Genomic DNA, 461,373 nt, shown 5'->3' on the forward strand with positions numbered 1-461,373 from the left:
TTACATTTCTGCCAGCGCCAGTGATCTCGGCACATCGCAGCCAGATCACGCTGCGCATTCCACTCCAGTATCTTTTCAGCCAGTGCAGGATCAGCATAACAAGTCGCCACATCCCCTGCCCGCCTGGGTGATAGCTGATACGGAACATGCTGGCCACTTGCATTCTCAAAAGCCTTGACCACATCCAGCACGCTGTAACCGGTGCCAGTGCCAAGATTGACTGCAAGACACCGCGGTGTGGCAAGGTGCCCCAGCGCACTGAGATGCCCCAGTGCCAAATCCACCACATGAATGTAATCTCGCACGCCGGTTCCATCATGCGTCGGGTAATCACTTCCCCACACATTCAGATGTTCACGCCGCCCCACCGCAACTTGTGCGACGAAAGGCATCAGATTATTGGGAATCCCTTGCGGATCCTCGCCAATCAACCCGCTGTCGTGTGCACCCACAGGATTGAAATAACGCAGGATGGCAATGCGAAATTGAGGATTGGCCCGATACACATCGCGCAACATTTCTTCAATAATAAGTTTGCTGCGGCCATAGGGATTGGTGGCAGATAACGGATGATCTTCCGTCAAAGGTAAACGTTGTGGTTCGCCATAAACAGTTGCCGAAGAGCTGAAAACCAGTGTGTATACAGCACAATTCTGCATTGCGGCCAGCAACCGGAGAGTACTGACAACGTTATTGTCATAATACTCAAGTGGTTTTTCTACCGACTCCCCTACCGCCTTGAGCCCGGCAAAGTGAATGACAGCCTCACAATGGTAATCTTTCAGAACCTTTTCAATGGTCGCCTGGTCTCGCACATCCCCCCTGACTACAGCAAGTTTCTTACCGGTGATTTTTTCTACCCGGCGCAATGCCTCCGGATGGCTGTTGCAAAAATTATCAAACACGACAACCTCATATCCGGCTGTCAGTAATTCGACGCAGGTGTGCGAACCAATGTAACCAGCTCCTCCAGTAACAAGAACCTTCATATCAATACCTTATCAGATCTAAATAAATACCAGATTAAGCAATCACTGCTGCCGCCGCGCAAGCAAAGCTTGTTTTCATCTAAATACGTTTTCCCTAAGTATTTTAAGCAGATACTGGCCATAACCATTTTTGGCCAGTGGCTGGGCCAGCATTTCCAGCTGTGCCGCATCAATCCATCGTTGCCGGTAAGCGATTTCCTCCGGACAGGCCACTTTAAGTCCTTGTCGGTTTTCCAGAGTGGCGATGAACTGGCTGGCATCGAGCAGAGTTGCATGTGTTCCTGTATCCAGCCAGGCGTAACCCCGGCCCATGATTTCCACACTTAACTGATCTTGTTCCAGATATAGGCGATTCAGGTCGGTAATTTCCAGCTCTCCACGTGCCGAGGGCTTAAGCGTTTTAGCAAAATCGGTAACCCGGTCATCGTAGAAATACAGACCGGTTACTGCATAGTTGGATTTAGGCTGCCTGGGTTTTTCTTCCAATAACAGCGCCTTCCCGCGTGCATCAAACTCAACCACGCCATAGCGCTCAGGATCAAGCACATGGTAAGCAAACACACTGGCTCCCTCCGTGCGCGCCATGGCATTGGCCAGTAATTGCTGCAAATCATGGCCGTAGAAAATATTGTCGCCCAGCACCAGTGCAGAAGGGTGATTGCCAATAAACGCTTCTCCGATCAGAAAAGCTTGTGCGAGACCATCCGGTGCAGGCTGTACCGCATATTGCAGATTCAATCCCCATTGCTCACCACTGCCCAGCAATTGCTGAAAACGGGGTGTATCCTGCGGCGTGCTAATGATGAGTATGTCGCGAATACCTGCCAGCATCAGGGTGCTGAGCGGGTAATAGATCATCGGTTTATCAAATACCGGCAATAATTGTTTGCTCAGCGCAAGCGTGGCCGGGTGCAGCCGCGTACCGGAACCGCCAGCAAGAATAATACCTTTTCTATTTGTCATAATGATTTTCTGGCAATCCGCAGAAAAATGAAATTGAAGAATCAAGGAACATGTGAATTCTTGCAGATAGAACTAGTCCATAAAATACGGACTGTTATACTACAAAACTTGCGGCGGATCGTGCGGACACAGACAAATCCGGATGAACCAGCCGGCAAGCAGTTTACCTGTTTTGCCGGAATCACTTAATCGCAGATAAAGACCCATTTTCTCAGTCACACTGTTCAACATGAAAAATATCGGTTTTATTGGTCTGGGTATCATGGGAAAACCCATGGTCAGCCATCTTATCCGGGGAGGCTACCCGGCTTATCTCCATTCCCGCAGTGGCGTGCCCGATGAGTTGACAGCCCTGGGTGGAATTGCCTGTCCTACACCCAAGGCTGTCGCAGAGCAGACGGATATTATTATTCTGATGTTACCGGATACGCCGGATGTCGAAAAAGTGCTGTTTGCTGAAAACGGTGTCATGTCGGGCCTGTCCGCAGATCCAGCCCGATCGAAAATTATCATCGACATGAGTACGATTTCACCAATTAGAACCCGTGATTTCGTCAGACGAATCAACCAATCCGGGCATGATTATGCAGATGCCCCCGTATCAGGTGGCGATATCGGCGCCCGGAACGCCGCGCTAACCATCATGATCGGCGCAACTGAACCGGTTTTTGCAAGAATCAAACCCATCCTGGCGTTAATGGGAAAAACCGTCACCCGCATCGGCGAGCCAGGTACTGGACAGATCTGCAAGGCAGCCAATCAGATCATTTCCGCCCTGACGCTTGAAGCAGTGGCCGAAGCGCTGGTATTTGCTTCCAAGGCCGGGGCGGATCCAAACAAGGTCAGACAAGCGTTGCTGGGTGGATTTGCTGCTTCACGCATTCTGGAAGTACACGGGGAACGTATGCTCAAACATGCCTTCACACCTGGCTTTCGCGTCGATTTGCATATGAAGGATCTGGGGATTGCGCTGGATTGCGCTACGGAGCTGGGCGTCAGCCTGCCGGGTACTGCGCTGACTCAATCGCTTTATAACGCCTGCGTTGCACAGGAAGACACGATGCTGGATAGCTCAGTCATCGTGCGTATCCTCGAAAAATTGGCCGGACATACTATCAATCCATCCACAGCAACCTCTCATGAATCGTAAGCAACTGATTACAGCCTTTCTGAAGTTTCTGCCTGAAGAAGCGATACTTTACGAGGCGGAAGATTTAAGGCCGTATGAATGTGATGCCCTGTCCGCCTACCGGCAGATGCCCATGATTGTCGTGCTGCCGCGCACAGAAGCTGAAATTGCCGCTATCCTGCAAATCTGTCATGCTGGACAGGTTCCGGTCGTAGCACGCGGCTCCGGCACCGGTCTGTCCGGTGGAGCACTACCTCACGCAGAAGGCGTTTTGCTGTCATTGGCCAAACTGAACCGCATTCTGGATATCGATCCTGCTGCCTGCACTGCACGTGTTCAACCTGGTGTGCGTAACCTGGCTATCAGCGAAGCCGCTGCAAGCTATGAAATGTATTACGCACCCGATCCTTCCTCACAGATCGCCTGTAGTATTGGTGGAAATGTGGCGGAAAACTCTGGGGGGGTGCACTGCCTCAAATATGGACTCACCGTTCATAATATTTTGCGCTTGCGTGTACTGACAATTGAAGGTGACGTGCTGGAAATCGGTGCTGACGCACTCGATAGCCCCGGTTTTGATTTGCTTGCTCTGATGACAGGCAGCGAGGGCATGCTGGGCATTGTCACCGAAATCACGGTAAAACTGCTTCCCAAACCGGAAACAGTGAAACTGGTCATGGCCGTGTTCGACGATATCAGCAAAGCCGGGGATGCTGTCGCCAACGTCATTCAGGCAGGTATTATTCCGGCCGGTATGGAGATGATGGATAAAATTACCATCCACGCCGTTGAGGATTTCGTACACGCAGGCTACGATCTTGAAGGTGCAGCGATTTTGCTGTGCGAATCTGACGGCATGGCGGAAGAAGTAGCCGATGAAATCAAACAGATCCAGACCATTCTGCAAGCCAGTGGCGCTGTCCGGATCAGCCTTGCGCGAGATGAAGCCGAACGGCAGCTTTTCTGGGCCGGACGGAAAGCCGCCTTTCCGGCAGCCGGCCGGGTTTCACCGGATTACTACTGTATGGACGGCACCATTCCACGCAAGCATTTGGCACATGTGCTGGAACAAATTGAGCAACTTTCAGCTGAATACGGTCTGCACTGCATGAATGTGTTTCACGCGGGAGACGGTAATCTGCACCCGCTGATTCTGTACGACGCCAATCAACCGGGCGAACTGGAGAAAGCAGAAGCCTTTGGCGCACGCATACTGGAAATCTGCATTCAATCCGGCGGATCATTGACCGGCGAACACGGTGTAGGCATCGAAAAACTCAACCAGATGTGCCTACAATTCAATGATGCCGAACGTGATCTGTTCCATGCGGTCAAGGCGGCATTCGATCCGCAATCGCTGCTCAATCCAGGCAAAGCCATTCCCGAACTGCACCGTTGCGCCGAATTCGGGGCGATGCATGTCCATCGAGGCGCTGAAAAATTTCCAGACATACCCAGGTTCTAATCAGACATACCCAAGTTCTAATTTATGCAAGATCAAACCATTCTCGATCAGCTCATCCAGACCGTTACAGAAGCAGCCGAATATAAACAGGCGTTATGCATCCGGGGAGGCGGCAGCAAGGATTTTTACGGCAACCCGCAGGCGTTGCAACCTCCTGCGCTCAACACAGCTACCTGGCAGGGAATCGTCGATTATGAACCCAGTGAGTTGGTTATCACTGCTCGCGCCGGAACACCGCTGGCCGAGCTGGAGAAGCTGCTGCATGATCATGGTCAGATGCTGGCTTTTGAACCTCCTTGCTTCAATACATCCGCTACGCTGGGCGGCTGTGTCGCTGCCGGATTATCCGGCCCCAGACGCGCCTACACCGGCGCAGTACGCGACTATGTATTAGGTATCGGATTGCTGGATGGCCAGGGCAGAACCCTGTCTTTTGGGGGGCGTGTCATGAAGAACGTGGCCGGTTATGATGTCTCCCGCCTGATGACAGGCGCCATGGGCACGCTGGGGGTATTGCTCGAAGTGTCACTTAAGGTACTCCCTAAGCCGGCTGTAGAACGCACCCTGTGCATTCAGACCAACATGCCCCAAGCGATCGGAATCATGCGCCGCTGTGCAGCTGAACCGCTGCCGGTTTCCGCTACCTGTTTTCATGAGAATCAGCTTTATGTCCGGCTTTCCGGTGCTGAATCCGCCGTGCACACGGCACATGCCAGACTGGGCGGAGATGAAATCAAAGATAAGGGAAGTTGCGAGGAAAATTTCTGGAAATCCGTCAGGGATCACACCCATCCGTTTTTCCAGCAAGGAAAATCGAATGGCAAATCGCTGTGGCGGCTGTCGATCCAATCGACCACCCCTCCGCTTTCGCTGCCAGGTGAACAACTGATCGAATGGGGCGGTGCACTGCGCTGGCTGGTGACAGACGAAGATACCGATGCTGCCAAGATCCGCAACCTTGCTTCCGGTGCCGGCGGCCATGCCACTCTATTCCATGGCAATAAAACCGCAATCCCCGTATTTCACCCGCTTTCCCCTGCCCTGCTTAAAATCCACCAGAGACTGAAGCAACAGTTTGATCCGGCAGGTATTCTGAATCCGCAACGACTGTATGCCGAGTTTTAAACCATGCAAACCCGTCTGACTGATCTGATTAAAGACACCCCGGAAGGCAAGGAAGCCGATGCCATTCTGCGCAGTTGTGTGCATTGTGGCTTCTGCCTTGCTACCTGCCCCACCTACCAACTGCTGGGAAACGAGCTGGATAGCCCGCGTGGGCGAATTTATCTGATCAAGCAGATGCTGGAAGGCCAGGAGGTAACAGAAAAAACGCAGCTGCATCTCGATCGCTGCCTGACCTGTCGCGCCTGCGAAACCACCTGTCCATCCGGGGTACAGTACGGGCGTCTGCTTGATATCGGCCGGGGCATGGTCGAACAGCAAATCCAGCGTACGCCTTATGCAACATTCAAGCGCTATACCTTGCGCAAACTGCTGCCCAACCGTACTCTCTCCAGCTTTTTCATGGGCGTTGCCCGCTTGAGTCGCCCGCTGCTCCCCGCCCGGCTGAAAAGAACGATCTTACCGAAGCCGGTAACTGCACGCAGCCTCTCCGGCAAAACCCACACACGCTCCATGCTGATACTCGCTGGTTGTGTACAGCCGGCCATGACACCCAACACCAACCACGCTACCACACGCGTGCTGGACAGGCTCGGCATCTCGGTCATCACCGCGGAACAGGCCGGCTGCTGCGGTGCACTGGCTTATCACCTTAATGCGCAGGAAGAAGGATTGAACGCCATGCGCCGCAATATCGATGCATGGTGGCCTTTTGTCACGCGATCCGAGAATCCGGTTGAGGCCATTATCGTCACGGCCAGCGGCTGCGGCGTCACTGTCAAGGATTACGGACATCTGCTGCAACACGACCCAGTTTATGCCGAGAAAGCAGAACGAATTTCCAGCCTGACCCGCGACATCAGTGAAATCATCACGGCCGAAACCTCCACACTGATTCCGTTGTTGGAAGCAGCGAAAACCGCATCGAAATCCTCCTCGTTCCCACGCAACCTTGCCTTTCATACCCCCTGCACCTTACAACATGGCATGAAACTGAAAGGAAAAGTCGAACCGATTCTGCAAGCAGCGGGCTTTAACCTCACCAAAGTCGCTGACCCCCATCTCTGCTGCGGTTCAGCGGGCACTTATTCCATCCTGCAACCCAAACTTTCTCGTCAGCTACGTGATAACAAGATTACTGCATTGACCATGGAAAACCCCGATCTGGTGGTTACCGCCAATATCGGCTGCCAGATGCACCTGCAAGGCGGCACCCGGCTGCCTGTACGCCACTGGATTGAACTGCTGGATGAAACCCTGGGCGGATAATCCCCAAATATCAGGGAAACGCTCTTTATCCGCGCGGCCGCACCGCCGCCAGCGGCAATTGATTCAGCTCCGCCGTGGCCTCGCGCCAGGCTGGATAATACTGATCCATCAATGCAACAAACCGTTTGTTATGTGATGCTTCAAGTAAATGAACCATCTCGTGCACGACAACATACTCAAGTAAATCCTTCGGTCTGGTGACCAGATCGGTATTCAGTCGGATATGGCGGGTACGCGGGTTACAACTACCCCAACGGGTTTTCATTCGCTGCAAAAAATAGGCAGACACACTCACACCCAGCCGATCCTGCCATTGCTCGATCAAACCGGGCACCACACCATGCAGCAAGGATTTGTACCAGGCATGCATCACCGCGGCACGCCTGGATAAATCACTGCCCGGACGCACCTGCAGGATGATGGACTGCTGATTCAGCAACACACAAGGTTTGGCTTGTTTCTCCACCACCTGCAGCACATAATGATGACCCCATACGGTATGGCTTTCATGCTCAACCAACTGCCGGGGTGCTTCTCTAACCTGCGATTGCAGTTTTGTCTGCTGCTTTTGAATCCAGGATAGTTTTGAAACAGCGAAAGCGTGTATTACCACCAGCTGAATACCAATTGGGGCAACCAGCGTTACTCGTCCATCTGGCGCAAGCACCCTCAAGTAAATATGTTTCACTCTCTTGCGCTGCATGAAAATCGTAAGATCTCCCAGCTTGATCTGCTCGCTCACCAGTCACTCCGCTCATCTTTGATTCTATGCAACCCCGACCAACTGTCGCTGCAAAAAGCCTGCGATGATGTGATCTGCATAAGGTCGTGCAACCTCACAGATGAAGCGCGGGAAATCGATGTGAGCGCTGTCATCGGCGCGATCAGAAATGGTGCGCACGGCAGCGAACGGTTTGCCAAAGTCACTGCACACCTGTGCTACTGCAGCGCCTTCCATCTCGACAGCGAGCGCCTGGTGGCCGGCTGCGGCGAGCGTGGTACGCAGCGCAATTGATTCAGCCAAGGTACTGACAAAACGATCTCCACTGACGATTAAACCCTGGTGCACCCGCGCTAAATGAGTGCGCGCGACACCACTGCTCCGAGGTATATCAGCTTGGGTATTTGTCAGATAAGCGTGCGCCGCTGCAAATAATAGAGTAGACAGTTCCGGATCGCAGGCAAATTGTGTACAGCCATAACCTGGTACTTCCCAACGCGGGAAAATGGGCGATGCATCCATATCGTGCTGCAGAAATTGCGTAGCGATGACCACATCACCCACCTGCACACCTTCCCCCATACCACCAGCCACACCCGTAAACACGATGCGCTGCGCACCCAATCGTTCAAACAGCACAACAGCTGTTGTCGCCGCTGCCACCTTGCCAATGCCAGATAATCCCAGCACCACTGTCTGGCCATGCAGACGACCGCGCCAAAATACACGCCCCGCATACTGAAACTGCTCCCGTTGCTCCAGCGCCTGTACCAAACCGCCCTGTTCTTCTGGCAAAGCACTCAAAATTGCTGTAGTCATTGATAGATATTAAAAAATCCGGAAATTTTTGATGTAACCCAATTTCGCATCGGCATTGCTCATAGAAGAACAGTTAATCGGGCCAGGGCAGATCATTTTCCTGTGCCAGCGCCCTGCCCCATGCTTCCAGTTCGTTCAGGATTTCCTGCTGTGCCTGTTGCGGACAATCGGTACGCAGTTGTATCAGCTTCTGACGGTATTTGTTTAATGTCAGGCTACCGTTGATAGCATCTTCACCGAGCTGTCTGCGGCAATGGACTTGCCAGCGGTGTTTTTCCTGGGCCGACAAGGTATCGGGAAAGTTGCGGGCACGATAGCGAAACAGCAGTTCAGCATAACGTCCATCCTGAAATTCTTCTGAGAGATCAATCAGTCTCTCCGGTTCTGAATCGCGCACGAGCGGGAACAGGTTACGGTCGTGATCGTTTGCAAAACCATCGTACAACGCCAGATCAGCATCATTTTCTGGAAAAATCTTGCCATTTGAATACGCTTGCCTGATCCGCTGCATGAAATCCGGATGCTGCAGTAACAGTTGCCAGTGTTGCTGACATTGTTCGTCATTCAGTCCGATTCGTTTGGCAATCTCATCATTAAGAACTTTCTGTGGCGCCAGTGCCGGACATTTGTTCAGCCTAATCGTCTTGACCGGCAGGCGCTGCTGCCCTTCCGCCAATTCCAATTTGGGCGTGAACAGACGTTCCACCAGCGCATCAACATTCAGCTGCATAAATTCAGCAGGATCATGCCGCAAGTCGTAAACCAGAATACTGTTGGTATTGCCTGTTTCAGGCAGCAGCGGCATCACCAGCGTGGTGCAACCTTGTTCGGATGGATACATACGCGAGGTATGCAATACCGGGGTATGTGCTGTCAGATCGAGCAGACGAGATGCTTCACGCTTATCCCGCAAACGGAACAGCCAGTCATACAAACGCGGCTGCCGGTCACGTAGCAAGCGAGCCAGTGCGATGGTGGCGCGAACATCGGATAACGCATCGTGCGCACTATCATGCATTAACCCGTTGGCAGCGGTAATATCCTCCAATCGGAAACTAGGCTTCCCTTCCCCATTGACCGGCCAGTTGATGCCTTCCGGACGCAGAGCAAAAGTCATGCGGGCGAGGTCGATCACATCCCAGCGCGAATTGCCGGACTGCCATTCGCGTGCATAGGGATCGTAGAAATTGCGATACAGCGCAAAGCGGGTGACTTCATCATCAAACCGTAGCGTGTTATAGCCCACCCCGCAGGTACCCGGTTGTGCCAGCTGTGCATGAATCAGTGCGATGAATTCCGGTTCCGGCAACCCTCTGGTTGCTGCCATTTGTGGTGTGATACCGGTAAGCAGACAAGCTTCCGGATGCGGCAGCCGATCACGCGCCGGTTTGCAATAAATCACCAGCGGATCGCCAATTTCATTGAGCGCTTCATCCGTCCTCAGCCCAGCAAACTGAACCGGCCGATCCTGACGAGGGTTCGCACCGGAGGTTTCATAATCGTGCCAGTAGAGTGTTGAGGTATCCATTCGCATAATGGTGGTTAGTCCGTAACAGGTTGGAAAACGCGGATTTATTTTCCCGATCCATTCCTGAATAACCGGGTCTTAACAAAAATCTCGAATCAATCCTGATCTGCCCAGAGAACATATATCGCTTGTTTCAAAGCTGCTTTCCTACCTTTTAGCGTATAGGTACAGATGAATCGTCCCGGGTTTTGAGGAGGCTGTTTGGTTAAAGTCAAGCCACCGGAATGGCTTCCCTGGCGAATTGCCTATAGTAGTTTACCTCAGCTTCTGCGGGAGGGATGTAACCGATTGGTTCCAGCAGCCGCTGGTTGTTGAACCAGGCTACCCATTCCAGCGTTGCCAGCTCCACGGCCTCCCTGGTTTTCCAGGGGGCGCGCTTGTGAATCAATTCTGTTTTGTACAGCCCATTGATGGTTTCTGCCAGCGCGTTGTCGTAGCTGTCGCCCTTGCTGCCGACCGAGGGTTTTATTCCGGCTTCGGCGAGTCGCTCGGTATAGCGAATGGAGACATATTGCGAGCCTCTGTCGCTATGGTGTACCAAGGCATCCATCCGCCCCGGTTGCCGGGCATACAGCGCTTGTTCCAGGGCATCCAGCACAAAGTCCGTGCGCATGGAGCTGCTCACCTGCCAGCCCACAATGCGCCGGGCAAATACATCGATGACGAAAGCCACATACAGCCAGCCTTGCCAGGTCGAGACATAGGTGAAGTCTGACACCCACAACTGGTTCGGACGATCTGCCTTGAATTGCCGGTTAACCCGATCCAGTGGACACGGCAGCGCCTTGTCCGGAACTGTGGTGCGCACAACCTTGCCACGCCTGGCACCTTTCAGCCCTAACCGTTTCATGAGCCGTTCGACCGTACAGCGTGCCACCTGGACATCTTCACGCTTAAGCTGACGCCAGACCTTGTCGGCACCATAGACCTGCATGTTGGTCTGCCAGACCCGCTGTATTTGCGGCAGCAGTTTATCATCACGCAGGACGCGGGCACTGCGCAAAGCCGGATTACGCTGTTGCGCGGAATATCGCCGATACCCTGATGGGGCGACCTGCAAAACCTTGCAGATCGGCTCGACCCCATGGGCGTCGCGGTACTGGTCGATGAACGATCTCAGGATTTGAGTTTGCGGTCGAGCTCCGCCTGAGCGAAAAAAGCACTGGCCAGCTTCAGAATCTCATTCGCCTTGCGCAATTCCTTTACTTCGCGTTCCAGGGCTTTGATGCGGTCGCGCTCTTCGCTGGTCACACCGTCTCGCAAGCCGGTATCAGTCTCGTGTTTGCGCACCCATTCAAGCAATGTGTGGGCTGAACAGCCGATCTTCGGCGCAATGGATTCAATCGTCGACCACAGCGAGGGATACTCACTGCGGTGTTCCTGCACCAGACGGACTGCGCGCGCTCTTACTTCGGGGGAATATTTATTTGATTTGTTCATGGCTCCATCTTCTCAGATAGTGGAGCCTCCTCAAAACCCGGGGCGGTTCACAGAAAAATATCTATACATGTCCATCCTGGTTAAAGCTTTGCACCAAACCCCCGTTAAATATGGCTATCAACAGATCTATTTTATCAGCCTGAACCGGGCATTTGATGTCGTATAGATTACATTAATATCTTCATTAAATTATTCATTCATGGATCTACAATGGTAAAGTTCCTCAACACAAGTGCGACAAATTACTTCCTCGAAGAACTCATAAAAAGTGCAAAGGATCGGCTCATCCTCATCAGCCCATTCCTTCGCCTGAATGACAGAATCAAAGAATTGCTGGAAGATAAAAATCGCCTGAAAATTGACGTAAGAGTCGTCTACGGAAAAAGTGAACTCCAGCCAGAAGAAATTAGCTGGCTTACTGAACTCTTCTATTTACGGACTAGTTTTTGCAAGAACCTGCACGCAAAATGCTATCTCAATGAAGAATTATGCATTATCACCAGCTTGAATCTCTACGAATTCAGTCAAGTTAACAACAACGAAATGGGTGTGCTCATTCAGCGCTCTGAAGATGCCGAGCTTTATCAGGAAGCTTACGAAGAAGCACAACGCATCATCCGTATCAGTGATGAAGTACGCATTTCAGTCGAGACCATCGGAAAGGAATCGGAATCAACAGCTGAAGCCGATGAGCAGTCCACAGACAAGCTAACAACTTCCAAGCTGGCGCAAAAGATCGGAATCAAAACTATCGATCTTATAGAGCAATTGACGCACGCTGGTTATCTCGAAGTACGGGACGGTAAAAATTACATCACATTCAAAGGGAAAAATGCCGGGGGTGAATTCCGCATGAGTCCAAAGTATGGCCCTTATTTCCTTTGGCCTGAAAGCTTCCGACTGTAATAATTATCAGCCATTCATATACCACATCCAGAATATTCTTCAGGAGCCACCCTCAAACATGAGACAAATGATTTGTAAAGTATTTGTTAGCCCACCCCCATATAACAATTCATTCAGGCCAATACTGTTTTGATGTGGTTTAATGAAACCACATCAAAGTGTTGGATCTGTTCACCCCTGAGGAGTGTGCCAACTACCTTGCTTCATGTGGATATATAAACAAGTAAATTCAAAATGATCTAACCTTTCTCTTTGGCTACCAAATAATAATCCGCAGAAAGCCGTTACATTTTTTTCAATGCCCCGTTAGCCCCAACCGCTGCCAGATTTTTGTGGGTAGTACGGCCGAGTTAAGCGTGTAGAAATGCAGGCCGGGTGCACCGGCTTCCAGCAGGCGCGCACAAAGTGCGGTGACCACATCCAGCCCGAATGCCTGGATGGAAGGGATGTCATCACCAAAGCTCTCCAGTTTTTTGCGAATCCAGCGGGGTATCTCCGCTCCACAGCCATCGGAAAATCTTGCCAGTTGGGAAAATTTGCTGATCGGCATGATGCCGGGAACGATTGGGACACTGATATTCGCAGCTTCGCACATCTCTACGAAATGCAGATAGGCATCGACGTTATAGAAAAACTGGGTAATCGCTGCATTGGCACCTGCCTCAACTTTTCGTCTGAAGTTGGTGAAATCCTCCAGTGCGGAACGTGCCTGTGGATGATATTCCGGATAAGCTGCCACTTCGATCCAGAAAGTATCGCCGAACTCCTTGCGGATAAATGCCACCAGCTCATTGGCATAGCGGAATTCACCCGCCTGCGCCATGCCCGAAGGCAGATCACCACGCAACGCGATAATGTGGCGGATATTGTGGCTGTGATATTTTTCAAGAATGGAGCGGATATTGTCGCGGGTGGAACCGATACAGGATAGATGCGGCGCTACCGGGGAACCTTCTGCCTGGATTTCCAGCACGGTTTCCAGCGTCCGCTCCCGAGTGGAGCCACCTGCACCGAATGTTACCGAAAAGAACTTCGGGTTGAAGCGGGCAAGTTGTATACGCGTTGCCCGCAGTTTTTCCATGCCTTCCGGTGTCTGCGGCGGGAAAAACTCAAAACTGAATGTGGGCGTAAAATTTTTCTGGGATAACATCTGGACTTACTTCCATTGGCCACTTCCCTTCAAAGGAAGCAGTAGTGAGAATTTATGAAATAAAACCCAAATTTTCCATCAGATCCTTGCAGCAGCGAAAAACAACCTTTCAAAATCTGCTGGATTGCTTGACACCTACAGTGCTCGCAAAGACGGTATTTTGTCACCTGTTGAATTTCGCATCTTCTGCCCTGATGAAGAACCCGGGATAAAGCCGGGGGAATACAACTGTCGCTTTGACAGCGATTTCTCCGGCTTCAATCAGTTCAACCACTCAAACTCAATAACGGTACATCTCGGGTTTATAAGGTCCGTTTTTATCGAGATTGAGGTAGTGCGCCTGCTCGTCGGTCAGTTCGGTCAGCTTCACACCCAGTTTACCCAGATGCAGACGCGCAACCATTTCATCCAGCTGTTTAGGAAGTACATACACCTTCTTCTGGTAATCTTTACCGTTTTGCCAGAGTTCCATCTGCGCCAGCACCTGATTGGTGAAGGAGCTGGACATGACAAAAGACGGATGGCCGGTAGCACACCCCAGATTAACGAGACGTCCTTGTGCCAGCACGATGATGCGGCGGCCAGTCGGGAAGATGACATGATCAACCTGTGGCTTGATGTTTTCCCACTGGTACTTCTGAACTGAGGCAATATCGATTTCAGAATCGAAGTGGCCGATGTTGCATACGATCGCCTGATTCTTCATTTTCAGCATGTGGTCATGGGTGATCACACGCAGATTGCCGGTGGCGGTGACGAAAATATCTGCTTTATCACAGGCATCGTCCATGGTCACCACACGATATCCTTCCATCGCCGCCTGCAATGCACAGATTGGATCAATCTCGGTAATCCAGACAGTTGCTCCCAGGCCGCGCAATGACTGCGCACAGCCTTTGCCGACATCGCCATAACCACAAATCACAGCTATTTTTCCGGCAATCATTACATCGGTTGCGCGTTTGATGCCATCCACCAATGATTCACGGCAACCATAAAGATTATCGAATTTGGATTTGGTGACTGAATCATTGACATTGATCGCCGGGAATGGAAGTTCACCTTTCTTTTCCATTTCGTACAGGCGATGTACACCGGTTGTGGTTTCTTCTGTCACACCGCGAATTCCGGCAAGGTTACGCGAGTACCAGCCCGGATGGCTGGTAAGACGGCTACGGATGGAAGCAAACAGTACCTGTTCTTCCTCATTGGACGGATTGGCAATCACGGAAGGATCGCGTTCAGCCCTGCTGCCAAGGATGAGCAGTAAGGTGGCATCCCCGCCATCATCCAGAATCATATTGGCGGCATGCGAGCCATCACTGGTCCATTCAAATATCTGGTGAGCGTAGTCCCAATATTCCTTCAGTGATTCTCCCTTGTAGGCAAATACTGGAATATCGCGGGCGGCAATCGCCGCAGCAGCATGATCCTGGGTGGAGAAAATATTGCAGGAAGCCCAGCGGACTTCTGCACCCAGTGCCACCAGTGTTTCAATTAACACGGCGGTCTGGATAGTCATGTGCAGGGAACCGGCAATTCTGGCCCCTGCCAGCGGCTTCTTGCCGGCATACTGTTCGCGCAGCGCCATCAAACCGGGCATTTCAGTTTCGGCAATGGCAATTTCCTTTCTGCCCCAATCTGCCAATGACAAATCAGCCACCTTGCAGTCGGTAAAAACAGAGTTGTCCACTACGGGGTTGATTGTTGCACTCATAACACATCTCCTGAGAAGTGAAAGAGCGCCGTTGTTGGGTTGTTCATTTGTCCGAGCCTCACGAGATAGACCGTTGCAGCGCTCCTCGGTACAAATGGAACATCATTCACGCTGAATGATGTTGATGAAAAATATTCAAATACCTGCATCCGCTTTAAGCTGCTCTGCAATGTCGGTTTTCTCCCAGGTGAAGCTGGGCTCTTCCCGACCAAAATGGCCATACGCAGCCGTTTTGCTATAAATCGGACGCAGCAGGTTCAGTTCATGAATGATCGCTCTGGGGCGCAGATCAAAATTCCGGGTGATCAGCTCGGCGAGTTTTTCATCTGAAACTTTACCGGTACCAAAAGTTTCCACCATTAATGAAACCGGCTTAGCCACGCCAATTGCATAAGCCACCTGAACTTCACATTTGCGTGCCAGGCCGGCAGCTACAATATTTTTGGCGACATAACGGGCAGCATAAGCTGCTGAGCGATCCACCTTGGAAGGATCCTTACCGGAAAAAGCACCGCCACCATGATGGGCTGTGCCACCGTAAGTATCCACGATGATCTTGCGCCCGGTTAGTCCGCAATCGCCCATCGGCCCGCCCACCACGAAACGACCGGTAGGATTGACCAGATACCGAATATCACTACTCAGCATTTCTGCAGGCAACACAGGTTTGATGATTTCCTCGACAACTCCTTCAAACAAATCGCCATTGGAAATATCCGGATCATGCTGGGTTGAAATAACAACTGTTTCTATGTTTTTCGGTTGTCCGTCAATATAACGTACTGAAACCTGGGATTTGGCATCCGGACGCAGCCATGACAGCTGGCCGCTTTTTCTCAATTTTGCCTGCTGTTCAACCAGACGATGTGCATAGTAAATCGGCAGCGGCATCAGTTGCGGTGTTTCATCACAGGCATAACCGAACATCAGTCCCTGATCTCCCGCCCCCTGATCCATCTCCTCTTCCTTGCTGCGATTCACCCCCAGAGCAATATCGGGAGACTGTTTGTTAAAAGCGGTCAGCACCGCGCAGGTGCTTGCATCAAAGCCAATCTCGGAACTGGTATAGCCGATTTCACGTACCGTATCTCGTGGGATGACGTTGTAATCAATGGTAGCATGGGTCGTTATTTCACCTGACAAAACGATCAGCCCTGTACTGCACATGGTTTCACAGGCTACACGCGCATGAGGATCCTGTTGCAGAATTGCATCAAGGATTGCATCCGATATCTGGTCGGCCACCTTATCAGGGTGGCCTTCAGATACGGATTCAGACGTAAAAAGATAGTTACTCATAGTTTGTTTTGTTAATTAAATTTGGATATGAATGAGATAATACTCAGGCAAGAGTAAAACCAATTCCGGATTTGAGGCCAAAGACTGCAGTTATTTATTAAGGTACAGTGCAAAACTACCTTAAAGCACTGCTTGTTGAGCAACCGGATTATTCCAGAAATCCGTATGAAAATCATTGTTCTTTTTACTGACCCTGCCTAGATCAGGTAATGCGGATGCAATAATCTGTCATTTTTTCATCTCAATGCTCCCGGAAAATGCCGATTATTTTGACCATGTACAGGAGTTTTCCATGAATACTGTTTTGATTACCGGCGCCAATCGGGGAATCGGATTGGAATTTGCCACACAATATGCGGCAGACGGGTGGCAGGTAGTCGCCTGCTGCCGGCAACCGCAACAGGCCATGGCGCTCAATCAGCTGGCTGAGCAGTACAAAGATCATTTTTCTATTTACCAGCTTGATGTACGTGAGCTTGCCGAAATAGATCAGTTGTCACAAAAGCTGCATGATTTGTCCATTGATGTGCTGATTAATAACGCAGGCGTTTATCCACCTGCACAAAATGGGGAGTTTGGTCATATCAACTATGATGACTGGATGGAGGCCTTCAGGGTCAATACATTCGCCCCCCTCAGAATGGCAGAAGCCCTGGTGAAACAGGTTGCTCGCAGCAAATTGAAAGTTATCGCCACCATCACCAGCAAAATGGCCAGTATCGACGATAACCAGCGTGGCGGCAGTTATATTTACCGATCCAGCAAAACTGCCGTAAACATGGTGGTAAAAAGTCTTGCCATTGATCTGCAGCCTCGCGGTATTATTTCAGTGCTGCTACATCCAGGCTGGGTACAGACTGATATGGGTGGACGTGGCGCGTTAATCACAGCAAAGCAGAGTGTGACCGGCATGAAAGGCATCCTGGATAAAATCACCCATACGGATACAGGCAAATTTCTTGCCTACGATGGACAGCACATCCCTTGGTAGTCTTTTTTACCTGCCTTTCAAGCAACAAACTTTCACTGGTAACCAAATGCGCTCATCTTATGTTGTGCAACTCGACGATGAAGCAGCAACTTTGTTCCTGGGAGAGCAGCTTGCAGCCATACTTCGCCCTGGTTTGACCGTATTCCTTTATGGTGATCTGGGAGCTGGCAAAACTACGCTTGCACGTGGAATATTGAAAGGGCTGGGGCATCATGACAAGGTGAGAAGTCCCACCTATAACCTGGTTGAAATCTACAAACTTTCAGAGTTATACTTGTATCACTTTGATTTTTATAGATTCAATGACCCATTGGAGTGGGAAGAAGCAGGCTTCCGGGAGTATTTCAACCAGAATTCCATCTGTCTGGTCGAATGGCCTGAAAAAGCAGGGGAATTTCTGCACGCAGCTGATCTGAAAATATGGATCAGTTATTCTGGAACAGGAAGAATCGCCGAACTCAAGGCGGAAACGGAGGCAGGAGAACAATGCTTATCACGCTGGCAAAAACAGGTATCCGAATGAATCAACCCGGAACCAGGCAGTGCTCTCCATTTCTATTTTTCGTTATAGCTATCCTTCTGCAACTGGCTTTGTATAGCAACGATACATCAGCTGGCACTCAAATCACGGCAGCACGCTACTGGGCGGGGCCCGAGTATACCCGGTTGACACTGGAATCGAGTAAGCCGGTTAAATACTCGGTCAGCACACTCCAATCACCCAAAAGAATCGTGATGGACATGGAGAATATTTCATTGTCCGATGTACTGAAGAGCTTGCCAGCAAAGACCGAATCACGGGATCCCCTGGTTGGCGCATTAAGAGTCGGCAATTTCAATTCGCGGACTGTCAGGCTGGTCGTGGAATTAAAAACAGATGCTGTACCCAAAGCATTCGCGCTTGATCCTGTAGATCAATTTGGGCATCGGCTGGTGCTGGATCTTTACCCATCGAAAAAACTGACAACAGAACCGTATGAACAGGATCCACTCATAGCATTAATACAAAAAAACAAGAAACCTGCGCCAGCTGCTCATACCCGCAATGTAACCCCCGCTGCGACTTCGAAGACTGTCCTGACAGCAACCAGCCGCAAACCTGAAAAGAACCGGATTATTACTATCGCAATTGACGCCGGACATGGCGGCAAGGATCCGGGAGCAATTGGTCCGCAAGGCTCCATGGAAAAAAATATAACCCTTTCCATCGCCAGAAAACTCAAGGCCAGAATTGACAAGGAACCCGGTATGCGTTCTGTACTAATTCGTGACGGAGATTACTTCATATCGCTGGCTGAACGGCGCATCAAGGCAAGACAAGCCAATGCCGATTTATTTGTATCTATTCATGCTGATGCTGCTCCACGGAGAGAAGCACATGGTGCATCAATTTACGCATTATCAGAAAATGGTGCCACTTCCACCACAGCGAGCTGGCTGGCCAAAAAGGAAAATGCGGTTGATCTGATCGGCGGAGTCAAACTGGATAACAAAGATCGATACCTAAAGCAAACACTGATTGATCTGTCCATGAATGCCACGATTAATGACAGTATCCGGCTGGCCAATCACGTATTGAATGAAATCGGGACAATCAGCCATCTGCACAAAAAAAATGTGGAACAGGCTGGTTTTGCAGTACTCAAATCACCTGATATTCCATCTGTTCTGGTTGAAACCGCATTCATCAGCAACCAGACTGAAGAAGCCAAACTTAATTCAGAGATTCACCAGAATAAATTGGTTGATGCGATATCAGTCGGACTTAAACGCTATTTCAACAGCGGATCCTGGCAGACACGGATGGATGTTGCTGATACCAGATAAGAGATATCAGCCTCTACCGGTTCTCAGACTACACTGTTTTATAGAGATGTCTGCTTATGGGTAAAACAGCTCCAGTTTGTAGCCCATAGCATTGAGCTGATTCGTATTCAAGAAACATTGGACCTGTATTTCACTTTCCCCCGCAAATATTGATTGATCAGCTGCTGAATCCAGATAATCCTTTGCCGTAAAAATACGACTTGCGAGCAGTTTTTCATCAGCATCTGTTAGCGTTAGCAGTAATGCCGGTAACGCTTGCGGGAAAGGCGCATGATTGCGGATAATTGCAGAAAGCTCCACCACATCAGGATCAGCGGAAGAACTGACACGCAAGTCTGATGATTCCAGGCTCAATAAATGGAGATGACGTGGTAAATCAACCTCACATTGCATCAGGGTGCAATATTCATTCAATACCGGTCGAAATGCAGGGAAAGCAATAAATATTTCTGTACGATAGGCATGCATAATCTGCCCAAGCAGCAATACCAGCAATACTGCATTGGGCACCAGCCAAAGCCGGGAAATTTTTGGCGCAGACGGTTGAATGTCAAAATAATCAACAGGAGGCGGTGTTTCAGCAACCGGCATTACAGCAGCATTATCAGGGTCGGATTGATCCGGATCCGGTTGGGGCAACATCACAAGCGGTTGAATACACGCCACCGGAACAGCTATCAGTGCTGTAAAACCGTTGAATACTTGCTTACACTGCCCGCAGCGCACATCACCGTTATGCGAATGCAGCTGCCCACCCGTCAGGCGAAAAATCGCATGACAGCCAGGACAGCGTGTCACCAGTGTCATGATGTCCTATTGACTGATTTCCGACCTGCAAGCAGTACCCATCCCTGATCTTTTGCAGCAATCTGCATATCAAACCACTCGCTGTAAATCTGCAGCACTTCATCAGCCTGGGTTTCCAGTATTCCTGAAAGCACGATACGTCCGCCTGGTTGCAAGGCACTCATCAGAACAGGGGCCAGCATGATCAGAGGATTAGCCAGAATGTTCGCGACCACTACGAAAACAGGACGCTGCCTGGTATCAGCAGGATCGCCACCTCCAGAAAAGGATAGCGCAGTGGTAAATGATAATTTATCCAGATCACAGAGATTGTTCCGGGCATTTTCGAGGCTGGCAGTAATGGCATTCGGATCAATATCCACGCCCATCACCCGGTCAGCCCCCAGTTTTAACGCTGCGATTGCCAGAATCCCGGAGCCACAGCCATAATCAAGCACGCTGTCGCCAGGTTTAAGAAATTTATCCAGCCAGCCCAGGCACAACTGTGTGGTCGGATGACTGCCCGTACCAAAAGCCAGTCCCGGATCCAGTCGCAGATTAATTGCTGCAGGATCGGGTAAATCATGCCAAGATGGAACGACCCACAATCGCGAGGAAATTTTGATTGGCTCGAATTGCGCCTGTGTCAATCTGACCCAATCCTGTTCCACTACTTGCGTCAATTGATAGTCTGGCAGCGCAGATATCCCCATCACCCGAGCTACTGCCTGCACAATTTCATCAACATCCGTATTTTCCTCGAGCAATACTGTTACCTCTGCCTGTTGCCAGAATTGCTCCGGGAGAGCACCTGGTTCACCAAACAAGGGTTGTTCGTGATCAGTCCCTTCACCCGCATCATGTACATCAACTGACAGTGCGCCCTGCTCCAGCAACTGATCACTTACCGAATCAACGTAATCGGACCCAACTTTAAAAGTCAGAGAGAGCCAGGACATAGCTGATCTGTGTAACAGGTTTTATCACGATCACATCAAGTCGTTTTTTTGTTATACAGTGCAAGCTTGTTTTCAAGATAGTGAATAGAGACAGAATCGGATACAAAGTTACAGTCCGCCAAAAGATCCAGATGTAACGGAATATTGGTTTTGATTCCTTCAATGATCATTTCGGTAAGCGCAATACGCATACGCGCAATAGCGAGATCACGATTGTCACCATAGGCAATTACCTTGGCGATCATGGAATCATAGTAAGGTGGCACGCGATAATTATGGTAAATATGGGAATCGACTCGGATCCCGGGACCGCCTGGAGCATGGTACTGTGTAATACGTCCGGCTGAGGGAGTCAGCTTATAGGGATCTTCCGCATTGATGCGGCATTCTATGGCATGTCCTCTGGTCACAATATCTTTTTGCTGCACTGACAGTTTTTCCCCTGCCGCCACACGAATCTGTGCTTGAACCAGGTCAATACCAGTAACGGCTTCTGTCACCGGATGCTCAACCTGAAGCCGGGTATTCATTTCAATGAAATAAAATTCATTGTTCTCATAAAGAAACTCGAAAGTTCCTACCCCTCTGTAATTAATACGCTTGCAAGCCTCGACACATCGCTCACCAATTTGATTGCGCAACTTGATCGAAATACCTCGCGCCGGCGCCTCTTCAATAATCTTCTGGTGACGGCGCTGCATGGAGCAATCCCTCTCCCCCAGATGAACGGTATTGCCGTATTCGTCAGCCAGTATCTGGAATTCAATATGACGCGGATTTTCCAGGTATTTTTCTGCGTAAACCACCGGGTTACCAAATGCCGCCTGCGCTTCATTACGCGTTGTAATCACCGCATTCGAGAGCGCCGCTTCAGTGTACACGACGCGCATCCCGCGCCCCCCACCTCCTCCGGCTGCCTTGATAATGACTGGGTAACCGATCTCCTTGATAATTTTCCTTACTTCATCAAGTGAATCCGGCAACGCACCCTCTGAGCCTGGTACACAGGGAACACCTGCCTGCAGCATCGCGTGTTTTGCAGAGACCTTATCTCCCATCAACCGGATTGTATCCGGTCGGGGGCCGATAAAGAAAAAACCGCTCTTTTCCACCCTCTCTGCAAAATCCGCATTCTCGGATAAAAAACCGTAACCCGGATGAATGGCTTCCGCATCCGTTACTTCAGCAGCACTAATGATAGCGGGGATATTCAAGTAACTTTGCGCAGAAGCTGCCGGGCCGATACAGACTGATTCATCGGCCAGCTTGACATATTTTGCTTCGGCATCCGCTTCCGAATGAACCGCTACGGTCTTGATACCCATAGTCCGGCACGCTCGCTGGACGCGCAATGCTATTTCTCCACGATTTGCGATTAATATTTTTTCAAACATATAAATTAAACGATGAAAACCAGATCCGGATAGATTCCTGAAAATTCAGAGCATTATTTCTCGAAAGATTATTATTCGATAATAAATAACGGCTCGCCATATTCAACTGGCTGACCATTCTCCGGCAAAATAGCTTTGATTTTGCCCCCCCGATCGGTTTCGATCTCATTAAGCAGCTTCATGGCCTCAATGATACATAGCGTATCTCCGGACTTTACTTGCTGACCTACTTCAGCAAATGGTTTGGCCCCCGGGGCCGAAGCGCGATAAAAAGTACCTACCATGGGAGACTTGACAATATGTCCTTCCGGCAAACCTGGCTTCTCTTGTACATCGCTCTCACTGGCTATGGGGGCTGCCGGCTCTACCGGAACAGGGATCTGATATTGTGGCATAACCGTTGCCACCGATTGTGTCATGGTTACGGATTTGCTGATACGGACCTTCTCTTCCCCCTCTGTTACTTCCAGCTCTGTAATACTGTATTCCTCTACTAATTCAATTAATTTCTTGAGTTTTCTCAAATCCATTTTATCCTCCGGGGCAGATCCCTTTCATAAGTGCCCTGATCTATCTTCAGGGATAGCAGTTTTACGTCTTTTGATGATGGCTGGTAACTGATTTGCTTGTAAATCAATTGATCAAGTCTGCTTTGTCATTTGTATTTGTATTGATCACCGGGTAAAAAAATAATTTAACTGATTTAGGACAAATATATTGGAGTCATGCCCCGTTTTACACTACTGCCTGGCCAAAGCAAATTGCAGAGCCAGCTCATACCCCGCAGCACCCAATCCACTGATAACCCCAACAGCAATATCCGAGAAATAGGATGTGTGGCGAAAATGTTCGCGAGCATAGATATTGGAAAGATGAATTTCTACAAAAGGCAGATTTGTGGCAGCCAGGGCATCACGCAGGGCTATACTAGTATGTGTTAAAGCGGCGGGATTGATGATAATAAAGCCAGTGCCGTCATTCATGGCTTCTTGTACACGATCGATCAATTCATGCTCGGCATTGCTTTGAAAGGTATCCAACACCACAGAAGCTGCCTGCGCCTTCGCGACCAGATTCCTGTTAATATCTTCCAATGTTGTATGCCCATAAATGGACGGCTCTCTTCTACCTAAAAGATTCAAATTAGGACCGTGAACAACCAGGATTTTCGCAACCATTACACTATATTAACCATCCGCTTCCACGAATTAATTATGGCGTGTTATCGTATTATTGTACAGTTTTTTATGTGTTTTCGCCGAAGTTAAAGAATATTTAACCTCATTAAATCACAAAACAAGCAATTCAGGGGTCACGTTATTCATCTCTCATAAAACAACATCTGACAACAGGAATAATGAGTGATTTTATAGTGATTGGAGCTGGGATTATCGGTCTTGCCACTGCGCTCCGATTACTTGAAGAAGGGGCATCAGTCACGCTCCTTGAACGTCGCAAAGCTGGCTGCGAGGCATCATGGGCAGGCGGAGGCATTCTGTCCCCTCTGTGCCCCTGGAACTATCCGGACACCATAAACCGACTCGTCGCTTTCAGCACATCACTCTATCCAGAGTGGACTGCTGCACTTAGCGCGGCTACAGGAATTAATCCGGAATATCACGTATGCGGACTTCTCGCTCTTCCACCCTATGACTTGGATGAAGCTGTTAGCTGGTGCGCTGCTCATGCGGCACCGTTGACATACCAGATATTTCCACTTTCAACCCATGCTAGAACTCCGGGAATCTACGATTGCACCCAGCAGCAAGCTGATCAGGCACTATTGCTTCCTGACGTCGCCCAAGTTCGAAATCCACGTCTGTCACAAGCGTTATGCAAACGCGTCAAACAGCTCGGTGGAAATATAATTGAACACTGCGAGGTCCAGAAACTGAATGCAACCAGGCAGGAAGTTAGATCCATCCGGGTCCCACATAAAAACCTCTCTGCCGATCGATACATCCTGTCAGCCGGTGCATGGAGCAGGAATATTCTTGGAGAATATGCGTTGAATATTGAAATAAAACCAATCCGAGGACAGATACTGTTATACAAATTCCCGGAAAAACCTTTGCATTCTGTCGTATTGCAACAAGACCTTTATCTCATTCCCCGGCGTGATGGACATTTACTCGTCGGCAGCACAACCGAAGATGTCGGATTCGATAAGCGCATTACACTGGAAGCGAAAGACAAATTATCCAAATGGGCAGGAAAAATATTACCAAAGCTGAGTAATATGTTGCCGCTAAGACACTGGTCAGGCTTGCGCCCCGCCACACCTGGCAATATCCCCGTCATCGGGGCACATCCATTCCTTAAAAATCTTTATGTCAACAGCGGACATTTTCGCTATGGCGTCACGATGGCCCCTGGCAGCGCAGAAATATTAACAAACGAGATCATGCAACGAGCTCAACCTTTTGATACCACACCCTATCAGCAAGGATGGAATCTGTCTGGGTAATTTCAATCAGATATGCTTGTTGAAACCGGCTGGCTCAGCCTTTGGCAATGGGAATGTTACGGATTCAAGGACTCCCGCCAGCTCTTCCACCACCACACCCTGATTCGACTGTTTTGTCGCAATCTGCTCAAGACGCTCCAGTACCTGCTGAACCAGTATCTCCGGAGCAGACGCACCTGCAGTAATTCCAATACACTGCTTGTTGGCCAGCCAGCTCTCCTGCAACTGTGCCGCCTGATCGACCATATATGCTTCTACATTCTCGTTTCTGGCCACCTCACAAAGGCGATTTGAATTCGAACTGTTTGGCGAACCCACCACAATCACCAGATCACAGAGCTTGACCAACTTTTTGACAGCATCCTGTCGATTTTGCGTAGCGTAGCAAATATCATCTTTTTTCGGGCCAACAATCTTTGGAAAACGTCGTTTCAGTGCCTCAATCACGCGCGCCGCATCATCAACAGACAATGTTGTCTGGGTGACATATGCCAGATTATCTTCATCCTTGACCTGTAGTCCGGATACGTCTTCCGCTGTTTCCACAAGGTACATCGTCCCTTTTTTCTTCTCGATCTGCCCCATGGTTCCCTCAACCTCAGGGTGACCCTGATGGCCGATCATGACGATCTCCTTGCCCTCTCGGTCCATTTTGGCCACTTCCACGTGTACCTTGGTAACAAGCGGACAGGTAGCATCAAATATCTGCAGCTTACGAGCGGCTGCATCTCTTCTTACTTCGTGGGAAACACCATGAGCACTGAAGATAAGCATGCTCCCTTCCGGCACTTCCTCCAAATTTTCTACAAATACCGCTCCTTTTTTCTCCAGATCTTCAACCACGAAACGATTGTGGACAACCTCATGCCTCACATAGATGGGGGCGCCATACATCGTCAATGCACGTTCAACGATTTCAATAGCTCGGTCAACACCAGCACAGAACCCTCTCGGGTTTGCAAGCAACACCTTGATCATCAGCCTATTTCTCCATGATTTATGCACAGGTTTGATTATAAAATAATCCTGAAGGGGTTTTCAGTTTTCATCTCTGAAGCCTATCCTATTAACACATACTCGTCATTCATCTTTATCCCGTTTCACCCGATTTGATAAGGCTATAAACAGGATGATAATTAAATCTTAAGCCTCCGTTATATATAAACTTCTTAAAATCCTTTCTCTCTGGCTGTATACTTTCAAAATATTTCACGACATACGTGTTTAACCAGCTTCAAAACTTGATGGTTTTATTTGAGTACTCCTGATGGGCGCACTGATTTTTTATACTTTTATTTATTTCGTCGGGCATTTCGCTGCGCTCGGGCTAAACATAATTACAAACAAAAAACTGCTCAACCACCGCTTGGTCGGCTTGATTGGCGTAATCCTTGTGGCAGTAATGCATGGCTACAAAATTATCAACAGCACTGGCCACGATGAAGACACGCTGTATGCGATAAGTTATTTCGTCGTTTTCCCGGTGGTGGTCATCAGCGCAGTTCTCTTTTATTTTGGTGGAAAAGATAAAGATGATAACAATCCCAAGTAAATGACAGGATTGTACGACATCTCTCCTTCTTTTTGATACATGACTTCTTTGTCACCTGACCAGATTATCCGCCAGGAAATTCTTGCACTATCAGCCTACCACGTCCCGCCCGCGAAGGACATGATCAAGCTGGACGCAATGGAAAATCCCTATCGGCTCCCCTCCTTTTTGGGTGAAGAGATTACCCGGATTACAGCAGGCGCGCATATCAACCGCTACCCTGATCCGCATGCCGCGGCACTCAAAGAAACGCTTCGAACATCGCTATCTATTCCAGATGGAATGGAAATCATGCTGGGAAATGGTTCAGATGAAATCATTCAAATCATCATGCTGGCAGCTGCAAAACCAGGAGCAAAGCTACTGACTGTTGAACCCGGATTTGCCATGTTCAAAATGATTGCTACATTTACAAATATGGAATATGTCGGCATTCCGTTAAGACCAGATTTCTCGCTGGATCTTGACATGATGCTCACGGCAATTTCACACCACCAGCCAGCTATTCTGTTTTTGGCCTACCCGAACAACCCCAGCGGCAATCTGTTTGACGAGGCCGCCCTGAATAAAATAATTCAAATATCCAAAGGTCTGGTTGTAATAGACGAAGCTTATCATCCATTTGCAGGGAAAAGTTTTATTGAAAAACTCCCAGATTATCCGAATTTACTGGTTATGCGAACGCTTTCGAAATTGGGATTGGCCGGGCTTCGCCTCGGGTTCCTGGTCGGCAGGCCGAGCTGGCTGTATCATCTGGAGAAATTGCGCCTGCCTTACAATGTCAATGTAATTACCCAGCTTATGGCAGAAAAAATCATGCAACATTACGATACGCTACAACATCAGGCTGACATAATTAAACAAACCCGAACCAAATTAAGAATCTTTCTTGAAAGCCTGAAAGGTGTTGAAGCCTATCCCTCTGATGCCAATTTCATTTTATTCCGGCTCAACAACGCCAGCCATGTTTTCAAGCAACTTCAGCAGCGTCGTATTTTGGTGAAGAACCTTGACAACAGCCACCCCTTATTAAAAAATTGCCTCCGTGTAACAGTTGGCACGCCCGAAGAAAACGATTATTTCTGCAATACACTGCAAGATTTGATCGCTGAAAATTAACCGGAAGACTAAACAAAACACTCCGTTCAAATTTAAATACTCATGCGCAAAGCCCAAGTTACTCGCAACACTCAGGAAACACAAATTACCGTAGCAATCAACCTGGACGGCCAGGGCAAAGCGGAATTGGATAGCGGCGTTCCTTTTCTTGATCACATGCTGGATCAGATTGCCCGCCATGGCATGATTGACTTGAATGTTGCAGCCAAAGGCGACCTTCATATCGATGCCCACCATACTGTGGAAGATATTGGCATTGCACTGGGTCAGGCACTGAATCGTGCCATTGGTGACAAAAAAGGAATATTTCGCTACGGTCATGCATATGTGCCTCTGGACGAAACCTTGTCAAGAGTAGTCATCGATTTGTCCGGAAGGCCTGGCTTGCAGTTCAACACCACATTTACACGTGCGGTTATCGGCTCTTTCGATGTCGATCTGATCCAGGAATTCTTTCAGGGCTTTGTCAATCATGCCATGATGACACTGCACATAGATAACCTCGCCGGTAAAAACGCACATCACCAGGCTGAATCTATTTTCAAGGCATTCGGCCGTGCACTGCGTATGGCTGTAACAATTGATCCACGCTGCGATGACCTTATTCCATCCACGAAAGGCGTGCTGTAGGTAAAAAAACGCTCAGAACATCTGATACGAACATGAACTCGATTGCCGTTGTAGATTATGGGATGGGCAACCTGAGATCGGTATCCAAAGCACTGGAATATGTCGATTCATCTGCGGTTGTCACGGTTACCAATGATCCGGAGGTTATCCGATCTGCCTCACGCGTTGTTGTTCCGGGCCAGGGTGCGATGCCTCATTGCATGGAGGCTCTGGATGATCAGGGTTTGCGTGAAGTAGTCGTCGAAGCAGCTCAAAATAAACCTTTTCTCGGCATTTGCCTCGGACTGCAAATGTTGTTCAAGGAAAGTGAGGAAGGCGATACCTCAGCACTGGGTATTTTGCCAGGCAGTGTGAAAAAATTAGACGTGCGTGAGACCGCCGGTAACAACACCCCAAAACTCAAGATTCCTCACATGGGCTGGAACCAGGTTCACCAGACTATGGCGCATCCACTGTGGGATAGAATTGATACCGGCACACGCTTTTACTTTGTTCACAGCTATTACGTAGCTACAGATGAACCAGGAATCGTGGCGGGTAGTACCAACTATCCAACCCCATTCACATGTGCAGTTGCCAGGGACAATATTTTTGCCACCCAGTTTCACCCGGAGAAGAGTCATTCCGCAGGATTGGCATTATTGAGTAATTTCCTAAAATGGATACCATAACAACATTCCAGCATTATCCTATCCAGTATTTCCATTGTATTATCAATTTTTTCAAGTCTGATCATTAACCCCGATAATTTCGTATGCTGATTATTCCTGCTATAGATCTGAAAGACGGACAATGCGTCCGCCTGAAGCAAGGCATCATGGAAGATGCCACAGTATTTTCAGAAACCCCTGAAACAGTTGCACTGCACTGGCTGGATAACGGAGCCCGTCAGCTGCATCTGGTTGACCTTAATGGTGCTTTTGCCGGAAAACCTAAAAATGGTGAAGCTATCCGCGCGATAGTCGAAGCCATTGATGGAAGAATTCCAATCCAGCTGGGCGGAGGAATCCGCGATCTGGAAACTGTCGAGTACTATCTGGATAACGGCATCAGCTACGTAATCATTGGAACGGCTGCGGTCAAGATACCTGGCTTCCTGCACGATGCCTGCTATGCGTTTCCAGGTCAGATTATGGTCGGGCTGGATGCCAAAGGTGGAAAAGTGGCTGTTGACGGCTGGTCCAAAGTAACCGGCCATGACGTTATTGATCTTGCAAAAAAATTCCAGGATTACGGTGTCGAAGCAATTATTCACACCGACATCGGTCGTGATGGCATGCTCAACGGCCTCAATATCGAAGCTACTGTGGAACTCGCTCAAGCGCTGACAATTCCCGTCATTGCAAGTGGCGGTGTGACCAACCTGGATGACATCAGGAAATTGTGCCAAGTCCAGTCCGAAGGAATCACCGGAGTCATCACTGGCCGGGCAATTTATCAGGGCTCCCTTGATTTCAAGGAGGCACAAGCCTTGGCAGATCAGCTGGATTCAGCAAAGTGATTGACATCACTCACTCACTCACTCACAGAAACTCACTGGCTTTGTGCTTTTTATCCCCTTCTTTTTTTATCTAATTTATTTCTGATAACTTTGACCAATGGGATTAGCCAAGCGTATTATTCCCTGCCTTGATATTAAGGACGGGCGCGTCGTCAAAGGTGTCAATTTTGTCTCTCTGCGGGACGCAGGAGATCCGGTTGAAATTGCTCGCAGCTATAATGAGCAGGGAGCGGATGAACTCGTCTTTCTCGATATTACTGCAAGCGTGGAGAATCGCGATTTAATCCTGCATATTGTGGAAAAGGTCGCCTCACAGGTTTTCATCCCGCTAACGGTGGGAGGAGGTGTCTGCAAGGCCGAGGATGTGCGCAGGCTGCTGAACGCGGGGGCTGACAAAGTCAGCATCAACACTTCCGCAGTATTGAATCCGGAACTGATCAAGGAATCAGCAGATCATTACGGTTCTCAGTGTATCGTAATCGCCATTGATGCCAGGCAAACACCTGACGGAAACCCTGAATCTCCGCGCTGGGAAGTATTCACCCACGGCGGGCGCAAGCCAACCGGGCTTGATGCGATTGAATGGGCTCAAAAGATACAATCCTTGGGTGCCGGAGAAATTCTGCTGACCAGCATGGATCGTGATGGTACTCGCTCCGGATTTGATCTTGTTCTGACACGCACAATCTCCGATGCAGTAGACTTACCCGTTATTGCCAGCGGTGGTGTAGGTAACCTGGATCATCTGGTGGACGGTATTTTGCAAGGCCATGCTGATGCAGTGCTGGCAGCCAGTATTTTTCATTATGGCGAATTCAGTATCCGTCAGGCCAAGGAATATCTGTTATCACACGGCATAGAAGTCCGCCTGTAAGAAAGTGGAACACGGTCTTTACTTCTGAGTCGCCACAATTACCATGGAGGCCGTTTTTCCTACGGTATTCCCACATTTTGCAAGTATTCCTGAAACTGTTAAGATCGCCCTGAAAGCAGCAGCACACAAGGAACAGCTAATGACAGATGAATGGCTTGATACAATAAACTGGTCAGTTGACGGCCTCATCCCGGTAATCGCACAGGATGAAAACGGTGGCAAGATTTTGATGGTGGCCTGGATGAACCGCGACGCGCTCAAACGTACTGTCGAAACTGGTGAAGCAGTTTACTGGTCGCGCTCCAGAAAGAAGCTGTGGCACAAAGGTGAGGAATCCGGCCATACCCAGATAGTCCAGGCAATCCATCTGGATTGTGATAGAGATGTCCTCCTCCTCAGTGTGGAACAAAAAGGGGGGATTGCTTGCCATACAGGTAGGCAAAGCTGCTTTTTCCGCCAATTGAAAAATGGGGAATGGGTAATCACAGAGCCCGTTATCAAAGACCCATCACAAATTTATACCCAATGACCTCCTCTTCAACGATATTACAGCGACTGACTCAGACGATTGAAGCACGCAAAAGCGCCGACCCTGCTCATTCCTACATCGCAAAACTGCTAAGCAGCAACGAAGATAAAGTGCTAAAAAAAATTGCTGAAGAAGCCGCTGAAACTATCATGGCTTGCAAGGACAATGACAGAGAACAGATTATTTATGAAACAGCGGACTTGTGGTTTCATTGCTTGATCATGCTTGCCAGGCACGACATCTCGCCGGAAGCTATACTGTCGGAACTGGAGCGAAGAGAAGGAGTATCCGGTATCGAAGAGAAATTGTCACGATCTCAAAACCAACCTGAGCCAACTAAGGCTGAATGATATGGAAGATTGTATATTCTGCAAAATCGTACGTGGTGAAATTCCAGCCACTAAAATCCATGAAGATGATGAAACAATAGCGTTTTATGATATTCATCCGGCAGCGCCTGTGCATTTTATGCTGATACCCAAACAACATATCGAATCATTAAATGAAGTTGACCTGAGTCATCAGCAGCTACTCGGGAAAATGCTGTGGCTAGCTCCCCGCTTGGCGGCAGACCAGGGATGTACAGATGGGTTTCGAACCATTATCAACACCGGGCGGGTAGGAGGACAGGAAATTTTCCATCTTCATCTTCATGTTATCGGGGGGAAGGATCGCTTGCCCGCTATGATTCATCACGGCTAATCCGCTTAAGGAGCAAATAATGGGAAGTTTTAGTATTTGGCACTGGCTGGTTGTTCTGGCGATCGTTGTGCTGGTATTTGGGACCAAAAAACTGCGCAACCTTGGCAGCGATCTGGGAGGAGCTGTCCGTGGATTCAAGGAAGGTATGAAGGGTGCTGAAGAGGAAAATACCCAGCCACCTCCTTCACACCAACAGGTAACCGGCCATTCGATCAAAAGTGAAATAGAAGAAAAAGATCAGACAAAAGTGTGATCTGACAATATGGCTCTGCACAATCATGGGAACAGGATTTTCCGGATAATCTCGAAGCAGCATTCAATGCTATCCGAGCCTGCAAATGTTTGATATCAGCTTCACTGAACTTATCGTCGTTGGAATTGTAGCCCTTATTGTCATCGGGCCAGAACGATTGCCGGCAGTTGCACGCACAGCAGGTTATTTTCTGGGACGGGCTCGGCGTTATGTCGAACAGGTAAAGCGTGATTTGAACGAAGAAATGGAGTTGGACAGCCTGAGGAAGCTCAGGGATTCCATGCATGAAACCGTCGATTCATTTGAGAATTCGGTGCGCAGCGAAATAAACAAAATATCGGAGATAGCAGATACCCAGCCCACAGCCATACCCGAAAAAAAATCTCATGCAGTTGAATCAGGGGGAAAAACAGAACCCGAGAATACCGAAACAGCCGCCTCATCAACCCCTAAAGAACCCCGGCAACTGGGCAGTTAGTTTTTGCAGTGATTCAACCACTGCAAGCTGCCAGTAATCTCCTCTTTATTAAGCGACTCAATTTAACCACAGGATAAACCACAGCAACAGATGGATGATGACAATACTTTTATTTCGCATCTGGTGGAATTACGTGCCCGGCTGATTCGAGCACTGCTGGCATTATTTCTGGGTTTTCTCCCCTGCGCTTTTTTCGCGCGAGAGCTGTACAGTTTCCTGGCCTTTCCTTTGCTGGAAAAATTGCCGCAAGGTGGTCAAATGATTGCTACAGAGGTGGTGACTCCGTTCTTCATCCCAATGAAAGTTGCGTTAATGGTGGCATTTCTCGTCACCCTACCACACACGTTTTATCAAGTTTGGGCATTTGTCGCACCCGGCCTATACAGCCACGAAAAACGCTTGTTTTTGCCGCTGGTATTCGTCAGCAGCCTCCTGTTCTTCACAGGCATGGCATTCGCCTACTTCGCCGTACTACCACTGGTATTTGAATTCATCGTCTATTTCGCGCCAGAAGGTGTCGCTGTCATGACTGACATCAGCGAATACCTCAACTTCGTATTATCAATGTTCCTGGCTTTCGGCATCACATTTGAAGTACCGATTTTCGTACTGATCCTCATCCGTACCGGTCTCGTTTCAATAGGAAAAATGAGATCCGTCCGCCGCTTTGTTCTGGTTGGTGCATTTATCATCGGCGCGATTTTCACCCCGCCTGATGTCATGTCGCAGATCTTGCTGGCAATTCCTTTATATCTGCTTTATGAATTGGGTATCCTCCTTGCTGCCCTGTCGATGAAACAATCCGCTCGGGAATCAGCGCCACCCGCCATGCAGCATCAGCGTGACAATACTGGAAAAAACGAATAACAAGAACCAATTTACCAACCACATACCAACAGCAAAATTCTCCCTGCACCACAGAAGAATTACCAGCCAGTTTCGGAACCATCCTCCCGGACCATTCTTGACATGGTCATAGCGCTGCTATAGTCTCCACTCCCTTGCTTGAGGTGTCCCAGATGCATTTGCACGAGGGATGAAACGGGAAGTCGGTGCGCACTGGAATCAAACAATGCAATGCCGACACTGCCCCCGCAACGGTAAATGAGTCAATATTCTGCACACGCCACTGTGCCATCCGGCACGGGAAGGCGCAGAATCAGGAAATAAATCCACTCACAAGTCCGGAGACCGGCCTGAAGCAATATCATGTTATTGCGGAGGGCAATACACGGCACCGGATCTTATTTCTGGCATTTAATTATGTCAGGTTCCCTGCTGTTTCTCCGCAATCTGTTTATAACCCGATCATCGCGCGGGTGTGCGCGGAGGAAACAATGTCCAGAAATCATGCTTCATCTGTACTGGCTCTATGGCTGGGAATCAATCTTTCTGCCGTCTCATGGGCGGAAGAAATCAACTATCTCGAAAACCCGGTTGTCGTTACCGCTAGCCGTACTGATCAAGCCGCGGAAGATACACTTGCCTCAGTTACCGTCATTACACGAACTGATATTGAGCGTCAGCAGGCACGTTCCGTGCAAGATCTGCTGCACGGTATCGCAGGTATCAATGTCGCCAATACCGGTGGCCCTGGAAAATTGACCACACTTTTTCTGCGAGGTACAGAATCCGACCACGTACTGGTTCTGGTTGATGGCATCAGAATGGGCTCTGCCACCTCCGGTTTTAGTGAAATCCAGAACTACCCGGTAGAGTTGATTGATCGTATTGAGATCGTCCGGGGACCACGTTCCAGCTTATACGGCCCGGAAGCGGTAGGTGGCGTCATCCAGATCTTCACACGTAAAGGCGGAAAAAAGGGATTAAAACCCACCCTCAGTTTTGGGGGGGGCAGCTATGGAACCATCAATGGCTCAGCTACTCTCTCCGGTAGCAGCGAACACGCCTGGTTTAATCTCGGCATCAGCGGATCAGACACCAATGGCTTTAATGCCTGCAAAGGTTCTTTTAGTGCGGGATGCTTCACCGTTGAACCGGACAAGGATGGCTACCGTAATATCTCCGGCTCGGCCCGTGCCGGCTACCACTTCGACAGCGGATTGGATGTCGAAGCCAGTTTTTTACACACTGATGGACATTACGAATACGACGGCGGCTTTATCAACCGAACCAAACTGGCACAACAGATGTTCGGAGGAACTGCGCGTTATTCGCCTTTTGAGCCTTGGCGCATCACCTTAACAATGGGGCGCAGTAATGAAGATTCCGATAATTTCAAGGAGAAAATGTTCATGACGCGCTACCACGCCCGGCGCGATACGATCTCCTGGCAAAATGATATCACTGTAACCCCGAATCAGCTTTTGACCATCGGCACAGATTATCTGTATGATCATGTCAATAGCACGGAAAAATTCACCACTACCTCACGCTATAATTGGGGTGTATTTGCACAACACCAGATTTCACTCGCAGCGCACAAACTGCAGCTTTCTTTACGTCATGATGACAATCAGCAATTCGGCAGCCAGGTAACCGGTGGTGCTTCCTGGGGCTATTCACTGACTGAACGGGTCAGGCTGACTGCTGGCTTCGGTAGCGCGTTTAAAGCCCCTACCTTCAATGAACTGTATTTCCCTGGATTTGGCAACCCTCATCTCAAGCCGGAGGATGCCCACACAGTAGAACTGGGTGCAACTGGCCGGTTCGACCGAGGTAATTGGTCACTTAACCTGTATGAAACCTGGATTGATAACCTGATCTCATATAATGCGGCAACATTCGCTCCAGATAATATAGACAAAGCGCGCATACAAGGATTGGAAGCTATCCTCAACACTGAAATCAAAGGCTGGCTGATTCAAACCAACCTCACTTTTCTCAATCCAGAAAATCGCTCCAAAGGTGCTAATCGAGGCAATATCCTACCACGACGCAGCAAACAGGCCTTCCGGATTGATGCCAGTCGCCAGCTTGGTAATTTTGTGGTGGGGGCACTGTTTCTTGCGGAAGCCAATCGTTACGATGATCTGGCAAATAAGCAGCAGCTGGATGATTACGTCAAAGTCGATTTACGGGCAGAATATCTGATCAATTCACAGTGGCGCATACAAGGACGAGTTGAAAACCTGTTTGACAAGGACTATGAAACCGCTGCATTCTTCAACCAACCCGGGCGCAGCTTCTTTGCTACCCTGCGCTATCAACCATAGGATAAAACCATGAAGCCATTACCATTACACTATCAATACCTGATCGGGTTCATCCTGATCGCCCTGATGATTGCCACCCGCGAATATCACTTCGCCTCATTGCACAGCCTGCCAGGAGCTTCCTGGGCCGTCTTCTTTCTGGCCGGCCTCTATCTTCGTTCAAGCTGGTCATTACCTGGTTTTCTCGCATTAACCTGGATACTCGACTCTTCAGCTTACTTCACTGTTGCAGAAAGCGAATTCTGTCTGACTACAGCCTACGCCTTCCTGCTGCCTGCCTATAGCGCCCTCTGGGCTGCTGGTCGCTGGTTTGCTACACACTATCAATTCTCATGGCGGGCATGGATGCCACTATCCTTCAGCCTTCTGATCGGTGCAATGCTATGTGAATTATTCTCCAGTGGCGGATTCTATTTCTTCTCCGGTCAGTTTACAGAAACCAATTTTGCTGAATTCTGGCAGCGTGAACTGTACTATTTCCCGCTTTATCTCCAGTCTTTACTGTTTTACGTCAGCATGGCAGCAGCAATACACATCCCTCTTGCGTTGATCCATCAATCGCGTTACCCCCGGAATAATGCAATCAGCCAATACCAATAATGAACGCTGAAGCAGATCGGGCGCAGCGCCACCGTGCCCGAATGCAACGCCAAAAGACAGTTGTCGATGCCGCGATTGCCCGTGCTGATAAAAGTAAAGGCTTGCTGCTGGTATTGACCGGCAACGGCAAGGGTAAATCAAGCTCCGCTTTCGGCATGGCTGCCCGCGCACTGGGTCATAGTATGCGCGTTGGCGTCGCGCAGTTCATCAAGGGGCGCTCCGACACCGGCGAAGAAGCTTTCTTCCAACAGCAGAAAAATATCATCTGGCATGTGCTGGGGGAAGGCTTTACCTGGGATACACAAGATCTTGAACGCGACAAGGAAACTGCCAGACGTGGATGGGCAGTTGTACAAACCATGCTGCATGATCCCTCCATTGACCTGCTGATACTGGATGAGCTCACCTACCCGCTCAAGTTTGGCTGGCTGGACATCAATACCGTATTAGCTGATCTGCAGAACCGCCCGGCGATGCAGCATGTTGTCATTACCGGCCGTGCCGCACCGGATGCTTTATGCCAGACAGCCGATACCGTCACTGAAATGCGTGATATCAAACACGCCTTCCAGTCTGGGATCCAGGCACAAATAGGGATTGATTACTGACAACGCCACTCCGGAAGCTTGTCAGTAGAAGAAACCTTACAACTGCCCAGGACCCATCAGTAAAACGCTGATTTATCCGCCACTAAGAGGCCTGCAAGGCCGTAGTATCCAGAATCTATTGATTTTGAAAAGCCTCTGGAGGCTCATCACGTTCGCAGTTATAGTTTCAATAACGCTTATTGATTTGATCAATATCCTCTTAAATAATAAAATTTTTGTCCAGAATACATAAAAACAGTAAAATTTCCAGGATATATACACGTCAGGCTGTTTAACGACACAAATGGTATATAGAGAAAAGACAAGTACAAAACGATATTGCAACAGGCTATCGATCATCATGAAGTGGCCGAACGAACATATCGGTATGTCACATGAGACGATATTGCAGAAACTGGAAAATATGGCAGTGTAGTTTCGCACGCAGTACGATCCGAACAGAAACTCAACTACATGCAAACACTCCCATAGAACACACATGAATTCCTGGAATCATTGAAAATAATCATGCTTAAACTTATACGAGATAAAGGGCCGAAAGAGACGATAAATACGCTCATAGTCGCTGAAAAAGCCAGAATCAATCATCAAGATATTGAAGAACTGCTACTGAAGTATCAAAGAAGCTACCCGGAAGACGCCACCAGAAGCATAACAGAGGTTACGAATCCAACTCAGGAGAAGCATGAAGGCCTGAGAGTGTTCGTAATCCAGACACGGATAGCGCTTATGCTGGCAAATTCCTACGGACTTGAAGCGTATCAGACTTTAAAAACGTTTATGGAGAGGCAAGGTTACAAGACGCAGCCTGACTCCATGTCCGTGGTAACAGAACAGAAAGACTAAATCCCAATATCAAATAGCCGCTTTTTTCCCCTTGTGTCAGGCTAGTTGTCGCAAGCGTTGATTCTGTTGTGGTGCTGGCGCAACACTATGCGTCACCGAACAGACGACCTGAAAATGGAAGTATCGCGACGTTTTTACCGATCGATCACACACGCCACACCGGCTGCAAACTACGCTTACACCAGCACAAGAAGCCATTGCGATTTATCTGCATCGCTCACTGCTGCTGCCTTTGGATGATCTGCTGGCCATCACCCGTGAATTTTTGTGTCGAGTGCCGACAGGCCCGGTCTTGGCTTGGCTGATCAGATAAATTGCCAGGAACCAGATGCTTAGCGACAAGTGGGGGCTTTGGAACAAGGCGCCTACAATCAGAGATTGTCTGCAGACGGCAGCGCTTGCTTGCATTGGAAGTTCTTGTATTTTCCTGCCTTAAGCAAGTAGTAATTTGCGTTGCCGCAGCCTGGGCAGCTAAATTCTTACGGCCAACGAGATACTTCCAATACATCCGCACATTGCTCATCCGTGCCAAACTGTGTAAGAAATCAAGTAAAGACAAGCCTACTTAAAATTGAATACAGTTCATGGCCATGATAATTCCTCTTTGATAGGTTTGTTTGGGCCGCTATGCGCCTTATCATAGAAAAAATCGGGTCTGGCTGAACAATCTTTCTAATCAGGTAAAGTTATGATGTATGGGATTGTAACGAAGAAAAATTACAGTAATTGCTATAGATCTCAAGTTTCACGGAATATATAAATTCCAGGCACAAAGATCGGGTATTTATTCACTGGTACTTGTCGCATGCGACAATATGTCACATTGTTTATTCCAATGGCTTATTTGATACTTGGTACCCAGGCTATGCAAGACAGGGAGTTTCCGAGCATAGCCTCTTTTACCAATCACTCAAATATTAAGAAAAAATTTAGATGAACAAGACGATCAAATGCGCATTACTTTTCGCTGCTGGTATAACCTCGCTACCCGCCGTTGCTCATATCAGCTATAGCAGCCGTGATTTTGGAATCTACGATTCGACCACTGGCGGCTCAAACACCATTCTTCATCAGTTCGTAACAGGTAACTACGGTTGGATAGATGGAACTGATTCCGACCAGGGGAACAGCCACGGAGTACTGCCTTTCCGATTTACGCTTACCAGCTCGGCTAGCGTAAATCTCAGTTTTCGGGAAGATAGCGCGATGACTACCAACTACAAAGGTGAAGAAGCCCTTTCAATGCTGGGATTGGCGCCTGGATTCTCGCTATATCGAGGATTAGCTCACGTTTCACCTCACGAACTTGATCATGACAACACTGACGGTTCTAAACTCCTGCGCCCCGAAGGCAGCGAAGGCTCATTCGTGGCACTGGCTGACTGGAGCATCACCAACGAAGATGATCCGCAGGCATTGGATCCAAGCTACCTCAGCTATATCGGGCACGCTTATGATGGTGCCATGAACTATGGTACTGGACTCATTCCAGGTGGAGATGGTGTGGCTGATAATTTCGTATCAAAAACATTTCAACTTGATCCAGGTGACTACTCTGTCTTCGCAGGAGGATCAAGTTATTGGGACCAACTGGAGGACAATCCAAACCTTGCAGCCCGCTATGGTTTGAACGCTTCCTTTAGCATAATGCAACAAGTTCCCGAACCAGGGACATACACTCTACTGCTGATCGGCCTGGGGTTACTGAGCATCGTCAAACGCCGCAGACAAGTGTATTAACAACAGTACAATCGTTGGTATCTCTCAGAAACGCTTACTTCACCCGCATGCCTGGTTGTGCGCCGCTGTCCGGGGCGAGCAAGAATGGGCCGCCGCTTTCACCGCTTGCAGCCAGCACCATGCCTTCTGAGAGTCCAAATTTCATTTTGCGCGGAGCAAGGTTAGCGACCATCACAGTCAGCCGTCCTTTGAGTTGTTCCGGGTCATAGGCAGATTTGATGCCTGCGAAGACGGAACGCTGTTCAGAGCCGATATCCAGTGTCAGTTGCAGCAGTTTGTCGGCACCGGGAACATGTTGTGCGTCGAGAATCTGGGCAATGCGCAGATCGATCTTGCTGAAATCCTCGATTGAAATTGTTTCGGCAATGGGAGCAATGACACGTTGTTGTGCTTCAGCATGCCGCGTGAGTGAATGAGTGTCGTTACTGGTCGTCATGGTTTGTCGGTTGGCCTCTGTCAGTGCAGCAATTTGTTTGGGATCAATACGGGTGATAAGGTGTTGATAAGTATTAATAGTGTGACCTGCCGGCAGCAGCATAGTGGATAAAGGTTGTCCTGCTTGCTGTCTGGGCCAACTCAGCGCCGTCCAATTGAGAAAATGCTCGATGCGTTCAGCGGTATAGGGCAAAACCGGTTTCAGATAACAAGAGAGTAGATAAAACATCTGGATACCCAAGCTGCAGGCACGGTGTAATTCGCGCTCTCGTGTCTCATCCTTAGCAATTTCCCAGGGTGCAAGCGCGTGGATCAGTTCGTTGATCTCATCCGTTCGCTTCATGATATGGCGTATCGCGGCAGAAAAATCGCGCGCCTCGTAGGCTGCTTCGATGACGCCCGGCTGCCAGCTGGAGAAATGTTCATCCACCGTTTGTTGCAGCAGTTGATAATCTTCCCCCGCCACCAGCTTGCCGTCGAAACGTTTGCTGATAAATCCGGCACAACGGCTGGCAATGTTGATGTACTTGCCGACCAGATCCGCATTAACACGCGCAACAAAATCTTCCAGGTTAAGATCGATATCTTCCATGCTGCCGTTGAGCTTGGCGGCATAGTAGTAGCGTAACCATTCCGGATTCAGCCCCTGTTGCAAATAGCTTTCCGCCGTAATAAACGTGCCGCGTGATTTACTCATTTTTTCGCCATTCACGGTCAGAAAACCATGAGCAAAAATCTGTGTGGGGGTACGATAACCCGCGTTCTCCAGCATTGCCGGCCAGAATAGTGCATGAAAATAAAGAATATCCTTGCCGATGAAATGATACAACTCCGTGGTGGCACCCTTTTTCCAGTATTGATCAAAATCAATCCCTTGCTCGGCGCAAAGCTTTTTGAAGCTGCCCATGTAGCCGATCGGTGCATCCAGCCACACATAAAAATACTTGTCTGTTTCACCGGGAATTTCAAAGCCAAAATAAGGTGCATCGCGTGAAATATCCCAATCGGATAATTTATTCTCACCCTCTTCCCCCAGCCATTCCGCCATTTTGTTGGCTGCCTCTGCCTGCAAATGGTTGCCTGAGCGTGTCCATTTACGTAAAAAATCACTGCAACGCGGATCAGATAGCTTAAAGAAGAAATGCTCCGATGCTTTTCGGATGGGCGTTGCACCGGAAATAGCGGAATAGGGATTTTTCAGCTCTGTTGGTGTATAGGCCGCGCCACAGGCTTCACAGGAATCTCCATATTGATCAACCGCCCCGCATTTCGGGCATTCACCTTTAACAAAGCGATCCGGCAGAAACAGGTTTTTGACTGGATCATACAGTTGTTCTATCGAACGGATTGCAATCAGCCCGGCTGCTTTCAGTTTTTGGTAAATATCCTCGGCGTAGTAGCGCGTTTCATCGGAATGTGTGCTGTAATACTGGTCAAACGCGATATGGAAACCGGTAAAATCACGCAGATGTTCTGTATAGACCCGCGCAATCAATGCTTCCGGTGAAATACCCTCCCTTTCAGCACGCAGCATGATGGGCGTGCCATGCGCATCATCCGCACAGACATAATAGACGGTATGCCCCTGCATTTTTTGGAAACGTACCCAGATATCGGTCTGGATATATTCAACCAGATGCCCCAGATGAATGCTGCCATTGGCATAAGGCAGCGCGGAAGTTACCAGAATATTACGTACAGTCATCGGTTACTCATCAATTCAAAATATATAATAAGAGAAGATTGTAGCAAACCAGCTGGCGCGATATTTGCTAACATCAATACTTTTGTGGCGGGAGCACGCTCATCAATGATCACACAACAACAAATTGAAACGGTGCTGGGTCAGATTATTGATCCCACGACCGGTAAAAATTACCTTACCAGCAAAACTGTCAACAACATTCAGATCAATCAGACCAGCGTTGTAATAGATATCGAACTTGGCTACCCGGCTAAAAGCGTGCTGGAAACCGTCCGTCAGCAGATTGAACACGCCTTGCGTACCCTGCCCGGAATCGAATCGGTCACAGTCAATGTCACCAGTAATATCATTGCCCATGGTGCACAGCGCAAACTCAAACTTTTACCCGGTGTCAAGAATGTGATTGCAATCGCTTCCGGTAAGGGGGGTGTAGGTAAGTCTGCTACTGCAGTCAATCTGGCACTGGCACTGGCAGCTGAAGGGGCAACAGTAGGTATTCTGGATGCAGATATCTACGGCCCGTCACAACCACAAATGCTTGGCGTCAGCGGACAGCCGAATTCACCGGATGGCAAAACTATCGAGCCGATGCGGGCGCACGGTATTCAAATGATGTCGATTGGTCTGCTGATTGATGTGGAAACCCCAATGGTCTGGCGTGGTCCGATGGTAACGCAAGCTTTGCAACAGCTACTGAATGACACCCTCTGGCAAGATTTGGATTATCTGCTTATTGATCTGCCACCTGGCACGGGTGATATTCAACTGACACTCGCCCAGAAAATTCCGGTGACCGGCGCGGTCATCGTCACTACGCCACAGGATATTGCCCTGCTGGATGCCCGCAAGGGTCTGAAAATGTTTGAGAAGGTCGGCATTCCTATTTTGGGAATCGTGGAAAACATGAGCCTGCACACCTGTTCGAACTGCGGACATACCGAGCCGATTTTTGGAACGGGGGGCGGTGAAAAAATGAGCAAGGATTACAACGTCGAGCTGCTGGGCGCCCTGCCACTGGATATCCGTATCCGCGAGCATACTGATGCCGGCACACCCAGTGTCGTGGCCGAACCAGACGGGCAAATCGCCACCATCTACCGCACGATTGCACGCCGCGTAGCAGCGAAAATCTCCGATATGGCGCGTGATTACACGGATGTATTTACACAAATTATCATGGAAGACGATTAATTAAGGCCGCGCATGTCGATCAAATCAGATAAATGGATCCGCAGGATGGCCGCCGAATACGGCATGATTGAGCCATTCGAGCCTGGTCAGGTTAAACAGAAAGATGGGCACAGCATCGTCTCCTACGGTACTTCCAGCTATGGTTACGACATCCGCTGTTCGGATGAATTCAAGCTGTTCACCAATCTGAATTCAACCATCGTTGACCCGAAACGTTTCGATTCAAACTCGTTTGTTGATTTAAAAAATGATATCTGCATCATCCCGCCCAATTCCTTCGCGCTGGCACGCACAGTTGAATATTTTCGCATCCCGCGCAATGTGCTGACCATCTGCCTCGGGAAATCCACTTATGCTCGCTGTGGCATCATAGTCAATGTCACACCATTTGAGCCAGAGTGGGAGGGTTACGTCACACTGGAGTTCTCCAACACGACCCCCCTGCCTGCCAAGATTTATGCCAATGAAGGCGTTGCCCAGGTTATCTTTTTTGAAGCGGATGAAGTATGTGAAACATCCTACAAGGATCGCAAGGGTAAATACCAGTTTCAACAAGGAGTGACGTTGCCAAAAATATAGATTTGAGAAATACCAAAAGGTATTTCTTACCAGCTCCTCTTGCCCCACTTCTGATACTTCATAACAAGAAACAGAGCCAACTACCCACTATTCGGTTTTTGGCTGGTATATTCGGCCGGAGCAAAAAACACCAGCACGCTCAGATCCTCTGTTATGTCATAAAAACAGTGATCAACATTGGCTGCTACAAAAATAATACTTCCCGCTGAAATCTGCCGATGGTCGCTACCCACCCGCATACTCGCCTGGCCCTGCGCCACATAATAAACTTCATCCTCGGCATGCGGTTCCTGCAAATCAGACGATCCCGCAAGCAGGGTGTAAATCCCCATACTTAGTGATGGCGTCCGCAAGAACTCCAGATAGGTATCTCCCGATTCCTTTTGCCGGGTGATTAAATCCAGTAGTTTGTATATATCCATACCTTCCATTCTCCTGATCAAATCAAAAAACAATAATGGCTCATTCAGGCCGGTTCTGTCTGCCGCGCTGCCGGATCCTGACGATAAAACTGGGCCAGCTGCTGATATACCGCTGGAAAATGGTGCTTCACCTGATGTGGCCTGATAAAAAAAACTTCACTCAATACCGCAAAAAATTCTGCCGGATCCGTTGCTGCATAAGGATTGATACCCGTTCCTTCACCCTGCTCCACCTGTCTACAGAAAATCTCATAAGCCTGGCTGAAAACCTCAGCCCAGCTGCGCGGATCCATCCCATTATGCAGGGGCGGATAACCGTTGGCAGAACCATTCAGCATATCCAGCTTGTGTGCAAATTCGTGTATCACCACGTTATGCTCATGATGAACATGAGCCACATCCTCCCATGACAGAATCACCGGCCCGGTCAGCCAGGATTCACCCGAAGCCACCATCCGCCTGGTATGTACAATCCCTATTTCATCCCGATAGACGCGATTGAGAATAAACTTGCCGGGGTAGACGATTACTTCTACCCAGTCATCGTAATATTCCGGGTCCAGCTTCAAAATCAGCAAGCAGGCCTGCGCCGCGATCATTACACACATCGCTTCTGTCATGATCAGACCCTGCACTCCATTAATTTTTTTGTCATGCAAAAAAATTGTCGACCATTCCCGCAACCGATGGAGTTCATTCCGAGTCAATCCATACAAGAACGGTAATTGATCCACTACCGGTTGCCAGATAGATTCGGGAATAAGTTTACGTTTGAGAATTCGGCGACGCCGCCATTTTTCCAGAAGCCAGATCATTCAATCACCTGAAAGCATCATGTTGCATGAGAAAAAGAGTACCGTTTGTTTGTTCCAAGAGTTGGATTTACGATTTTCATGGAGAAAATCTGTTACCGTCTACAGATTGCAAGGCACAGGAGACATGATGACAACTATAATTTCTAGCATCCCAGTACACTTGCCCATTCTGCTGATCTGCCCTTTCTCTTCCGTGCCATGACAAATCAACTTGCAGATAAGAATACCGAAGCGCTGCGACAAACGAAGTGGCATACACTGACTCAATCTGAGATTGAGAAAATTCTGCAAACCGGGCCTAATGGCCTGAAAACTGCTGAAATCCAGGATCGTCTTGCCCGATTCGGATCGAACCGCCTGCCTCCACCCAAACGACGCGGGCCATTGATTCGTCTGCTGATGCAATTCCACAATATCCTGCTGTATATCATGACTGCTGCAGCGCTCATCACCGCTCTACTGGATCACTGGGTGGATAGCGGCGTACTGCTGGCTGTAATCATGGTTAATGTCTTTATTGGTTTCATTCAGGAAGGAAAAGCCGAAACGGCGCTTGATTCTATCCGGGCCATGCTGTCGCCCCGCGCAACCGTCATCAGGGATGATTCCCGCCATGAAATAGACGCTGCTGAACTAGTACCAGGTGATGTGGTATTGCTGGTTTCCGGCGATCGAGTGCCGGCGGATATTCGCCTGACTTCAATCAGGGAATTACAGATTGATGAAGCTACACTGACTGGGGAATCCATACCAGTAAAGAAACACATTGAAACAAGCCTGCCCGATACCTCGCTGGGTGATCGCTCCGGCATGATCTATTCCGGCACCCTTGTCGTATTCGGCCAGGCCAGTGGAATTGTCGTCTCTACCGGCAGCACAACCGAGCTGGGCAAAATCAACCAGATGCTCACGGATATAAAGAGTCTGTCCACTCCATTATTACGTCAGATTGATAACTTTGGCCGCATACTGGCCATCGCCATTCTTGCAGCTTCTGTCGCAACTTTCGTACTGGGCACCATTTGGCGCGGCCATGCTCCAGAAGAGATGTTCATGATGGCGATCGCGTTGATCGCTTCGGCGATACCAGAAGGGTTACCGGCCATCATGACCGTGACACTAGCGCTGGGGGTTCAACGTATGGCACGACGCAACGCCATCATCCGGCAACTGCCCGCTGTCGAGGCACTGGGATCGGTGACTGTCATCTGCTCTGACAAGACAGGTACGTTGACCCGCAATGAAATGACCGTGCAGCATGTGATCTGCGCCGACCATGTATTTAATATCAGCGGCGTTGGCTATACACCAGCAGGTGAATGCAACATTGACGGACATGTCATTGATCCCGCCCATTATCCGGCGCTTACCCTGGCAATACGCACGGGCGTGCTGTGCAATGATGCACGATTGCAAAAGGAGCACGGTCAGTGGCATGTGGAAGGAGATCCTACCGAAGGCGCTCTGCTGGTGCTGGGTGAGAAAACCAGTTTCTCCCGCCACCTTGCCAATACTGCCTGGCCACGCCTGGATGTCATTCCGTTTGAATCACAATATTCCTTCATGGCCACCTATCACCGCGACAGTGATGATAAGCCCTGGATCTTCGTCAAAGGAGCGCCGGAACGTATTCTGGAGATGTGTACAACCCAGTTGCACCAGAATAATGAACAGCCGCTTGATGCCGGCTACTGGCAGCGAATGGCAACCACCACGGCGGCTCAAGGATTACGCTTGCTGGCATTGGCTTGCAAACGTACGGCACCACAGGAAAACAATCTAAAAATGACCGACATGGAAACAGGATTCACGCTACTGGCTCTGGTTGGCATCATCGATCCGCCCCGTGAGGAAGTCATCCGGGCAGTAGCGGAATGCCATCGCGCCGGAATCCGGGTCAAAATGATTACCGGTGATCATGCGGAAACAGCTTGCGCCATCGGGGCACAACTGGCTATCGGCACCGGTAAACCGGCTCTTACCGGGGTAGAAATCGCTGCCATGGACGATAACGCCTTGCGTAATGTAGTCATGAATATCGACATATTCGCCCGCGCCAGCCCGGAACACAAACTGCGCCTGGTAGAAGCTTTGCAGGCCAGTGGACAGGTAGTGGCCATGACCGGCGACGGTGTGAACGATGCACCGGCGCTTAAACGCGCGGATGTCGGCGTGGCAATGGGTATGAAGGGGACTGAAGTTGCCAAGGAAGCATCCGATATCGTGCTGGCAGATGACAACTTTGCCACCATTGTTTCTGCTGTACGTGAAGGTCGGGCTGTTTACGACAATCTGAAAAAATTCATACTATTCATGTTACCGGTCAGTGGTGGCCTAACGTTGATAATCATTGCCGCCATTTTGTTCGAACTCACACTGCCACTTACACCAGCACAGGCATTGTGGATCAACATGGTAACAGCCAGCACCCTGGGACTGGCGCTGGCTTTCGAACCGGCAGAACGCAATATCATGAATCGCCACCCACGCCCACCGGCTGAGGCATTTCTGTCTGGTTTTTTTGTGTGGCGCATTCTAATGGTATCTGTGCTGATGATGATCAGTGCACTTGGCTTGTTTCTGTGGGAGCTGGGTAATGGCACCCGGATTGAAACAGCGCATACGATCGCTGTTAACACGATCGTAATGGCAGAAATGTTCTATTTGCTTAACAGCCGTCATATTTTTGCCCCGATTACGCTTATCAAAGGCCTAACCGGTAATCGTTATATCCTGCTGACCATTGTTGTCTGCACGCTGCTACAGATTGTTTATACCCACCTACCCGCCATGCAGGCCATATTCAAATCAACTGATTTGTCAGTGCTGGAATGGTGTAAATCCATTGCCGCTGGATTGATGGTGTTCTACGCGATCGAACTGGAAAAATTCATTATCCGGTGCACTCACTTTGTTTCATTGACAGCCAAAGGTTAGAAACTCACTCATCGCAAGAAGTGAACCCTTAGTAGCGGTTATGATGGCGAGCAGAGTACACTAGAAAACAAACAGTGAACGACAGAATTTTTATAGATAAAAGAGTATGCCAAACATTACAATCTGGTAATCATGACAAGAACTGTATTCACAATATTCTAAAGAAATAAGTTAAGAATCTGATTATTACGATTGTAGATAAGGAAGCTGCAAAAATTATCAAAAGTAATTTCAGCAAATATCTTTTTGCCCTTTTTGGCAAAATCAACAGTAGCATTAATATTACTGATCCAACCGCAATTAATGTTAGCACTTCTAAAAATTCCTGAAATAACACTGTTTATCCACGTGAAAGAAAGTATCCAAACATACACATCCAGATTCTCGCACAAAAGACAGGCACGATACGCCAGGAAAGCGATCGAGAAGATTGCGGATCCTTGTCCATTATTAAACCTATTTCAAGCTTTTCAGCACGCTATCAGAACAGATAAATCTTCAAGATTTCCTGGTCTTTCCTTTTCCCACAGTCATAGTAAATTCGGCAAGGATAAAGCTATCCATACAGGCAGAAACGGGAGAGGCTGGATCACCGCTCGCCATGTTCTATTTGCGGCCAAATGACTAAATCTTCTGATGAAAGAGAATTATTGATCCTGGGATGATAAGAAATATCATCTTTACGAACACCGGTGGTGTGAAGTAATTCAATGAGCGGGAAAATTATTCCACGGCCAATATTTCCAGCTCAGACGGTCCCTTCACAATCTTCATTATCCCCAGGCTCACCGTCACCGCACGCATGAACAATCTGCGATTATGTAGCTACTCCCTCCTCAAGTAATAATTCAGCCGGTTTGTCATACACCAAAACGGTTTTCTTGAAGTGCTCAGCATACTGGTAAATATCTGAAAGATCTGTTACGGACACTATCCTTTCCTCTTTTTCTTCAAATAGCCCCAGCGTCATCCTGGAAGGATTATTGAATCGCAAGCGACAGATTGGCTTGCGATTATTGTCATCAAGCAATATCGCGCAGTAGCTTTTAGAATCTCGCATAACCACTCGCTTCGGATCGACAGTTTCCCGAAGAATTGCACGGACAATACGATACCCCTCAAATTCTTCTTCAGTTGTAATGATCCCATCTGAATCCTGATCAGAGATTATGTTGTCTTTCTTCAACTCTTCTGATGGTTCCATAGCCAGCTTGAGTCTCTCATTGATTTTGTCCGAAATAAGTTGTTGAAATGCATTCTTGGTTATCAAAGTAAATTGCTCCTTTATTGCAGGAGTTATACGTTTTCCATTAATGACTTCGGAGCATGCCAATCTGACAAAATCCTCAGATGGGGCAACCATCCAATCAGCTAGAACATTGTGGATCGCTCTTGTATATTTCAGATCACTTGCCGTATTTAATATCAACTCAACATTGAACGCAGGCTTGGCAAATTTTTTAAGCTCCTCTACATACTGATCCTTGAAGTCAAGAATATTGAATTCAAGAAATGGCTTTTCATCCATCTTATTTGCTTGTTCCAGGTCAGTGAAGAAGCGGTACAAAATACCATTTGTAAGCACTCCAAAACGTGCTTCCGTCGCATGAAAATATCTGAATAATTGTGATGCATGACCAATATTCAGATCACTCCCGCTTTTCTTACATTCAAAAAGCATAATCGGCTTGCCATCCTTCAGAATGGCATAATCAACTTTTTCTCCTTTTTTCATCCCTACGTCAGCTACTAATTCTGGCGTCACTTCATTTGGGTCAAACACGTTGTAGCCAAGTATTTGTATGAATGGCATGATTAATGCATTCTTTGTTGCTTCTTCAGTTTGTACCGTATCTTTTATCTTTCTAAGATGTTTAGTCCCACGGTGTGCTGGTGTAACATATAACCAGCTACGGAGGGATGATTTATGGGACAGATATTACACGGAAGCGCCCGCACGACAGCGGCGGTGCGTCGAGCGATACAAAATAGTCAAGAGAGTCTGAATGTTCTGGCCAAGCGGCATGGGATTAATCCAAAAACGGTAGCGAAGTGGCGGAAGCGGGAATTCACCCACGATGCACCGATGGGCCCCAAAGAGTCGCACTCGACTGTTTTAAGTCTGGAAGAAGAAGCCGCTGTTGTGGCGTTTCGCAAACATACGCTTCTACCGCTGGATGATTGTCTATATGCCTTGCAACCAAGCATTCCGCATTTAACCCGCTCAAGCCTGCATCGCTGCTTTCAACGGCATGGCATCAGTCGGTTGCCGGAGGCTGATGGTGACAAGCCAAAGAAAAAGTTTAATGCCTATCCAATTGGCTACTTCCATATTGATATTGCCGAAGTTCGTACGAAGGAAGGTAAACTCTATCTTTTTGTAGCCATTGACCGGACATCAAAGTTCGTTTTTGTTCAACTCCAGAACAAAGCCAACCGCAACACGGCAACCGCCTTCTTGAAGGCCGTGATCGAGACTGTTCCCTACAAGATCCATACAATCCTGACTGATAACGGTATCCAGTTTACGTTCCCGGCGCGTTATCGGAATGGGCCAACAGCTCAGTATGTAACGCATATGTTCGATAGGCGTTGTCAGATCAACGGCATCGAGCACCGTCTCACCAAACCCAACCATCCCTGGACCAATGGTCAGGTTGAACGCATGAATCGAACCATCAAGGATGCGACTGTAAAACGGTATTATTACGACTCACACGATCAGTTGAAGGCCCATCTCCATCGCTTTGTGATGGCTTATAACTTCGCCAAAAGACTAAAAGCTCTCAAAGGCCTAACACCCTATGAATACATCTGCAAAATCTGGAAAAATGAGCCAGATCGTTTTATCTTTGACCCATTCCAGCACACCGTGGGACTAAACATCTAACGCGAATTGATAGCTCTTTGAGTTGATCAATCAAATCCATATTATTTTCTCCATAAAAGTAATTATTTCCTTTTCTTCTACGGAACAAACCCCAGAAACTTGATCATAGAGCAGACACAGCAATCAGCTTATTATGTATATTTCCTGGAACCTCTGAAAATATAATCAGAACTTGATGTTAAGCCCTGCATAAACTGAGCGCCCCATGCCGGGAACAGCAATACCGTAAGGGATACCATTAATTCCCATGGTCATTCCCTGCCCGGTATACGCTCCGCCCAGCGGCAGATAGTAGAGGCGGTCAAACAGATTTTCCACGCCCAAATCAACACGGACGTTTTTCCATGTGTAACTGGTACGCAGATTTGTCAGAAAATAGCCTTTGGTATGAATTTCGTTGCGTACCGAGGAAACATCATTTTTGCGAGTGGCGCCAACCAGTTCGATGGCGTTGCTCCAGTTACTGTACTGATGGGTAAGCGTCAGCTTGCCGTTGAGCGGCATGATATTGTAGAGATCGTCACCCGTTTTCTTGTTTTCTCCCCGCGTGTAGTTCATCAGGCCGCGCAGACCAAACTCGCCGAGACTGGTTTTTACCAATACCGTGCGGCCGGAAAGATCCACTCCATAAAGATGGGCGGAGTGATTGGCATATTGCAGGACGACGAATTGATTATTCGTGGTGACTGCCGGAATCCGGATTGCATCAACGTAATTATTTACATAAGTGAAGTAAGGTGTGGCCTTGATTTCCCATTCTCGATCAGCCGCGTGCAGATCTATGGTAAGGGAGGCGGTATAGGCTTTCTCCGGCTTGAGGTCCATGTTGCCAACGTAACCGTTACCATCGCCGACAAAATTATTCATGATAGCGGCCATGCTCCAGGTAGACCAGGTGTAGCGCTCATACAGATTCGGTGTGCGCACCTTGCGCGCCAGGCCCAACTCAAGATCAACCATATTGCCCGGTGTGTAACGCGCCAGCGCTGTCAAATCAACGTTGTTGTCATTACGTTTATGGCCACGCGCATTAAAGGCAGCTGAATCGGGAATCTGGTTACCCATCATGTTCCCGTAGCCATGAACATTGTCCGCATCCGTTTCCAGATGCTCGTAACGAGCACCCAGCAACGTGGTCCATTGTGGATTGAAATGCCGTTCCCATTCAGCAAAGAATCCCAGCCGATCACGCTTGCCATGATTAATATTCTGAAAATTCAGAGGTGACATGGCACCGGTTCCGGATGGCGGCCACCAGTCACGCAGAGTGTAGTGCTGATACAGTGCGCCGACACGCAGCAAATCGTCATCGGTGAGGTAAACATCTCCTTTCAGGTTGAGGCCAAGGGTACGGCCACGGCTGGACATCGGCATACCGTTCAATGCTGTACCGTAAACCAGTTGCTTGTCATCGCTGAAATTCATGTAATGATCAACTGCTTCGTAATAAACACGACCATCGAGCGTTCCCCAGTTGTACTCGCCCAGGTAGCGCGCGTTGATCCGTTTTTGTTCATTGTCCAGCATATCCATGCGCTGATTGGGGTAGAACTGGTACGGCACATTCTGATAACCGAATTTCGCCTCCAGCAGATGATTATCTGCCCGCAATGCAAGTCCCAAAGTATGCGTCAAGCTTTTGTAGGCGGTGGAGCCGACCTCATCCAGTGGAAGCGTGTGCCCTGGCCGCCCTGTGGCCGTTGTTGTCTTGAAATTGCCGCCTGCCTTGTAGTTATCTGCTGTGGTAATTGCGCCTGAATAATTGATGCTGAAAAATTCATTGGCCAGTGTTGCAGACAGATTGCCTCCAAAGGCATTGTTGTTGCTGCGATAAAAAGAGCCAACTTCACCCTTGATGAGTGAGCGCTGGCCGGGTGCAGCAAATTGCGGCGCGGCTGTTTCCGCGACAATCGTTCCGCCAATACTGTCACCTCCCACGCTGACTGGCGAGATGCCGGCATACACCCGAATTTTTGCAACGTTACCCGGATCAAGGTAGGACAGTGGCGGATTCATATGATTGGCACAGGAAGAAATGAAATCCATACCATCAATTGTGATACGCAGACGATCATCTGCCAGGCCATGAATCACCGGCAAGCTGGAAACACCCCCCGCTCCATAGAGATGCACACCCGGTACATCCCGCAACAAAGAAGCGGTATCACGGGTAACGGCATGCTGCGCAGCAATTTCGGTTGAACCGATTTCAACTGACGCAGCAGCATCACGAATCTTGCCGGTTTTAACGACAACTTCATTCAAGGTAGTCTGTGCCAGTGCTTGTTGTACAACAAAGGAAGATAAAGCAACAGCTATAGCTGATGCGAATGGAGTGACACGATAGTTCATAACTCTTCCGAATCTCCTGTTCTGGTGTGTAATTGAACGCGGATTCTGCCAGTTTCAGTAAATGAAGGAAATGTGGCAAATTGTCGCAGCAGCCCTGGATGATCGAAATATGCAGATCAAAAGCAGGTTGACTTTTTCACGCCTCAATTTAAGATAGTAATTAGTTACTATCTTTTATGTGGTTATATATTTATGAATCCTCATCCCAAATATCTCTCAGCTGATGAACGACGGGAAGTTACTGTAGAAGCTGTCGTTGAGCTTGCAAGCTCGCAAAATCCCAGTGAGATCACTACTGCAGCAATCGCCAAACACATGAACCTGACGCAAGGAGCATTGTTCCGGCATTTCCCAAACAAGGAAGCTATCTGGGAAGCAGTCATGAAGTGGGTTGTCGAGCGACTGTTAAAACGGATTGATCACTCTATTCAGAGCATTACATCACCTCTGGCCGCCATGGAAGCCATGTTCATGAGTCATATTGAGTTTGTGGCAGAGTATCCCGGGGTTCCAAGGATGATGTTTGGCGAGCTACAACGTGCAGAAGCGACTCCAGCCAAACAGCTTGTACAACTCCTGATCAAACGGTACAGAGAACGTTTGCAACGGCTGATTGAAAACGGTAAGGCCTGCGGTGAATTATCACCCTCCCTGGAGAGTGAGGCTGCAACCATGCTGTTCATCGGAACAATCCAGGGACTTGTCATACAATCCATGCTGGCGGGTGAAGTTGCACGAATCCGCCGTGATGCCCCGGGTGTTTTCGCCATCTATTGCCGTGGCATCAGGAAGGCTCTATGAAATTCCCACACTTGCAGCGGCGCACGCTAGCATTGCTCGCAGTCATCACATTACTCCTGACGCTGTTTACATATATTGCCCTGCAATCCGGGCCACTGGCCCCCATTGTGGTCACTGTAACCACGGTGGAATCACGAAGTATCGTCCCTGCCCTGTCCGGTATTGGAACGGTGCAGGCACGCTACACTTACAAGATCGGACCGATTTTGCCAGGGCGTGTTAAACATCTGAATGTAGACGTGGGAGATGTAGTCAAGGCTGGACAGGTTTTGGGTGAGATGGATCCGGTTGATCTGAATGATCGTATCCATGCACAGGAGGCCGCCATCAAAAGCGCCGAAGCTGATTTGCATCAGGCACAAGCCAGACAACACCATGCACAAGCGCAGCTCAAACGCTATGAAAAACTGTTACCCGCTCATGGCACCAGCGAGGAAAGTGTTGCCATCAAACGGGAAGAACTGGCAGTCACCAAAGCAGCAACCGTGGCAGCACGCGAAAATCTTGGTCGTACACGTGCCAATTTGCAGGCACTGCACACACAACGCAACGATCTCAAGCTGATAGCGCCTGTGACAGGTCTGGTAACCATACGTGCCGTAGATCCCGGTACTACGCTGGTGACAGGCCAGCCTGCGGTTGAAATCATTGATACTGCACACTTGTGGATTGATACCCGCTTCGATCAGATCAACGCCGAAGGATTAACCCCGGGACTGCCCGCTCAATTCATACTGCGTTCGCAGCAAACTGGAAGCATTACGGGACAGGTACTGCGGGTTGAACCGCTGGCTGATACGGTCACAGAAGAAACACTGGCAAAGATCACCTTCGCCATGCCACCCTCGCAATTGCCGCCAGTGGGCGAATTGGCTGAGGTGACGGTCTACCTGCCGAAACTGCCCATCACACCAACAATCCCCAATGCTGCCATTCGCAACGAGGATGGCGTACCAGGTGTCTGGAAGCTGGTTGATGGTAAACCTGAGTTTACCCGGATAAAACTGGGACGCGCTGATCTCAATGGCCATGTCCAGATCAAACACGGATTGGCGGCAGGCGATCAATTTATCGTCTACAGTGAAAAAACACTCACCGCTTTCAGCCGGGTCAGCATAGCAAAACGGATTCCCGGTGTATCGCCATGATCAATCTGGCTGTACGCGATATTCTGCACAATTGGGGCAAGTTCATTTTTACCGGCATTGGCCTCGGCCTCCTCATCGGTGTAACACTGACCATGGCAGGTGTATATCGTGGCTTGGTGGATGATGGCAGAGTTTTGATCGACACCAGTGGTGCAGATCTGTGGGTGGTACAGCAGGATACCCTGGGCCCCTATGCCGAGCCTTCCAGTGTCCCCGATGATTTATGGCGCAGTGTCCGTACCATTCCTGGTGTGGCACAGGCAGCCAATGTCACATATCTGACCATGCAAGTCAGAAAAGAGGATGAAGATGTCAGAGTAATGGTTGCAGGCATCGCAGCAGGCGGCCCCGGAACACCAGGGTGGCCACCTCATCTTGTTGCGGGCAGGCAGATTACACGCAGCCATTATGAGGCCGTGGCAGATATTGCTACCGGCTTCAGGCTGGGGGATCGCCTTAAAATCCGTCGCAACCACTACACCGTAGTTGGCCTGACACGCCGAATGGTCTCATCCAGTGGTGATCCGATGGTTTTCATTCCGCTCAAGGACGCACAGGAAGCACAATTTCTCAAAGATAACGATGCCATCCTGATGCAAAAGCGCCGTACCAGAGCCAATCCGACGTTTTCCTTTCCCGGAAAACCGGATTTGCCGGATGCAATTATTACCTTGCAAACTGCCAATAACTACGTCAATGCAATACTAATACGCATTAGACCGGAGTTCACACTGGAAGAAGTAGCTGAACCAATCCGACGCTGGAAACGGCTGACGGTATACGACCGGGTACAAATGGAAGATATTCTGGTCGGCAAGCTGATTGCCACCTCTGCCGAACAGATCGGTTTATTTCTGATCATCCTGGCCATCGTCAGTGCGGCTATCGTAGCCTTCATCATTTATACCCTGACCATGGATAAAATCCGCGAAATCGCTGTACTCAAGCTGATCGGTACACGCAATCGCACCATCGCCGGTATGATTCTGCAACAATCCCTGATGCTGGGTGTGATCGGGTTTGTCGTTGGCAAAATTTCAGCCACCTTCGCCGCCCCCTTATTTCCCAAATATGTGCTGCTGATACCAATTGACTCCATGCTGGGATTCCTCGCTGTACTGGTGATTTGTATCCTTTCCAGTATCATTGCCATCCGCATGGCACTTAAGATTGATCCGGCAGAAGCAATCGGGTAAACCTGACATGAGCAATAGAGGAATCCGCATCGAAAATTTGAGCAAGCGCTTTGGTAAAGGTGAAGCCGCTGTATTCACACTCAAGAACGTCAACATGCAAGTCGCCCCCGGCGAAGTGGTCGGACTGATTGGTCCGTCCGGCTCAGGCAAAAGTACGCTGCTTAAATGTCTCGGCGCGGTGATTGACCCTACATCCGGACGCATGACCCTGGATAATGAAACCATCTTCGATAATGGTTGGAAACTACGTGATTTGCGCGCTTTGCGTCGTGACAAAATTGGCTTCGTGTTCCAGGCACCCTATCTGATCCCGTTTCTGGATGCGACTGACAATGTCGCGCTTTTGCCGATGCTAGCTGGTGTGAGCGATGACGAGGCACGTAAACGCGCACTGGAACTGCTCGCTGCACTGGATGTGCAGCATCGTGCTCGTGCCATGCCAGCACAACTGTCCGGTGGTGAGCAACAGCGCGTAGCCATTGCACGAGGACTGGTCAATCGCCCTCCTGTCATTCTAGCTGACGAGCCCACCGCTCCCCTGGATTCACAACGTGCACTAGCAGTAATCCGTATACTTAACACAATGGCTAGGCAATTTGAAACTGCCATCATTGTTGTGACACACGATGAAAAAATTATCCCGACCTTCAAGCGTATCTACCATATTCGTGACGGCGTGACCCATGAGGAAGCAGGAGAAGGGCGCAGTACTGACAACCCTTCACATATTAAAAATATGATGTGCAGTTGTCTTGCCAAAAAAGTACGCAAATGGATTTTCTGTACCGTGAATCAATCAATCAGCATATGACCAAACCAGGCAAAAATACCGATTGCTATGCCGGTGACGAACTGGGCATGTACTAGATATGAAAATTTCTTAAGTTTTGTGGGCGAATAGCGCAGTGTGAGGAATAATCCAAAAACACCCTGCCAGATTACCAAACCTAGCAAGGCAGGAAAGAAAAGAATATGGCTGTAGTGAGAGTAATCCACCATGACGATATGTAGCAAAATCACGGCAACCGCTGCAATACCAAAGTAAATGTGCGTACGGTTTAGCCAGGCCAGCAATTGATTCAAAACAGAAGATCCAATTGGAGAAACATAGTCTGGTAACAAGCGCTGCGCCAGTTTTCCCTGACCTAATGTCAGCTTGAGTAGCGTACGGCTATAAATGAAGATTAGTAATCCCATGCCTACTTCCCCAAAGTCTTCCCCAATCTCTGCAAGAAACGTTTCACGCTCTTCGGGAATCTCCTGTGTAGTGTAGGCATAAATGTAATACACCACAGACATCAGCAAAATAACAGTCGTGTAAACCAATATACTACGAATGTTTTTTGTCGTCGGTTGCATGTCAACGATCAGCGAGCGATTACCCGTTACATTGGTTTACAGATTCAGGAATACATCAAGCAGCGTTGCTGTCTATTTACTACGTATGCGGTCTGGGCAGTCTTTTTTTATGCAATCCGCATACAATGACAAAGAATGATCCTGCAACACAAACCCCCGCTCCTTGGCAATTTTCACCTGACGCTTTTCGATTTCTGGATCGAAGAATTCCTCAACGTGACCACATTGCAGGCATACCAGGTGGTCATGATGATTACCACTGGCTAGCTCAAAAACTGCCTTACCACTTTCAAAATGGTGACGCTCAAGCAATCCGGCTTGCTCAAACTGAGTCAGAACACGATAAACCGTTGCCAGACCGATATCCTCTCCCTCACCTAGCAATTCTTTATAGACGTCTTCTGCCGAGAGATGCCGAATCGAGCTGTTCTCAAACAAATTTAATATCTTCAAACGCGGGAGTGTTGTCTTCAATCCCATCGTCTTAAGATCTATACTTTTCAAATTTTCTGATTTACTCATTAAGTTATTTACCTCAAGAAATTACTGCATTTATGAGACAATTGAAAAGCGTAAACCTTCATAATAATTTCTTTTTAGTCAGGACTAATTCCCTGACGCGCTACAAAAATACATATTGCAGTCACTTTTTGTTTACACTTTACGTTGCCCCGGAAGAGCTAACTGTTCATAGTATCCTATCCCGGATGGATTGAAAAATATTGGCCTGGTATGTACGCATTATTCCCACGACTGTTATTGTTATTATTGCTTCCCTTCCTGCCACACTGCACTTATCTTCCTTCATTCCCTTACAAAATTGATATTCAGCAAGGTAATGTTATCACCGAGGAAATGGTAGCCAGACTAAAACCAGGGATGACCCGTTCACAGGTTCGGTTCATATTGGGTACGCCGCTGGTAGTAGATGTATTTCATAGTGATCGTTGGGATTACATCTATCGTCTCGCGCCAGGTGGCCGCATAACCGAAGAACGGAAACTGATTGTTTTTTTTAAGAATGACCGGCTATCCCATATTCAGGGAGATTTTCCGCAACCCCCTGCCTTCAGCGAGTCTTCTCCGGTTTTTCCCGTTCCCGAAAAAACATCTGGATCCCCTCCTGGTGTTGATGGCACTGAAAACGAGGGATCTGACAAAACAATCGATTTCCTCAAAGAAAATCAGACAAATTTTTACAGGGATAATCAATGACACTGTTAAATATAGCCGTTGCCGGAAGTGCCGGCCGTATGGGTCGGACTATCATGGAAACTATTGCTGATGCGCAAGATCTGCGGTTATCTGCAGCACTTGAACAACCCGACAGCCCATATCTGTCGCAAGATGCAGGCGGTTTAACCGGAACACCCTGCGGAGTTATCATTAACAGTGATTATGCCTCCGCACTGACAGGCAGCGATGTGCTGATCGACTTTACTCGCCCCGCCGGAACACTGACGCATCTTGCCGTGTGTCGTCAATCAGGCATCCACATGGTGATCGGCACTACCGGATTTTCAGCAGAAGAAAAAGAAATCATTCATGATGCAGCAAAAGACATCGCCATCGTGTTCGCTCCCAATATGAGCGTGGGTGTTAATATACTGTTCAGGTTGCTTGAAGTCGCCGCAAAGGCGTTACCTGCTGGTTACGATGTGGAAATCATTGAGGCACATCACCGCCACAAAGTGGACGCACCTTCTGGAACCGCTCTGCGTATGGGAGAAGTGATTGCCCAGACTCAGGGAAAAAATCTTGAGAAAGTAGCAATTTATGGACGTGAAGGCCACACCGGGGAACGTGCGGTAGATACTATTGGATTTTCAACCATACGTGGTGGAGATATTGTGGGCGACCACACGGCGTTATTTGCCGGAATCGGCGAGCGGCTGGAAATTACACATAAAGCCAGCAGCCGCAAAACATTTGCAACAGGTGCATTGCATGCCGCGCGTTTTCTTGCTACTAAAAAATCCGGATTATTTGATATGCAGGATGTGCTGGGGCTACGCTGATTTATACCAGCCTCATATATTGATAGTTTGCGTCCAAGGAATCGCTAAGGAACCTCTGAAAAACGTCAACGAGGTAGAAGTTGGCAAAAAGGCAGCGTTTATACGTGATAAATGAGCATTTTCAGCCGACTTTTAACGGGGAAAGGCAACGCGGATAGTTTTTCAGAGGTTCCTAAAACATCAGCAAGGCGCAGTCCGTTCAAGGCACAAGTATCAGCGACGCTTACTGCCACCCAGCAAACTGCCCAGTGCACCACGCAATAATTCCCGCCCTATACGACGCACCTCACTTTTAACGACATTTTGCACCAAACCATCGTACAGCCCACCTCGTGGACCAGTACGACCAAAGAGCACTTCTTTAACTACCGAACCTACCTCCCCAAGCAAGCTATTATCTGCGCCCTGCGAACCAGACTTGGCACGAATATCAGTCGATGATTGCTCATGATGCTGAGCAACTAACAACTCATGGGCGGATTCACGATCTACTGATATGTCGTAGGAATCAGCCACCAGCGAATCTTTGATTAACGCATAGCGTTGTTTATCGGCAATGGGTCCAAGCTGACTCCCCGGTAACAACACATACACACGTTCCGTTTCACTGGGGCGTCCCTTGGCATCCAGAAAACTGACCAGTGCTTCGCCTACGGCCAATTCAGTAATCGCAGTTTCGATATTCAACCCTGTTTTAGGTCGCATGGTGCTGGCCGCAGCTTTCACGGCCTTCTGATCGCGCGGGGTAAATGCGCGCAATGCATGCTGCACACGGTTACCTAGCTGTGCCAATACCGAATCAGGAATATCCAATGGATTTTGCGTGACAAAATAGACACCGACTCCCTTGGAGCGTATCAGGCGCACTACTAATTCAATGCGCTCAATCAGCGCCTTAGGTGCACCAGAAAACAACAGATGTGCTTCATCGAAAAAGAATACCAACTTGGGTTTTTCCGGATCACCAATTTCGGGTAAACGCTCAAACAAATCCGAAAGCATCCATAATAGAAAGCTAGCGTACAAGCGTGGGGCAGTCATCAACTGATCAGCAACCAGAATATTGATGACTCCCTGACCGCTCACCGTTTGCATGAAATCTTCAATATCGAGCACGGGTTCACCAAAAAACTGAGTTCCCCCTTGCGTCTCCAGTTGGATCAACTCGCGCTGGATCACGCCAATACTGGCGGTGCTAATGTTGCCATACTGTGTAGTAAAGCTCTTTGCGTTGTCACCTACGTATTGCAACATGGCACGCAAATCTTTTAGATCAAGCAACAGCAGACCGTTATCATCCGCAATTTTAAACACCAGGTTGAGCACCCCTGCCTGGGTGACATTGAGATCAAGCATGCGTGCCAGCAGCAGCGGCCCCATATCGGAAATGGTTACCCGTATCGGATGGCCCTGTTTACCAAACACATCCCACAGTGTGGCAGGACAAGCTATCGGCTCCGGCAACGGCAAACCGCGTTCTTTGAGCACAGCAGCCAATTTATTATTGATTTGTCTTTTTTGGCTAATTCCAGTCAGGTCACCCTTGACGTCAGCCATAAAAACCGACACACCAATACGCGAGAATTGCTCAGCTAATAGCTGCAGCGTAACAGTCTTACCCGTACCAGTAGCGCCAGTAATAAGCCCGTGACGATTAGCAAACTCAGGCAATAATTGGCATTGCGTAGCGTCACGTTGCGCTATTAGAAGCGGATCAGTCATAAAATATAAAAAATGGATTTAAAAACAGCAGATCAATTATATCAATGGGTGAAATAATCAAATACCAAGCCGAGAATTAAGATAACGTCATCACACAATCTTGATAAAAACCACAGATAATCTACAAATAGCCTATGCTGAGAGTGCTATTAGTTGGTAGCAAAACCACGAATTAATCAGCATCAAATGATTTAACAGCATCCGAATATACAATCAGTGTAATACATGCTCTTACCCTGATTGTATATTCGGATGCTGTCCAAACACAAAACTGACACCACCACCCAGTTTATGGATGCCAACGGCCTGTTTAAAAAAGAAACCAATAACAATACCCTCACCGACGCGCACATCGAACAGATCATGCAGGTATTTGGCAGCAAAGCGAATGTAGAGCATGTTGCCCAGTCGGTACCGTTTGAGAAGGTTGCCGACGACGACTATAACCTGCCAGTATGCAGCTACGTTGACGCCAAAGACAACCGCGAAGTGGTGGGCATTGCCAAGCTCAATATCACCGATCAAATCGAATTGGCCAAAGCCGAAGAAAAGATCAGCAAACAAAAAGCCAGGCAACTGTTTGATTCTGGCGATATTCACAAGGTAGCGGTGGGTACATTCGCCGGCTTGGCAAAATTCGCGACGTGAATATCGCCAAAGGCACAACCGCTTTTGCGCGGATCATGCATCTAAAGCCATCGTTAAAAAACATCGATGCCATGCCGCAAAGCACGTTTGATGAAATTGTCGAAAAATATATCGAAATGAATATTGTCCACCCCTTTCGCGAAGGTAATGGACGCGCAGAGCGTGAAAAATACGGACACGGCGGGCCAGAAGGGTTATGACGCAGGCAAGAAGATATTGGGCATCAAACGTCAATCGCCAATCGCAGTCGATACCCAGGGCCTGCCGCATGCCATTGCGGTGACGACGGCGGAAGTGTGACTGATCGCAAAGGTGCGTTGCAAGCCTGAGAGCACTGCAGGCCGAGCCTGGGGAAAGTCCAAAGTCTGCTGTGCGATAGCGGCTATATCGGAGAACCATTTGCCGAAGACGTGCGAGAAATTCTGGGCGCGCATGTACAAGTACAGATTGCCAAGCGCAGCGAACCACACACTTTTGCAGTCATACCTAAACGCTAGATCGTCGAGCGCAGCTTTGCCTGGCTGGAGAAAAATCGACGGCTGCGGAAAAACTGCGAGCGTAAACTCAATACCAACTTGCAACTCATTCATCTGGTATTCTTGGCTCTTTTGCTTAAAAGATTTTGAACAAATTCTAAAAGAAACTATTTATTGTGCGCTGGCACTTGATTTTTACTTTCAGATTACTGGTGCTATTTCTTACTGGTTGCGCTGCCGTTGGGCCAGATTATGTGCCACCAGAAAAAATCACTCCCGAAAAATTTAATGCCGCACTGAGCGAAGATCAGAAAGCTAAATTATCGCTTCCTGAAACTGGGCAAGAAGCAGATGAGGCCAAAACGGAATTCACCAAACAAGTAACCCCTGCAATGTTGGTTGACTGGTGGAACACTCTGGAAGATCCATTATTAACGCGCTTAATTGAATGGGCCATCAGGGGCAATCTTGATCTTCAGCTTGCGCAGTCACGACTGAGAGAAGAACGCGCTTCGCGGGGAATTGCCAGATCAGGCCTGTTTCCAACCATAGAGGGAGATGCAGCATTTACGCGAAGAAAAACCAATCTACAATCAGGTGGCATCAGTGAAATTGACCTCTATTCCTTGAGCTTTGATGCTAGTTGGGAAATTGATATGTTTGGCGGCATCAGGCGCTCAATTGAATCGGCACAAGCCTCCGTTGAAGCACGTCAAGAAGAATTAAACGACACGCTGGTGATTTTGGTGGCTGAAGTCGCTATCAATTATATTGAAATTCGTGCCTTTCAAGCCCGGCTTGAAGCGGCTGTTAACAACCTGGAATCTCAAGAAGGGACGTTACAAATTGTTCAGGATCGGTTAGATGCCGGCCTGACAACGACACTGTCACTAGAGCAGGCGAAATATAATCTGGAAAATAGTAAATCAGAAATTCCAATGTTACAAACCGGTATCGAACAAGGTAAAAATGGTCTTGTAGTGCTGCTTGGAGAGTTCCCTGGGTCATTGGCAGAAGAATTGGAGCAGTACCAAAAAGTCCCAACGGTGTCAGTTGAAGTGGTTGTTGGCGTTCCCGCTGATTTGTTGCGTCGCAGGCCGGACGTCCGACGTGCGGAGCGCGAATTAGCAGCGCAAACGGCACGGGTTGGTGTGGCTACTGCAGACCTTTATCCAAGACTCTTCTTATTTGGTTCTTGTAGGACTGGAATACATTTCTGCTGCCAGCTTTTTTACAGGACCCGCAGCCGCCTTCCAAATTGGACCGCAAATCAGATGGCCAGTTTTTAATGCTGGTCGTATCCGACAAAATATAAAAATAGAAGATGAGCGACAAAGTCAGGCGCTGATTCAATACGAGGCTTCGGTATTAACCGCAGTTAAAGATGTAGAAAATGCTTTAATCGATTTTGCGAATGAACAAGTTCGCAGACAAGCTTTGATAAAATCCACACAATCAGCAAAATCAGCAGTTAGCCTGTCGCGTGAATTGTACACTGCGGGCCTAACTGATTTTATTGGTGTGCTGGATGCAGAGAGAGCCTTATTTTCCTTTCAAGATCAGCTGGCAGTGAGTGAAGGAAAGGTTACTTCCAATTTGATTCGTCTGTATAAATCATTGGGCGGCGGATGGAAACCACTGATGCAAGATGCACCGTAGGCAGTTCTAGGTCAACAGCAAACACAATTTGAGGAACGTTGACTTGAAAAAAGTAAAACTGCTTACTTCTCTTCTAGGTCTTTCTTTGTTGGTCATTGTTTCTGGCTGTCAAAATGATGATAGTAATTCTGCAAGCCAACTAAAACAGCCTGCCCCGGCAGTAATGGTTACGCCGGTTATTCAGGAAAAAGTCGCTAAAATTCATGAACTGGTGGGTCGTACCGCCGCACTCAGAACGGTAAATCTAGTGGCTCGTGTGCAAGGCTTTCTGGAAAGACGGAATTTCATAGAAGGAGATAGCGTTAAAGAGGGTGATATTTTATACGTGATAGAGCAAGCGCCTTATCAAATCGAAGTTAAGGCTGCACAAGCGAAAGTAGCCGAAGCTAAAGCTACTCTACAGAATGCTAAATCTTATTTGCAACGATTAAAAACGGTGCGCCAAGGCGGAGTGTCACAAATGGACCTTGATAAAGCCAGCAGTGATTTTCTTAGCGCACAAGCGCTGTTAACCAGTGCCCAGGCCATGTTGGACCGAGCTAAATTGAATCTCAGTTACACTGAAATACGTTCTCCGATCAATGGGCGCATCGGTCGTAATTCTATCAGCACGGGAAACCTTGTCTCACCAAACTCCGGTATTTTAGCAACAATTGTGCTAATCGACCCCCTGTATGTACTTTTTACGGTGAGCGAAGTTGATTTCCTTACCGAGCTTCAAAACCAGCTGGAGAAGGGAGAGTCGACTATATTTGTTCCTAAAATTCAACTTGCCAATGGAACCATTTATCCTTTTGAAGGAAAATCGGATTTTATCAGCCCCATCGTGGATGAAAAGACTGGAACTATCACGATTCGAGCAATTTTCCCAAACCCCGATACAAAAGAATTACTCGGTCAGACAAATACGCCACAAAGCCGCCGCTTACTGATGCCGGGACAATTTGTTAAAGTTTTGGTAAGACGAGATGATGTAGAGGAAGAACATGTTATTCCCCAGTCGGCTATGCAGGAAGATCAAAGTGGGAAATATGTGCTGGTTGTTGATACTGACAACCGCGTGCAAAAACGCTCAGTGACAGTCGGTGACAAAATCGGCGTAAATTGGATCATTAAGCGAGGTTTGCAGGTGGGCGAATTAGTGATATCTGAGGGTGCGCAAAAGGTTCGCCCCGGCATTACTGTACAAACTACCATAGCGGTTCCTTCTCAACCGATCGAGAAATAACCAGTGTTTAGTAATTTTTTTATCGAGCGTCCCCGCTTCGCTTTCGTCATTTCTATTGTCATTGTACTTGCTGGCCTGATATCCCTGTTAAAACTGCCTGTTTCCCTATTTCCCCAAATCACACCACCGCAAATACAAGTCAGTGCTTCATACCCAGGCGCGAATGCCCAAGTTGTAGAAGAAACCGTCGCTGCACCAATTGAATCTGTAGTTAATGGTGTCGAGGGCATGCTTTATATGTCTTCAGAAAGTGCTAATAATGGGACATACACGCTAGACATAACGTTTGAAATCGGAACTGACGTTGATATGGCAATGGTAAATGTCCAGAACCGATTGTCTCTGGCCACGCCAAGATTGCCCGAGGATGTCACTCGCTCAGGAATTACAGTACGAAAGCAATCTCCTGAATTTTTACAAATGGTATCTTTTACATCGCCAAATGGAACCTACGATCAATTGTTTCTTAGCAATTTCATCAGTTTAAATGTAAACGATGTACTTTCCAGGGTCCCAGGTGTCAGCCAGGTTTCTATTTTTGGCGCCCAAGATTATTCGATCCGGATTTGGCTAAATCCAGACAAAATGGTGGATTTAGCCATCACCACTGAAGATGTGACCGCTGCTATCCGCGATCAAAATATACAAGCTGCAGCCGGGCAAGTTGGGCAACCACCCTTGGCTCCCGATCAACAATTCCAATACACCATTCAAGCCAAAGGATGGCTTTCTGAAGTATCAGAATTTCAAGATATTATTATCCGGGCACAAGCAGATGGCTCTACTGTAAAAATGGAAGACATCGCACGCGTAGAGCTGGGCTCCCAAACGTTTAATGTTCTTTCTCGTTTGAATGGATCCCCAGCTGTTAATTTCGCTGTATATCAGCTGCCAGAAGCCAACGCACTGGAAGTTGCACAGGGTATCGAGACGACTCTGAAACAGCTGGCAGAACGATTCCCTGAAGATGTTGAGTATGCCTTGCCTTACGATTCCACTCGATTTATCAATAACTCTTTGACAGAGCTCGTTCAAACGCTGTTTATTGCTTTGAGTTTGGTCATATTGGTGGTTTACGCTTTTATTCAAGACTGGCGTGCCACCTTGATCCCAGCACTGGCAATTCCTGTATCACTGATCGGAACCTTTGCTGTTTTGCTGGTGATGGGTTATTCCATCAACACTTTGTCATTGTTTGCATTGGTGTTGGCGATTGGTATCGTCGTAGATGATGCAATTGTAGTGGTAGAAAATGTCCAGCGTCATCTACAGGAAGGATTACCCCCCGGGGATGCAACCAAAAAAAACAATGACCGAAGTCACTGGTCCTGTTATTGCCACTACATTGGTTTTATTAGCGGTATTCGTGCCAATCGCTTTTCTAGAAGGTATTTCAGGCCAGCTCTATCGGCAGTTTTCTGTAACAATTGCCATAGCGGTTTCTATTTCATCGCTCACAGCTTTAACCTTGAGTCCCGCTTTATGCGCCATGATGCTTAGAAAGCAACAGGCACGTCCGTGGTTTGCGCTACGCTGGTTTGAAAAGATTTTTGGAAAAGTCTCCGAAGGTTATCTATTTTGCGTAAAAATTGTTGTAAGGCGATTAGTACTGACAGCACTACTTTTACTAATCATTACAGGCGGTGCATATTGGGTATTCAAAAACACGCCGACAGGATTTATTCCTCAGGAAGATCAGGGCATTATTTTTGTCGACATTCAGCTGCCTGATGGCGCTTCTTTGAACAGAACCGACAACGTGGTTAAACAAGTCGATGCGTTACTCTCCAACCTTCCAGGCGTAGAGGATATCGTTTCTTTAGCAGGGATTGGATTGCTGAGTGGTGTCAAATCAAACTCAGGAATGGTGATCAGTATTCTCAAGCCTTGGGATGAACGCACATCACCCGAGTTATCCAGTGATGCACTTATTGCACAAATATGGGGCATGATGGCACAAATTCCCGGTGCCAATTTGATCGCCTTCACTCCCCCACCTATCAGTGGGTTAGGCAGTACCGGGGGGTTTGAATTTCAACTCCAGGATAAAAGAGGCGGCGACCCTCAAGATCTTTCTGCAGCAATGCGTGGCTTTTTAATGGAAGCCAATCAAGATGCTCATTTACAAAATGTGTACAGTACGTTTCGCGCGGATGTTCCACAGATAAAACTGGAAATAGACCGCCTGCAAGCAAAAGCGCTGGGCATCCCCGTGCGAGAGATATTTTCAAGCTTACAGACACAACTGGGCTCTCTCTATGTCAACGATTTTAGTAAGTTTGGTCGGGTTTATCGGGTAATCCTACAGGCCGAAGCACCTTATCGGGACAATGCTGATGATATTGGGAAAATCTATGTACGAAGTTCAGAAGGCGTTATGGTTCCTCTTCGGACATTAACAAAAACATCCTCGATGTTGGGTTCTGATAGCCTCACACGTTTTAATATGTATCGTTCCGCACAAATCAATGGAAGCCCTGCCCCTGGATTAAGTTCCGGGCAGGGCATATCCGCAATGGAACAACTTGCAAAGCGAGTGCTTCCAGATGGAACAGAGTTTGAATGGTCTGGTATGTCATTTCAAGAAGTTCAGACAGGCTCTCAATTACCCATCATATTTGGCCTGGCTTTAATATTTGTTTTCTTGTTTTTAGTAGCCCAATATGAAAGCTGGTCTATCCCTTGGGGAGTCATACTTTCCGTTCCAATCGCCTTGGCAGGCGCGCTCATTATGATGTGGGGGATGGGGAATGTTTTGGATATTTACGCCCAGATTGGTCTCGTCATGTTGGTCGGTATGGCTTCAAAAAACGCAATCCTTATCGTCGAATTTGCTAAAGTGCAAAGAGAGAGTGGGTTGTCGATAGTTGAAGCAGCCATCAAATCCGCCCAACTCCGTTTTAGAGCAGTCATGATGACTGCGATTTCCTTCATTCTCGGTGTGCTCCCATTAGTCGTCGCATCAGGCGCAGGCGCAGCAAGTCGTCAATCACTTGGAACCGTTGTTTTTGGAGGAATGCTGGTTTCAGCAATCATTGGAACAATTTTAATTCCGGCTTTTTACGTGATCATTCAATCTATGACGGAAAACATGCGGCAACCAAAAACTCGCCTTTAAGCATATTAATTTGCAAAATGGCAACTGGCAATTGTCTTCTTAAAATAGGACTGAATACCCGAGTAAAAAGCAAAGCGTGTTTCAGAAAATTGCGGCGTTTGTAGAGAAGTTTAAAGGCGCAGGTGGAAAAATTTAGCTTAATTTTAATCAAGTACAATACAGCACTGCTAATTAATCTATATTTTCCTGATCTTAATGGCAACTTATGCAATTGGTGACCTACAAGGCTGTCACCGACATTTTCTTGACCTGCTTGACCTGACTGGCTTCAATTCCACGCGGGATAGGTTGTGGCTGGTGGGCGATATCGTTAACCGCGGCCCTGACTCCCTCTCATTATTGCGTACTTTGATGGCACTGGGAGATACCGTCACAATGGTACTCGGCAACCATGATCTTCATCTTTTGGCAGTCGCTGCCGGTTCTGCCCAACTGAAACACGGGGACACCTTGCAACCACTTCTGGATGCTCAGGATAGCAAAGTTCTGCTTGACTGGCTGAAGTGCCAGCGATTGTTCTATCACGAAGATGAATACGCCCTAGTCCATGCCGGGCTATTACCCGCCTGGCACACTGAACAAGCGGCGATGCTGGCACAAGAGGTTGAAGCAATCATCCACAGTGATCAATTTCAAATGTTTTCTCAATCAATGTATGGCAATGCACCTGATTGCTGGCAGGATACATTACGGGGAGAAAGCCGCTGGCGAGTCATCATTAACGCTATGACACGCATGCGCGTCTGTTCACCCAAAGGCAGAATGAATTTTTCCTACAAGGAAGGATTGTCCGCTATTCCCCAGGGATTGCTGCCCTGGTTCGAGATTCCCTGGCGTGCCAGCAAAGATGCAACGATTGTATTTGGGCATTGGTCTGCGCTGGGATTACATCTGACGCCCAATCTGATTGCTCTGGATACGGGATGCGTCTGGCAAGGCTGCCTGACAGCTATTCGACTGGAAGACAGGAAGGTATTTCAGGTACCGTGTGCATAATCTTCAGTGATAACGCTTGAGCAATGGCCTTTTCCGCCAGACGTGCAAGTTCGCGGCGGTTTTTATCATCTCCGGGAATGGGGCTCATGAAATTTAATTCTGCCTGAATTTCCGGTTCATTCAATATCAACATCAGAGATTGCAATATCGTTACGGTAACATAGACCACACTTGTATTCCGCGAACCATCGCGGTTGCTGTAACGAATCGCAATCGGACAAAGCAGTGCTTTTGCTGTTACAACTGGCTGCAACAAGGAGGCGTGAAAGTGCAGGAGCACATCGCCGTTACAGGTCGCACCTTCAGGAAATATAGCCACAGAGCATCCAGCCTTCAGCATACCGTCTATTTTCTGATTGACCCGTAACGTATCCCCCCGTTTTTTACGTTCAATAAACAGTGTCCCGGCACTCCGGCATAACCAGCCCAGCACTGGCCAGGTGCTGATTTCTGCCTTTGCAACGAAGCGCACAGGATACAAAGCCAGAATAACGATGATATCCAGCCACGAGGTGTGATTCGCCACAAAGAGCACCCCTTGCTGATTGCAGGCAGGCAGAGAACCACCGGAAGACAACTTCACATTAAGGATATGAAGAAATTTCTGTGCCCATTTACAGATCATGTGATTCTGCCGGGCTGTACTGGTATACGGAAGCAATAGCGATTGCAGTAATCCGGAAGCAATATGCAACATCAACCTGATAAACCGGATGCTTTTGACCAGCTTGTTTACCCTGGTTACGGCCATGGCGAACAGCAAGTCAAAGTGATCAGGGAAGAACCAGGTTGATAAATGTATTTTTCAGCCTTGGGCAGGCCACTAAAATATACGACTGCCAAAAGATTCAAAATAGCGCTGACCGATCTCATCCCGCTCATAACGATGATTCTGGCCGCCACGATAAGCGATTTTCAGCGTGCCCATGAGTGAGGCAAGTTGCCCGGTTTCCTGCCAATCCATGCCCTGAGCAATGCCGTAGAGCAGCCCGGCGCGATAGGCATCCCCACAGCCCGTTGGATCAACCACTTTTTCCGGTCGAACAGCCGGTATCTGGAATTGCTTGCCCTGCGCATAAATCACCGAGCCTTCTGCTCCTTTTGTCTCGATAAGTGCGTTGACCCGGGTAGCCAGCTTATTCAATGTATAACCAGTAAGTGATTGCAGCAGCTGAGCTTCATAATCATTAACCGCAATGTAATCCGCCTTTTCAATGAAATCGAGCAACTCATCTCCATTGAACATCGGCATCCCCTGGCCGGGATCAAACATGAATGGAATACCAGCCTCATGAAACTCTCGGGCATGAGTCAACATTCCTTCTCGGCCATCCGGAGCGACAATACCCAGACTTATATCCGCAGCGTCCTTCACACTGTTCCGGTGTGAAAAATTCATTGCTCCCGGATGAAAGGCCGTAATCTGATTATCATCCAGGTCAGTGGTAATGAACGCCTGCGCTGTAAAAGTATCCTGCACCTGGCGGATATGGGTTTGCGCCAATCCAAGCTTTTCCAGCCTGTAGGCGTAGGGTTGAAAATCATCTCCAACCGTTGCCATGATCAGCATTTTGCCATCCAGCATCTGCAGGTTATAGGCAATGTTTGTCGCACATCCGCCAAACTCCCGACGCATCTCGGGCACCAGGAATGCTACATTCAAAACATGGATTTTGTCCGGAAGAATATGGCGTTTGAAACGGTCTTCAAACACCATGATTGTGTCATAGGCGATGGAGCCACAGATCAGTGTATGCATATCAGCTCAAATATCGTGTGCATGAGGTGAATCAGCCCGCTGGATTCCATACCAGATCAAGTTCACGAGCAGCCTTGACATCATCTATTTTCCGCAACGGCATGTTATGAGGCGCCGTCTTGACCATTTCCGGTTGCGTGTCTATCTCATCCAGAATCTCCTTCATCGCAACAACAAAGCGATCCAGCGTTTCTTTGGATTCGGTTTCAGCCGGCTCGATCAGCAAACATTCCGGCACCAGCAGCGGAAAATAGACGGTTGGCGCGTGAAAACCCTTGTCCAGCAGGCGCTTGGCCAGGTGCATTGCAGTCACTCCGGTTTTATCCTTGATTTCCTTCATAGTGACAATGAATTCGTGACTGGCTCGCCGGCTGGGATAGGCAATCTCAAAGCCCAGTTTGCGTAACTCGGCCAGCAGATAATTAGCATTGAGTGTTGCATATTCTGCAATCCGGAACATTCCTTCTGCACCCAGCAATCTGACATAGATGTAAGCACGCAACAGTACTCCTGCATTACCCATGTGCGCGGATAAGCGTCCGATAGATTGAGGACGATCTTTCTCCGTCAACCAGCGATAAACACCCTGTTCATGCGCCACGATAGGGATCGGCAAATAAGGCAACAAACAGTCTGCCACGCCTACCGGAGCCGCACCCGGCCCACCACCGCCATGAGGGGTCGAGAAAGTTTTATGCAGATTCATGTGGATCACATCAAATCCCATGTCACCCGGTTTGACTTTACCCAGTACTGCATTAAGATTGGCCCCATCGTAGTACAGCAAACCACCGGCCTCATGCACGACTCGGCTCATTTCTGCCACTTTTTTCTCGAATACGCCCAGAGTGGAAGGGTTAGTCAGCATTAAACCAGCTGTTCTGGGACTAACTGCCGCTTTCAAGGCTTCCATATCCACGTCACCATCGCGATCCGTAGGAATCTCGATCACCTTATAACCGCACATGACAGCGGTCGCCGGGTTGGTACCATGCGCAGCATCCGGGATGATGATCTCGGTGCGCTCGGTATCTCCACGCGCTTCATGATAGGCACGAATCATCGTAATACCGATCAGTTCGCCCTGTGCACCCGCCATGGAAGTCAGGCTAACCGCAGACATACCCGTAACGTCTTTCAGGATTTCCTGCAGCTCATACATACAAGCCAAGAAGCCTTGACCCGTATCTTCTGGCGCCAGCGGGTGGCGTGATAAAAATTGTGGCAACATGGCCAGTGCATTACAGGCACGCGGGTTGTATTTCATGGTGCAGGAACCAAGTGGGTAAAACTCCGTATCTATCGAGAAATTTTTCTGGGATAGCCGAGTATAGTGACGCACCGTATCCATTTCGGAAACCTCAGGCAACAAGGGAGCCGATTTGCGCTTCAGATTATCCGGAATATTGTTCTTGGCTGGCCGGGTTGCCGGAGCCTGGGAATAATTCAGGCGATTTTTGCGGGAATGTTCAAATATCAGCATGTTTTATCTTAGGTTGGTGAGATTGATTCAATACAGAACAAGTAACGCGGCTCTCTTCCGGTTTACTCCTGATTTCAGGCTTTCAGTATCTGCCGCAACATTTCAGTATATTTATCCAGATCTTCTGCTATTTTGGTTTCTGTTGCGCAGACCAGTAGCGTGTTCTTCAGATCCGGGTAGTAATTCTCAAGTAGTACACCTCCAAGTACGCCTTGCGCTTTGAGCTTGTTCAAGACTTCATCAGCCGGAACAGATAGCTGAAGCACTGCTTCGTGAAAGAACGGGCTGTGGAATGCTTTCTTCACGCCGGGAAGTGTTTCCAGTTGTTCCACCAGCGCCAAAGTGTTTGCATGAGATTGGGCGGCAACCCGATACAATCCTTCAGGCCCCAGTAACGACATGTAAATTGTCGCTGCTGTTACCATCAATCCCTGATTGGTACAAATATTGGAAGTTGCTTTCGAACGACGGATATGTTGCTCCCTTGCCTGCAATGTCAAGGCAAAACCTTCTTTGCCTTCCAGATCGGTAGTCCGTCCAATGATCCGCCCCGGCATTTGCCGAACCAGTTCTTGTTTGCAGGCCATGAAGCCAAAGTATGGCCCGCCACTGGAAAGTGGAATTCCCAGAGGTTGTCCTTCTCCGACAGCGATATCTGCTCCCTGACGCCCCCATTCTCCTGGTGGTTTCAACATGGCAAGTGCAGTCGGGTTAACCACTGCAATAGCCAGAGATTGCTTGTCGTGTGCCCAATCAGCCAGCGTATCGACCTGTTCGAGCACACCAAAAAAATTGGGTTGAGGAATAATCAGCGCAGCAAATTCTTCCTGTGCAAACTGGTCAAGCTGATCAATGGACACCTGCCCAGTGGCAGGATCGTATGGAACCTCAACCACCTCGATCGCCTGATTTCTGACAATGGTACGAACCACACTGCGATAAATTGGGTGCACAGTCTGCGGAACCAGAATACGTCTGGATGATTTGTGCTGGCGCACAGCCATCAGAGCAGCCTCGGCCAGAGCAGATGCCCCATCATACAAACTGGCATTGGACACATCCATTCCGGCCAACGACGCCATCATAGTCTGGTATTCGTACAACAATTGCAATGTCCCCTGGCTGGCCTCTGCCTGATAAGGTGTGTAGGAAGAATAAAATTCTCCCCGGGTTGTTATTTGCCAGACTGCTGCTGGAATATGATGTTCATAAGCACCTGCGCCGATAAAGCTGAGATAGAACCCATCTTTCTGCGCACGTTCGTACATGAGGCGCGAAATTTCCATTTCGCTCATGCCAGTCGGTACCTGGGTTAATTTCCCGTTTTTTAGCTCGGCGGGAATTTCGTCGAATAATTCATCGATAGATGTAGCGCCAATGCTGGCAAGCATTTCTGTTACATCTTCTTCTGTATGGGGAATAAATGGCATGATTAACTGTATTATCCAAAAAACTTAAAGGTTATGTCTGCTTGTCTATTTACTGCAAACAGCTTTAACAAAGCGGTGAAAAACTTCTGCGTTGCCATCGTTGTGTTAACAACAGGCTCAAAGCTCATTTACCGTATACATAAACTGCGCTTTTTTGCCTGTTTTGCCTTGCTCCGACGGCATCTTCATCAATGTTTCTCACCATCCTGTTAATGTGCATCACTTTCCAGCAGCTTTTCATATCCGTTGGCATCAAGTAATCCATCAATTTCAGCCGTATTGGCCGGCTTCAGTTTAAACAACCAGGCTGAATAACTATCTTCATTTATTTTTTCCGGGGATGATTCCACCTCAGCATTGATAGCAATAACTTCTCCGCTGAGTGGAGCATAAATATCTGAAGCCGCCTTGACAGATTCCACTACCGCACAATCTTCCTGCTGCGCCAGGATGCGCCCTACCTTGGGCAATTCAACGAACACCATATCTCCCAGTAATTCCTGGGCATGTTGAGTGATACCTACTGTTACCGTACCATCTGCCTCCAACTTGATCCATTCGTGTGATTTTGCATATTTCAGCTCTGCTGGAACGCTCATTTATCCGTCACTCCCCTAAATTTAGGTTTAAAAATTCAAAATGCTTTATCTGCTGATACTTTTACAAAAATCAGATCAGTGCCTGGCCATTGCGTACAAACGGGTATTTAACAACCCTTGCCGCAAGCTGTTTATCCCGCACGACAACATGTACCTGCTCTCCTGCAGCGATTCCCACCGGAATACGAGCCAGTGCAATCGACTGATTTAAAGTGGGCGAAAATCCACCACTGGTGATTTCTCCCTCACCAGCGATACCCTCATGCTGTGTAATAATTTTTTGATGGTTGCGTAATACGCCCTTATCCAGCAGAACCAGTCCTACCAATTGTTGATTAACCGGCTTTTCAAGCAAGGCCTGTTTGCCAATAAAATCCCGCTCACTTTTTAGGTCTACGGTCCACGCCAATCCGGATTCGAGCGGATTGGCGGTTTCGTCCATATCCTGACCATAAAGATTCATACCTGCTTCCAGACGCAGGGTGTCGCGTGAACCCAGGCCAGCCGGGGTCACACCCGCCGCGTGCAGCTTTTGCCAAAAAGCTGCAGCCTCATCGGCTGGTAATGTAATTTCAAAGCCATCCTCACCGGTATAGCCGGTACGCGCAATGAAATAGTTGCCAAATGCTACTGACTGGAATGGTTTCAGATCTTCTGAAGCTGCTTTGGAATCTGGAATAACAGCCCATACTTTTGCACGAGCATTCGGCCCTTGCACAGCGATCATGGCAAGGTCACGACGCGGAGTGATGGTTAAATCAGGTGCATGTTGACTGGATTGCAAGGTAATCCAGTCAATATCCTTATCCGCCGTACCGGCATTCACCACCAGACGAAACCAGGATTCGGACAGGAAATAAATGATCAGATCATCGATAATCCCACCAGCAGGATTCAACATACAGGTATAGAGCGCCTTACCAGGAACGGTAAGCTTATCGATATTATTTGCTACCAATCCTCGCAGAAATTGACGAACATTTTCGCCGCGAAGATCGACTGTCAGCATATGGGAGACATCAAACATGCCGGCATCACGTCTGACAGCATGATGCTCATCCAACTGGGAGCCATAGTGTAAGGGCATATCCCAACCACCAAAATCCACCATTTTTGCGTGCATGCCACGGTGTGCCGCATTCAGAGGGGTTGTCTTCAGCATTTATTCTCTCTCAAAAGTAAAAGGAAAGTTTTATCTGTGCTATTTCTGCATCCACGCAATACTACTCATGATCGCAGCGGCCAACAGATATCAACTACCCCCTCTGTCCTTTTACCTGAGAGTTTTACGGATAACTTTCCGCATGCCCCTTCGGTGGCTGAAATTGTTTCAGCGCTCTCCAGATTGCCGATCACAAGCAGTTATTCAAGCTTTACACAGCCACACCTGAGCGATTCCGGGGGGGTTACGCCTTCGGTGACGCTGTGTTTTATTCAGACACAGCGCACTCTCCTGCCTGGATGAAATGTTAGCAGGTCGAACTATACTCTAGCTTGGGATATTAAGACAAGGTGAGACCGCAGCGTTGCGCCAGCACCACAGCAGAATCAACGCTTGCGGCAATTTCAGCCCGTATCGCTGATGTAGCACGAGCATATATGTAAAGCTATTATCATTTCATGGTTCTCCCGGCTAGCTTGATGGATTCTATCAGCGCTCTCATGACAGTTCGCGCCATGAGCAGCGGATAACAAATTTTGTCTATACAATCATCCGGGACTGAACAGGTGATAACAGACAGCAAACACAATCAGCCTGTTGCTGACAACAAACTGAACAGAAATTTCTCTCCCAAATAGCCTAACCGTCCGAGGAGATTCAAAGAGTGCGCTCGTGCCAAGCGCACATCAATAACAAATCCAGCTTGTACTCAGATCTGCTATTTTTGAAGTTGTCTCATCAATCAAGCGGCAGCCAGTCCTTGCCAATCAGGAAATCAGTATAGAGCTTTGCTTCCGGGCTACCCGCTGTGGGTGACCAATCGTAACGCCATTTGACGATAGGCGGCAGTGACATCAGGATAGATTCGGTACGCCCCCCTGACTGTAGGCCAAACAGCGTTCCGCGATCCCATACCAGGTTAAATTCCACATAACGACCGCGGCGATAGGCTTGAAAATCCCGTTCACGTTCGCCATAAGGAAGATTGCAGCGTTTTTGCAGGATGGGGACATACGCCGCCAGAAACTGATCCCCTACACTTTTGGTCAGGTTGAAACAGGTGACAAAATCCGGCTGGTTGAGGTCGTCAAAAAATACACCACCTATTCCACGCGGCTCTTTGCGGTGTTTCAGGTAAAAGTATTCATCACACCATTTTTTGAAACGTGGGTAATATTCACTACCCGAAGGCTGAAGTGCATGCTTGCAGATCTGATGAAAATGAATAGCATCCTCTTCGAAACCATAGTAAGGCGTAAGATCCATACCCCCGCCAAACCACCAGACTGGTTCGGCTCCTTCTTTGATGGCGGCAAAAAAACGGACATTCATGTGGACAGTCGGTGCATAGGGATTGCGCGGATGCAGCACCAGTGAAACCCCCGCTGCTTCAAACGCCCTGCCTGCAAGTTCTGGCCGGGCTGCTGTAGCCGAGGCAGGCAAACCTTTCCCATGTACATGGGAAAAATTGACACCACCACGCTCCAATACATTGCCTTCTTCGATCACACAACTGGTTCCTCCCCCACCTTCCGGGCGATCCCATGAATCGCGACGAAATGAACCACCATCAGCCTGCTCCAATCCGGCCACAATATTATTCTGTAAATTAACCAGATAATCCTTGACTTGTGCAAAGTCCATATCCTCTCCCAATATGTGATGCTGATATTCGTCAATCGGCCTTTTCGGGCAATTCTACCTTCACACATTCAAATTAGCACGCTGATACCACGCCACCACTCAATTGTCATCTCATCTCTCCGTTTTGGCTTATGTTAGACTCCATGATTTCCTCGTTTAACCAAGGATCTGTAATGTCTGGCAATACCATCGGAAAGCTGTTTTGCGTCACTTCATTTGGTGAATCCCACGGCCCGGCGATCGGCTGTATCGTGGACGGATGCCCCCCCGGGCTAGTGTTATCTGCCATGGATATTCAGCTGGAGCTCGATCGACGCAAACCTGGCACTTCCCGACATGTCACCCAACGGCATGAGGGAGATCGGGTGGAAATACTCTCGGGCGTATTTGACAACATCACAACGGGGACACCAATTGCTCTGCTGATTCGTAATGAAGATCAGCGCAGCAAGGATTACAGTAAGATCATGGATGTGTTCCGTCCTGGCCATGCAGATTACACCTACTGGCAAAAATACGGCATTCGCGATTATCGTGGTGGCGGTCGTTCATCCGCACGGGAAACGGCTGTGCGGGTAGCAGCTGGCGCTATTGCCAAAAAATGGCTGCATGAACGCTATGGCATTGTCATTCGGGGCTATATGGCGCAGCTTGGCCCAATCGCCATTCCCTTTAAAAACTGGGAAGTCATCAACCAGAATCCTTTTTTTGTCGCGGATGATGACTACGTTCCCAAACTGGAAGCATTTATGGATGCCTTGCGCAAATCAGGCGATTCAGCGGGTGCCCGGATCAATGTAATAGCGGAAGGTGTGCCTGTTGGCTGGGGTGAACCGGTTTACGACCGGCTGGATGCTGATATTGCTTACGCCATGATGAGTATCAACGCAGCCAAGGGGGTAGAAATCGGTGCAGGATTCAATAGTGTGACGCAAAAAGGAACAGAACACTCGGATGAAATCACACCCGAAGGATTTCTGAGCAACAATGCCGGTGGAATTCTGGGAGGTATTTCCAGCAGCCAGCCGATTACCGTCAGCGTAGCGATCAAGCCCACCTCGAGCATCCGGCTCGGGCGACGTTCTATCGACAAGGCCGGCAATCCCGTGATTGTTGAAACCCACGGCAGACACGACCCCTGCGTCGGCATCCGGGCAACACCTATCGTGGAAGCGATGCTGGCTATCGTCTTGATGGATCATGCCCTGCGTCATCGAGGACAGAATGAAGATGTGGTTTGTACCACTCCCAAAGTTCCCGGAAATATCATCAACCCGACAAATCCGGTAACAACACAACCCGACGTACGCCGGGCTGAAGATCCGGAACCGGATGAAAATTCGTAAACAGATTATTTACCCCAGAAAAACAGGTAATTCTCAACTCTGCCTCTCTCACATCAACTCGTCGCTGAGAACTAAAAAAATCACTGATCAAGCAACAACAACCGCATAATTCGTACTTGAGAAATCCACATTCGATATGCCAGAAAGTCAGAATCGTTTAAGAACCTGAAACAGGTTCCGTTTTAAGGACAACTTTATGTAAGGAGATGGCAGAATGGGCACAAGACGATCAAATTTTGCTGTTTACGCGGGATTGCTGTTTCTCTTGACCAGCAGTACTGCAGGATGGGCGCAGGACATCAGTGAAATTCAACGACAATTCAACACTGAAATTCTCAATAAGCCATTTAGTGTTCCCAGCGATGCAGAACTGACCTCCGCATTGAAAGAGGCCACACAAAAGGGCAAATCCAGCATCGCGCCCAGCCAGAAACCGGCTTGCGTCGGACCTGGGTGTACGACAGGTGGAAATTACGGTTACGGAAGCTACTTTGGAGGATACGCCCGACCCTATTATGGCGGCTATTACGGCCTTAATCGCTACCTTCCCTTTTATTACGGCTGGTAAATTGTTCAATTGCAAAGTATATGCAAGCGGCAATCACATATCTCAGCTATATAAAAACAGTTTATTCGTTTGATCTTTAATTTTTCACACAAATACTAAAACTAAATACCAGGAGGTGAAATGGATTATTCCATCAGTAAACCAGCCCGGGCTCTGGCCGGGATCATAGTTCTCTCTTTGACATTGGGTGGTTGTGCTGCAGTTCATACATCCATTGCAAAAAAGGATTTGGATGTGCAAACCAAGATGAGTGACACTATTTTTCTGGATCCAGTTGAGCCAGGGCAAAAAGTTGTCTACCTGAACATTCGCAATGCTTCTGACAAAACCAATTTCGATATTTCCCCGTCTGTCATCAATTCATTACAAAGCAAAGGTTACCGCATTACAGAAAACCCGAAAGCGGCGCATTACTGGTTGCAAGTCAACGTGCTAAGCGTTGAGAAAGCCAGCCCGACCGCAGCCGAATCCGCTTTGAGAGCGGGTTATGGTGGGCTGGGCAGTGCAGCAATGGGCGCTGCAGTAGGCTCGGCAACTGGCGCAGCTATTAGTGGCTGGAGCGGCGCCGGGATTGGTGGGCTCGCCGGCGCGGCAGCATTTGGCCTGGTGGATACCATCGCCGGGGCTGCAGTAAAAGACGTTACCTTTATGGCCATCACCGATATTGAGATCGCTGAGCGTGCTGAAGATGGCGTCATCGTACGCGAAGATCGTCAACAGGATCTGAAACAGGGGGTTGGAGGTTCTAAAAGACAGACTTCTTCCAAAGTCAGCGAAATGAACAAGTATCGCACCCGCGTCGTCAGCATCGCCAACAAGGCCAATCTTGAATATGAAGAAGCCGCACCTGAATTAACGAATGGCCTGGCACGCACTATTTCCGGATTATTCTGACATTCTGCCTGCCACCTGGCACAACATCTGGGGGCGACTCATCAAAGGAGATCCACAATGACCATAGACACCATGATCATCACGCTGACTTCAGTGGCTTTGTTGTCATCCACAACTATATTGGCAACACAGCCCGCTGACAGCCATTCAGTGGTCAATCGTATGGCAAAAGAGCTGGGACTCAGTGACACGCAGCACTCCCAGGTTGAAACTATTCTCAACAATGAGAAAAAGGAAGTTGAAGCAGTGTTCAACGAGGAGAAGATGAAATTACAGGCAATTCAGGAAGAAACCCATACCAACTTGCAAGCGGTACTCACGCCTGAACAAATGCAGAAACTGGATAGAAAAATGCGCCAGAAAAGCAGCTCTGGCAGAAAATAGATTTTAGAACCTGTTTATGATCTTATAAAATTGGTGATCATGCTGGGGCATGAGAACCTGTTCAAGATCTCGATCAAGGGATGCAGTGCAAGGCAAAATTGAACGAGAAAGCGGAGCATACTTGAAGTATGTGAGCATTTTGAGTTCAATTTCAACGCCGTAATGTGCCCTTCAGTGAGATATTGAACAGGTTCTGAGAAAAAGTTATCCAGGCGCTCCATCTATCGCAAGAACAATTTGCTGCCATTCAGCCGATCCTGAAAAGAGTTCGCAAAGTCACCAATCTGCGTCACCAAACCGCGCATTGTTGACCTGTTTGATGTGTTTTACACAGTGGTGTACATGCTTAAAACGGACTACCAATGGCGAGCGCTTCTCGGTGACTACCTGAAACGGGAAATGGTTTGCGCATATTTCTCCAAATGAAAAAAACCTGACGTCGGTGGCATGAGTGCGTTGGAGTGCGCATTAAAAAATCAGATATAAAAGAGCTGCATGCGGGTAATAAAATACCCGGAATCAAACGAGACATATTGCTGCATTGGCGCCAGTAGCATCCCGACTGTCCCGTGTATTGAGTATGCTTGCAGTCTGGCTACACAGCCCAACCATTTACCGATTGTGTTTGGGTGAGGTGATCACGGTGCAGATCGCCAGGAGAAATGAACTGCACACTTTTCCTGCCATTCCCAGGCGTTGGATTGTGAAACGAACTTTTTAATGGCAGGAAAAATGCCGGTGATTATGGAAGAGCTGTGAGCACAAACTCAATACCAGCCTGCAATTTACCCACCTGGCCTTCCTGGCTCTACTACTCAAAAGATCGTAAACAGGCGCTTAGATGCCGATGGGTACATTTTGTCTGGTCTCCTGAATACACTCTCTTGCGCCTGGCAATCAGAATTCGACCCGAGACACAATTTTGAACATAACAGGTGCGCCAACGCCTAGTAATCCGTTACCTGCAGTACTCCAATAATTACTGTTGGTTACGTTATCCACGACTGCCTGAACCGTGGCGCGCTTGCCTGCAATGCGGGTCGTGTAACGTGCGCCCAGGGAAAGTATTGCATAATCATCTACAAAGGCCTGATTGGCACTGTTCACGGGCCGCCTCCCTACGTAATACACGCCACTGCTGAGCGCTAATCCAGGTATGCTGGTCGGACGGTATTCTGCGAAGAGGCTGGCAGTACGTTTCGGTGTGTTATCCGGTATTTTGCCAAATGTCTCGGCATTGGCTTTGTTCAATTGTTCCGATTCCATAAACAGCGCGGATCCGATGAGCGACAATTGTTTCGTCACCTCGCCAGAGGCTGATAACTCAAAGCCGCTGTATTGGGCCATGCCGTTAAGAACGAAACGATTGGCCGCATCTACGGTTGTCGAAGCGCGTTTGATGTCAAAGTATGCAACTTGGAGCAATATACCTTGCGCGACAAGTGCCTTGACACCCACTTCCTTTTGCTTTGATACTGCTGGCGCCAGGATTTCCCCGTTATTGGCGCGATTGGCGGGTGCTTGTCCGCTTTCCTCTACGCCTTCAATATAGCTTGCGTACATTGATACGTTGGGAATGGGCTTATACATCAAGGATAACGACGGATTAATCCTGTCGGCCTTATAATGAGTAGTCTTGGCAACACTCTTATAGAAACTACCGCGTGCCCCCAGCATGATTTGCAACTTGCTACCAATCAAGATCCGATCAGATATATACACGCCCAGATCCGTTATTTTTGATCGGTTTGCACTAAATGGAGTGGTAGGAGATTGATGTGCAATATCAATGGGATTGTATAGATTCTGCGCGGTATCGAATGTGGATGAAGTGCGAGGATTCTGTCTACGTTCGTTGCCGGTAAACCCCACAGAAACCTCATGGGTAATGAATTGACCAGGAAATCGTCCAAATACTTCGGTGCGAATGTTCTGATTATCCCAATTTTGGCCACGGTTGAAGAAGGTACGCAAGGTACCCGCGCCGGTAACAAGATTGTAATCCTGAAACTGGGAGAAGTTACGATCCCGCCTGGTTTCCGCCCTGCCGATCTCGAACAGTAATCCCCAATTGTCGCTTATGGCGTAATCTGCACGAAGCAGCAGGTTGGTTGCCTCGGCATCATACTTTTGCCATTCTCCGGCGAGATTACGGCGGGCATCTGGAACGGGTGGCAAGGTTATGACGCCATTGATTGCCGCAGGGGCTCGAATTGCTGCTTGCTCGGAAACTTCCTTGCGGTAGTGTTCTACGTCAAACTTTACGGAAAATTTGTCCGTGATCCGCCAGTCGAAAGCTCCTGATACAAGGGCGCGGTGACCGGAAAAATTGTGGATGCCGATATCTTCGCGACCAGCAAGAAAATTGATGCGTGCCCCGAATTGCTGTTCGCTACCGAAGCGTCGCCCCAGATCAATATGCGAATTGACACCACCATACATATTTACCATCAACGAAACATTTAAAACAGGATCCTTGCTCGCACGTTTAGTTACCAGGTTGACGATACCGGATGGTGGGACAAAACCATAATATAGCGATGAAGCACCTTTGAGTACTTCAACACGCTCCTTGTTCTCCATCGGGATATCGATCAGGTTAATGATCGGCAGAGATCCGTTGAGCCGATAATTACTCCGGTTTTCCACAAGAATACCGCGAATCGCAATATTGTCGTAAGTCGAACCGTTTAATTGTGAACGTGTAACCCCCGCCGTATTACGTAATGCGCCGAATATGCCGGTTGTGGCCTGTGCGTCAAGTACTTCTCGTGTGATCACATTACTGGTTTGTGGCACATCGATTGGTGCCATATCCCGAAATGTTCCAACCTGGACAAAATCGGAGTTGAAACTTCCTATCCGTTCGCCAGTCACCGTTACAGCGGGGAGTTTTTGTCCTGCCTCAGCTTGATCGGCTTCAGTTTCAGTTTCAGCTTCCGCCAGCTGAATCCAGAATATCAATAAAGATGCAGCGATTACTGAGCATAAATTAATTTTCATAATTACCAATAGCTCTCTTCACGTTAAATCCTTATTCATAGTCTAAATATTGCTTACCAGTTGTTGCCGTACACGGTTTCATGTTGGGAATTAAACACATGGCGGGTACAGACACAGCAGATATGATTGTCGCGCCCTATCACATCGATGCCGATATGTTGCAAATGGGAACCGGTGATGAGTGGTTTTCGACGGATATAACTCTCCGCTCCTGGCGCAACATACGATTTCATGCGGATTGACCAAATAGCCTTGGCGTGGTGATGAGTATGTTGCCTCTTGCGCCATATGAGTCAGATTCACGCGAAGCAGAATATCCGCCACTTCGCGACAGCACTGCGCAATCCAGTTGGGACGCAACGATACTTGGAATACTATAATTGATATTGCTCATAGCCAATATTCCCGATATATCGGGTAAAAGTTGGCTGGCTTGCCCAAGACGGGCTGGCGAGCTATAGAATTGTTAATGCGGAAGAATACCTGGAAAACCATTCAGACCTCTGCTGCCAGCGAAGAGAAATAAATGTATCGCTCTCATAAATTAACCGTCTGGCAGATAGGCTATTACTTACCAGCAGTAGTTTTTGCAATCAATAGTAAGAATGATTCTTATTGTATTTATTAAAATACAATAATACAAGTTTTTATCAGTTACCCGTATTGAATTATCCTAAGTTGTTTTAAGAATCTGTTCAAAGTCTCAGGAAGTGTGAGAAGGTTGGGGTGATGAGGTGATCACGGCGCAGATCGCCAGGAGAAATGAACTGCACACTTTTGCGGCCATTCCCAAGCGCTGGATTATGAAACGAACTTTTTAATGGCTGGGAAAATGCCGGCGATTATGGAAGCGCTGCGAGCACAAACTCAATACCAGCCTGCAATTTATCCACCTGGCACTTTTAACGCTATCGCCCAGAAGAGCATAAACAGGTTCTTACAAAGAACGATTGCTGAGATAGCAACATAGAGTGAGCACATAAGAAATCTTTCGTCATCCCGGCCCAGAATACAAATCTATTCACCCGGTTTAGCCGTGTCCCCATAATATTTCTCTCCAATCCGGATGCGTTCCCTGCCATTTTTTTCCCGCCAGCTATTAGTATCGCGCAGTGAATAAGCACAGCCACAGTATTCCTGCATGTAAAATTTCTCCCGTTTACTAATTTCCAGCATGCGTGCGGAGCCTCCTTGCTTGCGCCAGTTATAAGTCCAGTAGGTAACGCCGGGATACTGCGCAGCGGCCCTTACGCCGCTGTCGTTAATCTGCTCCATATTCTTCCAGCGGGAAATACCCAGTGAACTGGAAATAACATCAAATCCATTTTCATAGGCATACAGCGCTGTGCGTACAAACCGCATGTCAAAACACATAGTGCAGCGGATGCCCCGCTCCGGTTCCATTTCCATACCTTTTGCTCGCTTGAACCACTCATCCCTGTCGTAATCAACATCGATAAACGGGATGCTATGCTCTTCCGCAAAACGGATATTCTCATCCTTGCGTAAATCGTATTCTTTGCGCGGATGGATGTTTGGATTATAAAAAAAGATGGAAAAATCAATCCCGGAAGCCATGATGGCCTCCATCACCTCACCCGAACAGGGTGCACAGCAGGAATGCAGCAGCAATTTTTTACCATTTTCCGGCAATTCCAGTTTTCTACGTTCCATTTTTCAATTCACCTGTACGCTGTTATTCAATTGTTGCATTATAGACCCGGCTAATACTTTACTGAATCACTCGACAGTTTTATAAACTTCAAAAACAGTACCATAAACAGGCTTTGCAGGATCCGATAGAATCAACAGAATATGACGACAGGAAATAAATCCAATCTATGTTCACTTCTTTAAGGTTAATCAATTTCAAAGCCTGGGAAGATACCGGGACGATCGCACTAAAACCGGTGACTGTATTACTGGGCACCAATTCATCCGGAAAATCTTCACTTATTCAGAGTCTGCTGCTATTGAAGCAAACGGTGCAGTCCCCGGATCGCTTGATTCACCTCAACCTGGGGGGCGATGAAACTAATGATTTGTTTAATTTTGGCAGCTTCGATGATGTATTGAAACGTGGCACACAATCTCCACGCGAATTTTCAATTACATTTGCTTTTGAGGCATATGAACAGTCACGGGTAAACGAAGGGCGATTTTCCTGCAGCTATCGACAAACTGCAGTGGGTGCCGCCGTCATTCAAGAGCTGGCACTCTCCACCGGCGCGCACCGTTTTCGTGCGGTACGGAGGGAAAAAGAAAACTATGCCATCTTTATTGCTGATGAAACCCGGCCATGCGCTAAAGACAGGAATCTCGCACCTGAACGCTCCATTGCACTTCCTGCCGAGGCGATCGCCACACTGGGCAGCAATGGTGCTATCGCTGAAGATCTGAGCCTTGTCATCCGGCGTGAGCTGGAAAATATCTGCTATCTTGGCCCGTTCCGGCGCAAACCAGAACGGGATTACGTCTGGAACAAAACCACACCCGGCCAAATTGGAAGTGATGGCTATCGCACTATCGATGTCCTACTGTCCGGTGCATTGAGCAAAGATGGGAAACAGAATGAAATTCTGGATGGGATTTCTTACTGGCTGGCACGGATGAAAGTGGCAGAAAAACTGACCATCAAACAGCTTGGCCGTTCGTCCCGTTACGAAATTATAGTGCATAAGGATGGCATTGCCGCCAATCTGCGCGATGTCGGCATTGGCATCCCGCTAATCCTGCCTGTGCTGACTGCAGGTTATTTTGCACCTCCAGGTAGCACCGTGATTCTGGAAGAGCCTGAAGTCCACCTGCACCCGCTGGCACAATCAGTGCTAGCAGAATTCTTTGTAAGGCTGAGTCGGTCACGCCATATTCAATTCATCGTGGAAACACACTCAGAACATCTGTTTCGTCGAATGCAAACACTGATTGCACGGAAAGAAACATCGGCAGAACAGATTGCCATGTTGTTTGTGGAAAGAGTGGCAGATAACGCAATATTACGGAAACTAAAAGTGGATGAATTTGGCCGAGTAAACAATTGGCCACAACACTTCTTTGGCGACGCACTGGGCGAAACACGCGAACAAGCCCGGCTAATGCTTGCCCGCCAGCAAGAACAAAATTAATCAGTGAAGCAACGATATGTGGTCGATACCAATATCTTGATCCTTGCCAGTGTGGTGAATCCCGTTATGCCGAAAGATATCGACACAACACCGGAAGACCCCGCACTGCAGTTCCAGGTATGGCAATGGCTAGTTGAATTTGAAAATAGCCCGGCAAGGCTGGTGCTGGATTCAGCCGGAAAGATCAAGGAAGAATATGACAACAAGCTCGGATTCAACGATTACGGGATTCAGGTTGTCATCCATAAATGGAGCACTTTGGCCATGGATAATGTGGAGATTCAATACAATGCTGACGGCCATGCCATATTACAAGCACCGCTGGATTTAGTGGTACACGATCTGGCTGATCGAAAAATGGTCGCCGCCGCACTGGAAGCTATGAAGCACTATGGAGAAAGCGCTATCGCCTTCGCCGGTGATACCGATTGGCATGACTGGGAACAAGCATTGCTACAAGCGGGGTTATCACTGGAACCTATCATTGAAGACTGGTCTCGCGCCAAACACGCGGAAAAGGCCAACAGGAGATAACCATGACCGAATTCTTCCGTTTCCCTAATACCCCTCACCTGCTTTGGTTGGGAAAAGGCCAGCCGAGAGATGACAAGCTGTTATCCGATTCCGAAATTGCCATGCTGCTGCAGGATGAAGTGCTGATTGAGGAAAAACTGGATGGTGCTAATCTGGGTATTTCTCTGGATGAACATGGTGAGCTGCGCGCGCAAAACAGAGGTCAATATCTGCCACAACCTTTCGCCGGCCAATTTTCTCGTCTGAACAGCTGGCTTGGTCAGCATGGAGAAGCTCTCAGACAAACTCTGACACCGAAACTGATCCTGTTTGGGGAATGGTGTGCGGCCCGGCATTCACTCGATTACAACAAGCTGTCGGACTGGTTCCTGCTGTTTGATATTTATGATCGAGAAGCAGAAAAATTCTGGAGCGTTGAACGACGCAATCAATTGGCTCGACAGTTGAATCTCACTACTGTGCCATTGCTGAAACGCACAAAAGTAACACTCGATCAGCTGATTCAATTACTGAATGATGCAGAAAGCCGCTACCGTAACGGTAAAGTTGAAGGTATTGTCATTCGCTGTGATTCGCCCCTTTGGTGTGAAAACCGGGCCAAACTGGTCAACCGGGAATTTATCCAGACAATCGAAGATCACTGGCGCAGCCGGGCAATCGAATGGAACCTGGTGAATACCGGATCAGCGAAATACACATCATGAATAGCTATGTGATAACCGGTAACAGAATCAAGCTACCGGGGAGAAAATCATGTCAAATCTGAAAGACCCAAGAGTATTATTTGCTGCTGAGCGCACTTTGCTTGCCTGGAACCGTACCAGCCTGTCACTGATTGCGTTTGGTTTCGTGGTGGAACGCGCAGGCAAGCTTACGCTCGCCATTTCACCAGGAATTATCAGCCCAGGCCAGCTGACAGGTATGTTATGGCTGGGCCTGGCTTTCATTGTTCTGGGTGCAATTACCTCCGCCCATGCTGCCCGCCAGTATGCAATTGTCCTTCAAACGCTTACGCCGGATGAGTTCCCGCCGGGTTATACGGCGAAATGGGGGCTTCTGGTGAATCTGGCAGTCGCCCTACTCGGGCTGATACTGGCATTGGTGCTCTGGCTGTGGCATTTATATTGAGCAGCACGAGCATCCTCACAGCGCCAATCGTAAATCTATTTCAGATCTACCCCACTTCACCCATTGGAATTTCCAACGCCCTGGCAACTCCTTCAGCATAAGCTCTATCTGCATTCAGACAATGGATAATATGCCGGAGCTGGCTTTCACGGGAGGCTTCACCGATAGCACGCGCAGTATTGTCGAACAGTATCTGCTGTTGCGCGGGGCTCATGAGCCGGAACAGATTACCCGGCTGGGTATAATAATCTCCATCCTCACGATGATTCCAGTGAGCGGCTGAGCCTTCTAGTGCCAGAGGGGGTTCTGCATACCCGGGCTGTTGCTGCCACTCCTGATAACTGTTCGGTTCATATCCCAGCGTACTGTCGTGATTACCATCAACGCGCATAGTGCCATCACGATGGTAGTTATGAAAAGGGCAACGTGGTGCATTGACCGGAATCTGGTGATGATTGACACCCAAGCGATAGCGCTGCGCATCACCATAGGAAAACAGTCGTCCCTGCAACATTTTGTCTGGTGAAAAACTGATTCCTGGTATGACATTCGCCGGATTGAATGCCGCTTGTTCAACTTCGGCAAAATAATTTTCCGGATTACGATTCAACTCCATCACACCAACCTCAATCAATGGGTAATCCTTGTGTGGCCAGACTTTGGTCAGATCAAACGGGTTATAAGAAAGATCGGCCACATCACTTTCCGGCATGATTTGTACAAATAAGGCCCAGCGTGGAAATTCGCCGCGTTCAATGCTTTCGTACAGATCACGCTGATGACTTTCCCGATCCTCGCCGATCAGTGTTTCCGCATCGGCATCAGTCAGATTCTTGATGCCCTGCTGTGTTCTGAAATGAAACTTCACCCAGTATCGTTCTCGCTGGGCATTGAGGAAGCTGAAAGTATGGCTGCCAAAACCATGCATATGCCGGTACGTCGCAGGAATACCGCGATCGCTCATGACAATGGTAATCTGGTGCAGAGCTTCCGGCAGTAATGTCCAAAAATCCCAGTTATTGCGTGCACTGCGCAGATTAGTACGGGGATCCCGTTTCACGGCATGGTTGAGATCCGGAAACTTCAGCGGATCACGCAGAAAAAATACTGGTGTATTGTTCCCCACTAAATCCCAATTGCCTTCTTCAGTATAGAACTTGATGGCAAAGCCGCGAATATCCCGCTCTGCATCAGCAGCGCCACGCTCCCCCGCCACCGTGGAAAAGCGGACGAACAATTCAGTTTTTTTACCGATTTGCGAAAAGATTTTTGCCTGCGTGTAACGGGTAATATCGTGTGTCACGGTGAAGGTGCCGTAAGCACCGGAGCCCTTGGCATGCATCCGGCGCTCGGGAATCACTTCACGATCAAAATGCGCAAGTTTTTCCAGAAACCAGACATCCTGCAGTAACATCGGGCCACGCGGCCCGGCAGTCATGACATTCTGATTATCCGGCACCGGTGCACCGGCACTAGTCGTCAATTTCCTTTTGCTATCATCCATTTTTCTCTCCTTCCGTAAGTTTTACATCAGGCACCTTTTTTTCCGCTACTGGAAGCAGATCTTGAGGTAGCTTTACTCACTATCCGGCGAAATCTCCGGATAGCAAAAAACACGATTGTCAAGACAATTGGAATCGCAATACCGGTCATCAGCTCTATGTCAATATCCAATCCTGCTGCTTTGGCGGCTCGCAGACCATATCCCGTGATGCCGAGCAGATAGTAGCTCAATACAACCACTGACAGCCCTTCCACAGTTTCCTGCAGCCGCAGTTGCAGGTAGGCCCGGGCATCCATCGATTTGAGCAAATCACGAATCTGTGATTCCATCGAAATATCCACCCGTGTACGCAGCATGGAAGTGGCCCGCTCCACACGCAATGACAGCGTATCAAGTTTAGATCGCACCAGATCAAAGGTGCTCATGGCAGAGGTGACCCGCTGCTTTCTGAATTCATACAGCATTTGCAGGCCTTCAATTCGTTCCTCACGCAGCTCGGTAATCCGCTGCTGCATGATGATGTGATAGGTATGTGATGCACTGAAACGATGACTGGATTGAGCTGATATTCTTTCGATCTCTGTGGCCAGCGCAGTCAGCTTCACCAACGACTGCTGTTCATCCTCAATCGAATTGGGTGTGGCGTTGGTCGTCATCAACTCTATCAGCTGGTCTCCGTATTGCTCCAACTGAGGAATGATTTCGCGCGTCATGGACAATGGCAAGATGGTAAGCATGCGATAAGTTTCAATTTCCAGCAACCGCTGTACCAGCCTGCCAACCTGGCGACTGCGCAAGTTATCATCGTGCACCAGAAAACGGGTAAACCCGTCCGGATGGATCTGGTTATCACTCCAAACACTGGCGCTGCCTGCCGAGACTTTAGAGCCGATGACGGTATTGGATGAAAACAAGGTAGCCAGTTCACTCATACTGCGGCCGGGGCGCCTGCGATCTTCCAACACAATATGCGTTGCAACCAGCAATTCTCCAGGTAATTTCGCCAGCCATTCCTGCGGAACATACGCAATGGCTGGCTGGGCAAAGGGCTCATCAAACGGGCCTTCCCTGTAGAACGTATAGGTAGAGTATTCTGTATGCCGTTCCCAGCGCAGATGAAAATCACCCAACTCAACACTTAATTGATCAAAAGCGCCATTGAGAATCCGGATATCGAAATGTTTGCACAACTCAATAACCAGCCCGCGCTCCCTGTTCACCCACTGCCTATCAGAGAGCAGGACCAGATGAGAAAGCTGCAACGGAATATTAACCAGCTCATAGACATCCGCATTCAGTTCATCATGCAGCATCTTCCGCTCGAAATATTCCGGAATATCCGTTAGCCCGCTTTTCAACAAAGTGTCAGTCATAATCTGAAAAAATTTTCTGATGATTGAAAATCTGTTAATTCCAGAAATCCAGTAAAAGTTTAACTCCCAGCAAATAAAGCAGACCTGCAAAAATTTTCCGGAGTGATGCTGCCGGAAGAATATATGCTGTTCTGGCTCCCAGCGGCGCAGTTACTATACTCGTCAGCGCCACTATAATCAGCGCGGGCAGATAAATATATCCTAATGAATAATCCGGCAGTTGCTGATTTTGCAACAAACCATTGGCAGCATAACCTGCCGCACTGGCTAACGCTACTGGAAATCCGACTGCAGCAGCCGTTCCAATGGCATGATGTAACCTTATCTGACAAGCCACAAGAAAAGGTACCGTCAGCATCCCGCCCCCGATAGACACCAGGCCGGATATTGCGCCAATTACACCGCCTGCAGCAAACATGCCGATTTTTCCCGGCAACGTATAATTTTTGCCTGGTTTGAGGTTAAACCACATCCGTGTGGCTGCAAAACTGATAAACAAGACAAGAATAATACTCAATATTTGGCTTGAAAGATGGCTGGCTAAAGTTGAACCGGCCAGTGCACCAGCGACAATCCCGGGAGAAATGTAGCGCACAATCCACCAGTTCACTGCACCATGGGCATGATGTGCACGCAAACTGGAAATTGAGGTCAGGGTAATAATTGCTGTTGTCGTTCCCAGCGCCATGTGCAAAACACGGTCATCCGGGAAGCCCAAAGATATGAAAATGGAAGCCAGCACCGGCACCATCACCAGGCCACCGCCAATACCCAGCAACCCGGCAAGAAAACCGACTATTCCACCTGTCAGTAGGTAAACCAGCCATGCTTCCATGCCAGGGATACCTCGTCGGTAGTTTTAAGCAAGCCTAGAAATGTCGGGAACAGGCAAATATACGGCAGCATCACTGCTCACAGCTTTGCCTCGATGAACTTCCATTCCGCCGGATCAACAGGGGTAATGGACAGCCGATTGCCCTTTTGCAGGATGCGCATCCCTGCCAGTTCAGGGTGGCTTCTTAACTCTTTAAGGGAAAGCAGCCGGGTTTTTCTGACCAACCGGATTTCAACATTGAACCAGCGTGGATTTTCGCGTGTAGCTTTCGGATCGAAATATTTACTGACGGGATCGAACTGTGTTTCATCAGGGTAGGCAAGCCGGGAAACTTCCGCAACACCAGCAATCCCCGGCTCGGGGCAGCTTGAGTGATAGAAAAGAACCAGATCACCCACCTGCATCTGGTTACGCATGAAATTACGTGCCTGATAATTGCGTACGCCATCCCAGGCAACGGTTTGTTCCGGTCTCGCAGCTAATCCATCGATACTCATTTCCGATGGTTCGGATTTCATCAGCCAGAAACGCATGCTTTTACAGGTAAAACTTAAAGAGAATCAAAACTTCTGACTAAGAGGATCCCCGCGAGTGCCGTCAGGCTGCTATCTTGAACCACAGGTTCAAGAGTGGCCGCCCGCCGGCCGCATCAGGCGCGCTCTGTAAACAGAGTGCGCACAACAGCGACCATTGGCTAGCAGCCAGATACAAAGAATTGGTTCAAAGAACGCAAGCCTTAACAAACACCGCAGGGAATAAACTTGTTGCAACTGCTCCGGTATAAACAAATCATTTAATTTTGTTTTCAGAATTTGTCCATCCCGTACAATTAAACTTTAATAATTTGATTTTACGCTTAAATCCCGGCATGTCAAAATCATGCTTCTTCCACCTTATCTACAGATAGCAGTGAAAAACATAAATTGAAAATTATCAGATCAGTGATGATCGGATTTGATAAGGTCAATTGCCCGAAGCCAATGCACCGCCAAATCATTTGCATCAATATTATTGTGCCGGGATTGCATCTTGTGCTGGTTGCTCCAGCATACGTACTCCACATCTCGGCCAGGTTTGCCGAAGATTTTATATACAACGGGCATGATTGGGACATGATCGCCATACCAACACAAACTAGCCGGGCGCTCGCATTGTTCTAACCCTCGGCGTAAGTCGGCGACCATTTGATCAGCGTTACGCATATGACGCAGGTAGATCGTCAAATCGTCGCAACCAGGTGGCGGCGGCATGGAATATAACTCATTGATATCGGAAGGCGCTACACGCTCAAGATGTAGAGGTCCATGATTTTCCATAGTGATGGCAAAAATGAACACCGGCTCCCGAGCCTTTGTCAGCACATCCATAATCTTTGTAGTCACGGCAGCGTCGCTAATATAAGGGCCATAGCGCTGCGTCCTGTCAAAGGTACGTATGTCCAGAAATTCGTCAAAATTCAGGCGCGGATACACTCGATTGCGCCGATAAAAACTTGCCGGATAAGGATGTATACAAATTGTGCGATAACCCAGGCATTTCAGATATGCTGCCAGTGATGACACATCACTGGCAGCCGCAATCGCCCGATAAGGGTTAAAACGATGAACGCCCAGCTTGTCATCGCCAATTCCGGAAAGAAAGGCAAACTCGGTACGTACCGTATTGGCTCCCCAGGCGGGAACTTTCAATTTTCCATAGGCCACAGCGTCACCCTTAAGGCGATCAAATTCGGCAAGCACTCCAGAAAAAATTCCCGGATAAAGTGACCTCGGATCAAAGAAAGATTCGCTCTGAACTGCTACCAGATGCGGCAAGTCATTATCGGACTTTCTGGGCACATGAAAACCAAAAGGAGATACCGCAGCCAAAGGTGCGCGCTCCTCTTCAGCATAACGCCAAAGACTTGCCAGCAGACCCAGTGCACAAACATCCCGCTCCGGATCAAAGCTGACCGGAAATTTCTTCTGCCTTCCCGCCAGCAAGAGCAACAAGCCAAGAAAAAAAATTACAACAATTGCCCCCAATTGCCCGGACAACATCCATCGCTGAGCCGGGGTTGATTCACCCCAGAATCCGATAGCCACGGCCAGAACAAAACCAGTAGCTGAACCGAGAAACTTGCCCCAGCCCAGAAACGGGATATAGAGACGCGGGTGACGAATCGCATCAGTGAAATATTCGTAATCTTGAAAAACAAAAGGCTCATGCAGTGCATTGACCTTGGCATTGTTCACCAGTACCAGCATCAGCAGGAATGCCGATACCACCGCCGCTGAAAACCAGGGGCGCCCCAGCAGCAAAACTATCAGAGCATAAGCCAATAACCACAACCCGCCATGTAATGCCCAGGCAGCCCAGTGCCGCCGCAATGGCGGACGGGGTATCATGAATTGTTCTATCCCCACCGACAACATCAGGCCCGTCAGCAAAGCCGCTAATATCGAAATAAATTCCGACTCAGGCACCATAGCCCAGCCAGCGTACAATTCGGTGCGATAACGCTGCCGGCAGCACGGCCAGCCACCAGGTACCCCAGTTCAATGGAAATGGGAAGCTGATGCGTGCCTGGTCACGCGCCAGCCCACGCTGAATTGCCAAAGCCGCCTGCTGTGGTGACCATACCCAGGGTTTAGGCCCCGGCATGGCATCGCACATGGAGGATTCCACATACCCGGGCATAATGACATTGATATGAATGCCCTCGGGGGACAACCAGCCACGCAACGCTTCTCCATAAGCCTTGATGCCCGCCTTACTGGCGCTGTAGGCAGGGATCATGGGCAACCCGAAATATCCCGCCAAGGAGCTCATGAACGCAATCTGACCCGTACCACGCTCCCGCATCGCAGGTAGAACAGATTGGGCAATCAGCATGGATGCTTTCAGATTCACATCTAGCAAAGCTTCCACCTCACCCCAAGGTTCGGGCTCGCCTTGGCTGCCAACATGCGTATTCATGCCGGCATTAATGATCACCACATCCAGCGCACCCAGATTCTTCAGCCAATCATGCAAAGCTGACAAATCACACAAATCCAGTGATTGCGTAATCACCTGGGCACCACATGCGGCGCAATCAGCTGCAACCTGAATCAGACGATCCTGTCGGCGGCCGTGCAGATACAAAATAACACCAGGGCGAGCATAGGTCTGTGCCAGAGCAGCTCCAATTGCACTGGTCGCTCCCGTAATCAATACCCGTTTATCACACTGCTCCAGGTTAATTGTTCTCCTGAATTCCTGCGGCATCTCTGTATCATTTTTAATCTCAGTCATTTATTTGATTGAACGTTCTTCTTGCCAAAAACCAACCAGCATCATGCCAAAACCCAGACAAGCCGTCACGCTGATCGGAATCAGAAAGTAATTTGCCTTCTGGATTGCCACCCACAAAGTTATTGCAGAATAACCAAATGAAAATCCATCTCCCATCCACAAAATTTTATGGACAGGCGGTCTGATAACACTTTTTTTGCTTCCCCCCTTGGGTGTGCGATGAAAATCACCATGCACTCCAAACAACGCACGCATTCCACCAGCAAAGTAATACCAGGCCATGGGCAAAAACATAGCAACGTAAAGATAGGTTTCCCACAAGGTACGCAAAATACCCCGTTGTTCCCCAATGCGAGCTCCCTTACGTGCGGCAAATACATTATTTAGCCCCCATATCGCCACAAAACCAAAAAAAAGCCAAGCTACCCAATGGATTCCCAATCCTTCAAAATCAACCAGATAACTCAGTGGCAAACACAACAGCAACAATACATAAATGGACGCCAGCAACAGTGATGAAAACATCATGGCGATCGCATGCAAACGCTGCATCAATGGCATACGTTGCCGGAACATCTGTCGCACATGCTTGAAAGCGCTGTGAATCAATCCCCTGCCCCAGCGTTCCCGCTGAACCCGGAAGGCACTGGTCGTTTCAGGCAACACCGACATTGACACCACGTCACGCACATAAGCATATTTCCAGTTTCCAAACTGAGCCCGATAGCCTAAATCCACATCCTCGGTCACTGTTGATGCATTCCATCCTCCCAGAGATTCAACACAGGCTCTGCGCCACACACAGGAACTGCCGGAAAGAGAAGCCATATCTCCATCTTCGCTCAAGCCCACCGTAACATACTGCTGGTGCCCCATCTCCATGGCCTGAAAGCGGGTCAGAAAAGAAACGTCACGATTTTCATAACCGATCCCGGTTTGCAAAAACCCCAACTGTGGATCCTGGAAGTAAGGAATAATCCTGAGCAAAAAATCTTCCGGCGGCACAAAATCCGCATCAAAAATCACGTAAAACTCGCCGGAAGACTGGCGAATACCATTCAGCAGATTGCCTGCCTTGTAGCCCTCATTGCTCGCGCGCCGGATGTAACGAATCGAAACTCCCTGATCTGCATGGTAGTCAATCCGTGCCTGGGCAAGCGCTGAAGTATTATCTGTTGAATCATCCAACACCAGAATTTCAAGAGAGGAAATTGGATATTGCAGCCGACAAACTGCATCAATCAGACGCACCACCACTGCTGCTTCATTGTAGATAGGCAGCAACACGCTGACCTGCGGCCAGACAGGCAACGCCTGCATACCAGGCAATTGGGAAGCCAGCTCCGTCAGTTTGTGACGTTCAACACGGCGCGATATCCCCAGTACACGCAATTCCAGCAGTACGTACAAAATAAAACAAACTACCACCAGAAAGAAAACAGCCTGGGTCGCATAGGAAAGCACAGACAGCATCAGCATCCTAAAACTTCACGATACTGCCAAGCTCGCCCAACCGATGTGCCCAGGTATGATGTTTGCGTACATAGCGTGCACCTGCTTCGGCACGCGCCATGTCATCTACCGACGGGCCATGGCGCAAACGTGTAAACAGCTCACATGCCTGTTCCAGCGTACTGACTACATGACAAAAATCGCGAAAATACCGATCAATCGACCGACTGGGGTTGGTGACTGCAATTCCGCCGCAGGCCAGAATCTCCAGCAGGCGGCGCGACACCATGGTATCTGAACCGGTTACTGAATTCACATTCAGCGAGATCACATGGCTTTTATAAACACGGGCTGTCTCACTATGAATCACATGAGGATGCAGCTCCAGATGTTTATACCTTGGAAAACGGAATTCCATAAAATTTGATAACCGGCCATGATTACGATCGAATATATGCATCTTCATCCCGGATTGCTCTGTTGCACCGAACATCATGTCAAGAAAACGGCGGCGCTCATTCAGGATACGACGGTAATAACTACCCATAAAACACGCTGTATGATGATTAAAATGAAAACCATCGAAGGCATGGAGGCGTGGCTGATACGGCATCATCAGTACATTTACGGGTACTCCCGCCGGCAATGCACGGCGATAGCGCGCAAGGCATGCTTCATCTGTTGTAAACACAAAATCAAACGCACTGGCCACATGGATGAAGGCATCGAAGAAAGCACCATCATCCTTGTTCCAGAATACCGTAGGGATACCCCGGGAACGGGCATGTTCCACCAGTTTAAAAATGACTTGTGGCTGTTTCAATCGCAACCAACGCGGCTGCTTTGCCAACTCATAACGCCAGCTACCCTTCGCACCATGAAAGGCGGATTCTACAAACACCAGATCAGGCTGCCAGGTATCAAGTATTTCCCGATAATTTGATGGTGTCAGACTCATAACCCGGCATTCCACGGAGAGACAGTCTGTCGTGAAATGATCTGCTACCAGCGCAATCTTGAGTTTTGCGAAAGGCCCCTCCAGTTCAGCATCCTCTGGCGCCACCGGATGATTGTAATAAAGCGAACCAATCCCGCGAATGACACGGCCAATCATGACGCTTCAATCCTGAAGTTATTCAACAACAATCACCTCGGTAGCGATGCAACAATAGGAGGCATAAATCTCTCCCAGTTGCGCTGCGATACAGCGTAGTCACGCGCTCGCACACCCAATTTTTTCAAGTGATCCGGCCGGGCCAAGGCTTCATGGATCACTCGCGCCAAATCTTTTACATCACCCGATCGGAAAAACCAACCCGTCAGATCAGCCCCCATTTCATCCCGAAATACCGGCAAATCCGGCACAATCACCGGTTTACCCATGGCCAGCGCTTCCACCAACTTGATCGGTGGCACGATTTCACACACCTCGTAAGGTTTGCGCGGGATACAGACCAAGGCACAGCGGGCAATCATCTCCCTTACTTTATCGGGTGACATACGACCAAGAAATTGCACCTGCTGTCTCAGTCCCAAGCGTTGCGCCAGCACTTCCAGATCCTGGCGCGCCTCACCATCGCCAGCGATGCGCACCTGGATCGCTCTGCCCTGTTTCAGCAGATCGGCTGTGGCTTCCAGCAAGATATCCAGGCCCTCATAGCCGATCAACGAACCAGCATAACCAATCGTATCCGGCTCCACCAATACCGGATCAGCCATCTGAAATCTTTTCGGATCTACGCAATTAGGCAACAACCTGATTCGCTCCGGTGAAACATCCCAGTTTTTCTGAACATAGTGGCCAAGTTGCTCTGAAATAACGAAAAGCTGATCCGCATGACAAGCCACCAGCTCCTCCAGTGCCAATCCCTGCCGATAAGCCTGCGAGCCCTTAAAATCAGGTTGGCGTGATATACGAGTCAGCTCCCACAATCCGCGCATTTCGTAGTGAAAGGGAATACCCAATTGCCGGGCAGCCAGTAATGCCGGCAAAGCACTGACATGATTGGAGGCAGCATGAATCACAGCCACCCGATGCTGCCTGGCCAGTTTTACCACTGTTTTTGCACCTTGCAGAGCGTACAGCAGCACGGGTCGATTATTCGCGGGGGTTGTTGCATGGCCATAACGTATATCGTCTATCACTATCTCATTGCCCATCGCATCACACAGACGATCCTTACGATCCCACGGATAACCTGGCCTTGTGTATGCATGGACCCGAACACCAACATCACGCAGCGCACGCATCACCTCGTGGGTACGGGTGGTATAACCGCTGATGTGATAAGGCCTGGCACTGGCAGCAACATACAATAGACTACCTTGCTCCGCTGCATAACTCGGCCGGGCTGCCGCCGCATGTAACCGCCAACCAAGGGAGCGACAAGTTACTTGCCGACTGAATGCCAACCAGGGCTCAACAACACAGGATTGCAACAAGTTTGGCGTCATGCCTAACCAGCTTTCTTTTTTACAGATAGCGGCGGCAGCCATTCTGCTAAAGACAAATCCACCTCATCAGGTGTCGTGATTATCCCACGCGCATACAAATCCAGAAAGTCTGCCGTAGTGATAATTTCGTAGTCCTTACTCAATCGTTTCAATAGTTTGCGGTACCCTTCAATGCGCGCATCATCCTTGTACACCCCGTGACCATTTTCATCCCAATACAATAAAGACCAGGAATGTAATAGCAACACAGCAAAATCCGGGTTATTACTGAACATATTGAACAATAACCGCCCCCACCAAGGGCTGAAATGAAAATAGCTGGATTCGGGGTACGTCAAGCGCGCCCACCACTGATCCTTGCCCACCTTGGGGAAAATGGCCTTCTCCGTCATGGGAATTTCAATCACACCATTGGACCAGGCAAATGGCTGATTGGTCGGCACGCTATACACACACTGTCCAGCACGTACAGCACACATGGAGTTATTAAAGGACAACGGGATACCCGCCGAGTGTAAGGCGCGGATTGCATGAGCATTCCAGCGAAAAGAACCAGCCCGGTGAGCCAGTACAGGCTTGCTGGTAATCTTGGAAAAATCAGCCCCCCAAAATGCTGTATCACGAATTCCGCGCGTGCATCATCCCGGTACTGATTCATGTACTGGGGTTTGCTGTCATAGCCATACTCATCCCAGAAACTCTTGGGCAAGTATTCCGGATGCGTATGCAGCTGCACATCCTGCCCCATCGCATCCAGCCAACGAACCACCTCCAGAGTTTCGCCCAGATAGGAATAGGCCCCACACAAATCTACGAAATAGATATGTTTAGCACCGAATTCATCACCGATGGCCGCCATTTCACGGATCCCTGCCGTACCATTCTCATGCTCACCCCACATCAACCGTTTGACGTGATCCTGCGAAGCTCGCCTGGGAAGAGCCTCCGTATCCACCGTCAGCATCAGATAGCGATTTTTACCAAGCATTCATTATCCAAAATTCAAATGTAGTATTTCCTGCCATTCCTGCGGATTCAATAACCCCGCAGCTACTGGTACTACTAAAGCATCCCGATACCGCCAGGCCAGGTGACGGCGTTTTCTTTCCCGATAAGATGCTCCTTCACCACTCAGTTCTGAGAGGTATTCCACCAGCCACCCCAAGCGTGAATAAAAAGCAAAATCGGTTACATCTGTCACTAATACTGGCGACAAATCTTCACGCCCCGTCAGCAAGTGCTGAAACCCATTGCAATACTCGCGTATTTGCTGAGGATCAGCGCCCTCGGCCCATATCAACAAAGTCCGGGCATCTGACAAATCGCCTGTATATTTCAAATCCGTACGCCACCGCTGCCGAAGATAGTAAGAACGGCTCAATCCCGATACGCGCAGCAATCGCCCCATTCGCTGGCTAAATCGCCGGTGCCACACCGGGGAAGGCTTTTGTGGCAATAGTTCGTAGCGCACCAGTAATGCCCATTCCGGGTTATCAGCCAGCTCCGCCAACTGGCGTCTCAATCTCCGGGTTTCTTCAATGAGCGCATACATAATCTTAACGATTCGCCAATGCAAGAATCGTATCCGCCGCGAGTGCAGCACCATTCATTGGAACCAAGTACTTGCGATCTATATGCATACCTGCCAGTTGCAGCAGCTCCCTAACGGAAGCCTCCCTCTCACTTTCGTTTCCACACCTGGAAACAATAATAGGTGCATGCCTGGCCACCAAATACGCACGCCGATTCTGATCATCCAGCTTCGTATCTGTATTCGGCACCAACAGTGCAGGTACTTGAGCCTGAACAATCTCGCAGCACGTGTTATAACCCGATGCCCCGATAAATACATCGAAAGCGCGTAAATAGCGAACCAGAGGATATGCTGAAACCGGCCGCACACCCTCCGGCAGTACAACATCCTTAACCGATATGGGATTATTCGCCCAAATAACTTCAAAACCCGCATTCTGTAACTGCTGTATCAAACCGACCCCAACACCTTCAACATCGTTGATGTTACCGGCACCCAGGGAAAATAAGGCGTAGCGTCCATTCTCGCTTAACCCCATGGCTTCTCTGGCCTGCACTTTATCCAGCAGCTCATCATCTTTTAATACACAAACTGGCGGGACACGCACTTGTGGACAGCCAAAATCACCATCCTCAAAACTGAATTCATCACCCACCTCGCCCGGCCGAATAATCATGCTAAACATGTCTGGATACAAAAATGGCTTAATCTTATCGGCCTGGTGTAACCCCCGATACGACCAGATAATTTTTGCTTTACCGTATTCTCTACAAGCGTGAATAAATCCCTGATAGGGCCAAGTACCATCAAAAACAACAGCTGCTGGACGAACACGCTCCAGCATCAGGCCAAGGCGAAGACACAGCTCACGATTCCATTCTGACGAACTTGCACGAGACCAATTGTGTGAAACAAAATAATCTGCTTTGAATCCCATCTCTTCGATGATTTCAATAGCAGAACTCAAAGAAAAGAAAACAGGACAAACCTGTTCACGCAACTGACGAGCATAGGCGAGACAACGGTTCAAATGCCCCATACCGGAACCGTTCACATTAAAAAAAAGAATGCGGGGCAGAAAAGCTGATCCAGATTTATCCATCCGCCACTTCACCGCAATTCATGCATGAAGCACTCAATTTTTCTTGATCAGACAATCTTCCAGCTTGCCGCCTCTGGCCATATATTCCTTCAACCACTTTGGCCTGGCGCCACCACCCCAGGTTTGATCTGGATCATTCGGATTGGCATACCTCGGCTGACGTTTTTTGCTGCTACCCGACAAGCCCAATTCATTCACGGTAAAACCGTAAATCTGAATAGCCCGTTTGATTTCTTTAAGCACCTCTTTACGCTTATTTTCGAGCAGCTCCTTTTTCCTAGCTTGCAGCGCTGCAATCTGTTCATCAATACCCTGAACTTCCTCCAGATTATTCATTTGACTTCCATCACTTTACTCCATCATCATATCGGCACAAAAACACTACTACAGATAAGATCTGAAAGAAATGTTCTTTTGCCTACCCTCATACCAACCAGTCCAGCCATCCTGAACTGCCTCACTACCATTCTTAGAACCTGTTCAAGATCTCGATCAAGAGATGCAATACAAGGCAAAATTGAACGAGAAAGCAGAGCATACTTGAAGTATGTGAGCATTTTGAGTTCAATTTCAACGCCGTAATGCGCTCTTCAGTGAGATATTGAACAGGTTCCTATATCGAAAAGCTTCAAAAATCAGCTCATATCAAGATTGTATTCGCAGCATATCGAGATTTAGCCTTTGTATCAGCAGAAACTTGCTGCGCTACGTCCGCAGTCACAAAGGTGACGAAGAGATGGGCTGCTTCAGCGCTGAAGATTTTACAAAATAACGCCACGGTAACCCAAAAAATGCTCATCTTACTAATTAATATATCTGGAAGACATCAGGGCCTGCTGAGATTCACCTGGAGTTGATGACAGCGGATACCAGATAAATGGCTGATGAGAAGCTGCAGCCGGTCTTGTCGCTGCGAAAAGCAATACGCTTGAACTCTTTGCGTTTTCCAAAGAAATTTTTTATGAGATGGCGCCATTTGTATATCTCCGAATCAATGGCCAGAGGATTTTTGCGTCGACTCATCTGAGAGATCACCACGTGATAGTCTCGCTGCTGTAACGTTTGAATCAACCAGTTTTGCATCAAACGTTTTGTCTGCCAGCAAGGCGCCAGAATCTATGCCAGTGATCAGCTCCTTGACGCCTTTGATGTCATGGCGCTGACCCGGCATTGAATTTTCTGCGACGAAAATAGAGGGGAACGAATCCGTGTATTCATGAACTGGATAAATAACCTGCAATACTGGCGCTATTTCATACTTTGACTATTCCGTCCATACCTTATTCTCACTTACGCCAGTTTAAAAATTATTAAACCCATCTACGTTGTCACATCTGTTTTTAAAATTGATCAACCTTTTCGAGGTTCATATTGAAATACGATTCAGCAACTGGTTGGCCTCGAAGTTATTTATGGAAAACATTATGGCACTTTATATGACTCAACCTATGACCTCCCCCAACACGATAAAAATTACGTACTATCGAAAGCAAAGCCAACCTCATCCGAGTCACGAAGAATCAGGAGCTTTCACTGCAGCAGCCAAATCAAATTATGCAACGTTTAATCACATTCCTGAGAGCGACGTCGAAGAAGGTATCTATAAAAGCTCGCAGGGTGTTCCTACTGGGGGAAAAACTTACGAGATTTAAGGAGAGAGTTAGGTAACGGAGATACTCCAAATTACGTATGGACGTGTACCAACCATCATGATGTATTGTTACGATCACATGACAAATAAATACCTGGTATTTTAAGGAAAATAAATTATGGCAGCAATTACAAAGGCATTAATTGGCGAAGATGCGAGCGGTGCTCTGAGAGATGAATGTTCAGCTCATCTTGATTCTCTTATGGCTCTTGGACAGGCCAAGTCTCAGTACTACGCGGAAAAAATTAATACGAGTCTATTAGGTGCGGGTCAAGGGACTGATAAAACGTTCCCTATCTCATCTATACAATCCTTCATCTATCAGACAAAAGCCTACACATCAGATAACGCAAAAAACATCAGCAGTGTTGTTAATGACTCCATTAAGGGCTTTGTATCGGGAGATACTACATCAGCCGTTAATACCATGGTATCTGGCTTTGTTGATATTTTATTTGGTTCAGCAGAGGGTTCTGAAAGTGAGATTATAAGATACTGTGCGATTCTTGAAGGCGTGTCTATGATTCGCCTTGATTTTGCTGGCTGGTCGCGTTCAGTTACATCCAAGCAATTGAAAAGTAAATGCGATAAGGTAAGTGCTTTTGTACTCTACAGATCAATCGTGGATATGAAAAAGGTATCTCTGAATGATTTCATATCAGTATATCAACTCACGGTAAAGGCAGAGAATAAGGATCTTGATGCAGCTGGTGTGTTGAAAAAATGCCAAGAATTATACTATCTATTTAACCCGCAAGATAAGCCTGCAAATATGCTTAAAGCATCAATCCCTCCTTTGAGGGAGGAGACGTTTCAACCATCAATAGGACATGAATCACTAGACGTTTTCAGAAAGCAGCTAGTTACATTATAGGACACCTCGAATAACCCGAGGTTTTCAGTAAATCTTGCCGCGAAATGATGGCCGCGACCGAATTCGGTTCTAGTCTCATGACAAATCGCCGTTTTTACCCCGAATCGTCCTGGACATTGGCGATTCGGCCCATTTCGGGTATCAAAGTGCCTTGATTCCTGTCTCCCCAAAGTAGAGCAACGCTTCAGATTGTAGCAAGTCGCCACCATCGTCATCGCTGCTGTGCTGCTTGGGCGCCGGCACCAACGTGGCGTCGATGATCTGACTGCCGCGCGCGATGAAACCCCTGCTGGAGAAGCTGCGCGGAGACGCCGTCGAACAGGGGGCTATGTGATTTTATCGACAAGAGAAGAACGGGTTTCAGGACAGCGTAATTTTACCAAGTCGACCAAGAAGGGGCGAGTCGATATTTTTCGAGGCGCCCAATAATCTACATTTGTGTTTGCTACATCAGCATAAAGAACTTACAAGAAATACTATAAACGATATTTTCATTATATTTCTTTCAGTGGAAAAATAGGACAGTAACTTTTTTTACTCTCAATATTTTTTATAACTGATGTTATTTTAATAGACAACTGCACGAAATGTCAGAATTCAGTAACACTAATTATTATTATTAGATTATTCCACCGCTCGTCAGACAATTGATTTCCGCAGCTACATCTAATTATCTCATGTGTAAGTGCAGCATCTCAGGCTTATAGATGATACTTATTAAAAGTGTTGCAATCACGTAAAAATAATCTGCGCAACCGACTAAATATCCTTCTTTACGCGGCTATTCATCAATGTAATATTTTTATATTGATTTACTACATCTCTGCATTTGGCTAATTTTAGCTACTTTGAAACCTATTTAAACAACATAAAAAAGAGCTTATAAATGATTTCAAGCAACTGGATCAAAGGTGTTTTATTAGTAATAATATGTACATTCTCATTATCTTCAACAGTAATCCTCGCCGCAAAAAATCATCCAAAACCATTACCGACATATCAGTATCTCGATGTTTACAACAATTATCTGCAACCTGTAGCAACCGCAATAGATTATCACTCCGGGTTGATTTATCTCTTTAACTACGATAAAGACAAGCTGATTACCGTCGAACCAACAAGTCTCTTCGGGTGGCCAGGAAATGTTCCATTACAGCATACGCTTGTATTTCCAGAAGGTGATAAGATTTTAATCACAACTGATAACACAGCAGAACATTCTGCTTACATTGTCATACTGAAAGTAAAAGATATTAACTGGGATGCAGGAACAACTTCACTTGAAGTAGAAGCTACAATAGCTATAGATAATCCAGGAACACCAGCAGAGTTTCCGTTTGTTGAACCTGTCAACAATGTCCAAAATATCCCTCACTGGTTGGTAGGGAGGGGAACAACACAGATACATGGCCCCACAATTCTGCCTTACTCAGATTTTGTTTATCTAACTGAACTTACTTCAGATAGAGTGCGTGTCTTCAACCATAAAACAAATGAACTTGTAAGTGGCGTGGATCCTATTGTCATCCCTGATTATACGGAACAAACGCACGGCATCATGTTTAATAAATCAGGAACAATTGGTCTTGGAACTGGCTATTTCTTTGATAACAGTCTTATCGACGTCTATAAACCTAATAGACAAACAGGGGAGCTGCAAACGATAGGACAGATCAAGCTGGGTGATGAAGAACGGCACGCGGCATTTACCCACTTTGTATATTGGCTGGATGAACGATATGCTGTGACTGCTTCTATGCAGCTTGATAAGACCTCGCTTACTTCTGTTAATACTAAGCAGATTATCCCTCCCAGCGTGTGGTTACTTGATACATTAGAGGGCACCGCAAAGAAGATTATTAACCATACCAATAATGCAAATGGGGCAGGTATTTTCCGTTCTCCTTCTGATCTTGCAGTAGTCAATGGCAAACTCTATATCGCAGAAGAAGATTCACTTGATTTCACGTTTGCCAATGACGGATACATTTCTGTATTTGATCTGACTGATCGTAACAAGCCACGATTCCTGAAAAGACTTAAACCTGGCCGGGAGCTACCCAACGGATATGCAGTAGCTCACACAATCAGCCCGACACCGGATAATCGTTTTCTGATAGTCGCAAGCTGGGTTTCAGGTTATGTACTCAAAATAGATACAGAGACAGATACTGTTGTCAAAGCCTGGGGACCGAATGATGGCCTAACCAAACCGCATGGTATTTGTACTGCCGGTGGTCTTCGCTAGCTGTAGTAAAGAAAACTGATTCATCTTCTTTTATCCAAAAAATTATCAGATAAAAATTAGGATGAATCAGTTTAAAAACAAGTAATGAATGCAAAACAGTTATTAAGGATGACTAATGAAAAAAATAGATGGAATGAAATTGAGGGCCTTTCGGAATTACTATTTTCAAGTTATTACTATCTTATTCCTTACTCTTGTACAAGCTGATATCAGAGCAGCAACTATTACATTATCCCGTCCAATAACATTACAGCCAGAAACAATCATTCACCTCGAACAAGCTAGTACAACTGGTACCAGTCAGTGGAAGCTCATTGTTTTCGGATTTACTCACTGCAAAGATGTCTGTCCGATGTCACTTGTTAATTTATCCACGATGGTTAAAACAGCAATTAGTGAACAGATTGATATCAATGGAATTTTTGTCACGGTTGATCCGGATAGAGACACAGAAGCAATCTTGGCCAATTATACGAAAAGCTTTGGCACCGACATTTCCTATTTACGTTTTGAAGGAGAAGAACTGGAGCGTTTCAAAAACGCCTTTCAGGTAGAGGCTATCTTTTATACAAAGAATGTGGGTAACCAAACCCATTATCAGGTTGATCACAGTACCACAGCCTTTCTGGTCGATCCAGCAGGAAGAATTAGAGTAATTTTTGATGCTTTAAAAGATGCCAGAGATATGGCAAGAATTTTTCATGAAGACAAAAAATTATTCAAATCATGAATAGGATGATATTAGTTGCAATCCTATTCATGGTAACAAAATCTGTTTTTAGCATGACAATAGATCCTGATCCCCGAATAATTGTCTCTTTTATGGACAAAACCATTTCTCCCGAATTGGACATATTACGGGTAATGGCAGGTATTTCATCTGATAACAATCATCTCATATTCGAAGTTAAAACGAGAGGGGAGCGCTTGCAGGGAAGCAAGCGTGATTATCTACTTCTACACATTACACATGGAAAAACGTATGTACTTCTTTTACCTATCAACAAAGAAAAAGAGAATCAGGTGATAGTATATGAACGTTTATCTCAATCCAATGGCGATGATCATGCTTCCCCCATCCTGGGCAGATTCATTAGAAATTCATCCCTGATGAATTTTAATATCACACCCATTTCCCAAGGAGGAGAATTTAGTATACCGCTCGATTGGATCGATTTTAATACAAATCTCAGTTTCGACGCTTATACAGTTCAGGCAAAGGTCAAAGGAAATACTCTGGAAATTGACAAGGTATATGATTGGGCAAGAAAGGGAAGAACACATATTAATAAAGAATCACTTTCTGCTATTACATTGCTCAATAAAATCTGTACTCCCACAAGTAACAAGCAGAGGTTCTAGTTCTTACGAAAAAGAAGAATGCCAAAGAACTGATAGGAAGAAAACAGAACTGATTGACATCCTCCTTCGCCTAAAAGGCGGAGGATTCCTACGACGCTCAGGCGCAGCATTGAGCTGCTTCGGCAAATTCCTGCTGCTGGTGACCTTGTTGCATCGCCCACTTCACAGGCGAACCGGGCGTGTCCCGCCCTTAAAATATTGATCGCACCGACCACATCGGTGTTTCCCTCGAAACTGCATTCCATGCACTCAAACTGCACTTGCATCTGGCGGTTGTCCGCCGACACATGGCCACAAGCTGGGCAGGTACGAGCAATGAGATAACTGTCCGGTTTCATTAAACCACATCATGACGCCGGCGGAAGTGACTGACCGCAAAGGATGGCATTGCAAGCCCTAAAACGCTGCAAGCAGAGTCTGGGGCAGGTCAAAAGTCTGCTGTGCAATAGAGCGACTATACCGGAGAACCATTTGAGGCATGCGAGAAATTCTGGGCGAACTTGTCACGGTGCAGATTGCCAAGCGCAGTGAACTGCACACTTTAGTCCCCGCAGATAATCTTAATTAAATCTGTAGATTAAGAGCGGAGTCTGGAATCGAATGTAAAATCACGAACAATCTCAATTTCTACTTCTTTCATCGCTGGATGATTTGGGTTGATCACTATGTTTCTGGCTTCCAGGATCACCGCAGAGGGCACAATTAGACCAAGATATTTTCCTTTGCGTAAGAACGAATCACCATAAGCTGCTGCTGTTGGTGATCCTGGAAGGGTATTCCAATCATCTGGCAAAGCATCGAGTGGCGAAGTTTTATAGAAATTATTGTCATCAGGTAGAGTTATTCTGACGACCATGAGATTTAATGGAAGAATCGATCCTGTATGTACTAGCTTTTCTAGTGCTGCAATTTCCAGCGAGAGCCCTGCATAAATTGTAGGTATACCAGCACTATTCCAACGTTGCCCTTTTATGCTAGCTCCGTATCCGGCACGGTCGAGAGCAAATTCTTTCCTGGAAATCCTCCAGGCAAACACTAAGCAACACCGCCATAAGCAATGGAAGCCAAAACTTTCCTGACTTCATCGGCGCCCATATCCGTGTCAAGTAATGATAGAGGGGATTCGCCTAAAGCCAGATTAAATTCGAGCATCCAGCGTCTTGCCAGATCTGATGAATCAAAAACCTTTCCTGCTTCAGCCTCAATGAGTGCAATTCGTGCCAATCTTTCGGATTCCAAAGGACCAAGCTTTCCACCCGATTTAATCTTTCGGGTAATAGTCGCATCAGAGATGCCAATTAATTTTGAAAGCTTTGCTTGAGATATATTGTAGTAGCAACCCGCTTCAACTAAATGGACTACTTTTACTCCGCCTCGTACCATTTCAATTCTCTTTGCCGGAGACATCTTCCGGATCATCGCTCCCCATTCCTGGAAAGAATGTCCGGTTGGCTCTTTCTTTTGTTTGGCTTGCTTTAATTCAATGCCCATTATTTAATACCATCAAATGAATAAAATTTTATAATCATTTGACCATAATCTTGATAGAGATTCAAGCAAGCGGCCCCGTTGCAAATGTTCTTAACGTGCAAAGCCACCCTTATCTGCGAACACAGTCATCCGGCTAAAGCCATAAACTGCTTACAAACTACGGGCAACAGGGATCGCCTTCTTTGGCAACTGTTTGATGAGCTGGTAGCTCATTTCAGCTCCCGGGCAAATTAGACCACTACAGATTGGTAGATACTTGAGCGATGACAATCCACCATTGACGACGAGCACACAAGGCTCATACGGAATTCTTCTTGTTACGCGCGAGCCCTGCCTGCACAGCGGTGATCGCGACAGTATTTACGATATCCTCGACCGTGGCGCCACGCGAGAGATCATTCACGGGACGGTTCAGGCCCTGCAGCACAGGGCCGACCGCAATGGCGCCGGCCGAGCGTTGCACAGCCTTATAGGTATTATTGCCCGTGTTCAGATCGGGGAAGATGAAAACGGTGGCGCGACCAGCAACAGGTGATCCAGGCAGTTTCGCAGCCCCGATCACTGGGTCGCTCGCTGCATCGTATTGAATCGGACCGTCGACAAGCAACGTGGGCTGGCGCTCGCGAACGAGCTGAGTGGCCCGGCGCACCAAATCGACCTCGGCGCCGCTGCCCGACCCACCCGTCGAATACGAGAGCATCGCAATGCGAGGCTCGACCCCGAACTGGGCGGCTGTCTCGGCCGATGAGATCGCAATGTCGGCGAGCTGCTCGGCGTTCGGATTGGGATTCACCGCGCAGTCACCATAAACGAGCACCCGATCCTCAAGCAACATGAAGAAGACGCTTGACACAACTGAGACGCCAGGGCGCGCGCGGATGATCTCGAAGCTCGGCTTGATTGTGTGAGCGGTGGTGTGCGCGACACCCGAGACCATACCGTCGGCGAGGCCAAAGTGCACCATCATCGTGCCAAAGTAGCTGACATCGGTGACCCGGTGACGGGCCTCCTCAATCTTGACGCCCTTATGCGCGCGCAACCGCGTGTACTCTTCGGCGAACTGCTCGCATAACGGCGACTCTGCTGGATCAATGACATCGGCACGATCGAGGTCAAGCCCCAACTCGGCTGCACGCTGCCTTACCGAAGCGGGCTGGCCAAGAATCGTGAGTCGCACCACACCGCGCAAAAGCAGCGTGCTCGCAGCACGCAGGATCCGGTCGTCACTGCCCTCCGGCAGCACAATATGCGACTGAAATGTCGCTGCTCGCTCGAACAACTCGTACGCAAACATGAGTGGGGTGACGACGCCACCAGTGTGCACCCTCAGCCGCGAGCGCAGGTCAAACACATCGACGTGCTCCCGGAACAGAGCAAGGACTGTATCGATTTTGCGACGCGAGTCGGGCGTCAGAACACCGCGGGCGCGGACAATGCGTTGCGCCGTGTCGAACGTGCCAAGGGAAGTGCGAATGATGGGCAACCGCGAATCAATGCCATCGAGCAATCGCTCGATATCGGGTGAGAGCGCGAAGTCGCCATTGAGCACCACCGCCGCAAGGGTTGGAAAAGTTACAGCCTCGTGCGCCATTACAACAGCAAGCAGAGTCTCGGCCCGGTCGGCGGCAACCACAATGGCTGCACCTTCGATGAGTCGCGGCAGCACGTGCTCCATCGCCATACCAGCAATAACGAGGCCGGGTACTTCACGACTCAGCAGTTCCTCGCTACCGCGTACCAAAGTTCCCTCGACCGCCTCAAGCACTGACGCAACCGTTGGAGCCACAAGCAACACCTCCTCCGGGATCGCCCAGACCGGGGTCATTGGCGGCAACACAACGGCGACCGCGCTGCGAATGTGATCGAGCGCGTCAGGATCCGCCCGATTGACCAGGGTGGCAAGCAGTGAGACGTGTGCAGCCTGGAGCTGCTGCAGACTCAGTTGAGCAAGCTGCGCGAGCTCTGCGGCAGTCCGCGCCGCAGACTGACCGAGGATCTCGGGGCCGCTCTGGGACGAGCGCCCGCCCAGCACGAGCAGCACCGGTGAGTCGAGGTGCGCTGCAACCCGCGCGTTGAAGGCAAGCTCGCTCGGCGCTGCAACGTCGCTGAAGTCAGATCCCACAATAATGACCGCATCACATTGCGCTTCGAGCGCTTTGAATCGAGCCACGATTTGCACCATGGCAGCATCCGGGTCGTGCGCGGCGTCTTCATAGGTCACGCCAACGCATGCCTCATAGGGGATCGTGCCGCCCGCGCGCTCGCGCAACAGCTCAAGCACATGATCTCGTTGGCTGCCGGAGCGAATAAGCGGCCGAAAGATCCCCACAGAAGGGATATCCGCGAGAAGAGCATCGAGTAGTCCAAGTGCTACGGCACTCTTACCGGTGCGCCCCTCGGCAGACGTCAGGTACAAACTCTTGGCCACGGCGCTAGTTTAGTGATGGGCGAGCATTTCTCCCGCTACGGCCGCGTGACCTTTGCCATTCCTGCCGTATGGCTATGCACGGGGATGGTTTGACTGATCCTATGGCATTGCATTCGATACATGGAATCTGCATCAGTCCGCCGATCGGATCGCACAGGTACAAGACGGACAAATGCCCCGCCTCCATAACATCCGCCGCCATTGAAACACCATTGCGCCCTTTGATAATTATTAATAAACCAAGAATATATCATTCCGGGCCGTGGCCTGAGTACAGCCAAGCTCGGCTATGAATAGAATAACTTATGCAGTTCCCAAGCGCGCCTATTCACCGATTTTTCACTCCTGCGCTGGCTCCATCGTGACACTATAGCTGCCATGACGTGCGGCACCGTTGAGTTTGGCACGCAGATAGAGTGCAGCCTGAGTACTTGCGGCATTACCTGCATTGCCTTTCCAGGCCTGTAAGGCAGGCTGCTGCAATGCACGGCCGTACGAGAAACTCAGGTCCCAGGGTTGCGGTGCCAGACAATTCATGGCATTGAGATTGGCAGTTGCCTCCTCCGGAGTCAGCCCACCAGACAGAAAATTGATGCTGGGGACGGCTGCCGGCACGGTGCGCCGCAGTACCCTGATCGTCTGCTCAGCCACCTCCTCCGGGCTGGCCTTCTGGGCGTGCGTTTTACCCGGGATTACCATGTTGGGCTTCAGCAGCATATGCTCCAAAATTACGTGATAGCAGTGTAATGCATGAAATACTTCATGCAGCACCGCTTCGGTGACTTCAGCGCATCGGTCGATGCTGTGATCGCCATCGATGAGCACTTCGGGTTCAACGATGGGCACAATGCTCAGCGTCTGACAGATAGAGGCATACCGCGCCAAGACCTCGGCATTGGCCTCGATGGCCAACCGGCTCGGGGTGGTTGCGGAGATGTGGTACACATCACGCCATTTGGCGAATCGTGCGCCCTGCTGCTTGTAGCTCTCCAAACGCAGTGCCAGACCATCCAGACCTTCGGTGATTTCATCCCCAGGCGCATTGGCCAACGCGAGTTTACCCTTATCGACCTTGATGCCCGGCACAATGCCTTGTTGCGCGGCGAGCGCCGGCAACGGAGTACCGTCATCCGCTTTTTGCCCGAGGGTTTCCTCAAACAAGATAACACCGCTGACAAATTCACCGAGACCCGGTGTTGCCAATAACATGCTGCGGTAACTGCGGCGATTTTCCTCGGTTGATTCCACCCCGATTGGTTTGAAGCGTTTCGCGATCGTCGGGCTGCTTTCATCCATGGCCAGGATACCTTTGCCCTGCTGTACTAACGCCTCGACGGTTGCCTGCAACTGATTTTGAATATTCATGAGCATCCTCTTTGCGGCTTAAACATCAAACCGGATCTTTGGTGGGAACTACTTTAAGAGCCCGGACGGGTGAGAGACACAAGAAAAGTAAATTCTCTTTTCCATGAACTTTCAATTTATTGAAAGCCAGCTCCGTTGTCAACTGCTATGATAATTGATCGAAAGATGACGCTACCCCAGTCTGTTTAGCACAAAAAATAAAGCTTTTGACGTCTTTTGGCGCTTCAGTCGCAGAACACCCAGGGGTAAAGGTCAACCCAGAGATGAAAGGAATGCGTGCACTGTAGCCGCCCCCTCCGGGATCACTAACATTCCCGCAATACTCATGATTATCACGCCCCAGCGCTACCACCTGCCCCAGCACAGCCAAGCTACGCTGCAACTCCCAGCCCACCTGACCGGATTGGCCTAATAGCAAGATCTTCATGTGTACTCTTTTTATTTTTACCTTCGCAAAAGACTGGAAGCCCAAAGCCCTTAAAAAGTTGAGAAAATCAAAACAACTGCTATGCGCCAGAAGATATTTACAGAGATTCAAGCATTGGCTGATTTTCCAAACTGCCAAGGGGTGAAGAAACTTACTCATCACGAATACAGCTATCGGCTGAGGGTAGGTAACTACCGGGTGTTCTTCGAGTTCAACGGCAGCATTCATGTTATTGATATTGAAGAGGTGAAAAAACGCAATGAGCGCACTTATTAACTACCAGACCATTCTGGATAGCAGTGGAAAGCCGGCTTTTGTGGTCGTGCCTTATGATGAATTTATTAAGCTGCCTGGTGTAGTAAGACCAGGCATGATCCCCAATGAAGTTGTTGGAAAACACATCATGAATGAGATCCATGCTGCAAGCCTGGCGTGAATACCTGATGCTGACCCAGGAAGAAATGGCCAAACGCATGGGCATCACGCAAGCAGGTTACGCACAGATCGAAGCTGCCAAGCGTCCGCGCAAGGCAGCGCTTGAAAAGGCTGCGACGGCGATGGGTATCACTCTCGAACAATTGGCGTACTAAAATTTGAGGAAAAAATGGTGAAAATGGGAGGAAATGGGGGTAGACCACGGCTCTCGGAATATTCGGCAAGGTCAAACATGGACGGCGAAGTCGCCAGGGTGACGGGCAGAATTATCGCCGCTCACTTGACCACAGAACATGTCTGGCGCGATTTGTCGCAGCCATGATTGGAAGAAACGGACGTGATCGACTATTGCAAACGAAGAACAGGTTTCAAAACCGGCGACTCACGTCGCCATGGATTTCTTCACTCGCTTGACCCCGGACGGCTAATGGGTAGTCTCTATTTTCCATGCTGTTATATGTTTACATTGTAAATACAAATGATAAAATATTTACAATGAACATTTATTACGAGCTGAATGGCGATTTGTTCATTTGGAACGCAGACAAGGCAGAAAAAAACCTGCACAAGCATGGCGTCCGTTTCGAGGAAGCTGCTACGGTTTTCTCCGATCCATTGTTTATATTGACTGATGCTTCCCGTAACGATGAAGCACGCGATGCCGCTATTGGTTTTGATGTGACCGGCCGCTTGCTCTATGTGGTTCATATTGAGATTGAAGAATCTTGTATCCGTATTATTTCCGCCCGCCGCGCTGAACCCGAGGAGGAACTCAACTATGCTCTCTGAACGCTTAAAAAAACGCCTGCAAAAGGATCGCCCAATGACATCGATCACATTGCGCATCCCGATTGATGTCGTGGAATCCCTAAAGGAAATTGCTCCGCATAAAGGTTTTTCCGGATACCAGACATTACTGAAGTCATACATTAGTGAAGGATTACGTAAAGACGAAGAACGGTATTCCGGCATATCAGTAGTACGACTGATCGAAGCGTTAAAAAAACGCGGCGTATCTGATGCTGTAATCGAAGAAGCCACGCGGGATCTGATAGACTAATTATTTTCACGAGAATGGGGACACAAACCACGGTTTTCATGGAATATTCGGCAAGGTCAAACACGGGCGGCGCGACATGCGACATAACTGCTTTGTCAGGATAAAGCTGTAGCCCATCAGAAACCGTGTAGAGTATAGAGGACAGGTGCATATAGTATTTGGTTTTGCATTACCGTCCGCCATTTTCATCTGGCGGAGTCTCCCGTGCTGCACGATATATTCTCCACAACATGCCACCCCCACCACCCCGGGAGTCGTTGACACCACTTCCGTTATTCCAGCGACAACCACCGGCCCTTCCCTTGAACCGCCCCGGGTTTTGAGGAGGCTGTTTGGTTAAAGTCAAGCCACCGGAATGGCTTCCCTGGCGAATTGCCTATAGTAGTTTACCTCAGCTTCTGCGGGAGGGATGTAACCGATTGGTTCCAGCAGCCGCTGGTTGTTGAACCAGGCTACCCATTCCAGCGTTGCCAGCTCCACGGCCTCCCTGGTTTTCCAGGGGGCGCGCTTGTGAATCAATTCTGTTTTGTACAGCCCATTGATGGTTTCTGCCAGCGCGTTGTCGTAGCTGTCGCCCTTGCTGCCGACCGAGGGTTCTATTCCGGCTTCGGCGAGTCGCTCGGTATAGCGAATGGAGACATATTGCGAGCCTCTGTCGCTATGGTGTACCAAGGCATCCATCCGCCCCGGTTGCCGGGCATACAGCGCTTGTTCCAGGGCATCCAGCACAAAGTCCGTGCGCATGGAGCTGCTCACCTGCCAGCCCACAATGCGCCGGGCAAATACATCGATGACGAAAGCCACATACAGCCAGCCTTGCCAGGTCGAGACATAGGTGAAGTCTGACACCCACAACTGGTTCGGACGATCTGCCTTGAATTGCCGGTTAACCCGATCCAGTGGACACGGCAGCGCCTTGTCCGGAACTGTGGTGCGCACAACCTTGCCACGCCTGGCGCCTTTCAGCCCTAACCGTTTCATGAGCCGTTCGACCGTACAGCGTGCCACCTGGACATCTTCACGCTTAAGCTGACGCCAGACCTTGTCGGCACCATAGACCTGCATGTTGGTCTGCCAGACCCGCTGTATTTGCGGCAGCAGTTCATCATCACGCAGGACGCGAGCACTGCGCAAAGCCGGATTACGCTGCTGCGCGAAATATCGCCGATACCCTGATGGGGCGACCTGCAAAACCTTGCAGATCGGCTCGACCCCATGGGCGTCGCGGTGCTGGTCGATGAACGATCTCAGGATTTGAGTTTGCGGTCGAGCTCCGCCTGAGCGAAAAAAGCGCTGGCCAGCTTCAGAATCTCATTCGCCTTGCGCAATTCCTTTACTTCGCGTTCCAGGGCTTTGATGCGGTCGCGCTCTTCGCTGGTCACACCGTCTCGCAAGCCGGTATCGGTCTCGTGTTTGCGCACCCATTCAAGCAATGTGTGGGCTGAACAGCCGATCTTCGGCGCGATGGATTCAATCGTCGACCACAACGAGGGATACTCACTGCGGTGTTCCTGCACCAGACGGACTGCGCGCGCTCTTACTTCGGGGGAATATTTATTTGATTTGTTCATGGCTCCATCTTCTCAGATAGTGGAGCCTCCTCAAAACCCGGGGCGGTTCAAGATCCAGCGCACCGGCCGCCCAGGCAGCGGCGATTTCACCCACGCTATGGCCGGCGACAGCGGATGGTGTCACCCCCTGCTCTCTCAGTAGAAGTGTGACTGCAACCTGAATAGCGAACAGCAGAGGCTGCGCGACAGCTGTGTTACTAAGCCTGGCAAGCTCACTTTCGGATTGCAGCGCCTCAAGCAGAGAAAAATCTGTCAAGGGGCGCATGGCGATATCGATTTCCGTAAGAATTTCTTCAAACCGGGAGGATTCAGTCAGCAGCGCACGCCCCATACCGGCCCACTGCGCGCCGTTACCTGAATAGATAAACGCCACATCACCACTTTGTGGCAGGCTATCCTCAATGAAGATATCCGCTGAAACATTATCCAACGCATATTGCTGCAGCAAATGAATTGTCGATTCAACAGAGCCGGAATGGAGCGCGAGCCGTTTTTCCATACGATCACGCTGATTGACAGCAGCATGTGCCACGTCATAGAAATCCTGCCCGGATTTATCGTGTAACAGATCTGCATAACGACCCACCAGCTCTTTTAGTGCTGTTTCGGAACGGGCTGACAAAAAAAGAGGTGGCAAGGATGCCGGTAGCGGTTCCGTCGTTGCCAGATCACGGCAACGATATTCCTGCAGCAGCACATGCGCATTGGCACCACCAAAGCCGAAGGAATTCACACCGGCAATCAATCAGAGCTCGATTATTCTTTTTCGCCAGTTCCAGATACTCGGTCACCGGCTTCAGATTCAAGCCGAGAAAATCAATATTTGGATTGGGCGTTTCCAGATGAATCTGTGGTGGCAGAGCATGATGCTTGAGCGCCAGAATTGCCTTGATGATTCCTGCCATGCCGGAAGCCGGTTCCATGTGTCCAAGATTGGCCTTGACCGATCCGATTGGCAAAGGTTTTTCGCGCTTTTTGCCATAGACTTCACCAATTGCTGCTGTTTCAACAGGATCTCCCACCGCCGTACCTGTGCCATGCGCTTCGATAAAATCGATGTCTCGTGCTGACAGACTGGTTTTGGCGAGGACGCTCATCATGAGCTCGGATTGTCCATCACGGCTGGGAATGGTAATGCCAGCCTTGCGTGCGCCATCCGTATTGATACCAGTGGCCAGGATCACCGCCTGAATATCGTCGCCCTCTGCAATCGCCTGTTCAAACGGCTTGAGCAGCAAGACTGCCCCGCCTTCGGCACGTACATAACCGCTACCGGAAGCATCGAAAGCCTTACAGCGGCCATCAGCAGACAGCATGGATGCTTTGGTAAAACCAACGAAGGGATAGGGATGCAACAATAAATTAACCCCCCCACCAGCGCAGTGCCCACCTCACCAGTTTGCAGGGCCTGACAAGCATGATGCAATGCAACCAGCGACGATGAACAGGCCGTGTCAACCGCCAGCGAAGGGCCATGCAGATTGAAAACATAGGAAAGACGATTGGCGGCAATGCTGAGCGTGTTGCCGGTCATCATGTGGGGCGAGAGCGACGCCAGATCATCCAGTCCGCGCGTGCCGTAATCCAGGCCGGAAATACCCACATAGACTGCACAATTGGAACCGGACATGGATGAAGGCGGAATACCTGCATTTTCCATGGCCTCCCAGGATAATTCGAGCAGAAGCCGCTGTTGAGGGTCCATCCAGGCTGCTTCGCGCGGAGAAATACCAAAGAAGCCCGCGTCAAATTCATCGATACGCGACAGAACGCCTGCTGAATAAGTAATGCTGCGACCAGGCTCGGAACGTTTGTCATGCTGAAGCTCACTGATCGCCCAACGCTCGGGCGGGATACTGGTTACAAGATCACGTTTTTGCTTCAGCGCATTCCAGAAATCTGTTTCGTCACCAAGATCACCAGGGAATCGGAAGCCGATACCAATAATTGCAACCGCTTTTGAGGTCATATCTCCAGATCAATATCCACGCAATCCGCTTCACGTTAACTCAGGGAAGTTCTTCGGATTTATTGCGATCACCATCCCCTTATTGAAACTTGAATCAGTTTGTCGTCATTTGAGAACATGACGGGCGATACTATCTTATCGTCATGAAATGAACAACAGGAAAACCGGCATTATAAATTCCTATATCATATATAAAACAGTCAATCATTGATGAGCACACAGTTACCGGCAAACTTCAGTATTGATTTTTCAGACCATAGCTAAAGCAATAAAAGGTTTATTTAAAAAAAGTAAAAATGATTTTATAAAGATAAAATCTATTGTCTCCAAACAGAGACATAGTAATTTTGCCTGATTGCCAGGCTGCTGGTGAAATTACAGAAAAATCTGGATAACACAGTTGAATCCCGGATTTGGCCGAGAAATGCTGAAGGGCACTCTAAAAATTGGTTGCTCAGGGACAAACGAAGGAAAAGAATCCGCAGAAAATCAGGATGCTGAACACGATATACATGTACAGCACATTATTACGATGAAATGAATATGGGCAGACGGACTATCAAACCTGTGAGGCAGGTAAATCAGGCGAGAACGCTTGATCAGCCACGCCTTATTTTTGTCGCTATCGTGACAAGATCGTATCAGTGGCTCGTGGCAAGGCTTCCGGGTAATCCCGGCTGAAGTGCAATCCGCGACTTTCATGCCGCAGCATGGCGCTGCGGACAATCAGATCTGAAGTACACACGAGATTACGCAGCTCAAGCAAATCGCTGGTCACCCGGAAATTGGAATAGTACTCATCGATTTCCCCGCTCAGCAGTCTGATGCGGTGTTGTGCCCGCTGCAATCGCTTGTTGGTACGCACGATACCGACATAATTCCACATGAAACGACGCAGCTCATCCCAGTTATGGGAGATAACGACTTCTTCATCCGCATCCGTCACCCGGCTTTCATCCCAGTCAGGCAATGGAAAATCCGGCGCAGGCGATCGGGTAAGGATATCTTCAACCGCTGAAAGACCGGTTACCAGACATTCCAGTAAAGAGTTACTGGCCAGCCGGTTGGCGCCATGCAATCCAGTGTGCGCGGTTTCACCAATCGCGTACAGATTATCGAGATCCGTTCTTCCACGCTGATCGATCACGATGCCGCCGCAGGTATAGTGCGCTGCGGGAACTACCGGAATGGGTTCGCGCGTGATATCGATGCCCAGCTCCAGACAGCGCTGATAGATTGTCGGAAAATGCTGCACCAGAAAATCGGCTGACTGGTGCGATATATCCAGAAACACACAATCCAGTCCGCGTTTTTTCATTTCAAAATCGATTGCACGCGCCACGACATCGCGCGGAGCAAGTTCAGCTCGCTCATCGTACTTAAGCATAAAACGCTCGCCATCGGGCAATTTCAGTACCCCGCCCTCTCCTCTCACTGCTTCAGTGATCAAAAAGGATTTTGCATGCGGGTGATACAGGCAGGTGGGGTGAAACTGGATAAATTCCATATTGGCAACCCGGCAACCCGCACGCCACCCCATGGCAATACCGTCTCCGGTTGCTACATCCGGATTGGTGGTGTACAGGTAGACCTTGCCTGCCCCGCCAGTAGCCAGAATTGTATTTTGCGCCGCTATCGTACGTACTTTCCCGGCATGAATATCAAGCACATAAACACCGTAACAGCGATTACTGCCCCGGGCATGAGATAGTTTCTCACTGGTAATCAGATCCACTGCAATATGATGTTCCAGCACGGTAATGTTCGGGTGCTGAGCCGCCTGCCTGGTGAGCGTGAGTTGCACTACCTTACCGGTCGCATCATCAGAATGGATGATACGGCGAACACTATGGCCGCCTTCGCGCGTCAGGTGATAACCGGTTTTATTGTGATCATCGCGCGTAAAATTAACCCCTCGTTCAATCAACCACCTGACCGCTCGCGGGCCGTTCTCTACAATATGACGTGTCATGGCTTCGTTACACAACCCCGCGCCAGCAACCAACGTATCGTTGATATGTGCTTCCAGCGAGTCTTCCATCGAAAGTACAGCTGCAATCCCTCCTTGCGCCCAGGCACTAGAACTATCGTAGAGTGTCCGCTTGGTAATCAGCGCGACTTTTTGAGTTTCAGCCAGATTCAGGGCGAGTGTCAGCCCGGCGAGACCGCTGCCGATAATCAGTGCATCGAAACGAGGTGGTTGCATGGATAGCGATAATTACTCAAAAATAATTGAAAGTGAAAATACTTCCTGAAATTACCACACTTTTTGCCAGGATTTCGAATCCATCAAACTGTGCTGGCGTTCCCGTCAGCAAAAATACGCTAGAATACAGACAAAGGTTTCAGGGGAGGTTGAATCGGTCAAAATCCCGACGGATTCAAGAAAAACAATAGCCTGACGTCGGCACTTCCCGTCGTCCAATTTACAGATCTAATACAGGAGAGTTTCAGCATGTCGATGGCGGACCGTGACGGGGTTATCTGGTATGACGGAAAACTGGTTCCGTGGCGCAATGCCACAACACATGTGCTTACCCATACCCTGCATTATGGAATGGGAGTATTCGAAGGATTGCGCGCCTACCAGACACCCCGGGGAACAGCTATTTTCCGCTTGCCTGAGCATACAGAACGCCTGTTCAATTCGGCACATGTTTTCAGAATGAAAATCCCTTTTGATCAGGCCACGCTGACACAGGCGCAACTGGATGTCGTTCGGCAAAATGGATTAGCCTCCGGCTACATCCGCCCGATTGTCTTTTATGGCTCGGAAGCCATGGGACTATCCGCCAAAAATCTGTCTGTCCATATTGCAATCGCTGCCTGGTCATGGGGAACCTATCTGGGTGCCGATGCACTGGAAAACGGCATTCGCGTGAAGACCTCCTCGTTCACCCGGCATCACGTCAATATTAATATGTGTCGCGCCAAATCGGTATCCACCTATACCAATTCCATCCTCGCGCATCAGGAAGTTGCACAGGATGGCTACCAGGAAGCCTTGTTGCTGGATGTAGATGGTTATGTGGCAGAAGGCTCCGGTGAAAATATTTTCATCATCAAGAAAGACAGGATTTACACACCTGATCTGACATCCTGTCTGGAAGGCATCACACGCGCGACGGTCATTCAGTTGGCAGAAGAAGCCGGCATGGAAGTGGTTCAGAAGCGGATTACGCGCGATGAAGTCTATTGCGCGGACGAAGCATTCTTTACCGGCACGGCGGCAGAAATCACACCGATTCGCGAACTGGATTGCCGCACGATTGGCAATGGCAAACGCGGCCCGATTACCGAGCAGTTGCAAACCTCATTTTTTGATTGTGTCAACGGCAAATCAGATAAACATGCTGATTGGCTGCATTACGTTTAATTGTTAAACCAGACGAAATTTCCTATGAGCACTCCTTCTACAGTCACCTATCCGCAAGCAATTGAAATCCATCCGGATGATTTACCACTATACTGCCCAAATCCGGCTATGGATACAATAAGCTGGCATCCACGTGTTTTCCTCGAAATAGAAGCGACCGGCAAAGCCATGTGTCCTTACTGCGGCACACGCTACACCCTGATCGGCACACCGAATCCGGATCATCACGGGTAACACGGGCAAAAGACCGGCTTTCGTATCATTCATTATTTACCCGGATCAAGGAATCATCACTGCATGAATACACTTCCACGCCGCGAAATCTTCAAGGCTTACGACATACGTGGCATCGTAGAAACCGCACTGACTCCGGAAGTAGTGGAACAAATCGGCCATGCCATTGGTTCCGAAGCACGCGCACGTCAGCTGACAGCCATTGCAGTGGGTCGCGATGGCCGTTTATCCGGTCCTCAACTGGTGCAAGCCTTGACGAACGGTATCCGTAAAAGTGGAATTGATGTCATCGATATTGGCATGGTCGCCACCCCGGTGCTGTATTACGCTGCTCACGAACTCTGTCATTATTCTGGGGTAATGGTAACCGGCAGCCACAACCCGCCAGAATACAACGGTCTCAAGATCGTGCTGGGAGGCGAAACGCTGGCAGCCGAGACCATTCAATCATTACGGTCGCGTATTGAGCAAAATAACCTGACGCATGGACAAGGCGGTTATCGCCAACACGACATCATCCCCGCCTATTTGCAACGCATCGTGGAGGATGTCAAGCTGGCTCGGCCAATCAAAATCGTGGTGGACTGCGGCAATGGCGTAACTGGCATTCTGGCGCCAGAACTGTATCGCCGCCTGGGCTGCGAAGTGATCGAGCTGTTTTGTGAAGTGGATGGTACTTTCCCGAATCATCATCCCGATCCTTCAGTCCCGGAGAATTTGCAGGATGTCATCCGTACACTTGCTACTACCGATGCTGAAATTGGTTTTGCCTTTGATGGCGATGGTGACCGGCTGGGCGTCGTCACCAAGGATGGAAGCATCATTTTCCCGGATCGCCAGCTTATGCTGTTTGCTGCCGATGTGTTGTCCAGAAACCCTGGCGGCCAGATCATCTACGATGTCAAATGTACACGCACACTGGCACCGTGGATCACACAACATGGCGGCAAACCCATCATGTGGAAAACGGGGCACTCCTTCATTAAGGCCAGGTTAAAGGAAACAGGCGCACTCCTGGCAGGCGAGATGAGCGGCCATATCTTTTTCCAGGAACGTTGGTACGGATTCGACGATGGCCTATACGCAGGTGCACGTCTGCTGGAATTATTGAGTAAACAAACCGATCCGGAAGCGGTGCTGCATGCCCTGCCCGATACGATCAACACACCTGAATTGCAGATCAGACTCAAGGAAGGAGAAAATCACGCCTTGATTGCGCAACTTCAGCAGGAGGCAAACTTCCCTGAGGCGAATCAGGTGATTACGATTGACGGGCTGCGGGTGGAATACAAGGATGGATTCGGCCTGATCCGGGCATCCAATACCACTCCGGTCGCAGTACTACGTTTCGAGGCTGACAATCAGGATGCGCTGAAACGTATCCAGCAAGATTTTCGCCAAATCATTCTGCAAGCCAGGCCGGATGCAAATCTGCCTTTCTAACCGGGTTCCAGTTACGGACCCGAATACCCTTCCACAATGAAGATCGCGCTTGCCCAGATCAACTGCACGGCAGGCGATTTGAACGGTAACTCACTTAAAATACTGCACGCCTGCCAGCAAGCCAGGGAAGCCGGGACCAGGCTGGTTATCACTCCGGAAATGGCGCTGTGTGGCTCCCTTCCGGAAGACTGGTTGCTGCGCGCAGAGTTTGTACAAGTCTGTCATCAGGCTTTGATGGATCTAGCCACGCAGATACATGACGTAACATTGGTAATCGGGCATCCGCACCGCACGAACGGTAATCTGCTCAATGCTGTTTCCATTATTCGAGATGGTCGCCTGCTTATCACCTATGGTAAAAATCATTTGCTCACCGATCCGTTGCTGGATGAACGCCGTTATTTCACTCCCGGCAACCAGCCTTGTACGTTTGAGTGTGACGGTACACTTTTCGGATTGACCACTTTCTCTGATTATCAGCATCCGGCACACTTGCAGGCTTTGCGTTCCGCTGGCGCGCAGGTTTTACTGACGGTGGGCGCATCACCCTACGCTATTGATGGTCAGGCTGACCGACTCCGAATTGTACGGGCGGGAATTACGCAAACCGGTCTGCCAACTGTTTACACCAACCTAGTCGGCGGACAGGACGAACTGGTTTTCGATGGCGCTTCATTTGCGATGGATCACAGCGGTAAACTCGTTTGTCAGCTAGCGGCTTTCCAGGAAACACTTGGCTTGATTGAGCTTCATAATAATCAACTGATCCCCGGACAATATTCTCCTCTGCCAGATCGGATCGAAAGTGTGTACTCGGCACTACGTCTGGGCTTGCGCGATTTTATTGATAAAAACAGAATCTCCGGAGTATTGATTGGTTTGTCAGGCGGGGTTGATTCAGCGCTGGTATTGGCGATTGCGGTGGATGCGCTTGGAGCAGATCGGGTCAGCAACGTGATGATGCCCTCCCCTTATACAGCCGACATCAGCCTGGAAGATGCGCAAATCATGGCAGGCAATCTGGGTGTGCACTACACTGAAATACCCATTACCGAGCTATTCGAGCAATTCAAACAAACATTACACCCCGAACTGCAAACCTGGCCGACTACCGGCCCCCAAACCACCATGGAGAACCTGCAGGCCCGTATCCGTGGAACCTTGCTGATGGCATTAGCCAATCAATCCGGAAGACTGGTACTGACAACGAGTAACAAATCCGAAACTGCCGTGGGCTACAGCACACTATACGGCGATATGGCTGGTGGGTTTTCGATACTCAAGGATGTCAGCAAAACGCTGGTTTATCAGCTTTGCCACTACCGCAACAGAATTTCACCCATCATCCCGGAGCGCATCCTGCAGCGCCCGCCTTCGGCTGAATTACGTCCCGAACAGACCGATCAGGATAATCTCCCACCGTATACTGTACTGGATGCAATCATTGCAGCCTACGTGGAAAACAACCTGTCACCTGCAGAAATTATTGCCATGAATTATCCGGAGGAAACCGTCCGGCAGGTACTGCACATGATCCATTCCTGCGAGTACAAACGCAGACAGGCAGCTCCCGGCATCCGCATTACCCGACGTGATTTCGGCCCATCATGGCGATTCCCGATCACGTCTGGTTTCCGGCAATGATCAGCCCCAATAATATTTTGGCATTCCTCAATTCAACAGTTGTTACGCGATTTCGTATACAACAGGCGTTATCGTACTTGCGGCTGAAATCACAATCTGCTGTAACACGGGAACAGGAACTCGGTCTGTCAGCGTTCGTCAAACACAGCATGAAACTCCACTACCTTATTATCATTGTGCCCTTGCTGTTTCCAGCCCATATTTTTGGACAGGAGCTGCCTGATCTGGGGGATGTCTCGCAAGCTACGGTAACACCTCACCAGGAGCGGCAAATCGGGATACAGATCATGCGTGAAATCCGCGCCGATGCCAGTTATCTGGATGATCCTGAAATCACTGACTATCTTGCCAGATTGGGCCACCGGCTGATTTCTGCTGCCAGCCAGACAAATTCAGACAATCCATTTGAGTTTTTTGCCATTGATGATTCCTCAATCAATGCTTTTGCGCTTCCCGGCGGATTTGTGGGATTTCATAGCGGCCTGATCACCGCCGCACAAAATGAATCCGAGCTGGCAGGCGTTATGGCACATGAAATTGCACACGTCACCCAAAAACACCTGGCCAGAATGCTCTCCGGGAGCTCATATCTGGGTATCATCGGCTCGATCGCAGCGCTGGCTATTGCGATTCTTGCTTCACGCTCCAATCCCCAAGCTGGCCAGGCAGTGCTGGCCACCGCCCAGGCCAGCGCGATCCAGTCTCAACTGAATTTCACCCGTAAGCATGAAAAGGAAGCAGATCGTGTCGGGTTTGGCATGCTCGTCAAAGCAGGATTCGATCCACATGGCATGTCAACTTTCTTTGAACGCATGCAACACGCCAGTCGTTACTATGAAAACGGGATTCCTTCATACCTCATGACTCACCCGGTTACCCATGAGCGTATCGCTGATATTCAGAATCGCACCCGGGAATTGGGCTACCGGCAGGTTCCGGACAGCCTGGAATTTCATCTGGTACGCGCCAAAATCCGCGCCTCCCGGGGTAACCCGGCTTCAATTGTCAGTGAATTCAAGGCACGTCTGCAGGATAAACGCTATATTAACGAAATTGCCGAGCGATATGGCCTGATTCAGGCGTTATTACGTGCCAAGCAATTCAAACAGGCAGATGAGGAGTTAAATACACTTTACCGGACTATCCAATCCGATTCTTCTGCGCAGCCCCTAAGAAATCACCGCTTGGGAAAACCCATCCAGGTGGAAGGTGATTATCTGCAATCGGCTGCTATGATTGAAACGCTTGCTGCACGCGTTAAGTTTGCTGACGGACAAATCGACGATGCGTTCAAACTGTACCAGGCTGCACTACAATCTTTCCCACATTATCGTGCGCTTGTTTATGATTATGTTGATGCACTACTGGAACACAAAGATGCGCAGACCGCGCTGAATTTCATCAATGAGCAATCCCGTTTCATTCATGATGATATCCGGCTTTACCGGCTGACGGCACAATGTCATGCTGCGCTGGGAAACGCCCTGTTGCAACATCAGGCTGAAGCTGAAGCGCTGATCCGCGAGGGAAATCTCCGGGCAGCAATCGAACAACTCCAGGTTGCGCTACGCTATAAGCACGACAATTTTTACCAATTATCCAGCGTGGAGGCCCGCTTGCGTCAAATCAAGGAGTTCGTGGCCGCCGAAGAGAAAAACAAATAAGCACCTTTCAATGATTTGCATCTTCTGTTAAAACCCAGTCATCTGATATTTCTCATACGATAAAAAATATTGCCCCCTATGTTCAGTTCACGCGGAAGAATTATCCTTTTCCTGATCATCCTGCTCGCCGCTACACTCTATGGATATTTTTCGCTCCGGGATGAATCTGGCAATGTACGTTACAAAACACATGTTGTTGATCATGGAGATATTGCGCGCACGATTTCTGCCAACGGCACGCTCACCCCACTGGAACTAGTCGAGGTTGGCACACAGATTTCCGGCAGAGTGATCCAGCTGTTTGCAGATTTCAATGATGAGGTGAAAACCGGCCAAATCCTGGCAAAACTGGATCCCGCATTGCTTGATGCACAACTACAACAATCCGAAGCCAACCTAAAAAGTGCACAGACCGCATTATCCGTGGCCATCAATAAAGATAGGCGCAGCCGTAATCTGGTTGAAAGAGGTTTCATCTCCAGAGAAGCGATGGATGAATCAAAAGAACTGCTCGATTCGGCGCGGGCACAGGTGGTCGTCAATCAGGCGCAGATTGCCCGTGACCGTACCAATCTGGATTACAGCATCATCCGCTCTCCCGTTTCCGGTGTTGTCATTGCCCGTAACGTCAATATTGGACAAACCGTTGCCGCTAACTTCCAGACACCTATTCTGTTCCAGATTGCCCGTGACCTGAAACAGATGCAAATTGAAATCAGCGTAGTGGAAGCGGACATTGGCCAGATTCACGATGGCCAGACCATGGTATTCACGGTGGATGCCTTCCAGGATCGTGAATTCTCTGCTGTGGTCAAACAAATACGGCTCAATCCCACCATCCAGGAAAATGTGGTGACTTACAGCGTTATTGCGACAGTCATCAATGAAGATGGCAGCCTGCTGCCTGGCATGACCGCCAATGTACGTTTTATCGTCAATGAAAAATCCGGTGTACTGCGTGTACCCAATGCCGCTCTGCGTTATAAACCCAGTCGAAAGGAATTTGCCAAACCCACTGACACACAGCCTGGCCAGCGGTTGCTCTACCGGCTGGAAAACAACCGGCCAGTACCGGTCAAAGTGGCAACAGGCATTACAGATGGCAGCTTCACTGAAATTCTTTCAGATGAGCTCCACGCGAATGACGAACTAATCACCGAGGAAATTGACGACAGCAAACAGGATAAATCGGGCAGTAGCAACTTCAAGTTCAGAATGTTCTGATGAGCCAGCGATGATGTTTGCAGATCATTCCCACGGCCGGACGGGTGAACCGCTGATAGAGGTGGAAAAACTCTCCAAGATTTACTATCTGGGCAATCCCGCTGATTCATCCCTAAGTCTGCAAGTGTTGTTTGATGTCAGCTTAACAATACAACGCGGGGAATTTGTGGCGATCATGGGGCATTCCGGCTCCGGAAAATCCACCTTGATGAACATACTCGGTTGCCTGGATACTCCCACCAGCGGCCACTACCGACTGGCGGGACGTGATGTATCAGCACTTTCCGGTAATCAGCTGGCCAGCGTCCGCAACCAACTGATCGGCTTCGTTTTCCAGGGATTCAATTTGCTCAGGCGCATGACCGCGCTGGACAACGTGGCCATCCCGTTACTGTACGCCGGACGCAGCCGTGCTGAAAGTCGTGAGCGAGCAATGTCATTACTGCAGCAAACCGGGCTTGGCAATTTTGTTACACACCAGCCCAACCAGCTTTCCGGGGGACAACAACAACGTGTTGCCATCAGCCGTGCGCTAGTTAACCAGCCACAGCTTATTCTTGCCGACGAACCTACTGGTAATCTGGACACACAAACCAGCTATGAAATCATGCAATTACTTGATCGCCTCAACCGTGAAGAAGGCATGACCATCATTATCGTTACCCATGAAGAGGATATCGCTGCCTGGACACAGCGCCTGATCCGGCTCAAGGATGGACGTATCATTGAAGATCGTCCAATGGAAAAATTTGCTGCCTCCCCCGCTGCCTCATCATGAATTTACTGACCATCATCGGTGAAGCCATGCGGGCACTGCAGACCAACCGCCTGCGCACCGCCCTCACTATGCTTGGCATGATCATCGGCGTAGCTGCAGTGGTACTCATGCTTGCCGTAGGACAAGGCGCACAAACCAGCATCAACAGTGCCATCGCTTCAATGGGCAGCCATTTGCTGATCATCATGCCGGGCGCGACTTCTTCTGGCGGCGTGCGCTGGGGCATCGGCAGCGTTAAAACGCTGACAGTGCAGGATGCGCAAGCCATTGCAGAATTACCCATGATTGATGCAACTGCCCCGATTATTTCGGGTGCAGCACAACTTAACTACAATGCAAATAACTGGAGCACCATCTTGACAGGTGTTACGCCGGATTATTTTTCCATTAACAACTGGGAAATTGCCAGCGGCACCATCTTTTCCGAAGGAGATTTACGCTCCGGCGCACGTATGGCTGTTCTGGGGCAGATCACCGCAACCAGCCTGTTTGGTGATGAAGATCCGGTGGGAAAAGTCATCCGGATTACCAATCGGCCATTCACGGTTGTCGGTGTACTGGCTGCCAAAGGCCAAAGTTTGTCAGGACGCGATCAGGATGACAACGTATTCATTCCACTCACTACCGCGCAGCGACAGATCATTGGCAACCAGTTTCCCGGCTCCATCAATTTTATGATGGTTCGTGCAAAATCGGAGAACGACATGGAAGCTGCCGAAGCAGAGATCACGCATCTGCTCCGTCAGCGCCACCGCATCAGCAACCACATGGAAAATGATTTTACTGTTCGCAACCTGACCGCACTGGCCTCTGTAGCAAGCAACACCGCCAAGATCATGGGTTGGATGCTGGGTGCAATTGCATCCGTCTCACTACTGGTCGGTGGGATCGGCATCATGAATATCATGCTGGTCTCCGTTACAGAACGTACTCGTGAAATCGGAATACGCATGGCAATAGGAGCCAATCAGCGCATGATTCTTACCCAATTCCTGCTGGAATCACTGATGATCTGTACGCTGGGTGGGCTGACTGGAATCGCCCTGGGAATTGGTGGCGCGTGGCTCGCCAGCCAGCTTGCCGGGATTGACATTGTCATTACATCCGGGACAATTGCTCTGGCCTTCTCATTTGCCTCTATCACCGGTGTTTTCTTCGGCCTCTATCCCGCCCGGAAAGCCGCCGCACTCAAACCCGTGGAAGCCTTACGCCACGAATAATCCCGGATTCTCTATCCAGCTGGAAAAACACGGGATGCAAATTGCCGGGAACGGAGCACGAGCTTTGGAAAAAATTTGATTTGGGTTATGTTCCCATAACAACCGATAAATTTCAGTTGGATGGAAATATCGCATTAGATGGCACTATTAAATATGATCTTGAAGCGCAAATTTACCACTTGAGTCCACTGGATTTTAGCGCAGACATATAACCTGACATACTGAAACAGTATCGCTAAAAAAGAGAGTGGTTGCAGGTCATGAGAACTGAGATCAAAGGTGAAGTGAATGCCAGCAATATTTCTCGACCCCATTCCACTGGCAGATGGTGAAATCACTATCACCCCACCAAGCATTACTGAACTGCTGAAAACACTGGAGCAAGATCCAGAGCAAGTATCACTAAAAAGCCTGAATGCCCATGCGAAATTCAGCAACGATAACATGTGCGACCATATGGGATACAGCACTTAAACAATAATAAGCGGACAGCAATAGTATTTATTAAGGGTAAGATGAGTGGTATGGGTGAGAAATCAGAGCAAATATCAAAATCAGCCCGTTCAACAGATCCCCAAGAGCAAGAGTCTGTTGCTCTTGCATCGCAGTGTGTTGGCGAGGGGCGTGTACTCAAGATTCGCGGGGGGGTAGTGGATGTCTTTTTTACAGAGCATATTCCACGTATCCACGACTTGGTTTATGCCGGCGATTTAGCGATGGAAGTTGCTGCTCTGTTAGATCAAGGTACCGTACGCTGTATAGCGTTAACACCAGTGCGCGGTCTTGGTTTAGGTATGCCGGTACACGCAACCGGAGCACCGATTCAAGTGCCAGTTGGTGAAGCGGTACTGGGACGTATGCTCAATGTCTTTGGCGAACCCATTGATGGAAAACCCGCACCCAATGCTACAATTTCTCGTTCCATCCACCAAGCCCCGCCAGTATTAGAAGAGCGTGTGGTGCACAGCACCATCCTTGAAACCGGGATTAAAGCCATTGATTTACTCTCACCAATTGAGCGTGGTGGTAAAACAGGATTATTTGGTGGCGCTGGAGTGGGCAAAACGGTTTTGATTACTGAGCTAATTAATAACACCGCGCAACATCACAAAGGCGTCAGTCTGTTTTGTGGGATTGGAGAGCGCTCGCGTGAAGCAGAAGAGCTGTACCGAGAAATGGGCGAAGCTGGCGTGCGCGATAAAACCGTGATGCTATTTGGGCAGATGAGTGAAGCTCCCGGCGTACGTTTTTTAGTCGGTAAAACAGCACTGACCATGGCTGAGTATTTTCGCGATGATCTAGGGCAGGATGTGTTGCTGCTTATCGATAACGTGTTTCGCTTTGTGCAGGCGGGCTCTGAAGTTTCAGGTTTATTAGGACGGATGCCATCACGGGTGGGTTATCAGCCAACCTTGGCCACTGAGTTGGCTTCGTTGCAAGAGCGTATTACCTCGACCCGTAAAGGTGCGATTACCTCGATTCAAGCGGTGTACGTGCCGGCAGATGACTTTACTGACCCCGCCGCGGCGCATATTTTCTCGCATCTGTCAGCTTCAGTAGTGTTGTCGCGTAAGCGTGCCAGTGAGGGCTTGTATCCGGCAGTTGACCCGTTAGCCTCCACCTCAGTGATGTTAACCCCAGCGGTAGTGGGTCAGCGCCATTATGATATTGCCCGCGCTGTACGCCGCACCCTTGCTGAATATGAAGAGCTACGTGACATTATTGCCATGTTAGGTTTAGAGGAGTTATCCGCAGCAGATCGCACGGTGGTGGCTCGAGCACGCCGTCTTGAGCGTTTTTTAACCCAGCCGTTCTTTTCTGCTGAGTCTTTTAGCGGTGAGATAGGCGCACGGGTCTCGGTTGCCGAGACCTTAGCCGGGTGTGAAAGAATCTTGCAGCAAACCAAATTTGCCGATGATGAAATAGATTATTACATGATTGGTGCTTTGCCCGAGCAGAAGACTGCAGTATGAGCCAGGCTGAAGTGATGCATGTTAATCTACATTTGCCAACACGCTTGCTGTTTGGCTGTGAAGCTAAGCAAGTATTTGCTGAAGCTGAAAACGGTGCTTTTGCCATGCTGCCCAATCACACTGATTTTGTTGCTGCTTTGCTGCCATCGGTATTGGTGATTACCGATGCTGAGGGCGTGGAGCTGTTTTTTGGTATTGATCAAGGCGTACTGGTGAAACATGGCCATCAGGTTGATATTGCCGTACGTCGTGCTGTGCAAAGCGAGGATTTGGTCAATTTAAATAACATTATTCAAACCACCTTTATTGAGGTGGATGAAAATGAACGGGTGGCGCGCACGGCCTTATCGCGCCTTGAGGCCGGTATTGTGCGGCGTTTCAGTGATTTACGGAAACCTTTAACATGACAGAAAAAAATGATGCCTCCGCGGCCATTCGTCGTCATGCTGAACGCATGCAGCAGAAACGTAAAGCACCAAAATATAGCCCCTTAAGCGGTCTGGGTGTATTTGGAGTGATTGGTTGGTCAGTCGCCATTCCTACCGTTGGTGGCGCTTTTCTGGGAATGTGGTTAGATCGTGTCGTACCGCAAAGTTTTTCCTGGCCCATTGCCTTAATACTCGGTGGTGTTGTCGTCGGGGCAATGGTGGCTTGGAACTGGATTGATAAAACCCGTGATAAATAACTGACAGCGTATTTGTTTGTCAGCGAAGTAGCAGGGAGAGATAAAGTGATTGATATAGATGGCAGCGCAATATTGCTTGGCTTTGTGGTTGGTCTACCCGTAAGTGCGTTGTTTTTTATGGGTTTAAATTGGGGAATACGTTTGGCCTTAGCTTCAGCGTATCCAGGTCGTTTGTTAATGCTAAGTTTTTTTTGTCGCTTAGTGGTGTTGCTGGCAGTGGGATTGGGCTTAATCGTGCTGATCCAAACACTGTGGTCATTAGCTGGTTATATGTTGGCTTTTGTACTGATGCGCGTCCTGGCAGTGGTACGAGCGCAGTTGACACACAGCGTCACCTGATCAAAATACGAAGGTATAAAAATGCAGCTCACACCAGACCAAACGGTAGTGTTTACTTTAGGACAGTGGCAGGTTAACGCCACTATCGTTAATACTTGGATTGTGATGATACTGTTGGCTGGCATTTCGATGCTGGTGGCTCGCAATCTACGTGCTGACAAAGCACCTGGGCGCTGGCGCAGTGCTTTAGAACTGATTGTCACTATGATTCAAGGACAAATTGAAGAGGTAACCCGCAGCAGTGCACGGCATGTATTGTATTTTGCCGGTACTTTATTTCTCTTTATAGCTGCGTCCAATGTGCTAACAGTTATTCCAGGCTTTGTTCCGCCCACTTCATCGTTATCAACTACGGTTGCGCTAACCTTGTCGGTGTTAGTAGCGATTCCTTTGTTTGGAATTGCCAAGGGGGGGGTGCACCAATACTTGCGCAAATTTATTGAACCATCGATGATTATGCTGCCATTTAATATCATTGGTGAATTTTCTCGAGGCGTATCTTTAGCGATCCGTCTGTATGGAAACGTGATGAGCGGTGTGGTGATTGCAGCTATTTTACTCAGTATTGCACCATTCTTTTTTCCTGTGGTAATGGATATGCTGGGCCTGCTAACCGGCTTTATTCAGGCCTACATCTTTGCCATTTTAGCCACTGTGTATATTTCATCTGCCATGGCAGATCCTCCCCTGGATACATCTGATAAGGATAAATAATCATGACTGATCTTGCACTGATTGCCGCTATTTCTATTTTTACTGCTGGCCTAACCATCGCGATTGGCTCGCTAGGGCCCGCGCTAGGTGAAGGACGTGCGGCGGCTGCAGCGATTGCTGCAATTGCTCAACAGCCTGATGCTGCACCGACCTTATCACGTACGCTGTTCGTTAGCTTGGCGATGATTGAATCAACCGCAATTTATTGTTTTGTGGTGGCGATGATTCTTATTTTTGCCAATCCGTTTTGGGATGCAATGCAGGCGGTAGCAGGAGGTTAATGTCTGATGTCCATTGACTGGATAACAGTACTGGCACAAATTGCTAATTTTTTAGTCTTGTTGTGGCTGCTCAAACGTTTTCTCTATCGTCCTATTTTAGATGGTATCGACGCCCGTGAAGCTGAAATAGCCAAGCGTATGGCTGATGCAGAACTTGCGCAGCAAGAAGCGAAAGCTGCAGAAAGGCAATATATTAAGCAGCGCGCGCAGCTGGTATCTGAGCAGGACGCCTTGCTGGAAAAAGCATTACAAGCTACCGAGAAAAAGCGCGATGGCTTATTATCTGATGCACGTACTCAGTTGCAGCAAGAGCAGCAGAATTGGCGTAAGTATCTTGAGCATGAGCGTCAGGCGTTTAATCAGCGTTTGCAACAAACCGGCGCTGACGCACTGTTGCGACTGACCCGTAAAGCACTACATGATCTGGCCGATGAACACTTAGAAGATGCGATTGTTCGGCATATTGGTCAGCGATTAAAGCCGATTGCTGCTGAATTGGTGCAAGCTGCGGCAGGCAGTCAGCAAGCGCAGGTTATCACCCGTGATGCATTACCGGCCGCCACGCAAGCGTTATTACAGAAAGAAGTGCAGCAATGGCTGCCTGACGTCACTTTAAGTTTCGCTACCGATCCACAGCAGTCACCCGGCGTAATCATGCAAGTGGGCGGCGCGCAAGTAGCGTGGACGACGGACAGCTATATGGATGAATTAGCCGAATTGTTAACCCAGCATACTTCTAGTGTTGCTGCTGTGCACTTAACCGCTGATGGCCGCTAAGGAGGAATTGAAGTGAGTGTACTTGACGATGTCACTGAGCAGCAGTTTGAGCAAAACTTTAACGATTGGTTAGACAGTCTCAGCACAGGTGCCACACCCACGCCGGTACTCACCGAAACCGGCACAGTGACCGAGGTGGCGGATGGTGTGGCCATCGTCTCAGGTCTGGCGCGCGCCTTAGCTGATGAGTTACTGGTATTTGCCAGCGGTGTGCAAGGTATTGTGCTCGACTTGGAACCGGGTCGCTTAGGGATTATTTTACTGGGCCCGTCTGAACAGATCCACTTAGGCGAGATGGTGTATCGCACTCGTAAAGTGGTCAGTGTGCCAGTGGGCTCGGCGTTACTTGGGCGCGTAATCGATGCTATGGGCCGTCCACGTGATACCTTAGGACCGATTGATGCGATAGCTGAGCATCCCATTGAAGCGGAAGCGCCGAGTATTCTAAATCGCACCCAGATTTTCAGACCCTTAGCCACGGGATTAAAGGCTATTGATGCGGCGATCCCAGTGGGTTTAGGCCAGCGTGAATTGATTATTGGCGATCGCCAGACTGGTAAAACTTCTATCGCTATCGACACTATGCTGAATCAGGCACGTTCGGATGTGCTTTGTATTTACTGCGCAGTGGGGCAACGCGGTGATGCTGTCGCACGGGTGATTCGTGCGCTCAAAGACGGCGAAATACTGCAGCGCTGCATTGTGATGAGTGCCGGTGATGAAGAAGCTCCAGGGCTGTCCTATATTGCGCCCTATGCGGCTATGACTATGGCGGAATATTTCTCGGCACAGGGCCAAGATGTATTGGTGATCTTTGATGATATGACTCATCATGCGCGCTCTTATCGCGAATTATCGTTATTGCTGCGTCGACCACCAGGACGTGAAGCCTTTCCTGGGGATATTTTCTATGTGCATGCGCGCCTTTTAGAGCGCGCTGGACAATTTGGCGCCGACATCGGTGGCGGATCGATTACCACTTTGCCCGTGGTAGAAACGCAGGCCGGAAACCTCTCGGCTTATATTCCTACTAACCTCATTTCGATTACTGATGGGCAGATTTATTTATCGCCACAGTTAGTACGTAAAAACCAATTCCCCGCAGTAGATTTAGGCCTGTCCGTGTCACGGGTTGGTAGTAAAGCGCAGAACCGTACCTTGCGTGGAGTGTCAGGCAACCTGCGGGTGACCCTCTCACAATTTGAAGAGTTGGAAGATTTTGCCCGTTTTGGTACACGGCTCGATGATGTTACCCGTGCACGTTTGGCACGTGGTTCTGCGGTGCGTACCGCCTTACGTCAAGCTGAGCGTGACCCGATGTCTGCCCTTGAACAGCTGGCGGTGTTGATCGCAGCGATGGAAGGCTTATTTGATCAGTTTAGTGAGCAAAAAATTAATGATGCTATGCGTTTAGTGCGTGATGCCGCCCAACAACAGCTGGCTGTGATTGAACAACGTATTATTGATAACCAAACCCTACAGGATGACGATCACACACTGATTGTTAATTGCGCGCAAAAAGCTTTAAGCATATTCGATCTGCCAGCAACGAATACAAAGTAGTGAGATGGCACAAACTCTAGAGCATCTATCGCGAAAAAATAATACCCTAACCAGTATCAGAGGTATTGTGCATACGATGAAAACCCTATCAGCAATTAATGCTGCACCCTATGAGCAGGCAGCGCAATCGATTGAAGCCTATCATCAAACGATATTGCAAGGTTTTGCTGCTTTTATTTATCGTACTGGTGGCGCCAGTTTGCTCACTGAAGCAACCCAGCCTAACAAGCGGCTACTGGTAGCGTTTGGCTCCGATCATGGCTTGTGTGGTAACTACAATGAGCTACTAGCCGATACGGTAACGGAGTACAGCAAAAATCAGCCGATGGTAAAACAACATATTCTCTGTATTGGCTCACGTATGAGCAATGCCTTACTAAAGCAAAAACTCACCCCAGATGTGGTGTTAATGCCACCTGCATCAGCAGATGGTATAGGTCGTTTAGCCGGCGATATTGTCACGCATATTGAACGCTTGGGCCGTGGTCAACCTTTAGCCAATCTAGTGGTAACTTTGATTTACACCCAACGCGCTAAACATGGCTATCAAGAATCTGTGACACGCGCTTTATTGCCACTGGATAAAAGCCTATTACAACCTGAGCGGCGCTGGCATTCGCGTTCACTGCCGGATTACAGTATGGCGGCCGATGCTTTGTTGTCATCACTGGTACGTAATCATGTATTTGCCAGTGTGTTCCGCGCCTCTGCCGAAGCTATGGTTACCGAGAATGCGACCCGGCTAGCCTTAATGCAACAAGCCGAACAGTCAGTGGACGAGCAGCTAGAAGAGGTGCAGCAAGAAATGAGCAACGTGCGCCAAGATGAAATTACCAATGAGTTAATGGATATCGTGATTGGCCATTTAGCTTAATCAGTGCGCCCTAGCCATAATCAGCTAGAGTTGATATCTGCAGCGCAGTCTGGCTTACGCCAACATCCCGCCCCATCCACAGTTAGGGGTAGCACCGATGGTGTAACTTGACGCATCGCTGGCTAGATACAGCACCGCACCAGCCATTTCACTGGGATCAGTCACGTGATTCAGCGAGATACGAGACAACTAAACTGCTTACGAAGCTGCGCAAGGATTAGTTATCCTCCTTTAGAAGCTTGATATAGAAATCACAGAAGCAGGCCGAGCCTTCTGCTTGCGCTTCTATCCCAGCAAAAACATCCCCTTTTATAACATCCCAAGCAGAGACTTATTTTGCATTTTTGAGCGAAGCGACAGAAAAACAAATCCTGCTGGCTTGGCTTGTTAGGTGTTTTTATCTGAATGAATCCATTTTGTGGTTAATCCAGGGCCTGTGCCCTCCTCCACCTGGGACAATTTTTTTTACATACCGACTCAACGGATTACCACGTTACAATAAAATGTACGATATCAGCCAGCTGCACGCTTGATGGCGATTAATCAAAAATTGCCTGATCCCACTGGAAAAAAATGGTCAGCATGAAATAATGGTCAATGTAATTGGAGTAATGATCCCAGCTTGTGTATTACACCTGCTGTTTCAGTAATTTTTGCAAGAAACCACGCCTACAAAATCAGATTTGATTTTTGAGCTCGATACAAACCCCGAATCTGACAAACACCTGGAGTAATTATTGACAACATCTGGAAACTCAATAAATAAACCAGATCATTCCGCTCACACCCCCATGATGCAGCAGTACCTGCGTATCAAAACACAGCATACCGACAAGCTGCTGTTTTACCGCATGGGGGACTTTTATGAGCTGTTTTATGAAGATGCCGAAAAAGCAGCCAGGTTGCTGGATATTACATTGACTCACCGTGGCTCCTCCGCCGGGGAGCCAATCAAAATGGCAGGTGTGCCATTTCATGCGGCGGATCAATATCTGGCTAAATTGGTAAAACTGGGTGAATCCATTGCTATATGTGAACAGATCGGCGATCCCGCTACCAGCAAGGGGCCGGTAGAACGTCAGGTTGTTCGCATCATCACCCCTGGCACCCTGACTGATGCCGGGTTGCTGGAAGAACGTGGCAACAGTATTGTGTTGACACTGGCACTGCATCACGGCGTGATTGGTCTAGCTTGGCTCAACCTGGCAGCCGGGGATATGCGCGTACTGGAAACCTCTCCGGATAATCTGGCTAGCGAGCTGGAGCGCTTGCATCCATCAGAAATTTTGCTACCGGAATCACTTGCTCTGCCTGTGATATTAAACAGTTTTACCGCCCCCAAACGCCTGCCGGATTGGCAATTTGATTATGAGCATGCTGTGCAGCAGCTTACCCGGCAATTCGGTACCCGTGATCTGAATGCCTTTGGTTGTGAAGAGTTGCGTGCCGCAATCATGGCAGCCGGTGCGTTATTTGAATATGTCAGGCTGACGCAGCACACTGCAACCGATGAATCAGCAACACAGGTACTTGGTCATTTGCAAATATTACGGGTGGAACGGCCAGAGACCTATTTGCGTATGGATGCCGCTACCCGCCGTAATCTTGAAATTACGCTGACATTACGTGGAGAAGAAGCCCCCACGCTATCATCCCTGCTGGATATCTGCGCAACCAGCATGGGTAGCCGGTTGTTGCGGCATTGGCTGCATCACCCGCTACGCAATCGTATCACCCTGCAGCAGCGACTGGATGCCGTTTCTGACTTGATTGGAGCAAAGCCGGGAATCCTCTATGCGGGTATCCGGGAGCGTCTCAAACATATCGCTGATATCGAACGTATCACCAGCCGAATTGCCTTAAGAACAGCCAGACCTCGTGATTTATCCGGTTTACGCGACAGCCTGACGGCACTTCCTGAAATTATCAAACTGATTACAACCTCAACAGCTATTGCCGTTCATCGTTTTGTCCCGGCCATGGTGCCAGATACTACACTCACACAACTGCTCGTTCACGCGCTGCAACCCGTGCCCGGCGCAGTAATTCGTGAAGGAGGCGTCATCGCTGACGGCTATGATGCTGAACTGGACGAATTACGCGCTTTACAGAAGAATTGTGGTGAATTCCTGTTGCAACTGGAAGCACGGGAACGCGAGCGTACCGGTATTCCAACCCTTAAGGTGGAATATAACCGGGTACATGGTTTTTATATCGAGGTAACCCGCATCCATGGCGAAAAAATCCCCGCTGACTACCGCCGCAGACAAACCTTGAAAAATGCGGAACGCTATAGCATCCCCGAGTTGCAGGCATTTGAGAACAAGACACTAACTGCGCGTGAACAGGCATTGGCACAGGAAAAGAAACTGTACGAGCAGTTACTGGAACAACTGGCAGATTTCATCATTCCCTTACAGGAAATTGCCCGCTCTGTTGCTGAACTGGATGTTCTGTGTGCTTTTGCTGAACGTGCAGATTTGTTTGGTTATACCAAACCGGTATTTACTGATGATCCTGCTTTGGATATCGAAGCTGGGCGGCATCCGGTAGTGGAAAATCAAATAGAACAATACATTGCCAATGATATACAGCTGGGTGCTGTCACGCGGGAAGGACGGCAGATGCTGATCATCACCGGCCCAAACATGGGCGGGAAATCTACCTACATGCGACAAACAGCGCTAATTATTCTGCTGGCGCATTGCGGTAGCTTTGTTCCAGCCGGGAGCGCCCGTATTGGCCCCATTGATCAGATTTTTACCCGGATTGGTGCAGCTGACGATCTGGCAGGGGGACGTTCCACCTTCATGGTAGAAATGACGGAAGCCGCCAGTATTTTACGCAATGCAACCGCACAAAGCCTGGTGTTGGTGGATGAAATTGGCCGGGGAACTTCAACTTTTGACGGGCTTGCATTGGCTTTTGCCATCGCCCGCCACTTGCTGACTCAGAATCAGAGCTATACCTTGTTTGCCACGCACTACTTTGAACTGACCCGACTAGCAGAAGAATTTCCGCAGGCAATTAATGTACATGTCACCGCAGTGGAGCACAAGAGACGTATTGTCTTTCTTCACCGGATAGAGGAAGGATCTGCCAGCCGGAGTTATGGGCTGCATGTTGCCGCACTGGCAGGTGTACCGGATAAAGTTATCCGAAATGCCGGAAAGATTCTGGCACAACTGGAGCAGGAAGCACTCAGCAAGAGTCCTCAGCAGACATTATTTGAAACAATTGAGGAAAACGAGGAAGCTGCTCCTGCTTCCGTGCATCCGGTGCTCGATTACCTTGAGCAACTTCACCCGGATGAGCTGACTCCCCGGGAGGCACTGGAACAGCTTTACCTCATTAAATCAATGGCCAATCGGATAAAATAATTAACAGGATGGTGAAAAATGCTGGTGAGATCGTCTAATGTTCATGGCCGTGCGGCCCGTGTACATGCCCGTGAGATAATTCTTCTTCCGTTGCCGGGCGTACTTCCGTAACTGTGCATTCAAACTGAAATGCCATACCAGCGTAGGGATGATTACCATCCACTACCACGACATCATCAGTGATCTCTCTCACTGTATAGATATAAAAATCATCAGAATCTTCCTCACCCCCCTCAAACTGCATCCCGACCGTGATTTCTTCCGGGAACGCACTACGTGGCTCAACGCGCATCAGTTCCTCATCATATTCTCCAAAAGCATCATCCGGTTCCATTTGCAGGGATAAGGTCACCCCGGTTTCTTTTTCATGCAGCGCTTCTTCCACTACTGGAAATATTCCATCATAACCACCATGCAAGTAGCTGATGGGTTCATCAGTTTCTTCCATCAGATTTCCTTCCTGATCGGTCATTTTATAGTGGAGTGATACCACCGTATTTTTTACTATGCGCATGCTTCCTCTGCCTGAATCAGGCTTCCTTGTAGTTGGGCACCTCGAAAAACCTATAAATTCTGAAGAGATTTGTATGTAACACATTGAGTTTACGATCAATGGATTTTCAAAAACAGGGTTTTTCGAGGTAACCAGTTGATAAAATTTGTTTAAAATCACACCGTTGATTTCTCGGCACACGGCGCGAAACTTTTGCGATGAGTAGCTGTTATTCCATGCAAACGAATTGCGTCCAAGTGCACTCTGGTGGGATAGCCTTTATGTCGATCAAAACCATAAATCGGGTAAATCTCGTGTAGCCGTAACATTTCTGCATCCCTCGCAGTTTTGGCAAGAATTGAGGCTGCCGAAATCTCAGCTACCAGACTATCTCCTCTAATAACTGCCTGCACTTCATAATCCAGTTGTGGTACATGGGTACCATCTACCAGAATTAGTGCATTAGACACCGGCATTAATTCAATGACTGCTCTTCGCATTGCGAGCATGCTGGCTTGTAAAATATTCAGCCGATCAATCTCCTCCACTGAGGCTGAAGCAATTGCCCATGCGCGAGCATGCTGTTTTATTTGTTCGGCCAAACTGGCCCGCCGTTTTTCACTTAACCGTTTGGAATCCGCCAGTCCATTGATAACGTAACAAGAATCCAGCACAACACACGCAGCATAGACCGGACCAGCTAGCGGCCCCCTACCAGCTTCATCCACCCCGTAGATAGCTTTCCCTTCCGGATGGATCCATTCTCGAACGACGACACCAGAAGTCTTGATTTCTAACCTCCCTGCTAACCGAATCAGATGGCCCGAGCAGTACACATCAGCTGAGCTTCGGTGACAAGCTGGCCATCCACTTCTGCACAGGCTGAATATTTCCAAATTCCTTTCAGCTGACGGGTGATTTCAACCTTTAATACCAGCTGATCACCCGCGATAACCGGCTTTTTGAATCGTACTCCGTCGATACCCACGAAGTAATACACCTGTCCGGCATCTTTTTCCATATTTTCTGATCGAATCGTCAGCAAGGCAGCTGCCTGCGCCAGTGCTTCAACAATCAATACTCCCGGCATCACCGGATGATGCGGAAAATGTCCGGAAAAATAAGGTTCATTGATAGAAACATTCTTGTATGCGTGAATCCGCTTGCCCAACTCAAGTGAAACCACCCGATCAACCAGAATCAGTGGATAACGATGCGGCAAGTATTTCAGTATTTCATGGATATCCATCACAGCCATTCTATCTCTCTGTTATACAAATTTTTATATATTTATTGTTTCCTGGAAGTCGGTTCCTGTGCGTTTAATGCCTTGATCACCTGGTCAGTAATATCAATACGCGCACTTCGGTAGACTGAATCTTGCAGCTGCAGGATCAGATCATAATCCTGTTGCTCCGCGAGCTCTTTGATCACCTTGTTGGTACGTTCCAGAATCAGGCTGTACTCTTCATTTTGGCGCAAACTCAAATCTTCCCGCATCTGCTGCTGTGTACGTTGGTAACGTCGGCTGAGTCCAGCCAGTTCCCGCTCCTTCAAGCGCCGTTCCTCTTCATTGACAAAGTCAATATTTTTTTCCAGCTCCTGCTGTAAAGCTCTGATCTGCACGGAAAGCTCCCTGATACGTGCATCACGTGCCTGAAATTCATTTTCTATCTTTTTCTGTGCGGCTACGGCGGGCATTGATTCCCGCAGCACTCTCTCGGTATTGACAACGCCGATCTTGATCTCCCCAGCAAACAGATAAGGTGACAAAATAAACACTGCCAAAAAAATGAATATTTTTACAAACCGAACAACAGTTATCTGGCTGTATCTATTTAATGAATCTTTCATTTTCTTTTAATACAATTTTTCAGATTCAGAAAGTCTGTCCAAACTGGAACTGGAAACGTTGCAATTTGTCGCCTGGTTTATCATTAAGTGGCTGGGCGACACTGAACTTCAGCGGCCCCATGGGAGAAATCCAGGTTGCAGCCAACCCGGCAGAGTAACGAAAATCATCAAATCCCAGTCCGGAAAATGAATTAATAATTGTACCGCCATCGGCAAATGCACTCAGACGAACTGATTTGTCATCCTTCATAAATGGTACCGGGAATAATACCTCAACGTTACCGACTATACGTTTGCTGCCACCCAGAGCCAGATTATTATTGTCACGAGGCCCCAACGTATTGATGTTGTACCCTCTAACCGAATTAAAGCCGCCTGCAAAAAAATTCTTGAAGAAAGGTAGCGGTTTACCGGAATATCCATCGCCCACTCCCACTTCACCATTCAGCATCAGGGTAAATAGCCTGGAAACGGGAAAAAACCATCTCTGCTCATAACTGACCTTGTAGTAATTCAGGTCTCCGAACGGCATACCAAATTCGCCAAATAATCGCTGCATCAATCCGGAGGTTGTCCAAATCGCACTGTCACGACGATCACGTGCCCAACTCAAGGTAAGCGGGAGATTATTGGAAGTCTTGCCAAACTGATCGACGAAATCCCTGAAACGTTGCGGGCTGTCATTGCGCAAATCAATTTTAGTGTGTTCATAACCCAGTCCCAATGAAACCATGTCATTTTCCGCGACGGGGATACCAAAGCGAATGTTGGCACCAGTCGTATCGGTATTGAACACCCCCACACTGCTCAGAGAGCGGGTATTGATGTCACGTCTGAACGCTTCCAGACCGAGACTGACTCCATTAATCGTATAATACGGATTACTGAATGAAGCCGAGATGATCTTGTTAACGCTCCCGGTATTCACCTGCAGACTAAGAAAATTACCCGTCCCCAGAATATTGTTCTGGGCAATTGATCCATTCAGGATAATCCCTTCGCGATCAGAATAGCCGGCGCCAAACATGATTGCTCCAGTTGGCTTCTCAACTACATTGACATTGATATCCACCTGATCCGGTACATCGGCAACCGGGGGAGTTTCAACGTTAACGCTAGTAAAAAAATCCAGCCTGTCCACCCGTTGGCGGGAGCGATTGATCTGTTCAGTAGAATGCCAGCCCCCTTCCATTTGTCGGAATTCACGCCGTATCACTTCATCCCGGGTACGTTCATTACCGCTGATATTGATGCGTCTGACATAAACCCGGCGCCCTGGGTCGATAAAAAAAGTAAAGGCTGTCTTGCGAGTTTCCTTGTCCAGCTCCGGTGATGCATTGACATTGGCAAAGGCGTAACCATCATTCCCCAGCCTGTCACTGATTAGCTTGATAGATTCAGTCAGCTTCTCGCGGGCGAATACTCCACCCGGTTCAAGCTTGATCAACTTGCGTAACTCTTCTTCCGGCACAAGCAACTCGCCGGCCAGCTTTATATCGGACACCGTATATTGAGGACCTTCCGTTACATTGACCGTAATGTAAATATCTTTCATATCCGGCGTAATCGAAACTTGCGTAGATTCGATATTAAACTCCAGATACCCCCGATCAAGATAATAGGAACGTAGTGTTTCAAGATCAGCCGATAATTTTTGCTTTGAATACTGATCATCCTTCGTAAACCATGTCATAAAACCCGGTGTTTTGAGACTGAACAGACCGGTCAGATCATCTTCAGGAAAAACATGATTGCCGACGATGTTGATTTGCTTGATCCGAGCTGTTTTTCCTTCCTTGATATCAAAATTGATACCGATACGGTTTCGTTCCAGCGGCGTGGTTGTGGTCGTAATTTTGACGGCATACTTACCCCGGCTGATGTACTGACGCTTCAATTCCTGTTCAGCCTTTTCAAGCAGCGAACGACTGAAAATACGAGATTCTGATAAGCCTGCCTGCTTCAGCCCTTCCTTGAGTTTATCCTTGTCAAATTCCTTTGCGCCATTGATTGTGATCTGCGCGATTGCAGGGCGTTCCTGAACCTGCACAATCAACAGCTCTCCTTCGGATTTCAGTTTGACATCACTGAAAAAACCGGTTGCATACAATGCTTTGATCGCCGCACTGGCTTTTTTACTGTCGAGTACATCGCCGACTTTAACAGGCAGATAACTGAATATTGTTCCAGCCTCGGTACGCTGAATACCCTCCACCCGGATATCCTTGACCACGAATGAATCATTTGCCGCACAGCCTATTGAATACAGGAAAAAAAATAATGCATAAAACCTGAATTTCATGTCTATTCAGAAGCCAGGCGAAGTAGATCGTTATATATTGCAAACAGCATCAGTGTAATTAGCAAAGCCATACCAATCTGATTACCGATAGACATTACTCTTTCAGATAATGGTATACCTCGCACCACCTCGATCAAGTAATACATCAAGTGTCCGCCATCCAGAACCGGAATCGGCAGAAGATTCAACACACCAAGACTGATACTGATCAGGGCCAGGAATCCCAGGTAGGCAGTAAACCCTATTTGTGCCGACTGGCCGGCATAGTTTGCAATGGTAATCGGCCCGCTGATATTCTTCAGAGAAACATCACCAGTGACCATTTTCCCAAGCATGCGCACGGTAAAATAAGACATTTCCCAAGTCTTGGTAGCTGCTTTAACCAAAGCTGCCATCGGAGGATAGCTGGTTTTCACCAGCAGATTTTCCAGTATCTCATGATGGATTTCAGGCGTAATTCCAGCCTTGCCAATTTCAGCGTGACCCTCGGATACGGTTTCCGGTTGTAATGACATAGCAAGCTCCCGGTCATCCCGCATCACCTCAACCGAGAGTGTGTGCCCGGGATTTGAACGCACCATATCGACAACATCTTCCCAGGCGGAGACTTCCTTTCCATTAATCGCCACAACTCTGTCGCCAGTCTTGAGACCCGCGCGTTCTGCCGCCCCGCCAACCATCACCTGATCAATAACTGGGGCAACAATTGGCCGATAAACACTCAAACCCAGTCGATTCAGAAAATCACTTTCAAGATCTTCTGCGCCAAGACTGCTCATATCGAGTTTAAGCTGACGAGAAATTCCACTTTCGCCTGTTACTGTTATCCTGACATCAGGATTCTTGTCTACTGCATTGTCCAGCAGTAGCAGTCGGGCTTCCTGCCAGGTGGTAATTGCCTGGTCGCCGATCCCGGTAATGGTATCCCCGTTTCTGAAACCTGCTGAAGCCGCAAGTGTCGCGGGTTCAATTTCCCCCAGGATTGGCTTTACACCACTGACACCGAGTATAAAAAGTAACCAGTACAGCAGAATAGCCAATAAGAAGTTCGCCACAGGGCCTGCAACCACGATAGCGAAACGCTTGGAAACAGGTTGTCGGTTAAATGCACGTGGAAGTTCGTCAGCGGGAACCCGCCCTTCCCGTTCATCCAGCATCTTGACATATCCCCCCAGAGGGATCGCAGCGACCACCCATTCCGTCTGATCATTACCAAGGCGTTTTTTAAACAAGGGCTGGCCAAATCCGAGAGAAAAGCGCAGCACCTTGACTCCACACCAACGAGCGACCAGATAATGGCCAAATTCGTGAAAAGTGATCAGTAGACCCAGTGCAATTACGAATGCAAAAATAGTTGAGAGCAGTGTCATATTAAAGATCTGCAAAAATTATCCATTCCACTGCTCGGCACGAAATAACGGAGCTCCGGACTGTCCTCTTTGCCAAGCCTGAGTATCCAACCACTTGCGAGCTGTCTCACGCGCCCGTAAATCAGCAGCAAGCACATCTTCCAGGTCTGTAATTTCCTGCCTGTCTATTGATTCCATTACATGCTCGATGATCGCAGGGATTACCGTGAAAGGTATTTTACCAGCCAGAAAAACTTCAACCGCAACTTCATTGGCGGCATTCAGTACGGCGGGCATATTACCTCCCTTTGAAAGGGCTTCATATGCAAGCCTGAGACAGGGGAATCGCTCGAAATCCGGAGCCTCAAAATTCAATTGTGCAATTTTGAAAATATCCATGGATTGCACACCACTTTCTATTCTCTCGGGATAACCCAACGCATGCGCTATCGGTGTGCGCATATCCGGATTACCGAGTTGGGCAAGCACCGAGCCATCAATATATTCAACCATAGAATGAATGACGCTTTGCGGATGAACAACCACCTGGATTTTTTCGGGTTCCACATTAAACAGCCAGTGCGCCTCAATGACTTCCAGCCCTTTATTCATCATGGTAGCTGAATCAACCGATATTTTTCTGCCCATTACCCAATTGGGATGAGCACAAGCTTGCTCCGGCGTAACGGTTGACAGGGTCTGCAAATCTGCTTTATGGAAAGGTCCTCCCGAGGCAGTAAGCAATATCCGGCGCACCCCAGAACTAATCAGATCTCCATTGTAATGTTGTGGCAATGACTGAAAAATCGCATTGTGTTCGCTGTCTATCGGTAATAACGTTGCATGATATTGTCTGATCGTATCCATAAAGATACGTCCAGCCATCACCAGCGTCTCCTTGTTAGCCAGAAGAATATGTTTGCCCGCCTGCGCAGCCGAGAGTGTCGGACGAATACCTGCCGCGCCAACAATCGCTGCCATAACCGTATCGATTTCTGGTAAAGATGCTACTTTTTCCAGTGATTCGATACCTGAAAGCACCATGGTACCCAAGCCTGCCACACGCAATTTAGCTTCCAGTTGCTCGGCACTCTGAGCGTTGAGCATCACAGCGTACGACGGGTAAAATCGTTTGCACTGCTCAAACATTTTTTCAACATTCTTGTCGGCAGTCAGGGCAACCGCCTGAAACCGGTCGGGATGTCTGGCTACCACGTCCAATGTGCTTTCCCCAATGCTGCCGGTCGAGCCCAAGATGGTCAGATGACGGATTGGAGTCATAATTCAGTCGAATAAAATAAGATGGCCGATAGCGCAGCAACAGGTAAAACTGGGATCAACGCATCAATACGATCCAGTATACCGCCGTGACCTGGCAGAATATTGCCACTATCCTTAACGCCTGCCTGCCGTTTCAACAGTGATTCAAACAGATCACCCACTATTCCCAGCACCGCGAGCACAAGCAATAAAGGAACCAGCAAGCTAATCAGCTTGTTTTCTCTATCTACTATGCAAAACCAGATCAATGCATAGATCAATACGCCAACTAGCGCAGCAGCCACTCCCTCCCACGTCTTTCCAGGACTGATCTGCGGGGCAAGTTTATGCTTGCCATAGGTACGCCCGATAAAATAAGCAACGCTGTCAGATACCCACACTACTCCCATGAATCCAAGTAACAATAATGGATCCATCGCACGAAGCTGATATAGTGACAGACACGCCGGCAGCAATACCAGCCAGCCGGTTAACATGAATACCCACACATTGCGGATGGGTTGGATTGTTACCAATTGGTAAGGTACCGCTAACAGCCAGAAGATGGCAGATGCAATATAAAACCAGATCATCGATGAATCTGCCGGATTTCTGGCTACCGCCATGCTGGTCAGGAATAATAGCTCCCCTCCCAGCAAGGTGGTAAAAATCATATAAAGAACAGTCTGGCCAATTGAGAAACGCCCCAGACGGCACCACTCTCTGGCTGCTGTAACAGTCAATCCCAGGAGTAATACTGCCCAGAAAATATCCGGTAGATAAAATAATGCCGCCAGAAAGGCGGTCAATAATATGAGTGCGGTAAAGAGTCGGGTGCTAAGCATGAACGGGTGAGTCCCGTTAATTGAACAATGATGGTTAAACTTTATTTTCGTTCAAGATCGTATCCTTGATTTCCTGCCGACTTGCAAGCTGCTCACTTGTTTGACCAAATCTGCGCTCACGTTTCTGATAGGAAAGGATAGCCTTGTCAAGAGTTGATACATTGAAATCTGGCCACAAGGTATCGGTAAAATATAGTTCGGTATACGCAAGTTGCCAGAGCAGAAAATTACTGATCCGACATTCTCCTCCGGTGCGAATGAATAAATCTGGCTCGGGAGCATCCGCCATAGTCAGGTATCCAGAAAGATCAGATTCATTAAAATCCATAGTTGAATCAGAGCGTTGGGCGATCATTTTGCGTACAGCTTGCATGATATCCCAGCGTCCTCCGTAATTTGCAGCCACCGTAAAATGCAAACGAGTATTTCCGGCAGTAAGCATCTCACCATGCCGAACACATTCGATTACTCTGGGATCAAATTTCGAAAGATCACCAATCACCCTGAATCGGACTCCATTTTCATGCAAGCTGGTAACCTCCCGTTCAAGCGCAGCGAGAAACAGTTGCATCAGCAACTTGACCTCTTCCGCAGGTCTTCGCCAGTTTTCACTACTGAACGCAAAAACTGTCAGATACGGAACGCCTCTTTCAATGCAGGCTTTAATCGTACCTCGTACTGCCTCAACACCCTGAGTATGTCCTGCTATTCGTGGCAGATAACGCTGCTTTGCCCACCGGCCATTACCATCCATGATAATAGCGATATGCTTGGGTATCATCCCGGTTTCCGGGATTCCACGAGTTGAACTCAATATTGAAGGCATATATCAGACAGCCATCAATTCTGCTTCTTTGGCTTGCAGCAGCTTGTCTACCTCGGCAATATATCGGTCTGTCAGTTTCTGGATATCATCCTGCGCACGGCGATCTTCATCTTCCGCGATCAACTTGTCCTTCAACAATTCTTTCAACTGGGTATTAGCATCACGCCGAATATTCCTCATCGCGATACGAGCTGTTTCCGCTTCCGTTCTAACAATCTTGGTCAAGTCCTTGCGTCTTTCTTCTGTCAAGGGAGGCATAGGCACCCTCACCATTTCACCCGCAGTCATCGGATTCAAGCCCATATCAGAATCTCGTATCGCTTTTTCAATGGCTGAAAATGCTTTTTTATCCCATGGAATAACGCCTATAGTCCGCGCATCAGCCAGGGTTACATTCGCAAGCTGTCTGATCGGTGTAGGTGTTCCATAGTAGTCAACTGTTATATGATCCAGCAGCCCTGTATGTGGACGTCCACTTCTTACTTTGCTGAAATCAACTTTAAGTGCATCCAGGCTTTTTTGCATTTTCTGCTCAGTAGCCTTTTTTATATCAGCAATCATATTTAAGTAGATATTGATATTAAAAAGCGATTACAACAATGCACATGTGCTCTGCCATATACCGCGAGGAATAACGATATTTTAGATAATGTCCAAAAATTCAAATAATTACCAAAGTCCCTTCATCTTCACCCATGATAACTCGTTTGAGTGCTCCGGTCTTAAAAATACTGAATACATTGATGGGAAGTTTCTGATCACGGCACAAGGTCAGTGCAGTAGCATCCATTACCTGAAGGTTTTTATTAATTGCCTCATCAAAAGTCAGGTTACGAAAACGTTGTGCATCTTTATTTTCAAAAGGGTCACTGGTATAAATCCCATCAACTTTGGTCGCCTTGAGAACTATGTTGGCATTCATTTCCATACCACGCAAGGCAGCTGCTGTATCCGTAGTAAAAAAAGGATTACCAGTCCCCGCAGCAAATATGACCACTTTACGTTCATTTAAATAACGTAAAGCCTTGCCACGAATATAAGGTTCCACGACCTGATCTATCCGCAAAGCTGATTGTACCCGTGAGACGACGCCATTCCGCCTCATCGCATCGTGTAATGCTAAAGCATTCATGGTGGTAGCAAGCATTCCCATATAGTCAGCTGTTACGCGATCCATGCCATCTCCCGCGGATTTCATGCCACGAAAAATATTACCCCCACCTACCACAATCGCAACCTCAACGCCTAACTGCAACACTCCGGCAATCTCGACAACGATACGCTCAACCACTGTACGATCAATGCCATACTGCGCATCACCCATAAGAGCCTCGCCCGACAACTTCAATAAAATACGTTTATAGACGGCTGGCATATATGCTCGTGTAATGGAGATTTATCGTAAAGTCTTCCTGAAAATTGATCACGCCGCTATTCATACACCATCAACAGCCACTCCAGATTCTGTTGAGATTCACCTGAAATGATGACAGTAGATAGGGAAATGGCTGACAAGAAGTTGCGGTCGGTCTTGTTATTGCACAAAATACGCCTGAAAGAAAGATCGTGTTCCATTTGCTAAATTCGACTGACAAATCGCGCCAGGAACTGCCTGTGCGTATTATCCATACACGGCCTCTACCAACTGACGATTGTTCGTATCGCCGCGTCCGGATCGTCTGCCTGGCCTAAACAACAGGGGTCCATCTTTACTTACTGCGCCTCTGTTCATACGTGAATTGAGCCCCAATAATCCATTAGAAACCTATAGAAAATATACAGAATTTACGCCTGATGAACAGGCTCAGGTTGTCGCACAATCCACCTACACCAGATACTGAATCTCAACAGATCCTAGCATAGTGATAAGTTATCATTTACCTCTGCCACACGCCCGGTCAAACCAATCGCTGGAAAACATTCTTATTTTGACTGACTTACCTGCGCCATAACCTCAGCTGCAAAATCATCAGATTTCCTTTCGATTCCCTCACCTACAACGTACAGTGTAAAATTGCTGACTTCAGCAGATTTTGTTTTTAACAGCTTCTCAACAGTCTGCTCGGGATCTTTAACAAAAGGCTGGCCTAACAATGTAACTTCTGCCAAATATTTGGTAACTCGCCCTTCCACCATTTTCTCAATTATATTAGCCGGTTTGCCACTTTCTGCTGCCTGGGCAGTAAATATCTGACGCTCATGCTCAAGTAAATCAACGGGGACTTGTGCACTTGATACGCAAACAGGCTTGCTGGCCGCAATATGCATGGCTATATCTTTACCCAAGGCTTCGTCTCCCCCCGAATAATCAACCATTACACCGATCCTGCTCCCGTGTAGATACATCGCGAGACGACCTTCGGCATGGTAACTGATCCCACGACGAATACTAATATTTTCGCCCAGCTTCATAATCAAAGCCTTGCGAACAGATTCAACCGTTTCTCCACCAGCCAGAGGCATTTCAGCCAATAATGCTGTATCTGAAACACTTTGACTCACCATCAGCTTCGCCAGATCGCCGGCAAAATTGATGAAATCTTCATTCTTGGCAACAAAGTCGGTTTCACAGTTAACCTCTATCAGCGCTCCCTGTTTGCCATCAACGGTAATAAATCCGCTAATAACTCCTTCTGCAGCAATACGAGCAGCCGCTTTACTTGCTTTGGCTCCACTTCTGATCCGCAATAAATCCTCAGCGGCTTTCATATCTCCACCAGCCTCGGATAAGGCTTTTTTACATTCCATCATGCCCAAGCCGGTAAGCTCGCGCAATTCTTTAACCATGCTTGCAGTAATCTCTGCCATACTGACTCCGGATCCGGTTAATACAAAAACTTTGAATAATCTATTTCAATAAGAGGTGGTAACGGAGATCATTTATGCATCTGCAGACAGATCTTGACCAGACAGAACTTCACTATCAGTTTTACCCATCTCGACAATTTCCTGGATGGCTTGGTTGCGCCCCTCCAGAATGGCATCCGCCATGGCGCGCGCATAAAGTCGTATCGCTTGGCTGGAGTCATCATTTCCCGGTATCACATATTGAATACCGGCCGGGTTATGATTGGTATCTACTACACCCACGACCGGAATACCCAGTTTATTCGCCTCGATAATCGTGCCTTTCTGATACCCCACATCAATCACAAACATGGCATCCGGCAGCCCTTTCATCTCCTTGATACCGCCAAGACTGGCGTTCAATTTTTCTAATTCACGCTGAAAATCAAGAGCCTCTTTCTTTACCAGCTTGTTTAATGTTCCGTCTTGCACCATTTTTTCCATATCTTGCAAACGCTTGATCGATTGCCTGATCGTCTTGAAATTGGTCAGCATCCCTCCCAACCAGCGCTGATTAACATAAGGAGCGCCACACCGGATTGCTTCTTCTTTGACAATATCACGTGCCTGACGCTTGGTTCCCACGAAAAGAATTGTTTCTTTGTTCGCTGCTAACCTGCGGGCATAATCCAGCGCATCTCTGAACATGACAAGCGTATGCTCAAGATTAACGATATGAATTTTATTACGCTGGCCAAAAATATATGGCGCCATTTTCGGGTTCCAGAAACGGGTTTGATGACCAAAATGAACACCCGCTTCCAACATTTGCCGCATAGTAACTGACATGCATTCTCCCTAGGGTTAACCGCTACTTATCGACGTACTTCCTTAATGAAGGCACCCTATTTTGATAAGTGCGAATTGTAAATTATGTTATAAAAAGTTAATAAAACAAGAAATTTCCTCGGCGCAGAAAATCACCTCTGGCACCGCGCGCCATTATAACATGGCAGATCCTGTGCTCAAGAAAACTCATTTTTCAAATCGGATGAAACCGAAATCAGTCCGCTGAATTACCAATTCTGAGGTTCAACTTATCAACGTCATGTAATGTGATATGTTTGATATTAACCGTGATAAGCCCTTCCTCCTGCAGCTTGGAGAATGATCGGCTGACTGTTTCCAGCTTGAGCCCCAGATAACTGCCAATATCTTCCCTTGTTGCTCTCAAAATAAAATCCGTTGGCGAATACCCCCGTCTGGCCAGGCGGGCAGATAGGTTAAGCAAAAAAGCAGCCAGCCGTTCTTCTGCCCGCATGCTGCCCAGTAGCATCATAACCCCTCTGTCCTGCACAATTTCACGGCTCATAATCTTGTGAAGCTGACTCATCAATGAAGGAATATTTTGCCCGATTTCCTCAAGTTTTTTGAAAGGCACTTCACAGACTTCACTATCAACCAGCGCAACCGTGTCACAAGTATGCTTCTCCGGACTGATCGCATCCAGTCCCAGCAGCTCGCCTGTCATATAAAAGCCAGTCACCTGCTGGCGCCCATCCACCTTCAGCACACAAGTTTTAAAGGAGCCGTTTTTTACTGCGTAGAGTGACTTGAAATCAGATCCGGCATGCGACAAATACTCGCCTCTCCGCACCTTGAATTTATAATTGATCAGATTACCAAGATACTCTATTTCCTCATCAGTCAACCCCACCGGCAGACACAACTCTCGAAAACTGCAAGTCATACAGTCGGATTTTTGCTGCAGGACAGTGGAATTACCAGGCATTGCGCAGTTATACAAGACGACTCCCACCTTAATTTAGAGAGGAATAAAACCCAGCACTGATTTATCTAGTCACACTATTTATCAGCACATACTCCGCCAGACTCTGCGCAGAATCCCCTGTCAAATTTGGAAAAGCGGGCATCCCGATTCCTTTGCCATTCTTTACTCTTTCCATGATAGCATCCGCATTAGCCATCTCGGGCCTCAATATCATTACGTTGCCGCTTACAGGCGTATGACACTGCACACAGGCTTCCTTAAAAATCTTTTCACCTGTCGCGCCTGATAATGGCATGTAGTCATTATTTCTAGTGCAACCACCCAACGCAAACAACACAAAACCAAGCAGCATCACAGGCAAAATAGTTTTCATTTTTCCAGTATCTATCAATAATAATATTTCTAAAAACAGTCAAGCTTACAGGCAACCGGTCAAGTCTAGCATACTTACCATTCCATCGGATTAATTCCTATAAAAACATATTAAAATCAATTGATTATCTCGAATATATCAAATATGAAAACAGCATAATCGTTGCGAACAAAAAGCTTGCAATGAATCAATGAATTTCAGCCACCCCGGAAGCCTGAGTTCATCATAGTATTCATCCTAAAAATTCACACGCACTCCCGCAAGACCAGAACGCCCGGGCAATGGCGCGCGATCCTTTAAAAAGGAGGTATGTCGCCGCGCCTCTTCATTTAACAAGTTGGAGCCTCGCACGAACAGGCTGCAATTCATCTCTCCCCAGTCAAACCCGTAATCCAGCTGAATATTCAGCATCGTATAGCCGGCAGTAGCTGTTTCCAGTGAAGCGGTATCAGTCTGTTTGTATACTTGCATCACATCAACCTTCCCTCGCCAGGGGCCATAGACATAATCGAGCGCCCCACCAAAACGAAGTGGCGTTATCCGTGGCAAATATCCCCCCGTGGACAGCCGCCCACGCACGTAGTCAGTCCACAATCGCAAATCCAGTTTGCCGTGACGATCGTTTAGCAGATGAATATTCGTCTCGAATTCCGCTCCTATGAAATTTGCATTACTCTGATCGTAATTCAGTAATAACAAGCCATCCTTGTCCAACGCACCCTTGATATCAACACGATCCGGCAATCTGTCACCTGTCAAATCTGATTCCCGTAAAAATATAAAATCATTGATCCGTTTAGCAAACAGGTTAAGTGTCCAGTTTAAATTCCCGTTCTGTTTGCTCAGAGACAGATCAATACTACTGGTCTTTTCCGGCGAGAGCGTAGTTTTGCCCACTTCAAATGTATTTGTGGCCAGATGCGGCCCGTTGGAATACAGCTCTTCCAATGCCGGGGCGCGCAGCGCGTAGGAAAGACTCCCGCCCAGCGAATAATCCTCCTGAAATTTCCACGTTGCACCACTCGAAATACTGAATATGTTATGACTGACTGCGACAGCGTCATTTTTACGCTCTGTCCATTGATGTTCAAAGCGCCCACCCACTTCAACAATCCAGCGTCCGACATCCAGTTTTTCCAGCAAAAACATTCCCAGTGAATCCAAGCGAGAATCGGGAACAAAGGCTTCTTCACCAGCAGTAGCAAGATTGCGGTTCTGGTATTGTAATCCCAGCACGCCCTTCCAATTGTTTAAGGGCTGGTGCAGCATCTCAAGCCGACCATCCCACTCAAGATTTAACAGCAATGTTCCGCTCCCATCATCTCCCGATTCCCGATGCGCATGATCGTTATAACCCCAGCGCAGTTTTATTTTCTGCAACCCGGGCAAAGGTCGATTTAATGCTCCCTTCATATCAAAACGCGTCTGTTTTTGTCTGATTCGCGCCCCTTCTTCATGGCCCGGCGCAACATCGTCATCATGCAAATCTTCGTCATGCCCGTGATCATGTCCGGGCACACCATAGTGATTAATAAAGCGACTAACCGCAATCCCTAAAAACCCCCGTTCATCAATATAAGACAAACCACTGGAAAAATTTTCTGTCCGGACATCACTGTTCTCAAGCACACCTTTTCTCGCACTGGGCTCTGGCTCAATCTGCGCGAAACCGGGTATCGAATAATTCCCGGTGTGCCGCTTCATTCCATCCAGATGCCAGGCAAAATGTCCGCCCCCCGTATTAAGTCGGAATGCTCCTGTAAAATCATCAGCAACCGAACTGTAATGCCCATACAGATCTCCCTCCGTTTTATCAGGAATATGATCTGGTATTCGTTGATTCACGACATTCACCACCCCACCACTGGCTCCGGAGCCATAAAGCAAAGCCGAAGGCCCGCGAAAAATTTCAACCTGATCGGCAAACAATGCCTCTACTGCCACGGCATGATCAGGGCTGACCGTGGAAACATCCATCGTACCGACACCATCCTCCAGCACCCGCACCCGCGCGCCACCCAGGCCGCGGATTATCGGGCGACCGACTGCCGGCCCGAAATCACTGCTGGACACACCCAACTCCTGAGAAACTGCCTCACCAATGCTACGTAAATCATGTGTTTGAATACGTTCTCGTTGCAAAATTGATACAGGCTTGGGTATATCTGCCTGAGTTCCACTTAAAGGATCAGCCGTCACCACGATAGGTTTAAGTGATATGGACTCAGTTGCTGCAGACCCAAATACCATACCATTGGACACCTCCGATACATCCCGGGCGCAAGCACAAAACGAAATCAACAGCCCTGCAAACATTATCAGAGCGGTTAAAGCCTTCGGCTTTCCTGAATCAAATTTGAATAAACGGAAAAGTTCGATTATGCTAGTACTCGTAAACAAAACGATGAACATAGGAGGTTTAAATGTTTAGATTTTCATTTTTAGCAATCGCATGCGCAGCCATCTTGGCGTTAAGTGCCTGCGAAGAGAAAAAAAGCCTTGACGGGCACTCAATGGAGAAACCACCTCCCTCAGCTTTCATGGAGCGTGATTCCGCCCCAGATCTCGATGCTATAGAGGAACCTGAAGGAATGGCTACCAGCTCATCTTCAGCCAAAGAAGAAAAGAGTCAACCTTAAAACTTAATAATTATAAACAGCTTACCAGCACTGTCAGCGTGGCCTGTATCATGTCATGCATAGCCTTCTTGTTTGAAAGATATGTCGCAAAATACAATGAAGGCTATGCAGGCAAAATAAAATCAGAACAAACAGCCTCTCTTGCAGGCATGCAAGATTAATCAGCCTTACCATCTATACATATGCGCCATATTCTGACTCTGGCGCATATTTACCCGCCATCACAAGAAACAGCTCAATTATTTACTGGCAGCAACAAATGCTGTCCAAAAAGCACTCGTAAAAACAAGTTGCAACGCAGCCGTTAGTTCATCTGTGAGATGTATATACATAAAAGCTCCCAGTAAAAACACGACAATAGTTGCTACCCACAACACCTGTGCCCGTTAAGTAAGCTATTTTTATTATGGCTGTTTTGCTATGATGAGGAACCTTGTGATCACATATTCTTCGATGCTAAACATTGACTTGCACAGCCACTCAACCATATCCGATGGGATGTTATCACCCTCCCGATTATTGGCGCACGCTGCCTCGCGCGGTGTAAATATACTGGCATTAACAGATCATGACGATATTGCCGGGTTGAGTGAAGCCCGCCACTGTGCCCTGCAGGAAAATATCACATTAATCAATGGCGTTGAGATCTCTGTCACGTGGCACAGCCGAACTTTACACATCATAGGACTTGGAATCAACCCCGAGCATCCACCCCTGGCAGATGGACTAGAAGAAATCCGGGATGGCCGTATGGATCGGGCACAAGCAATTGCTGCACAACTGGATAAATACGGTATTCATGGCAGCCTTGAGGGGGCTCGCGCCCAGGCTGGTGAAAGCAGATTGATCGGTCGCACACACTTCGCCCGCTTCCTGGCTAGCCAGGGATACGCCAAGGACGTCAAATCCGTATTCAAGAAATTCCTGGTTAAAGGCAAGCCCGGTTATGTCTCACACGTATGGACCAGCCTGAGCGAAGCCATAGACTGGATCCGTGGCAGTGGAGGTCAGGCTGTTATTGCCCATCCAGCTCGCTACAAGCTGGGTAATAACTTGCTCGAACAATTACTCAGCGAATTTTGTGAGCTGGGAGGTACAGGAATAGAGGTTGTCTCTTCCAGCCATACGCCCGAACAAACTCGGCAATTTGCACAACTGGCTTCTCACATGAATCTATATGCGTCGTGCGGGTCCGACTACCACGGCCCGGGAGAAAGTTACTTTGATCTGGGCCGGTTACCTGCATTACCGCCCGAATGTACCCCAATATGGTCAGAATGGAAAATTCCAGACATTCAGGAAAGTTAATACAGTAACCACAAATATAAGCAAGCCGGATAAACCAGATTATTATTCTCTGGAAAATTATCCTATTTCACTCGATCATGAAGCTGCTGTAATTTCCTTATATAACCGCTTAAAAAATAGCCATGGCTCAATTTTTTTCCATACACCCACAAACACCTCACTTAAGACTTATCCGCCAGGCAGCTGATATCGTTCGCGAAGGCGGCATAATTGTTTATCCGACCGATTCCTGTTATGCACTGGGTTGCCAGATCGGCAACAAGGAGGCAATGGATCGTATACGCACCATCCGAAAAGTGGGTCAGGATCATAATTTCACACTGGTGTGCCGGGATCTGGCGGAAATAGCAACGTATGCCAAAGTAGATAATGCGCAATATCGTCTGCTTAAAGCTACCACACCCGGCAGTTATACTTTTATTCTGACTGCGAGCCGCGAAGTCCCGCGCCGGCTTCAACATCCCAAGCGACATACAATCGGGCTACGCATCCCTGAGCACCCTGTCACACAGGCATTATTAGCCGAATTAAATGAACCTCTGCTGAGTTCAACACTTATCCTCCCAGAGGACGAGCTGCCACTAAATGATGCCGAAGAAATACGCCAGCGCCTGGAACATCAGGTCGAGTTAATCATGGATGCCGGCTCATGTGGCACCAACATGACTACGGTAATTGACCTGACGGAAGCAACCCCGAGAATCGCCCGCCTTGGAAAAGGAGATCTCTCACCCTTCGGAATCACAAATGGATGACATCATTCAAGGTATCGCTATTTACGCACTGCCTGTTATTTTTGCCATCACATTGCATGAGGCCGCCCACGGCTACGTTGCCCGGCATTTTGGTGATCTGACCGCAGAAAAAGCCGGGCGTATCAGCCTGAATCCGCTCAGGCACATCGATCCCTTTGGCACTATCCTGCTTCCCTTAATGATGTTCCTGGCCAGCAAACTGGTAATGGGTAACGGCCTGCTTTTTGGCTGGGCCAAACCGGTTCCTGTTAATTTCAACCAGTTACGACAGCCCAAAAAAAACATGCTGTGGGTAGCTGCCGCCGGCCCGGGCGCCAACCTGTTGATGGCTTTCTTCTGGGCAGCCATCATCAAATTCGGAATCAACGCACCTGACGGCATTTATGTCAAACCCATGATACTAATGGGTATTGCTGGTATCGAAATCAATGTGGTTTTGATGGTACTGAACCTCTTACCTCTGCCACCGCTTGATGGTGGGCGTATTGCAGTAAGTCTGCTGCCCAACAAGCTTGCCTGGAAATTTGCCCAAATTGAACCTTATGGTTTCGTAATTTTGCTGGTGCTACTCGTCAGCGGTGTCCTGGGTGTGGTGCTGTGGCCTCTAATTACAATCACCAAGCAGATGATCGTCATACTTTTTGGTCTTTATGTATAAATAGTATTTTTCTACGTTTCACCAGACACCCTTATATTTTTTCTTCGATTCCATGCTATCCGGAGCTCTGTAAAAATGTTTGTTGATCGCGTTCTCTCAGGCATGCGCCCTACAGGAAATCTACATCTGGGACATTACCATGGTGTATTGAAAAACTGGCTAGCCCTGCAACAGAAATATGAATGCCTCTTTTTTGTAGCTGATTGGCATGCATTGACGACTCATTACGACTCCCCTGAAATCATTGAGCAGCATAGCTGGAACATGGTGGTCGATTGGCTGGCAGCAGGAGTAGATCCTGCACAAGCAACCTTGTTCATTCAGTCGAAAGTCCCCGCACACGCCGAGTTATACTTATTATTATCAATGATTACCCCGCTTGGCTGGCTGGAACGTGTCCCTACTTACAAGGATCAGCAGGAAAAACTTGTTGCGAAGGATCTCAGCACCTACGGTTTTCTCGGGTATCCCCTCCTACAAAGCGCTGACATACTGGTTTACCGGGCCAATCTTGTTCCTGTAGGAGAAGACCAGGCGCCTCATTTGGAGTTTACGCGTGAGGTATCCCGCCGGTTTAACCATATCTTTGGTAAAGAACCGGATTTCGAGAACAAAGTAACGCAAGCCATCAAAAGAATGGGCTCTAAAAAAGGAAAGCTTTATGGTGAACTGCGTAACCGCTATCAGGAACAAGGTGACGAAAATGCGCTATCCGAAGCCAGATTACTGCTGAAGGGACAACAAAATCTCAGCATGGATGATCGCGAGCGGCTATCCGGCTATCTGGAAGGAAGAAGCAAGGTCATTTTGCCTGAGCCACAAACGCTATTGACCAAAGCGTCCAAAATGCCTGGTCTGGATGGCCAGAAGATGTCCAAATCGTATGGCAACACAATTGGTTTGCGCGAAGATGTGGACAGTATTACTCGAAAAATTCGCACCATGCCGACTGATCCAGCACGCGTCCGCCGCAACGACCCTGGTAACCCGGAGAAATGCCCGGTATGGCAATTCCACCAGCTTTATTCATCAGAAGATGCCCGGAAATGGGTATGGCAAGGCTGCACAACCGCAGGGATCGGGTGCCTGGAATGTAAACAACCGATCATTCAATCAATACGGGAAGAACAGGCGCCTATTCTGGAACGTGCCAAAATGTATCAGGAAGACCCTGCTCAAGTAAAAAAAATTGTTGCCGAAGGATGTGAAAAAGCCAATCAACTGGCAGAAGAAACCATGCGGGATGTCAGAGCGGCACTGGGGATCGGGTATCCGTGATGAATGACATATCCAGACAAACCCTTGCAGACACCGGGAATATATTGGATAACGCTGCGCTGAACGACCCGATTGCAAGAGTACAAGGCATACCGCTACTGGAGATTCCACAAGATTTATACATTCCACCCGAGGCACTCCAGGTTTTTCTGGAAACCTTTGAAGGACCGCTTGATCTGCTGCTTTATCTGATCCGCAAGCATAACCTGGATATTCTTGATATCCCCATGGCCGAACTCACGCGGCAATATATCGCTTATGTTGAAACCATGCGTGCGGATCAGCTTGAGCTGGCGGCTGAGTATCTGCTCATGACTGCGTTACTGATCGATATCAAATCTCGCATGCTGCTACCGCACCCGGCGGCCATCATTCAGGAAGAGGAAGCCGATCCCCGGGCAGAGCTGGTACAACGGCTCTTGGAATATGAACGCATCAAGCAAGCGGCTATCCACCTACATAACCTCCCGCTTGTCGGTAAAGATTTTATGTTGACCTCTGTCTGGACAGATTTCATTGCCGAAAGACAGTTCCCTGATGTCAATCCTCAGGATTTGTGTGATACCTGGCTTACACTAACGGAACGCCTCAAACTTAACCGCAACCACACCATCCGATATGAAGCCATCTCTGTACGAGCATGCATGAGTGAAATTCTGAAAAATCTGCAGCCTCGAGGCAGTGCTTCCTTTACTGAATTATTCAGTAATATCTCCAATATTCATAAACTTGTAGCCAGTTTCCTTGCGTTGCTGGAGCTGGCCCGGGAAGCGCTGGTTGATATTGTTCAATCAGATCGCTTTGGAACAATTTATGTCCACACCTGCCATTCTGACCGAGCCAATTGAAGCGAACCTGGTTCTTTCGCTGAATGATCAGGTCGTCAGGGTTGTTGAAGCCGCATTGTTAACCACGTCTGAGCCTTTGACCATTAATGATCTCAAGAAACTCTTTGAGGGTAATATTGATAAAAAAATGCTGCATGAATCCCTGACAATCCTGGATGAGAAATGGTGTAACAGCGGAATAGAATTGGTTTTAGTTGCTGGAGGCTGGCGTTTCCAAAGCAAGCCTGAAATGCAAATTTTCCTGGATCGACTTAACCCACAAAGACCACCCCGTTATTCGCGTGCAGTAATGGAAACATTAGCCATCATCGCCTACCGACAACCCGTCACCCGTGGAGATATTGAAGAAATCCGGGGGGTAGCGGTTTCTACACAAGTTATTAAAACCCTGGAATCACGCGGCTGGATTGAAACTATTGGGCAACGCGAGATACCGGGCAAGCCTTATCTTTATGCAACCACCCGGCATTTTCTTGATGATCTGAATTTGCAATCGCTGGAACAGCTGCCCTCCCTGGAAAATTTTAATTCCCTGAATATATCTGCAGAGGAAAAGTTAAACGATCAGAGAATAGATCAAGAGTCCGGCGAGTCCAGCATTCATGAGTCAATATAATTTTTTAACTTCTTGGAGACACGATGTATCAACATATCAAGGTACCGGCCATCGGCAGCAAAATTCAGGTAAAAAATGACTCTACCCTGATCGTACCAGATAACCCGATCATCCCTTTTATTGAGGGAGATGGTACAGGTATAGATATCACACCCGTCATGATCAAAGTGATCGATGGCGCAGTAAAAAAAGCATACGGTGATTCCCGGAAAATTTCCTGGATGGAAATTTACGCGGGTGAGAAATCGACTCGCGTCTATGGACAGGATGTCTGGCTGCCAGACGAAACCTTGCAAGCAGCAAAGGAATTTGTGGTATCCATCAAGGGGCCATTGACCACACCAGTAAGCGGTGGCATCCGGTCAATCAATGTCGCATTACGCCAACTGCTGGATCTGTATGTTTGCCTGCGCCCGGTACGGTATTTCCAGGGGGTTCCCAGCCCGGTCAAACAACCGGAGAAAGTAGATATGATCATATTTCGCGAAAACTCGGAAGATATCTATGCGGGCATCGAATGGGAAGCTGGAACAGCAGCTGTTGAAAAAGTAATTAATTTCCTGACAACAGAAATGGAAATCACCAAGATCCGATTTCCTCAATCCTCTGCGATCGGGATAAAACCGGTTTCAAAAGAAGGCAGCGAACGTTTGATCAGGAAAGCCATTCAGTATGCAATTGACCATAAACGGCGCTCTGTCACCTTGGTGCACAAAGGAAATATTATGAAATTCACAGAAGGGGCTTTCAAGAAATGGGGTTACGAACTGGCAGCAAAAGAATTTGGCGCAGAATTACTGGATGGCGGTCCGTGGATGAAACTGCGGTATGATGGTAATGAAATTATCATCAAGGATGTTATTGCTGACGCCTTCCTCCAGCAAATCTTGCTGCGTCCGGATGAATACGATGTTATCGCCACACTTAATTTAAATGGTGACTATATTTCTGACGCTCTGGCTGCACAGGTGGGTGGTATCGGAATCGCTCCCGGAGCAAATTTGAGCGACAGCATAGCGATATTTGAGGCGACACACGGCACAGCACCAAAGTACGCTGGCAAGGATCAAGTCAATCCAGGATCAATCATCCTGTCAGCAGAAATGATGCTCAGACACATTAACTGGCACGAAGCAGCCGATATCATTATCAGCTCAATGGAGAAAACGATACAAGACAAAATCATGACCTATGATCTGGCAAGACTTACACCGAATGCCAGGCAGGCCACTTCTTCAGAATTTGGGAGTGCAATGATACAAAGAATGTAATAGAACTTATTAGACTGATATTCTCTGTAACATTTACTTCAGTCAGCTTATTTCAGAAATCAACCCCCGGCCTGGCATTATAAAAACTTCAGGTCGGGGGAAAACTAACCCGAAAGGTCGGCTCTTACACCGTCAGAATTAGGGAGCTTGAATATTTGAAGCTTGCTTGCCTTTTGGTCCTTGCGTAACTTCAAAGCTTACTTTTTGGCCTTCCTTCAGGGTCTTGAAGCCTGACATATTGATTGCGGAAAAATGCGCGAATAAATCCTCGCTGCCGTCATCCGGTGTAATAAAACCAAATCCTTTAGAATCATTAAACCATTTTACTGTGCCTGTTGCCATTTCTACTTCCTATAAAAAACTGGGCCGGATACCCTGATACTATTTGAATTTCAAGACCGCAAACGGCTCTAACCAGTACTGCAGAAAACTTGAAGCCAAACGCCGGTTGCAGTTTTACGCAAAATATGTCCCAAGTCAAGCAAAGATATGATGTTGATGCTACAAATTTTCACTTATGAAATGAGACAAATAACTACCTGACTAATCACTCAAGGAAGGCAGGAACTTTGTCGTAATCGACCCAGATGATTCCGGGAAACAAGGTAGGCTATAAGCACCGGAAAGATCGGGTTAGCGGTTAGAATACAGAAGTCAGTACTGATTAAATATTTTTCTTATAAAATACCAGATCCAAAACATCAAAAACGTAAGCCATGGCAGCAAATAACCGAAATCCTGAAAGTGTTATCGAAAAAGGCAAAACCAGATTGACCCCCCCGCCTTTATATAAGGTAATACTGATTAATGATGATTTTACCCCCATGGATTTCGTGGTAAAGGTGTTGCGCCATTTTTTCTTCATGGATGAAGAAATGGCAACCCGAATTATGTTGAAAATTCACACTGAAGGTGCAGGAATATGTGGAACTTATCCTGGCGATATTGCAGCCACAAAAGTACAACAGGTCAATGAATTCTCAAAACAAAATCAGCATCCACTCATGTGTGTGATGGAGAAGGAATAATATGATTGCGCAAGAATTGGAAGTAAGTTTGCATATGGCTTTCGTCGAGTCACGACAAAAACGTCACGAATTCATTACGGTTGAACACCTGCTACTGGCTCTGCTAGATAATCCCAGCGCTATAAAAGTGTTGCTTGCCTGTACAGTTGATATCGAGGATTTGCGCAAGTCCCTGCAGGATCATATTGCCCGCCATACACCAGTAGTAGAAGGATCTGGGGATGTTGACACCCAGCCTACTCTGGGCTTTCAGCGGGTCATCCAAAGAGCGATTCTCCATGTCCAATCCTCCGGCAAAAAAGAAGTCACCGGTGCTAACGTCCTGGTCGCAATTTTTGGCGAGAAAGATTCACACGCAGTTTATTTTTTACAGCAGAAAGGCGCAACACGACTGGATGTGGTGAATTATATTTCCCACAAGATAGACAAGACAGCACAGAACAGCGAATCTGAAAAAAATGAGGACAGTACTGACAGCGAGCAACGGGATTCAGGCAGCCCGCTGGAAAGCTACACCATCAATCTGAACAGCCAGGCAGCTGCTAACCGAATAGATCCTCTGATTGGACGTGAAAAAGAGGTTGAACGAGTCATTCAGACATTATGTCGTCGCCGCAAAAACAACCCGCTGCTGGTTGGTGAGGCTGGTGTAGGAAAAACTGCCATTGCCGAAGGGCTGGCCAGAAGAATTACTGAAAATCGAGTACCGGATGTACTTGCCAATCATCAGGTCTATGCCCTGGACATGGGGGCGTTACTGGCCGGAACAAAATATCGGGGCGATTTTGAACAGCGGCTGAAGGCGGTATTAAAACAGCTCACTGACAACCCCAAAGCAATTCTGTTCATCGACGAAATTCATACTCTGATCGGTGCTGGTGCTGCATCGGGCGGTACGCTGGATGCATCCAATCTGCTCAAACCCGCACTCAGCTCCGGACAGCTTAAATGTATCGGGGCCACTACCTACAACGAATATCGTGGCATTTTTGAGAAGGATCACGCCTTGTCTCGCCGCTTCCAGAAAATTGATATCTCTGAACCTGATATCAGCGAAACCGTGGAGATTCTGCGCGGGCTAAAATCCCGCTACGAAAAACATCATAATGTTAGATACACTGAAGTCGCGCTAACAGCAGCCGCAGAATTGTCCGCACGTTTCATTAATGATCGTCACTTACCAGACAAGGCAATTGATGTCATCGATGAAGCCGGCGCTGCCCAGCGAGTGCTCCCCAAATCCAGACAGCGGAAAATTATCGGCAAACAGGAAATCGAGCATGTTATTGCTGGAATAGCGCGGATACCGCCACAGAATGTTTCCAATGATGACCGCAATAAACTGAAAACACTGGATCGTGACCTCAAGGCCATCGTTTTCGGGCAGGATGCAGCAATTGATGCGCTCACTGCTGCCATTAAAATGGCACGCAGTGGACTGGGAAATACCGGCAAGCCTATTGGTTCCTTCCTGTTTTCCGGACCAACCGGCGTAGGAAAAACTGAAGTGGCACGTCAGCTTGCCTATATACTCGGAATCCCTCTGCATCGCTTTGATATGTCCGAATACATGGAACGCCATGCGGTTTCAAGACTGGTCGGTGCACCGCCGGGCTACGTTGGATTCGATCAGGGAGGCCTGCTGACTGAAACGATCATCAAACAACCACACGCTGTACTGCTATTTGATGAGATTGAAAAAGCACACCCTGATATCTTCAACGTCATGCTCCAGATCATGGATTATGGAACATTAACGGATAACAATGGGCGCAAGGCTGATTTTCGTAACGTGATCATCATCATGACGACTAACGCGGGCGCCGATACGCTCACCAAGACAGTAATCGGATTTACCAAACACGCAAAATCCGGAGATGAAATGATTGAAATCAAACGGCTGTTCACGCCCGAGTTTCGTAACCGGCTGGATGCCATTATCTCGTTTGCACCACTGGGAGAAGCCATTATATTGCGCGTTGTTGACAAGTTCCTGATAGAGCTCGAAGCACAACTGCAAGAAAAGAAAGTGGATGTTACATTCACCGACAACCTGCGCAGTCATCTTGCCAGCCATGGATTTGACCCGCTAATGGGTGCTCGCCCCATGGCTCGGCTTATTCAAGATATTATCCGCCGGGCACTTGCTGATGAATTGTTATTCGGGCAACTGGTTAACGGTGGCAAGGTAACCGTAGATATTGGTGAAGACGGCAAAGCTGTTCTCACATTTGAAAATAAGGAAAATGTAGCTGCACCCATCCCATCTTGAAAACCAAAAGAATAAAATGAACCTTCGGATACGCTTCCGTACATTCTTCATTGCACTTCTTGTTTTCGTATACCCCCTGACTGCTGATGCAGACGCCACGTATAAGTGGCGTCTGGCCATGTCTTGGCCGGAAGGAACGCCGATACTGCACAATGCGGCCAGGCGTTTCGCTGAAAATGTCGAAAAAATGTCAGGGGGGCGGATGCACATTACTGTCGATGCACCTGGCCGACACAAATCTGCTCTGGGAATTTTTGATTTTGTGCGCATCGGTGCATACGAAATGGGCCACACTGCTTCCTACTACTATAAAGGCAAAGATCCGACCACCACATTCTTCACGACAACGCCGTTCGGCATGACCCCCACCGAGATGAACGCCTGGTATTACTACGGTGGCGGACTGGAATTGCTGCATAAGATCTATGCCCGACACAACATTGTTGCTTTCCCGGCCGGAAACACGCACATTCAGATGGGAGGATGGTTTAGAAACGAAATTCACTCACTGAAAGATCTGCAAGGGCTAAAGATGCGCATTCCCGGACATGCCGGCGAGGTGGTAGAAAAAGTCGGCATGAAACCTGTCAATATCCCGCCTGGTGAACTCTATACCGCATTGGAACGCCGCACAATTGATGCCGTCGAATGGCTGGGTCCCGCCAATGATGAAAAAATGGGCTTTCAGCAAATAGCTCCCTACTATTACACTGGATGGCACGAACCGGGCGCTGAACTTCATCTTCTCATCAATAAGGAAAAATTTGATGCACTGCCTGAAGATCTGCGCACCATCATCGCAGTCGCTGCCAAGGAAGCCTCACTTGATATGCTGTCCGAGTCCTTTTACCGCAATGCCCTTGTCTGGGGAAGAATGCGTGAGGAACATGGCATTCATATTCGCACTTTTCCTGACGATGTACTCCAGGCTTTCAAAAAGGCCAACGATGAACTGTTGCAGCAGGTTGCCAACAAATCACCGGTTGCCCGTGAAGTCATTGAAAGTCAGCGAGTGTTCCTGACCAAGGCAAAAGAATGGAGCAAAATCACCGATCAAAACTATTTGGAGTTACGTTAATTCCGACTCTAAAAATACTTTCCTGGAATGAAACAGTCTGCTGCATGCAGCTATCAACTTGACTCTGATCACTTAATACACAACCTGATACCTATGGCGGATTTTCGACAGGAATTTATTGATTTTGCTCTTCGGTATAACGTCTTGCGTTTTGGTAATTTCAAAACCAAGGCAGGTCGCCCCTCCCCTTATTTCTTCAATGCCGGCTTGTTCAATGATGGCCAATCGCTGCAACAATTGGGGCAGTTCTACGCTCAGGCCATTCTTGCTTCTGAGATCCACTTTGATGCCCTGTTTGGCCCTGCCTATAAAGGCATTCCACTAGTCAGTACTGTTGTTATTGCCCTTGCCAAAGCTGGGTATAACCATCCTTTCAGCTTCAATCGCAAAGAAACCAAGGATCATGGTGAAGGTGGCAATATCGTAGGTGCTCCGCTGGTCGGGCGTATCTTGATTGTCGATGATGTCATATCGGCAGGCCTGTCTGTCAGTGAATCTGTCACCATGATTCGCGCAGCCAGCGCCACACCATGCGGCATCATGGTTGCGCTGGATCGTATGGAAAAAGGCAAAAGTGAATGCTCCACTTTGCAAGAAATCAGAAACCAATACGACATCCCGGTCATTTCCCTGGTCACATTGGATGATATCGTCGCTTATTTACACACCCGGCACGATCTTACCTGCCATATTCCAGCAATAGAAACCTATCGCGCACGCTACGGCGCAAAAATATCGGTTAGCTCCGGACAGTAGCAGCAACAACGCTGCGGACAGGTACATATCACCCGTCATTCCATCACTATTCTTAGCCTGGTTACATCTTTTGTTTAGCTGTTATTTTCCCCACTTCCGATCAAGTTAAAAATATTTGCTGGCTTTTCCAGGAAATCTGATTACAATACAAAATGGAGAGAACGATCAGTCTACTTTTATAGGGAATTCCAGTCATGATAAAAAACATTATTGGTCGTCTGATTCGAAAGAACACCACCGCCTCGACAATCCGTGAGCCGGGCAACGCGCTGTTTATCCCATCAAGACGCCGATTCTTGTGTACCTGCGGCTGTGGAATGTTCTATGTCACTACTGCTGGCGCCGGATTGCTGGCTGCTGCGACGCGCACCGAAGCCGCTGCGGGCGGCACGGTCATTCGTGTTGGACATCTACCAGCAGGCTGCGTCTCTCATCTGCTGTTGGCAAAAGTAAGAGGAAAGTTTACCAAAGCAGGGTTGAATGTTGTTCTGACGCAATTCAACAGTCCCGGTGATGCCATGCAATCACTGATCGCCAATAATCTTGAGATAATACACAGCCCGTGGACCATGACAGCAGCCGCCTACACCGCTGGCACTACCGACCTGCGCATTATTGGCGGCTCCGGTCAGGCTGGCATCGAGCTGGTCGCACGCAATGGCTCGGTCAGATCTGTGGAAGAATTTATCGATGCAGCAGATAAAGGGCTGCGTGTGGGAACCTTGCGGCTAGATACGCTAGAGCTGGTTGGATACGGCACCATGTCACAACATGGTAAATCCTATGACGACTACCACATGACCTTCTTTCCGAGCATGATCGGCATGGGAGAAGCCATTGCCAACAAGGCGCTGGATGTCTGCACCTTGGCGCAACCTTATGCTGAGCATGTTGTCGCTGAACAAGGGGCAGTTTATTTGACTGATTCCAACTCAGTATGGGGACCTGAAGCGGCAGACTGTGTTGTCACCACCAGAACCCGCACTATTGATCGCCAGCAGGATGTGTTGAGAACCTACCTCCTGGTTCTGCAAGAATCTGCCCGAGCCTTTGCTGAGGATTATGAAACAGTACTGGATGATTTACAGCCTATCTATGGTGTACCACGACCGATATTATCCGTTGCGCTCAAACGCCAGTTCCCCAATCCGGTCATCAGCCAGACGGGGGTTAACGGCCTGCGTCAGGGAGCAAAATATCTGACCGAGCTGGGTTATCTGAAGCCGGATGTCATTGATACCGTTCTGGATCTGCAATACCAGCCGGCCTGACGCCATGAAACCTCATGCTTCAGAAAAATCCGGTCACCAGCTCACGCTAACTGGCCGGGTTAGCCAACTGCTTTTTAAATCAAATTTCCTGTGGTTTTGTCTGGCCTGGTTGCTGATCATTCTATCCTGGGAGCTTGGTTCCTGGCTGGAATGGCTAAATCCGCAAATTCTGCCCCCTCCTAGTGAAACTATTCCGTATGCCTTTTCCGGCAACATCACCATCGGGTTCGGTCAGCAGAAAACCGGGTTGTTTGAGTCTACTACCATCACGCTGGGGCGCGTGGGTGCCGGTATGCTGATCGGCCTCCTGGTTTCATCCTGCCTCGCTATCATGGTGATTGAGCTGCCCATTTTGCGACGATTGATCTTGCCCCTTGTCCAGTCGCTTGCACCTATCGCACCGGTGGCCTGGATCCCTTTCACCATCGTTGTTATTGGTATTGGTGGCCCAGCCGCTGTATTCATCGTATTCATGGCAGTACTCGGAACCATGACGCTCTCGCTAATTGCCGCACTAGATAGCATCCCGGATGAATATCTGAAAATCGCCCATAATTTGGGTACCTCACGCATCCGTATGTGGTGGTATGTACGGCTTCCCGCCATCATCCCCAGCACAATGACAGCCATTCGCATGTCGTTCTTCGGTGCCTGGATGGCTGTTCTGGCAGGAGAAATGGCTGGCCTCAACTCCGGCCTGGGGTACATGATCATCATGGCGCAGCAGATGTACAACATGAAATTAGTCATGGTCGGCATTCTCGCCATTGGCTTCATTGGTTTTGCCATTGATCGCCTGTTATTGCTGATCAATGCCAGACTATTGCAATGGGTGCAGTAAATCCATGAACACAATACCTTCTTCCTCATCCGGCGCTCGGCTAGAATTCAGTAACATCCGTAAATCCTTCAGCGATACTGTTTCTGTAGAAGCAGATAGGCTCATCATAGAACCGGGCAGTCTGACTGTACTCCTCGGCCGCAGTGGTTGCGGCAAAACAACCCTGCTCAACCTCGCTGCCGGACTGGATTTTCCAGATCAGGGCAACGTCAGCTACGATAATCAGGTACTGCAAGGCCCGGCCCCTTCGACTGCGCTAATTTTTCAGACTCATAATCTGTTTCCATGGATGACAGCGGAAGAGAATGTTGCTTTCCCGTTGCGTAACCAAGGTATGGTAAGGGTGGAAGCACTGGAACACGCAAAGCAATATCTCAAACAAGTTGGGTTGGAATCTTTTGCCGGCCACAAGCCTTCACAATTATCTGGCGGCATGCGTCAGCGTATCACCCTGGCGCGGACCATCGCCACCAAACCTCGGTTGCTACTACTGGACGAACCCTTCTCCGCACTGGATATGCAAACTCGCCGCATGATGCAACGCTACCTGCTGCGTGTCTGGAGTGATTCTGCCGCCACCATACTGATGATCACCCATGATCTGCACGAAGCACTCATGCTGGCAGATCGTATCGCGCTCATGGCCTCATCTCCCAATGGCCATATTGCAGAAATTCTGGATATTGAACTTGATCGTCCCCGCAATCCAGAAAACCAGTCCTTCCGCGTTATCCAGCAACAACTTGACCGCTTCCTGGAACACGAAACCCTCCTGGCAGAACATGCCCCCATCCTCGAAGCAACTGATCAGACAAACCATCTGTAAAACAGTAAAGGCATAAGATCGCCAGGGTTCTCCCCCTACGCTGCACTCACATCTCGACGAACAACCGAGTTAATATGTAACATCTGACATTGCAGCAGAAGGAGGATGAAGTATATGAAGACACCTCGTTTACTGATGCCCTACTTGAGAGATCTGCCCGCTGATCTGCTGCCACTGGTCGAACAGATTGCAAGCTTGGCAATGGATTTACGTTGGACATGGAGTCATGCCGGAGATGCAATGTGGAAGATCATGGATCCGCAGCTGTGGGAGCAAAGTGAAAATCCTTTCGTTGTTCTGCAAAATCTGTCGTATGAACGCTTGCAGACACTGAACCAAAACAAGGAATTCAGGCAATATCTTGATCACCTGGTCAAAGCACGCAACGATTACTGCAGTTATGGCGGATGGTTCGGTGAGGTGCATGGCGACGTCAAATTGCGAGGAGTTGCCTATTTCAGTATGGAATACGGTCTGGGCAAGGCCTTGCCACTATATGCCGGTGGCCTGGGTGTGCTGGCGGGTGACTATCTCAAGGCAGCCAGTGATCTGGCTATCCCGATAACTGCAATTGGCCTGCTGTATCAGGAAGGTTATTTTCGGCAGATGCTGGATACCAGCGGCTGGCAGCTGGAAATCTATCCATATAATGATTCCAGCAGCCTGCCTTTGCGCCCCCTCCTGGCCCATAACGGCACCTGGCTATCCATTCCAATCGAATTGCCCGGACGAACAGTACAACTGCATGTCTGGGTAGCACAGGTGGGGCGAATCAACCTGTATTTGCTCGACAGCAATAACCCTCTGAACAATGCACTTGATCGCGGCATTACCGGCAAGCTGTACGGTGGTGGGGAGGAAGTCAGACTGATACAGGAAATTGTGCTGGGGATTGGTGGCTGGCGGCTCATCGAAACATTGGAGCTGGCAATTGATATCTGTCACCTGAATGAAGGCCATGCTGCATTCGTTACACTGGAGCGTGCCCGCTGTTTTGCGCAGAAAAGACAGATAGATTTCCAGGAAGCGCTCTGGGCAACACGGCCTGGCAATCTGTTTACTACTCATACCCCGGTGGCAGCTGGTTTTGATACCTTTCCGCGCGAACTGGTCATGAAATACAGCCAGCCCTATGTCAAAGACCCGGGAATGCCATTGGAAGAGTTGATGGCGTTCGGGCGTAGCAACCGGCAAGATGAGAGCGAGCCTTTCAACATGGCTTATCTGGCAGCACGCACCTGCGGCAGGATCAACGGTGTCAGCCGACTCCATGGCCAGGTCAGCCGAAATATTTTTCAGAAACTGTACCCCCGCTGGCCCGAACGCGAAGTACCGGTTACGCATGTCACCAATGGCGTACATGTTCCATCGTGGGATTCTCCCTGGGCAGATAAAATCTGGACGCTTTTTTGTGGCAAAGGTCGCTGGCTGGGTTCAGAAGAAGCACTCGCCGCTGAAATACGCAAACTGGATGACACGACGCTCTGGACTTTGTGCGGCCAGGAGCGCGCCGATCTGATACGCTACGTCCGGCAGCGGATGCAGGTACTACTGGGACAAAGGGGAGCAGATATGGAAGCCGTCAATCAGGTTGACCGGATTCTGGATCCCAATGTGCTGACGCTTGGATTTGCACGGCGCTTCACTGCTTACAAACGCCCCAACCTGCTGTTGCACGACCGCGAACGCCTTGCCAGACTGCTGACACGAGTAGATCGGCCAGTGCAGCTGGTGGTAGCCGGTAAGGCTCACCCCGCTGATAATGAAGGCAAGCGCTTCATCCAGGAATGGGCACAGTTCTCCAGCCGCCCGGATGTGCGTAATCATGTTGTATTTCTCGAAGATTATGACATTGCACTGGCGCAGGAAATGGTGCAGGGAGTAGATGTCTGGATCAACACCCCGCGCCGGCCGTGGGAGGCCAGCGGCACCAGCGGCATGAAAGTACTAGCCAACGGCGGATTGAATCTTTCGGAACTAGACGGCTGGTGGGCCGAGGCCTACACTCCTGAAACCGGTTGGGCACTGGGTGATGGCCATGAACACCACGAACCGGGCTGGGATGCAGTAGAGGCAGAACAGCTTTATCACTTGCTGGAAAAAGAAATCGTACCGATGTTTTACGACCGCGATGCCAGCGGCATTCCCGGAACCTGGGTAGCCCGTATGCGCGCCAGCATGGCACATCTTGCTCCGCAGTTCAGCAGCAACCGCATGGTGCGTGAATATGTCGAGCAACTGTATCTTCCCGCAGCGGCCACCTTTCAGCATCGAACAACCCCTGGAAGCTCTGCCGCGCAGGAATTGCGCCAATGGGATGAACAACTGAAAAAAAGCTGGCACGAGATACACTGGGGAAACCTGATCATATCCAGAGATCAGGAAGACTGGGTATTTGAAGTGCCGGTTTATCTGGGAGGTGTATCACCTGAATTCGTACAGATTCAGCTCTATGCTGATCCGGTTGCTGAGGAGCCTCCTGTTTGCGAAACAATGCAGCGTGGTGACGAGATACCGGGAGCTATCAATGGATATCTGTATAAATCCCGGTTAAATACCGACCGTGTTCATACCGATTTCACGCCACGCTGCGTGCCGTATCATCCCGATGCCCATATCCCGATTGAAAGCCACCTGATTCATTGGTGGATCGGAATAATGGCTCCATAAAAGCATTAATCCCGGATTTTCATCAGATTCTGGCAACGCAAGGAACACTTTCAAAATTGACAAGGTTGCTCAACGTAACTACTTCGCAGGGAAGAGAGCTTCTCCATTGGGATAAAAAATACAGATTAATCACTACCACGCCACTATCACTCTCCCGGAATTACCCATTACAAATACCCCAGCGGCATAGCACGCCCCTCCCTGCCCAGAGTATGGAAATAGCCCGCGATTAGGTGATTATTTACGTGATCAAATCCTCTGGAGATTATCCATAATGCGCTGGTATTAATTAATATCCACGCAGGAGAAATCATGAGCGAAGCGACTGCAGCGGCCGGCACGGGCAATAAAAGTAAACTGATCCTATTCATCCTGATCGGATTACTGTTTACTGGGGCAGGCATCGGCGGGACTTGGTATTTTATGAAAAAACAGCATGAAGAGGCGGGATCAGAAGCTGTAGTCGAAAAGAAAAAACCGGCAGCTTTTGTCAAGATCGAATCTTTTACCGTCAACCTGCAGCCAGAAGAAAGGGAATCTCACTATCTGCAGGTGGAACTATCCCTCAAAGTAAACGAAACCGCAGTAATCACGGTTATCGAAAACAGCAAACCTGAAATCCGCAATCAGATTCTGTTGCTGCTATCCAGTAAAAAACCCTCTGAAATCAATACATTGGATGGAAAGCAGAAACTCAGCCAAGATATCATTCAGGCGATCCGATCAAAGATTGGATCTGAAGCCCTGCAAAATGACATTCTGGATGTTTTGTTCACCTCTTTCATTATTCAGTAAACCCTGCGCGCCATGGCCGAGAATTTTCTCACTCAGGATGAAGTTGATGCGCTACTGAATTTTGATAACAGTAACAAGCATCAGCAAGCAGCCCAGAAGGAAAACGGGGTTACCTATCCGGGCGGTATCCGTCCTTACGACATGGCCACCCAGGAGCGGATTGTCCGGGGACGCATGCCCGCTCTGGAAATTATCAATGCACGCTTTGCCAATTCTCTGCAGATTGGGCTCTACAATTTTTTACGCCGGGGGGTAGATATTTCCGCTGGCTCAATAAAAACCATCAAATACAGCGAATTCACCCGTTCGCTGGTCGTGCCTGCAAATATCAACATGGTCAGCATGAAACCATTGCGCGGCACTGCACTGATCACCATTGATCCGAACCTGATATTTCTGATCGTGGACAATATGTTCGGTGGAGATGGTCGTTTTCATACCCGAGTGGAAGGACGTGAGTTCACCCTGACCGAACAGGGCATTATCCGACGCTTGCTGGATGTTTTATTCGAAAACTACGAGAAAGCCTGGAAATCTGTCTACCCGGTCAGATTTGAATACATCCGTGCGGAAATGAATCCGCAATTTGCCAATATTGCGACACCAACCGATGTTGTTGTTGCAAGCTCGTTTGAGCTCAATCTGGGCGGTAATCGTGGAGAGTTCTACATCTGCACCCCCTACACCATGCTGGAGCCAATACGTGATCTGCTCAACAACAGCATGCAGGAAGATCATGCAGAAGTTGATAATAACTGGATCAAGTCGCTAACCAGACAGGTACAAGGCGCAGAAATAGAAATTATTGCTAATCTCGGCCATACCCGGGTGACGTTACACCAGATCCTCAACATGCAGGAAGGCGATGTCATCGCACTCGATATTCCGGACACAGTAGTTGCTATGGCAAATGGTGTACCGATCATGGATTGTCATTACGGCATTCTCAACGATCACTATGCACTTAAAGTCAAGACTGTACGAACCCCAACTGAAACTGACTGATAATTAAAATCAAACATCGGAGCAGAACATGAATGAACCGATATCAACCGAACCACAAACCGAACAGGATGACTGGGCCGCCGCCATGGCGGAACAACAGGCTGCTGAAACTTGTTCGGTTATCGACGAAGCTAGCGAATCATCAGCCAGCGCATCGGCCCATATACCAGACGAGGATCTGACAAAGCCATCTTCTGTTTTCGAGCAGTTTTCCAGGAATAATGTGCTGAACGATACCCGCAACGATATCGATATGATTCTGGATATTCCGGTGCAACTGACAGTTGAGTTGGGTCGCACCCGAATCGCCATTAAAAATCTGCTGCAACTGGCACAAGGCTCCGTCATTGAGCTGGATGGCATGGCGGGCGAACCAATGGATGTGCTGGTCAATGGCTGCCTGATTGCCCAAGGTGAAGTCGTTGTCGTCAATGAAAAATTTGGCATTCGCCTGACAGACATCATCACTCCCAGTGAACGCATCCGCAAACTGAACCGCTAGCCCACCTCTGGATTGATTCCATACCCATGCCACGCATAATTGTCCAGATTGGCAGCATACTGTGGTTACCCCAACAGGTGCTTGCTGAATCCGTGCGAAATCAGGGCTTTACCCCGCCCTCCCCGGTAATTTCCAGCGAGAATATGCTGCAACTATCGGCAGGATTGTTCATTGTGCTGGCATTTATTGCACTAATTGCCTGGTTGTTCAAGAAAATAGGACTTAATCCTGCCAATCGGACAGATCTGCTAAAAATTATCTCGTCCGCCAGTGTCGGCCAGAAAGAAAGAGTAGTGATTGCAGAGATTGATGATATCTGGCTAGTGCTAGGTGTCGCACCAGGTCAGGTCAACTTGTTGCACCAGATGCACAAAAAACCCTCTCCATCTACTGAAACAGCTGAGCCTCCCTCTGGCAACGGTTTTACAGAGAAGTTGCAGGCCAATCTGGGGCAAGACCATGAGCAATAAAAACCTGCTATGCAAACGAATCGTTATCCGGCAACACTCCATCGGTTGCATCATTCTGCTACTGGTAGTGGGTATCAGCCCGGTATTTGCCCAGAAAGCAGGACTTCCGGCCATCACCAGCACACCAGCGGCAGGGGGAGGTACTACCTATTCCCTCAGCCTGCAAACTCTGCTGCTGCTGACTTCGATGACATTTTTGCCTGCTACTGTCCTGATGATGTCCAGCTTCACTCGCATTATCATCGTTTTGTCATTGTTGCGACAGGCGCTGGGTACGCAGTCATCTCCTCCCAATCAGGTGCTGGTTGGTTTGGCACTGTTTTTGTCTTTCTTTATTATGTCGCCGGTCATTGACAAAATGTATACGGAAGCATATCTGCCTTTCTCTGAAGACAAGATCAGTATTATCGAAGCAATGGACAAGGCAAGCGATCCACTCAAGATCTTCATGCTACGCCAGACACGCGAAACAGATATTGCACTGTTCGCCCGGATTTCCGGGAGCGAGGAAATCGAAAGCCCGGATCAGGTACCAATGAAAATCCTGGTACCTGCCTACATCACCAGCGAGCTAAAGACAGCTTTTCAAATCGGATTTATCGTCTTTATCCCTTTTCTGATCATTGATATGGTTGTTGCCAGCACACTGATGGCAATGGGAATGATGATGCTGTCGCCAATGATTATCTCTCTACCGTTCAAGCTGATGCTGTTTGTACTGGTGGATGGCTGGCATCTGCTGATTGGTTCACTCACCCAGAGTTTCTATACCTGATAAGGAGATCGCCACATGAGCCCAGAACAGGCAATGACTATCGGCCGACAGGCGTTAGAAATTACATTCACAATCGCTGCACCTTTATTGCTGGCAGCGTTGGTGACAGGTCTGGCCATCAGTATCTTCCAGGCTGCCACACAGATCAATGAAATGACTTTGTCATTCATTCCTAAACTGCTGGCTATCTTCCTTACCCTAGCGCTGGCTGGCCCCTGGATGTTACAAATCATACTTGACTACATTGAAAGGCTTTACACCAGTATTCCCTGGATTATCAACGGTGGATAGGCCGTTACAAATACACGGAACGGCAGCTCTCTGGTCACGTTTCTTCACAGCCTGAGAAATCACCTTTAACAGCGTTCAAAAACAGGTTATCGATCCATGTTCAGCATCACCACCGAGCAACTGAACGGCTGGCTGATTATCCTGATCTGGCCACTGGCCAGAATTCTCGCACTCATGACTGCCACCCCACTGCTAGGCAGTAGCAGTATCCCAATCCAGGTCAAACTGGGGCTGGCTGTACTACTGACTATTCTGATTGCCCCTCTGCTGCCCCCGCTACCTCAGATTGACCCAGGCTCCGGCGTGGGTCCCATTGTCTTGCTGCAACAGATTATTATCGGGCTGGCGATGGGTTTCTCCATACGCATTGTTTTTACTGCAGTAGAAATGGCGGGAGAAATTACGGGGTTGCAGATGGGGCTCGGTTTTGCAACTTTCTTTGATCCGCAGCAATCCGGCCAGGTTCAGCTGGTCGGCCGTTTCTACGGACTACTTGCTACACTCTTGTTTCTGGCCATCGATGGGCATTTGCAGGTTATTGCTGTGCTCGCACAGAGTTTCACCATCTTGCCAATCGGTGCAGATGGGATGAATGTTACTTCATTCACAACTCTTGTTAACTGGGGCGCTGAAATTTTCACATTGGGATTACATCTGGCCCTGCCAGTTCTGGCAGCTTTGCTGATCACCAATCTTGCACTGGGCATCCTGACACGCGCTGCGCCGCAATTGAATATTTTTGCAGTTGGATTTCCATTGACGCTGGGAATCGGCCTGCTGGTCATGTCATGGGCCTTGCCTTATTTTACTCCTGTGCTTACGCAAATGTTTCAGGAAAGCTTTTCCATCATGCGTTCACTCGCCGGTGGAAGTGTCAATGTAACCGGCATACCATAAACCCGGTTCCGGAAAGCTATTTACGCTATGGCTTATCTGTGGCGCTCACATTCTTTTAATTAACCAGGCTTTTCACCCCCTTTTTAGCCGATTGCCATGCCACAGTGATTGATAAGGTAAGCGCCGCTCCCACATTTTTCTCGATAAACGGTACCCGCCATGCTATTCAAATCTCATCTCAGATCGATTTTGAACATTTCACCACAACCAGAAAATGAGGCTGAATTAAACGTTGTCCCCATTCATACCGGCAAAATGCCATCCGGGAACGAACTCCCACAGATAAATGATCCTTTCGGGCAAGAAGATTGCGATTCTTCTTTTGATGACAGTAACGCCTCACGACTGGAGGCTGAAAATATCGCAATCCGCGAGGCCAAAGGTCGGATTGAAACCGAGGCCCGCGCACGTGTTACCGCAGAAGCACGTGCGCGGGTAGAAGCCAGTGCTAGACTGGCCGCCGAAGCACGCATCAAGGCCGAAACAGCAGCCACGGAAGAAGCCAGGGCACGCACCCGGGCAGAAACATTGGCAACACAGGAGGCTCAGGCACGCCAAGAGCTAGAGGCAAAGTTACGTCAGACTGTTGAAGACAGCCTTAGAGCAGAAAAAGCAATCGTTGCTGCTTTGCGTGCCAGAGTACAAACTGAAGCGGCCACAACCGAGAAAGCACGCAGGCGTACACAAGAAGAAGCGCTCGCCCTGGAAAAATCCAGAGAAAAGGAATTGGCAGAGCAAAAAGCAATAGAAGCAGCCATTGCACGCAGAAAAAACAGTGAGGAAGCACTGAAGATAGCGCTTGCCGCCTCGGCAGCAGAAGCAGAAGCAGCAACACTGGCACGCACCAGAGCTGAAGAGGATGAGAAAAAAATTGTGCTGGCAAATGCCAAAGCTGAAGCTGAACGTCAGACTATCGAGGAAATTCGATTGCGCACAGAGGCTGAAGCCAATCTGGCCTCACAAATACAAGAGAAATTACAGGCAGAAACCAGGGCACGGGAAGCTGAACAAGCCAAACTGGATGCTGAAAAAAAAGCGACTGAGGCAGCAGATACCCGACAAAAACTTGATCTTGCGGCAAAATCAGAGGCAGAGGGCCGCACTGCAACCGAACTGGCAGCCGCGGCTGCGGCACGCAGCAGGATAGAGGCTGAACGAAACGCTAAAACAATCGCGGAACAGCTTATCCAGAGCGAGCAGGAGGCTGAACAGGCTGCCTTGGAACGCACCCGGACCGACACCCTGCTGCTGGAAAAAGTACAAGCCCGCATCATTGCAGAAAATGAAGCACGAGTTGCTGTTGAGGCTCGCATACAGGCGAAAGAACAGGAAACAGCCATATTCAATGAAAAAACACAAGCTGATCTGGCTATTACGGACACAATTCGGGAACGTATTCAGGCACAGGAAGTGGCGATCAAACGATCCCGCGCTCGTGCTGCTACAGAAGCAGTCGCCAAGAAAACCGCCGAAGATAGAATCGCAGCAGAAACCCATGCAGCAAAACTGGCTGATGAACGAATTGCACTGGACAAACAGCTTGAAAAAGAAGCCAATGAGCTGGCAGAAATGGAAGCACGCCTGATCGAAAACAGGAAAAAACAGGCGGAAGCCGTTCAGCAAGCCAAGTCAGCAGCCAGAGTACGCATGGAAATGGAGCCAAAACTGACCGGACTCGCCATGACCATTGCACAGAACCAGATTATCGCCATGGCAAAAGCGGAAGAGCGGCTCCAGGCAGCTGAAACAACGGCTGCCACGGTACTGTATAAAATCCGGACAGAGGCTTCAGCCCTGATGGCAATACAAGCACGCATAGAGCAGGATGCACTGGCTGTCGAACGCGCCATTGCGCGAGAAGCGGTTGAAACCATGGCTGTAGAAGCCGCACGGGCACGTATTCAGGCAGACGAGGCTGCGATTGCACTGGCCTCTCGGAAAATACGGGAGGAAATTGAAACAACCAGAATTATTCAGGATTGTTCCGACGAAGAAATTTCACCCGATATAGTCGTAGATTATGAAGAGCATTCTACTCACCTCTCTTCTGATAACAGCGAAACCATGTTGGCAGATACTGAAGAAAGCACGGAAAAAGAAGCATCTGCTGAATTTATTGAGCCTGATGATTCAACAAATCGACTGGATTCGAACACATCCGGTAATTCACTTCAATTAGATACACTCGACAACTCAATAAAGCCTGGTGAAACAGCAGTACCATTCGATAAATCCAAAACTGCTGAAGTAGCATAACCTTGCAACTTAAATATCAAAATAGCAGCATGATACGCAATGTATCTAGCTGCAATTTTTCAGGGTCGGACTAACAACAATACTAAAGAATCAGGAAAGAATGACATGCTGAAAGCCTTATATTCAACTGTACTGCCGCTGACACTGGCAATTACCAATGTTACCGGATTTACCATGCACATGCAGGAAAAAACCACCACACTCCAGGATCAAAAGCAGGTCGGTGTTACGATCTACAATGAAAACCTGGCATTGATCAGGGATCTGCGACAAGTTTCTATGGAACAAGGTATAAACAGGCTGGTTTGGCGTGAAGTTTCAACCCGGATACGTCCACAAACAGTACTGCTGCGCACACCGGGGCAATCTTCCGAATCCCGGTTGCTGGAACAGAATTTTGATTTTGATCTGCTTACCCCGGAAAAACTGCTGGAAAGCTATCTCGGACGTACCGTCAATGTTATTTACACTAATCCTGTAACTGGAAAAGAAACAATAGAAGCCGCCACCGTACTCTCCACCCTTGGGGGAGTTATATTGAAATTCACAGATCGTATCGAAACCGGTACTACAGGACGAATCACCTTTCCGGATATCCCCGATCACCTGCATGATCGGCCCACCTTGTCACTGGTACTGGAGAATACTTCTCCAGGAAAACGTGAACTCGAATTATCCTACCTGACCTCCGGGCTTTCCTGGCAGGCTGACTATGTGGCTAAACTCAATGCCGATGATAGCCGGATTGATCTTAGTGGATTAATTACGCTGGCCAACCATAGTGGCATTGCGTATCCAGATGCCCATCTGCAGCTGGTGGCCGGGAACATCAATCAGGTTTCCTTCGAGCAACCCCAGACCAGAAAAATGATGGCTATGGTGGCTGATGCCGCCGAATATCAGGAGAGTAAGCAAGAATCCCTGTTTGAATACCATCTCTACACCATGCCTGCCTCCGCAACGCTGGCAGAAAACCAGACAAAACAGATTACGCTGATGACAGCTGCAGATATTCCGGTCAACAAGGAATTTCTACTGCGTGGTATTGAAGCCCATTACTTCAGCAGATATACCGGCGACGATAACAAACTGAGGCCGGATGTTTTTATCCAGTTTGAGAACAAGGGAAAAGAGCTGGACAAGCCGCTACCTGGAGGAACAGTGCATGTTTACAAAAATGATTCCCAGGGCAATGCGCAATTTCTGGGTGAAGATCGCATTAAGCACACCGCGAAAAATGAACTCGTTCGTGTGAAGCTGGGTAAAGCTTTCGACATTACAGCCACGAGAACCCAGACGGATTTTCAGCAGCTGGATACTCCTTCTCAACATTTCACTGAAACAGCCCACAAGATTGAAATTCACAACACACGCCAGGAAGCAGTCACCATTCGAGTACAAGAACCCATCCCCGGTGACTGGATAGTAATTTCAGAATCTTTTCCCCATACCAAGCCAGCCGCTAACCTGGCTGAATGGCAGATCATCATTCCCGACAATGAGAAAATTGTGCTGAGTTACCGGGTCCGGATTAAACATTGATAAATTCCGTCTGCTGTTTGCATTGTAGGCTGCAGATCTGATTACTCGTCTAAAGGTATTTATTACACCTGATTTCTGAATTGCAGCAGAAAGTTTCTGACCAGGTTGATTTGTTCTGTATCCATCAGCATGGGCGCATGACCGATACCAGACAGCTCAACGAACTTTACATTGGGCTGATGTAATTGCATTTCACTGACTGTTTCCGGTGTCAGAACCTCTGATTTTTCTCCCCGGAGCACCAGTATCGGAAGATCAAGCCGGTTCCAGTAGGGCCATAGATTGAGATCTCTCAAATTTGATGGACGAAAACCAGATGAGATGACAGGATCATAGCGGTAGCCAATTGTGCCATCCTCATATTCACGCGCACTGTACAGCGCCATATGATGCCATTGCATATCCGTAAGCGCATTATAGGGCAGTGCCGTATTGCGCATGTGTGTTTCCAGTTCACTCAGGCTCTGGAAACGGAGATCTTGCCCGATAGTCATGGCAAACACAGATAGGATAGCAGATGAAACAAACGGGCCAATATCACTCATTACCAGTGCCCTTAGCCGGTAAATGGTTGACAAACGCTGCCGGGCAGCCAGCAACATGCCAACCAGCCCCCCCATGGACACACCCACCCAGTAAAAGTGAAGACAATCATGGTGGCTTTGCCGGTAAATATGTTTGAGCACACATTCCATGTCCGACAAATAAGTCATCGCAGAATTGTAATCCTCTGCGTTTTCCAGCCAGTCACTGCGACCACGCCCCGCCAGATCAATGCAAATTACTCTGAAATCTTGCTCCAGGGCCTCCGCCAGAAAATCAAAATCCCTACAGTTGCGTGTCAGGCCATGTACACATACCACTACATGATGATTTTCCGGATTTCCCCAATCTGTATAGGCAAGCTGACGGCTGCCTCGTCCAGATTTTGCTTTTCCGTGTTGTGCTGGTACAGATAGATATTTCCACGATATATCCGAAGGGTTTTTCATAGGAAATTTTTCAGAATGATGCGTAATCATATCAAAACGAGTTTGCTGAACCGCAATCGCACAAATACCAATCAGTTTATACAACCGGACAATCAAAAAAGAACAGAGATAACTAGAGCAGCAGTCAATGCAGTACTTTCTGCAAATTTGATAACAAGAACTAAGAATAGCTGATCTGAGTAGCTCTATCCTCTGCTAACGGATACTGACTGTATGGTTTTAAAGTCAGCACCTTGGTTAACAGAAATAATGGAATAGTCGGTTTCCTAAATCAGTGCCTACGGAGAGCTTTTGCAATCCGCATTCTCAGCGCATTAAGTTTGATGAAGCCCGCTGCATCCGCCTGATGATAAGCCCCTCCGTCTTCCTCAAAAGTAGCAATCGTAGGATCGAATAGCGAATCTGTCCGGGAATCACGCCCGACCACCATCACGTTACCCTTATAGAGCTTGACCCGGACTTGGCCATTTACATGTGCCTGGGACTCATCAATAAGCACCTGTAATAATTTTCTTTCTGGGCTCCACCAGTAACCGTTATAAATCAGTGCCGCATAGCGCGGCATCAGATCATCCTTCAAATGTGCGACTTCCCGATCAAGAGTGATTGATTCGATTGCACGGTGGGCACGCAGCATAATTGTGCCACCAGGCGTTTCATAGCAGCCACGTGACTTCATTCCAACATAACGGTTTTCCACCAGATCAAGACGCCCGATGCCATGTTTACCGCCTAGCTGGTTGAGTTTTGTTAGTACGGCTGCAGGAGATAGCTTCTCACCGTTCAATGCAACAATATCTCCCCGCTCGTATTCCAGATCCAAATATTCAGGTTCGTTTGGCGCTGCTTCCGGTGAAATCGTCCAGCGCCACATGCTTTCTTCTGCTTCTACAGCAGGGTCTTCCAGTGCACGTCCTTCATAGGAAATATGCAAAAGATTGGCATCCATACTGTACGGTGATCCCTGCTTTTTCTTCATTTCAATTGGAATACCCTGTTTCTCGGCATACGCCAGCAGTTTTTCACGTGAAGTCAAATCCCATTCACGCCAAGGAGCGATAACACGGATATCCGGCTGCAAGGCGTAATACCCAAGCTCGAAACGTACTTGATCGTTGCCCTTCCCGGTTGCGCCGTGAGAGACCGCATCAGCGCCCGTTTGCTGTGCAATTTCAACTTGACGTTTGGCAATCAACGGGCGGGCGATACTAGTACCAAGCAGATATTCCCCTTCATAAACCGTATTGGCACGGAACATGGGAAAAACATAGTCGCGTACAAATTCTTCACGCAAATCTTCGATGAAAATTTCCTTGATACCAAACTGCAGGGCCTTGGCGCGTGCCGGCTCAATTTCCTCGCCCTGGCCGATATCCGCCGTAAAAGTAACCACCTCGCACTGATAGGTATCCTGGAGCCATTTCAGTATGACCGAGGTATCCAACCCCCCCGAAAATGCCAATACCGCTTTCTTAACTTTATCCATGTCTCTTTACAATCAAAAATTTACAGGTAATTAAAAGATTACCTGACACTAATCCTGCCCAGCAGCAAGTACTCCATCAACGCTTTTTGTGTGTGTAGCCGGTTCTCTGCTTCATCCCATACCACCGATTGGGGGCCATCAATGACTTCCGCATCCACCTCTTCGCCTCGGTGTGCTGGCAGACAATGCATGAACAAGGCTTCTTTTTTTGCACAGGCCATCATCTCAGCATCCACACAAAAATCTGCAAAATCATTTTTACGTGTATCCAACTCATCTTCGAAACCCATGCTGGTCCACACATCCGTTGTGACCAGATCAGCATCTTTCACTGCATCGTGCGGCGAGACAAACTGTTCATAGTGATCTGTGCCATACAAACCCGCCCGCTCGGGCTCCACTTCATAACCCGGTGGTGTAGAAACATGTACATTGAAGTCAAAAATTTCGGCAGCTTGCAGCCAGGTATTGCACACGTTATTGGAATCTCCAATCCAGGTTATGGTTTTGCCTGTGATACTTCCGCGATGTTCTATGAAGGTAAAGATATCTGCCAGAATCTGGCAAGGATGATATTCGTCCGTCAGGCCATTGATCACCGGCACCCGTGAATTCTCGGCAAAACGTTCAATAATCTGATGCTCGTGAGTACGAATGGTAATGATATCAACCATTCTTGAAATAACTCTGGCTGCATCCTCCACCGGTTCGCCACGGCCCAATTGGGTATCACGTGTTGAGAGATAGATAGCACTGCCACCCAACTGATGCATGCCTGCTTCAAATGAAAGGCGCGTGCGCGTGGAGTGTTTTTCAAAAATCATGGCCAACGTACGGTCAGTCAGCGGCCAGTAGCGGCGATATTGCTTGAATTCATTCTTGATCCAGCGCGTCCGGTCGAACAGGTATTCGAATTCCAACCGGTCAAAATCCTTGAACTGTAAAAAATGCCTGATCTGCATAAATGATTTCTACCAACAAAAACATCCGGAGATTTTTATATTTCTGGCTCTCTATCAGGTAGATGAAACAGAAATCACTTGAATCCGGAAAAATAAAAAAGGCGGGATAACCATGTAGCGAGAAAAAATCTTTCGAGTGCACTCTGGCGACAACCGTCGGCTCACACCCTTATCATTATTTCTCTCGATTCTCAAGAAACCAGGAAATAAGAGCGGATACCTCATGTACCACCTGTTCTGCCTCTGCCTTTTGCATATTCAATGCCGGCAGTAATCGTACTACTTTTTCAGATGTTACATTGATCAGCAAATGGCGTTTCAATGCTTCAGGCACAAGTTCACCACAGGGTATCGGCAGCTCAACCCCGATCATCATCCCCTGCCCGCGAATTTTCAGCACGTTTTGCCAGGCATGTAATCTCTGCTTGAATTCCTCTCGCATGAAATTACCGATAGTCACAGCATTAGCCATCAATCCTTCCTGCTCAATGATGTCAAGAGTGGTCAAGGCAGCTCTACATGCAAGTGGATTGCCACCGAAAGTAGATGCGTGATTACCAGGCTTGAATACTTCTGCTGCTTTCCCGCCTGCCAGGCAGGCGCCGATCGGCAGGCCGGATCCCAATCCTTTTGCCAGTGTCATGACATCCGGTACGATATCACTATGCTGAAAAGCAAACCACTTGCCCGTCCGTCCAAGGCCACACTGTACCTCATCAAGCATCAGCAACCAACCGTTCTGGTCGCAGATCTTGCGCAACCCTTGCAGATAATTTGCTTGTGGGAAATTAACTCCACCTTCGCCCTGATAGGTTTCCAGTAGCACCGCCACAATTTCCTTGTTGTTCGCTGCAACCTGGTTGACTGCTTCCAGATCATCATAGGGCACACGCACGAAACCCGTGAGTAGCGGCTCAAAACCCGCTTGAGTCTTGCGATTGCCCGTGGCAGTAAGTGTTGCCATGGTCCGGCCATGAAATGAGCGTTCCATAACAATAATCGTTGGCAGATCTATTCCCTGGTTATGGCCATAAAGCCGCGCCAGTTTAATGGCTGCCTCATTCGACTCTGCTCCGGAATTACAGAAAAAAGCCTTCTCCAGGCCTGACAGACTGGTCAATCTGTCTGCCAAACGCTCCTGATTCTGAATGTGGTAGAGATTAGAGGTGTGTATTAACGTAGCAGCCTGTTCACACAACGCTTTCGTCAGTACCGGATGGCAATGTCCAGCCCCGCAGACCGCAATTCCTGATAGCGCATCAAGGTAGCGATTACCTTGATCATCCCACAGCCAAACGCCTTCTCCCCTGACAAAGGTAACGGGAAGCCGTGCATAAGTATTCATTAAATGAGACACAGAAAATACACCCTATTTTTGTTCTGAAACAACATGGTGGCTGGTGCCACCACTCCTGGGAACAGGTTCCCTCATTCAGAACCTCTGAATAAATTTATACGCAAAAACAACATAGACTTATTCAGAAGTTCCTTTACACTTTAGCGAAACAATATTCACTTATCTATCAAGTCATTTCAAGCAGTTTTTCTGTTAGATATTCTGGCCGAAGTCAGCCATCTATACCTCGTCAGATCACTTTTTTTGCCAGGAGCCGTTCTCTTGCTGATACCACCAGCCTGGTTTGGCCCACTTTATCCATCGTTGGGCAAATGTTGAACGAATATTGCTTTCCCATTCCGGATGATTGTTAGCCAGTGCTATTTCCCGATAAAGTGCATTACGATCTTGGTTCTCGGCTGTCACAAGCGTATTAACCGATTGCCGTCCTGATAAAGGTACAACACTGGCATCACGCAACACGATCAGACCGTCACGGGTCAAACCTACTGCACCACTATCATAAAATGGTATCAATTGACCGTGACGCTGTTTTATATTTTGTTTTAACTGGGTAACTGCTGGTGAACTGGCTTTAAAATCCACCGCACTCGCAAAGCTGATACACAGAAAGAAACCCAGTGATATCAGTGTTATATACCGAATTAACTGTCTATGCACAAGATTCACATCCTCAGAAGATCTTTCATGGCCTGGTCTTGTCGGGTTTATTGTCAATTTTATTGTTGCGAGTATCATTACCCGATTTTTCTCTGGGTTGTTCCCTGCCGTCAGCCTCATCATCAGCTTGCCAAACCTCATCGATAATTTTGTCGGCCACTTTCTCCGCGGCTGCTGCCGGAAAGTAAATATTGATAGTTACGCAAGCTGCTACCACAAAGCCAGCGGCCATCAGCAAAATCAGGTTGGAATTACGATTTGTCATTATCATTTAGTGAATCACCGGGTTGCCACTTTCAATGGCGCGCTCCAGACGCTTGAGCAGTTCAGGCCAGTCCACCTCTGAATTATAGCCGGTAATGGTAATTGCAGGTATTCCACTGCCCTTGACCAGCACATATCCCTTGTCATCACGAGAAGCCGACTCAATCCCGCTCATATAACAAATATGTCCACGTAACTTACAACCCCAGCCAATTTCAGTATAGCGAAATTGTTCAAACATACTGAGAAAACTTTTCTGGATAGCTGTCACTGCAGATTCGCCACCTAATGCAATAATATTCTTGATCGCTGCCTGACTGATCCGACGTTTGTAATCCCCCGCGCTACTGGTAAGTTTTGCATCAAATCTTACCGGTTCCCAGTTAACCAGCTCAAGATCGTTCACCTCAACATCAACCCGTCCCTGTATATTTCCAAACGAATAGGCACGGGTCAACAAATCAAGATCGATGTGATACATGGCCACATCCGCTGCCAGATGAGGGGTCAAACTAAGTGGCTTGGTCAGCACCAAATTCCTGGCTACCGCGACACCGTCGAATATCCCTGAAACAAGCTCGCCTTCCATTGTTATAGTTGAATTGGTATAGCTCATTTTCGGCATAGTACCCGACAGCGTTCCAAACATTGGTTGAATCTGCAGGAATTCAGTCAGTTTTTCCATAGAGATCGGAAAAAGCCGCCCGTTTAACTGCCATTGCCAGCCGGACGTCTGCAAAGAAGCTATGAAATTTTCTATCAGCAGTCTTCCATCCAGTATCGGCACCTCTGCACGAGGAATATTGAGCTGCATCCCGTTTGTCTCGATTGGAATATGTGTTGTACCCAGCGGAATCCTCAAGATCTGGGCATTACTGAACCGGATTAATCCATCCAGCGCCTCGTTTCGATTCCATGGTACATAGGCGTCCAATCCTTCAACTGCAAACCGCTCGCGAGCATCGGTTAATGATACATTCTGCAAATCAATGATTAGTGACTGGTTTGCATTATCCTGGTAATGCCAGGCAATATTTACCTTGCCGGCAGCCTCTGTTTCTGCCAGTGCCGTCTCCTCAGCCAGGGGTCGAATAATACTACCAAACAAAGTGGATAACTCCAGGCTCTCGGCCGACAATCTAGCCTGCTGTAATGCTTGATCCGGAATGCTGGCAATAGCAGAAAAATCTGCTTTACCTATACCCGTCAAACTGAGTTCACCTTGTGATAGGTTAATATGATCACCTTTTATTATCCCTTTGGCGGTTAATTGGTGCCCTTCTCCAGAAAAATAAAATGGCTGCCAAAAGACCTCTCCTTCCGGCCAGGTGATCTTGCCTCGCCATTGCCAAACATCCTGTTTTCTTCGCACATCCAGGTCAAGCAACAGATTGATCCGTTCACCCACGTGCAACCCGCTCGAATCACTGAAAGATAATTTATTGATGCTCAGCTGTGTGGATAACGCTGACATTGAAGTCTTACTTCCATTCAGGTAGATACTTCCATTAAGTTTTGCCTGATGTATCTGTAGTGAATCTTCTTCTTGAGGCAACAGATCGGCCAAAAATTTCCCCTCTCCATTTACTATCTTCAACACACTTCGCCACTTTTCTGCCTGCCAGTCGATCATCAGCTGCCATTTCTCTCCCGAATTTTTTTTCGGGAATGGATGAACTTCAAGTACAAGCTGTTTATGTTGCAAGGAAAGCTGGAAAGTTATCGATGAAGATAGCTTGCCAAGCTCCAATGTCCCCATTTCACAGCCAATTAATTCGCGATTAATACGGATCTGATTACATCTCAAACGAAGATCATGCCATCTCCAATTTCCTGCGAGCAACTCACCCACACTGATTTCAAGAACGGGCGATAAGATGCCAGTCAGCTTGATGCTGGCTGAGTGAATATTAAAGGCAGGATGCCGGATATTCTCCAGTACAAAATTAAAATAAGGGACCGCAGCATTAGCCGGAGAATAACAACCTGCGTAAAGTAGAAAAAATAGCCAGAGGCGTGTAGCAAGCTCGCAGATACAAATCGGAAAACTGACACGACGAAACCAGAGATACCTCGGCTCCATGCTCTTCAGGAAGGAAAAACTCCGGTTGACAGGTAACGATCCCCACGGTCACACACAATAAAAACAATCACCGCGTTTCTTACTTGAGCAGAAAGTTTCAGCACTGCTGCCAGTGCCCCCCCGGAAGAAATGCCAGCGAATACTCCCTCTTCAGATGCCAATCGACGCGCCATGATCTCGGCCTCTTGCTGGGATACCAGCAAAATACGATCAACAAGTTCCGACTGATAAATTTTAGGCAAATAAGCTTCCGGCCATTTACGGATTCCGGGAATCTGGGCACCTTCTTGCGGCTGTACACCTACAATTTCCACCTTCCGCTCTTTTTCTCGGAAGTAGCGGGCACACCCCATGATTGTGCCAGTCGTTCCCATACTGCTTACAAAATGAGTAATCTTGCCCGTAGTATCCTGCCAGATCTCGGGAGCAGTACCTTCGTAATGTGCCAACGGATTATCGGGATTGGAAAACTGATCAAGAATAAAACCCTTGCCAGCCTCGCACAATTGTCCGGCGACATCCCGTGCTTCCTCCATATTTTCTGTCAGAATAATTTTGGCACCGTACGCAGCCATCACTTGACGACGCTCCAGACTCTGATTTTCCGGCATGACCAGAATCATGTGATAGCCTAGTATTGCTGCCGACATAGCCAATGCAATCCCGGTATTGCCGCTAGTTGCCTCAATCAACGTATCTCCCGGCTGAATATCTCCACGCTGCTGAGCTCGTATGATCATGGAGTAGGCTGGCCGATCTTTGACTGACCCCGCCGGATTATTACCTTCCAGTTTTGCCAAAATAATATTGCTGGTTTTCCCCGGGATACGTTTAAGCTGGACCAAGGGGGTATGTCCGATGAAATGTTCGATAGTTTTATACATGACCAGATATGTGCTGCCACAAATAAATCAGGATTATCTCATACACATACAAAAAACCCCTTGTGAAAGGAATTCACAAGGGGTTCAGTCAAGGATTAGCCTGAAAAAAATAGCATGCTAGCACTGTTTCGTCACAGGCTTTCAAACAATTTCTTCGCCTCATCTTTCTGAGAAAAAGGTTTATCGCTACTCAGTAGTTTCTCAAGCTCCTGGCGCGCTTCAACCGTATTGCCAGATTTATATAGTCCGACTGCGTAATGATAGTGGATTTCAGCAGCTTCCGGAACAGCTGCAACAGCCTGTTGCAGCAAGGAAACCCCTCGTTTGGCATCCCCTTGCTCAACCAGAATCCATCCAAGTGTATCCAGGATCGCTGGACTATCCGGGGCCTGCTTGTATGCCTTCTCGGCATAATCGAGCGCGGTGGCAAAATCTTTTTTCTGCTGGTATATCCAGGCTAGATTATTCAGTGTGGCAGCATGATCAGGATGTTGCTTCAGGATGGTTTTGTATTCCCTGATAGCAGGATCATATTTTTTGCTGGCAAGGTAAACACCTGCAAGATACATACGAACGCCATCATCAGCCGGATTTTCCTTCAGCCATTGCGTGACACGTTGATCAGCCTGCTTTTCTTTCCCGCTTTGACTCAGAGCTGTATGCAATTTGATCAATAATTGACCGGTTTTCTGTTTAGTCAGCGCCTCTTCATAAGCCGTGGCAGCGGCAACTGCATTTTTCTGCCGCATTTGTAAATCACCCTCCAGCTCAAATCCAACCGGCAGCTTTTCATGTTGTTTTTGTATATCCCGCGCGATACTGAGTGCATCATCCACACGACCGTCTCCAACCGCCAGTTGAGCCTGCATTAGTTTAGCTTCCCAGAAATCCGGCTTAATAGCCAACGCCTTTTTCAATGAATCAGCCGTTGCCCTGGTATTCTGCATAGAGGCATAGATCTGCGCTAGTTGAAGCTGGGCAGGGGCAGAATCTGGTAATCTGGCAGCCAGTTTCTGGAAATTTTCCAGTGCAGCATCCTTATCCCCAGTAGCCAGATAAGCACGAGCCAACAGCTCTATGGCGCTCAAATTATCCGGATGAATGCCTTGCAGTTTCTTGGCCAGCGCAAGCGATTTCCCAGGTTCATTGATGGCCAGATAATGCGCTCCCAGCTGCAAAGCTGGCGGCAGCTCATCCGGATTTTCCTGACTGGCTTTTTCCAGCCATTCAGTTGCTTTTTCTTTATTTCCTTGTGAGAGCGCGATACCTGCTAGCGCATTCATTGCCTGTACGTTTTTCTTATCCTGCTTCAGTACTTCTTCAAAACGCTGCTGTGCAGCTTCGGGATGTTTTTCCTGTAAATCAATTCTCGCCAGGTTGGAAATGGCGGGAAAATAGTCTGGCTGTATGGAAAGCGCCTGATTGAAGCTTGCACGCGCCTTGATCAGGTCTTTTTTACCCAGATAGACTCCACCTTCCAGATTATGTAGCAGCGGATTGTCAGGTTGCTCGGCAAGCTGCGATTTGACAACTTTCAGCGCTTTATCAAATTCACGCTGCTGCAGATGAGTCAAAACAAGCATAATACCTGCCCGGCCGGATTTATCATCCAGTTGGGTAGCGTGTTCCAGATCAGCAATGGCACTTTCATTTTCCCCCTGTCCCATTTTGCTCATAGCCATTGCGGTATATAATGCAACGTTATCCGGAGATAATTCACCAGCCTTCTCAAAATACTCCGTGGCTTTCGTAAAATCCCGCGCCCGCATATAGGCCTCACCTGCCAGTGCAAACAATTGTGGATCCTGTTGTACTACCTTCAGCGCCGGGGTCAAGGTAGTAACCGCCTGTTTTGCCTGGTTATTCTTCAACTGAATCGACGCCATAAGCTTAATGGCATAAAGATTATTCGGAATCTTCTTCAAGTATTGATCAACATACTGCTCTGCTTGTGGAAGCGACCCCAATGCAAACTGAGTGGCCCCCGCAAGTAATACACTGGGAAGATGATCTGGTGCTGAACTCAACACCTGTTGCAAAGTTTCAAGAGCAACCACATGTTTACCCTGGCTAAAATCGAGTAATGCCTGTGTGTATGCAGCAGGCAGGCTACCGGGAGCAATCTTGCGAACGGCATCCAGATCTGCTTGGGCAGCTTTAAATTTTTTGGTACTGATTAATATGGTTGCCCGGTTAATATACGCCGCTAATGATTCCGGGTTCAGTTTTATAGCTTTGTCATAATCGGCCAGCGCTTCATCAATCTTGTTCTGCGCACGCAACAAATCTCCTCTGAACAATACTGTATCGCTGTTTTCTGGATTAAGTTTCACTGCTTCTTCGGAAAAATTCATAGCAGATTCAATATCGTTCCGGGCAAGCGAACACCTGGCCATACCCATCAGCGCACCTGCGAATCCTGGTTTATCCCGCAAAGCCTGCTCAAACAATGCTTTGGCTTCTTCGATTTTACCTAGCGCTAATGACGCATTGCCACGCAGGGTAAGTAATTCAGCAAAATTCCCTTCTTCGGATAATTTCTCAGTTTCATCCAGTACCTGTTGAAATTTCCCCATTCCCAGCCATGCCTGGCTCAATCCGGGCAACACCTTGACTGGATCCATGCCGAGATCAAGTGCCTTATTCAATTCTTTTTCTGCCGACTGAATATTCCCTTCCTTGTTATAGAGCGTTCCCAGCAAATAACGGACTTCAGGGTCATTTGGATTTTGTTGCAGGGCATTCTTCAACTGAATAATAGCTGCCTTGTCATTGCCCTGTTGCTGATACTGTTTAGCTTCGGCTACCAGAGCTTGCGCATCCATAGGCTTCCCACAGGCAGAAAGCACCAGAATAACGGCCATCATAGGAGCAAGAATTGTTGTCGATTTCATCTGGGTGATCGCTATACCAGAACAGCTCATATTTACCTCTTTTGGTAATTAAGTTAAATACATAAATTCACAAAACACCGACTGAAACAAAATTCAGAATAGCAGTTTTTATATCCAAATATCATTTAACGGGATGGTAATAGTTATAACACAGTCAACTTATAGGCAAATTTGTGAAATCAATTGGGATTGCATGTTTTAACACTGTAATGATCGATGTACCAATGAATTACCGAGATACCAGACACCTCGGTCAACAGGAATACGCAATCTGAATCCGCCCACGCACCATAATCCGACAGACTCGACCCTCAAATCAGCCAAATCTATTAATTAATTTATTCGATCCATCCCTGCTTTACTGATATAAAAAGCACAGCCAGTACCGGATACGATGACATCACCCCACATCAGATTCTTGACAACAGGGTCTAAATATAACATTATGCACAGCTCTTCGAGCGTATCCGGATACCACTATTCGTAGAGGTTACGAAACAAAAAGAGATATTTATCGTAAAAATGCGCCCGTAGCTCAGTTGGATAGAGTACTTGGCTACGAACCAAGGGGTCGTGGGTTCGAATCCTGCCGGGCGCGCCAGTAAATTAATATTATTTATCGGCGCGATAAGATATAGTCAGCTTTATATGCTGTTTTGATTTTTTTGAGGCCAAGTAGCTCAGTCGGTAGAGCAGAGGACTGAAAATCCTTGTGTCGGTGGTTCGATTCCGCCCTTGGCCACCATCATTTTGGTCAACCCATTCTTCAATTGACCCTCTCGTTTTCTACATTTAACAGATCTCCACACGATTCTTACTAACCTCCATATTTCCTGAGATTTCCCAGGATCTTTCGTCGCATCCCCAATACTCCATTAGGAGTAAATCCTACGCATTTAGGCAGATTTCCAATAGCATCATCCTATTAGAGTAACCCATTGATTCACAATGAGGTCAATCTCTAATAGATTATATTTACCAGTCCCATATCAGCTACCACAACTTCACTTCACCCATCGCTTGAAGATGCAACGTATCAATATTTGACGCAGACAAAGCCAGCCTGACAGACGCACCAACAGATACTTCGAGCCTCTGACACTCATCTGATCGACGCTCAAACAATCCCATCCCACAAGCACCTCATGATATTTGCAGAAAACAATCTCTCATTAGCTATAACCCTGCAAATACCAGTTTGTTTCAACAAATCATACAAAATCTACATAAGTATTGGTTATTAACAATTACTTTGACTGAGCCATGTGTCTCTGATGCACCCAGTTAAAGTTAGCAAGGATAGTGTCGATATTGATTTCTTGGCAGGAGAATCACAACCTGTCCAAAAAACATAAGTCAAATAACCAAAAGATTTTATTTTGTTAATTTTCATATGGAGACTCAGAAGATGAAAAAAATTTTTTTGATTCTTGTAATATTTTTCGGGTTAAATTTATCCGTATTAGCTGGAGTAGACATCAATACAGCAAGTCAAATTGATCTTGAGTCGGTAAAAGGTTTGGGGCCGGCCAAAGCAAAAGCGATAATTGAATATCGAGAAAAACACGGTATGTTCAAGTCAGTAGGAGATCTAACCAATGTGAAGGGTATAGGTGTCGGGACGCTCAGACAATTAGGTGATCAGGTGAGTGTTCAAGAGGAAACTGCTTCAAATGAAGCTGAGGCGCATTAATTTAAAAATAGTGTCTTAGACATTATGTTTTAACCTGATGGTTAAGATTTATCGGGTAGTCAGCGCAGTATGATATAAGCTGCCCGATAAATCCATACAGTCAATAATTTCTGTGCCGGTTTAATTTACACAGATACCTTTAAAAAGTGAAATACGCACTTAAATCCAGCTTAAATGATTTTTCAGACAATTTTACTACAACACTATGGAATTTTCTCATCTACTGCTTGAAGTCACGCCAGCACCACATAAAAGTATCATCGATGAAAGGCTTCTTAAGATCGACTCCCACTTCGCGTAGAAACAAAATTATTTGATCCTGGATAGAGACGGCTCTCTAGTAGGCAAATAGAATTATCTAAATAATACCGGCTCCACCTGGTTTTTGGGAGAGATTACGACATGGGTATAACCAATCTGCATCATAACAACATCACATCAATAGCCATGTGACTTTCAACTACACATTTTTATCCACAGTATCCAGAATGATAACTTACTATCCAGAACCGTTATTACTATTCAATATTTGCCGATTCATGTTCATATCCAGATCCCTAGATACAAACACAAATCAGCCACAGCAAACTAATTAATCAGTATTTTCTATGTATTTTTTTCTTTTTGATTTTTTGAAGAGAAGAAGAAGTATCCACCGCCTATGACAATGATCAACAAGGGCCAGAAATACATATTCATCTTAAATTTGCCTCCTGTGCCCACAGCGAAAGGGAAGCGTGATACATGCTCTATTCCATTGTCCCTAACTGTTACCAGTCCTACAAAATTTCCTTCTGTGGGAAATGTATGTTCAAACGTGACTGATCCATTCGAGTACACTTTTGGAGGGATATGCATGACGGTAATCTCGTCAAGATTTCCTTCTTCCCCCGGCTCTGCACCTGTATCACGAATAATACGTACTTCTGTTGTTAACGGTCTCAGCGCTTCATCAATATAATCCAGTGCTACCACTGTACGACCAGTATTGGGTATATCCTCACAGAATTCCTGCTCTTGCGAGCTTTCAGGCTGGTAGCCCGTAAAGTGCATGGTATAAGGCCCAACCGTGAGTTTACACATATCCTCCGCCATAGACAGTCCGCCATGAGCATAAGCTTGCATCCAGCAGGTCATGCCCAGTAACATTCCAACCAGCCATTTAATGCCGGTTATTGTCCATCCTTTTGTCATCTATCTATCCTCCCTGTCTTTTATATTTTTGTCGCAAATCATGTCGGCACTCTCTATGAGACTGCCTGAATTTAATCGTCTTCAGATTTAAACCAGCTTTTTAAGCGGCCGGATTGTATCAGCTTATACAGCAGCCAACTCAGGAACAGGAGCGCAATTGCCGGGCCTGCCCAGGTGCGTGCAAGCTTGCCATAATCAACCATTTCAACTCGCAGCTGGTAATAATAATTTAGCGGAGGGACTCCTTCTGCCGTTACTATTACTGAATATAACCCTTTATCCAGTCTGCCTATTCCATTAATGACTCCATCGGGGTGATGAGCTGCATTGACCTGGATGATCATATCTCCTTCTTTTTCTTCACCTCTGAATACTTTCATACCCACCGGCATATCGCGCAAACCCAGGTCTATCAGATCCACAACCAAATAGGTATCTCCAGCCATTGGAATCTCCGTGCAATAATGCCCGCCCCGATCAAATTGAGGTTGATAGGTGTTCAGGTGCACCATATTTTCACCTATCTGGCGCACGCAGGTATCTTCCTCCAGTGATACACGACCATGCCCCAAGGCTGTATTCGTGTAACACAAGATGGCAAGAACACAAGTCATAAAAGCCAGTTGTACCGATTGCTTCAACATAATGACTCCTTGCTCCTGTCTTGATAAAAAACCACTTTTCTGCTTTTCCAACAGATGCTCTCTTCCCATTTTTATAATTCCTTTCAATTCAGTACTCAAGATACCGAATTTGACAGGCTGTCTGATGCTTTGTCTCAAAATCAGAATCACAATAAAAAACCGGTACACCTCTGCCTTGCGACAGGCGATGTACCGGTTCTTATTAACTAATACGCAGTACCTCAGTACTGTCTATTAGAGCTTGGTAAAGACTGGAATCACCGGACCAGCAATACTGTTGATATGGCGATTACCTTCTGAATCCCAAGACATTAACAGTCCGCCAAAACGGCTTTCCGGGTCACCCAGCAACGCCATCAGACGTTGGATTTCCCACAGAGCATCTTTGGCTTCCATCCTCAATTGCTTGGTCTCGCCTGGCTGAATTGCACCATCATCATCAAAATTCAAGCCTACTGCAACCAGTTCACGAGGATACTGTGGATCCAGGTACTTGCGGCCGGTACTGTTAACGAAACGAATACCTGCTGTGGTAAATTCACCAAATGTGACTGGTGTATCACCGTTGTTGGTTACTTCCATCGATACACGCAGTGCACGTCCCGGTACGTCATAGTTAGCATCTGTAATTTTGATTGCTACCGGATTTGGTGCTACCGGTAATGGTGCAACTTTGGATTGACCAGCCTGGATAGGTACTGTGTATGGATGCTTGGTTTCTGTATAGCGGTATCCACCCCATACTATCGCCAAGGTCAGGATTGCAAGTACCCAGGTGATTTTCTTATCCATCGGATCCAGCAACAGATCATCACCATAAGCGAGCAATACCCGGCTACGTGGCAGGAACATCGGACGCGCTACAAAGATACCAATCCAGAATATACCAATTGACATCCAGAGAATATGCCAGAAAATACCGTTTGACAGGTTGAATGTTTCCGAGTCAATTGTTTCGCCTGTCAGCAGCTTGAGTGGATTAGTAAAATCATCCCAGCTTCCGGTAACGTTCATCCATGCACCCGGTCCTGCAATTGGACCTGCATCTTTAACGTTTAACATGGCGTGCATGTGATGGCGTCCTGGAATACGTGCTCTCAGCTGAACTTCGAACGCATAGTCACGACCAATTTGCAGCGGACCTGAAATAAACCATGGGTGGCCATTAATCTTCGTACTCAAACGAACGTATACCGAACTTGGGCTACCTACGTTAAAGAATGCGAAATCCGGTCTTGCTGCCGCACGCGGCCAGTCTTCAGCCAAGTGAAATTTGCCGGTAATTTGGGCATTCTCATTGACTTTGGTTACTTCCGGACCCCATTTAACATCGTACCACTGTACTGTACGCATCCGAAGAAACGGTTCCTGGGATCGTTCTCCATGGGCTGCTACTGTTGAGACATCTAGTGTCACTGTCATGGTCAGTGCCGCCATTGCATAAACAGCAACGCCACAAAGTCCCATCATTCCACGTTTATAAAGGTTCTTGATACCCATTTTATTTGATCCCCTCTGGAAACCCTTCTTCACCAAATGCCGTAACATCATTGCGCTGTACAATACGTCCTCTTTTACCTTTAACGTAGAAGAAGGCTGTGCAGTAAACTTTTCCAAGATACCACCAGACTGCAAACATCAGCATGGATACAAACGCAGCGAAGAATGCCGCAATAACTGTGGTGTGACCACCAAAGGTACGTAATGAACCTTGTTCAATATGACGAACATACTCAGGTGTACCCGTACGAACATACAGGTGACCCATGTAGTCAGCCATCGACAACAGTGTTCCTTCTACAACGATTGGCAGATGGGTCGGGCCAAAGATTGGCCAGTTACCTGGGTAAAACATCAGGCCAAAGAATCCACCCCCAACCAATGCAGTCACCAACCAGTTACGTGTCAGATACATTGTGAAATCCAACATCAATGCACCCGGGAGCATGATACCTGGGGTTACAAAATTGAGTGGATAGTGTGACCACCAGTAGAAACCCCAGTAACGTGTCAGCCACTCACCTATCAGCAAACACACTACGCACAGAGTCGCACCAAATGGTTGACGGTAGTTGACCCACAGGTAATACATAATTGCCGAGCAATAGGTAATGCCTACAATAGGTGTTACTACAGGCCACCATTGACGATCTTTCCAGTCCATCCAGAAATCCCAGTCACCTGCCAACAACATGAAGTGCATATGGTAGGTACCTACCAACAGAACAACCAGAATCGGAAAATAAACCGCATCAATCAGGCGTGACATATGGACCGCTTCCGGCGGCATCTTGGCCGCTTTCAGGATCTCTTCTGTTCTAAATATACTCACCCTATCCTCCCCTCTTATAATTTAAAATTAACATCACGATTCCTCTTTTTCTTTAAGGTACCGCATTCCGATTACCGGCCGGCTAAACGTTAATTGCTTAACGTCAGCCAGTCATTTCTTTTTCCATATACCCCTTGAAATGTAGTTTCCCAGATTTCAAGGGGTATTCCGGACTAAGCTACAACCCGGTTATTCAGAATTTCTTTGCTTTGATTATTCCAGACCACGTCAGTCAGGTTGGAATAACGGGTAATGATTTGGGCAGCAACTCCACCCTGGAATAATCCAGCCCAACCGAGCACTACAAAACCCCAATGCAGCGGTGCGCTGAACAGCTCTTCCATGAACCAGAAAGCATGACCCCATTCATTCAGACCAACGTTTGGCAGAATCATCAGAGGACCTGCAATCGCCATCACCAGCGGGAAAGAAATTCCACGATGAAACAGCGGCAGACGGGTCATTGCATACAGATAGGTTGCAACTCCGCAGACGATGTACATCGGAAATGATCCATAAAACACGACTACGTGACTTGGTGTAAAGCTGGTGTCACGAATAATCACCTGGTGCCAGGAGGCATCTTGCTCCGTAAAGAAGCTACCACCCCAGTAAACACCAAAAATGTATACACCCAGCCACATCATGTAGTAGAAGTAGCGTTTGATTTCCAGTTTCGGATCCAGGTTATTCAATTGCTCTTCTGTATCACGTGTTTTCCAGATCCAGCCCCAGGTTACCAGTGCAAACAGCGGCATAATGGCCATGTGCACACGCCACAGGCCCATCCATACACGGTCAAACTCTGGTTCCATTGAATCCATTCCGTGTGAATAGGCAAAGTAACGTTGATACCATACCCAGAATATCGCCACCAACAACATGGTTATTAAACCAAATTTATAAAATTTGGAGTCATACCACAGTGACATGTCATAGCCTCTTGATGAGACTGATGAGGCACTGCTCGTTCCTAACGTAGTTGCCATCTCTTTATCCTCCTTTACACCACATTTTGTTAAAACCAGTAATGAAAATTAGAATTTTTCATTACTGTCCATCGCAAATAACCACATTTGAATCACGGTATTTGCTTGATTTTTGCCTCAGTATTTCTCATTTTGTTCCGGGAAGGCTTCTATACCCACACCAGATACATCCGAAAGACTAGTCACCTTGGCTCTTTTAGTCAAGCATTTTTATTCACACAACCACAAGGTTTAGTTAGTTAACACAAAATCAATTGATTGCAATAATCTTCACAGCACCCCCTCACAAAAACCAGATCATCCCTCAAAATAAAATAAACCATGAAAACTTTATGGATATAGGTTTGTATGCAACAGGATTTCCAGCTCGTTTGGTTTTATTTTTTCTGTAAAAACAGGTAGGTAAGCTCGTACTAGAAGCTTATAGGCGCCAAATTGGCGGCAAGCAGATTCTCTTTTGTTTTATTTTTTCTGAAATCTTAATCAACTACCCCCGTTTACATGGCGGGATACCTTATTATTGATGAAAATTTCTTCAATGACGATGAGTAGCGTGTGGAATAGCAGCTCTCAAATAGTAGACCATGGACCACAATGTCAAAATGGCGGCAATATAAATCAACCAGGTGCCAATCATTTGTGAATCGAATGAATCATGAACCCTATCATGGTAAAGCAATAGAGGAATTGCCACCATTTGCGCAGCTGTCTTGATCTTGCCCAAAAAGGAAACCGCCACACTTTTAGATTTGCCAATTTGCGCCATCCATTCACGCAGAGCAGAAATAGTAATTTCGCGGCCAATGATAATCAATGCGATCGATACATCAAGCCGATCCAAATGTACCAAAACAATCAGCGCAGCAGCTACCATCAACTTGTCAGCCACCGGATCAAGAAAAGCACCAAATGCGGAAGTTTGATTGAGTGCTCGGGCCAAGTAGCCATCCAGCCAATCAGTCAATGCGGCCCCCCCAAATACAATAGCTGCAACCAAGTTTTGCGCGGCTGGAGACAACCATTCTGATGGCAGGTAAAAAATACCAACAAACAGAGGAATAGCCATTATGCGCAGCCACGTCAAAGAATTGGGAAGATTCATCAGCATAACCAAAAGCACTCCAATCTGTTTCAGCCCATCACATTAGTAGGCAGATATTTATAATTTACTACAGACGTTCTCTCTACCCAGAGTAATCACGACTTACACCGGGCTTCACTTTAATGAGCTCAACAAGCTAATTTCTGGAGGCGTGCAGAAGCGATTGAACTGCAGCTTTCCAGCCTGCATACAATCGTTCTCTTTCGGTTTCTGTTATCGTAGGAGTATAGATTTTATCCCGCTGCCAATAACATCCAGTTACTTCCAGATCAGCAAACAAATCCACCGTCAGACCGGCCAGGATCGCTGCACCCAGTGCTGTTGCTTCCGTTATTTTTGGCACTTCCACCGGCTTGTTCAATATATCAGCAAGAAACTGACACATGAATTTGTTTGCTACCAGCCCTCCATCTACACGGATAATCTCGGCATGATGACCGCCATCCTCTTCTATCGCCGCCATTAGATCCCGGGTTTGGTAGCCTTGCGCTTCCAGTGCGGCACGTACAATATGCACCCGCGTTGTATCACGCGATAATCCGCTGATCATGCCTCGTACATCCGGCCGCCAATATGGCGCACCGAGACCAGTAAAGGCAGGCACAAAATACACTTCATTGCTGTCTGGCACACTGAGCGCCAATGCATCGCTCGCCGCAACCTCCTGAAAAAACTCCAGCTCGTCTCGCAACCATTGAATCGCTGCTCCGGCAATAAAAATAGACCCCTCGATAGCATAAACCATCTTACCGTTCAGACGATACGCTGGCGTGGTCAGTAAACGATGCTGCGAAGGCTTAAAATCCGAGCCGATATTCATGAGAGCAAAACAACCTGTACCGTAGGTAGACTTGACCATACCTGGCCGGAAGCATCTTTGCCCGATCAGTGCCGCATGCTGATCCCCTGCCATACCACCGATGGGAATTCCCCGTCCGAACAAGATCCGATCAGTCATCCCAAACCTGGCTGCGTTATCGCGAACTTCCGGCAGAATCGTTTCCGGGATATTGAACAATGTCAGCAAATCTGCATCCCATTTTTGCTCAACGATATTAAATAACAGTGTCCGCGCAGCATTCGTCACATCCGTAGCATGCACCTTCCCGCCGGTCAGGTGCCAGAGCAAATAACAATCCACTGTTCCAAATGCCAGCTCGCCACGCATTGCCCGAGAACGCACTCCTTCGACGTTATCCAGTATCCAGGCAATTTTAGTTGCAGAAAAATAAGGATCAAACAACAAGCCAGTCCGGGCTGTTACCATTGGCTCATACCCTTGAGCTCTTAATTGCTCACAACCAATATCGGTGCGACGATCCTGCCAGACAATGGCAGGATAAACAGGCTTACCGGTTTTACGATCCCACAAAATAGTTGTTTCACGCTGATTAGTAATGCCGATAGCAGCAACCGACCCTACCATACTGACATTGTGTTCCAGTACCGCATGACAAACTTCGAGCGTATCCTGCCAGATAGCTTCTGGATTCTGTTCGACCCACCCCTTGTGTGGATAATGTAGCTTCAGCTCTTTCTGTTGCACCGCGAGAATTTCCAATGTTGCCGAAAATAGAATGGCACGAGTGCTGGTTGTTCCCTGATCGATTGCCAGAATCACTGGCTGGTTATTCATAACTGGTTTTATACAAAGAACAAAAGAATTCCAGAAAACAGCATGTTCACTTACCGATAATATTCACCGGAACGCTCAGGCTGATAGGTTACTTCTACAATACGCACACGCAATACCCCTCCGCCTGGTTTTGGCCATTCAATTTCATCTCCCTGTGAAAGTCCCAGCAGGGCACTTCCTACTGGTGCAAGGATCGAGATCTTCTCGCCACTGGTATCGACATCCTTTGGATAGACCAGCGTCAGACAAAACTCCTCGGCCGAAGACTCAACCCTAAATCTGACAGTTGAGTTCATTGTGACCACAGTGGGCGGAATTTCCTCTGGGTCCACCACGTCAGCGCGCGCAAGCTCGGCTTCCAGATCATCTCTTCCTGGAAATACACTCTGGGGAAGAGAATCCAGCAACATTTCTAATCTCTCCGCATCAAGCGAAGAAATCATTATTTTTGGTTTCACACTCATTTTTACATTCCTCTAATTTGGTCGTTCACGTGAATCACTGCGGAAAACAGCCTCACTGCCTGAAAAAAAACAACTCTTCCGGAACAGCACTGTCAATGGGAATAACTGATTGGCAGGAGCAACTGGTTACAGCCACACCTTATTATGAAGAAACAGCAGCATCAAGTATTCGTGCTTGAAAAGACAAAAAGCGCCCTGCAATTGCCATTAATATGGCTCATCCACCTATGGCGCTTGTCAGGGCAGTATAGCTTACCGATATCTCATTGGCCAGTGCATCCCAATTTCAGAAAGTATCTTCATTTCGCGTGGAAAAACGATACCCGGCCCCTCTTACTGTCTGGATCAAATCGGCTTTTCCAGCAACCTCCAGCACCTTGCGCAACCGGCGTATGTGAACGTCAACTGTCCGATCTTCGACAAAAACATGATCACCCCATACCCGATCCAATAATTGAGCACGAGTATGCACACGCTCAGCATGAGCCATCAGAAAATGCAGCAATCGAAATTCGGTGGGACTGACCAGTAATTCCTTTTCTCGAAATCCATCTTCCTGATCGATGACTGTTACCCGATGCGTCATCGGGTTCAACCTCACTCCCTCAGCATCGAGAATTTCATCAGAAGCTTCAGGCAGACTCCTGCGCAAAACTGCCTTTATCCGGGCGATCAGCTCGCGTGGTGAAAATGGCTTGGTAATGTAATCGTCCGCTCCTGCTTCCAGCCCGGACACTTTGTCACCTTCCTCTACCCGGGCAGTCAGCATAATGACAGGAATCGACCTGGTACGCGGATCTCGTCGCAGTGATCGCGCAAATTCGATGCCACTTTTACCCAGGAGCATCCAGTCCAGTAATATCAGGTCCGGCAATATCTCATTAATCTTTACTACCGCTTGTTCGGCACTATTTACACATACAACAATATAGTTCGCATTGCGCAGATTATAGGCAATCAACTCCTGAATTGCTGGCTCATCTTCTACCACCAAAACCGTTGCAGACATCTTTCATCTCACTGAGGGGATATGGCTAACAGCACGAATTATGCAAGGCAATGATGACATAGCAATGACTTCCTGAAAACTTGTTTTGTTGACAATATAGCCATGCGGGATACGCCTGGCGCATGGTCATATAATATTTTCAGGATGCGAGGAGATTATCAGAGCCATCCTGGAGGAAACTGCTTGTGAAACTCTGGGAGAGAGGGAGTTATATTGATTTGTAATGCCGCATAAATAAACAGTTTTTGGATTAATAATTTGTACATACTTGTTCAGTCCCGGATGATTGTATAGATAAAACTCGTTATCCGCTGTTCATGGCGCGAGCTGTCATGAGAGAGCTGATAGAATCCTTCAGGCCATCCGGGAGAGCCATGAAATGATATAGCTTTACATAAGAATGCTCGTACTACACCAGCGATACGGGCTGAAATTGCCGCAAGCGTTGACTCTGCTGCGGTGCTGGCGCAACGCTATGACGTCACCGAACAGACGATCTGCAAATGGAAGCATCGCGATGTTTTTACCGATCGGTCACATACGCCACACCGGCTGCAGACTACGCTTACACCAGCACAAGAAGCCATTGTGATTTATCTGCGTCGCTCACTGCTGCTGCCTTTGGATGATCTGCTGGCCATCACCCGTGAATTTTTATGCCCTGACGTCTCTCGCTCCGGGCTGGGCAGATGCTTGCAACGCCATGGTGTGGGTAATCTTAATGTGTGCTCAAACCCAAAGAAGCGCAACCCGCACACAAGGCTTTCAAGCATTATCAACCCGGTTATATCCATATCGACATCAAATACCTGCCACAAATGCAAGATGAACACCGCAGGCGCTACCTGTTGATAGCAATAGAAAGGGCCACCCGTTGGGTGTATGTGGCCACCAAACCCAACAAAACCGCAGCCAGCGCCCAGTGCCGGAGCATTTCTGAAGGCGCTGCACAATGCCTGTCCGATCAGGATTACTCGTATGCTGACAGACAACGGCAAGGAATTTACTGACAGACTGTTTGCCAGCCGTGAACGTAATCCCAGTGGCAATCATCAGTTTGACCAGCTGTGCCAGGAACTCGGTATCGAACATCGCCTGACCCGGCCACACACTGCGCAAACCAATAGGATGGTCGAACGTTTCAACAGACATATTACTGACGTACTCAAAATATATCGCTTCAATAGCGCTGAAGATCTGGAACAGACCCTGATACGTTATGTCAGTCTGTAAACCCGCAACTACCACTGTCTGCCCTCAAGAGTAAAGCTCCAATGCAGGCCATGAATGAATGGCATAAAACTCATCCCCATCTCTTTCATAAAAAACCATACAATCATCCGGGATGCGACAATTAGCATCTATGCCAAGCAACTGCCATCTATCGTTGCAGACAATAAAAAACCCGCAATATTTTAAACATGCTGGTTTTCTACATTGTCGTATACGGTTGTATACTAGCAATTGGCGGAGAGAGAGGGATTCGAACCCTCGATAAGCTTTTTGAGCCTATACTCCCTTAGCAGGGGAGCGCCTTCGACCTCTCGGCCATCTCTCCGTAAATGATATTTCTTGCAGCTTCTTAGACGGCTTACAATTTAAAGAGCTAACAATATTAACATGATTTCACATCAATGTTGTTCGCCTGATCCAGATCAAAGGCCTTATGCAAAACCCGGACAGCCAACTCCATATATTTCTCATCTACTACGACAGAAATCTTGATTTCTGAAGTTGCGATCATTCGAATATTAATCCCTTCCTCAGCCAGAACACGAAACATTTTACTGGCTATGCCAGCATAAGAACGCATCCCTACACCAATCACCGAAATCTTGGCTATCTTTTCTCCACCAATCACATCACGAGCACCAATATGCGGCAACACCTGTTCTTTCAGGATATCCATTGTCCGGGTGTATTCATTGCGGTTAACCGTGAATGAAAAATCAGTGGTACCGTCACGTCCTATATTTTGAATGATCATATCCACGTCGATATTGGCATCTGCAACCGGACCCAGTATCTGATAAGCAATACCCGGATGATCTGGCACACCAACAACCGTGATCTTCGATTCGTCACGATTAAATGCAATTCCTGAGATTATAGGCTGTTCCATCTTGTTATCTTCCTCAAACGTGATCAGCGTACCTTCACCCTCTTCAAAACTGGAAAGAACCCTTAGCTTGACCTTGTATTTCCCGGCAAATTCTACCGAACGTATCTGCAGCACCTTGGAGCCCAAACTGGCCATCTCAAGCATTTCTTCAAAGGTAATAGTATTCAGTTTTCGAGCTTCCGGCACTACTCGTGGATCTGTTGTGTAAATACCATTGACGTCCGTATAGATTTGGCATTCATCAGCTTTGAGTGCTGCAGCAAGTGCCACTGCAGTCGTATCTGAGCCACCTCGCCCGAGTGTAGTGATATCACCCGCTTCGTCCCTACCCTGGAATCCGGCAACGATAATCACATTGCCAGCAGTCAAATCAGCACGAATATGATCTTCATCAATCTTCAAGATACGCGCCTTGGTATGAGCACTATCAGTTGTGATACTGACCTGGGGACCGGTATAACTTTTTGCCTTGATACCCAGTTCACGCAAAGCCATTGCCAGCAACCCGATCGTAACCTGCTCACCCGTTGCCAGAACAACATCCAGTTCACGAGGATTTGGATTGGTTTGAATTTCCTTTGCCAAAGAGATAAGGCGATTTGTCTCCCCACTCATGGCAGACACAACAATCACCAGTTTGTGTCCCTGCGCCTGGAATTCAGCCACTCGGCGCGCAACCTGCTTAATGCGCTCAACGCTGCCTACCGAAGTGCCGCCATACTTTTGAACAAGGAACGCCACGAAAGATATCTCTCAGAAATAAATAATTAAACGGTCGGAAATTCTACACAGTTCTTCGGAAGAATTCTATTTCAGGATTCTGAACAAAAATACCAGGCTTCTCTGCATCAAAGCCTTACCGTAGCGTCATCATTATTCTGCAAAAAACGGTTTTGCCGACTGACTCACACACATTACATCACACCCAGTCAGATTCCATAGCCGGAATAGATTTATTATTCCCGGGCAAAACCGCTATTTGCCGCAGAAAATTAGAAAGTAATTCCCAGTTCCCGCAACGTTTCTTTGGTTATTTTTCCTTCGGCCAAACCATGCTGTTTCTGGAAATCCACCAATGCATTTTGAGTACGAGGGCCCATCATGCCATCTGCCGCCCCGGGATTTAGACCCGCATCCTTCAACGCCTTCTGAATTTTACGAATCAGATCCGGTGTAGCTTTGACAACTTCCAACCCATCATTGACAGTTTCTTTTATTGCCTCATTTACTTTTGGAGTCTCTGCCAGAACAGAATCAGCTTTTTCAGCAAAATTCCCAGCAGTTTCTTCCAATTCGTGTTTTACATCATCACCCTCAGCATTGACTGCCGATCCGGTTCGTTGAATAATTTCATCTGCTCTTGCCAGTATGGATTCCAATGATTCTTCTGTCGCTTCTGCTGCTTCTCCAGCTTCAGATAGTCCCGGTTCAACTGCACTCTCATTACTCTGAGCAGCTTTCGAAGTTATCTCTGGCTGATTTTGCTTGGCGGTTTCTTCAGGTTGGTCACCGCAACCGGAAATAACTCCAACAAGAAACAGAACCAAAACACTCTTTGCAAAACGATCAGAATTTATTCTTTTCATTTCTGAATTTCCCCGTAAAAAATCGATGCATTTTTTAGATACTCTCGGTACTAAAACCAAGCCCGAAAACTCCATCTCCCTAATTGAATCATCCCCAGATCAAGTAAACACACTCCTGATACACATTCTTCCGCAACGTGGTTATTTTACTCTACGTGATTATACGAAACCTGTTTGACAAGGTTAATAATGTATCAGGTTAAAAAATAAAATCACACAGAATTGACAGCAATATGTAATCTGGTGCCAGCCGAGGAAACACCGAATTACAGTCAACAGGCCATAAAACAATAGACAGCCTGCATATAAATTATAAATGCTCGAATTTCAGGTTGATCAGATTACGCTATATAGCCCTATGCATCAGTCATTTATTCGTGTGTTTCACCCACATCACTCTGGATTTCAATAATTCACAAGTTAGCGCATACACCGTGCCAAATCGGTCCCGGCAAATATTTTTAGGAAATTACCATGAACGAAACCATTCTTGTCCTCAATGCCGGTTCATCCAGTATCAAATACGCACTCTATCGAACAACATACGAAAGTATATCGATAATCTGCCGGGGAAAAATCGAGATCGGCAGCAATACTTCATCCCAGTTTCAAGTCAGGGATTCCCGAGGAGAATTACTCTGGCAGCAGCACCTTCACGTTCCCCATCATGAAAGTGCGATAGAAGTGATTTTACAATGGCTGGAGACACAAACAGATAAACAACGACCAACGGTAGTAGGCCATCGCGTCGTTCACGGCGGTATATTATTTGACCAGCCAGTCATCATCAATGAGCAAGTCATCACCCAACTGTTCCAACTGGTTCCACTGGCGCCTCTGCATCAGCTTGACAGCCTGGCGGGAATTGAAACATTAAAACGACTCAAGCCAGATTTGCCACAGGTTGCTTGTTTCGACACCAGTTTTCATCGTACCATGCCTGATGAAGAACGGATTTATGCACTACCTAGCCATTTAACAGATCAGGGAATCCAGCGTTATGGTTTTCATGGCCTTTCCTACGAGTATATTGCCCATATTCTGCACGATCATCTAGGCGATCGTGCAGCAGGACGCATCGTAGTAGCGCATCTTGGCAATGGTGCCAGCCTGTGCGCTTTGCGGCAGGGCAAAAGTATCGCCACTACGATGGGATTCACACCATTAGAAGGTTTGCCGATGGGTACACGTTGCGGCAACCTCGATCCGGCAGTATTGCTCTATCTGATGCGGGAGCAACAAATGAATCACGACATGCTGACAGACTTATTGTATCGTCACGCTGGCTTACTAGGTGTTTCCGGCATCAGCGCCGATATGCGTACGTTATTAGCCAGCAATGCCCCCCGCGCCAAACATGCCGTTGACCTGTTCATCTGGCAGGTATGCCGCCAACTGGGTGCAATGATAGCCGTACTGGAAGGTATCGATGGTTTGATTTTCACTGCTGGCATCGGCGAACATGCACCACAGATCCGAGCAGGGATCTGTGCTCGCCTCAAATGGCTGTCGATCAAGCTTGACGAGTCTGCCAATCAAGCCAATGCCATTCGTATCAGCACTGCTGAAAGCCATATCCCGGTCCTCGTTTTGCCAACCGATGAAGAGAGCATCATCGCTCACCATACATTACGACTCATCATGGCGTAACTTGGGGCGATTCCAGATAACCTGACCTTAATGAGGTATTCAACATGACTCAGACCCCACAATCTCTCACGCCGGATGTACTGCAAAAAATAGACGCTTATTGGCGTGCCGCCAACTACCTTTCAGTCGGCCAGATCTACTTGCTCGACAACCCCTTGCTGCAAGCTCCGCTGACATTGCAACACATCAAGCCCCGTTTGCTAGGACATTGGGGAACGACACCTGGACTCAATTTCATCTATGCCCATCTCAATCGCGTCATCCTACGTGATGATCTGAATATGATCTACATAGCTGGTCCCGGCCACGGCGGGCCTGCGCTGGCTGCCAACACTTATTTGGAAGGCACTTACTCTGAATATTATCCTGATATTTCGCAGGATATCCAGGGGATAAAGCATCTGTTCCGCCAATTTTCCTTTCCAGGCGGAATTGGCAGTCATGCCACGCCAGAAATCCCTGGTTCCATCAATGAAGGGGGGGAGCTCGGTTATTCACTTTCCCATGCCTTCGGTGCGGTGTTCGACAATCCGGGTCTGATCGCAGCCTGTGTCGTAGGTGATGGAGAAGCAGAAACCGGGCCATTGGCAGCTGCCTGGCATTCCAACAAATTTCTTAACCCAGCTCAAGATGGTGTAGTGCTGCCGATCTTACATCTGAACGGCTATAAAATTGCTAACCCCACCATTCTGGCACGTATTAGCCGTGAAGAACTGAATCAGCTGTTCTATGGCCACGGCTATCGGCCATACATCGTTGAAGGAGAAGATCCACTGGCCATGCATCAGCTCATGGCCAGTACACTAGATCAGGTATTGACTGAAATCAGATCGATCCAGGCCCAAGCCCGACTCGAGGGCGTAACCCAGTATCCCCGCTGGCCCATGATCATCCTGCGCACCCCGAAGGGATGGACTGGACCCAAAACAGTCGATGGCCTGAAAATAGAAGGCTCCTGGCGTTCCCATCAAGTACCCCTCTCAGAGCTGGCAAAAAAACCGGAACATCTCCAGCAACTTGAAGCTTGGCTCAAAAGCTACCGTCCAGAGGAGCTGTTCGATACTCACGGACGGCTGATTGAACCACTCCAGGCATTGGCACCGCTTGGTAATCGGAGAATGGGTGCCAACCCGCATGCTAATGGTGGATTACTGAAAGAACCACTGCATATGCCAGATTTCCGGGAATACGCGGTTGAGGTTGCACAACCCGGCCAGATTGAAGCTGAAGCGACCCGGGTCATGGGCAGCTTCCTGAGAGACATCATGCGCCTGAATCTAAGAAGCTGTAACTTTCGGGTATTTGGGCCGGATGAAACAGCTTCCAACCGATTGGGAAACCTGTATGAGGTCACACCCAAAACATGGTTGGCCGAAACTTTAGCTGAGGATGAACACTTGGCGCCAGATGGCCGAGTAATGGAAATTCTCAGTGAACACCTTTGTCAAGGATGGCTGGAAGGCTATCTACTGACTGGGCGGCATGGTCTTTTTTCCTGCTATGAAGCATTCATTCACATCATCGATTCGATGTTCAACCAGCATGCCAAATGGCTAAAAATCAGCAAGGAAATCCCATGGCGCAGACCCATCGCCTCACTCAATTATTTGCTGACTTCCCACGTCTGGCGTCAGGATCATAACGGATTTTCCCATCAAGATCCTGGTTTCATTGATCATGTGATCAACAAAAAAGCCGACACCATCCGTATTTATCTACCGCCTGATGCTAACTGTCTATTGTATGTCACAGACAAATGTCTGCGCAGCAGTAATTTCGTTAATGTCATCGTTGCCGGGAAGCAGCCACAACTGCAGTGGTTGGATATGGATGCCGCGATCAAGCATTGCACGGCCGGTATCGGCATATGGGGATGGGCCAGTAACGACCAGGACGGCGAGCCTGATGTCGTCATTGCCTGCGCCGGAGATGTTCCAACTATTGAGGCCCTAGCTGCTGTGAGCATTCTACATGAACACCTGCCTGACCTGCGTATCCGGGTGATCAACGTCGTTGATCTGATGACTCTGCAGCATCACCTGGAACATCCGAAAGGTCTATCTGACCGGGAATTCGACACCTTGTTCACCACAGACAAACCTATCATTTTTGCCTATCACGGCTACCCTTGGCTAATTCACCGCCTAACCTACCGTCGTACCAACCACCATAATTTGCATGTGCGCGGCTATAAGGAAGAAGGCACTACTACCACACCGTTCGATATGGTGGTACTTAATGACATGGATCGCTTCCATCTGGTTGATGACGTCATCGACCGCGTTTCCCATCTGGGTTATAACGCAGCCTATCTCAGACAAATTATGCGTGACAAACTGATCGAGCACCGCGAATATATCAACCGCCACGGTGAAGATATGCCGGAAATCAGAGATTGGAAATGGACGACACTATCGTGATATCAATAATATAACCATCAACTGGATTTGTTTTATGTTGTCTATAGCTGTTTAGTCCCACGATAAGCGAGGATATCTTACACCAGCATTCGTGGGACTAAAGGTCGCGTCCCAGATGGTTGTATGGTTTTTTATGAAAGAGGTGGGAATGAGTTTTATACCATTCTCCCATGGCCTGCATTGGAGTTTTACTCTTGAGGGCAGACAGCGGTAGTTGCGGGTTTACAGGCTGGCATAACGTATCAGGGTCTGTTCCAGATCTTCAGCGCTATTGAATCGATATATTTTGAGTACGTCAGTAATATGTCTGTTGAAACGTTCGACCATTCCATTGGTTTGCGCAGTGCGTGGCCTCCGGGTCAGGTGATGTTCGATACCGAGTTCCTGGCACAGTTGGCCAAACTGATGATTGTCACTGGGGTTGCGTTCATGGCTGGCGAACAGTCTGTCAGAATACGGGAATCCTGATCTGACTGGTTGTTCTCACGTCGACAAATACCCTGTAGCCGTTCTCTGATGCAGTAACTGTCTTCTTGCTTCCTGTCACCCTAATCTGCTTTTTCCTTCTGTATCATCATGCACTTCGAGGCAATTACCTCCATCAGATCGCGCCAGGAATCTACAAATTTTTTGGCTCCCTCTTCCTGCAGCCTGGCAGCAAGAGCATCAATATCAATCCCTGCTCCAGCAAATTGTTGCAGAACGGCTTCACTGTCACCGCCATCAACAGGCATAGTTCCACCACTCAAATCACCATGATCTACCAGCGCACTCAAAGTCTTCTCAGGCATGGTGTTAATTGTAAAAGGTGCAACAAGCGCTGTCACGTAAAGCACATCAGAAGCCTTGGGATCCTTGGTACCTGTACTAGCCCACAATAAACGCTGCGGCCGTGCACCCGCATTGTAGATACGCAACCAGCGGGCGGAGCCAAGCTGTTCGCATACCGCTTTATAGGTGCGATGAGCAATGGCAATACCTAGTTTGTTCTGTAATGCTTCTGGAACCTTGCCAGCCACTGCCGCATCCCACCGGCTGATAAACAGGGATGCAACGGAGATCACATCAGGATTCAGTCCAGCTTCGATACGCCGCTCAATTCCACGCAGATAAGCCTCGGCTGCCGCCACATACTGCTCACGGCTGAATAATAAAGTCACATTGATCGGAATTCCGGAAAAAATTGCTTCTTCAATGGCAGGCAAACCTTCCCTGGTTCCTGGAATCTTGATCAGAAGATTCGGCCGCTCCACCTGACTATGCAAATCCCTTACAGCTGCAATGGTACTGGCGGTATCGTATGCCAATAGAGGAGATACTTCTAACGATACCCAACCATCAATGCCATTGGTACGGTCATAAATCGGACGAAATAAATCAGCAGCCTGAGTAAGATCCTCTAGCGCCAGATCGAAAAAAATTACCTCACCCGATTTTCCTTGTGCCAGATCAGCACGGATGGAAGCATCATAAGCATCGCTATGCTTGATCGCATGGTTAAAAATTGTCGGGTTCGAGGTTAACCCTGTTACTGACAGCTCATTGATATAACGTTTGAGTGTGCCATTAATTAATAAATCACGTGTAATGTTATCGAGCCAGAGACTCTGGCCGAGATTATGCAAAAGTTGTGTCGCTTTCATAATTCTGCTCCTTGGAAAATCGCCGGACCGATAACTGCGCGCCGGCAATACCCAGTATACGTGCATCAGATAAAATCGCTATGGCTGACGACCTTTGAATGATGTTGCCGCATCGGCAACCCGGCGCCAACAATCGCTCGGCTACCTCTTCCTGCGACAATTTGTCGCATTCTCATTTCCTGCTTTTGTCCGGATAATTTGATCCGGACAAACAATGGTTATTATGACTCTTTTCGCTACTGCATCATGTCTTCATCGGATTCCCCCGTATTTACAGCACTTTATAAACAATACCAGTCACAATTGATCAGTCGCATCACCTGTCTGGTCGGTTGCCGTGAAACAGCAGCTGATCTCGCCCAGGAAGCCTATATCCGGTTACTGGGCCACCGCGATTTATCGAATATATTGAGTTTGTCCGCTTATCTGTTCCGGATCGGCCATAACCTGGCGATGGATCACCAGCGTAACCCTTTAAATAAAATAGAATACCTGCTGCTCGACGAAACCCTGCCCTGCCCGCTGCTCCAGCCGCATGAAATCGTGAGTCTCCGGCAGCAATGCAGACTATTACTGGATACGATCGCCTCTATGCCGCAAGGTTGCCGTGATGTTTTTCTGCTGCGTAAAATCGATGAGCTCAGTTACAGTGAAATCTCCATCCGTCTCAATATTTCCGAGAAAACCGTGCAACGACGTCTGGTACAGGCTATGTTGCGTTGCCACCGCAGCATGAACCGTATGACCGACCGGTAATACTATATGTCCGCTTCCGGCCCTCCTGACGAACAGCTGCTCAAACAGGCACTGAAGTGGTTTTTTCTATTACAGTCTGAACACTGTACGGATGAAGACAAGCGGAAATTCAACCGCTGGTTCTGTAAAAATGAAGCTCATCAGGCAGCCTATACGCATGCTGAGCGCTTATGGTCTGAAACAGACAAACTGAAAGAAACACCCGATATTCCCGGTTTGCATGAAGCCAGACGACGCCGGCCCAAACACCAGCCGGCCGGCATATTCGGCTGGGCACTGTTCTTCCTGATTTCATCTGCTTTGATGAGTATCAGCTGGCTGGAATACAACGCTGAAACCGTCACTTATTCCACCCGATTGGGAGAGCAGCGTCTCATCTCCCTAGCGGATGGCAGCCGTATCAACATGAATACGGCTACCCGTCTGCACGTCCGCATTTCTTACCTGCAACGCAAAATTACGCTGGATGCGGGAGAAGCCGTTTTTGACGTTGCACACGAAACCTGGCGTCCTTTTGTCGTGCATACAGACAAATTGCAAATCCAGGATATCGGTACCCAATTCAACGTACACAGACAGCAGGATGAGATCTCAGTCACGGTATTGGAAGGCGCGGTGGAAATCGATGGCGTACGTCTGGATGAAGGATATCAGCAATACTACTCCTCTCGCAGTGATCATGCGGTCCTCCGCCCGGTCGATACCGAACAGATCGCAGCCTGGCAGCACGGGCGGCTGATATTCCGCCAGACTCCTCTGGCAGCAGTCACAACCGAGCTGGAACGCTATCACCCGGTACACTTCATTTTTACTGACCCCGCCATTGCACATGAGACGCTGAGCGGAACATTCGGCACCCGTGATCTGCCACTTTTCCTCAGCAGCCTGGAAAAGGCTTTACCAGTCAGGGTAAAAAAACTGCCGGACGGGCAAACCCTGCTGATCGACCGGATAAATAAAAAAATGTGACCAGTTCATCGTGTTTTTCACGTCTTACCAGACAGGACATCAGAAACCTTTATACCTTCCTGACTGGAGAAAAACACCATGAAATCTATTGCCGGATTATTTTCGTTACTGCTTCTGCTATGGGCGAATACGGCCAATGCGCAAAATGACATCACCTATTCCTTCAATCTTCCTGCACAGCCTCTTTCTTCCACACTGAATCACCTGGCCAATATCACTGGCATCAAGCTGATTTATGCGGATGAAATCACCCGAAATCATCTTTCTCCACCTCTACACGGCAACTTCACACTGGCAGAAGCATTGAACCAGGTACTGAATAAAAACCGGTTGAAGTACGAGATGGTCGATAACAGCATGGTCGTCATCAGCCAGGCTGCTGCCAATACGGTTTTACCTGAAATCACCATCACCACTGATTCATCCGCGACCGGTAACGAAGCCTCACTAACCGTTCCGAATACCGCACAGGCAACGGCCAATATCCAGCACACACCCGGTGCCGTCGAAGTCATATCCGATGCCCGATTCAAAAGTACACCGGCACAAACCATCAAGGACATCGTCGGCTGGATACCCGGTGTCATCGCCCAACCCAAATCGAATATCGATAACCGGATATCGATCCGCGGCTCCGGATTAACGCGCAACTATGGCAACCGTGGCATCAATATGTATATGGACGGCATCCCGATCAACACTGCTGACGGCCTGTTCGATGTCTTCGAAATCGATCCAGGTGCTTACCGCTACGTCGAAGTGTTCAAGGGTGCCAATGCACTGCGTTACGGAGCCAACTCTCTCGGTGGCGCAATCAACCTCGTCACACCGACAGGGTATGATGCTTCCCGGTTCAGCGGGCGAGTGGATACAGGCAGTTTCGGCTATATGAAAGGACAGGTGAGCACGAGCGGAATCCACGGCCCGCATGATTATTTCATCACTGCATCGGCACAGCGCGAGGATGGCTATCGTGATCACAGCAATGGCCATATGGTACTCGGTAGTGCCAACTTCGGTTATCGATTCTTACCGGATGCCGAGACACGCTTTTACCTGAACGCAAATACATGGCGCCAGCGTTTACCAGGCGAGCTGACCAAGCGCATGGCGCTGGACTCACCACGCAGCGCCGATCCCGAGTTCGTACGGCAGGATCAGCAACGCAACATCGACTCAGTGCGGCTCGCCAACAAGACTACGCTACGCTTCGGCCCCACCACGGTCGACTTTGGTCTCTTTGGCCACCATCGCCATGTGGATCATCCTATCTACCGGTACCTGGACTACTATGTCCATGACTACGGCGGCTTCGCGCGTGCAACCGATGACCGTCTGATCGCCGGCTTCCGCAACCGCTTCGTCGCGGGTGCAAACGTTCATAACGGCAAAATCAACTACAAAGAATATATCAACCCGGGAGATGCGGTGAAAAGTGCACTCGCCATGTCCACGGTAGATAAATCACAGAACTATTCAATCTATGTGGAAAACAGTTTCTACTTCCTGCAGAATGTCGCGCTGGTTGCTGGCGGGCAGTTCCTGCATGCGATTCGCGACCGGAATGACCGTTTCCTGGCGGATGGCGATCAGTCGGGCCGCCGTGCTTACAGCATCTTCAGCCCCAGAGGAGGATTGTTGTGGGACATTGCTCCCGATGTACAGATCTTTGCCAATATCTCACGCAGTGCCGAAGTACCGACTTTCGACACGAACACCTTTATGACACCCGCTAGTTCGGAACTCGATGCCCAGACTGCTACCACCTATGAAATCGGAACACGCGGGCACAGAGCCGATTTCAAATGGGATATCGCCTTCTATCGCGCCCATATCAGAAATGAGCTGCAATGCCTGAGAACGTCGCCGTTCAGCCCATGTACGGTAGTCAATGCAGATCGTACCGTACATCAGGGGATCGAACTGGGATTCGGTGCCGCATTTCTCAAAGGAATCGCCGCCCGGAAAGATCTTCTCTGGCTCGACATAGCCTACACCTACAACGATTTCTTTTTTGACAATGACACCCTTTATGGAAACAACAAGCTACCCGGCGTACCACCCCACTACCTGCGCGCAGAAGTGCTCTACAAATATCCGAATGGATTCCACGCCGGTCCAAATGTGGAATGGATGCCACGAGCCTACTACGCTGATAATGCTAATAATCTCTCCATTGGCTCATACGCGCTCCTAAACTTCAGAATCAGCTATGACCCAGGTAAAAAATGGTCCGGTTACCTCGAAGGACGTAATCTACTTGATACCCGCTACATCTCAACCACGATCACCTCCGGCACGGCTGATGCCACCTCCGCACTCTTCAATTCCGGCTATGGTCGGGCAATTTACGGTGGCATACGGTTCAACTGGTGAAAACAAAAATTTCAAATCTATCGTACAGGTTGTACAGCTTCACACTGCTCACCAATCCAGCGACCGGTTGTGTCAGCAGATACATAAACCGGCATGTCCTGCACTGTACTATTGAATTCTGTTCTCCCAGTAAAACTTTCAGGTGTAGAAAAAACACCTTCAGCATGGCCATTCCCTTTAAAGCGCGGATGATCGCAAACGAGTGCCACTTGGTAGCGATTCCCGGATCGACTGGCATTGACAACCGTGCATCCGGACTGATTCTCATAAAAATTAGAGGGAATATCCTGTTGTGCCATCTCCGGCGTAATACAAACCCGAGAAGTAGCCGCACCATCCTTGATCCGCGGAATTTTCACTCCGTACTGTTTGGCCAGCATGGTAATTTGCTCCATCTGCTCGGATGGAACATGTTGAACCAGCCCGAGTAAATCTGATCGAGTTGTCACTTCCCATAACCCGGCCCGGATGGTAGTTTCAGCCCGACCAAACGTGCTAACCATTAACAGCAGGACAATCAATATAACCTTGAATGTAGTCTTGTACATAGCGGTATCAGTCAATGATGCCCACGGTTCTTTTTATTATCTTCCCTGATTTCAATAATTTCAGCATCCTCGATTATCCCGTTACTCTGCTCAGCCGAAGCAGCCATTGATTGCCGGAGTTTGCGCCGCAGCCACCACAATCTCGCACTAACTACTGCTGCCACAGCCGCAAACAACGCCAGTACAATCGAAAAGAAGAACGCACCCAACACTACCACCACAATCACTACTGGTATCAGCGTCAGATAAAATGCCCACCGGTTAATCGGTGATGTATTCAGTGATTCACCTGTCGGATCAGCTTGCCCCTGATGAATAATCCTTCTAATAATTATTTTTCTGTAGTCGTCATGCATTGCATCCACTCCTCTATTTCAACCACACTTTTAGGCACTGACCGGGTAAGCACTTCATACCCGGTCGATGTAACAGCTACATCATCCTCGATTCTTATACCCATATTCCAGAAATGCTCCGGGATATCTTCGGCTGGGCGAATATAACAACCCGGTTCTACAGTCAGCGTCATCCCAGGAACCAGTGTACGCCACTGTCCGGCCTGCTTGTATTCTCCCGCATCATGTACATCCAACCCTAACCAGTGACCAGTCCGGTGCATATAAAATCGTTTGTAGGATTCCGTTTCCATCACTGCATCCGGGCTACCTTCGCATAAGCGCAAGTCAATCAATCCTTGTACCAGTACCCGCAAAGCTGCCTGATGCGGCATATCCCAATTATTACCCGGCCGAACTGCATCAATGGCAGCCAGCTGGGCAGCAAGTACCAACTGATAAACATCTTTCTGTGCAGCCGAAAAGCTACCATTTATCGGAAAAGTACGTGTAATATCCGCTGCATAGCCATGCAATTCACAGGCAGCGTCAATCAACAACAGATCACCTGCTTTCAGCCGTGCATCATTCTGAACATAGTGCAATACACATGCATTCGCACCGCCCGCCACAATAGATGTATAAGCGGGAGACTGAGCACCTTGCTGACGAAATTCATAGAGCAGTTCAGCTTCTATTTCATATTCATGCTTACCGGGACGAGTCGCCTGCATGGCGCGCTTGTGTGCATCAGCTGAAATCCTGGCTGCTTCCCGCATCACCACCAGTTCATGGTCATCCTTGACTAAGCGCATTTCATCAAGTAAATGGCGGATATCTCGTATTTCTGCCGGTGCTGATATGCCTTTCCTGATCTGTTCTCGCACTCGGCTGATCCACCCGATCACACGCTGATCCCAGGAAACATCATGACCGAATGCATGAAATACCACAGGTTGATTCGCTAGCAGCTCACCGGCAAGCTCATCCAGTCGGGCAATGGGATAAGCCGTGTCAAAACCAAATGCTTCTCGTGCCGCATCCGGCCCATAACGAAACCCATTCCATATTTCATGTTCACTATCCTTGTCCCGACAAAATAAAATCTGTTGTGATGTGTTTTCATCCCCGGTAGCAATCAATAACAAAACCGCTTCAGGCTCCTGGAAACCAGTTAAATAGTAGAAGTAGCTATCGTAACGATAGGGATAATTTGTATCGCGGTTACGGTATTTCTCTGGTGAAGTAGCAATTACAGCAACACCTTGCTGAATGTGCAACAGCAGTTGTTTTCTGCGATCGATATACGTCTGGACTGGAATCATGTCACCGGATTCCAGTAATAGTTTCAGAAAACAGCCGGGAATTTGCCAGACCACCGACCATGTATCTTCCAGACATCGATAATATGAAAAACCCGTATGGATACAAAAGCATTATTAACTCCCGGTTTCTTTTTATGGTTAAAATGTAACATTTCCTTATGAGGCCAAATCATGTATCGCATTGCCCCTAGCATTCTTTCTGCCAATTTTGCCAGACTAGGCGAAGAAGTCACACAAGTCCTGGATTCTGGTGCGGACATCATTCACTTCGATGTCATGGATAATCATTACGTTCCCAATCTGACGATCGGGCCACTGGTATGCGAAGCGATCCGCCCTCTGACCAAAGCAATTATCGACGTGCATCTGATGGTTGAACCAGTTGATCGCATTATTCCGGATTTTGCCAAGGCGGGCGCCAACATTATCTCCTTTCATCCGGAAGCTTCGCGGCATATTGACCGTACCATCGGGCTCATCAAAGAGCAAGGATGCAAAGCAGGCATGGTTTTCAATCCGGCCACACCGCTTTCGTATCTTGATCATGTTCTGGATAAACTTGATCTGATCCTAATTATGTCGGTCAATCCCGGGTTTGGCGGGCAGGCCTTTATTCCCGAGGCACTGAACAAACTGCGTCTGACAAGAGAACGCATCAATGCAAGCGGTCGCGATATTCTGCTGGAAATTGACGGTGGCGTGAAGGTGAGTAATATTGCAGAAATTGCTCGCGCTGGTGCGGATACGTTTGTTGCGGGCTCCGCCATTTACAGTGCAGGTAAAGACAGCGATCCTCATCGCTACGATAGCGTTATCGCTGCCATGCGGGCCGAATTAGCAAAAGTTACCTGACCAGGAACCAACATATGACCCAATCTAACATACAACCGTCCAATCGAACCTCGTTTCCGATTCCACTTAAAGCTGTCATCATTGATCTGGATGGCACTCTGCTTGACACTGCCCAGGATCTCGCGCTAGCGGCCAATGCGATGCTGCGCGAGCTACACATGGCAGAACTGCCGCTATCCACCATACAAAGTTTTATTGGCAAAGGAGTCCCCAAGCTGGTTAAACGCACGCTTACCAACAGCCCGGATGATGAGCCGGATCCCGCACTGTTCGAGCAGGCATTGCCGATATACGAACGTTGCTACGCAGAGAACTTGCATGTGTATACACGCCCCTATCCTGGCGTCATCGAGGGACTCGAACAGCTCAAGCAGAGTGGATTTCACCTGATTTGCATTACCAATAAAACAGAAATCTTTACACTCCCGCTGTTACACAAAACCGGGCTGCGGGATTATTTTGAACTGGTACTGTCCGGTGACAGCCTCCCGAAAAGAAAGCCGGATCCGCTGCCACTACTGCATGCCTGCAAACATTTTAGTGTTTTACCCAACGCAGCGCTGCTGATCGGTGATTCATCCAACGATGCTATTGCCGCACGCGCGGCAGGCTGCCATATCTTCTGTGTACCCTATGGATACAATGAAGGGCATGATGTGCACAAACTCGATTGTGACGCGGTTGTTAATTCGATCGTTGAAGCAAACAGTCTGATTACCTGCCAGCGCGATGCCTGACTGGCAATGAAACACATAAAGCTATACCGGCTTGTCACCGTGATAAACATGCAACAGCCGGTATAACCTCATTCCATCACTTTACCATTTTAGTAACACTCTGCCTTCCATGGATCATTGCATATCTGAAAGTGAATTCAACGATCTGAAAGCACAAGGGTATAACCGCATACCTTTGGTGCTGGAGACATTCGCCGATCTCGACACTCCCCTTTCCATTTATCTCAAACTGGCCAATCAGCCCTATTCTTACCTGCTGGAATCGATATTGGGAGGAGAACGGTTCGGACGCTATTCGATTATTGGATTACCCGCAACAACCAGGCTAGAAGCTTGCTCCAACCATATTCGCATAATCAGTAACGATACTATAGAAGAAAAAATAGACACAACCGATGTACTTGGTTTTATTGATTCTTTCCTAAATCGATTCAAAGTTGCTCCTTACGCCAAGTTACCTCGTTTTGGCGGAGGTCTGGCTGGTTATTTTTCCTATGACACCGTTCGTTACATTGAACCCAGGCTGTCTGGTCGTGCCCGTCCAGATACGTTACAGACACCGGATATTTTGCTACTGCTCTCGGAAGAACTGATCGTTATGGACAATCTTTCCGGCAAACTTTATCTGATTATCTACATCAACCCAACATTGGAAAATGCTTATCAGACCGGGAAAGATCATCTCAAGAAATTATTACATAAACTGCGGGAGCCTCTGCCGGTACCAGTCGAAAAACCAACCTCTTCCGGAATAGCTGTTAATGAGTTTTCCGAAGCTGACTTTATTGCCGCTGTGGAAAAGGCTAAACGCTATATTGTCGAAGGCGACATCATGCAGGTTGTCCTCTCACAACGCACTAGTAAACCCTATTCCGCTTCACCACTCGCGTTGTATCGTGCCTTGCGTAGCCTTAATCCATCACCCTACATGTTCAATTATCATTTAGGTGACTTTCACGTCGTGGGGGCCTCACCAGAAATTCTGGTCAGACTGGAAAAGGATACGGTTACCGTCCGCCCGATTGCCGGCACTCGGCCGCGTGGATTGAATATTCAGGCAGATCAGGCGCTGGCAGTAGATTTACTGGCAGACCCCAAAGAACGAGCCGAACACATCATGCTGATGGATCTGGGGCGCAACGATATCGGCCGGGTTGCACGGACAGGCAGTGTCAAGGTCACTGAAAACATGCAAATAGAATATTATTCGCACGTTATGCATATTGTTTCCAATGTCGAAGGGAAACTCAAACCGGATCTGAACGCCATTGATGTATTACGCGCCACTTTCCCGGCAGGCACTGTTAGTGGGGCACCTAAGGTCAGAGCAATGGAAATCATCGACGAGCTGGAAATCTCAAAACGTGGAATCTATGCCGGTGCAGTTGGTTATCTCGGATTCAACGGTGATATGGATCTGGCTATCACTATCCGTACCGGAATCATCAAGGATGGTATGTTGCATGTGCAGGCAGGTGCAGGCATTGTCGCCGATTCTATTCCACAGAATGAGTGGATTGAAACATGCAACAAGGCCAAAGCATTATTACGCGCAGCAGAGATTGCCGAAAACGGACTGGACAGTGCAATTACCTGAATATTCTCTTATCTGCTGGCAAAGAAATTTTACTTCAAGACGGATTGGAACGAGTACCTACCCCGTATTCGTAAACAAGCTTTCCTCCCAGCCAACCAGCAATACAGAGAACGATCAACCCTAAGACCGACAAGGCAACAGCAGCCAGACCCGGTTGTCCCAACCGGGTGCCGTCCAACCGCAGAAACAGGCTAACTGTGTACAACGACCAGCTGGCCATCATCAACAGCATATGCTGATTGGCAATTTTCATGGCAGGGCTTTGCTGATCAATTTTTGCAAGCTCCATCAATCCTGCCACCATGGCAAACAATGCACTAATCGTTCCAATAATGAGCAGCACCCCGGCCATCCGGCTGACCAGCTCATTTGTCGTAAACAAACTAGCAATATCACACAACGTTGATATAAACCAGGTTGCAATCGGAAAATGAACCAACATTGGATGAACGGGGTGTCTCATAGCAAGGTTTCCTTTTTCAGGGTTACGTTAAAACAATACGCTCAACAATGTGAGAAAGCCTGCTACGGCTATCCCCGCATGAATAAAAACAATATTTTTAGATGCCACATTACCTTTCATGTGAATTGAGGCAAGATAAAACCCGCCCAATGCTGCCACAACCAGCAGACCTAATGCAGCGGTCAGACGATTATCACCCGACCCCTCCAGCACCACCAGTATCAGCGTCACCAGACCGGCTGCACCCAGCAGCGCATGCACGATTGAAACAGCCCACGGCGCAAGCTGCCCGGAAAGCACTTTTGAAGCCAGAAACAAACCTCCGACAGCAGCAATCGCAAAAATTATAATTGCAATCATAGTCATTGACATCTTTACTCCCTCCTCTTTTTAATAATGGGTTTTTACTATATTACACGCTAGAATACTTTTGCAATTTAAATATGTCAAAACTTGAAATGATGTTTAATTGATCATGAAATCTGCTTTATCGTTGCTGGGAGAACGCCAGCAGTCTTTGCTCACTACCTTGCTGCATCATCGCAAAGGGTTAACCGTAGAGGAATTATCCGGTCTGCTGGCCATTTCCCGGAATGCCGTCAATCAGCACCTTACTCACCTAAGCGGCAGTGGTTTCATTCAAAGTTCCTTGCAGGAAAGTACCGGCGGCAGACCCGGCAAGGTATACACGCTGACACCCAATGGCCTGGAACTTTTCCAGCGACGGTACTCATTTCTGGCAAAACTGCTACTTTCCTGGATAGATAAGAACATGGGAGAACGCGAGCTTGATACGTGTCTGACCGAGCTCGGAAAAGAAATGGCAAATGGGCTTGAGCATCGCATCACGCAATACTCCTCATACAATGACAGACTGCAGGAAGCCGTTACCATCATGAGTGAACTTGGTTACGACACCAAGCTACATCAGCTATCTGAAAATCAGGCAGAAATCGTTGCGAACAACTGTGTTTACCAGGAACTCGCTCAGCAGCACAGTGAATTTTGCCAACTTGATATTAGTTTTTTGAAGCATCTATTGAAGGCTGATATCGAGCATACGGAATGTATTGTGAGAGGCGGTAAACATTGTCGTTTCAAAATAACCGGCACAAAAGAATCGCGATCGCGATAGCCACACTGGCCCCAAACAGCAGCGTTATAATTTTTCAGCTTCATTCACAACGCGAATAAGCAACAGTGGCTCTTCACATCCGGCAAAATAACAAGCGGAAATAACCAAATGTCCTCATCGCAATTAAAAAGAATTGGCGCTTCATTATTCATCGCATCAAGCCTGCTCTCGATTTCCCTTGCTCATGCAAATGAAGATGGTTTGATCAAAACATTGACTGGTTACAACATCAATGAAATCACACCGACTCCATCCATCAAACTGAAATTTGGCGGATGGGTGGAAACCGGCTTCAGTGGTAATCCGCGTGGTCCGCGTAATAAATCTAACTATCCGGTGTCGTTCAATGATGGCGCCAACCAGTTCAAGCTTCATCAGCTGTATGCCTATATCGAAAAAGAAGTTGATCCCAGTAAAAATACCTGGGATATCGGTATGCGTGCCGATCTTCTGTATGGTACGGATGCAAAGTTTTCGGCCACCACCAACTTCGACACCAGTATTTTTGGAGATAGTCCTAAACATCAATTGGTATTTCCCCAGTTGTACGCAAACCTATTCGCTCCGATCGGGAATGGCGTCACGCTGTCAATTGGCCACTTTTATACACTTATCGGCTATGAATCCGTGATGTCATCCAGTAACTTTTTCTTCTCACATGCCTACGCCATGCGTTATGGCGAACCTTTTACGCACATGGGAATATTGTTCTCCTACCCGGTCAACTCTAATCTTACCGTCAAAAATGGGATCGTTACCGGCTGGGATAGTCTTTCTCGACACACCCCCAATTATATGGGTGGATTAAATTATGCTACCGACGATGGAAGAACCACACTTGCAGTTTCACTGATTACCGGAGATACAAGAACCGGTAGCTTGCATGAGAATCACAATCGCACCATGTACAGTGTAGTGATGGAACATCGTCTCCTAGAAAAATTGCGTTATGTATTTCAGCACGATTTTGCAATCGAGACCAGGGCGACTGAAACTCCCTCTGCTGCATGGTAGGTATTAACCAGTATCTTTTGTATGACATTTCAAAGCAACTCGGCGCAGGATTGCGTGTGGAATGGTTTTACGACAAGAATGGAACGCGCGTAATGGGAGATGGCAATAATGAGGATTTCATCGGTATTACAGCAGGATTAAACTACAAACCTGTTCCCGGAATCACTTTGCGCCCGGAAATTCGCTACGACTTGGCTACTCGCCATCATGTATTCAGGGATGGCAGAGACAACGACCAGATACTGCTCTCGGCCAGTGCTATCCTGCATTTCTGATTCTCTGGATATTTTCTATCTGGCTGGCCAAACAGAAAAAACAGCCAGCCAGTTACTGCTCTACATTCACTTCTTCGGCACGTAGAGATCCGTGATCGTACCCTCAGCCAGTTCTGCGGAAAAAAGGACGGTTTCGGATAAAGTGGGATGGGGATGGATAGTCAGCCCGATATCCTGCATATCCGCCCCCATTTCCAGCGCCAGCACTGTTTCCGAGATCAACTCCCCTGCATGAGCACCCACAATTCCTGCACCAAGAATTCTTCGGGTAGTCTTGTCAAAGAGTAATTTGGTCATGCCTTCATCACGCGCCAGGGTGATGGCACGACCACTAGCTGCCCAGGGAAATACTGCTTTCTCATAAGCAATACCCTGTTTTTCGGCTTCGGTCTCTGTCAGTCCCATCCAGGCAACTTCAGGATCGGTATAGGCCACCGAAGGAATGGTGCGCGCATCGAATGCCACCTTGTGCCCGGCAATAACTTCTGCTGCTATTTTGCCTTCATGTGAGGCCTTGTGTGCCAGCATAGGATCTCCAACAATATCGCCAATTGCAAAAATATGAGCAATATTGGTTCGCATCTGCTTATCCACCGTGATGAAACCGTGCTCATCCACGCTCACACCCGCTGCCTCAGCATTGATCAGCTTTCCGTTAGGTCGACGCCCAACCGCAACCAACACTCGATCATAGCGTTGTGGCTCCGGTGCCTGCTCGCCTTCAAAAAACACCTGCACCTCCTTACCGTCCACTTCAATCCGACTGACACTGGTATTGAGGTAAATCGCCTCACATCCAGCTTTCAGTCTCTTATGAAGCGGTTTAACCAGATCAGCATCGGCGCCTGGAATAAGCTGCGCCATCTGTTCCACAATACTGATTTTGCTACCCAGTGCATGATAGACCGTAGCCATCTCCAACCCGATGACTCCACCTCCCACAATAAGCATGCGCGGCGGGATCTCCGTCAATGCCAGTGCGCCGGTCGAATCAATAATGCATTCGTTATCCGGTAATATCGGGATGCGTGCAGCGCTGGATCCGGCCGCAATAATGCAATGCTCAAATGAAACTGTTTCGATCCCATCCGATGTTTCAACTTCAATTAGATGCGAATTGGCAAACTTCCCGGCGCCATGAATAACGGTCACCTTGCGTTGCTTAGCCAGCATCGATAATCCCTTGGTCAGCTTGCCCACAACCGATTCTTTCCAGGAACACAGTTTGCCAATATCAATTTCCGGCCTTCCGAAATGAATACCGTACTGATCCGCCTCTTTTGCTTCGGTAAGCGTTTTTGCAGCATGCAACAGTGCCTTGGAGGGAATGCAACCCACATTCAGACAAACCCCTCCCAATGTGGAATAACGCTCAATCAACACCACTTGTTTACCCAAATCGGCCGCACGAAACGCTGCCGTATACCCTCCCGGACCGGCACCCAGCACAACCACTTCAGCACGTAACTTGCCACGCGCAGTTTCAGGTGACGGCACCACTATCCTGGAAGGTACTTTGCCTGCACCTGCAACAACGGGTTGATCGGTAACTTTAGTCTCATCATAGGATGATGCTGAAGGCACAGCCTCCGCGTCCTTGACTTCCAGCGTGGCAATGAGCGATCCTTGTGAAATCTTATCACCGGCTTTGACGTGCATTTCTTTCACGATGCCCGACTGAGGCGCCGGAACTTCTATCGAAGCTTTATCGGTCTCGAGTACCAACAGCGGCATTTCCTGTTCTACCCGATCCCCCGGTTTAACCAGAGTTTCTATGACTGGAACATCCTTAAAATCGCCAATATCAGGCAAAACTATTGTTGTAAATTGTGTCATCTTCTTATTCCCTGATATGGCCATCACCCAGCACGATAAACTTCTGGCTGGTCAGTCCTTCCAGCCCCACTGGGCCACGTGCGTGCAACTTATCTGTAGAAATACCAATTTCCGCTCCCAGACCATATTCAAATCCGTCAGCAAAACGGGTTGAAGCATTCACCATGACCGAACTGGAATCTACTTCACGCAGAAATTGTCGCGCACGCGAATAATTTTCTGTCACGATAGTATCGGTATGTTGTGATCCATAGGTGGCAATATGCGTAATGGCCTCATCAATATCAGCCACAATACGAACACTCAGAATCGGCGCGAGATATTCAGCATACCAGTCTTCCTCCACAGCCGGTTTCATTCGGGAAACAAGTGCACATGCTGCCTCATCCCCCCGTAATTCCACCTCTTTTTCCAAAAATATTTGGCAGATGCGTGGTAAAAATTGTTCAGCAATCCCAGTATGCACCAGTAACGTCTCCATGGTGTTGCATGTGCCGTAACGCTGAGTTTTAGCATTATCTGCAACACGCACCGCTTTTTCCAGATCTGCTGACAAATCAACGTATACATGACACACGCCATCCAGATGCTTGATAACCGGAACACGCGCTTCATTAGTAATCCGTTCGATCAACCCCTTACCACCTCGTGGAACAATCACATCCACATATTCACTCATGGTAATCAGCGCGCTCACCGCCGCACGATCTGTCGTCTCCACCACCTGCATAGTCTGTTCAGGCAGGCCCGCCGATCTAAGTCCCTCTCTTACGCAAATGGCAATGGCCTGATTACTTTGTATCGCCTCAGATCCCCCACGCAAAATTGCTGCATTACCCGCTTTCAAGCATAGACCGGCAGCATCCGCCGTCACGTTCGGGCGTGCCTCATAAATAATACCGATTACCCCCAGTGGCACCCGCATTTTACCTACCTGAATACCGGATGGACGATAATCCAGATCTGTCATCGCTCCAATCGGATCAGGTAGTGTGGCAATCTGTTCTAGACCGGTGGCCATACTGACAACCCCTCTCGAAGTCAATGTCAGGCGATCAATCATGGCTGATTCCAAACCTTTATTTCTGGCCTGCGCTACATCTTTGGCATTAGCCGCTAGCAATAATGCCTCATCACGACGAATAGCACGAGCCATCATAGCAAGTGCATGATTTTTAGTAGCGGTATCTGCTTTTGCAACTATCCGCGCTGCCGCACACGCCGCACGCCCGAGAGCCTGCATATCAGCGTGTATTTTTTCGTTTTTTTCCATGAGAAATGTCAGTCAATCGGTTATCAAGGGTAATCTGGTGAATCGGCAGGAATTTTCCAGAATCATTATTTACTGGAATCTTTGGCAGTCGATCCCCGCCATTTTCCTACGTGAATCAATTTATTTCTAAGGCCCGGCAATGGATAATCAAGTGCATAAGCCTGCTCAGCATAATGGCCGGCCTTTTCATAGTTCTTTTGCTTAAAATACATCAGCCCGAGGTTATAAAGAATTGTGGCATTGTTTGGCTCCAGACTGGCTGCCACCTGTAGCTGTTCGAGTGCTTCTCTATTTCTGTTGTGATGGGATAAAAATGCGCTGTAAATCGAGCGAACCTGTGCATCCTTCGTATTCATACGAATCGCTCGATCAAAATAACACTCAACCGGCCATGTTAAACCCGGAATTTGAGTAGACTTCTCCCTAATAGAAAGTTTAACTAGGCTCACCAATGCACGATGATGATTAGGCCAGGCACGAAGCGTATAATTTAGACTTCCTCCAAGCCACCTGATACCTCTCCCATTAAGAACTAGGTTTTCCATATCAGAAGTGAAGTGAAAAGCTTCAACAATATCCAACTTTTCCTTAAGATGAAACCGATTCATATAATCAAACGGACCATAGCCACCGGCAATCTCTAATTCGCCACAGTAAACTTTTCCTTTAGCTACTACCGCTACGGGTAAAGCAATAAAAAACATCATGGCGATAAAAGCTGCCAAAATTTTCATAGCTTCCTGATTTCCCATAAAATTAAATGATCACCCTTTACAAGCAGCACCCAGTAGTCTGGCCAGCTCTTTAGTCCTGGCCTCTCTCGAATTGGACAATATTTTATCCATTGGTGCAATCGGTGCCTTATCTTCTCTCAATAACGCAAGAAATCGCCGCAATCCGGTCATAATAGCTTCCTTCGAATCCAGCGGTGCAATCGTGTCGACCCCCATACTGCGAAGCTTTTCTGCCGTATCGCCCACCAGATCGGTCAATGCCAGAATGGGTCGTTGTGCACGCAGGTATTCGTATAGCTTGGCAGGAATTTGATTATTGCAATTCGCTGCTTGTAAAATCAGCAGCCCATCAACCGTCAGCATTTCAGCAAGCGCATCATTGTAGGAAATGGGAGGTGCGAGCGAAACGACAGCTCCGATTTCAAAATGATCAATCAGGGATTGCAGATACGCTTCGTGGTGTGAAGCACGCAGAATAATGTGCAAACTTTCAGCACCAATTACATGTTGCTTCAGCAAAGTAGCTAAAGCTTCAAATAAACAAGTTGGGTCACGCTCCGATGGATAAATAACTCCACTGTGTAGCAGAGTAATCCCGCCAGCTTTGGTAAGCTGATTCACAGAACGTGTGATAGCAGCAAAACTGGATTCATCATACCCATTTTCTATCAAATGAAATCGAGATGCCGGGACATGCGAAAACCGTGTTTGATAATCCCTCAATGTACCAGGTGTCGTAAAAACTGCGCTGGCGCACTGCGCGATCGTTTTATTTTCCACCCGTTCATAAGCACGATAGGTTAACGGATCGGGTGGATAATCCGGCTGTACCATCGGGTCCCTGAAATCAGCCACCCAGGGGATGCCTGTCAAACGATGTAAGGTTAGCCCTATCAAATGCGCTGTTGCAATGGGATAAGTTGACCAGATCACATCCGGCTTATATTTTTTGATCAGATACCACCCTGTAGGTACCGCACCCAGCCACCAGCTTATCCAGCGATCCGGCAGGGCCAGCAGCCGTGGATATCGCCCTTTCAGAGTCAAATGTCTTGCCGTATCCAGCGCAAAGGCGCGATAGACACGTACCTCCTGCGGAATGTCCGCCAGCTGACCAGAATCAGTTTGCTGGTAAGCTCGCGGTGAAGGAGTCAGAACAATCGGCTCCCAGCCATGGTCCGGCAAGTATCGTGCAAAACGCAATGTGCGCTGCATACCGCTACTGCCGTGCAAAGGTGGAAAGTGGTAAGCAATCATCAATACCCGCTTTACCATGACAATACGCGATTTCCAGTTTGTTCTGCTACTTGATCACGCCATTCGCGAGTGGAGAAAGTATGATTAGCACTGTCTATATGGAAAACTTCTGTTTGCCTTGTTTTCATAGCTTCCTGCCAATCCGCCGATGAATCAGCCAGATCCAGAAATTCACGTGCTGTCAGATCATTTCCACTGGTAATAATCAGTATTTTTCCTTGGAAACGTTTCAGGCCGTCCAGCATACGCTCCGGCAAAGGGGCTGTCAGGTCACATGATGCACCGGCACTATCTTCTGAAGCAGCCGATTTTTTACCACCTTGCAAACTATTCCTGCCAAATGCATATAAAGACCGGATGGAAGCCAGCGGATTGAATTTTCCACCAAGCAGTTTTTTCCAGAACTCCGGTTCAAACAGACGCTGCAGATAATAGTGCTTCAGATACGCCTTGGCGATACCCTGCTCTGTTCTGACCCATGGATTCAATAACACCAATCCGCTCACTCGCCGATCCTGATACGCATAGAACAAAGCAGCCGAGGCTGCGTCACACAACCCCCAAATCACGACATCCTCCAGAAAAGGGCACTCGCTGAAGAAAAAATCAGTAGCACTACGCAAGTCCTCACCAACATGCTCGAACGTCCTGATATCACCGTCACTATCACCCATCCCCCGGCAATCAAATCGCATAACGGAAATACCACGCTTTGCCAAATAGCGCGCAAGTAATACAAACTGTCGATGGCTACCGACACGATATTGCGGCCCGCCGACAACGATTAGCACACCACGCGCCACCGGTTGTTGCGGCACACTCATAATCCCATACAACCATTCATGCTCACAACGGAAGCGCAGTGCGCGCTCTTGAAAGCTCATGGCTGGACCCCGAAAGATGATTCAACCGCCTTGGTAGTCGCTGCCAGCAGCTCAGGGCACTCACTGATTTCCTGGGTTGCCCAGAACGGCAACCCAGGCATGAGCAGCACTTTTGGACAGATACCGGACTGACTCCATGTCTCCACGATCGAAGTACTCGCTGGAGAAAGCCCGCGCCCGGTATCAGGCGTAATTTCAAACCAATATACTTCACTATTTTTGACAACCAATTGCCCTAATTTCAATGCATCGATAGCAGCAGCCATAGCAGATGAGAGGGTATAGCCCGCTATTTCAAGTGCTTCACCCACTCCCAGTTTTTCACGAAAATCCTGAACATTTGTAGCCTTATCCGTATCATCCGACATAAGTTTACTCACCAGTTTCAAGCGCAAGAACTGAGTCAGAAATGATTTGCCATTGCCAACAGGCTGCCAGAGCACAAATTTCACTGGGTCATCTTCCGCTTCTTCATTTTTTGCATAATCCAATGCTAGCAAAGCTCCCAATCGCAGTCCCCAGAAATGAATCGATGCAAATCCTTGCTGCATCAACCATAGCCTGGCGTGTGCAATATCACCCTTCCAGATTTCCCATGTTGCATCCCCAAAATCTCCTTCACTGTCCCCACAGCCATACAAGTCGATCTGCAGTACACCAAACCCCATTGCTGCAAACACCTTGGCTTGTAAAGCAACCATGCGCCGGGATTTATTCATTTCCTCAGCAAACGGATGGATATAGATAAAAGCCTGGCTTAATGGCACCCCCTTGCCGGGCGGATGGTAAAGGCAGAAACGTTTTCCTGGCGAAGCATCCAGAAAGAAAGGTTCGGCCGGTTGATTATTCATGCAAATTCAGTGCGACAATTTATGCTCAACAAAAAGTGCCAAGCTACCGAGCGTTTCAAAAGTCTGCGCACTGATTTCATCGTCATCCACCGAAAAATCAAAGTACTCTTCCAGTGCAGTAATCACGTTGACTACTGCCATCGAATCCAGCTCGGGGATATTACCGAGCAGCACAGAATCAGCTGTCAGCGCGTGTTTTCTTTCCCCAAGATTCAATACATCACCCAAAATATTTCTGACTGCTTCAAGATGCTGCATAATTACTCCACAAAAGACCATTACTCGATATCAGCGGCATTTTAAGTCAGTTTCTTAAAATATGCCGGATTGATCGCTCCCACAGCCCTGCTGTAAAACTATTTATTTAATATTGAGCCGCTGAATCGGATGGTGTTACAGTTGATGACAAACGATTCTCAAAGCCTAATCATACCAACCACATCATGAACTGGTCAGAACTGTATTGGCAACGTATCACTCCGCTACATCTCCTTTTGTGGCCAGTCAGCTTGCTATTTGTCCTGTTTCAGTCTATCCGGCGCCATCTATATCGGCGTGCGATATTAACCTCGGTTCACCTTCCTGTGCCGGTGATTATTGTTGACAGCATCACTGCCACAAGCCCGGTTAAAACACCACTCATCATCCAGATAGTCAATATGCTGAGAGCAAGTGGATTACGGCCTGGGATCATTGGCCACGGCTACACCGATAACTATCACTCGCCAATGAGCGTGACCATTGATAGTCCTCTGCAGCTCGCTGGTAAGAAATCACTGTTACTCGCCTATTATTTGCGTGAAACCTGCCCTGTATGGATCGGCCATGATCGGATCGAAGTGGCAAAAGCGCTGCTGGAAACACATAAGGAATGTAACGTACTAATATGTAATGATGGCCTGCAGGATCTTCGTCTGCAGCGTGACTTTGAGGTCGTTATTGTTGATACCAGTGTTATCAATTCCGGGAATGGTCTGATCATGCCTGCCGGGCCACTGCGAGACAGCTTTGCTCGCTTAAAGCATTCGAATGTCGTCGTGCAGGCAGGCCATCAAAGACAAATTCCAGATATCGGGGAAGAAATCCGAACGTTTTATATCACACCGCTGAAAGAGCATTTTTTCAACCTGTCACGGCCTGAATTAACGGCCAGTGCAGCAGAGCTTGCAAACAAACGTATTCATGCGGTTACCTGTGATCCGGATATACAAAATTTTCTGGATAACCTCAAATTTCTAAGATTGACGGTCACCCCTTACATCTTTTCTGAAGATCATCATTTTGTTGCAGAGGATTTTCCGTTTGATGAAGCTGAAATCATTCTGATACCGGAAGAAGATGCAGTAAAATGCTTTAATCTGCACGACGAGCGCATCTGGGTTTTACAACAGGAATATCGTGTTGACCTCGGGTTACGCACAATCATACTTAAGAAGCTGAGAGAAAAATTCATGGATCCAAAACTTCTGGACATTTTAGCTTGTCCACTATGCAAAGGCCCTCTTATCTACAAAAAAGATCGACTGGAGCTAATCTGCAAGGCGGATCGGTTAGCTTATCCCATTCGGGACGGCATTCCCGTTATGCTGGAGGACGAAGCAAGAAGACTGCCTGATGAAGAAGAAATCAAGTAGACGACAGACTTTCCGCGGACGGAACCTACTCCTGCTATTTTCCCGACAACAGAAACTAAACTACCACTTGCTCAAAGCAGGCTGGTTGGCGCAGCTTGGATGCAGACGACTTTAGTCGCCTATATCCGCACCAAGCTAAATACGCATAAATCAATATATTTAAGGTGGAAGTCCCCATCTAAAGATGGGGGCTGTAAAGTTATGCCCAGGCACTAGATTGTGGAACGTAGCTTCGCGTGGCTGGGGGGGAAAACCGGCGACTGCGGAAAAACTGTGAGCAATTACCCAATACCAGCTTACAGTTCATTCACTTGGCATTTCTGGCAATCCTGCCAAAAAGACTTTGAATGGGTTCTTATGATAAAGCGCTGTATGAACTGAGGTATCTCGTCGAAAAAGCTTTCCTTCATCTCAAAAGGTGGCATGGGATTGCCACAAAATATGCTAAAAATACTTCTTTTTTTCTCGCAGCTGTGCAAATCAGATGTATTGCTCTTTGGGTAAATATCTTCTGATTACACTATCTCTCGCGCAATACTTTCTTAATCGCTAACAGATATTTGTCAATCACAATCCGCTCATCAAATTCCTGTTCCATTTTTTTTCTGCCCCGCAACCCCATGGCTGTACGCTCAGCATGAGATAAAGCAACTATTTTAGAGATTTTATTAGCAAGATCCGCTGCATCTCGCGGCTGGCATAAATAACCATTGATGCCATCATCCACGACATCACGGCAACCAACAGAATCTGTTGTCACAAGCGGTCGCGCCATTGCAGCCGCTTCCAGCAAGGTGCGTGGAACACCCTCACGGTAGGAGGGCAGGACAACACAATCAGCCAGCGCAATTTCTTCCGCCACGTTATCACTCGCCCCCAAATAACGGATGACACCTTCCTCCATCCACTCATCCATCTGCGAACGGGAAATAGCAGCCGGATTCTGTACATCCAGAAAGCCCACCAGACAAAATTCCGCATTCAATCCCTGTCCCTTCAGTACGCGTGCTGCCTCAACAAACTCTCCTACGCCCTTGTCCCACAGCATGCGCGCAATCAACAGAAAACGTAAGGTTTTTTTATTGGGTAAGGATATGGGTACAAAGTGGTCGAGATCGATCCCAGAACCTGGTAGACGATCAGTAATCGCATCAGATACCAATTTTCCTGAAACAAACAGCGCCCTGTCCTCATCGTTTTGGAAAAATATCTTTACCGAACGCGATAACGCCAGACGATATAATCCCCGTACCAGTCGGGTCAACCAGCCCTCCCGGATGAATACCGACCCCAGACCGGCGATATTGTTGATGACCGGAACAGCCGACAAGTGCGCAGCCAGCGAACCATAAATGTTCGGCTTGACCGTATACCCCAGATAAGCAGCTGGCCTTTCCTTGTGCATTAGCCGCAGAAAACGCCAGAACAGCAACAAATCCCGCCCAGGATGCGTACCCTTATTATCCATCGACAAAGGTACATAACGACAACCCAATTCTGCCAGACGTGGTGCATAATTATCCGGTGGTGCAACTGCCACCACCTCATACCCCGCAGCAACCATGGCACGAATGAGACCAGCACGGAAATTCACCAGATTCCACGCAGTATTGAGTGTAATAATGATTTTTTTGTTCAATGCGATTGTATTTCCTGCGCTATACCTGATACCGGTAAAATTTTCATTCCAGAACCACATTCTTCCACGTGAGGTGGTAGCTCTCGACCATGCGCTCCAGACTAAAATGAGCTTCTACCTGCTGCCGGGCAGCAGCACAGCGCGCCTGCCAGGCAACCTCATCCTGCATGGCTATATGCGCCTGCAACAAGGCATCAGCTAGTGCTTCCGGATCTTTTGGCGGCACGACCCAGCCAGTCTCACCAACTATTACCGCTGCATCCCCAACATCCGTCACCACTGCGGGTGTGCCGCAGGCCATGGCTTCCGCTACTACATTGGGAAACGCTTCACTGGAACTGGAAAGAACATGCACATCTAGCGCGTTCATTACATCAGGTATATCCACGCGTTGCCCCAGCAGTTTCACTTTTTCAGTTAGGTCCAGTTCCGACAACCAAGCAGTCAGTTGCGTATTGTTCTGGTCCAATCCACGCCCCACCAGTACACAACAAAAATCTACCTCTCGGTATTTAATTGTTGCCAATGCATCCAGTAGGTTTTTATGATCTTTCAGTGGATCAAACCGCCCTACCATACCAATCAGCCAGCGATTCTCTGTATCCAACTCTACACGCAGTTGCGTACGAGAAACCGCATCAATATTGAAACGAACCAGATCGTAACCATTGGGAATCACCTGCAACTTGTTTGCCGCATAGCCTAGATCACGATGTACTTCCAGTGCCTCCTGCGCGCAACAGACGATAACTGATGGCACCCAGGAGCTAATGCGGGCACACAATCCAGCCACCCGGATGGTAGAACGCCTGGATTTTTCAACATCCAAAGTAGAATGGTGAATACCCCAGCACACCTGCCTTATTCCGGCCAGACGGGCAACCACACCACCGATTAGATCGGCATGGTACATCCACGTTTGCACCACTTGTGGGCGGGCCTGACGCAGCAACTGCCATAGTCGCCACAGCCCACCAGGCGTAACTCGGCCACGCGGCATATACAAACAAGACACTGACACTCCAGCTTTGCGCAGTAAAGGCCCATATTTACCTTCATCCATCAAGGAAATGACATGGTGCTTCTCAGTGTTATCATTGGTACATAAACGGTACAGGACAGCCTCGGCACCGCCATCGTTGAGGCCGGAGATAACGTGAAAGATATGGCTCATCTAATACCTAGCCTTAATATCAGCATTAAACTCTTGTAGAACAATATCGATAACATTAACAACAAAACAGGAAAAACAGAGGCAATAAAATTAGATGGATTTGCATAAAAAATAGAAATAAAGCCGATTTTTATAGCAGCATAGGCCAAAAAAATACAGCACAACGAATCAGATTTTATGGCATCAAAAAAAGCCTGCAATAATTTTATAAATCCACCAAATACTACGCTCGTTATAAAAACTCCAAAAACATGTGCCTGCATAAGCCCCAGTGTTATTAAATCAACGGGAATTGTCCCGGTTACACCGTAATCTCCTTTCTTTGCACCTGAAATAACCAAGGTATTTATCTGTTCCACACCTTCCATCAAACCTGTAGTCCAAGAAGAGGGAAGCAGATATAATGGTGAGTATAGTAAATCGGTAAAACCCCGATATAAATAATCTCCTTGTTCCAACTGAGAAAAAAAACCTACAAAAGGGAAAGAAATTTCTTTCACCACATAGTACGAAAAATTATCAGCTCCCTTTATTTCAAAGATATTACTGATGATATACAACAGATATAAAGCAGCTAGGCTGCCAACCGCTCCACCAATTACAACTATTCTGGCTGAAAAACGCTTAAGATAAATAAAAGCCAGCAAAAACACACACAAATACACAACGAAACCAGCTCTGCCAGACCACGAATACAGTATATAAACCGAAAATAGAAATGCCAGCCAAAATCCCAAGAAATTAAAAAGTGTCTTATTACCATCTCTTCTTGCAGCCCAAAAAATATAGGATGAAAAAAGTGCTAGATGACCGAAAGGCTGCAAAAAACTCCAAGGATTATTTATCTCAAAAATTCCCGACCTGATAGCCCTGGAATATTCAAGATAAGAAAAAAAACCTCCAAAAGCACTGACATACAGATATCTCAACACAAAAGCAGCAATAAGCATAAACCACGCTATAAACACCAGCTCCCTGTAGCTGAGAAAGAAAATACGCGACGCTATTCCGGTGACCAAAGAAGTAATTGGCACGCTCCACCCCAGAAATATGCCAAAAATCGCAAATAAAACAGATAGGTTATAGAGTACCCAAGAGCCTTTATCATGGGCTATCCTTTCTGCCCCAAGAAAATCAGCTCCGGATATGGCAGCATGCACGACAGTGACCCACCCCAACCCATATACCAGTCCTGTTGCCAATAACGACCAGGATATCAGGGGAGGGTATTCCTTTCTCTGTGTACACACAACGGCCAGTGCCAGCGAAACAAAAAAAATCAGAATACCTGCAACACTTGTTATAACAATCATTCAATAGTAAAAAATTATTGCGACTGACTTTCTTTTCGATCTAATTAACGTAACCTCTACAAGACTATCCTGGCATCAACAACCTTAAATAGGCATTAACCGCATTCCCAACATTAAAGAACATTGCACGTTCCGCACTATTAACCATGCCGGGCGTTTGCAGATTTTCTGATATCGCTTTCGCCAATGCGTTCACATCCCCCACCGGTACCAGCTTTCCCCATTTCCCTCCTTCCAGGATTTCATCCGGCCCACTCGGGCAGTCAGTACTCACTACTGCAGCACCACAAGCCATTGCCTGAATCAGCACATTCGGCAGCCCCTCCCACCTGGAAGACAACACAAACAACCGTACACGACTCATCCATGCAAAGGGATTTTCAGCAAAACCTGGAAACTGGATACTATCCCGTATCCCAAGAGATGTTGCCAGCATCTCCAGCTCCACCCGTAACTCACCTTCTCCCAGGATCACAAGGCGACAGTCGTGCGCAGCGTGTACCTGGGCAAAAGCACGAATCAAGGTAGCAAAATCTTTTTGCGGTGTGAGCCTCCCCACACCCAGAATAACAGGTGGTTTGCCCTCTCCCAACCACGGATGATCCAATGGCATCCTGGATTTTTTGAGCAACTCTGGTGTTACCACGGGGTTGAAAACCACAGATATCCGATCACGTGGCAAGTTGATGGCTTTTGCCAGATCATCCGCCACGCCTCCGGAGACTGCCGTCACACCATCTGCTCTGCGATAGGCCCACCGCATCATGTGAAATACTACGCGCGAGCGCAAATTCTTTAAGGAGCTGCCAGATAATGAAATGTTGTTACGTTCACTTACTACCAAACGGACAGGTATCCCAGCCAGCATCCGCGCCACAACAGCAATCACATTCGCATGGTTAAGGGCAGATAACATTGCCTGGGGTCGCTCCCGGCGCAGGTATCGCACCAGAGCAGGCAGGCTAGTCAGTACCCGATTGGATTGCAAGTCTACTACACGCACTCTGGGTGAAACTTCAGCAAGATAAGGACCCTCAGCACAGGCCAGCACAAGATCCACCTTCAGCCCTTTATCAGCAAAACCATTGGCCAGTGTAACCATAGCCCGTTCAGCACCACCACCACGCAGAGACGGGAGATATATGGCAATATGCATTAGTTCCTCTCTACTGAAGACATGATCAAATCATCAATCATGAAATCTTCCAGATAGAAACTTCCCCCTACCCACGTCATGTCGTTTTTCCAATAGCCAGGACATGGTAGATAACCGTGAGATGCGAATGCATAGCTCATCTCTACAACCAGTGGCTTGCTTTCAAGAAAAACAAAATCCAGAGCAAGGGACTGCGACTCGGTTTTTTTTGCAAGATCAAATGTCAACCTGATACATTCTTCTGGGATCATTTCTGGGTCATACAGGATTTCTCCACTTCCGGATGCTCTAAAATCCCCTGTGCGCACCATCCTTTTGATGCCAAAAGCTCTTTCTCCTATAACTATCACACGAATATCGGAATCGTTATCTGGAATAAAATCTTGAAAATAGGCATAATTCTTTTGAATTGGCAGACGTTTAAGGATGGGATTCTTAATCAACGCACGAAAGACTCCCCTGGAGATATTGAAGAAAGAAATAAGAGTTTTATCTCTTCTAAACTGCCACCAACGCTCACTCAAAGCATTCCAACGCGAAACCGGTGAGAAACCGATTGAAAAAGCCTTGTTAATAAGATTTTCTGCCTTATTAATATCGTTTACCAGAATAACATTGGTACTTCCAGCTCCACTTCTCAGCTTGAAAACTTTCGGATATTCTGTTTTCCTGGCCCATTCCAGCGCCTTGGCCCGGTCGAGAAAAACATAACTCTTAACCATAGGAACACCTAAAGCTTCCAACAGGTATTTCTGCGTCACCTTATCATCAAAATGCCAGCAGGTTTCAAAGCTCGGAAAAACCTGAACTCCCATCGATTCCGCAGCTTTTATTAGCCCTGGTGCAATCAACATGTCTTCAGCATAGGTTTGGCTCCAGTTCCACATCAGGAATGAACAATCAGCCAGTTCTTCAATAATATCGGACGAATGACAATCAACTGTTTTGTATGGAATATTCTTTTGCCGACAATACACCATCCAACGATCACTAAAGCTCCCAGGGCGGTTATGTATGGCTATCTTTTTCATAGTAAATTTCCAAATCTAAAGAATGTTTGCAGTATATTTTCTATAAAAAAAGAATCCCCACGTTGCCATTATCACCCGCGCACCCACCAGCATGATCACTGCACCATAAATACCAAAGGTCGGAACGATACCCAGCCCTAATAAGAAGAACAGACCAGACGTCCATGTGGCAATCAGACGAACGTATTTATCTTTTCCCGCTAGCACCAAGCCATTATTGTGAAATGAAAGGATCATGAAATAGGCAAGAATCCCGCAGCTCATCAACTTGACGTAATAAGCAACCCCGATCCCCTTATCAGAAAACAAAATCGCCACAAGAAAATCAGAACAAATAAAGCAAAGTACGAACAGAAGAACGCCCGCTATCAACATTAACTTATGAAACTTTGGTATTACACTCCTGTTTCTTGCTAAATATGGAAAGAATGCGCTGGAAATTATGATTCCTGCGGAATTGAATACATCGATTATTTTTGCTGCTGCACTAAAAAATCCTACCGCTATTGGTCCTTCAAAAATCCCCAGTAGAAAAAAAGCAGAATTGTTATACAAATTTGGTGTCAGCTGGGTGACAAAAATATTTGCTCCCTCTCTATATGCATTTTTTACTTTTATTAGTGAGGGTACTTTATATGTAATCTTGTATCGACTCTCAATCCAGAGCACAGAAAAGACTGCACACCCCACCATGGCTACTGCATATAACATCGGAACCCGGTAGTAATCTGACTCGTCTCTGATAAATATAAAAATACCAGCCAACATCAAGAACTTTGATGTAATGCTGATAATGGCACTTTGTCGCATTTGCTCTACCCCCTGGAAGAACCAGAGAGGAAATAATGCTTGTGCAGAAACAAAGCAGAATGAGAATGCGTATAGCAAAAAGTGCTGATGAAAATCATTTATGAGTAGCACTATCGGAAAATAGATCAGTGCGCTTGCTACAACGAGCAACAGGATGGCGGTGATAGTCTCGCTATAAATACTAGAAATCTCTTCAGGATTATCACGATTTTGTGCAATTTTTCTAACCGCTGTTATCGAGAATCCATACTGCATCACTGCTGAAAAATACAAAGCGAAAGACAAGGCATAATTGATCAGGCCGAAACCTTCTATCCCCAACACACGAACCAAATATGGCAGGGTAATCAATGGCACCAGATAATCCAGACCCCGCACCGCCGCAAGCGATAACAGATTACTCAGTACTCTGCGAAAATCATTTTTTTTTCTGGAGGTAGCAGCCAAAGAAATAGATCGGGATCAGTTCAGTGAATTATCAGCTCGGTACAATACCAAATATACTTGTTACATCCCTTTTGTTTTAGCACTGCATCATATCTGTTTTATATTTTAAACACTATAATGCACGTATTGGATGATCAAAAGCAGAAACTAGACAAAATTCATCCCCTTATTTAATACAGAAATCAGCCTTGTTCCGCGATATATTGATTGTTTGCACAGGAAATATATGCAGAAGCCCCATGGCAGAGGGAATTCTGCAGCATGCACTGCCCTTGGCAGGAAAAACAGATCATTCAGTCAGCTCTGCTGGATTGGGAGCATTGACAGGTCATGAAGCAGATCCCATAGCTTGTCAGTTAATGGCACAAAAAGGCATGGATATTTCTGCTCACCGCGCCCGACAGCTTGCTGACAGCATGATTCACAAAGCTGATCTCATCCTGGTAATGGAAACATGGCAGAAAACAGCAATCGAAACACGCACACCCAGCGCAAAAGGAAAAGTGTTTCGCTTGGGCGAATGGAAAAAAATTGATATTGATGACCCCTACCAGAAAGATAAATCAGTATTCATACATTCAATAATGCTCATTGAGCAGGCTGTGGATCAATGGGTAACAAAATTGTAAAAATCTGCCAGAGAAATATTTCTTGACAGAAAACCATCAGCTTCATTCAATTATGAATTTACAGCGTACAAGAGCATCCCTTGTTCTCTTGGTATTATTCGAACTTGCTGCCTGCTCCATTATTCCCGGACAGCACATGAGTCCGTTTTCCCGGCAGTCCAGCACAGAAATGCCTACCCGGGAAAATGACGAAGCCATTTTAAAGAAACTCAATATTCAGACAATTGATGCCGAGCTGATCATTAAGTTAGAAAAAAATTATAAAAACTTCAGCCTCGCTCCTGATAACGTTGCCAACCATTATTTTGATTACCGTATCGGCGCCAAAACGATCAAAGGTATTCCTATAGAAGATGAACCCTATACACAATACCGTGTAGGGCCACGGGACATTCTCAATATTACCGTCTGGGATCATCCTGAACTTACTATCCCGGCGGGCGAATTTCGTTCTGCCGAATCTGCAGGAAATGTTGTTGGCGAAGATGGTACATTCTTTTATCCCTACGTGGGTGTCGTACAGGCGGCTGGAAGAACAGTAGAGGAAATCCGCGAAGAACTGACCAGGAAGCTATCAAAGTACATCGAGTTCGTTCAGCTTGATGTACGGGTAGCCGCCTACCGCAGCCAGCGGGTTTATGTGGTAGGCGAGGTGGCCAACCCTGGCGTTCAACTGGTGAAAGATATACCTCTGACTGTCCTGGAAGCGATTAACAATGCAGGAGGAGCAAGCCAGGAAGCAGATTTACGTAATATCATCCTGACTCGGAATGACAAAACCTACAGTATCAATCTGCTCAGCCTCTATGAAGGCGGCGATATTACGCAGAATGTGTTACTCCAGCATGGAGATGTATTGAATGTACCGGATAGTGCGTTAAACAAGGTTTTCGTACTGGGTGAAACCAATTACTTTGTCGCAGGGGGAGCTACCGGGCGATCGCGCAGTTTGGTAATGAATAAAGCACGTATGACACTTACTGAAGCATTAAGTGAAGCAGGTGGCTTTGATCAAACTACTTCAGACCCAGCCAGAATTTTTGTTTTCCGTGGCGGGCTGGGCAAGCCGGAGATCTACCATCTGGACGCCAAATCACCTGATGCATTACTGCTTGCAGATCGCTTTCCGCTACAACCACGTGATGTCATCTATGTTGATCGCGCCGAGGGGATACGCTGGAACCAGATCATCGGACAAATTCAGCCGACAATTAATTTGCTGAATTCATTTGATGGCTCGCTGAGAATTCAACCCTTTCTGAGACACTAGTTACGTGGATATATGCCACACATTACTGCGACAGGATAGTCATACCCGAATACATGACTCATTCATTACCTGACATGCCATCTGATCAAAACAGTGACGAAATCGATCTGGGAGAACTGCTGGATATTCTGGCAGACAACAAGCAACTGATTTTTATCATCACCTTTATCACCTGCATGATCGGTGCTGCCATATCACTTTTAAGCTTGCCGATCTATAAGGCGGACAGCTTGTTACAGGTCAGAGAAAATACACAATCCATGGTTGAACAACTGGATTCATTATCAACATTCTTTGAAACCAAAACGCCGGTTCAAGCTGAAATTGAATTGATCAAGTCCAGAATGATCCTGGGAAAAACAATTAGGAACTTGAGTCTGGATATTATTGCAACACCCAGGTTTTTTCCGTTCATAGGCGCTGCTGCAGCCAGATGGTTTCAACGCTTCCACGAGAGCGGCACCCTATCCAATCCACCATCTGAATGGCTATCACATTATGCCTGGGGAGGCGAGGTCATTCAGGTAGATACGCTTGAAATACCCGACAATTGGAAAAATGAAGAAATTATTTTGCAATCACTCGGCGAAAACCGCTTCGAGCTTATTTATCAGAATAAAGTCATTCTTGAGGGGGAAGTCGGCAAATTAGCTGCCAAGCAGCCAGAAGGCTCTCTGCACCCAATCAAGCTATTTGTTACTCATCTGAAAGCGCGTCCCAACACTCATTTCACTCTGATACGCCGCTCCCAAGGAGAAGCAATCCGACAACTAAAGGAAACTCTCTCGATTGCAGAAATTGGCAAGGGAACCGGCATTCTTCAATTAACCATCGAATCAGACAACCGAGCGAAAGCTGTTCAAATTGTTAACGAAATTGCCAATACCTATCTTCAGCAGAATGTCGAACAAAAATCAGCAGAATCCCAAAAAACCCTTGAATTCCTGGAAAAACAGCTGCCCGCTCTCAAGGAACAACTTGAAACCACTACCAACGCCCTTAACGATTACAGAATTCGCGAAGGTTCAATTAATCTCGATCTTGAAACCCAGAATATACTGACAGGTACGGTCGAGCTAAATACCCAGATTACACTTCTGCAACAAAAACGGGATGAACTGAGACAGAGATTTACGGAATCTCATCCTAATGTCGTTGCAATTGACAAGCAGATCAGCAGACTGCAGACGCAAATCCATGCACTTGACAAAAAAATAGGCAAACTGCCGGAAACCCAGCAAATCATTCTCAGATTATCTCGGGATGTGGAAGTCAATGCCGAGCTCTACACCACCTTGTTGAATCACGCCCAGACGATACGAGTAGCCAAAGCAGGTACGGTGGGTAATGTAAGAATTGTTGATTACGCTATACCGCCCGATCTACCGATCAAACCCAAAAAAACCCTGATCATGGGTATTGCGCTCATGGCAGGATTAATGTTGGGAGTTATATTCGCCTTTATTCGCCGATCACTCAGCCGCGGGGTAGAAAATCCTGACATCATTGAAAAATCCCTGAATATTCCAGTTTATGCCACGGTTCAGCGCAGTAGACACCAGAAGCTGATCGAGAAAAAACTAAAAGGCAAACCTGTAGCAGGCAATCATCCTCCAATCATCCTGGCACTGGAAAACAGAGAAGATCTTGCCATAGAGAGCCTGCGCAGTTTGCGAACAACCTTACACTTTGCATTTCTGGAGGCGCGTAACAACATCCTCATGATCACCGGCCCGAGTCCAGAAGCCGGAAAGACATTCATTTCGATGAATCTTGCTGCCGTCATGGCAGATGCCGGCAAAAATATTTTGTTGATCGATGGAGATCTGCGCAGGGGTGATATCAACAAATCCATGCGCACAGGAAGAGAGAAAGGCCTGTCCGAATTAATCAGTCAATCGATCGATCTGAAGGATGCGATCAGATCTGTGCCCCAGGCAAATTTCCACTTCATTCCAACCGGAGCAATACCGCCTAACCCATCCGAGCTATTACTACACGAGCGATTCGAGCAAATTCTGGAAACTGTCAACAAGCAGTATGATTTGATCATCATCGATTCACCTCCCATCCTGGCCGCTACCGACGCGGCCATTATCGGTCGTCTGGCAAGCGTGACATTGATGGTGGTTAGGGCTGGAACCCATCCGATGCGTGAGCTCGAACAAAGTGTAAAGAAACTTGTACTGGCAGGCGTAAATCTGAAGGGTGTAATATTCAATGGCATTCCCGAAATTTCATCACGCCACAGATATACACAGTATAGCTACCAATATGATTATCGCAGCAAGAAATGACAGAATTCGATCTCCCGAAGCAGCTCGCACTATTTATCATCAGCACGATACTGGCTGGCCTTACCATCCGACTGGCAATTCCGCTGGCACATATCAGCGGCATTCTGGATCGCCCAGGAGAGCATAAACAACACAAACATCTCACACCGTTTGTGGGGGGCACAGGAATCTTTGTTTCTCTTCTCGCTGCCCTTCCTCTCCTTGGCTACCTCTATCCGGAACAATCCGTGAAATGGCTAGGACTAGGGATCAGCTCCAGCATCATCTTTATCATGGGCCTGATCGATGACATTATTTATCTTCATTTCAAAACACGCCTGGTCATACAAGCCCTATCAGCATTAATTATCGTACTGGTAAGTGAAGTGATATTGATTGATATTGGCAACTTACCACTTGGCGAGATACTCGCACTACCTGGCATTGCAGCAACCTTCACCATTTTTGCCATCATTGGAAGCATCAATGCTTTCAACATGATAGATGGAATTGATGGTTTATCTGGATCCGTGTCACTAACAAGCTTGCTGCTGCTGGGCATAGTTGCTCTCACTACCGGCCATCAATCCAGTCTCATTATTATCATTGCACTCATCGGTGGCGTTGTGGGGTTCCTATTTTTCAACTTACGTCGCCCTCTACAACCCCGTGCCAAAGTATTTCTGGGCGATAACGGCAGTATGCTGCTGGGACTTCTGATTACCTGGCTTCTGATAGACCTCTCGCAAGGCAACAGCCGTGCCATGACGCCGGTAACGGCCCTCTGGCTATTTGCTGTTCCTCTGATGGATACTATCAGTATCATGTTGCGCCGGATTTGGCAGCACAAGTCGCCATTCAAACCCGACCGCAACCATTTTCACCATATCCTTCTCGATGCTGGGTATCGTGTTAACGACGCAGTATTTACCATTACTTCTGTGCAACTACTGTTTGGCCTGACAGGGTTGGCCGGCCTGTATCTGGGTATCCACGAACAGGTAATGCTTCTGGCTTTCCTGGTACTTTTTTTCGGGTATTTCTATCTGACACTTCACCCATGGCATCTGATTACCGCTTTACGCTATTTGCATACTTTCCGGGGCCTGATCCCGACCGAAAGTCGTGGCTTTTTCCTGGGTAGCTACACAGCAGAGGAAGCTAAAAATATAGTCCATATGATTTCGCAAGAATTACGGCCCAGCCTGGATTCATTGATACATGTAATCAAAAATAAAACCTCTGCCAACGACACAGAAAAATATGCAGTAATTGTCAACATACGATTGCTGGATACGGATACCAAAACGATGAAAAATGAAATTGGAAGCTTCATTGCATCGGCACAAAAACATATAAATGAACGCTGCCATATTCAGTTGCGCCCTTTTATAGAACGAAACCCGCAGAATGATCGAAGAAAATTATCTGAGCGCGATAATTCTTATGGAGGAAGACGTTTGGCTGACTCGCGAAAAGATAATCAGAAATTATTAATATTCGAAGCAATATATGACCAGGACTCAATCGCCGAACAAAATTCCACCGACAATCAGCCTAATAAAGAAAATTCATAATCTGCGTACTTCCTTGCAGACATAGCGCCAAACCTGATCAGGTTTCCTTCGCAGCAAGCAGCACGAGATTTATGCAGGCTCTTCTGATCCATAATCCACCACATCTGCCATCACCTTGCCAATATCCACTGTCACCACCCGCGAAACGCCCTGTTCGCGCATGGTGACACCGATCAGTTGCTGCGCCATCTGCATGGCGATCTTGTTATGGCTGATGAAGAGGAATTGAGTTTCATCGGACATACGCCTGACCAGCTCGCAAAAACGCCCCGCGTTGCTGTCGTCCAGCGGGGCATCCACTTCATCTAGCAGGCAGAATGGTGCAGGATTCAGTTTGAACAGCGCAAACACCAGCGCCAACGCCGTCAAGGCTTTTTCACCACCAGAAAGCAGTTGAATGGAGCTGTTGCGCTTGCCCGGCGGATGCGCATTCAGCTGCACGCCCGCATCCAGAATATCTTCACCGCTCAGCACCAGTTCCGCAGACCCTCCCCCAAAAATGGAAGCAAACAATTCGCCAAGATTGTGGTTGACCTGATTAAAGGTCTCCTCCAAACGCTGCCGAGTTTCATGGTCTATCTGCCGAATCGCCTGCTCCAGTGTGTCAATGGCCTCCCGTAAATCCAGCGATTGTTCTTCAAGATGCATCCGGCGTGATTTCAATGCGTCCAGCTCCTGCAACGCTGCCAGATTAACCGGACCGAGGGCAGCGATCTCCCCACCCAGTCGATTGATGTGCGTTTGCAACCTAGCCGGCGATTCATTTATGGATTGCTGCAACATTTCCGACGTAATTTCACTGGATTCTGCCAGCTTGCCTGCAAACTGGGCTTCAGTTATCCCCGCTTCCTGCTCACGCAGTCGCGCTTGCCCCACCGCCTCGCCGCACTTATGCAGCTGTTGCTCAGCCTGCATTCGGGCCTGTTCCGTCTCCCGTAATGTATTGTTTGTATTTTCCAGCTCATATCGAACTGCCATCAGCGCCTGTTCGTGCTGATGGCGTTGTATCTGCCAATGCGCCGCATCTGCTGCCAACGACGATTCATCCAGATCAGCGCGGATATGCTGCAACTTTTGCATGTTTTCAGTTAGCACAACCTTGTTCCGGATAATCATGTCGATACGCTGCTCGCAATCGGCCACCTTGCTCTGGCAGTTCTGCTCGCTGAAAGCAGCTTCACGCAATTTGTCCAATAAACGCTGTACCAGTGACCGCTGCGATACCAGCGCCTGCCCGGATAGCTGACTGGTGGATTCCGCCTGACTTGCTTGCGCTTCCAACACTACTCTTTCTGCTTCACAGGCAGTCAGCTCCATTTCTACCTGATGCTTTTGGGATAATTCTTCCTCAATCTGTACTGCCAAGTCAGCCAACTCAGTTTCAAGTTGGGTCTGCTGTTGCGCCACGCGCTCAATTTTCTGCATCAGCTGCACAATCTGTATCTGCCGACTGTGTTGTTGTGTTCTGGTTGCCTCGATCGCCTTGCGGGTTTGTACGATCTCGGCCACAATATGCTGATAATTCTGCTCCACCTCGGCCAGCGTCTGCTGTTTGGATAAAACAGAGTGTTCGATTTGCTCACATTCCTCGCTGATCTGCGCAATTTCGCGCTGGCGTTGCAGGATACCGTGTACTGCCGAATCCGGTGCGAAATAACTCACTCCGTGCCCGGTAATACTGTGCCCTTCCGCTGTTACCAACATCTCGCCAGCTGCCAGCTGTTTCCTGATTGCCAAGCCAGATTCCAGGTCGTCAATTACAAATATGCCATGCAGCCAGTTCTCCAACACTGCTTGTACAGCCGGACTATGACAATTCAGCAATATACTGAGTGGTTTCCAGGTTGACCGATCCGGCCTTATTAGATTGTGGCTACCGGCTGACTGATCCGGTTCTACCAGTTCGCATACCGACCATTTTGCTGATGGCCGTTTTCCTTGGCCAACCTCCCAATCCAGCACCTGCTCCAGCCGATCTACAGCCACTGCCTGGATACGCTCGCGCAGCACCGCTTCCAGCGCCGTTTCCCAACCGGATTCAACTGAAATCTGTAACCACAGCCTTGGCAGTACATCCAGCTGGTTCCTGGTCATCCACGCATTCAATTCCTGGTTATCTTCGATCTGGTTTTGCAGACGCTGCAAAACATCACGGCGGGCATTGGCCTGGGCAAGGTCACGTTGTAACGATTGGATAACTTGTCGAATAGCATCACGTTCCTGTTGCATGCTATGTATTTGTGTTTCCTGTTCACCAAGCAAACATTGGCGCTGCTCCAACAGGGCAGCCAACTCTGCAGATTCCATCTGCAATTCATCCAGTTGCACCGGATCAATCTCCGGCTGGCTCAACTGCTCTCCCAGCAAACGCTCATGGCGCATTATCAACTGCTGCAATGTTTTTTCGGCATACGCCTGCTGGTTCTGCTGCAATTTTTCATTCTGTCTGGCCAATGCCAGTTTTTCCCGCAATCCGGTCAGCTGTACCTGATCTGATTGCGCGGCCGATTCTATTTGTGGCAACTCTCCGGCTTCTCGTGCATGTTCTTCTCTGCAGGAAAGATGATCATCCTCAGCCTGTGTCAGCTTGTTCTGCCAGGACATCAGGCTTTCATTCGCTTTATCCAGTTGCTGCTCATGGTTTTGCAATTGCAGCTCTGCCTCGGCAATTTGACGATCGAGTTGCTCTCTGTTTATACGAATATGTTGGATACTTTGTTCGATGCGTGCAATTTCGCCTTCAGCAGCATACAGTGCTCCCTGGGCCTGATGCTGACGATCATTCACGATCCGGTGATGTACGCGCAGCTCATCCTGTTTCTCAGCTGTTTCCTGCAAACTGGAGCGGATAATTTCCATTTCCTGCGTCAGGCGTTCAATCTCTTCCTGCGCCGCATGCCGAGATTCCGTTGCCTGCTGCTTGCGCAGGGTCCAGAACGCCTGTTGTGCAGCAGCCAATTGCTTATGTAAATCCTGGTAACGTGTCGCATATTCGGCTTGTGTCTCAAGATGCTGCTGTTGCTTGTCCAGTTCCTGCAACACATCGTCTACGCGCTGGAGGTTGCCGCGTGCATCCGTCAGACGCAATCCGGTTTCATGGCGCTTTTCATGGTAACGAGTGATACCGGCCGCCTCTTCAAGAAACGCGCGCAATTCCAGCGGCCTGGCTTCGATAATACGGGAGATCATCCCCTGTTCAATAATGGCGTAGCCCCGCCCGCTAACGCCCGTCCCCAGAAACATATCGGTAATATCTCGCCGGCGTACACGGATATTATTAATGTAATAGGAGGATTCACCATCGCGCTGGAGCACACGTCGGATAGCGATCTCGTTGTAGGCTTTCCACTGGCCTGCTGCCTTGCCTGCGCCGTTATCGAAGACCAACTCCACACTAGCGCGCCCAACCGGTTTGCGCGTAACCGATCCACTGAAAATCACATCCTGCAATGATTCTCCTCGCAATGCCGAAGCACGCGATTCACCCAATACCCAGCGTACAGCATCAATGACATTGGATTTGCCGCAGCCATTCGGCCCGACGATCCCGACCAGGTTTCCCGGTACAGGTACGACTGTAGGATCAACAAATGTTTTAAAACCAGCTAGTTTTATTTCGGTCAGGCGCAATTTGGAAGGCAAGAGGTTATAATTTCAGGTTGCCTGGTTATTTTAAATGATTTACCTGTCATAAAGAAGAACCGAAAATCGGGAGAACTGAGGAAACTATGACCACACAGCCTTCAAAGCAACTGGAAACCTTTGAAAACCCTATTCAGACACGCGATTACCGGATTCACATGGAAATACCGGAGTTTACCTGCTTGTGCCCAAAAACCGGGCAACCAGATTTTGCGCGACTAACGCTGGATTACATTCCGGATAAAAAATGTATCGAACTCAAGAGTCTCAAGCTCTATATCTGGTCGTATCGCAATGAGGGTACTTTTCATGAAGCAGTCACCAACCAGATTCTGGATGATCTGGTTATTGCCATGAAACCCCGCTTTATTCGGCTGACCTCAAAATTTTACGTCCGTGGCGGAATTTTTACCAATGTCGTTGCAGAACATCGCAAGAAAGGCTGGCACCCTCAGCCTCCGGTATTTCTGGAATCCTTCGATGAACAGTTCAATACCCGTAGCTAATCGCTTTCTTTCATACAACTCGTCAATCTCTCTCGGGAAATAGCCATAATGGATTCGTATCGCGAAGAACATGATGCAATGGGTACGGTGCAAGTACCTGTCAACGCACTTTGGGGCGCACAGACCCAGCGATCACTCACCAATTTCACCATTTCCGGAGAACGCATGCCACCAGCACTGATTCATGCGCTGGCAGTGGTCAAACGCGCAGCTGCCAGTGTCAATCAGGAGCTGGGATTGCTGGAGGAAAACATCGCTCGGGCAATCATCGCCGCTGCTGATGAAGTGCTGGCAGGCAAGCATGCCAACGAGTTTCCACTGGTCATCTGGCAAACCGGTTCCGGTACGCAAACCAACATGAACATGAACGAGGTGCTAGCCAACCGTGCCTCGGAAATTCTGGGTGGTACGCGCGGCAAAGATCGCAAGGTGCACCCCAATGATCATGTCAACCGAGGACAATCTTCCAATGATGTGTTTCCCACTGCCATGCACGTTGCTGCAGTAGGAGCCATCCGCAGCCGACTGATTCCTGCACTGGAAGCATTGCATAATACATTAGCATCCAAGGCAACCGAGTTCTCAGATATTGTCAAGATTGGCCGCACCCATTTGCAGGATGCCACCCCATTGACGCTGGGGCAGGAATTTTCAGGTTATGTATCACAGCTCGACCACGGTCTTGCTCATCTTGAATCCGCCCTGCCACACTTGCTTGAACTGGCGTTGGGCGGAACTGCCGTGGGAACAGGTCTTAATACCCATCCGGAATTTGCGCAGCGCGTCGCAGCAGAAATTGCACACCTCACCGGCTATCCTTTTATCACTGCCCCTAATAAATTCGAAGCGCTGGCCGCACATGATGCATTCGTTCATGCGCATGGCGTGCTAAAAACGCTAGCCGCTGCGCTAATCAAGATCGCTAATGATATCCGCTGGCTGGCATCTGGCCCGCGTTGTGGCATCGGCGAGATTTTTATCCCGGAGAATGAACCTGGTAGTTCGATTATGCCCGGCAAAATCAACCCCACTCAGGCAGAGGCCGTGGTCATGCTGGCGTGCCAGGTCATGGGCAATGATGTTGCGATCAACCTCGGTGGTGCCATGGGAAATTTTGAACTCAACGCTATGAAACCGCTGATTATCCATAATTTTCTGCAAAGCGCACGCCTGCTGGCAGATGGCATAAAAAGCTTCAATACGCATTGCGCCGCGGGCATTACCGCCAATACAACACGTATTCAGCAACATTTACAAAATTCACTGATGCTGGTTACTGTGCTTAATCCCTACATCGGCTACGACAAGGCATCCGAAATTGCTAAAAAAGCCCATCATGAGGCACTAACGTTGAAAGAAGCGGCAATCAAGCTCGGCTATGTCACCGCAGAACAATTTGATGCGTGGGTTGATCCACAAAAAATGGTGGGAAATAAAAGAAGTCTATAAAACGGAGGAAGTACCACCTACTCTACCGATCAGATAATAACCCGGCTTAATAGCTGAAAAAAATTAGGCATCCTGAATTCTTGAAATTCAGGATGCCTAATATGGTGCACTAAGTGCTATAAAATTAGTATTTACCGCCAAGTCCACCAAACCAGATTGTTGCACCAATCGCAATAAAAGCTACCAAAGCGATTAAAATTACTTTCCATGCTTGTTCATTTTTTTCTGCTTCTCTCTGGCTTACTGCTACATCACTGTATCCCATGGCCTTATCCTCCTAATTAAATTAAATACTTTTATCTCTTCTCAGATAAACTCCCATTTGCTCGGGAAACTGATGATGACTTTATTAGTTCAGACACCCGGCACTGCTCACCTTATGTGCCTACTATTACTTCTGTAAATCCATAAAGCTGAAAAAGATTCTAACCCAGTTTTTTTGACAATGGAAGTAAAAGTGGAGGCTCGGCTAAGGAATCTCTGCACGAATCCTTTAGTAAAATTTGTTATTCATCTTTTTTCTATTGTCATCCTCATGCAGCCAGATGAGTTTCAGTGATCTTGAACAAGCCAACAAGAAGAAGGTCACGCGACGAGAGCAATTCTTTGCACAGCATGCCCGGATCAGAGTAGTTGTAGACAATTTGGGCAATATGCACGCACAACATACTTTTCAGTGGCAGTGGTTGCTCGCCACGACACCCACTTGTTGAGTAGTACAGTTCGATCAGAGCAACAAGCCCTGACCAAGGAAGCAAACGCTCATGGAAGATACACTTTATGAGATTGCCAGCCTGCGCCAGCTCCGCCGTTCGGAACCGACGGCGATGTACGCGTCCCACACGAACGCGGCACTGCGCAAGGCGGAGGTCAATCCCATCCTGGTGAACCTGTTGATGCACTACGCCTTCGGCACGTGGATGCAGCGCACCAACCCCAACTGTCCGTTCGCCTGCTACGCAGATGACGCGGCGATTCACTACCGTAGCTGGAAGCAGGCAAAATATGTAATGTGATCCATCACATCACGGTTGACGGACTGTGGGTTGACGATGCATTCTGAGAAATCAAAGGTCGTTTACTGCAAGGGCAACAACCGCGCCGAACAGCATCCGCATATGAGCTTCGCCTTCCTGGGCTTCACGTTCAAACCGAGGAAGGCTCACAGCAAGTAAGACCAACTCTTCACGAGCTTCACTGCCGGGAGCCAGTGACGATGCCGATGCCTTGCAGCAAATGCGCCAGAGCGGTGCACCCGCTCTGGCGACTCAACCGCCAGACACACGTGACGCTGTGGCCGACGTGGCTCGGCTCTACAACCCCGTGATACAGGGGCTAAACTACCTCGAGTTTCTCATGCGAAGCGACTAATGTATATGATTGGCCCAATCCAGGGCATCAAGCTCTGCTTTTGCCAAGCTGGTTTGATCCAGAAATTCAAGCTCAGCCATAATGCTCTCTACTTGTTTCATATCCCCTTTTTCTCTGGCTTCAATCAGTCTCAATTTGCAGCCAAGTCGTCCTTCACGATGCAACAGCGCACGAATAACTTCATCTGGCATTTCCAGTTTATTCACTATCTGTTGAATATCCATACTAAACAATGTATCCAGTAAAGACATTATTCCAGTCATGAAAGCTCGATCTTGGTAATTCTTATCATGCGGGCGATCAATGGTAGCAATCAGCTCCATCAACCTTCCGCGAATGGCAGCTGTTTGCATCAATGCATTGTTATTGGTTAATTTTCCGGCAGGATCAGCAGCATAGAGCAGTAACTGAATCCATCTTTGTAAAGGACGATAACCCATCACTATCAAAGCCTGTCGGATAGAGCCGATTTTATGAGGTAATGCTGCTGCCACAGAATTAACCACACGTAAAAGACTATAGCTCAGGCCTGGTTTGTGCTTGAATAACCGCTCAATCTCATCAATCTCGGCACCGTGCATCACTAACGACAATAAACGCAACAGAAATAATCTGCTGGATTTGATCTTGCTACCTGAAACAATGATAGGTTTGGCAAAAAAGTAGCCCTGGAACATCTCAAATCCCAAATCCATACATATCCTCGCCCGCTCCGGACTATTCACCTTCTCTGCCAGCAGGATAACCGGCCATGCTTTCAGTTTCTGGATCAATTGACTAATTTCTGCATCTGTCAATGCTAATACATCGACCTTAATTACATTGGCAAACGGGAGCAATGCTTCGGTTCTATCATCAATACAAGTCACGTCATCCAACGCAAGGTGGTACCCCATCCGTTTCAATTCGGCGCAACGCTGTACCACTTCAGGGGTCGCCGGGATAGTCTCCAGCAGCTCCAGAACTACATGTTTACTGGGTAACAACAAAACCACATCATCCAGAAGCAATCCATGATCGATATTGATAAACCCGCGCAGATTACCAAGAACCTGCTGGATACCCAGGTAACCGTATGCGTTCACCACCACGTTGGCCGAGGCATGAAAACCATCTGAAACTTCTGCCTGGTTAATATCCATTGCTGTCCGAAACAGGAGCTCATAAGCGATCAACTTCTGATTGCGATCCAGAATTGGTTGCTTGCCCAAAAAAGCATTTTCCATTAAATATCTGCTATTAAGAGGCAATCATGATGCGATTTTTACCGGATTTTTTGGCCTGACAAAGCGCTTCATCCGCTCGTTTTAGTAAGGATTTCTGGCTTTCACGAAGCTGCCGAAAAGCAATACCACCACTGAAAACAATTGGAACAGGACTGCCATCCATGTCTGGAAGCGCTTTTTTGGAGAAACTATTCTGCAGGCGCTGCATCACCCAAACCGCTGATTCCAGGGTGGTATCCGGCAGCAATATGACAAACTCTTCACCACCGTAGCGGGCGACCACATCACTTGGTCGTAGCGATTTTTTTGCTAGCTTTACCAGATGAATCAGGACATCATCACCGAACTGGTGGCCATAGGCATCATTAATACACTTGAAATTATCCAGATCAATCATAACTGCACATAATATATTTTCATTCCGGTCGGCACGTGCTGCCTCCCGTAAATAAACAGCATCCAGACCGCGCCGGTTGAATGCCCCCGTCATTGGATCGTAATGGATGAGCTCCCGCAACTGTTCAAGCTCCAGCTTAAGTGATTCGATCTGATTCTCAGCAAGCCGCACCTGTTCTTGTGCGCTATATATTTCGTTGCTGTAACGCAGACTCTTGGTTTCACCCAGCACTGTATCCAGAATATCGATAATCTCATTTACATCACTGGTTTCTCGGATTCGACGAGCGTATTGTTCAACCTGTTGACTATACTCATCTGCACCGGTTACAAGTTTCTGGCTCTTTCCTTCAGCCTTGGTTCTTTTTTTGCCTGTAGTCGAAGATTTGACCAGCTGCAATACCTTTTTCTCATCCGAAATCTGCACAATTATCCTCCTGAAACGGTACCGCAATCGTTGTAATCACCCGGAGAAATCCGGAAATCCACCTAAGAAGAGTGCCAACCGGGATTTAGAAAAACCTTACCGAAGCATTCATTTAGTAACAGAAAGGCTAACAGAACCTGTTTAGTGCAAAAGAAGGAATTAAAGGAAAACCATGCCGGTATTCAACCATACAACCGATCAGATGTTTTTATAAACATCTGGCAGGATATTAGAGATATCCTTTATTTGATACATACCGCACGTACCTGATGAATATCGGTAATTCCCTGCAGCACTTTTTCTATCCCGTCCTGTTTCAGGGTACGCATGCCGTCACCCAGCGCGGTAGTCAGCATTTCAGCAACACGCGCGTGTTCCTGTACATTTTTTTTGAGTGCATCAGTAGCTGTCAGTAGCTCGTGCAAACCGACCCGGCCCGCATAACCGGTTCCCGTGCAATGCTCACAACCGGCCGGCTGATACAACGTAATCTGCCCTTTTTCATCCCCATATTGTTGGATCCAGCGGGCTTCAATTTCACGATAGGCTGCATCAGGATCAGCCTTGAAGTGCTCAATGTTTTTCAGTTCCTCACAATACTCTGTCAGTAACGCACAAATTTCCTCCCGGCTGGCCGGGTGTGCTTTTTTGCATTTACACAACCGCCTGGCCAAACGTTGCGCCAAAATCCCCAGTAATGCATCTGAAAAATTGAATGGGTCCATCCCCATATCCAGCAAGCGGATGATGGATTCCGGCGCACTGTTGGTATGTAACGTGGCAAATACCAGATGCCCGGTAAGCGAGGCTTCGATACCGATCCCGGTCGTTTCCTTATCACGCATCTCGCCTACCATGATGATATCCGGATCTGCTCGCAGAAAAGATTTCATGATGGTGGCAAAGGTCAGACCGGCCTTGGTGTTGATTTGTACCTGACGCAATCCTTTTTGCGTGATTTCAACCGGATCTTCCGCCGTCCAGATTTTGGTTTCCGGCCGGTTCAGATATTTGAGAATGGAATGTAGTGTTGTTGTTTTACCAGAACCAGTCGGCCCGCAAACAAAAAATAATCCGTAGGGTTTACTGATAATTGATTTCAATTGCTCCAGATTGGCAGGAGTAAATCCCATTTTTTCCAGTGGAATCGGCTCACCTGCCGCCAAAATACGCATCACGACATCTTCCACGCCACCGGCTGAAGGAATGGTTGCAACCCGCAGCTCAATATCGAGCGGCGCAAATTTCCGGAACTTAATCTTGCCATCCTGCGGTTTACGTTTTTCTGAGATATCCAGATCACACATGATCTTGAGACGTGTCACTAACGGATTGCGGTAACTGGCGGGAATTTCGATGTAAGGCATCAGTGCACCGTCCTTGCGGAAGCGGACACTGGTTTTTCCCTTACCGGGCAAGGGTTCAATATGGATATCTGAAACCCCCATTTTATAGGCGTCCATGATAATGCGATTCACCAGTTTGACCAGCTCGTTGTCTGCAGCGGCCGAGGCTTCATCTGTTTCAGCTTCCCTGGTTTCTTCCACGACCTCTTCCAGATTGGAGAGCATATCGTCAATGCTGCCCCCCAGATTTTCAGCCTCTGTGGCGCCATAAAATACATCCAGCGTAGCTTTGAATTCACGCTGGGTACAAACCGTATAGATGATTTTACGCTTTGGAAAAATCTGATTGACGATACGCAAGGCCTTGATACGCTCGGGATCCAGCGTCAGCACTACCAATCCATCATTTCCATCATCTATCGGCAACCAGCTATTGCTTTCGACAAACTCCCGTTTGAGATTTTTCAGCAGATCCAGCGGCCTGATCCGATCCGCCCTGTAACCTTCATATTTCACACCGAAGAAGCTGGCCAAAGCTCCGCCTATCTGTATGACGCTGATACCAAATTCATCAATCAACACATCTTCCAGATCACGGCCTGTTTCGCGTGCCCGTCTGGTCGCCAGCTCAAACTCACCGGTGCTGATCACAGCATTGACGATCAGCTGATCATAACGGGTCTTGCCCAACAGCTGCTGCATCCGGTGCTGCTTAAAGGCAGCCGCCAGCACCTGGCAAATTTCACCCAAACTATCAACTGTCTTCTGTGAAAAAGGCTCGTCAGACTTATTGTTAATGAGCTGCACTACACCCAGCAAATCATTATCACCAGCACTCGGGATCGGCACCACGAGCATCTGTTTGGTCCGGTATCCTGTCCGTTTATCCACTTCCTGTAAAAACCGCAGGTATTCCCCCTGTTTCCTGAGTTCATTCCGATCATAAACATCCCTGAAATTGACAGTTTTTCTGTGTAAAGCCACGAAGCCGGCAATACTCTGTTCATTAATTGGCAATTTCAGATCCTGGCAGGAGTCCAGCCCGGTTTTAATACGCGAAACAAGGCTGGCTCTATCACCACTTACGGTATAAATTGTCAGACGATCTGCATTAAACACCTCGCAGATATCCCGGTTCACCTCAAACATGATTTCGTCGATATTCCCTGCTGCGTGAATCCTGTCAATCACGGAACGCAGACGATTGGCGGAATTGAGTGAAATTCCCGCTGCGGAGACAATGCCCGAGCCAGCTTGAAAAACCTGAGATGTACTCATGTTTACGCTATCCTAAAATTCAAATATCTGATTACTCATCAATCTGTGGGGGCTGAAACGCGTAACGCCCGCAAGAATCTCGCGCATGGCCACTTCCGCCTCTCCTTGCCGTAGGTGGGTAATATATATTTCGGCATTATGCTGCAGTTTATTCAGTTCATTTGCCAACATAGCCGGATGAAAATGTCCGGCACGTGCTGCGATATCCTGACCGGCGTCACTAAAGGCGGATTCGATAATCAGATAGCGCAGGTTTGGAATCTGGTTGATAGCTTCCCATAACGCATCATCAGCAGTGGTATCGCCGGTGAATACCAGGCTGGATTGCCCGGAATCAAGCTGAAAACCTACCGCTGGAACTATATGACACGCCGGTAAAGGCGTGATCCTGCGTGAACCCAGCGCCACAGCTTCACCCACAGTAATCGGCTCATAGCGCATATAAGGATGAACTGCATCAGGAATACAAGAAAAATCCGGCCAGATATGCCAGTTGAAAATATGTGCCTGCAGACACGCCAGTGTAGATGGCAGAGCATGCACAATCAGTGGTCGGTCGCGCAGACTGCCGGCTGTATCTACCAGGAAAGGAATGAAAGCAATGTGATCCAGGTGGGCGTGCGTAACGAATATATGATCAATTCTCAGCAGGTCATCCAGAGTAAGCGTGCCAACTCCGGTACCGGCATCGATCAGAATATCTTCATCCAGCAACATCGCAGTAGTATGGGAATCACTCCCTATTCCACCGCCACAACCCAATACTTTTAATCTCAAGACTACCAATCCTCCATTCCGGATTTAACGGAAAATTGCAGCAGATCATTTACTGCAATAAATGGAGGATTACGGCTTATTTCCGCTATTATTTAAGTAATAATACCGGAACAGTTGAAAGCTGAATCAGCTTGCTGGCAACAGAGCCAAGCAGCAAGCCCTTGACAGCGCCCAACCCGCGCGGACCAATAACGATCTGGTCACATTTTATTTCTTCGGCAAATTGCAAGATCATGGTCTCCACCTCACCCACAACAATATGGTGTCGGTAAGCGATTCCTCTTTCTTCCAGGTAATCACGAGCCTGCTTCAGGCCTTTAAGCCCTTCCTCTCGGTAATAATCCCCAATCTCCTCCTTGCTGACAAACATGGAAACATTACCAGTCAGCGGAATTCGCACATTCAATAAATGAATCTCCGGTTTTTCACGGTACCAGTCGAGCCGTTTTACAAATTCCTCAACTGCCCGTTCGGAAGCCTCGGAACCATCCACTGGCAGTAACATTTTTAGCATAAGACCCCCTTTTCACGTGTAACTCATCACAAACAACACTTTGATAATCAGCTGATACTTAAAATTTACTGCTTGACCATTCTGCAACATATGCCACCTGATTACCCGGATTCAATCTTTCCCCAGCAAATCGACTGAAACACCCATACTTTTATGTATCCGGGCTGCCAGCCACTTTCCAATACCGATCACCAGCAGGGAACAGCTTATCGGGGCAAGCCAATGCAGATAAGCAGCCTGTGTATCCACCCACTCCTGGCTAACCGTATCAGTCGTCAGCAATCCACCAGCAATCCAGCCAAGCAAACCGGCACCGACAACAACGATAACGGGAAAACGCTCAATCCATTTCATCACCAGTTTACTGCCCCAGACGATAATCGGTACGCTGAACAACAAGCCAAATATCACCAGAGCGAGACTGTCCCTGGCTGCGCCGGCTATACCCATAACATTGTCCAGGCTCATTACCGTATCGGCGACAATGATTGTTTTGATCACACTGGGCAGGGTTGCCCCCCCCCCCTTCACAATCGGTCCGCTTTCGCTGGTGCCCGGTTCTGGTAACAACAGTTTAACGCTGATCCACAGTAGCAAAAAAGCACCAATTATTTTTAGATAAGGTAGTGCTAATAACTGGAGGGCGAAAAAAACCAGCAGGACACGTATCCCGATCGCCCCCACCATCCCCCAGAATATTCCCTGATTACGCTTGTTCTCAGGCAAATTCCGGCAGGCCAATGCAATGACCACGGCATTGTCAGCGCCGAGTGCAATATCAATGGCGATAATCTGAAAAACAGCAACCCAGAATTGGGGATCGGCCATTCCCATCATTTTTACTCCTGTTGTCCGAAAATAAATGCAAGCACTTCATCCCGCTGCCGCAACGTGTCCTGATAACCCAGATCAATCAGCGCCTGACAGAAAGGTGCCTCAAACAATACATAGCTGAGCATGGCCGAACCTTTTGGCCCCATTGCGCCGGCAGCATGGAAAAAATAGCGGATTGTACGCGGTAAACTGCTGGCATATGCCTGCGCCAGTTCATCAATTCTTTCACTTGGTGTAATTACCATGCAGTCTATCGTACGTAACAAAGGCATATTTCCTGTTTGTGTTTCAGGAATCAAGCTGAGTGTCTGGTTAATACGTCGCAAGCGCTCAAGATCGGCATCCAGACCGTCAACAAAAATACTGTTCATCACATGTCCGGCAATCTGCGCCGGAGGTGGATAGCCAGTCACCTTGATACGTTCGCAATCAGCTTCTTTCTTTTCATTGACGCTGATCACCAGCAAGCGATCTGCCCCCAGATGTAATGCCGGGCTCAACGGCGCAAACTGCCGCATGGAACCATCACCAAAATATTCGCGATTAACCCGGATTGCCGGAAAAATCAATGGAATCGAAGCAGACGCCATCAGGTGCTGGATACCGATACGTGATGGAACACCGATACGCTGTGCACGCTTCCAGGGAATAATGCTGGGATTAGCCTGATAAAAAGTGACCGATTGCTCGGAAGCATAACCCCAGGCTGTTATGCCGAGCGCATGCAGCGCCCCGGCATGAATACTCCTGCGTATGCCTCTGAAAGGCAAATGACAGGCCAGCAATTGTCTGAGCGGAGTGTTGTCCAGCAGCGAAACCGGTTTCCCCGCCATTCTGCTTGATACAATCGAGCCAAAATAGCGCAACATTGTATGTAACACGCCGATCAGATCAGAGCGATAAATCTGGCCAGTATGAAGATTGCTCCATACGGCTTCCAGCCGCTTGATTCCTGTCAAAAAATGGGTTGCCGCCATGGCGAGGCCTGCGGCGTTGATCGCCCCGGCAGAAGTGCCACAAATCACCGGAAAAGGGCTGCGTGCATGCGATGGCAGCATTTCGGCAATGGCTCGCAATGCGCCTACCTGATAAGCCGCCCGCGCACCACCGCCGGTCAGAACCAGGCCCAACCTTGGCTGCTGTGAATCATTTCGGGGTATTTCACTCACGAACAACTCATTTTAGGACATTCTTTACTCTGATTCCTGCCAACATCATTATTCTCGTTCCTGCTTACCTTTCATTACCATGCCCACACTCGCGCGACTATACAGTAACTCTCACATCAGTGAGATATTCTCATGCATCCTGCGTCAGCAAAAACCGGTTAACAACATCCTGGCCGAATCACAGGTTACAGCCCTAACAAGGCAAAGTGCTAAAATACCCTAGCACAGACACAATCAGCATTTTCCCTAAAAACAAACTGACACATCACTCACTATGGCACACACCGAGCTTTTCCCCCCTATTGAACCCTATAATCACGGCACATTGCCACTGGATGGCATTCACACCATGTACTGGGAACAATCGGGTAACCCGGAAGGTATTCCTGTTCTGTTCCTCCATGGAGGGCCCGGTGCTGGTGCCACGCCCGGTCATCGCCGTTTTTTTGATCCGGCACATTACCGGATTGTTATTTTCGACCAGCGTGGTGCCGGACGTTCCACTCCTCTGGGTGAAATAAAGGACAATACCACTACTCTGCTCATCACGGACATCGAAAAGCTGCGGCACCATCTTGGTATTAAACAATGGCTGATCTTTGGCGGATCTTGGGGCAGCACATTGGCACTTGTCTACGGTGAGGCGCATCCTGAACGCTGCCTGGGATTTGTACTACGTGGTATTTTTCTTTGTCGCCCCAGTGAAATCCACTGGTTTTTATATGGACTACAAAATATTTTTCCAGAAGTCTGGCACGAATTTGTATCCCGCCTCTCGATAGACGAACAACGCGACATTCTCACTTCCTACTATCGTTTACTGATTCATCCCGATCCTGATATCCATCTGCCAGCTGCAAAAGCATGGAGTCGCTATGAAGGAAGCTGTTCAACCCTGTTACCCAACCCGGATACAGTTGATTATTTCTCCAGTAATACTGTTGCGCTGGGGCTGGCAAAGATTGAAGCACACTATTTCAAGAATAATATTTTTCTGCCGGAAAATAGCTTGCTGGACAACGTGCACAAGATTCGCCACTTGCCTGGTGTCATTGTTCAAGGGCGTTATGATGCGGTTTGTCCGATTGTCAGCGCATATGATCTGCACCTGGCCTGGCCACAGGCTGAGTATATCGTCGTCAATGATGCCGGCCATTCCGCCTGGGAACTTGGGATTCAGGCTGAACTCATCAAGGCTACCGAGAAATTCAGGCAGATACTGTAATCAGGCCTGAATCACCCGGTTACCGTAATCTGGAAAGATCAAGATATTGCGCAAGTTGCTGCACGTCAGGTTGCGCTTGATACGGCAAGATACCCAATAATGGGCAATCCAGCCATTCGACCAGTGTTTGCAGGTTTGCTTCCGGCTGCAACATATCCGGATCAATTCTGTTTGCCACCCAGCCTGCCAATTTCAAACCGGCTGATTCAACTGCGCGAGCTGTCAGTAATGCATGGTTAAGACAACCTAGCCGCATTCCCATAACCAGGATTACTGGCAGCCCTAACACACAGGCCAGATCACGCGTGTCGTATCGATCGCCTGACAAACCTGATAGCGACAGCGGCACCATGAAACCACCGACACCTTCGACAATCGTTATCTCTGCTGCTGTTTGCAGCTTCTCGCAAGCCTGCCGAATCACTTCCAGATCGATACGGATATTCGTCTGCTGTGCAGCGATATGCGGTGCTATTGACTCGACAAAGGCATAAGGATTAATCAGTTTACGTGGCATGCTGACCGTGCTGGCTGCCTGCAGATTTTCCACATCCTGCCATAATCCATCTTCACGACCTGACACCACTGGCTTCATTCCAACAGCGGTATAGCCATGCGTCGAAAACGCATGCAACAGCGCACAACTCACTGTAGTTTTACCAATTCCGGTATCCGTACCCGTTACAAAGAATCCTGTTGCCATTATTACGGATCCAGCCCCAGCTTGCGCCGCGTCTCCGGCTTTAGCTGAACTTTACGCATCTCCGGTTTCCAGGCGTGCCCATAAACTACTTCGTAGGTTGCTGGCAGCCTGCCATCCTTGCGCAAGGTTTCATATTGATTGATCACTTGCTGCCATGTCGTCTTGCCCATCAAGCCGCGTCTGCGCCCTTGTGTCACATTGCGGGCACCAATTGCTTTGAGATCCTGCATAGCGCTTTTGACATCATCGTAGGTCAATGTAATATATTCCATATCCATCACCGGCAATGAAAAGCCACAACCCACCAGCATATCACCCACATCATGCATATCCGTAAAACGATTGACATGACTAAACGGATCCACTGACTTGAAGGCTTGCCGTAATTCCTTCAGTGTATCCGGCCCAAACGTGCTGAACATCAACAAACCACCATCCTCCAGTACGCGATGCGCTTCTGCAAATGTCCGCCTGAGATCATTACACCACTGGAATGCAAGGTTGGACCAGATCATGCCAACGCTGGCTTCGCGCAGGGGCAACTGTTCTATGTCTGCGCAGATATAGCCTCTGGGTTGATGATGCTTGAATGGTAGCCAGCGCTGCCAACCAGGTATTTTCTCCAGCATGGCTGCACGTGCACGATCATGCATCGTCAGCGCAATATCCATCGACATGATTTCTGCCGCAGGATAGCGTTCGATCAGCTTGCGCGTACCGTAACCGGTTCCACTGCCTGCATCGATAATTTTGCCGGGAACATATTTGATATATTCCAGGCGTGACAACATACGGTCGCATATTTCCCGCTGCAGTACGGCAGACTGGTCATAACTGGTCGCCGCCTGTTCAAATGACCGGCGCAACATGCGCTTGTCGAGTACATGATCATAAAGCATCGAAACAACCCACAAATTGCTCAGGAAAAGAAAGAAACGGCGCGTGGCCGCAATGAGGAAACAGCTTCAATTGCGCCTGGGACAAGTGCTGCTGCGTCCATTCAGCAGCACCAACAGGCGCGATAACATCATTCTGGCCATGAATCAGCAGCACAGGCTGTTTAATTTGATCCAGTTCAGCTCGCAAATCACTCGTTTGCAGAATCTTTAATCCTGCCTGCAACGTTGCAAACTCCGGTGACAAACCACTCAACATACTCTTGCGCAGCCGTGCCAGTACCCGGGTCTGATCCTCGCTACCGCTAACTTGCAGTGTCAAGAAACGATTGAGGGTTTGCATATAGTCACGTGCCAGATTTTCCATAAACAGGGTCAGGGTTAATGATTCCATCCCCCATGGCCAGTTGGCACGTTTGACGAAACAAGGGGTACTGGCAACCAGTACTAATTGTTGTACCCGTTCCGGCATCTGTAATGCCAGCCTGATCGCCACTTGCCCACCGAGCGACCAGCCGCACACAATGCTGTTATCAGGCAAATGGTCTGCAATCACTTCGGTCATCTGCTCCAGAGAATCCAGCGCACAATCACGGCTAGCACCGTGCCCCGGCAAATCAATGCAGTGCAGATGGAAACGCCGGGAGAGCGGCTCTGACACACACTCCCATACACCACTGTGCATGGCCCAGCCATGCAACATCACCAGATCAGGCCCGCTCCCGCTTGTCTCAATATGCAACCGGGTCATATCAGCATCCAGCCAGATCATGCAAGGCTGCACTCAATTGATCGACATCTTCCCCAGCATGAGCCGCAGACAAACTGATGCGCAACCGTGCCATGCCTTGCGGCACTGTCGGAGGGCGAATAGCCGGCACCCAGATACCACGCTCACGCAACGCCTGGTCCAGCCGGACGGCCTCCCGGCTTCCGCCCACCAGCAATGGCTGTATCGGTGTATCCGATAGCAATAGTTGCCAGGGGAGAGATTGCAGCTTTTGTCGCAACTGCTCTATCAATTGAACAAGCCGCTCCCGTCGCCAGACACCCTGACTGATTAATTGTAAACTGGTCAGCAAGGCATGTGCCAGCAACGGGGCTGCCGCCGTGGTATAGCCATAGGTACGGCTATGCTGAATGAGCGTTTCAATCATTGACGCTTGCGCTGCCACGAACGCGCCGGATACTCCTGCTGCCTTGCCCAGCGTTGCCATGTAAATCAGATGTGGTACATTTCGCTCCACCTCCTGCGGATCATACAAACTGCCTTTGCCCTGTTCACCCAGCACACCAAATCCGTGCGCATCATCCAGCAACAACCAGGCATCAAAGCGCTGACACAACGCCAGCAGCTCGGCAACCGGCGCCCTGTCACCATCCATACTGAATACTGCGTCGGTGACGATCAGCCGCCGCCGGGCTTGTATCGTCTTCAGCTGCTTCTCCAGGGTAACAAGATCAAGATGGGGATAACGAATGAAGCGGGCACGTGACAGCAAAGCCGCGTCATTGAGTGAAGCATGATTGAGACGATCTGCAAAAATCGCATCTTCCCGCCCCATGAGCGCAGTCACCACCGCCATATTGGCCATGTAGCCCGTGGAAAACAGCAGGGTACGTGGAAGGCCGACGAACTCCGCCAGTGCCTCTTCCAGTTCATGATGTGCGCGGGAATGACCACTAATCAGATGAGAAGCGCCCGAACCCACACCGTAACGTTGTGCACCTGCTGCTACTGCTTCGATCAAGGCTGGATGATTAGCCAGCCCCAGATAATCGTTACTGCAAAAAGCCAGAAAATCCCGGCCATCAATGGTCACACGCGGGGATTGCGGCCCTTCCAGCACCTGGCGAAAACGATACAACCCTTCCTGCCTGCGCTGTTGCAGCGCTTCAGCCAAGTCCGGCAGCATGGTGGTTAAAGTGCATGCAATCCCAGTTTTTCGAGCAAAGCTGCGTCCTGTTCCGTATCCGGATTGCCGGTCGTGAGCAGTTTGTCACCATAAAAGATAGAGTTGGCACCGGCCAGAAAACACAGTGCCTGAATAGCTTCCGACATCTGTCGGCGGCCAGCAGAAAGCCTGACCTTTGCTCTGGGCATGGTGATACGTGCTGCTGCAATAGAGCGGACAAATTCAAACGGGTCGAGCTCAGGTGTACCGTACAAAGGTGTGCCTTCGACCTGCACCAGGTAATTGATCGGTACTGATTCAGGATAAGGATCAAGGTTGGCCAGTTGTGCAATCAGGCCGGCTCGCGCTGTGCGCGATTCCCCCATGCCAACGATGCCGCCACAGCAAACATTGATATTGGCACCGCGCACTTCCTCCAATGTATCCAGGCGATTCTGATATTCGCGTGTAGTAATGACCTCGCCATAAAACTCAGGAGAGGTGTCGAGATTGTGATTGTAGTAATCCAACCCGGCCTGCTTGAGTTGAACAGCCTGCCCGGGTTTCAGGATACCCAATGTAGCACAGGTTTCCAGCCCTAAATCCTTAACCGCACTGATGAGCTCGGTCATGTGTTCAATATCACGTTGTTTGGGTCCCCGCCAGGCGGCTCCCATGCAGAAGCGCGTTGCGCCACTTTCCTTGGCTTTGGTGGCAGCCATCACTACTTCCTCACGCGACAAAATTGCTTGATTTTCCACCCCGGTATGATAACGGGCCGCCTGCGGGCAATAGGCGCAGTCTTCAGAACATCCACCAGTTTTTACTGACAGCAGCGTAGACAATTGCACGCCATTAGCATCGTGATATTGGCGGTGCACCGTTTGCGCCTGAAAAATCAGATCATTAAACGGCAAACCCAACAGTGATTCAACATCTGCCACCAACCAGCGTGGCGATGATTCTTGCTGCGCTGCCAAATCAGGGTTGGAATATGTGCATCCGCACTGTTTTTCAGAAATTAAACCGGTTCCGGATTCCATGATCATTCTCGGCGATAGCCTGCTCCAAGTTATAATAAATAGTAGGCGATCATTACGGATACCTTTTAGATTGTCAATTTTTTCTTCTGGAATTTTGAACAGGCGATTAAATTTTGTGCAATTATTCCAACATAAGCATTGCGTGTTATGTCAAGTGTCTGATCATCGAGATATCTGCGCAGCCTGCCTGCATGATCTTCCCAGACTGTCTCAAGTACACTGCCCTTCTTGCCTGCTACCAGTGCCTTCCTCACAGATTTGTGGTGCCTGTCTGCGCAAGCCGCCCGCCTGGAACCACGTCAGAGCAGCCGTGCGTTACACCTATCCGGTTGATGCACTGATACAGGCACTGAAATACCGCTCCGAACTGTCGCTGGCACCAATACTGGCAGATTTGCTGCTGACAGAACTCCAGGAAGATTCTTTACCTGACTATGTCATTCCGGTACCGCTTCATCCGGACAGGCTGCGGGATAGAGGATTCAATCAGGCGCTCGAAATCAGTCGTCATCTGTGTAGAAAGACAGGATGCAAATTGCTACCTGCCGCCTGCGTACGCACACGCAGCACTCCTTCGCAGACTGAGATTCCATGGAAGAAACGGAAACAGAATGTTCGTAATGCCTTTATCTGTACCCAGCATTTTTCCGGAAAACAGGTTGCTATCGTGGATGATGTCATGACCAGCGGCGCCACCCTGAATGAACTGGCCAGAGTTATCCTTCGCCAGGGGGCAGGCAGTGTTCGCGCCTGGGTTGTCGCCCGGGCATTTCCGAGTTAATCATCCGAAAATAATACGGACCGACAATCATTCAATCTGACAAACTGATCAACATGCTACAGGTAATCCTCCATCAGCCGGAAATCCCGCCAAATACCGGCAATATCATCCGCCTCTGTGCCAACACCAGCACACAGCTGCATCTGATCAAACCACTGGGATTCAATTTAAGTGATCGGCAACTGAAGCGTGCCGGACTGGATTATCACGAATGGGCGCGCCTCACCGTGCATGAAGATCTGACATCCTGCCTGAGCCTCATGGATGGATGCCGGATTTTTGCTGTCACCACCAAGGCAACAAAGCACTACGATAAAGTAGATTATACGACTGATGATGTCTTTTTGTTTGGCTCTGAAACTCGTGGGCTGCCTGTTGAAGTACTGGAAGATTTCTCTCAGGATCGCCGTATCCGTATTCCTATGGTTCCTTCTTCTCGCAGCCTGAATCTCTCCAATTCAGCAGCGGTTATTATTTACGAAGCCTGGCGACAAACTGGTTTTGATGGTGGTGTCTAGGGTGTAATATTCATCTGGTTGTTCACCGTCCTCATATCAGGCACTATGGGAATGTCTCCTTACTGCGAAGCAGTACAAACAGGACAGGAAAATGAATCTCCCCTTTTACACCATCGGACATTCAACCCGTACATTGGAAGAATTCGTTAATCTACTGCGTACGGTACAAATAGAACTGGTTGCGGATATACGCACTGTGCCACGATCACGAACCAATCCGCAATACAACCAGGACACATTACCTGGCAGGCTGGCAGTATTTGGAATCGGCTATGAATACATCACGCAGCTGGGAGGATTGCGCGGTAAATCCAAGACTGTATTGCCAGATACAAACGACTTCTGGGTGAACCAGAGTTTTCATAATTATGCTGATTACACACTTTCAGTTGCTTTCCAGGAAGGATTAAACAGACTGATTGAACTGGGGCGCACGCATCGTTGTGTAATGATGTGCGCGGAAGCTGTTTGGTGGCGTTGTCACCGACGTATCGTTTCGGATTACTTACTCGCACATGGCGAAATTGTCTTTCATCTGATGGGACACAATCGCGTAGAAGCGGCACACCTAACTGAAGGTGCGCAAATTCAGGCTGACCACACTATCATTTACCCGTTATAACTATTGACAAGATCACCTACAAAAATGCGCCCCTTTCCAGGAACAAGTCGGATAAAGCTGTCATCATTATGACAATCTAATAGAATTATCAAATAAGTATTTATGCACACACTTCATTTACAGCATTTTCTTCAATCATACTGATAACGCTAGAAACCCTTATAAACTTAACCAAAAAACAGAAAATGAATCTTCTTTACAAGTTAATCTCAAAGCTACCAAACTATATCAAGTCATTTGGATTATTCCATGGTTTTCGTTTACTACTCTTGATTGAAGGTACCATTTTCAAAACATCTACAATAACCAAAAAATATACTGTACCGGGTTATCCGGAACCAATATATTTACGGAAAACAACTAGTGATTATTCAATTTTCTGGCAATGCATCGTTCAGCGTCAATATAATATGTTGCGATTTCCGCAAAGCAACCGGTTAATGTCCACATATCAAGAATACGTTAAGAAAGGTTATAAGCCATTAATTATTGATTGTGGTGCAAATATTGGCTTATCAGCATTATTTCTGGCAAAATTATTTCCAAAAGCCACTATATATGCAATCGAGCCTGATGAAAATAATTTCATGATGCTTAAGCTAAATATAGCTTCTCTGGAAGGCCGTGTAGTCGCGTTACGAGGGGGAATTTGGCACGAAAATGCTAACTTACATATTATTAATCCAGCATCAGGATCAGCAAGTTTCCGTGTTGCAACTACGACTACTATCGATAACTCAAAAGAAATAATTCGCACTTATACAATTGATGAAATCTGCACTTTAGCCGGAACTAGTACCCCATTTATTGTTAAGGTGGATATTGAGGGAGCTCAAAGTAATCTATTCAAAAATAATACCAGTTGGGTCAGTAATACTCACCTTATTATGCTTGAACTGGATGATTGGCTAATGCCTTGGGCAGGAACAAGCAGATCATTTTTTTCATGTGTAAGCCAATATCCATTTGACTACCTTATTTCTGGAGAAACCATTTTCTGTTTTCGCGATTTTGGAAACTAAATACCCACCGGTTAAAGTCGGTAGGTTTAAGTTACGGACTAAAAATATTATTGTAGTCTATCTATTCTGTCACTTTGTCTGGATACAACCACTAAAAACATTGAATGCCAGTCAATCAGGTAACCGAATCTGAACCAGCTTCAGCAGAGCATCTTTATTCACAATCCATACACGATAGCGCATAAAAAATGATCAGGTTAAAGCTCATTACGCCAAACCTGATCATCACTGTCAAACAATCGGTTGGCTTCAGCCGGCCCCCAGCTGCCGGCAGGATAAGTTGAGATATATTCACGCTCAACCGTCCAGAATTTCAAGATTGGATCAATGACTCGCCACGCCCATTCAGCCTCATCAAAGCGAATAAACAATGAACGATCGCCTTCAATTACATCCAGCAGCAAGGTTTCATAAGCACCCAGCGTTTGCTCATCCGTCCTGAGGAAACTTGCATTCATTTGTATTACGCGGGTATTCATATCCAAGCCCGGTTGTTTAACGTGAATTTCCATATGCATGGATTCTTCCGGTTGAATCGACAACAATACCCAGTTAGGGTCGATTGACTCCAGTGGTGTTTCACGAAAAAGTTGCTGCGGAGGGTGTTTGAAACGAATCGCAATCATTGAATGCCGCCTGGGCATACGTTTTCCCGTTCGCAGATAAAACGGAACACCGCGCCAACGCCAATTATCAATATAGAATTTAGCTGCAGCAAAAGTTTCAGTAATTGAATCTGACTCAACGTTTTCTTCCTGTTGGTAACCCACCACCGGCTGCCCGTCAATATTGCCATGTGTATATTGTGCGCGTACTGCATGTGCATGCACTGCGCGTTTAGCAATCGGGCGAATCGAACGCAACACCTTGACTTTTTCATCACGCAACGCATCCGCTTCCAGAGCAGGTGGAGGTTCCATCGCTACCACAGTTAACAGTTGCATGAGATGATTCTGCAACATATCACGCAATGCTCCTGCGCGATCATAATAGCCTGCGCGTTTTTCAATACCGATTGACTCTGCAACCGTAATTTGTACATGGTCAATAAAATTGCGATTCCACAATGGCTCGATTATTGTATTGGCAAACCGGAAAACCAGCAGATTTTGTACTGTTTCCTTACCCAGAAAATGATCAATACGATAAATCTGTTCTTCATCAAAATACTGGTGTAATACACGGTTAAGCACTTGTGCCGATTCCAGATCTTCCCCAAATGGTTTTTCGATGACCACCCGGTTCATACCGCGTGGCTCATTCAAACCAGCAACTTTGAGATTTTTAATTACCGTTACAAAATCAGCTGGACGGATTGCCAGATAAAACACTGTGCGAGAACAGGCTGATCCAGGTGCTATGTCCGCAGCAAGTGCGTGATAGGAATCTACCTCTTTAAGATCCCCTCGCAAGTAACGAAAGCGCGCCAGAAAACGTTCCAGTAACGCTTGGCAAGACGGCTGATCAAGTTTGTTTTTTAGTATCGAACGTACGTATTCAAGCCAATCGTCCGTTGTCCATTCCCGCCGTGAAATAGCAATGATGGAAAGGTTATCAGCCAAGCGACCGGCATGCTCCAGATCAAACAAGGCTGGTAACAATTTATGTGCGGCAAGATCCCCTGTTGCTCCAAAAATAACAAACGAGCAAGGTAAATTTTGGGATTGATCCATTTTTGCACCACCCATTATTTAGTCCTTTTTAACAGCATGGCCGCCAAAGCCATGACGCATTTTTGCTAGCATTTTAGCGGCATAATCATTTTTCCCCTGTGAGGCAAAACGCATCATCAGTGCAAGCGTGATCACGGGCACAGGAATTCCTTGCTCCAGGGAAGCAAGTGTCGTCCAACGCCCTTCACCGGAATCCGCCACGAAAGGAGCAATATCATTAAGCGCCTGATCTTCCGCCAAGAAGTCCGCAGACAAATCAAGTAGCCACGAACGCACCACGCTGCCATGCCGCCACAATTCGGCGATTGCAGCAAGGTCAAGATCAAATCCAGGTTTGTCCTTCATCAGCGCAAACCCTTCGGCCAAGGCTTGCATCATGCCGTATTCGATTCCATTATGTACCATCTTCACGTAATGCCCCGATCCAACCGGCCCAGTATGTAGCCAGCCGGTCATCGGGGTTGGCGCCAATGCTTCCATATAGGGTTTCAGGCGTGCCGCGGCGGCATTTGATCCACCAAACATGATGCAATAGCCGTTTTCCAGCCCCCATACCCCCCCAGAAACCCCCGCATCAGCAAATTCAATACCTTGCTCTGCACAACGTGCTGCACGGGGAATATCATCTTGCCAGTGCGTATTGGCACCATCCACAATCAGATCACCTGCCGATAGCAACGGCAACAATGCAGAAAGTGCTGTTTCAGTTACTTCGCCCGCTGGCAGCATTAGCCAGATGATGCGGGGCTTTTCAAGTGAAGCAACCAGGTCAGCATAACTTTTGCACGCCGTGTGTCCCGTGTCTCTGGCCAATGCTTCGGTTACATTAAAGCTGCGATTCGTTATTGCAATTTTTTTATCTTTCTCGGCGAGACGGCGTGCCATGTTGCCACCCATTCGCCCTAAACCCACTATACCGAATTCCATATTTTTCTCCTTTGAGCAGATACAATCAGGAATACTGGCCTATCAGATACGGAATCAAGAACACCAGTCTCAGGCTGAACCCACCATAGCTGCAAGTTCCATTGCTAATTTACCAAGTGTTACTGAATCGTCGAGTCCATCCAGCAAACGTTGTGGGATACCGGACAAGCCGGTTTGCGCGCCTACGAGTGCCCCGGTCAATATGGCGCGCGACAAATTTTGCCCACCACCATTAATTGCATGTAAAACAGCCGATTCAAAATCATCATGAAACCGGGCAGCCAGATAATAAGCGGCAGGTAGTAAGTGATAAATTGCACACGGCATGCCATACACAATGGATACCTTCCAGGCTGGCTCAATCCGAATATCAGGATCCACTGCCGCCGCAGCCATATAAGAAGGCGTAAGCAATGCATCTGGAGAAGCAAAACGCCCAGCACGTGGTGGATCCGGATCACCAGGGCGTGGTGGCTGCAGATTGTCCCCCGTCACGGCGTGAAATGGCAGCGCACCACTCTTCACGAGATTCATAAGCTTTCCAGATAAGCTGGTATCCAGCGCATGCCCCTGAATCAACAGTCCCAGCACAGCACCGTAAGCTACAGTCATCGCCGCCACCATCTCATCAGACTGGGTCAGTGTCGTATTGTCTGTAATGGCTACTGCGAGTTTGTCTGGTCGGAACGCATAACGAACAGCAATGGCCAGCGTACGCTCTGCTGCCTCGGTGGTATCGGCATGACCTCCGGTCTGCCCCCAATGCAGCTTTTGCTGTACGCGTCGCCGCCAGGTTTCACGGATTGATTGGCTGGTGTAACCACCCGGGCCATTGACAGGCGTACCGTCAAGCAATGGAAAAAGTGTTTCATCCATACGGCGGCAAAAATCCTCTGCCTCGTAACCACCCCGCTCGACCAGCGACTGAACCATTAGCTTCAGGATGAAACCCGCCTGCGATAGCTGCCCTGCTTTTAATCCGGCATGGTAGCGATTTGGTTTGGGATCAGCATAGTCGGCAATCCAGTCACCATAATCACGACGCAACTCGGAGAGATCATAGTACCAATGCGGCCCCAGCCCCAATGCATCCCCGATGAACGCACCCATAATGGCTCCGGCGGCACGATCCTGTATATTTTTGTCTGACATAAAACCTCCTGTTTCATATCCTGAAGAAATAAATTCTGCAAACTCGAAATTCAGGCCGGCTTCACTTGAAAACACTATGTTACGCCCAACAAAACAAACATTGGGTACAACTGCGGGTTATTCGGCTCTTATTTCGTTGAACAATACTTCGGGGCCATTGACCGGCTGGTAGATCTCGACGACTTTATGCCGGGATTGCGCACCCCGTTTCAGGGTGATGCGCTTCAGGGGGACATTGAAGCGTTTTGCCAAAAATACTGCTAAAGCACGATTGGCTTTGCCATCCACTGGGGGAGCCGCCAGTTTTATTTTCAGCTCCTCGCCATGCACACCGATTGCTTCAGTCTGCCTGGCACCCGGCTGGATATAGAGCTTCAGTATCAGATTGTGATCGCGATCAAGACAATACCAGTCCATCAAAACGCATGCACAATCTGACGCTGTAAGTTCTCCACAACCATCATCAGCACCTGCAGCAGAATCAAGGCAAATAATGGAGAAAGGTCAAAATTGGCTATGGGAGGAATAAACCGGCGCAACGGTTCCAGAACAGGCCCGGTAAAACTTTCCAGCACGGGCGCCAACGGGCTGTGCGGATTAATCCAGGATAATAGGGCCTGCGCAATGATCGTGATAAACAGAATATTAAGCGTCATGCTGGCCAGCTTGATGAATGCCAGTAAGATAAATGCGAATATACTGACACTCGCGCCAGAGTCTGCCAACAGATTGATACTGATCAAAATAATAAATTGAGCTAACCAGGCCAGTACAAAGGTGGAGAGATCAAGCCCCCGCCAGCTGGGAATCACTCGGCGTGCTGGCCGTACAATAAAATCTGTCACAATGACCAGAAATCTTGAAACCGGATGAAAATAAGGAATGCGTGACCACTGCACATAGAACCGCAGTAATAACGCCAGAGAAAACAGGCCAAGAACTGTGTCCAGCAAAAATATTATTATTTGATTGGGCATGGTTTTTTCCGTTGAAAGTTATGATTGTTTCTACCCCATTATCTGGATACAGACTGAAGAGCACCTCAAATATTACGTATGTCTAAACATTTCTCCCATTTCCCGGGAACGATCATTGGCAATATGCATGGCGCGAATAAATGCACCCCTGATATCGGACTGTTCCATACTGAGTAACGCTTGTTCGGTCACCCCCCCCTTCGAAGTTACACGTGTTCTCAGGGTTGCAAGCGTGTCATCACTTTGCACAGCAAGGTATGTCGCCCCCAGGAATGTTTGCATTGCCAACTGTTTCGCGGTATCAGCTGTCAAACCTAGCTCTGCCCCAGCCTGCTGCATCGCCTCCAGAAAATAGAAGACATACGCCGGGCCACATCCTGACAAAGCTGTTACAGCATCCAGCTGAGCTTCTTCATCTACCCAGACGATAGTTCCGATTCCCGCCAGAATCCTCGTTGCTTGTTCCTTCTGCCGGGTATCCACACGAGGCAGAGCGTATAAGCCTGTTACCCCCTTTCCAATTAAAGCCGGTGTGTTAGGCATAGCACGAATAATAAACTCATGCCGGTTTAGCCACTGGCTCAGATCGTCTGCACGAACACCTGCTGCAATCGAAATAACAAGCTTACCTTGAAAAAGTTGTGCTGATTCGCTTACTGCAGCATGTAGTTGTTGTGGCTTTACAGCCAGAACAACGATCTCGCTGCCCCGAATTCCATCAGCTATGGATGCAGTTACTGTCATGCCATATTCCTTGACAAGTCGCTGTTGCTGCTGCGCATCGATCTCTACAACACTGATCTGTGATGGCGTATGTCCATGACGGATCAGACCGCCGATCATGGCGCCAGCCATATTCCCTCCACCAATAAAGGCAATATTCATGAATAACCCTGATTTATCTAAATGTACAGCACCGATAAGATTAGCCAAACCCTGGCAGATGGCATATTTACAAAAATACTTATTTCTTGAACAGATTGATAATCACACTCAAAACGATACTAACAATCAGCATAGAAGTAATGGGTATGAATACTTTACTGTGTCGAGTTTCAATATGGATATCTCCCGGCAGCTTTCCAAACCAATTAAATAACCAGGGTGCCAGATGTAATACTGCCCCGATAACAAGCAAAACGATACCGGCAACCATGAGCCATCGTACAATCGGTTCCATATAAAAAGGTCACATACCAATAAACTGCAATAACATTAACTCATAACTAATCAAACAAGCATAACCCGATAAAAATATATAAAGAAGGTGGCGACAGCGAATTCCAGCACAAAGCCGTACTTCATGGTGTATGGTCAACATAATCACCGCCAGAGAGGTAAGCGCTAGTTTAGTGAAAACAAATTTCTGCATGCCTTCCTCAATCAGGATCGCCATAAAATAGTTAAGTTCTGTACCACCTCCAGACAATATATTTATCGTCAAAAAGGCATCTGTCGCACTGAATAACACGATGGCAAGAACACAGACTACAAGACGCCATCCGTATTGATCAACATAAACCGCGCCACGATTGGAGCGCCGCTGTGCAACTCGCCTGCCCTGTTTGATTCCCAACTGATAGGGACACACAAACGAAATCTCAGCCCGCCTTTCCCACTGCCGCTGATCTATTACTAATTGATTCGTCGTCATTATCTTCCCTCATACCTATAACCCGATCAGCTTCCCGAAAATTTACCCGATACCTTACCTCATTTACACGAAAATAAAGTGTAAAGGTGCCGGCCCAGTCACGCAATATTACTAAAATCTGTTACCTGCAATCCGACAACGGACAAAAGTCGAGTTGTACCATTTATGTTTCGTTTTCATAACGTCCTACTAAAAACACGTGTGGCGAAAACCTGCCAGATTAAGATATACTATTCGGCCCTGAAAGGAGTAGGTGGGCAATATTTTTATCATTAATTTGAGCGATTTTCCGACTTCTCTTCGTATTTTTATAGCAAAAATAGGCATTTTATAAAATGAAACGTACCTATCAACCATCCGTTATCAGCAAAAAACGTACTCATGGATTCCGTGCTCGCATGAAGACACGTGGTGGCAGAGCTGTTATTCGTGCACGCCGGGCAAAGGGACGGGTCAGGCTCAGTGTATAGCATGGGCAAATCCAGGTTTACTGCCCGAGCTGTTTTTTGACAACCAAGCATGTTCTCTCGTTACCCAAATCGTGCAGACTGCGAAAAGCTGATGAATTTCGCGCTGTACTGAGACATCGGACTGTGTTCGAAAGCCTTTCTTTGCGATTGCATATAAAGCTGAAGCCGATCAACGATGGTTATGCGCGCATCGGCTTAATCGTAGCCAAAAAGATCGAGCGGAAAGCTGTCAGAAGAAACCGCATCAAACGATTGATCAGAGAGGCATTTCGCAAGCACAGACAGGTGGTTCAAGGTATGGATTGCGTTATGCAGCTACGGCGTTCTGTGGAACCGTCAGATTCTGCGCGCATCTATCAGGAAGCCGTAACGCTGTTACATAAAGCAGCCAGGCAATTATGAAGCAACTGATCATTGGCCTTATTAAACTCTACCAATACAGCATCGGCCTCCTGATTCCACCTTCCTGCAGATTTTACCCAACCTGCTCGAATTATATGCGGGAAGCGTTGACAAAACATGGCTTGATAAAAGGATTATGGCTGGGTACAAGGCGGATACTCCGCTGCCACCCCTGGAATCCGGGCGGCTATGACCCTATCCCATAAAACAGCCAATATGCCCATAATAACCAACTTATCTATCATATTCTTAAAGCGTTTTTACTAAAACTTTTCCGCATCCCCGAGCTTCAAAAAATGGACAATAAAAAAATCGTACTGCTTATCATTTTTTCGACATCGCTACTGTTTTTATGGGATGCATGGGTAAAAGAACAGGAAAAGTTCAACGCCCCTCCCTCCGTTGTAGCTCAGGCTAATTCCGCAGCCGGAGTCACACAGTCAAAAAATAACGACGGCCTTCCTATTCCAGGCAGTGAACTCACAGCATCACAAACAGGATCGGATCTGAACGGGATACCTTCAAGTGGAGATACAGCTGATTCGGTTACCCCACGCCTGTTGCCTTCAGGCGAGCAAATACGTGTCGTCACCGACAAGGTCATTGCAGAAATCGACACGATGGGAGGCGATTTACGGCGACTGGAACTACTGCAACAACCTTCTCCTGAAGACGAGAACGTACCTTACTCTCTATTGCATAGCGAAGCTTCGCGTACCTATGTCGCACAATCCGGTCTGGTAGGCGAGGGATTGCCTAACCATAAAACGGTTTATCAGGTGGAATCAGGCATACGCAACTACGAACTGACTGCCGGCGAGGATAAAGTTGTCATCCGCCTGCTGGCACCTGAAACTCAGGGAGTTCAGGTTATAAAAACCTATACCTTTCACCGCGACAGTTACGTAATTGACATCGGCTTCGAGATAGCAAACAAGAGCGATACCACAATCCGTCCGTTTGCTTATTTCCAGATGTTGCGTGACGACACTCCGCCACCAGCACACACCATGATGATTCGCAGTTTTCTGGGGGCTGCTGTTTACACTGACGAAGAGAAATATCAGAAAATTCCGTTTGATGACCTGGACAAAGGCAAGACAGATTATCCGGCCAATGCGAACAATGGCTGGATCGCCATGCTGGAACACTATTTCCTGACTGCCTGGTTGCCGCCACAACAAACACCACGCGAATATTTTGCCAAGCGACAAAGCGATAATCTCTATACAGCCGGGGTAATTGTTCCGGCCGGAGTTATCACTGCTGGTGAAACTGTTACAACCACCATGCCACTTTATGCAGGTCCGGAAGAGCAAGATAGGCTTGCTGAACTAGCTCCGGGGCTGGAGCTTACTGTTGATTACGGCTGGCTGACCATGATCGCCAAGCCATTATTCCGTTTACTTTCTTTCTACCATTCGTGGACAGGAAACTGGGGAATAGCAATTATCCTTCTGACCATAACCGTCAAGCTGCTGTTCTTCCCGCTATCTGCGGCCGGCTACCGATCCATGGCAAAATTACGCTTGGTAACGCCCAAGTTGAAGCGTATTCAGGATCAATACAAGGGTGATCGGCAGCGCATGCATCAGGCGATGATGGATTTTTATAAAACAGAAAAAATCAACCCAATGGGGGGGTGTTTTCCCATACTGGTGCAAATCCCGGTTTTTATTGCGCTGTACTGGACAATACTTGCAGCAGTAGAACTGCGTTACGCTCCTTTCGCACTGTGGATCACTGATTTATCTTCTCCAGATCCCAAATACCTGCTGCCGGTTCTGCTGGGCATTTCCATGTTTATACAGACCAGGCTTAATCCGACTCCAACAGATCCAATCCAGGCAAAAATAATGCAAATTATGCCTGTTGCCTTCAGTGCCATTTTCTTCTTCTTCCCGGCCGGTCTTGTTCTTTATTCCCTGGTCAATAATATTCTGTCAATCGCGCAGCAATGGAAGATTACAAAAATGTACGGGACTGCCCCCAGTCAAGACGCTCCTGAATCACCCGCTAGTAAAGATGCTCCTGAACTACCCGTCAGTAACCAGGTTATTAACGATTCAGAAAATACAGAAGCACCTGCCAGTGGTCCGGCTGATAGTCCTAAAAAACCTGTTAACATTCCGAGAAGAATGCACAAAAGAACGAGAAAGAAATAAATATTTATAACTTCAACTGCTCTGTGTCCCTTTTGATAAAGAAGGTATGCAACGCCCTGCCACCTCCTTGGTGAAGAATAATGACACCATTGCAGCAATCGCCACACCACCTGGCCGTGGCGGCATTGGAATAGTCCGGATTTCAGGGACAAATCTAGAACAGCTTGCCCAGACAATCCTGGGCAAGCTTCCTGATCCACGTCACGCCGGTTTATTCAACTTTCTTGATCAAAACAATCAAGTTATTGATCAGGGAATCGTGCTGTATTTCCCTTCCCCCAACTCCTATACCGGAGAAGACGTACTGGAGCTGCACGGACATGGCGGCCCCGCTGTTATGAACCTGCTGTTGACCCGCTGCCTTCAACTGGGTGCTCGCCTAGCGGAACCGGGTGAATTTACACTGCGCGCTTTTCTCAACGAAAAACTTGATCTTGCACAAGCTGAAGGAGTAGCCGACCTGATAGAAGCCAGCACTGCCAATGCCGCACGTTGTGCAGTGCGCTCATTACATGGGGAATTCTCATCGGCGATTCATCAGCTTGTAAGCGCGCTGATTGATTTGCGTGTGCTGGTCGAAGCAACGCTCGATTTCCCGGAAGAAGAGATTGATTTTCTTCAGTCTGCCCATGCCGTGGAACAGCTGGCTTCAATCCAGACAAAACTGGAACAAGTATTGTCCGCATCCCGTCGGGGAAATTTATTACAGGAAGGGATCAAAGTCGTACTGACAGGCCAGCCCAATGTGGGCAAATCCAGCTTACTGAATCGACTTGCTGGAGACGAGATAGCTATCGTCACCGAGATACCCGGTACAACAAGGGATACCATTCGGCAATCGATCGAAATTGAAGGAATACCACTGCATTTGATTGACACCGCAGGATTGAGAGAAACCAGCGATATCGTTGAACAACATGGGATTGCCCGTGCCTACGCTGCAATTGAACAGGCCGATCTGGTATTACTATTGGTTGACGGCCGCTATGGCGTGACCAAGGAAGATCACTCTGTACTGGCTCGTTTGCCGAAAGAACTGCCAGTATTGACTGTACACAACAAAATTGATTTATCCGGACAGCTCTCTCGCATAGAAGAAGATACTTCAGGAACAGCTATCTATCTTTCAGTAAAAAGCGGTGAAGGCATAGAGCTGCTACGAACAGTACTGCTTAAAACTGTTGGCTGGCAGACCAACATTGCTGGAGAAGGTGCTTACATGGCTCGCCAGCGGCATTTGCAAGCATTGCTGCATGCAAAAGAATTACTGAAAAGAGCAGAAACCTGGTTGCACACTGCAGATCAGTTAGAAATACTTGCTGAAGAACTTCGCCTTGCGCAACAAGCCCTGTCATCTATTACTGGCGAATTCACAAGCGATGATCTACTGGGTGAAATTTTTTCCAATTTCTGTATTGGAAAATAAAAGTGTTTTTAGCTGTCACGCCTCGGATAAATAACTGCTTTCCTTTCCAAGTAGAGTGCGATCAACTGGATAAAAAACTGCAATACATGCTTCTACGAAAATTCAATAAATTGTGACTTGTCAGTGGCAAACGAGTATGGGTTCAGGATATTCTTAATAGAGATAGAAATCTGGTGGGTAATAAAGCACAATTGCTTCCAATACCTTGATTTTATTTGGCAAGCTATTTATTAAAGAGTAAAATTGCGACTGGTTAAGTATATGGATTAATTACAAGCAGGAGAAAGTAAATGGCTGTAACAACCGATCAAAAAAGCCAGGTTATACTGGATTATCAGAGAGTAGCAGGAGACACCGGTTCGCCAGAGGTACAGGTGGCTATATTGACAACGCGAATCAATAGCCTGATTGATCATTTCAAGGAACATGTCAAAGATCACCACTCCCGTCGCGGCCTGTTGCGTATGGTTAGTCGGCGACGCAAACTATTGGATTATCTGAAATCCAAAAATAGTGACAATTACCGGATCCTGATCGAACGCCTGGGTTTAAGAAAATAAAAAAATCATGTGGTAGTTAATCGTACTGCACTCCACAAATTATCGCAGATGATTGCAAAGCTGCAGATGAATCTGGTCAGTCGTCTGCACTCTAACCTGAATAACCCTGATCGATTTGCACTTAAATATAATTGCGCAGTCGATCTTGGGCATGATTTGATCAAAGAAGGATTATTAATTGAAACCGATAAAAAAAAGCATAACTTACGGACGCCATACGCTCACCATTGAAACTGGAGAAATTGCGAAACAGGCACATGGTGCTGTCATGGTTTCCATGGATGACACGGTTGTGCTGGTTACAGTAGTAGGAGATAAAAAAACCAAACCCGGACAGGATTTTTTCCCGCTCACAGTTGACTATCAGGAAAAATTTTATTCCGCCGGGCGCATTCCAGGAAGCTTCTTTAAACGTGAAGGTCGTCCTTCTGAAAAGGAAATACTAACATCCCGGCTGATTGATCGGCCGATACGTCCGCTCTTCCCCGATGGTTTTTACAATGAAGTACAAGTCATCGCAATGGTATTGTCATCAGATGCTGAAATCGACGCTGACATTCCTGCAACGATTGGCGCATCTGCGGCACTGATACTCTCCGGTATCCCATTTGATGGGCCTATCGGTGCAGCACGCGTAGGTTATATTGACAACGAATATGTCCTTAATCCGACCACTACCCAGCTCAATAAATCGCAGCTCAATCTCGTAGTGGCAGGCACCCAAAAAGCTGTGCTGATGGTTGAGTCAGAAGCTAATGAACTCTCCGAAGATGTCATGCTCGGAGCAGTAACCTATGGCCATGATCAAATGCAGCAGGTGATCAACATGATCAATGAACTGGCTGATGAGACTGGTGTAACCGCATGGGATTGGCAACCGGCAGAAAAAGATCATTCACTGATTGAAAAAATTACTCAACTGGCTGAAGCGGATTTGCGCGATGCATTCCGGCTGAAACAAAAATCGGTCAGAACAGAAGCAATTAGTGAAATCTGGCAACGTGTATTTACCGAATTGAAAGCAGGTACTGAGGAAGGCCCCAGTGAGCAAACGATCAAGGAAATCGGTTTTGCGCTTGAAGCCAAAATTGTGCGTAACAGCATCCTTGATGGTGAATCCCGCATTGACGGCCGCGGAACACGTACAGTTAGACCAATTACCATTCGCCATGGCGTATTACCACGTACTCATGGTTCAGCACTGTTCACACGAGGTGAGACGCAGGCTTTGGTAGTGACCACACTGGGAACTGCCCGAGATGAGCAGAAAATTGATGCACTCCAAGGGGATTATTCCGAACGTTTCATGCTGCATTACAACATGCCTCCTTTTGCCACGGGTGAAACCGGAAGAGTGGGATCACCCAAGCGGCGTGAAATTGGCCACGGACGATTGGCCAAGCGTGCTCTGCTTGCTGTCCTGCCGCCAGTAGAAGAATTCGGCTATGCGATGCGGGTAGTCTCTGAAGTTACGGAATCAAATGGTTCAAGTTCGATGGCTTCTGTCTGCGGAGGTTGTCTTGCACTGATGGATGCAGGAGCTCCCCTGAAAGCTCATGTCGCTGGTATTGCTATGGGGCTGATCAAGGAAGGCAATCGATTTGCCGTACTGACTGATATCCTTGGTGATGAAGATCATCTGGGCGATATGGATTTTAAGGTCGCAGGGACTGAAGAGGGTATCACTGCATTACAAATGGATATAAAAATCCAGGGAATCACGAAAGAAATCATGCAGGTAGCCTTACTTCAAGCAAAAGAAGGGCGACTCCATATTCTGGATATCATGAAACAATCTCTCCCAATAGCAAGAGATAGCGTATCGGTTCACGCACCACGTATTATCAAATTCAAAATTAATCCTGAAAAAATACGTGATGTGATCGGTAAAGGCGGGGCAGTTATTCGCGCACTGACCGAGGAAACCGGAACCACTATCGATATCTCCGATGATGGTTCTGTGACAATTGCCAGCATCAGCAATGAAGGTGGGGAACAGGCGAAAAGACGTATCGAAAATATTACTGCAGATGTTGAGGTTGGCAAGATTTATGAGGGAACAGTACTCAAATTGCTTGATTTCGGTGCTATTGTCAGCATTCTTCCTGGAAAAGATGGTCTGCTCCATATCTCGCAAATTGCCAATGAACGAGTCGAAAGCGTTGCTGACCACCTCAAGGAAGGCCAGATTATTCGGGTCAAAGTACTGGAAGCAGACGATAAAGGTCGGTTACGACTCAGCATGAAGGCAGCCAGCACAGAAGCAGCAGCCACTCCTGAAAACGGTGAAAAATAAGCTGGTGTTATCCGTTTAATAAATCACAATCTGTCTCCACTTCGTAATGTTCTCCGGAGACCATGCTTATTTCAATCAAGAAATAGCACCTCCGGAGAAATTTTCCCCATTTTTTAATTCATTAATTTGGTTGGCTTGTACCGTACCAATGCGGAAGAAGGCTTGCAACAGCTCCCGCTGCATGCATCCGAATAAAAGATACATCAGGTTCTATCTGGTCATATCACAAGAATAAGGTATGAATATTTATCTTGTTATCAATTTTATCGACCATGCAAGTGGTACCATACAAAAGTAAGCATCAGCCATATCTTCAACAGGTTTGTTTGTTCACAATCCTGTTGTATTTTAGCCAAGCGTAAAAAATCAAGGCATAATAAATTTTTATACATTCAAGGTTTAAAAAGGTAATGGCATGTCGCCACACTTAAATTTCCATCTCCAGATACTCGGAATCGTTACATCTATACTGCCTCGGCTAACTGCAATATCCTATTTTAAAAATAGAAGGGCTATTTCAACCAGGCCAAATCGTCGTCAAACACCTGTTCTGCTGTTATGTTCGAGCTTGTTAATAACATCTTGCGCCATGGGCCCTGACTATTCACGCCCTCAGATCGATACCACAGAAAAATTTCGTCTGTCTCAAACAGAGGGGCGGTCCATTGCCAATCTTCCTTGGTGGGAGCTGCTCCGGGATGAAAAGCTGCAATTGCTGATTGATCAAGCCTTGACCGAAAACAAGGATCTCAAGCAAGCAGCAGCTAGTGTTGAAGAACTTCAGGCGCGCTTGGGTATTACACAGATGGACTTCATTCCGAACATTACCATCGATGGGAATGCGCCGATAGAAACCTTAGGAGGATTCAGCCGCAAAGGATTTCCGACACCCTATAACTATTTCGGACAAACCATTTTGAACTGGGAATTGGATATCTGGGGCAGAATCCGCCGCTCCAATGAGGCCGCTCGGGCAGATCTGCTGGCACGCGAAGAAAATCGTCGAGCCGTTGTTCTGACGTTAGTAAGCTCAGTAGCACAATCCTATTTCGATCTTTTGCAATTTGATACGCAACTAAAAATTGCCCATCACGCATTAACTTCATGGGAAGAATCTGTCGCCATCTCCAGTGCGCAACTGGAAGGTGGATTGACTACCCGGCTTGATCTGGATCAGTTTGAAGCAGAGCGTGCTGCAGCTGCTGCCCAGGTGGCAGAGCTGGAAAGACAGATTGCACAAAAAGAAAATGAGCTTAGCGTGCTGGCGGGCAGAACCCCCGCGCCGGTAGCACGAGGATACTCACTGAGCGGACAATCCACCCCTCCCGATATTCCACCCGGCCTGCCTTCTGAATTACTGCAACGGCGCCCTGATATTTTACAGGCAGAACAAACGCTGAAAGCAGCAATTGCTAGAATCGGAGTCGCCAAGGCCACGCGCTTTCCCAGAATAACGCTGACAGGATTTTTTGGATTTTCCAGCCCGGCACTGGCAAGTCTGCTGGATTCTGACAGTAAATTTGGCGCTGCTGGATTCGGGCTTGCGGGACCACTGCTAAATGCACAAACACTCGGATACGAACAACGTGCTGCAGAAGCACAGGCAAAACAGGCATTGGCACAGTACGAACAAACCATCCTGGTAGCGTTCAAGGAAGTTGAAGATGCACTAGCAGCCATTCGAACAGCAAATGATCAGTACAAAGCCAAACAGAAACAGGTTGAAGCATTAAGTTCGGCTTTACAGATAGCAAATTTGCGCTATCAGGGCGGAATTACAAGCTACGTTGATGTGTTGCTTACAAAGCGAAAATTATTTGATGCCGAATCTGCACTTGTGATCGCTCGCCATTTACATCTAGTTTCTGTCGTCCAACTTTACAAAGCACTGGGTGGAGGCTGGCTCGCTGATGGTACCGATGTACCACTGCCAATATCAACCGGGCTGCTGCGCAACAACTGAAATAAACTATAAATAGTACTTTCATGACTTTTATCCCAACTTAAGAATATCTTTTGATTATTTCTTCAGAGCTATCGAGAATAACATTATGTATCAAACGCTTCGTCAAACAACCACGCAAGCCAATGCGGTTATAACAAGTTTCTTGTTGCTCCTTGCTCTTCTGGCCGGTTGCTCAAAATCATCCACTGATTCTCCTCCTCCTGCTCCGCAGGTTGAAGTCATCACTGTCACCACTCGTACAATTGCGGAAGAACCTGAATTCATTGGCCAAACCGAATCTTTCCGGCCGGTTGAAATTCGTTCACAGGTAAATGGCGTTATCAAAAAGATATTCTTTATCGAAGGCCGAAATATCAGAAAAGGTGACAAGCTGTACTTGATTGATCCAACACCCTTCAAAGCAGCCTATCTGGGTAGCAAAGCAATGGTTGCCCAGGCACGTGCCCGATTGGAGCAAGCCAACAAGGATCTTGCCCGGGTGCAACCCCTGCTGAAACAAAAAGCAGTCAGCCAAAAAGATGTTGACGATGCTATCGCAGAAGTACGTAGTGCAAAAGCAACTCTGGATACGGCACAGAACGACGTAATCAAGGCCAAATTTGACCTGGATAACACGCTCATCACCGCTCCGGTAGAAGGCCGGATCAACCGCAGTCAATTTTACGAGGGGCGTCTGATCGAAGCCCAAACCGATCTACTGACCACCATTGATCAGCTAGACCCCATGTATGTCAACGTAAATGTTCCGGAAAGTTATTTGCTGCGCCTTCGCCGCGAACTTTCCGAGCACAAACTTGAAAGACCTGAAAGTATTTTCCAGTTGCGCGGTGTAATGACTTTCTCTGATGGCAGTATTTATCCGGAAGAAGGGCTACTGGATTTTCAAGATATTGTAATACGACCCGAAACTGGCATGCTGCTAGGACGCTTCGCGTTTCCCAACCCTGCTAGTAAGAATGCTCCCGGAGAAGCTCATTTCTATCCAGGCCAGTTTGTTAAAGTTCGTATTAAAGGTTACAGCAGAGCAGATGCCATTCTGATTCCTCAGCGTGCCGTGCAACAACGACCAAGCGGCTCGTTCGTTTATATCATCAATGAAGGAAAGGTTGAACTCCGCCCGGTACTGGCCAGCGCATGGCGCGGCAGTGAATGGCTGATTGAAAGCGGCCTGCGCACGGGAGAACAAGTGGTTGTAGAAGGGATTCACAGAATCCATCCGGGAATCCAAGTAAACCCTGTTCCCTACCAGAGAGAAGAAAGCCAGACTTCCTCAAGCAACCATCCAGAATAAACCGCGTAAGGCGTGCCATGAATTCTCGTTTTTTTATTGAACGACCGATTTTTGCATCGGTACTATCCATCATCATTGTTATTGTCGGCCTGGTTTCCTTAAGAGATCTCCCGATCGCCCAATTTCCTGAGATTACGCCACCTGTCGTACAAATTGATGCGGATTATCCCGGTGCCAGTGCGGATGTAGTGGCGGAAGCCGTTGCGCGCCCGATAGAAGTGCAGCTTCCTGGTATCGATAATCTTCTGTATTACGAATCCACCAGCACAAATGATGGCCACATGACAATGAGGCTCACGTTCGAAATCGGAACGGATGTCGATATTGCACAAGTACAAACTCAAAATCGGCAAAAACTGGCCGAACCGCAACTGCCTGATGAAGTTATCCGGCAAGGTATAACGGTCAAGAAAACCTCACCTGATCTATTGCTGGTAGTTGCACTGAGCTCTACTGACCCCGCTCACGACACCATATTTCTGTCGAATTATGCTCTGCTCAGGGTACTCGATAATATCAAACGACTTCCCGGTGTTGGAGATGCTTCAATCTTCGGTGGTCAAAATTACTCCATGCGGCTGATTCTCGATCCTATCCGGATGGCACAACTTAATTTCACGCCGAGTGATATCGTCGCTGCCGTTCGTGAACAGAATCGTGATTTTCCTGCAGGTCGGATCGGCCGTGAACCTGTAATCAATGAAACCGAGCTCACTATTCCCGTTATGACCAAAGGACGGATGAGCGAGGTAAAAGAATTTGAAGATATGATCATCCGGGCTTACCCGGATGGCTCTATGGTGCGATTGAAAGACGTCGCACAAGTAGAGTTGGGAGCACAATCCTATGATCTGCAAGCCCGACAGAACGGGCGGCCAAATACTTTCCTGCTGACTTATCTCTCGCCTGGTGCCAACGCACTTGAAACAGCACAGCGTATCCGTAATGAAATGGATCGACTTGCTAAAGACTTTCCTCCCGGTGCATCCTATGATGTTCCTTACGACACCACTACATTCATTGAAGTTTCTATCTATGAAGTTGTAAAAACCCTGGCAGAAGCCTTGCTGCTGGTTGTACTGGTTGTTTTCATCTTTTTACAAAGCTGGCGTGCCACGCTGATACCGGCTATTGCTGCACCTATTTCCCTTATTGGTACATTTATCGGAATGGAGGCGTTGGGATTCTCGGTCAATACGCTCACCCTGTTTGGCATGGTGCTTTCCATCGGTATCGTGGTGGATGATGCGATTGTTGTGGTAGAAAACGTCGAGCGCCATATAACCAATGGTCTCACGCCCAAGAATGCTGCAATAAAAGCCATGCAGGAGTTATTCGGAGCACTGATTGCTATTGTTTTGGTGCTTGCTTCGGTATTCTTGCCCGTCGCATTTCTGGGAGGTATCACCGGCGAACTGTACAAACAATTTGCCATCACCATTGCATTGTCAGTCATGATTTCCGGATTCGTCGCACTGACACTGAGCCCTGCCTTATGCGCCTTGGTACTCAAACCCGGCCATGATTCTCCTAATAGATTCTGGAAAATTTTCAACCGAACGTTTGATTGGGCGCAGACTCGTTACGTCAGTATGGCCGGCACAATCATAAAAAAGTCGGTACTATCAATCTTCGTTTTTTTAATAGCAATATTTTTTGCTGTCAGTTTATTCAAAACAGTGCCGGGAGGCTTCCTTCCAGAAGAAGATCAGGGCTATTTTATTACGATAGTACAGCTGCCAGATGGCGCTTCCATTTCCCGTACCAAGAAGGTTCTGGAAAAAATAGAGAATTATTTTCTGTCAAATCCAGCTGTTCATTCAACTGATGCAATGGCTGGTATGAACTTTGTCTTCAGCAGCCGTGGTCCGAATCACGCTACGATGTTCGTGCCGTTGCATCACTGGGATACTCGAAAAAATTCCGATGAGCAAGTTCAAAGCCTGATTGCCAACGCCTTTGGTGAATTTGCAAAAATTCCTGAAGCATTAGTGCTTGCCTTTAACGCACCTTCAATCCGTGGACTAGGTGCTACCGGCGGCTTCTCAATCCAATTGCAGGATCCAAGTGGAGGAGATTTTTCAGAGTTTGCCGAAACAACACAGGTATTCGTAAACAAAGCCATGGAACACCCGGCTATAGGAATGGCCGGCACCAATTTTCGTGTCAGCGCTCCCAGGCTATATGCCCATGTAGATCGCGAGCGCGCCAAAGCTTTAGGCGTACCCATATCTGATGTCTTCGATACGATGCAAGCATATTTTGGCAACTTGTATGTGAATGACTTTATCAAGTTTGGCCGCGTCTACCGGGTACAAACCGAAGCACCGCCTGAGTATCGATCCAGCCCGAACGATATCAGCAATATTTACGTCCGCGCTCAATCGGGAACAACTAGCACAATGATTCCACTTGATTCTATAGTGACCGCCGAGTTCAACAGTGGTCCGGATCCAGTTACCCATTTCAACGGATTCAACTCCGCACTCGTGCTAGGCAGTGCAGCGCCAGGCTATAGTTCCGGACAGGCTCTGGATGCACTGCAAGAAGTGGCCAATGAAGTACTGGTGCCCAAGGGCTATACCATCGACTGGAGCGGAATTACTTATCAGGAAAAGAAGGCAGCCAGCGGACAAAAAATATGGATACTTTCCTTTGCCCTGCTTATGGTATTTCTGGTGTTGGCAGCCCTGTATGAAAGCTGGTCTATTCCGTTTGCTGTGATTCTGGCAGTGCCTTTCGGTATATTAGGAGCATTGCTAGCCATCTGGACGCGCGGACTGACTGATGATATTTACTTTCAGGTCGGGTTAATTACCCTGATCGGATTATCTGCCAAAAACGCTATCCTTATTGTAGAGTTCGCCAATGATCTGTATGCCAACGGTGCATCACTGACCGAAGCCGCTCTGGAAGCAGCCCGGGTTCGCTTCCGCCCGATCATCATGACCTCCATGGCCTTTATCATGGGGGTATCCCCACTTGTGATCTCATCCGGCGCAGGGGCCGCCAGTCGTATCGCTATTGGTACAACTGTACTAGGAGGCATGTTGGCAGCCACTTTCCTCGCTATATTTTTCGTGCCACTCTTTTTCGTATTAATCGGAAAAATCACACATCGAACCAGACGCCCCATTCCTGAAGTTGTACAGGTTGAAACTGGGAATCAGACAACCCTCACTGATAACCAGAAAAATACTAATGATAACTGATAGCTATCCATCCCAAACCTGCGTAAGAATTATCTCGCTGCACGAGGAGCTGAAAACAATACTGATACCCAAAACCGGGATAAAGAGGAACCTACAATAATGCTGTTGGAATGGATCCACCGGCATGCCCTAACGCTTGATAAAAAATTGAAAGACTTATAATATTTATTTACAGACAAATCCATTACTCACGATTCTCATGGATAATGGATGCAAAATAATGGCTTGATCACAACGGCTTGATCACAACCTTAGCGGTATGTAGTGGTATCCATCAAAGTGATTTTCAGGCGTCAGGAGGTGAGAGCCCTTCCTTGACAACCTCCAGCCCGGCACCACATTGCCAACATAGTTGAAAATTACTCGGATTTTCCTCACCACACTGCGAGCAGAAAACGCTATCAGTTACTTGTGGGGCCTGTTCATAGGCCGCAACAATCGCTCGCCCGCGATCATAGTCAAGATCACGTACTACCCAAACTTCCGGATAAGCATGGGTAAACGGAATTTCTCCTACCCCTCCCTGCGCATACTCATTGAACAATCTGGATGGAATATAAGCATTAGCCAGAAAATCTTGGATAATGTGCGCCTCCAGCAAATTATTGGCTGTATAAAGTTTTTTCATGCGACAAATTGTTATCCAACGCCCAAAATCATCGGCGTAAACCCGTGTAATGGGCGGGCATCGGCTGGATTACGTTGTTAGCTGCCGGAGCGTAACCGATTGCACCATCCGGTATAAGATCGGCAAAATAGAATCCATCACGCTCTACTACGTCGCCGACGCTTGCACAGAGTGACTCCTGGAACATCGGCCCTGCAAGGACGCACGTGTGAAACTCTCCGTTTTCGCCACATGGATCAACACCCTCCGGCAAATCGTTCAGAAAGGTATGATCGAATATCCGGCCAACGAATGATGGTGAAAGTTGCTTCGGATCAACGCACGTCACCACAGCGACGACCTCGGCATCAATCATACGATGCGCCAGGGAATCGGTGGGTTGATGCCAGATAGGAAACAATGGTTGAAGACCAGAGCCTTCGAGCTGCTTGACGCGGTACGCACGAATATCTGCCAGAAACAGATCACCAAAGGCGATATGCGTTGCGCCGCTCTCAACAACACTTTTGACAGCGTCGTGCATCTTGCGCTCATACACTTCATTGGAACACGGCCACGGCAACGGAATGATATGCAGTGGAAGTTCAACCGCACGAGCTTGCGCCTCGGCGAGCGCGAGCCGAGTTGAGTGCATTGCAACCCGCTCGTATGTAGTATTAACGGTCGTCAGGAGGCCGATAACCTCTACCTCCGGATCTTGCCGCAGTACATGCAACGACCAGGCACTGTCCTTACCGGTACTCCAGGAGAGAAAGACACGTTGCTTCATTGACCAATGCCCTATCGTTTCAGGTGCTAACACTCAAGATATAATCGGCACAACTCGCGTAGTTGGATGACATTATGCCAGCCGCTTGCGGGCACCGGCCGGATTGAATCGTTATGCATTCTTGACCTCGATAAACCATTTGGGTTGCATCGTATCGAAATCCTGGCGGATATTGGAAGACAGATAACTGGCCGAATCCAGCACAAAAAGTTGATCATTCAGCTTGAACACAACCCAGTCTCAGAAGTTTTTACCTTCTTCTTGATCATGCTTGATAGACAACAACGCCAAATCAGATAATGTGTCCCAGGACTCAAACGGAATTTCACCACTAGACGTTTCCACACCCGCGAGACAGCATATGCCGTACATACTGAGTATCCGACCACAGTGATTTGGCTACCCATCGCATTGGCGATAGAGCCTTCATCTCTGAATAGGTTTCCACACCCAAGTATTGGCAGCTGATGCAATCCGCATCCGGTAGTTTCTTCCTGTACGACTGGCTTGAGCACTGAATCACCCTTAATACATAACGCAATGTACAAAACAACTTATCCAATAAAACTTGTACAGATATTTGTATACGATATATCTTCAACTGAGTTGATGCCACGAACAATTTAATAAGTTTAATGCAAGTTCTTGTTCTTGGAATCAACCATATTTCTTGCGATTGCGACGACGACGACTATGTGCGCGTCGCGCTTCTTCCTCGGTCAAAGGTGGCGCTTTTTTGCCAGCATAAGGATTATGGCCTGTCCTGAACTCCACTCGTAGCGGAGTACCCTTTAACTCGAACACGTCTCTGAAGGTATTTTCGAGATAGCGGCGATAGGTTTGGGGAACATGATCAAGCATCGAGCCATGCACAATAATCAGTGGGGGGTTTTCCCCTCCCTGGTGCGCATAGCGCAGTTTTGGCCGTGATACTCCGCCGCGTGGCGGCTGTTGCTTGGCAACAGCCGCCAACATGACGCGCGTTAGCTTAGGTGTCGGGATATGCGCCATGGCTGCAGTGTAGGCAGCATCAACCGAAGGCATCAATGCTTTCACTCCATTGCCGTACAGAGCGGAAATATAATGCAGGTTGGCAAAATTCAGAAAGGCAAGCTTGCGTTCAAACTCTCGTTTGGTGGTATCACGCTGGTAGTCATCCATGCCATCCCATTTGTTGATTGCAATAACCAGTGCACGACCAGTTTCCAGTATGAATCCGGCAATATGTGCATCCTGTTCAGAGATACCGCTTTGCGCATCCAGCACCAGGACAACCACGTTGGCAGCTTCGATCGATTGCAAGGTTTTGACCACCGAGAATTTTTCCACGGTTTCCCAAACCTTGCCTGATCGACGCAAGCCTGCCGTATCAATCAATGTATAGCGGCGTTGGCCATATTCAAAATCAATATAAATACTGTCCCTGGTGGTACCTGGTTGATCAAAGGCAATCATCCGCTCTTCACCCAGAAGTGTATTGATCAGTGTGGATTTGCCAACATTAGGGCGACCGGCAATGGCAATGACGGGGTGCTTTTCCTGACCGGGCTCGGCTTCGATATCTTCTGCATACGGATAATCTTCCAGTGCAAAATCAATCAGCTCACCGAGATGTTCTCCATGCAAAGCTGAAACAACACAAGGTGTACCCAGTCCCAATTCATGGAATTCAACTGCTGCTGTTGAATAAGGCATCCCTTCGGCTTTATTGACGACGAGTATTATTTTTCGGCCAGTTTTACGCAGCTGATCTGCAATGATTTTGTCTTGTGAAGCCAGTCCTTGACGGCCATCGACGATAAACAGCACAACATCGGCCTCATCTACGGCCTGCAGGGTTTGTCTGGCCATGGCATGCAGGATGCCAGATTTGACTACAGGCTCAAAACCGCCGGTATCCACCACGAGATAGGGTTTTAGACCCAGCCTGCCGTGGCCATAGTGACGGTCACGTGTCAATCCGGGAATATCTGCCACAATCGCATCACGACTGCGAGTCAGACGGTTGAATAATGTCGATTTTCCGACATTCGGACGCCCAACCAGTACGAGAGTGGGTTTCATGATAAAGGAGATATGAAAAATGCTTTACCCGGAAAGCATAGAAAAATCCGGTTATTGCAAGGAAAAAGCGAAAACACCGCCTTTGAGTGTTTGTACTACAAAGCCATCCGGTAGATATTCAGCACGCGACAAAATTATGCCTCCATCCGTGGGTGAACGGGCAAGCAGGGAGCCATCCTGACGGTTGATCAGCGTAACAAACCCTTGATCATCCCCGACTACCAGCCGGTTACCTCTGACGATCATCAAGCCAGAGAGCTTCCGGCTGCCCAGCTTTCCACGCTTCCAGACGGCCGTACCACTACTTTTGTCGTAAGCAGCGACGATTCCATGTTCTTCGCTGATATATACGTGATGGTTATCAATCACCATCCCCATGCTGCTTGACGCATCTCTCGCCCAAATCTGATTACCGCTGGAAATTTCGAAACAGGCAGCACGTCCGCGATAAGCCACTGCGCACACCTGGTTTTCATCGACAATCGGCAGACTGCTGATATCAGTCATACGTTCCAGCTCGGTAACACCATGCGGTTGTGAAACAGTTTCTTCCCAGCCTACATTACCGGTAAGCAAATCCAGCGCAATTAATTTCCCGCCGGGGAATCCGGCAAAGACAGCACCCCGGGTAATTGATACTCCGACAAAACTTCTGACTGTCAGCGGCGGTGTGACACTTTGATAGCTCCAGATACGTTTTCCATCCGTTGCATTCAGACCAAATAATTTACTGTCACCGGTACGCACGACTACAATGCCACTGTCTGTCTTTGGCGGGCTCAAGACTTCACCAGGAACCCGGGATTGCCACAAGGCGTTACCCGCCTCATCAAATGCCAGCACTTCACCCTTGTAGGTTCCGAGCAGAATCATTCCTCCGCCAGCACCGACTCCTCCAGAAAGCTGGGATTTAGTCTCTACACGCCAGATCTCGCGACCTGTCACCGGGTCGAGTTTGACCAAACGTCCATCTTCATCAGCAACGTAAAGGGCTCCGTTATCGTAGACTGGCAAAAAAACTGCAGTTTTACTTTCTGCCAGCTTGACCTGCCAGAGCGGGTTGATCGGGGCCAATGTCTGTAGCGCAGCAATCTCGGCTTCATCGATTTCAACCTCATCTTCTTCACTACTGAAAAGATCAGTTAAATGTCCCCCTCCCAGTTCGCTCAAATTTGCGCAACCGCTTAGCAAGATCAGTAAAGAAAGGATACAGACACGCAGTGTCCGGCTGCCTGCATGAAAAACATAATCAAGGATCAATAACAGAATATTTCCAGCCACTATTAACGTTCTCTCAATGCATCCAGTTTCATCTGTACCACATTCCGGTAGGCACCCTGCGTATCCAGGCTGTCCAGTGCCTTCTGATAGGCTGCACGTGCTTCATCTATTTTCCCGGAAGCAGCCAGCGCATCTCCCCGCAAATCTGCATAGAGCCCGGTAAAAGAAGCACCATGCTGTGCGTTCAACAGTGACAGTGCCTGATCATATTTACCCTCATCCACTAGCACATTTGCCAGTCGTATCCGGGCAAGATCTTTCACTTCGGGTTCTTCGGTATGATCAAGCACCCATTGCAGCATATCTCTGGCAGACTGGTTATTACCTGCCTGCACTGCAGAATGGGCAGCAATCAGCGCTGCACGCGAGGCATAACCACTCCCGGGAAAACCTTGGATGAGCAGCTGCGCTGCATCTGTTATCTTTTCAAACTCACTTCCCTTTTCGACCTGTTGCTGGAGAACGGTATATAAATCAGCCGCCTGTCTAGCCTGCTCGCCCTTGTAATGATTCCATAGCCGGGTACCCACCACTACTGCTGCAAAAACAACTATAGTAAGCAATAACGTTGCGCCATTAGCAGACCACCAGGCCTTCAGCCGATCTATTTTTTCCTGTTCTTCAAAGTTGTATGCAGACATTATTTCTTACCTTCCATCTTCATTAAATATTTTCCAGAAACACGGCGACTTTCATCAAATCAATTTTGACTTGCTCCACTGCCTCACGTAATGACTTGATACTGACCTGCCCGGTTGCAGCCTCATCGTCCCCGATGATAGCGGCAAACCGTGCGCCACTGGCATCAGCTTTTTTCATCTGAGCCTTGAAGCTTCCCCCGCCGCTATGTAGCACAACCTTGAAGCCTGCATCCCGCAAGGATTCTGCGACTTTCCAGGAAAACCCAGCTGCAATATCTCCTTGATGAACAACATAAACATCAGGAACAGTGTGTATTTCAGCAGCCACATCAGTTTCACTGATCAGAGACAGTATCCGTTCTATTCCCATCGCAAAACCGCATGCCGGAGCTGGTTTGCCACCAATCTGCGCAATCAGTCCGTCATATCGTCCACCTGCACAGATGGTTCCCTGAGCCCCTAATTTGTCAGTCACCCATTCGAACACCGTGCGGTTATAGTAATCCAGCCCTCTGACCAGACGGTGGTTGATTTCAAAACTGATCCCCTGGTTACGCAAAATCCGCTGCAGTGCGTCAAAATGAATAAGTGAATCTTCATCCAGATCATCGAACAGATGGGGTGCACCTTCCAGTATTTCACGCATGCCCGGATTTTTACTGTCAAGAATACGCAACGGGTTGGTTTTCAATCGCCGGCGTGCATCTTCATCAAGCTCATCGTAAAATTTTTCCAAATAGCTGATCAGGCGCGCACGATAAATCAAACGTGATTCAATGCTGCCAAGCGTACTGATTTCAAGGCGCACATCCGGAATACCCAGCAAACGCCACAGCCGCGCGCACATAATGATGAGTTCTGCATCGATATCCGGGCCAACAAATCCGAGTGCTTCCACACCAACCTGATGAAACTGGCGATAACGCCCCTTCTGCGGGCGTTCATGCCGAAACATCGGGCCGCTGTAGTACAGGCGTTGGGGTCCGGAATACAGCAGATTATGCTCAATCACTGCACGTACACAGGAAGCTGTTCCTTCTGGACGCAATGTCAGATTTTCGCCATTGAGTTGATCAATGAACGAGTACATCTCTTTCTCGACGATATCAGTGACTTCCCCAATTGAACGGACGAACAAATCAGTCTGCTCAACAATAGGGGTTCGTAAATTACGATAACCGTAGGCAGCCAACCACGTGCGGATCGTATCTTCGAAAAACCCCCACAAATCACTTTCATCAGGCAGGATGTCGTTCATCCCGCGTACTGCCCTGATTGCTTCAGGCATTAGCTACTTTTTTCCGGTATTTGGTGCGCACGTATTCATCAACGATCACACGGAATTCGCCAGCGATGTTGTCGCCTTTCAAGGTAACGGTCTTTTGACCATCCACGAAAACCGGTGCCACCGGAGTTTCACCTGATCCGGGCAAACTGATACCAATATTGGCATGCTTGCTTTCACCTGGTCCGTTGACCACACATCCCATAACTGCCAGCGACATATTCTCGACACCTTCATATTGTTCGCGCCAGATGATCATTTGTTCGCGCACATAGATCTGAATACTTTCAGCAAGTTCTTGGAAATAGGTACTGGTTGTGCGCCCGCATCCCGGACAGGATGCCACCAGCGGAACAAACGCGCGCAACCCCATTGTCTGCAGGATTTCCTGAGCGACGATAACTTCACGCGCGCGATCTCCGCCCGGTTCTGGCGTCAGGGAGATACGAATCGTATCGCCAATTCCCTTGAACAAAAGCACCGCCAGTGCTGCTGTCGAAGCAACAATACCCTTTGACCCCATGCCGGCTTCAGTCAACCCCAGATGCAGTGCATAATCGCACTGCGCAGCCAACTCCCCATAAACCGCAATCAGATCTTGCACACCGCTAACCTTGCATGACAACACGATGTGATCCCGACCCAAGCCCAGTTCTTCTGCCCTGGCCGCACTTTCCAACGCAGAGGTGATAAGTGCCTTGTGCATGACCTGTGAAGCGCCTAACGGGTCTGGAGAACGCGCATTTTCATCCATGATCCGCGCCAGCATCTCCGGATCGAGACTACCCCAATTCACCCCGATACGAACCGGTTTGTCATATTTGCAGGCCATTTCAATCAGTATGGAGAACTGTTCGTCTCGCTTTTTCCCATGACCCACGTTTCCCGGGTTAATACGGTATTTGGCCAGAGCCTTTGCGCATTCCGGATAAGCAGTCAGCAACTTGTGTCCATTGAAATGGAAATCACCCACCAGCGGAACATGGCAATCCATATCATCCAGCCGCGCGCGGATTGCGGGAACTGTTCGCGCTGCCTCCATGGAATTGACGGTAATTCTGACAAGTTCGGAACCGGCACGCGCAAGCTGTTCAACCTGCTGGACAGTCGCCAGCTCATCAGCAGTATCGGTATTGGTCATTGATTGCACAACAATCGGTGCACCACCACCAATCATCACCGAACCCACTTTGACACCCACACACTTCCGGCGCGGGGCAGGTACGTTATTAGAAGACATGGTTAACACTCGGATCTCAGAAATTTATACAGGTTATTCAAGTGAAAAGCGTGCGACATCATCATTGCCGCGGGTATAGGGTGCAAGATCAACCTTGTGTCCGTTATAGGTAAGACTGACCCCGGCTGCATTGCCGATCACGAGATACAAGGGCGGCTCTCCTTCTATCGTCTGCTCAGTTCCTCGCGAATTAATTTTTTCGAGAATGATCTGCCCATTACTATCCTTGATTTTTACCCAGGAATCCTTGGAAAAGACAAAGTGTAATGATTTTTTACCATTATCTGGAGCCTTGGCTGTATCCGCAACCGGGGCCGATGGGGCAGGCAAAGCAGGCAAGACTGCCGCAGCTGGTGGCAGATTGACACTCGCCGATGCAGGCGGTGCCATAGGAGAAGATACCGAAGCAGTTGGAGACAAGGGTAGTGCCAAATCTATCGCCACCTGATCATTCTCGCTGCTGGAACCGGACTGGATAACTTGATCTCCCTCATTCAGCATATAGGGTGCCATCTTCTCCGGTATTTCTTCATGATAAAACCCATAAGCTGCAAATGCCGCCAATATTACCGCAACATACAACAGCCATCCGCTCCGGCCACCACGATCAGACTGGTAAACAGGTTCTATTGCTTTGAAACGCTGCGATGGATTCTTGCTGGTAAAAACACTGTCTGCTGGCCGAGATTGAGGCACAGCCTCCACAAGCAGAGTCGTATCATCGAGCTGCAACAAGTTGGCATAATTACGCACATAACCACGCAGAAATACAGCAGCAGGAAGCCTGGAAAAATCTTGCGCTTCGATTGCTTCTATCTGTTGTTCAGACAAACGTAACCGATGCGCCACTTCACCAATATTCATGCCGCGCCTGATTCTCTCATCACGCAATCTTTGTCCAAAATTGGGCGTTGCTGCATCACCTGTCTTTTCTGTATCAGTTGGGGGATCCGCCTGAATGGTTTGAAATGACGAGATTATTTCTGTGCGTTCAGGTTGAAACGATCCAGCTTGACCAGAATTCTCCTGAGCCGCACCAATATTATTATCAGCCACCGAATTCTGGTCCATACCTGGCGTATCTTGTTTATCTATTTCATTATCTTTCATGATTCAATCTGCCTGCACGCAATTCCCTGGCTTCACTGGAATCGGGAAAATGCTTCTGTAATTGAAAAGCATAATTGGTTTCTGCATTGATATCCCCGTTCGCTCGCGCGATACGAACAGCCAACCATAAACTACCTGATGTAGGAGAATACGTTTGCAGATACCGGATAATCGATGACCAGGCTTTCTTCACCTCCCCCCGGCTGAAATCCAGCTCCACCATCCCAAGCTGGGCCAGAGCATAGTCGGGACGGATCACCAGCGCTTGCTGAAAGAAAGCTTGTGCCTGCTCAAAATTATTTTGCTTCAGAACACATAACCCTGCATTGGTATAAGTTCTCTCGGGAGTTTCATATAAGGGATCACGCACAGCTGCCATAAAATGATCAATCGCTTGTTCCATTCTATCGGGCTTTCTCTGGCATAAAAACCAGCCAAAATTGTTGCGTATATCCGGATCATTCGGCGTAATTCCAAGTCCACGCTCAAAGTTCCACTCTGCCTGGCCGTCCTCTTGCAGATCCATATAAACCAGTCCAAGCATATTGTAAGCTGGCGCATAATCGGATTTTTTTCGCAGTGCTATGCCGGCTTCTTCTATCGCTATCCGGTACTGACCACGGTGATAATACTGCCCCGCCAGCTCGGTATGAATTTTTGCACTCTGCAATGCACGCTGCTTCAATTCCTCAGGAGTTGGTTTTTCCTGAACCGGTACATGCTCACAACCTGCCAGCCAGACCAGAAATCCGACAACACCCGCTCTAATCAGCTTGCTCATATTGCTTGCAATTGTTCACCGCCAACACTGGATTTATAAACCTTTTCACCCGGTAACCACGGCTCGGCCAGATCCACATATACCCGTTCTGCGCGTCTTATCCTTTACTTGCCCTGCCAGTTGGCCACAAGCAGCTGCAATATCATCCCCGCGTGTTTTACGCACAGTCGTGATGATTCCTGCTTGCATCAATACATCCCGGAAATTATCAATAGCATCAGTATTTGATCGCTCATAACCAGAACCTGCAAACGTATTGAATGGAATCAGGTTGAGTTTACACGGGATATTTCTGACTACCTGCACCAGCTCGCGCGCCAGCGCTATGCTGTCATTCACATCTCTCAGCATAACATACTCGAACGTAATAAAATCTCTTGGCGCGGCCGGCAGGTAGCGCTCACAGGCTGCCAGCAAATCCCTGATTGGATACTTTTTATTGATTGGTACTAACTGGTCACGCAAGGCATCATTCGGTGCATGTAACGAAACTGCGAGCGCCACCGGACAACGCTCACGCAAACGATCCAACGCAGGAACCAGGCCGGATGTACTCACCGTTACCCGACGACGTGATAAACCATAGGCATCATCACTCAGCATCAGATCAAGTGCGGTCACCACGTTTTCGAAATTGGCCAGCGGCTCCCCCATTCCCATCATGACAACATTCGTAACTGGTCGTCTTGTGTCTGTATTATCTGCCCGAATCTGCGCGACATCCGGAGAAGATAACTCACCAACCTGGCCTTCGAGTAGTCGGTTAGCCCACCATAATTGGCCAATAATTTCTGCCACGCTCAAGTTACGATTAAAACCCTGCCGGCCGGTAGAACAAAAACTGCATGCCAGTGCACAGCCAACCTGACTGGAAACACAAAGTGTGCCCCGATTAGGCTCGGGAATGAAAACCATCTCCACTGCGTTCCCCGTACCCGTCGATAACAACCATTTACGAGTACCATCTCCCGCAGTATGGTCGCTAATAATTTCAGGTGGATGAACAACAGCACGCTCCATCAATTTTTGACGAAACGTTTTTGCCAGGTCACTCATCTCTATGAATTCCGTCTTGCCGAACCGGTGTACCCATCGCAACAATTGCCTCGCACGATAAGGCTTCTCACCCATTTCTTCGCAAAAATGGATAAGCCCTGTTTTATTGAAATCAAGCAGGTTAATCATTGTATCCGGCCTTTTAGATCGGCAAATCTACAGGTTTTCAGCGTGAATACACTTCTAAAGATGGGAAGAAACAGGCTATTTCCACAGCGGCAGTTTCCGGCGCATCTGAACCATGCACAGCATTGGCATCAATATTTTCTGCAAAATCAGCGCGAATCGTACCTTTTTCTGCTTTTTTCGGATCTGTGGCACCCATCAACTCACGATTTTTGGCAATTGCATTTTCCCCCTCCAGCACCTGGATCATCACCGGCCCGGAAATCATGAATTCAACCAGATCTTTAAAGAAAGGTCTTTCCCTATGGATCGCGTAAAAATTTTCCGCTTCAACTCTTGATAAATGCGCCATGCGAGCAGCAACAACCTTCAAGCCAGCCGCTTCAAATCTTGCATAGATCTGCCCAATAACATTTTTTGCCACTGCATCGGGCTTAATTATGGATAAAGTCCTTTCAACTACCATCAAATACCTCATAGAAATAGTTCGTCACAAGCTGGCATTCTAACAAAAAACCTTTATGTGGTTTACCAAACAGTAACTTAGGGAACTAGAAAGAGAAGCGCACAAAAGGTGCAGTTGGATGCTTGCAAAAAAAGAAGCTCTGATGACACCTGGTCTCAGGTTTTCAAAACACAGTAAAAATATATATCTACGATACGGTAGAACACCGAATCAATTTCAAACAGATGTTTGCACACACTTACAAAAAACAGGCCGGACTAATCCGGCCTGTGTTCTCATCTACCGTGATTCCAAAACTTAATCTACAACGTTAAGGGAACCTGGCAAGTGAATGTTTTGTGGATGAAGCTGGCAATAAACATTGAAAGCACCTTTTTTGTCAGCGGTAAAGCTGATGGTCTTGGTTTCGCCAGCTTTAAGTACTTCCTTGATACCGTAGGCATCAATTGAGAATCCTTCACTGATAGGTGATTTGTTCTCAACAACGATGCTGACCTTATCTCCCTTTTCAACAACCAGTGCTTCCGGCTCATTCAATACATTGAATGCACGGATATTTTTTACTGTCACACCTTCCACGTTCAGTTCAGGAATAGTGGTGTCATAAGCATTGATAACCACTTTAAACTCGCTATGATCATCCGCCTGAGCAGCACCTGCTACCAGCAACGATCCCAAGGCAAAACCAGCAAGCATTGTCTTTGTTATCTTCATCTTTACCTTCCTCTACTTGAATTTATATTTTATTCAGCGAAATACATTCACCGGCCCAGCGACATTAATATACAGTTCCCTGCGATGATCAGTTAATGAACATATCCTTGTAAAAGGAAATATGCACGTCGTCTGTCAAGAAAATTGCTTATTATCAATAACTCGCCCAGCCAACTCGGGAACTCACTATCTTTTTAACCACCGAGTCCCGGTCCAGAAGTGTAGATAGAACAACCAAAAATGTCAATGTCACAATGCCGATCCAATTATTGAATCACACAGATCTTCTCCGTTTCCGCAAACATGCAAAATGCAGCATGACACAGCACTCCGAAATTGCCGTCCTGTCTGCAGACGCATAACTCTGCTTAGATTAATGTAGAATGGCGCTGATTTTTTATACTCTTATACCCGCTTACCAGCATCCGTCTCGCTCCGGAGTCCCCATTCATGAAAATCCAGGATCTTATCCAGAATCGCGGCAGAGAAAATTTCTCCCTGCACGACAAGTACCTCAACAGCCAGATGGTCAAGGTACTTAAAACAATCGATTTTGACCGTCATTATGTCAGAGCCCAGGGCGCTTACCTGTTTGATGATCAGGACAACCGCTACCTGGATTTGTTGAGTGGTTTTGGTGTTTTCGCATTGGGACGCAACCACGCGGAGATCGTCGAAGTGCTTAAAAGCACAATGGAAGCTGATTTACCCAATCTCGTCCAGCTCGACGTATCGTTACTGGCCGGATTGTTAGCAGAAAAACTGGTCAAGTTGACTCCGGGTGGATTAAATCGTGTTTTTTTTGCCAACTCAGGCACTGAAACAGTCGAAGCAGCGATTAAATTCAGCCGTTATGCCACCGGAAAATCTAAAGTCATTTTCTGCCATGGTTGCTACCACGGACTGAGCCTCGGTTCGCTCTCCGCCACAGGAGATGATCATTACAAAAAAGGTTTTGGCCCACTGGTACCTGATTTCATTGAAATCCCGTTCAACGATCTTGAAGCGCTGGAGCAAGCACTTGCCCAAGGAGATGTTGCCGCCTTTATTACCGAACCGATTCAAGGACACGGCGTGTGGATACCGGATGATGACTATCTGCCGCAGGCAGCAAAGCTCGCCCGTAAATATGGTGCCGTATTCATCGTCGATGAAATACAAACCGGGCTGGGTCGAACCGGTAAATGGTGGGCAGTTGAACACTGGTCGGTCGAGCCCGATATTATATGCATCTCCAAGACACTGTCCGGAGGATTCGTTCCGGTAGGTGCATTGGTCTGCAGGGAATGGATCTTTGATCGTGTTTTCAATCGCATGGACCGTGCTGTCGTCCATGGCAGTACATTTGGCAAAAACAATCTTGCAATGGCTGCCGGCCTGGCCACACTGGAAGTGCTGGAATCAGAAAACCTGATCGAACATTCCGCTCGCACTGGCACTGCCATCATGGAAGCACTAACCCCTCTGACGGAGCAATATGAATGCTTCAAGGAAGTACGCGGCAAAGGAATGATGATTGCACTGGAATTTACCGAGCCGACAAAAAGCCTTTCGCTGAAACTGTCATGGAAAATGCTTGAAGCTGCCAACAAAGGATTGTTTTCGCAGCTGATAACCGTCCCATTATTTAGACAGCACCGGATTTTGTCCCAGGTGGCCGGTCGCGATATGAATATCGTCAAGTTCATCCCGCCACTCATCCTGACGGAATCAGATGTGCAATGGATTGTTTCAGCAGTCAGTGATGTCGTGGCCAGCGCGCATCGAGGCCCCGCTGCAGTCTGGGATTTTGGTAAAGTACTGGCAACCCAAGCGCTTCGTACAAAACTACATACCTAAAGAATTCCAAATTAATTTTGACTGTTCCATAAACAATTTCCCTTGCTTTCCGTATTAATACGCTCCAACAGCCGATCATGCAGCTCAAGTTCTGTTTGGCTGACGGGCTGAACGATCAATGTAAGATTTTCTGTTGCACGTAGCCTTGAATCGCAAGACTTCCCTGCTTCTGGAACTTCCGGCTCCATCAGCAAACTTTCCTGGCCGCGCGTCATTGCCAGATAAACTTCGGCCAGCAATTCAGCATCCAGCAAAGCACCATGCAGTGTTCTGTGAGCGTTATCAATCTGATACCGCTCACATAACGCATCCAAATTATTTCGTTTACCTGGATGCAGCTCCTTTGCCAACACCAACGTATCAACAATCTGCAGGCAATAATTATGCATGGGTTCCAACCGGATCAAACCAAGTTCACGATTGATGAAACCTACGTCAAATGGCGCATTATGAATAAGAATTTCGGCATCTTCTATGAATTCCAAAAACTCGCTACAAATCTCCTGGAAAGCAGGTTTATCCCGCAAGAATTCCCGGCTCAGTCCATGCACCCGCAGCGCGCCCTCATCACTCTCCCGCCCAGGATTGAGATAACGATGAAAATGACGGCCGGTCGAACGTCGGTTACATACTTCTACCGCTGCTATTTCGACAATACGGTGCCCCAGCGCCGGATCCAGGCCGGTCGTTTCAGTATCAAGAAAGACGTAGCGCATAATCTGTCCGATCAATCTGCTTTTTTAGATAACACCGATTCCACTCCCTGATTTGCAAGCCTATCAGCCCGCTCATTACCTGCATGTCCGTTATGTCCCCGCACCCAGAACCATTCAACCTGATGACGCTGAGATAAATCATCCAGCTCTCTCCACAACGCTTCATTCTTGACTGGTTTTTTATCTGCTGTCCGCCACCCACGCTTCTTCCAGCCGTGTATCCATTCACTGATCCCTTTCTGCACATACTGCGAATCGGTATGCAGCTGTACCTGCAAGTGTTGCTGTCCGTTATCTTCCAGGGATTCCAGCTCCTGCAAGGCACGGATGGCAGCCAGTAACTCCATACGATTGTTTGTGGTTACGGGCTCTCCCCCGAAAAATTCCCGTGTTTCGCCATTGAAATGTAAACAAACCCCCCATCCTCCCGGACCCGGATTACCCTTGCAGGCACCATCCGTAAAAATTTCCACTCGTTTCATATCACTTTTCAGTTGCATACACTTATTCCTGTTATCAACCCATCCACTCTTTTCGCATCGGCCCGCAATTCCAGAAATTATCTCTCTCCTCCGAGCCCTATTTGTGGAACGACTGCCGCTCTCCTTTTGCTTACAGATGGATTTTCCCAGCGAGGCTTGATGATGTGCATACCACATTCATGCTTGACCGCCTGCAAAAAATATACCCCCCCGGCAACAGGCCACCAGCGATCTCCGGCTGCCTCCATAAAACGCAACCGGGAAAGCCACTTTTCCCCGGTAAACGGCGGAACATAACAGCCAAACTGCCCGGCAACGATTTCAAAATCAAGCAATTCCAACCAGTCCTTCACACGCGACAAATCAATAAAACGACCGCGCCACGGAAAATCCATCCCAGATTTTGTCATCCGCCAGCGTATCCCCCAGAGGCTGAAAGGATTGAATCCGCTGATGATGACCCTGCCCTCATCAATCAACACCCGCTGTACTTCATGAAAAATCTGGAGAGGATATGAATTAAATTCCAATGTGTGCGGCAATAGCACCAGATCCAGACTATTGCTCCTGATCGGTAGAAAAGCAGGGTGCGCACTGGCTGAAGCTCCTTTTTCCACACCGAGCACAAACTTGAAAGGCATCCGGTTGTTCCGCAAAAAATCAAATCCGGCAAAGCCAATCTGGGCCGCGTTATAACCGAAAATATCCGCTACAACACGATCGAAATAACGCTGCTCCTGCTCCAGCACGTACTGTCCTAATGCAGTTTCTAACCACTGTTGCATATTTTGCTGCAATGCAGAATCAAACATATTGTCAGAATGATTAGTTATGATGATGATTCGCTTGTCATTTACTGTAAGGAAAAAAATGATCGATGTTTTCCCCATCCGCGCCTTTAAAGACAATTATATCTGGATCGTTCACAATCAACAGTTTGCACTCATCATAGACCCTGGTGATGCAACACCAGTTCTCGCCTGGATAAGCCAACAGAACTTGCAACCAATTGCCATACTCTGCACGCATCACCATCATGATCACACGGGTGGCATTCCCTCACTGGTGCAGGAATTTGCGATACCTGTCTACGGCCCTGCCAACGAAAAAATACCGGGAATGACCCATCCATTAACGGGAGGAGATACACTCAGCTTTCCGGAACTGTCGCTGGAATTCAGCGTGCTGGATATTCCCGGACATACTGCTGGTCACATTGCTTACTATGGCCAGAATTACCTATTTTGTGGAGATACACTGTTTGCATGCGGCTGTGGGCGAATCTTTGAAGGCAGCGCGCAACAAATGTTTGCTTCTTTACAGAAACTGGCCAGTCTGCCGGATGAAACCCTGGTTTATTGCGCTCATGAATACACGCTGGCCAATGTCCGGTTTGCCAGGGTACTCGACCCAGACAACCCTGATTTAATCAAACTGGAAAGCACTGTGGAAGAAAAACTGAAGCAGAATATACCCACACTCCCCTCCAGTCTGGCTGTCGAAAAAGCCACTAATCCGTTTTTGCGCTGTGATCAGCCAGCTATTATCCACAGCGCCAGCCAGCATGTTGGCCGGCATCTTAATGACCCAGTCAGTGTTTTTGCCGCAATCCGTGACTGGAAAAATAACTTTCAGTAGACACCCCATCATCGCGGTCACGGAGACAATGATTACGTGGTGGCGAACTGCTTCATACCACCTTTTACAAAGACAATTTAAGCCAAAATATTCCGCCTTTGTGATGAGGCCAGACCGACATGGCAATCCAGCGCCTTCGCTACTATGATCACTGGATTGCTTCACGCCGTTAGCGCTCGCAAAAACGACATCTGTAATTACCTCATCCACACACCATTCCACCACCGTGTAAAACCTTACTCGCTGCGTCATCGCAAAGCCCGCAGAGAGGCTATGGTAGGCTATGGTGACCCGATAATCACTCCACTTGCATCAAACCCGGCAGCCCTCATCATCGCATCCTGGCTGTGTATCACCGGATTGATCTGCTGCCGAAGCCGCTGCTAGTTCCTTGTCGGAGACTTCTTCGGCCAGCAATGTCCCGATTGAAACTCCCAGCAGAAAATCGCTAACGTGGCCAAATTTGTGCAAACGCAGGTGACCGGTTTTATCCACCAGAATCGTGGTTGGCGTGCCCTGCATGTGGTAAGTCATCATTGTATGCGGAATGGAATGCTGCTCGTTTGGTTTGTCGATTCCGATCGGAAAACGCAGCCGGTATTCATAGGCAAAAACCTCCAGCGCATCGCGCCCCATAACTTCATGATGCTCAAAAACCGTATGCAGGCCAATCACCGCCACCCGTTCCGGATCAAATTCATTAAATACCTGCTGCGCCTGCGGAATCCCCTGCTGCACGCAACCAGGGCATAACATCTGAAAGGCATGCATCAATACCACCTTGCCACGCAGGGAAGCCAGCGTAATCGGTTCGGATGCATTCAACCAGCCTGAAGTAATCAACTCTGGCGCCTTGATTTTCTCAACAGTTGTATTTTTTTTCATGGTTTAAATTGAGATACGTTACTGAAAAAAAATTTTTTTGCTGGTTGATGATAGCACGCGCAGCTATTCCCAAGGAAACCGGGTCCATGCCCGTCACACACTGATCATTTGTCTCGCTGTGCGGCAACTCTGGAAGTGACAACCTTCTTCTTCGTGACAACTGCTCGAGCTGTCTTTGCAGCTACATTCTTTTCGGGTTCCGAAACGGTTGTTACCACCGCTGCTTTTGTTGCCTTTGCTGTTTTCGTCACAGTCGCTACTTGTCGCTTCCCGGGCGCCTGCTCAACCGGAGCATCGGTCGAAACACCCAACGCAGCCATCTCGATACCAAATACATCCGCCAATGCAGCATCATCAAGCACCTTTGCCTTCGCGGACTCCTTCACCTTAGCAGGGATAACTGCAACCTGGGCAGTCAGCAAGTCATTGGCATCCACCTGACGCAGCACGAACAGCAACTCGGGCTGTTCATCCAGCCGTGCACCGACACCATAGAGCACTGCGGCAACATGTTTACACATCGTTGCCCAATCGGGACAGGAGCAGCCAAGACTGATCTCCTGCAGCAATGGAAACATCCCGCTCTTTGGTTCACACAGGCGCGCCATAACGGCTTTGGAAAATTTTCCTTGCAGCAGCTCCAGCAGTGTAGCGATGGAGCCCGTACAGTCCACAACCAGTTTCTTCCACCTGGCAGCAGGAAGCGGTACGATACCGATCTCGACCCGGTAACGACGAGAACCTATTACCTGTGCAATCACCCGGCCCGGCTCAATCTTCAAATCAATCACCGCACCATTGCGCACATAGGCACGTCCGCGTGGCAAACGGCTTTCATAGTCGCTATAAGTCTCTAGATTAGCGCACCAGGCTTTGCCCCAGAAAGTTCTGGCGATGGTGCGCGAAGCTACTACAACAGGAAATAAATCCTTGCTGGCCTTCCTTGCCTTCTCCACAACGCGGCTAGCCTGTTCACGCCGTTTGGTCACTGGCACATAGGGTTTCCAGTCCCAGTCACTCATAAATCATCCCCTGCCACATGAATGTCTAGCTTCACCAGATTGAGCAATGCTTCATCGCTCATCTCAGTGAGATTGATTTCTCCGTTTCCTTCAACCACATCCTGTACCAGTTGTTGCTTGGCGTGGATCAGCTCGTCGATGCGCTCCTCAATGGTGCCACGACAAATAAATTTATGCACCAGTACATTTTTGTGCTGACCGATACGATAGGCACGATCAGTTGCCTGATTTTCCACGGCCGGATTCCACCAGCGATCAAAATGGACGACATGTGAAGCGGCCGTGAGATTAAGGCCTGATCCGCCCGCCTTGATGGACAGCACAAAAAATGGAACGCTTTCATCCTCCTGAAAACGCCTAACCAGTTCGCGTCGCCGGACTACCGGTGTTCCGCCATGCAGCACCAGCCCTTCTCGCCCGAACACGCTGCCAAGAAAGGCGGCCAGTGGTGCAGTGATCTCCTGAAACTGCGTGAACACAAGCAACTTCTCCTGCCGGGCCGCCACTGTCTCGGCAATTTCGTGTAAGCGTGCAAATTTGCCGCTCTCTTCAGGTTTCCAGTCGCCATCGTTCAGCCATTGCGAAGGATGGTTGCAAATCTGCTTGAAACGCATTAAAAAAGACAACACCAATCCTCTGCGCTCAATACCTCCAACCGATGATCCCAGCGCACGAGCCAACGCCTTTACCGCCTCCTGGTAATGGATCGCCTGCACTGTGCTCAGGGAACACCAGGCAGACAATTCGGTTTTGTCCGGCAGATCAGAAATGATGCGCCTGTCCGTCTTGAGGCGCCGCAGGATGTAGGGTGCAATCAGTGTGCGCAACGGCCCGAAATGCCCTGTTTTCGATAGCCGTTTGGTAAACCTGGAAAAAACGCGTTCCGAGCCTAGCAAACCGGGATGCGTAAAATCGAAAATCGACCAGAGATCGGAAAGCCGATTTTCTACCGGCGTGCCGGTCAACGCAATACGCGCATCAGCCTTGAGTTTTTTCACCTCATGTGTCTGTTTAGCTGCCGGATTCTTGTATCACCTGTGCCTCATCAATCACGACCAGTCGCCAGCTCACCTCCCTCAATTTTGGTAGTCGCGGCAGCGTGCCATAAGCCGTCACCACCAAATCGACACCAGTCAATTGTTGCGTATCCAGTGCCTGCAATGCCTCGCGCGTCATTCCCGAAGGATGAGCCAGCATACAACGCAGATCGGGTGCAAAACGCGCCGCTTCCTGCATCCAATTGGCCAGCAGGGAAGCCGGTGCAACGAGCAGACTAGGACGTGCAGTGAGTGTGCCATCTGTCCCGTCCCGCTTGAATAAAAGTAACAGCGCCAGCACCTGGATAGTCTTACCCAGCCCCATGTCATCGGCCAGGCAGGCACCCAACCCGAGACGGGTGAGAAACGACAGCCAGCGCACGCCCTCCTGCTGATAGGGGCGCAGTATCGCATTGAGCGCAGAGCCGGGATCCACGGTAGCCAGCGTACCAGGTGCCCGCAGACCACGCAATGTTTTGGCCAACCACGGCCCTGCCGCAAGTTCCGCCCAATCCGGATCCGGTGCTTCTTCGTCGAGTGTCGCACCGGCAAGCAAGCGCATGGCCTCCGCCAGCCGCAAGCCGTCCGCCGCACCGGCCTCGATTTCCCGGAAACGATCGATGACGTGCGAGAGTTGCTTGCGATCCACCTCAATCCACTTACCACGTATCCATTGCAAACCGTCAGCACCAGCCAGCATGGCGCGAATCTCCTCGGCCGTCAGCGCCTCTCCGTTGATCGTCACATCCATACGGAAATCGAGTAGTGCGTCCAACCCCAGACGGGAAGGTGCACCGGCACCCAGAGCGGCGCGCGCCCTGGGACGAGCCGGGCGTCCAGCCTGCCACTGAGCGGGCATGCGCACCACAATGCCGGCAGCCTCGATGCGTGGCAGATCGTCAAGAAGGCATATGGCATCCTCCACCTGCCAGCGCAAGGGATGATAAATCTCACCGGATTCGATCATTGCAGCGATCCATTCGCACTGCTCCGCCGCGCGCTGTATCGGCATCAGCAACGCGAGCAGCTGTGCCCTCTTGCGACTGCCGGAAAATTCGACAAGCGCCTGCGAAAGCGGCAAATGTTGCGCCTTGCCGTAAGTTGAGAGCCGCGTGGTATACGTTGCCAGGAAAGCAAACGGCATATCCGGATCCTTGCGGTTTTCGGCGAGATTAAAATACACGCGCCCAACCAGATTCCAGGCCGGATGCCGTACTTTCAGAAATTCCGCTAGCGATAATCCGCTGGCAGAACGCTCGCTTTCCAGCGCCGTACCAATTTCGCCCCACAGCGCAGCTAATATTTCCGGTGAGAGATATTCAGCACCAGGCATAGGCGGCACATCGAGAATCAGCGTCTCAAGTGTCAGCGTATCGGGTGGTGGGATTGTTCCTGCATCAGGCGCAACACACAGTGCGGTCAAGTAACGTACCGCGAAATCGCGCCAGTACGCCCACACTGGCGGCAGCGCCATGGCAACATACGCGCTTCCCAGCTGTAACAAGCCATGTCCCGCATCAACTGCAAAAGCTGCGACAACTTCTTCGGCTATTGCGACAGGTAATGATGACGCTTCCGGATCAGGCAGGCACGACAGACGACCGGCAGGAGTAAGTGACAAAGACAATGCAACAGTTGCAGATTTTGATCGGGTTGTCATGTTCTGTTGAATAGCTCCTTTCTACGGCCCTCATATATTTCTGCAAATCCCATCTTCCGATTTCTCGCAAGCACCCCGCTTGTTTCGTGTCCCATGGCGCCCCCCCAAAAAACCAGATAAATCACGCGCAGTAAGCCCAGATGGTGTATTTGCTTGTTTGTTATGTTTGCTTATTTTATTTTTGATAATTGAAATAAGAATAATTACCATAACAGGCACTTAAACAGTACATTACGGAGTCGGTATAGCATCTGCCGAATCACAAAAACGTAAGGTCGGCAAACGTTCGACTCCGACTATGAGCTAAAGAAGCAATAAAACCCCGCACCAGTTAATAGCTTCGTTTCTTCTCTCCGCTTCTACAGCATAGACAAAACGGGCACTACATTCTCCGCCCAAACCCCTTCTGATTACAAAGTAGGCCATCTCCCCATCGGACACCTCACCTGCAGCATAGACAATTTACTGAGGTTTCAATCAGCAAACACTTACTTGGCTGCTAAAAAAAATGCATATTTTTGCATTTAATTTATTTTCCCAGCCAGATCTTTACAGCTTACCAATTTTGCGCCTCATGACCTGAAAATCATACAATGTCAGCTATTTCCTCATTTTTTAGGACTTTGCTGCTATTTTTTGACTTTCAAGCGCATAAATGGGTACAACACTTGCAGTAATAACGCGCGCAACAAATATTCCGGTAAAATCAATAAGTAACCAGTATTCATAACGTACACCCGTCTCCAGACGTAGAATACTAAGAAATATATCGATAGCCTTCTTCAACCGCCTGCTGATGTTTTAATTCCCCCATCTCCGAGAAAAACCATGACTACCACACTTTTTGATCCGTTTGATCTTTCCGGTCTGCAACTGGCTAACCGTATTGTCATGGCGCCGCTGACACGCAACCGTTCACCCGGTGCTGTCCCGCAGCCCATCACTGCCACCTACTACGCACAGCGCGCCAGTGCCGGTCTGATCATCACCGAAGCAACGGCAATCTCTGCGCAAGGGCAAGGTTACGCCAACGTTCCTGGGCTTTATACGCAGCAAGCACTGGATGGCTGGCGCACCATAACCGATATCGTACACACCAGGGGTGGCAAAATTATTGTACAGCTGTGGCACGTTGGCAGAATTTCACACAATAGCCTTCAGCCGGATAACCAGCCGCCAGTAGCACCTTCCGCCATTCGGGCACAGAGCACAACCTACTTAATTGATGCCAATGGGCAGGGTAGTTTCGTACCCACTTCGCTACCGCGCGCACTGGCAGCCAGCGAACTGCCCGGCATTATTGATGATTACCGTCGTGCTGCGCGGGCAGCCATTGAAGTTGGCTTTGATGGTGTAGAGATTCATGCCGCCAACGGCTATCTGATTGATCAATTTCTGCGTTTGAGTTCCAACCAGCGCAGCGACAATTATGGCGGCAGCATTGAAAACCGTGCACGCTTCCTACTTGCAGTGGTTGAAGGGGTCACGGAAGAAGTGGGTGCAACATGCCCTGCTGGGATCCGGCTATCACCCGTCACTCCCGTTTGTGATGTATTTGATCCTGAACCGCAACCACTATTTGAATATGTGGTACGCGGCCTTGCCAGGTATGCACTGTCTTATATCCACATTATTGAAGGAGCGACTGGCGGCGCCCGCGATCATCAACAGGGCAATACACCATTCGACTATGCCACCCTAAAGCAAGTTTACCGCGATGCCGGTGGCAAAGCCGCCTGGATGCTCAATAACAACTACGATCCTGCACTTGCCCGTCAGGCGATTGAAACCGGCCAGGCAGATCTGATCTCTTTTGGCCGCCTTTTCATCAGCAACCCTGATCTGGTTGAACGACTACGGAAAAATTCACCCTTAACCACACCCGACACCAGTACTTTCTATGGCGGCAATGAACATGGTTATACGGATTATCCTTTTCTGGACGCGTAGATTATCAAGAGAGTTAAACTGTAGAAGATCAAACCTGTAACACAAGCACATAATTTCGTAGCAAAAGCGCGCAAACAGGCGGATAGGGAAGAAACAGAGCGATCAAACTGGTGGATGCCATTGCCACCGCTGCCCTTGAGTACGATGCCGGCCAGATTCAGAGCCCGGAGCGCATGGTCGTGCCCTTTGGGATTGGTGGCGCAATGCTGAGCATGCCGGCCACCGCGCATGATATCGGGATTCACAAACTCGTGACTGTACAACTCGCAAACAAGGAGCGGCAACTGCCCACCATCCACGGCACAGTAACTGTGTGCGATACGGAAACCGGCAAACCCATCTGCCTGCTTGACGGCCCGGAGGTGACTGGACAGAGAACGGCCGCTGTCACGATGCTTGCAATCCGTACCTTCCTGAAGCAAGCGCCTCGTGAAATCCTGCTGATTGGAACAGATGTACAAGCGCGGCACCACGTTCAGGCGCTCTACGTACAGAAGGGGGCTTTGTATGAACAGGCCATGCCCGCGAGATCAAGCAGCCTGACATGTCGCTCTAAAGAGTCGACCTATAGCGAGCGCACAACATGACCTTTAATTTTAATGACTTCCAAAGGGGCACATATTGATTACCACATGGCTTAATGCATTTTATTCAATTCAACCTGATACATCTAATCCCGCGCAAAGGGTTAGCTTTGGCACGTCAGGGCATCGCGGCTCATCGCTTGCTGGCAGTTTTAATGAATTGCATATTCTCGCCATTGCGCAAGCTGTGGTGGATTATTGCCAGCAAGCAGATATCAGTGGGCCGTTGTTTCTCGGTCTAGATACCCATGCCTTATCGCGTCCAGCCTGGGATGTGGTGCTGCAGGTGTTAGTCGCCAATCAGATTGCTGTATTTGTCGCTACAGAGCGTGGCGTAACAGCAACGCCTTTGGTCAGTCGGGCGATTTTGGCGCATAACGCGCAGCACCCCACAGACTTGGCGGATGGCTTAATTATTACTCCATCGCATAACCCGCCTGAAGATGGCGGGATTAAATACAACACCCCTGATGGCGGACCCGCGGACAGTGATGTCACCGATTGGATTGAAGCGCGAGCCAATCAGTACTTGCAGAAGCAGTGTGCTGAGGTAAAGCGAATGGATTTGCAGGATGCCCTGAGTCAAGTGCAAGAATACAACTATGTTGCGCATTATGTGGCAGAGCTGGGGCAGGTGGTTGATTTGCCAGCGATTCGCCAGTCGGGCCTCAAATTGGGTGTGGATCCCATGGGTGGCACAGGCTTGCCGGTTTGGCAGGCGTTGGCACTTGATCCAGCGTTCAATATTACTGTGGTGAATACCAGCCAAGCAGCAGATTTTGCTTTTATGCCGCCTGATCACGATGGCCGTATCCGCATGGATTGTTCCAGTCCCGCTGCCATGGCTAATTTACTGAAGATTCGTCAACAGTTTGATCTGTCCTTGGCCAATGACCCAGATGCCGATCGGCATGGCATTGTGGATGCCGCTGGCTTAATGAATCCCAATCATTTTTTATGCGTATGTGTTGATTACTTATTAACCTATCGACCGCTGTGGTCTAAGTCATTGAAGATTGGCAAAACCTTGGTCACCTCATCTTTAATGGATCGCATTGTGGCAGCGCATGATCGTGAGCTGTATGAAGTGCCGGTGGGTTTTAAGTGGTTTGTTAAAGGCTTGCATCAAAGTTGGTTGGCCTTTGCCGGTGAGGAGAGTGCCGGTGCGAGTTTATTAACCTTTGACGGGCAAACCTGGACCACCGATAAAGATGGCATTGCGCTGTGCTTACTGGCTGCGGAAATTAGCGCAGTCACTGGCTTAACCCCATCGCAGTATTACGCCAAACTAACAGAGCAATATGGCCGTCCGTATTACCGCCGCATTGATGCACCGGCCACAGCCGAGCAAAAGGCGGTGTTTAAAACTCTGACCGTTGCGCATATTACTGCCACAGAATTGGCCGGTGAGCCGATAGAGTTGGTGTTGCTCAATGCACCCGGCAATGGTGCGTCAATTGGTGGGATTAAAGTCTGCACCGAAAACGGCTGGTTCGCCGCCCGACCCAGCGGCACAGAAGCCCTGTATAAAATCTATGCAGAAAGTTTTATCAGTGAACAGCATTTGCAACAGTTGATTGATGAAGGACAGACGTTGCTTAATTTATAGGATATTTCTGTAGATTGCTTCTGTAGGTTGGTATCGTGCTTGATTCAGCGCAGCGTTTGCTCAATCCAGAAACCTTACTGCAGCCCACCCCCATTGTACTTTTGATTGCCGCGCTTTCGATTGTTGCCAACGAGGGCCTCTTTCACTACACCATACGCGCTGCGCGCAAGTTTAATTCAAGTTTGCTAACGGCCAATGCCTGGCATCACCGCTCCGATGCAATCTCCTCGATTGTCGTGTTGATCGGTGTGACTGGCAGCTTACTTGGCTTGCCTTACCTGGATGCCTTTGCTGCCCTTGGCGTGGCGTTAATGATCGGTAAAATTGGCTGGGATCAAACCTGGGCGTCTATTCGAGAGTTAATTGATACGGGCATGGAGCCAAAAGCTGCCGCGGCGTTAAAACGTATCATCGAGACGATTGACTGTGTGCGAGGTGTACATATGCTACGCAGCCGACGTATGGGCGGTGCTTATTTGATTGACGTACATATTGTTGTGAGCGAGCGTTTAAGTGTTTCTGAAGGCCACAGGATTGCGGAGTATGTGCGTTTGAAATTGATTGGCTCACATGAAAATATTACTAATGTCCTGGTTCATATTGATCCTGAAGATGATTCGGTCGCAGTATTGTGTGCGGACTTGCCGTTACGACGTGAGGTGCTGAGGGACTTGCGTAAGGCATGGGCTGCAGATTTTGATTCATTCAAGTTAGACGAGGTGACATTGCACTATCTAAACGGCAAAGTGCATGTGGATCTGGTCTGTACAGCCAATGCTGTCAATGCAAATGCTGGGCAATTAAGCCAACGATTACAAGAGCAGGCCGAGGTGCTTGATTATATTGGTGACGTACGGGTGTACAGGCAGTGTTAAGGAGTTAGTTAAACATAGTTGTTCAGTCCCGGAGATTGTATAGATAAAGCTCGTTATCTGTTTAGTCCCACGGTGTGCTGGAATGGGTCAAAGATAAAACGATCTGGCTCATTTTTCCAGATTTTGCAGATGTATTCATAGGGTGTTAGGCCTTTGAGAGCTTTTAGTCTTTTGGCGAAGTTATAAGCCATCACAAAGCGATGGAGATGGGCCTTCAACTGATCGTGTGAGTCGTAATAATACCGTTTTACAGTCGCATCCTTGATGGTTCGATTCATGCGTTCAACCTGACCATTGGTCCAGGGATGGTTGGGTTTGGTGAGACGGTGCTCGATGCCGTTGATCTGACAACACCTATCGAACATATGCGTTACATACTGAGCCGTTGGCCCATTCCGATAACGCGCCGGGAACGTAAACTGGATACCGTTATCAGTCAGGATTGTATGGATCTTGTAGGGAACAGTCTCGATCACGGCCTTCAAGAAGGCGGTTGCCGTGTTGCGGTTGGCTTTGTTCTGGAGTTGAACAAAAACGAACTTTGATGTCCGGTCAATGGCTACAAAAAGATAGAGTTTACCTTCCTTCGTACGAACTTCGGCAATATCAATATGGAAGTAGCCAATTGGATAGGCATTAAACTTTTTCTTTGGCTTGTCACCATCAACCTCCGGCAACCGACTGATGCCATGCCGTTGAAAGCAGCGATGCAGGCTTGAGCGGGTTAAATGCGGAATGCTTGGTTGCAAGGCATATAGACAATCATCCAGCGGTAGAAGCGTATGTTTGCGAAACGCCACAACAGCGGCTTCTTCTTCCAGACTTAAAACAGTCGAGTGCGACTCTTTGGGGCCCATCGGTGCATCGTGGGTGAATTCCCGCTTCCGCCACTTCGCTACCGTTTTTGGATTAATCCCATGCCGCTTGGCCAGAACATTCAGACTCTCTTGACTATTTTGTATCGCTCGACGTACCGCCGCTGTCGTGCGGGCGCTTCCGTGTAATATCTGTCCCATAAATCATCCCTCCGTAGCTGGTTATATGTTACACCAGCACACCGTGGGACTAAACAGTTATCCGCTGTTCATGGTGCACCGGCACCCGGAAAATGATGTGATCAACCAGGTGAGCAGCCGTCTGCGCCATGCGCCGCCCGTCGCACGAGGGGCGAAATCCACGCCGTTTGCAGAAAAACGGCCACCCGTTTCTCATGGGCGCAGCTTATACAACGTAGATATAAGAACCCATGGGTCAGCATGCCACGAAATGCCCCAAATTCGTCTTTAACAAAGTCAGGCACCCTGAACCCGATTTCCGTCTCAACCTGTATAAAGAAAGTTTCGATGTGCTCTTGCACCAACCAATACAGAGTGGTTTCTTCCGGTCGGTGCCATTCATAGTGGAGCTGATTTTCAACCGCTGCGTGTTGAGCTGGTTGGCGCAGGTTCTCTTGGTGGAATTGAGTGCAGGGTGTGGCCGTCGACATGATCTTTGAGAACGAATATTTTCGTTCTCAAAGTATCGACTTCTTTCTCTTGCCGGGCCTTGAGCTGCTACAATCAATCAAGATCCGGAATTCATTGCGGAACATGTTGATGAGGTGTGGATTCAAATCGCCGAGCACCAGCTCGCGCAATTTGAATCCGGTGCGGTGAAACTGGTTAGCTGGGAGTCCGAAGTTTCATCAAATGAAAACATGAAATCGAAAACAAAGATGGAATTACCGCGAACACGCTATAGCAAGGAGATTTATGAATACTTGGGATAACGGGTTTCGTGGCAAACCCGGACAGGGGATGTCGCATACTCTGAGTTTCGGGGGTGCAGCCAGTTTTTTTCGCGTGCCTTACCAGGCAGATATCACAGGAGTTGATGTGGTCGTAACCGGAGTGCCGTTGGATATCGCCACCACCAATCGATCCGGCGCGCGACTGGGGCCTCGCGCCATTCGAAATGCATCGTTATCGCTGGCATGGGAGCGTCCATGGCCTTGGAATATAGACCCGATGACTGCATTGCGTGTAATTGATTGTGGTGATTGCGAACCCGTTACTGACGATTTGTTGAGCGTAGCGCATATCGAAGCACATATCGCCAATATTATCGGGGCAGGAGCAGCAGCCTTGGTGCTCGGTGGAGATCATTTTGTCGCTTACCCAAGCCTGCGGGCACACGCCGCTGTGCATGGTCCTATCAGCCTGATTCATTTTGATGCCCATACTGATACTTGGCCTTCCTCCGGTAATGGTATTAATCACGGCACTATGTTTTATCAGGCAACACATGAGGGAATTGTAAATCCAGCATCATCCACACAAATTGGCATTCGCACCACTAATGATGACACACTGGGTTTTCATATCGTTTCCGCAGCAGATGTGCATCAAACGACCGGTCGCGACATAGCCAGCCAGATACACGAGCGAGTTGGTGAAAAACCGGTGTATATCACCTTTGATATCGATTGCTTGGACCCAGCTTTTGCACCCGGCACTGGCACACCTGTACCGGGTGGACTGTCATCCTTCCAGGCACTGAGTATTATTCGTGAACTAAAAGGCATCAATCTGATAGGCATGGATGTCGTCGAAGTGGCGCCCGCGTATGATCATGCTGAAATTACTGCGCTAGCGGCTGCACAGATTGCAGTTGAATTGTTATGTCTTTACGCTGAAAGTCACAGACAAAGAAATTGAAAGAGTAATCGATGACCAATGAAGCAGTAGCAAAACACGATTGGTCCTGTGAGGATTCGCAGGCACTTTATGCCATGAGTAAATGGGGAGATGGCTTTTATTCGGTGAACAAGATGGGGCATGTTTCTGTTCGTCCTATAGAAGGTCAGGATCTGCACATAGATATCATAGATGTAATTCAATCAGCTCGCTCCGAAGGTGCTTCTCTACCAATGCTGATTCGTTTTCAGGATGTGATAAGTTCGCGCGTGCGACGCCTGAATCAAACGTTTCGGAAGGCGATTCATGAAAGTGGTTACGAAGGGACATATCGCAGTATTTATCCTATTAAAGTGAATCAGCTGCAAGAAGTGGTGGCAGAGGTACTGGAAGCTGGTCAAGAATTTAACATTGGACTGGAATGTGGCTCCAAAGCCGAGTTATTAGCCATGCTGCCGCTGGTTGCCGATGAAACACTGCTGCTTTGCAATGGCGTAAAAGACCGCACGATGTTGACCCTGATGCTGAATGCGCAGCAAATCGGACAGCAAGTGATGCCCATCATTGAAAAATACTCGGAGTTTGAGCAGTTGATGAATTTGGCAGAAGCACGCCAGATGAAACCGCGGCTGGGTGTGCGATTAAAGCTGAACACCAAAGGATCGGGACGTTGGTTTGAGTCCGGCGGTGCAAATTCCAAGTTTGGACTGACTATTTCAGAGCTGGTACAACTGATACGGACATTGGAAAATCGGGAGATGGCCGGGCAACTGGAACTGCTGCATTTTCATCTGGGAAGTCAAATTGCTGATATTCAGGTACTACGAAGTGCCATCAGAGAAATCATGCAGGTTTATGCTGATTTGATGTTGCGGGGGATGCAGATCAAGTATCTGGATGTCGGTGGCGGACTCGGAGTGAATTACGGTGGTGATTACGACAACCCGGAATCATCCATTAATTACGGACTGCGCGAGTATGCCAATGTAGTAGTTTATACGGTTAAGGAAATTTGTGATCAGCGGCAAGTACCCATGCCGCACCTTTTGTCAGAAAGTGGTCGCGCACTCACTGCGCATCACTCCGTGCTGGTGGTTCCTGTTTTGGGTGTACACAAGCCGGACAGTCCGTACATGGCCGAATCTCCGGCTGAACTACCTGCCGTGGTGTTACGAATGACGTCGGTATATAGCGATGCGCAATCTGCGGAGAAAATGAGTACGCTGCTGGAATGCTATCACGATGCACAAGAAATCCGTCAGGAGACCGAACAGATGGCGCGGTTGGGTTATCTGTCTGTTGAACACATGGCGCAATCGGATAGTTTGTACTGGAGTATTTGCCGCGAAGTGCTGCGCAAGCTAACGGCGATTGGGTCGATTCCGGTCACAGCTGAGCAGATTGAGTTGGAGAAGCAGCTTACGGACATGTATCTGGGAGATTTTTCCGTATTTCATTCGATTATCGACCACTGGGCCATCGGACAGGTATTCCCCGTGATGCCTCTCCATCGGTTGTGGAATAAACCTGAACGACGCGGTCAACTGGTTGATTTAACCTGCGACTCGGATGGCAAGGTAAGTCAGTATGTAACATCGTCCGGCACCAGTGATTGGTTGCCTTTGCATAATTTTCGTCAAGATGAATCCTATTATCTGGGTATTTTTCTCGTCGGGGCTTATCAAGAGATACTGGGAGACGCTCACAATCTTTTCGGACGTGTAGGCGAAGTTCACGTTTATGCAAAAGCAGAAGAAGCAAACGGTTTTTGGATCGAGGCACTGCTGAAGGGAATTAGTGTGAAGGAAATGCTGAGCCAGGTTCAGTATTTTCCCAATGACCTGGATCGCCGTATGTCGGAGTTTATCCGCAGACAGATAAATGCTGGACGTATCAAGCCTGCAGAAGGAACACGAATTCTTAATAATTATACTCAGCGCTTGGGAGATACCACTTACTGTGATGTTTCTTCCAATGAACCGTTATCGTAGCGCAGCGACGACGAGCTCGGCAGGCATAGTGGGCGCCATGATGGCCCAACCGATGATTTTGCGTGAGTACAGGTCCATGACGGCGGCCAGGTAAAGCCAGCCCTGGCGAGTGCGGATATACGTGATGTCCGACACCCAGGCCTGATTCGGTTGTGCCACGTTAAACTGCCGGTCAAGTAAATTCGGTGCCACGGGATAGTCGTGTTTGCTATCGGTTGTGTTAATAAATTTACGTTTCCATATGGGACACAATCCATTCTCGCGCATGAGCCGGCGCACACGAAATCGCCCCACGGGAACGCCACGCTGCGCCAGCGCCTTGCGTACACGGCGACTACTGTCGCTCTTGCCACTGGCCATAAATGCTGCCTTCACCTGAGCACTCGCCTGCACATCCCTGGCCGGTGCCGTGCGGTGCTGGCGTTGATAATACCCTGCACGGCTACGCCCAAGACCCGACAGGCCTGCGTTACGGGTATGGCCTTCTCCTGCCACTGCTGAACCAACTGATAGGTCATTTCAGTTCCCGGGCGAAGAAGGTCGATGCTTTTTTTAACAAGTCGTTATCAGAGCGCAATTGTCGAATCTCTGCCTCCAGGGTTCGAATCCGTTGCTGCTCAAGCGTCAACGGCTTACCGATGCCGCGTTGACCGTTAAGATCTGCCTGATACTGCGCGACCCAACGACGAATCGCTGTTTCCCCCACCCCCATCGTTTTGGAGACCTCGCTCACACTAAGGTCGTGATCCTTGATCATGTGAACAACTTCCAATTTAAATTGAGTGTCAAATTTCCTGCGTGCTTTCATTAGTATGTCCTCTTAAAGTGAATTTTATCCACCTATCGAGGTGTCTGTTTAAATTAGACCGCTACAAGGCACCGAGATTGAGCGCGAGCGCCTGGATGGGTAGGCTCGAGCCCGTCCGCTTGTAGAGCCGGGTGCAGGCGTCGGCGAATTTGATGTCATGGTCATTGAGTCCGGCAGCCGCTTTCTGCGCTAGCCCGTGAAGGATGTCGAGTTCTGATCCTGCTTCGATCTTGGGCAGGTCGGGCGAGACCGAGTTATCATCGAAGGCGACCACTGCAGCCACTACGAAACCGATAACAGCCGATTCGAGTCTGCGTTGGGCGGCCTCATGGAGGTAAGGCAGAAGCTCGGCTGCCATCATCGAAACCGTGACGCCGTGTAGTAACGCAAAGTTGTTCAGGCCGGTGTTTCGCACCTGCGCCGCACATGCCGCCAGTGCCAGTCGGTCGAAGGCAGCGGGCAGATCTTCGGCCGGGCGGGCTGATGCAACGAGGTCGAACACACCGGGCTCGTCCATCGCCATTCGTAAGCCATAAACGAGTAGCCCATCTGGCCTTTGGGCCGCATCCAGACGGGGAAGCCTGGCGAGCAGATCGCTCAGCTCAAGCGTTCCGCCGAGTGCCTCGGGAGATTTCAGCGCAGTACCTCGTGACCAGTAGCCCAGGGCCGCAGTCAGTTCCCGTCGGCGAATCTCAGATTCGTGGCGACCTAACGCTCGGGTGGCGTGGGCAACTCGGAGGAGTCCGTGGCCTGCTTGAGACCCGGCTTTGTAAACTATCTGAGGAAGCTCTTCTTGTAGTTGCGACTGCCAATCGGCCCGACCAATATAGACGTCTTCGGTGAGTTCAAGTTTCTTCGACACTTCGGTCACGTAAGGACCAAACGCGTCTGGTAATTCAAGCGACGCCAATGCCTCAAGTGCCATCGGGCCATGGTTGGAAAAGCCACCGCCATATTCCGCGCCAAAGACAATTAGCCGTTCCAGTTCTGCGTCGTAGAGTTCGTTAATAGTGTTCCTCATACGGTAATTTACAAGATCTCAAGTAATGTCAAGGTATAGGAAAAATAAACACCCTTTTTCATAAGAACCTGTTCAAAGTCTAGGGGAGTATGAGAAACTCGGAAGATGAGAAGAAGTTACCCGAGCGACATCAGTCGTGAACAATTCGAGCTTATCAAGCCTTTGCTGGAGAGCGCGCGCAGGAAGACCAGCCCTCGACGAATAGATCTGTACGATGTTTTTTGTGCGGTGCTGTATTTGCTCAAGAGCGGCTGCCAGTGGCGAGCCCTGCCTAATGACTTTCCCAAGTGGCGCACTGTCCACTCATACTGGGCCATCTGGAGTGAGCCGCGCGAAGGAGGCAGCCTGCTGGAGCAGGCATTAAAAAAATCAGGTTGGCGAGGTTCGTACCAGACAGGGGCGCAACGCCTGCACGTCATTCTTGATCGTGGACGCGCAGAGCGTGAAGAACACGGACACGGCGAGCCAGAAGGGCTATGACGCAGGCAAGAAGGTATCGGGCATCAAGCGTCATATCGCGGTCGATACCCAGGGTTTGCCGCATGCCATTGCGGTGACGACAGCGGAAGTGACCGATCGCAAAGGTGCGTTGCAGGCTTTCCGGCGTTGTCGTTCAGGCCTGGGCCGGGTGGTGGCGGTGTTGGCGGACAGCGGTTATGTGGGAGAGCCGTTTGCTCAAGGTGTACGCGATGTGCTGAGCGAGACTGTCGCGGTTCAGATCGCCAGGCGCAGTGAGTTGCATACCTTCGCCGTTATCCCCAAGCGTTGGGTAGTGGAACGCAGCTTTGCCTGGTTGGAGAAGAATCGACGGCTGTGGAAGAACTGTGAGCGCTTACTCAACACCAGCTTGCAGTTTATTCACCTGGCCTTCCTGGCCCTTCTACTCAAAAGACTTTGAACAGGTTCTAAGTGTTTAGTCCCACGGTGTGCTGGTGTAACATATAACCAGCTACGGAGGGATGATTTATGGGACAGATATTACACGGAAGCGCCCGCACGACAGCGGCGGTACGTCGAGCGATACAAAATAGTCAAGAGAGTCTGAATGTTCTGGCCAAGCGGCATGGGATTAATCCAAAAACGGTAGCGAAGTGGCGGAAGCGGGAATTCACCCACGATGCACCGATGGGCCCCAAAGAGTCGCACTCGACTGTTTTAAGTCTGGAAGAAGAAGCCGCTGTTGTGGCGTTTCGCAAACATACGCTTCTACCGCTGGATGATTGTCTATATGCCTTGCAACCAAGCATTCCGCATTTAACCCGCTCAAGCCTGCATCGCTGCTTTCAACGGCATGGCATCAGTCGGTTGCCGGAGGTTGATGGTGACAAGCCAAAGAAAAAGTTTAATGCCTATCCAATTGGCTACTTCCATATTGATATTGCCGAAGTTCGTACGAAGGAAGGTAAACTCTATCTTTTTGTAGCCATTGACCGGACATCAAAGTTCGTTTTTGTTCAACTCCAGAACAAAGCCAACCGCAACACGGCAACCGCCTTCTTGAAGGCCGTGATCGAGACTGTTCCCTACAAGATCCATACAATCCTGACTGATAACGGTATCCAGTTTACGTTCCCGGCGCGTTATCGGAATGGGCCAACGGCTCAGTATGTAACGCATATGTTCGATAGGTGTTGTCAGATCAACGGCATCGAGCACCGTCTCACCAAACCCAACCATCCCTGGACCAATGGTCAGGTTGAACGCATGAATCGAACCATCAAGGATGCGACTGTAAAACGGTATTATTACGACTCACACGATCAGTTGAAGGCCCATCTCCATCGCTTTGTGATGGCTTATAACTTCGCCAAAAGACTAAAAGCTCTCAAAGGCCTAACACCCTATGAATACATCTGCAAAATCTGGAAAAATGAGCCAGATCGTTTTATCTTTGACCCATTCCAGCACACCGTGGGACTAAACATCTAAGAACCACATGTACCGGAAAACGGTTTGGTCGTCAACCTGACCGGGAAGTTGCCCGAAATCCTTAAATTTGTTTTTGACCCACAGCAAAAAGTGTTGGTTTGAGGCTTTTTTTCGCTATTTTCGTGAAAGTTACTCGAGGGTAAAGGTCGGCCCAGTGATGAAGAGAACTAATAGGAACGAGCACAGGATCAGGTTGGCTTGGACGGATCAGAGATTTACGCAGGTGCTCCAGGCGGCGCTCGGGAGGACAAGCCAGGATGGTCATGAATTTTAGTGATTGCGCCAGATTCCAGGATGGCGGCGATAATTTCCAGGGTTCCCCTATAATGCGGACAATACTCAATGTCAATATCGAACACCCGCTTGAGCAAACGTACCCAACTGATACACACAGAAACCGAGGAAGGTGGCACAGCATTATTCCTGCAGGAGGATTACTTTTGTTTTTCCTGCTGCCGAGAATAATCTCAGAACGAAGCTTCGCGTTGGGCGCGAGCGCGCCATGGAAACGAATGAGCTTGAGCCTTGGCCTGGGAACTAACGCGGCCAGTCGTTGCATGAATTCCAGTGGCGACATCACGATCCCAATAAGGCGTTTTTAGTGCTGCCCAGCATTATTTAGCGCCAGACGCTCATTGGCAATTGCCGGTCACGTGATGTAATGACACAAGTGTGCCAGTTTCTTGCGCTGACTCATGGTGCACCGGCACCCGGAAAATGATGTGATCAACCAGGTGAGCAGCCGTTTGCGCCATGCGCCGCCCGTTCGTTGCACAAGGGGTAAAATCCACGCCGTTTGCAGAAAAAGGCCACCAGTTTCTCATGGGCGCAGGTTCTTTTTGTGGAATTGGGCGGAGGGGGTGGCCATCGACATGATCTTTAAGAATGAAAACATTCGTTCTCAACGTATCGATTTCTCTTGCCAGGCCTTGAGCTGCTACAATCAGTCAAGACCTGGAATCTGGAATTCAATGCGAAACATGTTGATGAGGCGTGGTTTCAAATCGCCGAACGCCGGTTCGCGCAATTTGAATCCGGTGCGGTGAAACCGGTTAGCTGGAAAGAAATAAAGCTGAAACTGAACCGTGAGTTGTGACAAACGTTTTACTTTCATCCTGAAGTTGCCCGCGATATACGTGAATCGGTCGTCTGGTATGAACGCAGGTAAAAGGATTGTTTGAGCTCTATTTCCAGCCCATTGTGGATAATTGCCACCAGTGAATTGCGTGGCTGTGGAAGCGCTTCTGCGCTGGAACAACCCCGTTATGGGCATGGTTATGCCAGATCGCTTTATTCCGCTGGCCGAAGAAACTGGGCTTATCATCGCTATTGGCGAATGGGTGCTTGAGCAAGCCTGCCCTAGCAGCTACCGGGTGGGAAGCAATCGCCGGCCGAGATATTGGCATATCTGTCAACGTGTCATCACGGCAGTTCCGGTACCCTGGGTTTATCAACGCCGTGATGCGCGCTGATTGTGTGCAGTAAAGGGTATCCTCTATAGCCGACTTAGAGTGCTTATTCTCATAATCAGCAGCCTCAATTTCACTCGGCGTCTCCCATTGGCGCAAGTGACCACAGGAAATTGTTATGAGCCAGTTTGAATACCTTAGAAGGCAGATGATCGATACCCAGTTATCTGCACGCGGCCTGCACGATGAAACGGTTTTGAACGCAGTGGCTGCGGTACCGCGCGAAGATTTTGTTCCGGCAGAACTGGTGGAGTTTGCCTATAACGACTCTCCCCTGCCCATCGGCGCCAGCCAGACCATCTCGCAACCGTATATTGTGGCCCTTATGACTGCCGCACTCAATCTGCAGGCGGGGGACCGTGTGTTGGAAGTAGGCACCGGTTCAGGGTATGCGGCTGCCGTTCTGGCAGAAATAGCTGCCGAGGTTTACACGGTGGAACGGCACAAAATTCTGGCCGATTCAGCTCGTAACAAGCTTGCCGATCTCGGCTATAAGAATATTCAGGTTCTGTATGGCGACGGCACGCTGGGCTGGCCCGACCACGCCCCTTTTGACGCCATCATCGTCGCTGCGGGCGGTCCCGAAGTGCCCGAGACACTCAAACAGCAATTGGCTATTGGCGGGCGACTTGTGATCCCGGTTGGCACCAGCTTGCAAACGCAGAAACTACTGCGCGTGCGGCGTATCACAGAGCAGGAGTACATCGAAGAGGATATGGGAAGCGTCCGTTTTGTACCGCTGATCGGTGCTGCGGGCTGGGAGGATGAGACCGCTACCGCAGTTGCGGCGGAAAATAGTGAAGCATCCCTACCTGAGCTGATTTTTAAATCCAGTGAGCACTTTGCTTCAATTGATCAAGTCAATCTGGACAAGCTACTGGCGCGCATCGGTGACAGCCGCCTCGTACTACTGGGTGAGGCTTCACACGGCACGGCCGAGTTTTATGAAATGCGGTCGCGGATCACCCGGGAGTTAATCGAAAAGAAAGGCTTTACTGTCGTTGCTGTGGAAGCCGACTGGCCCGATGCGGCGCACCTTGATCATTATATTCACGGCACCGCCCCGGACCCAATGCTAGAGAGCACACCGTTTTCCCGATTTCCGACCTGGATGTGGGCGAATACGTCGGTGCTTGAATTCATTGACTGGCTCAGAGCCCACAACGAAAAAGTCCGCTCAACTGAAAACAAGGTAGGATTCTACGGTTTGGATCTGTACAGCCTGAGCACTTCTATAGAAGCGGTTTTATCCTACCTGGATACAGTGGATCCCGAAACAGCGGAAGTGGCGAGAGTGCGCTATGGCTGCCTCACACCGTGGGCCAATGACCCTGCTTTATACGGCCGGATGGCCAGGACCAAAGAGTACCAGACATGTGAAGCCGGAGTGTTAGCGACCCTGCAGGACTTGATGAAGAAACGCCTGGATTATTCAATAGCGAACTGCAAACAATTCTTCGACGCCAAACAGAATGCTCGCCTGATAGCCAATGCCGAGCGCTATTACCGCACCCTGTACTACGCCGAAAACAACTCGTGGAATCAGCGCGACCAGCATATGTTCGAGACGCTGCAATCTGTGATGAAGTTCCGAGGCTCGCAGTCAAAAGCGGTAATCTGGGCACACAACTCGCATATTGGCGATGCACGGGCAACGGAAATGAGTGCGCGCGGAGAGTTCAACGTTGGTGAATTAGTGCGGAAGAAGTATGGCGATGCTGCGTATATTATAGGTTTTGGTACCGATCACGGCACAGTGGCGGCCGCCTCCGAATGGGGTGGCCCTATGGAAATCAAACAGGTGCAACCAGCGCACATCGACAGCTATGAACGTATCTTCCACGGCGTCAACACCGACAACTTTCTGTTGCCATTACGTTACCCGCTACAGGAAATCACACGTCAAAAACTGCTTCAGGAGCGATTGCAGCGTGCTATCGGTGTTATCTACCGGCCTGAAGCGGAGTTGCAAAGCCACTATTTCTACGCTTCACTACCACATCAGTTTGACGAATATATCTGGTTTGACGAAACCCGAGCGGTTGAACCCGTAACCAGGAAAACCACAGAAGGGACACTGGATACATTCCCTTTCGGTGTTTAGAATCTGCCAGCGATACCGGAGGCAACCCGTTTGGAAGCCTGCGGAGTGGGGGAGTATTCTTGGTACTCGACCACAATAATTCGCATTGAGACGTTGCTAATGTAATTAGGTGTTCAGCCCCAGATGAATATTGAGATTAGCAGCCGAACCGAAACGTTGAATAACGTGTAATTGCACTGCTATCCTTGGAGTTCTTCCGCAGTTTAGCTGATTTATGTTCGAACCGGTGAATTCGAAGGTAAAATTATTAAACTTCACCAATAGGTTGCGTAAACAAAATGATTAAAGGTACGGTTAAGTGGTTCAATGCGGATAAGGGTGTAGTGGAGCTTCCGGATGAGAATTCATGGGGCGACAGTGGACAACAATGCCAGATGTTTTTACGGCGCCCCCATCTTTCCATAAATGAGCTGTGCTCAAACGAACGCGTAACTATCGAAACCCTACGAAAACACGTGCAGAGCAGGCTGCGCCGAAATAAAACCGCTGCGCAATTTCCGCTTGTATCCCCGCCCCGAGTAAATGAGGATTTATACGGATCTTGCTAAAGTGGAATTATCGTAAAGGCCTGCGGTGGAAGCTCACGGTTAGCATTTTTGCCTTGGGGGTGTTTATTATGCTCACCGTTCTGCAGCGCCAATTGATCTATTTTCCCAGCAAGGCGCAAGCGGACGTGCTGTCAGAACTTGCCTCGCGCATGGGCCTGCAGGTCTGGCGCGACAACGCAGGAGAGGCTATAGGCTGGAAATCCCCTGGTGACCCCTGCTATCGAATGCTGGTGTTCCATGGCAACGCCGGCTATGCGCTGAACCGGGGTTATTTTGTGACGGGCCTGCGGGCGCTGGGAAACCAGTGGGATGTTTTCCTGTTCGAATACCCCGGATACGGGGCTCGCGGGGGCACGCCATCTGAGGTCAACTTCAAGACCACTGCAACGCAGGCTCTGGAGGCATTACTGGCGATTGATTCACGACCAGTTTTCATTATTGGTGAATCTCTGGGCAGTGGCGTCGCCAGTTTTCTGGCGTCCACCTTCCCGAATAAAGTAGCGGGTCTGCTGCTCATCACTCCTTTTCCCAGCCTGGCTGATATCGCGGCATACCACTACCCCTTCCTTCCTGTTCGCGCCTTGTTAAGCGAGCACTATGATTCTCGAGAAGCGCTGTCCCATTACCAGGGGCCGGTGGCCTTTTTGCTGGCTGGACGTGATGAGGTGGTTACCAGCGAATTGGGCCAGCAGCTCTACGACAGCTATAGTGGCCCCAAATGGCTGCATATAGAGGCGCATGCCGGGCACAACACTCTGCCCTACGATCCCGCCGCTCCCTGGTGGGGTGAAGTTGCGACGTTTCTCACTTCAACAGAAAAGGGCTCGTTGAAGTAACTGCGTATTCCGGCGATCCGCCTCGGTGCACTTGTGCGCAATGACCTGGGAACTAACGCAGCCAGTCTCTCGCTGCATGAATTCCAGCGGCGACATGACGATATGCGTGGTGCCATCCCGATAAGGCGTTTTTAGTGCCAACAACCTGCCCAGCATCATTTAGCACCAGACGCTCATTGGCAATTTCCGGTCGCGTGATGTAACAACACAGGTGTTCCAGTTCCTTACGCTGATTCATGGCGCAACGCACCCAGGCATGCAGGCTAAAGCCGTGGGAGTTGGCGCAGCACTCCTGGTCTGACTATTCCAGATTTTGTGTGGGCGCGGTTTTCAACGTCAGTACTTTTTGATCTGCGCGGCGACCAAGCGCAATCCAGGTGCAAGCCGCCGATTGCAGTGGTGCCAACGCTGCATCCGTTTCCATCTCGGCCAGGTAGGTTATCTCCTCCTCTATAAGCGCGCCGTGGCGGATCAATGCTTTCATGATGCGTTGGATAATCTGGCTGAGCAGGCTTTGTAACTGCTCAGCCATCGGTGACCGTGCGCCGTGGAATTCTGCCGTACCATTCTGGACACGGTAAACGCCATCAAGCACGAGACAATGTAGATGAATATTGAGATTAGCAGCCAAACAACAAACCGAAACATTGAACACGTGTAATCGCACTGGTCTGTGCTTCGGATGTTATTCCAAAAAGTATTTTTTAATTAGACTCTCGAGCTCTTTTTTTAGCTCCTCTTTTTGTTCTAGTCTGGTGTCTGTATATAGTTCATTGGAAATTTCGATGAAATTATTTAATAACTTCCCGTCAAATTGGCTATTGTAACCATCTTTTAAAATCGCAACACTTTTTTCATAACTAAATGGCTCTTTATAAGGTCTTTTAGAAGTTAGCGCATCAAATACATCAACAATAGCAAATATTCTCGCAGTTACTGGTATCTCCTTACCTTCTATATTGTTTGGATAACCGCTTCCGTCATACCTTTCATGATGATACAAAATTACATTTTTTGCATCTTCCAGCCAACTATTATGGTTAACAAGTTCAACTCCTTTAACCACATGGCTTCTCATCACCTCAAACTCTTCTTCGCTTAAACTTCCATTTTTAAGAAGGATATTATCAGATATTCCTATCTTTCCAACATCATGCAAGAAAGCCCCTTTTATCAATACTTTAATGCTTTCATGGTCTAGGTTTATGCTCTGGGAAAATTTAATTGCATAGAGAGTTACTCTGTAGTTATGCTCATCCGTATCACTATCTCTAAGGGCAATTGCAGTACCAAGAGTTTTTATTGCCATAATATTACTAGATAAAAGCTCTAATCTGTGCGCGTTTAACTTTTTATATGCGAAATATATGAGTGGAAATATTAGAAGAGAAAAAATAGATATTGTCAATAATACTGTTACTATTGTTGTAAATATACCTTGCTTAAATCTTTTAACCACAATTGGTTCTATATAATAGATACCTTTAATATAACCGAATAGTCTGTTTGATTTGTATACAGGGTAAAAAATCTGCATAAAATGATACTTATCTAAAATAGTAAAAAAATTATAATTCACTTTTTTAGATGTTTTGGAATCATCACCAATAAGATTGTAGTCAGATTGAATGAGTTCTAGGTTCCGTGCAAATTTTTCTTCAGAAGAAGTGAATTTAAATAACTTCTTTTTTTTATCATCATATATTTCAATTATTACAAATCCAAGTTGCTCCGTTAAAATTTTTACACCATCTTTAAGTACATTTATATCTGAGAACTTTAGATTTTCACTGTATTTATATAATTTAGTATCCACATTTGTTTTAATCTCCTCTGCTAAAGAGTTATAAAAATTGTACTGTTGAAAATTTATTATAAATATAGTGCTTATTATGCTAATGAATATGAAGGAGAAGAGAGCTCTTTTAAAAAAAGAGTTAACAATATTATTGCTATTAATATCTATAATAGATTTTAGTTTATCTATTATCATAGTTTTAAAATAGAGGTTATGCCAAATTTTTTGTGAACCATTTTAATTCATCTTGAAGCTTCAATCTCATAGCAGAGTCAAGGGCAGAGAGCGGCTCATTGAGCAGAAGTATTTTTGGGTTGCTCATTAAAGCTCCTGCAACTGCAACTCTCTGTTTTTGACCTTCGTTTATATTTTGCGGAGGTGTATCTGCTAGATTCTTCAGCTCCATGAGCTCAAGAATCTCATCTATGAGATTGCTGTTTTTCTTTTTTTGGCAAACTCAAGGTTCTTTCTAATACTCATATTAGGGAAAAGTGCATAGTCTTGAAATACAAAACCGACACCTCTTTTTTGCAGCGGAAAATTTATCTTTCTTGCGCTGTCATACCAGATTTGACCATCAACGACTCAGGCATGCAGGCTAAAGACATGGGAGTTGGCGCAGTACTCCTGGTCTGACTGTTCCAGATTTTGTGTGGGTGCGGTTTTCAACGTCAGTACTTTTTGACCTGTGCGGCGACCAAGCGCAATCCGGTAGGTGCAAGCCGCCGATTGCAGAGGTGCCAACGCTGCATCCTTTTTCCATCTTGACCAGGTAGGTCATCCCCTCTTCTTCTATAAGCGCGCCGAACCGGCCGCATGCGTCTTCAACGACCACGGCTACCGTGTCGTGATCTCCGGATCCTCTCTGGTAGCTTTGCAGGTCGGGCAAATGCAGGTCGATTTCCTGAGGGCAAGGCTGCGGGCAGATTGATGCGGATTCTACGGCAACCCCCCGGTTCCAGCCCTTCCAGCGACCAGTTGCCAATACGATAGCGGATCAGTCGCAATGTTGGAAAGCCGACGGCGGCCGTCATTCGTCGCACCTGTCTGTTACGGCCTTCCGTTATGATCAGTTCCAGCCAGCTGGTAGGGATTGAATCGCGCCATCGTACCGGCGGAACCCTAGGCCACAGAGCCGGCTCTTCCATTGCGCACGCTTTAGCTGGCCGGGTGCACCCATCTTTAAGCATTACACCGGCTGAAAGCGCTGCTATAGCGCTTGCAGAAATATTGCCCTCTACCTGCACCCAGTAAGTTTTCGGCATTTTCTGGGCTGGCGACGCAATGCGATGCTGCAAGAAACCATCATCGGTCAGTAGCAGGAGGCCCTCGGAATCGTAATCCAGTCGCCCGGCCGGGTAGACGCCAGGAATTTCGATCCAGTCTGCAAGGGTAGATCGGCATTCTGGCCTGGCCGCCGTGCGTTTGTCTGTAAACTGACTGAGTACATGAAACGGCTTATTGAAAAGGATAAGCTCAGCTATGAGGTAGCTCCCGGGCAGGTAATGAAGAAATCAAGAAGGATAGTACGAAGAAAAGATACCCAAGGGTAACGGTCAGCCCAGTGATGAAGAGAACCGAGGAGTGGGCACGGGATCAAGTTGATTCGAACGGGTATACCCAAACCGATCCTGCGCTGAATGCTGCAGCAATTCATAAAACACACCCTCACCGATCATCAGACACTGGAACCGGAAATTGAGACGGTAAAGCAGCAAAGCTACACCTTTGATGACGAGGAGTTCTTGCCCGGGCTTATGCCTTGCAGTGCTGTCCTCTCGTCCCAGCAGCGCTTCCAACATTGGTGTGGCCACGCCCATAGCTCCAATCGATTTTTGAAAAGTCACGATGAACAGCTTAAATGCGACGACCCGCCGACGCCAAACAACTCCAGTGGCTTCAGCCTATAGTATTTCTCATCCACCTCCTTCGATTGCTCGGCGTATGGTTGTGTCATGACCTCCTGCAGCTCTTGAATTAAAGAGTAGTCTCCTGTAGCCGCTTGCTGATACGCAGGCACCACGAACCATTCCCGCAAACTGTATTTTGGGTTGACGCGTTTCATCTGGCGAGAAAGTTCCTCACGAGAGCAAGATTGAGTGAGCGACTTCCATTTTGTGAGCCACGCTGACCATCGTTTGTCCATCCCTTCCGAGTCTGCATGATACGTCGAGTTCTTGTAGAAGCTTTTTTTGAGTAAGCCAATATCGTCGGGCACCATCGAGAGCTCACGGAAGAACATGGTGTAATCAACCGATGTTTGCACCATCAACGTTACCAGCTCGCTGAACAACGTCGCATGAAAAGTGCCAAGCCCAAGCTTGGCAGCCCACATCTTCTCCATTTGCGCTTGCATCACCTTTGGAAAATCACTTTGAATCTCGTCGAGCTGCGCCAGACAGTCTTGATGCACCATCAGCAACGGCCGCAATGCCGAACAAAACATGTGGAAGTTGCGTTCTGCTGCCACGGGTTGGTTCAGGAACGAGTAATGACGCCCGCCACCCGTCCAAGGCTGGTAATGTGGATTGAACACATCGCAGAATCCGAATGGGCCGTAGTCGAGTGTGAAGCCGCCAGCTGCACAGTTGTCACTGTTGAAGTTACCTTGGCAGTAGCCGACGCGGATCCAGTTCGCCACAAGCGACGTGAGTCGCTTGAGAAATTCACGGACAAGCAACACCACTTTTTCGGTGGTCGCCAGCTTCTGGTCGATGACGTCATCGTACTCACGATCGATCAAATACAACACAATCTTTTCGAGCTCTTCCATCGCTCGTGGGTGTTCCATCTTACGGGCACGGCGACCGAAGAGCTCGAGTTGACCAACCCGAATGAACGAAGATGCGACGCGTGTCGAGATGGCAACCGCTTCCGATACAAGCATGTCCGGATCCTGCGAGTGTGAACCCTCTGAGTACCATGGCCGGCGGACCTTCTCCGTTTTTGAAACGTACAAACTCAAAGATCGAGACGTTGGCACCCCAAGCGCATGCATATGCTCCTGTGCCAGAAACTCCCGGACACTCGACCGCAGAACGGCCCGTCCGTCGGCGCCCCGGCAGTAGGGTGTCCGGCCACCGCCTTTTAGCTGCATTTCCCAGCGTTGACCATTGATGACGGCTTCAAGCACTGAAATTGCGCGCCCGTCGCCATATCCATTGCCGGTTTGGAACGGGCATTGCTGGTAGTATTCGGTGCCGAAGATGGAAAGTGCATAGCCACACGCCCAACCGACCTTGCGCATCGGCTCCGGAACATGGGCAAGGTCGCCGGAGAACACGCGGACGAAGTCGGCCGACGTCGCCATGCTGTCGGCAAAGCCCAGTTCGCGAAAAAAGTTTTTACTGTGCGCCACGTACTCGGGGTCTTCAATTGGCGTGGGGTTGACGGGAACATAGTGACCCGTAAAGACTTGCCGCGGCGTGTGGTTGCGTCCGTTTACTTCCGCGTCAGGGTCGCAGTTGAGAGAATCCATGAACGAATAATTTGCCAATTTTGCGAGATCGTCAAGAGTCGCAATGATAGGGGGTGTTCCTTGGGTCAGTCGCTTTATCATAAGGGTTCCTCATGCGTGGGCCAGGGGATGTACCGGGGAACTCTAGGAAGTGATGGCATCGCGCAAGTGGGTATTTTCTCAGAGCCAGAGGCGCCGGCAACTGCTTTCCCGGTTACTTTGCCGTAAAAATCAATTGATAGGGATACTGCTAACTTTATGGAGGAAAACAAATGCTCTGAAGTATATAAAATTGAGACTAAGCCTAAAGCAGCTAAAGTGATCATTCCAGCAAAGGCAAGCAAACGGCTAGCCCCTGCATAGCAAGCCGTACACACGCCATAATATTTGCCATTGGCCAAGCCATCAAGTTATTTGAGGCGGACGACAAATTTAACGCAAAACAAGCTGGGATAAATAACAAAATCTGTAAAAAAGTCACAAAAACAACACCTTAAAAACAAGCTCAACGCTCAATAAAAAAGCATGGAGCTCACCAAGTAAACTCTATGTAAACCCTATGCCTTTAAAATTAATATGCCGCAAGGCAACCAGCCTCTTTGCATTTGACTAATGTTACAGCGCTACTAAAGGGAATGCGAAACCTTGCTTAGCAGTCATACAACCCATTAACTAACACAAGCAAATATTGGGCTTATTGGGCTGACCCTTGACGACGTGAAAACCTTGCAGCTTATGGGGAACCCCTACCATGCACAAACACAACTGTAACATTCTACCACTGAGCGTAAATGACATGACAACAGCAGCTGCCATCTGTGCAGCTGCGATGAATGAAAACCCTTTGCACATCAAGGTGTTCGGTGCCAACCCAGACTTACGTCAACGTCGACTCAGGCGTATGTTTCCCGCCCTGCTGGCCTATGTAAAGCGTAAAGGTGATCTGTACGGCGCTTTTATTGATGGCAACCTCATTGGTGTATTAGGCATGCTGCCACCCAATACTTGCCAACCAACATTTAGGGACTTGATACAGTTACTGCCAAGAATGATCAGTGCCAACAGCCTCCTCGGCAGCTTACGCTTAGCCATTTGGTTAGGCACTTGGGCTCGTATTGATCCAAAACAACCCCATTGGCACTTAGGTCCTTTAGCGATCGCACCTCAATGGCAATACAAAGGTGTTGGCACACAAATGATTGAGTTCACCATCAACCAATGTGCGGCAAAGGAGCATCTATATTTAGAAACCGACAAACAAAGCAATGTGGACCTCTATCAGCGCTTTGGCTTTAAGACCCTGGCCACACCCACTATTTTAGGTATTCCCAGCTGGGTGATGATTCGCTCAACCTAAACACGCAGCGGAACTGCCGCTTAGGTCAAGCTATTGAGAGTAATCTTGCTATCGAAGTGCTTGCTGAGCTATCGCATCGGCGAAAAACTCATACGCACCTGCCAGGATGAACTGTACACCGATGGCCACCAGGATCAAACCAAAAAAGCGCAGTAATATCTTCTGACCAAGAGGGCTAAGCAGTCCTTGGACGCCTTGCGACAACAAGAGCACGACCCAGAGCACCATCGTCAAGACCACGATCGCCGTCAAAGCGACAGACAGGTTCTTCCAATAGGGCTCGGCAAGCGCAATGGTGATCACGGTGGTGATCGCTCCGGGTCCGGCAACGAGCGGCATGGCGATGGGCACAAAAATCTTGCTTCGACGTTCGTTGTGAGTGAGTGACTCCTGCTGGACACTCGAAGTACGGCCTTGCAGCATCGTCAGCCCCATCAGCAGGATCACCAATCCGCCACCACAACGAAACGCGGAGATGGAAATACCGAAAATGTCTAGCATCCAGTTCCCCGCGACGGCGGCGGCGAACAGGATGGTGAAAACAGAAATCGCCGCTAGCAAAGCGGATTTCCGTCGCTGCGTCCTGTCGAGACCATCGACCGCTTGCAGGAACACAGGAACTGCAGAAAGTGGGTTGGCAATCGCAAGCAATGCGACAATCGCCTGTATGTACTGGTCCATTGGGTTGATCATTCTAATAGAATCGTTGCAGCAGTTTTCGGGGGACTACGTGTCAGCGAAGGGGAGCACAAGCGTTCGGTTGTTGCCATCCCTGCTTTCCAGCTTCACAAAGCCATGGTGCCGGTAGACGCATCGAACTCGTCATCCTTTGCAACTACAACCAATGCAAACACACTGATATCGAGTTGCCGAACCTTGTAAACTGCGTCGGCCAAAAGAGATCGCGCAAGCCCGATGCCTTGATAGAATTGGTCAACCGCTAATCGGCCCATCATCACGATGGGAACCACAGGGTATCGCGGCAGCCGCCTCAAAAGGACATTCGATAGTCGGTAAGACTAACCGAACCGGATGACAGCGTTAAGGGTATGGGAAAAACAAACGCCCTTTTTCATAAAAGCCGAATGTACTGGGAAACGGTTTGGTCGTCAACCTGACCGGGAAGCCACCCGAAATTCTTAAATTTATTGTTGATCAGCAGCAAAAAGTGTTGGTTTGAGGCTCTTTTTCGCTATCTGCGTGAAAGACACCCAAAGGTCAAGGTCAGCCCAGTGATGAAGAGAACTGATAGGAACGAGCACAGGATCAGGTTGGCTCGAACGGATTAAAGATCTGCGCAGGTACTCTAGGCGGCGCTCGGGGGGACAAGCCAGGATGGTCAAGAATTTTAGTGATTGCGCCAGATTCCAGGTGGCGGCGATGATTTTCAGGGTCCCCCCCGCAATGCGGGCAATCCTCAATCAATATTGAACATCCGCTTGAGCAAACGCGCAGTGCGGCCCCCTCGGTGCGCCGGCCAAATCCGAGTGCCAGCACAAAGTGCCCGGCGCAACCGCCAGCAACATCCTTTTATATCAGCGATACGAATATGCTGCTTACTGGCTTATTACCCACTAAAATGGATAGTACAGGTATTTTTATTGCTACGGCACTGGACAAGTGACAACCTCTTACGAACATTACTGGCCTGTGAAGCCAACACAACTCTGATTATCGGAGATAATTTATCTGCTGCAGTATTTTTCTGATCGTGAGTTGACCCAGCCTGCCAATTACCTGCTTCAGCACGAAAAACTCTAATCTCAGGGAAAAACCATGAATCCTCCCAGCATTGCCTCCACATTCCCCGCTACAGAAGAACTTATTGTATTGTCCAGGGAGCGCACAGCCAAATCCCTGGATTTCAGCAAACTGGTGGATGCCATTGCCACCGCCGCTCTTGAGTACGATGCCGGCCAGATTCAGAGCCCGGAGCGCATGGTCGTGCCCTTTGGGATTGGTGGCGCAATGCTGAGCATGCCGGCCACCGCGCATGATATCGGGATTCACAAACTCGTGACTGTACAACCCGCAAACAAGGAGCGGCAACTGCCCACCATCCACGGCACGGTAACTGTGTGCGATACGGAAACCGGCAAACCCATCTGCCTGCTTGACGGCCCGGAGGTGACTGGACGGAGAACGGCCGCTGTCACAATGCTTGCAATCCGTACCTTCCTGAAGCAAGCGCCTCATGAAATCCTGCTGATTGGAACAGGTGTACAAGCACGCCACCACGTTCAGGCGCTCTACGCATTGTATCCACAATCAAAAATATGGGTACGTGGGCGCAGTGAAACTGCTTCGGCAGCTTTCTGTGACCAGTATCAGCCCCTCCATAGCAAGCTTGTTCCCGCAGAGCATTCGATTTCCGATAATGTAAATGTCGTCATTACTGTCACGACAAGCACACAAGCTGTCTATAACGAAACCGCCTTACGTGATCGCCTGGTGGTCGGCGTAGGTGCTTTCACACCGGAGATGGCCGAACTTGGCAAGATCACACTTAATGGTAGCGCTATCTTCGTTGATGATCTGGTCAGTGCGCGTCATGAGGCTGGCGATCTCATTCAAGCTGATATCGACTGGTCTTGCGTGCGCTCGCTGGCTCACGCCCTTCAAAACCAGCTCGACGAATCCCGCCCCAGGGTTTTCAAGAGCGTTGGCACTGGCGCCTGGGATCTCGCGGCCGCGCGTGTGGCACTGCAAGCCATTTAGACCAAGAGCCTGTTCAAGATCTCGATCAAGGGGTGCACTAGGCAAAATTGAACGATAAAACGGAGCATACTTGGAGTATGTAAGCATTTTGAGTTCAATTTCAATACCGTAATGCACTCTTCAAGTGAGATATTGAACAGGTTTTAAGTGTTTAGTCCCACGGTGTGCTGGTGTAACATATAACCAGCTACGGAGGGATGATTTATGGGACAGATATTACACGGAAGCGCCCGCACGACAGCGGCGGTACGTCGAGCGATACAAAATAGTCAAGAGAGTCTGAATGTTCTGGCCAAGCGGCATGGGATTAATCCAAAAACGGTAGCGAAGTGGCGGAAGCGGGAATTCACCCACGATGCACCGATGGGCCCCAAAGAGTCGCACTCGACTGTTTTAAGTCTGGAAGAAGAAGCCGCTGTTGTGGCGTTTCGCAAACATACGCTTCTACCGCTGGATGATTGTCTATATGCCTTGCAACCAAGCATTCCGCATTTAACCCGCTCAAGCCTGCATCGCTGCTTTCAACGGCATGGCATCAGTCGGTTGCCGGAGGTTGATGGTGACAAGCCAAAGAAAAAGTTTAATGCCTATCCAATTGGCTACTTCCATATTGATATTGCCGAAGTTCGTACGAAGGAAGGTAAACTCTATCTTTTTGTAGCCATTGACCGGACATCAAAGTTCGTTTTTGTTCAACTCCAGAACAAAGCCAACCGCAACACGGCAACCGCCTTCTTGAAGGCCGTGATCGAGACTGTTCCCTACAAGATCCATACAATCCTGACTGATAACGGTATCCAGTTTACGTTCCCGGCGCGTTATCGGAATGGGCCAACGGCTCAGTATGTAACGCATATGTTCGATAGGTGTTGTCAGATCAACGGCATCGAGCACCGTCTCACCAAACCCAACCATCCCTGGACCAATGGTCAGGTTGAACGCATGAATCGAACCATCAAGGATGCGACTGTAAAACGGTATTATTACGACTCACACGATCAGTTGAAGGCCCATCTCCATCGCTTTGTGATGGCTTATAACTTCGCCAAAAGACTAAAAGCTCTCAAAGGCCTAACACCCTATGAATACATCTGCAAAATCTGGAAAAATGAGCCAGATCGTTTTATCTTTGACCCATTCCAGCACACCGTGGGACTAAACACGTACCGTTGCAATATTCTGTATTTTTGTTTAGCGGAGATGATCGCCAGCTTGAACACTGCATGCAGGGGGCGATCGAACTGATTGATGAAAAAGTGGATGATTTGCGTGTTTATCCGTTGCCGAGTCGTGGGCTGAAGGCTCGCATCGGTCAACCCGCCTTGCCAGAAGGCATCCAATGGAGTGGATTGCCCACTGCGTGGTAGCGTACAGCTTTTCTGAAGCGATCAATCGTCTGAAAAGAAAGCCAGATCAGTTACAGTTCGCTCTTGTAAACATGGCGGGATCGTTCAAAATATCAGAAAATAAACCAACCTCAGATATTTAAACTTTACCGATTATTGTATTAATGGAACAAATAACCAACTGACAGGAGACATCTTGCAGCTTCTTACCATTTTTCCTCTACACCCTTTTCAAGGTATTGATTGTAAAGAGAAAAATGACAGTAGTCAGAAACACCCATGCCCTGATTTCAAAGGGATTGAGACCAGCCATTTCTAGTGATGTTCCAACACAACATTGGAAACACCCATGCCCTGATTTCAAAGGGATTGAGACTAGACTGTTGAGATGAAAACTCTCCGGTGCCCTTCGAAACACCCATGCCCTGATTTCAAAGGGATTGAGACCTCTGCATATTCTTCGTTAGAACCCCTGTATTCCTGAAACACCCATGCCCTGATTTCAAAGGGATTGAGACCTCTACTGTCTTTAATCGTGATATGAATGTCGCCGGAAACACCCATGCCCTGATTTCAAAGGGATTGAGACATAAATATTTTTATCAATCTGCTGCTAAAAACGAGAAACACCCATGCCCTGATTTCAAAGGGATTGAGACGATATCACCAAACAATAGATGGCCCTCGTCCACCGAAACACCCATGCCCTGATTTCAAAGGGATTGAGATTGGCATACAAGCCGGTATTTGTTTTCCTCGTCATCACGAAGCCGTCAGGCTATGGTGATCCACTACCACCGCTACCACTTCACTGGATTGCTTCACTCCTTGGGTGTGTGCAAAAGCAAGGGCAGTGAACTGGGTTGCTACGTCAGCCTGGCCACTACCTGCTTTCCGCTGCATTATGCTTGTGGGCGCAGTCGCAGTTAAAGGCTGGTTTGCTCACAATGGCACGTCAGCTCACCAAGACAAGACGCTGTATGCTTGGCTTCGCACGGTTCATTCCCCATAACCCCCCTGCACAACTGTAAAATTACAGAATTACGCAGAAGTCTTTTTGCAGAAAAGACTGTTATCTTGGACAAGGAGTTTTCGTAATGGATAAAGCAATATATAAAGAAAGGTTTCCGGATTTCTTTGCTGATGCGCCGGCTGTAACCCTACGCGATCCGCTGGCACAGTTTCTCGGCACAGCACGTGACGGGATCATGGAATACCGGTATGCCGATGCGGTACGGTTGGCAGGGCATTCCTGCCCGACAGTAGCTGGCACCTGGTTGATGACGCTACATGGTCTGCGTGCGCTGTACGGGAATGAATTGCCGGTACGCGGTGAAATTGAAGTCTACATGGCTGATGCACGCGATGCTGGCACTACCGGCGTCGTGGCTACTGTGGTGCAACTTGTTACCGGTGCAGCACCAGAAACCGGCTTTCATGGTATTGGTGGGCGTTTCGGGCGTAATAATCTACTGCATTTCGATCAGCCCTTACAGGGTGAAATCGGCCTGCGCCGCAAGGATACGGGCGCAGCAGTACAGGTGGTGCTCGATGCTTCCGTCGTACCTTGGCCGAACGAGATGCGCCAGTTGCTTCCGAAGGCGGTCAGTGGACAGGCCAGCTCTGCCGAATTGCAGTACTTTGGCGAGTTATGGCAGGAACGGGTGCGCCAAATGCTGATTGAGCACGCCGGCGATGCCAACCTGGTACAAGTGAATACCTGGGTTGTAAATTAATTGATCCTGCGAGTTATCAAATCTTTATCATGTCAGCGTTCGCTCAAAAAACACTCAGGCGCTTCTCAAGGAAATTGAAATGCCGTCGCAGTAGCTCGACTGCGAACATCACCCGTCTGAATTTTTGCGTTACTTGTTATACTGCTTGATAAAAATTAGCGATCAAACTATATCAATGGAGGGATAAATGGACGTTTTAAGTCTGGTGGCAGGATTTTTGCTGGGTGTTGTCGCAACTTATCTGATAAGCGCCTTTCTGTTAAAACCTGGCCTGCAAAAGTCATCCGATGCAGCGACAGGGGTGATTATCACAAGCGATATCCAGAATCTGTTTGATCAATTATGGCAAGCACATGAGCACTTGTTGAACGAGATGAAACAGGATTTGGACAATCCGGATTTCAAGTTTCATCGGGAATTTTATGTGTTAAAGAAAAACTGGTGGGACTGGAACCGCTGGGGATTCCATCGTAAAGGACCCTGCCTTGCCTACTTTATTGATGATCACAACGATTTACTGCCACTGCTTGATGCGCTGACCTCGCACGGATTGATTAGCCAGATAGGGGAAGCTGACAAAAAGTCGGCCAAATTTCAGTTAAGCGAGAAACTGATTGAGCTGCTACACGGGAAAAAGCCAACCAAGCATGCAGCCTGATTGATCCCACATAGTTATATTGTGTTTTACAGACGGTACTCAAAAGCAATGAATGAGCGATTCCTTCACAAGGAACGCGATACTGTCATCCGTCTGTAAAGCCAATACTCGAAAGGAGTAACAAACAGGCTGCCTTTTTTACCAGTACTGCTACTGGATTGCTCCGTACCTGTTGGTGTTCGCAAAAACAGCCACAATAGACAATAGGATCGTAGCAATACCGTCAATCCTGCAGTAACAATTTCTCCAACGTCAACCGGTATATACGAGATAGTCGCTCGATATCCGCAACTTCCACGGATTCATTAATCTTATGAATAGTTGCATTGCGTGGTCCGAATTCGACCACCTGCGAACAGATATCAGCGATAAAACGACCATCGGAAGTACCGCCCGAGGTGGAAAGTTCCGGCCCAACGCCTGTTACTTCGCGAATGGCAGCGCTGAGTGCATCGGCCAGTATTCCCTTGGGCGTCAGGTAAGGCTTGCCGGCAAGCTCCCAGACCAGTTCATACTCCAGTCCATGCCGATCCAGAATCTCATGCACGCGCGTCTTGAGTGATTCAACCGTACTGGCGGTAGAAAAACGGAAATTGAACAGCAGATTGACTTCTCCCGGAATAACGTTGGTTGCGCCGGTGCCGCCACGGATATTGGAAATATGCCAGGTGGTGGCAGGGAAATATTCATTGCCATCATCCCATACGGTTTGGGCAAGCTCCGCAATGGCAGGTGCAGCAGTGTGAATTGGATTTCTGGCCAGATGAGGATAGGCAATGTGTCCCTGGATACCTTTAACCGTCAGATTGCCTGACAGACTGCCGCGCCGCCCATTTTTAATAGTATCCCCTAGCCGGTCTGTACAGGTAGGTTCGCCCACGATACAATAATCAATCACCTCTCCGCGTGCCTGAAGGGTTTCCACGACTTTAACTGTCCCCTCCACCGCCGGCCCTTCTTCATCCGAGGTAATCAGCAACGCAATCGAACCCTTGTGATCCGGGTGCAACTCAACAAATTCCTCAATCGCAGTAACAAAAGCAGCGATAGAGGACTTCATATCTGCTGCACCACGGCCATAGAGAAAGCCATCGCGGACTGTTGGTGTAAAAGGATCGCTATCCCACTGCGCAACCGGCCCAGTCGGCACAACATCCGTATGCCCGACAAAACATACCAGCGGCCCGTCAATACCTTTTCTCGTCCAGAGATTCTCCACCTCACCAAAGTTCATGGCTTCACTGTTGAATCCCAGTCCGGCCAGCCGGTGAACAAGAACTTTCTGGCAACCGTCATCATCTGGCGTCAGGGAACGACGTGCAATCAGCATCTGGGCAAGTGTCAGGGTACTATTGGGCATGGGAGTTTCCTTGGTTTGAGATTTAAGTGAAATAATTTGGCAGCAAAATCAGAGTTGCTGAAAAATGCGTAATGCATTACGCCCGCGTGCCCCTCCAAAAAAATCTTTAATAAACGGATGTCGCCCGTTGGCAATAATATCCGGTATCGGCCCCAGCGCGACAATGCTCCGGTTAGCCAGCACAACCACTCGATCGGAAATTGCAACCAGTGTATCCAGATCATGTGTGACCATGACAATCGTCAGCGCCAGCTCTTCACGCAAAGAGCGTATCAGCTCAACAAAACTTTCACTCAATGCGGGATCAAGGCCGGCAGTTGGTTCATCCAGAAATAACAGCTCCGGATCCAGCGCCAATGCACGCGCCAGGGCAACCCGCTTGATCATTCCGCCTGATAATTCTGACGGCATCTTGTGAACGTGCTGTGCCTCAACCCCGACCATACCGAGCTTCAGCATGACCAGATCGCGAACCATGGTTTCGCTCAATATACGCAACTCCCGCATGGGCAAAGCAATATTGTCAAAGACCGTCAAAGCGCTAAACAGCGCTCCCTGCTGAAATAAGACACCCGAGCGAGTGCGCAGCTCCCTTTCTTTTTCATGGCCGCAATCATAGTGCGTCGCACCGAATACTTTGACGCTGCCTTGTGCGGGGGTGATCAATCCAAGCATCTGGCGCAGTAGAGTGGTTTTGCCGCTACCAGAGCCACCGACCAGTGCCAGCACCTCTCCCTTGAGCACAGTCAGATTGATATTTTCATGAATGACATTCTGGCCGAAGCGAGTAGTCAATCCGGCAATTTCGATAACTGGTTCAGCAGTTGTCATCAGCCTGCAACCCTGATGCCGATACTGGAAAAAGCCACTGCAAAAATGGCATCAATGATGATCACGGCAGTAATCGAAGTCACCACTGAATTGGTAGTGCCTTCTCCCAGGCTTTCGGTATTCGGTTTGATGCGCAGCCCGAAATGACAGGCAATCAGGGCAATTACCATGCCGCAGACCACTCCCTTGCCCAGTCCTAACCATAAATTAGCGATTGGTACCGCATCGGGCAAGGTAGTCACCGCGTAACGAATACTTAATCCCACTTGCAGATCCGCCGCTAAAAGCCCGCCCAGCAGCGCAACTGAGCTAGTCCAGAGCACGATCAGCGGTAAAGCAAGACTCAGACCGATAATTTTGGACAATACTAGTCGCAGGCTATGAGGAATACCCATTACCGTCAGTGCATCCAGTTCTTCGGTCACACGCATGACCCCCAACTGTGCAGTCATGGCGGAACCGGAGCGCCCGGCAACCAGGATGGCAGCCAGCATTGGACCCAGCTCCCGGATGATACTCATCCCGAGAATATTGACAATGTAGATATCCGCTCCAAGCATATGTAGCTGTTCAGAGGAAAGATAGCTCAGCACAATACCGATCAAAAATCCGACGATGGCAGTAATGCCAAGTGCCTGTGCGCCAGTACGATACAAATTCGCAGAAATTTCCCGCACAGGAATCCTGCTTGGATGGGTCATCAGGTAAACGATATCCAGCACAATCTGGCCAGAAAGGCTAATCATGCCAGCGAGGTGATCAAAAAAACGGAGGAGCTGTTGCCCGAGCAGGGAGACAGGCAAAAACCATTTGCGCTGTGTCGGTTCAGGCAGCGATACCACTTTTTCCAAGCGCTGAAACATTTGTTCTTGCTCGGGGCGCAGCAGCAGATGATCAGGACGCTGCTCGCCCCAAATCTGCCACAACATCACGGCGCCCGCGTAATCAAGCTGGTGGATATTCGTCAGATCCCAGTACAGGCCAGGTTGACTGGCCAGCTGCGCCAGCTCCCTTGCAACTGCGGGTAATGATGGGTTAAGCGAAACGAGGGTATAGCTACCGGTAAGCTGCAGACAGGAATTACCTGCTTCTGTGGTAATAAGTTGATGCCGGGGATTGTGGTCAACCGGCAAATCAGAGGGCATGACTATCCCAATCCATTTTGACTGTTAGCTCCGGTTTTTGCGTTTGTTCCGCGAATCCTGGGCAATCTTTTCCGGCTTTTGGTCATGCCGGTATGCCCAGAACACCAGTGCGACACCGGCTGCAATCATCGGCAGTGATAACCACTGACCCATACTAATCCCCAGGGTCATGACGCCGAGAAAACCGTCATCCGGTTCGCGAAAGAATTCGCAGAATGAGCGAAAAACGCCATAACCAATCATAAACATTCCGGAGATAGCACCCAGTGGTCTTGGTTTGGCTGAATAAAGCCACATCAGAATGAAAAATGCCAACCCCTCCAATGCAAATTCATATAGTTGGGACGGATGCCGTGGCAGATTGTCTACATACGGAAAAATCATCCCCCAGGGCACATCCGTAGGTCGTCCCCATAATTCCCCGTTGATGAAATTACCAATACGTCCTGCACCCAGGCCAAGCGGAACCAGTGGTGCGATAAAATCAGTGACTGATAACCATGACAGCTTGTATTTGCGTGCCAGCCATATCATAGCCACAATAACGCCGAGAAATCCGCCGTGGAAAGACATTCCACCATGCCAGATCGCCAGAATCTCCAGTGGATGCTGCAAAAAATAACCTGGCTCATAAAATAAAACCTGCCCCAGCCTACCACCTAGCACGACACCCAGCACGCCGAAAAACAGTGCATCATCCAGCATTTCCCGGGTAAAGATACAACCGGGCTGATGCCGGATACGATAGCGCCCGAGCACAATGAACAAGAAAAACCCGAGCAGGTACATCAACCCGTACCAGCGAACAGCAAGCGGACCTATGGAAATCGCAATCGGATCAAATTGTGGATGAACGAACATGGCAGCAGCCTGACTTACGGTAAAATACGCATTATACGGCAACATCTGCTGACCACAGCAATCACCCCCAGCAATCGTTACCTTGCCTAACTATATTCATCACATCTATCTATCTATCTATGAGGGAATAATATGCCAGACAATCGACGCAGCCAGGCCATCACTAAAGGTGCGAAACGTGCTCCCAATCGCGCCATGTTACGTGCAGTTGGATTCGGTGACGGAGATTTCGATAAGCCCATTGTCGGCATTGCCAACGGCTTTTCCACCATCACGCCTTGCAACATGGGGCTGGATACGCTTGCCAAATGTGCGGAACATGCATTGAAAAATGCCGGTGCCATGCCGCAAATGTTCGGCACGATTACGGTATCGGATGGTATCTCCATGGGCACCGAAGGCATGAAATACTCACTGGTATCACGCGAGGTAATCGCTGATTCCATTGAAACCTGCGTGCAGGCGGAAAGCATGGATGGCGTCATTGCCATTGGCGGGTGTGACAAAAACATGCCTGGTGCCCTAATCGCGCTGGCTAGACTGAACGTGCCATCCATTTTTGTCTATGGCGGCACCATCAAGCCCGGTCACTACCAGGGTCGCGATCTGACAATCGTCAGTGCGTTTGAAGCGGTTGGGCAACATAGCGCACACAAGATTGATGATCAGGAACTGCTGGAAGTTGAACGCCATGCCTGTCCCGGCGCAGGTTCGTGCGGCGGCATGTACACCGCCAACACCATGTCCTCTGCGATTGAGGCGATGGGCATGAGTCTGCCCCATTCCTCCACTATGGCTGCGGAAGATGAGGAAAAGCGGATCAGCGCCACCCGCTCTGCCGAGGTGCTGGTGGAAGCAATCAAAAAACAGATTCTGCCGCGCAGCCTGATTACCCGCAAGTCACTCGAAAATGCAGTAACGGTAGTCATGGCCGTAGGCGGCTCGACCAATGCTGTGCTGCATCTGCTGGCCATCGCCCACGCAGCAGAAGTAGATTTTCATATTGACGATTTCGAAGCGATTCGTGCCCGTGTGCCGGTGTTGTGTGACCTGAAACCTTCCGGGCGCTACGTCGCCACTGATCTGCACAGAGCAGGCGGCATTCCACAAGTGATGAAAATGCTGCTCGTGCACGGTCTGCTGCATGGTGACTGTCTGACCATCAGCGGACAAACTATCGCTGAAGTACTGAAAGATATTCCTGAACAACCGCGCGCGGATCAAAACGTCATCCGCACCTGGGACAACCCGGTGTATGAACAAGGTCATCTGGCGATCCTGAAGGGTAATCTTTCGCCGGAAGGTGCGGTGGCCAAGATTTCCGGTGTAAAAAACCCCAATATTACCGGGCCCGCCAGAGTGTTTGAATCCGAAGAAACCTGTATGACTGCCATTCTCGATCGCAAAATCAAGCCGGGTGATGTTGTCGTTATTCGCTACGAGGGGCCACGCGGCGGTCCCGGCATGCGTGAAATGCTCTCCCCTACTTCGGCGCTAATCGGTGAAGGATTGGGTGATTCGGTCGGATTGATTACCGATGGCCGTTTTTCCGGCGGCACCTACGGCATGGTCGTAGGCCATGTAGCACCGGAAGCATACGCCGGGGGAGTGATCGCTCTGGTGGAAGAAGGAGATTCAATCACAATCGATGCGCATCGCCGCCTGTTACAACTGAATGTTTCAGAAACAGAATTGGAACGCCGCCGGGCTGCCTGGCAGCCGCCTGCGCCGCGCTACACACGCGGTGTACTGGCAAAATATGCCAAACTGGTATCAACCGCCAGTCGTGGTGCGGTTACTGATTAATCTCCCTACAAAAAACAATGCCTAACCACCTTGCCGGAGAAACCAGTCCTTACTTGCTGCAGCACGCAGACAATCCTGTGGACTGATCCATGGGGGAAAGAGGCATTGTAAATCGCACAAACACAGAATAAGCTGATATTGCTTTCCATCGGCTATTCCGCCTGCCACTGGTATCATGTGATGGCGCATGAATCATTTGAAGATGCTGAAGTGGCTGCGCCATGAACACGCATTTCGTCAATATCAAGGTTGATCGTGAAGAACGCCCTGATATTGACCAAATTTACCAGAGTGCACACTATGCGCTGAATCATCGTTCCGGCGGCTGGCGGCTGGCCACTGACCATGTTCCTGACACCCGAACAAAAGCCTTTTTTCGGTGGCACTTATTTTCCAAAGGAAGCACGTCACGGTATGCCGGGATTCCTGCAACTACTGCCAAAAGTGGCAGAGACTTATCACACTCGTACAGCGGATATCGAACAGCAGAATGCAGTATTACTGAAATTGCTTGCTCAATCACTGCCCACACCCAAAACCGATGCTTCCGTACTTTCCCGACAACCAATTGACCAGGCATGGCAACAGTTGAATCGCCAGTTTGATGAAATATATGGCAGATTTGGCGATGCGCCCAAGTTCCTTCATCCGGCTGAATTGCAGTTCTGCCTGCGGCGTTATATCGCTGATAACAATACTCAGGCACTGCATGTGTTGTGACCCACACTCTGGAAAAGATGGCGCAGGGTAGTTTATATGACCAACTGGGCGGAGGATTCTGCCGCTATAGCACTGATCGTTACTGGCGGATTCCACATTTTGAAAAAATGCTGTATGACAATGCGCTGCTGCTGTCCCTCTATGCAGAAACCTGGTTGATAACCGGCAACCCGCTTTTCAAACAGGTTGTTGAAGAAACAGCAGCCTGGGTCATGCGGGAAATGTAAGCCAGTACAGCAGCAGGTGGGGGCTGTTTTGCCTCACTGGATGCTGATTCTGAACATGAAGAAGGCAAATTCTACGTCTGGGATCGGCAGGCGATTGCCGCGATTCTCACCAGGGAAGAATATGCGGCGACAGCCCCTTACTTTGGCCTTGATCGCCCTCCCAACTTCGAAGGTCAGCATTGGCATCTTGAAGTGGTGCAATCAATCGAGGCAGTTGCAGCAAATAATCAAATCCATTCGGAAGCTGCGCAACAGCTCATTGACAGCGCACGCAAGAAGTTACTAAACGAACGTGAGCAGCGTATCCGGCCGGGACGTGATGAAAAAATACTGACCAGCTGGAATGCGCTGATGATCAAGGGCATGGCGCGCGCCGGACAGATTTTTGAACGTGGGGAATGGATTGATTCAGCCGTGCAGGCAATGGATTTCATCCACGACAGGCTATGGCAGGATAGCTGCCTGCTGGCAACGTTCAAGGATGGCAAAGCGCATCTGAATGCCTATCTGGATGATCACGCCTTCCTGCTGGATAGTCTGCTGATGCTGCTGCAAGCCCGCTTTCGACAGGCAGATCTTGATTTTGCCATCACCTTGGCAGATACACTGCTCACCCGGTTTGAAGATGAAACATCCGGTGGATTCTTTTTCACCAGTCATGACCATGAGATGCTTATTCACCGGCCTAAAACCGGTCACGATGGCGCCATTCCGGCCGGAAACGGTATTGCTAGCATAGCCTTGCAGCACCTGGGCTATCTAGTGGGCGAGCCACGCTACCTCGAATCTGCCAAACGTACACTGGATATTTTCTCTGATGTGTTGTCACACCAGGCCAGTTCGCATTGCAGCATATTGGTCGCGCTGGAGGAATTTCTGGAACCAACCCGGACAGTGCTCCTGTCTGGAGATGAAGCAGAATTGCAGACATGGCTTAAGGCACTGGTTCCCTGTTCATTGAATATGATATCAATCGCATTGCCTCATGAACTTTCCGGGTTACCCGATGGTCTTAAAAAACGCTCTGCCCCAGATGGAAAAATCAGCGCTCAAGTATGTGAGGGCAGGCGTTGTCTTCCGGAGATTCATTCACTGAATGAACTGCTGCAAGTCTGCAGGGTTCACGGTAGAATGGCACTCCCTTAATCATTCATAAAAGGAAAAAACTGATGAAAACAGCTTGGTTAGGTGTATTTGCTGCTTCAGCGTTGTTAGTGGCCGGTTCTGTTCAGGCCAGCCCCGAATTGGCAGCAAAAAATAATTGTGTCGCTTGTCATCAGGTAGATGCAAAACTTGTTGGCCCTTCATTTAAAGAAATTGCAACCAAATATGCGGGCAAGGATGATGAGACCGGATACCTGGTAAGCAAAATAAAAGGGGGCAGCACTGGTGTATGGGGTCAGATTCCAATGCCTCCAAACGTCAATGTCAGTGATGGGGATGCCAAAGCACTGGCAGAATGGATCTCGACACTTAAATGATCTGATCATCAGCTATAAATTTAAGCCGATACCGGGAACCGTATCGGCTTTTTTGTTTCCGGGCCGCCAATCCAAGCTATCAAGAAAGACCGCTTTATTTGACAACGTACCTGGCTTTCAATACATTTCTTTGAAACATTCTTTTTAAATATCCAGCCATATAACAATTATGCTTACGGTTTTCCTTGATTTCGGCTCCGTCACGCGCGGTGATATTGATCGGGCAGCGCTGGAGCAGGCCGTATCTCCCTGGATTTATCATGACAACACCTCCCGTGAACAGGTTACAGAGCGGATCAAGGGAGCTGAAATCATCATCAGCAATAAAGTGCAGCTGGATCGGACAGCCATATTTGCAGCAGATCAGCTAAAACTGATTTGTGTCGCAGCCACCGGTTATAACAACGTCGATCTTGCTGCAGCCGCTGAGCGCAATATTCCGGTATGTAATGTACGCAACTATGCCACTAGTTCCGTTGCGCAACACACGCTTATGTTCATGCTGAACTTTGCCTGCCGTTTCGTGGAATATCGGCAGCTGATAAAAAAAGGGGGATGGCAGACCAGCACCTACTTCTGCCCGCTTGATTTCGGCGTTATGGAATTGGCAGGAAAGACGCTTGGTATCATCGGGCATGGCGAGCTCGGTAGTGCTGTGGCAAATATAGCCAAAGCATTTGGTATGAAACTGTTGATCGCCGAATATAAATCCGCCTCATCCATCCGGCCTGGGCGCATGGCATTCAATGATGTTATCCAACAAGCGGATTTCATTACGCTGCACTGCCCGTTGTCGGCAGATACCCGGCATTTGATTGGCAAGTGGGAATTTGATCTGATGAAACCCTCGGTATACCTTATTAATACAGCCAGAAGCGGCCTGATCAATGAAGACGACCTGCTGCAAGCCCTTTATTCTGGCCGTATTGCCGGCGCAGCTATCGACGTCCTGCAAGCAGAGCCGCCGGTTAATGGCAATCCCTTGCTGGATTACCCTCATCCCAACCTGCTTATTACACCCCATTCCGCCTGGGCCAGTGTGGAATCTAGACAACGCATGATCAACCTGCTGGCAGATAACATACGTAATTTCCTGCAAAACAAGCCTTTTAACCAGATTAATACAGCGTTGCAGTAATTCTGGATACGCATATAGACCAGGTAATGTCCACCGCCGCACTCTACTGCTTAGAACCTGTTCAAGGAAAAATCTGAATGAAAGCCACACCTCTTGCGATTCCTGATATCTATCTAATCGAACCCAAAGTATACGGCGATGAACGCGGCTTCTTTTTTGAAAGCTTCAATCAAGCCAGTTTTGAAGAAATCATCGGCAGGCCGGTTCAGTTCGTGCAGGATAATCACAGCCGCAGTATGAAGAATGTCCTGCGCGGCCTGCATTATCAGATTCAGCAACCGCAGGGCAAGCTGGTGCGTGTGGTGCAAGGTGAAGTGTTCGACGTAGCGATTGATCTGCGCAAAAGCTCAGCAACCTTTGGCCAATGGACGGGGGAAATCCTTTCTGCAGAAAACAAATACCAACTCTGGATACCTGAAGGATTTGCCCATGGTTTTGTCGTACTGAGCAATACCGCCGAATTTCTCTACAAAACCACGGATTACTATGCACCTGTCCATGAGCGCTGCATTCTCTGGAATGACCCAACACTCGACATTGCCTGGCCAGCAGGTATTCAGCCTGCTCTATCCACCAAGGATGCCCTGGGAACCCCATTTGATCAGGCCGAGGTCTTTGACTAACGCAAGAGCTTCTGCAACACCAATGGAAATGTGCGCCAACTCCTGGCGCAATACGGCTTGAAGTATCCTGACAGCCCGGAAATCTCGAAGAAACTGATTTGACTATGTCCCACCCTTTTTATCAGCATCGCCGCATACTGATTGCAAGCCTAGTCGGCACAACCATCGAATTTTATGATTTTTATATTTATGCCACGGCAGCGGCACTGGTATTCGGACCTTTATTCTTTCCTGCAGAATCTCCGTCTGCACAATTAATGTTGTCATTCCTGAGCTTTGGACTCGCCTTCCTCGCGCGGCCAGTTGGCGCAATATTATTCGGCCATTTTGGTGATCGTATTGGAAGAAAATCAACACTGGTCGCCTCATTGTTGCTGATGGGCATATCAACCCTGCTGATTGCATTCTTGCCCACCTACGCGACAGCAGGCTGGATAGCTCCGTTACTATTGTGCACCCTGCGTTTTGGTCAGGGACTGGGACTTGGCGGCGAATGGGGCGGCGCGGCTTTATTGGCTGTTGAATACGCTCCCCCGGGATGGGGTGCGCGGTTTGGTATGATTCCTCAGTTAGGTGCTCCAATTGGATTCATTGCCGCAAACGGATTGTTTTTGCTTCTCGGTACGGCGTTGAGTGAAACAGACTTTGCAGCATGGGGATGGCGAATCCCATTCCTTACCAGTGCAATTCTGGTTGGACTTGGTTTATGGGTGCGGCTGAAAATTAATGAAACACCCGAATTTACCCGGGCACTGGCAAAAGATCCTCCCATTCCGGTTCCCATCGGCGAGCTGATACGCAAGCATGCCGCTATCACCTTTGCCGGAACGTTTACAGTAGTTGCCTGTTTTGCCATCTTTTATCTTTCAACCGCTTTTGCACTGGCTCATGGCACTACGACACTTGGATACGATCGTGAGCTGTTTCTGCTCACTCAGCTTGCAGCAATATTATTTCTGGCTATTGGTATCGTTCTCTCGGGAATACGTGCCGATCAGCATCACGCAAACCAGGTACTGGTATGGGGATGTGCAGCGACAATTATCCTGGGCTTAATATTTGGACCAGCCTTGGGGGCGGGATCGCTATGGCTGGTCTGGATGGTGCTTTCGCTTGCCCTGTTTATAATGGGGTTTGTTTACGGCCCGCTTGGCGTATGGCTACCATCGCTTTTCCCTCCGCGAATACGCTATACAGGCATATCTGTTGCCTTCAACTTAGGAGGTATTCTAGGCGGCGCACTCGCCCCCCTTGCCGCACAGGCACTTAATGATGCGGGAGGCACATCCTTTGTTGGCCTTTATCTGACAATGGCAGGCATATTCAGCCTGGCGGGATTAAAAATGACTCAACAATTGATACCAAACCAGGTACACAAATTGAATTAAGGGTAGATATCTGTTAATCAACTGCCGCCTTACCACCTTTAACCAGATATGGATTACTCAATGATGATGTCTCAAGAAAAAATTCAGGAAAGGAATCAGACTTCAAAGAAAAATGGATATAAGGCTTGATTGAGGCCAGCGTCACCTGCCAATCAACCAATTCAATGAAAACAACCTGTCCGAATATTACCGCACCCAAGCTGGCGTGTGATTTTGATGATTTGAGATTGAATGATGATATTCTGCTGCAGGACCATGTAAACCCATTTTTACTCAATAGCCGGTTAGCTTCATCCCACAAACGAAGAAAGGTAAACCCGAGTCTGTAGTGAGGGTTTACATAAACATCAAAATCCCATGCTGCTTGCCTGGTTGGTAGCGGAATATAACGCGCTCGCACTTCATCTTCCTGATAAGGACCAAGCATCAGCCAGATAAACCCTAAAAACTCCTCATCCTTAGAAGCAACCAGGCAGATTGCTCCATTTTTGAAACGCTCTCGAATGACGGATATTGGCCGCGGAAAATGATGAATAACCGAATCCTGTTCATCTATTTGTCTGATTACTATTTTCTTACCTCTTGCCAGAGGTAAGAAAGAATTGTTGTTAACAGGCTGTGCAACTAATTGATACTTAAAAATTCTTATATTCCCATAAGATATCTTGAAAAGCAGCCTATGCAAAACTAAAAATCCGGTATTCATCCAACCAATCGCAGATATTGACTGACTAATATATCTGTATATTTTCACTACATTATTGATAATGATCATTATCTAATTACCTCGAGTAACCAAATATTTTTATTGCCTTTTACGACATAATAAATATGTCGTAACCAATTTAATCTTTCGAGAAAATACTATTCTAGATCTCTCTTTTACTTCACTCGGATATAGAAACTACTTTCATGAGTAAAACTTTTCCCACTGTCACTTACTTCATCAATACGCTCCTGTAGAAGAAACATTGCCAATCTCCAATGAGACAACTTCTCCTTGATATTACTGAAATCGGCCCGCCGTCACTGGACAACTTTATTCCTGAAGGGAACGAAGAGTTGCTGTACACACTGAAGAATCTGGTTGCCGACAATCGTCAAGATCGTTTTTATTATCTGTGGGGAAATACAGGAAGCGGTAAAAGCCATCTGCTGCAGGCGGTAACCAATATTTTTCTGGAACAGCAGCGCAATACACACTACATTGATTGCAATCAGGCTGATGAAATTGACTTCAATCTAACCGCAGATTGCATAGCAGTTGATAACATTGAACAACTGGATGATGCTGAACAAATTAGACTGTTTAATCTTTATAACCAGATCCGAGAAAGCAAGTATGGGATATTTTTGGCTGGTGGCACCCGGCCGCCTGCACAATTGGGCTTGCGTCCGGACCTGGCTACTCGCCTGGGCTGGGGATTGGTATATCAGGTACACGAATTAACGGATGAAAAAAAAATAGAAGTTATGCAAGACTATGCAATCCGTTGCGGATTTGAGTTGCCTCTGGATGTTTGCAACTACTTACTGAAGCATGAACAACGGGACTTATCCTCCCTGATCAGGCAGGTCAGCGCGTTGGATCAGCTTTCGCTGACTAGGCAGCGCCCCGTCACCCTTCCCTTGCTGCGTGAACTGTTATAATCAGCACCGGTTTCGGACGATCGTCAATCTCGGAATATCAGATGATTGCAGTTGCTCCGTTCAACTTTGAAACGAATCTGCTGTTTTTCCTTACACAGTTTTATTACATCTATTTTTTCTTATACCGATCAGCATCATGAAACTGGCATTATTTGACCTGGATAACACACTCCTGGCTGGTGACAGCGATTTTCAATGGGCACAGTTCCTGATTGAACAAAATGTTCTGGATCGGGAGGTCTACGAAGCTCGTAACATTGAATTTTACGAGCAATACAAAGCGGGCACACTGGATATTCATGAATTTCTGAATTTTCAGTTAAAGCCTCTTTCCCGCCACCCGCGCGAACAATTAAATGAATGGCGCAGTCGTTTTGTCAAACAAAAAATTGCACCATTGATTGCTCCCGGCGCTTGTGAATTAATTGCCGGGCATCAGGCTGAAAAGGATTTGTGCATTATTATTACTGCCACCAATAGCTTCGTAACCGCCCCCATTGCCAGCATGCTGGGTGTTGATCATCTAATTGCCACCGAACCGGAACTGGAAAATGGTGAATTTACCGGCCGCGTAACCGGCACTCCCTCTTTCCGGGAAGGTAAAATAACCCGGCTGGAACAATGGCTGGACATGCATAACCTCACCTGGCTTTCTTTCCTGCAAAGCTGGTTTTATAGTGACTCGCTCAACGATCTGCCACTCCTCAAAAAGGTGACACATCCTGTTGCGGTGGACCCGGATGCCACACTCCATGAACATGCGAAAGAATGCGGGTGGCGTATTATTAGCCTGCGCCAATAGCACCTCAATCAGATAATTTACATTCTTTAACAAGGAGAAAACAAAATGAAACATACTTCCATAGCATTCCTACTACCAGCAATTTTGAGTCTTTTACTTTCATTTAGCGCACAGGCTGCTGACAGCTATCCTGAAAAAGCAGGAGAAAAGCTGGCTACAGGCGTTGCCAATATCGTTACTGGCATTGGTGAAATCCCTAAAAATATGATGATTTCCAGCCAGAAAAAAGGAACTATCTACGGTGTAACAGCAGGATTTTTCGTGGGCATCGTTCAAACAGTGGGGCGGACATTAAGTGGTGCGCTTGATATCGTCACCTTCGTAATACCCACTACTTCCCTCGTTCAACCGACTTATATCTGGAATGATTTCAATCGGGAAACAACCTATTCAGCCTGGCGTATGCGTTGATAATATTGAGTTTGATATCAATTACCCTTGCCAGGATTCGCTCCGACTGGAAGAAACACATGAAGTCAAGACAGACAATACAGCTGGTTCCGATATAATATCGGTTTTGTGAAGGATCGGCAGCATGCGACTCATACAAAAAGCACTCACCTTCGACGATATATTACTGCTTCCCGCTCATTCCGAAGTCTTGCCCAGGGATGTTGACCTCACCACACAGCTAACCCGTTCTCTCCGGATCAGGATTCCGATTGTTTCAGCCGCGATGGATACAGTTACCGAAGCACGACTTGCTATTGCTATCGCCCAAGAGGGCGGGATCGGCATTATCCACAAAAATATGCCGATCAGCGCCCAAGCAGCGCAGGTTGCACAAGTAAAACGCTTCGAAAGCGGCATTGTCACTGATCCGATTGTCGTCTCTCCAGACATGACCGTCAGAAGCGTTCTGGAACTGATTCGGCAACACAACATATCCGGCTTGCCCGTAGTAAAGGGCAAAAAGGTTGTAGGCATTGTTACCAACCGCGATCTGCGGTTTGAAACCAACCTTGATCAGCCGGTCAAAAATATCATGACCCCGAAGAAGCGTCTGGTTACTGTCCGAGAAGGCATCTCACAGGAAGAAGCACTGGCCTTACTGCATAAACACAGGCTTGAGAAAGCACTGATTGTCGATGAAAACTTCGAATTGCGCGGGATGATTACCGTCAAGGACATCACCAGAACAACCGAACATCCCTATGCCAGCAAGGATGAACGGGAACGTTTATACGTGGGTGCTGCAATCGGGGTGGGGGAAGGCAGTGACGAACGTGCCGCCGCTTTGGTGGAAGCTGGTGCAGATGTAATTGTCGTGGACACAGCACATGGGCATTCGCAGGGCGTATTGGAACGCGTGTACTGGGTCAGGAGAAATTTTCCTGAAATTCAGGTAATCGCCGGTAATGTTGCCACGGCTGCAGGAGCCAAAGCATTGGTAGATCATGGTGTTGATGCCGTAAAGGTTGGAATCGGTCCAGGTTCAATCTGTACCACCCGGGTCATCGCTGGTGTTGGTGTCCCGCAAATTTCAGCAATTGATAATGTTGCTACTGCACTGCAGGGTACAGGTGTACCAGTTATCGCAGATGGAGGTATTCGTTATTCCGGTGATATTGCCAAGGCCATTGCTGCAGGGGCAAGCGCAGTCATGCTGGGAGGTCTACTGGCTGGAACAGAGGAATCCCCAGGTGAAGTCGAGCTACTCAAGGGTAGAGCCTATAAAAGTTATCGCGGCATGGGCTCATTATCTGCCATGCAACAAGGATCAAGCGATCGCTATTTTCAGGAAACCGAGCGCCATGAAGCAGAAAAACTGGTACCCGAGGGCGTGGAAGGTCGCGTTCCTTACAAAGGCTCTCTCGCCAATGTCATCCATCAACTGACAGGAGGTGTCCGTTCCAGCATGGGTTATCTGGGATGCCATACCATCAGTGAAATGCATGAAAAAGCTGAGTTTATCGAAATCACGTCTGCCGGAATCCGGGAATCTCATGTGCATGACGTTCAGATCACCAAAGAAGCCCCCAATTATCACGTTGAATAACCCTTTACTGATATGCATTCAGCAATTCTTATCCTGGATTTTGGCTCGCAGTACGCTCGTTTAATCGCACGGCGCATCCGGGAAACCAGTGTTTACTGTGAACTCCACCCCTTTGATGTCAGCCCGCAATTTATTCGGGAATTTTCTCCTGTTGGCATCATTCTCTCCGGCGGGCCGGCATCCATCTTTACCAATGACGCGCCGCGTGTGCCTCAAATTGTGTTTGAACTGGGTGTCCCTGTTCTCGGCATATGTTATGGAATGCAGGCCATGGCAGCTCAGCTCGGAGGAGAGGTGGAAAATGCGCAAACGCGCGAATTTGGCTATGCAGAATTGTTAACAGAACCATGCAGGCTGTTCCAGGACATCAAGGATCGCATCAGCTCTGATGGCAAACCCGCTCTTGATGTATGGATGAGCCACGGTGACCGGGTTAATAAATTACCGCCTGGGTTCACAGCCATTGCCTTCAATGCAGCCACTCCCTTTGCAGCCATGGCTGACGAAACACGCAGGTTCTACGGTGTCCAGTTCCATCCTGAAGTCACTCACACCCTCCAGGGAAAAGCTATCCTCGATCGTTTCGTTCATGATATCTGTGATGCGGGCTATGACTGGAACATGCCGGATTACGTAGAAGAGGCCATTGGCCGGATACGCGCGCGCGTCGGCGGCGATAAAGTCATCCTGGGATTGTCTGGGGGGGTAGATTCTTCAGTAGCCGCCGCACTAATCCACCGCGCCATCGGTGATCAGCTGGTATGCGTATTCGTAGACAACGGCCTGCTCCGCCTGAATGAAGCCAAGCAAACCATGGAAACCTTTAGCCGGAATCTTGCGGTCAACGTCATCTACGTTGATGCTAGCAGACAATTCCTGGAGCAATTGAAAGGAATCACTGATCCGGAACAGAAACGCCGCACCATCGGCCGCGAATTTGTGGAAATCTTTCAGCAGGAAGCCGCAAAAATTGAAAACGTCAAATGGCTGGCGCAAGGCACCATTTATCCGGATGTCATTGAATCTGCCGGCAGCCACACAAAGAAATCAGGATTAATCAAATCCCACCATAACGTTGGTGGTCTACCAGAAACACTTCGCCTCAAATTGCTGGAACCACTGCGTGAACTGTTCAAGGATGAAGTACGAGAACTTGGCCTGGCACTGGGGCTTCCGCGTGACCTGGTATTCCGTCATCCCTTCCCTGGACCGGGACTAGGTGTCCGTATTCTGGGAGAAGTTAAATACGAATATACAGAATTATTGCGTCAGGCTGACGCCATCTTTATTGAAGAGCTGAGAAACGCTGGATGGTATGAAAAAACCTCCCAGGCATTTGCTGTTTTCCTGCCAATAAAATCAGTTGGCGTTATGGGAGATAAGCGCAGTTATGAGTACGTCATCGCACTGCGCGCCGTTCAGACTGAAGATTTCATGACTGCACAATGGGCTGAGCTGCCTTACACCTTGCTTGCCAGAATCTCCAACCGCATCATCAACGAAATTCGTGGCATCAACCGCGTAGTTTACGATATCTCAGGCAAACCCCCAGCAACAATTGAGTGGGAATAAACCGCCACGTATCAATGGTACCCTGTATGTATTTATGTCGTCATTCAATTAAACACAATGGAACATGAATTCTGGCTACAAAGCTGGCGCGAAGGGCGTACCGGTTTTCATCAACTACGCGTACAGCCGTTACTGCAGAAATACTGGCCAACACTTGATCTACCAACTGGCAGCAAGATATTTGTTCCACTGGCTGGCAAATCATTGGATATGGCTTGGCTGGCTGCGCAAGGCTACCGTGTATTGGGTGTAGAGCTTTCACTACTGGCAGTACAGCAGTTTTTTGCCGAGCATGGTCTGAAACCTGCGGTGAGAGAATCTCGCTATGGCACACATTACACAGCCGGGAACATTGAGGTGATCTGTGGCGATGCTTTTGCGCTGGATGCAGCGCTGCTTTCCGATTGCAGCGGTATCTACGATCGTGCTGCGCTGATCGCTCTGCCACCCGAGCTGCGCGTACCCTATATAAACGAACTCATGACATGTCTGCCGGCTGGTTGTAGCGGTTTGCTGATCACACTTGAATATCAGCAGCAGGAAATGGTTGGGCCACCGTTTTCAGTTGAAGAAGCCGAGGTACTGAAGTGCTATTCACCCCGCTGGTGTGTCAAGCTGCTGGAACGAAACGATATCCTTCCCCAAGAACCTGGTTTTGCTGCACGTGGCCTGACAAAACTTGCCACAGCAGTGTACCAACTCCAACGACTTGCTGTATAAATCAACAAACGGCGTGGGGTACTGTTGATAAAACAATACTGCACGGATAACCTCCCTCAAGAAATACAATCTCTCACCATAACTGATCGCATAACCTAAAGTCGGTTGCGGAGCGGGGACAAGCTGGAAGTCAAATTTTTGATATGTTTCTTGAGGTGGAGCACAGCACATTCGCAATAACATTCCTCGCAATAACCCTGCCCTGCATTTGTAATGATCAATCAAAATTGAACTTTTCCCCTACACTGTCGTTGCAAGTAACTCCAGAGTTGATGTAACTCTTATATACGGTGAGCCTATGCAAATAGAGCCAACCAAGGATGCACTACCTCGATGTAATTCCGTTAAATCCAATTAACATGAAATTTAATCCCAATTACCCCAACGACAACAACAAGGGGCAACGTCAACTGTGGAATGCGCTCAAGAACGCTTTTGAGCAGGATGAAGGTGTTGCGTACTACCGATACCCTATCTTCGCAACGAGTAAACGAGGGCGAAGTGAGCCTGATTTCCTCATGATTCATCGCCGCTTCGGCATATGGATCTTTGAAAGCAAGGGCTGCACGATTGGAAATATCGCAGCAATTGAGGGCCACGACTGGCAAATGCGCGACTGGTACGCTGACAGCATGTCTCCTATAAGCCAGATCGAAGCGCAACTATTTGAAGTCAGGGCGTTATTTAAACCAAGCCCGATGTTAGAAAAACTTAAAATACCATTCGAGTACCGGGTTGTACTGCCGTTCATTTCAGCCTCTGAATGGGCTATGCAAGGTTTTTCGAAACATCCAAGTACAAATGGTGTTGTCTGGCTTGAAGAAGATATTTTACAGACATCTTTCAGGCAACAGGTTAAAGCTGTTTCATCTGCCTATATGCCCACACTTGACGATGCTCAATGGGAGCAAATTCTCGGAGTATTTCGAGGTATCGCTACGACCGAGCCACCTAGACAACCCAATCCAGGTGCCCCTGTTTCTTGCCATAGCAGGGTGATTCATGCCGTTGAAAGCCGTTTGCGTATTTTGGATGAGAAGCAAGATCGAATTTCTCAGGAAGTCCCTGAAGGTCCCCAGCGCATGCGTGGAATCGCCGGAAGTGGCAAAACAGTCTTGTTTACAAGACGAGTTGCACAGATGCATGCATCTAATCCGGATTGGGAAATTGCATTTGTTTTCTGGAGTCGTTCACTTTACCAACAAATTCGAAATCTTATTGATAAGCACTACCGACGATTAACCGGCGCAACCCCTGACTGGAATAAGTTGCATATCTGGCATGCATGGGGAAGCAAGGAACTCACCGGCTTCTATCGTGAATTGGCATTCCGGTGGAAATGTCGCTTCTTGAGTTTTGGGGATGCAGAGAAAATGACAATCCATGGAGAATCAGCATATGAAGCTGCCTGCCGCAACCTCGAAGAAGAATGCAAAAGTTGTCCATCATTGCTCGACGCCATCGTTATTGACGAAGGACAAGATCTGCCGGCATCTTTCTATCGAATAGCTCATCATGCGCTACGTGCACCAAAACGCCTCTATTGGGCTTATGACGAAGCACAAGGAGTAGATTCTCTGATCGTCCCGAATGCCTCAGAGATATTTGGCAGGGACGAGCAAGGTCGTCCTTGTATTGATCTATCTGGCAGCTATGCGAGCGGCATGCAGAAGGCGCATAATATGAATTGTTGCTATCGAACTCCTCGTCAGATTCTTTTAGCAGCACATGCCATCAACATGGGGTTATTTCGAGAAGGGGGGCCACTTCAAGGAATCACACGTAAAGAAGACTGGATCGCTTTGGGTTACCAAGTGGTAGAAGGTGATTTCAGTGCAGCAAGCGTAAAGGCATGTGCCACCGTTATGCTCCAGCGTCCGGACAAGACAAGTGGCCACCCCATTGACAATCCCGAGTTCGGAGCACCGTTGGACAAATCAACAATCTTGGTGATTCATGAGAGCTTAAGCCAGGCAGAAGATGTTGATTTCGTTGCAACCAGTATTCACCGTGATCTTGAATCAGATCTTCGTCCAGAAGATATTGCAATCGTTGGCCTTGAGCCCACACGCTATCTGTTCCCGCAAATTGAGGATCGCCTCCGTACACTTGGCATCAGGGTTCTCTCCCTGAACAACCAAAACAAGGATCAATTTCATCAAGCAGGATATGTAACGATTTCAAGTATTCGGCGAGCCAAAGGTAATGAAGCATACAAAGTCTATGCCCTCAATCTTCACATGGCGGGAGCTTTACAAGCCAAAAGCCCGGAAAAAGAGATGATTGCTCGAAACCAGATATTTGTTGCGCTGACTCGTACGAAATTATGGTGTGTTGCTGTCGGGAGACCTGGATCTATCATGAAAGAACTACTGGATACCTCAAAGAACAATGGCTTTCTTCGCTTCCCTGCCTTCAATCAGGCCAGCCTGAAAAGATCAATGAGTGATACGGATGCTTTGCAAGAAAACTTATGTAGCCAAACAACTGTAAGCGCCTAACGACACTATCTGTTATTTTTTCTATACTAAATAATTTAATGAACTCTGGCATTAACGGCAATAGTTCATCGGTACGATCTGGGCCAGACAAAGAATTTAATGAGTCAAACCGCCATGGAGCCAATACTGCAGCGGATACACTGTGCTTATCTACTTTTTTTACAAAACTACAGCATCACCCAGGATGATGCGAGCGCCTCTACCAAATCAACTCAAATCCCATGGCTCCCCAATCTGAACTGACATTGCGCGGTATTGTTATTGGCATTTTTATTACACTGATATTTACTGCTGCCAATATTTATTTTGGGCTAAAGGCGGGACTCACGTTTGCCACGTCGATTCCGGCGGCAGTAATTTCGATGGCGGTGCTGCGCAAGTTCCAGCATGTAACCATCCAGGAAAACAACATTGTACAAACAGTAGCATCAGCGGCGGGCACGCTGTCGGCGATTGTTTTTGTATTACCAGGCCTGATCATGATCGGCTGGTGGCAGGATTTTCCGTTTTGGATGACATTCGGCATTTGCCTGACCGGCGGCGTGCTGGGCGTGATGTACACCATTCCGCTGCGGCGGGCACTGGTGACTAATTCAGACTTACCGTACCCTGAAGGTGTGGCTTGTGCCGAGGTGTTGAAGGTCGGTACCGAGACCGGACGTTCCGGCAATGATGAAGGGAATCACTCAATCGGTCGTATCGGGTTGCGAGTAGTGATTGTTGGGAGCATCAGCTCAGCAGTTTTTGCTGTGATTGTAGCAACCAGGTTATTTGCTGCTTCCGTTTCGCACTACTTCAACGTGGGTACGCGCAGTGTGACGGGATTTGACTTCAGCTTGTCGCTGGCACTATTTGCCGTGGGACATCTGGTAGGCTTGTGGGTCGGGCTGGCCATGCTGGTAGGTGCGTTGGTAGGATGGGGATGGGCAGTTCCACATTACAGCACCTTGCTTGATGTAGCAAACGGTTCGGCTGCACAGTTGGCGCAAGCCGTGTGGTCAGAAAAAGTACGCTTTCTGGGCGCAGGCACCATCGGCGTAGCTGCGGTATGGGCACTGGTCAAACTGGCGCGGCCAGTCATCAGCGGTTTACAGAATGCCTGGCGTTCAACCCGTATGCGCAAGGCCAGGCATGGCGATGCGTTGCCACGCACTGAATGCGATATCCCAATCTCCATCGTGTCTCTAGTCATTGCCATCACCATCGTACCCATCATCTGGCTGCTCATGGATTTCGTCCGCACCAGCGGACTGCATGCGCATGTGATGCCGCTGGTGGCAGGCACTACACTTTTTATTTTACTCATCACAATTTTGGTCGCAGCCGTATGCGGTTATATGGCTGGCTTGATTGGCTCCAGCAACAGCCCGCTATCGGGGATAGGGATTTTGGTCATCATCGTGGTTTCACTGCTGCTGATGCTCGGCTTCGGACACCTGTACCCTGGTGACGAGGCACAGGCGCTAGTAGCGTATGCACTATTTGCCACCTCCATTATTTTCGCTGGAGCCACTATTGCCAATGACAACCTGCAAGATCTCAAGACTGGACAACTGGTGGATGCCACACCGTGGAAGCAACAGGTAGCGCTGGTGATTGGCGTTGTCGCAGGCGCAATTATCATCCCTCCGGTATTGGATTTACTACGCGAGGCCTACAGTTTTGTCGGTGCACCAGGTGCTGAGCCGACACGTGCGCTGCCTGCACCACAAGCGGGTTTGATTTCGACATTGGCACAAGGCGTGATCGAGAACAGCGTCGCCTGGAATCTGCTTGGCATGGGTGCGCTGATTGGAGTTGCAGCTGTAGTCATTGATGAACTGCTGGCACGCACTCAAACAGCTACCAGACTGCCGCCACTGGGGGTGGGACTGGGAATGTATCTGCCAACATCGACTACGCTGATAGTGGTGTCAGGCGCTTTGGCCGGCGCTGTATTCAATCATTGCGCTGAATGTAAATCTGGGCCGCGCGCTGATACTATCAAACAACTAGGCGTGCTGCTGGCATCGGGGATGATCGTAGGTGAAAGCCTGATAGGCGTGGTACTGGCAGCTGTTATTACATTTTCCGGTAGGGATGCACCATTAACATTGGTAGATGACGAATTTGCCAAGACTTCGCTGTGGCTAGGCGGGATCGCGTTTATGCTGCTGTTAGCCGCGCTGTATTACTGGATTATGCAAATGGAATCGCAAGCGACAAATCAAAACGAACACAGCATTACATCGTCAGTTAATGTGCAGGAGTAATCTGGGTATCTCGTGGAGCCATTACATCGAGTCGGCCACCTGGCTGGATTTTTGAAGATGAATGCCTTTCAAACGGATAATTCCTGTGACACATATTTATTTTGAGATCGTAATGGGAATTCCCAATGATTTGGTGTCGGTAATCGTCAGCCGGAACAACACATAAAGTAATTGGAAGGCATTTCGATTCCAGTGAGTCTCTTCGCCGGTCGTATCCACCGTGTAATACTTTCCGTGTGAATAAGCAAACATATCAATATTGCCAGGCTGTTTATCAGCAACAATCATGCCCATGGTTTGTGCGGGATTCTCATTACCGGCAAGGGGGGGTGTGCGCGAGTCTTTTTCTACATAATATTCCGCTTCTTCTCCCAGTGCATGGCTCAGGAAGTTAAGTATGCTATGAAAACTCCTGAGCCTGAACGCGCCCTGAATTGGCCATTCTCCCCCCGGATAACCCGGGCGAATATCAAAAGCGACATCATTCTCAACCCATGGATTGATCAGATCATCCAGCTCCGCACGCTCTTCACAACAGAGAATATTAGGATCGTAGTTAGTGATGAGAATCGGACCTGGCAGTTGTTTGCTCAGTGTGTAAATGTTTTTTTCCGAGTCATGATCCACGGCAAAATCTTTTTCAATAGCCTGAAATAATCCTTCTGCTGAAATGCCACTATCAGCAATTTTCCAGCTACGCTCAAATATCAAAGGCTCGGCGTAGAGCTGATTTTGATCCTGAATTGCGGAGAGATGGAGAACGATACGACGAAACATTTCGTAGCCGGTACGATCCGATGGATTATTACGATAGGCGGCTTGGTGCTGATATATATGCTGCCGGAAACGCATGCGGCGTTCCTGCTCGCTGGTAAGTGGAAAATAAGAAAAAAAATGTCCGGCTTCACTTCCCCTCTTACCTGTTTCCTCTGCCGTGCCTTTTTTAGCCTCTAAACGCATCCTGTGATGACGACCTCGTTTTTCAGGTTTTTCAGAGACCGGCGCATCCTGAGCAGTGCTATATAGCCCGGAATCAAGCAAACGGACTTCTTGCGCCATCATGCGCAGCATCAAATCAATATCAAAATGCTGACGCAGTAACAGTGTCAATTTGTGCTGGCTGAAGGGAGTCAACAGGCGTTTGGTAAATTCATCGCTGGCAATCGGATCAATGCTGAAAGTAGGACTCTCCGACACACTGCCACCAAAAATGGGGGCCAGCATGCCGCCGCGTTCTCCGGTTAATGCTGGTGTGGCGCCCGCACTGGCACTAAAATCAAATGTCGCAGCAATGCTGGAGACCCGAGTGAAATGTAGCGGTTCATGATGCTGAGCGCGCGCAATGTTAATTAAAAGTTGCCTTGATTCCGAGCGAAGGGCAGCCTGATCATACAACTCAACCGCCCGATTCAAGGCGATCGGCGACAAACAGCCTGAAATTGTTGCAACAACACATATAACCAGCCCTGTACATACCGGCAGTTTCATAAAGATCCTCGTCAGAGCAAGAATAATTCAGCAATTGGGGGACGAACAGGTCAGCACATCAATTCACATCACTCCGCTGCGGTCATTCTTTCATGGCTTCCATATAATGCGCATGCAGGCGCCTCAGCAGAACCAGCAAAACCGCGCTGACCGGCAGCGCCAGCAGAATTCCGATAAAACCAAATAACTGGCCAAACGCCATTAATGAAAAGATTACTGCTACCGGGTGTAAACCAATCCGCTCTCCCACCAGCCGGGGAGTAATCAGCATACCTTCCAGCAGTTGCCCTGATCCAATCACAGCCCAGATTATTATTACACTGCTCCATTCCTGAAATTGTGTCAGAGCAGCGAGAGTCGCCAATGTCAGGCCAGTTATTGTTCCCAGATAGGGCACAAATACCAGCATACCGGATAGCAACCCGATCGGCAAGGCGAATTCCAGCCCAACCAGCCATAGCCCTGTCACGTAATAGATACTCATGATGGTGATTACCGCTATTTCTCCACGCATAAATTCAGCCAGCACATCGTCTGTTTCTCTGGACAGAGCAAAGATTTGTTTTTGCCAAGTCGGCGGAATTAACTCCCCCACTTGTTTAATCAGAATATTCCAGTCTCGCAGCATGTAGAACAGCACCACTGGTACTAATACCAGATTTATTAAAAATCCCAGTATCGCCAGCCCACCACTTTTCAAGGTTGGCAGTGCCCTGGCAGCCACTCCACCTGCACTTTGCCAGTGTTCTGTCAGCAGTTGCTTGAGCATCTCAACATCGATCTGCAATTCAATATCAAAATTTCCTTCCACCCAGGGAATGAGACGATTACTAAGCAGATCAAGAAAAGAAGGGATGCGCTCAATCAGGCGCGAGATCTCTTTTTCAAACAATGGCAACATAATCAAAATCATGGTGATAAAAATACCGATTGCCATCAGCATGACAAAAACGGTACTCAGCGTCCTGGGAACTCTTCTGACTTCAAGCCAGGTAACCAGAGGATTACAAATATAGGCAATGACTGCTGCCAGTAAAAAAGGCGTGAGAATGGGGCTAAGCAGATAAATCAGGGCGCTGATAATGCCAATGAGCGCCAGATACCAGAGGAAACGGGAATCCGGGGAATATTTGTTGTCCATTTACGGTAAATTATGCCTCAATACGGTAAAATCATGCCTTAAAAACTCCACTCTAGCCTTAACACTGCGAGAACTCAACTTGACTGTATCCAATTTCACAGATCCTGACAAAAACCAGATTTCCTACCGCGCATCCGGTGTTGATATCGATGCGGGAAACCGCCTGGTGGAGATAATCAAACCTTTTGCACAGCGCACCCTGCGCCCGGAAGCGCTGGGAGGGATCGGTGGATTTGGTGCATTGTTCGAAGTCCCTGGAAAATATCGACAACCGGTACTGGTATCCGGAACGGATGGAGTCGGCACCAAACTCAAGCTGGCATTCCAGTATGCACGACATGCAACTATTGGCATTGATCTGGTTGCCATGAGTGTGAACGATATTCTGGTACAAGGTGCTGAACCACTATTCTTTCTGGATTATTTTGCCTGTGGCAAACTGGATGTAGAAACTGCTGCACAGGTGATTCAAGGCATTGCGCACGGCTGTGAGCAAGCCGGCTGTGCGCTGATTGGCGGGGAAACAGCAGAGATGCCTGGCATGTACCCGGAAGGCGAATATGATTTGGCTGGTTTTGCTGTAGGTGTAGTGGAAAAAAATCAGATCATCGATGGCTCCAGCATCCGAGAAAACGATCTTGTGCTGGGGATCGCCTCAAGCGGGCCGCATTCCAATGGATTTTCACTGATCCGCAAAATACTTGATCGTCATGCAGGGCAACCTGATACTGGGCTTGATGAAACCTGGCTCGTAGATGCGCTCCTGGCACCGACTCGAATTTATGTGAAATCAATACTGGCATTACTGGCAGAATTGCCCGTCAAAGGATTGGCGCATATTACCGGCGGTGGGCTGCTTGAGAATATTCCACGTATCTTGCCAGATAGCGTCATGGCCCATATCGACCAGAGTGCCTGGGTGCGCCCTCCCCTGTTTGACTGGCTGCAACAACATGGCAATGTCACGGACGAGGAAATGCTGCATGTTTTTAATTGTGGAATTGGCATGATTGTAATCGTAGCACCGGAGCATGCTTTGACTGCCACTAATATCCTGCGCAGCGGTGGTGAAACCGTGTGGCAAATCGGTGATATCAAATCGCGTAAATCTGGAACGCCATCTATCGTCATTACCTGAAGGAAAGGATCATGAAATCAATGGTGATCCTTATTTCCGGTCGCGGTAGCAATATGCAAGCGTTACTGAAGGCCGGGCTACCAGTTGCAGCAGTAATCAGCAATAATCCGACAGCAGAAGGATTGGCGTTTGCCCGCGAACACGGTATTCCAGCCCATGCGATTGATCATCATGCTTTCCCTGATCGGAAAACTTTTGATAATGCTCTGGCGGAAATCATTGATTCATACCAGCCTCACCTGGTTGCGCTCGCCGGCTTCATGCGTATCCTGTCAGAAACATTTGTTGACCATTACCAGGGCCGGCTGATTAATATTCACCCTTCTCTGTTGCCAGCATTCCCCGGACTGGATACCCATACACGAGCTCTGCAGGAAGGAGTCAAAATTCATGGTTGCACAGTTCATTTCGTCACCTCGCAACTGGATCATGGCCCCATCATTATCCAAGCCGCCATACCGGTACTAGCTGATGATACGCCAGCAACGCTGGCGGCGAGAGTGCTGACGCAGGAACACCGCATTTATCCGCAAGCAGCAAACTGGTTTCTGCAGGGACAATTGACCTTGACAGAAAATCATGTTGAAACTGGAATGGCCTGTGATAGTCAGAAAGTTCTATATTCTCCCGGGATCACGTCATGAAATTTTTATTACCCATAATCCTGTTCTGGATAAGCAGTATCACTTGCGCCGCTGATTTGCCTGAACGTATTGATATCGACTATGTACTCAACGGTCTTATTGGTCAGGGCAAAGCACATGAAACTCTGCTTATACAAAACCAAAACGGAGCTCAGCATTATACCCTTAGCAGCGAAATTTCAGCCAGCGGATTTCTTAAACTGATCAAACGTGGCAGCATTCTTCGCCACAGCGAGGGCATGATTATTCCGGACGAAGGAATGAAGCCTCTACACTTTTCAGACCAACGTGGCGGAAAACCTGCACGCACGGTTGAATTTGACTGGAGCAAGGAGCGCATCATTTATCGCCGTAAAGGCCGTGAGATGATAGAGAATCTGCCAAAAGGAACACTGGATGAATTAAGTTTTGCTTATCACTTCATTTTCACCGCCCCTCCCAAACAGACGCTGACCATATACGAAACCGATTACCGCGTTCTGCGCCCGGTTCGCTATGCTGTTACCCATGAAACACTGGATACGCCAATGGGAAAACTGGCCACGACCGTACTTACGAAACAACAAGAGCCAGGTGATGCGTTCCGCAAGAAAATCTGGCTGGCAACGGATCATCATATGCTGCCAGTACGTATTATTTCGACAGAAAAAAGCGGGATGGAAGTAGACCAGCTAGTTACTAAAATAGACTACAAGTCTCCAGCAAGTTCCACACAATGACCCATTTAAACTGCTTATGCGCCTGACTCCCGAACGACTGAATCTGCTGATTATCGCCGTACGCAAGGTGTTACCTCTACAAGCTCCGGCAGATGTGCTACTGCGACAGTTTTTCCGGGATTATCCACAGCTGGGACAAAATGGTCGGAGCATGATTGCAGAAACTGTCTTTGGAATCCTGAGACATCGATTTTTCCTGGAAGTACTGACCGGAAAAGCAACTGCTCGTGAACTGGTATTAGCCTATCTGGCCAGATTCCAAGGTATGAATCTACGGGAATTAACCCCACTCATCCGGGAGGTGGAATCCAAATGGATCCAACAAATCAAAGCGGTAAAACTGGAGGAACAGCCGCTGTTCATACGGGCAGAGTTCCCGGAATGGCTGGTGGGAAAATTGCAGCAATCCTGGTCGGATGAAGATATTTTGCGTCTTGGCCAAGTTTTGCAACAACCCGCTCCATTGGATATACGTGTCAACAGCCTACTTGCAAAACGTGAAGAAGTAATTGCTGTACTAAAACAGGAAGGAATTAAAGCTCAGCCCACGCCCTTTTCTCCCGTTGGTATCCGCCTCACTGGCAATCCAGCAATCAACCGGAACGCATTGTTCCTTTCCGGAAAAATTGAAGTGCAGGATGAAGGCAGCCAGATTCTCGGTTTTCTGCTGGCACCCAAGCGAGGCGAGATGGTAGTAGACTTTTGTGCCGGCGCGGGAGGTAAAACATTGCTGCTCGGCGCATTGATGCATTCTCGCGGGCGCCTGTATGCTTTTGATATTTCTGAAAAGCGGCTCAACAACCTCAAACCCCGGCTCAAACGCTCTGGATTATCGAACGTTCACCCGCAACACATTGATAGCGAAAAAGATATCAAGCTGAAACGATTAGCGGGAAAAATTGACCGGGTATTAGTTGATGCCCCCTGCAGCGGGCTGGGCACTTTACGCCGTAACCCTGACTTAAAGTGGCGACAAAGTCCGGAAAGTATCAATGAGCTGCAGAAAAAACAAATGGCCATTCTTACGGCCGCCGCAAAATTGCTAAAATCGGGAGGGCGTCTAGTTTATGCAACCTGCAGTCTGTTGCCAGAAGAGAATCAGCAGGTAATTGAACGCTTTTTAGCAGATCATCCACAATTTTCCATACTTAATTGTGGAGAGCTGCTTGCACAACAAAAAATCAACTTGCCTGATACAGGTGAATTTTTACAGCTCTCACCGCTATACCACAATACTGACGGCTTCTTTGCTGCTGTTCTGGAACACTCCAGAATGGAGTCCGAAAATTAAAAAGGGGCCTTAGAGAAAAGGCCCCTTCAGAATGCAAGCAGCTAACTTGAGTTACTGCTTGCAGAAATTAATTATTATTGTTATTTCAGATCGTCAATACCGGCACCAAAATTGATATGGAATGCCGCTCCGTCGATTACAAGCGCTGGAACTGATTTTACTCCAGCTGCTTCAGCTTCACCGATACGTGATTTATCCGTACCCAAGTGTACATTTTCAACTGTATATTTTGAAGGATCAATAGCATTGGCGACAGCCTGTTCAGCAGACACACAGACAGGACAACCGGCATGATAGAAAATAGCTTTTGATGCCATGTGTTTCTCCTTAACTAAGATTCATTAAAACGACATTCTCAAAACGGAATATCCTGGTCCCTGTTCGAAACCATACGGCATTTAGAACTGCTTACAGGCATTCCAATTTTTTATTTTAACACATAAAATCAATGAAATGTATTCGCATGGCTTACTGATGCAAATGTATCAATATGGTGGCGGTGATGGCGGATAACCCGACGGCGGTGGAGGAATATATCTGCCCGGAGCAGCAGGTGGATAGGAATAAGTTCCCTGGTTTACATTCCCGCCCGATCCTTCAATCAGCCCGGCAGAAACCGGGACACGATGACCATTGGCATACATGCACTGGATATAGGCAATATCATAACGCTCCTGACTAATAGAACCAGACGACTGCGCAGTACCACTGCCTACCAGTCCGCCTCCCAGCAGACCTGCTCCCGCACCAACAGCAGCACCACGCCCACCACCAAACGCCGCTCCCGCAGCAGCTCCTAGCGCCGCACCAACAGCAGCGCTTTCCATGCCGCTGGATGCCGCTGAACTCCTGGGTGTCTGGAAATCGGTTTGCTGGCTGGCAAACTGTCGACACAAATAATCATCACTGCGAAACTGATCAAAACTTTTACCATTACCCGGTAATATCATGACACTTGGTCCGGTTGGTACATTCACACAGGCCACAAGAAGGATCGCAACTGGAAAAACAATTAATCTGGAAAAGTAACGCATTGTATGCTCCTGTATTATTGGGCAGGTCTGGGAGGAACTTTTATCCATCCACCCGGGCAGCGTTCCACTTCCGGATAATAGCCGGCGGGGTTCTCGCAATAATACCAGTAATTCGTCACGGCTGATTCAGGGGGGGGTGGCGGGGGTGCCGGCCGGACAGGCTGTTGCTGCTGGATATAAATAGGTGGATCAGGCGGCACAATCACAACCGGAGGGTATACGACGGGAGGATAAGCGGGCCAGTAAAAGCGGTTGTCCAGGTAACCGTAGGGACGGTAGTAAGGTTGCCGGTAATAGGGATAATAACGCCGCCCGTAGACAAAGTCCCCATAAATCCCGATATTCCGGCCAGGATAGCTAAAATGGCCATAAGACCCGAATGAGCCAGCCAAGCCGACACCCAGGGAAAAATTAGGCCGACTCGAATAATGACGATGCCCATGAGAATATCTACTATGGTTATGACCATGGCTATAACTCCATGAAACGTCACTCATTGTTATTCCGGTTAAAATCAGAGACAGATAAAGCCAATCGACCTTTTTCACTCATTGCTCCTCATATATCCGTGATACAGTTATTTTGAGGTGTACAGCTCTTATATTGCCCATTAGGCTGCATCCTTTAATAAAGGTTTCAAGTATACGCCGCTCTGAAAAAGCACATGATAGGCAGGCATTTTTACGAAAACAGAAAAGGCCCGCACTATTTTAATTGGAAACTGCGGTGTACGTTTTTTGAATCAGGAATTTTAATGTCTGACCGGGGAGATTTTTGATGTCTGGATTATTCAGCGCGCTTTCAAGAGCCTCAATTAACCTTTTTAATCCACGTATGTTATGGCTGTGGAGTTGGCCCATATTGGTATCAGCTATTTTCTGGTGGCTGATCGGGATGTTTTTCTGGGCGCCACTATCAGGCTGGCTGCTGACTGTCATCCCGGCAGATACGCTCCAGAACTGGCTGGAAACTTCACATCTGCAGGTGATCGCTGACGGGGTGGAGACTGTGATCAACCTGATCATTTTCATGATATTAACGATCACAACCAGCCTGGTGATTACCGCATTGTTTACCATGCCAGCCCTGGTCAGTTTTGTAGCAAAACGCTACTACCCTGATCTGGCTCCGATGCGGGGTGGAACAATCACCGGCAGCCTGCGCAATGTCCTATTGGCCATCGCGATTTTTATCGTAATCTGGATAGCAACCATCCCTTTATGGTTTACCGGAATTGGCCTGCTGGGGCCTCTGCTGGCGGCAGCTTATTTGAATCAGCGGCTGTTTTTCTATGATGCGCTGTGTGACCATGCAGACAACTTCGAGCTAAACAAGCTATCAACCATGAATCGACCAGCACGCTGGAGTCTGGGTTTTCTGACAGGGTTGCTACAATTCACACCATTTTTAAATTTTTTTGCACCCACTCTGACCGCACTGGCTTTCATACACTTCGAGCTAGCACGCCTGGCACAATTGCGTCGCACAACGAATTGATTACCACATAAACCAGGTTTTTCACCCTTTCCACAGAATCAAGTTTTTCCTGTCCGGGTCGATACCGGAAGATATCACACCAGGAAGAATCTGAAATGTCATATGGAAAATTAAAACTTTTAATCATCGGCCATTCCAAAGCTGATGTAAATCAGCTAAGTACCGATTTTAGTCGTAACGGAAAACAGCTGATTTACCAACATGCAAACAGTTTACCCGACGTCCGGGCGGCATTGGATACATCAAGCTGGGATGCAGTCATTGCAGAATATTCAATGGCTGGATTTGATGCCTTGCAAGTGCTGGATCTGCTTAAAACCCGCCACCAAACGACACCCTTTATTCTGTACACCTCGATAACAGATGAGCAAGTAATACTCTCGGCATTACGCAACGGGGCAAGTGACTGCGTACCAAAAGGACATTCGACGCGGCTGATACTGGCTATCAATCGAGGTTTTGAGCTCATGGATCTGAAACGCAGGAAACGTCAGGCCGATAGCCATATTTACCGTATGACCTATTATGACGAACTGACCGGCCTGCCCAAACACAATCTGTTTTGTGAAAAAGCAGCCGCACTACTGTCAAACAACGCTGTGATTGATGGCATGATCGCTGCTATTTATTTCATCGATATCAACCGTTTGTCACGCATCAACAGTAAATATGGCTACAGCATCAATGATCAGCTAATACAACAATTCGCCAGCCGTTTATCCATCTACTCCGACAACAGCTGTATTCTGGCACGCACCGAAGGAGGTAATTTTGTTTTTCTCAAAACCAGCCTGGCCAACACCAGCCAAGCACAGATATTCGCAAACCAGTTGCTAAAGCTCGCCACCACACCTTTTATCATTAATGATCTTGAATTTTATATCACCCTGACGATAGGAATCTGCCTCTATCCTCGCGATGGCAGGGAAATTGAGGTGCTGCTGGCCAATGCCGAAAATGCATCATCTTTTACCCGAAAAATCTGGCCTAATACCTATAGATTCTATGCCCGGGAAATTGGTGAAGCTTCGTTACAAAAGGTCAAGATTGAGCAATCATTGCAGAAAATCATTAATGACAAAGAACTCGTTCTACATTATCAACCGGTGATTGATCTCATGACCGGAAAAATTATCGGAGTCGAAGCACTGGTCCGCTGGCGTCATCCGGAACTCGGACTCATTCCTCCAGATAAATTTGTTCCTCTGGCTATTGAATCCGGCTCCATTGTCAAAATAGGCAAATGGGTATTACATGAAGCTTGCAGACAAGCCAAATCTTGGCAAGATGCCGGCCTTGAACCCGCTTTCATTGCAGTCAACCTTTCTGCCATAGAACTGGATCAGCTCCAGTTAATTAATCACGTTGCTGAAGCATTACATGCGACGGGGCTTGACCCTTCAAAACTGGAGCTAGAAATTAATGAATCTGTATTAATGCAGGATATAGATGGAAGCACCAGAATCTTGAACGAACTAAAGAAAATGGGTGTAAAAATCGTGATGGATAATTTTGGCACCGGCTACTCATCTCTCAACCATCTGCGGCGCCTGCCCATCGATACCATCAAGATCGGTCAACCACTCGTTCAGGATATCGCCAGCAAATCTGACAGCTCCGTAATCATTACAGCCATTATTGCGCTTGCCCGGAATCTCGGCATGCAAATACGAGCAGAAGGTGTTCAATCACAAACACAACTCGATTTTCTGAAACAAGCCAACTGCCATCACGTTCAGGGATTCTTATTCACTCCCCCACTTTCAGCAGAGCATTTTTTACCACTTATCGAGCAACGCAAAACTGGTACTTTTTCATAACTTTGCACAGTATGGCGGCCACCGCCACATGCATGAAGATGATACGAACCACCTCTGCTTTACCTGTCCCGTTTTCAGAATAAACCTGACAAGTGGAAATTGCTTTATTATTTCTGCTGTTCGGAATGGTGCTGTGAAACGGGTAAATTCCACCAGCAAATCTCGAATTATCCAATCTACCAAGCTGTAAATACTACTTTTTAGAGGTAATAATGAATGTAAAAAAACTATTGGGCATCGTTCTTTCAGGATGTCTATTTTTATCGATAAATGCCCAGGCTGCCGGGGAACACATGACACCACACTACGTAAATGTTGCAGATGTAACAACACTGGAAAAAATAGATACCAAGGTTGGTACTGGAGAAGAAGCCGATATTGGCAAAACCGCCAATGTGCACTATACAGGCTGGTTGTATGATCCCACTGCGGAAGACCATAAAGGCATAAAATTTGACAGTTCTCACGATCGTGGCACTCCCTTTTCATTCCTGCTTGGTGCTGGACGGGTTATCAAAGGATGGGATCAGGGAGTACTGGGTATGAAAGTTGGTGGAAAACGTACCTTGATTATCCCCTCCGCCATGGCATACGGTACCCATGGCGCCGGAGGTGTTATCCCTCCCGATTCAGCACTGATATTTGATGTGGAATTGATCGGCCTGGAGTAACCAGGGGCTGGGCCCGGCGGGAAAACAGACAAATACCACCTGTCGGGTTATTTATCGCCAGCTTCCTTTGTTTACCTCCCTCCAGGGAGGGATTCCTTTATGCACTTCATCAACTTATGGTAACAAGCTAACCGGCGTGAATTAAGAATACCTTCCTGCGCCGCTTGCAATAATCTGCAACCCGGCTCTGAAACATGCCGGCAATTCCGGAATTTGCACTGTTTCAGAAAAGGACGAAATTCGACAAACCCCCATGCCAGTGATTCTTCATCCAGTTGTTGCAGACCGAATTCCTGAAAACCAGGGGAATCAATGATGCTACTGTTCGTATCAAGATGAAAAAGACGAACATGGGTAGTCGTGTGTCGTCCGCTATCCAGTGCATCGGAAATTTCTGCGGTTGCCTGCTGCGCCACTGGAATAAGTGCGTTAAGCAGCGTGGATTTGCCCACACCAGATTGCCCCGCCAATAGACTGATCTGTCCGCCCAGGAACGGAACAAGTAGCTGAGCGTTGGCTTCCGCACTGATCTCCAGTACGGGATACCCCAGCTCCCGGTAAAACACCAAGCTTTGTGCAACAACCTGCCTTTGCACATCCTTGCCAATTAGGTCGATCTTGTTCAATATAATGAGCGACTTGATTCCCTGGTTTTCGGCAACAATCAGACAACGATCAAGCAATTCAAAATTACAAGTTGGAACAACCGCCAGCACAAAAATCAACTGCGTGACATTGGCCGCGATCAGTTTTTCACGAAAGAGCTCGCTACGATAAAAGAGGCTTGAACGAGACAGGATAGTTTCGATAATACCCTGGCCGTCCGTTGTCGGAAGCATTTCAACCCAATCACCACATACCACTCCTTTTTTCTTACCACGTACAACACAGGAATAAATAGTATGTGCAGTTTCGACTTCAAAATGACGGCCATAGGCCGCTACTACCCTGCCGAGCAATGGCGATCCGGCTTTATTTACGCCAATATCTCTGGCTCTCAAGATATGAGCAACATATCGACTTTCGCCGCACAGATAAAGTCATTTTCCGATAATCCGCCAATGGCGTGCGTCGTATACTCTACACGGCACTGGTTATAACCAACCATCATATCCGGATGATGATCTTCCTGATGTGATACCCAGGCAACCGCATTGACAAAAGCCATCGTCTGGTAATAATTCTTGAAAGAAAAAGTCCTGCTGATTCTGTTATCTGCCAGTTGCCAGCCCTGCTCCAACTGCTTCAACAAATTTTCAGCTTCTTCTTTCCTCAATGGAGGAACTCCTCCCTCGCACGGCTTACATTTCCGGTCAGCCAAGTCACAGATATTAGTCATGCTGCAGCTCCTGTTGTGATTATTTTCTTGAGATGCGCAACCCGAATTGCTGCTGGCGGGTGCGAATCATAAAAAGCAGAATGTAGCGGATCAGGTGTCAGCGTCGCAGCGTTATCCTGATACATCTTGACCAGCGCCTGGATCATATCTGCCGCCGATGATTGCTGAGCTGCATATTCATCTGCCTCAAATTCATGTTTGCGTGAATAGATACTGGATAATGGTTGCAGCAAAAAGGTAAATACCGGCATCACCAGAAAGAACAGCAATAGTGCTATGGCGGTTGATGGCACATCAGCCACCTGAACACCCAGTCCATTATAGAACCACGGTTGCTGCATTAGATAACCCAACACCCATAGAAACAACAGACTGACTACAAACGACAGCGCAATCCGCTTGATGACATGATGCCGTTTGAAATGGCCCAGCTCATGTGCCAGCACCGCTTCGATTTCCGCAGCTTCCAAACGGTTCAGCAACGTATCAAAGAACACAATCCGCTTCGTTTTACCAAACCCGGTAAAATAGGCATTGCCATGACTGCTGCGACGAGAGCCATCCATAACGAACAACCCACTGGATTCAAAACCACACTTCCGCAACAGATTTTCAATACGAGCCTTGAGTAAATCATTTTCCAACGGTGAAAACTTGTTGAACAGCGGGGCAATCCAGTTAGGATAAACCGCCAGTAGAAACAGGTTAAAACCTATCCAGGTCAACCAAGTATATAACCACCAGTTATCTCCTGTTTTTTCCATCAACCACAGGACACTCAACAACAATGGCGCACCCAACAATGCCACCACCACGGTCTGCTTGACAAGATCAGTAAAAAACATGGCTCGTGTCATCTTGTTGAATCCGTATTGCTGTTCAATGACGAATGTACGGTAATAATTAAAAGGGATTGCAACTATACTCAGCAGAGCTAATACACTAAAAATGAGTACCATCCCATGCCATAGCGGATCACTGAACCAGGAATACCAGAAGTCCGACAGCAATTCCAATCCACCACCCAGTGTCAACACTAGCAACAAACCTGTGTTGAGCAGTATGCCTGGATAACTCAGGCGTACTTTTGCACAGGTATAATCAGCTGCTTTCTGGTGAGCAGATAATTCAATTTGTGAAGCGAAAGCAGCTGGAACCTGGTCGCGGTTTGCTGTTATATGGCGTATGTGCCGGGTAGCCAGCCACAACTGCACCAACGTAGTCAATGTCAGCGCAAGAATAAAAACAATGGTGAAAATATGCATAAAACCACCTGGAAATTAAGTATCTGAACAGGACATGCTAGGATTTTACTCTTTATGCACCCCAAAACAGGGAAGCAGACCGATCACGACGAGTATACTTGGATGTGACACAATCCTATCTTGAAAATTCACGTAACAAACATTCAGAATTATGGCACAAGACAGTAACAACCTTATCTGGATAGACATGGAAATGACCGGTCTGAATCCGAATACTGACTGCATTATCGAAATCGCCCTGGTCGTCACAGATGCGCAACTCAACACAGTAGCTGAAGCACCGGTACTGGTCGTTTCACAACCAGACAGTGTCCTTAACGGGATGGATAAATGGAACCAGTCCACACACGGCAAATCTGGCTTGATCGATAAGGTCAAGGCTTCAACATTGAGTGAAACCGAAGCAGAAGCTCGCATGCTGGCATTCTTGGCGCCATACGTCCCGGCCGATATCTCGCCTATGTGCGGAAATTCAATCTGCCAGGATCGACGTTTCCTAGCCAGATGCATGCCGCAACTGGAAGCTTATTTTCATTACCGCAATCTGGATGTCAGTACACTTAAGGAATTGGCCAAACGCTGGAAACCTGAAGTTGCCCAGGGATTCAACAAGCAAGGTAAACATGAAGCACTGGCTGATATTTACGACTCAATAGAAGAACTCAAACACTATCGTCAGCACCTGTTTAATATCTGAATGTCCGTGATTCATCTCTACTACAGGAGCTCAATGAATGACTCAACGCACTGCATTTACACTTACCATCAGCCCCAAAATACCGGCACGCTTGGATCGGTTGGAGGAACTAGCAAATAATCTCTGGTACAGCTGGGATCGAGCCACACGCGCTCTGTTTTCGAGGCTTGATCCACAGCTATGGGGAATTGTAGGGCACAGCCCCAAAGCGTTTCTCAGACGGGTGAATGAATCCGCACTACTCCAGGCGGCAGAAGATCTGACATTCCTCGGCCATTACAATAGTGTTCTGTCTGCTTACGATTCCTATCATTCGGAGCCTTCTCGCCACCAGACCATTAAGGGGCTGAATGTGCGTGATCAGGTTGCGTATTTCTGTTTTGAGTTTGGTTTTCATGAAAGCCTGCCGGTTTATTCTGGTGGTCTTGGCATTCTTGCTGGCGATCACTGCAAAGCTGCCAGCGATCTGTGTCTCCCTTTTGTTGCAGTTGGACTGCTTTATCGGCAGGGCTACTTCTTCCAGACTATTGATGGCCACGGTAATCAGCAGCCTGTTTACTGCGACTCGGATTTCGAGGATCTGCCGGTAAAACCCGTACTACATGATGATGGCTCGGAAGTTAGAATATCTGTGCAATTCCCCGGACGAATCGTTACCGTCAAAGTATGGCGAGCACAAATCGGACATGTCAGTTTGTATCTGCTCGATACCGATCTTTCGGATAATTCCGAACATGATCGTCTGATCACACACCAGCTTTACGGTGGAAACAACACCATGCGCATCGAGCAGGAAATCATTCTCGGCGTGGGCGGAGTAGCCGCACTCAGGGAAATGGATATCAAACCCACAATCTGGCACAGTAATGAAGGCCATGCCGCCTTCATGATGTTGGCACGCGCTCTTGAGCTGGTACGACAAGGGCTGGATTTTGCCAGCGCAACAGAGGCGGTAGCAGTCAATACGATCTTTACCACCCATACGGCCGTTCCGGCGGGTCACGATCATTTCCCGGAAGACATGATGCACCATTATTTTCAGGATATTTATCACGAACTGAAAATTTCCCGGGAAGAATTCATGGCGCTTGGTCACACTTCAAATAATCATGACTTCAACATGACCGCGCTGGCCATTCGCATGTCGCGCATGCATAACGGCGTCAGCAGAATCCACCGAGATGTCTCCGCCAATATTTGTCGGGATTTGTGGCCACAGATCGAGCCAGAAGAAAATCCAATTGACTATGTTACCAATGGCGTCCATGTACCGACATTTCTGGCACAGGAATGGGTGGATCTATTTGACCGCCGCCTGGGTCCGCAATGGCGCAACAAACAACAGGACCCCGAATTCTGGTCAGGCATTCATAACATTCCGGACCATATATTCTGGAGTGTACGGCAGAGTCTGAAATCACAAATGTTTTACGGTATCCGCGCGCGCCTGACCGAGCAGAATTTACGTAATCATGGCTCTGAAGCCCATCTTGATCGCCTGCTCAGATTTGCTGATCCGATCAACCCGAATATATTGACACTGGGCTTTGCGCGCCGTTTCGCTACCTACAAGCGCGCCAAACTACTGTTTCGAGATCTTGACTGGCTGCGTAAACTACTGCTTGACCCCGAACGCCCGGTATTACTGATTTTTGCCGGTAAGGCCCATCCAGCCGATCTGCCTGGCCAGGAATTGATTCGACACATCTATCATATCGCAGATATGCCAGAATTCAGAGGGCATATCCTGCTGGTGGAAGGGTATGATTTGCGCCTCGCCCGGCGACTGGTATCAGGCGTTGATGTCTGGCTCAACAACCCTATCTATCCACTGGAAGCCAGTGGTACATCAGGCATGAAAGCAGGAATCAATGGCACACTCAATCTGAGTATACTGGATGGCTGGTGGGGAGAAGGCTATGACGGCAAAAACGGGTGGGGAATCAAACCTGTTTCGGAGAATCTGGAAGCTTCATTACGCGATGCCGAAGAAGGTCGGGCTTTCTACGAAATCCTGCAAGATCAGGTCATTCCACTCTATTACGATCACGGCAAGTTTGGTTACTCGGTCGAATGGGTAAACATGGCCAAACATTCAATGACCTCTCTGTTACCACAATACGGAACCAGGCGAATGGTTGGAGAATATATCCAGAAGTTTTACACACTCGCCAGTCGGCAAGGGGCGGGCTACAGTCAGGATAATTTTGCAATCGCCAAAGATATTGCCGCCTGGAAAGCGCGAATAAATGCAGCATGGAACGGCGTAAGTGTGCGACGACTCGACATACCCAGCAAGCAGCTCGAATTTGGTAACGCCTTGCATTTTAAACTCGCTGTGAAGTTAAACGGCCTGCAACCAGAAGATGTCGTCGTGGAGTTGCTGCTCTCGCGGCAATACAACAAAGTCAGGCTCAATCAGTTCCAGAATTTTCGGCTGGAATGCACCGGCATCATCGAGCCGAACGAGCATCAGTTCGAACTGAACCATATACCGGAATTGTGCGGCAGACAGCAATATTATCTACGTGTCTACCCCTATCACCCGCTGCTGACTCACCCACTGGAAATGGGCAAGATGGTATGGCTGTGATAGCCAGTCCATTATTATTCTTGTTATGACAATACCAACGGAAAATTGTCAATCAGCCGAATTTGATCCAGCCACGCCGCGCCCAATATGACCAAACCAGAATCGCACGCTGTTGCCGGTAACAGCGTGCGATTCTGTCGTACCGAAATATAGTCAACTTTCCAGCCGTGCATATTCAGCCTTTCGATGGCAGACCATTCTAACTGTGGGAAATTTCGTTCACCCGAAGCAATACTTTCTCCAATTTTCTTCAGATTACAAGCCAGCTCGCTCGCTTTCTGCCGCTGGATGTTATCAAGGTAATTATTACGTGAACTGAGCGCCAGACCGTCTTCTGCCCGTATCGTCTGGCCAGCAATAATTTCTACGGGCAGATTCAGTTGAGCAACCATCCTGCAGATAATCTGCAGTTGCTGGTAGTCTTTTTCACCGAATATCGCAACCTGTGGCTGCACGATATTGAACAGCTTCAATACAACCGTTGTCACCCCACGGAAAAATCCAGGGCGACAAGCACCTTCCAGCGTATCTGCCACAGGTGGAAGCAGTAACTGAAATTCCTGTGGGATAGGAAAAAGTGTTTTTTCACCTGGAATAAATACGATATCCACACCATATTCTTCCAGCAAGCGACAATCGTTCTCCTGGGTACGTGGATAGCGGTCATAATCTTCATGCGGAGCAAATTGCAAACGATTGACGAAGATACTGACGACGGTACAAGCAGCATGCTGCTGAGCGATCCGCACCAGAGATAAATGGCCCGCATGCAGATTACCCATAGTTGGCACCAGGGCTATTGAAGCTTCATCTTGAAGCCGCACACGCAACGATGCGATATCAGTGATTATTTCCACGTGAATAATTCGTATCGTACCTGTCAGAACATATGTTCATGCGCAGGAAATTCTCCGGTTTTGACTGCTTTCACATAATTCCTGACTGCCACCTGAATACTATCTGCGCCTGCCATGAAATTTTTGACAAAACGCGGCAAAGTACCACTACTGATGCCTAACATATCGTGCAACACCAAGACCTGTCCCGAACATACTGCACCAGCACCAATGCCGATAGTCGGGATGGATAGTGACCGGGTAATTTCCTCTCCCAGTGCAGCCGGGATCAACTCCATCACGAGCATGGCCGCCCCTGCCTTTTGCAATAGCAGTGCATCCTCCAGCAATTGTCTGGCACCATCAGGTGTTTTCCCTTGAATTTTGTAGCCGCCTAACTGGTGGACAGACTGAGGTATTAACCCGATATGGGCACATACCGGAATGCCACGACAGGTCAAAAATTCTATGGTTTCTGCCATATGCCTTCCCCCTTCAACCTTAACCATCTGCGCACCGGCAGCCATTAACCGAACTGCATTCCTGAATGCTTCCTGTGGAGACACCTGGAACGTGCCAAACGGCATGTCAGCCAGGATAAATACGCTGTGAGTACCGCGCTCTACACAGCAAACGTGGTAGATCATTTCATCCAGTGTAACCGGCAAAGTACTGGCCTGACCTTGTATCACGTTTCCAAGCGAATCCCCCACCAGCAGAATATCAACTCCTGCGTTTTCCAGTACCGCAGCAAACGTTGCGTCATAACAGGTCAGGGCCGCTATTTTCCCCTTCTCCCGGTAAATATTCTGCAGTGTCAAAACCGTTATACGTTTTGTAACCGGCCGATCCATCTGTTAACTGGCTCCAACATTAAAATATTCACGTGCACTGCGCATCTGGTCAATGCGCGTCAGTAACAGATCAAAATCGGCAATACTGTTCGCCAGATCAATATGTTCGCTATTCACGATCATGACCGGCGCTCGATCGTACTCATGAAAAAATTGCATATAGCGCTCTGCCAGGCGTCGCAGATAATCCTCCGATATGTTCTGTTCCAGCGTATTGCCACGTTGCCGGATGCGTTTAATGAGGACTTCGGGTGAAACCTGCAGATAAATCACCAGATCAGGCGCCGGTGCATCGAGGGGCATCTGTTCGCAGATCTGCCGGTATAACCCGTGCTCGGGTTCACTCAACGCAACGGCTGCAAACAACTGACCTTTTTCAAATAAAAAATCACTCACGACAGATTGTGAGAAACCATTTTCCTGCCTCATCAATTGCAGTTGATGCCTGCGCTGGAGCAAAAAAAACAACTGGGTTGACAAGGCATATCTGGGCGTATCTTCATAGAATTTCTCTAGAAACGGATTAGCCTCCGGCTGCTCCAGCATAAGTGAACAGTTCAAACGGGTTGCCATATTACGGGCAAGGCTGGTCTTACCCGCACCGACAGGTCCTTCAACAACAATATAGCGGCAGCGCTCAAGATTCATGATGATGCAATATACTCCAATGGTTGTTTCATACACGCAGCCAGACAAGCGGCAGCTGGGCCTCTTCCCGGAATCACGCAATCTGCTGCGATTTCCAGCAAGGGTTGCAGTACAAAAGCGCGCTCATGCATACGTGGATGTGGCAACACCAGTTTTGTATCACTGTGTTGCAGGTTTCCAAATAACAGAATATCCAGATCAAGGATGCGTGGGGCGTTGGGAAAAGTACGCACACGACCGCAAGCACGCTCGATTTCCAGTAGAGTATCGAGCAGGTGATGCGGTGTCAGATTTGTTTCCATCTGTACTACCGCATTGATGAAATCGGGCTGATCGGTATTGCCAATCGGAGCAGTGCGGTAAAACGAAGAACGTTTTACCAGACGTGAATGTTCCAGCTCGGCTAACAGCAGTATTCCACGCCTGACCTGAGACAAAGGATTTTCCAGGTTGCTGCCTAATGCAATAAAAATACGGCTGATAGATTCAGGATGAAAATCAGATGTCATGAAATATCCTGATTAATGGGAGAGTCTACTTTTACACTTTCCGATTGACTGCTACGGCGACGTTTTCTGCGACGTTTTGTCGGGGCTTCCTGCAGCAACATTGCTTCCCGGGCAGCATTATCGGTATTTTTGAATGTTTGCCACCATTGCCCCAGCTCTTCGTCGATTTCTCCGCTTTTACACCGCAACAGCATAAAATCATAGGCGGCAGGGAAATGTGGATGCTCCAGCAGGCGAAATGGCTTACGACCTGCGCGCGCCAGAAACCTTGGCTGCAAGGACCAGATATCATAAATAACGCCATCATGCCTGCGCGGAATGGCCAATCGGCGGCGCTGAGCCGCCAGAACATCGCCCATCGCTCTATGTAATAATGCGGGAATATTTTTTTCACCCGCCTTCAGATGAATATTCCATACCGCCAACACTTCATGCCACAACAATGCTGCAAATAAGAATCCGGGAGAAACCGGTTTACCCTGCCGCACCCGCTCATCCGTATTTTTTAGTGCCAGAGAAATAAATCGTTCACCCAGAGGCTGCTCCAGAATTACATCCAGCATCGGCAGTAACCCATGATGCAACCCTCGCGTTCGCAGATCAATCACAGCTGTCAGTGCATGACCAGAAAACAATAGCTTCAACATCTCGTCAAACAGGCGTGCCGCTGGAACATTCAGTAACAATGGCGCAAGATCACCAATAGGTGCAGCTGTCCTGTCATCGATCTGAATGCCCAGCTTGGCAGCAAGACGCACTGCCCGCAACATCCGTACCGGATCTTCCCGGTAACGCTGCTCTGGATCTCCGATGATGCTCAACCGCTTTGCCATGACATCTTCGAAACCGCTTAGATAGTCAATGATCTCTTCTGTAGCAGGATTATAGAACAAGGCATTGATAGTGAAATCACGACGTCTTACATCCTCTTCCTGGCTGCCAAAAAAGTTATCGTGCAACAACCGTCCGGTGGCATCGATATAGGCACACTCTTTGTCAGACTGAATCAGATCATCAGCCGCCTTACCGCGAAAAGTGGATACTTCCACTGTTTCTCCCTTGCTCATGACGTGCACCAGCCGGAAACGCCGACCAATAATGCGTGAATGACGGAAGATTGCGCGCACTTCTTCAGGCGTGGCATCAGTGACAATATCATAATCCTTGGGCTTCAGCCCTAACAGCAGATCACGGACGGCACCACCCACAATATAGGCAGAATAACCTGCCTGCTGTAAAGTCAGTGCAACTTTCAGCGAACCGGCACTAATGCTGCTGCGCGAAATTCCATGCCGCTCATATGCAATGGCTCGGAATGCCGGAGCAGCTGTAACAGAAACTGTAGAGCCGAAGGAAAAAATATGATGCAGAAATTTACGGATCATGCCTGGATGCAATACCTGTGAACGACAAATTATACACCTGGTAACAAATTAGACTTTGATGAAACACTGGCCCACAAAAGAAAATGGCAATCGGGCATTGGTTATTCCGTATCCGAGTATGCGACAAGATCGTATTAAAGCGGCCAAGGGATCTTAGTCCCGACGGTATCCCAGCAATCCCCACGCCATCCGGATGAAGTAATAGCATATCCAGTTCAGCGAACGTTTAATTCGTGACCGGCCTCTCCAGGAATGCTGTAACACCGGACAAGAGACTTCCAATGTCCGTTGCAGACTGCCCCGTAATCCCGCTGCAAATATCCGATCTAAGATAATGAGATTGGCTTCACGTGCCAGCAATAAACTGAACGGATCAATATTGGAAGAACCAACAGTAGACCAGGAGCCGTCAATAACTGCCACTTTGGCATGCAGATACCCTTGTCGGTACTCGTAGATACGGATACCGGCATCCAGCAGGTGGCCATACAGGGCATGCATGGCGTAATATTGCAAGCGATATTCCGATTTCCCCTGTAGCAGAAGGATAACCGAGACACCACGCTGTGCGGCCTTGATCAGCGCCTGCCGAAAATTCTTCCCGGGAAGAAAATAGGCATTGGCAATAATGATTTCCTTGCGAGCAACCGCTATTGCCCTGAGATAGCAATGCTCAATACTATGCCGGTTACGCAGATTATCCCGGATAACCAACGATGCACGCTGATGACCTGCCGGCAGATTATTGCTGACAACAGACAAATAATTTGTCCAGCGCTTTTTGAAATAAACCCATGCAACCAACATCCACAGATGCCTTGCTGTAGCATGAATTTTTTCCAGTAGCGGACCGATAATTTGAACAGCATAATCGAATCGTGGAAATAACGCATCAGATTCGTAGCAATCATCGACAATATTAATTCCTCCCACAAATGCCAAACTGGCATCCATAACCGCCAGTTTGCGATGCATACGACGCAAGCGGGAGCGTTTGAGCCGGAATGAAAAAAACTCCGGCCGATATATCAGTACTCGCACACCTGCTGCAAGCATCTCCCGAATTACTTTCCCGGGCAGGCCGAGCGAGCCAAACCCATCAATCAACAGATGGACAGCTACCCCGCGTTGTGCTGCCCGTTTAAGCGCTTCAGCAATTCGGATACCGGTTGTATCGTACTGAAAAATATAAGTTTCGAGATAAATTTCCTGCCTGGTCGAATCAATGGCCGATTCCAGCACCGGGAAATATTCCGTGCCGGAATGCAGTAGTGTTATACAGTTTCCTTCGACAAAATCAGGCAAACTCATTTACGCATAATCTGGGCCGACAACGCAGCATGGTCTGAAATTCTGGACCAGGGGCGATTATGAAAAATCCGGGCATTTTTTACCTGAAAACCACGGATATAAATTCTATCCAGACGCAGCAACGGCAAAACAGATGGAAAACTGCGCGCCGCCTTACCCTGCGTATACTGAAAAACCTCAACCAGATTCAAGCGACTGGCCAAAGCCTGATTTGCCACACCACGCCAGTCATTAAAATCTCCCGCGAGTACGAGCGGTGCATCAGGCGGTACCAGTTGCCGGATGCGGCGCTCTATGGCCTCCAGCTGCCGATACCTTCCACGCTTAAACAGCCCCAGATGCACACAGATGCAGTGCAACGCGTCTTTCCATCCGGGAATGGCCAGCTCGCAATGTAACAATCCGCGACTTTCAAATCGGTGTGCCGAAATATCTTCATTCTCCCAGCTTGATATGGGAAAGCGGCTGAGAATGGCATTGCCGTGATGGCCATGGTTATAAACCGCATTCTTTCCATAGGCAAAATCCGACCACACTGCATCCGCCAAAAATTCATACTGAGCATCTTTCGGCCAATCCTGAAAGCGGCTGGCATGCAGCGTATGCTCCCCGATCACCTCTTGCAAAAAAATGATATCGACATTCAGGCTACGCAAATAGTCACGCAATTCATGCAATACCACACGCTGATTAAAAAACGACAGCCCCTTGTGAATGTTATAAGTTGCGATATGTAATGTCCGATTAGATTCACGCATTGCTTCGTTTCCTGGCAGAGAAGCAATCCTGTCAGTATCCGCAGACAAAACCGGCAATTTCACCATCGATACTATTTCGAGACCTCAAGCATCTTTTCGAGCGTCAGCCTGGCCAGACTGGCCTGTGGTTCCGGCACGCTAATCTGATTAACCACACGACCCTCAGCCAGATTTTCAAGTGACCAGGCCAAGTGCTGTGGATCGATCCGCGCCATAGTCGAACACATACATACCATCGGCGACATGAACTGAATAATTTTGCCTTCGGACTTGAACTCCTCAGCAATGCGACCAACCAGATTCAATTCCGTCCCGACCAGCCAGCGAGTACCGGCTTTCGCTGCCCGGATGGTATTGATGATGTACTCGGTCGATCCAACAAAATCAGATGCCTTACACACCTCAAAGCTGCATTCCGGATGTGAAATAACCAACCCATCCGGATATTGGTTGCGAAAGCGAAGGATATGCTGCGGCTGAAACATTTGGTGAACGGAACAATGCCCTTTCCATAAAAGGATTTTGGCTTTTTCAATCTGTTCTGGTGTCAATCCGCCCATGGGTTCATCAAAATCCCACACTGGCATTTCATCCGACGATAGCCCCATCTTGTATCCGCTCCAACGACCTAGGTGCTGATCAGGGAAAAACAGTACTTTTTCACGTCGGTCAAATGCCCATTGCAGAATCTTTACAGCGTTACTGGAAGTACAAACGATACCACCATGTTGTCCACAAAAGGCCTTTAGATCAGCACTGGAATTGATATAAGTTACTGGTGTCACCCCCTCATCCGGGTCGAGCACTTCTGTCAGTTCACGCCAAGCACGTTCTACCTTGGTGAGATTAGCCATATCTGCCATAGAGCAACCTGCGGAAAGATCAGGCAGGATGACGGTTTGTTCAGGGCTGGAAAGAATATCCGCTACCTCTGCCATGAAGTGCACCCCGCAAAACACCAGAAAATCAGCATCTGTCTGCGCGGCGAGATAAGAAAGCTTAAGTGAGTCTCCGGTCAGATCGGCATGCCGGTAAACATCTGCACGCTGATAGTGATGTGCCAATATAATGGCGCGCTTTCCCAGCTTCTGTTTAGCTGCAACGATCCGTTGCGTACATACTTCATCTTGCAGTAATTCGTAATTCTCAAAATCGATTGCGTTTGCTTGCATAATCAATCCAGCTTTATTTATCGTGAAATATGACCATAATCACATTAAGATACTTATTCAAGCAAAAAGTGCAAATTAAAAAGCTGTTCTGCAGATTCTGCAATACCCGCCGAAAACAAAGATACTTGGCTCTGAATGCGACAACTATTGTGAAAAAGGGACTCTGCTATAATTCCTAAAAACAGCGCATTAACAGTGTGTTGTCTGTTTTTAACTATACTGTTTGATCGGGAATGACCGGAGAAACAATCCATATTCATCATAAAGTCTATGCGTAATATGTCTTAACATGACACGTTCATTATTTTCAAGACCGTCCATATGGTTGGTTATTTTGCTTCTGCTTACTCTCTGGCTGGACAGCGTCCTGCAGCGCCCGCGCCTGCAGCAGGGCAACGATTTGCAGCAAGAGATAGACTACATCATTGAAAATCTTAACGGGATACAGGTCAACCATGAATTTGAACGAAATCGTTTTTTCTCAGCTGACAAACTGATCCACTACTCAACAGAAGACATAACGCAGCTGGAGCACGTACGCTTTACCAGCATAGAACCGGATAAACCACTGCTCAGAGTGACTTCTGATTGGGCTGAGCTGACTAAAGATGGAGATGATATTTTCCTAACCGAAAACGTTTCTATTATCAGGGGAGAAGATCTGGACAAAGACAAGGTAACCATGCTGACTGATTTTTTACACCTTATTCCGGATACTGATATCGCCAAAACCGATCGACCAGTTACCGTGATCAGAATGAACAGTGTTCTCAACGCCGTAGGGTTGTTCATGAACAATCGGACCGGTGAGATTTTGATGCAGTCCCGGGTCAAAGCACATGACGAACGTACACCACGCTCATCCCGCTAGAGGATGCCGCACCAACACGGATTCTGATTCTTCTGGTTTTCTTATTTTACTTTTTGTATCTATCGGTTTATGCAATCTCAATGTTTGTTCCTAAGCTTGTCTCTCATGTTTTTCTCAGCCACTGCCCTGGCTGAACGCGCAGATCGCGATAAGCCAATTCATCTGGAAGCCGATCGCGCAACTGTCGAAGATTACAAGCAAAAAGGGGAGTTTCGTACCAGCATATTTACCGGGAATGTCATATTGACCCAGGGAACGCTTATTCTTCGTGCAGATAAAGTCGTGATGAAGGAGGACAGCACGGGTTACCGGCACGCTACAGCTTATGGCAATCTGGTCAGCTATCGTCAAAAGCGTGATGGCGTTGATGAGTACGTTGAAGCATGGAGCCGACGCGCAGAATATGACAACAAAACCGACAAAATAGAATTGTTTGGAAGCGCGCGACTGAAACGCGGCACCGATGAAGTAGAAGGGGATTATATCTCCTACGATATAGCAAGCGACTTTTTTCAGGTATTTGGCCAGCCTCAAGCGGAAAATGATAAAAATTCTGATCACAGGGTACGTGCCGTGATTCAGCCAAAAGCGAAACAACCTGACGCAGAAACAGAAAAATAAAACTATCAAAAAATATATTTACCACTGTATATCGCCACTCCGGGTCATCTTATGAGTGAATTAAGAGCTGAAAATCTGAAAAAAAAATATCAGTCACGCACCGTCGTGATGGATGTATCTTTCTCTGTTCGCAGCGGCGAGGTTGTTGGTCTGCTTGGCCCTAATGGTGCAGGCAAAACCACCTGTTTCTACATGGTGGTTGGACTGGTTCCATTGAACGGAGGGGAAATATTTCTGGATGAACACAATCTGAGCCAGCTGCCGATTCATCAGCGCGCCCGGTTGGGGTTAAGCTATCTTCCCCAGGAGGCATCAGTTTTCCGTCGGCTTTCGGTCGAAGAAAACATTCTTGCAGTACTAGAATTACAACACTTTCAGAAAGATGAAATGCAGCGGCATCTGGACGGATTGCTACATGACCTGCATATCGGTCATCTGCGTGAGAGCCTAGGCATGAGCCTATCGGGTGGTGAACGCAGGCGTGTAGAAATTGCACGAGCACTGGCATCCCAGCCGCGCTTCATCCTGCTGGACGAACCCTTCGCTGGAGTAGATCCAATTGCCGTTATGGATATCCAGAGAGTCATCGGTTTTCTCAAATCACGCGGAATCGGTGTACTTATCACAGATCATAATGTGCGAGAAACACTGGGGATTTGTGACCGTGCCTATATCATCAGCGAAGGAACCGTGCTTGCCAGTGGAGTCCCTGCTGAAATCATCAATGACGGACGTGTCCGGGAAGTTTATCTGGGGGAGCATTTCAGGCTCTGAAAAATATGAAGCCGACTCTGCAACTCAAGCTTTCTACCGGCCTTACACTGACACCGCAACTGAAACAATCAATTCAGCTGCTTCAACTATCTGCACTTGAACTCAACCAGGAAATCTCACGTATTGTCCAAGAAAACCCTTTGCTTGAGCTGGATGAAGATATCGATCAAGAAAAACTTGAAACTGAAGGACAAGATTCTTCGTTAGTATCATCAGATTTATCTGCTACAGCAGAAGCTAATGAATCCCATGATATTAGAGAAAACACTGAAATATCGAACGACTGGCTAGATGACTCATTGTATTCAGATCAGGGGGCTTTTTTAGACACACGTAGACAAGATGATGAGGAGTATGATCAGGACTATTCTCGCCTGGTTAGCAAACCCGCCAGCTTGCGTGAACACCTGCTCATGCAAATCAGCTTGAGGCAACGTTGCGAACGAAAAAAGAAAATTACCGCGCTGCTGGTGGATAGTCTGGACGATAATGGTTATTTTACTCAGGATCTGGAAGAGCTTGCCAAGTTACTTCCGGTTGAACTGGAAATCGACATCACGGACCTGAAGTCAGCCCTTGCTTATATTCAGCAACTGGATCCGCCCGGCGTGGGAGCACGCAATCTGCGGGAGTGTCTGTCTATACAGCTTTCAGCATTGCCGGATGCAACGCCACTACGAACGGAAGCACTCAAACTGGTCAATGAGCACCTGGAAAGTGTCGCTGCCAAAAATTTCCCATTGCTCAGGAAAGTTCTTGGCTGTGATGAAACCTGTTTACAGTCAGTTTACCAGTTGATCACTCAACTCAATCCCAAGCCTGGCGATGATTTCAACGCAACAACAGCACGTTATGTCATTCCTGATGTGATTGTGACCAAATCGGCTAGAGGCTGGGTGGCACAGCTTAATTCCGATTCAGTTCCGCGTGTGCGCGTTAACCATTTATATGCCGACATTCTGAAGCAGAATCGTAATGAAGCAATCCGACCACTGATGGAGCAACTGAAAGAGGCCCGCTGGCTGATCAGAAATATCGACCAGCGCATGGTTACCATACTCCGGGCCAGTCAGGCGATTATTGATTGCCAGCAAGCATTCCTGGAGCATGGCGAAACAGCTGTGCGCCCCCTTGTTATGCGTGAAATTGCCGAAGTTCTTGGATTACATGAGTCAACCATTTCTCGTATCACAACCCAGAAGTATATGCGGACACCGCACGGTATCTTTGAGCTCAAATATTTCTTTGGAAGCCATATTCCCGCTGAAACGGGTGAAGCACATTCAGCCATAGCTATTCGTGGACTTATTAAGCAATTGATCCAGAATGAGGATCGAAAAAAGCCACTTAATGATAGTCAAGTTTCACAAATACTCGCGCAGCAGGGTATTGTTGTTGCTCGCCGTACTGTTGCAAAATATCGGGAGTTCATGCATATTCCCCCGACTAATTTACGTAAAATACCCTAGGAAAATTCTGAAAAAATCAGCTGATTACCATGAAGCAAATCAAGGTGAAAAAGTACAGTTCACAAATAGCATATGTGTACTCGAAACCTGATTTCAGGTCGGTATAGCCAGACAGATACTTTCAGAGTTTTCCATGATACCCTTGAACACGACTCTCTCACATAAGGAGAAATAATGAATTTGAATCTCACCGGTAATCACGTGGCAATCACACCTGCCATGCGTGACTACGTTACGTCCAAAATCGAGAGGAGCACACGCCACTTTGACAATATCATGGCTATCAATGTGACCCTTTCCGTGGATAAACTCAAACAAAAGGCTGAAGCCACGGTTCACTTACCAGGTAGAGAGATTTTTGTCGAGGCCGATAGCACCGATATGTATGCTTCAATTGATAGTCTGGCAGATAAGCTGGCTCGCCAGATCCTTAAGCATAAGGAAAAAAATATTAGACAGCGCAACGATCAGGGTGGGCTGAAAGATCAGGAATTTGAACAGCCCGAATAAACCCGTCCACTTCTCCTCATATATTTGTAAAGAACTGCAGCAGCAATGCCAGAAAAATCTCGAAAAATGGGACCGTACCTAATCAACAGCCAACTATAGCCATGTTGCCCGCGCAGCGGAAAAGATGACCTACGGAACATCAGCAAGTTGGGCACATATATAGTGAGTGATATAAAAAAACAGTCCCGTTTTCAATAAGAAGAAAACACCGCCTAATTTCCTAAAGTGGTTTGAATCTCCATGAATCTCATTACTCAATTATTGCCGGAATCCAACATTATTATTGATCTGGATGTGACCAGCAAGAAACGTGTATTTGAGCAAGTTGGTCTGTTATTTGAAAATACCCTGCATATTGCGCGCAGCCAGGTTTTTGACAGCTTGTTCGCACGTGAGAAACTCGGATCAACCGGGCTTGGTCAGGGAGTCGCCATCCCGCATGGCCGGATCAAGGGACTGCGCGAAGCAGCTGCAGCGCTGGTCAGAATGAAGGAAGCTATACCTTTCGACGCTCCAGACGGCCAACCTGTCAGTATTATCTGCATCTTGCTGGTGCCGGAAAAAGCAACAGATCAGCACTTGATGATACTGAGCGAACTAGCACAAATGTTTAGTAATAAAAGCTTCCGCGAAAAACTGCGCCATGGCCGGAGTGCTAAAGAAATTCATCAACTCATCTCCGAGTGGACGCCTGAACATGTCTCAGGTTAGCGTCAAACAACTATTTGAAGAAAACAAGGAAAAATTATGTCTGCAATGGGGTGAACCGCCGCCTGCCATAGACAGGCGGCTTGAGAATCACCTGATCGCCAGCTCAACACAGGAACTGATCGGTCATCTCAACTTTGTTCATCCCAACTGGATACAGGTTCTGAACCAGATATCCGTCAAATATCTTGAACAGCTTGATGATTTTTCTCTTCAAAAAAGGCTAAATCAACTAGCTAGAAGTCAACTTTCCTGTCTGATCGTAGCAGACGGTGCGCCAATCCCGTATTCCATCAGACAGTTCGTGAATGAACACTCTATCCCGCTGATTCGTTCAGAAATTGCCAGCCTTGAGATTATCTGGGGATTGCAAACCTATCTTGTGAGAGTACTGGCGCCCGTTATCAGTCGGCATGGTGTATTACTGGATGTACTTGGAATGGGTGTCATGATCACCGGAGAGAGTGGCGTTGGTAAAAGTGAACTCGCTCTGGAGCTTATCAGCCGCGGACACGGCCTGGTTGCAGATGATGTCGTCGAATTACGCCGTATTGGCCCTGAAACGCTGGAAGGCAGGTGTCCGCCGCTGTTGCGAGATTTTCTTGAAGTACGCGGACTGGGATTGCTGAATATTCGTACCATATTCGGAGAAACTGCAATTCGGCGACACAAAAATATGAAGCTGATCGTGCAGCTTGAAAAAACTGCTGGCAGTAGTATTAATGCTTATGAACGACTGCCACTGAGTAACCTCAACGAAATTATTCTGAATGTCAGTATCCGCAAGGTGACTATTCCAGTTGCCGCCGGCCGTAATCTGGCAGTATTGGTAGAAGCAGCAGTCCGGAATTATATTTTGCAACTCCGGGGAATTGACAGTACCCAGGAATTTGTCCGCCGACATGAATCAGAAATGAATGGGAATACCGCAGAGCACTTCGACGATCCTCATACTGAATGAAGTGTAAAGTAAAAATCTGCCATATAACTACCTTGCTTCTATATGAAAACTCTGGAAAAAGAACAGGCTATGACAAAGCAAATCCAGATAAAATATACGATTCACAAGCAGTAATTGTGTACTTCAAGCCTGATTCCGGCACAACATAACCGAGCAGCCGTTCTTCAAAATCTTCCCGGAAAAATATGAGCGAAAAGAAAACAATTACGATTGCCTTGACTGGCGCATCCGGTATGCCATACGGTATTCGCCTGCTGGAAATACTTCTGCAGCAAGGTCATCGAGTTTATTTGCTTTACTCTCAAGCTGCTCAAATTGTGGCGCAACAAGAAATGGCCCTGACACTATCTCCTCGTCCCAAAGAAACAGAAGCTTTCCTGAATAGCTATTTCAATATTGAGCCAGGCCTGCTCAGAATTTTTGGTCGGGAAGAATGGTTTGCACCAGTTGCTTCCGGCTCCAACCCGGCTGATGCCATGGTGATCTGCCCCTGTACTATGGGTACTCTATCCGCTGTGGCAGCCGGTTTAGGACAAAAACTAATAGAACGTGCGGCAGATGTCATGCTGAAGGAACAGCGCAAACTCATTCTGGTTGCCAGGGAAACACCCTTCTCTGTTATCCATCTAGAAAACATGCTGAAACTCGCTCGCAGCGGCGCAGTGATACTTCCCGCCAATCCCGGCTTTTACCATTTACCCGAGAACATTCAGGATATCGTTGATTTTATCGTTGCACGTATACTCGACCAGCTTGGTGTAACACATACCCTGATGCCCCGCTGGGGGAGTGGTAACTAAGTAAGCTGAAAGATCTTCTCCGAATTCACTACCAGAAACAAAAAACCAGCTAATCTCGGACAAAGCTGTTTCGGGCTGCACAATCGGAAACCATCAGCGGCATAAGGCCAGCATCTGTTCTGCACAAAATAGATTGTTCAGTCACAATATAATCCATCGGAATATCGTGTTGCTGCGGATGAATCGTTGGCAGGCGCAGCATCTCAAATACCACACCAATAGCGAGCGGACGCGGATTCATCGTTGCGAGTGTGCGATCAAAATAACCGCTGCCATAACCAAGACGATAACCTTGTTCATCAAAACCAAGCAGTGGAATGATAATACTGTCAACAGTGATTTCCCGGGTATTGTCGGGGAACGATATTCCGTAAATATCCTTTTTCATTGGCGCTCCCGGCCACCATTCGATGAACCTGAGTGGCTCTCCTTTACCGATTACCTCTGGCAAGGCAAGAGTGGCGCCACGCGCTCTCAAATCTGTCATGGCTGGCACTGGGTCATATTCACCCTGATGCGGCCAATAAAAACCAATCCGCTGATTTTCAAGGATAGGAAAGCCTTGTGTCAGTGCGGCGGTAATTGCATCACTCCAGAGAACGCGCTGTGCTGCTGGGATCTGCTGGCGTAATTCGCGCAGATGAGTACGCTGCTGCTGTTTCCAGGGCTGGGAAGTTACGTTACTCATGACAAGATTGGAGTAAGGGTTGGGTCATTAACAACAATTTTCTGACAGGAGCGGGGATCGCCCGTTGCAAAGCTTCCTCAATTGTCATCCAAAGAAAGTCATTTTCCTCGCTATTTTCTTCATATTCTGGCAGATACATTATTGATTGCAGGAGTTGCGGCTGAATAATCAATTTAAAATGCGTAAACGTATGTTGCAAATGAGGAAGCTCAGCAAATTTTAACACCTGTAGATGTAAATTCTTTTTACAGTAATCAACACTGTCCTCATCAATGGAAGTTTCCGGGAAACACCACAATCCACCCCAAATACCGGAAGCCGGCCGCTTCTTTAGCAAAATACGGCCTTGATTCAGGAGGATTAAATGTACAATTTCTTTGATAGGAGGCGTTTTCCTGGGCTTGGGAACAGGCAAAACAGCCGTCAGATCATTCTGATATGCATAGCAATCAGCCTGCAACGGACAATGTTCGCAACGTGGTTGGGTACGCACACAGACCAGCGCTCCAAGATCCATTAGTGCCTGGGTATAGGATGCTATAGTTTTATGATCTTCTTCAACAGGCAACAGATCTTCCGCCAATTGCCACAGTTGTTCTTCAATCATTCTTTCACCTGGGTGCCCGTTAACACCGAAGTAACGGATCAAAATACGCTTGACGTTTCCGTCAAGAATTGTGCAACGCTTACCAAATGCAAAAGCAGCAATGGCCGCTGCGGTAGAACGGCCTATCCCTGGTAATCGTTGAAGTGTAGCGATATCCTGCGGAAACGCGCCACCATACTGCTCCATTATCATACGTGCTGTCCGGTGCAAATTGCGTCCGCGTGAGTAATAACCCAAACCGCTCCATAGCGTGAGCACTTCTTCAACCGGCGCGCTGGCAAGTGGTGCAATATTTGGAAAAACAGTCATAAAACGCTCGTAATATGGAATAACCGTACTGACCTGTGTTTGTTGCAGCATTATCTCGGATATCCATATAGCATAAGGATCACTGATTCCCTGCCATGGCAGGGAATGTCGCCCGTATACAAGCTGCCAGAGGATCAACCTACCAGCGAAAAAATCTGATTCAACAGCTGAAGTCCGAGGCCGTCTGGTTGCCTGTTGAATCATAAATTTAACGGTACATCATAATTATATTTTCTGGTTATCATTTTTCTCCATGTATTTTCCCAACAGAAGAGCCTGCAGGATAATGAAGACAAACATAAGCCCCATGAAGCCAAACAATTTGAAATTTACCCAGGTATCGGTCGAATAGTTGTAGGCAACATAAAGATTAAGAGCCCCCATCGCACCAAAAAAAACTGACCAGCTGATATTGAGCCTCGCCCATACCGGTTCGGGCAACTTGATCTGATCCTTCATCATAGCTCGGATCAGATTTTTTCCAAAAAAACTGTGTGCCAAAAAGAGAATGACAGCAAACAACCAATAAAGCACGGTAGGTTTCCATTTAATAAAAGTCTCATCCTGCAGGATGAGCGTTGCACCACCAAAAACGATAATGATTGCAAGACTCACCCATAACATATTGTCAACCTTACGATGGCGCAACCACACCCAGCCGATTTGAGCAAAAGTAGCGACGATGGCAACCGCTGTCGCGCTGTAGATACCATAAATTTTGTAGGTGGCGAAAAACAGGATTATCGGAAAAAGATCAAAAAGAAATTTCATTCAAAATACCCCTAACGTTGCCAATATAATCATAGTTATGCTGTTCGTTATATCAGTGACACGCTTACCTTAACGCAACATCATCAGAAATAGATATTATCTGACTGAAGTCTGGCTGATCATAGATAATGCATCCAGGTTCCCAAGATCTAACAGCTGATCAGCAAGATCAAGTATTGCGGGGCGCGCCGAAAGAATCAGAACTGTGCGATTACTAAGTAATACACGCAGCGCGCGCATCAAGAAAGGATTATCAGTATCGAAACAGGCAACACTTTCATCCAGAATAATAATACCGGGGTCCTTTAATAGCGCTCTGGCAATAAGAATGCGCTGGCGCTGGTCATCGGAAAGCACATCGTTACATTTCTTGAGCTTCGTTTGCAGACCATGTGGCAGCTTACAGATAAATTCCATTGCCTGACTAGCATGTGCTGCTGTAGTAATCGCTATCTCCTTACTGCAACGTAAACTGCCGTAGGCAATATTTGCTGCAATTGTGTCAGTTAAAAGATCTTCATCTGGAGTAATCCAGGCGATATTGCCACATAATTCAGCATAGCTTATCCGACTAATATCTTTATCATCCAGCAAAATTCTGCCGGTTGATGGCTGCTCGAAACCACAAACAAGATCGGCAAATAGTTTGTTAATACGAACATCATGATTTATTAATGCAGTTTTCTTTCCAGGAGCGATTTCAAGGTTAAAGTAGGGTAACCAAGATTTTTCCTGATAATCCTTATAACTAACACTCTCAAGCCGCAGCTCACCCTTGGCACGTTCAACCCGGACAACATGAGTATTTTCAACAACCATTTCAGAATTCTGATCCAACAATGAAAAAATAAAGTGCAATGCTTCATTACATTGCTGCAGTAACAAATTGATATGAGACAATCGCTTCAACGGAAAAACAAGCATCAGCCCTGCCGTAAAAAATGCAACAGCGTCCTCTGCAGTCAATTGGCCCAGAACAAGTTGTTGCAAAAAATAATAAAGAATCCCTGTAAATATCCCTGCCAGGAAAATGGAGGCCAATAATTCCAGTAGTCCTGTCTGATAGATCTGCCTCAGTAAAGTAAGTTGTAATTGCCTGAACACATTTCGGATACGCTCAACCTCTTGTTTATAACCTTTATCCAAGAAGATAACTCTGCTATGTCGCAGTGTTTTGGATATCACTCTGGAAACTTCATGTTGTTCTTGATCCAGCATACTTCGCTGATAAGTATTCGCATAAAATATTTGTCTGATTAAAAGCACTGCAGCCAGCACTGTTAGTATCAAAAGGGATATATCCGGATTCAGCCAGATCATTATTGAAAATAATCCGACTACAATCAGGGAATCTCTGTATAAACAGATTCCAAGTGAGATAGCATTGCGATATAGCTTTTCTATAGATTTGAAGAAGTATAAGGAAATTGTGTTAACAGGAAGATCGGAACAAGCTGGCGGCAATATCAGTAATTTCTTGAATATTTCCACACGTATATCCAGTATGAGCCCGTCAAGCAAGCGATGAATCACATAATATCCTGACCAACTGGCGATAACGATTATTAACAAGAGTACCACCAATATCAAAGGAAGTGATTGCAGTAACTGCCGATTACCTCCGGGTAATATTTGAGTAAATAATTGCCCTGCTATTAATGGGATTAATGAAGCTGAGATAGCAGCCAATCCGCCAACAACAATAATTATTATAAAGGATGTCCAGTGGGATCCATTCCAGGTTAAAAAGCGCTTCAACAGTTCAATCTGAATCACTAGCCGCTTATCTGGCATTGCAAGAGGGTAAGATGAGGGAATCAGTGTAACAAATAAAACTACATCAAATCACGAGGATACTGATAGTAACCTAACGATACAAAATATCAGAAGATATTTAGAAAACACCAATTATTTAATACGGTTTATTACTATAAATAAAAATTCGCTCAACTAATAATTGAATCAAGTAAGACAGCTACAGATGGAAATCAGGCGATGCTCACAGAAAAACTTTGTGCTTTCTGATTAACCTTAAAGACTAACTGCCCGAAATATCAACCAAGCTGTCATTTTATGATACAGGTTGCTTCAAATTGTCGAATAATTCAATAAGATCTACTAGAAAACATGCGCGTGTTATCGCAGGTTTGCAGAGATGAGATTCAATAAAAACTGAATAAAGCTCATGTGAGTAACGATTATCAAAGATAATTCGAGCTGAAAATACAGAAAAAGCAGGATAATTTAAATTATCCTGCTTTTTCTTACTTTTTTAATTCTAAGTTAGAATTCAGCAGTACGAATGATAATATTCTTAATCTTCTTCGGTATTGCTTTCACTTTGTTCGGAAGAAGATTCGTGTTCATGTTCATGTTCATGTTCATGCTCAGTGGCATTTTCATCCTCAGCATCTCCATGATGGTGTTCATGTGCCTCTTCTTTAGTGTCGGCAGACGCTCCTTGAACTAACGATGTAAATCGAGCAGTATATGTTTTATTATCCTCTGGTACTGCGAAAACAGATATTACTGTTTCGGGAGTAATTTTAAAATCGCCTGTTCCTTTCATGAAATTTGCAAATATAGGCGTCAGTTTTATTGAAACCTTGTTTCCATCTTTATCAAAAATATTTGCTTTTGCTGATCCGCCCTTAGAAAGTATTTGATCACGATTGTTTTGATCAGTAATATACAAACGTAATTCACCATCCTTAGCCAGCAATTCAAAGTGATACGGACCTGTTGCAAGCAATTGCCCGCCATGCGCTCCTTTTACTACTTTTGAATCCTCACCTGGATGTGAATGTGCCCACGCTGAACCAGTCAACAAAACAATCAAACCAGAAAAAACAACACCGACTAGAAAATTTTTCATACCACCCCCTCTCACAGTTAAAAATTGCTCTACAAGCTCTACAATTTTATTATTAAACCTACTTAAATAGGCCAACTAAAACTCTTCTTTCTGAAGTTTCTCTTGATAGAATTAATGTGCATGATTATGCAGCTGTGGCAATATCTCCTTTTCCTGATTAAGTTGCTGAAGTTGATCAGTAAGTAACACCAGGTTATCCCAGCCAAATTGATCCATCGAGGGTATCCATCGTGCACGCAAAAAGCCAAACCGATCAACAAGAAATTCCATGTGATCAGGTATATTACCTTTTCCTAGAATATCAGGATATTTAAGGGTTCGCCTATATAAAATGTAACTATCTTTTATTTCAAGCCATCCATCCCTTACCACTTCAATAGAGTTATTGGCAGCAAAGTCAGCTATTGCTGTTTCACTGTATTCATCTAAAGGAATAGCGAGTATAACAGTATTTAAGTTTCTAAATTTTTCGTAATTTTCGCTCAACTCTTTCAATCTTTCTAAAGAACTTGGCCAGCTAAAAAATGCCAGCAAAACATTTTTATTTTGTCGATATTCTTTAAGAGTACCAGTAGTGTCAGTATAGGTTGTAAACTGGAAATCAGGTGGTGTCGTTGAGAGTTTATATGAAGCAGCAATGGGACCCAGCCACCTTATCTGATAGCCACTCGACATTGCTCGAATATAATTAACAATATCCCATCGATCCTCTTCCTCTAGCTTTTCAGAAAAACCAGGCATGCCTGCTTCTTTAATACCATGACTTATCCAATGAAAAAAATCGCCAGCAAGATGTCTCGATGTATATAAATCAGTGAGTAAATCTGTAGGCATCTTCGGTAGGGTTTTAGCAAGAATGCCATTACCTATCCCTTGCGGCCCATGACAAGTGGAGCAAAATTCAGAAAAATAAGCTGTTCCATTCGAAATTGAAATTGCATCAAATGGAATTGGTGTATTTCGATATGTTTCAGGAAACGCATCAACAGCAAATTGGGGTAACGTAACAGCTGCGCAACCTAACATTAGCGCCATTGTCACCATATTATGTTTTCTGGAACTCCTGTTTTTTTTTATCCCCAGCAAGAATGAACCAATCGCTGTAACAAATAAAATGACTCCCAATACCAGAAAAAACTGAACACCTGGATCTTTCCATGTCCCCGCTCCCAAAGTTCCCTCTATTGTGAAGCGGAATGAATAGGGCCAATTTTCAACTATTGCATGTTTAGCGGGCACAGAGTTGGAGAGGATTGTTGCAAACAATACAAGCAACAATGCGAATAAAAATTCAATCCGAACCCATTTTCTTAATTTTTCCACCCCGATATTGGCAGCATCCCTATCATAATCATAGTTTTCTGCCTGAACAACTTTATACATTACTTTTGAAAATAGGAAATTCTTCCGTTCACTTTCCTTTTTAAGCTCGGAGAAATTAATCGAATCACAAACTCGTTCGAATGAAGGAAGCCACTTTGATCGTGCCTGGTAAGCTATCAATAAAATAACCACCAATAAAGAAATTTTGATGATCAATGCCCAACCATAAGTGCTCGCAACCAGTGCATGATAATAATTCTCAACCATCCGATCTGTCAGAACCAGGCCTGTTAATATAATTACAGTCATAGCAGGCAGGGCAATGAAAGAAAATTTCTTAAGGCTTTCTACATTCAAAACCAGTTGAGTGCCCTTTTCCTCACAATTACGTCGATCAAAAATAATAAACAAAAATGCCGGCAGCGCACCAAACCACACTCCAGCCATCAAAATATGCATGACATAAACAGGAGCATAAAACAAGAAATTCTCGTCTGAACCAGCATGACTTACCATAGCAGAAGCTATCAAAGGCAGAGATGCCAAGCCTGCAACCATGACGTAATGCCATCTGGCCCGCTCACGTTTTAGCGAGACAAATGTAGCAGCACCCAGCAAAAGCAAAGCTGATACCGCACGTACTGCCCACATGTGCCCCATATTGGTATGCTGGACAATTTTTATCCATGCATCAGGCTTCCATACGTTTGATTCAATCCCTGTTGCTTTTCCCGTAGTAGTTGCCAAGATCCCCACGAGACCAATTAAAACTATACAAGCCAACAATGGAAATAATTTTTCTAAACGTAGGATCCAGGAATTACTAAATAACTCCTTCCTTGCGCCCGCTATTGCAAGATAAGTACAACTGCCAAGCAATACCAGATTAGCAACAAGCTGTAACCAACGAGCGAGTATCGCAACAACTTCCATTACTTTTACTTAATTTTATTTTTCTTAACTGTAAATTTATATTCTGAATCCAGTACGTGCCCATCTACTGACAACACCCTAAACTTAACTGTATACCGACCTTCTGCTAATTCCGGCAGCTCCAGGTAGATAGATTTTGAATCATCTGGATGTGCAAGAGGTTTTTTTTCCGTTAAAACTTTATTATTCGCATCAAGCAAGGAAAGCGAAGCATAATCTGCCTCAATTTCCTCATTGAACCATAACCTAATTTGTTGCGGAGGATCGGCAAGAATAGCTCTGCGCGCAGGCTCAGCTTTAACTAGTTCAGCATGTGCAAACACAGCAGTGGGATGCGCCACCAGAATTACCAATCCAAATCCTAGAATTGCAATATTCATCTTTACCGTGGTAGTTAGCTTTATCATAATAAATTTAAAATAATTATTCTTGATCATATCATTATCCTATTGATAATTAAGACAAATAAAAGAATCGGGATTACTATTCACCAAATAAAACTTATTTTAGTATTCCTGTACGAATGATCCGACTATGTATTTTTTTCTTTTTGATTTTTTGAAGAGAAGAAGAAGTATCCACCGCCTATGACAATGATCAACAAGGGCCAGAAATACATATTCATCTTAAATTTGCCTCCTGTGCCCACAGCGAAAGGGAAGCGTGATACATGCTCTATTCCATTGTCCCTAACTGTTACCAGTCCTACAAAATTTCCTTCTGTGGGAAATGTATGTTCAAACGTGACTGATCCATTCGAGTACACTTTTGGAGGGATATGCATGACGGTAATCTCGTCAAGATTTCCTTCTTCCCCCGGCTCTGCACCTGTATCACGAATAATACGTACTTCTGTTGTTAACGGTCTCAGCGCTTCATCAATATAATCCAGTGCTACCACTGTACGACCAGTATTGGGTATATCCTCACAGAATTCCTGCTCTTGCGAGCTTTCAGGCTGGTAGCCCGTAAAGTGCATGGTATAAGGCCCAACCGTGAGTTTACACATATCCTCCGCCATAGACAGTCCGCCATGAGCATAAGCTTGCATCCAGCAGGTCATGCCCAGTAACATTCCAACCAGCCATTTAATGCCGGTTATTGTCCATCCTTTTGTCATCTATCTATCCTCCCTGTCTTTTATATTTTTGTCGCAAATCATGTCGGCACTCTCTATGAGACTGCCTGAATTTAATCGTCTTCAGATTTAAACCAGCTTTTTAAGCGGCCGGATTGTATCAGCTTATACAGCAGCCAACTCAGGAACAGGAGCGCAATTGCCGGGCCTGCCCAGGTGCGTGCAAGCTTGCCATAATCAACCATTTCAACTCGCAGCTGGTAATAATAATTTAGCGGAGGGACTCCTTCTGCCGTTACTATTACTGAATATAACCCTTTATCCAGTCTGCCTATTCCATTAATGACTCCATCGGGGTGATGAGCTGCATTGACCTGGATGATCATATCTCCTTCTTTTTCTTCACCTCTGAATACTTTCATACCCACCGGCATATCGCGCAAACCCAGGTCTATCAGATCCACAACCAAATAGGTATCTCCAGCCATTGGAATCTCCGTGCAATAATGCCCGCCCCGATCAAATTGAGGTTGATAGGTGTTCAGGTGCACCATATTTTCACCTATCTGGCGCACGCAGGTATCTTCCTCCAGTGATACACGACCATGCCCCAAGGCTGTATTCGTGTAACACAAGATGGCAAGAACACAAGTCATAAAAGCCAGTTGTACCGATTGCTTCAACATAATGACTCCTTGCTCCTGTCTTGATAAAAAACCACTTTTCTGCTTTTCCAACAGATGCTCTCTTCCCATTTTTATAATTCCTTTCAATTCAGTACTCAAGATACCGAATTTGACAGGCTGTCTGATGCTTTGTCTCAAAATCAGAATCACAATAAAAAACCGGTACACCTCTGCCTTGCGACAGGCGATGTACCGGTTCTTATTAACTAATACGCAGTACCTCAGTACTGTCTATTAGAGCTTGGTAAAGACTGGAATCACCGGACCAGCAATACTGTTGATATGGCGATTACCTTCTGAATCCCAAGACATTAACAGTCCGCCAAAACGGCTTTCCGGGTCACCCAGCAACGCCATCAGACGTTGGATTTCCCACAGAGCATCTTTGGCTTCCATCCTCAATTGCTTGGTCTCGCCTGGCTGAATTGCACCATCATCATCAAAATTCAAGCCTACTGCAACCAGTTCACGAGGATACTGTGGATCCAGGTACTTGCGGCCGGTACTGTTAACGAAACGAATACCTGCTGTGGTAAATTCACCAAATGTGACTGGTGTATCACCGTTGTTGGTTACTTCCATCGATACACGCAGTGCACGTCCCGGTACGTCATAGTTAGCATCTGTAATTTTGATTGCTACCGGATTTGGTGCTACCGGTAATGGTGCAACTTTGGATTGACCAGCCTGGATAGGTACTGTGTATGGATGCTTGGTTTCTGTATAGCGGTATCCACCCCATACTATCGCCAAGGTCAGGATTGCAAGTACCCAGGTGATTTTCTTATCCATCGGATCCAGCAACAGATCATCACCATAAGCGAGCAATACCCGGCTACGTGGCAGGAACATCGGACGCGCTACAAAGATACCAATCCAGAATATACCAATTGACATCCAGAGAATATGCCAGAAAATACCGTTTGACAGGTTGAATGTTTCCGAGTCAATTGTTTCGCCTGTCAGCAGCTTGAGTGGATTAGTAAAATCATCCCAGCTTCCGGTAACGTTCATCCATGCACCCGGTCCTGCAATTGGACCTGCATCTTTAACGTTTAACATGGCGTGCATGTGATGGCGTCCTGGAATACGTGCTCTCAGCTGAACTTCGAACGCATAGTCACGACCAATTTGCAGCGGACCTGAAATAAACCATGGGTGGCCATTAATCTTCGTACTCAAACGAACGTATACCGAACTTGGGCTACCTACGTTAAAGAATGCGAAATCCGGTCTTGCTGCCGCACGCGGCCAGTCTTCAGCCAAGTGAAATTTGCCGGTAATTTGGGCATTCTCATTGACTTTGGTTACTTCCGGACCCCATTTAACATCGTACCACTGTACTGTACGCATCCGAAGAAACGGTTCCTGGGATCGTTCTCCATGGGCTGCTACTGTTGAGACATCTAGTGTCACTGTCATGGTCAGTGCCGCCATTGCATAAACAGCAACGCCACAAAGTCCCATCATTCCACGTTTATAAAGGTTCTTGATACCCATTTTATTTGATCCCCTCTGGAAACCCTTCTTCACCAAATGCCGTAACATCATTGCGCTGTACAATACGTCCTCTTTTACCTTTAACGTAGAAGAAGGCTGTGCAGTAAACTTTTCCAAGATACCACCAGACTGCAAACATCAGCATGGATACAAACGCAGCGAAGAATGCCGCAATAACTGTGGTGTGACCACCAAAGGTACGTAATGAACCTTGTTCAATATGACGAACATACTCAGGTGTACCCGTACGAACATACAGGTGACCCATGTAGTCAGCCATCGACAACAGTGTTCCTTCTACAACGATTGGCAGATGGGTCGGGCCAAAGATTGGCCAGTTACCTGGGTAAAACATCAGGCCAAAGAATCCACCCCCAACCAATGCAGTCACCAACCAGTTACGTGTCAGATACATTGTGAAATCCAACATCAATGCACCCGGGAGCATGATACCTGGGGTTACAAAATTGAGTGGATAGTGTGACCACCAGTAGAAACCCCAGTAACGTGTCAGCCACTCACCTATCAGCAAACACACTACGCACAGAGTCGCACCAAATGGTTGACGGTAGTTGACCCACAGGTAATACATAATTGCCGAGCAATAGGTAATGCCTACAATAGGTGTTACTACAGGCCACCATTGACGATCTTTCCAGTCCATCCAGAAATCCCAGTCACCTGCCAACAACATGAAGTGCATATGGTAGGTACCTACCAACAGAACAACCAGAATCGGAAAATAAACCGCATCAATCAGGCGTGACATATGGACCGCTTCCGGCGGCATCTTGGCCGCTTTCAGGATCTCTTCTGTTCTAAATATACTCACCCTATCCTCCCCTCTTATAATTTAAAATTAACATCACGATTCCTCTTTTTCTTTAAGGTACCGCATTCCGATTACCGGCCGGCTAAACGTTAATTGCTTAACGTCAGCCAGTCATTTCTTTTTCCATATACCCCTTGAAATGTAGTTTCCCAGATTTCAAGGGGTATTCCGGACTAAGCTACAACCCGGTTATTCAGAATTTCTTTGCTTTGATTATTCCAGACCACGTCAGTCAGGTTGGAATAACGGGTAATGATTTGGGCAGCAACTCCACCCTGGAATAATCCAGCCCAACCGAGCACTACAAAACCCCAATGCAGCGGTGCGCTGAACAGCTCTTCCATGAACCAGAAAGCATGACCCCATTCATTCAGACCAACGTTTGGCAGAATCATCAGAGGACCTGCAATCGCCATCACCAGCGGGAAAGAAATTCCACGATGAAACAGCGGCAGACGGGTCATTGCATACAGATAGGTTGCAACTCCGCAGACGATGTACATCGGAAATGATCCATAAAACACGACTACGTGACTTGGTGTAAAGCTGGTGTCACGAATAATCACCTGGTGCCAGGAGGCATCTTGCTCCGTAAAGAAGCTACCACCCCAGTAAACACCAAAAATGTATACACCCAGCCACATCATGTAGTAGAAGTAGCGTTTGATTTCCAGTTTCGGATCCAGGTTATTCAATTGCTCTTCTGTATCACGTGTTTTCCAGATCCAGCCCCAGGTTACCAGTGCAAACAGCGGCATAATGGCCATGTGCACACGCCACAGGCCCATCCATACACGGTCAAACTCTGGTTCCATTGAATCCATTCCGTGTGAATAGGCAAAGTAACGTTGATACCATACCCAGAATATCGCCACCAACAACATGGTTATTAAACCAAATTTATAAAATTTGGAGTCATACCACAGTGACATGTCATAGCCTCTTGATGAGACTGATGAGGCACTGCTCGTTCCTAACGTAGTTGCCATCTCTTTATCCTCCTTTACACCACATTTTGTTAAAACCAGTAATGAAAATTAGAATTTTTCATTACTGTCCATCGCAAATAACCACATTTGAATCACGGTATTTGCTTGATTTTTGCCTCAGTATTTCTCATTTTGTTCCGGGAAGGCTTCTATACCCACACCAGATACATCCGAAAGACTAGTCACCTTGGCTCTTTTAGTCAAGCATTTTTATTCACACAACCACAAGGTTTAGTTAGTTAACACAAAATCAATTGATTGCAATAATCTTCACAGCACCCCCTCACAAAAACCAGATCATCCCTCAAAATAAAATAAACCATGAAAACTTTATGGATATAGGTTTTTGCATCTGTCTGCGTGGATAATTTAAACTTACAAAATGTGGAATACATTCCTTCTATTGCGGTTATTCTTATTACATGTCCAAAACCCATAATCCACTTCCTGACTTGGTAAACGAGCAAATTACTGCCGCCGTTGCAAGTTTACGTAAAGGTAATGTTATCGCTTTCCCAACAGAAACGGTTTATGGGCTGGGTGCGGATATTTCTCACCCCAAAGCAATTCAGAAGATATTTGATATCAAAGGCAGGCCTCCTGACCATCCACTCATAGTTCATTTTGCTAAGTCAGCCGAGCTCGAATTTTGGGCGGAAAATATACCTACAACAGCACTTATGCTGGCTAAACATTTCTGGCCTGGCCCATTAACCTTAATCCTGCCCAAAAGCAGGCATATTCCACTTAGCGTTACAGGAGGGCAAGATACTGTAGGATTACGTGTTCCCAGTCACCCAGTTGCACTCAGGCTTTTAGAGGAGCTTGGCGGTTATAAAGCAATCGCCGCGCCCTCGGCCAATCGCTTCGGCTTTGTTAGCCCCACATCTGCTGACCATGTAAAGAAAGAATTTGGGGATCGTATTGATATAATTCTCGACGGCGGATCCTGCGAAGTAGGTCTTGAAAGTACAATCGTCAGTTGTATTGATAATGAAGTCGCGATACTGCGCCCTGGTGGAATTTCGGTTTTATCTATTGAAAATGTGCTTAAGCAGAAGATTTTTGTTCGATCTCACGGTAATTCAATCCGGGCTCCAGGATCCTTGACATCACATTACGCAACCACAACACCACTTGAAATCTGCCATGGTGAATCTCTTTTTTTACGCTCTTCCATCCTTTTGCAGCAAGGAATACGCACAGCAGTTATAGTACGAAGCGTGCGTGAAGATTTTGTTCAAGATGCAAATAACAAACTTCACTGTGTTTTTATGCCTAATGATCCGGTTAGGTTTGGGAGGGATTTATACGCGACTCTGCGTAGACTTGATAATGAAAATTTCCAACAAATTCTAGTTGAAGCACCGCCTGATAATTTAGAATGGCTAGCCATTGCTGATCGATTAAATCGAGCCAGCTACTCATTTTATAAATAAATCTTAAAAAGACAATGGCTCTTTCAGCAGTCCTCTTTGACGTTGACGGTACTCTCGCAGATACTGAGCGAGATGGACACCGGCTCGCTTTTAATCAAGCCTTTAATGAACTTCAACTTGATTGGCAGTGGGATATAGATCTATACGGCGTCCTACTCCAGATCACTGGTGGCAAGGAACGTATCCGCTTTTATCTAGAAAATTATGTGCCTTCATTCCTTGACAGGAGCGATCTCGATGAATGGATTACACAAATTCATAAAGTCAAAACCAGATATTTCCTTAATTTGCTGAAAGAAGGAAGAATACCGCTACGTCCCGGTATTAAGCGCCTATTCGATGAATTGCGAAAAAACAATATAAAAATTGCAATCGCCACAACTACAACGTACGAGAATGTCAGCACCTTACTTCAGTGCACACTTGGAGACGATGCTCTTTCCTGGTTCACTGTAATAGGCGCGGGAGATATTGTTCCAAGAAAAAAGCCTGCGCCAGATATTTATCATTGGGTACTTAGCCAACTTGGCCTGCCAGCCGAAGATTGTATTGCAATTGAAGATTCAGAAAATGGATTAAAATCCGCTACGGCTGCAGGAATTAAAACAATTATCACAACCAGCGAATATACTCGGCAGCAGGATTTTAATAATGCGGCTTTAGTCTTAGAAGACTTGGAAAATGTGATGATAGCCTCTCATAACGAGCCATTAAGTGTCCAAACGCTCATTAATCTAAACCGAAGAACTCCAATTTGATTTGATTTGATTTGATTTATATCTACTACATAGACAATAGCTATCGAACAGGCAAATAGCCAAGAGGATCTACAGGCTTACCCTTTTCACGAATTTCGAAATGAAGTTTTACCACGCCACCATCAGTATTACCCATTTCAGCAATTTTCTGTCCTTTAGAAACATTCTCCCCCTCATGCACAAAGATTTTACTGTTATGCCCATAAGCACTCAAATAACTATCATTATGCTTAATAATAATTAAGTTGCCATATCCGCGCAAACCGTTACCACTATAAACTACTGTCCCAGAAGCTGATGCCAGAACTGGTTGCTTAAAACTGCCACTTATTCCCACACCTTTTGATTTTTCAGAAAATCTGCTTATTATTTGTCCATCTGCCGGCCACCCCCAATTAATGCCACTCTTATTTGCACTCACACTTATTGATTGACCAGGATCGCTGTTACCTCCCCCTCCGACACTGCCAACTTGATAAGAATCTGAATTTTTTTCAGCTAATTTCTGGGCCGATACAGTTTTAGATTGATTATTCAGCTGATCACGAGCCGAATCCGAATAAGGCAGCAAAACCCCTTTTGGTTCTGTCTTGAAAGATTCAGATGCCTTCTCCCCAGTCTCAGAAAAACCAGGTTGATAGCCACCAGTTACTACACCCACATCCTCGGGTTGAGCTATTGAGTAAAGCGTAGGTTGAGAGGTAAGGCTTTCCTGTTGAGAAATTAATCCTTCTGCAGGAAGTGTCTGCAAATAAAGCTCTTGGCCAACCCGCAACTCCCTGGGATCTGTAATATTATTTATCCCAGCCAACTGATTAATATCCAAACCATGTCTGAGAGCAATACTATACAAAGTATCACCACTTTGCACTATGTAGGTTTTTCTATCTAAAAGACCTTTTGTAGCATTATTCCCTTCATCAGAATAACGACCAAGCTGTCGCTCAACGATTGGCGCGGGGTCAGGCTTTGAAACACAAGCACCCAAGGACAGGACAAGAAATAAAAGAATTATTTGCATGAACATAGATATTTAGCTCTACGCTATCCGCCACATTTAGATTAAATTGCTATAGAAAATAAGAAATTGAAAGTTTAAGATACAGCCAACAACATGACTGCCTCTATTCCTTGAAGATAAGTACTCCCTACCTGTTGATTGTCCCGGGAAGAATGGGCACAAACATTACCTCATCCAAGATCGTTTCAACAAAACCCTCGGTAGTATGATCAATTACACAAAGATACTGCTGCCTGTTTCCTTTCGGGAATACCATCCTGCCACCCATTGCCAATTGTTCCAAGAGCGTCTCTGGTATCTCTGGAATAACTGCAGTCATCATTATTCCATCGAATGGACCCGCCTCCAACAATCCACGCATTCCATCAGCATGTTTCAGGTAAATATTACGAATACCCAATTCACGCAATCGAATGCGAGTACGTGTCAACAAGGGACCTATCCGCTCAATTGAATAGACTTCATTCGCTATCTTGGCCAAAACAGCAGTCTGATAGCCGCACCCTGTTCCGATTTCCAGTACTTTTCTCAGCGAATTGTTCCCACCATTCCGCAGCAATTCACTCATACGGCCTACAATCCAGGGGCTGGAGATTGTTTGTCCGTAATTAATTGGCAATGCCACATCTTCATATGCCCGGGATGCCAATGCTTCTTCAACGAAAAGATGGCGTGGAATAGAACCCATTGCAGCCAATACCACCTCATCTCTAACACCTTGCTCCCTTAAACGCTCGACCATGCGAACCCTCGTTCGCGGCGAAGTCATGCCAATACCAGAATGGCGTACACTCACGCACCAACTCTCCTTTATTATTTCTTTCCAGCAAATAACCGGATCTGACTATTCCTACTATCTTTCATAAAAGAACCAGCCTGATAATACATCAAGGGAGAAGAAAATAACGAGAAGCCAACCCATTTCAAACAAATCCCAACTTCTTTCATTCCGAAAACACACTTATTAATTGAAATCACGGCAGCCATTAAAAAACCAGCCAGTTTTTGACATAACCAATCTGGTCGTAACGCGTCAAATCTATTTGCAAAGGTGTTATCGATACCCGGTTATTCTGAAGAGCATGGAAATCTGTTCCCTCACTCGCGTCTTGGGCCGCACCTGCAGCACCCACCCAATACACTGTTTCTCCTCGTGGAGTCTGGTATTTAATCACAGGCTCCGCTTTATGACGGCGACCTAAGCGTGTTACTTCTATCCCCTGCAATTCTTCATACGGTAAATCAGGAACATTTACGTTAAGCAGAATGGGGACATGAAACTTATTATCTATAAATCGTTTCACGAGATCTAAAACAATCTTTGCTGCAGTTGGAAAGTTACCACGTGACATACTTACTAAAGATACCGCAATTGAAGGTAATCCCAATAAAAAACCTTCGGTGGCGGCAGCCACAGTACCCGAATAAACCGTATCATCCCCCATGTTGGCACCATCATTGATTCCAGAGATCACCATATCGGGTAGTTCATCCAACATGCCAGTTACAGCAAGATGGACACAATCTGTCGGGGTACCGTTTACATAATAAAAACCATTGTGTGATTTATGTAAACTGAGGGGGCGATCTAATGTAAGCGAATTACTTGCTCCGCTACGATCACGCTCTGGTGCGACAACTGTTACATCTGCAATATCAGAAAGTATTTTTGCAAGATTAGCAATACCTGGCGCAAAATACCCATCATCATTACTGAGCAAAATGCGCATTTCTACACCCTTAAAAAATAAGTAATGTGATTAATCACCCCGCATTCTCAGAAATGACTAGCTGCTTATGCCGGATAGCAACCATATGATAGTCACAGATATATAAAACTTGATTTTTAACGGACTAACCTATAGTCGAAATGAGGAATATTTTTATAAAACTGGTCGGGGCGAGAGGATTTGAACCTCCGACCACTTGCACCCCATGCAAGTACGCTACCAGACTGCGCTACGCCCCGTATCGATTAATTATAACAAAACATACATCAATCCAATTGTTTGCGATATAGCAACACTACCTGTCTACCGATCAATTTAAACCGACTCTCCCTTGTCACATACTAGCTACAATCAAAGCTATAGCGCGAACAACTCTCTCGTAAACAGGAAAGAGCACTCCCTGATGCTAGCAATTGTATCGATCCCCATAGCTTCAATAAAATCTTACAGGGAAAACACATACTCCGGTTATACAGAATATGTATCCTGATTTGCTATACACATTTATCTTATTTACCACTCAAAACAATATATATTTATCAATATAAAAAAACGGAATGTTAATTTACGTTTGGTTCCCCACGATAGTTAGCTTCTACCATAGATTTAAGCTTCTGGCTTGCATGAAAAGTAACCACTCTTCGTGCTGAAATGGGAATTTCTTCACCAGTTTTGGGATTCCGCCCCGGCCGTTGTGGTTTAGTCCTCAATTGAAAGTTGCCAAAGCCTGAAAGTTTTACACCATCACCATTTTGGAGCGCTGTGCGCATTTCTTCATAAAAACACTCGACAATTTCTTTTGCTTCACGTTTATTCAGACCGATATTTTCAAATAATAAATCGGTTAGCTCTGCTTTGGTTAAAGCCATATATCCACCCTTAAGTTAGAAAACAGAGTAAATGTCTTGAACTAACACCAGGATTTGCCGGATTTGAGCAATCATAACGCACCAAGTGAAAGAGTGAAGACAATCGCTCATGATTTCGAAATACACGACAAATCTATACCGCGAAGAACTCAGGAAAAAAAACGTTCTTCCCACCAATTCAGCCGGCCAGTCTCAGCGGACAGAACTCCCAACTAGCCGCGTAGTGTTGCACCAAACTTTCGACCGAGAACATTGATCAGCCCATTTACTGCTTGATCGATTTCCTGATCTGTAAGGTTTTTTTCAGTACCTTGCAACAAAATACGGAAAGCAAGGCTCTTCTTCCCTTGCTCTAAATTTTCACCACTATATAAATCAAATAAAGATATCTCACTGACGCTTTTATCTTTTTCTGAGTTCATTGCTTCCAGTAACTTGGCCATACTTACCTCATTCTCTACCACCACCGCAATATCACGCCTTACTGGTGGAAATTTTGAGAGTACTTGCATCATCGGCAGCAAGTCACTAGCAAGAGCTTCTATTTGCAATTCAAATAGGATCGCAGATTGTGATAAATGATATTTTCTCTGCCAACGAGGATGAAGTTCTCCTATCCAGCCAATCGGACTCTTGTCAATCAGAATTCTGGCTGATTTTCCTGGATGTAATGCCGGATGAACAGCCGACTCGAAATCAATATTTCTTGGCCAGAATAAGGACTCAACATCCATTTTGACATCATAAAAATCAACATCCCGATCCGTAACACCCCATTGCTCCGGATGCACATTCCCTGAACAAAGAACGGCCAGATTCTCTACCTCTTTTTCTTCATCATTATCCTTGCTGAAACAGGAACCTATCTCAAAAATCCTAACCCTACTTTGCTTGCGATTCAGATTAAATTGTAGATTGTTGATCAATCCGCCAAAAAGGCTGCTACGCATAACATCCATATGACTTGCAATTGGATTCTTCAGTTTTACCGGTAAGTTATTTCCGCAAAGATCTGCTTCCCACTGAGTGTCTACAAATGTGTAATTAATAACCTCCTGATAATCCCTTGCCACCAGAATTTGACGCAATCGCTTAACAGGCGCAATACCAATTTCTGGTTCCGTTAGCATATGTGCCGATGCCTTGGGCAACTGCGCGGGAATCAGGTCATATCCATGCATACGCGCAAGCTCTTCAATAAAATCTTCTTCGATGACTAAATCAAAGCGCGATGCAGGTGGCACTACATAAAACGTATCGCCGCTAACAGAGTGACCAAATTGTAATCTCCGGAAATATTCTGATATCAGTTCAATCCCAAAATCCACTCCCAGGATCTTTGCTATGCGCTTTTGACGAACCTCGACCGCATCTCGTCGCGGCAAATCGTTACTAACCTCTACTATTGGGCCTATTTTCCCCCCACATATATCCAAAACCAGCGCAGTGGCACGCTCAAGTGCATTACGCGTCATGGAGAAATCCACCCCTCGTTCGAATCGATGCGAGGAATCCGAGCTAAAACCCAATTTAAATGACTTGCCACTAATCGCAGCCGGCGAAAAAAAAGCACTCTCGATAAAAATATCCGTTGTGCCTCCCTCTACCCCACTTTCACTGCCACCCATGATGCCAGCCAATGCCAAAGGTTTGCTACTATCAGCTATGACTAACAGATCTTCTTGCAAATCAAGGCATTCACCGTTTAACAGTCGTAAGCGTTCATTTGCAACGGCATAGCGCACACGGATCTCCTGTTCTGCCCCTTTTTCAATCTTAGCAAGATCAAAAGCATGCATCGGCTGACCTGTTTCCAGCATGACATAGTTAATAATATCAACCACCGGATTAATCAGACGCAAACCAGCCCGCACCAAATACTGATTCATCCACAGAGGAGTTTGTGTGCTGGTGATGATACCTTTGACGATACGACCACAGTAAAGCGGGCAGGATTGAGGCTCTTCAACCCGGATTCGCAGAACATCTGCAATTTCAGGATTAACAGGTTTAATTTCTGGCAAATTGAGTTTGCCAGCAGTAATAGCAGCGACCTCGCGAGCAATACCGAACATCCCCAAGCAATCAGCTCGATTAGGCGTCAATTTCAGGGTAAAAATACTATCATCCAACCCGTCATATTCTCTAAAGCTGATACCTGCAGGCGCATCATCTGGAAGTTCAATAAGTCCGTCAGCCTCACTTTCCAACCCGAGTTCTCTTGCAGAACACAACATGCCAAAAGATTCCACACCGCGTATCTTACCTTGCCATATATTCAATTCTGGCAGCCGTGCACCTATCAAGGCACATACGGTCTTCATTCCTTCTGTAACATTCTGTGCCCCACAAACGATTTGTAAAGGTTCATCAGAATAGTTTCCCACATCCACCTTACATACTCTTAGCCGATCGGCATTTGCATGTTTTTGAACAGACATCACCTCTGCGATGACCACTTTGTCAAAAAAAGGAGCAACCGGCACCACACTCTCAACTTCTAATCCAGCCATAGTCAACTTGTGTGCCAGCTCTTCATCAGAGCATTGGTAGTCAACCAATTTACGTAGCCAGTTCCCGGGAAATTTCATAACTACAAGTCTAGAGCATCAATTAAATTGTTTCAGAAAACGTAAGTCATTTTCAAAGAATAGACGCAGATCATTAACTCCATAACGCAACATAGTTAAACGTTCGACACCCAGCCCGAAAGCAAATCCAATATTTTCTTCACTATTCAAGCCAACATGATTCATGACATTAGGATGTACCATGCCGCATCCAAGCACCTCCAACCAACCAGTTTCACCGCAAACTCGACAACCTTTACCATTACACATTACACATGCAATGTCCATTTCAGCAGAAGGTTCGGTAAAAGGGAAAAAAGAGGGACGGAATCTTACTGATAAATTATCCTTTTCAAAGAAATTTCTCATAAATTCCACCAGCACACCCTTTAATGCAGAGAAACTGACATTTTCATCTATCCACAGCCCCTCAACCTGATGGAACATTGGCGTATGAGTTACATCAGAATCACAGCGATACACCCGTCCAGGAGCAATAATCTTTATAGGTGGCTGGTGATTTTGCATATAGTGAATCTGCACCGGCGATGTATGTGTTCGCAACAGCTTCCCGCCTTCAATATAGAAAGTATCGTGCATAGCACGCGCAGGATGATTCTCGGCAATATTTAGTGCCGTAAAATTATAGAAATCTGTTTCGATTTCAGGGCCAGTTGCAATATCAAATCCAATCGAATGAAACAGCGACTCAATACGAGTTAGTGTTAGCGTAACCGGGTGCTCCCCCCCTAACCCGAATCCACGCCCAGGCAAAGACACATCCAAACTTTCCTCAGCCAGACGAGCCGACATATTTTTCTCATGAATTACATTTCGGCGTTCAGTCAAAGCATCTTCCAACAACTTTTTCGCCTGATTAATTCGCTCTCCCATTACCGGTCTTTCTTCCGGGGTCAGTTCCCTGAGTTTTTTCAGCAAAAGTGTAACTTCCCCTGCTTTACCCAGATATCGCGCCTTAATTTGCTCTAGGTCAACAACACTTTCCGCCTGATCAAATAATTTTATTGCGGTACTGACCAAATCTTCCAGATTATTCATGGCAATGAAATGATCCACTCATAAAAAAGGGAGGTCGAGCTAACATAGTGCAGACCTCCCCTGATAAATTTGTATACAAACTGTTTTTTAGTTTGCCAGGCTAGTTTTTACTTGATTGGTTATTTTTTCAAAGGCAGCTTTATCAAACACAGCCAAATCAGCCAACACTTTTCTATCAAGACCAATTCCTGATTTCTTGAGCCCATTCATAAAGGTGCTGTAAGTCATTCCTAACTCTCGCACTGCCGCATTGATGCGCGCAATCCACAAAGCCCGAAACTGTCGTTTTCTTTGACGTCGATCACGATAAGCATACTGCCCTGCCTTCATAACAGCCTGTTTTGCAATACGGTATATATTTTTCCGCCTACCGCGATATCCCTTTGCCAGCTTAAGTACTTTTTTATGTCGTGCCCTTGCCGTTACGCTTCGTTTTACTCTTGGCATTATCTATCTCCTCAGGCGTAAGGCAGCATTGCGCGTACAGATGCCACATCGCTTGCATGAACGACAGTCATACCTCTTAGTTGCCGCTTATTTTTAGTTGTTTTTTTAGTGAGAATATGTCGTTTAAACGCTTGCGAACGTTTTATACTTCCTCCCGCTCTTATTCTAAAGCGCTTTGCAGCACTTTTCTTAGTTTTCATTTTAGGCATAAAGCAACACTTCCTTTTTAATATGAACCAAGGTGTCTCTAATTAGAGAACTTTTAAAACCTTGATATCACTTATTTTAAATAAACCAGCAAGAACATATTTTACGGCAGCAAGATAATTCGCTACTTACTAAGTTACAGTTTCGTTTTTTGTATCCGCTTCCCGCTACTTATCAGATTTGGCCACCTTCACCTCTTTTTTTCTAGGCGCCAGAACCATCACCATCTGCCGTCCTTCCAATCTAGGAAACTGCTCAACAACGGCATGCTCCTCAAGTTCTTCTCTTACCCTTTCAAGCAGTCTAATACCAAATTCCTGATGCGCCATCTCCCTTCCACGGAACCGGAGTGTAACTTTAACCTTGTCGCCTTCATTTAAGAAATTGATTAAATTCCGCAGCTTAATACTATAATCACCCTCATCTGTATTGGGTCTGAGTTTAATCTCTTTTACCTGTATCTGTTTTTGCCTCAGCTTGGCATCGTGCTTCTTTTTGCTTTCCTGATAAAGATATTTTCCATAATCCATCAACCTGCAAACTGGAGGCTCCGCACTTGGTGCAATTTCTACAATATCTACACCAGACTCTTCAGCCAACTCTTTTGCTTCAGCTATTGGTACTATCCCCACCTGCTCACCGTTCACGCCAATCAATCTGACTTGTAGTGCCGTGATTTCATCATTAACCCTTACAGTCTTTTCTTGAGCTATGGTACCCTCCGTAAATCCATAAAAACCCCTTAACTACACTCTTTCGGCCATCTCTTTCCGAATTAAGGTAACAAAACCTTCAAGAGACATCGCCCCATGATCATGGTTTGACCGTCCTCTCACAGTAACAGTCTGATTTTCGACTTCCTTATCGCCAACCACTATTAAATAAGGCACTTTCTGCAAGCTATGTTCTCTGATTTTATAGCTTATTTTCTCATTTCTCAAGTCCGAGCTGACGCGAATACCATTTTGTTTGAGTTCATTTGTGATTGACTGAACATAATCAGCTTGATTTCTAGAAATATTAAGTACAACCACTTGATCAGGAGAAAGCCATACCGGCAAAGCGCCCGCATGATGCTCAATAAGAATTCCGATAAAACGCTCCATAGATCCTAAAATAGCTCTATGCAGCATTACTGGGATCTTTTTCGTATTATCTTCTGCGATATACCCTGCGCCTAATCTCGCTGGCATAGAGAAATCAAGCTGCAAAGTTCCACATTGCCACTTACGTCCAAGGCTATCTTTCAATGTAAATTCTATTTTAGGGCCATAGAAAGCCCCTTCACCCGGTTGCAGCTCCCAGTTTAGTTCCTTTTGATTTAGAGCTGCAGCCAAGGCGGCCTCAGCTCTGTCCCATTGTTCTTCGGTTCCAACTCTCTGGACTGGGCGGGTTGAAAGTTTTATCAAGTTTTCATGGAATCCAAAATCTATATACACCTGATTTAATAGATCAATGAATTTAGTTACTTCTTCTAGAACCTGGTCGTCCGTGCAAAAAATATGAGCGTCATCCTGCGTAAATGAACGAACGCGCATAAGCCCATGTAAAGCACCAGACGCCTCATTTCGATGACATGAACCAAACTCTGCCAGTCGAAGCGGCAAATCACGATAGCTCCTTAACCCTTGATTAAATACCTGAACATGCCCCGGACAATTCATGGGTTTAATAGCGTAATGCCTACTCTCAGACTCCGTAATAAACATATTTTCTCGGAAATTTTCCCAATGTCCGGATTTTTCCCATAACGATATGTCCAGAACCTGAGGAGTACGAATCTCGACGTAACCATTCTTGGCCAGCACCTGCCGCATATATTGCTCTATTTGCTGCCATATAGCCCATCCTTTGGGATGCCAATACACCATTCCCGGAGCTTCTTCCTGCATGTGGAACAGATCAAGCTGTTTACCAAGTTTACGGTGATCTCGTTTTTCTGCTTCTTCCAGGCGCCGAAGATAATTATTTTGCTCTTCGCTGCTTACCCACGCTGTTCCATATATTCTTTGCAGCATTTCATTTTTTGAGTCTCCACGCCAATAAGCACCTGCTATTTTCATCAACTTAAAGACTTTGATTCTTGATGTATACGGCACGTGCGGCCCGCGACATAAATCTGTGAAATCACCCTGAGAATAAAGTGAAACAGGCTCATCATTCGGAATAGATGCAATTATCTGAGCCTTATAGTGCTCGCCTAGATCCTTAAAAAAGCCAATTGCTTTTGAACGATCCCACACCTTACGCTCTATCTTCAGATTTCTCCTGCTGATTTCTTGCATTCTCTTCTCTATGGCTGCCAGATCTTCTGGTGTAAAAGGCCGCTCATAAGAAAAATCATAATAAAACCCATCCTCTATAACCGGCCCGATGGTAACTTGCGCACTTGGGAATAATTCCTTTACTGCGTGTGCTAATAAGTGAGCACAAGAGTGACGAATGATTTCCAGACCTTCAGGATCCTTGTTTGTTATCAGCACCAGATCACTATCAACCTCTATCGGCTCCGATAAATCTACTAGCCTCCCATTCAACTTACCTGCCAATGCTACACGCGCAAGTCCGGGGCCAATTGACTCAGCAACATCAAGCACCGTCACGGGATAATCGAACGCTTTGTCTGTGCCATCCGGCAAACGAACAACTGTCACTTATTTACCTCATCACTTGAACAAATATATATATTAAGCTAGCCATTCGCGAATTCAAGGTAATAAATTTTTGTGGTTTACCCATTTAATCAGCAAATACCGATCATCAGGTCTTACCATGAATCTTGTCATCATTCCTACAGAGATAGTCTATTCACTCCTATTAAATCTCTGTTCCAATAGCTTAAGTTCATTTATGTCAATAAAAAACCCGCGAAGTTTTTAAGCTTAATCTCCGCGGGTCCTAGTTTACATCAATAAGATAGCGTGTTAATTACATTGCACTTTACTCATCATCACTATCGTCATCATGGTTGCTGGAGGAAGCGGAGTCGCTGTCGTCAGCTGTTTCAGTTTCTTCAACTTCCACCTCGACTTCTTCATCCTCGTCATCAACGTCATCGTCACCCTCTTCCGACTTTAATACCAGCTTGCCTGCAGCAAGACTTGCATTCAAATCTGTCATCGGCGCTTCTTCATGCACCAGATTCTGATGACAGTCTATGCAGGTTGCTCCTTCCGTTTCCATTTTCTTATGTTCCGCCTGAGCGCTTTCTCCCGGAGGAGCTGGTTTTACATGACAGGTACGGCAGGTAATGCTGTCCCATTTCTTGAGGTTCATCCGGGCATCATGTGCCATTTCCAATCTTCTTTCGTTGAACTTCTCCAGGGTGGAGTAGTCATTGACCATCTCCAACCAAAGTTCTCTGGCACCATCAACCACGTGAGTTGCTACTGCCAGGTGGAAATTTTCTATCCCTTGTGGAATATGGCAGTCTTTACAAGTCGGATTAATCCCCAATGCACCATAGTGGGTGGATTCTTTTAATTCACTCTGTGGGTATGACATGGAATGACAGCTGGTACAAAACTCTTCGGTCGATAACGCAGCTTCCCCACCAAAAACCACAGCCACCAATGCTATTCCCAGCAGAGCTCCTGTCAGTAAAGTGCCAATTGATCCTTTTTGCAGTCTAGTCATCTCTATTTTCCTTTTTTGGCAGTTTTAGCGTTGGCCTGGAATTCGTCATGGAACTTGAATTTAGGCTCTCCGTCAAATACGCCATCCAGTTTGTAATGCTCGTGCATGGCTTTGACGTCTTTTACCATCTCGTCAAACTTGAAGGTGTATTTCGGATCCACTTCCGGTGTATACGGGGTATAGGGAGGTTTTGCTCCTTTCCAGGGTGACCCTTCATAGTTCAGATGGCAGGCGCTGCAACGTTCTTCAAAATTAAAGTCTTGCCCCTTGCTTGCCAGGGTCTTGCGCGGCGCTTTTTTGCCCGATTTCTCAAATGCTTGCCCGGCCTTGCGGTGATCTCCCCGGTATTTACGTCCAGGCCCGTGGCAGGATTCACAGCCTACGCCTGTCAGCATGGGTTTGGGGGAGTCTATCGTGTAGCCACCTTTCTGGCCAAATCCATCCACGTGGCAACCTACGCAGTCTTTGTCCTGGGTGTAGTCCTTGGCAGGATCCAGTTTGGCTTTTTGTTTGGCTTCCACTTTGACATTGGGCTTGAGCGATTCCATCGCCTTGGCGTGGGCAGTATGTTTCCACGACTGGGCTTGTGGTTTGTGACAGGAACTGCACTTTTTCCGACCTTCAAACGGAGCATCCGCTGCCAGACTCTGTCCACTTGTCAGGGTGAACAGGGCTGCAGCAACCAGTCCGCAGGCTATTATTATTTTCATGATCTCTCCTCTTTTCCTAGATGTTTGAACACAGATTATGATTCTTTTGTCTTGCCGACCATCATTGTACCTGATCAGTCAGATGGGTTGAATCCGTCGTTTTATCATGATCCGGAGCGGGTTGCAGATTGTGCTGGGTTTGTGCCTCCGGGGCCTTTTCTGCCAGTTGATAGACCCAGTATCCTCCTTGCTGGTAGATCAATCGCGGAGAGGTGAGCTCCAGCGGAGAAGGTTGGCTGGTAAATGGCAGCAGCCTGGCCAGCAGGGTGTGGTAACTGGCTTCATCTGTCAGAAAGAAGGCGCGAATCAGTTCGTCCGATAACGATTGCACAGTGTAGGCGTAGTAGCCGTGATTGCTCATCTCGGTCTTGACATGACTGATCATGCCATGCAGGTTACCGGTCAGGCGGTAGGGTTTGTAGGCAATGCCAAATTTGTCAGGGTATAGCAGACCCAGTTTGTACAGGTCGCTGATATGCACGATCAGGTAAGCATCGCGTGTACCGGCCAGTTGTCGCAAATCAGCCAGGCCACTGGCCAGCGGATTGAGCAGGCTTTGCGTAAAACGCAGAAACAGCTCGCGTTCCTGTGGATCGGCCGCAGCGCCGGTTTGTTCGTTTTCATAAGCGCGGATCGCTTGCGCATGCGCTTGCCATTCCGGCGGAACAATCAGAGGTTCGTGCAGTGTGCTGTGGAACAGTACGTCTCGTCCGGTCAACAGGGCCAGTTGGCGTGAGGTATCCCACCAGCTGAGCAGTAGTGCATCTCGCGGGGCGTATTTGTCTATTGCCGTTGCAAGCGCACTGAGTTCAGCAGCTTTCTGATCCAGCGCCAGCAGAGGTTCTCTGGTTTCGTTCTTCCAGTTGAGTAATACCTGCGGTTGATTTGCACGCTGACCAAACCAGGCTTGTGCTATCGGTTGATCCGTTCCTTCCAGATGAATGTCGTACTGGTTGATGGTCAGATCCGGCCAGGCTTCCAGTTCCAGATCAGGATAGTCGTCCACCTTGCCGGTGGCAGCCAGCTGGTAACGATAGGGAGCCTCATCCGGTGTCAGCAGCAGCCAAGCATACCCACCCAGCAAAACCAAACCTCCCGTCACCAGTAAAATCCCCAGTGGCGGGAGGAGTCGGTCAAACCAGCGCGACTGTGCGCGCCGGTTTGGTGTCAACGAAGCAGTCAAGCTTGCGTTTGCTTACGTTTACGCCAGCCAATCAGAGCAATCGCTCCCGCCAGCAACATTCCACCTCCCAGTCCTCCCAGCGAGATCTTTTCTCCCGCTCCCTTGAGGTCAAGCAGGCTGGTTTTTTTACCTTCCAGTTTGTTAACACGCGCTTGCAGAGCTGTCATTTCCTGCATCTTGGTGTATTCATCCTGGATTTCAACATAGGCACGGTTCATCGGACCCCAACCTTCGGTATAAGTCCAGCCACCTGGATTAACGTGTGCCAGTCCTACGTGCATTTTGGCCAGATTGTTTTCTGCCATTTCCAGCACTTTCAGTTCAAGTGAGGCCGGGTTGTTACCCTTGGACCAGAACAGTTGGGTGAAGATACCAAAACCCGGTTTCTCTGGCGCCGGTGGATTCGGACGATTGGTTTTTTGACCAGTCAGGGTGCCGTCTTCATACATTTTGTGAACAATGGCATTGGCTTCCTGGTATTTAGCCAGCCCTTCCAGGGTACCTTTGTCCATGAGATCCAGGTAGGAGCGGGCAAACCGTTCCGAGTGACATTGGGTACAGGTCACAACCCAGGAATCCAGACGAGCTTCTGACCAGTCGCTGGTGATGTTTTCTGCAATCCCCGGAACAAACGGGTAGTTTGCCCAGCGGGTCTTACGGGTGATGTTATGGGTATATTCCCCTTCGTATTCCATGTGGCAGGCTGCACAGGTCGGTGCGGTCTGACCTCCTTTGGAGAAGGCGTCTTTCAGACGAACATTCCAGTTCCAGTTTCCCCGGTTCATTTCAGCCAGTTTGCCATGCTTGGACATAATGTAGGCTTCATAGTTATTATGATCCACGCCGCTGTGACAGGTGGCACAGGCTTCCGGTTTGCGGGATTCTGCCGCCGAAAATTCATGGCGGGTATGACAGTTGTCGCATTTGTTCTGGTTGGTGTGGCACATGGTGCAACCTTCTGCCACTTCACGTTGCGGCATGGCTGCCCAAACGGTGGTTTCAATGTTGGCTGTGTAGTCCAGGGCGTGGGATGGACGTCCGTCAGGCCACTGGCCATTCGGCCAGATCATGGTGTCACGCTCGGATTCACGCTCGGCAAATTCTCTCAGGTGACAGGTTCCGCAAACGTCAGCTGTAGGCATGCGTACGTCTTTGGTGTGATCTGCTTTCTTTTTGGCGTTGATGTCAACGTGACAGTCAATACAGCCTACTTCCTTGAGCACTTCCTTCTCTCCTAGTTTGCCCATGGAGCGCAGGTTGTTCTCAACTTCTTCCAGCTTGCCTTTTTTGTAAAAAAGCGGATCTTCCGGCTTGAGGTTGCGTATTTTGTCCAGGTTGGCATGGGTACTGCGTTTCCATGCTCTTACCCAAACCGGCGTTTCATCAGAGTGGCATTCAACGCAGTCTTTGCGCTCAGCAATTTCTTTCGGGGAAACCGGTGGTTTGTAAAAGGTGCTCGGGTCCATGTAGATACTAAGCGCTATCGGTTCCCAGTAGTCTCCCATCGTGCCCTTGCCAGCACCATGTGCAGGATCCTTGTAACGCTTCACCAGCGCATCATAGGTCTCTTTCGGCGTGGCTTTGCTGCGATCCAGCTTCAATGCTTCATACGTCTCATCCGGCACCGTCGATATATCCGCCTGTACCGGCCCAATCAACAACAGGCCCGCACACAGCAGCATCCCCTTCAAATACTCCCCTAATCTCATCTCTCTCCTCCGTAATCTACCTGTCGGTATTTCCAATGTACAAACAATAACCAGCTACCCCAATCCCTCTCAGGTAACCAGCCAAAATCACTTCTATACATCACAGCGCCCCAAGACTACTTTCTCATCAGAGACAAGTCAAGATTTTAAGAAGCCGGTACCGGGGCAAAAATCTGAATACGAACTACTAAGCATTGTTCCGAGTATCCAGGCACAAGATAAAGGCCGCATAATTTATCGCTGGCCCGGAAGCAAGGTAGAATTGCTGTATCTGTTTCTTCGGTTGATGGAATGAATAAATCACGTGTAGTTGTAGGTATGTCTGGCGGAGTGGACTCATCAGTTGCCGCCTTGTTACTCAAGCAGCAAGGCTATGATGTAATAGGCCTTTTCATGAAAAATTGGGAAGATGATGATACCGATGAATATTGCTCTTCCCGCAAGGATTTTCTCGATGCCGCTTCTGTAGCAGATATCCTTGATATACCGCTGGAAGCAGTGAATTTTTCAGCTGAGTATCGGGAGCGGGTTTTTAGCCTGTTTTTAGCAGAATATCAGGCTGGACGCACGCCCAATCCAGATGTGCTTTGCAACAGTGAGATCAAGTTTAAAGCCTTTCTCGATCACGCGCTGGCGTTGGGCGCTGACTGGATTGCAACCGGACACTATGCGCAGGTACATGAAATCAACGGTCAGTTTCAGTTGCTCAAAGGGGAAGATGGCAACAAGGATCAGAGCTATTTTCTTTACCGGCTGAATCAGCAACAATTGTCACGCACAATTTTTCCTATTGGCCACCTCTACAAGCGAGAGGTACGCAAAATTGCACACAAGCACGGACTGCCCAATTCAACCAAAAAAGATAGCACTGGAATTTGTTTCATTGGCGAACGCCCTTTCCGTGAGTTTCTCAACCGATATTTACCAGTCGACCCAGGCGAAATTCATACGCTGGACGGTCAGATCGTTGGAGAGCACCAGGGATTAATGTATTACACCATCGGGCAAAGGCAGGGGCTGGGTATTGGCGGTATTCGCGAAGGTAGCGAGCAACCTTGGTTTGTGTCAGGAAAAGATATGCAAACAAACGTGTTATATGTCGTGCAGGGGCACGATCATCCTGCACTGTTACGTTCTTCACTGACTGCCGCCGATCTCTCCTGGATCAGCGGTGCACCGCCCCATCAAAGCTGGGTTTATGCAGCCAAAATCCGCTATCGGCAGACGGATGCACCTTGCGCAATCATCCGCCTTGAGCATGATTCCTGTCAGATCGGCTTTGCAGCGCCGCAATGGGGAGTCACTCCCGGGCAATCTGTAGTAATTTATGAAAGCAAAGTCTGCCTGGGAGGAGGAATCATTACCGACAGTGTGTAATCAGGTAATGGTTAAATTTTCGATGTTTGTCTCTGTATGTATACGTTTTGCTTCTGCTCCGTTCAGTTTGATTTGCAGTCGCAGTTCATTCACGGAATCAGCATTACGTAATGCATCTTCGTAGGAAATCACACCACTCTCGTAAAGTTCAAATAGCGCCATATCAAAGGTCTGCATCCCCAATTCACTTGATTTTTTCATGATTTCCTTGATTTCATGCACATTTCCCTTGAATATCAGATCGGAAATCAACGGAGAATTGAGCATTATCTCGATTGCCGCAACCCGCCCACTGCCTGATTTTTTGGGAATTAACCTTTGTGCAACCAATGCCCGCATATTCAGTGATAAATCCATCAGCAACTGCGCACGCCGCTCTTCCGGAAAGAAGTTGATAATGCGATCCAACGCCTGATTAGCACTGTTTGCGTGCAAGGTACCCATGCATAAATGCCCGGTCTCGGCAAAGGCAATGGCATGTTCCATTGTTTCCCGATCCCGGATTTCACCAATCAAAATAACATCAGGCGCCTGCCGTAACGTATTCTTCAGCGCAGCTTCCCAGGATTCCGTATCAACCCCGACTTCCCGCTGAGTAATGACGCAGTTGATATGCTCATGCACAAATTCAACCGGATCTTCAATGGTAATGATGTGTCCATAGCTGCTTTTGTTGCGATAGCCGATCAACGCCGCCATCGAGGTAGATTTTCCCGAACCGGTTCCACCGACAAAAACCACCAGACCGCGTTTGCTCATGACAACCTCTTTCAGAACCGGTGGCAACCCGAGATCATCGAAATCCGGGATCTTTGTGGTAATTGTCCGCAAAACGATGCCCGTCCGCTGTTGCTGGACAAAGGTATTAACACGAAAACGCCCGATCCCCTCAGGATTAATCGCAAAATTGCATTCCTTACTGGTCTCAAACTCTGCCGCCTGCTTATTATTCATGATGACCCGTGCCAGAGCTTCGGTATGTATAGGAGAGAGCGCCTGTTGCGTGACCGGTGTCATTTTTCCATCTATTTTCATCGCCGGAGGATAGCCTGCTGTGATGAACAAGTCTGAAGCCTTCTTGCTTAGCATCAGTCGCAATAAATCATGCATAAATTTAAGTGCCTGTTCTTTTTCCATCATGTTCTACCCTTAACCCCGGAAATTATCTTTGTTCATCGCTTTGGTGCGCGCTTCCGCTATCGAAATAACACCGCGTTTCACCAGATCTGTCAGATTCTGATCAAGTGTCTGCATCCCGACTCCCTGCCCGGTCTGGATGGCTGAATACATCTGTGCCACTTTCCCTTCCCGGATAAGGTTACGGATCGCCGGTGTACCGATCATGATCTCGTGTGCGGCCACTCGCCCTTTGCCATCCTTTGTCTTCAGCAGCGCCTGGGAAATAACTGCACGCAACGATTCAGACAACATCGCACGTACCATTTCCTTTTCTTCAGCAGGAAACACGTCAATAATCCGGTCAATCGTCTTGGCAGCCGAACTGGTATGTAGCGTGCCGAAAACCAGATGACCGGTTTCCGCAGCAGTCATCGCCAAGCGGATAGTCTCCAAATCCCGCATTTCCCCCACCAGAATAATATCTGGATCTTCCCGTAAGGCAGAGCGCAGTGCATTGCTGAAACTGTGCGTATCTCGCCCGACTTCACGCTGGTTAATCAGACATTTTTTGCTTTCATGCACAAATTCGATCGGATCTTCCAGAGTCAGGATATGACCATACTGATTTTCGTTAATATCATTGATCATGGCTGCAAGCGTAGTTGACTTGCCAGATCCGGTTGGCCCCGTAACCAACACCACGCCACGCGGCTGTTGCGCGATCTCGGCAAATATCTTAGGTGCTTTCAGCTCTTCAAGCGTTAGTACTTTGGATGGAATGGTACGCAGCACCGAAGCTGCTCCCCGTTGGGTGTTGAAGGCATTGACTCGGAAACGAGCTAGACCAGAAATAGCAAATGAAAAATCACATTCCAGATGTTCTTCATAAGCTTTACGCTGGCTATCGTTCATGATGTCGTACACCATGTCATGCACATCCTTGTGCTCCAGTGCGGGAAGATTGATACGCCGAATCTCTCCATGCACCCGAATCATGGGTGGCATGCCAGCAGATAAATGCAGATCAGAAGCGCTATTCTTGACCACAAATGAGAGTAGTTCTACTATGTTCATCCGATGTGTTCCTTCTACCTCGTGGAATATTGGTTGGTCAATGACAATCGTTGGATGTCATTTCCGGCCACACCGGGCCGATCCAATCTAGAACGGATCAAACCGCACGGAATTAAATATATTTCGGGAACATCAGCCAAACTTTCCCTGTAATATCCATCGTATTTGTCAACTCATTTAGATCACTATTCGCCATGACTACAATTGCCTCACGCCTGCAGAATGTTAAGAACCGTATTATTGATGCCGCTAAAAATGTGGGGCGCGACCCGGCAACTATTCAGTTACTGGCAGCCAGTAAAACCAATACACCGGATAAGTTGAGAGAAGCCTGGGAAGCGGGACAAACCGTGTTTGGAGAAAATTATCTGCAAGAAGGTCTGGTTAAAATTCGTGCATTAGCCGATTTACCAATCGAATGGCACTTTATCGGCCCAATTCAAAGCAACAAAACCAAACTGATTGCCGAGAATTTTTCCTGGGTACATGGCATTGACCGGGAAAAAATCGCAACTCGTCTTTCAGCAGCAAGACCGGAATCATTACCTCCCCTGCAAGTCTGCGTGCAAGTCAATGTAAGTGGAGAAATTACTAAAAGTGGAGTAGATCCGGAAAAAGCCGCAGAACTGGCAGCCTTTGTCAGTGAGCAGCCGCGACTTCAACTGCGCGGAATCATGGCCGTGCCGGAACTGACTGCTGTCACTGCGCTGCAACGCGAACAATTTCAGATGATGCGAGAAGTTTACGAGCAACTCAAACAGAAAGGCTTTATCCTGGATACGCTATCAATGGGCATGTCAGAAGATCTGGAGAACGCCATTGCGGAAGGGGCCACAATGGTCAGAATAGGCACAGCAATTTTTGGTCAACGACGTTACGCTATCCCTGAGGAGCTCGGTTCGCGCCCGTAGTCAGAAAACGATACTTCTCTATCAGCTGCTCATGATCCTCAACCCGGTTCGGATCAACAATAATGCAGCTGACCGGACAAACTTCCACACACTGCGGCGTATCATAATGTCCGACACATTCCGTACACAAATCCGGGTTAATCTCGTAAATTTCCTCCCCCTGTGAAATTGCCTGGTTAGGACATTCAGGTTCACACACATCGCAATTGATGCATTCATCAGTAATGATCAGTGCCATTTTTATTACTCTCCATTATTCATTTCTATCTTTTTCTGACGTAACCGCTCGATCACAAGAGGATGCACAAATTTGCTTACATCTCCTCCCAAACGGGCAATTTCACGCACGATCGTGGCGGAGATAAACATATATTGTTCAGATGGCGTCAGAAAAATGGTCTCCACGTCCGGATACAAGCCGCGATTCATGCCCGCCAGTTGAAATTCATACTCAAAATCAGATACGGCACGCAGACCGCGAATGATGATATGAGCATCCTGTTGCCGCGCGAATTCCATCAGCAGACCAGAAAATCCCGTTACTTCAACATTGGAATATCCGGCCAGCACGTCTCTGGCCATTTTCACCCGTTCTTCCAGCGAGAAAAAAGGTGCTTTTCCACTACTGACAGCAACCGCCACAATCACCTTGCCAAATAATCTCGACGCACGATATACCAGATCCTCATGCCCATGGGTAATCGGATCAAACGTACCTGGGTAAATGACTTTATCCATCAAGATTCAGAGTCAAGAGGCAATAATAAACATGGCTTGCTCGCCCTTGCTTGCAGATCAACCAGGTATTATCGGGCAATAACTTGTCACTACTTTCAGCATAAACCACCCCGTTTTTCCTCAACCTCGCAGGCAGTAATGGCAATACTTCAGTCAGCAACCCGGATTGATACGGAGGGTCTACAAAAATAATATCGTAGTACTCAGAGTTGGATGCAAGAAATGTCCGGGCATCGGTATGCTCAAGTTTCACTTGTGAAGCAGCCAGTTTCTCAATAGCGTTGCGTAGATTGTGCGCCGTCTTTACATTTTGCTCAATTATGGTGACCTGTTTTGCTCCACGCGAAGCTGCTTCAAACCCCAGTGCACCACTACCGGCAAACAGATCCAGGCAAGTTTTTCCGGTCAGATCCTGCTCCAGCCAGTTGAATAATGTTTCTCGTACACGATCTGGCGTCGGTCTCAGCAACAACTTATCATCAGAAAACTGGAGCAATCTGCTGCGCCATTGCCCGCCAATAATACGAATTTTACCCATTAGCAACATGAAAAATCAGGAGTCTACTCTGCACCCACGACTACAGTCACCATCCCTGCTGGATCAATCCGGCGCTGGAACGCCTCTTTAATCTGTGCCACAGTCACTTTTTCCACTGCCTTGACATAATCTTCCAGATAAGTCAGTGGCAAATCATAAAACCCGATCACCCCCAGGTAACCGAGTATTTTCCGGTTACTGTCGATACGCAAGGGAAATCCCCCCACAATATTCTGCCGGGCAGCCTGTAATTCTTTCTTAGTTGGCCCCTGCTCAACAAAGTCACTGAGTGTCTTTCGCGTTAATTGCAAAGCCTGTTCTGCCTGCTCTTTCTTTGTCTGTAAACCGATTTCAAAAGGTCCTTTCTCCCGATACGGTATAAAAGCACTGTAAACACTGTAGGCCAACCCGCGTGTTTCACGAATTGTCTGCATCAAACGAGATACAAACCCGCCCCCACCCAGAATGTAATTGCCAACCAGCAAAGGAAAATAATCAGGATCCTTGCGGCTCAACCCAGGATAAGCCAATTGGATATGGCTTTGTGTCGCCGGATGCGCAATTTTTCGGGTTATCGGCTCCGGTTTTTCGACTGCTGGCAAGCTATTATTCGTTTTTCCGCTGGGCAAATTTTCAGTCAGCATCTCTGCAATATGATTCGCTTCATCACGCTTGATATCACCAATGATTGCGACAACTGCATTACCAGCCGTGTAGTGCGTACGGTAAAAATCAACCAGATCCTGACGTTTCAACATGGTAAGCGTATCCGGCTCTCCGGATTCACGCAAACCATAAGGATGCTTGCCATACAACAGCTTCATTAACGTCCGGTCTGCAATAACTTCCGGCTTGGTATCCGCTTCCTTGAGCGCAGAAATGATGCGCGTACGTTCCCGTTCCAAGATTTGTTCAGGAAATTCCGGACGCTGGATGATTTGTGCCAGCACATTCAGCGCACGAATGCGCTCCTGCTGATGACTCAACGTTCGCAATGACAAACCCGCTCGATCCAGATCAAATGTTCCACCCAGCTCTGCTCCGACATCCGCCAGTGTTTCAGCAATCTGATCTTCTGATAAACCACCCGCGCCCATACCCATCAACCGTTGTACCAGCCTCGCACGCCCAGATGTCGCAGCGGTATCAGTACTGCTGCCTGCCGGAAACTCAATGCTGAGATCAAGAATCGGCAAATCGTGATTCTCAACAAAATAAACCCGTACCCCGTTTGCTGTCTGCCACTGCTGAATTGGCAAAAAAGCCAACGCCCACTGCGCATGAATACCCAGCCAGAACATGACCAAAAACTGTAAAAATCGCATATATCCCTTTCCCGGTAAATTTAGGGAAACACTGATTTATTCCGTCATCTGGATTGCTTCCTGCCACGGCCTATGGCCTCGCAGCTAAAAACCACACACTCGCAATGACGTTTATCACTTTAACCAGCCTTTCCTTAGCGTTAAATGTAGAAACATTGTACCTGATTAGAAAGATTGTTCAGCTTGCCGTAGCCAACGTGTTGGCCAGGGTCCGATAGTGGCTGCGGCGACGAACAGATGTAGAGGGAGCGCCTCAAGATGGAAGCGCCGGTTGAAACGGTAAACAAATGCACCGAGGTAACGGGTTCTATATTTGGCGAAATTGAATGCATGATAAGTGCCACCTAGGCTGGTTTTGAGGTTGCCCAAAACCGTATTGATCCAGCTGAATTCTGGTAAATCCTTAGATTTGCGGCTGTCCGCAACGATTGCCCGGTGCTGGCAGCCAGCATCAGCAACCCCGGTAAAACAACTCAATCCATCGGAAGTGACTATACAACCTGGCGCGAGGTCAGCAGTAACCCAGTTAAAAACCGCTTTGCGCGTAAAGCCAGAGCTTTGATGGGTGTGTTTGGGCCACTATGCGCCTTATCATAGAAAAAATCGGGCCCGGCTGAACAATCTTTCTAATCAGGTATTGGTTTGGGCTTTTGTATCCCAGGTATGAATGTAGTCGCTGGCTGTTATAAAACATGGAAATATATGCAATACATCTTGCTGAGCTGCATAGCGGGTCAGGTAATATTGCCAGTGGATTTGCTCCTGTTTAAGGCTGCCGATAAAGCCATATATTTTTAGAAGTTGGCGATACTGTTTGCAGGCATATTGCGATCCGCGATCCGAATGTACCGTCAGCCCTACTTGCGGCTGACATTGCCAGACAACCATCTGCAATGCATCATAAACCAGTTTTGCTTTCATTCTTGAACTCATGCTCCAACCAACTACCTTCCGAGAAGACAAATCAATCACCACTGCCAGATACAGCCAGCCTTCCTGATTCCAAATGTCAGTAATATCGCTCACATAGACTTGATCCGGTTTGGCAACATCAAACTGTCGATTCAGTTTGTTCTCGAACACCGGTTGTTTGTGATGACTGTCAGTGGTTACCTTGTACTTTTCCCGGTGCCTCACTTGCACGCCAGCTTCTCGCATCAATCTCCGAGCTTTCCAGCGACACCCACCGGATAACCCCGTGCATTGAGCGCTTCTCAATTCTGCGACAAGTAGTCATGGGAAATTTTCACAAGGTATGAAGGCTTTGGCGCTTACAGTAGATTTTACGGCCTCTATTTTAATTGATCTGGCTCAATTATTAATTTGTTCAGAACCTTCTTTACACCATCTACCGAATGCGCAATGGTGTGCGCCTTTTCCTTTTCTTCCTCTGATTTCACCGTACCAGTTAGCACCACCACCCCATCACTATCTGTATCTACTTTAATGTGCAATGAATCAATATTTTCTGTCGCAAGCAACTTGGCTTTGATTTGGGTAGTAATGACTGAATCACTAACAAATTCACCCACACTAAACTCTTCCGCAGAAGCTACGGAAGCAATAGACAACATGCTTATTAAAAACAAACCGGCAATTAATTTTAAGAATCTCATGTCCTGTACCTCATTGAATTAAAGAATTATCAGTTATACCTTATACGACTCCAAAGGCTATGTAACAATTAACTGTTGGAATTAGTCATCAAGACTAAGGATTGCTTAATACGACAAATTATTAATGATTGTCTCTGACTTTATCTGCGTTATCTTCTATTTTATCAGCCTTGTCTTCAGCCGTATCTCTCACCTGATCCGCCTGATCTTCCATCTTATCGGCTTGATTTTCGCGCATCTCTTCCTTGGCTTCTTTTGCCTCCTCACCCGCTTCTCTAATCTGATCAGCTTTATCTTCCAATCTATCGGCTTGTGTCTCTGCATCACCCATGCTTTGAATAGCATTCTGTGCATAGCTATTAGGTGCTGCAATAACAAATAGAAAAGCACTTAAAGTCAAAATTATTTTCATTAACTTATTTATCATTCTGATTTCCTTTTTACAGTGAAAGAACTACTTGAATCAACTTTTTTTGCAAAAATCATCCACCTGCTTTTCAGCAGCCTCTTTTGCAATACCATATTTTTCCTGAATTTTGCCAATTAACTCTTCACGCTTTCCTTCAACAATATCCAGATCATCGTCGGTCAACTTGCCCCATTGTTGCTGTATTTTGCCTTTGGCCTGTGCCCAATTACCTTTAATTTGATCCCAGTTCATAATGAATACCCCTTTTATTAAAATTGAAATAAATAATTTAATGTTTCCTATGACATGCAGTCACAACAAAATTACATAGGTGGCGGGCGTCGTCCCAATACCCAGAATACAACTGCTAACACGACACCGATAACAAATAAAATCCAGGCCATTTCCATCGCGATACCTGCGACACCAGTTATGCCTAATAGGGCAGCAATTATTGCTATAACTAAGAAAGTAATTGCCAAATTTATCATGAGGTTTCTCCTTATTTTCATGGCTCCAGAGGGTGTGTTAATTCAGCACACCAATCTAGAAATATATTTTTAGAAGCGTTAATCTTCTGACTCATTGTGCTGTACTCTTCTTTGAGCATTAAAGGCATACTACAGCAGGAGTTTTTTGTGGTATGTGCGATGACGCACAAAGCGTTAAATAATACAAACATCTGGGATGCGACAGCTACTTGAGGAGCATTTACCAGGTAGAGAAGGGGCATGGGGAGGGATAGCCACAGATAATCTGTCGGTTTATCAATGCTGTTTTCTGGGTTATGTAAACAGAGCTCCATGGCGGGATTTGCCGCCGGACTACGGGGGTGGAGCAATACCCACCGCCGTTTTATTCGCTGGCGTGACAAGGGTATCCGGGAAAAATTGCTGGAAATCCTGATGGATAACCCGGATTATGAATGGCTGATATACATCTGGCCGAGGATGCGCATGGTATGCCGGTCAAAATCCTTGTTACACCACCAGGTACCACTGCTGATTGCATGCAGGTTGGCCGCCTGATCGAAGGCGATGATGCAGATCATCTGCTGGCAGATAAGGCGTTTGATGCAAAGCAATTATCATTTTTCAACTTGCTCATAACTACTAACTACTCGTGTCATGAACAAGGGATAACGAGTTTTATCTGTATAATCATTTGGGATCAGACGGGCTTTTAGTTTCGCTACACGACCCAGTAACTCCTGCAATATATGTTATAAAGACTACTGGTCACATTCATTGTGGACTAGACTAATTTGATACAGCGTTCTAAACTTCTGTCAAAGCTTATTATTCTGAGTCAACTACATAAAAGGAAGCGGCAATGTCACTGATTAACACCACTATCAAACCGTTCAAGGCAACTGCATACCACAATGGCGATTTTGTTGAGGTATCCGACAAAACATTAAAGGGCAAATGGTCGGTTATCGTTTTCTATCCAGCCGACTTTACTTTTGTATGCCCAACCGAGCTGGAGGATCTGGCAGATAATTATGCTGAGTTCCAGAAAGCAGGCATTGAAGTCTATTCGGTTTCTACCGACACACATTTCACACACAAAGCATGGCACGACAGCTCCAGCGTGGTGCGTAAGGTTCAATATCCCATGATAGGCGATCCAACCAGACAGCTGGCACGCGACTTTGACGTACTCATTGAAGAAGAAGGATTAGCCTTACGTGGAAGTTTTATTATCAATCCAGAAGGCCAAATTAAAGCACTAGAAGTTCAGGATCTCAGTATCGGTCGTAATGCTGCTGAATTACTGCGCAAGGCTAAGGCTGCACAATACGTCTCTACTCACTCGGGCGAAGTTTGCCCTGCCAAATGGACTGATGGTGCTGCCACGCTGAAGCCATCTATTGATCTGGTTGGCAAGATTTAAATATTCTGCACAATTCTGCTTTCAACCGGCTGCAGCGATACTTCTCCTCTAGAGAGGTATCCCAGCCGGTTTCTTCAGACCAGCCAATCACACAATGATGGTAGCTGCTGATTTTTTTCTGATTTTCCGCAAGGCTATGTACCGAAAACTCAATCGGTGGATAAAAACTGTATTGAGCTTGATGCTGACTCTTGGTATCACCGCCTGCATCAGCCAAAGTACATTCTTCGATACGCTTGATCACAAAAAAGACTGGGAAGCCATTCAATCCAGTCTACCTGCCTACCCACAACCGGAAAATCTACTGGAATTTGATGCCGGCCCTACTGCAAGATTGCGTTATTTTATCGATGCCAAATCAATCAGTGTCGATGAGAAACGTGTGATCCGCTACAGTATGGTAGCCCGATCCGGACAAGGTGCGAGCAATGTTTCATACGAAGGGATACGCTGCAAAACACGCGAACGGAAACGCTATGCAACAGGCAACAACGAAACACACAGCTGGGTACGTGCCACCATTTCTGAATGGCAACCACTTGAAATGGTTACCCAATTACAGGCACAGCGGGAGCTGGCCAAATTTTATTTCTGTCCCCGTGGTTTAGTGGTGGGTTCTCCTGAAGAAGCAATCCGTGCGCTCAAAGCCGGCGTACATCCAATGATGAATCGCTAATCATCATCCATCGTTTGATTAGTTAATCTAATCGTCACTGACAGATGTTCTCTCTGACATTTTTTGCAAAACAGACAACAACTCTATCGGTAGCGGAAAAACAATCGTAGAACTTTTCTCTCCTGCTATTTCTGTCAGCGTTTGCAGATAGCGCAGTTGCAAAGCTTGAGGCTGCTTCGCCAGAATTTGCGAGGCCTCAAGCAAATGGCGTGATGCCTGCAATTCTCCTTCTGCATGAATGATTTTGGCACGGCGCTCCCGTTCGGCCTCGGCCTGTCTTGCAATTGCCCGAACCATTGTTTCATTGAGATCAACGTGCTTGAGCTCGACATTCGATACCTTGATACCCCACGCTTCAGTCTGCCCATCCAGAATCAACTGGATATCTGTATTGAGCTTGTCGCGACTGGCCAGCATTTCATCCAGCTCATGTTGTCCCAGCACGGAGCGTAATGTTGTCTGTGCCAGCTGACTGGTCGCCATATTGTAATCCTCAACCTGAATAATGGCTTTTTCCGGATCAACCACACGAAAATACAGCACGGCATTTACTTTTACCGAGACATTGTCACGCGAAATAACATCCTGAGCGGGCACATCCATCACAATTGTGCGTAGATCAACCCGCACCATAGTTTGTATAACTGGAATGACAACGATGAGACCCGGCCCTTTGACTCGCCAAAAACGCCCCAGCATGAACACGACCCCGCGCTCGTATTCTTTCAATACCTTAAGCGCACTGGCCAGAAAAAAGATGGAAAAAATCAGTATTGGCGTAATAACTGATACGATATCCGTGTGCATATCAATCCTCCGTTGTGTTGATTGTAAGATCAGGTTGGTAAGGCTCCACTTCAAGCATCAGTCCATGTATGGCTATTACACTGACCTGCTGTCCAGGTTTTAATGGGGCGTTGGATCTGGCACGCCACAACTCGCCATGAATCCGGATCCAACCTTCCTGATCAAAGCCTTCCACTACTTCTCCCATGCTGCGAATAAGTTGTTCACTACCTGTGACAACTGGTTTTTCCCTGGATTTGAGCGCCATGCCAAGTACCATCATAAAAAACCCAGCCGATATCAGTGCAAATGTAACGATCAATGGAATCGAAATACCGTACCCTGGTATTTCCGTATCAATCAACATAATCGATCCCATGATGAAAGCCGCCACCCCTCCAATGCCTAACACTCCCACGCCCGGCACGAGTGCCTCTGCCAGCATAAAAGTGATGCCAAGTAGAATCAGCGCCAGTCCAGCATAATTGATTGGCAACACCTGAAAGGCAAACAAAGCCAGCAGCAGGCTGATTGCCCCGATTACACCAGCCACGATTGTCCCGGGATTTGCAAATTCAAGGATCAGACCATAAAAACCAATCAGCATCAGGATATAAGCAACATCGGGATTAGTGATCACTGCCAGTAGATGTGTACGCCAGTCCTGTTCAAAGTGCTCCAACACCAGCGATCGAGTAGATAACGCTACTTTTTGTCCGGCTAAATCGACTACACGTCCGTCTATTTGCGTCAGCAGATCACCCAGATCATCTGCTATCAGATCAATCACGTTGTTATCAAGTGCTTCTGCAGATGTCAGACTGACACCCTCTCGTACTGCCTGCTCTGCCCAGTCAGCATTGCGATCGCGCATCCGGGCAAGTCCACGGATATAAGCGGCCGCATCGTTGATAACTTTCATTGTCATGGCATCCTGCGTACCAGATGAACCGATTGGGTTGGTTCTTTCATTTTCCGGTTTATGCCCGGGGGCCTTTATCTCTTGTGACTGGGCTCCTATCTTTACCGGTGTGGCAGCGCCCAAATTGGTTGCAGGTGCCATGGCCGCGATATGACTGGCGTAAAGAATATAGGTGCCGGCACTGGCTGCACGCGCGCCGCTGGGGGCTACAAAACTTGCTACTGGAATCGGGGAAGCAATAATTTCCTGGATGATCTTGCGCATGGACACATCCAGCCCGCCGGGTGTATCCATTTGAAGAATAACGATCTGCGCCTGCTGTTCGGCCGCTCTGGAGAGTCCACGATGAATGTAATCGTACATGGCTGGACTGATGGCGCCGTTAACATCCAGCCAGACAGCAATGCCATTAGCTGCGCCAGTGGCCGTATTGGAGGGTTGTGCAAACAGCATGCCAGCCCATAGAAAAATAGCCAGCAGCAAACTATATTGTGCCTGGTAAAATCCTGTAGATTTACTGGCACACATGCGTGCACTCCTATCTTGACAGCCAGTGCTGCTGAACAGTGTCGCGGTTCAAAGCAAGCCACTGTAATGCAATAATAGCACTGGCAGAATTAATCTGACCGGTATTCAATAGTTCCAACGCATCATGAAAAGACATGACATGCACCTTGATATCCTCATCTTCTTCGCCATTGCCATGAATACTGCCCGCATCAATCGTTTTCATATCAACCCGACCACAGAACAATACAATTCGCTCAGTCGTACCACCGGGGCTGACCAGATAATCATACAGCGGGATCAGGCTACTGATCTGACAATCCGCTTCCTCGATGGATTCTCTTGCAACCACCTGTTCTGGCGCTTCATCAGCTTCAATTATGCCCGCCACAATTTCCAGCAACCAAGGACCATCTGGTGCAGACATGGCGCCTGCACGAAACTGTTCAATCAGTAAAATTTCATCAGTGTGCGGATCGTAAGGCAATACTGCTGCTGCATGTCCCCGCTCAAATAATTCACGTGTGATCGGGCGCCCCCACTCTCCGTCGAATTTACGGTGACGCAGGCGGTACTGCTCTAGACGGAAAAAACCCTGAAAGCAGATGGTTTTTTCCAGTATTTCGAAATCCATTTTATGGATGTTTGAGTAGTTTATTACCAGCAATCAGTGATTTATTCCCAATTGCTGGCAGAGATAGCATCAAGATTTCATTCAGGTACTTAACGGACGTGTTCTGGCTATCAAGTCCTGACACGGCAGATAATTCAGCCATAATAGCTGACAAACCGATCTGGCCAGAGCACGTCCGTATGATCAATGCTTCAGATCAGATGCCTGCTGAATGCCGGACAACAGCCAGGCAGAATCAGAGGCAACCAGATCTTTTTCAACATGCCAGATCTCGTCAAAAGGCTCCAACTGTGCCCCGGGAGCTTCCCGTAGCTCACCGGTAAACCGGACGCTGGCAACCGCATGATTATCCTGAGTGGTTATGTCTAGTAAGGCTGCATTAACATGGGTCACATCAGTCTGCTGGGTAACATTACCGCGCTCAGTAATCTGTTTACTGATTTCTGCAAACAATTCAGGTGTTGTAAATGCGCGAATCTCTTCTAGATCACCGGAATCATGCGCCAATTGCAACGTAATGAATGAACCTTTGGCATTTTTAAGAAAGGAATCCACGTCGAAACCAGCAGGAATATTGAGAGCATCCGTATTGGCGGCAGACTGACCACCGACCCCGGAAGCTACTCCTCCCGAAGGAGTTGCCGTATCCTGACGAGGAAATGGCATTCCTCCCATACTATGCCCAGCTCCCGCACCAGAATATTGCATAGGTCGCGCTGCTTGTCCGCCTCCGGAAGATCTGCGCATCATGCGTATTCCGAAGAATATGGCAGCTGCTATGCCTGCCAGCACTAGAATATCCATCATATTGATTCCGTCAAAAGCTCCGCCCATAAGCAGTGACGCCAGCAATCCACCAGCAGCCAATCCGGCCAGTGGCCCCAGCCATTTGCTACCCCCTGCTGCTGCAGCGGGTACTGCGGATTGCCCGGGGCGCTGGGCTTGCTGGGGAGTAGTCTGTTGCTGCTGTCGGTTAAGGTTAAGCGATTGGCGCTGTTTCCCAAGGCTGCTGCCACCGCCCAGACGCCGGGCTTCGGCATCCAGTGCTGTCAGGCTAAAAGCAAGCAATGCCAAAGCCAGAAATGTTAATATTCTCATTATGCTTATCTCCATGAATCAAAAATATAATTTAAGGGCTGAGTATAGCATCATCCCCAATCGCTCTGGACTACCCGTCGGATGGAAAAGTTCATGATTACAAGCATGACAGGTTATGCGGCAGCTTCCACAGAAATTCCGCAAGGATCGCTGGCTTTGGAACTACGTTCAGTCAACAATCGCTATCTTGACCTGCAATTCAAGCTTCCTGACGAGTTTCGTGTACTGGAACCTGAGATGCGGGATTTTCTAGGTACAGGCATAACGCGGGGAAAAGTAGATTGTCGCCTTACTTTTTCAATCTACTCAGGCACATCCCGTCACCAACGACTTAATCACGATCTATTGAATAATCTGCTGGCAATGAGTCGTGACGTCAAATCAATCTTTCCTGCAGCGAATGATCTTTCTGTTGCTGAAATTTTGCGCTGGCCCGGGGTACTTGATAGCGATCGGATTTCAGTCGATGAATTGCGTCCCCCCTGCATGACACTGCTGCAGACTGCTTTACAAGAACTGGTTTTGGCTCGCAGGCGTGAAGGAGAAAAACTGCAAAACCTGCTACTGGAACGCGTACAACAATTACGTCAACTGGTGCTAGATCTGTTACCCAGCCTACCAGCCATTCTGGCTGGTTTTCAGGAAAGATTGCTAAACTGCTTAAAGACAGCTGGTCTTGATGAAAACGATGAACGTATCCGCCAGGAATTCACCTTGTTTGCCAATAAAATTGATGTGGATGAAGAATTATCGCGTCTGCAGGGACACCTGAATGAATTTGGGCATATCGTGCTGGCTGGTGGCGTTGTCGGCAAACGGCTTGATTTTCTGACCCAGGAACTCAACCGGGAAGCCAATACATTGGCATCCAAGTCAGTTGCCAGAGAAATCACTCGCATATCCATAGAAATGAAAGTTATGATTGAACAACTGCGCGAACAGATTCAAAACATAGAGTGATCCAAAAAGCACACCTGCTACAACTTTTTCAATACATATTTTTCTATTCTGGAAAATTCTGAAAAGTAATGCAGAGCAGCCAGAATAGATAGTTTATCTGTAATTTATCAGTGATCTAAATGTGCCGATCAAGGTGAGCAACCAGATCAACAGCGCAAACCAACACCAATAAAAGGAAATAGATTCAAGAAAGTAATAACCACTTACTTTCGCCAGAGAGAAGGTGCATACGGTATACATTCCTGCCGGAAATACTCTGCTCCATGCTTCGATATCATAAGCACGACACTTCCCTTTGCATGCCAATCTTGCCCAGGGAAATATTTTTATCCAGGCTGCGGCTGAATCCAATTCAACGGTAAATTTTCGTATATCCATACCTAGCAAATAAGGTATCCATAAAGTACCAAATGCCCACGCGAGGAGGCTCATCTCCAACGTCACCTGCCCTAGATCATCACAGAGAGAGCGGGGTAAGCGAGTAAAAAATTCCGAACCAGCAAGAGTGATAATGGCAGGCGCTCCCATACAAATCCAGTAAGACGGCTGCCAGTTTTCCGGGACAAAGCAACTAAAGAACAGCCGGCGGATAATCAAATAAATTACAAATAAATATAAAACGCAACCCAATATCCATATCCCCCAGAGCACCAGGAAGTTCCACGTATTTTCATCCGTTGCATCGAGCAGATAACTCCCCAGCAGCACGATCGACACAGTACTTACAGTCAGAAGAAGTGTTGCTCCACAGATGAAATTGACAGCACTTTCTCGCGGCAACCTTAAGATATTAAAAATAATAAAACCGATCAATACAAGCCAGGCAAAAAACGCACTACACCAAAGTACGTTTGCCAGACTATTTGCCTGAGCGAACGAGATCAGTTGCACTCCGACCGTATTGGTTCCTGCCACGAAAGCCAGAAACAGCCAGCTCCGTGACAAAATACAAAGTTCCAATAGCAGTTCACGCGGGAAAAATACGATCCGTGCGACAAACAACAGGCAAAAAACAGAATAAAGCGATAAGGTCAGAGCAAACAAAGACTTTGCTATAACCGTGAAATCAAGCACATCAAAGGCAACAGATACAATACCGGTAGCCATCACCATCACAAACCAGGACGGGTGGAAAACCCTGATGCTGTTGAAGAATAAAACGGGATAAAACAGCATGTATATTATGAATTCAGTTCGTTTGTACTAATTTGTCATGCCATCAGCAAATTATGACAGGCATCCTGCACAGGAAAATGTGGTTACGAAAATATCGAAAATACCAAATATTTGCTATCAGAACACATACACAGAAGGTCTTATACCCACCTCAATTCCCATACCCTTGATAACAAATACTCACCCAGATACAACTGCAACTGCTCAATACCAGCCCTGCAATTTATCCACCTGACATATTGCCCAGAAGACCATAAACAGGTTCACAGAGCAGATTGCCTGAGTTTGGTATCGAGCAGTTGCAGGCGTTTAGGGGTGCCGATGTCCATCCATATACCTAAGTAATGTGAGCCGGTAACTTTTCCGGCAGTAATAGCCTGGCGCAGCAGGGGAGCCAGTTTTTCAGCTTGATTGGGGAGCACATTTTTGAAAAGGGCGGGATGATAAACCCCGATGCCGCTGAAAGTGAGTTTTCGGCAATCCGGACAAGTTGATTCAACCAGTTTGTCGGAACCGTTATGTAGCGAAAAATCACCTTCTGGATGATGTGGCGGGTTATTTACCAGGATCAGGTGAGCCAATATTTGCTCTGAATTTGATTGCATCTGTTGCAAAATCGGCCACAGGGTGGAGAAATCCATATCGCAGAAAATATCAGCGTTGATAACTGCAAAAGGCTGGTGTTTATCGGGGTTGGTGAGCAGTGGTAGTGCATTGGTAATTCCGCCTGCGGTTTCCAGTACGATGGATTCCGGTGAATATTGGATATGGAGGCCATAGCGTTTGCCATCCTGCAGTGCAGCTTCAATCATGTCGCCAAGATAGGCGTGATTAATGACAACGCTGGAAAAACCCGCCTGTGCCAGTTTCTCCAGATGATATTCGATCAGCATTTTTCCACCCGCCCGCAGCAATGGTTTGGGGCAGGTATCAGTGAGCGGCTTCATGCGTTCCCCTTTGCCAGCTGCCAGGATCATGATTTTGAACATCAGGTGTTTCTCGGTCAGAAAGTATAACCAGTTGCAGATGTTTTTTCTTCCAGTTGATCCAGTAGTCGGGCCAGCGGATGAAGCTCGCCATAGCGTTCGCAGGTTTTTCGTAGATATTGCATGACTGCGGGCATGTCTTGCAGATAGGCGTCTTTCTGATCCCGATAGTACAGCCGGGAAAAAATTCCCAGCACTTTGAGATGACGTTGTACACCCATCCATTCAAAATCCCGGTAGAAACCGGAGAAATCGGCTGCAACGGGTAATCCGCTCCGGCGTGCACGTTCCCAGTAACGGATTATCCAGTCCAGTACCTGTGCTTCTTCCCAGTGGATGTAGGCATCTTTGAACAGGGACACCAGATCATAAGTGATGGGACCAAGAACGGCATCCTGAAAGTCGATCACCCCCGGATTGGGAACAGATACCATCAGATTGCGGCTATGGTAGTCGCGGTGTACGAATACCTGCGGTTGCGCAACGGTATTGTCGAGAATCAGATTGAAAGCTGCCCTGAGTATGTTTTTCTGGTCATCATTCGGCGTAACGTGTAAATGGCGCGTCATGTACCAATCAGGAAAAAGTTCCAGCTCGCGGGAAAGCAACGTCTGATCATACCCAGGGAAGATATTTTTTTGGCTGGCGCTTTGTATCCTGATCAGTGCGTCAATGGCATCCTGGTAAAGCTGATCGGCATTTTCTGGCTCCGTGGTAAGTGCTTGCAGATAAGTAGTGGTACCAAGATCGGATAACAGCAAAAAGCCTTGATCCAGATTTTGTGCGACGATGTCGGGCACATGGATGGATGCCTTCGCAAATACACTGGCGGCATGCAAGAAAGGTCGGCAATCTTCCAGTTGCGGCGGTGCATCCATGGCAATCAGTGTTTCCCTGGGAAAAGCTACACGAAAATAGCGGCGAAAACTGGCATCTGCCGAGGCAGGCGACAAAGTGAAGGGCTGATCGGGGTAGAGGGTTTTCAGCCAGTACTCCAGAAGTTGCAGACGGTCCATTAAAACTTATTGGTTGAAGGTAGGTTAAGGAATGGATAATGCAGCTGTATGCTGTCCGATAGTTCGGGCAGGAGCTGCCGATTTGTGTTTGCCTGTTCGTTTAAAATATGAGATTTTATCCCGGAAGCCGATAATAAAACTTTGAAATTTAATGGAGAGAAAAAATGCTGAATAAAAATGTACTGGATGAAATCGGCAGCAAGGTTAATGAAATCTTAGCGGGCAGCCCGGCTAAAGATATCGAGAAAAATATGCGCGCCATGTTGATGGGTATTTTTTCCCGGCTGGATTTGGTCACGCGGGAAGAATTCGATGTGCAACAGGAAGTGATCAAGCGTACGCGTATCAGGCTGGCTGAATTGGAAGAGAAGGTGAACAAACTGGAGCAGCAGGCACATCCATCAACAATGGTTGAAGGTACCGTAGAAGATGTAATGGATACTTCTGGCCCCGGATCGGCCAATGACAGGTAGTGCTGAGATTTGTTACATTTTTTCTGGTGAAGCACTGGCTCACCATGCTTTGATCGTGTTCCTTTATGTCTCTGGCTATTCTGTATAGCCGTGCATTGTGTGGAGTGGACGCGCCGCTAGTGACCGTAGAGGTGCATCTTGCTAACGGTTTACCAAAATTTACTATCGTTGGGCTTCCGGAAACGGAAGTCAGGGAAAGTAAAGACAGGGTGCGCGCCGCACTGCAGAATGGACGATTCAAATTTCCTGCCCGGCGTATTACGGTTAATCTTGCACCGGCTGATTTACCCAAGGAAAGCGGGCGTTTCGATTTGCCTATCGCGCTGGGCATCTTAGCGGCAACCGGGCAGATTCCTGCAAATAAACTCGATCAGTATGAATGGGCAGGGGAGTTGTCTCTTGATGGTCGCCTGCGCCCGATTCGTGGCGCACTGGCCATGACTTACAGTGCCTCCCGTTCAGGCCGCAGTTTCGTTTTGCCAGAGCAAAATGCCGGCGAAGCAGCACTGGTCAAAGAGGCGACTATCTATCCTGCTGCTTCGCTGCTGCAGCTGTGTGCATATCTGACTGGGCAGGAGCCATGGCAACCTTATCGTGGTGGATCGGCTGAGTTAGAATCAAATGATTATCCGGACATGGGAGATGTCAAAGGGCAGATGCAGGCCAGGCGCGCGTTGGAGATCGCTGCTGCAGGTGGACACAGTGTGCTGATGATTGGCCCACCGGGCACGGGAAAAACCATGTTAGCCAAGCGTATCCCGGGAATTTTGCCGCCCATGACCGGACAGGAGGCGCTGGAATCGGCTGCCATTCAATCTTTGGGGAGTGGCAGTTTTGATCTGGCTAACTGGAAGCGTCGCCCGTTTCGGTCACCCCATCATACTGCCTCGGCCGTGGCATTGGTGGGTGGGGGCAGTATTCCACGCCCGGGTGAGATTTCACTGGCCATGCATGGAGTGCTGTTTCTTGATGAGTTGCCCGAATTTGATCGGCGGGTTCTGGAGGTGCTGCGTGAACCGCTTGAATCCGGTCACATTACCATTTCACGCGCTGCACGCCGAGCAGATTTTCCAGCCAGATTTCAACTTATTGCTGCAATGAACCCCTGTCCATGCGGGTATTTGGGGCATTACACCAATAAATGTCGTTGTACACCTGATCAGGTAGCGCGTTATCGTGGCAAGGTTTCCGGTCCGTTGCTGGATCGAATCGATATTCAGATTGAAGTCCCTGCTTTGCCGAAGGAGGATATGTTGCGCCCCGGGCCGGGTGAATCCAGCGCTGTTATTCGAGAACGAACGTTGATTGCCCGGCAACGTCAGTTAAATCGTCAACACGTACCCAACACGAGGTTAGGGGTGCAGGAAATTGAAAAATATTGTGTTCTGGATGCGGAGGGGAAGCGTATGCTGGAACGAGCCATGACCCATTTGAATATCTCAGCACGGGCTTATCACAAAATACTGAAGCTGGCTCGAACCATTGCAGATTTGTCAGGCAGTAAACCTATTTTGGGAAAGCATGTGGCGGAAGCTATTCAGTACCGCCGTATGGGTATAAATTAATTGTTCGGACAGGTTGAATCAGTAATAGTCAGCGGTACGTGCACAATTTTCAAATCTTGTAAATTCGCCCAGAAAAGTCAGATCAACTTTGCCAATCGGCCCGTTACGCTGCTTGCCGATGATAATTTCAGCAATACCCTTGTCCTGAGTATCCGGATTATAAACTTCATCCCGATAAATAAACAAAATAACATCTGCATCCTGTTCGATAGCGCCTGATTCACGCAAATCAGACATAATCGGACGTTTGTTGGGGCGTTGTTCGAGGCCACGATTCAGCTGCGACAAAGCGATTACAGGAACCTGCAATTCTTTTGCCAGTGCCTTCAGTGAGCGTGAAATCTCTGAAATTTCGGCGGCGCGGCTTTCACTGTTGGGCGAGGTTGATGACATGAGTTGCAGGTAGTCAATAATAATGAGCCCCAGCCCTTCATGCTGACGATACAAACGCCGAGCGCGGGCACGCAGCTCCAGAGAGTTCAGTGCAGCACTTTCATCAATAAATATCGGCGCATCGTTCAGCTTTCCCAATGCATGGGTGAGTCTGGGCCAGTCATCATCATCCAGTTGGCCTGTGCGTACTTTGTGCTGATCCAATCGCCCGATTGAGCCCAACATACGCATGGCAAGCTGTGCGCCTCCCATTTCCATACTGAACACTGCCACTGGTTTACCAGCTTCCAGTGCGACATGTTCTCCGATATTGAGTGCAAAGGCGGTTTTCCCCATCGAAGGTCGCCCGGCAACGATGATCAGGTCACCGGCTTGGAAACCAGAAGTTTTTTGATCGAGATCGCTGAAGCCGGATGGAATGCCGGTAATATCGCTGGGATTGCTCCGGTTATAGAGCATCTCGATTCGCTCAACTACTTGCTTGAGCAATGGTTGGATATCAACAAATCCTTGTTTCCCGTGCGCACTTTGTTCAGCGATTTCAAATATTCTGCTTTCTGCTTCATCCAGCAGATCACCCGCAGAACGGCCTGCAGGATTGTAAGCTGAATCAGTTATTTGTGTGCTGACTTGCGCCAGCTTGCGCATGATTGAACGTTCCCGTACGATTTCCGCATAACGGCGGATGTTGGCTGCAGACGGAGTATTCTGTGCAATGGCACCGATATAGGCTAGCCCACCCGCGTGTTGCAGTTGGGCCGCATTTTCAAGAGATTCTGCAACAGTTATTACATCTGCCGGCTTACTTTGTTCTATAAGACGGCAGATGTGTTGGTAAATGAGTTGATGATCCTGGCGATAGAAATCACTCTCGATAATGATGTCCGCTACTTTGTCCCATGCCTGATTATCCAGCATGAGTCCGCCAAGGACGGATTGTTCAGCCTCGATGGAGTGGGGCGGGAGCTTGTAAATACTGTTATCAGCAAGGTTCTGAATAAAGTTGGTAGTGGATGGGTTCATGTGAATTAATGGTGGCTAATAGCCAGGGTCGGATGGTAGTGTCTGATGGAGAAACAAAAAAAGGACCGGGTAGTCCTTTTTTTGTTTGGTCTTTACCCAGTGATGTCAGTTTGTTGTTTCGCCTAACACCGACACAGTAATATGAGCCGATACCTCGTTATGCAGTACAACGATAACCGTATAATCACCTACTTGTTTGATTTGTCCCTCAGGCATACGAATCATGGATTTTTCAATTGCAAAATCCTGTTTGCACAACTCCTCGGCAATATTTGCACTGGTGACTGATCCAAAAAGTTTGCCATCCACACCTGCTTTCTGGGAGATTTGTATGAGTAGTCCATCCAGTTTTGCTGCCTGTGCGCCCGCTGCATCTAAAATATCGGCTTGTTTCTTTTCCAGTTCCGCGCGTTGTGTTTCAAATTCGGCTATAACCCTTTCGGTTGCTCTCTTTGCTTTTCCCTGAGGGATCAGATAATTGCGAGCATACCCTGGTTTGACATTCACAATACTGCCCAGTGAACCAAGTTTGACGATTTTCTCTAACAAAATTACTTGCATGCTGTTTCTCCCGATTGCTTAGTGCTGATCAGTATAGGGTAATAACGCCAGGAAACGAGCGCGTTCGATAGCCAAGTTTAATTGACGTTGATAGTATGAACGTGTACCTGTAATTCGAGCCGGTATAATTCTGCCATTCTCGCTGATAAAATCTTTCAGCAGCTCAACATCTTTATAGTCTATTTTTTTAATTCCCTCAGCTGTAAACCGACAGAATTTTTTACGTTTGAATAGTGGCCGATTTGCCATCCGGTCCTTCATCTTGTTCTTTGCATCTTTGTTTCTTGAGAATCTCATATTATTTCTCCATTAAGAGCGTCTATATTTGGTATCTATTTTCAGATAATTCTGGCATCACTAACATGCAAAACAAGCTGGTTACTTAAGCGGTTTTTTTTTGTCATGAAGCCGGTAAGTTCGACATGACTGCCAGATCCCATGCGAACAATTTTTTCAGCCATGTCTGCCATGGCGATTGCCGCAAGTTCAAATTCAATCTTGCGCTGGATGCCAGCTTCCTCCTGGCTGGAAACATGGCTCAGTCTAAACTCGGCAATCATAATACCGACAGGCGTATAGCGAGGTGTATTCAGATCAGCAATCTTTCCACCGATAATCACCTGATTCAGGTTCGGTGGAAACCGCATATCAGGATTGGGTATCGTTTTCCCCAGCTGCTACTTGTGCGCCACTAGCCGAATCATCGGCTACGTTCACTGTGGGAGCCGAAGTGCCCTTGCTATTTTCATCGGGTTTCGATTTGTCATCTTGCATCATAGGGGAAGGGGTTGTAACCGGGCCATTCATACGAATAACAAGATGGCGAAGAATGGCGTCATTAAATTTAAAGCTGTGCTCCAATTCATTGAGAGATTCTTGATCGCATTCAATATTCATTAAAATATAGTGTGCTTTATGCAGTTTTTGTATGGGATAAGTGAGTTGTCTGCGTCCCCAGTCTTCCAATCGATGAATTCCTCCAGACCTTTCAGTGATCATATTACTATAGCGCTCAATCATGGCAGATACCTGCTCGCTTTGGTCTGGGTGAACAATAAATATAATTTCGTAATGTCTCATAATTTCCTTGTGGGTAAAGCCTTCTTGCAACGTTTTCGGTGTAGAACGGGGAAGTAAGGCAAGGGATCAGCTTAGAACTTATGCATCGATGTTGTATCGAATCGCATTGATAAACCTGTTGCTTCTGTGAGTATTTAAACAACAGTTTGATAATTCTACTTAATCAGTGACTAAACTTCAAAAAAATTAGATTTTTCTTTTCCTGAGCATGTGCGAGATTTGCAAAATACGAGTAGAAAGTTTTGATGTAAACGGGTTTAAGGTACCTCTGTACCAATAATCATTGATCCAAAAGCCATGATTTATTTAAATTTTCCTGAGATTTTATCAATTTTAGGCACAAAATAGCTTTTTTCTGGCTATTTCTGTTTCAAAACGCACTATCCCGTTACGGTGCAAATACGCCTCACCATGCAATACTATTAGACAGAGCGGCCAGGCAGAAAGCGGCTCTGATTTTTTGCTAGACTGCGATAGCGGAGCTTACATCACCAAAGCAAACTTTCATATCCCGGAACACAGATTCCACTTTGGCGCATATCCCGCTACTTTACGATGCAAGGCCAGGAGCGGACGTGAAATTTTGCAGTTGCTCTCAGCTTTTAATTGCTTGAGTTTCCCCAGGACGTGGTGCAATAACGATGGTGTTTAGTCCCACGGTGTGCTGGAATGGGTCAAAGATAAAACGATCTGGCTCATTTTTCCAGATTTTGCAGATGTATTCATAGGGTGTTAGGCCTTTGAGAGCTTTTAGTCTTTTGGCGAAGTTATAAGCCATCACAAAGCGATGGAGATGGGCCTTCAACTGATCGTGTGAGTCGTAATAATACCGTTTTACAGTCGCATCCTTGATGGTTCGATTCATGCGTTCAACCTGACCATTGGTCCAGGGATGGTTGGGTTTGGTGAGACGGTGCTCGATGCCGTTGATCTGACAACACCTATCGAACATATGCGTTACATACTGAGCCGTTGGCCCATTCCGATAACGCGCCGGGAACGTAAACTGGATACCGTTATCAGTCAGGATTGTATGGATCTTGTAGGGAACAGTCTCGATCACGGCCTTCAAGAAGGCGGTTGCCGTGTTGCGGTTGGCTTTGTTCTGGAGTTGAACAAAAACGAACTTTGATGTCCGGTCAATGGCTACAAAAAGATAGAGTTTACCTTCCTTCGTACGAACTTCGGCAATATCAATATGGAAGTAGCCAATTGGATAGGCATTAAACTTTTTCTTTGGCTTGTCACCATCAACCTCCGGCAACCGACTGATGCCATGCCGTTGAAAGCAGCGATGCAGGCTTGAGCGGGTTAAATGCGGAATGCTTGGTTGCAAGGCATATAGACAATCATCCAGCGGTAGAAGCGTATGTTTGCGAAACGCCACAACAGCGGCTTCTTCTTCCAGACTTAAAACAGTCGAGTGCGACTCTTTGGGGCCCATCGGTGCATCGTGGGTGAATTCCCGCTTCCGCCACTTCGCTACCGTTTTTGGATTAATCCCATGCCGCTTGGCCAGAACATTCAGACTCTCTTGACTATTTTGTATCGCTCGACGTACCGCCGCTGTCGTGCGGGCGCTTCCGTGTAATATCTGTCCCATAAATCATCCCTCCGTAGCTGGTTATATGTTACACCAGCACACCGTGGGACTAAACATCTTAGATGTTTTTAGAACCTGTTCAAAGAAGTCTTCCAAGACAAGCAACCTCTCCCTTCAGTGAATCAAGGCAGAGCAGATTACCTCTGCTCCAGTTTGTTCTTTACCCCTCGCTTTTGATCAAGGTCCCCACTCCTTCATCAGTCAGTATTTCAAGCAAAAGGGCATGTTGTACACGTCCGTCGATGATATGGCAGGATTTGACACCATTCTTTACGGCATCCAGCGCTGATTTGATTTTGGGCAACATTCCGCCGGAGATGGTGCCATCGGCAAATAGTTCATCTACTCGGCTGGCAGTCAGGCCTGTGAGCAGATTGCCATTTTTATCCAGTACACCAGGTGTATTGGTCATTAATATCAGCTTTTCAGCTTTGAGTGTCTCCGCCAGGCGACCTGCAACAAGATCAGCATTGATATTGTAGGATTCACCCTCTTCACCGACACCGATAGGGGCTATTACAGGAATGAAGTCGCGAGCGTCCAGTAGCTTGATCAGCGAGGGATCGATATACTCTATTTCGCCAACCTGGCCAATATTGATCCACTTCTCGGCATCTTCTTTGTCTTTGATCAACATTCTTTTCGCGCGAATAAACATTCCGTCTTTGCCGGTGAGCCCTACTGCTTGCCCACCATGACGGTTGATAAGATTGACAATTTCTTTGTTGATAAGCCCGCCAAGTATCATCTCGACGATATCCATAGTTTCGGCATCTGTAACTCGCATCCCTTGTATGAAGACGCCTTCCTTACCGACGCGCTTCAGCATGCTGTCTATTTGCGGGCCGCCGCCATGGACGATGACCGGGTTCATGCCGACCAATTTCAGCAATACCACATCTTTAGCAAAACTTTGTTTGAGTATTTCCTCGGTCATAGCATTGCCGCCGTATTTGATTACGATGGTTTTATTATGGAAGCGTCGTATGTATGGCAATGCCTCAGCGAGGATTTCGACTTTTTCGTTAACAGCATGGGAAGATTGCATGGTGAAGAGGGATTTTATTGTTTATGGTGAAATCGGTATGGAGTACCCGGGACAATTTAACTGCTTGCTTGAAGGAAGGATTTGAGCCGTACTAGTGCAGGCAAATTCAGCTTGCGCCAAAGTCTGTTCTGGCGGTCATTGTATACATCGGCGATGACAGACCGCTCGTCCTCATGATCTGGCTGGCGAGTAAATTCCATCAGATCCCGGATACCAAGAACACTTTCAGCCAATATGGCATAGCCAGTTCCCGGATGGGAATCTGTCAAAAAGACCCGGGTTCTCACATTAATGCGGGTTGTCTTCTTATCCAGGTAATGAGCCAGATCACATAAGCCGTAAATATTGCCGCGTACATTGATAATGCCCAGAAACCATAGATGTGTCAGAAAAACCGGTGTTATTTTCGGGACCGGCAATATTTCACTGATGGCATCCATTGGGATCAGCCAGCGATCTTCACCAATCGTGACTCCCAATACAGGGATGGAGAGTGGAACTTCCTGAGTTTTATTATTGATTTGCTCAGTCAGCATGGTATTCAGCGTGATCTGTTTTTAAATATTAACTCAGTCTGGCAATTTTTTGCAGTAATTCTGCAGCCATAACTGGCTTGGTAATATAATCCTGCGCACCTTGCCGCAGCCCCCAGATTTTATCGGTTTGCTGATCTTTGGTTGTGCACAGGATGATAGGAATATGGCGAGTTGCACTATCTTGTGCAAGCATGCGTGTTGCTTGATAGCCGTTGATGCCGGGCATTACTACATCCATCAAAACCAGATCAGGCCAAGTTTCTCGGGCCTTGGTAACGCCTTCCTCACCACTTTCAGCCACACCTACCTGATACCCGTTTTGGGTCAGTATGCTGGAAAGAATGTGGCGATCTGTCGGTGAGTCATCGACTACCAATATCGTCCTGACTATCATGCGAGATTCTCAATAAAATTTGTATTTGTTTACACGGTCTCCAAATAAAACCGGGCAGAAATATCAATTTTGTATTTTAAGGCTTTACCCGCAGACAATAAAGCACAGCGGTTAATCATCAGTATAGGTTAAAGCAATGTTAGACTATACGCTTTGTATTTTCGTATAATTTTGCTGCTCGTTCAATGACTTGTGCCCGAGCGTTTTCAGACTTTTATTTTGGGTACATAGATTAAGTTTATTTTACGTTTAAATCATTATGCAAAACACTTTCATCAGATTGATATTGTGGGTACAGGCTTTATTATTCCTTCTACCAGGTTGTGCGCCAATGATCTTAACAGGCGTGGGGGTTGGTGCGGGAGCCGGAGCGTTAATGGTAGAAGATCGCCGTAGTAGTGGAATGTACATAGATGACGAGGGAATTGAACTTAAAACCAATCGCAGAATTGGCGAACGATTGGGCGACAGAGTGCATGTCAATGTCACCAGTTTTAACCGTAACGTTTTGCTGACTGGTGAGGCCCCCGATGAATTCACCAAAAAAGAGATTGAGAAATTGGCAATGAGCATTGAAAACGTACAAAATATTTCCAATGAAATTACTATTGCTCCCAAGAGCTCGTTATCTTCTCGCAGTAATGATGCGTTAATTACTTCCAAGGTAAAGGCCCGTTTCATTAATAACAAGGTGTTCCAGATGAATCACATAAAAGTTGTTACAGAAAACGGTGTGGTGTATTTACTGGGGCTGGTTACCAGAAAAGAGGGGGACACCGCTACACGTATTGCCAGTACGACGGAAAGTGTATTAAAGGTGGTTAAGGTATTTGAATATCTTGATTAGTAAGTACCTTTTCAGAACATCTTCAGGCATCAATAAATGCTGCCCGCTGAGTTTATTCAGTTACTACAGAATCTGATTCCATCCGACCGTCTCTATCTTGATCCGGTTGATTGTTACGCTTACGCTTACGATAACAGTAGGAAGTATTTTCCGCCTGAGTGTGTCATTTTTCCTTTGACGACTGATGAAGTCGTGAAGATAATCCAGTTATGTAATCGATTTAAGATTCCCTTAACACCTCGTGGGAGAGGTACCGGCACTGCTGGCGGCAGTCTTGCTGAGCAAGGAGGAGCTTCACTTTCATTGGAACGCATGACACGGATCATATCGATCGACACGGCCAATCGAGTACTCGTTGCAGAACCGGGTGTTTTAAATGAATCTGTCCAGGCGGCTGTCAAGCCTTCTGGTTTTTTTTGGCCACCCGATCCTTCCAGTGCTGCTTTTTCAAGTATCGGCGGAAATCTTGCCACCTGTGCAGGGGGGCCACATGCTGTTAAATATGGCACAACCCGCGATCATGTATTAGGGCTGACTGCAGTAACAGGACAGGGTGATATTATTAAAACGGGGTGCTATACCACCAAGGGTGTTGTCGGGTACGACCTCACCCGGCTGTTGATCGGATCAGAAGGTACACTTGCCGTTATAACCGAGGCAACACTTAAGTTAACCCCGTTACCTGCGGCAAGAAGCGGACTTGTTGCTCATTATCAGAATGCTGTGAGTTGTGCATCAGCGATAGCAACTATTATGAAAGAGCCGCAAGGACCCAGCGCGCTTGAATTTCTGGATTCCGGCTCACTTGATCTTATTCGTTCCAGGAATCCTGGAATGTTGCCGGACGATTCTCGTGCCATGTTGATGATAGAAGTCGATGGTACAGAACACGAAATTTCGGAAACAACAACCAGGCTTCTAGCTGCTTGCCAAAATTCCGGGTTGTTAAAGGCATTACCTGTCCAAAATGCTGCGGATTTGTGGAAGGCCAGAAAAACGTTATCACCCTTGCTAAGAGATATCGCGCCGAAGAAAATAAATGAGGATATTGTAGTGCCTGTCGATAAAATTCCCCGACTGTTAACCGGATTATCTTCATTATGTAAGCAATATCAGATACCCAACGTAAATTTTGGCCATGCTGGCAATGGAAATATTCATGTTAATCTGCTGATTGATCCGGATA

General features: G+C 47.9%; 449 protein-coding genes, 4 tRNA genes, 1 other RNA gene, 19 pseudogenes, 1 CRISPR repeat array, 3 riboswitches and 2 other annotated features (2 of these 479 only partly in view). Of the genes and pseudogenes, 223 read left to right on the forward strand and 250 right to left on the reverse strand.

Annotated features, from left to right (window positions below; translation table 11 throughout):
• A protein-coding gene (gene galE / locus ACZ5EJ_RS08765) for a UDP-glucose 4-epimerase GalE (RefSeq protein ID WP_074456428.1) crosses the window boundary here: on the reverse strand, positions 1-989 show its 5' portion. 19 nt of this gene lie to the left of the window's left edge; 989 of the gene's 1,008 nt are visible here — the first part of the coding sequence; its start codon is at positions 987-989; the stop codon falls past the left edge of the window.
• Between the two features lie 75 nt (positions 990-1,064).
• Positions 1,065-1,952 (reverse strand): glucose-1-phosphate thymidylyltransferase RfbA, encoded by an 888-nt coding sequence (rfbA, locus tag ACZ5EJ_RS08770; RefSeq protein WP_074456429.1) that lies wholly within the window; start codon positions 1,950-1,952, stop codon positions 1,065-1,067.
• Between the two features lie 229 nt (positions 1,953-2,181).
• Between rfbA and ACZ5EJ_RS08775 the strand changes: the two genes are divergently transcribed.
• Genes ACZ5EJ_RS08775 through glcF form a run of 4 tightly spaced genes read left to right on the forward strand, consistent with a single transcriptional unit; the run spans position 2,182 to position 6,937 of the window.
• Positions 2,182-3,102 carry a 2-hydroxy-3-oxopropionate reductase gene (locus tag ACZ5EJ_RS08775; RefSeq protein ID WP_011634916.1) on the forward strand — a complete coding sequence of 307 codons (921 nt, stop codon included), beginning with the start codon at positions 2,182-2,184 and terminating at the stop codon, positions 3,100-3,102.
• Positions 3,092-4,546 carry an FAD-linked oxidase C-terminal domain-containing protein gene (locus tag ACZ5EJ_RS08780; protein WP_464556947.1) on the forward strand — a complete coding sequence of 485 codons (1,455 nt, stop codon included), beginning with the start codon at positions 3,092-3,094 and terminating at the stop codon, positions 4,544-4,546. The genes ACZ5EJ_RS08775 and ACZ5EJ_RS08780 overlap by 11 nt, the downstream gene beginning before the upstream one ends.
• 24 nt (positions 4,547-4,570) lie before the next feature.
• On the forward strand, positions 4,571-5,671 hold the full coding sequence (glcE, locus tag ACZ5EJ_RS08785) for a glycolate oxidase subunit GlcE (protein WP_074456431.1): 1,101 nt from the start codon (positions 4,571-4,573) through the stop codon (positions 5,669-5,671).
• Between the two features lie 3 nt (positions 5,672-5,674).
• Complete coding sequence (gene glcF / locus ACZ5EJ_RS08790) at positions 5,675-6,937, forward strand: glycolate oxidase subunit GlcF (protein ID WP_011634919.1); 1,263 nt, start codon at positions 5,675-5,677, stop codon at positions 6,935-6,937.
• Between the two features lie 25 nt (positions 6,938-6,962).
• On the opposite strand, the gene ACZ5EJ_RS08795 is transcribed toward glcF, so the two are convergent.
• From ACZ5EJ_RS08795 to ACZ5EJ_RS08810, 4 genes are all read right to left on the reverse strand, one after another.
• Entirely contained in the window at positions 6,963-7,679 is a 717-nt protein-coding gene (locus ACZ5EJ_RS08795) for a M48 family metallopeptidase (RefSeq protein ID WP_011634920.1), read from the reverse strand.
• A gap of 24 nt (positions 7,680-7,703) precedes the next feature.
• Entirely contained in the window at positions 7,704-8,477 is a 774-nt protein-coding gene (locus ACZ5EJ_RS08800) for a 5'-methylthioadenosine/adenosylhomocysteine nucleosidase (RefSeq protein ID WP_011634921.1), read from the reverse strand.
• Between the two features lie 73 nt (positions 8,478-8,550).
• Positions 8,551-10,005: an exodeoxyribonuclease I gene (gene sbcB / locus ACZ5EJ_RS08805; RefSeq protein ID WP_256212107.1), complete on the reverse strand. Its 1,455-nt coding sequence runs from the start codon at positions 10,003-10,005 to the stop codon at positions 8,551-8,553.
• 211 nt (positions 10,006-10,216) lie between these two features.
• Positions 10,217-11,445 (reverse strand): IS3 family transposase gene (locus tag ACZ5EJ_RS08810; RefSeq protein ID WP_464556949.1). Its coding sequence is split into 2 segments (ribosomal slippage): positions 10,217-11,166 and positions 11,166-11,445, totalling 1,230 coding nucleotides; the frame shifts between segments, so codons are not numbered across the junction.
• Positions 11,051-11,167 (reverse strand) — a sequence feature (AL1L pseudoknot). Its footprint overlaps the gene before it by 117 nt.
• A gap of 210 nt (positions 11,446-11,655) precedes the next feature.
• On the opposite strand from ACZ5EJ_RS08810, the gene ACZ5EJ_RS08815 reads away from it, so the two are divergent.
• A complete protein-coding gene (locus tag ACZ5EJ_RS08815; protein ID WP_011634924.1) occupies positions 11,656-12,351 on the forward strand; it encodes a phospholipase D family protein in 696 nt (231 codons plus the stop codon).
• A 295-nt stretch (positions 12,352-12,646) separates the two neighbouring features.
• Here the strand turns inward: ACZ5EJ_RS08815 and metF are convergent, their stop codons facing one another.
• The 3 genes from metF to metK all read right to left on the reverse strand — a co-directional run bounded on the left by metF (position 12,647) and on the right by metK (position 16,517).
• Entirely contained in the window at positions 12,647-13,501 is an 855-nt protein-coding gene (gene metF / locus ACZ5EJ_RS08820; protein ID WP_011634925.1) for a methylenetetrahydrofolate reductase [NAD(P)H], read from the reverse strand.
• Positions 13,502-13,781: 280 nt separating this feature from the next.
• Positions 13,782-15,218: an adenosylhomocysteinase gene (gene ahcY / locus ACZ5EJ_RS08825; protein WP_074455826.1), complete on the reverse strand. Its 1,437-nt coding sequence runs from the start codon at positions 15,216-15,218 to the stop codon at positions 13,782-13,784.
• A gap of 16 nt (positions 15,219-15,234) precedes the next feature.
• A riboswitch (S-adenosyl-L-homocysteine riboswitch) is annotated at positions 15,235-15,312 on the reverse strand.
• A 41-nt stretch (positions 15,313-15,353) separates the two neighbouring features.
• A complete protein-coding gene (gene metK, locus ACZ5EJ_RS08830; protein WP_074455825.1) occupies positions 15,354-16,517 on the reverse strand; it encodes a methionine adenosyltransferase in 1,164 nt (387 codons plus the stop codon).
• 292 nt (positions 16,518-16,809) lie between these two features.
• Between metK and ACZ5EJ_RS08835 the strand changes: the two genes are divergently transcribed.
• Genes ACZ5EJ_RS08835 through ACZ5EJ_RS08845 form a run of 3 tightly spaced genes read left to right on the forward strand, consistent with a single transcriptional unit; the run spans position 16,810 to position 19,335 of the window.
• On the forward strand, positions 16,810-17,508 hold the full coding sequence (locus tag ACZ5EJ_RS08835) for an SDR family oxidoreductase (protein ID WP_011634928.1): 699 nt from the start codon (positions 16,810-16,812) through the stop codon (positions 17,506-17,508).
• A 46-nt stretch (positions 17,509-17,554) separates the two neighbouring features.
• Positions 17,555-18,031, forward strand: a complete 477-nt coding sequence (gene tsaE, locus ACZ5EJ_RS08840; protein WP_074455824.1) for a tRNA (adenosine(37)-N6)-threonylcarbamoyltransferase complex ATPase subunit type 1 TsaE — start codon at positions 17,555-17,557, stop codon at positions 18,029-18,031.
• The gene (locus tag ACZ5EJ_RS08845; RefSeq protein ID WP_074455823.1) at positions 17,995-19,335 is read left to right on the forward strand and encodes an N-acetylmuramoyl-L-alanine amidase; all 1,341 of its coding nucleotides are present in this window, start codon (positions 17,995-17,997) and stop codon (positions 19,333-19,335) included. Before tsaE ends, ACZ5EJ_RS08845 begins: the two co-directional genes overlap by 37 nt.
• Before the next feature lie 54 nt (positions 19,336-19,389).
• Here ACZ5EJ_RS08845 and ACZ5EJ_RS08850 read toward each other — a convergent pair whose 3' ends face one another.
• From ACZ5EJ_RS08850 to aroQ, 5 genes are all read right to left on the reverse strand, one after another.
• Complete coding sequence (locus ACZ5EJ_RS08850; RefSeq protein ID WP_074455822.1) at positions 19,390-20,142, reverse strand: zinc-ribbon and DUF3426 domain-containing protein; 753 nt, start codon at positions 20,140-20,142, stop codon at positions 19,390-19,392.
• A complete protein-coding gene (prmA, locus tag ACZ5EJ_RS08855) occupies positions 20,139-21,080 on the reverse strand; it encodes a 50S ribosomal protein L11 methyltransferase (protein WP_074455821.1) in 942 nt (313 codons plus the stop codon). The genes ACZ5EJ_RS08850 and prmA overlap by 4 nt, the downstream gene beginning before the upstream one ends.
• 35 nt (positions 21,081-21,115) lie before the next feature.
• The gene (gene accC / locus ACZ5EJ_RS08860; protein ID WP_011634933.1) at positions 21,116-22,474 is read right to left on the reverse strand and encodes an acetyl-CoA carboxylase biotin carboxylase subunit; all 1,359 of its coding nucleotides are present in this window, start codon (positions 22,472-22,474) and stop codon (positions 21,116-21,118) included.
• Positions 22,475-22,545: 71 nt separating this feature from the next.
• A complete protein-coding gene (accB, locus tag ACZ5EJ_RS08865; RefSeq protein WP_011634934.1) occupies positions 22,546-23,004 on the reverse strand; it encodes an acetyl-CoA carboxylase biotin carboxyl carrier protein in 459 nt (152 codons plus the stop codon).
• A 210-nt stretch (positions 23,005-23,214) separates the two neighbouring features.
• The gene (aroQ, locus tag ACZ5EJ_RS08870) at positions 23,215-23,652 is read right to left on the reverse strand and encodes a type II 3-dehydroquinate dehydratase (protein ID WP_011634935.1); all 438 of its coding nucleotides are present in this window, start codon (positions 23,650-23,652) and stop codon (positions 23,215-23,217) included.
• 179 nt (positions 23,653-23,831) lie between these two features.
• Between aroQ and thiO the strand changes: the two genes are divergently transcribed.
• The gene (thiO, locus tag ACZ5EJ_RS08875; protein ID WP_011634936.1) at positions 23,832-24,941 is read left to right on the forward strand and encodes a glycine oxidase ThiO; all 1,110 of its coding nucleotides are present in this window, start codon (positions 23,832-23,834) and stop codon (positions 24,939-24,941) included.
• Positions 24,942-24,947: 6 nt separating this feature from the next.
• Here thiO and ispH read toward each other — a convergent pair whose 3' ends face one another.
• Positions 24,948-25,919: a 4-hydroxy-3-methylbut-2-enyl diphosphate reductase gene (ispH, locus tag ACZ5EJ_RS08880; protein ID WP_074455820.1), complete on the reverse strand. Its 972-nt coding sequence runs from the start codon at positions 25,917-25,919 to the stop codon at positions 24,948-24,950.
• 289 nt (positions 25,920-26,208) lie between these two features.
• Here ispH and ACZ5EJ_RS08885 point away from each other — a divergent pair, with 289 nt between their 5' ends.
• The 18 genes and pseudogenes from ACZ5EJ_RS08885 to ACZ5EJ_RS08970 all read left to right on the forward strand — a co-directional run bounded on the left by ACZ5EJ_RS08885 (position 26,209) and on the right by ACZ5EJ_RS08970 (position 39,549).
• Complete coding sequence (locus ACZ5EJ_RS08885) at positions 26,209-26,493, forward strand: hypothetical protein (RefSeq protein WP_011634938.1); 285 nt, start codon at positions 26,209-26,211, stop codon at positions 26,491-26,493.
• Positions 26,494-26,532: 39 nt separating this feature from the next.
• On the forward strand, positions 26,533-27,612 hold the full coding sequence (gene hisC, locus ACZ5EJ_RS08890; RefSeq protein WP_074455819.1) for a histidinol-phosphate transaminase: 1,080 nt from the start codon (positions 26,533-26,535) through the stop codon (positions 27,610-27,612).
• A 42-nt stretch (positions 27,613-27,654) separates the two neighbouring features.
• A complete protein-coding gene (gene hisB / locus ACZ5EJ_RS08895; RefSeq protein WP_011634940.1) occupies positions 27,655-28,242 on the forward strand; it encodes an imidazoleglycerol-phosphate dehydratase HisB in 588 nt (195 codons plus the stop codon).
• A gap of 32 nt (positions 28,243-28,274) precedes the next feature.
• The gene (gene hisH, locus ACZ5EJ_RS08900) at positions 28,275-28,913 is read left to right on the forward strand and encodes an imidazole glycerol phosphate synthase subunit HisH (RefSeq protein ID WP_074455818.1); all 639 of its coding nucleotides are present in this window, start codon (positions 28,275-28,277) and stop codon (positions 28,911-28,913) included.
• An 83-nt stretch (positions 28,914-28,996) separates the two neighbouring features.
• On the forward strand, positions 28,997-29,743 hold the full coding sequence (gene hisA, locus ACZ5EJ_RS08905; protein WP_011634942.1) for a 1-(5-phosphoribosyl)-5-[(5-phosphoribosylamino)methylideneamino]imidazole-4-carboxamide isomerase: 747 nt from the start codon (positions 28,997-28,999) through the stop codon (positions 29,741-29,743).
• A gap of 97 nt (positions 29,744-29,840) precedes the next feature.
• Entirely contained in the window at positions 29,841-30,617 is a 777-nt protein-coding gene (gene hisF / locus ACZ5EJ_RS08910) for an imidazole glycerol phosphate synthase subunit HisF (protein ID WP_074455817.1), read from the forward strand.
• A gap of 139 nt (positions 30,618-30,756) precedes the next feature.
• Positions 30,757-31,146 (forward strand): phosphoribosyl-AMP cyclohydrolase, encoded by a 390-nt coding sequence (gene hisI / locus ACZ5EJ_RS08915; protein WP_074455833.1) that lies wholly within the window; start codon positions 30,757-30,759, stop codon positions 31,144-31,146.
• A complete protein-coding gene (locus ACZ5EJ_RS08920; protein ID WP_011634945.1) occupies positions 31,143-31,496 on the forward strand; it encodes a phosphoribosyl-ATP diphosphatase in 354 nt (117 codons plus the stop codon). Before hisI ends, ACZ5EJ_RS08920 begins: the two co-directional genes overlap by 4 nt.
• 1 nt (position 31,497) lies before the next feature.
• Positions 31,498-31,848 carry a histidine triad nucleotide-binding protein gene (locus ACZ5EJ_RS08925; RefSeq protein ID WP_011634946.1) on the forward strand — a complete coding sequence of 117 codons (351 nt, stop codon included), beginning with the start codon at positions 31,498-31,500 and terminating at the stop codon, positions 31,846-31,848.
• A gap of 19 nt (positions 31,849-31,867) precedes the next feature.
• The gene (gene tatA / locus ACZ5EJ_RS08930; RefSeq protein WP_011634947.1) at positions 31,868-32,101 is read left to right on the forward strand and encodes a Sec-independent protein translocase subunit TatA; all 234 of its coding nucleotides are present in this window, start codon (positions 31,868-31,870) and stop codon (positions 32,099-32,101) included.
• Between the two features lie 85 nt (positions 32,102-32,186).
• Positions 32,187-32,579, forward strand: a complete 393-nt coding sequence (gene tatB / locus ACZ5EJ_RS08935; RefSeq protein ID WP_074455816.1) for a Sec-independent protein translocase protein TatB — start codon at positions 32,187-32,189, stop codon at positions 32,577-32,579.
• 90 nt (positions 32,580-32,669) lie between these two features.
• Complete coding sequence (tatC, locus tag ACZ5EJ_RS08940) at positions 32,670-33,446, forward strand: twin-arginine translocase subunit TatC (RefSeq protein WP_074685029.1); 777 nt, start codon at positions 32,670-32,672, stop codon at positions 33,444-33,446.
• Positions 33,447-33,570: 124 nt separating this feature from the next.
• Positions 33,571-33,793: riboswitch (cobalamin riboswitch) on the forward strand.
• Positions 33,794-33,916: 123 nt separating this feature from the next.
• On the forward strand, positions 33,917-35,755 hold the full coding sequence (gene btuB / locus ACZ5EJ_RS08945) for a TonB-dependent vitamin B12 receptor (RefSeq protein WP_083341446.1): 1,839 nt from the start codon (positions 33,917-33,919) through the stop codon (positions 35,753-35,755).
• Between the two features lie 9 nt (positions 35,756-35,764).
• Entirely contained in the window at positions 35,765-36,355 is a 591-nt protein-coding gene (locus ACZ5EJ_RS08950; RefSeq protein WP_011634951.1) for a hypothetical protein, read from the forward strand.
• Positions 36,355-36,963, forward strand: a complete 609-nt coding sequence (cobO, locus tag ACZ5EJ_RS08955) for a cob(I)yrinic acid a,c-diamide adenosyltransferase (RefSeq protein ID WP_011634952.1) — start codon at positions 36,355-36,357, stop codon at positions 36,961-36,963. The genes ACZ5EJ_RS08950 and cobO overlap by 1 nt, the downstream gene beginning before the upstream one ends.
• Positions 36,964-37,470: 507 nt before the next feature.
• Positions 37,471-37,809: a hypothetical protein gene (locus ACZ5EJ_RS08960; protein WP_074685028.1), complete on the forward strand. Its 339-nt coding sequence runs from the start codon at positions 37,471-37,473 to the stop codon at positions 37,807-37,809.
• A 124-nt stretch (positions 37,810-37,933) separates the two neighbouring features.
• Positions 37,934-38,077: pseudogene (locus tag ACZ5EJ_RS08965) on the forward strand (IS481 family transposase); the annotation flags it as partial.
• A 665-nt stretch (positions 38,078-38,742) separates the two neighbouring features.
• Positions 38,743-39,549, forward strand: coding sequence for a PEP-CTERM sorting domain-containing protein (locus tag ACZ5EJ_RS08970; protein ID WP_074685027.1), 807 nt, complete (start codon positions 38,743-38,745; stop codon positions 39,547-39,549).
• A gap of 34 nt (positions 39,550-39,583) precedes the next feature.
• Here the strand turns inward: ACZ5EJ_RS08970 and metG are convergent, their stop codons facing one another.
• Positions 39,584-41,689, reverse strand: coding sequence for a methionine--tRNA ligase (metG, locus tag ACZ5EJ_RS08975; RefSeq protein ID WP_074685026.1), 2,106 nt, complete (start codon positions 41,687-41,689; stop codon positions 39,584-39,586).
• A 105-nt stretch (positions 41,690-41,794) separates the two neighbouring features.
• Here metG and apbC point away from each other — a divergent pair, with 105 nt between their 5' ends.
• Both apbC and dcd read left to right on the forward strand, forming a co-directional pair.
• Entirely contained in the window at positions 41,795-42,880 is a 1,086-nt protein-coding gene (apbC, locus tag ACZ5EJ_RS08980) for an iron-sulfur cluster carrier protein ApbC (protein WP_074455811.1), read from the forward strand.
• 12 nt (positions 42,881-42,892) lie between these two features.
• Positions 42,893-43,459, forward strand: a complete 567-nt coding sequence (gene dcd / locus ACZ5EJ_RS08985) for a dCTP deaminase (RefSeq protein ID WP_011634957.1) — start codon at positions 42,893-42,895, stop codon at positions 43,457-43,459.
• Between the two features lie 80 nt (positions 43,460-43,539).
• Here dcd and ACZ5EJ_RS08990 read toward each other — a convergent pair whose 3' ends face one another.
• Together ACZ5EJ_RS08990 and ACZ5EJ_RS08995 are read right to left on the reverse strand one after the other, a co-directional pair.
• Positions 43,540-43,881, reverse strand: a complete 342-nt coding sequence (locus tag ACZ5EJ_RS08990) for a cupin domain-containing protein (protein WP_011634958.1) — start codon at positions 43,879-43,881, stop codon at positions 43,540-43,542.
• A 44-nt stretch (positions 43,882-43,925) separates the two neighbouring features.
• Positions 43,926-44,696 (reverse strand): M90 family metallopeptidase, encoded by a 771-nt coding sequence (locus ACZ5EJ_RS08995; protein WP_011634959.1) that lies wholly within the window; start codon positions 44,694-44,696, stop codon positions 43,926-43,928.
• Between the two features lie 198 nt (positions 44,697-44,894).
• Here ACZ5EJ_RS08995 and ACZ5EJ_RS09000 point away from each other — a divergent pair, with 198 nt between their 5' ends.
• Positions 44,895-47,633 (forward strand): cation-transporting P-type ATPase, encoded by a 2,739-nt coding sequence (locus ACZ5EJ_RS09000; protein ID WP_074685025.1) that lies wholly within the window; start codon positions 44,895-44,897, stop codon positions 47,631-47,633.
• A gap of 817 nt (positions 47,634-48,450) precedes the next feature.
• On the opposite strand, the gene ACZ5EJ_RS09005 is transcribed toward ACZ5EJ_RS09000, so the two are convergent.
• Positions 48,451-49,446, reverse strand: coding sequence for a type I restriction endonuclease (locus ACZ5EJ_RS09005; RefSeq protein WP_011634962.1), 996 nt, complete (start codon positions 49,444-49,446; stop codon positions 48,451-48,453).
• Between the two features lie 114 nt (positions 49,447-49,560).
• On the opposite strand from ACZ5EJ_RS09005, the gene ACZ5EJ_RS09010 reads away from it, so the two are divergent.
• Positions 49,561-50,523: an IS481 family transposase gene (locus tag ACZ5EJ_RS09010; protein WP_464556957.1), complete on the forward strand. Its 963-nt coding sequence runs from the start codon at positions 49,561-49,563 to the stop codon at positions 50,521-50,523.
• Between the two features lie 165 nt (positions 50,524-50,688).
• Here ACZ5EJ_RS09010 and ACZ5EJ_RS09015 read toward each other — a convergent pair whose 3' ends face one another.
• The gene (locus ACZ5EJ_RS09015) at positions 50,689-52,875 is read right to left on the reverse strand and encodes a TonB-dependent receptor (RefSeq protein ID WP_011634964.1); all 2,187 of its coding nucleotides are present in this window, start codon (positions 52,873-52,875) and stop codon (positions 50,689-50,691) included.
• Between the two features lie 192 nt (positions 52,876-53,067).
• On the opposite strand from ACZ5EJ_RS09015, the gene ACZ5EJ_RS09020 reads away from it, so the two are divergent.
• Genes ACZ5EJ_RS09020 through ACZ5EJ_RS09035 form a run of 4 tightly spaced genes read left to right on the forward strand, consistent with a single transcriptional unit; the run spans position 53,068 to position 56,831 of the window.
• On the forward strand, positions 53,068-53,676 hold the full coding sequence (locus tag ACZ5EJ_RS09020) for a TetR/AcrR family transcriptional regulator (protein ID WP_011634965.1): 609 nt from the start codon (positions 53,068-53,070) through the stop codon (positions 53,674-53,676).
• Complete coding sequence (locus ACZ5EJ_RS09025; protein ID WP_011634966.1) at positions 53,673-54,824, forward strand: efflux RND transporter periplasmic adaptor subunit; 1,152 nt, start codon at positions 53,673-53,675, stop codon at positions 54,822-54,824. Before ACZ5EJ_RS09020 ends, ACZ5EJ_RS09025 begins: the two co-directional genes overlap by 4 nt.
• Positions 54,821-56,020, forward strand: a complete 1,200-nt coding sequence (locus tag ACZ5EJ_RS09030; protein ID WP_011634967.1) for an ABC transporter permease — start codon at positions 54,821-54,823, stop codon at positions 56,018-56,020. The genes ACZ5EJ_RS09025 and ACZ5EJ_RS09030 overlap by 4 nt, the downstream gene beginning before the upstream one ends.
• Before the next feature lie 7 nt (positions 56,021-56,027).
• Positions 56,028-56,831 (forward strand): ABC transporter ATP-binding protein, encoded by an 804-nt coding sequence (locus ACZ5EJ_RS09035; protein ID WP_011634968.1) that lies wholly within the window; start codon positions 56,028-56,030, stop codon positions 56,829-56,831.
• Here ACZ5EJ_RS09035 and ACZ5EJ_RS09040 read toward each other — a convergent pair.
• Together ACZ5EJ_RS09040 and fur are read right to left on the reverse strand one after the other, a co-directional pair.
• Positions 56,813-57,379 (reverse strand): hypothetical protein, encoded by a 567-nt coding sequence (locus tag ACZ5EJ_RS09040; RefSeq protein ID WP_011634969.1) that lies wholly within the window; start codon positions 57,377-57,379, stop codon positions 56,813-56,815. The two genes, ACZ5EJ_RS09035 and ACZ5EJ_RS09040, sit on opposite strands and share 19 nt — an antisense overlap.
• Positions 57,380-57,451: 72 nt before the next feature.
• Complete coding sequence (gene fur, locus ACZ5EJ_RS09045; RefSeq protein ID WP_011634970.1) at positions 57,452-57,901, reverse strand: ferric iron uptake transcriptional regulator; 450 nt, start codon at positions 57,899-57,901, stop codon at positions 57,452-57,454.
• Between the two features lie 210 nt (positions 57,902-58,111).
• Here fur and ACZ5EJ_RS09050 point away from each other — a divergent pair, with 210 nt between their 5' ends.
• Both ACZ5EJ_RS09050 and dapB read left to right on the forward strand, forming a co-directional pair.
• Entirely contained in the window at positions 58,112-58,594 is a 483-nt protein-coding gene (locus ACZ5EJ_RS09050; protein WP_011634971.1) for an outer membrane protein assembly factor BamE, read from the forward strand.
• Positions 58,591-59,397 carry a 4-hydroxy-tetrahydrodipicolinate reductase gene (gene dapB, locus ACZ5EJ_RS09055; RefSeq protein WP_074685220.1) on the forward strand — a complete coding sequence of 269 codons (807 nt, stop codon included), beginning with the start codon at positions 58,591-58,593 and terminating at the stop codon, positions 59,395-59,397. The genes ACZ5EJ_RS09050 and dapB overlap by 4 nt, the downstream gene beginning before the upstream one ends.
• A 213-nt stretch (positions 59,398-59,610) precedes the next feature.
• Here the strand turns inward: dapB and ACZ5EJ_RS09060 are convergent, their stop codons facing one another.
• Positions 59,611-61,119 carry a helicase HerA-like domain-containing protein gene (locus tag ACZ5EJ_RS09060; protein WP_074685222.1) on the reverse strand — a complete coding sequence of 503 codons (1,509 nt, stop codon included), beginning with the start codon at positions 61,117-61,119 and terminating at the stop codon, positions 59,611-59,613.
• 252 nt (positions 61,120-61,371) lie between these two features.
• Between ACZ5EJ_RS09060 and ACZ5EJ_RS09065 the strand changes: the two genes are divergently transcribed.
• The 9 genes and pseudogenes from ACZ5EJ_RS09065 to ACZ5EJ_RS09105 all read left to right on the forward strand — a co-directional run bounded on the left by ACZ5EJ_RS09065 (position 61,372) and on the right by ACZ5EJ_RS09105 (position 69,244).
• Complete coding sequence (locus tag ACZ5EJ_RS09065) at positions 61,372-61,767, forward strand: N-6 DNA methylase (RefSeq protein ID WP_143032855.1); 396 nt, start codon at positions 61,372-61,374, stop codon at positions 61,765-61,767.
• Positions 61,764-61,967 (forward strand): Fic family protein, encoded by a 204-nt coding sequence (locus tag ACZ5EJ_RS09070; protein WP_074685224.1) that lies wholly within the window; start codon positions 61,764-61,766, stop codon positions 61,965-61,967. The genes ACZ5EJ_RS09065 and ACZ5EJ_RS09070 overlap by 4 nt, the downstream gene beginning before the upstream one ends.
• Positions 61,912-62,393, forward strand: a pseudogene (locus tag ACZ5EJ_RS09075) (IS5 family transposase); the annotation flags it as partial. The gene ACZ5EJ_RS09070 and the pseudogene ACZ5EJ_RS09075, both read left to right, overlap by 56 nt.
• Before the next feature lie 26 nt (positions 62,394-62,419).
• Entirely contained in the window at positions 62,420-63,532 is a 1,113-nt protein-coding gene (locus tag ACZ5EJ_RS09080; protein WP_464556961.1) for an efflux transporter outer membrane subunit, read from the forward strand.
• Positions 63,432-63,902: a TolC family protein gene (locus ACZ5EJ_RS09085; RefSeq protein ID WP_464556962.1), complete on the forward strand. Its 471-nt coding sequence runs from the start codon at positions 63,432-63,434 to the stop codon at positions 63,900-63,902. The genes ACZ5EJ_RS09080 and ACZ5EJ_RS09085 overlap by 101 nt, the downstream gene beginning before the upstream one ends.
• Positions 63,903-63,945: 43 nt before the next feature.
• A complete protein-coding gene (locus ACZ5EJ_RS09090) occupies positions 63,946-65,130 on the forward strand; it encodes an efflux RND transporter periplasmic adaptor subunit (RefSeq protein ID WP_464556964.1) in 1,185 nt (394 codons plus the stop codon).
• Between the two features lie 3 nt (positions 65,131-65,133).
• A pseudogene (locus tag ACZ5EJ_RS09095) lies at positions 65,134-66,363 on the forward strand (efflux RND transporter permease subunit); the annotation flags it as partial.
• Positions 66,364-66,421: 58 nt separating this feature from the next.
• Positions 66,422-68,248 carry an efflux RND transporter permease subunit gene (locus tag ACZ5EJ_RS09100; RefSeq protein WP_464556966.1) on the forward strand — a complete coding sequence of 609 codons (1,827 nt, stop codon included), beginning with the start codon at positions 66,422-66,424 and terminating at the stop codon, positions 68,246-68,248.
• A 195-nt stretch (positions 68,249-68,443) separates the two neighbouring features.
• Positions 68,444-69,244, forward strand: coding sequence for a symmetrical bis(5'-nucleosyl)-tetraphosphatase (locus ACZ5EJ_RS09105; protein ID WP_011634980.1), 801 nt, complete (start codon positions 68,444-68,446; stop codon positions 69,242-69,244).
• On the opposite strand, the gene ACZ5EJ_RS09110 is transcribed toward ACZ5EJ_RS09105, so the two are convergent.
• From ACZ5EJ_RS09110 to hemF, 7 genes are all read right to left on the reverse strand, one after another.
• A complete protein-coding gene (locus ACZ5EJ_RS09110) occupies positions 69,198-69,869 on the reverse strand; it encodes a lysophospholipid acyltransferase family protein (protein ID WP_240142179.1) in 672 nt (223 codons plus the stop codon). The two genes, ACZ5EJ_RS09105 and ACZ5EJ_RS09110, sit on opposite strands and share 47 nt — an antisense overlap.
• A 198-nt stretch (positions 69,870-70,067) precedes the next feature.
• Positions 70,068-71,003 carry a carbohydrate kinase family protein gene (locus ACZ5EJ_RS09115; protein ID WP_011634982.1) on the reverse strand — a complete coding sequence of 312 codons (936 nt, stop codon included), beginning with the start codon at positions 71,001-71,003 and terminating at the stop codon, positions 70,068-70,070.
• Positions 71,004-71,034: 31 nt separating this feature from the next.
• A complete protein-coding gene (gene gcvPB / locus ACZ5EJ_RS09120; protein ID WP_011634983.1) occupies positions 71,035-72,486 on the reverse strand; it encodes an aminomethyl-transferring glycine dehydrogenase subunit GcvPB in 1,452 nt (483 codons plus the stop codon).
• Positions 72,487-72,560: 74 nt separating this feature from the next.
• The gene (gcvPA, locus tag ACZ5EJ_RS09125; protein ID WP_011634984.1) at positions 72,561-73,916 is read right to left on the reverse strand and encodes an aminomethyl-transferring glycine dehydrogenase subunit GcvPA; all 1,356 of its coding nucleotides are present in this window, start codon (positions 73,914-73,916) and stop codon (positions 72,561-72,563) included.
• Between the two features lie 209 nt (positions 73,917-74,125).
• Positions 74,126-74,515, reverse strand: a complete 390-nt coding sequence (gcvH, locus tag ACZ5EJ_RS09130) for a glycine cleavage system protein GcvH (protein ID WP_011634985.1) — start codon at positions 74,513-74,515, stop codon at positions 74,126-74,128.
• Positions 74,516-74,585: 70 nt separating this feature from the next.
• The gene (gene gcvT, locus ACZ5EJ_RS09135) at positions 74,586-75,677 is read right to left on the reverse strand and encodes a glycine cleavage system aminomethyltransferase GcvT (protein ID WP_464556969.1); all 1,092 of its coding nucleotides are present in this window, start codon (positions 75,675-75,677) and stop codon (positions 74,586-74,588) included.
• Positions 75,678-75,770: 93 nt separating this feature from the next.
• Positions 75,771-75,869: riboswitch (glycine riboswitch) on the reverse strand.
• 546 nt (positions 75,870-76,415) lie between these two features.
• Complete coding sequence (gene hemF / locus ACZ5EJ_RS09140; protein ID WP_074455829.1) at positions 76,416-77,321, reverse strand: oxygen-dependent coproporphyrinogen oxidase; 906 nt, start codon at positions 77,319-77,321, stop codon at positions 76,416-76,418.
• A gap of 173 nt (positions 77,322-77,494) precedes the next feature.
• Between hemF and aroC the strand changes: the two genes are divergently transcribed.
• From aroC to ACZ5EJ_RS09165, 5 genes and pseudogenes are all read left to right on the forward strand, one after another.
• A complete protein-coding gene (aroC, locus tag ACZ5EJ_RS09145) occupies positions 77,495-78,667 on the forward strand; it encodes a chorismate synthase (RefSeq protein WP_011634988.1) in 1,173 nt (390 codons plus the stop codon).
• Between the two features lie 214 nt (positions 78,668-78,881).
• Entirely contained in the window at positions 78,882-79,235 is a 354-nt protein-coding gene (locus ACZ5EJ_RS09150) for a hypothetical protein (protein ID WP_011634989.1), read from the forward strand.
• Between the two features lie 120 nt (positions 79,236-79,355).
• Complete coding sequence (locus ACZ5EJ_RS09155; RefSeq protein WP_011634990.1) at positions 79,356-80,129, forward strand: complement resistance protein TraT; 774 nt, start codon at positions 79,356-79,358, stop codon at positions 80,127-80,129.
• Between the two features lie 57 nt (positions 80,130-80,186).
• Positions 80,187-80,513, forward strand: a complete 327-nt coding sequence (locus ACZ5EJ_RS09160) for a hypothetical protein (protein ID WP_074710204.1) — start codon at positions 80,187-80,189, stop codon at positions 80,511-80,513.
• Positions 80,514-80,719: 206 nt separating this feature from the next.
• Positions 80,720-81,342: pseudogene (locus ACZ5EJ_RS09165) on the forward strand (transposase family protein).
• Between the two features lie 68 nt (positions 81,343-81,410).
• Here ACZ5EJ_RS09165 and ACZ5EJ_RS09170 read toward each other — a convergent pair.
• Positions 81,411-83,516: a TonB-dependent siderophore receptor gene (locus ACZ5EJ_RS09170; RefSeq protein ID WP_464556971.1), complete on the reverse strand. Its 2,106-nt coding sequence runs from the start codon at positions 83,514-83,516 to the stop codon at positions 81,411-81,413.
• 98 nt (positions 83,517-83,614) lie between these two features.
• Here ACZ5EJ_RS09170 and ACZ5EJ_RS09175 point away from each other — a divergent pair, with 98 nt between their 5' ends.
• Both ACZ5EJ_RS09175 and ACZ5EJ_RS09180 read left to right on the forward strand, forming a co-directional pair.
• Positions 83,615-83,758: a hypothetical protein gene (locus ACZ5EJ_RS09175; protein WP_176752579.1), complete on the forward strand. Its 144-nt coding sequence runs from the start codon at positions 83,615-83,617 to the stop codon at positions 83,756-83,758.
• 489 nt (positions 83,759-84,247) lie between these two features.
• Positions 84,248-84,445: pseudogene (locus ACZ5EJ_RS09180) on the forward strand (IS5/IS1182 family transposase); the annotation flags it as partial.
• Between the two features lie 88 nt (positions 84,446-84,533).
• Here the strand turns inward: ACZ5EJ_RS09180 and ACZ5EJ_RS09185 are convergent.
• Positions 84,534-85,190, reverse strand: coding sequence for an epoxyqueuosine reductase QueH (locus ACZ5EJ_RS09185; RefSeq protein ID WP_011634994.1), 657 nt, complete (start codon positions 85,188-85,190; stop codon positions 84,534-84,536).
• 167 nt (positions 85,191-85,357) lie between these two features.
• Between ACZ5EJ_RS09185 and ACZ5EJ_RS09190 the strand changes: the two genes are divergently transcribed.
• Genes ACZ5EJ_RS09190 through ACZ5EJ_RS09205 form a run of 4 tightly spaced genes read left to right on the forward strand, consistent with a single transcriptional unit; the run spans position 85,358 to position 88,303 of the window.
• A complete protein-coding gene (locus ACZ5EJ_RS09190; protein WP_074455797.1) occupies positions 85,358-86,641 on the forward strand; it encodes an AAA family ATPase in 1,284 nt (427 codons plus the stop codon).
• A gap of 18 nt (positions 86,642-86,659) precedes the next feature.
• Positions 86,660-87,175: a hypothetical protein gene (locus ACZ5EJ_RS09195; protein WP_464556973.1), complete on the forward strand. Its 516-nt coding sequence runs from the start codon at positions 86,660-86,662 to the stop codon at positions 87,173-87,175.
• Positions 87,176-87,177: 2 nt separating this feature from the next.
• On the forward strand, positions 87,178-87,879 hold the full coding sequence (locus ACZ5EJ_RS09200) for an RNA ligase family protein (RefSeq protein ID WP_074455795.1): 702 nt from the start codon (positions 87,178-87,180) through the stop codon (positions 87,877-87,879).
• Positions 87,880-87,928: 49 nt separating this feature from the next.
• Positions 87,929-88,303: a YidH family protein gene (locus ACZ5EJ_RS09205; RefSeq protein ID WP_074455794.1), complete on the forward strand. Its 375-nt coding sequence runs from the start codon at positions 87,929-87,931 to the stop codon at positions 88,301-88,303.
• Between the two features lie 46 nt (positions 88,304-88,349).
• On the opposite strand, the gene ACZ5EJ_RS09210 is transcribed toward ACZ5EJ_RS09205, so the two are convergent.
• The 16 genes from ACZ5EJ_RS09210 to ACZ5EJ_RS09285 all read right to left on the reverse strand — a co-directional run bounded on the left by ACZ5EJ_RS09210 (position 88,350) and on the right by ACZ5EJ_RS09285 (position 103,004).
• The gene (locus tag ACZ5EJ_RS09210; RefSeq protein WP_464556974.1) at positions 88,350-89,807 is read right to left on the reverse strand and encodes a catalase; all 1,458 of its coding nucleotides are present in this window, start codon (positions 89,805-89,807) and stop codon (positions 88,350-88,352) included.
• Positions 89,808-89,833: 26 nt separating this feature from the next.
• A complete protein-coding gene (locus ACZ5EJ_RS09215) occupies positions 89,834-91,180 on the reverse strand; it encodes a DUF3422 family protein (RefSeq protein ID WP_074455792.1) in 1,347 nt (448 codons plus the stop codon).
• A 34-nt stretch (positions 91,181-91,214) separates the two neighbouring features.
• Positions 91,215-92,015: a sulfite exporter TauE/SafE family protein gene (locus tag ACZ5EJ_RS09220; protein WP_464556975.1), complete on the reverse strand. Its 801-nt coding sequence runs from the start codon at positions 92,013-92,015 to the stop codon at positions 91,215-91,217.
• 77 nt (positions 92,016-92,092) lie between these two features.
• The gene (locus tag ACZ5EJ_RS09225) at positions 92,093-92,548 is read right to left on the reverse strand and encodes an EVE domain-containing protein (protein WP_464556977.1); all 456 of its coding nucleotides are present in this window, start codon (positions 92,546-92,548) and stop codon (positions 92,093-92,095) included.
• A gap of 45 nt (positions 92,549-92,593) precedes the next feature.
• Positions 92,594-92,773: non-coding RNA, 6S RNA (ssrS, locus tag ACZ5EJ_RS09230), on the reverse strand.
• A gap of 180 nt (positions 92,774-92,953) precedes the next feature.
• A complete protein-coding gene (locus ACZ5EJ_RS09235; protein ID WP_464556978.1) occupies positions 92,954-94,483 on the reverse strand; it encodes an LTA synthase family protein in 1,530 nt (509 codons plus the stop codon).
• Positions 94,473-95,291: an SDR family NAD(P)-dependent oxidoreductase gene (locus tag ACZ5EJ_RS09240; protein WP_464556979.1), complete on the reverse strand. Its 819-nt coding sequence runs from the start codon at positions 95,289-95,291 to the stop codon at positions 94,473-94,475. Before ACZ5EJ_RS09240 ends, ACZ5EJ_RS09235 begins: the two co-directional genes overlap by 11 nt.
• Positions 95,292-96,770, reverse strand: a complete 1,479-nt coding sequence (locus tag ACZ5EJ_RS09245) for a glycosyltransferase (protein WP_464556981.1) — start codon at positions 96,768-96,770, stop codon at positions 95,292-95,294.
• A 1-nt stretch (position 96,771) separates the two neighbouring features.
• The gene (locus tag ACZ5EJ_RS09250) at positions 96,772-97,857 is read right to left on the reverse strand and encodes a CgeB family protein (RefSeq protein ID WP_464556982.1); all 1,086 of its coding nucleotides are present in this window, start codon (positions 97,855-97,857) and stop codon (positions 96,772-96,774) included.
• A 32-nt stretch (positions 97,858-97,889) separates the two neighbouring features.
• Positions 97,890-99,197, reverse strand: coding sequence for a glycosyltransferase (locus ACZ5EJ_RS09255; RefSeq protein ID WP_464556983.1), 1,308 nt, complete (start codon positions 99,195-99,197; stop codon positions 97,890-97,892).
• Between the two features lie 2 nt (positions 99,198-99,199).
• Complete coding sequence (locus tag ACZ5EJ_RS09260) at positions 99,200-99,640, reverse strand: polysaccharide deacetylase family protein (protein WP_204987550.1); 441 nt, start codon at positions 99,638-99,640, stop codon at positions 99,200-99,202.
• Positions 99,601-100,185 carry a polysaccharide deacetylase family protein gene (locus ACZ5EJ_RS09265; protein WP_204987551.1) on the reverse strand — a complete coding sequence of 195 codons (585 nt, stop codon included), beginning with the start codon at positions 100,183-100,185 and terminating at the stop codon, positions 99,601-99,603. The genes ACZ5EJ_RS09260 and ACZ5EJ_RS09265 overlap by 40 nt, the downstream gene beginning before the upstream one ends.
• A 3-nt stretch (positions 100,186-100,188) precedes the next feature.
• Entirely contained in the window at positions 100,189-100,773 is a 585-nt protein-coding gene (locus ACZ5EJ_RS09270) for a hypothetical protein (protein WP_464556984.1), read from the reverse strand.
• The gene (locus tag ACZ5EJ_RS09275; protein ID WP_011635007.1) at positions 100,754-101,833 is read right to left on the reverse strand and encodes a glycosyltransferase; all 1,080 of its coding nucleotides are present in this window, start codon (positions 101,831-101,833) and stop codon (positions 100,754-100,756) included. The genes ACZ5EJ_RS09270 and ACZ5EJ_RS09275 overlap by 20 nt, the downstream gene beginning before the upstream one ends.
• Positions 101,834-101,866: 33 nt before the next feature.
• Positions 101,867-102,169: an H-NS histone family protein gene (locus tag ACZ5EJ_RS09280; protein WP_011635008.1), complete on the reverse strand. Its 303-nt coding sequence runs from the start codon at positions 102,167-102,169 to the stop codon at positions 101,867-101,869.
• Between the two features lie 655 nt (positions 102,170-102,824).
• Entirely contained in the window at positions 102,825-103,004 is a 180-nt protein-coding gene (locus ACZ5EJ_RS09285; RefSeq protein ID WP_082211265.1) for a hypothetical protein, read from the reverse strand.
• 241 nt (positions 103,005-103,245) lie between these two features.
• Here ACZ5EJ_RS09285 and ACZ5EJ_RS09290 point away from each other — a divergent pair, with 241 nt between their 5' ends.
• From ACZ5EJ_RS09290 to ACZ5EJ_RS09315, 6 genes are all read left to right on the forward strand, one after another.
• Positions 103,246-103,485 (forward strand): hypothetical protein, encoded by a 240-nt coding sequence (locus ACZ5EJ_RS09290; protein ID WP_204987609.1) that lies wholly within the window; start codon positions 103,246-103,248, stop codon positions 103,483-103,485.
• A 117-nt stretch (positions 103,486-103,602) separates the two neighbouring features.
• Positions 103,603-104,358: a hypothetical protein gene (locus ACZ5EJ_RS09295; RefSeq protein WP_011635010.1), complete on the forward strand. Its 756-nt coding sequence runs from the start codon at positions 103,603-103,605 to the stop codon at positions 104,356-104,358.
• Between the two features lie 222 nt (positions 104,359-104,580).
• Positions 104,581-104,787 (forward strand): hypothetical protein, encoded by a 207-nt coding sequence (locus ACZ5EJ_RS09300; RefSeq protein WP_373605817.1) that lies wholly within the window; start codon positions 104,581-104,583, stop codon positions 104,785-104,787.
• Positions 104,788-105,244: 457 nt separating this feature from the next.
• Positions 105,245-106,606 (forward strand): YncE family protein, encoded by a 1,362-nt coding sequence (locus ACZ5EJ_RS09305; protein ID WP_011635011.1) that lies wholly within the window; start codon positions 105,245-105,247, stop codon positions 106,604-106,606.
• A 115-nt stretch (positions 106,607-106,721) separates the two neighbouring features.
• Complete coding sequence (locus tag ACZ5EJ_RS09310; protein ID WP_011635012.1) at positions 106,722-107,336, forward strand: SCO family protein; 615 nt, start codon at positions 106,722-106,724, stop codon at positions 107,334-107,336.
• Between the two features lie 53 nt (positions 107,337-107,389).
• On the forward strand, positions 107,390-107,968 hold the full coding sequence (locus ACZ5EJ_RS09315; protein WP_240142332.1) for a DUF1292 domain-containing protein: 579 nt from the start codon (positions 107,390-107,392) through the stop codon (positions 107,966-107,968).
• On the opposite strand, the gene ACZ5EJ_RS09320 is transcribed toward ACZ5EJ_RS09315, so the two are convergent.
• On the reverse strand, positions 107,965-108,306 hold the full coding sequence (locus ACZ5EJ_RS09320; RefSeq protein WP_041353554.1) for a zinc ribbon domain-containing protein: 342 nt from the start codon (positions 108,304-108,306) through the stop codon (positions 107,965-107,967). The genes ACZ5EJ_RS09315 and ACZ5EJ_RS09320 overlap by 4 nt on opposite strands.
• 11 nt (positions 108,307-108,317) lie before the next feature.
• Between ACZ5EJ_RS09320 and ACZ5EJ_RS09325 the strand changes: the two are divergent.
• Positions 108,318-108,509: pseudogene (locus ACZ5EJ_RS09325) on the forward strand (IS5/IS1182 family transposase); the annotation flags it as partial.
• A 36-nt stretch (positions 108,510-108,545) separates the two neighbouring features.
• On the opposite strand, the gene ACZ5EJ_RS09330 reads toward ACZ5EJ_RS09325, so the two are convergent.
• The 5 genes from ACZ5EJ_RS09330 to ACZ5EJ_RS09350 form a co-directional block, all read right to left on the reverse strand.
• Positions 108,546-109,004, reverse strand: a complete 459-nt coding sequence (locus tag ACZ5EJ_RS09330; RefSeq protein ID WP_464556987.1) for an RES family NAD+ phosphorylase — start codon at positions 109,002-109,004, stop codon at positions 108,546-108,548.
• Positions 109,004-109,459 (reverse strand): antitoxin Xre/MbcA/ParS toxin-binding domain-containing protein, encoded by a 456-nt coding sequence (locus ACZ5EJ_RS09335; RefSeq protein WP_464556988.1) that lies wholly within the window; start codon positions 109,457-109,459, stop codon positions 109,004-109,006. The genes ACZ5EJ_RS09330 and ACZ5EJ_RS09335 overlap by 1 nt, the downstream gene beginning before the upstream one ends.
• 298 nt (positions 109,460-109,757) lie before the next feature.
• Positions 109,758-111,887 (reverse strand): phosphate acetyltransferase, encoded by a 2,130-nt coding sequence (gene pta / locus ACZ5EJ_RS09340; RefSeq protein WP_464556989.1) that lies wholly within the window; start codon positions 111,885-111,887, stop codon positions 109,758-109,760.
• A gap of 339 nt (positions 111,888-112,226) precedes the next feature.
• Positions 112,227-113,252, reverse strand: a complete 1,026-nt coding sequence (locus tag ACZ5EJ_RS09345; protein WP_464556990.1) for a class I fructose-bisphosphate aldolase — start codon at positions 113,250-113,252, stop codon at positions 112,227-112,229.
• A gap of 145 nt (positions 113,253-113,397) precedes the next feature.
• Positions 113,398-113,679, reverse strand: coding sequence for a sugar nucleotide-binding protein (locus tag ACZ5EJ_RS09350; protein WP_011635018.1), 282 nt, complete (start codon positions 113,677-113,679; stop codon positions 113,398-113,400).
• A gap of 81 nt (positions 113,680-113,760) precedes the next feature.
• On the opposite strand from ACZ5EJ_RS09350, the gene ACZ5EJ_RS09355 reads away from it, so the two are divergent.
• The 5 genes from ACZ5EJ_RS09355 (at position 113,761) to ACZ5EJ_RS09375 (ending at position 115,174) form a co-directional block, all read left to right on the forward strand.
• On the forward strand, positions 113,761-113,955 hold the full coding sequence (locus ACZ5EJ_RS09355) for a type II toxin-antitoxin system RelE family toxin (protein WP_041353558.1): 195 nt from the start codon (positions 113,761-113,763) through the stop codon (positions 113,953-113,955).
• Positions 113,939-114,115: a hypothetical protein gene (locus ACZ5EJ_RS09360; protein WP_240142331.1), complete on the forward strand. Its 177-nt coding sequence runs from the start codon at positions 113,939-113,941 to the stop codon at positions 114,113-114,115. Before ACZ5EJ_RS09355 ends, ACZ5EJ_RS09360 begins: the two co-directional genes overlap by 17 nt.
• The gene (locus ACZ5EJ_RS09365) at positions 114,087-114,269 is read left to right on the forward strand and encodes a helix-turn-helix domain-containing protein (protein WP_011635019.1); all 183 of its coding nucleotides are present in this window, start codon (positions 114,087-114,089) and stop codon (positions 114,267-114,269) included. Before ACZ5EJ_RS09360 ends, ACZ5EJ_RS09365 begins: the two co-directional genes overlap by 29 nt.
• Before the next feature lie 340 nt (positions 114,270-114,609).
• Positions 114,610-114,903, forward strand: coding sequence for a BrnT family toxin (locus ACZ5EJ_RS09370; protein ID WP_041353831.1), 294 nt, complete (start codon positions 114,610-114,612; stop codon positions 114,901-114,903).
• A 34-nt stretch (positions 114,904-114,937) separates the two neighbouring features.
• Positions 114,938-115,174, forward strand: coding sequence for a hypothetical protein (locus tag ACZ5EJ_RS09375; protein WP_204987608.1), 237 nt, complete (start codon positions 114,938-114,940; stop codon positions 115,172-115,174).
• A gap of 342 nt (positions 115,175-115,516) precedes the next feature.
• Here the strand turns inward: ACZ5EJ_RS09375 and ACZ5EJ_RS09380 are convergent.
• The 5 genes and pseudogenes from ACZ5EJ_RS09380 to nadB all read right to left on the reverse strand — a co-directional run bounded on the left by ACZ5EJ_RS09380 (position 115,517) and on the right by nadB (position 120,920).
• A protein-coding gene (locus ACZ5EJ_RS09380) for an IS3 family transposase (RefSeq protein ID WP_464556777.1) occupies positions 115,517-116,745 on the reverse strand; the annotation gives its coding sequence in 2 pieces (ribosomal slippage) (positions 115,517-116,466 and positions 116,466-116,745; 1,230 coding nt in all).
• Positions 116,351-116,467, reverse strand: a sequence feature (AL1L pseudoknot). (Overlaps the previous gene by 117 nt.)
• Entirely contained in the window at positions 116,729-117,478 is a 750-nt protein-coding gene (locus ACZ5EJ_RS09385; RefSeq protein WP_204987584.1) for an acyltransferase domain-containing protein, read from the reverse strand. The genes ACZ5EJ_RS09380 and ACZ5EJ_RS09385 overlap by 17 nt, the downstream gene beginning before the upstream one ends.
• Positions 117,414-117,983: a beta-ketoacyl [acyl carrier protein] synthase domain-containing protein gene (locus ACZ5EJ_RS09390; protein WP_204987583.1), complete on the reverse strand. Its 570-nt coding sequence runs from the start codon at positions 117,981-117,983 to the stop codon at positions 117,414-117,416. The genes ACZ5EJ_RS09385 and ACZ5EJ_RS09390 overlap by 65 nt, the downstream gene beginning before the upstream one ends.
• A gap of 33 nt (positions 117,984-118,016) precedes the next feature.
• Positions 118,017-118,714, reverse strand: a pseudogene (locus tag ACZ5EJ_RS09395) (beta-ketoacyl synthase N-terminal-like domain-containing protein); the annotation flags it as partial.
• Between the two features lie 622 nt (positions 118,715-119,336).
• Positions 119,337-120,920, reverse strand: coding sequence for an L-aspartate oxidase (nadB, locus tag ACZ5EJ_RS09400; protein ID WP_074685074.1), 1,584 nt, complete (start codon positions 120,918-120,920; stop codon positions 119,337-119,339).
• 249 nt (positions 120,921-121,169) lie between these two features.
• On the opposite strand from nadB, the gene ACZ5EJ_RS09405 reads away from it, so the two are divergent.
• From ACZ5EJ_RS09405 to mutS, 19 genes are all read left to right on the forward strand, one after another.
• Complete coding sequence (locus ACZ5EJ_RS09405; protein ID WP_074685076.1) at positions 121,170-122,090, forward strand: branched-chain amino acid transaminase; 921 nt, start codon at positions 121,170-121,172, stop codon at positions 122,088-122,090.
• Between the two features lie 24 nt (positions 122,091-122,114).
• A complete protein-coding gene (locus ACZ5EJ_RS09410) occupies positions 122,115-122,324 on the forward strand; it encodes a zinc-finger domain-containing protein (protein ID WP_074455686.1) in 210 nt (69 codons plus the stop codon).
• Positions 122,325-122,387: 63 nt separating this feature from the next.
• Positions 122,388-123,767, forward strand: a complete 1,380-nt coding sequence (locus ACZ5EJ_RS09415; protein ID WP_074685078.1) for a phosphomannomutase/phosphoglucomutase — start codon at positions 122,388-122,390, stop codon at positions 123,765-123,767.
• A gap of 36 nt (positions 123,768-123,803) precedes the next feature.
• Complete coding sequence (locus ACZ5EJ_RS09420) at positions 123,804-125,411, forward strand: NAD+ synthase (RefSeq protein WP_074685080.1); 1,608 nt, start codon at positions 123,804-123,806, stop codon at positions 125,409-125,411.
• The gene (locus ACZ5EJ_RS09425) at positions 125,375-127,075 is read left to right on the forward strand and encodes a M48 family metalloprotease (protein WP_369668794.1); all 1,701 of its coding nucleotides are present in this window, start codon (positions 125,375-125,377) and stop codon (positions 127,073-127,075) included. The genes ACZ5EJ_RS09420 and ACZ5EJ_RS09425 overlap by 37 nt, the downstream gene beginning before the upstream one ends.
• A gap of 78 nt (positions 127,076-127,153) precedes the next feature.
• Positions 127,154-128,299, forward strand: coding sequence for an efflux RND transporter periplasmic adaptor subunit (locus tag ACZ5EJ_RS09430; RefSeq protein WP_074685082.1), 1,146 nt, complete (start codon positions 127,154-127,156; stop codon positions 128,297-128,299).
• Positions 128,300-128,309: 10 nt separating this feature from the next.
• Entirely contained in the window at positions 128,310-129,077 is a 768-nt protein-coding gene (locus ACZ5EJ_RS09435) for an ABC transporter ATP-binding protein (RefSeq protein ID WP_074685084.1), read from the forward strand.
• Positions 129,074-130,297 (forward strand): ABC transporter permease, encoded by a 1,224-nt coding sequence (locus ACZ5EJ_RS09440; RefSeq protein WP_074455690.1) that lies wholly within the window; start codon positions 129,074-129,076, stop codon positions 130,295-130,297. Before ACZ5EJ_RS09435 ends, ACZ5EJ_RS09440 begins: the two co-directional genes overlap by 4 nt.
• 288 nt (positions 130,298-130,585) lie before the next feature.
• Positions 130,586-130,771 carry a hypothetical protein gene (locus tag ACZ5EJ_RS09445; protein ID WP_074455691.1) on the forward strand — a complete coding sequence of 62 codons (186 nt, stop codon included), beginning with the start codon at positions 130,586-130,588 and terminating at the stop codon, positions 130,769-130,771.
• 41 nt (positions 130,772-130,812) lie between these two features.
• Positions 130,813-132,270 (forward strand): F0F1 ATP synthase subunit beta, encoded by a 1,458-nt coding sequence (gene atpD / locus ACZ5EJ_RS09450; protein WP_011635033.1) that lies wholly within the window; start codon positions 130,813-130,815, stop codon positions 132,268-132,270.
• Positions 132,267-132,677, forward strand: coding sequence for an ATPase (locus ACZ5EJ_RS09455; RefSeq protein WP_074455693.1), 411 nt, complete (start codon positions 132,267-132,269; stop codon positions 132,675-132,677). The genes atpD and ACZ5EJ_RS09455 overlap by 4 nt, the downstream gene beginning before the upstream one ends.
• The gene (locus tag ACZ5EJ_RS09460; protein WP_074455694.1) at positions 132,674-132,955 is read left to right on the forward strand and encodes an AtpZ/AtpI family protein; all 282 of its coding nucleotides are present in this window, start codon (positions 132,674-132,676) and stop codon (positions 132,953-132,955) included. The genes ACZ5EJ_RS09455 and ACZ5EJ_RS09460 overlap by 4 nt, the downstream gene beginning before the upstream one ends.
• A 45-nt stretch (positions 132,956-133,000) precedes the next feature.
• Positions 133,001-133,294, forward strand: coding sequence for an N-ATPase subunit AtpR (locus ACZ5EJ_RS09465; RefSeq protein ID WP_160803518.1), 294 nt, complete (start codon positions 133,001-133,003; stop codon positions 133,292-133,294).
• A gap of 21 nt (positions 133,295-133,315) precedes the next feature.
• Complete coding sequence (locus tag ACZ5EJ_RS09470) at positions 133,316-134,008, forward strand: F0F1 ATP synthase subunit A (RefSeq protein WP_074685086.1); 693 nt, start codon at positions 133,316-133,318, stop codon at positions 134,006-134,008.
• Positions 134,009-134,010: 2 nt separating this feature from the next.
• Entirely contained in the window at positions 134,011-134,289 is a 279-nt protein-coding gene (locus ACZ5EJ_RS09475; protein ID WP_074455696.1) for a F0F1 ATP synthase subunit C, read from the forward strand.
• Positions 134,290-134,295: 6 nt separating this feature from the next.
• Entirely contained in the window at positions 134,296-135,066 is a 771-nt protein-coding gene (locus ACZ5EJ_RS09480; RefSeq protein WP_074455697.1) for a F0F1 ATP synthase subunit delta, read from the forward strand.
• Positions 135,067-135,078: 12 nt separating this feature from the next.
• Positions 135,079-136,629, forward strand: coding sequence for a F0F1 ATP synthase subunit alpha (locus ACZ5EJ_RS09485; RefSeq protein ID WP_074685088.1), 1,551 nt, complete (start codon positions 135,079-135,081; stop codon positions 136,627-136,629).
• A 4-nt stretch (positions 136,630-136,633) separates the two neighbouring features.
• Entirely contained in the window at positions 136,634-137,503 is an 870-nt protein-coding gene (locus tag ACZ5EJ_RS09490; RefSeq protein WP_074455699.1) for a F0F1 ATP synthase subunit gamma, read from the forward strand.
• 791 nt (positions 137,504-138,294) lie between these two features.
• Positions 138,295-140,883 (forward strand): DNA mismatch repair protein MutS, encoded by a 2,589-nt coding sequence (gene mutS / locus ACZ5EJ_RS09495; RefSeq protein WP_074455720.1) that lies wholly within the window; start codon positions 138,295-138,297, stop codon positions 140,881-140,883.
• Positions 140,884-140,917: 34 nt separating this feature from the next.
• Here the strand turns inward: mutS and ACZ5EJ_RS09500 are convergent, their stop codons facing one another.
• The 17 genes from ACZ5EJ_RS09500 to ACZ5EJ_RS09580 all read right to left on the reverse strand — a co-directional run bounded on the left by ACZ5EJ_RS09500 (position 140,918) and on the right by ACZ5EJ_RS09580 (position 157,014).
• A complete protein-coding gene (locus ACZ5EJ_RS09500) occupies positions 140,918-141,397 on the reverse strand; it encodes an FKBP-type peptidyl-prolyl cis-trans isomerase (protein WP_074455700.1) in 480 nt (159 codons plus the stop codon).
• A 155-nt stretch (positions 141,398-141,552) separates the two neighbouring features.
• Entirely contained in the window at positions 141,553-142,167 is a 615-nt protein-coding gene (gene rnhB, locus ACZ5EJ_RS09505; protein ID WP_074455721.1) for a ribonuclease HII, read from the reverse strand.
• Between the two features lie 23 nt (positions 142,168-142,190).
• The gene (gene fabZ, locus ACZ5EJ_RS09510; RefSeq protein WP_011635045.1) at positions 142,191-142,634 is read right to left on the reverse strand and encodes a 3-hydroxyacyl-ACP dehydratase FabZ; all 444 of its coding nucleotides are present in this window, start codon (positions 142,632-142,634) and stop codon (positions 142,191-142,193) included.
• 32 nt (positions 142,635-142,666) lie between these two features.
• Complete coding sequence (locus tag ACZ5EJ_RS09515) at positions 142,667-143,230, reverse strand: OmpH/Skp family outer membrane protein (protein ID WP_464556995.1); 564 nt, start codon at positions 143,228-143,230, stop codon at positions 142,667-142,669.
• A 25-nt stretch (positions 143,231-143,255) separates the two neighbouring features.
• Positions 143,256-145,532: an outer membrane protein assembly factor BamA gene (bamA, locus tag ACZ5EJ_RS09520; RefSeq protein ID WP_074455702.1), complete on the reverse strand. Its 2,277-nt coding sequence runs from the start codon at positions 145,530-145,532 to the stop codon at positions 143,256-143,258.
• A gap of 2 nt (positions 145,533-145,534) precedes the next feature.
• Positions 145,535-146,902: an RIP metalloprotease RseP gene (rseP, locus tag ACZ5EJ_RS09525; protein ID WP_074455703.1), complete on the reverse strand. Its 1,368-nt coding sequence runs from the start codon at positions 146,900-146,902 to the stop codon at positions 145,535-145,537.
• Positions 146,903-146,920: 18 nt separating this feature from the next.
• On the reverse strand, positions 146,921-148,162 hold the full coding sequence (gene ispC / locus ACZ5EJ_RS09530; protein ID WP_011635049.1) for a 1-deoxy-D-xylulose-5-phosphate reductoisomerase: 1,242 nt from the start codon (positions 148,160-148,162) through the stop codon (positions 146,921-146,923).
• Positions 148,159-148,986 (reverse strand): phosphatidate cytidylyltransferase, encoded by an 828-nt coding sequence (locus tag ACZ5EJ_RS09535; RefSeq protein ID WP_011635050.1) that lies wholly within the window; start codon positions 148,984-148,986, stop codon positions 148,159-148,161. The genes ispC and ACZ5EJ_RS09535 overlap by 4 nt, the downstream gene beginning before the upstream one ends.
• Before the next feature lie 34 nt (positions 148,987-149,020).
• Positions 149,021-149,812: a polyprenyl diphosphate synthase gene (gene uppS / locus ACZ5EJ_RS09540; protein WP_464556997.1), complete on the reverse strand. Its 792-nt coding sequence runs from the start codon at positions 149,810-149,812 to the stop codon at positions 149,021-149,023.
• 3 nt (positions 149,813-149,815) lie between these two features.
• Entirely contained in the window at positions 149,816-150,373 is a 558-nt protein-coding gene (frr, locus tag ACZ5EJ_RS09545; RefSeq protein ID WP_011635052.1) for a ribosome recycling factor, read from the reverse strand.
• Between the two features lie 100 nt (positions 150,374-150,473).
• On the reverse strand, positions 150,474-151,187 hold the full coding sequence (gene pyrH, locus ACZ5EJ_RS09550) for a UMP kinase (RefSeq protein ID WP_011635053.1): 714 nt from the start codon (positions 151,185-151,187) through the stop codon (positions 150,474-150,476).
• Positions 151,188-151,243: 56 nt separating this feature from the next.
• Complete coding sequence (locus ACZ5EJ_RS09555; RefSeq protein WP_160803517.1) at positions 151,244-151,387, reverse strand: hypothetical protein; 144 nt, start codon at positions 151,385-151,387, stop codon at positions 151,244-151,246.
• Between the two features lie 348 nt (positions 151,388-151,735).
• Complete coding sequence (gene tsf, locus ACZ5EJ_RS09560) at positions 151,736-152,620, reverse strand: translation elongation factor Ts (RefSeq protein ID WP_011635054.1); 885 nt, start codon at positions 152,618-152,620, stop codon at positions 151,736-151,738.
• Between the two features lie 72 nt (positions 152,621-152,692).
• Positions 152,693-153,448 (reverse strand): 30S ribosomal protein S2, encoded by a 756-nt coding sequence (gene rpsB, locus ACZ5EJ_RS09565; RefSeq protein ID WP_074455704.1) that lies wholly within the window; start codon positions 153,446-153,448, stop codon positions 152,693-152,695.
• 214 nt (positions 153,449-153,662) lie between these two features.
• The gene (gene fnr, locus ACZ5EJ_RS09570) at positions 153,663-154,391 is read right to left on the reverse strand and encodes a fumarate/nitrate reduction transcriptional regulator Fnr (protein WP_464556998.1); all 729 of its coding nucleotides are present in this window, start codon (positions 154,389-154,391) and stop codon (positions 153,663-153,665) included.
• 61 nt (positions 154,392-154,452) lie between these two features.
• Entirely contained in the window at positions 154,453-154,764 is a 312-nt protein-coding gene (locus tag ACZ5EJ_RS09575) for a c-type cytochrome (RefSeq protein WP_011635057.1), read from the reverse strand.
• A gap of 237 nt (positions 154,765-155,001) precedes the next feature.
• Entirely contained in the window at positions 155,002-157,014 is a 2,013-nt protein-coding gene (locus ACZ5EJ_RS09580) for a TonB-dependent receptor (RefSeq protein WP_464557000.1), read from the reverse strand.
• A 173-nt stretch (positions 157,015-157,187) separates the two neighbouring features.
• Between ACZ5EJ_RS09580 and ACZ5EJ_RS09585 the strand changes: the two genes are divergently transcribed.
• The 8 genes from ACZ5EJ_RS09585 to icd all read left to right on the forward strand — a co-directional run bounded on the left by ACZ5EJ_RS09585 (position 157,188) and on the right by icd (position 164,137).
• On the forward strand, positions 157,188-157,403 hold the full coding sequence (locus ACZ5EJ_RS09585; protein WP_041353562.1) for a hypothetical protein: 216 nt from the start codon (positions 157,188-157,190) through the stop codon (positions 157,401-157,403).
• A gap of 420 nt (positions 157,404-157,823) precedes the next feature.
• A complete protein-coding gene (locus tag ACZ5EJ_RS09590) occupies positions 157,824-158,711 on the forward strand; it encodes a 3',5'-nucleoside bisphosphate phosphatase (RefSeq protein WP_011635059.1) in 888 nt (295 codons plus the stop codon).
• Positions 158,712-158,833: 122 nt separating this feature from the next.
• Positions 158,834-159,466, forward strand: coding sequence for an L-threonylcarbamoyladenylate synthase (locus ACZ5EJ_RS09595; protein ID WP_011635060.1), 633 nt, complete (start codon positions 158,834-158,836; stop codon positions 159,464-159,466).
• On the forward strand, positions 159,459-160,124 hold the full coding sequence (locus ACZ5EJ_RS09600; RefSeq protein ID WP_011635061.1) for a site-2 protease family protein: 666 nt from the start codon (positions 159,459-159,461) through the stop codon (positions 160,122-160,124). The genes ACZ5EJ_RS09595 and ACZ5EJ_RS09600 overlap by 8 nt, the downstream gene beginning before the upstream one ends.
• Before the next feature lie 75 nt (positions 160,125-160,199).
• Positions 160,200-161,402, forward strand: a complete 1,203-nt coding sequence (locus ACZ5EJ_RS09605; RefSeq protein WP_464557001.1) for a tryptophan--tRNA ligase — start codon at positions 160,200-160,202, stop codon at positions 161,400-161,402.
• Positions 161,402-162,250: a segregation and condensation protein A gene (locus ACZ5EJ_RS09610; protein ID WP_464557003.1), complete on the forward strand. Its 849-nt coding sequence runs from the start codon at positions 161,402-161,404 to the stop codon at positions 162,248-162,250. Before ACZ5EJ_RS09605 ends, ACZ5EJ_RS09610 begins: the two co-directional genes overlap by 1 nt.
• The gene (gene scpB / locus ACZ5EJ_RS09615; RefSeq protein WP_011635064.1) at positions 162,216-162,866 is read left to right on the forward strand and encodes an SMC-Scp complex subunit ScpB; all 651 of its coding nucleotides are present in this window, start codon (positions 162,216-162,218) and stop codon (positions 162,864-162,866) included. Before ACZ5EJ_RS09610 ends, scpB begins: the two co-directional genes overlap by 35 nt.
• A 23-nt stretch (positions 162,867-162,889) precedes the next feature.
• Positions 162,890-164,137 carry an NADP-dependent isocitrate dehydrogenase gene (gene icd / locus ACZ5EJ_RS09620; protein ID WP_074455705.1) on the forward strand — a complete coding sequence of 416 codons (1,248 nt, stop codon included), beginning with the start codon at positions 162,890-162,892 and terminating at the stop codon, positions 164,135-164,137.
• Between the two features lie 138 nt (positions 164,138-164,275).
• Here the strand turns inward: icd and ACZ5EJ_RS09625 are convergent, their stop codons facing one another.
• Entirely contained in the window at positions 164,276-164,479 is a 204-nt protein-coding gene (locus ACZ5EJ_RS09625) for a cold-shock protein (RefSeq protein WP_011635066.1), read from the reverse strand.
• Between the two features lie 374 nt (positions 164,480-164,853).
• Here ACZ5EJ_RS09625 and clpS point away from each other — a divergent pair, with 374 nt between their 5' ends.
• The 17 genes from clpS (at position 164,854) to ACZ5EJ_RS09710 (ending at position 183,412) form a co-directional block, all read left to right on the forward strand.
• On the forward strand, positions 164,854-165,165 hold the full coding sequence (clpS, locus tag ACZ5EJ_RS09630; protein ID WP_011635067.1) for an ATP-dependent Clp protease adapter ClpS: 312 nt from the start codon (positions 164,854-164,856) through the stop codon (positions 165,163-165,165).
• A gap of 1 nt (position 165,166) precedes the next feature.
• On the forward strand, positions 165,167-167,437 hold the full coding sequence (clpA, locus tag ACZ5EJ_RS09635) for an ATP-dependent Clp protease ATP-binding subunit ClpA (protein ID WP_011635068.1): 2,271 nt from the start codon (positions 165,167-165,169) through the stop codon (positions 167,435-167,437).
• 16 nt (positions 167,438-167,453) lie between these two features.
• Positions 167,454-168,515 carry a TRAP transporter substrate-binding protein gene (locus tag ACZ5EJ_RS09640; RefSeq protein WP_074455706.1) on the forward strand — a complete coding sequence of 354 codons (1,062 nt, stop codon included), beginning with the start codon at positions 167,454-167,456 and terminating at the stop codon, positions 168,513-168,515.
• Positions 168,516-168,608: 93 nt separating this feature from the next.
• Complete coding sequence (gene pyrE / locus ACZ5EJ_RS09645) at positions 168,609-169,271, forward strand: orotate phosphoribosyltransferase (RefSeq protein WP_074455707.1); 663 nt, start codon at positions 168,609-168,611, stop codon at positions 169,269-169,271.
• Positions 169,272-169,465: 194 nt separating this feature from the next.
• Positions 169,466-170,542, forward strand: coding sequence for an ABC transporter substrate-binding protein (locus ACZ5EJ_RS09650; protein ID WP_074455708.1), 1,077 nt, complete (start codon positions 169,466-169,468; stop codon positions 170,540-170,542).
• A gap of 4 nt (positions 170,543-170,546) precedes the next feature.
• Positions 170,547-171,383: an ABC transporter permease gene (locus ACZ5EJ_RS09655; protein WP_074455709.1), complete on the forward strand. Its 837-nt coding sequence runs from the start codon at positions 170,547-170,549 to the stop codon at positions 171,381-171,383.
• A gap of 4 nt (positions 171,384-171,387) precedes the next feature.
• Positions 171,388-172,209, forward strand: coding sequence for an ABC transporter ATP-binding protein (locus ACZ5EJ_RS09660; RefSeq protein WP_011635073.1), 822 nt, complete (start codon positions 171,388-171,390; stop codon positions 172,207-172,209).
• Between the two features lie 114 nt (positions 172,210-172,323).
• Positions 172,324-174,879: an alpha-glucan family phosphorylase gene (glgP, locus tag ACZ5EJ_RS09665; RefSeq protein WP_011635074.1), complete on the forward strand. Its 2,556-nt coding sequence runs from the start codon at positions 172,324-172,326 to the stop codon at positions 174,877-174,879.
• Positions 174,880-175,191: 312 nt separating this feature from the next.
• Positions 175,192-175,674: a flagellar basal body-associated protein FliL gene (gene fliL, locus ACZ5EJ_RS09670; RefSeq protein WP_011635075.1), complete on the forward strand. Its 483-nt coding sequence runs from the start codon at positions 175,192-175,194 to the stop codon at positions 175,672-175,674.
• A 12-nt stretch (positions 175,675-175,686) separates the two neighbouring features.
• Positions 175,687-176,679, forward strand: a complete 993-nt coding sequence (gene fliM, locus ACZ5EJ_RS09675; RefSeq protein ID WP_011635076.1) for a flagellar motor switch protein FliM — start codon at positions 175,687-175,689, stop codon at positions 176,677-176,679.
• 28 nt (positions 176,680-176,707) lie between these two features.
• The gene (gene fliN / locus ACZ5EJ_RS09680; protein ID WP_074455710.1) at positions 176,708-177,181 is read left to right on the forward strand and encodes a flagellar motor switch protein FliN; all 474 of its coding nucleotides are present in this window, start codon (positions 176,708-176,710) and stop codon (positions 177,179-177,181) included.
• Positions 177,182-177,207: 26 nt separating this feature from the next.
• Positions 177,208-177,651: a flagellar biosynthetic protein FliO gene (gene fliO, locus ACZ5EJ_RS09685; RefSeq protein ID WP_464557005.1), complete on the forward strand. Its 444-nt coding sequence runs from the start codon at positions 177,208-177,210 to the stop codon at positions 177,649-177,651.
• Positions 177,641-178,426 carry a flagellar type III secretion system pore protein FliP gene (gene fliP / locus ACZ5EJ_RS09690; protein ID WP_011635079.1) on the forward strand — a complete coding sequence of 262 codons (786 nt, stop codon included), beginning with the start codon at positions 177,641-177,643 and terminating at the stop codon, positions 178,424-178,426. The genes fliO and fliP overlap by 11 nt, the downstream gene beginning before the upstream one ends.
• A 15-nt stretch (positions 178,427-178,441) precedes the next feature.
• Entirely contained in the window at positions 178,442-178,717 is a 276-nt protein-coding gene (gene fliQ, locus ACZ5EJ_RS09695; RefSeq protein WP_011635080.1) for a flagellar biosynthesis protein FliQ, read from the forward strand.
• Between the two features lie 96 nt (positions 178,718-178,813).
• Positions 178,814-179,614 carry a flagellar biosynthetic protein FliR gene (gene fliR, locus ACZ5EJ_RS09700; protein ID WP_011635081.1) on the forward strand — a complete coding sequence of 267 codons (801 nt, stop codon included), beginning with the start codon at positions 178,814-178,816 and terminating at the stop codon, positions 179,612-179,614.
• 189 nt (positions 179,615-179,803) lie between these two features.
• The gene (locus tag ACZ5EJ_RS09705; RefSeq protein ID WP_242500173.1) at positions 179,804-181,870 is read left to right on the forward strand and encodes a coiled-coil domain-containing protein; all 2,067 of its coding nucleotides are present in this window, start codon (positions 179,804-179,806) and stop codon (positions 181,868-181,870) included.
• 105 nt (positions 181,871-181,975) lie between these two features.
• Positions 181,976-183,412: a DUF4139 domain-containing protein gene (locus tag ACZ5EJ_RS09710; protein WP_011635083.1), complete on the forward strand. Its 1,437-nt coding sequence runs from the start codon at positions 181,976-181,978 to the stop codon at positions 183,410-183,412.
• A gap of 62 nt (positions 183,413-183,474) precedes the next feature.
• Here ACZ5EJ_RS09710 and ACZ5EJ_RS09715 read toward each other — a convergent pair whose 3' ends face one another.
• From ACZ5EJ_RS09715 to prsT, 9 genes are all read right to left on the reverse strand, one after another.
• On the reverse strand, positions 183,475-184,404 hold the full coding sequence (locus ACZ5EJ_RS09715) for an alpha/beta fold hydrolase (protein WP_107818362.1): 930 nt from the start codon (positions 184,402-184,404) through the stop codon (positions 183,475-183,477).
• Between the two features lie 271 nt (positions 184,405-184,675).
• Positions 184,676-185,890, reverse strand: coding sequence for an argininosuccinate synthase (locus tag ACZ5EJ_RS09720; RefSeq protein ID WP_011635085.1), 1,215 nt, complete (start codon positions 185,888-185,890; stop codon positions 184,676-184,678).
• 38 nt (positions 185,891-185,928) lie between these two features.
• The gene (gene argF / locus ACZ5EJ_RS09725) at positions 185,929-186,852 is read right to left on the reverse strand and encodes an ornithine carbamoyltransferase (protein ID WP_011635086.1); all 924 of its coding nucleotides are present in this window, start codon (positions 186,850-186,852) and stop codon (positions 185,929-185,931) included.
• A 175-nt stretch (positions 186,853-187,027) separates the two neighbouring features.
• Positions 187,028-188,209, reverse strand: a complete 1,182-nt coding sequence (locus tag ACZ5EJ_RS09730) for an aspartate aminotransferase family protein (protein WP_011635087.1) — start codon at positions 188,207-188,209, stop codon at positions 187,028-187,030.
• 234 nt (positions 188,210-188,443) lie between these two features.
• A complete protein-coding gene (locus tag ACZ5EJ_RS09735; RefSeq protein ID WP_011635088.1) occupies positions 188,444-188,869 on the reverse strand; it encodes a YdbL family probable chaperone protein in 426 nt (141 codons plus the stop codon).
• Positions 188,870-188,894: 25 nt separating this feature from the next.
• Positions 188,895-189,140 carry a hypothetical protein gene (locus ACZ5EJ_RS09740; protein ID WP_011635089.1) on the reverse strand — a complete coding sequence of 82 codons (246 nt, stop codon included), beginning with the start codon at positions 189,138-189,140 and terminating at the stop codon, positions 188,895-188,897.
• On the reverse strand, positions 189,141-191,216 hold the full coding sequence (locus tag ACZ5EJ_RS09745) for a hypothetical protein (RefSeq protein WP_074455712.1): 2,076 nt from the start codon (positions 191,214-191,216) through the stop codon (positions 189,141-189,143).
• A 5-nt stretch (positions 191,217-191,221) separates the two neighbouring features.
• Complete coding sequence (gene cysM / locus ACZ5EJ_RS09750) at positions 191,222-192,100, reverse strand: cysteine synthase CysM (RefSeq protein WP_074455713.1); 879 nt, start codon at positions 192,098-192,100, stop codon at positions 191,222-191,224.
• 131 nt (positions 192,101-192,231) lie between these two features.
• The gene (gene prsT / locus ACZ5EJ_RS09755; protein WP_074455714.1) at positions 192,232-195,024 is read right to left on the reverse strand and encodes an XrtA/PEP-CTERM system TPR-repeat protein PrsT; all 2,793 of its coding nucleotides are present in this window, start codon (positions 195,022-195,024) and stop codon (positions 192,232-192,234) included.
• Between the two features lie 494 nt (positions 195,025-195,518).
• Between prsT and ACZ5EJ_RS09760 the strand changes: the two genes are divergently transcribed.
• From ACZ5EJ_RS09760 to ACZ5EJ_RS09770, 3 genes are all read left to right on the forward strand, one after another.
• Positions 195,519-195,595, forward strand: a tRNA-Arg gene (locus ACZ5EJ_RS09760).
• Between the two features lie 68 nt (positions 195,596-195,663).
• Positions 195,664-195,739: transfer RNA gene (locus ACZ5EJ_RS09765), tRNA-Phe, on the forward strand.
• Positions 195,740-196,402: 663 nt separating this feature from the next.
• Positions 196,403-196,687, forward strand: coding sequence for a ComEA family DNA-binding protein (locus ACZ5EJ_RS09770; protein ID WP_011635093.1), 285 nt, complete (start codon positions 196,403-196,405; stop codon positions 196,685-196,687).
• A 606-nt stretch (positions 196,688-197,293) separates the two neighbouring features.
• Here the strand turns inward: ACZ5EJ_RS09770 and ACZ5EJ_RS09775 are convergent.
• The 9 genes from ACZ5EJ_RS09775 to phoB form a co-directional block, all read right to left on the reverse strand.
• Complete coding sequence (locus ACZ5EJ_RS09775; RefSeq protein ID WP_074456501.1) at positions 197,294-197,881, reverse strand: hypothetical protein; 588 nt, start codon at positions 197,879-197,881, stop codon at positions 197,294-197,296.
• 71 nt (positions 197,882-197,952) lie between these two features.
• Entirely contained in the window at positions 197,953-198,594 is a 642-nt protein-coding gene (locus ACZ5EJ_RS09780; protein WP_107818444.1) for a hypothetical protein, read from the reverse strand.
• A gap of 165 nt (positions 198,595-198,759) precedes the next feature.
• Positions 198,760-200,025: a methane monooxygenase/ammonia monooxygenase subunit B gene (locus ACZ5EJ_RS09785; protein WP_074456502.1), complete on the reverse strand. Its 1,266-nt coding sequence runs from the start codon at positions 200,023-200,025 to the stop codon at positions 198,760-198,762.
• A gap of 1 nt (position 200,026) precedes the next feature.
• Positions 200,027-200,857, reverse strand: a complete 831-nt coding sequence (locus tag ACZ5EJ_RS09790; protein ID WP_011635097.1) for a methane monooxygenase/ammonia monooxygenase subunit A — start codon at positions 200,855-200,857, stop codon at positions 200,027-200,029.
• Between the two features lie 173 nt (positions 200,858-201,030).
• Positions 201,031-201,846 (reverse strand): methane monooxygenase/ammonia monooxygenase subunit C, encoded by an 816-nt coding sequence (locus ACZ5EJ_RS09795; RefSeq protein ID WP_011635098.1) that lies wholly within the window; start codon positions 201,844-201,846, stop codon positions 201,031-201,033.
• A 535-nt stretch (positions 201,847-202,381) separates the two neighbouring features.
• Entirely contained in the window at positions 202,382-202,954 is a 573-nt protein-coding gene (pgsA, locus tag ACZ5EJ_RS09800; protein ID WP_011635099.1) for a CDP-diacylglycerol--glycerol-3-phosphate 3-phosphatidyltransferase, read from the reverse strand.
• Between the two features lie 130 nt (positions 202,955-203,084).
• A complete protein-coding gene (gene glpK / locus ACZ5EJ_RS09805) occupies positions 203,085-204,584 on the reverse strand; it encodes a glycerol kinase GlpK (protein ID WP_074456505.1) in 1,500 nt (499 codons plus the stop codon).
• Positions 204,585-204,634: 50 nt separating this feature from the next.
• Positions 204,635-205,048, reverse strand: coding sequence for a nucleoside diphosphate kinase regulator (gene rnk, locus ACZ5EJ_RS09810; protein WP_011635101.1), 414 nt, complete (start codon positions 205,046-205,048; stop codon positions 204,635-204,637).
• Positions 205,049-205,334: 286 nt separating this feature from the next.
• Positions 205,335-206,057, reverse strand: coding sequence for a phosphate regulon transcriptional regulator PhoB (gene phoB / locus ACZ5EJ_RS09815; RefSeq protein ID WP_074456504.1), 723 nt, complete (start codon positions 206,055-206,057; stop codon positions 205,335-205,337).
• Between the two features lie 384 nt (positions 206,058-206,441).
• Between phoB and ACZ5EJ_RS09820 the strand changes: the two are divergent.
• Positions 206,442-207,415 (forward strand): annotated as a pseudogene (locus tag ACZ5EJ_RS09820) (IS481 family transposase).
• A gap of 107 nt (positions 207,416-207,522) precedes the next feature.
• On the opposite strand, the gene ACZ5EJ_RS09825 reads toward ACZ5EJ_RS09820, so the two are convergent.
• The 3 genes from ACZ5EJ_RS09825 to ACZ5EJ_RS09835 all read right to left on the reverse strand — a co-directional run bounded on the left by ACZ5EJ_RS09825 (position 207,523) and on the right by ACZ5EJ_RS09835 (position 209,840).
• Positions 207,523-207,615 (reverse strand) — tRNA-Ser (locus tag ACZ5EJ_RS09825).
• A 57-nt stretch (positions 207,616-207,672) separates the two neighbouring features.
• Positions 207,673-208,920 (reverse strand): aspartate kinase, encoded by a 1,248-nt coding sequence (locus ACZ5EJ_RS09830; RefSeq protein WP_074455892.1) that lies wholly within the window; start codon positions 208,918-208,920, stop codon positions 207,673-207,675.
• A gap of 251 nt (positions 208,921-209,171) precedes the next feature.
• Positions 209,172-209,840: a peptidoglycan-binding domain-containing protein gene (locus ACZ5EJ_RS09835; RefSeq protein ID WP_256201560.1), complete on the reverse strand. Its 669-nt coding sequence runs from the start codon at positions 209,838-209,840 to the stop codon at positions 209,172-209,174.
• A 399-nt stretch (positions 209,841-210,239) separates the two neighbouring features.
• Between ACZ5EJ_RS09835 and ACZ5EJ_RS09840 the strand changes: the two genes are divergently transcribed.
• Complete coding sequence (locus ACZ5EJ_RS09840; RefSeq protein ID WP_074455893.1) at positions 210,240-211,415, forward strand: acetate/propionate family kinase; 1,176 nt, start codon at positions 210,240-210,242, stop codon at positions 211,413-211,415.
• Positions 211,416-211,459: 44 nt separating this feature from the next.
• Complete coding sequence (locus ACZ5EJ_RS09845) at positions 211,460-213,835, forward strand: phosphoketolase family protein (protein ID WP_074455894.1); 2,376 nt, start codon at positions 211,460-211,462, stop codon at positions 213,833-213,835.
• A gap of 97 nt (positions 213,836-213,932) precedes the next feature.
• Here ACZ5EJ_RS09845 and ACZ5EJ_RS09850 read toward each other — a convergent pair.
• Positions 213,933-214,291 (reverse strand): annotated as a pseudogene (locus tag ACZ5EJ_RS09850) (integrase core domain-containing protein); the annotation flags it as partial.
• Between the two features lie 92 nt (positions 214,292-214,383).
• A complete protein-coding gene (gene tal, locus ACZ5EJ_RS09855) occupies positions 214,384-215,478 on the reverse strand; it encodes a transaldolase (protein ID WP_074455896.1) in 1,095 nt (364 codons plus the stop codon).
• A gap of 246 nt (positions 215,479-215,724) precedes the next feature.
• Here tal and ACZ5EJ_RS09860 point away from each other — a divergent pair, with 246 nt between their 5' ends.
• From ACZ5EJ_RS09860 to ACZ5EJ_RS09870, 3 genes are all read left to right on the forward strand, one after another.
• A complete protein-coding gene (locus ACZ5EJ_RS09860) occupies positions 215,725-216,234 on the forward strand; it encodes an RNA polymerase sigma factor (RefSeq protein WP_074455897.1) in 510 nt (169 codons plus the stop codon).
• A gap of 6 nt (positions 216,235-216,240) precedes the next feature.
• Positions 216,241-217,203 (forward strand): FecR family protein, encoded by a 963-nt coding sequence (locus ACZ5EJ_RS09865; RefSeq protein WP_011635110.1) that lies wholly within the window; start codon positions 216,241-216,243, stop codon positions 217,201-217,203.
• A gap of 78 nt (positions 217,204-217,281) precedes the next feature.
• Positions 217,282-219,579, forward strand: a complete 2,298-nt coding sequence (locus ACZ5EJ_RS09870; RefSeq protein WP_074455898.1) for a TonB-dependent receptor domain-containing protein — start codon at positions 217,282-217,284, stop codon at positions 219,577-219,579.
• A gap of 17 nt (positions 219,580-219,596) precedes the next feature.
• On the opposite strand, the gene ACZ5EJ_RS09875 is transcribed toward ACZ5EJ_RS09870, so the two are convergent.
• From ACZ5EJ_RS09875 to ACZ5EJ_RS09885, 3 genes are read right to left on the reverse strand one after another with little or no spacing between them, the layout of a single operon-like run.
• A complete protein-coding gene (locus tag ACZ5EJ_RS09875; RefSeq protein ID WP_074455935.1) occupies positions 219,597-220,127 on the reverse strand; it encodes a DUF3617 domain-containing protein in 531 nt (176 codons plus the stop codon).
• 11 nt (positions 220,128-220,138) lie between these two features.
• Entirely contained in the window at positions 220,139-220,483 is a 345-nt protein-coding gene (locus tag ACZ5EJ_RS09880) for a hypothetical protein (RefSeq protein ID WP_011635113.1), read from the reverse strand.
• Entirely contained in the window at positions 220,459-221,787 is a 1,329-nt protein-coding gene (locus ACZ5EJ_RS09885) for an aminopeptidase P N-terminal domain-containing protein (protein WP_074455936.1), read from the reverse strand. Before ACZ5EJ_RS09885 ends, ACZ5EJ_RS09880 begins: the two co-directional genes overlap by 25 nt.
• 171 nt (positions 221,788-221,958) lie before the next feature.
• Here ACZ5EJ_RS09885 and rpe point away from each other — a divergent pair, with 171 nt between their 5' ends.
• From rpe to trpE, 3 genes are all read left to right on the forward strand, one after another.
• Positions 221,959-222,639 (forward strand): ribulose-phosphate 3-epimerase, encoded by a 681-nt coding sequence (rpe, locus tag ACZ5EJ_RS09890; RefSeq protein WP_011635115.1) that lies wholly within the window; start codon positions 221,959-221,961, stop codon positions 222,637-222,639.
• A 14-nt stretch (positions 222,640-222,653) separates the two neighbouring features.
• Positions 222,654-223,376: a phosphoglycolate phosphatase gene (locus ACZ5EJ_RS09895; protein WP_074455899.1), complete on the forward strand. Its 723-nt coding sequence runs from the start codon at positions 222,654-222,656 to the stop codon at positions 223,374-223,376.
• A 109-nt stretch (positions 223,377-223,485) separates the two neighbouring features.
• Entirely contained in the window at positions 223,486-224,973 is a 1,488-nt protein-coding gene (gene trpE, locus ACZ5EJ_RS09900; protein ID WP_074455900.1) for an anthranilate synthase component I, read from the forward strand.
• 34 nt (positions 224,974-225,007) lie between these two features.
• On the opposite strand, the gene ACZ5EJ_RS09905 is transcribed toward trpE, so the two are convergent.
• Both ACZ5EJ_RS09905 and ACZ5EJ_RS09910 read right to left on the reverse strand, forming a co-directional pair.
• A complete protein-coding gene (locus tag ACZ5EJ_RS09905) occupies positions 225,008-225,436 on the reverse strand; it encodes a DUF2231 domain-containing protein (RefSeq protein WP_011635118.1) in 429 nt (142 codons plus the stop codon).
• A 27-nt stretch (positions 225,437-225,463) separates the two neighbouring features.
• Entirely contained in the window at positions 225,464-225,796 is a 333-nt protein-coding gene (locus ACZ5EJ_RS09910) for a hypothetical protein (RefSeq protein WP_240142255.1), read from the reverse strand.
• A 115-nt stretch (positions 225,797-225,911) separates the two neighbouring features.
• On the opposite strand from ACZ5EJ_RS09910, the gene ACZ5EJ_RS09915 reads away from it, so the two are divergent.
• The 3 genes from ACZ5EJ_RS09915 to ACZ5EJ_RS09925 all read left to right on the forward strand — a co-directional run bounded on the left by ACZ5EJ_RS09915 (position 225,912) and on the right by ACZ5EJ_RS09925 (position 227,860).
• Positions 225,912-226,571, forward strand: a complete 660-nt coding sequence (locus ACZ5EJ_RS09915; RefSeq protein ID WP_011635120.1) for a helix-turn-helix transcriptional regulator — start codon at positions 225,912-225,914, stop codon at positions 226,569-226,571.
• A 108-nt stretch (positions 226,572-226,679) separates the two neighbouring features.
• On the forward strand, positions 226,680-227,585 hold the full coding sequence (locus ACZ5EJ_RS09920) for an outer membrane beta-barrel protein (protein ID WP_464557011.1): 906 nt from the start codon (positions 226,680-226,682) through the stop codon (positions 227,583-227,585).
• A complete protein-coding gene (locus tag ACZ5EJ_RS09925; RefSeq protein ID WP_464557012.1) occupies positions 227,579-227,860 on the forward strand; it encodes an outer membrane beta-barrel protein in 282 nt (93 codons plus the stop codon). The genes ACZ5EJ_RS09920 and ACZ5EJ_RS09925 overlap by 7 nt, the downstream gene beginning before the upstream one ends.
• A 66-nt stretch (positions 227,861-227,926) precedes the next feature.
• Here ACZ5EJ_RS09925 and lpdA read toward each other — a convergent pair whose 3' ends face one another.
• The 7 genes from lpdA to ACZ5EJ_RS09960 all read right to left on the reverse strand — a co-directional run bounded on the left by lpdA (position 227,927) and on the right by ACZ5EJ_RS09960 (position 234,953).
• Complete coding sequence (gene lpdA / locus ACZ5EJ_RS09930) at positions 227,927-229,696, reverse strand: dihydrolipoyl dehydrogenase (RefSeq protein WP_074684933.1); 1,770 nt, start codon at positions 229,694-229,696, stop codon at positions 227,927-227,929.
• Positions 229,697-229,700: 4 nt separating this feature from the next.
• A complete protein-coding gene (locus ACZ5EJ_RS09935) occupies positions 229,701-230,969 on the reverse strand; it encodes a glutamate-5-semialdehyde dehydrogenase (protein WP_011635123.1) in 1,269 nt (422 codons plus the stop codon).
• Positions 230,970-231,034: 65 nt separating this feature from the next.
• Positions 231,035-231,721 (reverse strand): tetratricopeptide repeat protein, encoded by a 687-nt coding sequence (locus ACZ5EJ_RS09940; RefSeq protein WP_011635124.1) that lies wholly within the window; start codon positions 231,719-231,721, stop codon positions 231,035-231,037.
• Between the two features lie 12 nt (positions 231,722-231,733).
• Positions 231,734-232,978 carry a glycosyltransferase gene (locus tag ACZ5EJ_RS09945; RefSeq protein ID WP_464557014.1) on the reverse strand — a complete coding sequence of 415 codons (1,245 nt, stop codon included), beginning with the start codon at positions 232,976-232,978 and terminating at the stop codon, positions 231,734-231,736.
• Entirely contained in the window at positions 232,972-233,844 is an 873-nt protein-coding gene (locus tag ACZ5EJ_RS09950) for a hydrolase 1, exosortase A system-associated (RefSeq protein WP_464557015.1), read from the reverse strand. The genes ACZ5EJ_RS09945 and ACZ5EJ_RS09950 overlap by 7 nt, the downstream gene beginning before the upstream one ends.
• Entirely contained in the window at positions 233,841-234,695 is an 855-nt protein-coding gene (locus ACZ5EJ_RS09955; RefSeq protein ID WP_464557016.1) for a hydrolase 2, exosortase A system-associated, read from the reverse strand. The genes ACZ5EJ_RS09950 and ACZ5EJ_RS09955 overlap by 4 nt, the downstream gene beginning before the upstream one ends.
• Before the next feature lie 6 nt (positions 234,696-234,701).
• Positions 234,702-234,953, reverse strand: coding sequence for an acyl carrier protein (locus tag ACZ5EJ_RS09960; RefSeq protein WP_464557018.1), 252 nt, complete (start codon positions 234,951-234,953; stop codon positions 234,702-234,704).
• Positions 234,954-235,138: 185 nt separating this feature from the next.
• Between ACZ5EJ_RS09960 and lpxK the strand changes: the two are divergent.
• The 4 genes and pseudogenes from lpxK to ACZ5EJ_RS09980 all read left to right on the forward strand — a co-directional run.
• A pseudogene (gene lpxK, locus ACZ5EJ_RS09965) lies at positions 235,139-236,122 on the forward strand (tetraacyldisaccharide 4'-kinase); the annotation flags it as partial.
• 24 nt (positions 236,123-236,146) lie between these two features.
• Positions 236,147-236,329, forward strand: coding sequence for a Trm112 family protein (locus tag ACZ5EJ_RS09970; protein WP_240142258.1), 183 nt, complete (start codon positions 236,147-236,149; stop codon positions 236,327-236,329).
• A gap of 216 nt (positions 236,330-236,545) precedes the next feature.
• Positions 236,546-236,676 (forward strand): annotated as a pseudogene (locus tag ACZ5EJ_RS09975) (transposase); the annotation flags it as partial.
• A 9-nt stretch (positions 236,677-236,685) separates the two neighbouring features.
• Positions 236,686-236,844 (forward strand): annotated as a pseudogene (locus tag ACZ5EJ_RS09980) (IS5/IS1182 family transposase); the annotation flags it as partial.
• A gap of 5 nt (positions 236,845-236,849) precedes the next feature.
• Here ACZ5EJ_RS09980 and ACZ5EJ_RS09985 read toward each other — a convergent pair.
• The 6 genes from ACZ5EJ_RS09985 to ACZ5EJ_RS10010 all read right to left on the reverse strand — a co-directional run bounded on the left by ACZ5EJ_RS09985 (position 236,850) and on the right by ACZ5EJ_RS10010 (position 243,899).
• Entirely contained in the window at positions 236,850-237,968 is a 1,119-nt protein-coding gene (locus tag ACZ5EJ_RS09985; RefSeq protein ID WP_464557019.1) for a glycosyltransferase family 4 protein, read from the reverse strand.
• 43 nt (positions 237,969-238,011) lie between these two features.
• The gene (locus ACZ5EJ_RS09990; protein ID WP_464557020.1) at positions 238,012-239,142 is read right to left on the reverse strand and encodes a glycosyltransferase family 4 protein; all 1,131 of its coding nucleotides are present in this window, start codon (positions 239,140-239,142) and stop codon (positions 238,012-238,014) included.
• Entirely contained in the window at positions 239,139-240,302 is a 1,164-nt protein-coding gene (locus ACZ5EJ_RS09995; protein ID WP_464557021.1) for a hypothetical protein, read from the reverse strand. The genes ACZ5EJ_RS09990 and ACZ5EJ_RS09995 overlap by 4 nt, the downstream gene beginning before the upstream one ends.
• Before the next feature lie 217 nt (positions 240,303-240,519).
• Complete coding sequence (locus tag ACZ5EJ_RS10000) at positions 240,520-241,611, reverse strand: glycosyltransferase (RefSeq protein ID WP_074455908.1); 1,092 nt, start codon at positions 241,609-241,611, stop codon at positions 240,520-240,522.
• Entirely contained in the window at positions 241,611-242,642 is a 1,032-nt protein-coding gene (locus ACZ5EJ_RS10005; RefSeq protein WP_074455909.1) for an ATP-grasp domain-containing protein, read from the reverse strand. The genes ACZ5EJ_RS10000 and ACZ5EJ_RS10005 overlap by 1 nt, the downstream gene beginning before the upstream one ends.
• Before the next feature lie 15 nt (positions 242,643-242,657).
• Positions 242,658-243,899 (reverse strand): oligosaccharide flippase family protein, encoded by a 1,242-nt coding sequence (locus tag ACZ5EJ_RS10010; protein ID WP_074455910.1) that lies wholly within the window; start codon positions 243,897-243,899, stop codon positions 242,658-242,660.
• Positions 243,900-244,102: 203 nt separating this feature from the next.
• Here ACZ5EJ_RS10010 and ACZ5EJ_RS10015 point away from each other — a divergent pair, with 203 nt between their 5' ends.
• From ACZ5EJ_RS10015 to ACZ5EJ_RS10030, 4 genes are all read left to right on the forward strand, one after another.
• Positions 244,103-244,528, forward strand: coding sequence for a low molecular weight protein-tyrosine-phosphatase (locus ACZ5EJ_RS10015; RefSeq protein ID WP_256201564.1), 426 nt, complete (start codon positions 244,103-244,105; stop codon positions 244,526-244,528).
• 52 nt (positions 244,529-244,580) lie between these two features.
• Positions 244,581-245,798, forward strand: coding sequence for a polysaccharide export protein (locus tag ACZ5EJ_RS10020; RefSeq protein ID WP_011635138.1), 1,218 nt, complete (start codon positions 244,581-244,583; stop codon positions 245,796-245,798).
• A 74-nt stretch (positions 245,799-245,872) separates the two neighbouring features.
• Positions 245,873-248,095: a polysaccharide biosynthesis tyrosine autokinase gene (locus tag ACZ5EJ_RS10025; RefSeq protein WP_256328306.1), complete on the forward strand. Its 2,223-nt coding sequence runs from the start codon at positions 245,873-245,875 to the stop codon at positions 248,093-248,095.
• Positions 248,092-249,651: an MraY family glycosyltransferase gene (locus ACZ5EJ_RS10030; protein ID WP_074455912.1), complete on the forward strand. Its 1,560-nt coding sequence runs from the start codon at positions 248,092-248,094 to the stop codon at positions 249,649-249,651. Before ACZ5EJ_RS10025 ends, ACZ5EJ_RS10030 begins: the two co-directional genes overlap by 4 nt.
• Positions 249,652-249,720: 69 nt before the next feature.
• On the opposite strand, the gene smc is transcribed toward ACZ5EJ_RS10030, so the two are convergent.
• On the reverse strand, positions 249,721-253,293 hold the full coding sequence (gene smc, locus ACZ5EJ_RS10035; protein WP_083331338.1) for a chromosome segregation protein SMC: 3,573 nt from the start codon (positions 253,291-253,293) through the stop codon (positions 249,721-249,723).
• Positions 253,294-253,379: 86 nt separating this feature from the next.
• Between smc and queF the strand changes: the two genes are divergently transcribed.
• Positions 253,380-253,799 (forward strand): preQ(1) synthase, encoded by a 420-nt coding sequence (gene queF / locus ACZ5EJ_RS10040; protein ID WP_011635142.1) that lies wholly within the window; start codon positions 253,380-253,382, stop codon positions 253,797-253,799.
• Positions 253,800-253,847: 48 nt separating this feature from the next.
• Positions 253,848-255,248 carry a class II fumarate hydratase gene (gene fumC, locus ACZ5EJ_RS10045; RefSeq protein ID WP_011635143.1) on the forward strand — a complete coding sequence of 467 codons (1,401 nt, stop codon included), beginning with the start codon at positions 253,848-253,850 and terminating at the stop codon, positions 255,246-255,248.
• Positions 255,249-255,372: 124 nt separating this feature from the next.
• On the opposite strand, the gene ACZ5EJ_RS10050 is transcribed toward fumC, so the two are convergent.
• Positions 255,373-255,513, reverse strand: coding sequence for a hypothetical protein (locus tag ACZ5EJ_RS10050; RefSeq protein WP_160803500.1), 141 nt, complete (start codon positions 255,511-255,513; stop codon positions 255,373-255,375).
• Positions 255,514-255,793: 280 nt separating this feature from the next.
• On the opposite strand from ACZ5EJ_RS10050, the gene ACZ5EJ_RS10055 reads away from it, so the two are divergent.
• Positions 255,794-255,961 carry a hypothetical protein gene (locus tag ACZ5EJ_RS10055; RefSeq protein ID WP_160803501.1) on the forward strand — a complete coding sequence of 56 codons (168 nt, stop codon included), beginning with the start codon at positions 255,794-255,796 and terminating at the stop codon, positions 255,959-255,961.
• 51 nt (positions 255,962-256,012) lie between these two features.
• Positions 256,013-256,264, forward strand: a complete 252-nt coding sequence (locus ACZ5EJ_RS10060; RefSeq protein ID WP_218117880.1) for an RNA-dependent RNA polymerase family protein — start codon at positions 256,013-256,015, stop codon at positions 256,262-256,264.
• Between the two features lie 351 nt (positions 256,265-256,615).
• Here ACZ5EJ_RS10060 and ACZ5EJ_RS10065 read toward each other — a convergent pair whose 3' ends face one another.
• The 7 genes from ACZ5EJ_RS10065 to ACZ5EJ_RS10095 form a co-directional block, all read right to left on the reverse strand.
• Positions 256,616-257,845, reverse strand: a complete 1,230-nt coding sequence (locus ACZ5EJ_RS10065; RefSeq protein WP_074455914.1) for an EAL and HDOD domain-containing protein — start codon at positions 257,843-257,845, stop codon at positions 256,616-256,618.
• Between the two features lie 13 nt (positions 257,846-257,858).
• Positions 257,859-258,668: a GGDEF domain-containing protein gene (locus tag ACZ5EJ_RS10070; RefSeq protein ID WP_074455915.1), complete on the reverse strand. Its 810-nt coding sequence runs from the start codon at positions 258,666-258,668 to the stop codon at positions 257,859-257,861.
• A gap of 242 nt (positions 258,669-258,910) precedes the next feature.
• Positions 258,911-261,292, reverse strand: coding sequence for a GspE/PulE family protein (locus ACZ5EJ_RS10075; RefSeq protein WP_074455916.1), 2,382 nt, complete (start codon positions 261,290-261,292; stop codon positions 258,911-258,913).
• A 12-nt stretch (positions 261,293-261,304) separates the two neighbouring features.
• On the reverse strand, positions 261,305-262,069 hold the full coding sequence (locus ACZ5EJ_RS10080) for a 3',5'-cyclic-nucleotide phosphodiesterase (protein ID WP_074455917.1): 765 nt from the start codon (positions 262,067-262,069) through the stop codon (positions 261,305-261,307).
• Between the two features lie 88 nt (positions 262,070-262,157).
• Complete coding sequence (locus ACZ5EJ_RS10085; RefSeq protein ID WP_011635149.1) at positions 262,158-262,583, reverse strand: universal stress protein; 426 nt, start codon at positions 262,581-262,583, stop codon at positions 262,158-262,160.
• A gap of 111 nt (positions 262,584-262,694) precedes the next feature.
• Positions 262,695-263,417, reverse strand: coding sequence for a TerC family protein (locus ACZ5EJ_RS10090; RefSeq protein ID WP_074455939.1), 723 nt, complete (start codon positions 263,415-263,417; stop codon positions 262,695-262,697).
• A 5-nt stretch (positions 263,418-263,422) separates the two neighbouring features.
• Positions 263,423-264,586, reverse strand: a complete 1,164-nt coding sequence (locus ACZ5EJ_RS10095) for a patatin-like phospholipase family protein (protein ID WP_011635151.1) — start codon at positions 264,584-264,586, stop codon at positions 263,423-263,425.
• A 274-nt stretch (positions 264,587-264,860) separates the two neighbouring features.
• On the opposite strand from ACZ5EJ_RS10095, the gene pip reads away from it, so the two are divergent.
• Positions 264,861-265,811, forward strand: coding sequence for a prolyl aminopeptidase (gene pip, locus ACZ5EJ_RS10100; protein WP_011635152.1), 951 nt, complete (start codon positions 264,861-264,863; stop codon positions 265,809-265,811).
• Between the two features lie 19 nt (positions 265,812-265,830).
• Here pip and bioD read toward each other — a convergent pair whose 3' ends face one another.
• From bioD to bioB, 5 genes are read right to left on the reverse strand one after another with little or no spacing between them, the layout of a single operon-like run.
• Positions 265,831-266,514: a dethiobiotin synthase gene (gene bioD / locus ACZ5EJ_RS10105; protein ID WP_074455918.1), complete on the reverse strand. Its 684-nt coding sequence runs from the start codon at positions 266,512-266,514 to the stop codon at positions 265,831-265,833.
• 2 nt (positions 266,515-266,516) lie between these two features.
• Complete coding sequence (bioC, locus tag ACZ5EJ_RS10110) at positions 266,517-267,413, reverse strand: malonyl-ACP O-methyltransferase BioC (RefSeq protein ID WP_074455919.1); 897 nt, start codon at positions 267,411-267,413, stop codon at positions 266,517-266,519.
• A complete protein-coding gene (bioH, locus tag ACZ5EJ_RS10115; protein ID WP_011635155.1) occupies positions 267,403-268,182 on the reverse strand; it encodes a pimeloyl-ACP methyl ester esterase BioH in 780 nt (259 codons plus the stop codon). The genes bioC and bioH overlap by 11 nt, the downstream gene beginning before the upstream one ends.
• Positions 268,163-269,326 carry an 8-amino-7-oxononanoate synthase gene (gene bioF, locus ACZ5EJ_RS10120; protein ID WP_011635156.1) on the reverse strand — a complete coding sequence of 388 codons (1,164 nt, stop codon included), beginning with the start codon at positions 269,324-269,326 and terminating at the stop codon, positions 268,163-268,165. Before bioF ends, bioH begins: the two co-directional genes overlap by 20 nt.
• A 5-nt stretch (positions 269,327-269,331) precedes the next feature.
• A complete protein-coding gene (gene bioB / locus ACZ5EJ_RS10125; protein ID WP_074455941.1) occupies positions 269,332-270,348 on the reverse strand; it encodes a biotin synthase BioB in 1,017 nt (338 codons plus the stop codon).
• 142 nt (positions 270,349-270,490) lie between these two features.
• On the opposite strand from bioB, the gene ACZ5EJ_RS10130 reads away from it, so the two are divergent.
• The 4 genes from ACZ5EJ_RS10130 to ACZ5EJ_RS10145 all read left to right on the forward strand — a co-directional run bounded on the left by ACZ5EJ_RS10130 (position 270,491) and on the right by ACZ5EJ_RS10145 (position 273,291).
• A complete protein-coding gene (locus ACZ5EJ_RS10130; protein ID WP_277985860.1) occupies positions 270,491-271,129 on the forward strand; it encodes a ComF family protein in 639 nt (212 codons plus the stop codon).
• A 53-nt stretch (positions 271,130-271,182) separates the two neighbouring features.
• A complete protein-coding gene (gene trmL, locus ACZ5EJ_RS10135) occupies positions 271,183-271,647 on the forward strand; it encodes a tRNA (uridine(34)/cytosine(34)/5-carboxymethylaminomethyluridine(34)-2'-O)-methyltransferase TrmL (protein WP_074455920.1) in 465 nt (154 codons plus the stop codon).
• A gap of 91 nt (positions 271,648-271,738) precedes the next feature.
• Positions 271,739-272,269 (forward strand): DUF488 domain-containing protein, encoded by a 531-nt coding sequence (locus ACZ5EJ_RS10140; RefSeq protein WP_074455921.1) that lies wholly within the window; start codon positions 271,739-271,741, stop codon positions 272,267-272,269.
• Between the two features lie 185 nt (positions 272,270-272,454).
• Positions 272,455-273,291 (forward strand): FkbM family methyltransferase, encoded by an 837-nt coding sequence (locus tag ACZ5EJ_RS10145; protein ID WP_074455922.1) that lies wholly within the window; start codon positions 272,455-272,457, stop codon positions 273,289-273,291.
• A 197-nt stretch (positions 273,292-273,488) separates the two neighbouring features.
• On the opposite strand, the gene zwf is transcribed toward ACZ5EJ_RS10145, so the two are convergent.
• From zwf to ACZ5EJ_RS10185, 8 genes are all read right to left on the reverse strand, one after another.
• Positions 273,489-274,964 carry a glucose-6-phosphate dehydrogenase gene (gene zwf, locus ACZ5EJ_RS10150; protein WP_074455942.1) on the reverse strand — a complete coding sequence of 492 codons (1,476 nt, stop codon included), beginning with the start codon at positions 274,962-274,964 and terminating at the stop codon, positions 273,489-273,491.
• Between the two features lie 18 nt (positions 274,965-274,982).
• A complete protein-coding gene (gene gnd / locus ACZ5EJ_RS10155) occupies positions 274,983-275,891 on the reverse strand; it encodes a phosphogluconate dehydrogenase (NAD(+)-dependent, decarboxylating) (protein ID WP_074455923.1) in 909 nt (302 codons plus the stop codon).
• Between the two features lie 69 nt (positions 275,892-275,960).
• Positions 275,961-277,043 (reverse strand): ADP-ribosylglycohydrolase family protein, encoded by a 1,083-nt coding sequence (locus ACZ5EJ_RS10160; protein ID WP_074455924.1) that lies wholly within the window; start codon positions 277,041-277,043, stop codon positions 275,961-275,963.
• Positions 277,044-277,160: 117 nt separating this feature from the next.
• Positions 277,161-277,460, reverse strand: coding sequence for a DUF167 domain-containing protein (locus ACZ5EJ_RS10165; protein ID WP_074455925.1), 300 nt, complete (start codon positions 277,458-277,460; stop codon positions 277,161-277,163).
• Positions 277,460-278,020: a YggT family protein gene (locus ACZ5EJ_RS10170; RefSeq protein WP_074455926.1), complete on the reverse strand. Its 561-nt coding sequence runs from the start codon at positions 278,018-278,020 to the stop codon at positions 277,460-277,462. Before ACZ5EJ_RS10170 ends, ACZ5EJ_RS10165 begins: the two co-directional genes overlap by 1 nt.
• A gap of 72 nt (positions 278,021-278,092) precedes the next feature.
• Entirely contained in the window at positions 278,093-278,905 is an 813-nt protein-coding gene (proC, locus tag ACZ5EJ_RS10175; protein WP_011635167.1) for a pyrroline-5-carboxylate reductase, read from the reverse strand.
• A gap of 79 nt (positions 278,906-278,984) precedes the next feature.
• Positions 278,985-279,200 (reverse strand): DUF2905 domain-containing protein, encoded by a 216-nt coding sequence (locus ACZ5EJ_RS10180; RefSeq protein WP_011635168.1) that lies wholly within the window; start codon positions 279,198-279,200, stop codon positions 278,985-278,987.
• Between the two features lie 9 nt (positions 279,201-279,209).
• Positions 279,210-279,674, reverse strand: a complete 465-nt coding sequence (locus ACZ5EJ_RS10185; protein WP_074455927.1) for a DUF5658 family protein — start codon at positions 279,672-279,674, stop codon at positions 279,210-279,212.
• 335 nt (positions 279,675-280,009) lie between these two features.
• Here ACZ5EJ_RS10185 and rpmH point away from each other — a divergent pair, with 335 nt between their 5' ends.
• From rpmH to ACZ5EJ_RS10235, 10 genes are all read left to right on the forward strand, one after another.
• On the forward strand, positions 280,010-280,144 hold the full coding sequence (gene rpmH, locus ACZ5EJ_RS10190; protein ID WP_011635170.1) for a 50S ribosomal protein L34: 135 nt from the start codon (positions 280,010-280,012) through the stop codon (positions 280,142-280,144).
• Positions 280,145-280,180: 36 nt separating this feature from the next.
• Positions 280,181-280,546: a ribonuclease P protein component gene (rnpA, locus tag ACZ5EJ_RS10195; protein WP_074455928.1), complete on the forward strand. Its 366-nt coding sequence runs from the start codon at positions 280,181-280,183 to the stop codon at positions 280,544-280,546.
• Positions 280,543-280,752, forward strand: coding sequence for a membrane protein insertion efficiency factor YidD (gene yidD / locus ACZ5EJ_RS10200; RefSeq protein ID WP_011635172.1), 210 nt, complete (start codon positions 280,543-280,545; stop codon positions 280,750-280,752). The genes rnpA and yidD overlap by 4 nt, the downstream gene beginning before the upstream one ends.
• A 90-nt stretch (positions 280,753-280,842) precedes the next feature.
• Positions 280,843-282,711, forward strand: a complete 1,869-nt coding sequence (yidC, locus tag ACZ5EJ_RS10205) for a membrane protein insertase YidC (RefSeq protein ID WP_074455929.1) — start codon at positions 280,843-280,845, stop codon at positions 282,709-282,711.
• Positions 282,712-282,757: 46 nt separating this feature from the next.
• Positions 282,758-284,137: a tRNA uridine-5-carboxymethylaminomethyl(34) synthesis GTPase MnmE gene (mnmE, locus tag ACZ5EJ_RS10210; RefSeq protein WP_074455930.1), complete on the forward strand. Its 1,380-nt coding sequence runs from the start codon at positions 282,758-282,760 to the stop codon at positions 284,135-284,137.
• 290 nt (positions 284,138-284,427) lie between these two features.
• Positions 284,428-284,697 (forward strand): 30S ribosomal protein S15, encoded by a 270-nt coding sequence (gene rpsO, locus ACZ5EJ_RS10215; RefSeq protein ID WP_074455931.1) that lies wholly within the window; start codon positions 284,428-284,430, stop codon positions 284,695-284,697.
• Positions 284,698-284,875: 178 nt separating this feature from the next.
• Entirely contained in the window at positions 284,876-286,993 is a 2,118-nt protein-coding gene (gene pnp, locus ACZ5EJ_RS10220) for a polyribonucleotide nucleotidyltransferase (protein ID WP_074455932.1), read from the forward strand.
• 415 nt (positions 286,994-287,408) lie between these two features.
• Entirely contained in the window at positions 287,409-288,956 is a 1,548-nt protein-coding gene (locus tag ACZ5EJ_RS10225; protein ID WP_082211270.1) for an efflux transporter outer membrane subunit, read from the forward strand.
• 88 nt (positions 288,957-289,044) lie between these two features.
• Positions 289,045-290,250: an efflux RND transporter periplasmic adaptor subunit gene (locus ACZ5EJ_RS10230; protein ID WP_074455933.1), complete on the forward strand. Its 1,206-nt coding sequence runs from the start codon at positions 289,045-289,047 to the stop codon at positions 290,248-290,250.
• 17 nt (positions 290,251-290,267) lie between these two features.
• Positions 290,268-293,462, forward strand: coding sequence for a multidrug efflux RND transporter permease subunit (locus ACZ5EJ_RS10235; protein WP_011635179.1), 3,195 nt, complete (start codon positions 290,268-290,270; stop codon positions 293,460-293,462).
• Positions 293,463-293,748: 286 nt separating this feature from the next.
• Here the strand turns inward: ACZ5EJ_RS10235 and ACZ5EJ_RS10240 are convergent, their stop codons facing one another.
• From ACZ5EJ_RS10240 to ACZ5EJ_RS10295, 12 genes are all read right to left on the reverse strand, one after another.
• Positions 293,749-294,090 carry a putative signal transducing protein gene (locus tag ACZ5EJ_RS10240; protein WP_074456211.1) on the reverse strand — a complete coding sequence of 114 codons (342 nt, stop codon included), beginning with the start codon at positions 294,088-294,090 and terminating at the stop codon, positions 293,749-293,751.
• Positions 294,091-294,118: 28 nt separating this feature from the next.
• Positions 294,119-294,859, reverse strand: a complete 741-nt coding sequence (locus ACZ5EJ_RS10245; RefSeq protein ID WP_074456212.1) for a Dph6-related ATP pyrophosphatase — start codon at positions 294,857-294,859, stop codon at positions 294,119-294,121.
• Positions 294,860-295,516: 657 nt separating this feature from the next.
• Complete coding sequence (gene der, locus ACZ5EJ_RS10250) at positions 295,517-296,923, reverse strand: ribosome biogenesis GTPase Der (RefSeq protein ID WP_011635183.1); 1,407 nt, start codon at positions 296,921-296,923, stop codon at positions 295,517-295,519.
• Between the two features lie 51 nt (positions 296,924-296,974).
• Positions 296,975-298,204, reverse strand: coding sequence for an outer membrane protein assembly factor BamB (gene bamB / locus ACZ5EJ_RS10255; RefSeq protein ID WP_074456213.1), 1,230 nt, complete (start codon positions 298,202-298,204; stop codon positions 296,975-296,977).
• Positions 298,205-298,206: 2 nt separating this feature from the next.
• On the reverse strand, positions 298,207-298,845 hold the full coding sequence (locus tag ACZ5EJ_RS10260) for a YfgM family protein (protein WP_083331360.1): 639 nt from the start codon (positions 298,843-298,845) through the stop codon (positions 298,207-298,209).
• A 22-nt stretch (positions 298,846-298,867) separates the two neighbouring features.
• Positions 298,868-300,133: a histidine--tRNA ligase gene (gene hisS, locus ACZ5EJ_RS10265; protein WP_074456215.1), complete on the reverse strand. Its 1,266-nt coding sequence runs from the start codon at positions 300,131-300,133 to the stop codon at positions 298,868-298,870.
• Entirely contained in the window at positions 300,126-301,370 is a 1,245-nt protein-coding gene (gene ispG / locus ACZ5EJ_RS10270) for a flavodoxin-dependent (E)-4-hydroxy-3-methylbut-2-enyl-diphosphate synthase (protein WP_011635187.1), read from the reverse strand. The genes hisS and ispG overlap by 8 nt, the downstream gene beginning before the upstream one ends.
• Before the next feature lie 33 nt (positions 301,371-301,403).
• The gene (locus ACZ5EJ_RS10275; RefSeq protein WP_074456216.1) at positions 301,404-302,480 is read right to left on the reverse strand and encodes a helix-turn-helix domain-containing protein; all 1,077 of its coding nucleotides are present in this window, start codon (positions 302,478-302,480) and stop codon (positions 301,404-301,406) included.
• On the reverse strand, positions 302,470-303,261 hold the full coding sequence (gene pilW, locus ACZ5EJ_RS10280) for a type IV pilus biogenesis/stability protein PilW (RefSeq protein ID WP_074456217.1): 792 nt from the start codon (positions 303,259-303,261) through the stop codon (positions 302,470-302,472). Before pilW ends, ACZ5EJ_RS10275 begins: the two co-directional genes overlap by 11 nt.
• Positions 303,262-303,306: 45 nt before the next feature.
• Positions 303,307-304,446: a dual-specificity RNA methyltransferase RlmN gene (rlmN, locus tag ACZ5EJ_RS10285; protein WP_074456218.1), complete on the reverse strand. Its 1,140-nt coding sequence runs from the start codon at positions 304,444-304,446 to the stop codon at positions 303,307-303,309.
• A 37-nt stretch (positions 304,447-304,483) separates the two neighbouring features.
• Positions 304,484-304,909, reverse strand: a complete 426-nt coding sequence (ndk, locus tag ACZ5EJ_RS10290; protein WP_011635191.1) for a nucleoside-diphosphate kinase — start codon at positions 304,907-304,909, stop codon at positions 304,484-304,486.
• A 297-nt stretch (positions 304,910-305,206) separates the two neighbouring features.
• Positions 305,207-305,623, reverse strand: coding sequence for a nitrosocyanin (locus ACZ5EJ_RS10295; protein WP_011635192.1), 417 nt, complete (start codon positions 305,621-305,623; stop codon positions 305,207-305,209).
• Positions 305,624-306,073: 450 nt separating this feature from the next.
• On the opposite strand from ACZ5EJ_RS10295, the gene ACZ5EJ_RS10300 reads away from it, so the two are divergent.
• Positions 306,074-307,462, forward strand: a complete 1,389-nt coding sequence (locus ACZ5EJ_RS10300; RefSeq protein ID WP_011635193.1) for an aspartate aminotransferase family protein — start codon at positions 306,074-306,076, stop codon at positions 307,460-307,462.
• Between the two features lie 11 nt (positions 307,463-307,473).
• Here ACZ5EJ_RS10300 and dnaQ read toward each other — a convergent pair whose 3' ends face one another.
• The 3 genes from dnaQ to ACZ5EJ_RS10315 are packed head-to-tail and all read right to left on the reverse strand — an operon-like array spanning position 307,474 to position 309,472.
• On the reverse strand, positions 307,474-308,178 hold the full coding sequence (dnaQ, locus tag ACZ5EJ_RS10305; RefSeq protein WP_074456225.1) for a DNA polymerase III subunit epsilon: 705 nt from the start codon (positions 308,176-308,178) through the stop codon (positions 307,474-307,476).
• Between the two features lie 11 nt (positions 308,179-308,189).
• The gene (gene rnhA, locus ACZ5EJ_RS10310) at positions 308,190-308,678 is read right to left on the reverse strand and encodes a ribonuclease HI (RefSeq protein WP_011635195.1); all 489 of its coding nucleotides are present in this window, start codon (positions 308,676-308,678) and stop codon (positions 308,190-308,192) included.
• Positions 308,679-308,737: 59 nt separating this feature from the next.
• Complete coding sequence (locus tag ACZ5EJ_RS10315) at positions 308,738-309,472, reverse strand: class I SAM-dependent methyltransferase (RefSeq protein ID WP_074456220.1); 735 nt, start codon at positions 309,470-309,472, stop codon at positions 308,738-308,740.
• A 58-nt stretch (positions 309,473-309,530) separates the two neighbouring features.
• On the opposite strand from ACZ5EJ_RS10315, the gene gloB reads away from it, so the two are divergent.
• A complete protein-coding gene (gloB, locus tag ACZ5EJ_RS10320; protein WP_074456221.1) occupies positions 309,531-310,298 on the forward strand; it encodes a hydroxyacylglutathione hydrolase in 768 nt (255 codons plus the stop codon).
• Positions 310,299-310,610: 312 nt separating this feature from the next.
• On the opposite strand, the gene ACZ5EJ_RS10325 is transcribed toward gloB, so the two are convergent.
• From ACZ5EJ_RS10325 to ACZ5EJ_RS10340, 4 genes are all read right to left on the reverse strand, one after another.
• The gene (locus ACZ5EJ_RS10325; RefSeq protein ID WP_011635198.1) at positions 310,611-311,183 is read right to left on the reverse strand and encodes a peroxiredoxin family protein; all 573 of its coding nucleotides are present in this window, start codon (positions 311,181-311,183) and stop codon (positions 310,611-310,613) included.
• Between the two features lie 104 nt (positions 311,184-311,287).
• On the reverse strand, positions 311,288-312,205 hold the full coding sequence (locus ACZ5EJ_RS10330; protein WP_464557030.1) for an SWIM zinc finger family protein: 918 nt from the start codon (positions 312,203-312,205) through the stop codon (positions 311,288-311,290).
• Positions 312,202-313,203, reverse strand: coding sequence for a DEAD/DEAH box helicase (locus ACZ5EJ_RS10335; RefSeq protein WP_464557031.1), 1,002 nt, complete (start codon positions 313,201-313,203; stop codon positions 312,202-312,204). The genes ACZ5EJ_RS10330 and ACZ5EJ_RS10335 overlap by 4 nt, the downstream gene beginning before the upstream one ends.
• Positions 313,204-313,216: 13 nt before the next feature.
• Positions 313,217-314,902 carry an SNF2 helicase-associated domain-containing protein gene (locus tag ACZ5EJ_RS10340; RefSeq protein ID WP_464557032.1) on the reverse strand — a complete coding sequence of 562 codons (1,686 nt, stop codon included), beginning with the start codon at positions 314,900-314,902 and terminating at the stop codon, positions 313,217-313,219.
• A gap of 828 nt (positions 314,903-315,730) precedes the next feature.
• On the opposite strand from ACZ5EJ_RS10340, the gene ACZ5EJ_RS10345 reads away from it, so the two are divergent.
• From ACZ5EJ_RS10345 to ACZ5EJ_RS10360, 4 genes are all read left to right on the forward strand, one after another.
• Positions 315,731-316,852, forward strand: a complete 1,122-nt coding sequence (locus ACZ5EJ_RS10345) for an alkene reductase (protein ID WP_464557033.1) — start codon at positions 315,731-315,733, stop codon at positions 316,850-316,852.
• A gap of 110 nt (positions 316,853-316,962) precedes the next feature.
• Positions 316,963-317,439 (forward strand): Rossmann-fold NAD(P)-binding domain-containing protein, encoded by a 477-nt coding sequence (locus tag ACZ5EJ_RS10350; RefSeq protein ID WP_464557035.1) that lies wholly within the window; start codon positions 316,963-316,965, stop codon positions 317,437-317,439.
• Between the two features lie 34 nt (positions 317,440-317,473).
• Positions 317,474-319,045: a phosphoglucomutase gene (locus tag ACZ5EJ_RS10355; protein WP_011635203.1), complete on the forward strand. Its 1,572-nt coding sequence runs from the start codon at positions 317,474-317,476 to the stop codon at positions 319,043-319,045.
• Between the two features lie 35 nt (positions 319,046-319,080).
• Positions 319,081-319,920, forward strand: a complete 840-nt coding sequence (locus tag ACZ5EJ_RS10360; RefSeq protein ID WP_011635204.1) for a cation diffusion facilitator family transporter — start codon at positions 319,081-319,083, stop codon at positions 319,918-319,920.
• 53 nt (positions 319,921-319,973) lie between these two features.
• Here ACZ5EJ_RS10360 and ACZ5EJ_RS10365 read toward each other — a convergent pair whose 3' ends face one another.
• On the reverse strand, positions 319,974-320,936 hold the full coding sequence (locus ACZ5EJ_RS10365) for an IS481 family transposase (protein ID WP_464557036.1): 963 nt from the start codon (positions 320,934-320,936) through the stop codon (positions 319,974-319,976).
• A gap of 25 nt (positions 320,937-320,961) precedes the next feature.
• Here ACZ5EJ_RS10365 and ACZ5EJ_RS10370 point away from each other — a divergent pair, with 25 nt between their 5' ends.
• From ACZ5EJ_RS10370 to speA, 3 genes are all read left to right on the forward strand, one after another.
• Positions 320,962-321,207 carry a hypothetical protein gene (locus ACZ5EJ_RS10370; protein WP_464557038.1) on the forward strand — a complete coding sequence of 82 codons (246 nt, stop codon included), beginning with the start codon at positions 320,962-320,964 and terminating at the stop codon, positions 321,205-321,207.
• A gap of 464 nt (positions 321,208-321,671) precedes the next feature.
• Complete coding sequence (gene speB / locus ACZ5EJ_RS10375; RefSeq protein WP_011635206.1) at positions 321,672-322,616, forward strand: agmatinase; 945 nt, start codon at positions 321,672-321,674, stop codon at positions 322,614-322,616.
• A gap of 11 nt (positions 322,617-322,627) precedes the next feature.
• Positions 322,628-324,586: a biosynthetic arginine decarboxylase gene (gene speA, locus ACZ5EJ_RS10380; RefSeq protein WP_074456223.1), complete on the forward strand. Its 1,959-nt coding sequence runs from the start codon at positions 322,628-322,630 to the stop codon at positions 324,584-324,586.
• Here the strand turns inward: speA and ACZ5EJ_RS10385 are convergent.
• The 4 genes and pseudogenes from ACZ5EJ_RS10385 to ACZ5EJ_RS10400 all read right to left on the reverse strand — a co-directional run.
• Positions 324,581-324,805, reverse strand: a pseudogene (locus ACZ5EJ_RS10385) (DDE-type integrase/transposase/recombinase); the annotation flags it as partial. The gene speA and the pseudogene ACZ5EJ_RS10385 overlap by 6 nt on opposite strands.
• Positions 324,806-324,823: 18 nt before the next feature.
• A pseudogene (locus ACZ5EJ_RS10390) lies at positions 324,824-325,081 on the reverse strand (IS3 family transposase); the annotation flags it as partial.
• A 19-nt stretch (positions 325,082-325,100) separates the two neighbouring features.
• Complete coding sequence (locus ACZ5EJ_RS10395; protein WP_011635209.1) at positions 325,101-325,394, reverse strand: IS3 family transposase; 294 nt, start codon at positions 325,392-325,394, stop codon at positions 325,101-325,103.
• A gap of 61 nt (positions 325,395-325,455) precedes the next feature.
• A complete protein-coding gene (locus ACZ5EJ_RS10400) occupies positions 325,456-326,415 on the reverse strand; it encodes a hypothetical protein (protein ID WP_074456224.1) in 960 nt (319 codons plus the stop codon).
• A 105-nt stretch (positions 326,416-326,520) separates the two neighbouring features.
• Here ACZ5EJ_RS10400 and ACZ5EJ_RS10405 point away from each other — a divergent pair.
• Both ACZ5EJ_RS10405 and ACZ5EJ_RS10410 read left to right on the forward strand, forming a co-directional pair.
• A protein-coding gene (locus tag ACZ5EJ_RS10405; RefSeq protein WP_166484975.1) for an IS5 family transposase occupies positions 326,521-327,313 on the forward strand; the annotation gives its coding sequence in 2 pieces (ribosomal slippage) (positions 326,521-326,780 and positions 326,779-327,313; 795 coding nt in all).
• Positions 327,314-327,381: 68 nt separating this feature from the next.
• Positions 327,382-328,344: an IS481 family transposase gene (locus ACZ5EJ_RS10410; protein ID WP_464557040.1), complete on the forward strand. Its 963-nt coding sequence runs from the start codon at positions 327,382-327,384 to the stop codon at positions 328,342-328,344.
• Between the two features lie 61 nt (positions 328,345-328,405).
• Here ACZ5EJ_RS10410 and ACZ5EJ_RS10415 read toward each other — a convergent pair whose 3' ends face one another.
• Together ACZ5EJ_RS10415 and ACZ5EJ_RS10420 are read right to left on the reverse strand one after the other, a co-directional pair.
• Positions 328,406-328,921, reverse strand: coding sequence for a transposase (locus ACZ5EJ_RS10415; protein WP_074456462.1), 516 nt, complete (start codon positions 328,919-328,921; stop codon positions 328,406-328,408).
• Between the two features lie 55 nt (positions 328,922-328,976).
• The gene (locus tag ACZ5EJ_RS10420; protein WP_464557041.1) at positions 328,977-329,168 is read right to left on the reverse strand and encodes a hypothetical protein; all 192 of its coding nucleotides are present in this window, start codon (positions 329,166-329,168) and stop codon (positions 328,977-328,979) included.
• A 95-nt stretch (positions 329,169-329,263) separates the two neighbouring features.
• Between ACZ5EJ_RS10420 and ACZ5EJ_RS10425 the strand changes: the two genes are divergently transcribed.
• The 4 genes from ACZ5EJ_RS10425 to ACZ5EJ_RS10440 all read left to right on the forward strand — a co-directional run bounded on the left by ACZ5EJ_RS10425 (position 329,264) and on the right by ACZ5EJ_RS10440 (position 333,301).
• Positions 329,264-329,440: an addiction module protein gene (locus ACZ5EJ_RS10425; protein ID WP_083331386.1), complete on the forward strand. Its 177-nt coding sequence runs from the start codon at positions 329,264-329,266 to the stop codon at positions 329,438-329,440.
• A 130-nt stretch (positions 329,441-329,570) separates the two neighbouring features.
• Complete coding sequence (locus tag ACZ5EJ_RS10430) at positions 329,571-329,816, forward strand: EAL domain-containing protein (protein WP_305367048.1); 246 nt, start codon at positions 329,571-329,573, stop codon at positions 329,814-329,816.
• Between the two features lie 115 nt (positions 329,817-329,931).
• Positions 329,932-331,917, forward strand: a complete 1,986-nt coding sequence (locus ACZ5EJ_RS10435; protein WP_464557042.1) for a protein-L-isoaspartate(D-aspartate) O-methyltransferase — start codon at positions 329,932-329,934, stop codon at positions 331,915-331,917.
• Between the two features lie 616 nt (positions 331,918-332,533).
• Entirely contained in the window at positions 332,534-333,301 is a 768-nt protein-coding gene (locus ACZ5EJ_RS10440; protein ID WP_143000399.1) for an alpha/beta hydrolase, read from the forward strand.
• 52 nt (positions 333,302-333,353) lie between these two features.
• On the opposite strand, the pseudogene ACZ5EJ_RS10445 reads toward ACZ5EJ_RS10440, so the two are convergent.
• The 5 genes and pseudogenes from ACZ5EJ_RS10445 to ACZ5EJ_RS10465 all read right to left on the reverse strand — a co-directional run.
• Positions 333,354-333,569 (reverse strand): annotated as a pseudogene (locus tag ACZ5EJ_RS10445) (transposase); the annotation flags it as partial.
• A gap of 33 nt (positions 333,570-333,602) precedes the next feature.
• The gene (locus ACZ5EJ_RS10450; protein ID WP_166485021.1) at positions 333,603-333,932 is read right to left on the reverse strand and encodes a transposase; all 330 of its coding nucleotides are present in this window, start codon (positions 333,930-333,932) and stop codon (positions 333,603-333,605) included.
• Between the two features lie 54 nt (positions 333,933-333,986).
• A complete protein-coding gene (locus ACZ5EJ_RS10455) occupies positions 333,987-335,117 on the reverse strand; it encodes an HD-GYP domain-containing protein (RefSeq protein ID WP_176752618.1) in 1,131 nt (376 codons plus the stop codon).
• Between the two features lie 193 nt (positions 335,118-335,310).
• Complete coding sequence (locus ACZ5EJ_RS10460; RefSeq protein WP_256212136.1) at positions 335,311-335,526, reverse strand: ATP-binding cassette domain-containing protein; 216 nt, start codon at positions 335,524-335,526, stop codon at positions 335,311-335,313.
• A 397-nt stretch (positions 335,527-335,923) separates the two neighbouring features.
• Entirely contained in the window at positions 335,924-336,601 is a 678-nt protein-coding gene (locus ACZ5EJ_RS10465) for a pseudouridine synthase (protein WP_439822772.1), read from the reverse strand.
• A 138-nt stretch (positions 336,602-336,739) separates the two neighbouring features.
• Between ACZ5EJ_RS10465 and ACZ5EJ_RS10470 the strand changes: the two genes are divergently transcribed.
• The gene (locus tag ACZ5EJ_RS10470) at positions 336,740-337,009 is read left to right on the forward strand and encodes an IclR family transcriptional regulator domain-containing protein (protein ID WP_074456468.1); all 270 of its coding nucleotides are present in this window, start codon (positions 336,740-336,742) and stop codon (positions 337,007-337,009) included.
• On the opposite strand, the gene ACZ5EJ_RS10475 is transcribed toward ACZ5EJ_RS10470, so the two are convergent.
• Positions 336,943-338,658 (reverse strand): protein adenylyltransferase SelO, encoded by a 1,716-nt coding sequence (locus tag ACZ5EJ_RS10475; protein WP_074456469.1) that lies wholly within the window; start codon positions 338,656-338,658, stop codon positions 336,943-336,945. The two genes, ACZ5EJ_RS10470 and ACZ5EJ_RS10475, sit on opposite strands and share 67 nt — an antisense overlap.
• Positions 338,659-339,352: 694 nt before the next feature.
• On the opposite strand from ACZ5EJ_RS10475, the gene ACZ5EJ_RS10480 reads away from it, so the two are divergent.
• A complete protein-coding gene (locus ACZ5EJ_RS10480) occupies positions 339,353-339,913 on the forward strand; it encodes a GNAT family N-acetyltransferase (protein WP_083331389.1) in 561 nt (186 codons plus the stop codon).
• A 48-nt stretch (positions 339,914-339,961) separates the two neighbouring features.
• Here the strand turns inward: ACZ5EJ_RS10480 and ACZ5EJ_RS10485 are convergent, their stop codons facing one another.
• Positions 339,962-340,594: a MarC family protein gene (locus ACZ5EJ_RS10485; protein WP_074456471.1), complete on the reverse strand. Its 633-nt coding sequence runs from the start codon at positions 340,592-340,594 to the stop codon at positions 339,962-339,964.
• A 1,095-nt stretch (positions 340,595-341,689) separates the two neighbouring features.
• On the opposite strand from ACZ5EJ_RS10485, the gene lhpI reads away from it, so the two are divergent.
• The 3 genes from lhpI to ACZ5EJ_RS10500 all read left to right on the forward strand — a co-directional run bounded on the left by lhpI (position 341,690) and on the right by ACZ5EJ_RS10500 (position 343,998).
• A complete protein-coding gene (lhpI, locus tag ACZ5EJ_RS10490; protein WP_083331391.1) occupies positions 341,690-342,631 on the forward strand; it encodes a bifunctional Delta(1)-pyrroline-2-carboxylate/Delta(1)-piperideine-2-carboxylate reductase in 942 nt (313 codons plus the stop codon).
• A 204-nt stretch (positions 342,632-342,835) separates the two neighbouring features.
• Positions 342,836-343,876 (forward strand): IS481 family transposase, encoded by a 1,041-nt coding sequence (locus ACZ5EJ_RS10495; RefSeq protein ID WP_464557045.1) that lies wholly within the window; start codon positions 342,836-342,838, stop codon positions 343,874-343,876.
• Positions 343,855-343,998 (forward strand): hypothetical protein, encoded by a 144-nt coding sequence (locus ACZ5EJ_RS10500; protein ID WP_464557046.1) that lies wholly within the window; start codon positions 343,855-343,857, stop codon positions 343,996-343,998. The genes ACZ5EJ_RS10495 and ACZ5EJ_RS10500 overlap by 22 nt, the downstream gene beginning before the upstream one ends.
• A gap of 249 nt (positions 343,999-344,247) precedes the next feature.
• A CRISPR array of direct repeats spans positions 344,248-344,706; the repeat unit is 36 nt; unit sequence GAAACACCCATGCCCTGATTTCAAAGGGATTGAGAC.
• A 33-nt stretch (positions 344,707-344,739) separates the two neighbouring features.
• On the opposite strand, the gene ACZ5EJ_RS10505 is transcribed toward ACZ5EJ_RS10500, so the two are convergent.
• Complete coding sequence (locus ACZ5EJ_RS10505; RefSeq protein ID WP_160803436.1) at positions 344,740-344,880, reverse strand: hypothetical protein; 141 nt, start codon at positions 344,878-344,880, stop codon at positions 344,740-344,742.
• Between the two features lie 194 nt (positions 344,881-345,074).
• Between ACZ5EJ_RS10505 and ACZ5EJ_RS10510 the strand changes: the two genes are divergently transcribed.
• The gene (locus ACZ5EJ_RS10510) at positions 345,075-345,713 is read left to right on the forward strand and encodes a hypothetical protein (protein WP_011635241.1); all 639 of its coding nucleotides are present in this window, start codon (positions 345,075-345,077) and stop codon (positions 345,711-345,713) included.
• A 187-nt stretch (positions 345,714-345,900) separates the two neighbouring features.
• Positions 345,901-346,371: a hypothetical protein gene (locus ACZ5EJ_RS10515; protein ID WP_464557047.1), complete on the forward strand. Its 471-nt coding sequence runs from the start codon at positions 345,901-345,903 to the stop codon at positions 346,369-346,371.
• 223 nt (positions 346,372-346,594) lie between these two features.
• Here the strand turns inward: ACZ5EJ_RS10515 and dapE are convergent, their stop codons facing one another.
• Genes dapE through lgt form a run of 4 tightly spaced genes read right to left on the reverse strand, consistent with a single transcriptional unit; the run spans position 346,595 to position 350,568 of the window.
• Positions 346,595-347,731, reverse strand: a complete 1,137-nt coding sequence (dapE, locus tag ACZ5EJ_RS10520; RefSeq protein WP_464557049.1) for a succinyl-diaminopimelate desuccinylase — start codon at positions 347,729-347,731, stop codon at positions 346,595-346,597.
• A gap of 48 nt (positions 347,732-347,779) precedes the next feature.
• Complete coding sequence (locus ACZ5EJ_RS10525) at positions 347,780-348,562, reverse strand: ABC transporter ATP-binding protein (protein WP_011635244.1); 783 nt, start codon at positions 348,560-348,562, stop codon at positions 347,780-347,782.
• Positions 348,562-349,707, reverse strand: coding sequence for an MlaE family ABC transporter permease (locus tag ACZ5EJ_RS10530; protein WP_464557050.1), 1,146 nt, complete (start codon positions 349,705-349,707; stop codon positions 348,562-348,564). Before ACZ5EJ_RS10530 ends, ACZ5EJ_RS10525 begins: the two co-directional genes overlap by 1 nt.
• Positions 349,708-349,731: 24 nt before the next feature.
• Entirely contained in the window at positions 349,732-350,568 is an 837-nt protein-coding gene (gene lgt / locus ACZ5EJ_RS10535) for a prolipoprotein diacylglyceryl transferase (RefSeq protein WP_464557740.1), read from the reverse strand.
• Positions 350,569-350,700: 132 nt separating this feature from the next.
• On the opposite strand from lgt, the gene ilvD reads away from it, so the two are divergent.
• From ilvD to ACZ5EJ_RS10580, 9 genes and pseudogenes are all read left to right on the forward strand, one after another.
• Entirely contained in the window at positions 350,701-352,374 is a 1,674-nt protein-coding gene (gene ilvD / locus ACZ5EJ_RS10540; RefSeq protein ID WP_011635247.1) for a dihydroxy-acid dehydratase, read from the forward strand.
• 138 nt (positions 352,375-352,512) lie between these two features.
• Positions 352,513-352,625 (forward strand): annotated as a pseudogene (locus ACZ5EJ_RS10545) (DUF255 domain-containing protein); the annotation flags it as partial.
• A gap of 94 nt (positions 352,626-352,719) precedes the next feature.
• The gene (locus tag ACZ5EJ_RS10550; protein WP_464557052.1) at positions 352,720-353,094 is read left to right on the forward strand and encodes a DUF255 domain-containing protein; all 375 of its coding nucleotides are present in this window, start codon (positions 352,720-352,722) and stop codon (positions 353,092-353,094) included.
• Positions 353,091-353,321: a hypothetical protein gene (locus tag ACZ5EJ_RS10555; protein WP_256201594.1), complete on the forward strand. Its 231-nt coding sequence runs from the start codon at positions 353,091-353,093 to the stop codon at positions 353,319-353,321. The genes ACZ5EJ_RS10550 and ACZ5EJ_RS10555 overlap by 4 nt, the downstream gene beginning before the upstream one ends.
• 192 nt (positions 353,322-353,513) lie before the next feature.
• Complete coding sequence (locus ACZ5EJ_RS10560) at positions 353,514-354,467, forward strand: YyaL domain-containing protein (RefSeq protein WP_464557053.1); 954 nt, start codon at positions 353,514-353,516, stop codon at positions 354,465-354,467.
• 23 nt (positions 354,468-354,490) lie between these two features.
• Positions 354,491-354,802, forward strand: a complete 312-nt coding sequence (locus ACZ5EJ_RS10565; RefSeq protein WP_011635250.1) for a c-type cytochrome — start codon at positions 354,491-354,493, stop codon at positions 354,800-354,802.
• A 169-nt stretch (positions 354,803-354,971) separates the two neighbouring features.
• Positions 354,972-355,940 carry a 2-hydroxyacid dehydrogenase gene (locus ACZ5EJ_RS10570; protein ID WP_011635251.1) on the forward strand — a complete coding sequence of 323 codons (969 nt, stop codon included), beginning with the start codon at positions 354,972-354,974 and terminating at the stop codon, positions 355,938-355,940.
• Positions 355,941-356,017: 77 nt separating this feature from the next.
• Entirely contained in the window at positions 356,018-356,563 is a 546-nt protein-coding gene (gene rfbC, locus ACZ5EJ_RS10575) for a dTDP-4-dehydrorhamnose 3,5-epimerase (RefSeq protein WP_011635252.1), read from the forward strand.
• A 104-nt stretch (positions 356,564-356,667) separates the two neighbouring features.
• Complete coding sequence (locus ACZ5EJ_RS10580; protein ID WP_074456329.1) at positions 356,668-357,951, forward strand: MFS transporter; 1,284 nt, start codon at positions 356,668-356,670, stop codon at positions 357,949-357,951.
• 13 nt (positions 357,952-357,964) lie between these two features.
• Here ACZ5EJ_RS10580 and ACZ5EJ_RS10585 read toward each other — a convergent pair whose 3' ends face one another.
• On the reverse strand, positions 357,965-358,726 hold the full coding sequence (locus ACZ5EJ_RS10585; protein WP_074456330.1) for a GNAT family N-acetyltransferase: 762 nt from the start codon (positions 358,724-358,726) through the stop codon (positions 357,965-357,967).
• A 209-nt stretch (positions 358,727-358,935) separates the two neighbouring features.
• Between ACZ5EJ_RS10585 and hda the strand changes: the two genes are divergently transcribed.
• The 8 genes from hda to ACZ5EJ_RS10625 all read left to right on the forward strand — a co-directional run bounded on the left by hda (position 358,936) and on the right by ACZ5EJ_RS10625 (position 369,447).
• Positions 358,936-359,601, forward strand: coding sequence for a DnaA regulatory inactivator Hda (hda, locus tag ACZ5EJ_RS10590; protein WP_074456331.1), 666 nt, complete (start codon positions 358,936-358,938; stop codon positions 359,599-359,601).
• Between the two features lie 136 nt (positions 359,602-359,737).
• Positions 359,738-360,403, forward strand: a complete 666-nt coding sequence (locus ACZ5EJ_RS10595) for a histidinol-phosphatase (RefSeq protein WP_011635256.1) — start codon at positions 359,738-359,740, stop codon at positions 360,401-360,403.
• Positions 360,404-360,448: 45 nt separating this feature from the next.
• Positions 360,449-360,814 carry an exosortase system-associated protein, TIGR04073 family gene (locus ACZ5EJ_RS10600; RefSeq protein WP_011635257.1) on the forward strand — a complete coding sequence of 122 codons (366 nt, stop codon included), beginning with the start codon at positions 360,449-360,451 and terminating at the stop codon, positions 360,812-360,814.
• Between the two features lie 124 nt (positions 360,815-360,938).
• Positions 360,939-362,402, forward strand: coding sequence for an IMP dehydrogenase (gene guaB / locus ACZ5EJ_RS10605; RefSeq protein WP_011635258.1), 1,464 nt, complete (start codon positions 360,939-360,941; stop codon positions 362,400-362,402).
• A 12-nt stretch (positions 362,403-362,414) separates the two neighbouring features.
• Entirely contained in the window at positions 362,415-363,974 is a 1,560-nt protein-coding gene (gene guaA / locus ACZ5EJ_RS10610; RefSeq protein WP_074456332.1) for a glutamine-hydrolyzing GMP synthase, read from the forward strand.
• A gap of 57 nt (positions 363,975-364,031) precedes the next feature.
• Positions 364,032-364,694: a thiopurine S-methyltransferase gene (locus ACZ5EJ_RS10615; protein WP_074456333.1), complete on the forward strand. Its 663-nt coding sequence runs from the start codon at positions 364,032-364,034 to the stop codon at positions 364,692-364,694.
• A gap of 359 nt (positions 364,695-365,053) precedes the next feature.
• Positions 365,054-367,195: a hypothetical protein gene (locus ACZ5EJ_RS10620; RefSeq protein WP_464557056.1), complete on the forward strand. Its 2,142-nt coding sequence runs from the start codon at positions 365,054-365,056 to the stop codon at positions 367,193-367,195.
• A gap of 221 nt (positions 367,196-367,416) precedes the next feature.
• Entirely contained in the window at positions 367,417-369,447 is a 2,031-nt protein-coding gene (locus ACZ5EJ_RS10625; RefSeq protein WP_074685376.1) for an OPT family oligopeptide transporter, read from the forward strand.
• 96 nt (positions 369,448-369,543) lie between these two features.
• Here ACZ5EJ_RS10625 and ACZ5EJ_RS10630 read toward each other — a convergent pair whose 3' ends face one another.
• Both ACZ5EJ_RS10630 and ACZ5EJ_RS10635 read right to left on the reverse strand, forming a co-directional pair.
• Positions 369,544-370,935: a hypothetical protein gene (locus ACZ5EJ_RS10630; protein ID WP_464557057.1), complete on the reverse strand. Its 1,392-nt coding sequence runs from the start codon at positions 370,933-370,935 to the stop codon at positions 369,544-369,546.
• Between the two features lie 82 nt (positions 370,936-371,017).
• Positions 371,018-372,076 (reverse strand): AI-2E family transporter, encoded by a 1,059-nt coding sequence (locus ACZ5EJ_RS10635; protein WP_464557058.1) that lies wholly within the window; start codon positions 372,074-372,076, stop codon positions 371,018-371,020.
• A gap of 79 nt (positions 372,077-372,155) precedes the next feature.
• On the opposite strand from ACZ5EJ_RS10635, the gene purM reads away from it, so the two are divergent.
• The 4 genes from purM to ACZ5EJ_RS10655 are packed head-to-tail and all read left to right on the forward strand — an operon-like array spanning position 372,156 to position 375,868.
• Positions 372,156-373,214, forward strand: a complete 1,059-nt coding sequence (purM, locus tag ACZ5EJ_RS10640) for a phosphoribosylformylglycinamidine cyclo-ligase (RefSeq protein WP_074685370.1) — start codon at positions 372,156-372,158, stop codon at positions 373,212-373,214.
• An 11-nt stretch (positions 373,215-373,225) separates the two neighbouring features.
• Positions 373,226-373,858 (forward strand): phosphoribosylglycinamide formyltransferase, encoded by a 633-nt coding sequence (gene purN, locus ACZ5EJ_RS10645; protein ID WP_011635271.1) that lies wholly within the window; start codon positions 373,226-373,228, stop codon positions 373,856-373,858.
• Positions 373,855-374,577 carry a DUF3108 domain-containing protein gene (locus ACZ5EJ_RS10650; protein WP_464557060.1) on the forward strand — a complete coding sequence of 241 codons (723 nt, stop codon included), beginning with the start codon at positions 373,855-373,857 and terminating at the stop codon, positions 374,575-374,577. Before purN ends, ACZ5EJ_RS10650 begins: the two co-directional genes overlap by 4 nt.
• 16 nt (positions 374,578-374,593) lie before the next feature.
• The gene (locus ACZ5EJ_RS10655) at positions 374,594-375,868 is read left to right on the forward strand and encodes an RsmB/NOP family class I SAM-dependent RNA methyltransferase (protein ID WP_464557061.1); all 1,275 of its coding nucleotides are present in this window, start codon (positions 374,594-374,596) and stop codon (positions 375,866-375,868) included.
• Between the two features lie 80 nt (positions 375,869-375,948).
• Here ACZ5EJ_RS10655 and ACZ5EJ_RS10660 read toward each other — a convergent pair whose 3' ends face one another.
• The 3 genes from ACZ5EJ_RS10660 to ACZ5EJ_RS10670 form a co-directional block, all read right to left on the reverse strand.
• On the reverse strand, positions 375,949-376,185 hold the full coding sequence (locus ACZ5EJ_RS10660; protein ID WP_011635274.1) for a thioredoxin family protein: 237 nt from the start codon (positions 376,183-376,185) through the stop codon (positions 375,949-375,951).
• Between the two features lie 168 nt (positions 376,186-376,353).
• On the reverse strand, positions 376,354-376,902 hold the full coding sequence (locus ACZ5EJ_RS10665; RefSeq protein WP_011635275.1) for a glycine zipper family protein: 549 nt from the start codon (positions 376,900-376,902) through the stop codon (positions 376,354-376,356).
• Between the two features lie 14 nt (positions 376,903-376,916).
• Entirely contained in the window at positions 376,917-377,399 is a 483-nt protein-coding gene (locus ACZ5EJ_RS10670; protein ID WP_464557063.1) for a hypothetical protein, read from the reverse strand.
• Between the two features lie 280 nt (positions 377,400-377,679).
• Between ACZ5EJ_RS10670 and ACZ5EJ_RS10675 the strand changes: the two genes are divergently transcribed.
• The 3 genes from ACZ5EJ_RS10675 (at position 377,680) to ACZ5EJ_RS10685 (ending at position 380,890) form a co-directional block, all read left to right on the forward strand.
• Positions 377,680-378,399 (forward strand): EI24 domain-containing protein, encoded by a 720-nt coding sequence (locus ACZ5EJ_RS10675; RefSeq protein WP_464557064.1) that lies wholly within the window; start codon positions 377,680-377,682, stop codon positions 378,397-378,399.
• 95 nt (positions 378,400-378,494) lie between these two features.
• On the forward strand, positions 378,495-380,219 hold the full coding sequence (locus ACZ5EJ_RS10680; RefSeq protein ID WP_011635278.1) for an EAL domain-containing protein: 1,725 nt from the start codon (positions 378,495-378,497) through the stop codon (positions 380,217-380,219).
• A 212-nt stretch (positions 380,220-380,431) separates the two neighbouring features.
• Entirely contained in the window at positions 380,432-380,890 is a 459-nt protein-coding gene (locus tag ACZ5EJ_RS10685; RefSeq protein WP_011635279.1) for an FKBP-type peptidyl-prolyl cis-trans isomerase, read from the forward strand.
• A gap of 71 nt (positions 380,891-380,961) precedes the next feature.
• Here the strand turns inward: ACZ5EJ_RS10685 and rsgA are convergent, their stop codons facing one another.
• The 3 genes from rsgA to ACZ5EJ_RS10700 are packed head-to-tail and all read right to left on the reverse strand — an operon-like array spanning position 380,962 to position 383,494.
• Entirely contained in the window at positions 380,962-381,891 is a 930-nt protein-coding gene (gene rsgA / locus ACZ5EJ_RS10690; RefSeq protein ID WP_011635280.1) for a ribosome small subunit-dependent GTPase A, read from the reverse strand.
• Complete coding sequence (locus tag ACZ5EJ_RS10695; RefSeq protein ID WP_011635281.1) at positions 381,888-382,229, reverse strand: 4a-hydroxytetrahydrobiopterin dehydratase; 342 nt, start codon at positions 382,227-382,229, stop codon at positions 381,888-381,890. The genes rsgA and ACZ5EJ_RS10695 overlap by 4 nt, the downstream gene beginning before the upstream one ends.
• Positions 382,226-383,494 carry a M48 family metallopeptidase gene (locus tag ACZ5EJ_RS10700; protein WP_074456178.1) on the reverse strand — a complete coding sequence of 423 codons (1,269 nt, stop codon included), beginning with the start codon at positions 383,492-383,494 and terminating at the stop codon, positions 382,226-382,228. Before ACZ5EJ_RS10700 ends, ACZ5EJ_RS10695 begins: the two co-directional genes overlap by 4 nt.
• 151 nt (positions 383,495-383,645) lie before the next feature.
• Between ACZ5EJ_RS10700 and orn the strand changes: the two genes are divergently transcribed.
• Both orn and glgP (ACZ5EJ_RS10710) read left to right on the forward strand, forming a co-directional pair.
• Positions 383,646-384,191, forward strand: coding sequence for an oligoribonuclease (orn, locus tag ACZ5EJ_RS10705; RefSeq protein WP_074456177.1), 546 nt, complete (start codon positions 383,646-383,648; stop codon positions 384,189-384,191).
• Between the two features lie 37 nt (positions 384,192-384,228).
• Complete coding sequence (glgP, locus tag ACZ5EJ_RS10710) at positions 384,229-386,784, forward strand: alpha-glucan family phosphorylase (protein WP_074456176.1); 2,556 nt, start codon at positions 384,229-384,231, stop codon at positions 386,782-386,784.
• A gap of 23 nt (positions 386,785-386,807) precedes the next feature.
• Here the strand turns inward: glgP (ACZ5EJ_RS10710) and panC are convergent, their stop codons facing one another.
• The 8 genes from panC to nadA all read right to left on the reverse strand — a co-directional run bounded on the left by panC (position 386,808) and on the right by nadA (position 394,257).
• The gene (gene panC / locus ACZ5EJ_RS10715) at positions 386,808-387,641 is read right to left on the reverse strand and encodes a pantoate--beta-alanine ligase (protein WP_011635285.1); all 834 of its coding nucleotides are present in this window, start codon (positions 387,639-387,641) and stop codon (positions 386,808-386,810) included.
• A gap of 23 nt (positions 387,642-387,664) precedes the next feature.
• Positions 387,665-388,474, reverse strand: a complete 810-nt coding sequence (gene panB, locus ACZ5EJ_RS10720; protein WP_011635286.1) for a 3-methyl-2-oxobutanoate hydroxymethyltransferase — start codon at positions 388,472-388,474, stop codon at positions 387,665-387,667.
• Positions 388,475-388,477: 3 nt separating this feature from the next.
• Positions 388,478-389,122, reverse strand: coding sequence for a deoxynucleoside kinase (locus ACZ5EJ_RS10725; RefSeq protein ID WP_011635287.1), 645 nt, complete (start codon positions 389,120-389,122; stop codon positions 388,478-388,480).
• Positions 389,119-389,631: a 2-amino-4-hydroxy-6-hydroxymethyldihydropteridine diphosphokinase gene (folK, locus tag ACZ5EJ_RS10730; RefSeq protein WP_011635288.1), complete on the reverse strand. Its 513-nt coding sequence runs from the start codon at positions 389,629-389,631 to the stop codon at positions 389,119-389,121. The genes ACZ5EJ_RS10725 and folK overlap by 4 nt, the downstream gene beginning before the upstream one ends.
• A complete protein-coding gene (gene pcnB, locus ACZ5EJ_RS10735) occupies positions 389,628-391,016 on the reverse strand; it encodes a polynucleotide adenylyltransferase PcnB (protein ID WP_074456175.1) in 1,389 nt (462 codons plus the stop codon). The genes folK and pcnB overlap by 4 nt, the downstream gene beginning before the upstream one ends.
• A gap of 153 nt (positions 391,017-391,169) precedes the next feature.
• On the reverse strand, positions 391,170-392,327 hold the full coding sequence (gene clsB / locus ACZ5EJ_RS10740; RefSeq protein WP_464557066.1) for a cardiolipin synthase ClsB: 1,158 nt from the start codon (positions 392,325-392,327) through the stop codon (positions 391,170-391,172).
• On the reverse strand, positions 392,324-393,085 hold the full coding sequence (locus tag ACZ5EJ_RS10745; protein WP_011635291.1) for an endonuclease/exonuclease/phosphatase family protein: 762 nt from the start codon (positions 393,083-393,085) through the stop codon (positions 392,324-392,326). Before ACZ5EJ_RS10745 ends, clsB begins: the two co-directional genes overlap by 4 nt.
• Positions 393,086-393,156: 71 nt before the next feature.
• Positions 393,157-394,257 carry a quinolinate synthase NadA gene (gene nadA, locus ACZ5EJ_RS10750; RefSeq protein WP_011635292.1) on the reverse strand — a complete coding sequence of 367 codons (1,101 nt, stop codon included), beginning with the start codon at positions 394,255-394,257 and terminating at the stop codon, positions 393,157-393,159.
• A gap of 289 nt (positions 394,258-394,546) precedes the next feature.
• Between nadA and lptC the strand changes: the two genes are divergently transcribed.
• The 8 genes from lptC to ACZ5EJ_RS10790 all read left to right on the forward strand — a co-directional run bounded on the left by lptC (position 394,547) and on the right by ACZ5EJ_RS10790 (position 400,971).
• Positions 394,547-395,128 (forward strand): LPS export ABC transporter periplasmic protein LptC, encoded by a 582-nt coding sequence (gene lptC, locus ACZ5EJ_RS10755; RefSeq protein WP_074456173.1) that lies wholly within the window; start codon positions 394,547-394,549, stop codon positions 395,126-395,128.
• A 105-nt stretch (positions 395,129-395,233) separates the two neighbouring features.
• Positions 395,234-395,749 (forward strand): lipopolysaccharide transport periplasmic protein LptA, encoded by a 516-nt coding sequence (gene lptA, locus ACZ5EJ_RS10760; RefSeq protein ID WP_240142186.1) that lies wholly within the window; start codon positions 395,234-395,236, stop codon positions 395,747-395,749.
• A 51-nt stretch (positions 395,750-395,800) separates the two neighbouring features.
• The gene (lptB, locus tag ACZ5EJ_RS10765; RefSeq protein ID WP_011635295.1) at positions 395,801-396,523 is read left to right on the forward strand and encodes an LPS export ABC transporter ATP-binding protein; all 723 of its coding nucleotides are present in this window, start codon (positions 395,801-395,803) and stop codon (positions 396,521-396,523) included.
• Positions 396,524-396,528: 5 nt separating this feature from the next.
• Entirely contained in the window at positions 396,529-397,992 is a 1,464-nt protein-coding gene (locus ACZ5EJ_RS10770; protein ID WP_074456172.1) for an RNA polymerase factor sigma-54, read from the forward strand.
• A gap of 174 nt (positions 397,993-398,166) precedes the next feature.
• Positions 398,167-398,502 (forward strand): ribosome hibernation-promoting factor, HPF/YfiA family, encoded by a 336-nt coding sequence (gene hpf / locus ACZ5EJ_RS10775; RefSeq protein WP_011635297.1) that lies wholly within the window; start codon positions 398,167-398,169, stop codon positions 398,500-398,502.
• A gap of 240 nt (positions 398,503-398,742) precedes the next feature.
• Positions 398,743-399,213 carry a PTS IIA-like nitrogen regulatory protein PtsN gene (gene ptsN / locus ACZ5EJ_RS10780; RefSeq protein WP_011635298.1) on the forward strand — a complete coding sequence of 157 codons (471 nt, stop codon included), beginning with the start codon at positions 398,743-398,745 and terminating at the stop codon, positions 399,211-399,213.
• Positions 399,200-400,171 carry an HPr(Ser) kinase/phosphatase gene (hprK, locus tag ACZ5EJ_RS10785; protein WP_011635299.1) on the forward strand — a complete coding sequence of 324 codons (972 nt, stop codon included), beginning with the start codon at positions 399,200-399,202 and terminating at the stop codon, positions 400,169-400,171. Before ptsN ends, hprK begins: the two co-directional genes overlap by 14 nt.
• Positions 400,172-400,356: 185 nt before the next feature.
• Complete coding sequence (locus ACZ5EJ_RS10790) at positions 400,357-400,971, forward strand: flavin prenyltransferase UbiX (protein WP_011635300.1); 615 nt, start codon at positions 400,357-400,359, stop codon at positions 400,969-400,971.
• Positions 400,972-401,020: 49 nt separating this feature from the next.
• Here ACZ5EJ_RS10790 and ACZ5EJ_RS10795 read toward each other — a convergent pair whose 3' ends face one another.
• The 12 genes from ACZ5EJ_RS10795 to ACZ5EJ_RS10850 form a co-directional block, all read right to left on the reverse strand.
• Positions 401,021-401,659, reverse strand: a complete 639-nt coding sequence (locus ACZ5EJ_RS10795; RefSeq protein WP_074456171.1) for a 5-formyltetrahydrofolate cyclo-ligase — start codon at positions 401,657-401,659, stop codon at positions 401,021-401,023.
• The gene (gene mutY / locus ACZ5EJ_RS10800) at positions 401,652-402,779 is read right to left on the reverse strand and encodes an A/G-specific adenine glycosylase (RefSeq protein WP_074456170.1); all 1,128 of its coding nucleotides are present in this window, start codon (positions 402,777-402,779) and stop codon (positions 401,652-401,654) included. Before mutY ends, ACZ5EJ_RS10795 begins: the two co-directional genes overlap by 8 nt.
• A gap of 21 nt (positions 402,780-402,800) precedes the next feature.
• Positions 402,801-403,346: a septation protein A gene (locus tag ACZ5EJ_RS10805; RefSeq protein WP_074456169.1), complete on the reverse strand. Its 546-nt coding sequence runs from the start codon at positions 403,344-403,346 to the stop codon at positions 402,801-402,803.
• A gap of 96 nt (positions 403,347-403,442) precedes the next feature.
• Positions 403,443-405,140: an ATP-binding cassette domain-containing protein gene (locus tag ACZ5EJ_RS10810; RefSeq protein ID WP_074456168.1), complete on the reverse strand. Its 1,698-nt coding sequence runs from the start codon at positions 405,138-405,140 to the stop codon at positions 403,443-403,445.
• A 520-nt stretch (positions 405,141-405,660) separates the two neighbouring features.
• Positions 405,661-406,296 carry a hypothetical protein gene (locus ACZ5EJ_RS10815; protein WP_256328336.1) on the reverse strand — a complete coding sequence of 212 codons (636 nt, stop codon included), beginning with the start codon at positions 406,294-406,296 and terminating at the stop codon, positions 405,661-405,663.
• Between the two features lie 36 nt (positions 406,297-406,332).
• The gene (locus ACZ5EJ_RS10820) at positions 406,333-408,477 is read right to left on the reverse strand and encodes a CopD family protein (protein WP_074456166.1); all 2,145 of its coding nucleotides are present in this window, start codon (positions 408,475-408,477) and stop codon (positions 406,333-406,335) included.
• 5 nt (positions 408,478-408,482) lie between these two features.
• On the reverse strand, positions 408,483-408,914 hold the full coding sequence (locus ACZ5EJ_RS10825) for a copper resistance CopC family protein (protein WP_074456165.1): 432 nt from the start codon (positions 408,912-408,914) through the stop codon (positions 408,483-408,485).
• A 95-nt stretch (positions 408,915-409,009) separates the two neighbouring features.
• On the reverse strand, positions 409,010-409,597 hold the full coding sequence (locus tag ACZ5EJ_RS10830; protein WP_074456501.1) for a hypothetical protein: 588 nt from the start codon (positions 409,595-409,597) through the stop codon (positions 409,010-409,012).
• A gap of 71 nt (positions 409,598-409,668) precedes the next feature.
• Positions 409,669-410,310: a hypothetical protein gene (locus tag ACZ5EJ_RS10835; protein ID WP_107818444.1), complete on the reverse strand. Its 642-nt coding sequence runs from the start codon at positions 410,308-410,310 to the stop codon at positions 409,669-409,671.
• A gap of 165 nt (positions 410,311-410,475) precedes the next feature.
• The gene (locus tag ACZ5EJ_RS10840; RefSeq protein WP_074456502.1) at positions 410,476-411,741 is read right to left on the reverse strand and encodes a methane monooxygenase/ammonia monooxygenase subunit B; all 1,266 of its coding nucleotides are present in this window, start codon (positions 411,739-411,741) and stop codon (positions 410,476-410,478) included.
• 1 nt (position 411,742) lies between these two features.
• Positions 411,743-412,573, reverse strand: a complete 831-nt coding sequence (locus ACZ5EJ_RS10845) for a methane monooxygenase/ammonia monooxygenase subunit A (RefSeq protein WP_011635097.1) — start codon at positions 412,571-412,573, stop codon at positions 411,743-411,745.
• A 173-nt stretch (positions 412,574-412,746) separates the two neighbouring features.
• Positions 412,747-413,562, reverse strand: coding sequence for a methane monooxygenase/ammonia monooxygenase subunit C (locus ACZ5EJ_RS10850; RefSeq protein WP_011635098.1), 816 nt, complete (start codon positions 413,560-413,562; stop codon positions 412,747-412,749).
• Between the two features lie 422 nt (positions 413,563-413,984).
• Between ACZ5EJ_RS10850 and ACZ5EJ_RS10855 the strand changes: the two genes are divergently transcribed.
• A complete protein-coding gene (locus ACZ5EJ_RS10855; RefSeq protein WP_083331385.1) occupies positions 413,985-415,001 on the forward strand; it encodes an L-threonylcarbamoyladenylate synthase in 1,017 nt (338 codons plus the stop codon).
• A 14-nt stretch (positions 415,002-415,015) separates the two neighbouring features.
• Positions 415,016-415,759: an HAD family hydrolase gene (locus tag ACZ5EJ_RS10860; protein WP_074456460.1), complete on the forward strand. Its 744-nt coding sequence runs from the start codon at positions 415,016-415,018 to the stop codon at positions 415,757-415,759.
• A gap of 40 nt (positions 415,760-415,799) precedes the next feature.
• On the opposite strand, the gene ACZ5EJ_RS10865 is transcribed toward ACZ5EJ_RS10860, so the two are convergent.
• From ACZ5EJ_RS10865 to ACZ5EJ_RS10935, 15 genes are all read right to left on the reverse strand, one after another.
• On the reverse strand, positions 415,800-416,780 hold the full coding sequence (locus ACZ5EJ_RS10865; protein ID WP_240142282.1) for a peptidoglycan DD-metalloendopeptidase family protein: 981 nt from the start codon (positions 416,778-416,780) through the stop codon (positions 415,800-415,802).
• Between the two features lie 127 nt (positions 416,781-416,907).
• On the reverse strand, positions 416,908-417,576 hold the full coding sequence (locus ACZ5EJ_RS10870; protein ID WP_011635313.1) for a protein-L-isoaspartate(D-aspartate) O-methyltransferase: 669 nt from the start codon (positions 417,574-417,576) through the stop codon (positions 416,908-416,910).
• Positions 417,577-417,766: 190 nt separating this feature from the next.
• Entirely contained in the window at positions 417,767-418,510 is a 744-nt protein-coding gene (gene surE, locus ACZ5EJ_RS10875) for a 5'/3'-nucleotidase SurE (RefSeq protein ID WP_011635314.1), read from the reverse strand.
• A 162-nt stretch (positions 418,511-418,672) separates the two neighbouring features.
• A tRNA-Pro gene (locus tag ACZ5EJ_RS10880) sits at positions 418,673-418,749 on the reverse strand.
• Between the two features lie 321 nt (positions 418,750-419,070).
• Entirely contained in the window at positions 419,071-419,379 is a 309-nt protein-coding gene (locus ACZ5EJ_RS10885) for an integration host factor subunit alpha (RefSeq protein WP_011635315.1), read from the reverse strand.
• A 212-nt stretch (positions 419,380-419,591) separates the two neighbouring features.
• On the reverse strand, positions 419,592-421,970 hold the full coding sequence (gene pheT / locus ACZ5EJ_RS10890; protein ID WP_464557070.1) for a phenylalanine--tRNA ligase subunit beta: 2,379 nt from the start codon (positions 421,968-421,970) through the stop codon (positions 419,592-419,594).
• A gap of 18 nt (positions 421,971-421,988) precedes the next feature.
• Positions 421,989-423,008: a phenylalanine--tRNA ligase subunit alpha gene (gene pheS, locus ACZ5EJ_RS10895; protein WP_041353584.1), complete on the reverse strand. Its 1,020-nt coding sequence runs from the start codon at positions 423,006-423,008 to the stop codon at positions 421,989-421,991.
• 87 nt (positions 423,009-423,095) lie between these two features.
• Entirely contained in the window at positions 423,096-423,455 is a 360-nt protein-coding gene (gene rplT / locus ACZ5EJ_RS10900; protein ID WP_011635318.1) for a 50S ribosomal protein L20, read from the reverse strand.
• An 11-nt stretch (positions 423,456-423,466) separates the two neighbouring features.
• Positions 423,467-423,664, reverse strand: a complete 198-nt coding sequence (gene rpmI, locus ACZ5EJ_RS10905) for a 50S ribosomal protein L35 (protein WP_011635319.1) — start codon at positions 423,662-423,664, stop codon at positions 423,467-423,469.
• A 165-nt stretch (positions 423,665-423,829) separates the two neighbouring features.
• Positions 423,830-424,375, reverse strand: coding sequence for a translation initiation factor IF-3 (gene infC, locus ACZ5EJ_RS10910; RefSeq protein ID WP_074456457.1), 546 nt, complete (start codon positions 424,373-424,375; stop codon positions 423,830-423,832).
• Positions 424,376-424,408: 33 nt separating this feature from the next.
• On the reverse strand, positions 424,409-426,316 hold the full coding sequence (gene thrS, locus ACZ5EJ_RS10915) for a threonine--tRNA ligase (RefSeq protein ID WP_074456456.1): 1,908 nt from the start codon (positions 426,314-426,316) through the stop codon (positions 424,409-424,411).
• A gap of 286 nt (positions 426,317-426,602) precedes the next feature.
• Positions 426,603-427,298 carry a NapC/NirT family cytochrome c gene (locus tag ACZ5EJ_RS10920; protein WP_074456240.1) on the reverse strand — a complete coding sequence of 232 codons (696 nt, stop codon included), beginning with the start codon at positions 427,296-427,298 and terminating at the stop codon, positions 426,603-426,605.
• Between the two features lie 2 nt (positions 427,299-427,300).
• Positions 427,301-428,008, reverse strand: a complete 708-nt coding sequence (gene cycA / locus ACZ5EJ_RS10925) for a cytochrome c-550 CycA (RefSeq protein WP_011634831.1) — start codon at positions 428,006-428,008, stop codon at positions 427,301-427,303.
• A 61-nt stretch (positions 428,009-428,069) separates the two neighbouring features.
• Complete coding sequence (gene haoB / locus ACZ5EJ_RS10930) at positions 428,070-429,191, reverse strand: hydroxylamine oxidation protein HaoB (protein WP_464556860.1); 1,122 nt, start codon at positions 429,189-429,191, stop codon at positions 428,070-428,072.
• Entirely contained in the window at positions 429,188-430,900 is a 1,713-nt protein-coding gene (locus ACZ5EJ_RS10935; protein WP_464557072.1) for a multiheme c-type cytochrome, read from the reverse strand. The genes haoB and ACZ5EJ_RS10935 overlap by 4 nt, the downstream gene beginning before the upstream one ends.
• 291 nt (positions 430,901-431,191) lie before the next feature.
• Between ACZ5EJ_RS10935 and mnmA the strand changes: the two genes are divergently transcribed.
• A complete protein-coding gene (gene mnmA, locus ACZ5EJ_RS10940) occupies positions 431,192-432,277 on the forward strand; it encodes a tRNA 2-thiouridine(34) synthase MnmA (RefSeq protein ID WP_011635324.1) in 1,086 nt (361 codons plus the stop codon).
• On the opposite strand, the gene ACZ5EJ_RS10945 is transcribed toward mnmA, so the two are convergent.
• Both ACZ5EJ_RS10945 and ACZ5EJ_RS10950 read right to left on the reverse strand, forming a co-directional pair.
• Entirely contained in the window at positions 432,278-433,414 is a 1,137-nt protein-coding gene (locus tag ACZ5EJ_RS10945) for a PilT/PilU family type 4a pilus ATPase (RefSeq protein ID WP_011635325.1), read from the reverse strand.
• Positions 433,415-433,426: 12 nt separating this feature from the next.
• Entirely contained in the window at positions 433,427-434,470 is a 1,044-nt protein-coding gene (locus tag ACZ5EJ_RS10950; protein WP_011635326.1) for a type IV pilus twitching motility protein PilT, read from the reverse strand.
• Positions 434,471-434,664: 194 nt separating this feature from the next.
• Between ACZ5EJ_RS10950 and ACZ5EJ_RS10955 the strand changes: the two genes are divergently transcribed.
• On the forward strand, positions 434,665-435,381 hold the full coding sequence (locus ACZ5EJ_RS10955) for a YggS family pyridoxal phosphate-dependent enzyme (protein WP_011635327.1): 717 nt from the start codon (positions 434,665-434,667) through the stop codon (positions 435,379-435,381).
• Here the strand turns inward: ACZ5EJ_RS10955 and ACZ5EJ_RS10960 are convergent.
• From ACZ5EJ_RS10960 to ACZ5EJ_RS11005, 10 genes and pseudogenes are all read right to left on the reverse strand, one after another.
• Positions 435,350-435,619 (reverse strand): YfhL family 4Fe-4S dicluster ferredoxin, encoded by a 270-nt coding sequence (locus tag ACZ5EJ_RS10960; RefSeq protein WP_011635328.1) that lies wholly within the window; start codon positions 435,617-435,619, stop codon positions 435,350-435,352. The genes ACZ5EJ_RS10955 and ACZ5EJ_RS10960 overlap by 32 nt on opposite strands.
• A gap of 5 nt (positions 435,620-435,624) precedes the next feature.
• Entirely contained in the window at positions 435,625-436,119 is a 495-nt protein-coding gene (coaD, locus tag ACZ5EJ_RS10965) for a pantetheine-phosphate adenylyltransferase (protein WP_464557074.1), read from the reverse strand.
• Positions 436,112-436,666, reverse strand: coding sequence for a 16S rRNA (guanine(966)-N(2))-methyltransferase RsmD (gene rsmD, locus ACZ5EJ_RS10970; RefSeq protein WP_464557075.1), 555 nt, complete (start codon positions 436,664-436,666; stop codon positions 436,112-436,114). Before rsmD ends, coaD begins: the two co-directional genes overlap by 8 nt.
• Before the next feature lie 14 nt (positions 436,667-436,680).
• A complete protein-coding gene (locus ACZ5EJ_RS10975) occupies positions 436,681-437,982 on the reverse strand; it encodes a M16 family metallopeptidase (RefSeq protein WP_464557076.1) in 1,302 nt (433 codons plus the stop codon).
• A gap of 165 nt (positions 437,983-438,147) precedes the next feature.
• A pseudogene (locus ACZ5EJ_RS10980) lies at positions 438,148-438,537 on the reverse strand (transposase); the annotation flags it as partial.
• Positions 438,509-439,193: pseudogene (locus ACZ5EJ_RS10985) on the reverse strand (IS3 family transposase); the annotation flags it as partial. The pseudogenes ACZ5EJ_RS10985 and ACZ5EJ_RS10980, both read right to left, overlap by 29 nt.
• An 81-nt stretch (positions 439,194-439,274) precedes the next feature.
• The gene (locus ACZ5EJ_RS10990) at positions 439,275-439,598 is read right to left on the reverse strand and encodes a BON domain-containing protein (RefSeq protein ID WP_074684992.1); all 324 of its coding nucleotides are present in this window, start codon (positions 439,596-439,598) and stop codon (positions 439,275-439,277) included.
• Between the two features lie 121 nt (positions 439,599-439,719).
• Positions 439,720-440,025, reverse strand: a complete 306-nt coding sequence (locus tag ACZ5EJ_RS10995) for a hypothetical protein (RefSeq protein ID WP_193565746.1) — start codon at positions 440,023-440,025, stop codon at positions 439,720-439,722.
• A gap of 36 nt (positions 440,026-440,061) precedes the next feature.
• Complete coding sequence (locus ACZ5EJ_RS11000; protein WP_074684991.1) at positions 440,062-440,259, reverse strand: CsbD family protein; 198 nt, start codon at positions 440,257-440,259, stop codon at positions 440,062-440,064.
• A 71-nt stretch (positions 440,260-440,330) separates the two neighbouring features.
• On the reverse strand, positions 440,331-440,498 hold the full coding sequence (locus ACZ5EJ_RS11005) for a DUF1328 domain-containing protein (protein WP_074456142.1): 168 nt from the start codon (positions 440,496-440,498) through the stop codon (positions 440,331-440,333).
• Positions 440,499-440,694: 196 nt separating this feature from the next.
• Between ACZ5EJ_RS11005 and ACZ5EJ_RS11010 the strand changes: the two are divergent.
• The 3 genes and pseudogenes from ACZ5EJ_RS11010 to ACZ5EJ_RS11020 all read left to right on the forward strand — a co-directional run.
• A pseudogene (locus ACZ5EJ_RS11010) lies at positions 440,695-441,094 on the forward strand (transposase); the annotation flags it as partial.
• 245 nt (positions 441,095-441,339) lie between these two features.
• Positions 441,340-441,903 (forward strand): alkyl hydroperoxide reductase subunit C, encoded by a 564-nt coding sequence (gene ahpC / locus ACZ5EJ_RS11015; protein ID WP_011635348.1) that lies wholly within the window; start codon positions 441,340-441,342, stop codon positions 441,901-441,903.
• Positions 441,904-442,084: 181 nt separating this feature from the next.
• Positions 442,085-442,579, forward strand: coding sequence for a CNP1-like family protein (locus ACZ5EJ_RS11020; RefSeq protein ID WP_256201566.1), 495 nt, complete (start codon positions 442,085-442,087; stop codon positions 442,577-442,579).
• A 27-nt stretch (positions 442,580-442,606) separates the two neighbouring features.
• Here ACZ5EJ_RS11020 and ACZ5EJ_RS11025 read toward each other — a convergent pair whose 3' ends face one another.
• The 4 genes from ACZ5EJ_RS11025 to ACZ5EJ_RS11040 all read right to left on the reverse strand — a co-directional run bounded on the left by ACZ5EJ_RS11025 (position 442,607) and on the right by ACZ5EJ_RS11040 (position 446,526).
• The gene (locus tag ACZ5EJ_RS11025; protein WP_074456141.1) at positions 442,607-443,386 is read right to left on the reverse strand and encodes a slipin family protein; all 780 of its coding nucleotides are present in this window, start codon (positions 443,384-443,386) and stop codon (positions 442,607-442,609) included.
• A 1-nt stretch (position 443,387) separates the two neighbouring features.
• Positions 443,388-444,815 carry an NfeD family protein gene (locus tag ACZ5EJ_RS11030; protein ID WP_464557078.1) on the reverse strand — a complete coding sequence of 476 codons (1,428 nt, stop codon included), beginning with the start codon at positions 444,813-444,815 and terminating at the stop codon, positions 443,388-443,390.
• A gap of 10 nt (positions 444,816-444,825) precedes the next feature.
• The gene (locus tag ACZ5EJ_RS11035; protein WP_049753132.1) at positions 444,826-445,428 is read right to left on the reverse strand and encodes an NUDIX domain-containing protein; all 603 of its coding nucleotides are present in this window, start codon (positions 445,426-445,428) and stop codon (positions 444,826-444,828) included.
• A gap of 183 nt (positions 445,429-445,611) precedes the next feature.
• A complete protein-coding gene (locus tag ACZ5EJ_RS11040; RefSeq protein WP_464557080.1) occupies positions 445,612-446,526 on the reverse strand; it encodes a Tim44 domain-containing protein in 915 nt (304 codons plus the stop codon).
• Positions 446,527-446,619: 93 nt separating this feature from the next.
• Between ACZ5EJ_RS11040 and ACZ5EJ_RS11045 the strand changes: the two genes are divergently transcribed.
• Positions 446,620-447,486 (forward strand): YicC/YloC family endoribonuclease, encoded by an 867-nt coding sequence (locus ACZ5EJ_RS11045; protein WP_464557081.1) that lies wholly within the window; start codon positions 446,620-446,622, stop codon positions 447,484-447,486.
• A gap of 93 nt (positions 447,487-447,579) precedes the next feature.
• Here the strand turns inward: ACZ5EJ_RS11045 and ACZ5EJ_RS11050 are convergent, their stop codons facing one another.
• From ACZ5EJ_RS11050 to ACZ5EJ_RS11060, 3 genes are all read right to left on the reverse strand, one after another.
• Complete coding sequence (locus ACZ5EJ_RS11050; RefSeq protein ID WP_464557083.1) at positions 447,580-448,662, reverse strand: tellurite resistance/C4-dicarboxylate transporter family protein; 1,083 nt, start codon at positions 448,660-448,662, stop codon at positions 447,580-447,582.
• A gap of 263 nt (positions 448,663-448,925) precedes the next feature.
• Positions 448,926-449,651 (reverse strand): N-acetylmuramate alpha-1-phosphate uridylyltransferase MurU, encoded by a 726-nt coding sequence (gene murU / locus ACZ5EJ_RS11055; protein ID WP_074684987.1) that lies wholly within the window; start codon positions 449,649-449,651, stop codon positions 448,926-448,928.
• A 14-nt stretch (positions 449,652-449,665) separates the two neighbouring features.
• Complete coding sequence (locus ACZ5EJ_RS11060; RefSeq protein ID WP_464557084.1) at positions 449,666-450,664, reverse strand: aminoglycoside phosphotransferase family protein; 999 nt, start codon at positions 450,662-450,664, stop codon at positions 449,666-449,668.
• Positions 450,665-450,828: 164 nt separating this feature from the next.
• On the opposite strand from ACZ5EJ_RS11060, the gene ACZ5EJ_RS11065 reads away from it, so the two are divergent.
• Together ACZ5EJ_RS11065 and ACZ5EJ_RS11070 are read left to right on the forward strand one after the other, a co-directional pair.
• A complete protein-coding gene (locus ACZ5EJ_RS11065) occupies positions 450,829-451,137 on the forward strand; it encodes an accessory factor UbiK family protein (protein ID WP_011635358.1) in 309 nt (102 codons plus the stop codon).
• 65 nt (positions 451,138-451,202) lie between these two features.
• Positions 451,203-452,702: a YifB family Mg chelatase-like AAA ATPase gene (locus tag ACZ5EJ_RS11070; RefSeq protein ID WP_464557086.1), complete on the forward strand. Its 1,500-nt coding sequence runs from the start codon at positions 451,203-451,205 to the stop codon at positions 452,700-452,702.
• A gap of 18 nt (positions 452,703-452,720) precedes the next feature.
• Here the strand turns inward: ACZ5EJ_RS11070 and dnaB are convergent, their stop codons facing one another.
• From dnaB to ACZ5EJ_RS11115, 9 genes are all read right to left on the reverse strand, one after another.
• The gene (dnaB, locus tag ACZ5EJ_RS11075) at positions 452,721-454,118 is read right to left on the reverse strand and encodes a replicative DNA helicase (RefSeq protein ID WP_011635360.1); all 1,398 of its coding nucleotides are present in this window, start codon (positions 454,116-454,118) and stop codon (positions 452,721-452,723) included.
• Positions 454,119-454,223: 105 nt separating this feature from the next.
• A complete protein-coding gene (rplI, locus tag ACZ5EJ_RS11080) occupies positions 454,224-454,679 on the reverse strand; it encodes a 50S ribosomal protein L9 (RefSeq protein ID WP_011635361.1) in 456 nt (151 codons plus the stop codon).
• Positions 454,680-454,697: 18 nt separating this feature from the next.
• A complete protein-coding gene (rpsR, locus tag ACZ5EJ_RS11085) occupies positions 454,698-454,976 on the reverse strand; it encodes a 30S ribosomal protein S18 (RefSeq protein ID WP_464557088.1) in 279 nt (92 codons plus the stop codon).
• A 41-nt stretch (positions 454,977-455,017) separates the two neighbouring features.
• Complete coding sequence (priB, locus tag ACZ5EJ_RS11090) at positions 455,018-455,326, reverse strand: primosomal replication protein N (RefSeq protein ID WP_464557089.1); 309 nt, start codon at positions 455,324-455,326, stop codon at positions 455,018-455,020.
• Position 455,327: 1 nt separating this feature from the next.
• Positions 455,328-455,759, reverse strand: a complete 432-nt coding sequence (rpsF, locus tag ACZ5EJ_RS11095) for a 30S ribosomal protein S6 (protein ID WP_464557091.1) — start codon at positions 455,757-455,759, stop codon at positions 455,328-455,330.
• 595 nt (positions 455,760-456,354) lie between these two features.
• Positions 456,355-457,362 (reverse strand): IS481 family transposase, encoded by a 1,008-nt coding sequence (locus ACZ5EJ_RS11100; protein WP_464557092.1) that lies wholly within the window; start codon positions 457,360-457,362, stop codon positions 456,355-456,357.
• Between the two features lie 160 nt (positions 457,363-457,522).
• Complete coding sequence (gene argB / locus ACZ5EJ_RS11105; RefSeq protein WP_074456133.1) at positions 457,523-458,410, reverse strand: acetylglutamate kinase; 888 nt, start codon at positions 458,408-458,410, stop codon at positions 457,523-457,525.
• A gap of 56 nt (positions 458,411-458,466) precedes the next feature.
• Entirely contained in the window at positions 458,467-458,946 is a 480-nt protein-coding gene (locus tag ACZ5EJ_RS11110) for a chemotaxis protein CheW (protein ID WP_074456132.1), read from the reverse strand.
• Between the two features lie 28 nt (positions 458,947-458,974).
• Positions 458,975-459,340, reverse strand: coding sequence for a response regulator (locus ACZ5EJ_RS11115; protein ID WP_074456131.1), 366 nt, complete (start codon positions 459,338-459,340; stop codon positions 458,975-458,977).
• Between the two features lie 331 nt (positions 459,341-459,671).
• Between ACZ5EJ_RS11115 and ACZ5EJ_RS11120 the strand changes: the two genes are divergently transcribed.
• Positions 459,672-460,187, forward strand: coding sequence for a BON domain-containing protein (locus ACZ5EJ_RS11120; RefSeq protein ID WP_083331350.1), 516 nt, complete (start codon positions 459,672-459,674; stop codon positions 460,185-460,187).
• A 36-nt stretch (positions 460,188-460,223) separates the two neighbouring features.
• Positions 460,224-461,373: the 5' portion of an FAD-binding oxidoreductase gene (locus ACZ5EJ_RS11125; RefSeq protein WP_074456129.1), read on the forward strand. It continues 218 nt past the right edge of the window; only the first 1,150 of its 1,368 coding nucleotides appear in the window; the start codon lies at positions 460,224-460,226; its stop codon lies off the right edge, out of view.

The sequence above is a fragment of the Nitrosomonas sp. TNE100 genome (assembly GCF_055387135.1).

Bases quoted from the DNA above. Each gene is read 5' to 3' on its own strand.
- rfbA (WP_074456429.1), bottom strand. From the start codon at position 1,952: ATGACAAATAGAAAAGGTATTATTCTTGCTGGCGGTTCCGGTACGCGG.
- ACZ5EJ_RS08775 (WP_011634916.1), top strand. From the start codon at position 2,182: ATGAAAAATATCGGTTTTATTGGTCTGGGTATCATGGGAAAACCCATG.
- ACZ5EJ_RS08780 (WP_464556947.1), top strand. From the start codon at position 3,092: ATGAATCGTAAGCAACTGATTACAGCCTTTCTGAAGTTTCTGCCTGAA.
- glcE (WP_074456431.1), top strand. From the start codon at position 4,571: ATGCAAGATCAAACCATTCTCGATCAGCTCATCCAGACCGTTACAGAA.
- glcF (WP_011634919.1), top strand. From the start codon at position 5,675: ATGCAAACCCGTCTGACTGATCTGATTAAAGACACCCCGGAAGGCAAG.
- ACZ5EJ_RS08800 (WP_011634921.1), bottom strand. From the start codon at position 8,477: ATGACTACAGCAATTTTGAGTGCTTTGCCAGAAGAACAGGGCGGTTTG.
- sbcB (WP_256212107.1), bottom strand. From the start codon at position 10,005: ATGGATACCTCAACACTCTACTGGCACGATTATGAAACCTCCGGTGCG.
- ACZ5EJ_RS08815 (WP_011634924.1), top strand. From the start codon at position 11,656: ATGGTAAAGTTCCTCAACACAAGTGCGACAAATTACTTCCTCGAAGAA.
- metF (WP_011634925.1), bottom strand. From the start codon at position 13,501: ATGTTATCCCAGAAAAATTTTACGCCCACATTCAGTTTTGAGTTTTTC.
- ahcY (WP_074455826.1), bottom strand. From the start codon at position 15,218: ATGAGTGCAACAATCAACCCCGTAGTGGACAACTCTGTTTTTACCGAC.
- metK (WP_074455825.1), bottom strand. From the start codon at position 16,517: ATGAGTAACTATCTTTTTACGTCTGAATCCGTATCTGAAGGCCACCCT.
- ACZ5EJ_RS08835 (WP_011634928.1), top strand. From the start codon at position 16,810: ATGAATACTGTTTTGATTACCGGCGCCAATCGGGGAATCGGATTGGAA.
- tsaE (WP_074455824.1), top strand. From the start codon at position 17,555: ATGCGCTCATCTTATGTTGTGCAACTCGACGATGAAGCAGCAACTTTG.
- ACZ5EJ_RS08845 (WP_074455823.1), top strand. From the start codon at position 17,995: ATGCTTATCACGCTGGCAAAAACAGGTATCCGAATGAATCAACCCGGA.
- ACZ5EJ_RS08850 (WP_074455822.1), bottom strand. From the start codon at position 20,142: ATGACACTGGTGACACGCTGTCCTGGCTGTCATGCGATTTTTCGCCTG.
- prmA (WP_074455821.1), bottom strand. From the start codon at position 21,080: ATGTCCTGGCTCTCTCTGACTTTTAAAGTTGGGTCCGATTACGTTGAT.
- accC (WP_011634933.1), bottom strand. From the start codon at position 22,474: ATGTTTGAAAAAATATTAATCGCAAATCGTGGAGAAATAGCATTGCGC.
- accB (WP_011634934.1), bottom strand. From the start codon at position 23,004: ATGGATTTGAGAAAACTCAAGAAATTAATTGAATTAGTAGAGGAATAC.
- aroQ (WP_011634935.1), bottom strand. From the start codon at position 23,652: ATGGTTGCGAAAATCCTGGTTGTTCACGGTCCTAATTTGAATCTTTTA.
- thiO (WP_011634936.1), top strand. From the start codon at position 23,832: ATGAGTGATTTTATAGTGATTGGAGCTGGGATTATCGGTCTTGCCACT.
- ispH (WP_074455820.1), bottom strand. From the start codon at position 25,919: ATGATCAAGGTGTTGCTTGCAAACCCGAGAGGGTTCTGTGCTGGTGTT.
- ACZ5EJ_RS08885 (WP_011634938.1), top strand. From the start codon at position 26,209: ATGGGCGCACTGATTTTTTATACTTTTATTTATTTCGTCGGGCATTTC.
- hisC (WP_074455819.1), top strand. From the start codon at position 26,533: ATGACTTCTTTGTCACCTGACCAGATTATCCGCCAGGAAATTCTTGCA.
- hisB (WP_011634940.1), top strand. From the start codon at position 27,655: ATGCGCAAAGCCCAAGTTACTCGCAACACTCAGGAAACACAAATTACC.
- hisH (WP_074455818.1), top strand. From the start codon at position 28,275: ATGAACTCGATTGCCGTTGTAGATTATGGGATGGGCAACCTGAGATCG.
- hisA (WP_011634942.1), top strand. From the start codon at position 28,997: ATGCTGATTATTCCTGCTATAGATCTGAAAGACGGACAATGCGTCCGC.
- hisF (WP_074455817.1), top strand. From the start codon at position 29,841: ATGGGATTAGCCAAGCGTATTATTCCCTGCCTTGATATTAAGGACGGG.
- hisI (WP_074455833.1), top strand. From the start codon at position 30,757: ATGACAGATGAATGGCTTGATACAATAAACTGGTCAGTTGACGGCCTC.
- ACZ5EJ_RS08920 (WP_011634945.1), top strand. From the start codon at position 31,143: ATGACCTCCTCTTCAACGATATTACAGCGACTGACTCAGACGATTGAA.
- ACZ5EJ_RS08925 (WP_011634946.1), top strand. From the start codon at position 31,498: ATGGAAGATTGTATATTCTGCAAAATCGTACGTGGTGAAATTCCAGCC.
- tatA (WP_011634947.1), top strand. From the start codon at position 31,868: ATGGGAAGTTTTAGTATTTGGCACTGGCTGGTTGTTCTGGCGATCGTT.
- tatB (WP_074455816.1), top strand. From the start codon at position 32,187: ATGTTTGATATCAGCTTCACTGAACTTATCGTCGTTGGAATTGTAGCC.
- tatC (WP_074685029.1), top strand. From the start codon at position 32,670: ATGGATGATGACAATACTTTTATTTCGCATCTGGTGGAATTACGTGCC.
- btuB (WP_083341446.1), top strand. From the start codon at position 33,917: ATGTCCAGAAATCATGCTTCATCTGTACTGGCTCTATGGCTGGGAATC.
- ACZ5EJ_RS08950 (WP_011634951.1), top strand. From the start codon at position 35,765: ATGAAGCCATTACCATTACACTATCAATACCTGATCGGGTTCATCCTG.
- cobO (WP_011634952.1), top strand. From the start codon at position 36,355: ATGAACGCTGAAGCAGATCGGGCGCAGCGCCACCGTGCCCGAATGCAA.
- ACZ5EJ_RS08960 (WP_074685028.1), top strand. From the start codon at position 37,471: ATGCTTAAACTTATACGAGATAAAGGGCCGAAAGAGACGATAAATACG.
- ACZ5EJ_RS08970 (WP_074685027.1), top strand. From the start codon at position 38,743: ATGAACAAGACGATCAAATGCGCATTACTTTTCGCTGCTGGTATAACC.
- metG (WP_074685026.1), bottom strand. From the start codon at position 41,689: ATGACTGTACGTAATATTCTGGTAACTTCCGCGCTGCCTTATGCCAAT.
- apbC (WP_074455811.1), top strand. From the start codon at position 41,795: ATGATCACACAACAACAAATTGAAACGGTGCTGGGTCAGATTATTGAT.
- dcd (WP_011634957.1), top strand. From the start codon at position 42,893: ATGTCGATCAAATCAGATAAATGGATCCGCAGGATGGCCGCCGAATAC.
- ACZ5EJ_RS08990 (WP_011634958.1), bottom strand. From the start codon at position 43,881: ATGGATATATACAAACTACTGGATTTAATCACCCGGCAAAAGGAATCG.
- ACZ5EJ_RS08995 (WP_011634959.1), bottom strand. From the start codon at position 44,696: ATGATCTGGCTTCTGGAAAAATGGCGGCGTCGCCGAATTCTCAAACGT.
- ACZ5EJ_RS09000 (WP_074685025.1), top strand. From the start codon at position 44,895: ATGACAAATCAACTTGCAGATAAGAATACCGAAGCGCTGCGACAAACG.
- ACZ5EJ_RS09005 (WP_011634962.1), bottom strand. From the start codon at position 49,446: ATGCCATTCATACAAATACTTGGCTACAACGTGTTTGACCCAAATGAA.
- ACZ5EJ_RS09010 (WP_464556957.1), top strand. From the start codon at position 49,561: ATGGGACAGATATTACACGGAAGCGCCCGCACGACAGCGGCGGTGCGT.
- ACZ5EJ_RS09015 (WP_011634964.1), bottom strand. From the start codon at position 52,875: ATGAACTATCGTGTCACTCCATTCGCATCAGCTATAGCTGTTGCTTTA.
- ACZ5EJ_RS09020 (WP_011634965.1), top strand. From the start codon at position 53,068: ATGAATCCTCATCCCAAATATCTCTCAGCTGATGAACGACGGGAAGTT.
- ACZ5EJ_RS09025 (WP_011634966.1), top strand. From the start codon at position 53,673: ATGAAATTCCCACACTTGCAGCGGCGCACGCTAGCATTGCTCGCAGTC.
- ACZ5EJ_RS09030 (WP_011634967.1), top strand. From the start codon at position 54,821: ATGATCAATCTGGCTGTACGCGATATTCTGCACAATTGGGGCAAGTTC.
- ACZ5EJ_RS09035 (WP_011634968.1), top strand. From the start codon at position 56,028: ATGAGCAATAGAGGAATCCGCATCGAAAATTTGAGCAAGCGCTTTGGT.
- ACZ5EJ_RS09040 (WP_011634969.1), bottom strand. From the start codon at position 57,379: ATGCAACCGACGACAAAAAACATTCGTAGTATATTGGTTTACACGACT.
- fur (WP_011634970.1), bottom strand. From the start codon at position 57,901: ATGAGTAAATCAGAAAATTTGAAAAGTATAGATCTTAAGACGATGGGA.
- ACZ5EJ_RS09050 (WP_011634971.1), top strand. From the start codon at position 58,112: ATGTACGCATTATTCCCACGACTGTTATTGTTATTATTGCTTCCCTTC.
- dapB (WP_074685220.1), top strand. From the start codon at position 58,591: ATGACACTGTTAAATATAGCCGTTGCCGGAAGTGCCGGCCGTATGGGT.
- ACZ5EJ_RS09060 (WP_074685222.1), bottom strand. From the start codon at position 61,119: ATGACTGATCCGCTTCTAATAGCGCAACGTGACGCTACGCAATGCCAA.
- ACZ5EJ_RS09065 (WP_143032855.1), top strand. From the start codon at position 61,372: ATGCTGTCCAAACACAAAACTGACACCACCACCCAGTTTATGGATGCC.
- ACZ5EJ_RS09100 (WP_464556966.1), top strand. From the start codon at position 66,422: ATGCAACCAAAAAAAACAATGACCGAAGTCACTGGTCCTGTTATTGCC.
- ACZ5EJ_RS09105 (WP_011634980.1), top strand. From the start codon at position 68,444: ATGGCAACTTATGCAATTGGTGACCTACAAGGCTGTCACCGACATTTT.
- ACZ5EJ_RS09110 (WP_240142179.1), bottom strand. From the start codon at position 69,869: ATGATCTGTAAATGGGCACAGAAATTTCTTCATATCCTTAATGTGAAG.
- ACZ5EJ_RS09115 (WP_011634982.1), bottom strand. From the start codon at position 71,003: ATGCATACACTGATCTGTGGCTCCATCGCCTATGACACAATCATGGTG.
- gcvPB (WP_011634983.1), bottom strand. From the start codon at position 72,486: ATGCTGATATTTGAACATTCCCGCAAAAATCGCCTGAATTATTCCCAG.
- gcvPA (WP_011634984.1), bottom strand. From the start codon at position 73,916: ATGCCATTTATTCCCCATACAGAAGAAGATGTAACAGAAATGCTTGCC.
- gcvH (WP_011634985.1), bottom strand. From the start codon at position 74,515: ATGAGCGTTCCAGCAGAGCTGAAATATGCAAAATCACACGAATGGATC.
- gcvT (WP_464556969.1), bottom strand. From the start codon at position 75,677: ATGCTGAAGACAACCCCTCTGAATGCGGCACACCGTGGCATGCACGCA.
- hemF (WP_074455829.1), bottom strand. From the start codon at position 77,321: ATGGACTTTGCACAAGTCAAGGATTATCTGGTTAATTTACAGAATAAT.
- aroC (WP_011634988.1), top strand. From the start codon at position 77,495: ATGTCTGGCAATACCATCGGAAAGCTGTTTTGCGTCACTTCATTTGGT.
- ACZ5EJ_RS09150 (WP_011634989.1), top strand. From the start codon at position 78,882: ATGGGCACAAGACGATCAAATTTTGCTGTTTACGCGGGATTGCTGTTT.
- ACZ5EJ_RS09155 (WP_011634990.1), top strand. From the start codon at position 79,356: ATGGATTATTCCATCAGTAAACCAGCCCGGGCTCTGGCCGGGATCATA.
- ACZ5EJ_RS09160 (WP_074710204.1), top strand. From the start codon at position 80,187: ATGACCATAGACACCATGATCATCACGCTGACTTCAGTGGCTTTGTTG.
- ACZ5EJ_RS09170 (WP_464556971.1), bottom strand. From the start codon at position 83,516: ATGAAAATTAATTTATGCTCAGTAATCGCTGCATCTTTATTGATATTC.
- ACZ5EJ_RS09175 (WP_176752579.1), top strand. From the start codon at position 83,615: ATGGCGGGTACAGACACAGCAGATATGATTGTCGCGCCCTATCACATC.
- ACZ5EJ_RS09185 (WP_011634994.1), bottom strand. From the start codon at position 85,190: ATGGAACGTAGAAAACTGGAATTGCCGGAAAATGGTAAAAAATTGCTG.
- ACZ5EJ_RS09190 (WP_074455797.1), top strand. From the start codon at position 85,358: ATGTTCACTTCTTTAAGGTTAATCAATTTCAAAGCCTGGGAAGATACC.
- ACZ5EJ_RS09200 (WP_074455795.1), top strand. From the start codon at position 87,178: ATGACCGAATTCTTCCGTTTCCCTAATACCCCTCACCTGCTTTGGTTG.
- ACZ5EJ_RS09205 (WP_074455794.1), top strand. From the start codon at position 87,929: ATGTCAAATCTGAAAGACCCAAGAGTATTATTTGCTGCTGAGCGCACT.
- ACZ5EJ_RS09210 (WP_464556974.1), bottom strand. From the start codon at position 89,807: ATGGATGATAGCAAAAGGAAATTGACGACTAGTGCCGGTGCACCGGTG.
- ACZ5EJ_RS09215 (WP_074455792.1), bottom strand. From the start codon at position 91,180: ATGACTGACACTTTGTTGAAAAGCGGGCTAACGGATATTCCGGAATAT.
- ACZ5EJ_RS09220 (WP_464556975.1), bottom strand. From the start codon at position 92,015: ATGGAAGCATGGCTGGTTTACCTACTGACAGGTGGAATAGTCGGTTTT.
- ACZ5EJ_RS09225 (WP_464556977.1), bottom strand. From the start codon at position 92,548: ATGCGTTTCTGGCTGATGAAATCCGAACCATCGGAAATGAGTATCGAT.
- ACZ5EJ_RS09235 (WP_464556978.1), bottom strand. From the start codon at position 94,483: ATGGTGCCTGAGTCGGAATTTATTTCGATATTAGCGGCTTTGCTGACG.
- ACZ5EJ_RS09240 (WP_464556979.1), bottom strand. From the start codon at position 95,291: ATGACTGAGATTAAAAATGATACAGAGATGCCGCAGGAATTCAGGAGA.
- ACZ5EJ_RS09245 (WP_464556981.1), bottom strand. From the start codon at position 96,770: ATGCTGATGCTGTCTGTGCTTTCCTATGCGACCCAGGCTGTTTTCTTT.
- ACZ5EJ_RS09250 (WP_464556982.1), bottom strand. From the start codon at position 97,857: ATGATTGGCCGTGTCATTCGCGGGATTGGTTCGCTTTATTACAATCAT.
- ACZ5EJ_RS09255 (WP_464556983.1), bottom strand. From the start codon at position 99,197: ATGACGCCAAACTTGTTGCAATCCTGTGTTGTTGAGCCCTGGTTGGCA.
- ACZ5EJ_RS09265 (WP_204987551.1), bottom strand. From the start codon at position 100,185: ATGCTTGGTAAAAATCGCTATCTGATGCTGACGGTGGATACGGAGGCT.
- ACZ5EJ_RS09275 (WP_011635007.1), bottom strand. From the start codon at position 101,833: ATGGATAAATCTGGATCAGCTTTTCTGCCCCGCATTCTTTTTTTTAAT.
- ACZ5EJ_RS09280 (WP_011635008.1), bottom strand. From the start codon at position 102,169: ATGAATAATCTGGAGGAAGTTCAGGGTATTGATGAACAGATTGCAGCG.
- ACZ5EJ_RS09285 (WP_082211265.1), bottom strand. From the start codon at position 103,004: ATGCCGGGTCAGCGCCATGACATCAAAGGCGTCAAGGAGCTGATCACT.
- ACZ5EJ_RS09290 (WP_204987609.1), top strand. From the start codon at position 103,246: ATGGAAAACATTATGGCACTTTATATGACTCAACCTATGACCTCCCCC.
- ACZ5EJ_RS09295 (WP_011635010.1), top strand. From the start codon at position 103,603: ATGGCAGCAATTACAAAGGCATTAATTGGCGAAGATGCGAGCGGTGCT.
- ACZ5EJ_RS09305 (WP_011635011.1), top strand. From the start codon at position 105,245: ATGATTTCAAGCAACTGGATCAAAGGTGTTTTATTAGTAATAATATGT.
- ACZ5EJ_RS09310 (WP_011635012.1), top strand. From the start codon at position 106,722: ATGAAAAAAATAGATGGAATGAAATTGAGGGCCTTTCGGAATTACTAT.
- ACZ5EJ_RS09315 (WP_240142332.1), top strand. From the start codon at position 107,390: ATGACAATAGATCCTGATCCCCGAATAATTGTCTCTTTTATGGACAAA.
- ACZ5EJ_RS09320 (WP_041353554.1), bottom strand. From the start codon at position 108,306: ATGAAACCGGACAGTTATCTCATTGCTCGTACCTGCCCAGCTTGTGGC.
- ACZ5EJ_RS09335 (WP_464556988.1), bottom strand. From the start codon at position 109,459: ATGGGCATTGAATTAAAGCAAGCCAAACAAAAGAAAGAGCCAACCGGA.
- ACZ5EJ_RS09345 (WP_464556990.1), bottom strand. From the start codon at position 113,252: ATGAATATTCAAAATCAGTTGCAGGCAACCGTCGAGGCGTTAGTACAG.
- ACZ5EJ_RS09350 (WP_011635018.1), bottom strand. From the start codon at position 113,679: ATGAAGATCTTGCTATTAGGCCAATCCGGTCAGGTGGGCTGGGAGTTG.
- ACZ5EJ_RS09355 (WP_041353558.1), top strand. From the start codon at position 113,761: ATGCGCCAGAAGATATTTACAGAGATTCAAGCATTGGCTGATTTTCCA.
- ACZ5EJ_RS09360 (WP_240142331.1), top strand. From the start codon at position 113,939: ATGAGCGCACTTATTAACTACCAGACCATTCTGGATAGCAGTGGAAAG.
- ACZ5EJ_RS09365 (WP_011635019.1), top strand. From the start codon at position 114,087: ATGAGATCCATGCTGCAAGCCTGGCGTGAATACCTGATGCTGACCCAG.
- ACZ5EJ_RS09370 (WP_041353831.1), top strand. From the start codon at position 114,610: ATGAACATTTATTACGAGCTGAATGGCGATTTGTTCATTTGGAACGCA.
- ACZ5EJ_RS09375 (WP_204987608.1), top strand. From the start codon at position 114,938: ATGACATCGATCACATTGCGCATCCCGATTGATGTCGTGGAATCCCTA.
- nadB (WP_074685074.1), bottom strand. From the start codon at position 120,920: ATGCAACCACCTCGTTTCGATGCACTGATTATCGGCAGCGGTCTCGCC.
- ACZ5EJ_RS09405 (WP_074685076.1), top strand. From the start codon at position 121,170: ATGTCGATGGCGGACCGTGACGGGGTTATCTGGTATGACGGAAAACTG.
- ACZ5EJ_RS09410 (WP_074455686.1), top strand. From the start codon at position 122,115: ATGAGCACTCCTTCTACAGTCACCTATCCGCAAGCAATTGAAATCCAT.
- ACZ5EJ_RS09415 (WP_074685078.1), top strand. From the start codon at position 122,388: ATGAATACACTTCCACGCCGCGAAATCTTCAAGGCTTACGACATACGT.
- ACZ5EJ_RS09420 (WP_074685080.1), top strand. From the start codon at position 123,804: ATGAAGATCGCGCTTGCCCAGATCAACTGCACGGCAGGCGATTTGAAC.
- ACZ5EJ_RS09425 (WP_369668794.1), top strand. From the start codon at position 125,375: ATGGCGATTCCCGATCACGTCTGGTTTCCGGCAATGATCAGCCCCAAT.
- ACZ5EJ_RS09430 (WP_074685082.1), top strand. From the start codon at position 127,154: ATGTTCAGTTCACGCGGAAGAATTATCCTTTTCCTGATCATCCTGCTC.
- ACZ5EJ_RS09435 (WP_074685084.1), top strand. From the start codon at position 128,310: ATGATGTTTGCAGATCATTCCCACGGCCGGACGGGTGAACCGCTGATA.
- ACZ5EJ_RS09440 (WP_074455690.1), top strand. From the start codon at position 129,074: ATGAATTTACTGACCATCATCGGTGAAGCCATGCGGGCACTGCAGACC.
- ACZ5EJ_RS09445 (WP_074455691.1), top strand. From the start codon at position 130,586: ATGCCAGCAATATTTCTCGACCCCATTCCACTGGCAGATGGTGAAATC.
- atpD (WP_011635033.1), top strand. From the start codon at position 130,813: ATGAGTGGTATGGGTGAGAAATCAGAGCAAATATCAAAATCAGCCCGT.
- ACZ5EJ_RS09455 (WP_074455693.1), top strand. From the start codon at position 132,267: ATGAGCCAGGCTGAAGTGATGCATGTTAATCTACATTTGCCAACACGC.
- ACZ5EJ_RS09460 (WP_074455694.1), top strand. From the start codon at position 132,674: ATGACAGAAAAAAATGATGCCTCCGCGGCCATTCGTCGTCATGCTGAA.
- ACZ5EJ_RS09470 (WP_074685086.1), top strand. From the start codon at position 133,316: ATGCAGCTCACACCAGACCAAACGGTAGTGTTTACTTTAGGACAGTGG.
- ACZ5EJ_RS09475 (WP_074455696.1), top strand. From the start codon at position 134,011: ATGACTGATCTTGCACTGATTGCCGCTATTTCTATTTTTACTGCTGGC.
- ACZ5EJ_RS09480 (WP_074455697.1), top strand. From the start codon at position 134,296: ATGTCCATTGACTGGATAACAGTACTGGCACAAATTGCTAATTTTTTA.
- ACZ5EJ_RS09490 (WP_074455699.1), top strand. From the start codon at position 136,634: ATGGCACAAACTCTAGAGCATCTATCGCGAAAAAATAATACCCTAACC.
- mutS (WP_074455720.1), top strand. From the start codon at position 138,295: ATGATGCAGCAGTACCTGCGTATCAAAACACAGCATACCGACAAGCTG.
- ACZ5EJ_RS09500 (WP_074455700.1), bottom strand. From the start codon at position 141,397: ATGCGCATAGTAAAAAATACGGTGGTATCACTCCACTATAAAATGACC.
- fabZ (WP_011635045.1), bottom strand. From the start codon at position 142,634: ATGGCTGTGATGGATATCCATGAAATACTGAAATACTTGCCGCATCGT.
- ACZ5EJ_RS09515 (WP_464556995.1), bottom strand. From the start codon at position 143,230: ATGAAAGATTCATTAAATAGATACAGCCAGATAACTGTTGTTCGGTTT.
- bamA (WP_074455702.1), bottom strand. From the start codon at position 145,532: ATGAAATTCAGGTTTTATGCATTATTTTTTTTCCTGTATTCAATAGGC.
- rseP (WP_074455703.1), bottom strand. From the start codon at position 146,902: ATGACACTGCTCTCAACTATTTTTGCATTCGTAATTGCACTGGGTCTA.
- ispC (WP_011635049.1), bottom strand. From the start codon at position 148,162: ATGACTCCAATCCGTCATCTGACCATCTTGGGCTCGACCGGCAGCATT.
- ACZ5EJ_RS09535 (WP_011635050.1), bottom strand. From the start codon at position 148,986: ATGCTTAGCACCCGACTCTTTACCGCACTCATATTATTGACCGCCTTT.
- uppS (WP_464556997.1), bottom strand. From the start codon at position 149,812: ATGCCTTCAATATTGAGTTCAACTCGTGGAATCCCGGAAACCGGGATG.
- frr (WP_011635052.1), bottom strand. From the start codon at position 150,373: ATGATTGCTGATATAAAAAAGGCTACTGAGCAGAAAATGCAAAAAAGC.
- pyrH (WP_011635053.1), bottom strand. From the start codon at position 151,187: ATGCCAGCCGTCTATAAACGTATTTTATTGAAGTTGTCGGGCGAGGCT.
- ACZ5EJ_RS09555 (WP_160803517.1), bottom strand. From the start codon at position 151,387: ATGGAACACGATCTTTCTTTCAGGCGTATTTTGTGCAATAACAAGACC.
- tsf (WP_011635054.1), bottom strand. From the start codon at position 152,620: ATGGCAGAGATTACTGCAAGCATGGTTAAAGAATTGCGCGAGCTTACC.
- rpsB (WP_074455704.1), bottom strand. From the start codon at position 153,448: ATGTCAGTTACTATGCGGCAAATGTTGGAAGCGGGTGTTCATTTTGGT.
- fnr (WP_464556998.1), bottom strand. From the start codon at position 154,391: ATGCCTGGTAATTCCACTGTCCTGCAGCAAAAATCCGACTGTATGACT.
- ACZ5EJ_RS09575 (WP_011635057.1), bottom strand. From the start codon at position 154,764: ATGAAAACTATTTTGCCTGTGATGCTGCTTGGTTTTGTGTTGTTTGCG.
- ACZ5EJ_RS09580 (WP_464557000.1), bottom strand. From the start codon at position 157,014: ATGGTATTTGGGTCTGCAGCAACTGAGTCCATATCACTTAAACCTATC.
- ACZ5EJ_RS09585 (WP_041353562.1), top strand. From the start codon at position 157,188: ATGTTTAGATTTTCATTTTTAGCAATCGCATGCGCAGCCATCTTGGCG.
- ACZ5EJ_RS09590 (WP_011635059.1), top strand. From the start codon at position 157,824: ATGATGAGGAACCTTGTGATCACATATTCTTCGATGCTAAACATTGAC.
- ACZ5EJ_RS09595 (WP_011635060.1), top strand. From the start codon at position 158,834: ATGGCTCAATTTTTTTCCATACACCCACAAACACCTCACTTAAGACTT.
- ACZ5EJ_RS09600 (WP_011635061.1), top strand. From the start codon at position 159,459: ATGGATGACATCATTCAAGGTATCGCTATTTACGCACTGCCTGTTATT.
- ACZ5EJ_RS09605 (WP_464557001.1), top strand. From the start codon at position 160,200: ATGTTTGTTGATCGCGTTCTCTCAGGCATGCGCCCTACAGGAAATCTA.
- ACZ5EJ_RS09610 (WP_464557003.1), top strand. From the start codon at position 161,402: ATGAATGACATATCCAGACAAACCCTTGCAGACACCGGGAATATATTG.
- scpB (WP_011635064.1), top strand. From the start codon at position 162,216: ATGTCCACACCTGCCATTCTGACCGAGCCAATTGAAGCGAACCTGGTT.
- icd (WP_074455705.1), top strand. From the start codon at position 162,890: ATGTATCAACATATCAAGGTACCGGCCATCGGCAGCAAAATTCAGGTA.
- ACZ5EJ_RS09625 (WP_011635066.1), bottom strand. From the start codon at position 164,479: ATGGCAACAGGCACAGTAAAATGGTTTAATGATTCTAAAGGATTTGGT.
- clpS (WP_011635067.1), top strand. From the start codon at position 164,854: ATGGCAGCAAATAACCGAAATCCTGAAAGTGTTATCGAAAAAGGCAAA.
- clpA (WP_011635068.1), top strand. From the start codon at position 165,167: ATGATTGCGCAAGAATTGGAAGTAAGTTTGCATATGGCTTTCGTCGAG.
- ACZ5EJ_RS09640 (WP_074455706.1), top strand. From the start codon at position 167,454: ATGAACCTTCGGATACGCTTCCGTACATTCTTCATTGCACTTCTTGTT.
- pyrE (WP_074455707.1), top strand. From the start codon at position 168,609: ATGGCGGATTTTCGACAGGAATTTATTGATTTTGCTCTTCGGTATAAC.
- ACZ5EJ_RS09650 (WP_074455708.1), top strand. From the start codon at position 169,466: ATGATAAAAAACATTATTGGTCGTCTGATTCGAAAGAACACCACCGCC.
- ACZ5EJ_RS09655 (WP_074455709.1), top strand. From the start codon at position 170,547: ATGAAACCTCATGCTTCAGAAAAATCCGGTCACCAGCTCACGCTAACT.
- ACZ5EJ_RS09660 (WP_011635073.1), top strand. From the start codon at position 171,388: ATGAACACAATACCTTCTTCCTCATCCGGCGCTCGGCTAGAATTCAGT.
- glgP (WP_011635074.1), top strand. From the start codon at position 172,324: ATGAAGACACCTCGTTTACTGATGCCCTACTTGAGAGATCTGCCCGCT.
- fliL (WP_011635075.1), top strand. From the start codon at position 175,192: ATGAGCGAAGCGACTGCAGCGGCCGGCACGGGCAATAAAAGTAAACTG.
- fliM (WP_011635076.1), top strand. From the start codon at position 175,687: ATGGCCGAGAATTTTCTCACTCAGGATGAAGTTGATGCGCTACTGAAT.
- fliN (WP_074455710.1), top strand. From the start codon at position 176,708: ATGAATGAACCGATATCAACCGAACCACAAACCGAACAGGATGACTGG.
- fliO (WP_464557005.1), top strand. From the start codon at position 177,208: ATGCCACGCATAATTGTCCAGATTGGCAGCATACTGTGGTTACCCCAA.
- fliP (WP_011635079.1), top strand. From the start codon at position 177,641: ATGAGCAATAAAAACCTGCTATGCAAACGAATCGTTATCCGGCAACAC.
- fliQ (WP_011635080.1), top strand. From the start codon at position 178,442: ATGAGCCCAGAACAGGCAATGACTATCGGCCGACAGGCGTTAGAAATT.
- fliR (WP_011635081.1), top strand. From the start codon at position 178,814: ATGTTCAGCATCACCACCGAGCAACTGAACGGCTGGCTGATTATCCTG.
- ACZ5EJ_RS09710 (WP_011635083.1), top strand. From the start codon at position 181,976: ATGCTGAAAGCCTTATATTCAACTGTACTGCCGCTGACACTGGCAATT.
- ACZ5EJ_RS09715 (WP_107818362.1), bottom strand. From the start codon at position 184,404: ATGAAAAACCCTTCGGATATATCGTGGAAATATCTATCTGTACCAGCA.
- ACZ5EJ_RS09720 (WP_011635085.1), bottom strand. From the start codon at position 185,890: ATGGATAAAGTTAAGAAAGCGGTATTGGCATTTTCGGGGGGGTTGGAT.
- argF (WP_011635086.1), bottom strand. From the start codon at position 186,852: ATGCAGATCAGGCATTTTTTACAGTTCAAGGATTTTGACCGGTTGGAA.
- ACZ5EJ_RS09740 (WP_011635089.1), bottom strand. From the start codon at position 189,140: ATGATAATGACAAATCGTAATTCCAACCTGATTTTGCTGATGGCCGCT.
- ACZ5EJ_RS09745 (WP_074455712.1), bottom strand. From the start codon at position 191,216: ATGGAGCCGAGGTATCTCTGGTTTCGTCGTGTCAGTTTTCCGATTTGT.
- cysM (WP_074455713.1), bottom strand. From the start codon at position 192,100: ATGTATAAAACTATCGAACATTTCATCGGACATACCCCCTTGGTCCAG.
- prsT (WP_074455714.1), bottom strand. From the start codon at position 195,024: ATGAGCTGTTCTGGTATAGCGATCACCCAGATGAAATCGACAACAATT.
- ACZ5EJ_RS09770 (WP_011635093.1), top strand. From the start codon at position 196,403: ATGAAAAAAATTTTTTTGATTCTTGTAATATTTTTCGGGTTAAATTTA.
- ACZ5EJ_RS09775 (WP_074456501.1), bottom strand. From the start codon at position 197,881: ATGACAAAAGGATGGACAATAACCGGCATTAAATGGCTGGTTGGAATG.
- ACZ5EJ_RS09780 (WP_107818444.1), bottom strand. From the start codon at position 198,594: ATGGGAAGAGAGCATCTGTTGGAAAAGCAGAAAAGTGGTTTTTTATCA.
- ACZ5EJ_RS09785 (WP_074456502.1), bottom strand. From the start codon at position 200,025: ATGGGTATCAAGAACCTTTATAAACGTGGAATGATGGGACTTTGTGGC.
- ACZ5EJ_RS09795 (WP_011635098.1), bottom strand. From the start codon at position 201,846: ATGGCAACTACGTTAGGAACGAGCAGTGCCTCATCAGTCTCATCAAGA.
- pgsA (WP_011635099.1), bottom strand. From the start codon at position 202,954: ATGCTGATGAATCTTCCCAATTCTTTGACGTGGCTGCGCATAATGGCT.
- glpK (WP_074456505.1), bottom strand. From the start codon at position 204,584: ATGAATAACCAGCCAGTGATTCTGGCAATCGATCAGGGAACAACCAGC.
- rnk (WP_011635101.1), bottom strand. From the start codon at position 205,048: ATGAGTGTGAAACCAAAAATAATGATTTCTTCGCTTGATGCGGAGAGA.
- phoB (WP_074456504.1), bottom strand. From the start codon at position 206,057: ATGTCTGCAACGGTTTTGGTGGTAGAAGATGAGCCAGCAATTCAGGAG.
- ACZ5EJ_RS09835 (WP_256201560.1), bottom strand. From the start codon at position 209,840: ATGGAGTTTTCGGGCTTGGTTTTAGTACCGAGAGTATCTAAAAAATGC.
- ACZ5EJ_RS09840 (WP_074455893.1), top strand. From the start codon at position 210,240: ATGAACGAAACCATTCTTGTCCTCAATGCCGGTTCATCCAGTATCAAA.
- ACZ5EJ_RS09845 (WP_074455894.1), top strand. From the start codon at position 211,460: ATGACTCAGACCCCACAATCTCTCACGCCGGATGTACTGCAAAAAATA.
- tal (WP_074455896.1), bottom strand. From the start codon at position 215,478: ATGAAAGCGACACAACTTTTGCATAATCTCGGCCAGAGTCTCTGGCTC.
- ACZ5EJ_RS09860 (WP_074455897.1), top strand. From the start codon at position 215,725: ATGTCTTCATCGGATTCCCCCGTATTTACAGCACTTTATAAACAATAC.
- ACZ5EJ_RS09865 (WP_011635110.1), top strand. From the start codon at position 216,241: ATGTCCGCTTCCGGCCCTCCTGACGAACAGCTGCTCAAACAGGCACTG.
- ACZ5EJ_RS09870 (WP_074455898.1), top strand. From the start codon at position 217,282: ATGAAATCTATTGCCGGATTATTTTCGTTACTGCTTCTGCTATGGGCG.
- ACZ5EJ_RS09875 (WP_074455935.1), bottom strand. From the start codon at position 220,127: ATGTACAAGACTACATTCAAGGTTATATTGATTGTCCTGCTGTTAATG.
- ACZ5EJ_RS09880 (WP_011635113.1), bottom strand. From the start codon at position 220,483: ATGCATGACGACTACAGAAAAATAATTATTAGAAGGATTATTCATCAG.
- ACZ5EJ_RS09885 (WP_074455936.1), bottom strand. From the start codon at position 221,787: ATGATTCCAGTCCAGACGTATATCGATCGCAGAAAACAACTGCTGTTG.
- rpe (WP_011635115.1), top strand. From the start codon at position 221,959: ATGTATCGCATTGCCCCTAGCATTCTTTCTGCCAATTTTGCCAGACTA.
- ACZ5EJ_RS09895 (WP_074455899.1), top strand. From the start codon at position 222,654: ATGACCCAATCTAACATACAACCGTCCAATCGAACCTCGTTTCCGATT.
- trpE (WP_074455900.1), top strand. From the start codon at position 223,486: ATGGATCATTGCATATCTGAAAGTGAATTCAACGATCTGAAAGCACAA.
- ACZ5EJ_RS09905 (WP_011635118.1), bottom strand. From the start codon at position 225,436: ATGAGACACCCCGTTCATCCAATGTTGGTTCATTTTCCGATTGCAACC.
- ACZ5EJ_RS09910 (WP_240142255.1), bottom strand. From the start codon at position 225,796: ATGATTGCAATTATAATTTTTGCGATTGCTGCTGTCGGAGGTTTGTTT.
- ACZ5EJ_RS09915 (WP_011635120.1), top strand. From the start codon at position 225,912: ATGAAATCTGCTTTATCGTTGCTGGGAGAACGCCAGCAGTCTTTGCTC.
- ACZ5EJ_RS09920 (WP_464557011.1), top strand. From the start codon at position 226,680: ATGTCCTCATCGCAATTAAAAAGAATTGGCGCTTCATTATTCATCGCA.
- ACZ5EJ_RS09925 (WP_464557012.1), top strand. From the start codon at position 227,579: ATGGTAGGTATTAACCAGTATCTTTTGTATGACATTTCAAAGCAACTC.
- lpdA (WP_074684933.1), bottom strand. From the start codon at position 229,696: ATGACACAATTTACAACAATAGTTTTGCCTGATATTGGCGATTTTAAG.
- ACZ5EJ_RS09935 (WP_011635123.1), bottom strand. From the start codon at position 230,969: ATGGAAAAAAACGAAAAAATACACGCTGATATGCAGGCTCTCGGGCGT.
- ACZ5EJ_RS09940 (WP_011635124.1), bottom strand. From the start codon at position 231,721: ATGGGAAATCAGGAAGCTATGAAAATTTTGGCAGCTTTTATCGCCATG.
- ACZ5EJ_RS09945 (WP_464557014.1), bottom strand. From the start codon at position 232,978: ATGGTAAAGCGGGTATTGATGATTGCTTACCACTTTCCACCTTTGCAC.
- ACZ5EJ_RS09950 (WP_464557015.1), bottom strand. From the start codon at position 233,844: ATGAGCTTTCAAGAGCGCGCACTGCGCTTCCGTTGTGAGCATGAATGG.
- ACZ5EJ_RS09955 (WP_464557016.1), bottom strand. From the start codon at position 234,695: ATGAATAATCAACCGGCCGAACCTTTCTTTCTGGATGCTTCGCCAGGA.
- ACZ5EJ_RS09960 (WP_464557018.1), bottom strand. From the start codon at position 234,953: ATGCAGCATCTTGAAGCAGTCAGAAATATTTTGGGTGATGTATTGAAT.
- ACZ5EJ_RS09970 (WP_240142258.1), top strand. From the start codon at position 236,147: ATGGATCCAAAACTTCTGGACATTTTAGCTTGTCCACTATGCAAAGGC.
- ACZ5EJ_RS09990 (WP_464557020.1), bottom strand. From the start codon at position 239,142: ATGAGCCATATCTTTCACGTTATCTCCGGCCTCAACGATGGCGGTGCC.
- ACZ5EJ_RS10000 (WP_074455908.1), bottom strand. From the start codon at position 241,611: ATGCATATTGCCATATATCTCCCGTCTCTGCGTGGTGGTGGTGCTGAA.
- ACZ5EJ_RS10005 (WP_074455909.1), bottom strand. From the start codon at position 242,642: ATGAAAAAGATAGCCATACATAACCGCCCTGGGAGCTTTAGTGATCGT.
- ACZ5EJ_RS10020 (WP_011635138.1), top strand. From the start codon at position 244,581: ATGAATTTACAGCGTACAAGAGCATCCCTTGTTCTCTTGGTATTATTC.
- ACZ5EJ_RS10025 (WP_256328306.1), top strand. From the start codon at position 245,873: ATGCCATCTGATCAAAACAGTGACGAAATCGATCTGGGAGAACTGCTG.
- ACZ5EJ_RS10030 (WP_074455912.1), top strand. From the start codon at position 248,092: ATGACAGAATTCGATCTCCCGAAGCAGCTCGCACTATTTATCATCAGC.
- queF (WP_011635142.1), top strand. From the start codon at position 253,380: ATGACCACACAGCCTTCAAAGCAACTGGAAACCTTTGAAAACCCTATT.
- fumC (WP_011635143.1), top strand. From the start codon at position 253,848: ATGGATTCGTATCGCGAAGAACATGATGCAATGGGTACGGTGCAAGTA.
- ACZ5EJ_RS10050 (WP_160803500.1), bottom strand. From the start codon at position 255,513: ATGGGATACAGTGATGTAGCAGTAAGCCAGAGAGAAGCAGAAAAAAAT.
- ACZ5EJ_RS10055 (WP_160803501.1), top strand. From the start codon at position 255,794: ATGAGTTTCAGTGATCTTGAACAAGCCAACAAGAAGAAGGTCACGCGA.
- ACZ5EJ_RS10060 (WP_218117880.1), top strand. From the start codon at position 256,013: ATGGAAGATACACTTTATGAGATTGCCAGCCTGCGCCAGCTCCGCCGT.
- ACZ5EJ_RS10065 (WP_074455914.1), bottom strand. From the start codon at position 257,845: ATGGAAAATGCTTTTTTGGGCAAGCAACCAATTCTGGATCGCAATCAG.
- ACZ5EJ_RS10075 (WP_074455916.1), bottom strand. From the start codon at position 261,292: ATGAGTACATCTCAGGTTTTTCAAGCTGGCTCGGGCATTGTCTCCGCA.
- ACZ5EJ_RS10085 (WP_011635149.1), bottom strand. From the start codon at position 262,583: ATGCTAAAAATGTTACTGCCAGTGGATGGTTCCGAGGCTTCCGAACGG.
- ACZ5EJ_RS10090 (WP_074455939.1), bottom strand. From the start codon at position 263,417: ATGGGAATGGCCGATCCCCAATTCTGGGTTGCTGTTTTTCAGATTATC.
- pip (WP_011635152.1), top strand. From the start codon at position 264,861: ATGGCACACACCGAGCTTTTCCCCCCTATTGAACCCTATAATCACGGC.
- bioD (WP_074455918.1), bottom strand. From the start codon at position 266,514: ATGGCAACAGGATTCTTTGTAACGGGTACGGATACCGGAATTGGTAAA.
- bioC (WP_074455919.1), bottom strand. From the start codon at position 267,413: ATGCTTTATGATCATGTACTCGACAAGCGCATGTTGCGCCGGTCATTT.
- bioH (WP_011635155.1), bottom strand. From the start codon at position 268,182: ATGATCTGGCTGGATGCTGATATGACCCGGTTGCATATTGAGACAAGC.
- bioF (WP_011635156.1), bottom strand. From the start codon at position 269,326: ATGCTGCCGGACTTGGCTGAAGCGCTGCAACAGCGCAGGCAGGAAGGG.
- bioB (WP_074455941.1), bottom strand. From the start codon at position 270,348: ATGGAATCCGGAACCGGTTTAATTTCTGAAAAACAGTGCGGATGCACA.
- trmL (WP_074455920.1), top strand. From the start codon at position 271,183: ATGCTACAGGTAATCCTCCATCAGCCGGAAATCCCGCCAAATACCGGC.
- ACZ5EJ_RS10140 (WP_074455921.1), top strand. From the start codon at position 271,739: ATGAATCTCCCCTTTTACACCATCGGACATTCAACCCGTACATTGGAA.
- ACZ5EJ_RS10145 (WP_074455922.1), top strand. From the start codon at position 272,455: ATGAATCTTCTTTACAAGTTAATCTCAAAGCTACCAAACTATATCAAG.
- zwf (WP_074455942.1), bottom strand. From the start codon at position 274,964: ATGGATCAATCCCAAAATTTACCTTGCTCGTTTGTTATTTTTGGAGCA.
- gnd (WP_074455923.1), bottom strand. From the start codon at position 275,891: ATGGAATTCGGTATAGTGGGTTTAGGGCGAATGGGTGGCAACATGGCA.
- ACZ5EJ_RS10160 (WP_074455924.1), bottom strand. From the start codon at position 277,043: ATGTCAGACAAAAATATACAGGATCGTGCCGCCGGAGCCATTATGGGT.
- ACZ5EJ_RS10165 (WP_074455925.1), bottom strand. From the start codon at position 277,460: ATGGACTGGTATTGTCTTGATCGCGATCACAATCTGATACTGAAGCTC.
- ACZ5EJ_RS10170 (WP_074455926.1), bottom strand. From the start codon at position 278,020: ATGCCCAATCAAATAATAATATTTTTGCTGGACACAGTTCTTGGCCTG.
- proC (WP_011635167.1), bottom strand. From the start codon at position 278,905: ATGAATATTGCCTTTATTGGTGGAGGGAATATGGCTGGCGCCATGATC.
- ACZ5EJ_RS10180 (WP_011635168.1), bottom strand. From the start codon at position 279,200: ATGGAACCGATTGTACGATGGCTCATGGTTGCCGGTATCGTTTTGCTT.
- ACZ5EJ_RS10185 (WP_074455927.1), bottom strand. From the start codon at position 279,674: ATGACGACGAATCAATTAGTAATAGATCAGCGGCAGTGGGAAAGGCGG.
- rpmH (WP_011635170.1), top strand. From the start codon at position 280,010: ATGAAACGTACCTATCAACCATCCGTTATCAGCAAAAAACGTACTCAT.
- yidD (WP_011635172.1), top strand. From the start codon at position 280,543: ATGAAGCAACTGATCATTGGCCTTATTAAACTCTACCAATACAGCATC.
- yidC (WP_074455929.1), top strand. From the start codon at position 280,843: ATGGACAATAAAAAAATCGTACTGCTTATCATTTTTTCGACATCGCTA.
- mnmE (WP_074455930.1), top strand. From the start codon at position 282,758: ATGCAACGCCCTGCCACCTCCTTGGTGAAGAATAATGACACCATTGCA.
- rpsO (WP_074455931.1), top strand. From the start codon at position 284,428: ATGGCTGTAACAACCGATCAAAAAAGCCAGGTTATACTGGATTATCAG.
- ACZ5EJ_RS10225 (WP_082211270.1), top strand. From the start codon at position 287,409: ATGTCGCCACACTTAAATTTCCATCTCCAGATACTCGGAATCGTTACA.
- ACZ5EJ_RS10230 (WP_074455933.1), top strand. From the start codon at position 289,045: ATGTATCAAACGCTTCGTCAAACAACCACGCAAGCCAATGCGGTTATA.
- ACZ5EJ_RS10235 (WP_011635179.1), top strand. From the start codon at position 290,268: ATGAATTCTCGTTTTTTTATTGAACGACCGATTTTTGCATCGGTACTA.
- ACZ5EJ_RS10240 (WP_074456211.1), bottom strand. From the start codon at position 294,090: ATGAAAAAACTTTATACAGCCAATAATTTGCTGGAGGCGCACATTATC.
- ACZ5EJ_RS10245 (WP_074456212.1), bottom strand. From the start codon at position 294,859: ATGAAGCAACGTGTCTTTCTCTCCTGGAGTACCGGTAAGGACAGTGCC.
- der (WP_011635183.1), bottom strand. From the start codon at position 296,923: ATGAAACCCACTCTCGTACTGGTTGGGCGTCCGAATGTCGGAAAATCG.
- ACZ5EJ_RS10260 (WP_083331360.1), bottom strand. From the start codon at position 298,845: ATGTCTGCATACAACTTTGAAGAACAGGAAAAAATAGATCGGCTGAAG.
- hisS (WP_074456215.1), bottom strand. From the start codon at position 300,133: ATGCCTGAAGCAATCAGGGCAGTACGCGGGATGAACGACATCCTGCCT.
- ispG (WP_011635187.1), bottom strand. From the start codon at position 301,370: ATGTCTTCTAATAACGTACCTGCCCCGCGCCGGAAGTGTGTGGGTGTC.
- ACZ5EJ_RS10275 (WP_074456216.1), bottom strand. From the start codon at position 302,480: ATGAAAGATAATGAAATAGATAAACAAGATACGCCAGGTATGGACCAG.
- pilW (WP_074456217.1), bottom strand. From the start codon at position 303,261: ATGAGCAAGCTGATTAGAGCGGGTGTTGTCGGATTTCTGGTCTGGCTG.
- rlmN (WP_074456218.1), bottom strand. From the start codon at position 304,446: ATGATTAACCTGCTTGATTTCAATAAAACAGGGCTTATCCATTTTTGC.
- ndk (WP_011635191.1), bottom strand. From the start codon at position 304,909: ATGGTAGTTGAAAGGACTTTATCCATAATTAAGCCCGATGCAGTGGCA.
- ACZ5EJ_RS10295 (WP_011635192.1), bottom strand. From the start codon at position 305,623: ATGAAGATAACAAAGACAATGCTTGCTGGTTTTGCCTTGGGATCGTTG.
- ACZ5EJ_RS10300 (WP_011635193.1), top strand. From the start codon at position 306,074: ATGAAAATCCAGGATCTTATCCAGAATCGCGGCAGAGAAAATTTCTCC.
- dnaQ (WP_074456225.1), bottom strand. From the start codon at position 308,178: ATGCGCTACGTCTTTCTTGATACTGAAACGACCGGCCTGGATCCGGCG.
- rnhA (WP_011635195.1), bottom strand. From the start codon at position 308,678: ATGCAACTGAAAAGTGATATGAAACGAGTGGAAATTTTTACGGATGGT.
- ACZ5EJ_RS10315 (WP_074456220.1), bottom strand. From the start codon at position 309,472: ATGTTTGATTCTGCATTGCAGCAAAATATGCAACAGTGGTTAGAAACT.
- gloB (WP_074456221.1), top strand. From the start codon at position 309,531: ATGATCGATGTTTTCCCCATCCGCGCCTTTAAAGACAATTATATCTGG.
- ACZ5EJ_RS10325 (WP_011635198.1), bottom strand. From the start codon at position 311,183: ATGAAAAAAAATACAACTGTTGAGAAAATCAAGGCGCCAGAGTTGATT.
- ACZ5EJ_RS10330 (WP_464557030.1), bottom strand. From the start codon at position 312,205: ATGAGTGACTGGGACTGGAAACCCTATGTGCCAGTGACCAAACGGCGT.
- ACZ5EJ_RS10340 (WP_464557032.1), bottom strand. From the start codon at position 314,902: ATGACAACCCGATCAAAATCTGCAACTGTTGCATTGTCTTTGTCACTT.
- ACZ5EJ_RS10345 (WP_464557033.1), top strand. From the start codon at position 315,731: ATGACTACCACACTTTTTGATCCGTTTGATCTTTCCGGTCTGCAACTG.
- ACZ5EJ_RS10365 (WP_464557036.1), bottom strand. From the start codon at position 320,936: ATGGGACAGATATTACACGGAAGCGCCCGCACGACAGCGGCGGTACGT.
- ACZ5EJ_RS10370 (WP_464557038.1), top strand. From the start codon at position 320,962: ATGTTACACCAGCACACCGTGGGACTAAACAGTTATCCGCTGTTCATG.
- speB (WP_011635206.1), top strand. From the start codon at position 321,672: ATGAATACTTGGGATAACGGGTTTCGTGGCAAACCCGGACAGGGGATG.
- speA (WP_074456223.1), top strand. From the start codon at position 322,628: ATGACCAATGAAGCAGTAGCAAAACACGATTGGTCCTGTGAGGATTCG.
- ACZ5EJ_RS10395 (WP_011635209.1), bottom strand. From the start codon at position 325,394: ATGAAAGCACGCAGGAAATTTGACACTCAATTTAAATTGGAAGTTGTT.
- ACZ5EJ_RS10400 (WP_074456224.1), bottom strand. From the start codon at position 326,415: ATGAGGAACACTATTAACGAACTCTACGACGCAGAACTGGAACGGCTA.
- ACZ5EJ_RS10410 (WP_464557040.1), top strand. From the start codon at position 327,382: ATGGGACAGATATTACACGGAAGCGCCCGCACGACAGCGGCGGTACGT.
- ACZ5EJ_RS10415 (WP_074456462.1), bottom strand. From the start codon at position 328,921: ATGTCGCCACTGGAATTCATGCAACGACTGGCCGCGTTAGTTCCCAGG.
- ACZ5EJ_RS10420 (WP_464557041.1), bottom strand. From the start codon at position 329,168: ATGAGAAACTGGTGGCCTTTTTCTGCAAACGGCGTGGATTTTACCCCT.
- ACZ5EJ_RS10435 (WP_464557042.1), top strand. From the start codon at position 329,932: ATGAGCCAGTTTGAATACCTTAGAAGGCAGATGATCGATACCCAGTTA.
- ACZ5EJ_RS10440 (WP_143000399.1), top strand. From the start codon at position 332,534: ATGCTCACCGTTCTGCAGCGCCAATTGATCTATTTTCCCAGCAAGGCG.
- ACZ5EJ_RS10470 (WP_074456468.1), top strand. From the start codon at position 336,740: ATGCTGCAGCAATTCATAAAACACACCCTCACCGATCATCAGACACTG.
- ACZ5EJ_RS10475 (WP_074456469.1), bottom strand. From the start codon at position 338,658: ATGATAAAGCGACTGACCCAAGGAACACCCCCTATCATTGCGACTCTT.
- ACZ5EJ_RS10480 (WP_083331389.1), top strand. From the start codon at position 339,353: ATGACAACAGCAGCTGCCATCTGTGCAGCTGCGATGAATGAAAACCCT.
- ACZ5EJ_RS10485 (WP_074456471.1), bottom strand. From the start codon at position 340,594: ATGGACCAGTACATACAGGCGATTGTCGCATTGCTTGCGATTGCCAAC.
- lhpI (WP_083331391.1), top strand. From the start codon at position 341,690: ATGAATCCTCCCAGCATTGCCTCCACATTCCCCGCTACAGAAGAACTT.
- ACZ5EJ_RS10495 (WP_464557045.1), top strand. From the start codon at position 342,836: ATGGGACAGATATTACACGGAAGCGCCCGCACGACAGCGGCGGTACGT.
- ACZ5EJ_RS10500 (WP_464557046.1), top strand. From the start codon at position 343,855: ATGCAGGGGGCGATCGAACTGATTGATGAAAAAGTGGATGATTTGCGT.
- ACZ5EJ_RS10505 (WP_160803436.1), bottom strand. From the start codon at position 344,880: ATGCAGCGGAAAGCAGGTAGTGGCCAGGCTGACGTAGCAACCCAGTTC.
- ACZ5EJ_RS10510 (WP_011635241.1), top strand. From the start codon at position 345,075: ATGGATAAAGCAATATATAAAGAAAGGTTTCCGGATTTCTTTGCTGAT.
- ACZ5EJ_RS10515 (WP_464557047.1), top strand. From the start codon at position 345,901: ATGGACGTTTTAAGTCTGGTGGCAGGATTTTTGCTGGGTGTTGTCGCA.
- dapE (WP_464557049.1), bottom strand. From the start codon at position 347,731: ATGCCCAATAGTACCCTGACACTTGCCCAGATGCTGATTGCACGTCGT.
- ACZ5EJ_RS10525 (WP_011635244.1), bottom strand. From the start codon at position 348,562: ATGACAACTGCTGAACCAGTTATCGAAATTGCCGGATTGACTACTCGC.
- ACZ5EJ_RS10530 (WP_464557050.1), bottom strand. From the start codon at position 349,707: ATGCCCTCTGATTTGCCGGTTGACCACAATCCCCGGCATCAACTTATT.
- lgt (WP_464557740.1), bottom strand. From the start codon at position 350,568: ATGTTCGTTCATCCACAATTTGATCCGATTGCGATTTCCATAGGTCCG.
- ilvD (WP_011635247.1), top strand. From the start codon at position 350,701: ATGCCAGACAATCGACGCAGCCAGGCCATCACTAAAGGTGCGAAACGT.
- ACZ5EJ_RS10550 (WP_464557052.1), top strand. From the start codon at position 352,720: ATGTTCCTGACACCCGAACAAAAGCCTTTTTTCGGTGGCACTTATTTT.
- ACZ5EJ_RS10565 (WP_011635250.1), top strand. From the start codon at position 354,491: ATGAAAACAGCTTGGTTAGGTGTATTTGCTGCTTCAGCGTTGTTAGTG.
- ACZ5EJ_RS10570 (WP_011635251.1), top strand. From the start codon at position 354,972: ATGCTTACGGTTTTCCTTGATTTCGGCTCCGTCACGCGCGGTGATATT.
- rfbC (WP_011635252.1), top strand. From the start codon at position 356,018: ATGAAAGCCACACCTCTTGCGATTCCTGATATCTATCTAATCGAACCC.
- ACZ5EJ_RS10580 (WP_074456329.1), top strand. From the start codon at position 356,668: ATGTCCCACCCTTTTTATCAGCATCGCCGCATACTGATTGCAAGCCTA.
- ACZ5EJ_RS10585 (WP_074456330.1), bottom strand. From the start codon at position 358,726: ATGATCATTATCAATAATGTAGTGAAAATATACAGATATATTAGTCAG.
- hda (WP_074456331.1), top strand. From the start codon at position 358,936: ATGAGACAACTTCTCCTTGATATTACTGAAATCGGCCCGCCGTCACTG.
- ACZ5EJ_RS10595 (WP_011635256.1), top strand. From the start codon at position 359,738: ATGAAACTGGCATTATTTGACCTGGATAACACACTCCTGGCTGGTGAC.
- ACZ5EJ_RS10600 (WP_011635257.1), top strand. From the start codon at position 360,449: ATGAAACATACTTCCATAGCATTCCTACTACCAGCAATTTTGAGTCTT.
- guaB (WP_011635258.1), top strand. From the start codon at position 360,939: ATGCGACTCATACAAAAAGCACTCACCTTCGACGATATATTACTGCTT.
- guaA (WP_074456332.1), top strand. From the start codon at position 362,415: ATGCATTCAGCAATTCTTATCCTGGATTTTGGCTCGCAGTACGCTCGT.
- ACZ5EJ_RS10615 (WP_074456333.1), top strand. From the start codon at position 364,032: ATGGAACATGAATTCTGGCTACAAAGCTGGCGCGAAGGGCGTACCGGT.
- ACZ5EJ_RS10620 (WP_464557056.1), top strand. From the start codon at position 365,054: ATGAAATTTAATCCCAATTACCCCAACGACAACAACAAGGGGCAACGT.
- ACZ5EJ_RS10625 (WP_074685376.1), top strand. From the start codon at position 367,417: ATGGCTCCCCAATCTGAACTGACATTGCGCGGTATTGTTATTGGCATT.
- ACZ5EJ_RS10630 (WP_464557057.1), bottom strand. From the start codon at position 370,935: ATGAAACTGCCGGTATGTACAGGGCTGGTTATATGTGTTGTTGCAACA.
- ACZ5EJ_RS10635 (WP_464557058.1), bottom strand. From the start codon at position 372,076: ATGGACAACAAATATTCCCCGGATTCCCGTTTCCTCTGGTATCTGGCG.
- purN (WP_011635271.1), top strand. From the start codon at position 373,226: ATGAAATCAATGGTGATCCTTATTTCCGGTCGCGGTAGCAATATGCAA.
- ACZ5EJ_RS10650 (WP_464557060.1), top strand. From the start codon at position 373,855: ATGAAATTTTTATTACCCATAATCCTGTTCTGGATAAGCAGTATCACT.
- ACZ5EJ_RS10655 (WP_464557061.1), top strand. From the start codon at position 374,594: ATGCGCCTGACTCCCGAACGACTGAATCTGCTGATTATCGCCGTACGC.
- ACZ5EJ_RS10660 (WP_011635274.1), bottom strand. From the start codon at position 376,185: ATGGCATCAAAAGCTATTTTCTATCATGCCGGTTGTCCTGTCTGTGTG.
- ACZ5EJ_RS10665 (WP_011635275.1), bottom strand. From the start codon at position 376,902: ATGCGTTACTTTTCCAGATTAATTGTTTTTCCAGTTGCGATCCTTCTT.
- ACZ5EJ_RS10670 (WP_464557063.1), bottom strand. From the start codon at position 377,399: ATGAGTGACGTTTCATGGAGTTATAGCCATGGTCATAACCATAGTAGA.
- ACZ5EJ_RS10675 (WP_464557064.1), top strand. From the start codon at position 377,680: ATGTCTGGATTATTCAGCGCGCTTTCAAGAGCCTCAATTAACCTTTTT.
- ACZ5EJ_RS10680 (WP_011635278.1), top strand. From the start codon at position 378,495: ATGTCATATGGAAAATTAAAACTTTTAATCATCGGCCATTCCAAAGCT.
- ACZ5EJ_RS10685 (WP_011635279.1), top strand. From the start codon at position 380,432: ATGAATGTAAAAAAACTATTGGGCATCGTTCTTTCAGGATGTCTATTT.
- ACZ5EJ_RS10695 (WP_011635281.1), bottom strand. From the start codon at position 382,229: ATGACTAATATCTGTGACTTGGCTGACCGGAAATGTAAGCCGTGCGAG.
- ACZ5EJ_RS10700 (WP_074456178.1), bottom strand. From the start codon at position 383,494: ATGCATATTTTCACCATTGTTTTTATTCTTGCGCTGACATTGACTACG.
- orn (WP_074456177.1), top strand. From the start codon at position 383,646: ATGGCACAAGACAGTAACAACCTTATCTGGATAGACATGGAAATGACC.
- glgP (WP_074456176.1), top strand. From the start codon at position 384,229: ATGACTCAACGCACTGCATTTACACTTACCATCAGCCCCAAAATACCG.
- panB (WP_011635286.1), bottom strand. From the start codon at position 388,474: ATGGATCGGCCGGTTACAAAACGTATAACGGTTTTGACACTGCAGAAT.
- ACZ5EJ_RS10725 (WP_011635287.1), bottom strand. From the start codon at position 389,122: ATGAATCTTGAGCGCTGCCGCTATATTGTTGTTGAAGGACCTGTCGGT.
- folK (WP_011635288.1), bottom strand. From the start codon at position 389,631: ATGACATCTGATTTTCATCCTGAATCTATCAGCCGTATTTTTATTGCA.
- pcnB (WP_074456175.1), bottom strand. From the start codon at position 391,016: ATGATCCGTAAATTTCTGCATCATATTTTTTCCTTCGGCTCTACAGTT.
- clsB (WP_464557066.1), bottom strand. From the start codon at position 392,327: ATGAGTTTGCCTGATTTTGTCGAAGGAAACTGTATAACACTACTGCAT.
- ACZ5EJ_RS10745 (WP_011635291.1), bottom strand. From the start codon at position 393,085: ATGCGTGAATCTAATCGGACATTACATATCGCAACTTATAACATTCAC.
- nadA (WP_011635292.1), bottom strand. From the start codon at position 394,257: ATGCAAGCAAACGCAATCGATTTTGAGAATTACGAATTACTGCAAGAT.
- lptC (WP_074456173.1), top strand. From the start codon at position 394,547: ATGACACGTTCATTATTTTCAAGACCGTCCATATGGTTGGTTATTTTG.
- lptA (WP_240142186.1), top strand. From the start codon at position 395,234: ATGTTTTTCTCAGCCACTGCCCTGGCTGAACGCGCAGATCGCGATAAG.
- lptB (WP_011635295.1), top strand. From the start codon at position 395,801: ATGAGTGAATTAAGAGCTGAAAATCTGAAAAAAAAATATCAGTCACGC.
- ACZ5EJ_RS10770 (WP_074456172.1), top strand. From the start codon at position 396,529: ATGAAGCCGACTCTGCAACTCAAGCTTTCTACCGGCCTTACACTGACA.
- hpf (WP_011635297.1), top strand. From the start codon at position 398,167: ATGAATTTGAATCTCACCGGTAATCACGTGGCAATCACACCTGCCATG.
- ptsN (WP_011635298.1), top strand. From the start codon at position 398,743: ATGAATCTCATTACTCAATTATTGCCGGAATCCAACATTATTATTGAT.
- hprK (WP_011635299.1), top strand. From the start codon at position 399,200: ATGTCTCAGGTTAGCGTCAAACAACTATTTGAAGAAAACAAGGAAAAA.
- ACZ5EJ_RS10790 (WP_011635300.1), top strand. From the start codon at position 400,357: ATGAGCGAAAAGAAAACAATTACGATTGCCTTGACTGGCGCATCCGGT.
- ACZ5EJ_RS10795 (WP_074456171.1), bottom strand. From the start codon at position 401,659: ATGAGTAACGTAACTTCCCAGCCCTGGAAACAGCAGCAGCGTACTCAT.
- mutY (WP_074456170.1), bottom strand. From the start codon at position 402,779: ATGATTCAACAGGCAACCAGACGGCCTCGGACTTCAGCTGTTGAATCA.
- ACZ5EJ_RS10805 (WP_074456169.1), bottom strand. From the start codon at position 403,346: ATGAAATTTCTTTTTGATCTTTTTCCGATAATCCTGTTTTTCGCCACC.
- ACZ5EJ_RS10810 (WP_074456168.1), bottom strand. From the start codon at position 405,140: ATGCCAGATAAGCGGCTAGTGATTCAGATTGAACTGTTGAAGCGCTTT.
- ACZ5EJ_RS10820 (WP_074456166.1), bottom strand. From the start codon at position 408,477: ATGGAAGTTGTTGCGATACTCGCTCGTTGGTTACAGCTTGTTGCTAAT.
- ACZ5EJ_RS10825 (WP_074456165.1), bottom strand. From the start codon at position 408,914: ATGATCAAGAATAATTATTTTAAATTTATTATGATAAAGCTAACTACC.
- ACZ5EJ_RS10830 (WP_074456501.1), bottom strand. From the start codon at position 409,597: ATGACAAAAGGATGGACAATAACCGGCATTAAATGGCTGGTTGGAATG.
- ACZ5EJ_RS10835 (WP_107818444.1), bottom strand. From the start codon at position 410,310: ATGGGAAGAGAGCATCTGTTGGAAAAGCAGAAAAGTGGTTTTTTATCA.
- ACZ5EJ_RS10840 (WP_074456502.1), bottom strand. From the start codon at position 411,741: ATGGGTATCAAGAACCTTTATAAACGTGGAATGATGGGACTTTGTGGC.
- ACZ5EJ_RS10850 (WP_011635098.1), bottom strand. From the start codon at position 413,562: ATGGCAACTACGTTAGGAACGAGCAGTGCCTCATCAGTCTCATCAAGA.
- ACZ5EJ_RS10855 (WP_083331385.1), top strand. From the start codon at position 413,985: ATGTCCAAAACCCATAATCCACTTCCTGACTTGGTAAACGAGCAAATT.
- ACZ5EJ_RS10860 (WP_074456460.1), top strand. From the start codon at position 415,016: ATGGCTCTTTCAGCAGTCCTCTTTGACGTTGACGGTACTCTCGCAGAT.
- ACZ5EJ_RS10865 (WP_240142282.1), bottom strand. From the start codon at position 416,780: ATGCAAATAATTCTTTTATTTCTTGTCCTGTCCTTGGGTGCTTGTGTT.
- surE (WP_011635314.1), bottom strand. From the start codon at position 418,510: ATGCGCATTTTGCTCAGTAATGATGATGGGTATTTTGCGCCAGGTATT.
- ACZ5EJ_RS10885 (WP_011635315.1), bottom strand. From the start codon at position 419,379: ATGGCTTTAACCAAAGCAGAGCTAACCGATTTATTATTTGAAAATATC.
- pheT (WP_464557070.1), bottom strand. From the start codon at position 421,970: ATGAAATTTCCCGGGAACTGGCTACGTAAATTGGTTGACTACCAATGC.
- pheS (WP_041353584.1), bottom strand. From the start codon at position 423,008: ATGAATAATCTGGAAGATTTGGTCAGTACCGCAATAAAATTATTTGAT.
- rplT (WP_011635318.1), bottom strand. From the start codon at position 423,455: ATGCCAAGAGTAAAACGAAGCGTAACGGCAAGGGCACGACATAAAAAA.
- rpmI (WP_011635319.1), bottom strand. From the start codon at position 423,664: ATGCCTAAAATGAAAACTAAGAAAAGTGCTGCAAAGCGCTTTAGAATA.
- ACZ5EJ_RS10920 (WP_074456240.1), bottom strand. From the start codon at position 427,298: ATGACTAGACTGCAAAAAGGATCAATTGGCACTTTACTGACAGGAGCT.
- cycA (WP_011634831.1), bottom strand. From the start codon at position 428,008: ATGAAAATAATAATAGCCTGCGGACTGGTTGCTGCAGCCCTGTTCACC.
- ACZ5EJ_RS10935 (WP_464557072.1), bottom strand. From the start codon at position 430,900: ATGAGATTAGGGGAGTATTTGAAGGGGATGCTGCTGTGTGCGGGCCTG.
- mnmA (WP_011635324.1), top strand. From the start codon at position 431,192: ATGAATAAATCACGTGTAGTTGTAGGTATGTCTGGCGGAGTGGACTCA.
- ACZ5EJ_RS10945 (WP_011635325.1), bottom strand. From the start codon at position 433,414: ATGGAAAAAGAACAGGCACTTAAATTTATGCATGATTTATTGCGACTG.
- ACZ5EJ_RS10950 (WP_011635326.1), bottom strand. From the start codon at position 434,470: ATGAACATAGTAGAACTACTCTCATTTGTGGTCAAGAATAGCGCTTCT.
- ACZ5EJ_RS10955 (WP_011635327.1), top strand. From the start codon at position 434,665: ATGACTACAATTGCCTCACGCCTGCAGAATGTTAAGAACCGTATTATT.
- ACZ5EJ_RS10960 (WP_011635328.1), bottom strand. From the start codon at position 435,619: ATGGCACTGATCATTACTGATGAATGCATCAATTGCGATGTGTGTGAA.
- coaD (WP_464557074.1), bottom strand. From the start codon at position 436,119: ATGGATAAAGTCATTTACCCAGGTACGTTTGATCCGATTACCCATGGG.
- rsmD (WP_464557075.1), bottom strand. From the start codon at position 436,666: ATGTTGCTAATGGGTAAAATTCGTATTATTGGCGGGCAATGGCGCAGC.
- ACZ5EJ_RS10975 (WP_464557076.1), bottom strand. From the start codon at position 437,982: ATGCGATTTTTACAGTTTTTGGTCATGTTCTGGCTGGGTATTCATGCG.
- ACZ5EJ_RS10990 (WP_074684992.1), bottom strand. From the start codon at position 439,598: ATGAGATTCTTAAAATTAATTGCCGGTTTGTTTTTAATAAGCATGTTG.
- ACZ5EJ_RS10995 (WP_193565746.1), bottom strand. From the start codon at position 440,025: ATGATAAATAAGTTAATGAAAATAATTTTGACTTTAAGTGCTTTTCTA.
- ACZ5EJ_RS11000 (WP_074684991.1), bottom strand. From the start codon at position 440,259: ATGAACTGGGATCAAATTAAAGGTAATTGGGCACAGGCCAAAGGCAAA.
- ACZ5EJ_RS11005 (WP_074456142.1), bottom strand. From the start codon at position 440,498: ATGATAAATTTGGCAATTACTTTCTTAGTTATAGCAATAATTGCTGCC.
- ahpC (WP_011635348.1), top strand. From the start codon at position 441,340: ATGTCACTGATTAACACCACTATCAAACCGTTCAAGGCAACTGCATAC.
- ACZ5EJ_RS11020 (WP_256201566.1), top strand. From the start codon at position 442,085: ATGCTGACTCTTGGTATCACCGCCTGCATCAGCCAAAGTACATTCTTC.
- ACZ5EJ_RS11025 (WP_074456141.1), bottom strand. From the start codon at position 443,386: ATGCACACGGATATCGTATCAGTTATTACGCCAATACTGATTTTTTCC.
- ACZ5EJ_RS11030 (WP_464557078.1), bottom strand. From the start codon at position 444,815: ATGTGTGCCAGTAAATCTACAGGATTTTACCAGGCACAATATAGTTTG.
- ACZ5EJ_RS11035 (WP_049753132.1), bottom strand. From the start codon at position 445,428: ATGGATTTCGAAATACTGGAAAAAACCATCTGCTTTCAGGGTTTTTTC.
- ACZ5EJ_RS11040 (WP_464557080.1), bottom strand. From the start codon at position 446,526: ATGAGAATATTAACATTTCTGGCTTTGGCATTGCTTGCTTTTAGCCTG.
- ACZ5EJ_RS11045 (WP_464557081.1), top strand. From the start codon at position 446,620: ATGATTACAAGCATGACAGGTTATGCGGCAGCTTCCACAGAAATTCCG.
- ACZ5EJ_RS11050 (WP_464557083.1), bottom strand. From the start codon at position 448,662: ATGCTGTTTTATCCCGTTTTATTCTTCAACAGCATCAGGGTTTTCCAC.
- murU (WP_074684987.1), bottom strand. From the start codon at position 449,651: ATGTTCAAAATCATGATCCTGGCAGCTGGCAAAGGGGAACGCATGAAG.
- ACZ5EJ_RS11060 (WP_464557084.1), bottom strand. From the start codon at position 450,664: ATGGACCGTCTGCAACTTCTGGAGTACTGGCTGAAAACCCTCTACCCC.
- ACZ5EJ_RS11065 (WP_011635358.1), top strand. From the start codon at position 450,829: ATGCTGAATAAAAATGTACTGGATGAAATCGGCAGCAAGGTTAATGAA.
- ACZ5EJ_RS11070 (WP_464557086.1), top strand. From the start codon at position 451,203: ATGTCTCTGGCTATTCTGTATAGCCGTGCATTGTGTGGAGTGGACGCG.
- dnaB (WP_011635360.1), bottom strand. From the start codon at position 454,118: ATGAACCCATCCACTACCAACTTTATTCAGAACCTTGCTGATAACAGT.
- rplI (WP_011635361.1), bottom strand. From the start codon at position 454,679: ATGCAAGTAATTTTGTTAGAGAAAATCGTCAAACTTGGTTCACTGGGC.
- rpsR (WP_464557088.1), bottom strand. From the start codon at position 454,976: ATGAGATTCTCAAGAAACAAAGATGCAAAGAACAAGATGAAGGACCGG.
- priB (WP_464557089.1), bottom strand. From the start codon at position 455,326: ATGCGGTTTCCACCGAACCTGAATCAGGTGATTATCGGTGGAAAGATT.
- rpsF (WP_464557091.1), bottom strand. From the start codon at position 455,759: ATGAGACATTACGAAATTATATTTATTGTTCACCCAGACCAAAGCGAG.
- ACZ5EJ_RS11100 (WP_464557092.1), bottom strand. From the start codon at position 457,362: ATGGGACAGATATTACACGGAAGCGCCCGCACGACAGCGGCGGTACGT.
- argB (WP_074456133.1), bottom strand. From the start codon at position 458,410: ATGCAATCTTCCCATGCTGTTAACGAAAAAGTCGAAATCCTCGCTGAG.
- ACZ5EJ_RS11110 (WP_074456132.1), bottom strand. From the start codon at position 458,946: ATGCTGACTGAGCAAATCAATAATAAAACTCAGGAAGTTCCACTCTCC.
- ACZ5EJ_RS11115 (WP_074456131.1), bottom strand. From the start codon at position 459,340: ATGATAGTCAGGACGATATTGGTAGTCGATGACTCACCGACAGATCGC.
- ACZ5EJ_RS11120 (WP_083331350.1), top strand. From the start codon at position 459,672: ATGATCTTAACAGGCGTGGGGGTTGGTGCGGGAGCCGGAGCGTTAATG.